Source organism: Bacillus sp. NSP9.1 (assembly GCF_000465465.2).
GTDB lineage: Bacteria > Bacillota > Bacilli > Bacillales > Bacillaceae > Bacillus > Bacillus sonorensis_A.
Window position 1 is genome coordinate 3,806,780 of the sequence record NZ_CP048273.1, and the last position, 461,373, is coordinate 4,268,152.

At 45.8% G+C, this 461,373-nt stretch carries 409 protein-coding genes, 11 tRNA genes, 1 rRNA gene, 22 pseudogenes, 4 riboswitches and 2 other annotated features (2 of these 449 only partly in view); of the genes and pseudogenes, 130 read left to right on the top strand and 313 right to left on the bottom strand.

Features of this window, described 5'->3' with window-relative positions; translation table 11 throughout:
* A protein-coding gene (locus M654_RS19815; protein ID WP_026589648.1) for an SMI1/KNR4 family protein crosses the window boundary here: on the bottom strand, positions 1-76 show its 5' end (the start). Its footprint begins 377 nt before the window's first position; 76 of the gene's 453 nt are visible here — the first part of the coding sequence; it begins with the start codon at positions 74-76; the stop codon falls past the left edge of the window.
* A gap of 18 nt (positions 77-94) precedes the next feature.
* Positions 95-1,936 carry a T7SS effector LXG polymorphic toxin gene (locus tag M654_RS19820; protein WP_026589649.1) on the bottom strand — a complete coding sequence of 614 codons (1,842 nt, stop codon included), beginning with the start codon at positions 1,934-1,936 and terminating at the stop codon, positions 95-97.
* A 276-nt stretch (positions 1,937-2,212) separates the two neighbouring features.
* Between M654_RS19820 and M654_RS19825 the strand changes: the two genes are divergently transcribed.
* Genes M654_RS19825 through M654_RS19830 form a run of 3 tightly spaced genes read left to right on the top strand, consistent with a single transcriptional unit; the run spans position 2,213 to position 3,626 of the window.
* Positions 2,213-3,319, top strand: coding sequence for a Rap family tetratricopeptide repeat protein (locus M654_RS19825; protein WP_026589651.1), 1,107 nt, complete (start codon positions 2,213-2,215; stop codon positions 3,317-3,319).
* On the top strand, positions 3,316-3,441 hold the full coding sequence (locus tag M654_RS24160) for a hypothetical protein (RefSeq protein WP_256860156.1): 126 nt from the start codon (positions 3,316-3,318) through the stop codon (positions 3,439-3,441). Before M654_RS19825 ends, M654_RS24160 begins: the two co-directional genes overlap by 4 nt.
* Before the next feature lie 26 nt (positions 3,442-3,467).
* Positions 3,468-3,626, top strand: a complete 159-nt coding sequence (locus M654_RS19830; protein ID WP_163170571.1) for a hypothetical protein — start codon at positions 3,468-3,470, stop codon at positions 3,624-3,626.
* Between the two features lie 42 nt (positions 3,627-3,668).
* On the opposite strand, the gene M654_RS19835 is transcribed toward M654_RS19830, so the two are convergent.
* The 3 genes from M654_RS19835 to M654_RS23990 all read right to left on the bottom strand — a co-directional run bounded on the left by M654_RS19835 (position 3,669) and on the right by M654_RS23990 (position 6,831).
* Positions 3,669-4,052: an ArpU family phage packaging/lysis transcriptional regulator gene (locus M654_RS19835; RefSeq protein WP_026589652.1), complete on the bottom strand. Its 384-nt coding sequence runs from the start codon at positions 4,050-4,052 to the stop codon at positions 3,669-3,671.
* Positions 4,053-4,315: 263 nt separating this feature from the next.
* Positions 4,316-4,735: a hypothetical protein gene (locus tag M654_RS19840; RefSeq protein WP_142246029.1), complete on the bottom strand. Its 420-nt coding sequence runs from the start codon at positions 4,733-4,735 to the stop codon at positions 4,316-4,318.
* Positions 4,736-4,740: 5 nt separating this feature from the next.
* Positions 4,741-6,831 carry a ribonuclease YeeF family protein gene (locus tag M654_RS23990; protein ID WP_051290486.1) on the bottom strand — a complete coding sequence of 697 codons (2,091 nt, stop codon included), beginning with the start codon at positions 6,829-6,831 and terminating at the stop codon, positions 4,741-4,743.
* 278 nt (positions 6,832-7,109) lie between these two features.
* Here M654_RS23990 and M654_RS19850 point away from each other — a divergent pair, with 278 nt between their 5' ends.
* Positions 7,110-8,216, top strand: coding sequence for a Rap family tetratricopeptide repeat protein (locus M654_RS19850; protein WP_142246030.1), 1,107 nt, complete (start codon positions 7,110-7,112; stop codon positions 8,214-8,216).
* Positions 8,213-8,416, top strand: coding sequence for a hypothetical protein (locus M654_RS19855; protein WP_026589655.1), 204 nt, complete (start codon positions 8,213-8,215; stop codon positions 8,414-8,416). Before M654_RS19850 ends, M654_RS19855 begins: the two co-directional genes overlap by 4 nt.
* Before the next feature lie 95 nt (positions 8,417-8,511).
* On the opposite strand, the gene M654_RS19860 is transcribed toward M654_RS19855, so the two are convergent.
* On the bottom strand, positions 8,512-8,895 hold the full coding sequence (locus M654_RS19860; protein WP_026589656.1) for an ArpU family phage packaging/lysis transcriptional regulator: 384 nt from the start codon (positions 8,893-8,895) through the stop codon (positions 8,512-8,514).
* 242 nt (positions 8,896-9,137) lie between these two features.
* On the opposite strand from M654_RS19860, the gene M654_RS19865 reads away from it, so the two are divergent.
* Together M654_RS19865 and M654_RS19870 are read left to right on the top strand one after the other, a co-directional pair.
* Entirely contained in the window at positions 9,138-9,938 is an 801-nt protein-coding gene (locus M654_RS19865; RefSeq protein WP_026589657.1) for a hypothetical protein, read from the top strand.
* A 25-nt stretch (positions 9,939-9,963) separates the two neighbouring features.
* On the top strand, positions 9,964-10,233 hold the full coding sequence (locus tag M654_RS19870) for a hypothetical protein (RefSeq protein WP_026589658.1): 270 nt from the start codon (positions 9,964-9,966) through the stop codon (positions 10,231-10,233).
* A 163-nt stretch (positions 10,234-10,396) separates the two neighbouring features.
* Here M654_RS19870 and M654_RS19875 read toward each other — a convergent pair whose 3' ends face one another.
* The 7 genes and pseudogenes from M654_RS19875 to M654_RS19905 all read right to left on the bottom strand — a co-directional run bounded on the left by M654_RS19875 (position 10,397) and on the right by M654_RS19905 (position 15,034).
* Entirely contained in the window at positions 10,397-10,600 is a 204-nt protein-coding gene (locus M654_RS19875) for an XtrA/YqaO family protein (RefSeq protein WP_026589659.1), read from the bottom strand.
* A 72-nt stretch (positions 10,601-10,672) separates the two neighbouring features.
* Positions 10,673-10,939, bottom strand: coding sequence for a DUF3850 domain-containing protein (locus tag M654_RS19880; protein WP_026589660.1), 267 nt, complete (start codon positions 10,937-10,939; stop codon positions 10,673-10,675).
* 242 nt (positions 10,940-11,181) lie between these two features.
* The gene (locus tag M654_RS19885; RefSeq protein WP_026589661.1) at positions 11,182-11,859 is read right to left on the bottom strand and encodes a hypothetical protein; all 678 of its coding nucleotides are present in this window, start codon (positions 11,857-11,859) and stop codon (positions 11,182-11,184) included.
* A pseudogene (locus M654_RS19890) lies at positions 11,829-12,185 on the bottom strand (RusA family crossover junction endodeoxyribonuclease); the annotation flags it as partial. The gene M654_RS19885 and the pseudogene M654_RS19890, both read right to left, overlap by 31 nt.
* A gap of 1 nt (position 12,186) precedes the next feature.
* Positions 12,187-12,543 (bottom strand): annotated as a pseudogene (locus tag M654_RS19895) (MrcB family domain-containing protein); the annotation flags it as partial.
* Between the two features lie 145 nt (positions 12,544-12,688).
* On the bottom strand, positions 12,689-14,071 hold the full coding sequence (gene rlmD, locus M654_RS19900; protein ID WP_026589663.1) for a 23S rRNA (uracil(1939)-C(5))-methyltransferase RlmD: 1,383 nt from the start codon (positions 14,069-14,071) through the stop codon (positions 12,689-12,691).
* A 48-nt stretch (positions 14,072-14,119) separates the two neighbouring features.
* Positions 14,120-15,034 (bottom strand): diacylglycerol kinase, encoded by a 915-nt coding sequence (locus M654_RS19905; RefSeq protein WP_026589664.1) that lies wholly within the window; start codon positions 15,032-15,034, stop codon positions 14,120-14,122.
* A 184-nt stretch (positions 15,035-15,218) separates the two neighbouring features.
* On the opposite strand from M654_RS19905, the gene M654_RS19910 reads away from it, so the two are divergent.
* Entirely contained in the window at positions 15,219-16,169 is a 951-nt protein-coding gene (locus M654_RS19910; protein WP_026589665.1) for a nucleoside hydrolase, read from the top strand.
* A 16-nt stretch (positions 16,170-16,185) separates the two neighbouring features.
* Positions 16,186-16,725, top strand: coding sequence for a GNAT family N-acetyltransferase (locus M654_RS19915; protein ID WP_026589666.1), 540 nt, complete (start codon positions 16,186-16,188; stop codon positions 16,723-16,725).
* 74 nt (positions 16,726-16,799) lie between these two features.
* Here the strand turns inward: M654_RS19915 and M654_RS19920 are convergent, their stop codons facing one another.
* Positions 16,800-19,952 (bottom strand): efflux RND transporter permease subunit, encoded by a 3,153-nt coding sequence (locus M654_RS19920; RefSeq protein ID WP_026589667.1) that lies wholly within the window; start codon positions 19,950-19,952, stop codon positions 16,800-16,802.
* A 145-nt stretch (positions 19,953-20,097) separates the two neighbouring features.
* On the opposite strand from M654_RS19920, the gene M654_RS19925 reads away from it, so the two are divergent.
* Positions 20,098-20,946 carry a TetR/AcrR family transcriptional regulator gene (locus tag M654_RS19925; RefSeq protein WP_026589668.1) on the top strand — a complete coding sequence of 283 codons (849 nt, stop codon included), beginning with the start codon at positions 20,098-20,100 and terminating at the stop codon, positions 20,944-20,946.
* Between the two features lie 51 nt (positions 20,947-20,997).
* Here M654_RS19925 and M654_RS19930 read toward each other — a convergent pair whose 3' ends face one another.
* Positions 20,998-22,044 (bottom strand): 2,3-butanediol dehydrogenase, encoded by a 1,047-nt coding sequence (locus M654_RS19930; RefSeq protein ID WP_026589669.1) that lies wholly within the window; start codon positions 22,042-22,044, stop codon positions 20,998-21,000.
* Between the two features lie 234 nt (positions 22,045-22,278).
* Between M654_RS19930 and M654_RS19935 the strand changes: the two genes are divergently transcribed.
* The gene (locus M654_RS19935) at positions 22,279-23,364 is read left to right on the top strand and encodes a glycoside hydrolase family 26 protein (RefSeq protein ID WP_026589670.1); all 1,086 of its coding nucleotides are present in this window, start codon (positions 22,279-22,281) and stop codon (positions 23,362-23,364) included.
* A 37-nt stretch (positions 23,365-23,401) separates the two neighbouring features.
* On the opposite strand, the gene gatB is transcribed toward M654_RS19935, so the two are convergent.
* Genes gatB through gatC form a run of 3 tightly spaced genes read right to left on the bottom strand, consistent with a single transcriptional unit; the run spans position 23,402 to position 26,616 of the window.
* Positions 23,402-24,832, bottom strand: coding sequence for an Asp-tRNA(Asn)/Glu-tRNA(Gln) amidotransferase subunit GatB (gene gatB / locus M654_RS19940; protein ID WP_026589671.1), 1,431 nt, complete (start codon positions 24,830-24,832; stop codon positions 23,402-23,404).
* A 13-nt stretch (positions 24,833-24,845) separates the two neighbouring features.
* Positions 24,846-26,303 (bottom strand): Asp-tRNA(Asn)/Glu-tRNA(Gln) amidotransferase subunit GatA, encoded by a 1,458-nt coding sequence (gene gatA, locus M654_RS19945; RefSeq protein WP_026589672.1) that lies wholly within the window; start codon positions 26,301-26,303, stop codon positions 24,846-24,848.
* Between the two features lie 22 nt (positions 26,304-26,325).
* Positions 26,326-26,616, bottom strand: coding sequence for an Asp-tRNA(Asn)/Glu-tRNA(Gln) amidotransferase subunit GatC (gene gatC, locus M654_RS19950; RefSeq protein ID WP_003179590.1), 291 nt, complete (start codon positions 26,614-26,616; stop codon positions 26,326-26,328).
* 433 nt (positions 26,617-27,049) lie between these two features.
* Between gatC and putP (M654_RS19955) the strand changes: the two genes are divergently transcribed.
* Positions 27,050-28,531 carry a sodium/proline symporter PutP gene (gene putP / locus M654_RS19955; protein WP_026589673.1) on the top strand — a complete coding sequence of 494 codons (1,482 nt, stop codon included), beginning with the start codon at positions 27,050-27,052 and terminating at the stop codon, positions 28,529-28,531.
* On the opposite strand, the gene M654_RS19960 is transcribed toward putP (M654_RS19955), so the two are convergent.
* Positions 28,528-28,767: a DUF3951 domain-containing protein gene (locus tag M654_RS19960; protein ID WP_035428791.1), complete on the bottom strand. Its 240-nt coding sequence runs from the start codon at positions 28,765-28,767 to the stop codon at positions 28,528-28,530. The two genes, putP (M654_RS19955) and M654_RS19960, sit on opposite strands and share 4 nt — an antisense overlap.
* 92 nt (positions 28,768-28,859) lie before the next feature.
* Here M654_RS19960 and M654_RS19965 point away from each other — a divergent pair, with 92 nt between their 5' ends.
* Positions 28,860-29,552 (top strand): MgtC/SapB family protein, encoded by a 693-nt coding sequence (locus tag M654_RS19965; protein ID WP_026589674.1) that lies wholly within the window; start codon positions 28,860-28,862, stop codon positions 29,550-29,552.
* 38 nt (positions 29,553-29,590) lie between these two features.
* Here M654_RS19965 and M654_RS19970 read toward each other — a convergent pair whose 3' ends face one another.
* The 7 genes from M654_RS19970 to M654_RS20000 form a co-directional block, all read right to left on the bottom strand.
* Entirely contained in the window at positions 29,591-30,781 is a 1,191-nt protein-coding gene (locus M654_RS19970) for a CamS family sex pheromone protein (RefSeq protein ID WP_026589675.1), read from the bottom strand.
* Between the two features lie 15 nt (positions 30,782-30,796).
* Entirely contained in the window at positions 30,797-32,800 is a 2,004-nt protein-coding gene (gene ligA / locus M654_RS19975; protein WP_026589676.1) for an NAD-dependent DNA ligase LigA, read from the bottom strand.
* A gap of 33 nt (positions 32,801-32,833) precedes the next feature.
* Positions 32,834-35,056, bottom strand: coding sequence for a DNA helicase PcrA (gene pcrA / locus M654_RS19980; RefSeq protein ID WP_026589677.1), 2,223 nt, complete (start codon positions 35,054-35,056; stop codon positions 32,834-32,836).
* A gap of 62 nt (positions 35,057-35,118) precedes the next feature.
* Positions 35,119-35,805 (bottom strand): heptaprenylglyceryl phosphate synthase, encoded by a 687-nt coding sequence (locus M654_RS19985; protein WP_026589678.1) that lies wholly within the window; start codon positions 35,803-35,805, stop codon positions 35,119-35,121.
* A 160-nt stretch (positions 35,806-35,965) separates the two neighbouring features.
* On the bottom strand, positions 35,966-36,277 hold the full coding sequence (locus M654_RS19990) for a YerC/YecD family TrpR-related protein (RefSeq protein ID WP_026589679.1): 312 nt from the start codon (positions 36,275-36,277) through the stop codon (positions 35,966-35,968).
* The gene (locus M654_RS19995) at positions 36,264-37,265 is read right to left on the bottom strand and encodes a DUF3048 domain-containing protein (protein WP_026589680.1); all 1,002 of its coding nucleotides are present in this window, start codon (positions 37,263-37,265) and stop codon (positions 36,264-36,266) included. The genes M654_RS19990 and M654_RS19995 overlap by 14 nt, the downstream gene beginning before the upstream one ends.
* Before the next feature lie 28 nt (positions 37,266-37,293).
* Entirely contained in the window at positions 37,294-39,033 is a 1,740-nt protein-coding gene (locus M654_RS20000) for an adenine deaminase C-terminal domain-containing protein (protein WP_026589681.1), read from the bottom strand.
* Between the two features lie 125 nt (positions 39,034-39,158).
* On the opposite strand from M654_RS20000, the gene M654_RS20005 reads away from it, so the two are divergent.
* Entirely contained in the window at positions 39,159-39,389 is a 231-nt protein-coding gene (locus M654_RS20005; RefSeq protein WP_026589682.1) for a YgaP family membrane protein, read from the top strand.
* 26 nt (positions 39,390-39,415) lie between these two features.
* On the opposite strand, the gene M654_RS20010 is transcribed toward M654_RS20005, so the two are convergent.
* Complete coding sequence (locus M654_RS20010; RefSeq protein WP_026589683.1) at positions 39,416-40,645, bottom strand: cytochrome P450; 1,230 nt, start codon at positions 40,643-40,645, stop codon at positions 39,416-39,418.
* Positions 40,646-40,720: 75 nt separating this feature from the next.
* Here M654_RS20010 and M654_RS20015 point away from each other — a divergent pair, with 75 nt between their 5' ends.
* A complete protein-coding gene (locus tag M654_RS20015) occupies positions 40,721-41,359 on the top strand; it encodes a TetR/AcrR family transcriptional regulator (RefSeq protein ID WP_306291997.1) in 639 nt (212 codons plus the stop codon).
* A 42-nt stretch (positions 41,360-41,401) separates the two neighbouring features.
* Here the strand turns inward: M654_RS20015 and purD are convergent, their stop codons facing one another.
* The 27 genes from purD to M654_RS20150 all read right to left on the bottom strand — a co-directional run bounded on the left by purD (position 41,402) and on the right by M654_RS20150 (position 73,244).
* Positions 41,402-42,670: a phosphoribosylamine--glycine ligase gene (purD, locus tag M654_RS20020; RefSeq protein WP_026589685.1), complete on the bottom strand. Its 1,269-nt coding sequence runs from the start codon at positions 42,668-42,670 to the stop codon at positions 41,402-41,404.
* Positions 42,671-42,684: 14 nt separating this feature from the next.
* Positions 42,685-44,223, bottom strand: a complete 1,539-nt coding sequence (purH, locus tag M654_RS20025) for a bifunctional phosphoribosylaminoimidazolecarboxamide formyltransferase/IMP cyclohydrolase (RefSeq protein WP_026589686.1) — start codon at positions 44,221-44,223, stop codon at positions 42,685-42,687.
* Entirely contained in the window at positions 44,220-44,807 is a 588-nt protein-coding gene (gene purN, locus M654_RS20030) for a phosphoribosylglycinamide formyltransferase (protein ID WP_026589687.1), read from the bottom strand. Before purN ends, purH begins: the two co-directional genes overlap by 4 nt.
* The gene (purM, locus tag M654_RS20035; protein ID WP_026589688.1) at positions 44,804-45,844 is read right to left on the bottom strand and encodes a phosphoribosylformylglycinamidine cyclo-ligase; all 1,041 of its coding nucleotides are present in this window, start codon (positions 45,842-45,844) and stop codon (positions 44,804-44,806) included. Before purM ends, purN begins: the two co-directional genes overlap by 4 nt.
* 97 nt (positions 45,845-45,941) lie before the next feature.
* Positions 45,942-47,372, bottom strand: a complete 1,431-nt coding sequence (gene purF, locus M654_RS20040) for an amidophosphoribosyltransferase (protein ID WP_026589689.1) — start codon at positions 47,370-47,372, stop codon at positions 45,942-45,944.
* Positions 47,348-49,576, bottom strand: a complete 2,229-nt coding sequence (gene purL, locus M654_RS20045) for a phosphoribosylformylglycinamidine synthase subunit PurL (protein WP_026589690.1) — start codon at positions 49,574-49,576, stop codon at positions 47,348-47,350. The genes purF and purL overlap by 25 nt, the downstream gene beginning before the upstream one ends.
* Positions 49,560-50,243 (bottom strand): phosphoribosylformylglycinamidine synthase subunit PurQ, encoded by a 684-nt coding sequence (gene purQ, locus M654_RS20050; RefSeq protein WP_026589691.1) that lies wholly within the window; start codon positions 50,241-50,243, stop codon positions 49,560-49,562. The genes purL and purQ overlap by 17 nt, the downstream gene beginning before the upstream one ends.
* The gene (purS, locus tag M654_RS20055; protein ID WP_026589692.1) at positions 50,240-50,494 is read right to left on the bottom strand and encodes a phosphoribosylformylglycinamidine synthase subunit PurS; all 255 of its coding nucleotides are present in this window, start codon (positions 50,492-50,494) and stop codon (positions 50,240-50,242) included. Before purS ends, purQ begins: the two co-directional genes overlap by 4 nt.
* A 1-nt stretch (position 50,495) precedes the next feature.
* On the bottom strand, positions 50,496-51,212 hold the full coding sequence (gene purC, locus M654_RS20060; RefSeq protein WP_026589693.1) for a phosphoribosylaminoimidazolesuccinocarboxamide synthase: 717 nt from the start codon (positions 51,210-51,212) through the stop codon (positions 50,496-50,498).
* 74 nt (positions 51,213-51,286) lie between these two features.
* A complete protein-coding gene (gene purB / locus M654_RS20065; RefSeq protein ID WP_026589694.1) occupies positions 51,287-52,582 on the bottom strand; it encodes an adenylosuccinate lyase in 1,296 nt (431 codons plus the stop codon).
* Positions 52,579-53,721, bottom strand: coding sequence for a 5-(carboxyamino)imidazole ribonucleotide synthase (purK, locus tag M654_RS20070; protein WP_026589695.1), 1,143 nt, complete (start codon positions 53,719-53,721; stop codon positions 52,579-52,581). The genes purB and purK overlap by 4 nt, the downstream gene beginning before the upstream one ends.
* Positions 53,714-54,202 carry a 5-(carboxyamino)imidazole ribonucleotide mutase gene (gene purE / locus M654_RS20075; RefSeq protein ID WP_026589696.1) on the bottom strand — a complete coding sequence of 163 codons (489 nt, stop codon included), beginning with the start codon at positions 54,200-54,202 and terminating at the stop codon, positions 53,714-53,716. Before purE ends, purK begins: the two co-directional genes overlap by 8 nt.
* A gap of 135 nt (positions 54,203-54,337) precedes the next feature.
* Positions 54,338-54,439: riboswitch (purine riboswitch) on the bottom strand.
* Positions 54,440-54,518: 79 nt separating this feature from the next.
* Positions 54,519-54,716, bottom strand: a complete 198-nt coding sequence (locus M654_RS20080; protein ID WP_026589697.1) for an NETI motif-containing protein — start codon at positions 54,714-54,716, stop codon at positions 54,519-54,521.
* A complete protein-coding gene (locus M654_RS20085) occupies positions 54,716-55,270 on the bottom strand; it encodes a DUF2179 domain-containing protein (protein ID WP_026589698.1) in 555 nt (184 codons plus the stop codon). Before M654_RS20085 ends, M654_RS20080 begins: the two co-directional genes overlap by 1 nt.
* Before the next feature lie 264 nt (positions 55,271-55,534).
* Positions 55,535-56,290, bottom strand: coding sequence for a hypothetical protein (locus M654_RS20090; protein WP_026589699.1), 756 nt, complete (start codon positions 56,288-56,290; stop codon positions 55,535-55,537).
* Between the two features lie 212 nt (positions 56,291-56,502).
* Positions 56,503-57,825, bottom strand: a complete 1,323-nt coding sequence (locus M654_RS20095) for an NCS2 family permease (protein ID WP_026589700.1) — start codon at positions 57,823-57,825, stop codon at positions 56,503-56,505.
* Positions 57,826-57,958: 133 nt separating this feature from the next.
* Positions 57,959-58,060, bottom strand: a riboswitch (purine riboswitch).
* A gap of 335 nt (positions 58,061-58,395) precedes the next feature.
* Positions 58,396-59,622 carry an MDR family MFS transporter gene (locus tag M654_RS20100; protein ID WP_035428797.1) on the bottom strand — a complete coding sequence of 409 codons (1,227 nt, stop codon included), beginning with the start codon at positions 59,620-59,622 and terminating at the stop codon, positions 58,396-58,398.
* Between the two features lie 65 nt (positions 59,623-59,687).
* Positions 59,688-60,896: a pyridoxal phosphate-dependent aminotransferase gene (locus tag M654_RS20105; protein WP_236251156.1), complete on the bottom strand. Its 1,209-nt coding sequence runs from the start codon at positions 60,894-60,896 to the stop codon at positions 59,688-59,690.
* Between the two features lie 47 nt (positions 60,897-60,943).
* Positions 60,944-61,828 carry an isocitrate lyase/phosphoenolpyruvate mutase family protein gene (locus tag M654_RS20110; RefSeq protein WP_236251157.1) on the bottom strand — a complete coding sequence of 295 codons (885 nt, stop codon included), beginning with the start codon at positions 61,826-61,828 and terminating at the stop codon, positions 60,944-60,946.
* A complete protein-coding gene (locus M654_RS20115; protein ID WP_081692888.1) occupies positions 61,785-63,053 on the bottom strand; it encodes an ATP-grasp domain-containing protein in 1,269 nt (422 codons plus the stop codon). Before M654_RS20115 ends, M654_RS20110 begins: the two co-directional genes overlap by 44 nt.
* Positions 63,016-64,278 carry an ATP-grasp domain-containing protein gene (locus M654_RS20120; RefSeq protein ID WP_026589704.1) on the bottom strand — a complete coding sequence of 421 codons (1,263 nt, stop codon included), beginning with the start codon at positions 64,276-64,278 and terminating at the stop codon, positions 63,016-63,018. The genes M654_RS20115 and M654_RS20120 overlap by 38 nt, the downstream gene beginning before the upstream one ends.
* Positions 64,279-64,820: 542 nt before the next feature.
* Entirely contained in the window at positions 64,821-66,362 is a 1,542-nt protein-coding gene (guaA, locus tag M654_RS20125; protein ID WP_026589705.1) for a glutamine-hydrolyzing GMP synthase, read from the bottom strand.
* Between the two features lie 175 nt (positions 66,363-66,537).
* Positions 66,538-68,763 carry a DUF4129 domain-containing transglutaminase family protein gene (locus tag M654_RS20130; RefSeq protein WP_026589706.1) on the bottom strand — a complete coding sequence of 742 codons (2,226 nt, stop codon included), beginning with the start codon at positions 68,761-68,763 and terminating at the stop codon, positions 66,538-66,540.
* Positions 68,764-68,768: 5 nt separating this feature from the next.
* Complete coding sequence (locus tag M654_RS20135; RefSeq protein WP_026589707.1) at positions 68,769-69,980, bottom strand: DUF58 domain-containing protein; 1,212 nt, start codon at positions 69,978-69,980, stop codon at positions 68,769-68,771.
* Complete coding sequence (locus tag M654_RS20140) at positions 69,980-70,942, bottom strand: AAA family ATPase (protein WP_026589708.1); 963 nt, start codon at positions 70,940-70,942, stop codon at positions 69,980-69,982. Before M654_RS20140 ends, M654_RS20135 begins: the two co-directional genes overlap by 1 nt.
* 134 nt (positions 70,943-71,076) lie before the next feature.
* Positions 71,077-71,949, bottom strand: a complete 873-nt coding sequence (locus tag M654_RS20145; protein WP_026589709.1) for a cation diffusion facilitator family transporter — start codon at positions 71,947-71,949, stop codon at positions 71,077-71,079.
* 287 nt (positions 71,950-72,236) lie between these two features.
* The gene (locus M654_RS20150; RefSeq protein ID WP_035428799.1) at positions 72,237-73,244 is read right to left on the bottom strand and encodes an acyltransferase family protein; all 1,008 of its coding nucleotides are present in this window, start codon (positions 73,242-73,244) and stop codon (positions 72,237-72,239) included.
* A 336-nt stretch (positions 73,245-73,580) separates the two neighbouring features.
* Here M654_RS20150 and M654_RS20155 point away from each other — a divergent pair, with 336 nt between their 5' ends.
* Together M654_RS20155 and M654_RS20160 are read left to right on the top strand one after the other, a co-directional pair.
* Complete coding sequence (locus tag M654_RS20155; protein ID WP_026589712.1) at positions 73,581-75,125, top strand: multicopper oxidase family protein; 1,545 nt, start codon at positions 73,581-73,583, stop codon at positions 75,123-75,125.
* Between the two features lie 105 nt (positions 75,126-75,230).
* The gene (locus M654_RS20160) at positions 75,231-76,100 is read left to right on the top strand and encodes an effector binding domain-containing protein (protein WP_026589713.1); all 870 of its coding nucleotides are present in this window, start codon (positions 75,231-75,233) and stop codon (positions 76,098-76,100) included.
* Between the two features lie 34 nt (positions 76,101-76,134).
* Here M654_RS20160 and M654_RS20165 read toward each other — a convergent pair whose 3' ends face one another.
* Positions 76,135-76,779, bottom strand: coding sequence for an SDR family oxidoreductase (locus M654_RS20165; protein WP_026589714.1), 645 nt, complete (start codon positions 76,777-76,779; stop codon positions 76,135-76,137).
* A gap of 136 nt (positions 76,780-76,915) precedes the next feature.
* On the bottom strand, positions 76,916-77,464 hold the full coding sequence (gene lepB / locus M654_RS20170; RefSeq protein ID WP_026589715.1) for a signal peptidase I: 549 nt from the start codon (positions 77,462-77,464) through the stop codon (positions 76,916-76,918).
* A gap of 602 nt (positions 77,465-78,066) precedes the next feature.
* On the opposite strand from lepB, the gene M654_RS20175 reads away from it, so the two are divergent.
* A complete protein-coding gene (locus M654_RS20175; RefSeq protein ID WP_051290492.1) occupies positions 78,067-78,420 on the top strand; it encodes a hypothetical protein in 354 nt (117 codons plus the stop codon).
* A gap of 125 nt (positions 78,421-78,545) precedes the next feature.
* Here the strand turns inward: M654_RS20175 and M654_RS20180 are convergent, their stop codons facing one another.
* Together M654_RS20180 and M654_RS20185 are read right to left on the bottom strand one after the other, a co-directional pair.
* Entirely contained in the window at positions 78,546-79,571 is a 1,026-nt protein-coding gene (locus M654_RS20180) for a TolB-like translocation protein (RefSeq protein WP_026589716.1), read from the bottom strand.
* A gap of 54 nt (positions 79,572-79,625) precedes the next feature.
* Positions 79,626-80,006: an RlpA-like double-psi beta-barrel domain-containing protein gene (locus M654_RS20185; protein WP_026589717.1), complete on the bottom strand. Its 381-nt coding sequence runs from the start codon at positions 80,004-80,006 to the stop codon at positions 79,626-79,628.
* Between the two features lie 213 nt (positions 80,007-80,219).
* Here M654_RS20185 and M654_RS20190 point away from each other — a divergent pair, with 213 nt between their 5' ends.
* Together M654_RS20190 and M654_RS20195 are read left to right on the top strand one after the other, a co-directional pair.
* Positions 80,220-80,615: a hypothetical protein gene (locus M654_RS20190; protein ID WP_026589718.1), complete on the top strand. Its 396-nt coding sequence runs from the start codon at positions 80,220-80,222 to the stop codon at positions 80,613-80,615.
* Positions 80,612-81,166: a hypothetical protein gene (locus M654_RS20195; protein WP_026589719.1), complete on the top strand. Its 555-nt coding sequence runs from the start codon at positions 80,612-80,614 to the stop codon at positions 81,164-81,166. Before M654_RS20190 ends, M654_RS20195 begins: the two co-directional genes overlap by 4 nt.
* An 86-nt stretch (positions 81,167-81,252) precedes the next feature.
* Here M654_RS20195 and M654_RS20200 read toward each other — a convergent pair.
* The 14 genes and pseudogenes from M654_RS20200 to M654_RS20265 all read right to left on the bottom strand — a co-directional run.
* Positions 81,253-81,516, bottom strand: a pseudogene (locus M654_RS20200) (GNAT family N-acetyltransferase); the annotation flags it as partial.
* 172 nt (positions 81,517-81,688) lie between these two features.
* Positions 81,689-82,354, bottom strand: coding sequence for a beta-phosphoglucomutase (pgmB, locus tag M654_RS20205; RefSeq protein WP_026589721.1), 666 nt, complete (start codon positions 82,352-82,354; stop codon positions 81,689-81,691).
* Positions 82,351-84,054, bottom strand: coding sequence for a glycoside hydrolase family 13 protein (locus tag M654_RS20210; protein ID WP_026589722.1), 1,704 nt, complete (start codon positions 84,052-84,054; stop codon positions 82,351-82,353). The genes pgmB and M654_RS20210 overlap by 4 nt, the downstream gene beginning before the upstream one ends.
* Entirely contained in the window at positions 84,047-86,332 is a 2,286-nt protein-coding gene (locus M654_RS20215; RefSeq protein ID WP_026589723.1) for a glycoside hydrolase family 65 protein, read from the bottom strand. The genes M654_RS20210 and M654_RS20215 overlap by 8 nt, the downstream gene beginning before the upstream one ends.
* Positions 86,310-87,194, bottom strand: a complete 885-nt coding sequence (locus tag M654_RS20220) for a DUF1189 domain-containing protein (RefSeq protein WP_026589724.1) — start codon at positions 87,192-87,194, stop codon at positions 86,310-86,312. The genes M654_RS20215 and M654_RS20220 overlap by 23 nt, the downstream gene beginning before the upstream one ends.
* Before the next feature lie 4 nt (positions 87,195-87,198).
* Positions 87,199-88,050 carry a sugar ABC transporter permease gene (locus M654_RS20225; protein WP_026589725.1) on the bottom strand — a complete coding sequence of 284 codons (852 nt, stop codon included), beginning with the start codon at positions 88,048-88,050 and terminating at the stop codon, positions 87,199-87,201.
* Positions 88,051-89,358 (bottom strand): carbohydrate ABC transporter permease, encoded by a 1,308-nt coding sequence (locus M654_RS20230; RefSeq protein WP_026589726.1) that lies wholly within the window; start codon positions 89,356-89,358, stop codon positions 88,051-88,053.
* A gap of 40 nt (positions 89,359-89,398) precedes the next feature.
* Positions 89,399-90,652: an extracellular solute-binding protein gene (locus M654_RS20235; protein WP_026589727.1), complete on the bottom strand. Its 1,254-nt coding sequence runs from the start codon at positions 90,650-90,652 to the stop codon at positions 89,399-89,401.
* Positions 90,653-90,745: 93 nt separating this feature from the next.
* Positions 90,746-92,521, bottom strand: coding sequence for a glycoside hydrolase family 13 protein (locus M654_RS20240; protein ID WP_035428802.1), 1,776 nt, complete (start codon positions 92,519-92,521; stop codon positions 90,746-90,748).
* Between the two features lie 94 nt (positions 92,522-92,615).
* Complete coding sequence (locus tag M654_RS20245) at positions 92,616-93,566, bottom strand: LacI family DNA-binding transcriptional regulator (RefSeq protein ID WP_026589729.1); 951 nt, start codon at positions 93,564-93,566, stop codon at positions 92,616-92,618.
* A gap of 152 nt (positions 93,567-93,718) precedes the next feature.
* Positions 93,719-95,266: an alpha-amylase gene (gene amyS / locus M654_RS20250; RefSeq protein ID WP_026589730.1), complete on the bottom strand. Its 1,548-nt coding sequence runs from the start codon at positions 95,264-95,266 to the stop codon at positions 93,719-93,721.
* Between the two features lie 126 nt (positions 95,267-95,392).
* Positions 95,393-96,775, bottom strand: a complete 1,383-nt coding sequence (locus M654_RS20255) for a polysaccharide deacetylase family protein (protein ID WP_026589731.1) — start codon at positions 96,773-96,775, stop codon at positions 95,393-95,395.
* Positions 96,776-96,849: 74 nt separating this feature from the next.
* Positions 96,850-97,521: a DUF3298 and DUF4163 domain-containing protein gene (locus tag M654_RS20260; protein WP_026589732.1), complete on the bottom strand. Its 672-nt coding sequence runs from the start codon at positions 97,519-97,521 to the stop codon at positions 96,850-96,852.
* Between the two features lie 322 nt (positions 97,522-97,843).
* Positions 97,844-98,818 carry a helix-turn-helix transcriptional regulator gene (locus tag M654_RS20265; RefSeq protein WP_026589733.1) on the bottom strand — a complete coding sequence of 325 codons (975 nt, stop codon included), beginning with the start codon at positions 98,816-98,818 and terminating at the stop codon, positions 97,844-97,846.
* Positions 98,819-98,911: 93 nt separating this feature from the next.
* Between M654_RS20265 and M654_RS20270 the strand changes: the two genes are divergently transcribed.
* Positions 98,912-99,334, top strand: coding sequence for a VOC family protein (locus M654_RS20270; protein ID WP_026589734.1), 423 nt, complete (start codon positions 98,912-98,914; stop codon positions 99,332-99,334).
* A 106-nt stretch (positions 99,335-99,440) separates the two neighbouring features.
* On the opposite strand, the gene M654_RS20275 is transcribed toward M654_RS20270, so the two are convergent.
* A complete protein-coding gene (locus M654_RS20275) occupies positions 99,441-100,073 on the bottom strand; it encodes a homoserine/threonine efflux transporter (protein WP_026589735.1) in 633 nt (210 codons plus the stop codon).
* 146 nt (positions 100,074-100,219) lie between these two features.
* Here M654_RS20275 and M654_RS20280 point away from each other — a divergent pair, with 146 nt between their 5' ends.
* Positions 100,220-101,041 (top strand): TrmB family transcriptional regulator, encoded by an 822-nt coding sequence (locus tag M654_RS20280; protein WP_026589736.1) that lies wholly within the window; start codon positions 100,220-100,222, stop codon positions 101,039-101,041.
* Between the two features lie 34 nt (positions 101,042-101,075).
* Here the strand turns inward: M654_RS20280 and M654_RS20285 are convergent, their stop codons facing one another.
* Positions 101,076-102,131: an LLM class flavin-dependent oxidoreductase gene (locus M654_RS20285; protein ID WP_026589737.1), complete on the bottom strand. Its 1,056-nt coding sequence runs from the start codon at positions 102,129-102,131 to the stop codon at positions 101,076-101,078.
* Positions 102,132-102,863: 732 nt separating this feature from the next.
* On the opposite strand from M654_RS20285, the gene M654_RS20290 reads away from it, so the two are divergent.
* Positions 102,864-104,141: an MFS transporter gene (locus M654_RS20290; RefSeq protein ID WP_026589738.1), complete on the top strand. Its 1,278-nt coding sequence runs from the start codon at positions 102,864-102,866 to the stop codon at positions 104,139-104,141.
* A gap of 7 nt (positions 104,142-104,148) precedes the next feature.
* On the opposite strand, the gene M654_RS20295 is transcribed toward M654_RS20290, so the two are convergent.
* Complete coding sequence (locus M654_RS20295) at positions 104,149-105,636, bottom strand: carboxylesterase/lipase family protein (RefSeq protein WP_026589739.1); 1,488 nt, start codon at positions 105,634-105,636, stop codon at positions 104,149-104,151.
* 152 nt (positions 105,637-105,788) lie between these two features.
* On the opposite strand from M654_RS20295, the gene M654_RS20300 reads away from it, so the two are divergent.
* The 3 genes from M654_RS20300 (at position 105,789) to M654_RS20310 (ending at position 107,316) form a co-directional block, all read left to right on the top strand.
* Positions 105,789-106,553 (top strand): SDR family oxidoreductase, encoded by a 765-nt coding sequence (locus M654_RS20300; protein ID WP_026589740.1) that lies wholly within the window; start codon positions 105,789-105,791, stop codon positions 106,551-106,553.
* A gap of 48 nt (positions 106,554-106,601) precedes the next feature.
* Complete coding sequence (locus M654_RS20305; RefSeq protein WP_026589741.1) at positions 106,602-106,964, top strand: DUF488 domain-containing protein; 363 nt, start codon at positions 106,602-106,604, stop codon at positions 106,962-106,964.
* A 67-nt stretch (positions 106,965-107,031) separates the two neighbouring features.
* Positions 107,032-107,316, top strand: coding sequence for a hypothetical protein (locus M654_RS20310; RefSeq protein ID WP_026589742.1), 285 nt, complete (start codon positions 107,032-107,034; stop codon positions 107,314-107,316).
* Between the two features lie 26 nt (positions 107,317-107,342).
* On the opposite strand, the gene ppsA is transcribed toward M654_RS20310, so the two are convergent.
* From ppsA to M654_RS20325, 3 genes are all read right to left on the bottom strand, one after another.
* Positions 107,343-109,967, bottom strand: a complete 2,625-nt coding sequence (ppsA, locus tag M654_RS20315) for a phosphoenolpyruvate synthase (RefSeq protein WP_026589743.1) — start codon at positions 109,965-109,967, stop codon at positions 107,343-107,345.
* 15 nt (positions 109,968-109,982) lie between these two features.
* Positions 109,983-110,597: a TetR/AcrR family transcriptional regulator gene (locus M654_RS20320; protein ID WP_026589744.1), complete on the bottom strand. Its 615-nt coding sequence runs from the start codon at positions 110,595-110,597 to the stop codon at positions 109,983-109,985.
* Positions 110,598-111,027: 430 nt separating this feature from the next.
* Positions 111,028-111,441 carry a YcxB family protein gene (locus M654_RS20325; RefSeq protein WP_236251159.1) on the bottom strand — a complete coding sequence of 138 codons (414 nt, stop codon included), beginning with the start codon at positions 111,439-111,441 and terminating at the stop codon, positions 111,028-111,030.
* 472 nt (positions 111,442-111,913) lie between these two features.
* On the opposite strand from M654_RS20325, the gene M654_RS20330 reads away from it, so the two are divergent.
* Complete coding sequence (locus M654_RS20330; protein WP_051290494.1) at positions 111,914-112,576, top strand: hypothetical protein; 663 nt, start codon at positions 111,914-111,916, stop codon at positions 112,574-112,576.
* 79 nt (positions 112,577-112,655) lie between these two features.
* On the opposite strand, the gene M654_RS23670 is transcribed toward M654_RS20330, so the two are convergent.
* Entirely contained in the window at positions 112,656-112,811 is a 156-nt protein-coding gene (locus tag M654_RS23670) for a hypothetical protein (protein ID WP_179115637.1), read from the bottom strand.
* A 107-nt stretch (positions 112,812-112,918) separates the two neighbouring features.
* Here M654_RS23670 and M654_RS20335 point away from each other — a divergent pair, with 107 nt between their 5' ends.
* Entirely contained in the window at positions 112,919-113,602 is a 684-nt protein-coding gene (locus M654_RS20335) for an SOS response-associated peptidase (protein ID WP_026589747.1), read from the top strand.
* 15 nt (positions 113,603-113,617) lie between these two features.
* Here M654_RS20335 and M654_RS20340 read toward each other — a convergent pair whose 3' ends face one another.
* The 3 genes from M654_RS20340 to M654_RS20350 form a co-directional block, all read right to left on the bottom strand.
* Positions 113,618-114,076, bottom strand: a complete 459-nt coding sequence (locus M654_RS20340) for a GNAT family N-acetyltransferase (protein WP_026589748.1) — start codon at positions 114,074-114,076, stop codon at positions 113,618-113,620.
* A gap of 13 nt (positions 114,077-114,089) precedes the next feature.
* Entirely contained in the window at positions 114,090-114,536 is a 447-nt protein-coding gene (locus M654_RS20345) for a YfmQ family protein (RefSeq protein ID WP_026589749.1), read from the bottom strand.
* Positions 114,537-114,654: 118 nt separating this feature from the next.
* The gene (locus tag M654_RS20350; RefSeq protein ID WP_442858867.1) at positions 114,655-115,284 is read right to left on the bottom strand and encodes a pectate lyase; all 630 of its coding nucleotides are present in this window, start codon (positions 115,282-115,284) and stop codon (positions 114,655-114,657) included.
* Between the two features lie 594 nt (positions 115,285-115,878).
* On the opposite strand from M654_RS20350, the gene M654_RS20355 reads away from it, so the two are divergent.
* From M654_RS20355 to M654_RS20370, 5 genes are all read left to right on the top strand, one after another.
* Positions 115,879-116,328: a MarR family winged helix-turn-helix transcriptional regulator gene (locus M654_RS20355; RefSeq protein ID WP_026589751.1), complete on the top strand. Its 450-nt coding sequence runs from the start codon at positions 115,879-115,881 to the stop codon at positions 116,326-116,328.
* Between the two features lie 110 nt (positions 116,329-116,438).
* Positions 116,439-117,299, top strand: a complete 861-nt coding sequence (locus M654_RS20360) for a permease (protein WP_026589752.1) — start codon at positions 116,439-116,441, stop codon at positions 117,297-117,299.
* Between the two features lie 20 nt (positions 117,300-117,319).
* On the top strand, positions 117,320-117,445 hold the full coding sequence (locus M654_RS24165) for a hypothetical protein (protein ID WP_256860174.1): 126 nt from the start codon (positions 117,320-117,322) through the stop codon (positions 117,443-117,445).
* Between the two features lie 21 nt (positions 117,446-117,466).
* Positions 117,467-117,985, top strand: a complete 519-nt coding sequence (locus M654_RS20365; RefSeq protein ID WP_026589753.1) for an arsinothricin resistance N-acetyltransferase ArsN1 family A — start codon at positions 117,467-117,469, stop codon at positions 117,983-117,985.
* Between the two features lie 201 nt (positions 117,986-118,186).
* Complete coding sequence (locus M654_RS20370; RefSeq protein WP_026589754.1) at positions 118,187-118,825, top strand: DUF1796 family putative cysteine peptidase; 639 nt, start codon at positions 118,187-118,189, stop codon at positions 118,823-118,825.
* 67 nt (positions 118,826-118,892) lie between these two features.
* Here M654_RS20370 and M654_RS20375 read toward each other — a convergent pair.
* The 13 genes and pseudogenes from M654_RS20375 to M654_RS20435 form a co-directional block, all read right to left on the bottom strand.
* Positions 118,893-119,279: pseudogene (locus M654_RS20375) on the bottom strand (rRNA adenine N-6-methyltransferase family protein); the annotation flags it as partial.
* A 277-nt stretch (positions 119,280-119,556) separates the two neighbouring features.
* Positions 119,557-119,601 (bottom strand): erythromycin resistance leader peptide, encoded by a 45-nt coding sequence (locus M654_RS24450; RefSeq protein ID WP_121128006.1) that lies wholly within the window; start codon positions 119,599-119,601, stop codon positions 119,557-119,559.
* Between the two features lie 284 nt (positions 119,602-119,885).
* Positions 119,886-121,451: a glycoside hydrolase family 32 protein gene (locus tag M654_RS20385; RefSeq protein WP_142246037.1), complete on the bottom strand. Its 1,566-nt coding sequence runs from the start codon at positions 121,449-121,451 to the stop codon at positions 119,886-119,888.
* A 117-nt stretch (positions 121,452-121,568) separates the two neighbouring features.
* Positions 121,569-123,032 (bottom strand): glycoside hydrolase family 68 protein, encoded by a 1,464-nt coding sequence (locus M654_RS20390; protein WP_026589757.1) that lies wholly within the window; start codon positions 123,030-123,032, stop codon positions 121,569-121,571.
* 241 nt (positions 123,033-123,273) lie between these two features.
* Positions 123,274-124,560 (bottom strand): ABC transporter substrate-binding protein, encoded by a 1,287-nt coding sequence (locus tag M654_RS20395; protein ID WP_026589758.1) that lies wholly within the window; start codon positions 124,558-124,560, stop codon positions 123,274-123,276.
* A 30-nt stretch (positions 124,561-124,590) separates the two neighbouring features.
* Positions 124,591-125,781 (bottom strand): response regulator transcription factor, encoded by a 1,191-nt coding sequence (locus tag M654_RS20400; protein ID WP_236251160.1) that lies wholly within the window; start codon positions 125,779-125,781, stop codon positions 124,591-124,593.
* Positions 125,782-125,823: 42 nt separating this feature from the next.
* Positions 125,824-127,614, bottom strand: a complete 1,791-nt coding sequence (locus M654_RS20405) for a sensor histidine kinase (RefSeq protein ID WP_026589760.1) — start codon at positions 127,612-127,614, stop codon at positions 125,824-125,826.
* Positions 127,615-128,560: 946 nt separating this feature from the next.
* Positions 128,561-129,499, bottom strand: coding sequence for a sugar-binding transcriptional regulator (locus M654_RS20410; protein WP_026589761.1), 939 nt, complete (start codon positions 129,497-129,499; stop codon positions 128,561-128,563).
* A gap of 32 nt (positions 129,500-129,531) precedes the next feature.
* Positions 129,532-129,888: a PTS glucitol/sorbitol transporter subunit IIA gene (locus tag M654_RS20415; RefSeq protein ID WP_026589762.1), complete on the bottom strand. Its 357-nt coding sequence runs from the start codon at positions 129,886-129,888 to the stop codon at positions 129,532-129,534.
* Positions 129,889-129,915: 27 nt separating this feature from the next.
* Positions 129,916-130,938 (bottom strand): PTS glucitol/sorbitol transporter subunit IIB, encoded by a 1,023-nt coding sequence (srlE, locus tag M654_RS20420; RefSeq protein ID WP_026589763.1) that lies wholly within the window; start codon positions 130,936-130,938, stop codon positions 129,916-129,918.
* Positions 130,939-130,964: 26 nt separating this feature from the next.
* Positions 130,965-131,480, bottom strand: a complete 516-nt coding sequence (gene srlA / locus M654_RS20425; protein ID WP_026589764.1) for a PTS glucitol/sorbitol transporter subunit IIC — start codon at positions 131,478-131,480, stop codon at positions 130,965-130,967.
* 61 nt (positions 131,481-131,541) lie between these two features.
* Positions 131,542-131,994, bottom strand: a complete 453-nt coding sequence (locus M654_RS20430; RefSeq protein WP_026589765.1) for a transcriptional regulator GutM — start codon at positions 131,992-131,994, stop codon at positions 131,542-131,544.
* Positions 131,995-132,030: 36 nt separating this feature from the next.
* Positions 132,031-133,290 carry an NAD(P)H-dependent oxidoreductase gene (locus tag M654_RS20435; RefSeq protein ID WP_026589766.1) on the bottom strand — a complete coding sequence of 420 codons (1,260 nt, stop codon included), beginning with the start codon at positions 133,288-133,290 and terminating at the stop codon, positions 132,031-132,033.
* Positions 133,291-133,723: 433 nt separating this feature from the next.
* On the opposite strand from M654_RS20435, the gene M654_RS20440 reads away from it, so the two are divergent.
* Positions 133,724-134,194, top strand: coding sequence for an NUDIX domain-containing protein (locus M654_RS20440; RefSeq protein ID WP_026589767.1), 471 nt, complete (start codon positions 133,724-133,726; stop codon positions 134,192-134,194).
* A gap of 631 nt (positions 134,195-134,825) precedes the next feature.
* Here the strand turns inward: M654_RS20440 and fsa are convergent.
* The 3 genes and pseudogenes from fsa to rpiB all read right to left on the bottom strand — a co-directional run bounded on the left by fsa (position 134,826) and on the right by rpiB (position 136,946).
* Positions 134,826-135,467 (bottom strand): annotated as a pseudogene (gene fsa, locus M654_RS20445) (fructose-6-phosphate aldolase).
* 25 nt (positions 135,468-135,492) lie between these two features.
* Positions 135,493-136,443, bottom strand: coding sequence for a class II fructose-bisphosphatase (gene glpX / locus M654_RS20450; protein ID WP_026589768.1), 951 nt, complete (start codon positions 136,441-136,443; stop codon positions 135,493-135,495).
* A gap of 17 nt (positions 136,444-136,460) precedes the next feature.
* Positions 136,461-136,946 carry a ribose 5-phosphate isomerase B gene (gene rpiB, locus M654_RS20455; protein WP_026589769.1) on the bottom strand — a complete coding sequence of 162 codons (486 nt, stop codon included), beginning with the start codon at positions 136,944-136,946 and terminating at the stop codon, positions 136,461-136,463.
* 290 nt (positions 136,947-137,236) lie between these two features.
* On the opposite strand from rpiB, the gene M654_RS20460 reads away from it, so the two are divergent.
* Positions 137,237-138,031, top strand: coding sequence for a DeoR/GlpR family DNA-binding transcription regulator (locus tag M654_RS20460; RefSeq protein WP_026589770.1), 795 nt, complete (start codon positions 137,237-137,239; stop codon positions 138,029-138,031).
* A 362-nt stretch (positions 138,032-138,393) separates the two neighbouring features.
* On the opposite strand, the gene M654_RS20465 is transcribed toward M654_RS20460, so the two are convergent.
* The 8 genes from M654_RS20465 to M654_RS20495 form a co-directional block, all read right to left on the bottom strand.
* A complete protein-coding gene (locus M654_RS20465) occupies positions 138,394-139,188 on the bottom strand; it encodes a triose-phosphate isomerase (RefSeq protein WP_026589771.1) in 795 nt (264 codons plus the stop codon).
* On the bottom strand, positions 139,185-139,847 hold the full coding sequence (gene dhaL / locus M654_RS23675; protein WP_035428808.1) for a dihydroxyacetone kinase subunit DhaL: 663 nt from the start codon (positions 139,845-139,847) through the stop codon (positions 139,185-139,187). Before dhaL ends, M654_RS20465 begins: the two co-directional genes overlap by 4 nt.
* 26 nt (positions 139,848-139,873) lie before the next feature.
* Complete coding sequence (locus tag M654_RS23680; RefSeq protein ID WP_026589773.1) at positions 139,874-140,863, bottom strand: dihydroxyacetone kinase subunit DhaK; 990 nt, start codon at positions 140,861-140,863, stop codon at positions 139,874-139,876.
* Positions 140,864-140,949: 86 nt separating this feature from the next.
* Positions 140,950-142,218 (bottom strand): TRAP transporter large permease, encoded by a 1,269-nt coding sequence (locus tag M654_RS20475; RefSeq protein WP_026589774.1) that lies wholly within the window; start codon positions 142,216-142,218, stop codon positions 140,950-140,952.
* Entirely contained in the window at positions 142,215-142,721 is a 507-nt protein-coding gene (locus M654_RS20480; RefSeq protein ID WP_026589775.1) for a TRAP transporter small permease, read from the bottom strand. Before M654_RS20480 ends, M654_RS20475 begins: the two co-directional genes overlap by 4 nt.
* Positions 142,722-142,770: 49 nt before the next feature.
* Positions 142,771-143,763 (bottom strand): TRAP transporter substrate-binding protein, encoded by a 993-nt coding sequence (locus M654_RS20485; RefSeq protein ID WP_026589776.1) that lies wholly within the window; start codon positions 143,761-143,763, stop codon positions 142,771-142,773.
* A 121-nt stretch (positions 143,764-143,884) separates the two neighbouring features.
* Positions 143,885-144,679 carry a sugar phosphate isomerase/epimerase family protein gene (locus M654_RS20490; RefSeq protein ID WP_026589777.1) on the bottom strand — a complete coding sequence of 265 codons (795 nt, stop codon included), beginning with the start codon at positions 144,677-144,679 and terminating at the stop codon, positions 143,885-143,887.
* A gap of 108 nt (positions 144,680-144,787) precedes the next feature.
* Positions 144,788-145,546 (bottom strand): SDR family NAD(P)-dependent oxidoreductase, encoded by a 759-nt coding sequence (locus M654_RS20495; protein WP_026589778.1) that lies wholly within the window; start codon positions 145,544-145,546, stop codon positions 144,788-144,790.
* A gap of 229 nt (positions 145,547-145,775) precedes the next feature.
* Between M654_RS20495 and M654_RS20500 the strand changes: the two genes are divergently transcribed.
* The 3 genes and pseudogenes from M654_RS20500 to M654_RS24455 form a co-directional block, all read left to right on the top strand.
* Positions 145,776-146,774 (top strand): LacI family DNA-binding transcriptional regulator, encoded by a 999-nt coding sequence (locus M654_RS20500; RefSeq protein ID WP_026589779.1) that lies wholly within the window; start codon positions 145,776-145,778, stop codon positions 146,772-146,774.
* A gap of 278 nt (positions 146,775-147,052) precedes the next feature.
* Positions 147,053-147,393, top strand: a pseudogene (locus M654_RS23995) (transposase); the annotation flags it as partial.
* A 10-nt stretch (positions 147,394-147,403) separates the two neighbouring features.
* Positions 147,404-147,562 (top strand): annotated as a pseudogene (locus M654_RS24455) (site-specific integrase); the annotation flags it as partial.
* Positions 147,563-147,651: 89 nt separating this feature from the next.
* On the opposite strand, the gene groL reads toward M654_RS24455, so the two are convergent.
* Both groL and groES read right to left on the bottom strand, forming a co-directional pair.
* Entirely contained in the window at positions 147,652-149,289 is a 1,638-nt protein-coding gene (gene groL / locus M654_RS20505; RefSeq protein WP_026589780.1) for a chaperonin GroEL, read from the bottom strand.
* A 44-nt stretch (positions 149,290-149,333) separates the two neighbouring features.
* Complete coding sequence (gene groES / locus M654_RS20510; protein ID WP_003179248.1) at positions 149,334-149,618, bottom strand: co-chaperone GroES; 285 nt, start codon at positions 149,616-149,618, stop codon at positions 149,334-149,336.
* A 225-nt stretch (positions 149,619-149,843) separates the two neighbouring features.
* Here groES and M654_RS20515 point away from each other — a divergent pair, with 225 nt between their 5' ends.
* Positions 149,844-150,578 (top strand): CPBP family intramembrane glutamic endopeptidase, encoded by a 735-nt coding sequence (locus tag M654_RS20515; RefSeq protein ID WP_026589781.1) that lies wholly within the window; start codon positions 149,844-149,846, stop codon positions 150,576-150,578.
* Complete coding sequence (locus M654_RS20520) at positions 150,578-150,766, top strand: YdiK family protein (protein ID WP_026589782.1); 189 nt, start codon at positions 150,578-150,580, stop codon at positions 150,764-150,766. Before M654_RS20515 ends, M654_RS20520 begins: the two co-directional genes overlap by 1 nt.
* A 50-nt stretch (positions 150,767-150,816) precedes the next feature.
* Here M654_RS20520 and tatC read toward each other — a convergent pair.
* The 4 genes and pseudogenes from tatC to moaC all read right to left on the bottom strand — a co-directional run bounded on the left by tatC (position 150,817) and on the right by moaC (position 152,970).
* A pseudogene (gene tatC, locus M654_RS20525) lies at positions 150,817-151,594 on the bottom strand (twin-arginine translocase subunit TatC).
* A 6-nt stretch (positions 151,595-151,600) separates the two neighbouring features.
* Positions 151,601-151,774 (bottom strand): twin-arginine translocase TatA/TatE family subunit, encoded by a 174-nt coding sequence (locus tag M654_RS20530; RefSeq protein ID WP_026589783.1) that lies wholly within the window; start codon positions 151,772-151,774, stop codon positions 151,601-151,603.
* Between the two features lie 42 nt (positions 151,775-151,816).
* On the bottom strand, positions 151,817-152,461 hold the full coding sequence (locus tag M654_RS20535) for a redox-sensing transcriptional repressor Rex (protein ID WP_026589784.1): 645 nt from the start codon (positions 152,459-152,461) through the stop codon (positions 151,817-151,819).
* Complete coding sequence (gene moaC, locus M654_RS20540) at positions 152,458-152,970, bottom strand: cyclic pyranopterin monophosphate synthase MoaC (protein ID WP_026589785.1); 513 nt, start codon at positions 152,968-152,970, stop codon at positions 152,458-152,460. The genes M654_RS20535 and moaC overlap by 4 nt, the downstream gene beginning before the upstream one ends.
* 147 nt (positions 152,971-153,117) lie before the next feature.
* Between moaC and M654_RS20545 the strand changes: the two genes are divergently transcribed.
* Positions 153,118-155,046, top strand: coding sequence for an ABC-F family ATP-binding cassette domain-containing protein (locus M654_RS20545; protein WP_026589786.1), 1,929 nt, complete (start codon positions 153,118-153,120; stop codon positions 155,044-155,046).
* 231 nt (positions 155,047-155,277) lie between these two features.
* Here the strand turns inward: M654_RS20545 and tsaD are convergent, their stop codons facing one another.
* From tsaD to rrf, 8 genes are all read right to left on the bottom strand, one after another.
* Positions 155,278-156,315, bottom strand: a complete 1,038-nt coding sequence (gene tsaD / locus M654_RS20550) for a tRNA (adenosine(37)-N6)-threonylcarbamoyltransferase complex transferase subunit TsaD (RefSeq protein ID WP_026589787.1) — start codon at positions 156,313-156,315, stop codon at positions 155,278-155,280.
* Positions 156,305-156,763 carry a ribosomal protein S18-alanine N-acetyltransferase gene (gene rimI, locus M654_RS20555; RefSeq protein WP_026589788.1) on the bottom strand — a complete coding sequence of 153 codons (459 nt, stop codon included), beginning with the start codon at positions 156,761-156,763 and terminating at the stop codon, positions 156,305-156,307. The genes tsaD and rimI overlap by 11 nt, the downstream gene beginning before the upstream one ends.
* Positions 156,764-156,775: 12 nt before the next feature.
* The gene (gene tsaB / locus M654_RS20560) at positions 156,776-157,468 is read right to left on the bottom strand and encodes a tRNA (adenosine(37)-N6)-threonylcarbamoyltransferase complex dimerization subunit type 1 TsaB (protein WP_026589789.1); all 693 of its coding nucleotides are present in this window, start codon (positions 157,466-157,468) and stop codon (positions 156,776-156,778) included.
* Positions 157,449-157,925 (bottom strand): tRNA (adenosine(37)-N6)-threonylcarbamoyltransferase complex ATPase subunit type 1 TsaE, encoded by a 477-nt coding sequence (gene tsaE, locus M654_RS20565; RefSeq protein WP_026589790.1) that lies wholly within the window; start codon positions 157,923-157,925, stop codon positions 157,449-157,451. The genes tsaB and tsaE overlap by 20 nt, the downstream gene beginning before the upstream one ends.
* A gap of 16 nt (positions 157,926-157,941) precedes the next feature.
* Positions 157,942-158,916 carry a thiamine-phosphate kinase gene (thiL, locus tag M654_RS20570; RefSeq protein WP_026589791.1) on the bottom strand — a complete coding sequence of 325 codons (975 nt, stop codon included), beginning with the start codon at positions 158,914-158,916 and terminating at the stop codon, positions 157,942-157,944.
* 163 nt (positions 158,917-159,079) lie between these two features.
* Positions 159,080-159,156 (bottom strand) — tRNA-Asp (locus M654_RS20575).
* A 39-nt stretch (positions 159,157-159,195) separates the two neighbouring features.
* Positions 159,196-159,272: transfer RNA gene (locus M654_RS20580), tRNA-Met, on the bottom strand.
* A gap of 15 nt (positions 159,273-159,287) precedes the next feature.
* Positions 159,288-159,403, bottom strand: a 5S ribosomal RNA gene (gene rrf / locus M654_RS20585).
* Positions 159,404-159,470: 67 nt separating this feature from the next.
* Positions 159,471-159,733 (bottom strand) — a sequence feature (23S ribosomal RNA rRNA prediction is too short).
* A gap of 15 nt (positions 159,734-159,748) precedes the next feature.
* Positions 159,749-160,088: a sequence feature (most likely nonfunctional fraction of RNA operon), on the bottom strand.
* Between the two features lie 580 nt (positions 160,089-160,668).
* Here rrf and M654_RS20590 point away from each other — a divergent pair.
* Complete coding sequence (locus M654_RS20590; RefSeq protein ID WP_236251234.1) at positions 160,669-161,247, top strand: urea transporter; 579 nt, start codon at positions 160,669-160,671, stop codon at positions 161,245-161,247.
* Here M654_RS20590 and M654_RS20595 read toward each other — a convergent pair.
* The 8 genes and pseudogenes from M654_RS20595 to M654_RS20630 all read right to left on the bottom strand — a co-directional run.
* Positions 161,217-161,756: pseudogene (locus M654_RS20595) on the bottom strand (preprotein translocase subunit SecY); the annotation flags it as partial. The gene M654_RS20590 and the pseudogene M654_RS20595 overlap by 31 nt on opposite strands.
* Positions 161,752-162,192, bottom strand: a pseudogene (locus tag M654_RS20600) (ABC transporter transmembrane domain-containing protein); the annotation flags it as partial. The pseudogenes M654_RS20595 and M654_RS20600, both read right to left, overlap by 5 nt.
* Positions 162,193-162,767: 575 nt before the next feature.
* Positions 162,768-162,841: transfer RNA gene (locus tag M654_RS20605), tRNA-Gly, on the bottom strand.
* Between the two features lie 10 nt (positions 162,842-162,851).
* Positions 162,852-162,928: transfer RNA gene (locus tag M654_RS20610), tRNA-Arg, on the bottom strand.
* Positions 162,929-163,544: 616 nt separating this feature from the next.
* Positions 163,545-164,959 (bottom strand): annotated as a pseudogene (locus M654_RS20615) (sugar porter family MFS transporter).
* Between the two features lie 656 nt (positions 164,960-165,615).
* On the bottom strand, positions 165,616-166,248 hold the full coding sequence (locus M654_RS20620) for a class A sortase (protein ID WP_026586035.1): 633 nt from the start codon (positions 166,246-166,248) through the stop codon (positions 165,616-165,618).
* Positions 166,249-166,348: 100 nt separating this feature from the next.
* Positions 166,349-172,261 carry a SpaA isopeptide-forming pilin-related protein gene (locus tag M654_RS20625; RefSeq protein WP_026586034.1) on the bottom strand — a complete coding sequence of 1,971 codons (5,913 nt, stop codon included), beginning with the start codon at positions 172,259-172,261 and terminating at the stop codon, positions 166,349-166,351.
* A gap of 262 nt (positions 172,262-172,523) precedes the next feature.
* On the bottom strand, positions 172,524-173,591 hold the full coding sequence (locus M654_RS20630) for a response regulator (RefSeq protein ID WP_026586033.1): 1,068 nt from the start codon (positions 173,589-173,591) through the stop codon (positions 172,524-172,526).
* A gap of 1,398 nt (positions 173,592-174,989) precedes the next feature.
* Here M654_RS20630 and M654_RS24230 point away from each other — a divergent pair.
* Together M654_RS24230 and M654_RS24005 are read left to right on the top strand one after the other, a co-directional pair.
* A pseudogene (locus tag M654_RS24230) lies at positions 174,990-175,670 on the top strand (sensor histidine kinase); the annotation flags it as partial.
* 135 nt (positions 175,671-175,805) lie between these two features.
* Entirely contained in the window at positions 175,806-176,861 is a 1,056-nt protein-coding gene (locus M654_RS24005) for a response regulator (RefSeq protein ID WP_256860239.1), read from the top strand.
* A 196-nt stretch (positions 176,862-177,057) separates the two neighbouring features.
* Here M654_RS24005 and M654_RS20640 read toward each other — a convergent pair whose 3' ends face one another.
* From M654_RS20640 to trpB, 5 genes are all read right to left on the bottom strand, one after another.
* On the bottom strand, positions 177,058-178,284 hold the full coding sequence (locus tag M654_RS20640; protein ID WP_026586031.1) for a Bcr/CflA family efflux MFS transporter: 1,227 nt from the start codon (positions 178,282-178,284) through the stop codon (positions 177,058-177,060).
* A 214-nt stretch (positions 178,285-178,498) separates the two neighbouring features.
* Complete coding sequence (locus tag M654_RS20645; protein WP_026586030.1) at positions 178,499-180,085, bottom strand: tryptophan halogenase family protein; 1,587 nt, start codon at positions 180,083-180,085, stop codon at positions 178,499-178,501.
* Positions 180,086-180,143: 58 nt separating this feature from the next.
* Positions 180,144-181,496 (bottom strand): radical SAM protein, encoded by a 1,353-nt coding sequence (locus M654_RS20650; protein WP_026586029.1) that lies wholly within the window; start codon positions 181,494-181,496, stop codon positions 180,144-180,146.
* Positions 181,497-181,613: 117 nt separating this feature from the next.
* Positions 181,614-182,423: a tryptophan synthase subunit alpha gene (trpA, locus tag M654_RS20655; protein WP_026586028.1), complete on the bottom strand. Its 810-nt coding sequence runs from the start codon at positions 182,421-182,423 to the stop codon at positions 181,614-181,616.
* Positions 182,420-183,610, bottom strand: coding sequence for a tryptophan synthase subunit beta (gene trpB, locus M654_RS20660; protein ID WP_026586027.1), 1,191 nt, complete (start codon positions 183,608-183,610; stop codon positions 182,420-182,422). Before trpB ends, trpA begins: the two co-directional genes overlap by 4 nt.
* A 282-nt stretch (positions 183,611-183,892) precedes the next feature.
* On the opposite strand from trpB, the gene M654_RS20665 reads away from it, so the two are divergent.
* Complete coding sequence (locus tag M654_RS20665; protein ID WP_026586026.1) at positions 183,893-184,864, top strand: sugar-binding transcriptional regulator; 972 nt, start codon at positions 183,893-183,895, stop codon at positions 184,862-184,864.
* A gap of 37 nt (positions 184,865-184,901) precedes the next feature.
* Here M654_RS20665 and M654_RS20670 read toward each other — a convergent pair whose 3' ends face one another.
* Together M654_RS20670 and M654_RS20675 are read right to left on the bottom strand one after the other, a co-directional pair.
* A complete protein-coding gene (locus M654_RS20670; protein ID WP_026586025.1) occupies positions 184,902-186,806 on the bottom strand; it encodes an acyltransferase family protein in 1,905 nt (634 codons plus the stop codon).
* Positions 186,807-187,102: 296 nt separating this feature from the next.
* Positions 187,103-187,336 (bottom strand): annotated as a pseudogene (locus M654_RS20675) (RNA polymerase sigma factor); the annotation flags it as partial.
* A gap of 291 nt (positions 187,337-187,627) precedes the next feature.
* Here M654_RS20675 and M654_RS20680 point away from each other — a divergent pair.
* Together M654_RS20680 and M654_RS20685 are read left to right on the top strand one after the other, a co-directional pair.
* On the top strand, positions 187,628-187,900 hold the full coding sequence (locus tag M654_RS20680; RefSeq protein WP_142246051.1) for a CD3324 family protein: 273 nt from the start codon (positions 187,628-187,630) through the stop codon (positions 187,898-187,900).
* A gap of 122 nt (positions 187,901-188,022) precedes the next feature.
* Positions 188,023-188,838: an alpha/beta fold hydrolase gene (locus tag M654_RS20685; RefSeq protein WP_026586022.1), complete on the top strand. Its 816-nt coding sequence runs from the start codon at positions 188,023-188,025 to the stop codon at positions 188,836-188,838.
* Here M654_RS20685 and M654_RS20690 read toward each other — a convergent pair.
* The 4 genes from M654_RS20690 to M654_RS20705 all read right to left on the bottom strand — a co-directional run bounded on the left by M654_RS20690 (position 188,831) and on the right by M654_RS20705 (position 191,540).
* On the bottom strand, positions 188,831-189,571 hold the full coding sequence (locus M654_RS20690) for an SDR family oxidoreductase (RefSeq protein WP_026586021.1): 741 nt from the start codon (positions 189,569-189,571) through the stop codon (positions 188,831-188,833). The genes M654_RS20685 and M654_RS20690 overlap by 8 nt on opposite strands.
* A gap of 4 nt (positions 189,572-189,575) precedes the next feature.
* Positions 189,576-190,175, bottom strand: a complete 600-nt coding sequence (locus M654_RS20695) for a TetR/AcrR family transcriptional regulator (protein WP_026586020.1) — start codon at positions 190,173-190,175, stop codon at positions 189,576-189,578.
* A 123-nt stretch (positions 190,176-190,298) separates the two neighbouring features.
* Positions 190,299-190,661 (bottom strand): putative zinc-binding protein, encoded by a 363-nt coding sequence (locus M654_RS20700; protein ID WP_026586019.1) that lies wholly within the window; start codon positions 190,659-190,661, stop codon positions 190,299-190,301.
* Positions 190,662-190,910: 249 nt separating this feature from the next.
* A complete protein-coding gene (locus tag M654_RS20705; RefSeq protein WP_051290337.1) occupies positions 190,911-191,540 on the bottom strand; it encodes a DUF2306 domain-containing protein in 630 nt (209 codons plus the stop codon).
* Positions 191,541-192,081: 541 nt separating this feature from the next.
* Between M654_RS20705 and M654_RS20710 the strand changes: the two genes are divergently transcribed.
* The 3 genes from M654_RS20710 to M654_RS20720 all read left to right on the top strand — a co-directional run bounded on the left by M654_RS20710 (position 192,082) and on the right by M654_RS20720 (position 194,740).
* Positions 192,082-193,464: an amino acid permease gene (locus tag M654_RS20710; RefSeq protein ID WP_026586017.1), complete on the top strand. Its 1,383-nt coding sequence runs from the start codon at positions 192,082-192,084 to the stop codon at positions 193,462-193,464.
* Positions 193,465-193,661: 197 nt separating this feature from the next.
* Positions 193,662-194,480: a cyclase family protein gene (locus tag M654_RS20715; RefSeq protein WP_051290336.1), complete on the top strand. Its 819-nt coding sequence runs from the start codon at positions 193,662-193,664 to the stop codon at positions 194,478-194,480.
* Between the two features lie 83 nt (positions 194,481-194,563).
* Positions 194,564-194,740: a hypothetical protein gene (locus M654_RS20720; RefSeq protein ID WP_163170572.1), complete on the top strand. Its 177-nt coding sequence runs from the start codon at positions 194,564-194,566 to the stop codon at positions 194,738-194,740.
* A gap of 370 nt (positions 194,741-195,110) precedes the next feature.
* Here the strand turns inward: M654_RS20720 and M654_RS24460 are convergent.
* Together M654_RS24460 and M654_RS20730 are read right to left on the bottom strand one after the other, a co-directional pair.
* A pseudogene (locus M654_RS24460) lies at positions 195,111-195,548 on the bottom strand (LysR substrate-binding domain-containing protein); the annotation flags it as partial.
* Between the two features lie 7 nt (positions 195,549-195,555).
* The gene (locus M654_RS20730) at positions 195,556-196,443 is read right to left on the bottom strand and encodes a LysR family transcriptional regulator (protein ID WP_026586014.1); all 888 of its coding nucleotides are present in this window, start codon (positions 196,441-196,443) and stop codon (positions 195,556-195,558) included.
* 189 nt (positions 196,444-196,632) lie between these two features.
* Between M654_RS20730 and M654_RS20735 the strand changes: the two genes are divergently transcribed.
* A complete protein-coding gene (locus M654_RS20735; protein ID WP_026586013.1) occupies positions 196,633-197,025 on the top strand; it encodes a VOC family protein in 393 nt (130 codons plus the stop codon).
* Positions 197,026-197,195: 170 nt separating this feature from the next.
* Here the strand turns inward: M654_RS20735 and M654_RS20740 are convergent, their stop codons facing one another.
* Positions 197,196-198,017: a MerR family transcriptional regulator gene (locus M654_RS20740; RefSeq protein WP_026586012.1), complete on the bottom strand. Its 822-nt coding sequence runs from the start codon at positions 198,015-198,017 to the stop codon at positions 197,196-197,198.
* A 159-nt stretch (positions 198,018-198,176) separates the two neighbouring features.
* On the opposite strand from M654_RS20740, the gene M654_RS20745 reads away from it, so the two are divergent.
* Positions 198,177-199,373: an MFS transporter gene (locus M654_RS20745; RefSeq protein ID WP_026586011.1), complete on the top strand. Its 1,197-nt coding sequence runs from the start codon at positions 198,177-198,179 to the stop codon at positions 199,371-199,373.
* Positions 199,374-199,617: 244 nt separating this feature from the next.
* Positions 199,618-200,064: a hypothetical protein gene (locus tag M654_RS24015; RefSeq protein ID WP_236251161.1), complete on the top strand. Its 447-nt coding sequence runs from the start codon at positions 199,618-199,620 to the stop codon at positions 200,062-200,064.
* 19 nt (positions 200,065-200,083) lie between these two features.
* Here M654_RS24015 and M654_RS20755 read toward each other — a convergent pair whose 3' ends face one another.
* The 6 genes and pseudogenes from M654_RS20755 to M654_RS20775 form a co-directional block, all read right to left on the bottom strand.
* Complete coding sequence (locus M654_RS20755) at positions 200,084-200,677, bottom strand: YdeI/OmpD-associated family protein (RefSeq protein ID WP_026586010.1); 594 nt, start codon at positions 200,675-200,677, stop codon at positions 200,084-200,086.
* 48 nt (positions 200,678-200,725) lie between these two features.
* Positions 200,726-201,118, bottom strand: coding sequence for an SRPBCC family protein (locus tag M654_RS24020; protein ID WP_236251288.1), 393 nt, complete (start codon positions 201,116-201,118; stop codon positions 200,726-200,728).
* A gap of 93 nt (positions 201,119-201,211) precedes the next feature.
* Positions 201,212-201,445: pseudogene (locus M654_RS24170) on the bottom strand (ArsR/SmtB family transcription factor); the annotation flags it as partial.
* A gap of 447 nt (positions 201,446-201,892) precedes the next feature.
* A complete protein-coding gene (locus tag M654_RS20765; RefSeq protein ID WP_026586008.1) occupies positions 201,893-202,516 on the bottom strand; it encodes an FMN-binding negative transcriptional regulator in 624 nt (207 codons plus the stop codon).
* Positions 202,517-202,538: 22 nt separating this feature from the next.
* Complete coding sequence (locus M654_RS20770) at positions 202,539-203,057, bottom strand: spermidine/spermine N(1)-acetyltransferase (RefSeq protein WP_026586007.1); 519 nt, start codon at positions 203,055-203,057, stop codon at positions 202,539-202,541.
* Positions 203,058-203,081: 24 nt separating this feature from the next.
* Positions 203,082-203,534, bottom strand: a complete 453-nt coding sequence (locus tag M654_RS20775) for a MarR family winged helix-turn-helix transcriptional regulator (RefSeq protein WP_026586006.1) — start codon at positions 203,532-203,534, stop codon at positions 203,082-203,084.
* Between the two features lie 115 nt (positions 203,535-203,649).
* Here M654_RS20775 and M654_RS20780 point away from each other — a divergent pair, with 115 nt between their 5' ends.
* Entirely contained in the window at positions 203,650-204,285 is a 636-nt protein-coding gene (locus M654_RS20780; protein ID WP_026586005.1) for a YczE/YyaS/YitT family protein, read from the top strand.
* A gap of 288 nt (positions 204,286-204,573) precedes the next feature.
* Here the strand turns inward: M654_RS20780 and xynA are convergent, their stop codons facing one another.
* Positions 204,574-205,215, bottom strand: a complete 642-nt coding sequence (gene xynA / locus M654_RS20785) for an endo-1,4-beta-xylanase XynA (RefSeq protein WP_026586004.1) — start codon at positions 205,213-205,215, stop codon at positions 204,574-204,576.
* Positions 205,216-205,472: 257 nt separating this feature from the next.
* Between xynA and M654_RS20790 the strand changes: the two are divergent.
* Positions 205,473-205,646 (top strand): annotated as a pseudogene (locus M654_RS20790) (tyrosine-type recombinase/integrase); the annotation flags it as partial.
* 88 nt (positions 205,647-205,734) lie between these two features.
* On the opposite strand, the gene M654_RS20795 reads toward M654_RS20790, so the two are convergent.
* From M654_RS20795 to M654_RS20830, 8 genes are all read right to left on the bottom strand, one after another.
* Positions 205,735-205,817: transfer RNA gene (locus tag M654_RS20795), tRNA-Leu, on the bottom strand.
* Positions 205,818-205,837: 20 nt separating this feature from the next.
* Positions 205,838-205,920 (bottom strand) — tRNA-Leu (locus M654_RS20800).
* A 10-nt stretch (positions 205,921-205,930) separates the two neighbouring features.
* Positions 205,931-206,006 (bottom strand) — tRNA-Lys (locus tag M654_RS20805).
* Positions 206,007-206,160: 154 nt separating this feature from the next.
* Positions 206,161-206,235, bottom strand: a tRNA-Gln gene (locus M654_RS20810).
* 14 nt (positions 206,236-206,249) lie between these two features.
* Positions 206,250-206,321: transfer RNA gene (locus M654_RS20815), tRNA-Glu, on the bottom strand.
* A 26-nt stretch (positions 206,322-206,347) separates the two neighbouring features.
* Positions 206,348-206,438 (bottom strand) — tRNA-Ser (locus tag M654_RS20820).
* A 3-nt stretch (positions 206,439-206,441) separates the two neighbouring features.
* A tRNA-Asn gene (locus tag M654_RS20825) sits at positions 206,442-206,516 on the bottom strand.
* Positions 206,517-206,632: 116 nt separating this feature from the next.
* Complete coding sequence (locus tag M654_RS20830; RefSeq protein WP_026586003.1) at positions 206,633-207,094, bottom strand: SprT family protein; 462 nt, start codon at positions 207,092-207,094, stop codon at positions 206,633-206,635.
* 105 nt (positions 207,095-207,199) lie between these two features.
* Here M654_RS20830 and cmpA point away from each other — a divergent pair, with 105 nt between their 5' ends.
* Positions 207,200-207,310: a cortex morphogenetic protein CmpA gene (gene cmpA, locus M654_RS20835; protein WP_003179153.1), complete on the top strand. Its 111-nt coding sequence runs from the start codon at positions 207,200-207,202 to the stop codon at positions 207,308-207,310.
* A 9-nt stretch (positions 207,311-207,319) separates the two neighbouring features.
* On the opposite strand, the gene M654_RS20840 is transcribed toward cmpA, so the two are convergent.
* The 13 genes from M654_RS20840 to M654_RS20900 all read right to left on the bottom strand — a co-directional run bounded on the left by M654_RS20840 (position 207,320) and on the right by M654_RS20900 (position 217,651).
* Positions 207,320-209,482, bottom strand: coding sequence for a Tex family protein (locus M654_RS20840; protein WP_026586002.1), 2,163 nt, complete (start codon positions 209,480-209,482; stop codon positions 207,320-207,322).
* Between the two features lie 78 nt (positions 209,483-209,560).
* A complete protein-coding gene (locus M654_RS20845) occupies positions 209,561-210,160 on the bottom strand; it encodes a PP2C family serine/threonine-protein phosphatase (RefSeq protein WP_026586001.1) in 600 nt (199 codons plus the stop codon).
* Positions 210,157-210,948 carry an RNA polymerase sigma factor SigB gene (sigB, locus tag M654_RS20850; RefSeq protein ID WP_026586000.1) on the bottom strand — a complete coding sequence of 264 codons (792 nt, stop codon included), beginning with the start codon at positions 210,946-210,948 and terminating at the stop codon, positions 210,157-210,159. Before sigB ends, M654_RS20845 begins: the two co-directional genes overlap by 4 nt.
* Positions 210,914-211,396 carry an anti-sigma B factor RsbW gene (rsbW, locus tag M654_RS20855; RefSeq protein WP_026585999.1) on the bottom strand — a complete coding sequence of 161 codons (483 nt, stop codon included), beginning with the start codon at positions 211,394-211,396 and terminating at the stop codon, positions 210,914-210,916. The genes sigB and rsbW overlap by 35 nt, the downstream gene beginning before the upstream one ends.
* Positions 211,396-211,722 (bottom strand): anti-sigma factor antagonist, encoded by a 327-nt coding sequence (locus M654_RS20860; RefSeq protein ID WP_026585998.1) that lies wholly within the window; start codon positions 211,720-211,722, stop codon positions 211,396-211,398. Before M654_RS20860 ends, rsbW begins: the two co-directional genes overlap by 1 nt.
* Positions 211,723-211,780: 58 nt before the next feature.
* Positions 211,781-212,788: a PP2C family protein-serine/threonine phosphatase gene (locus M654_RS20865; RefSeq protein WP_026585997.1), complete on the bottom strand. Its 1,008-nt coding sequence runs from the start codon at positions 212,786-212,788 to the stop codon at positions 211,781-211,783.
* A 10-nt stretch (positions 212,789-212,798) separates the two neighbouring features.
* The gene (locus tag M654_RS20870; protein ID WP_026585996.1) at positions 212,799-213,200 is read right to left on the bottom strand and encodes an anti-sigma regulatory factor; all 402 of its coding nucleotides are present in this window, start codon (positions 213,198-213,200) and stop codon (positions 212,799-212,801) included.
* 2 nt (positions 213,201-213,202) lie between these two features.
* Positions 213,203-213,568 (bottom strand): STAS domain-containing protein, encoded by a 366-nt coding sequence (locus tag M654_RS20875; RefSeq protein WP_026585995.1) that lies wholly within the window; start codon positions 213,566-213,568, stop codon positions 213,203-213,205.
* A 3-nt stretch (positions 213,569-213,571) separates the two neighbouring features.
* Positions 213,572-214,399, bottom strand: coding sequence for an RsbT co-antagonist protein RsbRA (locus M654_RS20880; protein WP_026585994.1), 828 nt, complete (start codon positions 214,397-214,399; stop codon positions 213,572-213,574).
* Positions 214,400-214,516: 117 nt separating this feature from the next.
* Positions 214,517-214,867, bottom strand: coding sequence for a type II toxin-antitoxin system endoribonuclease NdoA (gene ndoA, locus M654_RS20885; protein ID WP_003179128.1), 351 nt, complete (start codon positions 214,865-214,867; stop codon positions 214,517-214,519).
* Between the two features lie 4 nt (positions 214,868-214,871).
* A complete protein-coding gene (locus tag M654_RS20890) occupies positions 214,872-215,153 on the bottom strand; it encodes a CopG family ribbon-helix-helix protein (RefSeq protein WP_026585993.1) in 282 nt (93 codons plus the stop codon).
* 104 nt (positions 215,154-215,257) lie between these two features.
* On the bottom strand, positions 215,258-216,427 hold the full coding sequence (alr, locus tag M654_RS20895; protein ID WP_026585992.1) for an alanine racemase: 1,170 nt from the start codon (positions 216,425-216,427) through the stop codon (positions 215,258-215,260).
* A gap of 207 nt (positions 216,428-216,634) precedes the next feature.
* Positions 216,635-217,651, bottom strand: coding sequence for a LolA family protein (locus tag M654_RS20900; RefSeq protein ID WP_142246052.1), 1,017 nt, complete (start codon positions 217,649-217,651; stop codon positions 216,635-216,637).
* Positions 217,652-217,927: 276 nt separating this feature from the next.
* Here M654_RS20900 and M654_RS20905 point away from each other — a divergent pair, with 276 nt between their 5' ends.
* On the top strand, positions 217,928-218,527 hold the full coding sequence (locus M654_RS20905) for a rhomboid family intramembrane serine protease (RefSeq protein ID WP_026585990.1): 600 nt from the start codon (positions 217,928-217,930) through the stop codon (positions 218,525-218,527).
* Here M654_RS20905 and M654_RS20910 read toward each other — a convergent pair.
* From M654_RS20910 to M654_RS20935, 6 genes are all read right to left on the bottom strand, one after another.
* On the bottom strand, positions 218,521-220,008 hold the full coding sequence (locus M654_RS20910; protein ID WP_026585989.1) for a PH domain-containing protein: 1,488 nt from the start codon (positions 220,006-220,008) through the stop codon (positions 218,521-218,523). The genes M654_RS20905 and M654_RS20910 overlap by 7 nt on opposite strands.
* Positions 219,998-220,477 carry a PH domain-containing protein gene (locus M654_RS20915; protein WP_026585988.1) on the bottom strand — a complete coding sequence of 160 codons (480 nt, stop codon included), beginning with the start codon at positions 220,475-220,477 and terminating at the stop codon, positions 219,998-220,000. The genes M654_RS20910 and M654_RS20915 overlap by 11 nt, the downstream gene beginning before the upstream one ends.
* Before the next feature lie 110 nt (positions 220,478-220,587).
* Positions 220,588-222,057: a degradosome RNA helicase CshA gene (gene cshA, locus M654_RS20920; RefSeq protein WP_026585987.1), complete on the bottom strand. Its 1,470-nt coding sequence runs from the start codon at positions 222,055-222,057 to the stop codon at positions 220,588-220,590.
* 393 nt (positions 222,058-222,450) lie between these two features.
* Positions 222,451-223,143, bottom strand: a complete 693-nt coding sequence (locus tag M654_RS20925; RefSeq protein ID WP_026585986.1) for an alpha/beta hydrolase — start codon at positions 223,141-223,143, stop codon at positions 222,451-222,453.
* A 59-nt stretch (positions 223,144-223,202) separates the two neighbouring features.
* The gene (locus tag M654_RS20930) at positions 223,203-224,573 is read right to left on the bottom strand and encodes a UDP-N-acetylmuramoyl-tripeptide--D-alanyl-D-alanine ligase (RefSeq protein WP_026585985.1); all 1,371 of its coding nucleotides are present in this window, start codon (positions 224,571-224,573) and stop codon (positions 223,203-223,205) included.
* A 150-nt stretch (positions 224,574-224,723) separates the two neighbouring features.
* Positions 224,724-225,809: a D-alanine--D-alanine ligase gene (locus M654_RS20935; protein WP_026585984.1), complete on the bottom strand. Its 1,086-nt coding sequence runs from the start codon at positions 225,807-225,809 to the stop codon at positions 224,724-224,726.
* Positions 225,810-225,969: 160 nt separating this feature from the next.
* Here M654_RS20935 and M654_RS20940 point away from each other — a divergent pair, with 160 nt between their 5' ends.
* The 3 genes from M654_RS20940 (at position 225,970) to fbpB (ending at position 227,018) form a co-directional block, all read left to right on the top strand.
* On the top strand, positions 225,970-226,290 hold the full coding sequence (locus M654_RS20940) for a thioredoxin family protein (RefSeq protein ID WP_026585983.1): 321 nt from the start codon (positions 225,970-225,972) through the stop codon (positions 226,288-226,290).
* Positions 226,291-226,701: 411 nt separating this feature from the next.
* On the top strand, positions 226,702-226,860 hold the full coding sequence (locus tag M654_RS20945) for a Fur-regulated basic protein FbpA (protein ID WP_035427860.1): 159 nt from the start codon (positions 226,702-226,704) through the stop codon (positions 226,858-226,860).
* A 2-nt stretch (positions 226,861-226,862) separates the two neighbouring features.
* On the top strand, positions 226,863-227,018 hold the full coding sequence (gene fbpB / locus M654_RS20950; RefSeq protein WP_026585981.1) for a Fur-regulated basic protein FbpB: 156 nt from the start codon (positions 226,863-226,865) through the stop codon (positions 227,016-227,018).
* Between the two features lie 42 nt (positions 227,019-227,060).
* On the opposite strand, the gene M654_RS20955 is transcribed toward fbpB, so the two are convergent.
* The 9 genes and pseudogenes from M654_RS20955 to M654_RS24240 all read right to left on the bottom strand — a co-directional run.
* Positions 227,061-228,227: an acyl-CoA dehydrogenase family protein gene (locus tag M654_RS20955; protein ID WP_035427906.1), complete on the bottom strand. Its 1,167-nt coding sequence runs from the start codon at positions 228,225-228,227 to the stop codon at positions 227,061-227,063.
* Between the two features lie 109 nt (positions 228,228-228,336).
* Positions 228,337-228,675 (bottom strand): hypothetical protein, encoded by a 339-nt coding sequence (locus M654_RS20960; RefSeq protein WP_026585979.1) that lies wholly within the window; start codon positions 228,673-228,675, stop codon positions 228,337-228,339.
* Between the two features lie 123 nt (positions 228,676-228,798).
* The gene (locus M654_RS20965; RefSeq protein WP_026585978.1) at positions 228,799-229,566 is read right to left on the bottom strand and encodes an ABC transporter permease; all 768 of its coding nucleotides are present in this window, start codon (positions 229,564-229,566) and stop codon (positions 228,799-228,801) included.
* Positions 229,559-230,485, bottom strand: coding sequence for an ABC transporter ATP-binding protein (locus tag M654_RS20970; RefSeq protein WP_026585977.1), 927 nt, complete (start codon positions 230,483-230,485; stop codon positions 229,559-229,561). The genes M654_RS20965 and M654_RS20970 overlap by 8 nt, the downstream gene beginning before the upstream one ends.
* Positions 230,486-230,560: 75 nt before the next feature.
* On the bottom strand, positions 230,561-231,805 hold the full coding sequence (locus M654_RS20975; protein WP_026585976.1) for a dicarboxylate/amino acid:cation symporter: 1,245 nt from the start codon (positions 231,803-231,805) through the stop codon (positions 230,561-230,563).
* Positions 231,806-231,878: 73 nt separating this feature from the next.
* A riboswitch (cyclic di-AMP (ydaO/yuaA leader) is annotated at positions 231,879-232,018 on the bottom strand.
* A gap of 71 nt (positions 232,019-232,089) precedes the next feature.
* The gene (locus M654_RS20980) at positions 232,090-233,121 is read right to left on the bottom strand and encodes an AI-2E family transporter (RefSeq protein ID WP_026585975.1); all 1,032 of its coding nucleotides are present in this window, start codon (positions 233,119-233,121) and stop codon (positions 232,090-232,092) included.
* 227 nt (positions 233,122-233,348) lie between these two features.
* On the bottom strand, positions 233,349-233,669 hold the full coding sequence (locus tag M654_RS20985) for a KGG domain-containing protein (RefSeq protein WP_026585974.1): 321 nt from the start codon (positions 233,667-233,669) through the stop codon (positions 233,349-233,351).
* 100 nt (positions 233,670-233,769) lie between these two features.
* Positions 233,770-234,150, bottom strand: coding sequence for a DUF4937 domain-containing protein (locus M654_RS24235; protein ID WP_328700294.1), 381 nt, complete (start codon positions 234,148-234,150; stop codon positions 233,770-233,772).
* A pseudogene (locus M654_RS24240) lies at positions 234,139-234,468 on the bottom strand (cupin domain-containing protein); the annotation flags it as partial. The gene M654_RS24235 and the pseudogene M654_RS24240, both read right to left, overlap by 12 nt.
* A 142-nt stretch (positions 234,469-234,610) precedes the next feature.
* On the opposite strand from M654_RS24240, the gene M654_RS20995 reads away from it, so the two are divergent.
* Positions 234,611-235,912: a Na+/H+ antiporter NhaC family protein gene (locus M654_RS20995; RefSeq protein WP_026585972.1), complete on the top strand. Its 1,302-nt coding sequence runs from the start codon at positions 234,611-234,613 to the stop codon at positions 235,910-235,912.
* An 82-nt stretch (positions 235,913-235,994) separates the two neighbouring features.
* Here M654_RS20995 and M654_RS21000 read toward each other — a convergent pair whose 3' ends face one another.
* Together M654_RS21000 and M654_RS21005 are read right to left on the bottom strand one after the other, a co-directional pair.
* Entirely contained in the window at positions 235,995-236,708 is a 714-nt protein-coding gene (locus M654_RS21000) for a Type 1 glutamine amidotransferase-like domain-containing protein (protein ID WP_026585971.1), read from the bottom strand.
* Positions 236,709-236,862: 154 nt separating this feature from the next.
* Positions 236,863-237,687 (bottom strand): EcsC family protein, encoded by an 825-nt coding sequence (locus tag M654_RS21005; protein ID WP_442858854.1) that lies wholly within the window; start codon positions 237,685-237,687, stop codon positions 236,863-236,865.
* Positions 237,688-237,752: 65 nt separating this feature from the next.
* Here M654_RS21005 and M654_RS21010 point away from each other — a divergent pair, with 65 nt between their 5' ends.
* Complete coding sequence (locus M654_RS21010) at positions 237,753-237,938, top strand: hypothetical protein (RefSeq protein WP_142246053.1); 186 nt, start codon at positions 237,753-237,755, stop codon at positions 237,936-237,938.
* Positions 237,939-238,020: 82 nt separating this feature from the next.
* Here the strand turns inward: M654_RS21010 and M654_RS21015 are convergent, their stop codons facing one another.
* On the bottom strand, positions 238,021-239,232 hold the full coding sequence (locus M654_RS21015) for a macrolide family glycosyltransferase (protein ID WP_026585969.1): 1,212 nt from the start codon (positions 239,230-239,232) through the stop codon (positions 238,021-238,023).
* Positions 239,233-239,538: 306 nt separating this feature from the next.
* Here M654_RS21015 and aspA point away from each other — a divergent pair, with 306 nt between their 5' ends.
* The 5 genes from aspA (at position 239,539) to M654_RS21040 (ending at position 243,704) form a co-directional block, all read left to right on the top strand.
* A complete protein-coding gene (gene aspA / locus M654_RS21020; RefSeq protein ID WP_026585968.1) occupies positions 239,539-240,960 on the top strand; it encodes an aspartate ammonia-lyase in 1,422 nt (473 codons plus the stop codon).
* Positions 240,961-241,055: 95 nt separating this feature from the next.
* Complete coding sequence (locus M654_RS21025) at positions 241,056-241,322, top strand: GlsB/YeaQ/YmgE family stress response membrane protein (RefSeq protein WP_026585967.1); 267 nt, start codon at positions 241,056-241,058, stop codon at positions 241,320-241,322.
* A 171-nt stretch (positions 241,323-241,493) separates the two neighbouring features.
* The gene (locus M654_RS21030) at positions 241,494-242,774 is read left to right on the top strand and encodes an Nramp family divalent metal transporter (protein WP_026585966.1); all 1,281 of its coding nucleotides are present in this window, start codon (positions 241,494-241,496) and stop codon (positions 242,772-242,774) included.
* A gap of 55 nt (positions 242,775-242,829) precedes the next feature.
* Positions 242,830-243,381, top strand: a complete 552-nt coding sequence (locus M654_RS21035; protein ID WP_026585965.1) for a GNAT family N-acetyltransferase — start codon at positions 242,830-242,832, stop codon at positions 243,379-243,381.
* A gap of 71 nt (positions 243,382-243,452) precedes the next feature.
* Positions 243,453-243,704 carry a hypothetical protein gene (locus M654_RS21040; protein WP_026585964.1) on the top strand — a complete coding sequence of 84 codons (252 nt, stop codon included), beginning with the start codon at positions 243,453-243,455 and terminating at the stop codon, positions 243,702-243,704.
* A gap of 86 nt (positions 243,705-243,790) precedes the next feature.
* Here the strand turns inward: M654_RS21040 and M654_RS21045 are convergent.
* The 4 genes and pseudogenes from M654_RS21045 to M654_RS21060 form a co-directional block, all read right to left on the bottom strand.
* Positions 243,791-244,390, bottom strand: a pseudogene (locus M654_RS21045) (lytic polysaccharide monooxygenase); the annotation flags it as partial.
* A gap of 160 nt (positions 244,391-244,550) precedes the next feature.
* A complete protein-coding gene (locus tag M654_RS21050) occupies positions 244,551-246,272 on the bottom strand; it encodes a pyruvate oxidase (RefSeq protein WP_026585961.1) in 1,722 nt (573 codons plus the stop codon).
* A 108-nt stretch (positions 246,273-246,380) separates the two neighbouring features.
* Positions 246,381-248,564 (bottom strand): DNA topoisomerase III, encoded by a 2,184-nt coding sequence (locus M654_RS21055; RefSeq protein WP_026585960.1) that lies wholly within the window; start codon positions 248,562-248,564, stop codon positions 246,381-246,383.
* A gap of 63 nt (positions 248,565-248,627) precedes the next feature.
* Positions 248,628-249,062 (bottom strand): transcriptional regulator LrpC, encoded by a 435-nt coding sequence (locus M654_RS21060; RefSeq protein ID WP_026585959.1) that lies wholly within the window; start codon positions 249,060-249,062, stop codon positions 248,628-248,630.
* Positions 249,063-249,174: 112 nt separating this feature from the next.
* Here M654_RS21060 and M654_RS21065 point away from each other — a divergent pair, with 112 nt between their 5' ends.
* Both M654_RS21065 and M654_RS21070 read left to right on the top strand, forming a co-directional pair.
* The gene (locus tag M654_RS21065) at positions 249,175-249,585 is read left to right on the top strand and encodes a carboxymuconolactone decarboxylase family protein (RefSeq protein WP_026585958.1); all 411 of its coding nucleotides are present in this window, start codon (positions 249,175-249,177) and stop codon (positions 249,583-249,585) included.
* A 73-nt stretch (positions 249,586-249,658) separates the two neighbouring features.
* Positions 249,659-249,955, top strand: coding sequence for a DUF3817 domain-containing protein (locus M654_RS21070; RefSeq protein WP_026585957.1), 297 nt, complete (start codon positions 249,659-249,661; stop codon positions 249,953-249,955).
* Between the two features lie 11 nt (positions 249,956-249,966).
* Here the strand turns inward: M654_RS21070 and M654_RS21075 are convergent, their stop codons facing one another.
* From M654_RS21075 to M654_RS21085, 3 genes are all read right to left on the bottom strand, one after another.
* Complete coding sequence (locus tag M654_RS21075; RefSeq protein WP_026585956.1) at positions 249,967-250,920, bottom strand: LCP family protein; 954 nt, start codon at positions 250,918-250,920, stop codon at positions 249,967-249,969.
* Between the two features lie 172 nt (positions 250,921-251,092).
* Positions 251,093-251,902 carry a lipid II flippase Amj gene (locus tag M654_RS21080; protein ID WP_026585955.1) on the bottom strand — a complete coding sequence of 270 codons (810 nt, stop codon included), beginning with the start codon at positions 251,900-251,902 and terminating at the stop codon, positions 251,093-251,095.
* 439 nt (positions 251,903-252,341) lie between these two features.
* On the bottom strand, positions 252,342-252,764 hold the full coding sequence (locus M654_RS21085; RefSeq protein WP_026585954.1) for a pyridoxamine 5'-phosphate oxidase family protein: 423 nt from the start codon (positions 252,762-252,764) through the stop codon (positions 252,342-252,344).
* Positions 252,765-252,848: 84 nt separating this feature from the next.
* On the opposite strand from M654_RS21085, the gene M654_RS21090 reads away from it, so the two are divergent.
* Positions 252,849-253,223: a DUF2283 domain-containing protein gene (locus M654_RS21090; protein ID WP_026585953.1), complete on the top strand. Its 375-nt coding sequence runs from the start codon at positions 252,849-252,851 to the stop codon at positions 253,221-253,223.
* A gap of 16 nt (positions 253,224-253,239) precedes the next feature.
* Here M654_RS21090 and M654_RS21095 read toward each other — a convergent pair whose 3' ends face one another.
* From M654_RS21095 to M654_RS21160, 14 genes are all read right to left on the bottom strand, one after another.
* Complete coding sequence (locus M654_RS21095) at positions 253,240-253,734, bottom strand: D-lyxose/D-mannose family sugar isomerase (RefSeq protein ID WP_372708731.1); 495 nt, start codon at positions 253,732-253,734, stop codon at positions 253,240-253,242.
* Positions 253,735-253,760: 26 nt separating this feature from the next.
* Entirely contained in the window at positions 253,761-254,630 is an 870-nt protein-coding gene (locus tag M654_RS21100) for an SDR family oxidoreductase (RefSeq protein ID WP_026585951.1), read from the bottom strand.
* A gap of 93 nt (positions 254,631-254,723) precedes the next feature.
* Complete coding sequence (locus tag M654_RS21105; RefSeq protein ID WP_026585950.1) at positions 254,724-256,802, bottom strand: BglG family transcription antiterminator; 2,079 nt, start codon at positions 256,800-256,802, stop codon at positions 254,724-254,726.
* A 266-nt stretch (positions 256,803-257,068) separates the two neighbouring features.
* Positions 257,069-258,208, bottom strand: a complete 1,140-nt coding sequence (locus tag M654_RS21110) for a mannitol-1-phosphate 5-dehydrogenase (protein WP_026585949.1) — start codon at positions 258,206-258,208, stop codon at positions 257,069-257,071.
* Positions 258,205-258,645, bottom strand: coding sequence for a PTS mannitol transporter subunit IIA (locus M654_RS21115; RefSeq protein ID WP_026585948.1), 441 nt, complete (start codon positions 258,643-258,645; stop codon positions 258,205-258,207). Before M654_RS21115 ends, M654_RS21110 begins: the two co-directional genes overlap by 4 nt.
* Before the next feature lie 67 nt (positions 258,646-258,712).
* Complete coding sequence (locus M654_RS21120; RefSeq protein ID WP_026585947.1) at positions 258,713-260,131, bottom strand: PTS mannitol transporter subunit IIBC; 1,419 nt, start codon at positions 260,129-260,131, stop codon at positions 258,713-258,715.
* A gap of 258 nt (positions 260,132-260,389) precedes the next feature.
* The gene (locus M654_RS21125) at positions 260,390-261,034 is read right to left on the bottom strand and encodes a GDSL-type esterase/lipase family protein (protein WP_026585946.1); all 645 of its coding nucleotides are present in this window, start codon (positions 261,032-261,034) and stop codon (positions 260,390-260,392) included.
* Between the two features lie 76 nt (positions 261,035-261,110).
* Entirely contained in the window at positions 261,111-261,860 is a 750-nt protein-coding gene (locus M654_RS21130) for an IclR family transcriptional regulator (protein ID WP_026585945.1), read from the bottom strand.
* Positions 261,861-261,892: 32 nt separating this feature from the next.
* Complete coding sequence (locus M654_RS21135) at positions 261,893-262,906, bottom strand: 5-oxoprolinase subunit C family protein (protein ID WP_026585944.1); 1,014 nt, start codon at positions 262,904-262,906, stop codon at positions 261,893-261,895.
* A complete protein-coding gene (pxpB, locus tag M654_RS21140; protein ID WP_026585943.1) occupies positions 262,903-263,637 on the bottom strand; it encodes a 5-oxoprolinase subunit PxpB in 735 nt (244 codons plus the stop codon). Before pxpB ends, M654_RS21135 begins: the two co-directional genes overlap by 4 nt.
* 69 nt (positions 263,638-263,706) lie before the next feature.
* Complete coding sequence (locus M654_RS21145) at positions 263,707-264,513, bottom strand: putative hydro-lyase (protein ID WP_026585942.1); 807 nt, start codon at positions 264,511-264,513, stop codon at positions 263,707-263,709.
* The gene (locus tag M654_RS21150) at positions 264,504-265,646 is read right to left on the bottom strand and encodes an NRAMP family divalent metal transporter (RefSeq protein ID WP_236251291.1); all 1,143 of its coding nucleotides are present in this window, start codon (positions 265,644-265,646) and stop codon (positions 264,504-264,506) included. The genes M654_RS21145 and M654_RS21150 overlap by 10 nt, the downstream gene beginning before the upstream one ends.
* 93 nt (positions 265,647-265,739) lie before the next feature.
* Positions 265,740-266,501 carry a 5-oxoprolinase subunit PxpA gene (pxpA, locus tag M654_RS21155; protein WP_026585940.1) on the bottom strand — a complete coding sequence of 254 codons (762 nt, stop codon included), beginning with the start codon at positions 266,499-266,501 and terminating at the stop codon, positions 265,740-265,742.
* 286 nt (positions 266,502-266,787) lie between these two features.
* A complete protein-coding gene (locus M654_RS21160; RefSeq protein WP_026585939.1) occupies positions 266,788-267,543 on the bottom strand; it encodes a Cof-type HAD-IIB family hydrolase in 756 nt (251 codons plus the stop codon).
* A gap of 198 nt (positions 267,544-267,741) precedes the next feature.
* Here M654_RS21160 and M654_RS21165 point away from each other — a divergent pair, with 198 nt between their 5' ends.
* Positions 267,742-268,461, top strand: a complete 720-nt coding sequence (locus M654_RS21165) for a YrpD family protein (protein ID WP_026585938.1) — start codon at positions 267,742-267,744, stop codon at positions 268,459-268,461.
* A gap of 774 nt (positions 268,462-269,235) precedes the next feature.
* On the opposite strand, the gene M654_RS21170 is transcribed toward M654_RS21165, so the two are convergent.
* Entirely contained in the window at positions 269,236-269,634 is a 399-nt protein-coding gene (locus M654_RS21170) for a 3-hydroxyacyl-ACP dehydratase FabZ family protein (RefSeq protein ID WP_026585937.1), read from the bottom strand.
* Between the two features lie 102 nt (positions 269,635-269,736).
* Between M654_RS21170 and M654_RS21175 the strand changes: the two genes are divergently transcribed.
* Positions 269,737-269,925, top strand: a complete 189-nt coding sequence (locus M654_RS21175) for a hypothetical protein (protein ID WP_051290335.1) — start codon at positions 269,737-269,739, stop codon at positions 269,923-269,925.
* A 135-nt stretch (positions 269,926-270,060) separates the two neighbouring features.
* Here the strand turns inward: M654_RS21175 and M654_RS21180 are convergent.
* The 4 genes and pseudogenes from M654_RS21180 to M654_RS21195 form a co-directional block, all read right to left on the bottom strand.
* A pseudogene (locus M654_RS21180) lies at positions 270,061-271,400 on the bottom strand (ISL3 family transposase).
* A gap of 117 nt (positions 271,401-271,517) precedes the next feature.
* Positions 271,518-272,411: a DUF2268 domain-containing putative Zn-dependent protease gene (locus M654_RS21185; protein ID WP_026585936.1), complete on the bottom strand. Its 894-nt coding sequence runs from the start codon at positions 272,409-272,411 to the stop codon at positions 271,518-271,520.
* Between the two features lie 14 nt (positions 272,412-272,425).
* Positions 272,426-273,172: a MerR family transcriptional regulator gene (locus M654_RS21190; protein ID WP_026585935.1), complete on the bottom strand. Its 747-nt coding sequence runs from the start codon at positions 273,170-273,172 to the stop codon at positions 272,426-272,428.
* Between the two features lie 290 nt (positions 273,173-273,462).
* A complete protein-coding gene (locus M654_RS21195) occupies positions 273,463-275,100 on the bottom strand; it encodes an SLC13 family permease (protein ID WP_026585934.1) in 1,638 nt (545 codons plus the stop codon).
* Between the two features lie 228 nt (positions 275,101-275,328).
* Between M654_RS21195 and M654_RS21200 the strand changes: the two genes are divergently transcribed.
* Entirely contained in the window at positions 275,329-275,994 is a 666-nt protein-coding gene (locus M654_RS21200) for a GntR family transcriptional regulator (RefSeq protein ID WP_026585933.1), read from the top strand.
* A 2-nt stretch (positions 275,995-275,996) separates the two neighbouring features.
* A complete protein-coding gene (locus M654_RS21205; RefSeq protein ID WP_026585932.1) occupies positions 275,997-276,983 on the top strand; it encodes a glycerophosphodiester phosphodiesterase family protein in 987 nt (328 codons plus the stop codon).
* A gap of 35 nt (positions 276,984-277,018) precedes the next feature.
* Here M654_RS21205 and cobA read toward each other — a convergent pair whose 3' ends face one another.
* The 5 genes from cobA to nirB (M654_RS21230) form a co-directional block, all read right to left on the bottom strand.
* Positions 277,019-278,485, bottom strand: coding sequence for a uroporphyrinogen-III C-methyltransferase (gene cobA, locus M654_RS21210; protein ID WP_035427856.1), 1,467 nt, complete (start codon positions 278,483-278,485; stop codon positions 277,019-277,021).
* Positions 278,486-278,558: 73 nt separating this feature from the next.
* A complete protein-coding gene (gene nirD / locus M654_RS21215) occupies positions 278,559-278,879 on the bottom strand; it encodes a nitrite reductase small subunit NirD (RefSeq protein ID WP_026585931.1) in 321 nt (106 codons plus the stop codon).
* 23 nt (positions 278,880-278,902) lie between these two features.
* Positions 278,903-281,323, bottom strand: a complete 2,421-nt coding sequence (gene nirB / locus M654_RS21220) for a nitrite reductase large subunit NirB (RefSeq protein WP_026585930.1) — start codon at positions 281,321-281,323, stop codon at positions 278,903-278,905.
* 114 nt (positions 281,324-281,437) lie between these two features.
* A complete protein-coding gene (gene nasC, locus M654_RS21225) occupies positions 281,438-283,597 on the bottom strand; it encodes an assimilatory nitrate reductase catalytic subunit NasC (RefSeq protein ID WP_026585929.1) in 2,160 nt (719 codons plus the stop codon).
* Position 283,598: 1 nt separating this feature from the next.
* On the bottom strand, positions 283,599-285,914 hold the full coding sequence (gene nirB / locus M654_RS21230) for a nitrite reductase large subunit NirB (protein ID WP_026585928.1): 2,316 nt from the start codon (positions 285,912-285,914) through the stop codon (positions 283,599-283,601).
* Between the two features lie 257 nt (positions 285,915-286,171).
* Here nirB (M654_RS21230) and M654_RS21235 point away from each other — a divergent pair, with 257 nt between their 5' ends.
* From M654_RS21235 to M654_RS21245, 3 genes are read left to right on the top strand one after another with little or no spacing between them, the layout of a single operon-like run.
* Entirely contained in the window at positions 286,172-286,747 is a 576-nt protein-coding gene (locus tag M654_RS21235; RefSeq protein ID WP_026585927.1) for a DeoR family transcriptional regulator, read from the top strand.
* A gap of 20 nt (positions 286,748-286,767) precedes the next feature.
* The gene (locus M654_RS21240) at positions 286,768-288,411 is read left to right on the top strand and encodes a copper resistance protein CopC (protein ID WP_026585926.1); all 1,644 of its coding nucleotides are present in this window, start codon (positions 286,768-286,770) and stop codon (positions 288,409-288,411) included.
* 4 nt (positions 288,412-288,415) lie between these two features.
* Positions 288,416-289,045: a YcnI family copper-binding membrane protein gene (locus tag M654_RS21245; protein ID WP_026585925.1), complete on the top strand. Its 630-nt coding sequence runs from the start codon at positions 288,416-288,418 to the stop codon at positions 289,043-289,045.
* 83 nt (positions 289,046-289,128) lie between these two features.
* On the opposite strand, the gene M654_RS21250 is transcribed toward M654_RS21245, so the two are convergent.
* Positions 289,129-289,269, bottom strand: a complete 141-nt coding sequence (locus M654_RS21250) for a hypothetical protein (protein WP_163170573.1) — start codon at positions 289,267-289,269, stop codon at positions 289,129-289,131.
* 172 nt (positions 289,270-289,441) lie between these two features.
* Between M654_RS21250 and M654_RS21255 the strand changes: the two genes are divergently transcribed.
* Positions 289,442-290,326, top strand: a complete 885-nt coding sequence (locus M654_RS21255) for a DMT family transporter (protein ID WP_026585924.1) — start codon at positions 289,442-289,444, stop codon at positions 290,324-290,326.
* A 12-nt stretch (positions 290,327-290,338) separates the two neighbouring features.
* Here M654_RS21255 and M654_RS21260 read toward each other — a convergent pair whose 3' ends face one another.
* From M654_RS21260 to gabT, 4 genes are all read right to left on the bottom strand, one after another.
* On the bottom strand, positions 290,339-290,602 hold the full coding sequence (locus tag M654_RS21260; RefSeq protein ID WP_035427904.1) for an SDR family NAD(P)-dependent oxidoreductase: 264 nt from the start codon (positions 290,600-290,602) through the stop codon (positions 290,339-290,341).
* A gap of 131 nt (positions 290,603-290,733) precedes the next feature.
* On the bottom strand, positions 290,734-292,128 hold the full coding sequence (gene gabD / locus M654_RS21265) for a succinate-semialdehyde dehydrogenase (RefSeq protein WP_026585923.1): 1,395 nt from the start codon (positions 292,126-292,128) through the stop codon (positions 290,734-290,736).
* Positions 292,103-293,494: an APC family permease gene (locus tag M654_RS21270; RefSeq protein ID WP_026585922.1), complete on the bottom strand. Its 1,392-nt coding sequence runs from the start codon at positions 293,492-293,494 to the stop codon at positions 292,103-292,105. The genes gabD and M654_RS21270 overlap by 26 nt, the downstream gene beginning before the upstream one ends.
* Before the next feature lie 27 nt (positions 293,495-293,521).
* On the bottom strand, positions 293,522-294,835 hold the full coding sequence (gene gabT, locus M654_RS21275) for a 4-aminobutyrate--2-oxoglutarate transaminase (protein WP_026585921.1): 1,314 nt from the start codon (positions 294,833-294,835) through the stop codon (positions 293,522-293,524).
* A 101-nt stretch (positions 294,836-294,936) separates the two neighbouring features.
* Between gabT and gabR the strand changes: the two genes are divergently transcribed.
* The gene (gene gabR / locus M654_RS21280; protein ID WP_026585920.1) at positions 294,937-296,355 is read left to right on the top strand and encodes a MocR-like transcriptional regulator GabR; all 1,419 of its coding nucleotides are present in this window, start codon (positions 294,937-294,939) and stop codon (positions 296,353-296,355) included.
* A 69-nt stretch (positions 296,356-296,424) separates the two neighbouring features.
* On the opposite strand, the gene M654_RS21285 is transcribed toward gabR, so the two are convergent.
* Complete coding sequence (locus tag M654_RS21285; RefSeq protein ID WP_026585919.1) at positions 296,425-296,721, bottom strand: ArsR/SmtB family transcription factor; 297 nt, start codon at positions 296,719-296,721, stop codon at positions 296,425-296,427.
* Positions 296,722-296,857: 136 nt separating this feature from the next.
* On the opposite strand from M654_RS21285, the gene M654_RS21290 reads away from it, so the two are divergent.
* From M654_RS21290 to M654_RS21310, 5 genes and pseudogenes are all read left to right on the top strand, one after another.
* Complete coding sequence (locus M654_RS21290) at positions 296,858-297,142, top strand: putative quinol monooxygenase (RefSeq protein ID WP_026585918.1); 285 nt, start codon at positions 296,858-296,860, stop codon at positions 297,140-297,142.
* A 21-nt stretch (positions 297,143-297,163) separates the two neighbouring features.
* A complete protein-coding gene (locus M654_RS21295) occupies positions 297,164-297,901 on the top strand; it encodes an NADPH-dependent oxidoreductase (RefSeq protein WP_026585917.1) in 738 nt (245 codons plus the stop codon).
* Between the two features lie 246 nt (positions 297,902-298,147).
* Entirely contained in the window at positions 298,148-299,032 is an 885-nt protein-coding gene (locus M654_RS21300; RefSeq protein ID WP_026585916.1) for a TetR/AcrR family transcriptional regulator, read from the top strand.
* A 12-nt stretch (positions 299,033-299,044) separates the two neighbouring features.
* Positions 299,045-300,460: an MDR family MFS transporter gene (locus M654_RS21305; RefSeq protein ID WP_026585915.1), complete on the top strand. Its 1,416-nt coding sequence runs from the start codon at positions 299,045-299,047 to the stop codon at positions 300,458-300,460.
* 168 nt (positions 300,461-300,628) lie between these two features.
* Positions 300,629-300,749 (top strand): annotated as a pseudogene (locus M654_RS21310) (transporter); the annotation flags it as partial.
* 214 nt (positions 300,750-300,963) lie between these two features.
* On the opposite strand, the gene bglS reads toward M654_RS21310, so the two are convergent.
* On the bottom strand, positions 300,964-301,695 hold the full coding sequence (gene bglS, locus M654_RS21315; RefSeq protein WP_026585914.1) for a beta-glucanase: 732 nt from the start codon (positions 301,693-301,695) through the stop codon (positions 300,964-300,966).
* Positions 301,696-301,879: 184 nt separating this feature from the next.
* Here bglS and M654_RS21320 point away from each other — a divergent pair.
* Positions 301,880-302,187 (top strand): annotated as a pseudogene (locus M654_RS21320) (cation transporter dimerization domain-containing protein); the annotation flags it as partial.
* 205 nt (positions 302,188-302,392) lie between these two features.
* On the opposite strand, the gene M654_RS21325 reads toward M654_RS21320, so the two are convergent.
* Genes M654_RS21325 through M654_RS21340 form a run of 4 tightly spaced genes read right to left on the bottom strand, consistent with a single transcriptional unit; the run spans position 302,393 to position 305,990 of the window.
* Positions 302,393-303,331, bottom strand: coding sequence for a siderophore ABC transporter substrate-binding protein (locus tag M654_RS21325; protein WP_026585913.1), 939 nt, complete (start codon positions 303,329-303,331; stop codon positions 302,393-302,395).
* Positions 303,332-303,341: 10 nt separating this feature from the next.
* Complete coding sequence (locus M654_RS21330; RefSeq protein ID WP_026585912.1) at positions 303,342-304,103, bottom strand: iron ABC transporter ATP-binding protein; 762 nt, start codon at positions 304,101-304,103, stop codon at positions 303,342-303,344.
* Complete coding sequence (locus M654_RS21335; protein ID WP_026585911.1) at positions 304,100-305,047, bottom strand: iron chelate uptake ABC transporter family permease subunit; 948 nt, start codon at positions 305,045-305,047, stop codon at positions 304,100-304,102. Before M654_RS21335 ends, M654_RS21330 begins: the two co-directional genes overlap by 4 nt.
* Positions 305,040-305,990: an ABC transporter permease gene (locus tag M654_RS21340; RefSeq protein WP_026585910.1), complete on the bottom strand. Its 951-nt coding sequence runs from the start codon at positions 305,988-305,990 to the stop codon at positions 305,040-305,042. Before M654_RS21340 ends, M654_RS21335 begins: the two co-directional genes overlap by 8 nt.
* 258 nt (positions 305,991-306,248) lie before the next feature.
* Here M654_RS21340 and M654_RS21345 point away from each other — a divergent pair, with 258 nt between their 5' ends.
* Together M654_RS21345 and M654_RS21350 are read left to right on the top strand one after the other, a co-directional pair.
* Positions 306,249-307,610 (top strand): aspartate kinase, encoded by a 1,362-nt coding sequence (locus tag M654_RS21345; protein ID WP_026585909.1) that lies wholly within the window; start codon positions 306,249-306,251, stop codon positions 307,608-307,610.
* Positions 307,611-307,755: 145 nt separating this feature from the next.
* Complete coding sequence (locus M654_RS21350) at positions 307,756-309,474, top strand: methyl-accepting chemotaxis protein (protein ID WP_026585908.1); 1,719 nt, start codon at positions 307,756-307,758, stop codon at positions 309,472-309,474.
* 78 nt (positions 309,475-309,552) lie between these two features.
* On the opposite strand, the gene M654_RS21355 is transcribed toward M654_RS21350, so the two are convergent.
* On the bottom strand, positions 309,553-310,977 hold the full coding sequence (locus tag M654_RS21355; RefSeq protein ID WP_026585907.1) for a sensor histidine kinase: 1,425 nt from the start codon (positions 310,975-310,977) through the stop codon (positions 309,553-309,555).
* Entirely contained in the window at positions 310,967-311,653 is a 687-nt protein-coding gene (locus tag M654_RS21360; RefSeq protein ID WP_026585906.1) for a response regulator transcription factor, read from the bottom strand. The genes M654_RS21355 and M654_RS21360 overlap by 11 nt, the downstream gene beginning before the upstream one ends.
* Positions 311,654-311,865: 212 nt before the next feature.
* On the opposite strand from M654_RS21360, the gene M654_RS21365 reads away from it, so the two are divergent.
* Positions 311,866-313,314, top strand: coding sequence for an ABC transporter permease (locus tag M654_RS21365; protein ID WP_026585905.1), 1,449 nt, complete (start codon positions 311,866-311,868; stop codon positions 313,312-313,314).
* A 15-nt stretch (positions 313,315-313,329) separates the two neighbouring features.
* Positions 313,330-314,013 carry an ABC transporter ATP-binding protein gene (locus tag M654_RS21370; protein ID WP_026585904.1) on the top strand — a complete coding sequence of 228 codons (684 nt, stop codon included), beginning with the start codon at positions 313,330-313,332 and terminating at the stop codon, positions 314,011-314,013.
* On the opposite strand, the gene M654_RS21375 is transcribed toward M654_RS21370, so the two are convergent.
* The 5 genes from M654_RS21375 to M654_RS21395 form a co-directional block, all read right to left on the bottom strand.
* Positions 313,988-314,212 (bottom strand): hypothetical protein, encoded by a 225-nt coding sequence (locus tag M654_RS21375; RefSeq protein ID WP_026585903.1) that lies wholly within the window; start codon positions 314,210-314,212, stop codon positions 313,988-313,990. The two genes, M654_RS21370 and M654_RS21375, sit on opposite strands and share 26 nt — an antisense overlap.
* A gap of 1,060 nt (positions 314,213-315,272) precedes the next feature.
* Positions 315,273-316,001: a MerR family transcriptional regulator gene (locus tag M654_RS21380; RefSeq protein ID WP_026585901.1), complete on the bottom strand. Its 729-nt coding sequence runs from the start codon at positions 315,999-316,001 to the stop codon at positions 315,273-315,275.
* A gap of 61 nt (positions 316,002-316,062) precedes the next feature.
* Positions 316,063-317,163, bottom strand: coding sequence for a GerAB/ArcD/ProY family transporter (locus M654_RS21385; protein ID WP_026585900.1), 1,101 nt, complete (start codon positions 317,161-317,163; stop codon positions 316,063-316,065).
* Positions 317,164-317,185: 22 nt separating this feature from the next.
* Positions 317,186-318,412 (bottom strand): Ger(x)C family spore germination protein, encoded by a 1,227-nt coding sequence (locus M654_RS21390; RefSeq protein WP_026585899.1) that lies wholly within the window; start codon positions 318,410-318,412, stop codon positions 317,186-317,188.
* Positions 318,402-320,039 (bottom strand): spore germination protein, encoded by a 1,638-nt coding sequence (locus M654_RS21395; protein WP_026585898.1) that lies wholly within the window; start codon positions 320,037-320,039, stop codon positions 318,402-318,404. Before M654_RS21395 ends, M654_RS21390 begins: the two co-directional genes overlap by 11 nt.
* 82 nt (positions 320,040-320,121) lie before the next feature.
* On the opposite strand from M654_RS21395, the gene M654_RS21400 reads away from it, so the two are divergent.
* On the top strand, positions 320,122-320,391 hold the full coding sequence (locus tag M654_RS21400; protein WP_236251165.1) for a YczF family membrane protein: 270 nt from the start codon (positions 320,122-320,124) through the stop codon (positions 320,389-320,391).
* A gap of 28 nt (positions 320,392-320,419) precedes the next feature.
* On the opposite strand, the gene M654_RS21405 is transcribed toward M654_RS21400, so the two are convergent.
* Positions 320,420-322,156, bottom strand: coding sequence for a right-handed parallel beta-helix repeat-containing protein (locus M654_RS21405; RefSeq protein WP_026585896.1), 1,737 nt, complete (start codon positions 322,154-322,156; stop codon positions 320,420-320,422).
* Positions 322,157-322,443: 287 nt separating this feature from the next.
* Between M654_RS21405 and M654_RS21410 the strand changes: the two genes are divergently transcribed.
* The 4 genes from M654_RS21410 to M654_RS23685 all read left to right on the top strand — a co-directional run bounded on the left by M654_RS21410 (position 322,444) and on the right by M654_RS23685 (position 326,122).
* Positions 322,444-323,934 (top strand): peptide MFS transporter, encoded by a 1,491-nt coding sequence (locus M654_RS21410; RefSeq protein ID WP_026585895.1) that lies wholly within the window; start codon positions 322,444-322,446, stop codon positions 323,932-323,934.
* 112 nt (positions 323,935-324,046) lie between these two features.
* On the top strand, positions 324,047-324,520 hold the full coding sequence (locus M654_RS21415; RefSeq protein WP_026585894.1) for a GyrI-like domain-containing protein: 474 nt from the start codon (positions 324,047-324,049) through the stop codon (positions 324,518-324,520).
* A 201-nt stretch (positions 324,521-324,721) separates the two neighbouring features.
* Positions 324,722-325,867: a phytase gene (locus tag M654_RS21420; protein ID WP_026585893.1), complete on the top strand. Its 1,146-nt coding sequence runs from the start codon at positions 324,722-324,724 to the stop codon at positions 325,865-325,867.
* A gap of 87 nt (positions 325,868-325,954) precedes the next feature.
* Entirely contained in the window at positions 325,955-326,122 is a 168-nt protein-coding gene (locus M654_RS23685) for a hypothetical protein (RefSeq protein WP_179115664.1), read from the top strand.
* Positions 326,123-326,139: 17 nt separating this feature from the next.
* On the opposite strand, the gene M654_RS21425 is transcribed toward M654_RS23685, so the two are convergent.
* On the bottom strand, positions 326,140-328,212 hold the full coding sequence (locus M654_RS21425) for a beta-galactosidase (protein ID WP_026585892.1): 2,073 nt from the start codon (positions 328,210-328,212) through the stop codon (positions 326,140-326,142).
* 287 nt (positions 328,213-328,499) lie between these two features.
* Here M654_RS21425 and M654_RS21430 point away from each other — a divergent pair, with 287 nt between their 5' ends.
* Both M654_RS21430 and M654_RS21435 read left to right on the top strand, forming a co-directional pair.
* Positions 328,500-329,417 (top strand): bifunctional helix-turn-helix transcriptional regulator/GNAT family N-acetyltransferase, encoded by a 918-nt coding sequence (locus tag M654_RS21430; RefSeq protein ID WP_026585891.1) that lies wholly within the window; start codon positions 328,500-328,502, stop codon positions 329,415-329,417.
* Between the two features lie 15 nt (positions 329,418-329,432).
* The gene (locus M654_RS21435) at positions 329,433-330,704 is read left to right on the top strand and encodes an MFS transporter (RefSeq protein WP_026585890.1); all 1,272 of its coding nucleotides are present in this window, start codon (positions 329,433-329,435) and stop codon (positions 330,702-330,704) included.
* A 42-nt stretch (positions 330,705-330,746) separates the two neighbouring features.
* Here the strand turns inward: M654_RS21435 and M654_RS21440 are convergent, their stop codons facing one another.
* From M654_RS21440 to M654_RS21470, 7 genes are all read right to left on the bottom strand, one after another.
* The gene (locus M654_RS21440; protein ID WP_051290334.1) at positions 330,747-331,175 is read right to left on the bottom strand and encodes a YwqH-like family protein; all 429 of its coding nucleotides are present in this window, start codon (positions 331,173-331,175) and stop codon (positions 330,747-330,749) included.
* A gap of 168 nt (positions 331,176-331,343) precedes the next feature.
* Positions 331,344-332,555, bottom strand: coding sequence for a multiple monosaccharide ABC transporter permease (gene mmsB, locus M654_RS21445; RefSeq protein WP_026585889.1), 1,212 nt, complete (start codon positions 332,553-332,555; stop codon positions 331,344-331,346).
* A complete protein-coding gene (mmsA, locus tag M654_RS21450; protein ID WP_026585888.1) occupies positions 332,530-334,098 on the bottom strand; it encodes a multiple monosaccharide ABC transporter ATP-binding protein in 1,569 nt (522 codons plus the stop codon). The genes mmsB and mmsA overlap by 26 nt, the downstream gene beginning before the upstream one ends.
* A 4-nt stretch (positions 334,099-334,102) precedes the next feature.
* On the bottom strand, positions 334,103-335,179 hold the full coding sequence (gene chvE / locus M654_RS21455; protein WP_026585887.1) for a multiple monosaccharide ABC transporter substrate-binding protein: 1,077 nt from the start codon (positions 335,177-335,179) through the stop codon (positions 334,103-334,105).
* A 127-nt stretch (positions 335,180-335,306) separates the two neighbouring features.
* Positions 335,307-336,503 (bottom strand): response regulator, encoded by a 1,197-nt coding sequence (locus M654_RS21460; protein WP_026585886.1) that lies wholly within the window; start codon positions 336,501-336,503, stop codon positions 335,307-335,309.
* Positions 336,496-338,259, bottom strand: a complete 1,764-nt coding sequence (locus M654_RS21465; RefSeq protein WP_306292007.1) for a cache domain-containing sensor histidine kinase — start codon at positions 338,257-338,259, stop codon at positions 336,496-336,498. The genes M654_RS21460 and M654_RS21465 overlap by 8 nt, the downstream gene beginning before the upstream one ends.
* Complete coding sequence (locus tag M654_RS21470) at positions 338,252-339,241, bottom strand: substrate-binding domain-containing protein (RefSeq protein ID WP_026586036.1); 990 nt, start codon at positions 339,239-339,241, stop codon at positions 338,252-338,254. Before M654_RS21470 ends, M654_RS21465 begins: the two co-directional genes overlap by 8 nt.
* 501 nt (positions 339,242-339,742) lie before the next feature.
* Here M654_RS21470 and M654_RS21475 point away from each other — a divergent pair.
* The 11 genes from M654_RS21475 (at position 339,743) to M654_RS21530 (ending at position 346,325) form a co-directional block, all read left to right on the top strand.
* On the top strand, positions 339,743-340,129 hold the full coding sequence (locus M654_RS21475; RefSeq protein WP_236251166.1) for a YwqH-like family protein: 387 nt from the start codon (positions 339,743-339,745) through the stop codon (positions 340,127-340,129).
* A gap of 14 nt (positions 340,130-340,143) precedes the next feature.
* Complete coding sequence (locus tag M654_RS21480) at positions 340,144-340,422, top strand: YwqI/YxiC family protein (protein WP_026585883.1); 279 nt, start codon at positions 340,144-340,146, stop codon at positions 340,420-340,422.
* A 16-nt stretch (positions 340,423-340,438) separates the two neighbouring features.
* Positions 340,439-341,866 (top strand): ribonuclease YeeF family protein, encoded by a 1,428-nt coding sequence (locus M654_RS24035; protein ID WP_236251167.1) that lies wholly within the window; start codon positions 340,439-340,441, stop codon positions 341,864-341,866.
* A gap of 22 nt (positions 341,867-341,888) precedes the next feature.
* Positions 341,889-342,593, top strand: a complete 705-nt coding sequence (locus M654_RS21490) for a hypothetical protein (protein ID WP_026585882.1) — start codon at positions 341,889-341,891, stop codon at positions 342,591-342,593.
* Entirely contained in the window at positions 342,580-342,852 is a 273-nt protein-coding gene (locus tag M654_RS21495; protein WP_026585881.1) for a DUF4176 domain-containing protein, read from the top strand. Before M654_RS21490 ends, M654_RS21495 begins: the two co-directional genes overlap by 14 nt.
* A gap of 149 nt (positions 342,853-343,001) precedes the next feature.
* Complete coding sequence (locus M654_RS21500) at positions 343,002-343,766, top strand: hypothetical protein (protein WP_026585880.1); 765 nt, start codon at positions 343,002-343,004, stop codon at positions 343,764-343,766.
* A 66-nt stretch (positions 343,767-343,832) separates the two neighbouring features.
* Positions 343,833-344,084: a hypothetical protein gene (locus M654_RS21505; RefSeq protein ID WP_026585879.1), complete on the top strand. Its 252-nt coding sequence runs from the start codon at positions 343,833-343,835 to the stop codon at positions 344,082-344,084.
* Positions 344,085-344,088: 4 nt separating this feature from the next.
* Positions 344,089-344,838, top strand: a complete 750-nt coding sequence (locus M654_RS21510) for a hypothetical protein (protein WP_051290333.1) — start codon at positions 344,089-344,091, stop codon at positions 344,836-344,838.
* Positions 344,822-345,262 (top strand): hypothetical protein, encoded by a 441-nt coding sequence (locus M654_RS21515; RefSeq protein ID WP_026585878.1) that lies wholly within the window; start codon positions 344,822-344,824, stop codon positions 345,260-345,262. The genes M654_RS21510 and M654_RS21515 overlap by 17 nt, the downstream gene beginning before the upstream one ends.
* Positions 345,263-345,278: 16 nt before the next feature.
* Entirely contained in the window at positions 345,279-345,482 is a 204-nt protein-coding gene (locus M654_RS21520) for a hypothetical protein (protein ID WP_051290332.1), read from the top strand.
* Between the two features lie 396 nt (positions 345,483-345,878).
* A complete protein-coding gene (locus tag M654_RS21530) occupies positions 345,879-346,325 on the top strand; it encodes a hypothetical protein (protein WP_026585877.1) in 447 nt (148 codons plus the stop codon).
* Between the two features lie 34 nt (positions 346,326-346,359).
* Here M654_RS21530 and M654_RS21535 read toward each other — a convergent pair whose 3' ends face one another.
* The 4 genes from M654_RS21535 to M654_RS21550 are packed head-to-tail and all read right to left on the bottom strand — an operon-like array spanning position 346,360 to position 349,086.
* Positions 346,360-346,815 (bottom strand): pyridoxamine 5'-phosphate oxidase family protein, encoded by a 456-nt coding sequence (locus M654_RS21535; protein WP_026585876.1) that lies wholly within the window; start codon positions 346,813-346,815, stop codon positions 346,360-346,362.
* A 17-nt stretch (positions 346,816-346,832) separates the two neighbouring features.
* A complete protein-coding gene (locus tag M654_RS21540) occupies positions 346,833-347,060 on the bottom strand; it encodes a non-oxidative hydroxyarylic acid decarboxylases subunit D (RefSeq protein WP_026585875.1) in 228 nt (75 codons plus the stop codon).
* A gap of 19 nt (positions 347,061-347,079) precedes the next feature.
* Positions 347,080-348,501, bottom strand: coding sequence for a non-oxidative hydroxyarylic acid decarboxylases subunit C (locus M654_RS21545; protein ID WP_026585874.1), 1,422 nt, complete (start codon positions 348,499-348,501; stop codon positions 347,080-347,082).
* 15 nt (positions 348,502-348,516) lie between these two features.
* On the bottom strand, positions 348,517-349,086 hold the full coding sequence (locus M654_RS21550) for a non-oxidative hydroxyarylic acid decarboxylases subunit B (protein ID WP_026585873.1): 570 nt from the start codon (positions 349,084-349,086) through the stop codon (positions 348,517-348,519).
* Positions 349,087-349,210: 124 nt separating this feature from the next.
* Between M654_RS21550 and M654_RS21555 the strand changes: the two genes are divergently transcribed.
* Positions 349,211-350,083, top strand: a complete 873-nt coding sequence (locus M654_RS21555; RefSeq protein WP_026585872.1) for a LysR family transcriptional regulator — start codon at positions 349,211-349,213, stop codon at positions 350,081-350,083.
* Positions 350,084-350,152: 69 nt separating this feature from the next.
* Here the strand turns inward: M654_RS21555 and rocF are convergent, their stop codons facing one another.
* The 3 genes from rocF to M654_RS21570 all read right to left on the bottom strand — a co-directional run bounded on the left by rocF (position 350,153) and on the right by M654_RS21570 (position 353,864).
* Entirely contained in the window at positions 350,153-351,046 is an 894-nt protein-coding gene (gene rocF, locus M654_RS21560; protein ID WP_026585871.1) for an arginase, read from the bottom strand.
* Positions 351,039-352,445, bottom strand: a complete 1,407-nt coding sequence (locus M654_RS21565; RefSeq protein ID WP_236251294.1) for an amino acid permease — start codon at positions 352,443-352,445, stop codon at positions 351,039-351,041. The genes rocF and M654_RS21565 overlap by 8 nt, the downstream gene beginning before the upstream one ends.
* A gap of 216 nt (positions 352,446-352,661) precedes the next feature.
* Positions 352,662-353,864: an ornithine--oxo-acid transaminase gene (locus M654_RS21570; protein WP_026585869.1), complete on the bottom strand. Its 1,203-nt coding sequence runs from the start codon at positions 353,862-353,864 to the stop codon at positions 352,662-352,664.
* A 243-nt stretch (positions 353,865-354,107) separates the two neighbouring features.
* On the opposite strand from M654_RS21570, the gene M654_RS21575 reads away from it, so the two are divergent.
* From M654_RS21575 to M654_RS21590, 4 genes are all read left to right on the top strand, one after another.
* Positions 354,108-355,517 carry a sigma-54 interaction domain-containing protein gene (locus M654_RS21575; RefSeq protein WP_026585868.1) on the top strand — a complete coding sequence of 470 codons (1,410 nt, stop codon included), beginning with the start codon at positions 354,108-354,110 and terminating at the stop codon, positions 355,515-355,517.
* Positions 355,518-355,630: 113 nt separating this feature from the next.
* Positions 355,631-356,440 carry a cystine ABC transporter substrate-binding lipoprotein TcyA gene (gene tcyA, locus M654_RS21580; protein WP_026585867.1) on the top strand — a complete coding sequence of 270 codons (810 nt, stop codon included), beginning with the start codon at positions 355,631-355,633 and terminating at the stop codon, positions 356,438-356,440.
* Positions 356,427-357,131, top strand: a complete 705-nt coding sequence (locus M654_RS21585; RefSeq protein ID WP_026585866.1) for an amino acid ABC transporter permease — start codon at positions 356,427-356,429, stop codon at positions 357,129-357,131. Before tcyA ends, M654_RS21585 begins: the two co-directional genes overlap by 14 nt.
* A gap of 14 nt (positions 357,132-357,145) precedes the next feature.
* Positions 357,146-357,889 carry an amino acid ABC transporter ATP-binding protein gene (locus M654_RS21590; protein WP_026585865.1) on the top strand — a complete coding sequence of 248 codons (744 nt, stop codon included), beginning with the start codon at positions 357,146-357,148 and terminating at the stop codon, positions 357,887-357,889.
* Between the two features lie 79 nt (positions 357,890-357,968).
* On the opposite strand, the gene M654_RS21595 is transcribed toward M654_RS21590, so the two are convergent.
* The 10 genes from M654_RS21595 to M654_RS21635 form a co-directional block, all read right to left on the bottom strand.
* A complete protein-coding gene (locus M654_RS21595) occupies positions 357,969-358,322 on the bottom strand; it encodes a hypothetical protein (RefSeq protein ID WP_152520949.1) in 354 nt (117 codons plus the stop codon).
* Positions 358,323-358,537: 215 nt separating this feature from the next.
* Complete coding sequence (locus M654_RS21600) at positions 358,538-359,179, bottom strand: TetR/AcrR family transcriptional regulator (RefSeq protein ID WP_026585863.1); 642 nt, start codon at positions 359,177-359,179, stop codon at positions 358,538-358,540.
* A 264-nt stretch (positions 359,180-359,443) separates the two neighbouring features.
* Positions 359,444-359,839 (bottom strand): hypothetical protein, encoded by a 396-nt coding sequence (locus tag M654_RS21605; RefSeq protein ID WP_026585862.1) that lies wholly within the window; start codon positions 359,837-359,839, stop codon positions 359,444-359,446.
* Between the two features lie 16 nt (positions 359,840-359,855).
* Positions 359,856-361,382: a T7SS effector LXG polymorphic toxin gene (locus M654_RS21610; RefSeq protein WP_236251168.1), complete on the bottom strand. Its 1,527-nt coding sequence runs from the start codon at positions 361,380-361,382 to the stop codon at positions 359,856-359,858.
* A 215-nt stretch (positions 361,383-361,597) separates the two neighbouring features.
* On the bottom strand, positions 361,598-361,786 hold the full coding sequence (locus M654_RS24040; protein WP_236251169.1) for a hypothetical protein: 189 nt from the start codon (positions 361,784-361,786) through the stop codon (positions 361,598-361,600).
* 39 nt (positions 361,787-361,825) lie between these two features.
* A complete protein-coding gene (locus M654_RS21615; RefSeq protein WP_236251170.1) occupies positions 361,826-362,407 on the bottom strand; it encodes a hypothetical protein in 582 nt (193 codons plus the stop codon).
* Positions 362,408-362,663: 256 nt separating this feature from the next.
* Complete coding sequence (locus tag M654_RS21620; protein WP_026585861.1) at positions 362,664-364,373, bottom strand: methyl-accepting chemotaxis protein; 1,710 nt, start codon at positions 364,371-364,373, stop codon at positions 362,664-362,666.
* A 17-nt stretch (positions 364,374-364,390) separates the two neighbouring features.
* Positions 364,391-366,052, bottom strand: coding sequence for a pyridoxal phosphate-dependent decarboxylase family protein (locus M654_RS21625; RefSeq protein ID WP_026585860.1), 1,662 nt, complete (start codon positions 366,050-366,052; stop codon positions 364,391-364,393).
* A 209-nt stretch (positions 366,053-366,261) separates the two neighbouring features.
* Complete coding sequence (locus tag M654_RS21630) at positions 366,262-366,450, bottom strand: hypothetical protein (protein ID WP_026585859.1); 189 nt, start codon at positions 366,448-366,450, stop codon at positions 366,262-366,264.
* Between the two features lie 55 nt (positions 366,451-366,505).
* A complete protein-coding gene (locus tag M654_RS21635; protein ID WP_328700225.1) occupies positions 366,506-367,345 on the bottom strand; it encodes a LysR family transcriptional regulator in 840 nt (279 codons plus the stop codon).
* A gap of 143 nt (positions 367,346-367,488) precedes the next feature.
* Between M654_RS21635 and M654_RS21640 the strand changes: the two genes are divergently transcribed.
* Together M654_RS21640 and M654_RS21645 are read left to right on the top strand one after the other, a co-directional pair.
* Positions 367,489-368,589 carry a Gfo/Idh/MocA family protein gene (locus M654_RS21640; RefSeq protein WP_026585857.1) on the top strand — a complete coding sequence of 367 codons (1,101 nt, stop codon included), beginning with the start codon at positions 367,489-367,491 and terminating at the stop codon, positions 368,587-368,589.
* A 192-nt stretch (positions 368,590-368,781) separates the two neighbouring features.
* On the top strand, positions 368,782-369,444 hold the full coding sequence (locus M654_RS21645; protein WP_026585856.1) for a YczE/YyaS/YitT family protein: 663 nt from the start codon (positions 368,782-368,784) through the stop codon (positions 369,442-369,444).
* Between the two features lie 226 nt (positions 369,445-369,670).
* On the opposite strand, the gene M654_RS21650 is transcribed toward M654_RS21645, so the two are convergent.
* Both M654_RS21650 and M654_RS21655 read right to left on the bottom strand, forming a co-directional pair.
* Positions 369,671-370,537, bottom strand: a complete 867-nt coding sequence (locus M654_RS21650; RefSeq protein WP_026585855.1) for an AraC family transcriptional regulator — start codon at positions 370,535-370,537, stop codon at positions 369,671-369,673.
* Positions 370,512-371,363, bottom strand: a complete 852-nt coding sequence (locus M654_RS21655; protein ID WP_081692814.1) for an alpha/beta hydrolase — start codon at positions 371,361-371,363, stop codon at positions 370,512-370,514. The genes M654_RS21650 and M654_RS21655 overlap by 26 nt, the downstream gene beginning before the upstream one ends.
* A 90-nt stretch (positions 371,364-371,453) precedes the next feature.
* Here M654_RS21655 and M654_RS21660 point away from each other — a divergent pair, with 90 nt between their 5' ends.
* A complete protein-coding gene (locus M654_RS21660; protein WP_026585854.1) occupies positions 371,454-372,134 on the top strand; it encodes a 4'-phosphopantetheinyl transferase family protein in 681 nt (226 codons plus the stop codon).
* 18 nt (positions 372,135-372,152) lie between these two features.
* On the opposite strand, the gene M654_RS21665 is transcribed toward M654_RS21660, so the two are convergent.
* Entirely contained in the window at positions 372,153-373,502 is a 1,350-nt protein-coding gene (locus M654_RS21665; RefSeq protein WP_026585853.1) for an aminotransferase-like domain-containing protein, read from the bottom strand.
* Positions 373,503-373,637: 135 nt separating this feature from the next.
* Here M654_RS21665 and M654_RS21670 point away from each other — a divergent pair, with 135 nt between their 5' ends.
* Positions 373,638-374,549, top strand: a complete 912-nt coding sequence (locus M654_RS21670) for a DMT family transporter (protein WP_026585852.1) — start codon at positions 373,638-373,640, stop codon at positions 374,547-374,549.
* Between the two features lie 54 nt (positions 374,550-374,603).
* On the opposite strand, the gene M654_RS21675 is transcribed toward M654_RS21670, so the two are convergent.
* From M654_RS21675 to M654_RS21730, 12 genes are all read right to left on the bottom strand, one after another.
* On the bottom strand, positions 374,604-375,335 hold the full coding sequence (locus M654_RS21675; protein WP_026585851.1) for a thioesterase II family protein: 732 nt from the start codon (positions 375,333-375,335) through the stop codon (positions 374,604-374,606).
* The gene (locus M654_RS21680) at positions 375,336-379,187 is read right to left on the bottom strand and encodes a non-ribosomal peptide synthetase (RefSeq protein WP_026585850.1); all 3,852 of its coding nucleotides are present in this window, start codon (positions 379,185-379,187) and stop codon (positions 375,336-375,338) included.
* Positions 379,188-379,245: 58 nt separating this feature from the next.
* Positions 379,246-389,997, bottom strand: a complete 10,752-nt coding sequence (locus M654_RS21685; protein ID WP_026585849.1) for a non-ribosomal peptide synthetase — start codon at positions 389,995-389,997, stop codon at positions 379,246-379,248.
* Positions 389,998-390,017: 20 nt separating this feature from the next.
* A complete protein-coding gene (locus M654_RS21690; protein WP_026585848.1) occupies positions 390,018-400,760 on the bottom strand; it encodes a non-ribosomal peptide synthetase in 10,743 nt (3,580 codons plus the stop codon).
* A 186-nt stretch (positions 400,761-400,946) separates the two neighbouring features.
* Positions 400,947-401,033: riboswitch (cyclic di-GMP riboswitch) on the bottom strand.
* A gap of 353 nt (positions 401,034-401,386) precedes the next feature.
* A complete protein-coding gene (locus tag M654_RS21695; RefSeq protein ID WP_026585847.1) occupies positions 401,387-402,574 on the bottom strand; it encodes an MFS transporter in 1,188 nt (395 codons plus the stop codon).
* An 18-nt stretch (positions 402,575-402,592) separates the two neighbouring features.
* Positions 402,593-403,393, bottom strand: a complete 801-nt coding sequence (locus tag M654_RS21700) for a TrmB family transcriptional regulator (protein ID WP_026585846.1) — start codon at positions 403,391-403,393, stop codon at positions 402,593-402,595.
* A gap of 124 nt (positions 403,394-403,517) precedes the next feature.
* Positions 403,518-404,330: an ABC transporter permease gene (locus tag M654_RS21705; protein ID WP_026585845.1), complete on the bottom strand. Its 813-nt coding sequence runs from the start codon at positions 404,328-404,330 to the stop codon at positions 403,518-403,520.
* Positions 404,323-405,189 carry an ABC transporter permease gene (locus tag M654_RS21710; protein WP_026585844.1) on the bottom strand — a complete coding sequence of 289 codons (867 nt, stop codon included), beginning with the start codon at positions 405,187-405,189 and terminating at the stop codon, positions 404,323-404,325. Before M654_RS21710 ends, M654_RS21705 begins: the two co-directional genes overlap by 8 nt.
* The gene (locus M654_RS21715; RefSeq protein WP_026585843.1) at positions 405,176-406,300 is read right to left on the bottom strand and encodes an ABC transporter ATP-binding protein; all 1,125 of its coding nucleotides are present in this window, start codon (positions 406,298-406,300) and stop codon (positions 405,176-405,178) included. Before M654_RS21715 ends, M654_RS21710 begins: the two co-directional genes overlap by 14 nt.
* Before the next feature lie 9 nt (positions 406,301-406,309).
* Positions 406,310-407,392: an ABC transporter substrate-binding protein gene (locus M654_RS21720; RefSeq protein WP_026585842.1), complete on the bottom strand. Its 1,083-nt coding sequence runs from the start codon at positions 407,390-407,392 to the stop codon at positions 406,310-406,312.
* 22 nt (positions 407,393-407,414) lie between these two features.
* Complete coding sequence (locus M654_RS21725; RefSeq protein WP_026585841.1) at positions 407,415-409,385, bottom strand: hydantoinase B/oxoprolinase family protein; 1,971 nt, start codon at positions 409,383-409,385, stop codon at positions 407,415-407,417.
* Positions 409,382-411,442 (bottom strand): hydantoinase/oxoprolinase family protein, encoded by a 2,061-nt coding sequence (locus tag M654_RS21730; protein ID WP_026585840.1) that lies wholly within the window; start codon positions 411,440-411,442, stop codon positions 409,382-409,384. Before M654_RS21730 ends, M654_RS21725 begins: the two co-directional genes overlap by 4 nt.
* Positions 411,443-411,798: 356 nt before the next feature.
* Between M654_RS21730 and M654_RS21735 the strand changes: the two genes are divergently transcribed.
* From M654_RS21735 to M654_RS21745, 3 genes and pseudogenes are all read left to right on the top strand, one after another.
* On the top strand, positions 411,799-412,623 hold the full coding sequence (locus M654_RS21735; protein ID WP_236251171.1) for a ribonuclease YeeF family protein: 825 nt from the start codon (positions 411,799-411,801) through the stop codon (positions 412,621-412,623).
* Positions 412,624-412,707: 84 nt separating this feature from the next.
* Positions 412,708-413,142: pseudogene (locus M654_RS21740) on the top strand (endonuclease V); the annotation flags it as partial.
* A gap of 92 nt (positions 413,143-413,234) precedes the next feature.
* Positions 413,235-414,923: a methyl-accepting chemotaxis protein gene (locus M654_RS21745; RefSeq protein ID WP_026585838.1), complete on the top strand. Its 1,689-nt coding sequence runs from the start codon at positions 413,235-413,237 to the stop codon at positions 414,921-414,923.
* 44 nt (positions 414,924-414,967) lie between these two features.
* On the opposite strand, the gene M654_RS21750 is transcribed toward M654_RS21745, so the two are convergent.
* The 6 genes from M654_RS21750 to M654_RS21770 form a co-directional block, all read right to left on the bottom strand.
* Positions 414,968-416,476 carry an FAD-dependent monooxygenase gene (locus tag M654_RS21750; protein WP_026585837.1) on the bottom strand — a complete coding sequence of 503 codons (1,509 nt, stop codon included), beginning with the start codon at positions 416,474-416,476 and terminating at the stop codon, positions 414,968-414,970.
* A 28-nt stretch (positions 416,477-416,504) separates the two neighbouring features.
* Entirely contained in the window at positions 416,505-417,299 is a 795-nt protein-coding gene (locus M654_RS21755; RefSeq protein ID WP_236251172.1) for a serine/threonine protein kinase, read from the bottom strand.
* A gap of 14 nt (positions 417,300-417,313) precedes the next feature.
* Entirely contained in the window at positions 417,314-417,484 is a 171-nt protein-coding gene (locus tag M654_RS23690; RefSeq protein ID WP_201278482.1) for a hypothetical protein, read from the bottom strand.
* Positions 417,485-417,866: 382 nt separating this feature from the next.
* Complete coding sequence (locus M654_RS21760) at positions 417,867-419,303, bottom strand: glycoside hydrolase family 1 protein (RefSeq protein WP_026585835.1); 1,437 nt, start codon at positions 419,301-419,303, stop codon at positions 417,867-417,869.
* 71 nt (positions 419,304-419,374) lie between these two features.
* Positions 419,375-420,100 (bottom strand): AAA family ATPase, encoded by a 726-nt coding sequence (locus M654_RS21765; RefSeq protein WP_026585834.1) that lies wholly within the window; start codon positions 420,098-420,100, stop codon positions 419,375-419,377.
* A gap of 145 nt (positions 420,101-420,245) precedes the next feature.
* A complete protein-coding gene (locus tag M654_RS21770; protein WP_026585833.1) occupies positions 420,246-420,797 on the bottom strand; it encodes an NAD(P)H-dependent oxidoreductase in 552 nt (183 codons plus the stop codon).
* A gap of 200 nt (positions 420,798-420,997) precedes the next feature.
* On the opposite strand from M654_RS21770, the gene M654_RS21775 reads away from it, so the two are divergent.
* Both M654_RS21775 and M654_RS21780 read left to right on the top strand, forming a co-directional pair.
* Entirely contained in the window at positions 420,998-421,873 is an 876-nt protein-coding gene (locus M654_RS21775; RefSeq protein ID WP_035427842.1) for a transporter substrate-binding domain-containing protein, read from the top strand.
* Positions 421,874-421,884: 11 nt separating this feature from the next.
* Complete coding sequence (locus M654_RS21780) at positions 421,885-422,568, top strand: amino acid ABC transporter permease (protein ID WP_026585831.1); 684 nt, start codon at positions 421,885-421,887, stop codon at positions 422,566-422,568.
* 243 nt (positions 422,569-422,811) lie between these two features.
* Here M654_RS21780 and M654_RS21785 read toward each other — a convergent pair whose 3' ends face one another.
* The 3 genes from M654_RS21785 to M654_RS21795 form a co-directional block, all read right to left on the bottom strand.
* Positions 422,812-423,153 carry a DUF3147 family protein gene (locus M654_RS21785; RefSeq protein WP_026585830.1) on the bottom strand — a complete coding sequence of 114 codons (342 nt, stop codon included), beginning with the start codon at positions 423,151-423,153 and terminating at the stop codon, positions 422,812-422,814.
* Positions 423,144-423,566 (bottom strand): MarR family winged helix-turn-helix transcriptional regulator, encoded by a 423-nt coding sequence (locus tag M654_RS21790; RefSeq protein ID WP_026585829.1) that lies wholly within the window; start codon positions 423,564-423,566, stop codon positions 423,144-423,146. Before M654_RS21790 ends, M654_RS21785 begins: the two co-directional genes overlap by 10 nt.
* 98 nt (positions 423,567-423,664) lie before the next feature.
* Positions 423,665-424,621 carry an acetylxylan esterase gene (locus M654_RS21795; RefSeq protein ID WP_026585828.1) on the bottom strand — a complete coding sequence of 319 codons (957 nt, stop codon included), beginning with the start codon at positions 424,619-424,621 and terminating at the stop codon, positions 423,665-423,667.
* A gap of 189 nt (positions 424,622-424,810) precedes the next feature.
* On the opposite strand from M654_RS21795, the gene M654_RS21800 reads away from it, so the two are divergent.
* The gene (locus M654_RS21800) at positions 424,811-425,698 is read left to right on the top strand and encodes a permease (protein WP_026585827.1); all 888 of its coding nucleotides are present in this window, start codon (positions 424,811-424,813) and stop codon (positions 425,696-425,698) included.
* Between the two features lie 4 nt (positions 425,699-425,702).
* The gene (locus M654_RS21805; protein WP_026585826.1) at positions 425,703-426,545 is read left to right on the top strand and encodes a TIGR03943 family putative permease subunit; all 843 of its coding nucleotides are present in this window, start codon (positions 425,703-425,705) and stop codon (positions 426,543-426,545) included.
* Positions 426,546-426,588: 43 nt separating this feature from the next.
* Here M654_RS21805 and M654_RS21810 read toward each other — a convergent pair whose 3' ends face one another.
* From M654_RS21810 to nadE, 8 genes are all read right to left on the bottom strand, one after another.
* A complete protein-coding gene (locus M654_RS21810) occupies positions 426,589-427,833 on the bottom strand; it encodes a PucR family transcriptional regulator (RefSeq protein WP_026585825.1) in 1,245 nt (414 codons plus the stop codon).
* A gap of 166 nt (positions 427,834-427,999) precedes the next feature.
* Entirely contained in the window at positions 428,000-429,448 is a 1,449-nt protein-coding gene (gene putP / locus M654_RS21815) for a sodium/proline symporter PutP (RefSeq protein WP_026585824.1), read from the bottom strand.
* 114 nt (positions 429,449-429,562) lie between these two features.
* Positions 429,563-431,113: an L-glutamate gamma-semialdehyde dehydrogenase gene (gene pruA, locus M654_RS21820; protein ID WP_026585823.1), complete on the bottom strand. Its 1,551-nt coding sequence runs from the start codon at positions 431,111-431,113 to the stop codon at positions 429,563-429,565.
* Positions 431,114-431,136: 23 nt separating this feature from the next.
* A complete protein-coding gene (locus M654_RS21825; protein ID WP_179115672.1) occupies positions 431,137-432,048 on the bottom strand; it encodes a proline dehydrogenase family protein in 912 nt (303 codons plus the stop codon).
* Between the two features lie 381 nt (positions 432,049-432,429).
* The gene (locus M654_RS21830) at positions 432,430-433,200 is read right to left on the bottom strand and encodes a nucleotidyltransferase domain-containing protein (RefSeq protein WP_026585821.1); all 771 of its coding nucleotides are present in this window, start codon (positions 433,198-433,200) and stop codon (positions 432,430-432,432) included.
* A gap of 247 nt (positions 433,201-433,447) precedes the next feature.
* Complete coding sequence (locus tag M654_RS21835) at positions 433,448-434,077, bottom strand: Vat family streptogramin A O-acetyltransferase (protein WP_026585820.1); 630 nt, start codon at positions 434,075-434,077, stop codon at positions 433,448-433,450.
* A 34-nt stretch (positions 434,078-434,111) separates the two neighbouring features.
* Positions 434,112-434,669 carry a shikimate kinase gene (locus tag M654_RS21840; protein ID WP_026585819.1) on the bottom strand — a complete coding sequence of 186 codons (558 nt, stop codon included), beginning with the start codon at positions 434,667-434,669 and terminating at the stop codon, positions 434,112-434,114.
* A 270-nt stretch (positions 434,670-434,939) separates the two neighbouring features.
* Positions 434,940-435,758, bottom strand: coding sequence for an ammonia-dependent NAD(+) synthetase (gene nadE, locus M654_RS21845; RefSeq protein ID WP_026585818.1), 819 nt, complete (start codon positions 435,756-435,758; stop codon positions 434,940-434,942).
* A gap of 163 nt (positions 435,759-435,921) precedes the next feature.
* Between nadE and M654_RS21850 the strand changes: the two genes are divergently transcribed.
* Entirely contained in the window at positions 435,922-437,253 is a 1,332-nt protein-coding gene (locus tag M654_RS21850) for an amino acid permease (RefSeq protein ID WP_026585817.1), read from the top strand.
* 6 nt (positions 437,254-437,259) lie between these two features.
* Here the strand turns inward: M654_RS21850 and M654_RS21855 are convergent, their stop codons facing one another.
* The 3 genes from M654_RS21855 to M654_RS21865 form a co-directional block, all read right to left on the bottom strand.
* The gene (locus M654_RS21855) at positions 437,260-437,898 is read right to left on the bottom strand and encodes a LysE family translocator (RefSeq protein ID WP_026585816.1); all 639 of its coding nucleotides are present in this window, start codon (positions 437,896-437,898) and stop codon (positions 437,260-437,262) included.
* 111 nt (positions 437,899-438,009) lie between these two features.
* A complete protein-coding gene (locus tag M654_RS21860) occupies positions 438,010-439,632 on the bottom strand; it encodes an L-lactate permease (RefSeq protein ID WP_026585815.1) in 1,623 nt (540 codons plus the stop codon).
* A 30-nt stretch (positions 439,633-439,662) separates the two neighbouring features.
* On the bottom strand, positions 439,663-440,625 hold the full coding sequence (locus tag M654_RS21865; RefSeq protein ID WP_026585814.1) for an L-lactate dehydrogenase: 963 nt from the start codon (positions 440,623-440,625) through the stop codon (positions 439,663-439,665).
* Positions 440,626-440,878: 253 nt separating this feature from the next.
* Between M654_RS21865 and M654_RS21870 the strand changes: the two genes are divergently transcribed.
* Positions 440,879-442,126 carry an MFS transporter gene (locus M654_RS21870; RefSeq protein WP_051290329.1) on the top strand — a complete coding sequence of 416 codons (1,248 nt, stop codon included), beginning with the start codon at positions 440,879-440,881 and terminating at the stop codon, positions 442,124-442,126.
* A 119-nt stretch (positions 442,127-442,245) separates the two neighbouring features.
* Complete coding sequence (locus M654_RS21875) at positions 442,246-443,451, top strand: nitrate/nitrite transporter (protein WP_026585813.1); 1,206 nt, start codon at positions 442,246-442,248, stop codon at positions 443,449-443,451.
* A 238-nt stretch (positions 443,452-443,689) separates the two neighbouring features.
* Here the strand turns inward: M654_RS21875 and M654_RS21880 are convergent, their stop codons facing one another.
* The 12 genes from M654_RS21880 to M654_RS21935 all read right to left on the bottom strand — a co-directional run bounded on the left by M654_RS21880 (position 443,690) and on the right by M654_RS21935 (position 454,669).
* Positions 443,690-444,391 carry a cytochrome c biogenesis CcdA family protein gene (locus M654_RS21880; RefSeq protein WP_026585812.1) on the bottom strand — a complete coding sequence of 234 codons (702 nt, stop codon included), beginning with the start codon at positions 444,389-444,391 and terminating at the stop codon, positions 443,690-443,692.
* Positions 444,392-444,534: 143 nt separating this feature from the next.
* Positions 444,535-445,623, bottom strand: a complete 1,089-nt coding sequence (locus tag M654_RS21885) for a toxic anion resistance protein (protein WP_026585811.1) — start codon at positions 445,621-445,623, stop codon at positions 444,535-444,537.
* 16 nt (positions 445,624-445,639) lie between these two features.
* A complete protein-coding gene (locus M654_RS21890) occupies positions 445,640-447,244 on the bottom strand; it encodes a YceG family protein (RefSeq protein ID WP_026585810.1) in 1,605 nt (534 codons plus the stop codon).
* The gene (locus M654_RS21895) at positions 447,234-447,470 is read right to left on the bottom strand and encodes a helix-turn-helix domain-containing protein (protein ID WP_026585809.1); all 237 of its coding nucleotides are present in this window, start codon (positions 447,468-447,470) and stop codon (positions 447,234-447,236) included. The genes M654_RS21890 and M654_RS21895 overlap by 11 nt, the downstream gene beginning before the upstream one ends.
* An 11-nt stretch (positions 447,471-447,481) precedes the next feature.
* Positions 447,482-448,291 (bottom strand): HAD family hydrolase, encoded by an 810-nt coding sequence (locus M654_RS21900; protein WP_026585808.1) that lies wholly within the window; start codon positions 448,289-448,291, stop codon positions 447,482-447,484.
* Positions 448,288-449,397: a cysteine protease StiP family protein gene (locus M654_RS21905; RefSeq protein WP_026585807.1), complete on the bottom strand. Its 1,110-nt coding sequence runs from the start codon at positions 449,395-449,397 to the stop codon at positions 448,288-448,290. Before M654_RS21905 ends, M654_RS21900 begins: the two co-directional genes overlap by 4 nt.
* Entirely contained in the window at positions 449,387-450,709 is a 1,323-nt protein-coding gene (locus M654_RS21910; RefSeq protein ID WP_035427883.1) for a phosphoribosyltransferase family protein, read from the bottom strand. Before M654_RS21910 ends, M654_RS21905 begins: the two co-directional genes overlap by 11 nt.
* Entirely contained in the window at positions 450,699-451,892 is a 1,194-nt protein-coding gene (locus M654_RS21915; RefSeq protein WP_026585806.1) for an HpcH/HpaI aldolase/citrate lyase family protein, read from the bottom strand. Before M654_RS21915 ends, M654_RS21910 begins: the two co-directional genes overlap by 11 nt.
* Positions 451,893-451,977: 85 nt before the next feature.
* Positions 451,978-452,751, bottom strand: coding sequence for a TerC family protein (locus tag M654_RS21920; protein ID WP_026585805.1), 774 nt, complete (start codon positions 452,749-452,751; stop codon positions 451,978-451,980).
* 70 nt (positions 452,752-452,821) lie between these two features.
* Complete coding sequence (locus M654_RS21925) at positions 452,822-453,400, bottom strand: TerD family protein (RefSeq protein WP_026585804.1); 579 nt, start codon at positions 453,398-453,400, stop codon at positions 452,822-452,824.
* 57 nt (positions 453,401-453,457) lie between these two features.
* Positions 453,458-454,039 carry a TerD family protein gene (locus tag M654_RS21930; RefSeq protein ID WP_026585803.1) on the bottom strand — a complete coding sequence of 194 codons (582 nt, stop codon included), beginning with the start codon at positions 454,037-454,039 and terminating at the stop codon, positions 453,458-453,460.
* Positions 454,040-454,066: 27 nt separating this feature from the next.
* Complete coding sequence (locus M654_RS21935) at positions 454,067-454,669, bottom strand: TerD family protein (RefSeq protein ID WP_026585802.1); 603 nt, start codon at positions 454,667-454,669, stop codon at positions 454,067-454,069.
* Positions 454,670-454,968: 299 nt separating this feature from the next.
* Between M654_RS21935 and M654_RS21940 the strand changes: the two genes are divergently transcribed.
* Together M654_RS21940 and M654_RS21945 are read left to right on the top strand one after the other, a co-directional pair.
* Entirely contained in the window at positions 454,969-455,535 is a 567-nt protein-coding gene (locus tag M654_RS21940) for a PadR family transcriptional regulator (RefSeq protein WP_026585801.1), read from the top strand.
* Entirely contained in the window at positions 455,528-455,998 is a 471-nt protein-coding gene (locus M654_RS21945) for a DUF4188 domain-containing protein (RefSeq protein ID WP_026585800.1), read from the top strand. Before M654_RS21940 ends, M654_RS21945 begins: the two co-directional genes overlap by 8 nt.
* A 37-nt stretch (positions 455,999-456,035) precedes the next feature.
* Here M654_RS21945 and M654_RS21950 read toward each other — a convergent pair whose 3' ends face one another.
* On the bottom strand, positions 456,036-457,925 hold the full coding sequence (locus tag M654_RS21950; protein WP_026585799.1) for a DUF2207 domain-containing protein: 1,890 nt from the start codon (positions 457,923-457,925) through the stop codon (positions 456,036-456,038).
* 134 nt (positions 457,926-458,059) lie between these two features.
* On the bottom strand, positions 458,060-458,647 hold the full coding sequence (locus M654_RS21955; RefSeq protein ID WP_026585798.1) for a TetR/AcrR family transcriptional regulator: 588 nt from the start codon (positions 458,645-458,647) through the stop codon (positions 458,060-458,062).
* 151 nt (positions 458,648-458,798) lie between these two features.
* On the opposite strand from M654_RS21955, the gene M654_RS21960 reads away from it, so the two are divergent.
* Entirely contained in the window at positions 458,799-459,686 is an 888-nt protein-coding gene (locus M654_RS21960) for an ABC transporter ATP-binding protein (protein WP_026585797.1), read from the top strand.
* Positions 459,683-460,495 (top strand): ABC transporter permease subunit, encoded by an 813-nt coding sequence (locus M654_RS21965; RefSeq protein WP_026585796.1) that lies wholly within the window; start codon positions 459,683-459,685, stop codon positions 460,493-460,495. Before M654_RS21960 ends, M654_RS21965 begins: the two co-directional genes overlap by 4 nt.
* Before the next feature lie 256 nt (positions 460,496-460,751).
* Here M654_RS21965 and M654_RS21970 read toward each other — a convergent pair whose 3' ends face one another.
* Positions 460,752-461,373 carry the end of a C40 family peptidase gene (locus M654_RS21970; RefSeq protein WP_026585795.1) on the bottom strand. Its footprint extends 707 nt past the window's final position, so only the last 622 of its 1,329 coding nucleotides appear in the window; its start codon lies beyond the right edge, outside the window — the gene reads right to left on this strand; it ends in the stop codon at positions 460,752-460,754.

Below are 461,373 nucleotides of genomic sequence, written 5' to 3' on the forward strand. Positions count from 1 at the left end.
TAATTCCCAATTTAGATTCAACCTGTTGAATTTGCTCCTCATTTACAGGAGATTCTGCAAAGTCCCATTCTACCATTTTAACTCCTCCTTATAACTATCTATTTTGGGAACCTCCGCCCCAAATATTTCGACCGCCAGTGTGACCCGTTTTACCATGTATATCAGAATCAACAAGTTGCATAATTCCATCTTTTTGATGATGGTGCCAAGTATATCCTTCAGGTTTTTTTCCTTTTGATATTTGTTGCAATTGCCTATCGGTAAAGGCCTTTTTTAATTCGGGGTTTTTCTCTAACTTTTCTTTTAATAGTAGTGTTGCCTGTCTAAATTGAACAGCATCAGAGGATTTGTAAAATTTCTTATCAATTTCTACTTCTCCAACATGTTTAAAGATTGGAAATCCATTTTTATCATATGGAACACCAGTGATAGGATGTTTTTTGTTTTTGAGATGTCCCATTTTTAAACTAATTGTTTTTGTTACGCCTGAAGAATCTTTAAATGTGTATGGAGCAGCTTGCACAAGCACACTTTTCTTTTTATCCTCGAGCAACTCCTTCAGTAATGGCGTATTCTTCACATTAATAGAATTCCTTGCATCCTGAAGAATCCCTTCCAATGCAGGAGTATATCGATTATTGGCAGGAAGCTTAACAGACTGTTTTACAGACTTACCGGCTTCCTTCACCTTGCCAACCGCGGTTTTCCCAGCTTTCGCAACATCTTTCGAGCCCGTTGAAGCAGAAGATTTGCCCCGCAAGCCGGCAAGGCTTCCGATCAAATAAGTAAAGTAATGCGCCCTTGAATACGCATCTCCATGTACTACTTTCTCATCCCATTTTTCCGCCAACGTGTCTACCATACTCAAAAGAGCGCCTTTATAATCGTACCCAAGAACGGTGTCTAAAACAACTTTCGGGTCTTTATGTAAATGGTCGATTGTCCATCCGAGATTCCATCCAATCTGTTTTCCGCCCTCGTAAAAATCTTTCGCAAGATCATAAATAGCACCACCCGAACCACTATAAATATCAATAGCCGTCTGATGAAATTCCTTGTCGTCTTCCCCTGGCTTCAGATCCGGTCCAAATGGAGTTTCACTTTTCAAATAGATATCCTGAAAATACTTAGCAGGATCATCTAATTCTGTCTCTGCTGTAGCGACATTCTTTAGCTTTTCTATTGCGTCAGCCTGTTTTTCTGCTTTGCGAATTTCTGTTTCCATTCTGGTTTTATCTAATTTTCCGAGCATCATCTCCATCGGAGTCTCTTCGTTAGGCTGCAATGCATCCATCTCATCAGGTTTTAAAATCGAGCCTTTTTCATAACCGGTGATTTCAATTTTAGGCCCGGTATACATTTTCTCGAGCCGTGTAATGTATTTTTGCATCGTTTCAAGATCTTGTTCAGCAGTTTTCAGGGCGTTTGTTTGCTCTCTGTCAAAAGCATGGAGTTTTTCGAGAGTGCTGTTGATTTCCTTTTTCGCTTTTTGATTCTGTTCATGAAAATCGCTGTCATCCAACTGAGGTAAATCGGCGATATGGCTGACTTTTGAGATCGTGGCGTTGGCTTTGGATACCAAATGTTTCGTTGTTCGATCGGCCGCGTTCAAGCCTTGTTCCAGTTCGTTTTCGAGAAAGGCTTGTGAAATATATCCGTTGTGATTTGCTTCAAAAGAATCCAGCGCGTTTTTGATATTTTTCAATGCCGATTGGTATTCTTCAATAAAAGTTTCATAAAATCGCAGAAACGGGGTGTGGCATTCTTCGTAAAAGGCGCGAATGGCGTCTCCGCCTTTTCCTTTTAAGGCATCATCAAGATATGTAATACCGTCGACGCTTTTTTTGACTTCGGCGATTTCATCTGATTGTTTTTTTAATTGTTCCAACGTGTCATCTATTCCATCGCGTAACGACTGAACATCCAGAGTTTTCATGGCATTCTCCTCTAATACTAAAGTTACAATCAGTATAGAGTTTACCACTATACGGAAAATAATTGGTAAATAAATCCTTTTCATCCATGAAAATGAATCATTTTGATCATGACAAAAAACCCAACAAACTTGACAGACTTTTTTCGAATTCCAAAAAAGGAAAATCGTTGTCAAAAAAAGATCCTTTTTGTAAAATAAAAGATATGCAAAAAAAGGAAATGAATGACCTTAATTTTTTGAATATTTTAAAGACTACACGAAAGGATGTTGGGGGCATTGGAAGCTAAAATTGCATTCGAGAAAGTCGGGAAGATGCTTAATGATTGGTATAGCTCTATTAGACAAAACAATATTCAAAATGCTACTAAGATGAAAGATGAAATTCAAAGTATACTGCCAAACATGAAAGAAAATCAAAATGTATTGCTGTATTTCAATCTCATAGACTCACGTTTTAAACTTATGACAGAGGATTATAATGAATCTGGAAATCTATTAGATGACATCAAATCAAAACATTTAGAATCCTGCACTGATGATATGATTCAGTACTATTTCTATTTCTTCTCTGGGTTGTATGAGTTTTATCAAAAGAGATTTACAAAAGCCATTAATTTTTATCGAATCGCGGAGAGCCGTCTACATAAAATCCCTGATGAAATAGAAAGAGCTGAGTTCAATTATCAAGTGGCTATTGCTTATTATGAAATTCGCCAAAACTATTTTTCATTAAATCATGCTGAAAAAGCATTAGAGAGCTTTCAAGCAGACGGCATGTATTCCAATAGAACGGCAACATGTCAAATGGTTATCGCCTGTAACAAAATGGATTTATTTCAATATAATGAAGCTGAAGACATTTTCAAAAAAGCAATTCAAGAAGCTGCTCAAGCAAATGAAAAGTCCGCTGAAGCTCTAGGATATTTCAATCTCGGTATTTGTTATGAGAGACAGGAGAAATTGGATGAGGCAAGACAATCATTTGAATCAGCATTGGACATTCCAGAGCATCAAAGATCCGTTTACTCTGTCCGAAGTATGTATATGTTAACAAGGGTACTTTGCAAAAAAGGTCTTGTTGAAGAGGCAGAGGAGTGGTACAAAAAAGCAATCTTTGAAGCTGCTAAAGCTGGTGAAACGACATACGAAGCCAAGCTTAATATCATAAAATTTTTATATTTAGAATTAGACGAGACATTATTAGAAAAAGGATTCAACGTACTAAAAGAAAATAGCCTTTGGAGCGATGTTTCGGATTTGTCACAAAACGCAGGGATACACTTCAAAAAGAAGGAACACCCTAGACTTGCGGCGAAGTATTTTGAGGAAGCACTGAATGCTAAAGACCAAATCCAACGATTAACGGAGGGGATTGACAGATGAAAAAAATCATGTTCATCCTAGCTGCAGTATCATTGACAAGCTTTATTTATTTAGGAGCTGTCCATACACCAAGCGAACAGGCAACAACATTTAAAGTTGCTGAGAATGGTGCTTTCGGTTAAAAAACAGTGAAGGAGGAAAACTCGCTGTGAAAAAGATACTTTTAACATTCGTTGTAACAGGTATTGTCACTATCGGAGTATTGAATTTACCTGAGAAAAAAGCTGATTTTGAATTTAAACCTAGTGAAAGTGCAATTTTCGGTGCAGCTCAATTTAAAATTACTGAAAATGGTGCACTTGGATAGGGGCAGACTCACAAGAGTCTGCTTTTTTGTTCTTAACAGCCCTCAGATAATCCCGAGAGCTGTCGCCAAATTATAAATGGCCTGCCGTTTGATCTGATAATATTTGTCCTTTTTCAGCCCCATCTCCATATAAATCTCAATATCCTTGATTTTCTTTGAAGAAAGATACTTGGCCTTTATGATCTTTAATTCATCATCATCAAGGCTTTGTTTGAGTGCCCTGTCCATCTGACAAACTTTCAATTCATTTAAAGAGTGCTGGTCCCTGAGCTGCGGGAAAAGGTTATTCATCCCGGCTGCTTTCCGTTCTTTCCGGTTTTCAATCTGAACCTTCAAGGCCTTATATTTTTTGAGCTCCCTAATAATCGTATTTCTGACTTCCTTTTCATCAATAGCCGGTAAAAAAGACAATTGTTTTGCTAACAAATTCACCCCTCCTAAAATAAAAAAGACACCAAACAAACGCATAAAGCGTTGGTTTAGTGTCCGCAGGCTCTCCGTCTTGGACTCGATATTCACGTTCGTTTTTCTTGTATCTATCGTATGACAAAGTGGAATAGAAAAAGTCCCCCCATTTTATCCCCCTTTTTGTCGGATTTTTCTCGGAAATTGAACATGAAAAAAAGCACTCAACCAGAGATCAAGTGCTTGATATATTCAATTATTCTTCATGGTCCCAATCCTCTTCTTTAACTTTCAAATTGAAATCTTGTTTTTATATGATCCGTTAAAGCTGGAATGTCTTCAATACCTTTTTCACAAAGATATTTATATTCTTCTTCTGAAAAATATTCTTTTTCAGAGAGTATTTTATTTTGTTCAAAAAGCTGTTTTTTCATCTCAAATATTTTTTTGGGAGACATCATATAATTTTTTACTTTCTTTCCGTAAAAACCTTGAAAAACAGTCCACTGTAAATTTCCTTCAAATGATTCGACACACTTTTTTAATTCGTCATAAATTTTCGGGTCTACATCCTCGGTGAACCTAAAAATCAATGTAGGAATTCTACTGTATTTATCCACCTCATTATACATACCACCACGTATTTGTTTAATTGGAAAATTCTCATTAAAATAATTAACCAGTTCCATAGAAGTTGAGTACATATATTTTACTCCTCTCTAATTGTTATTCCATTAGGGTTTCCTTTTTTTATTAAATCAAAATAATCTCCCTCTAGAATAGGGAACTCACTTAGTCTAGGATCGTAAATATATTTACCATCAGAGTAAACTGTATGATATCCAAACACCTTTAACTCTCCGTACTCTTCTACCTTTAACAATCCTTGCTTAGGTTTAATCTCAAATATCTTACCATTCCCATCAGCAGCTTCAAACAGATCATCAGCAATCTCTGAACAGTCTATATTCTCTTCTGCTTTATAGAGTTCCTTATATTTATTAATCGTCTCTAGAACTTCTTTATTAGCATCTTTCGGAATAGACGGAGCTCCATTATCTTTTGGCTCAACCTTTTTAGTTAGCTCATGTGAATGTTTGTTTGGAGTTTTATTGAAGTTGTGCTCACCAGATGTTATTCCAATGTCTTTTGCGCCTGTAGAATGATCAAAAGACTTCTTGATCTGCTGAATCAAATCATGTCCAGACTTTTGTAATTGAAGCACATTAATGGGAATATCACTGGCTAACAGAAGATCCCGAGCAAGCGGATTTGGGATCTCTGAAAAACCTTTTTTTATAAATTCTCCAACTTCTTTGGCGTCTTTTAAGACTTTTTCACCTGCAAGCTTTCCAACTTTTCCAGCGCCTTCTATTCCTTTGAGTCCGGATTTTCCTGCATTGCTTATTCCTTTACCTGCGGTTTTCCCAACTTTCCCAACCTTGGATGCGACAGATCCGCTTTTTGCTGCAGCACCTCCGCCACCAGATATGAATAAACTGGCGACATTTAAAGTAAAGTAAGTTTCATAGTGCGACCGTGAATATGTATCCCCGTGTATAAAGTTTTTATCCCAGCTTTCTTTCACCTCATCCCAGGTAGAAAACAAGGCCTTTTTGTAGTCGAATTCAAAAACGGAATTGATCGTTTCTTGTGGATCTAAAAGAAGATCTGCCCCAAATTTTCCTATTCCCAGCAGCCCTTCACCCGTTTCCTTCAAAAAATGATATTTTGCCATTTCTTGACCTTTAATGTGGTCATATATAGGACCTAAATATGTTTTGCCTACCTCATCTACAGGGGCTAAAAATTCTCCGACTGTCTTCTCTGCATCATCTAGTCCTGTTAATAAATCTTCATAAGCATCGTCAAGCTGTGTTTTTAGCTTATTTACGGTCGCTTGAAGAGGATTATCCCAGAACCCAACGGCTTTCATAAGTTCCATTTGTTCAGGTGTGAGATTATCATAACCGATTTCTTTAGCGATCTTAATAAATTCCTCTGGATCGGATGTCTTTGCGAGCTTTTTTCTCAACTTATAAAGTTTAACATCATGTTCGCTAACTTCGCTAATTTCTTTTTCAATTTCTGATCTTTTATCAAGCTTATCCAGCATGATTTCCATCGCTGTCTCTTGACTCCCGCTCAAGGAATCCATCTCATCCGGCTTTAAAATCGAACCTTTTTGATAGCCGGTGATTTCAATTTTAGGGCCTGTGTACATCTTTTCTAGCCTAGTGATGTATCTTTGCATGGTCTCAAGGTCGTTTTCAGCGGTTTTAAGAGCGTTGGTCTGCTCCCTGTCAAAAGCATGGAGTTTTTCGAGAGTGCTGCTGATTTCCTTTTTCGCTTTTTGATTCTGTTCATGAAAATCGCTGTCATCCAATTTAGGTAAATCGGCAATATGGCTGACTTTCTCGATCGTGGCGTTGGCTTTGGACACCAAATGTTTCGTTGTTCGATCGGCCGCGTTCAAGCCTTGTTCCAGTTCGTGCTCAAGAAAGGCTTGTGAAATATATCCGTTGTGATTCGGTTCCAGGGAATCCAGCGCGTTTTTGATATTTTTCAATGCCGATTGGTTTTCTTCAATAAAAGTTTCATAAAATCGCAGAAACGGGGTGTGGCATTCTTCGTAAAAGGCGCGAATGGCGTCTCCGCCTTTTCCTTTTAAGGCATCATCAAGATATGTAATACTGTCGACGCTTTTTTTGACTTCGGCGATTTCATCTGATTGTTTTTTTAATTGTTCCAACGTGTCATCTATTCCATCGCGTAACGACTGAACATCCAGAGTTTTCATGGCATTCTCCTCTAATACTAAAGTTACAATCAGTATAGAGTTTACCACTATACGGAAAAGAATTGGTGAATAAATCCTGCCAATCCATGAAAATGAATCTTATTGAGTAGGTCTTAACCCCCGACACGTTTGACATAATTTTATTCAGATTCCAAAAAAGGAAAATCATTGTCAAAAAATGATCCTTTATGTAAAATGAATCATATGCAGAAAAAGGAAATGAACACCTTTAATTTTTTGAATATTTTAAAATAATAAATGGAAGGATGACTGAATCATTGGGAGTTAAAATAGCGTCTGAACAGGTTGCAAAAATGATGAACCAATGGTACGGCATGATTAGACAACAGAAAGTTGATCAAGCCATAGCCATGAAAGATGAGATCGAACATGCATTACCAAACATGGAAGAAGACCAGGATTTGCTTTTGTATTTCAACCTCTTAGATTTTCGGCATGGAATTATGTTAGAGAATTTGAAGACTTCAAAGGAAATTTTCAAACAGCTTGAGGAGCAAAAAGAAGGTATCGAAAAAACAGACGCCATGATTCAATACTATTTTTATTTCTTCTCAGGCCAGTATGAATTTCACAATAAGAATTACATAAAAGCTATTAACCTATATCAAATAGCCGAAAACAAACTGAAAGAGATCCCAGATGAAATTGAGAATGCTGAATTTCACTACCGTGTTGCAATTGCATATTATAGAATTAAACAGTACTTTTTTTCACTAAGCCATGCTCAAAAAGCTCTGGACTCTTTTAAGGGGAATGGTAACTACATAGAAAAAGCTATTAATGCTGAAATGGTAATAGCCGCAAATAAAATGGATTTATTTCGCTTAGAAGAGTCTGAAATTCACTATAAACATGCTCTAGATAAATCAAGGAAAGGTGGCTTTCCTTATGCTGAAAGTTTGGCACTTTTTAATTTAGGATTGAACTACGCTCTGAGAAACATGTTATCTGAATCAGCAGAATGCTTCAAAAAAGCCCTTGATATTGAAGAGTGTCAAAAACGAAACTTAGCGATAAAAGCAAAATTTGAATTATCATTGGTACTTTATAAATCAGGTTTAAAGGACGAGGCCAGAAGAAGGTATCAGGAAGGTTACTCAGAGGCACTTAAAATAAATGAGGAAGAATACATTGCAAAATTTAATTTTATATATGCTTTATATGATATTGGAGACTCTGGAAAAATTGAAAAAAGTTTGGAATACTTAAAGGGTAAGAAGTTATGGTTCGACGTTGCTGAATTAATGCTGGATGCTGCTTTCCATTACAAAAAATCAGGGGATATCAAAAAAGCATCTGAGTTTTTTGAGAAAGCGCATTTCGCTAGAAATCAAATCTTTAAAGTAACGGAGGAATTAAAATGAAAAGACTTTTTAAATCAGTTCTATCTGTGGCAGTCCTCGGATTATGTATTATTTCGATTACTCCGGAACAAACAGAAAAATCGACATCAAACACAGCAATTTTTAAAGTTCAAGGCAACGCAGAGTTTGCTTTAAAGTCCAGTGACCAAGTAATCGATGCTTCTCAGTTTAAAGTTGCTGAAAATGCGTTCTTTGGTTAAATTATAACGCGATTAGATTTAGCTTTAAAACCAGAAAAAAGAACACTTTGATAAGGCGGACTCAAGAGAGTCTGCTTTTTTGTTCTTAACAGCCCTCAGATAATCCCGAGAGCTGTCGCCAAATTATAAATGGCCTGCCGTTTGATCTGATAATATTTGTCCTTTTTCAGCCCCATTTCCATATAAATCTCAATATCCTTGATTTTCTTTGAAGAAAGATACTTGGCCTTTATGATCTTCAATTCATCATCATCAAGACTTTGTAAAAGCGCCCTGTCCATCTGACATACTTTCAATTCATTTAAAGAGTGTTGATCCCTTAGCTGCGGAAAAAGGTCTGTCATTCCGGCCGCTTCCCGCTCTTTCCAGTTTTCAAGCTGAACCTTCAAAGCCTTATATCTTTTCAGCTCCCTTATAATCATATTTCTGACTTCTTTTTCATCTATAGGCGGCAAAAAAGTCAATTGTGTAGCTGACACGCTAAATCCCCCCTAAAAACAAAACAGACACCAAATAAACGCTATAAACGTCGATTTGGTGTCCGCAGGCTCTCCGTCTTGGACCAATATAAATTCCTGAATCCATCTATTCTACTATAGACTTAATTGTTATTTCTCTCAAATAATTTCATTTAGATGAAAAATAATGATAAAAACCCTTTTTTTTCTTATAATACAAGTTATAATATATAGGTAACTTTAACAATATAAGGAGAAAATCAATGAAAAAAATTGTTTTGACATTACTAAGTCTTTGTCTGCTTGTTTCTTTATTTTTTATGAATGAGGGTCAAGTAACACAAGCAAAGGAAGCAACAACAACAGCTGTACAGAAATCAAGTATTAAAGGTTTAGACAAAATTGTTGACAGATACGGGAATAAACTTTTAACGGAAGCAGAAATACTAGAATTCTTTAATACAAGTGCTTTTGCTTCTAATTCATCAAACCAGGTGAATTATTTCTACACAAACACTGATGGTACGACTTCTATTTTAAAACTAGAACTGATTGTCCGTAACAACAAATTGACGGAGATATACCTAAAAGATTCTGATGAAAAAAATTCATCTATCGAAACTGCTGTGAAGAACCAAGAAGAAATTGTAAGTGTGGCGAGATTTAGATTACCAAAGCCTAAGCCTAAGCCGAAACCAAAGCCTAAAAAGCCAAAAATTACAAAAGAAGTTCCTTATAAAAAGAATGGGGGAACAATAAAAAAAGACTTTATTAGTGAACACGCTTATAAGAGACATAAGTATGATCCAAGTCGAAAGTCAACTAGCAATAGAACACAGTATGGAAAAAACGTAGACGTCGCTAAATTAAGAAAACTAACAATGTCCCAACCTGACCAAGCTTGGTCACATCGTGATAAAGGTGGTCCTTGGCGAACTTTTTATAAAAAACAATTTAATAAAAATATAAGCACAAAAGATACTCCAACAACACATCATCGTGTTATTATTAATACAGCAGATAGTAGCAAGAATACTCAATTTCCTTTATCATTTAAAAATTAAAATACAATCGATTAGGGAGAACCATATGATTGAAAAATACACAACCGAAGTTAATTTGGATTCTTTTAATGGAGATGATACTGAATTAAAAGAAACAATTGAAGAAATTAGGGCGTACGCTAAAACATATGAAAATGATAAAGTTACAGTCTTAAATGTTACTGAAAGTGTTTCTTCTAGTGGTAAGAAGCATTATAAGATCCTCTTGCAACATGAAAGGGACACCAATAATCTTGGTCGGAAATATGAATATGAAGAAGAGAAATTGTTTGGTTTCTATGAAGATGAAGAATGATCTTAATATAAAAACCCACTTATAGAGTGTTTTTATATATTGTGGGAATATCAAAACAGCCGGACCATAAAGCACACTCTTTTCTTGTTGATGCAAAGAGCCCTCCGATCTTATTCTAACAGTGATGCATGCCATCCTCTCTCTTAACCTTACACTCTCTAATTTAAAAAAGTTCGTAATCATCAAATCTAACCCTGAAAATCTTACCTTTTGTTGTTTCGATAACAGTAGAACCATGTTCCACAGCTTGATATTTTTTGACCTTGCCGCTATGTCCATCGAGCACAAGGAGAGTCACTTTTCCTTTTTCGACTTGCTCTGTAAAAGTTAAATCTGAATTAACGTCTACTTCTTTTCCTCTAGCCAAGCAGGACGCCCCCCTGTATAATAAATTTGTTGGGATTTAAAATACGTGCCGGGGCAATTCGCTTCGGTTTTTTTATTGGTTAATTTCAATGATGTCGCTCTCTGCTTTTTTCTTGGTTCCAAGAACGACATAACCTGATTTCTGCATATAATCTGTGACGTACGTGATCAAAACATCCACCGATTGCCCAGTAAAAACATCGTCTTCCCACTCATGCAGACACAAGCTGTTTCCTTCTCGAAATCCCCTGTCATTTTTTCTAATTTCAAAGTTCTTTCGTCCATCTTCAACAGCTTTAAAATATGGGGGCGAAATTTTAAGATGATGCGTCACACTCATTTTTTAAAACTCCTTCCGCATTTCGGACAAAAAGGTCCATTATATTCTTCCGTGGCTAAGTTATACCAATACCCCCTTTTTACCGACGTAATCGATTTACATTTAAAACAGAAAAAATGCTTGTATGTGAGAATCCGTTTGATTTTCTTCAGCATTTTACTTTCCACCTTTCAAAGCCGGTAGGCTACTGATGTTTAAGATCATAGAGGAGGCGGCTTGTCCCTCCTCTATGCAGCGATTGATCATGCAGCACCGTGTTCCTCATCTTCCTGGTCATCCTGGCTGTCATTTTCAGCTGACGCGTCTTCTTCAGCCGGCGCATCGTTTTCTTGCTTGAACAGTGGCTCCGCTTCTGCGTCCTGGTCTTGCTTCCAGTCCCACCATGTATCTGCAAGCGGCGCAACTTTCGCGAAATATTGATCCATTAGATCAACAATTTTGCCCGAAGATATTTCAAGCTCATACGCTAATTTGCTATAGGATTCACCTTCAATTTTGCGCTTCACGAAATTAGGGAAGTCGCTCGGAAACTCCTCGAAATTGGGCGCCATTCCGCTGGTGATAAACTCCTCTATAATGGCACGTTCGATCTGTCGTTTTTCTTTTTTGGTTGGAATGTTTTCTTTAGGCAGTCCAAGCTCAGCCTCAAGTTGTTCGGGCTGCGGCTCAACTTCTGATACCACTCCATGCTGATCAACCTTATAGCTGGTTGTAGGTTGGTTCGTGTTAGGATTGATTTCAACGTTATAATTGACCAGTGTTGATTCCAGTTGGGATTCCACTTTTTGATCAATCATTTCAGAGAAGTGTTGAATCTTTCCGTCTAAATCCGCACTATTGACCTCCAAGGTAATTTCCGTTAAGCCCTTCGGTTTCATATTCACCTTTTTTACGATTGCTTTGAAATCAATGAAAGACATAATTGTTCCTCCTCCTGGGATAGTGGGGTGACTTTAATTTCAATTCTTGGTTTCTCGCTATAAAATTTACTGACATGCAAATCTACAATTTGGCAGTCATCTTGCCATAACACTTTGTTAAGACCGTCCTTGATACCCTTGATATAGTTATCAACGTCCGGTTTTTTGCTGGGCCGGAGCTCTCCTCTTTCAGCTGCAGCGGCCTTTTTCTTGCTAAAACTCTTAAGAGTCGATTTATAAACCTTTACTTCTAACTCCAACGGCCCTTTGAATAGATTAGGAGGGCGATGATCAGAAGCGGCCAATTTCACATACTGCTTGAAATCTAATAGAAGCTGTTTTTTGGATTTTGGCCCTACCTATCTTTGTACCATACTTCTCCTTGAAATATGTCCATCCCTGATACAAACTAACGTAAACACCGCTGCCATCTGCACTAAATAAGTAAACAATATAGTAGCCCCTTGTCGCCGAAGTCGTTAAATTCTTTATAAAAATTGAAACCCAAGGAATCTCAGCCCAACGGCCTTTTCCAACAGAACCTCCTACATGATATATATTAGGATCTAAGTCAACAACTTTAAAAAGAGTGTCCTTTATTTCATGACAAATAAGGTGTGACAAAGGGTGTCCCTTAAATTCCTCATTTTTTGCTTGTTGATATGCTGATAAAACGCGCTTCATTTGTTCACTAATCGTTAGTTGATTTGAGATTTTATGTTCTATTTTGATACACCTCTTTATTCAGTAGGACTTTATGCAAGAAATGGAACCTTCATATAATATTATAAGCCTCTCCTGGGTTGGAGAGGCTTATTTTTTCAAGCTTTTATTTATCTTTTTTGACGAGTACAGCCACACACTCCACATGACTTGTATGCGGAAACATATCAACAGGCTGCACCTCAAGCGTCACATACCCGCTATCCTCCAGCACACGCAAATCGCGCGCCAAGGTTCCCGGGTTGCACGATACATACACTACACGCTTCGGCTTCATTTCAATAATCGTCTGCAGCAAAGCCTCATCGCACCCTTTGCGCGGTGGGTCAACCACAAGCGTATCAGCCTTAATTCCTTCTTCATACCACTTCGGAATCACGACCTCAGCTTCGCCAACTTCAAACTCAGCGTTCTCAATGCCATTCAGCTCAGCATTCCGTTTCGCATCCTCAATCGCTTCCGGCACAATCTCAACGCCGTACACTTTTTTCGCCTGCTTCGCCAAAAAGAGCGAGATCGTGCCAATGCCGCAGTACGCGTCAATGACGGTTTCTTCGCCGTTCAATTCGGCGTATTCAAGCGCTTTGTCGTAGAGCACTTTCGTTTGCTCGGGGTTGACTTGGTAGAACGATCTGGCGGAGATGGCGAATTTGATGCCGCCGATGGTGTCGTAAATGTATTCTTCTCCCCAGATGACGTGCGTTTCGTCGCCGAAGATGACATTTGTTTTTTTCGGGTTGATGTTTTGGACGATCGATTTGACGTGCGGGAATGCCGCGGTGATCTCCTCGACAATCTTCGCTTTGTGCGGGAAGTCGTTTGTCCTTGTAATGAAGACGACCATCATTTCGCCTGTTACGGCGCCGTATCTGACCATGATGTGTCTGAGCCAGCCTTTGTGGCGTTCTTCGTTGTACGCTTTGATGCCGTATTTGCCGCAGATCTCTTTAAGCGCTTGAACGACGCGGTCGTTTTCCGACTGCTGGATCAGGCATTCGTTCATATCGATGATTTCATGACTGCGCTGCTGGTAGAAGCCTGCGATCAGACCGCCTTCTCTTTCGCCAACAGGGACCTGGGCTTTGTTTCGGTAGTTCCACGGGTCTTCCATGCCGAGGGTCGGGTGGACGGTGATCCGGCTTACATCAAGCTTGCCGATTCGCTCCAGCACGTCTTTGACTTGCTTCTGCTTGTAGAGAAGCTGGCCTTCGTAATTGATGTGCTGCAGCTGGCAGCCGCCGCACTGTTTGTAGATCGGGCACGGGGCATCCGTGCGGAAGCGGCTTTCTTCCTTCAGGTCGATCAAGCGGCCGAAGGCGAAGCCTTTTTTGACCCGGGTCACTTTGATCTGCGCCTTTTCGTCAGGCAGCGCGTTCGGCACGAAAATCGGGAAACCGTCGACTTTGGTGACTCCGGCGCCTTCATGTGTCAAATCTTCAAATACAACATCATAATATTCATTTTTTTGCACGGGGGCTTTTTGTTTCATATTTTTCACCTGCTAAAAGAAAAACTTGGCCAAAGCATGCGACCAAGTTTAATCATCCAATTTTCTCGCTTTTTCTTTTGACATGACGACTTCAATGTGGCGGTAGAGGTTTTCAAATTCGCCCGGCAGTTCGCCGCCGTATTCGCCGTCAAGATTCAAAAGCATTTTATCCTTGAGCGTGACTTTGACGCGGTTCGCTTTTGTGTAAATGATATGCTCGTCGCGAATGTGTTCGCCTCTGAGCGCAAGCGTGACAAGCCTGATAAACTCGGCGAGGTTTGTTCGTTTTAAAATAATCAGATCAAACATGCCGTCATTCAAGCTGGAGTCTGGGGCGAGCTTTTCAAAGCCGCCGACGGAGTTCGTCAGCATCACCAAAAACAGCATCACTTCGCCTTGAAAGAGCTTGCCGTCATATTCGATTTCGACCTCGGTCGGCCTTAATGAAGGCAGCAGCATTTCCATGCCTTTCAAATAATAAGCGAGGTTGCCGAGCATCGTCTTCAATTTGCTTGGAACGTCATATGTCAGTTCGGTCAGGCGTCCGCCTCCGGCGATATTGATGAAGTATTGGCCGTTGACGCGGCCGATATCAATCGGCCGGGCTTCTCCCTCTAGTATTGTGTCAACAGCCTTTAAAATATCCTCCCTCGGGATGCCGAGCGCTCTGGCGAAGTCATTTGTCGTACCGACGGGAATGACTCCGAGCATGGGGCGGTGTTCCAAAGGCGCCAAGCCGTTGATGACTTCATTTAAGGTTCCGTCTCCGCCTGCGGCGACAATTAAATCAAATTGCCGTTCGGCAGCGATTTTTGCCGCCTGAACGGCATCTCCTTCACCTGTTGTCGCATGGCATGATGTCTCATATCCGGCTTGTTCGAATTTTTGCAGGACTTGGGGAAGGTTCCTTTTAAACAGCTCCCGTCCCGAAGTCGGATTGTATATGATTCGTGCACGTTTCATGTTTTCATCATCCTATTAGAGTATCCGTATCATTTCTTTACCAACAACCTTTAATTATACTAGTTGTTTAAAAAATCGCAACAAATCATACCAGCTTTTTGTTTAACTTTAGATAAATTTTCCTAACCAGGAGATGGATTGATGTAGAATAGGAAACATGACGACAGCAAAGGGGATGATGCTTGTGAAGAAACTTGTTTATTTTAATCACGACGGAGGCGTGGATGATCTCGTCTCCTTGTTTCTGCTTTTGCAGATGGAGGATGTCAAATTGGTCGGCGCATCGGTCATTCCCGCGGATTGCTACCTGGAGCCCGCGCTAAGCGCAAGCCGGAAGATCATCGACCGCTTCGGGTCCTATCCGGTCGAAACGGCCGCTTCCGACTCCAGAGGTATTCATCCGTTTCCAAAGGAGTGGCGCATGCATGCCTTTTATGTCGACGCTCTGCCGATTTTAAATGAAAATGGCCCTGCCAAAACGCCGATATCCGACCTTCCCGCCCATCTTCATTTGATTGAGAAGCTCAAAAACAGTAAAGAGCCTGTGATACTGCTTTTCACAGCACCGCTGACAGATTTGGCCCGGGCCTTGGAAAAAGACCCATCCATCACCGAACAGATTGCAAAGCTTGTCTGGATGGGCAGCACCTTCCTTGAGAAAGGGAATGTGGAAGAGCCTGGGCACGACGGGACGGCGGAATGGAACGCGTTTTGGGACCCGTACAGTGTGAAGACGGTATTTCAAGCTGACATTCAGATCGAAATGGTTGCCCTTGAAAGCACGAACCAGGTGCCTTTGACAACTGAGATCCGCTCCCATTGGGCGATCCTCAGGAAGCATGTCGGGATCGACTTTATCGGCCAGTGCTATGCGATGTGCCCGCCGCTTGTCCATACGGAGACGAATTCCACCTACTACCTTTGGGATGTGCTGACAACGCTCACGCTCGGCGCCAAAGATTTCACCCGTTCGCGGACCGTCCATGCGATTGTGCACACGGAAAGCCCGCGCCAAGGGAGAACAGAAGAGCACCCGGACGGAAGACGGGTCGAAGTCGTCGAGCAAGTCGACAGGGACACATTTTTTCTTTACTTTGAAGAGTTGATGAAAAAAGCAGACCGCATTCCAACTTGAAAAGGAGACGAAGCAGATGAAAAAAGGGGAACACGTTTATGTCAGGCCGCTGACAGTACGCGACGCTGAGGCATGCCTCAAATTGCAGATCGACAACCGCGCGTTTTTCGAAAGGTTTTCCATGGAGCGGAGCGATGATTTTTATACACTTGAAGGACAGAAACAAAGGCTGACAACCTTCTATGACAAGATGCAAGAAGATGAAGACTATTATTTCGGCATCTTTCTTCAGGCAAACGACGCGCTGATCGGGACGATCAATCTTTTTCAAGTGCTGCGCGGCGCTCTGCAATGCGCTTTTATCGGCTATTTTTTAGATGAGAAACATAATGGCAAAGGCTATACAACTGAAGCGTGCAGGCTGATGGTCGAATTCGCCTTTGAAGAACTGAAGCTGCACCGCATCGAAGCCGGTGTCATGCCTCATAATCTCGCATCCATTCGGGTGCTGGAGAAAGCGGGTTTTCATAAAGAAGGCATCGCTCGGAAAAACGTTAAGATCAACGGCAAATGGGAAGATCATCAAATGCTCGCTGTCATCAATCCGAATGATTGAAATGCCCCGCGGTTCTCTCCAACGGAACTAAACGAAAAAAGCCTCAGCTTGCCGCTGAGGCTTTCATCTTTATCCTACTCTTCTTCCACTCCCGGCTTTTTCCGGCGGAATTTGGCCAATACTTCATAGACGATCGGCACAATCAGAAGTGTGAGGAGCGTGGAGCTGATTAAACCGCCGATGACGGTAACGCCGAGTCCTTTTGAGATGATCTGGCTGCCGCCTTCGAATCCGAACGCCAATGGAAGCAAGGCGCCGATGGTTGCGATGGCTGTCATCAGGATCGGGCGGAGTCTTGTAGAGCCGGCTTCAAGAAGCGCTTCTCTTGTAGACAGTCCTTCCGCTTCCTTATGGATGACGCGGTCGATTAAGACAATCGCGTTTGTGACGACGATTCCGATCAGCATCAGCATTCCGATCATCGCGTTGAGACTGATCGTTTCTCCTGATACATAAAGTCCGACCAAAGCGCCGATGACGGTAAACGGCAGCGAGAACAGAATCGCAAATGGCGCGAGCGCACCGCCGAATGTAATCACGAGCACGAGGTAGACGATCGCAATCGCGGCCAGCATCGCCAAACCGAGCTGTGTAAATGATTCCGCGATATCTGCGGAGACACCGCCGGTATCGATCGTGACATTGTCAGGAAGGTCAAGCTTGTCGATTTTCTTCTGGACAGCCTGTGATACCGCTGTGACATTGTCTGACGTGACTTTCGCCGTCACGTCGGCATATACTTTTCCGTCGCGTTTTGAAACGGTGTCAGAAGTCGAACCTTTTTTCACCTCGGCAACATCGCCGATTTTTACTTCCTGGCCTGTCGCTGTGGTGATCTTTTTGTTTTCTAAATCTTTGACGCTCTTATACTCGTCTTTTTCTGTTTTAATGTTGACGTCAAGCTCTTTTCCGTCCTTTTTCACGGTTGTCAAAGGAGACTGTGATGTTTGCGTCATGAGCGCCTGGGAAATTTGCGACGCCGTCAGTCCAAGCTTGCTGAGCTTTTCTTGGTCAGCCACAAATGTGTACTCATCATATGTGCTGGAAAGGCCTGTGTCGACGTCTTTCAGATCTTTTTGATCCTTCATGATCTTTTCAATGTCTTTGACAGTGCCTTTAATGTCTTTTTCTGAATCACCGTACACATAATACGCTAATTCATTGTTGCTGCCCGAAGAGCTGAAGTCCTGAACTTTCCATTCGCCGCGGTCGGATTTCTTCTTGATCGCGTTTAGCACATTGTCCTTTTCTTTATCAAAATCAGGCGTATCTTCTTCATATTTGATGTAGAACAGCGCGCTGTTTGAACTTCCTCCCATTCCCATGAGCGGATTTCCTGAACCTAATGAATACTGAACCGTATCGACGTGCTTGCGGTCCAATAACAGCTTTTCAGCTTTTGCGGCTTCATCTTCCGCTTCTTTTTTCGTTTCCCCCGGTTCAGGCGTATAAGTGATCTGCACCGTTTTTTCCTGTTCGGAAGGCAGGTAGCTCGCACCGATCAGCGGTACAAGGAACAAGCTTCCGACAAGCATCAGAATCGCGATGAGCGATGTTATCCATTTATGGCTTAGGGACCAATTCAATACTTTTTTGTAGAAATTCGCAAGCCTTCCCGGCTTATGCTCTTTCCCTTTCACCGGTGCACCCGTCAACGATTTTTTGAACAGGCTGTGCGCAAGCATCGGCACGAGCGTGATCGCAATCAGGAGGGATGCGGCAAGCGCAAATACGATCGTTAAAGCAAACGGGATAAACAATTCGCCGATTTGGCCGCCGACAAGTGCGAGCGGCAGGAATACCGCAATCGTTACGATCGTTGATGACATGATCGGCAAAAACATTTCTTTCGTCGCTTCGCGAACAAGGGCTTTTCCGCGGAGCGGTTCATCTTTGAGCCTCATGCGGCGGTAGATGTTCTCGATGACAACGATGGAGTCGTCGACAACCCTGCCAATCGCGACTGTCATGGCGCCGAGCGTCATGATATTCAACGTGATATCAAGCTGGCTCAGCACAAGCAATCCGATCAGCAATGATAGCGGAATCGAAATGATCGAGATCATTGTTGATTTAATATCTCTTAAGAATAAGAGTATGATCACAACCGCAAAGATCGCTCCGAAAATGGCTTTGCTCAGCATCGTTTCGACCGACTCTGTGATCGGTTCGGCCATATCCAATGTTGCGCTGTATTCAAAGCCTTTATGGTCTTCCTTGTATTGTTTCATTACACCTTTTACACTGTCGGCCACTTCGACCGTGTTGGCGTCGTTTGCTTTGATGATGTTGATGCCGATGCTGTCTTTTCCATTTGTGCGTGAAATCGACTCAGCTTTTTTGACATCTTTAATATTGGCAATCTCGGAAAGCTTGACCGTCGGTATACCTGAGGCGGCGCTTTGCTGCGCCTGTGCGGCCGCCTGCGGATTCTGCGCCGCCTGCGCGCTTTGTGCGGCTTGTGCACCGCTTGCGCCTGAAGCAGACGCGGTCGGGATTCTCATATTTTTCAAATCTTTGATTGTTTCAATATCGCCGCTGACGACGACTGATTTTTCCTTATTGCCGAATGTGTACAATCCGAGCGGAGTTGTCACATCAGAACCTTGAATCACCTGCTTGACCGTGTCTTCGTCAAGGCCGTATTCTTTCATTTTGTCTTCTTTAAAAGAGAATTCAACCTCTTCAACCTGCTGGCCGGAAACTTGGACGGACGCTACCCCTTCGACACCTTCAAGCTTCGGAACAAGGCTGTCTTCCACTTGTTTCGTCAGCTCCTGCAGATTGTCTTGATCACTGGAGACGCTGAGCGTCAAAATCGGGAAGGAATTCATGCTGTAGCGTGAAATTTCCGGATCTTGTGCGTCATCAGGCAGCTTGGCGTTTTCCAGCGCTTCAGCCGCTTCTGTTTTCGCTTTGTCCATATCCTTCTCATAGTCATACTCGATCATAACCGACGATGCGTTTTCATAAGACGTAGAGGTGACAACATTGACACCGTCCAGATTCTGCACCGCTTGTTCAACCGGTTTCGTCACCTCATCAGCCACTTGGCTTGGGGTAGCTCCCGGATAGGTCGTGCTAATTGTCAGGTAAGGCATGTTTACATCAGGAATGGATTCTTGCTTCATATTCAAACCCGCGTAAAGGCCGGCAACCGTAACAATAATCGTCATCAGCCACACAGCGAACTTGTTCTTTAGCACAAAATTAATGATAGAATTCATTGCGACCTCCATTTATATATCTTTCTCTTTATCACACATTGACTGACTGGTCATTCTATATAATAATAAACATGAAAAGTAAACAGCGTCAACTTATACATGTAAAGTTTATTTAATTTTAATGTTTAATTAAAGGGGTACTTTCATGACAGAAAAAGAAGAAAAAATCATAAAAGCCGGCCTCCATCTTTTTGCAAAAAACGGGTTTGCTTCCACGACGATTCAGGAAATCGCCAATGAATGCGAAATCTCTAAAGGGGCTTTCTATCTGCATTTTAAATCGAAAGAAGCGCTGTTGCTTGCAATCATTAAGTATTATATCGATCGCACGATGGAAAATATGAAGAAGATTCAGCAGAAAAACTTCCCTCCGAGAGAGACGTTCAAAGAGCAGATCGCCTATCAATTCAAGGAGAGCAAGGAGCACAGGGATTTTATTCTCGTGATGATCAGCGAACACAGCATACCCGAAAACAGCAAAATCGAGGAGTATTTCACAAAGGTCGGCAGGAAATTTCACGAAATGTATCAGGAGGCGCTTTTGGCAGCCTACGGCGATATTGTGAAGCCTTTTCTGCCTGACTTGTCGGTCATCGTTCAAGGAATTGTGCAATCCTATCAAAACTTATTTATCTTCAATGAAGTCGATATTGATTTTTACAATCTTGCAGACTTTATTATTAGAAGAATTGACGATATGATCAATGGCATGATTCAAAGCGGAGAGCAGCCGGTTCTTGCTGATCAGACCTACAGTTTTTGCAGAAACGCCGATAATCCGCTCGACGAAAACGCCATTTTGCAGGAAATAGAGAGGATCAAAAGCAAAACGGAGCTGCCTGAGGATATCTTGATCACGCTCGATGTAATCGAAGAAGAGCTGAAGAGAGAGGCTCCGCGAAAGCCGGTGATACAAGGTATGCTTTCAAACTTGGCGGAAGAGGAAAACGTCGGTCATCTATTTCAGATGATCTCCCGTTTTTTCGATCGTTGACACTGCGAATAAAAACCAGATTTCTAAAAACATGAAATCTGGTTTTCTTATTTATTCAGCTTGAACAAGGATCTTCACCTGGTCTCTTTCTTTCAATAATCCTTCAAAGCCCTCTTCTATCACCTTATCAAGCGTAATTCGCTTCGTTACCAATTTGTCAGCCGGGAAATACCCTTGAGCCATTAAGCTGATGACCGCTGGAAAAACATCGCGGTAGCCGATGATTCCGGTTAATGTCCGTTCTTTCATGACGATGTCATGAGGGTGAATTGGCGCTTCTTTTTCAAAAATGCTGACGACCATTGTTTCTCCTTCCATTTTCGTCGCATGAATCGCCTGTTTTAAAACCGGCGGCACGCCTGTCACTTCAAAGGCAACATCCACACCGCCGTTTGTCCGTTTTTGAATTTCACTAACCGGATCGCATTGTTTTGGATCAATGGTGATCGCACCAAGCTCAGCTGCTTTTTGGCGGCGGATGTCTGAAATTTCGACAGCGTAGATGTCTGCTGCTCCGGATGCTTTTAATGCTTCAATCACAAGCAAACCGATCGGGCCCGTCCCAAAAACGGCCGCTTTGTCACCGACTTTCAGTTTGCTTTGGCGGGCGGCGTGAAGGGCAACAGCTGCCGGCTCAACAAGAGCGCCTTGTTCAAATGACACCGTTTCCGGCAATTGGTGAATCATGTCCGCAGGTACGGCTGCATACTCGGAAAAACCGCCGCCTCCCCCGGCGAGGCCGAAGAACCCTAATTGTTCGCAAAGGTTATACTTTCCTTTGAGACAAGCCTCACATTCGCCGCAGGCGTAGATCGGTTCGACCGTTACACGGTCTCCGGCTTGAACAGTTGTCACTCCTTCCCCGACCTCGACGACCTCCCCGGAAAATTCATGCCCCAGCACAATCGGGGCTTTATCACCGCTTAGCGGATGTGTTTCTGTCGGAATAAAAATCGGGCCTGCCGTATACTCGTGCAGATCGCTCCCGCAAATTCCGCACCATTTGATTTTCACTTTCACCTTCCCTTTCGTCGCCTTGGGCTCTTCAATCTGTTCCAATCGCAAATCCCCGGCGCCGTGCCATCTAAGCGCTTTCATTTTTCGCCTCCTGAATACAATATTTTGATTCATTTTATTGTGCTTCTATTCCTAATATTCCAACAAACATATCTAAAAACCACGCTTTCGTCTACAGCAGGTCTTTTCTCATATAAGGACAGTGATTTACATATTTCAGAAACAAACAGATCCCGATGGCTCATGTTTATCTATTTTTATTCTAGTAAAATAAGGTGTATTTTGTTAAATTTCATAAAAAACAGGAGGTTTACGATCATGAAAAGACATATCATCAGTTTTGTTATCGCTTCATTATTCATATTGGCTGCATCACCGGCCGCATCCGCTCATACGGTTTCACCGGTGAATCCGAATGCCCAGCCAACAACGAAAGCAACTATGAACTGGCTCGCACATCTGCCGAACAGATCGGAAAACCGGGTGATGTCGGGTGCATTCGGCGGTTACAGTCTTGATACGTTTTCTATGGCTGAAGCCAATCAATTAAAAAATACAACGGGGCAGCTGCCTGCGATTTACGGATGTGATTATGCAAGAGGGTGGCTTGAGCCGGCAGATATCACCGATACCGTTGACCACAGCTGCAACAGCGATTTGATTTCATACTGGAAAAGCGGCGGCATCCCTCAAATCAGCATGCATCTGGCAAACCCGGCGTTTACTTCAGGCCACTACAAAACACAGATTTCCAACAGCCAGTATCAACACATATTAGATTCATCAACGGCCGAAGGAAAGCGTCTTGATGCCATGTTGGAGAAGATCGCAGATGGTCTTGAAGAACTGAAAAATGAAGGTGTGCCCGTCCTTTTCAGACCTCTTCACGAAATGAACGGCGAGTGGTTCTGGTGGGGGCTGACAGAATATAATCAAAAAGACAGTGAGAGGATCGCTTTATACAAACAGCTTTATCAAAAAATCTATCACTATATGACAAATGAAAGAGGATTGGACAACCTTATATGGGTGTATGCGCCTGATGCCAACAGAGATTTTAAAGCTGATTTTTATCCGGGATCTTCCTATGTTGATATTGTTGGATTGGATGCTTACTTTGCCGACGCCGATTCTATTCAGGGATATGAAGAGCTGACATCGCTTGATAAGCCGTTTGCCTTCACAGAAGTCGGACCGCAGGAAACGAACGGCAGCTTTGATTACGCTTCATTTATTAATGCAATCAGACAAAAGTATCCGAAAACCGTTTACTTTTTGGCCTGGAATGACGGCTGGAGCCCTGCCGCAAACAAGGGCGCATCAAGCCTTTACAACAACAGCTGGACGCTGAATAAAGGAGAAGTATGGGACGGCGATTCATTAACGCCTGTCGTTGAATAAAAAAACCGCATGGAGGCGTCTCTCCATGCGGTTTTTTTTATCGTTTGTTGATTTCTTCAAGAAGCAGCTTGTTGACCATCGGCGGGTTCGCCTGGCCTTTTGAGGCTTTCATGATTTGGCCGACTAGGAAGCCGATCGCGCGGTCTTTACCGTTTTTAAAGTCTTCGATCGACTGCGGATTGTTGTCGAGCGCTTCAGTGACGAGTTTCCGAAGTGTCGCTTCGTCAGAGATTTGCACAAGGCCTTTTTCTTTGACGATTTTTTCTGCGTCTCCGCCTTTTTCGATCAATTCTTTGAAGACCTTTTTCGCGATTTTCGATGAAATCGTTCCTTTTTCGATCAGCTTGATCAATCCGGCAAGACCTTCAGGTGTGAGCGCGACATCGGCAAGCTCTTTTTGCTGGGCGTTTAAGTAAGCCGATACTTCACCCATCAGCCAGTTCGACGCCAGCTTCGCGTCTGCTCCTTTTTCGACGGCCGCTTCGAAGAAGTCGGACATTTCCTTTGTCAAAGTCAGCACTTTCGCGTCATAGGCAGGCAGGCCAAGCGCTTCGATGTAGCGCTTGCGGCGCTCGTCCGGAAGCTCAGGAATGCTGTCTTTCACACGCTGCTTCCACTCGTCGTCAATGTAAAGCTCGACAAGATCAGGCTCAGGGAAGTAGCGGTAGTCGTCAGATCCCTCTTTGACCCTCATCAAAATCGTCGTTTTGGACGCTTCATCATAGCGGCGCGTCTCCTGCTGGATGACACCGCCTGGCAACAGAACCTGCGCCTGGCGTTTCTCTTCGTGCTCAAGTCCTTTTTGAACAAAGGCGAATGAGTTCAGGTTTTTCAACTCTGTCTTTGTCCCGAACTCCTCTTGGCCGATCGGACGGAGCGAGATGTTGGCGTCGCAGCGGAGCGATCCTTCCTCCATCTTACAGTCGGAAACACCTGTATACTGAATGATCGATTTCAGCTTTTCAAGATAGGCGTAAGCTTCTTCAGGCGTTCTGATATCGGGCTCGGAGACGATTTCAACGAGCGGTGTTCCCTGGCGGTTATAGTCGACAAGGGAGTAGCCGTCACCTGTATGTGTCAGTTTTCCCGCATCCTCTTCCAAATGAAGGCGGGTGATGCCGATGCGCTTCGTTTTTCCGCCGACTTCGATTTCGATCCAGCCGTTTTCGCCGATCGGTTTATCAAATTGTGAAATTTGATAAGCTTTCGGGTTGTCGGGGTAGAAATAGTTTTTCCGGTCGAATTTCGTTTCTGTCGCAATTTCGCAGTTGAGCGCCATCGCCGCTTTCATCGCGAAATTGACGGCTTCTTTGTTCAACACAGGCAGCACGCCCGGATAGCCCAGATCAATGACGCTTGTCTGCGTGTTGGCCGCTGCGCCGAATGGCGTTGGAGAACTGGAGAAAATTTTCGATTTTGTTTTGAGCTCCACGTGGACTTCAAGTCCGATTACCGTTTCAAAGTTCATGTTTTTTCACCCCTTACAGTTCAGGTTTTGCTTTATGATGGTCTGTCGCCTGTTCGAATGCGTGGGCGACGCGGTATACTGTGCTTTCATCAAAGTGTTTGCCGATGATTTGCAGGCCGAGCGGCAAGCCGTTCGCAAATCCGCACGGTACGCTGATTCCCGGAACGCCCGCAAGGTTGACTGGGATCGTCAGGATGTCGTTGGCGTACATGGTCAGCGGATCGCTCGTTTTTTCGCCGATTTTAAATGCCGGTGTCGGCGTTGTCGGTCCGATGATGACGTCATAGTTCGCAAATACGTCTTCAAAGTCCTTTTTGATCAGTGTTCTGACTTTCTGCGCTTTTTTATAGTACGCGTCGTAATAGCCGGAGCTCAGCGCGAATGTACCGAGCATGATGCGGCGTTTGACTTCGTTTCCAAAGCCTTCGGAACGCGTCTGTTTGTATAGGTCGATCAGGTTGTCGGCATTGTCCGTGCGGTAGCCGTAGCGGATGCCGTCGAAGCGCGCCAGGTTTGCCGAAGCTTCAGATGAAGAAAGCAGGTAATAGGTCGCCAGCGCGTATTTGCTGTGCGGCAACGACACCTCTTCCCATGTCGCGCCAAGGCCTTCGAGCACTTTCAGCGCTTCAAGCACGGAATTTCTCGCTTCTTCACCGACGCCTTCGCCGAGGTATTCTTTCGGTACCGCGATTTTCAGTCCTTTAATATCGCCCGTTAATGCTGACAAATAGTCAGGCACGTCGACATTCGCGCTTGTCGAATCCATTTTGTCGACGCCGGAAATCGCTTGGAGCAAGTAAGCGTTGTCCTCGACATTTCTTGTGATCGGACCGATTTGATCCAATGAAGACGCAAATGCGACAAGACCATATCTGGACACGCGGCCGTATGTTGGCTTTAAGCCGACGACGCCGCAGAAAGAAGCCGGCTGCCGGATCGATCCGCCCGTGTCAGATCCGAGTGAAAACGGGACTTCTCCCGCCGCCACCGCAGCTGCGGAGCCCCCGCTTGATCCGCCTGGAACGGTTTCAAGATTCCACGGGTTTTTCGTTTTTTGGAAGCCTGAATTCTCTGTGGAAGATCCCATGGCAAACTCGTCCATGTTCAGCTTTCCGATGGTAACCGCTTCAGCTTCATGAAGCCGCTCGACAACCGTTGCATCATAGATCGGGTCGAAATTGTCGAGGATTTTGCTGGCACAGGTAGTGCGCAGATCCTTTGTGACGATATTATCCTTGATTCCGATCGGCATCCCGAAAAGAAGGCCGTGCTCGCCCCGTGTCTCAAGCGCTTCGTCCAATTCTTTGGCATAGGCGCGGGCTTTTTCTTCATCAAGCTGCAAAAAGGCCTGTACCTTTCCGTCAACTTCCTGAATCCGTTTGTAAGATTCATCGACTAAATCTGATATGCTGATCTCTTTATTATGTATGAGACGTTTTAATTCAGATATTTTATGGTCAAACAATGACATGTTCTCTCGCTCCCTCCTTTATTTAGTCCAAGATTGACGGCACGCGGATATAGCCGTCTTTATGATCAGGCGCGTTTTTGACGACATCTTCAACCGGAAGGCCTTTATCAGGAACGTCTTCCCTCATGATATTCTTCATTTGCAATACATGCGTTGTTGGTTTAACATTCTCTGTATCGACTTCATTCAGCTCTTCTGCAAATGAAATAATGCTGTCCAGCTGTTCGGTAAACATCGCCGCTTCCTCGTCCGTAATCGCCAGTCTGGCAAGATGGGCGACATGTTTTACTTCTTCTATAGAAATACGTGACATAAAAAACACCTCCATGATGATTCTCGTTTAGTCATATAATACTGATCATATCAAATACCAGCCTGCTAAATCAACAAAACCGCGATTTCAGCCCTTTTTCATTGTATACGAAAATCCCGGACAAGACATCTCGTCCTAATATTCAGAATATTTTTACTTTGAATAATAATTGTAAGCGCTTTCATTAGGATGCTTATCAGGCCCTTTGCTTCCTTTTGTCAAAAAATAATGGGCTTATAACGGTTGATTGATTTCCAATAGTTTGATAGGTTAGTTAACTAAGTACGATCATATTGGCAGCGCCTTAATTATTCCAATACTTGATCCTTAAAAAGAAGGCTCTGCAATCATTCTTCGTACGCATAAAATCAGTATTGTCGAAAATTCTAAAGAGGTGATGCCACATTATTTTTAAAGAGGAGAGATATGAAACGTGAGTGTTGAAATATTTATTTCGTTGGGGATTTATTTTGCCACTATGCTTTTAATCGGTTGGTATTCCTACAGAAAAACATCCAATCTGAACGACTATATGCTTGGCGGCAGAGGTCTCGGGCCCGCTGTTACGGCTTTATCGGCCGGCGCTTCTGACATGAGCGGATGGATGCTGATGGGACTCCCAGGGGCCATGTATGTATCAGGACTATCAAGCGCCTGGCTTGCAGTTGGTTTAACGATAGGAGCTTATGTGAACTATTTAGTCGTTGCTCCCCGTCTGCGCACATATACGGAAGTAGCGAACGACGCGATAACAATTCCGGACTTTTTTGAAAACCGGTTCAATGATACAACAAGAATCTTGCGCCTGGCATCGGCCATTGTCATCATCGTGTTTTTCACACTGTACACGTCAGCCGGTATGGTATCTGGAGGACGGCTGTTTGAAACGGCGTTTGGCCTTGATTACAAAGTCGGTTTATTTGTAACGGCCGCAGTCGTGATCGCTTATACGCTGTTTGGAGGATTTTTGGCTGTCAGTCTGACGGACTTTCTGCAAGGTTTGATTATGTTTATCGCTTTAGTGCTCGTGCCGATCGTTGCCTTTACTCAATTAGGCGGAGTTACGCCGACTTTAAATGTGATAGAAGAAATCGATCCGAGCTTGCTTGATTTCTTCAAAGGAACGACCGTCATTAGCATTATTTCCTTCCTTGCCTGGGGACTCGGCTACTTCGGGCAACCGCATATCATCGTCCGCTTTATGGCGATTTCATCCGTAAAAGAGCTGAAGCCAGCCCGACGCATTGCGATGGGCTGGATGATTATCTCTGTCATCGGCGCATTGCTTGTCGGACTGATCGGAGTGGCGTATATCCATGAGACGGGTGCAAGTCTGAAAGATCCTGAAACGATCTTCATCGTCTTTTCAAAGGTATTGTTCCATCCGTTGATTACAGGATTCCTGCTTTCCGCATTGCTTGCGGCTATCATGAGTACTGTATCGTCCCAGCTGTTGGTGACGTCTAGCGCCATGACGGAAGACTTTTACAGAACGTTCTTCCGCCGCAAAGCTACCGATAAAGAGCTTGTCTTTGTCGGCCGTCTGAGCGTTCTCCTGGTCGCTGTCATCGCCATTCTTCTGTCCATAAGCCCAAATGACACGATCTTGGATCTCGTCGGCTATGCTTGGGCAGGGTTTGGATCCGCCTTTGGACCCGCCATTCTTCTCAGCCTGTACTGGAAACGAATGAACCAGTGGGGCGCATTAGCGGGTATGATTACAGGGGCTGTCACCGTGTTGATTTGTATTATTTTCGGACTTCAAGAGGCAACCGGCGTATATGAAATGATCCCTGGATTCTTCCTGAGTCTGCTTGCCGTTATCGTTGTCAGTCTGACGACGAATAAGCCGGCTAAAGTCGCTTCTGACATGTTTGAGGAAATGGAACAGACGCACGAGGATAATCATTCTTAATCATCAACAAAAAAGCTGCCAGATATATGTCCTGGCAGCTTTTTTATTTTCATCATCGTCCCGGCTTTGCTTCTCTTTTTTTCTTCATGGAATTCTTTTGCGGTTTGTCCGGCAATATAATCAAAAGGGGTATAGTGGTTTTGAATGGTTTTTTTGCGGATCAACATATTGCAGGCAGCAGCCAAGATGATGACGGAAACCGCCAGTGGAAACATGAGTGATAAAAACATCAGCATGCAAAGTCCCGCCTTTCAAAAATGGTTGTCTGTCGGTCATGTCTGTGAGAAAATCATATCAATCAGCTCAGTGAGAAAGGAGGTCCGAAGGCATGGATTGGCATATCGACCTTGATACGGTCCTGAAGCTGGGAACAGCGACATTGATCGGCATGGTCATCGGTCTTGAAAGGGAATTGAAAAACAAGCCGCTCGGCTTGAAAACCTGTATTGTCATTGCGATCAGCTCATGCGTCCTGACATTGGTGAGCATTGATGCAGCCTATCATTTTCCGAAATCAAACAGGATTATGATGGACCCGTTGCGGCTGCCGGCGCAAATTATTTCCGGCATCGGCTTTATCGGGGCCGGCGTCATCTTAAGAAAAAGCAATGATGTCATATCCGGCCTGACCACCTCTGCGATGATCTGGGGTGCGGCAGGTCTCGGCGTTGCGATTGGCGCCGGTTTTTACAAAGAAGCATTTATCAGTCTGATCTTTATATTAGTGAGCGTCGAGTTTTTGCCATGGCTGATCGGGAAAATCGGTCCGGACCGTCTCCAGGAAAAAGAAATCCGCATTCGCATGTCGCTGTCTGATAAGGATAAAATGACCGATATCCTCAAGGAAATGAAAGCGAAAGACATCCGGATTCACTCCGTCCGGATCGATGATATGCGGGAAAAAGACTTCCCGATTATGGAAACGAAAATCATGGTCCATAAGAAGAGGTATGTCACTGATGTTTATTACGACATCAAAGCGATCGACGGTGTCGTCGGGGTGAAATGCGATACGCTTTAAGTGCGAAAAGAAGCAGCCTTATCCAGCTGCTTCTTCTTTTATGAATCATAAATATGAACGGTCGGTTCTTTGTCTCCCGGCTTTTTGAGGATGAGGGCTTCCTGTCCGTCAGATGACGTAATGTTGATTTCCACATTCAGTCCGCTCTTACCGTAGTAATCCATCACTTCACCGGTCAGAAATTGCGTAAAGGCAATGACTTCGCTTTTCCCGTAAAACTGCATCGGGATATTGATTTTCATCTCCTGCATTTCGCCGTCTTTATACAAGGCTGTGCCGACAACACCTGTGTAGTTCGGGAAATACGTATCGACTTTATTTTTAAACCGTTTAAAAAGCTCTGAGTCATCCGGGTGCTTTTCCTTCCCTTCATCTGATGGGAAGAAGGTGTATTCTTCATTGATATTGTCCCAGCCGCTGATTTCGCTTGAACCTGCTTTCACTTCGGTTTTTGCGATAAAGTTTCCAGGCACGATCGATGATTTCGGCGCCTGTTTGTATAGGACGATCGTCATCGGAATATTCTTCAGATCATCCATGTTGCGGATTCGTTTTGCGACTTCCTGCGCGATCTTTTCACCTTCTGTTTTCAATTTTTTATCGCTGATTGTCACTTCTTTTTGCGGATCGCCGACATTTTCGCGGTAATAGTAAACAGAATTGAGCGCCAGACCGATGACAACACCGCCCAGCTCGATCGTGTCTTTGTCTTTGCGGACAAGGTAATCGTGCTCAAGCATATGAGCGAGATAGATCGGGCTTTTCTCGTTTTGCTCTTCCTTTGACCCGCTTCCGGAAAGAGGCGGATTCAGCCCGAGATTTTCAAAATTCTTATCTTCTTTCTGCGCCTTCTTCAGGTCATCGCCCGTTTTTTTCCGTGCCAGCCAGCTTGTCACAGTATCTTCATCCAAATATTGACCTTCCTGAAAAAGGTAATCGTCCGTAGGGAAAGAATTCTGTGCGAGGCGCATCATGCCTGTTTCAAATTCATCGATGTCAAGCCTCGTATTCAGCCGCTCTGTCGTCAATCCCCGGGCTTTTCCGGCTTTAAAAGGAAGAACCATTTTATAATAAGAATCAGAGATGTTGTATTTCGGAATGATCGCTTTTTCTTTTGACTTTTCCGTCTTTTGGACCATCTCCTGTTCTTCTTCTCCCCCAAAATTCGGCGCACAGGCTGAGAGCATCAGCATACCCGCAGCAGCCGCCAAACATAATATCTTTTTCAATAGAACACACTCCTCTTATTTCTTTAGCTCACTGATCAGCCTTGCTTCATCCCAGACTTCGATGTTCAGCTCTTCAGCTTTGGCCAGTTTGCTGCCTGCCGCTTCGCCGGCAATGATAAGATCGGTTTTTTTGCTTACACTGCCTGTGATTTTTCCCCCGAGCGCTTCAATTTCCGCTTTCGCGTCGTTTCGCGACATCTCGCTGAGCTTACCGGTCAGCACGATCGTTTTTCCGGCAAAATAGGAATCGCTGTCTTCGGCGGCCGCTTTTTTCGGGCCTTTGTAAACCGTATTGACGCCGAGCTCTTCCAGCTCAGCCAACAGCTTCAGAATCTCTTCTTTTTCAAAATAAGTGACGAGGGCGTCCGCCATCTTATCGCCGATTTCTTCCACTTCGATTAATTCTTCTTTTGATGCTTTTTTAAGCCTGTCGAGCGTTTCGAAATGCATGGCGAGCGTTTTCGCCGCTTTCTCGCCGATAAAGCGGATGCCGAGGCCGAAAAGCAGCCGCTCCAATGAATTTTCCTTCGATTTGTCGATGGAGGCCAACAGGTTGTCGGTCGATTTTTCGCCCATCCGTTCAAGCTTGATCAGCTGATCCTTTGTCAGCTTGTAAAGGTCTGCGACATTGTGGACCAAATCCTCACGGAACAGCTGGGTGATGACACGCTCACCGAGCCCCTCTATATTCATGGCATTGCGGGAAACGAAATGAATCAGGCCTTCCCTGATCTGTGCCGGACATTCCGGATTGATGCAGCGAAGCGCGACTTCGCCTTCGATTCGGACGAGTTCGCTTCCGCATTCCGGACATTCCTCCGGCATATTGAACTCCTTTTCCTCACCGGTCCGCTGTTCAACAAGGACATTGACAACCTCAGGGATGATGTCGCCCGCTTTTTTGATGACGACTTTGTCCAAAAGCCGGATGTCCTTCTCCTTAATTAAATCTTCGTTGTGAAGGGAAGCTCTTTGGACCGTCGTTCCCGCCACTTTCACGGGCTCCAGGATCGCCGTCGGCGTCACAACGCCTGTGCGGCCGACGCTCAATTCAATATCCAACAGCTTTGTGACAACCTCTTCAGCCGGAAATTTGTAGGCGATCGCCCAGCGCGGGCTTTTCGCCGTATAGCCGAGCTCATCCTGTTGGTGAAGGGAATCGACTTTAATGACGATCCCGTCAATTTCATACGGGAGGTCGGCCCGTTTTGTCTTCAGCTCTTCAACGATTTCGATGACTTCTTCGATCGTGCTGCATTTTTTTCGTTCGTGATTCGTTTTAAAGCCGAGTTCATCGAGAAAATCGAGCCCCTGGCTCTGCCTTTCGACACCCATTTCGTCAAGCTCCGCTATACTGTAGACGAAGATATCAAGATTTCGTTTCGCGGCAATTTTCGGATCAAGCTGTCTTAAGGAGCCGGCAGCCGCATTGCGCGGGTTTGCAAACGGCTCTTCGCCCCTTTCATGCCGCGCTTCATTCAGCAATTCGAAGGAGCGTTTCGGCATGTAGGCTTCCCCGCGCACTTCAATCGAAAGGTCGCGCTTCATTTTGAGGGGAATGGTTCTAATCGTCTTCAAATTCTCTGTGATATCCTCGCCGGTCGTTCCGTCGCCCCTTGTCGCACCTCTGACAAATACGCCGTTTTCATACCGCAATGAAACGGCAAGACCGTCAATTTTGAATTCAACGTTATATTCAACGTCTCCGACCGCCTGGCGCACCCTGCGGTCAAAGTCGCGCAGATCTTCGTCGTTAAACGCGTTGCCAAGGCTCAGCATCGGCGTTTTGTGCTGCACTTTTTGAAAAGCGTCCAAAACGGCTCCGCCGACGCGCTGTGAAGGAGAGTCGGGCGTTTTCAGATCAGGGTGCTCCTCTTCTATTGAAATGAGCTCCTTCATCAGCTTGTCGTATTCGGAGTCGGGCACGCTCGGATCGTCAAGTGTGTGATATTCATAGTTGTATTGGTTGATCAGTGCACGCAGTTGTTCCACACGGCGTTTCGCTGCTTCTTTTTCCATTGATTTCGTCCTTTCATTTCAGGTCTTTTGCCATTATTGCTTTTCAATTGGCGCAAAGGCCGCGAGAAGACGCTTCACTCCGATCGGGCTCGGAAAGGCAATGTCAAGCTCTGTCGATTCGCCGGATCCTTTGACGCTGACGACCGTTCCGACACCCCACTTTTTATGGGAAGCTTTGTCGCCGACGGCCCAATTGACGCCGTCTCCGCCCGTTTTGCTGTAGGATGCGGCGGCTGGTCTCTTCACCGGTCCCCTCCGCTCAGGTCTTCTTGCGAACGGACTTTTCAAATCTTTCTTCTTCTCATTTAGATTGTCCAATAATTCTTCCGGTATTTCCGCGATGAACCTCGATTCCGGATTCATATTCGTTCTGCCGAATAACGTCCGCATTTTCGCGTTTGTCAAATAGAGCTCTTCCTCAGCCCTCGTAATGCCGACATAGGCGAGCCTGCGCTCCTCTTCCATTTCCGCTTCCTCCATCAGGGAGCGGCTGTGCGGGAAGACCCCTTCTTCAAGACCCATCAGGAAAACAACCGGAAATTCAAGCCCTTTTGCGGCATGGAGCGTCATTAAAATGACGGCGTCTTTATTTCCGGACTCTTCTTCTTTTTGATCAAGCTGGTCGATATCGGCGATGAGCGCCAAATCCGTCAAAAAGGCGACGAGCGATTTGTCTTCGCTTTGCTGCTCAAAGTTTTTCGTCACGGATAAAAACTCGTCGATATTTTCGAGACGGCTCTGGGCTTCCAGAGATTTTTCCGCTTTCAGCATTTCGCGGTATTCGGTTTTTTCAAGAATTTCTTCCGTCAGCTCTGTGACGGATAAGTATTCCTGCATATTCGTCAAGTTTTCGATCATCTGTCTGAACTCGTCAAGCGCGTTGGCTGCTCTGGCACTGAGGCCGATAAAATCAACCTGGCCGAGCGCTTCAAATAAAGACATCCCGTTCATATCGGCATACGCCGCGATTTTATCGACGGACGTCGCACCGACGCCGCGCTTCGGCACATTGACGATCCTTGCGAAGCTGATATCATCATCAGGATTTGCCACAAGGCGCAAATACGCGAGAATGTCTTTGATTTCTTTTCTGTCGTAGAATTTCGTGCCGCCGACAATATTATAGTTGATGTTCGCTTTCATCAACGTTTCCTCGATCACACGGGACTGGGCGTTCGTCCGGTACAAAATCGCGATGTCTGAAAGGGATCGTTTTCCGGAGCCGGCAAGCTCCCTGATTTTGCCCGCGACAAATTGGCCTTCGCCAAATTCATTGTCGCCTCTGAAGTAAGAGATTTTCGCACCTTCATCATTTTCCGTCCAAAGGTTTTTCGGCTTTCTGTTTGAATTGTGTTGGATCACTTCATTCGCCGCATGCAAAATCCGCTTCGTCGATCTGTAGTTTTGTTCAAGCAGAATGACGCTTGCGTTCGGATAGTCTTTTTCAAATGAAAGAATGTTGGCGATGTCCGCCCCGCGCCATCTGTAAATCGACTGGTCCGAATCCCCGACGACGCAGATGTTTTGGAAGCGCTGCGCCAGCTTTTTGACGAGCAGGTACTGCGCTCTGTTTGTATCCTGATACTCATCGACATGAATGTATTGAAATTTGCGCTGATAGTATTCGAGCACTTCGGGAACCCGGTCGAACAGACGGATCGTCGTCATGATCAAGTCGTCAAAATCGAGCGACTGATTTTTCCGCAGCTTTTTCTGATAATCCGTATACACGTCGCTGACGACCTGATCAAAGAAGCCGCCCGCCGTTTTCTCGTATTCCTCCGGTTCGATCAATTCGTTTTTCGCGCCGCTGATCGAACCGAGAATGCTCCGCGGGTCGAATTTTTTCGGATCGATGTTTCTCTCTTTTAAAATACCTTTAATCACGGAAAGCTGATCTGAGGTGTCCAAAATTGAGAAATTTCGGTTGATCCCGATCCGGTCGATATCTCTCCGCAAAATTCTGACGCACATGCTGTGGAATGTCGAAATCCAAATGTCATCGGCTCCCGGCCCAAGAATGCTTTCCACACGTTCTTTCATTTCTCTGGCCGCTTTGTTCGTAAAGGTAATCGCCAAAATATTCCAAGGCGCGACACGCTTTTCCGCCATCAGGTAGGCGATCCGATGTGTCAGCACCCTCGTCTTGCCGCTTCCCGCGCCGGCCATGATCAAAAGCGGCCCATCCGTTGTCCTGACCGCTTCCTGCTGCACTTTATTCAACCCATTTAATAATTGGTCGCTAATATAATTCAAAATCCGTTCACCGCCTATTCAAAACATATGTTCTATTATAAACCAATCCGATTCGTTTCGCCTTACTCTTTTACGGCTTTTACCGTTTTCAGCGCTTGTCCGAAATTTTCATAAACCGCGTTTCCGACGACGATCACATCGGCATGCACAGCCATTTTCGCCGCTGTTTCCGGATCTTTAATCCCGCCGCCGTAAAACAATGTCGTACGTTGCAGCACAGACTTTGCTTCTTTAACCGCCTCGGCGTCTCCAAGCATGCCGCTGTATTCCATGTAAAAGACGGGCAGCCGGAAAAGATGCTCAGCCATTCGCGCGTATGCTTTAATGTCTTCAAGATCAAGCGAAGCATCAGCATTTGTCAAAGCGGCCGCCTTGCAGTCTTGATTCAAAATACAGTAACCTTCAACAACGATATCTTCAGGCGACATCAGTTCGCCGTACTCTTTCATCGCCTCTTTATGTAAACCGACAATCCAGTCGCGGTCCCTGCTGTTCAGCACCGTCGGGATAAAATACAGGTCAAATCCCGGAACGATCGCGCCAATCGTTGACACCTCAAGGATGCATGGGACTAAAAAACGGCGAACCTTTGACATCAGCCGCAGGACATTGTCCTCTGTGACATTGTCGCTTCCGCCGATCAAAATCGCATCTGTGCCGGATTCACACAGCTGTTCAAGCTGATCATCCGTTATCTCTTTATCGGGATCGAGTTTAAAGACGTGCTTCCACTCGGTAATATCGTACATGAAAAAAGCTCCTCCAATCGTTCTTACCATTTAAATATTATAACAAATTCATTCTCTTTGGAAAAACGGATCGTGCAGAAAGATGAAGGAGGAATCATACAACGGAGGCAAAAGTTGACGGACATGAAAAGACCGCCAAGCCAGGCGGTCCAAGTGTACATCACGAAGATGATTCAGATTCTTTTTCTTTTACACGGTCCAGGGCCATGATATAAGCGTCGTTTCCGTAGTTCAGGCAGCGCTTCACCCTGGAAATGGTCGCCGTGCTCGCTCCGGTTTCCGTCTCAATTTTGTGATACGTGTTGCCGTCGCGAAGCATCCTGGCCACTTCGAGCCGCTGAGCCAGTGACTGAATTTCATTTATCGTGCACAAATCATCGAAAAAGCGATAGCATTCTTCGAGATCTTTTAATGACAGAATGGATTGAAAAAGCTGGTCCAGCTCTCTCCCGCGCAATTTATCGATCTGCATCGTTAACACCTTCTCCTTTACTAATAGAAACCTTGCTGAGATCGGGAATGATATTGATCCATGTTTTACCCGGCACGAATGGAACGGTTTTTCCGTCATCAACAGGGATGATTCGGCCGTTTTCGTTTTTCCAGTTGATCTGACGGACTTCCCCGTTTTGCAAAAGCAGCCCTTTTCCGCCGGACATGAGGTCGATTTCCCTTCTCCCGTACGCATCCTTTTGATGATGTTCGGCTTCCGCTATTAGAATGTTTTGAAGAATAACCGGTTTGTCTGTTTCAAGATCTGTTGTGACAGCGCCGTTTGACGTTCTCACATAGCCGTCAGCCTTCTGATCATAACCGTATTCCACACGGTTTGCAACAGATGTTGTTCCATAATCCAACCGGATGGAATAAAGCGGCTTTGAAGGCTTTTTGCGGCTTTCTGTAAAAGGAAGCGAATCTGTGCGGGCTTTTAGGGCATATCCTTTTTCTTCAGCTGCTTGTTTGATGTTTTCGAATGACGTGTACGAATTATGCGGCGCTTGTCGAAAATCCGCTCTCCAAAACAGACTGCCGTCATAATCCATTCCATTGACATAATCGGCTTCACCGCTTTCAAGCCGGCTTTTCGCACCAGGACTCCAGCCGTGGTGCACAAATACGGCGTCAAAGCCGAGAGCCAAATCAATGAAATACTCCCGCGCGCTTCTGACAGGACCGACCGCTTCAGGCATTTCACTCTGGAAAATCGCCAGAAACCTGGTAATCCGTCCTTCAGCGAGCGCCTCAATCACAATGTCGGCTTTGCTTAAACCGGACTGCGGCCTTGCTTTCGAATGATTATTGACCACGACAGCAATCGGCCGCTTTTGGATGTCCCCGTCCGTTTTCATTCCCGAAAGCGGATATCGTTTCTCTCCAGACTCCTGCTTATTCTGCTGCTGGCATGATGCAAGCAAACATACACAGGCAAAACACAGCAGCACTCTTACATATCGATTGATCATCAAATAGCTCCCGCTCTTTTATATTTTAACGCATTATCGATGGAAAGAGTACAGTTTTTTTCATGACATCAAAGATCCCTTTCGGCGTCACTCTGATGTAAGGGAGATGCGTGCTTTGCAGAAAAAGAAGCGTGTAGACAGGATCGCTGAATGTATAGCCTCTTTCGAAAAGAAGTTCTTTTAATGTTTCTTCCCTTTCAAGCACCTTCTCATACGTCTCATTTGATGCGCCGCCGCTTAAATGCAGAGGAATCTCGTGCAGTATTTTTCCGTTTTCGGCTAAGACGATTCCCCCTCCGATTTCTTTCATCCGTTTAAAGGCAAGCAGCATGTCTTCCTTGTTTTTGCCGATTGCCACAATGTCCCCCGTTGTTGAGTATGAGCTGACAAACCCTTGAACCCGGGTCGCGAATCCTTTCAGCATCGTATTGACCCGCCATTTTCCGTTTTTGTCAAACATGGAAAGATAGCTTTCATCATGGTCAAAAGAGAGCTGATTGACGGAATTGTCAATCTCAATTGTATAAGGTTCCATAATGACCGAATTCCTCATTTTCAAGCCGAGCGGCATCGAAAACTGCAAATCATCCATCGTTAGATCATATGAAAGGTTGAGAGGGACAAGACCCCCTTTTTGCCAATCCGGCTCTGTAAACGCCTTCATATCAATGCCGTCCGCCTTCAAGATTCGCCCCTTCGCAAGAACCGTCACGGGATCGGGTTTTTCAGGACTCTCCAAAATGTTGAGTGTCGCGTATCTTCCCGGTGCGACAACGCCGAGAATGTCTTCCATATGATAATATTTGGCGATGTTAAATGAGGCCATATTATAAGCGTCAATCAACGGCACTCCTTCATCAATGGCAATTTCGATCAGCTTGTTCGTCATGCCTTCCTTATAAAAGTTCGGTGTGGCGCCGTCCGTCGTATAAAACAAATGGTCATAATGGCGAAAGCCTTCTTCATGAAGCTCGCGCAAAATCTTTCGCAGGTCAGGCCTGATGGAAGAATTCCTCAGCCCCACATGATACCCAAGCTCAAGCCGCTTGAGCACTTCCTTTCCCGTCATGGCTTCATGATCGGCGTCAGCGCCGAAAAGCTTCATTTTTGTTAATGTTTTTTCCGATGCGCCCGGAAAATGGCCTTCAATTCGCTTCCGCCTTCTTTTCGTGCACTGCATGCAATGCAGGATCAGATCATCGCCGTCCAAAAGGCGCGGCCAGCTTGTCATTTCTCCTCCCTGTATCACATCCGGATGTTCTCCCCAATGTTTTCGGTAATCGATCGATAAGATTTGATCTTCATTCAAGACTTCGGTCTGCAGGTCATACCTTGACCACCAGTAGTAGTGGACAGGCTGTTTTTTCAGTTCCTCCAATATAGAAAACGCTTTCTTTTTTCCGCAATGCAAAAGCAGAAATAAGTTGTCATTCACGAATGTCGTCGTGCCAAACTGTGACACATATTCAGCCAATGTTTGGGGATTATAAATTTGAAAAGGATGCACATGAGGCTCAATATACCCGGGTACAATGTATTTTCCTTCACAATCTATTGTAGTTTTAACAGCCGATTTAGGCAAATCTCGGCCGACATAGACGATTCTGTCATGATGAATCCATACGTTTGCTTTGATCCATTGCTTTAAAAACGGGTTCAGTACGGATGCATTTCGTAAAAGGAGCGTTGGGAGCAGCCTTGAACTTACAACATCAACTTGCGATCTGATGTGCTTGTTTTTCCAAATTAAGGTGCGTTCGAACATTCACATACTCTCCTTTACATGTAATGATCCTATGTTAACACATTTACTATAGTCACGCATTACCAACACGTTACAATTTTTCGAATAAACACTTTATTTAATTATTTTAATCGGAGGAATTGATCATGAAGCAAAACATCGGACTGTTTGACGCCGTATTTCGCATCGCCTGCGGACTGACGATCCTGTCGGCGGCAGCGGCAAAGTTTACGAGAAAACCGTGGTGCAGAATGACGCTTTTCTGCATGTTTATGGGCGCGCTGAAAGCCGCTTCCGGCATTTTACGATTTTGTCCCATGACATATGTTTGCCAAACTTATATGAAGCAACAGGGACAGACTGGCGAACAGCCGTAAAAAAGCACCCGGTTAGGGTGCTTTTTTCATGATTGAAAAGGCGCCGATTCTCCGGCGGGCTTCACGCGGAGGCGGAAATGTTTCAGACCGTACATGCTGGTGTTTGCCATCGGTGTAATCGAGAGCTTTTCCATTGAAGCATATTGTTTCAAAAGCGCCGTCAGCGCGATTTTGGCTTCCAGCCGTGCCAGCGGGGCGCCGAGGCAGAAGTGAATCCCGTGGCCAAATCCGATGTGCGGGTTCGGATGGCGGTGAATATCAAATTCGTGCGCCCTTGCAAATTTGGATTCATCCCGGTTGGCTGAAGCAAGAAAAGCGATGACACCTTCTCCCTTTTTCAACCGTGTCCCCCTGATCTCAATATCCTGCTTGACATAGCGGACGATCATCGGGGCGGGAGCGCGAAAGCGGACAGCTTCCTCGACAGCCTGCGGAATCAGATCGGGTTCATTGGCCAGCGCATCGTATGTACCCGGCTTTTCAAGAATGCTGTATACCGCATTTGAAATCAAATTCGTCGTCGTCTCATTGCCGGCCAGCAAAAGCAGATTGCAAAACGGCACAAGTTCATCTGGCGAAAGCTTTTCCCCTTCTTGTTCAGCTTGAATTAAGAGCGAAATGATATCGTCTCCTAGATTCTGTCTTTTCTCTTGAATGATGTCTTCAAAAAACGCACTCAGCTCTTTTTCTCCTTGATCTCTCGCATTTATCCACGCCAGCACGTCTTCCTGATGATCACTCTTTGGCAAACTGACCAACAAATCGGACCATTCCTTGAATTTCTCCTTATACTGAGCAGGAACGCCCAGCATTTCAGAAATGACGATGACGGGCAAGGGGTAAGAAAAATCCTGCACAAGATCGATTTCTTCCCGTCCGCGAGTCTCTTTCAGCAGTTCATCCGTCAGCTCCTGAATCCGCGGCTCCCAAGCTTTCATGACGCGCGGGGTAAAAGCCTTGTTGACGATCGACCTGATCCGGGTATGTTTTGGCGGGTCCATGCTGACCATTGTTTTGGCAAATGTATTGGTACCTTCAGTGTGGGGAAATTGATTGGAAAAGAAGTCTTTGTCACTGATCACCTTTTTGACATCCTCATACAAAAACACGCTCCACACTTCGCTGTCTTCATCATAGTGTACAGGCGATTCCTTGCGCATGCTTTCATACCATGGAAACGGATCATACGGGTCCTGGCTGTTCTTTCCGTTAAGCAGCGCTTTTTGAATGGGGTTCTGCTGTTTTGCTTGTTTCACTCGCTTCACTCCTTCTTTTGTTTAGCTGATTCATTTTTACAAATATGTTAGTTTAAAATTAAAAGAATCAGCTGGATGATTCAACCAACAGATGAGAAAGAAGTGTCGAAAAAGTTCGGAGGAGGAGGCTTGATGGACAGCTACCGCGGGGACAAGCGGGTGACGCAATCGAAAAACCGTTTAAAAATGGCCCTTTTTCACCTGCTTGCTGAAAAAGAATGGGAAAAGATATCCGTACAGGACATTACAAAACAGGCAAACTTGAATCGAACGACATTTTATCAGCATTACCAAGACAAATATGATTTGCTGCTCCAAAATGTGAGCGAGATGTTTGCAGCCATGCAAAAAGAGATTTTCTCGCCCCTTGATGCTGAGCTCTCCGGGGACAAGCCCGAAGCGTACTGGTATGTGCTGCGTTTCTATCAGCATTTAAAAAAGAACAGCCCTGATTTTACGATCATCATGAACAGACGGTATGAACTGAATATTAAGGAATTGCTTCAGGATTTTTGGAATGACAGCTTTTTGACGGGCATTAAAAAAGCTGCAGCCGGTGAAGTTGAACATACAGTGCCCTTGGACATTCAGCGGCAGTTCGTGATTTCCGCTTATGCGGGTACGGCGGCATGGTGGCTTGAAAACGGAATGCCTTATACACCGGAATTTATGGCGGAATCCATGATCAGCCTGATCCAAAAAAAGCCGATATAAAAAAGAGACAAAATGCGCTTCCCATTTTGTCTCTCTTCATGTTTATTGTTGCGCGGCTTTCAAAGCGCGCGAACCGATATCCGTCCGGTAAAAGAGCCCCGGCTTGGCAATTTGTTTTACTGCTTTATAGGCTGTTTCCCTTGCGGCTTCAAACGTATCGGCAAACGCCGTGACATTGGCGACGCGGCCGCCGTTTGTCACAAACTGCCCGCCGCTTTTTTTCGTTCCTGCATGAAAGACGACCGTCTCTTCCTCAGCCGGTGTCAAGGCACCGATCGGTGTGCCTTTTTCATAGCTTTCCGGGTAGCCTTCGGATGCGAGGACGACGGTGACCGCCGCCGTGTCTTTCCACTTGAGCTCGACTTGGCGGTCTTCCAACAGATCAAGCATCACTTGCACAAGGTCTGATTCAAGGCGCGGGAGGACGACCTGTGTCTCCGGATCACCGAATCTGGCGTTGAATTCGATCACTTTTGTTCCTTTTTCGGTCAGCATTAAGCCGGCATATAAGATGCCCGTAAACGAACGTCCTTCATTGACCATCGCCTTGGCGGCGGGCTCAAGGATTGTTTTGACGGCATCCCCGACGACCGCGTCGGAAATCTGCGGCACAGGAGAATAGGCGCCCATCCCCCCTGTATTCGGGCCTTTGTCTCCGTCAAAAGCCCGCTTGTGATCCTGTGCGATTACCATCGGATACACTTTTTCACCTTTGACAAAAGCCATCAGTGAAAACTCTTCACCGCTTAAAAATTCTTCGATAACGACGGATGCGCTGGCTTCGCCGAATTTTTCGTCTTCGAGAAAGTCGTGCAAACACTGAATCGCATCTTCCTCTGTCATCGCGACTGTGACGCCTTTTCCGGCGGCAAGCCCGTCCGCTTTAATGACAATCGGCGCGCCTTTGGCTTCGACATAGGCTTTCGCTTGATCAAATGATGTAAATGTGTCGTATTCGGCTGTGGGAATCTGATATTTCTTCATCAGATCTTTCGCAAACTGTTTGCTGCCTTCGATCTCCGCGGCTTTGGCGGAAGGGCCGAATACCGGCAAGCCCGCTTTTTCAAATTCATCGACAAGACCTTCAATCAAAGGGACCTCAGGACCGACGATCGTCAGTCCGATGTTGTTTTCCTTTGCAAAAGCGATGAGTCCCTTGTGGTTTCCTTCATCAAGATCAACGAGTTCGGCCGTCCCGGCCATTCCGTCATTTCCGGGCGCCGCGTAGACGGTGCCGACAAGAGGGCTTTGCGCCGCTTTCCAGGCGAGTGTATGCTCTCTTCCGCCTCTACCGATAATCAATACATTCACACTGGTCACTCCCCTTAATGTTTGAAATGGCGGATTCCGGTGAACACCATCGCAATTCCGTATTCATCCGCTTTTTGAATCGAATCTTCATCACGCACCGAACCGCCCGGCTGAATGATCGCCGTCACACCGGCTTTAGCCGCTTCTTCGACCGTATCAGGCATCGGGAAAAATGCGTCTGATCCGAGCGCGCTGCCCTTCGCTTTTTCGCCGGCCTGTTCGATCGCGATTTTTGCGGAGCCGACACGGTTCATTTGCCCGGCGCCGACGCCGATCGTCATGTCGTCTTTTGCGAGAACGATGGCGTTTGATTTGACGTGTTTGACGACTTTCCAGGCAAGCTTCAGATCGGCCCATTCCTGTTCGGTCGGCTCTCTTTTTGTCGGAATCGTAATCTCGGCGTCATCAAAACCGTGCATATCCAGATCCTGAATCAAAAGCCCGCCTTGAACAGATGTCAGCTGCTTTTCGTTTTTGACAGGCTGATTGACATCGAGTGTGAGCAGACGGAGGTTTTTCTTGGACGTTAAAATCTCAAGCGCTTCTTCGCTGAATGAAGGGGCAATGATGATCTCCAAGAAGATTTGCTGAAGCACTTCAGCCGTCGCTTTGTCGACTTCGCGGTTAAGGGCGATAATCCCGCCGAAAATCGATGTTTGATCAGCTGCATACGCTTTGTTGAACGCTTCTGCAATCGTTTCTCCTGTGCCTACGCCGCACGGGTTCATATGCTTGACGGCAACGGCTGCCGGCTCTGAGAATTCACGGACGATTTGGACCGCGGCATCCGCGTCTTTAATGTTGTTGTAGGAAAGCTCTTTTCCGTGCAGCTGATTCGCTGAAGCGATCGATCCTTTCACAGGGATGGCGCTTTGATAAAAAACAGCTTCCTGATGCGGGTTTTCCCCGTAGCGGAGCGATTGTTTTTTCTCGAATGTCACGGTGAACTGCTCTGGCTCTTTTTCACCTGTCACATTTGTTAAATAGTCTGCGATCAAGGCGTCATATGCCGCCGTGTGGCGGAATACTTTCGCCGCAAGCTCGCGTTTTTTCTCAAGGGAGACGCCGCCTGATTCCTTAATGTCGTTCAATACAGGGCTATAGTCGCGGGGATCGACGATGACGGCCACATCCTGGTGGTTTTTCGCCGCGGCGCGAAGCATGCCCGGTCCGCCGATATCGATGTTTTCAATCGCTTCTTCGTAAGTGACGCCTTCTTTTGAGATCGTTTCTTTAAATGGATATAGGTTGACGACCACAAGGTCAATCGGCTTGATTCCTTGTTCATTCAGCTGAGCCATATGTTTTTCATTGCCGCGGACGGCAAGAAGCCCGCCGTGAATATTCGGATGAAGGGTTTTCAGACGGCCGTCCATGATTTCCGGAAAGCCCGTCACTTCAGAAATGCCGATGACATCAACACCGTTTTCCTGAAGAAGTTTGCTCGTGCCGCCTGTAGAAATTACCTCAACGCCAAGCTCTGTCAATTCTTTTACAAAAGGGACAATGTTTGTTTTATCAGATACGCTGATCAATGCGCGTTTGATCGTCATTCCTTCTCACCTCTGCCATTTAGTTCAAGAAGCTCTTTGATGACTTCCGGATAAAGTTCGTGTTCCAAATTGTGAATCTTTTCTTCCAGGGATTCCAATGTTTCGTCTTTTTCAAGTTCAAGGGCCCGCTGAGCGATGATCGGTCCTGTATCCATGCCTTCATCAACATAATGAACTGTGATTCCGGCTACTTTCATACCGGCTCTGTACGCTTGTCCGATCGCGTCAATCCCCGGAAAAGCCGGGAGGAGCGACGGATGGATGTTGACGATTTTGTTCCGGTATGCCGAAAGAAGCGTGTCACCGATCAGCCTCATGTAACCCGCCAGTACGATCCACTCCGCCCCGTGGAGACGCAGCTGTTCGACGATGATCTGTTCAAAAGCCGCTTTGTTTTCGAACGATTTCGGCTGGAAGGCAAATGACGGGATTCCGGCTTCTTCCGCTCTTTCAAGCACTTTCGCCTGCGGCTTGTCACAGACGACAAGCACGATTTTGGCATCCCAGTTTTCTTCTTTCATCTTCTTTAAGATCGCTGCAAAATTCGTTCCGCTTCCTGATGCAAAAACCGCAAATTTTTTCATGAAAGTCCGGCACCGCCAAACGTCACGCCGCTTCCGCTTTTCACCCGGCCGATCAAGTATGCTTTTTCTCCATTGTTTTCGAGCGTTTGAATGATGTCTGTCATATGCTCTTCTTTGACCGCCAGCACAAAGCCGATTCCCATGTTGAAGACATTGAACATTTCTTCTGATTTCAAACCGCCCTTTTCCTGAATAAATGGGAAGACGGGAGGAACGGGCCATGAGCCGTTGTCGATTTCAACGCCAAGGCCGTCGGGCATCATCCTCGGGAGATTTTCATAAAAACCGCCGCCCGTGATATGGGCCATGCCGTCGACTTTCCCTGTTTTGACCGCTTCAAGCACAGGTTTGACATAAATTTTTGTCGGCTCTAAAAGCTCTTCGCCAAGAGGCCGTTCAAAAGGTGGATATGTTTCAGAGAGGCTCAAGCCGGCATCCTCAAGAAGAACTTTCCGCACGAGTGAAAAGCCGTTGCTGTGAAGACCGCTTGAAGAGAGCCCGATTAAAAGATGCCCTTCCTGAATCTTTTCGCCTGTTACGATCCCGTCCTTTTCCGCGGCGCCAACTGCAAAACCGGCGATATCATATTCATCTTCGGTATAAAGCCCCGGCATTTCCGCCGTTTCCCCGCCGACAAGCGCCGATCCGGACTGCACACAGCCTTCGGCAACGCCTCCTACGATCTCTTCGATTTTGGCCGGATCTGCTTTTCCGAGTGCAAGATAGTCGAGAAAGAAGAGCGGCTCAGCGCCTTGAGCCAGTACATCGTTGACACACATGGCCACGGCGTCGATGCCGATCGTATCGTGTTTATCCATTGCAAAAGCCAGCTTCAGCTTCGTCCCGACGCCGTCCGTTCCGGAAATGAGCACCGGTTTTTTGTAAGGAAGCTCCGACAGGTCGAACATCCCGCCAAATCCGCCGAGAGAACCCATCACACCGATGCGCTTTGTCCGTTCGACGTGTTTTTTCATCCGTTTTACGGCTTCATAGCCCGCCTCAATATCAACCCCGGCGTTTTTATAGCTTTCAGACATCACAATCACTCCTTATTCCGCACTTGTCGATTTATACTTTCCAATTTCAAAAGAGCAGCAATCAAAGAGCTGCCCTTTATTCATTTCACCAGGCACTTTATTTTGTCAACACGGCTTCTTTCACGTGCGGAAGTTCAGTATCCTGATAAATTTCCGTCGGGTATTTTCCCGTAAAGCAGGCCATGCACTGGCCGCAGTTTTCGTCTTCATACTTTCTGCCGATTCCGGAAAGGAGCCCTTCAATGCTTAAGAAGGACAGCGTATCGGCGCCAATTTCCTGACGGATTTCTTCCACTGAATGCGAAGAAGCGATCAGTTCTTCGTGCGTCGATGTATCGATTCCGTAAAAGCACGGATGGGCGATCGGCGGAGAGCTGATTCTGACGTGCACTTCCGTCGCTCCGGCTTCGCGCAGCATCGTCACAATCCTGCGGCTCGTCGTCCCTCTCACGATGGAATCATCTACCATGACGACGCGCTTGCCTTCAACGACACCGCGCACCGCGGAAAGCTTCATTCTGACGCCTTGTTCTCTGAGCGACTGTGACGGCTGAATAAACGTTCTGCCGACATAGCGATTTTTGATCAGTCCGAGTTCGTAAGGAATGCCTGTCGCTTCGGCATAGCCGATTGCCGCCGAAATGCTGGAATCCGGGACACCTGTGACAACATCCGCTTCAACGCCGGATTCTTCGGCCAGCTTTTTGCCCAGGTTCTTTCTGGCGCTGTGGACATTGATTCCGTTAATATTGCTGTCCGGTCTTGAGAAATAAATGTACTCCATGCTGCAGATCGAGCGGTTGATGTTGATGGAGAACCGTTCAGATTTCATGCCTTCATCATTGATGATCAGCATTTCCCCAGGTTCAACATCGCGCAAATAGGTCGCGCCGACCACATCAAAGGCGCACGTTTCCGAGGCGACGACATACGCGTCGCCGAGCATGGCGATTGATAACGGTCTGAGGCCGTTCGGATCAAGGGCGACGATCATTTCCGATTCCGTCATGATCAAGAAAGCGTAAGCGCCTTTCAGCATGGAAAGAGCGTTTTTGATCTGATCTTTCAGCTCGAAGTGCCCGCTTCTTTTAATTAAGTGGGCGAGCACTTCCGTATCAGAAGACGTTTGAAAAATGCTTCCCTGATTTTCAAGCTGCTGCTTGAGTTGGCTGGCGTTCACTAAGTTGCCGTTGTGCGCCAGCGCCAGGCTGCCGTTATTTTGCGAATGGAACAGGAGCGGCTGCACATTTTCAAAGCCGCCGCCGCCCGCCGTTGCATAGCGGACATGGCCGATCGCCCCTCTTCCCTTCACTTTTTCAAGCTCGCCGTTTTGGAAAACTTCTGTGATCAGCCCCAGCCCTTTGTGGGCGGACAGCTGTTGCCCGTCCGTCGCCACAATCCCGGCGCCTTCCTGACCTCTGTGCTGAAGGCTGTGGAGTCCGTAGTACGTAATCTGCGGTGCTTCATCATGCCCCCAAATCCCAAATACGCCGCATTCTTCATTTAAGCCTTTGATTTCAGCAAGCATGGGATAGCTCCTTTCCACGCGCTTTTCAGCTCTTCCGTCTGCGCATGAATCCATTGTTTTCCTTCCTGACCTTGGATGACAAGCGTTTCGTCTGATGTTACTTCACCGATAGGGACGGCGTCTTTCACGAGCTTTTCGAAAGATTCACGGTCTTCTTTTTTCACTGATACGATGAATCGTGATTGTGATTCGCTGAATAATAAAGCCGGCTCGCCTGCAAGTGCGACTTCGGCGCCAAGGCCGTCAGCAGACATGACGCTTTCGGCAAGCGCTACACCGAGTCCGCCTTCTGAGACGTCGTGCGCTGATTGGACAAGCCCTGAACGGATCGCTTTGAGGAGCGCTTTTTGCCGCGCCTCTTCAACCTCGAGATCAAGCGCAGGGGCTTTTCCATAGATCTTTCCTTCCGTCAGCTTTTGCAGCTCACTTCCGGCAAACTCAGGAAGCGTTTCTCCGATGACATAAATCAAATCGCCGGCTGCTTTGAACTGCTGTGTCGTGATGTGTGCCGTATCTTCGATCAGTCCGACCATACCGATGACAGGCGTCGGATAGATCGCACTTCCGTTCGATTCATTGTAAAGGGAGACGTTTCCGCCGATGACTGGTGTGCTTAAGACATTGCACGCCTCGCTGATGCCGTCAGCCGCTTTTTCAATTTGCCAGAAGATTTCCGGCTTTTCCGGGTTTCCGAAATTGAGGTTGTCTGTGACCGCGAGCGGCTCGGCTCCCGAGCAGACGATATTGCGCGCGGCTTCAGCGACAGCGATTTTCCCGCCGATTTCCGGATCGAGGTACAAATAGCGGGCATTGCAGTCCGTCGTCATCGCGAGCGCTTTTTTCGTGCCGCGGATTCTGAGAACCGCCGCATCAGAGCCAGGAGCGACGACCGTATTTGTGCGCACCATATAGTCGTATTGGTCATAAACCCATTCCTTGCTCGCAATCGTCGGCTGCTGTAAAAGTGCGAGAAGCGTTTCTTTCGCATCATCCACTTGTGGAGCAGGGACGTCTGTTTCAAGGAACTCTTTGTAGTATGCCGGAACCGTTGAAGGCTTGTGGTAGACAGGTGCCTCTTCTGCCAGCGCATCGACCGGAAGCTCGGCGACCTTTTCGCCATTATGGAAAAGACGGAGCATTTTATCGTCTGTCACCCGGCCCACGGCTACCGCTTCAAGGTCATATTTGTCGAAGATATCGATGATTTCCTGTTCACGGCCGCGCTCAATGACGAGCAGCATGCGCTCCTGGGACTCGGAAAGCATCATTTCGTAAGGTGTCATTCCTGTTTCCCGCTGCGGGATCAAGTCAAGGTTCATTTCGATGCCGGAACCGGCTTTGGACGCCATTTCCGCGCTGGAGCTTGTCAGTCCGGCCGCACCCATGTCCTGAATACCGACTAGAGCGTCGGATTTGATGACTTCAAGGCACGCTTCAAGAAGCAGCTTTTCCATAAACGGATCGCCGACTTGAACCGCTGAGCGCTTTTCTTCTGAAGTATCAGACATTTCCTCTGAGGCGAAGGTTGCGCCATGGATGCCGTCGCGTCCCGTTTTGGCACCGACGTACATGACGGTGTTGCCGACGCCTTTCGCCTGCCCTTTTTTAATGTCTTCATGGTTGATCAAGCCGACACACATCGCATTGACAAGCGGATTGCCTTCATAGCAGCTGTCAAACTGGACTTCCCCGCCGACGGTCGGGATGCCGATGCAGTTGCCGTAGCCGGCGATGCCTGCGACTACTTCTTCAAACAAGTACTTCACACGCGGTGAAGTGAGTTCACCAAACCGAAGAGAGTTCAAAACAGCGATGGGACGAGCGCCCATTGAGAAGACGTCGCGGATGATGCCGCCTACGCCTGTAGCCGCTCCCTGATAAGGTTCGATCGCTGACGGGTGGTTGTGCGATTCGATTTTGAAGACGACCGCCTGGTTGTCGCCGATATCGACGATCCCAGCGCCTTCTCCCGGACCTTGCAGAACACGCTCGCCTTTAGTCGGGAACTTTTTCAGGATCGGCTTTGAATTTTTGTAGCTGCAATGCTCTGACCACATGACCGAAAAAACCCCGATTTCCGTATAGTTTGGAAGCCTTCCAAGGATTGATTCAATCATGGCAAACTCGTCATCGCTGACACCCATTTGCTGATAGAGTTTCTCTTCCTTAATTTGTTCTTTACTTGGTTCAAGCAGTAGCGACATGAGTTTCCCTCCAATTTTTCACGATAGACTGAAACAGCTTAAGACCGTCGGCGCTTCCGAGCATAGAGTCGACAGCGCGCTCAGGGTGAGGCATCATGCCTAATACATTGCCTTTTTCATTGACGACGCCGGCAATATCGTCGACGCTTCCATTGATATTCGTTCCGTACGTGAAAGCAATCTGGTTGTTTTCTTTTAATCTTGCAAGCGTTTCTTCATCACAATAGAAGTTTCCTTCGCCGTGTGCGACAGGGATCGTAATCGATTCCCCTTTTCCATAAGAAGATGTAAACAGCGTTTCATCGTTTTGCACGATCAGTTCAACCGGGCGGCAAATAAATTTCAAATCTTTATTGCGTCTCATCGCACCCGGCAGAAGTCCGAGCTCCTGCAAAATTTGAAATCCGTTGCAGACCCCCAGCACCGGCTTTCCTTCTTCAGCCGCTTTTTTGACGGCAGGCATAATGTTTGCGAAGCGGGCGATCGCGCCGCATCTTAAATAATCGCCGTATGAAAAGCCTCCGGGAATCAGAACGCCGTCGTATTCGTCAAGACTTGTTTCCGTGTGCCAGACGTATTCAGCTTCTTCACCGAGCTCATCTTGAATGGCGTGGTACATATCGATATCGCAGTTTGAGCCCGGCAATACAATCACCGCAAATTTCACTGTGCGACAACCTCCTCAACTTCATATCTGTAGTCTTCGATCACCGTGTTTGCCAAAAGCTTTTCGCACATTTCTTTGACGAGAACGTCAAGGTCGCGGTCTGATTTTTCGATGGAAAGCTCCATGTATTTTCCGATGCGGACTTCCTGAACTTCTTTGTAGGACATGCTGTGCAAAGCATGCTGGACGGCACTCCCTTGAGGATCTAGGACACTTTCTTTTAAGCTGACATACACTTTCACTTTGTACATATTACATGCCTCCAAGTCTTTTGAAAATTTCTTCGTATGCATCAGTCAATCCGCCTAAATTTCTTCTGAACACGTCTTTATCAAGCTTTTCATTCGTTTCTTTATCCCAAAGCCGGCACGTATCCGGGGAAATCTCGTCGGCCAGCAGAACCTCACCCATAGCATCAAGCCCGAACTCAAGCTTGAAATCTATCAATCTCACATCACAGGCGGCGAAGATTTGCTGAAGCTCTTCATTGACCTGTCTGGTTATCGATTTGATGTTTTCCACCTGCTCAGGCTCAGCCGCTTGCAAAATCCGAATATGATCCTCTGTGATCAGCGGGTCGCCGAGCGAGTCATCCTTATAATAGAACTCGATGATCGGCTCTTTCAGCTCGGTGCCCTCCGGAATGCCGAGGCGTTTGGACATGCTGCCCGCTACGACATTGCGGACGACGACTTCAAGCGGGATAATCTTCACTTTTTTGATGAGCTGTTCGGTTTCAGATATTCGTTTTACAAAATGATTGCTGATTCCCTTCTCGTGAAGCCTTGTGAAAATCAGGCTGGAAATTTCATTATTCAAGCGGCCTTTTCCGTCAATCTCCGCTTTTTTTTCTCCGTTAAAAGCCGTTGCTGAGTTTTTGTACTCGACAAACAGAACATTGTCATCATCGGTCAGATAAATCTTTTTCGCTTTTCCTTCGTATAAAAGTTCATTTTTCACAATATTCACAGAAGGCCTCCTAACCCGAATGTTGGAAATATTTCAGCTCTTAGACCCCCGCCTGAAAAAGACGGGCGTCCATTCTATGCCAAACCTAAACGCTCAAAGATGAAGTCGACGTTTTTTAAATGATAATTGTAGTCAAAGCAGTCATTAATCTGTTCTGGAGTCAGGCGTGACGTAATTTTTTCCTCAGCTTCGACAAGCTGGCGGAACGGCACTTGTTTCTCCCATGCTTCCATCGCTTTCGGCTGCACGGTGTCATACGCTTCCTCACGCGCCATGCCGGTATCAATGAGAGCGAGAAGGACGCGCTGAGAGTAGATCAAGCCGAGTGTACGATCCATGTTGCGCTTCATGTTTTCAGGGAACACGGTCAAGTTTTTGACGATGTTGCCGAAGCGGTTCAGCATATAGTTCAGCGCGATCGTTGCATCAGGCAAAATGATGCGCTCCGCTGATGAATGGGAAATATCGCGCTCATGCCAAAGCGGTACATTTTCGTAAGCCGTCAGCATGTAGCCGCGGATGACGCGGGCCATTCCCGTCATGTTTTCCGAGCCGATCGGATTGCGCTTATGCGGCATCGCGGATGAACCTTTTTGGCCTTTTGCGAAAAATTCCTCTACCTCGCGCGTTTCGCTTTTTTGCAGGCCGCGGATCTCAACGGCGAATTTCTCGATGCTTGTCGCCACCAGTGCAAGGGCGGCCATGTAGTCGGCGTGGCGGTCACGCTGCAGTGTCTGTGTGGATATCGGCGCAGCTTTTAGGCCGAGCTTCTCACATACGTATTGTTCAACGAATGGGTCGATGTTCGCGTACGTTCCGACGGCACCTGAGATTTTGCCGACTTCGATGCCTTCTTTCGCTTGCTTGAAGCGTTCGAGGTTGCGTTTCATTTCTTCATACCAGAGAGCAAGCTTCAAACCGAATGTCGTCGGTTCTGCGTGCACGCCGTGTGTACGCCCCATCATCACCGTATATTTATGTTCTGTCGCTTTTTCTTTTAAGATGTCAATAAATCTCTCAAGATCCTTGAGCAAAATGTCGTTCGCCTGTTTTAATAGGTAGGAAAGAGCGGTATCGACAACATCTGTTGAAGTGAGTCCGTAGTGAACCCATTTTTTCTCTTCGCCAAGCGTTTCGGACACGGCGCGGGTAAAGGCGACGACATCATGGCGTGTGTCCTGCTCGATTTCGAAAATGCGGTTGATGTCAAATGACGCGTTTTCCCGCAGAACCTTCACATCTTCTTTCGGAATCACGCCAAGCTCCGCCCATGCTTCACATGCCAAAATTTCAACTTCAAGCCATGCTTTGAATCTGTTTTCATCCGTCCAAATCGCGGCCATTTCCGGTCTTGAATAACGTTCGATCATTGTTTTCGTCCTCCATCTCTTTCGATCCACTTTTCGGTGATGCTCTCGATCCATTCCTGATCGGGTTTTCTTAAAAATGTGATATGCCCCATCTTGCGGCCTTGTTTCACTTCATGTTTTCCGTATATATAAAGCTTTGCTTCTTTTAAAAGCTCCGGGTCTTCTTCTGCCATGTACACTTCATCACCAAGCAGGTTGACCATCATCCCTTCTTTGAGAAGGTCTGTTTTCCCGAGCGGCAGTCCGCAAACAGCCCGGATATGCTGTTCAAACTGGCTTGTTTCGCACAGATCGAGTGTATAATGGCCCGAATTGTGCGGACGCGGCGCAAGCTCGTTGACGAGCAGCCCGCCGTCTTCCTTTAGGAAAAGCTCGACAGCAAGCGTTCCGACGAGCTGAAGCTTCTCCGCAAGCTTAAGTGCGAGTGATGCGGCTTTTTCCTGAATTGCATCATCGATTCTTGCCGGGACGATGCTTTGGAACAAAATGTTGTGCTTATGGATATTTTCGGCTGCGGGAAATACGGCTGTTTCTCCATTTACAGATCTCGTCACGATGACGGACAATTCCATTTTGAAAGGAACCCAGCTTTCCAAAATGCATGTACCATGCTGCAAGAGAGCGGCAGCCTCTTTGATTTGCGCCTCACTCTTGATCACATGCTGGCCTTTTCCGTCATATCCGCCGCGGCATGTTTTCAACACTGCGGGAAGCTCGAGCTCTGCCACGACTGCTTCAAGCTCAGCATCATCGCGAATGATCCTGTACGGCGCCACTTTGCAGCCTGCTGATTCAATCGCTTTTTTCTCCGTCTCCCTGTTTTGCGTAAGGAGCAAAAGCTCGCTTCCCTGAGGAAGATAAGCATTTTCCTTTAGCCAGTTCAAGGCGTCATAGTCGATGTTCTCAAATTCATAGGTAATGACATCGCTCACTTCGCCCAGCTTCTTTATCGCTTCTTTATCATTGTAAGCCGCGATGATTTCAATATCGGCGATCTGTCCGCAAGGCGAAGAAGGTACCGGGTCAACCACCGCGATCTTATATCCCATCTGTTTTGCGGCGACCGCCATCATTTTTCCAAGCTGTCCGCCGCCGATAATACCGATTGTTGCACCAGGGAAAATCGTCTGTTTATACAAGCTGATCACTGCTTTCCAAAACGGTTTGTCGAGTGTGTTCTCTTCGCTCATCCAAAACGCGAGCTATTTTCTCATCAAAAGCGGAGATCATCTGTGCCGCAAGCAGACCGGCGTTGACCGATCCGGCTTTTCCGATCGCAACGGTTGCCACCGGAACGCCTCCGGGCATTTGCACAATCGATAAAAGCGAATCCATGCCGTTCAGGGCCTTTGACTGGACAGGGACGCCGATAACAGGCAGCGTCGTTTTGGCTGCGACCATTCCCGGGAGGTGAGCGGCGCCCCCCGCTCCGGCGATGATCACTTTCAAGCCTCTCTCCCGCGCTCGTTCGGCATATTCAAACATTAAATCAGGCGTCCGGTGCGCGGACACGACCTTTTTTTCAAACGGAATCCCAAGTTCCTCGAGTATGCCGCAAGCATGCTTCATCGTTTCCCAGTCGGATGTGCTTCCCATAATAACGCCAACAAGAGGCTCCATATTATTGTCCCACCTTTAGCTGTCTTTTTTGCAAACAAAAAGCCCGGCATGTATTGCATTTGTAGGAAGCAACACAAACCGGGCATGGCGCGTGTATCGTCAGTTAGTCCGCTTCTCCGCGTTTTCCATGTCAGTTTATTGTCCACTTTCCTGCATAGTCCGATGATTTACGGTCATCGGGTAGAGACTTATGGGCCATATTCCCAAGATTATATGAGGTTCGTGTTTTCATGTCATGTTTATCTTAACAACGGACTGTTATAATGTCAACGACATTATCGAACGATAGTATATTTTGTTGTTTTAATGTTCGGGTTTAGAGTAATTTCCCTTCAAATATAATTTTTCTTCCGCACGGAACGGCCTGAATCGTTCCATTTTCTTTCTTTTCTTTGAATACCGGTTCCTCCATCCGGCGAACCGGTGTGTAGCCTTCTTGCTGCATCCGGTTCAACACGGTGTCGATCGTTTCCCCTTCCGCCACTTCAAAGCGTTTTTTCTTCGGCTTTGTCATCACTCTTTAATTCTCCTTTTCTTTACGGCTTTGACCCAGAAGCCGCCGTGTATCGTTTTCGGTTCATAGGAAATGATAAACGCCTTCGAGTCGATTGATTTGATGGTTTCGTACAATTGCAGCTCATACTTTCTCGGCGTCAAAATTTGCATCGCCGTTCTGTCTCCTTCAAGTCCGCCGACGACCCAGTGGGTGACGCCGTAGCCTTTTTCCCGAAGCTGTTTCGGAAGATCAAGATCGAGCTCTTTCGTAATCGCATTGACTGTAATATAGCCCAATGCGAGCTTTTCTTCAATTTTTGTGCCGACGATGATGCCTATCCCGAATCCGACTGCATAAGCGATCACGTTTTGGATTTGATTTAGATTATCTAAAACCAGTCCAAGCCCGACGACATAAACCAGCATTTCAATTGTCCCGATAAAAGCGGCCAGATACCGCTGACCTTTTAGTGTCAGTATCATTCGAAGGGTTAAAAATGTTACATATATAATATTGATAACCAGAATAATGCCAACCATACTCACAGTGTGTATAAATGCCGTGTGAAGCATTTGCAATCCCTCCTTTAGATCGAAAGCAATCATATTCTACTAGAGAAATTCAGCGTATACAATCCTGTAATGGCCCTGCTTCACCACAAAATTTTTCGACAATCGCAAAAGCCGGCCCGCATACGATTCAGTTTACCCTTAATCAAGCCGATTCAAATCTTTTCCGCCGATAAAAAGGCGCACGCAATCGCCCGGTCATATGGGTTCAGTGAACTGTGATCACCATAAAAAAAAGCCGGTTCCATAGGAACCAGCTTTAGTCGATTAAACCGGAATAAGCGATGACAGCAAATAGCCGGCCATGAATTTCCATGTTGCGCCGACAAATACCAATTCAATCAGCAAAACCGCGAAGACGCAGTACATCAAATCCGCCCGCTTTTTATCGCTTTTTTCATAAACCGATTGAATCAGCACAAATGCGCCGAATGTCAGCCCCAAAAACATCAAAATCGACAAAATCACCGTCATCGTTGTAAAATTGATGATCGCAAAAATCATCCAGAAAGCCGCGGGTATGATAAACGGTACTAAAAGAGAACCGAATTTCGCCGCCGTTTCATAAAAAGAGATGTTAACCCTCATCATAAACCTTGCTGCAGCCCAGATGGCCGCGACCACCCAGAACATGAAGATCATGCAGTATAGGAAAACAACAAAAAACACTTCAAAAAACGGCACATTCACACCGAAGCCGAGAACCCTGCCCCTGCCCGCCAGAAGCTGATAAAAGTTTCCGAGGGAAAAGAAGACAGCCAAAAGCATCATCGAAATAACGGAATATTTAAAATAAGTCCGGTCATGCTCATCTGCTGCACGTACAGGAGATTTCAAGACATCAAGCACAAAGCTGAAATAGCGGAACAAAGCAGCAATGACGCTTTGGAGAATCCTTTTGGCTTTTGACGCCGATGGATTTGGCTCCTTGCTTTTCCTCGTCTTCCGCGCATTTCTCGACATCCGTGATGCGGGTTCTTGTTCTATATCTTCTTCATTTCTTTTATGCTGTTCTTCAATCATATAAGCAACTCCTATCTATTCAAAAGCTTTACATCAATGAAAAGCACTTATATAAATTACATAAGCTGTTTAAAACAGTCAAGCCAAACCCATTCTTATCATAAGTGCTGCCGCCTTTATATATGACGAAAAACAAGAATCAAAGGTTCCACTTTTCATTTTTTTCCACATAAAAAAGCCCCCGTGTAAACGAGGGCTATTCCGCTTCCTTTTTATTTCAGGAAAATAAAGTAACAGATGAACACGACAAACAGTCCGTACATAATCGGATGGATGTCTTTCGCTTTGCCTTTCATGATCATCGTGATCGGATAGAAAATAAATCCGATGGCGATCCCTGTGGCGATGCTGTAAGTCAGCGGCATCGCGATCATCGTTAAAAAGGCGGGAACAGCAATTTCAAATCTGCTCCATTCAATTTTATTGAGATTCGCCACCATCAGCACACCGACGATGATTAAAGCGGGCGCTGTCACATTCGAAGTGATGACGCTGAGAACCGGTGAAAAGAACAGCGACAATAAAAACAGCACACCCGTGACAACCGCTGCGAAACCGGATCTTGCCCCGGCAGCAACCCCGGCGCTAGATTCGATATATGACGTCGTTGTCGACGTTCCGAGGATTGCTCCGGCAACGGTCGCAGTCGAATCGGCAAGCAATGCCCGGCCTGCACGCGGCAGCTTGTTGTCTTTCATCAAACCGGCCTGTGAGGCAACACCAACCAATGTACCGGCAGTATCAAAAAAGTCGACGAATAAAAACGTTAAAATAACAACGAGCATCTGGATCGAAAAAACGTCAGGAAGATGCATAAAAGCCTGTCCAAATGTCGGCGCAAGACTCGGAACAGCGCCAACGATTTTCTCAGGCACGTCAATCAGGCCAAACATCATGCCGACAACGGCTGTGATCAGCATTCCGAAGAAAATCCCGCCATTGACGCGGAGGACCATTAAAATGACGGTAATGACCAAGCCAAATACAGTCAGCAGAACAGGGCCTGAATGAATATTTCCAAGAGCTACCACTGTATCGGGATTGGCAACGATAATTTTTGAACCTTGCAGACCAACGAAAGCGATAAACAGCCCGATTCCCGCCCCGACGGCCATTTTCAGCTCATACGGAATCGAGTTGATGATTTTTTCCCTCAGCCCTGACAGGGAAAGAACGATGAAAATAAGACCGGAAACCATAACACCGGCCAGCGCCGTCTGCCATGGAATCTGCATCGTTAAAATAACAGAAAAAGCAAAGAACGCGTTAAGCCCCATTCCCGGCGCAAGCGCAATCGGATATTTGGCCAATATCCCCATCACAAAACAGCCGATGGCCGCTGCAACAGCCGTAGCCGTGAAAACGGCGCTTTGATCCATTCGCAAAGCATCGGGAAAGTCTTGCACAGATGCCAGCGAAAGTGTGAGCGGATTGACGATCAAAATATATGCCATGGACAAAAATGTGGTGAGTCCGCCAATCATTTCTCTCCGATAGTTCGTACCCAATTCTTCAAACTGAAAGTAACGCTTCAAAATGGTATACTCCTCTCGATTTTCTGTCGTTTTTATTGTTTCATAAAGCTTTGTATTTAAACAAAAAACGCCCCAATTGGCGGGACGCTTGACTACGGCATATTTCATACTGAAAAAATGTATTTTTCACGAACAAAATAGTGTATACAAGCGTAGTCAAGCTATTTACGGTAGCTTGGTAGAAACTTATGGGCCATATCCCCATGATTATACGACAAGTCTTTTTTGAATTACTATACTATTGTAACAATACCTAACGCGGAACACAATACAAAAAACGAACATTAATACAAATAATATTCTCTTCGTTCGCTATTTTTCCATATTCTTACCGATGTACTTGTTATCATAAAAAAAGCCAGAACAGACCAAAAGCGCTTTAGACTGTTTACCAAACGGTTTAAAGCTATTCTTTTAAAATTAACAGAGTCTTATCCGAATAAGATAAATGGTAACCTCTTTGCCGTCAGTGAAAATATCCTTCCTGTCTCACGAAGAATCAATTTCATTTTCCACTTTCTCGGTGTTCCAAGAAAAAAAGCCTTTAAACCAATGTTTAAAGACTTCATTTTACATTCTATGTGATTCTGTAACATCGGCATTTGAACGTCTGCTCTGATCAAGATGCTTTTTGGCCAAAAATAAAGCTGGAATTCCCGAGGCTGTCGTTACAAACAAGATGAAGAATATATAAATAGACCCGTTCACCCCAAAATAGGAAAGAAGAAAACCGCCCAGCCATGGGCCAATCACATTTCCTAAACGGTTAAAGCCTGTTGCCCCAAAATATGTTCCTTTTAAACCTGGTTTTGCAATTTCATCCACCAACATATCAACCATTGAAAAAATCAAAACTTCCCCTATTGTGAAAAATATAACGATAATACCCCATATGACTGGATTAACTGAAAATGAAAAGAATAATAAACTGAAACTAATCAATATATTCCCCAGAATAATTGAATGAATCGGCGGAAACTTTTTCATGGTATTCACAATCGGATATTGAACGAGCAAAACAACAATTGCATTCAGAACCAAAAGCCATGAAAATACGGTCACCCCATCCTCCATTTTTGCGGCAAAATATTGGGGCAATGTTGTGGAAAAATGTGCGTATCCGGATATTGATAAAATCACTCCAAATAATGTGATAAGAAACACTTTGTCTTTTCTTGTCACATGAAAAGCCGTAGCAATCGTCGTTTTATCTTCTTTTCGGTTATTCTCACCTATGTTAAATTTCCGAAATGAAAATATGAGGGACAGACCGTAAAGAAAATATGTAAGACCTGCGATCAGAAAAGGGAGAGCCGTTTTGGCGGCTCCCAGACGAAGGCCTATAAGCGGTCCAAAAACCACGCCTATATTGATCGCAGTATATCGCAAATTAAACATCTTCAAACGGTTTTCTTCTTTGCTTATATCTGATAACAAGGCTCTAGATGCCGGTTCAAAGATTGATTGGCACAGCCCGTTAAGCACATTGATGACAAAAAATGCAAGTACACTATCCGCAAAAACAAAGCTCACAAAAACAAATGCCCAACAAAATACAGATGTTATCATCACAATTTTTCTGCCAAAAAGATCCGATAAATAGCCTCCGTAAAAGCTCATTACAATCCCAGCCAGAGAACTTACCGATACAATGATGCCGGTCAAAGCTGGAGATACACCTTTGACTTGTGTAAGGTATATAGAAAGGAAAGGAATGCTCATTGAAACTGACATTCTGCTAAACAATGTTCCCAAAATGATATTCCAGCCCACCGGATGAATCCTGAATTGTTTCATTTTAAAAAAACCACCTGCCTGAACATTAGGTGCTGATTAGAAGGAGTGTTTTGGATGCCGGCCTGTTATACCTTAATGGCCAGCTGAGTTGTAAAGTTCTTTATTCTTTTCAACGCTTCTGTAATAAGATCCTTTGGAATTGCAAAATTCAAGCGGATGTTATTACGCTCTCCAAATGCTGTACCGGGAACAGCTGATACATGCTGTTTTTCCAGCAGCAGATGGCAAAATGTCTCCGCATCAACGATTGTTTGATCTTCATATGTTGTTCCGATAAATCGCGAAACATTCGGAAATGCATAAAAGGCCCCATTTGGTTTGGCACAGCGGATACCCTGAATATGATTTAAACCCTCGACCAACAGATCACGTCTCTTTTTGTATTCTTCGACCAGAGACTGATCAAAACCGTTTAAAGCCGCTATGCCCGCATATTGAGAAATCGTTGACGGGCTACCTGTAGCATGGCTTTGAAAGCTGGCAATTGCTTCTGCTATATCCGCCGGGGCAGCGATATATCCAAGCCGCCATCCAGTCATTGCAAACACTTTAGAAAAACCATTCGTTAAGATAGTCCGGTCTTGTAATTCGGGAAAAAGGAACGGCAAGCTGACATGCTTGCCCTCGTACACAAACTGATCGTAGATCTCATCAGAAATAATAAAAATGTTCTTATAATCCTTTAACACATTTCCGATCTCTTTCAATTCGTCTTCAGAATAAACGGACCCTGTCGGATTATTAGGAGATGTAATAACGACAGCTTTTGTTTTAGGGGAAATCGCTGCTGCAAGCTTCTCCGGCGTCATTTTAAAATCAGTCGTTTCATCACATCTTACAATTACAGTCACTGCTCCCGACAGTTTGATTTGCTCTGGATAAGACACCCAGTAAGGGGATGGGAGAACCACTTCATCACCTTGATCACAAATTGCTTGAAAAACATTATATAACGGCTGTTTTCCCCCGGCTGATGCAATAATTTGATTCGGACTGTACTTAATTCCACGTTCATGCAACAAGTATTGTGCAATGGATGCTCTTAATTCAATCAGTCCTGTTGCCGGTGTATATCCGGTTTGGCCATTCACTATCGCTTGGATTCCTGCATGTGAAGCTTTTAATGGCGGCTGAAGATCCGGTTCACCTACACTCATATTAATCATATCTTTACCTTCTTTTATCATCATTTTCGTTTTGGCATTTAATGACATTGTAGCCGAAGGTTTGATATTCATGACTCTGTCAGATAATCTTTTATTCAATCGGAACACCTCCAGTTCTTATATATGGACATGCTAAAAAGTCAGAATAGAAAACCTTAAGTAGCCGGCTGTTTATGGATTAAACGCTCGAGCTGCTTCATCCCCGGTACGTCTTGAATATCAAATATTTCCTTGACACTCACTATGTCTTCTTCAACCTGCAAAGAAGATTTATTGTTAATAATGCTTTCGAATGTATCATTTATAGCCTTAACAGAAGCACGCAAAGCCTGATTGGCATAGATGGAAACCTTCACTCCCAATTCCTCCAACTGTTCCATTGAGAGCGTCGGATATTTAGTCGGAACCACAACCAACGGTGCATCAACATCCCAATTGTTAACAAATTCAATAATCTCATCAGGCGATTGTTCTTTTGAATGAATTAAAATCGCATCTGCTCCCGCTTGAACATATGCTTTTGCTCTTGTATAAGCTTCTTCTTGACCCAATTTAGCAATTAAAGCTTCGACACGCGCAATCAATACAAAATCGTCATTTTGCTGAGCCATCTTTGCGGCTCTAATTTTTTCGCAAAATTCTTCAGTACTGACAAGAAGCTGTTGTCTATCGTCAAATGAATTTAATTTCGGATATACTTTATCTTCAATACAAACCCCGGCAATACCGGCAGCTTCATATTTTTTGATCATGCGGGTGACATTATGAATATTCCCGTATCCAGAATCACAGTCTGCTATGACCGGCAAATTGCATGATTCATTCATAATAACGGCAGCTTCAAGAAATTCAGTCATCGTTAATATACTGGCATCAGGTACAGTTTGCACAGCAGAGATTCCCAAACCGCTTGCCCATATGGCATTAAATCCGTTTTTCTCTGCTAATTTAGCGCTTAAGCCGTCATGAGCTCCCGCTACTTTCACCAATCCTTGACTATTTAAAGCGTTCCTCAAAATAGCTGATTTTCTGTTTCTCATCATCATTCTCCCCTTCACCTATGATTATTTTTATCTTGTCAACCGCATTATGTAATGCGTCATTGACTTCTCGCTCATTTTTCCCCTTTACAATCACCCATCCTGCTCTATCGTAGCTGTTTTTGATCGGCCCGATCGTATCACCAACATTGCAATTTATATGAAAATCGACTAAATTCCCCATCCTTTTCAGCTCACCTAGTCCTTCGATCGCGCTTACAACCCCTTGATTCGTTTCTAAAAAACGAACGGCGCACACTTCATTTTGGGCAAGCTTACTTTCCGGTTGATATGGGACGCCCGCCAGTTCAGCAAAAATAGGTGTGTGCATATCACATTTCATGGCGATTTCGGTTATGGTCACTATGTTGTCTCCGCCATAGCGGGTGTGCACCTCACCTACCACAAATCCTTTATTTGTGTGATATCCCTCAATATGCAAGGGGCCAAATACGATCCCAACAGCATGAACGACTTCCATGACCAGATCCTTATAAAAGTCCTGATATTTTTTTTGACCTTGATAAGGCGATATGTGCCCCAATTCCACGAACGTTCCAGGATAAAGCTGCTTTTCGGTTACACCAAGTATTCCGACCTTGCCTTGGCAGACAACGGCTTCTATAGAAATTTCCTGTCCTTCTATAAACTCTTCAGCTAATATTGATTCCTCATCGTCATGCTTTGAACATTCTTTAAAACACGCCTCTATGTCCTCTTGTTTCTCAACTTTAATAACACCCACACTACCTTGCCGAGATCTCGGCTTTAAAATGATAGGATGTTCAGATTTGTGCCAAAAATCATATACTTCTTCCATATTCCTGCACAATTCAAAACCAGGAGAGCATAGTCCCGCCTTTTTTAAAAGCTGCCGCGTTTTATATTTATCAAGACAAGCTTGTACCACAGACGGAGGATTTCCTTTCAAATGAAAGGCTTGCTGAAGTTTAGATACATTGAATAAACCGGCTTCTTTGAAAGTAAATATGGCATCTAATGGCTCTTTGTCATGGATCTCTTTGGCGACTGAGAACAGATTCTCATCATTCGTATAATCTAAAACGATTTTTTGATCAGCTTCCTTTATTAAATGCTCATAATTTTTCAATGAAGCTTCTGTATCTCCCAATATGACGTCAAAACCAAGTTGCTTAGCCCGCTTAATGGCCCTTTCGATATGTGTTTCAGGAATCCCGACCAGGAACAGTCTCTTCCGTTCCATTGATGAAACACCTCACTTTGGATAAAGCATCTTCAGCATATGTGATCGCTTTTTCTGTATCCTCGGCTTCTGTGATGACATAAGCAATCCGGGAATCATGAAATTTTTCAGGCGGCAGGCCAACATTATCGCCCTGTTGTTTTTCTAAAACAAATTCAACGACCCCAGGCATGTCTTTGATCGATTCAACACCTTCCCACTTTTCTATCACACCCTCACGGTCTGCAATCAAAAATCGGACGCAGGCAGCTCTTCTTTTCGAAGCTACAAAGCTTATTTTTTCTCCTAATACCGCCAATAGGTTTGCGCGTGTTATATCTATACCTTTGGCTAGAGGAACCAAATGTGTAGTAATAAAGTCGCCACCTAGACGACCATTGATCTCTATAATCTTACATCCTTTTTCTGTGATCATGATCTCGGCATGAAAACCACAATGATCCAGCCCCAAAGCTTTTATCCCATCACTGGTGATATTGAACAATTCACGTTCGACATCTTCCGACAGCCTGGCGGGAAATGCATGCTGGTATTCTTCGAAATACCGATCCGTCCATTTTTCTGTAACACCTGCAAAGTGAATGACTCCATCGGAAATTACTCCCTCAATGCTGACTTCTTGTCCATTCATAAACTCTTCAACCAGATACTCGTTTTGATAAAAAGAAAACATTTTATCATTTTCTGGAATCGCAGCGTTTAACATGTCCTGATAGGCGTGATATAAATCTTCCGGCTTTTCTATTCGGAACACGCCTTTGCTTGCAGAAGCACCCACAGGCTTAATGATTAAGGGGTATTCCATCTCAACGCTGGCATGATATAATTCGTTCCAATTTGTAAACCTGTGATAATTTGGATGCGGAACTTGTGCATGGTTTAAACAATGACGCATCTTCCATTTATTCCGGGCCCGTTCCGCCGCTTCCACCGGACTGCCCTTCAGGTTAAATTCTTCGGCAGTCACCGCCACAGGCACCACATCTCTATCCCAAAATGTAATGACTCCGTCAAAAGGATTTTCTTTGGCCGCTTCCTTCAGAACAGGTATGGTCTCATCCATCTGATAAGTATTTGCGCAAATGTAATGATCAACCAACGGGTGCGACCAACCTGGAAGTTCTGGCCCAACAACAGAAACCTTTAAGCCTAAGTCTTTAGCAGTCTCAAGAGTAGAAATTTTCTTAATATAAGTAGCATTAAAAAATAAAATATGTTTGTTCATCCTTTGAGCCTCTTTCAGTATTTTTTTCTCCATTTCAAAAACCTTATCCTGAACCTGAAGCACTGAATGCAGAAGGTAAAAAATGACGCTCAACATTATTGAGGGCATCATTTTTTATCATTCTTATCTAACAAAGAACCCCTTGAAAAATTAAAAACACTATCTACTTTAAATTGTATATATTTATACTATCATACATTATTTGTAATTCAATGAATATTTTATGAATTCGATTTTATTTGACAAATGAATAGATGATGCAGGCTGGTGAAAACTAGGGATGTAACAGTTTATTCGTTTAATATGTTTTATAAAAAAAAGCTCAACTACTTATAAAAAGATTTGAGGCTTTTTTAAATTGTATATATTTATACTATCATACATTATTTGTAATTCAATGAATATTTTATGAATTCGATTTTATTTGACAAATGAATAGATGATGCAGGCTGGTGAAAACTAGGGATGTAACAGTTTATTCGTTTAATATGTTTTATAAAAAAAGCCTCAAATCTTTATAAAAAGATTTGAGGCTTTTTTCATTATTCCCACTCAATTGTCGCAGGCGGCTTGCTCGTAATGTCGTAAACCACACGGTTAATGTGCTTCACTTCATTGACGATCCGTGTCGAGATTGTCTCAAGGACATCCCAAGGAATTCTCGCCCAGTCGGATGTCATGCCGTCGATTGAGGTGACGGCGCGGATGCCGATCGTGTAGTCATAAGTTCTTGCGTCTCCCATGACGCCGACGCTGCGGATGTCAGGAAGGACCGTGAAGTATTGCCAAATATCTTTTTCAAGATCAGCTTTTGCGATTTCTTCGCGAAGAATCGCATCAGATTCACGGACGATTTCCAGTTTTTCTTCCGTTACCTCTCCCAAAACGCGGATGCCGAGACCCGGGCCTGGGAACGGCTGGCGCCAAACGATCTCATCAGGAATGCCGAGCTCTGTTCCAAGCGCGCGCACCTCATCTTTAAACAAGGTGTTCAGCGGTTCGATCAGTTGAAACTGCATGTCTTCCGGCAGTCCGCCGACATTGTGGTGCGACTTGATCGTCTGCGCCGTCGCGGTGCCGCTTTCGATGATGTCTGTGTAAAGCGTTCCCTGTGCAAGGAAATCGATCCCTTTCAGCTTGTCCGCTTCATCATCAAACACATAGATAAATTCATTGCCGATGATTTTGCGTTTTTGCTCAGGGTCTGAAACACCTTTCAGCTTGTTCAGGAAGCGGTCTTTCGCATCAACTTTAATCACGTTCATGTTGAAGCCTTCACTGAATGTTTTCATGACGCCGTCGGCTTCACCTTTGCGAAGAAGTCCGTGGTCGACGAAAATACAAGTCAGCTGATCGCCGATCGCTTTATGGATCAACACCGCAACAACGGATGAATCGACACCGCCGCTTAGCGCGCACAGCACTTGCTTGTCGCCGACTGTTTCGCGGATCTTTTGCATTTCAATTTCAATGAAGTTTTCCATTGACCATTCTCCGGCACATTCACAAACACCGAAAACGAAGTTTTTCAACAGATCATTTCCGTATTCCGAATGGCGCACTTCCGGATGGAACTGAACACCGTACCATTTCTTATCCTTCTTGCTCATCGCTGAATTCGGGCAGTGATGGCTTGTCGCATCAACAGTAAAGCCTTCTGGAACTTCGACAACTAAATCACCATGACTCATCCAGACGACTTGTTCGTTTGGAAGATCTTTGAACAGGTCTGGTTCACCTTCAATGTGAATGTTCGCTTTTCCGTATTCACGCTGACTTGCCGCCTCAACTTTTCCGCCGAGGTAATGAGTCATCAGCTGCATGCCGTAGCAGATGCCGAGAACAGGGATATCCAGGTCAAAAATCTTCTCGTCGCAGCGGAATGATCCTTCATCATAAACGCTGTTCGGCCCCCCGGACAAAATAATTCCTTTCGGATTCATTTCCTTGATTTCTTCTGCCGTCAACGTATGCGGATGAAGCTCACTGTATACACCAAACTCACGAATGCGGCGGGTAATCAGCTGATTATACTGACTTCCAAAATCCAATACAAGAATCATTTCATTTACTAATTTCGTCATGGTGTCACCTCTTTATCAAATTGTTTTTTGCACAGAAAAAATGGCGGCAGACATATGGCCGTCCTGCCCCCATTCGCGGGACTAAGGCTCGGGGCGCAGCCGAGCCTGCCAGCAAGTATATATAAGGGTTTTTAATATTCACTTATTCTAACAATAGGACAGAAAGCGGTCAAGACTATCTCCTTTTAATTAAATTTTCCCATAACTCCGCTGACTCATTCCAAAGTTCTCCTGCATTTTCCTTGCGATACAGGGCCCGTTCATAACGAAGGGTTAAAGCCGTCATATCATGATTGCCTGAGCGCTCATCCACCGCTTTCGCGAACTCGCGGAGGGTCTGCCCTTCCTGCTTGATGATGCCTTTCCGCTGCAGCTGGCGGATAAGCTCCTCATATGCTTTGAAGAAAACCGCGTCATCGCGCCGTTTTTTCAGCCTGGCGATGATGATGACCGGCATCCATTTGGAACGTGTATAGTACAAACCGGCCGCAAGTGCCAACAGGAGAAAAAGAGCGGCTGCACTGTATAAGAGAACGCTGTTATTGCCGCTGTTGGCGGCACCTGAATCGGCTTGAGCTTCTTTATGTTTTTCCTTCTGGTCGTTTTTTTGCGGGCTTTCCTGTTTTTTGGCGGTCTGCTGCTGTTCATCTGCGGCATTTTCTCGTTCTTCTTCCTTTTTTTCTGCTGCGGCGCCGCTATGGCCGTTCGACTGTTCGATGAACTGCTCAGGGTTGACAAAACCTTTCGTCGGTTCAAATGTCACCCAGCCCTGCCCTTGAAAATATACTTCGACCCAGGAGTGGGCATTATTGTTTGTCACTTCATACATATTGCGTTTCCGGTCGGCTGTCGCTCCGGCGTACTGTCCGGATGTATAGCCTTTCACCCAGCGCGCGGGTATTCCGGCCGAACGAAGGAGAACCGCCATGGCCGTTGAAAAATTGTCGCAATAGCCGATTTTCGTTTCAAATAAAAACTGATCGACATAGTCCTGATCCTTGTTCGGCACGGCAACGTCTTTTGTATCATACCTAAATTCGGAAGAACCGAGATAGTCTTCAATCGCTTTTGCTTTGTCATAGACATTATCTTGATCCTTTGTTAGCTTCCCGGCGAGATCTTTCACCCGGTCAGGAAGTGTGTCGGGAAGCTGAAGGTACTTTTCATGGCTGCTGCTCCACTCCTTCTCCGATTCGATCGTGACTTGTTTAAGCTTGTTCACATCAAAAATGGGTGCTTTATAGGTTAATGTATAGCTTTCAAGATTCTGAACATCAGCCCCCGTCTTGCCGGCCGGGACGATTTTCTCCGTGTTTTCGTTCATATGCAGCGGAACAAAAAAGTTGTTTAAGGTGATATGCGTCGTCCCGATCGGATAAAGAACATGGTTATACCGGTAAGAAGGCTCCATATCGATAACCGCTTTGTGTGTCTCTGTTTTCACATTTTTTTCAAACCATTGATAATCAAGCCTGTCCAGATCGAGCTGGATGGATGAACCCGATTTCTCATCTTCAATCCAGCCTTTCCCTGTATAATGGCTTTTCGTTTCCGCCCTGAAGTAGCTTCTTTCCGTTCCCTGCCATGTAAATACCCAGGAATCATCTTTAGAAAATGGGCCGCCCAATGCTTCATCATTTGTGCCATAGCCGACTCTGCTCTTTCCCGGCGAATCAAGACCGCCGTTTGCAGCCGTTTTGATGAATGGCACCGGGTCAGGCCATACTGGATCTGTCTTGGGTGCCACCGTCCCGATGCCCACACAGGCGGCAGTCAAAAGCAGCAGCGGGGCAAACCATTTTAAAAACACCGTTTTCGAGGTTTGCAGCCTTTCACCTTCCCTCATTCGTTCAAAATAAAGGAGTCCCAATAAAAGAAAGCCGAACAAAACGATCCGCACGATCGCCCCTGAGGCGTCAAACGGCGTAAACGTGTCGATAACCGCGATATAAACGACGGTCATCATAAAAAAGAAAAGAATTCGGCGCTGATAAATGACCCAATAATGCAGCAAATACACAAGCAGCCAAAGCAAAATGTAAAAGAGAAGCGTCCGAAACAACGGCGACATATCCCGCCACATCCCGGAGAAGATGTGGGAAAGATTCCGGCCGATGTCTTGCAGAAACAGCGTGATCCACGAAGGCGAAAATAAAGACCCGTCGTAAAAAATCCAATGAAGGGCAAACAAAATAAATCCGAGGCTGACCGGAAATCTGATAAACCATGAGACCCTGAAAAATGTAAGCGAAAAAACAAGAGCGATAAATAAAATGAAAAAGTACGTATGCCCCGTATCCGTAAAGTATTGCAAGGGACGGAGCCATTCCCAAAGCAGCATAAACGTTAATACATAAAAAAACAGCAAACCGACCCGGCTGTATTGTCTACCGGTCCTCATGGTTTTCACCTCGCTTTCGCAAAAGCACGGGAAAAGCGCCCGCCATAAATGACGCTCACTTCCGTCCCCCGCGCTCTTAAATGTTCAACAGCCGCATTCTCTTCGCGTGAGACGTCCCCTCCCTTATCCTTGACAAGAAAAACGACAGGCGGGTTGTCTTTCAATGTGTGAGCCAAAACATTTGATAATTCCACCGTGATCCGGCTTGTCACCACATATGTCACCGCATTCCTCACGTCAGGCGAGTTTAACTCGCTGTCCATGAGCGTGTGGAACGGATAAAGAGCATCGCAATCCGCTACCGCCAAATAATGAAACAGATGCTGCAAATGCTCTTCTCCGTTCCGCGCCGGAAACCGGGCTTTTTCCTTTCCGCCGGCAACAAGCCCGGTGTTCGTCCCGTCCCGCAGAGCGGCGCGAACGATGGATGCGGTCAAGCTGACGATATCCTCAAACGCGTCAGACGGAGACTGATCCAAAAAGATCAGCAGATCATGGCCTTTAGTTTGTTCAAACTCCTTTGTCATCAGCTGATTTCGCCGAGCCGACGCTTTCCAGTCCACCCAGGCAAAACGATCACCGGGCTGGTATTCCCTGACGCCTGACGCCAATGTACTGTTCTTCCGCCGCAGGTCTGAGGCATACCCCGATTGATCATCAAACTTCCCCGACCTCGCATGAAATGCAATGTCTTGATATGAGGGCAAAACAAAGAAAGACGTTTCCACCTGTAGGGAAATTTCCTTTTCCACAAGTCCGAGCGGATCGCCTGTGCGGATCCTGATCTCTTTTAAGCGGTGATCTCCCCTCGGCACCGAATCTATTGTATAAGCCATTTTGATTTCCTTTTTGAACCAGGGAAAAAGAAATTGCTTCGCTCCGGCGGGATTTCCGTTTTTCAAAAGCGAATCAGAGAGACAGTCTTCCACGATCATAAACATGAGCGGAAACGGAACTTTTCGTTTTAAAGTGATGACGGGATTCAGCCGCTCTCCGGCTCTCAAATGCTCCCCGCTGATCTTTCGCACCGCCGTTATGCTGGACAGCGGGTAAATAGCAAACAGGAAAGCATACAACATAAAGGGGAGAAAAGCGAAAAACAAAAACCAGCTGACAAATCCCCCTTGAAACATGGCATAGCTGAACGCCGCCAGGGACAGAAGAAATAAAACAAACAGCTTCCACCCGTATTTCAACAGACCGATACGCTCTCTCATTATTTGTTCATCGGCCTTCCAACAGGAACTTCCGTTTTCGACATAATCTCCTGAAGAACCGTTTCAGGGCGCTTCCCTTCGAACTTAGCCTCCGGCCGCAAAATCATTCTGTGCTGGAGGGTAAAAGGCGCCAGGAATTGAATATCATCAGGAATACAATAGTCGCGACCGTGCAAAAATGCATACGCCTGTCCGGCTTTCATCAGTGCAATCGATCCGCGCGGACTGACACCTAAATATACGGAAGGGTGGTTCCTCGTTTTTTGCGTTATTTCAACAATGTACTCTTTAATTGAGGCGTCCACATAAACCATTTCCGCCTCTTTTTGAAAAGCCGCGAGCTCCTCCTTTTCGATGACAGGCTCAATCTCTTCAAGCGGACGGCGGTTCTCTTGAAGGTCGAGGACCTGCAGCTCTTCACGGATGGTCGGATAGCCCATGCGCAGCTTAAATAAAAAGCGGTCAAGCTGTGCTTCAGGCAGCGGATATGTCCCTTCATATTCAACAGGATTTTGCGTCGCCATCACAAAAAAAGGCTTTGCAAGCGGCATTGTCACACCATCAACCGTCACACTGCCTTCTTCCATCGCTTCAAGGAGAGCCGATTGGGTTTTCGGCGAAGTCCGGTTGATTTCATCTGCCAGCACGATATCCCCCATGATCGGGCCTGAACGATACTCAAATTCCAATGTTTTCGGATTGTAAATGGAAACACCTGTTACATCCGAAGGCAATAAATCAGGTGTAAATTGGATTCTCTTGAATTCCGCACCGACTGATTTAGCCAGCGCCCGGACCATCATGGTTTTGCCGACGCCGGGTACATCTTCCAAAAGGACATGACCGTTGGCCAAAATGGCGGTCAGGCTCAAAACGGCTATATCTTTCTTTCCTACTATTACTTTATCTATATTATCGGCTACTTTTCCCAAAACAGGGTGCAGCGCTTCTTGATAAGCCATCCTCTTCCTCCTCATGCTGACGATTCGAATTGATTTAACTTTACCATAAACGATGTTTCAGCAGAAGACAACAAACCGATGAAAAAGTCTTTTTTTGCAAATCGAAAAAAATAGCCTTTCCCTGCTGGAAAAGGCTATTTTTCCTCAAAAGGCTCTATATGAACATGGGAATGAACGATCGAATGTTCTTCCTGCATCCTTCTTTCAATCTCATCAGCGATATCGTGACTTTCGGAAATATTCAGGTCCGACCTGACCTCGACAATGATCTCTACGTGGACGGCGCTTCCTAAATACCGCGCTTTTACATCCTTGATCCGGCCGACTCCCGGCACCTGTTGAATCGTTTCTTTATACATCGAAATATTTTTGATGTCAAAGCCGTCCGTCAAGGAATGGGCGGCATCCCTAAAAATGTCCCAGGCGGTTTTGCAGATCAATAAACCGATGATAAAGGCCGCCGCGGTATCGACCCAGGCGAGATTAAACTGCGAGGCAAAAATCCCCGCAAATGTTCCGATGCTGACAAAAGCGTCTGATTTATTATCAGCTGCCGCCGCATAAAGGGCCTGGCTGTTGACCTTCTGAGCCAGCCTTTTGTTATAAATGAACACGAGAAACATGATGATTGCACTTCCGGCCGCCGTCCAAGCCGCGATCATATCAGGCGTTGTTTCCCGAGGATGAAACAAGGTCTCACCTGAGCTGTACAACACTTGAAGACCGACAACCATCATGATAAAAGATGCAACGAGCGAGGCGATTGTTTCAGCGCGAAAATGTCCGTACGGATGGTCCTCATCAGGCGGCTTTTGTGAAATCCTGAGGCCGATCAGCACCGCTAAAGAAGCGATAATATCCGTCGTATTGTTAAGCCCGTCAGCTTTTAAAGCCTCTGAATGAAAGGCGTAGCCGATGAAAAGCTTCACAGCCGACAGCAAAAGGTAAGCGATGATGCTGACCCATGCCCCGGTTTCTCCTTTTTTCAATTCATCATACCGTTCCATAAAAAGCTTCCTTTCCCATCCGTGTTTTCGCCTTTAATCATACAAAGCCAAACTTGAGTGAGTCTATAGAAACATGATTCACTTCTTGCAGAAATATAGTCGGCATAGAACTTTTTTTAATGAGAGAAACAAATTTCAATGGAGCCAAACCCCCAATAAACCCGTTCCCGGCAAGGCTTTCCATAAATCGTCTGTTCCGTCCACAGCCGCCAAACCGAGCTGCAGCTCTTTTATTCTGAATATTTTTTCTTTGAAAAATCAAAACCTTGCAAAGTCTGCAAGGTTTTTCAGCACCTCCTTCTCCCAAGAAAAACCGGATACCGATTCAACACGATGATGCATGGAATCATGATGACCAGCGTCGCGATTGAATAAATCCCGCTCCATAAAAGCGAGCCGTATGTCTCATCAAGCGAAAAATCAAGCAAATAGTATATGACGGCTTTCAATATTCGAATCACCGGATAATGGAGAACAAGAATGATCAGCGAGTTTTTGCCGAGAAATCGAAGAAGCCTTACATTTTCCAAGTGAAAGCTCGTAAAAATGACACCGGCCGTACCCGAAAATGCCGTGATGTAAAAGATCGCCATATCACCGTATTCATTAGCTCTCATATCAACTCTGACATTCCAGCTTTGCAGATAGGCGACCACCGCGAAAAACAGAAATGAAAGCAGCAGTGTTCTTCGATTTCTCATTTTCAGCTCCCTCAAGCGTTTCCTCAGAAGAAAACCGGCCGAGTAGAAAACGATTGCGGTCAAGGCCACCTCGATATTCCACAGCAGTTTGATGTCGAGATACTGGTAATTATAATAACCCAAAGCGGCGGACAACATGACGAAACAGACGATAAAACGGTCGTTCAGCCATTTTTTCATACAGAAAAAAAGAAGTTCGACAACAAACAGGCATGTCAAAAACCACAGCGCCGGATTGTGTGTCAGCATGTAGTGATCGGGTATCGAATAAAAGATTCCTTTAAAAGGAATGATCGGATCGACATCAGAACTTCCGCTGAACTTGAAATGCCTCTCGATTAAAAACCAGAATGAATAAGCGAGGACGGAAAAGATGAAGTAAGGCAAAAGAAGCGTCTTCATTTTCTTATACAGAAAAGACTTAAAAGTCAGATTCGCATCATGATATACGACCCCGGACAAAAAGAAAAACAGCGGCATATGAAAAGCGAAAATGAACGTTTTCAGCCAATCCGTCGTCGGTGTATGACCCAACACGACGAGAATAATTCCCAAACCTTTCGACGCGTCAATCCAATCTATTCTTTTCTGCATCAAGACATCTCCTTTCAGACCGATTCGCTCCCTAAAAGTAAGGGTTCACGCATAACATACCATCATGAAATACGTCAGCTCCACTCTCATCCCCCGCAAAACCGATTTCAAGGCAATATTTAATCGTTTGGAAATATTCTGTTCATACTTTTGTAATCATCCGCCTTTTTTAGAGCATATTCGACCCGGAACTTAAAGTGAAAAGAAGGGGCAGCAGCCGCTGGGAAATAAACGGCTTTTAGCCCGCCCTTTTCCTCTCTCGGCAGGAACCTATCCACACACACCGTCTTATAATGTACTGATGCATTTATCAGAACTTAAGAGGACAGGTGAAACATGAAGCTTGAAAAATTCGTTGACAGTCTGCCGATTCCAAAAGTGATCAAACCTCATACAAAAAGCAAGACCAAAACGTATTATGAAGTGAAGATGGAAGAGTTTCACCAGCAGCTTCACCGCGATCTGCCGCCGACCCGGCTTTACGGATATAACGCAAGCTACCCCGGACCTACATTTGAAGTGAATAAAAATGAAAGGGTCGAAGTCAAGTGGCTGAACAACCTTCCAGATCATCATTTTCTCCCGGTCGATCATACGATTCATGAGGATGTCCGCCACGGACCTGAGATGAAGACCGTCGTTCACTTGCACGGAGGGAATACTCCGGCTGACAGCGACGGCTATCCCGAAGCCTGGTTTACGAGAGGCTTTAAAGAAACAGGGCCGTTTTTCAAAAGGGAGGTATATGAATATCCCAATCATCAGGATGCCGCCGCACTCTGGTATCACGACCATGCGATGGCGCTGACGAGGCTGAATGTATACGCCGGTCTGGTCGGGCTTTATTTCATTCGCGACCGGGAAGAACGGTCATTAAACCTGCCGAAAGGAGAATACGAAATCCCCCTGTTGATACAGGACAAATCGTTTCATGAAGATGGCTCATTGTTTTATCCGCGCCAGCCAGACAACCCTTCTCCCGAACTTCCGGATCCGTCTATTGTTCCCGCTTTTTGCGGAGATACCATTTTAGTCAACGGAAAAGTGTGGCCATATGCGGAAGTCGAACCGCGAAAATACCGGTTCCGCATTCTGAATGCTTCCAACACCAGATTCTATGAACTATATTTCGACTCCGACGATGTCTTCCATCAAATCGGAACGGACGGCGGCCTGCTCCAGCATCCGGTAAAAGTTCAGTCTTTGACGATTGCGCCTGCTGAACGGTTTGACATCATCGTCGACTTTTCGAATGCTGAAGGAAAAACCATCACCTTGAAAAACCGGATCGGCTGCGGCGGACAAGACGCTGATCCGGAAACCGATGCAGACATTATGCAATTCCGCGTCACAAAACCGCTGAAGCACAAAGATACGTCTTCAATTCCAAAAATGCTGAGAAAACGGCCTTATGTGAGAAGTCATAAAGTGGATACCATCAGGACACTGTCATTGGGAGCTTCCCTGGACCAATACGGAAGACCGGTTCTTCTTTTAAATAACACAAAGTGGCATGAGCCAGTGACAGAAACGCCTGCTCTCGGCAGCACCGAGATCTGGTCGATCGTGAATGCAGGAAGAGCTATACACCCGATCCATTTGCATCTCATTCAATTTTTGATCCTTGATCACCGGCCGTTTGACACAGCCCGCTATCAGGAAAACAAAGAGCTCATTTTTACAGGCCCCGCCGTGGCCCCGGCACCGAACGAAAAAGGCCTCAAGGATACCGTAAAGGTCCCGCCCGGAACCGTTACCCGCATCATCGCCACCTTCAGCCCCTACAGCGGCCGATATGTATGGCACTGTCACATATTGGAGCATGAAGATTATGATATGATGCGGCCGCTTGAAGTCCAAGACCCGCGGCAACAACGATAAAGCCTCCCCATCAGGAGGCTTTTTAAAAAAGCACAAATCATCAAAAAAATCCACACGTAATCTTGTACAATAAAAGTAATCAAATGGTAAAGGCTGTGTATGACGATGGACTATTATGAACGAATTCAAAAAGCGGTTTATTTTATCGAAGAAAATCTTCAAGAGGAATTAAACATCATAGATATTGCGGCAAAATCGTATTTTTCCCCATTTCATTTTCAAAGGCTTTTCCAGGCGATTTCCGGCTTCTCTGTCAAAGAGTACATCCGCAACCGGCGGCTGTCTGAGGCCGCTGTGTCGCTCTTGGAAACGGACAGGCCCATCCTCGACATCGCGATGGATTTCCAATACGGATCACAGGAAGCATTCAGCCGGGCGTTCTCTCATTATTTCGGGATCACTCCAGCCAAATACCGCAAGGCAAAGGTCAAGCTGGACCATCAAGCGAAAATGAACTTTCTCGACTACAAAAACAAAATGAATGGAGAGCTGATCATGACCAAACCAAAGATCATGCATCTGGACGAGATCCATATCATCGGATATGAATATCGGACAAACTTAAACAATGAAACATATTTCGAAGAGATTCCGGGATTTTACTTTGATTTCGGACAAAATGAATATTATTTAAAGATCCAGAATAAAGCTGCTCCAAGTATGTCATATGGGATTTCATGCAACTTTCAAGATGAAGGGGAATTCTCTTTTATCATTGGAGAAGCCGTTCACGCCCCGGCGGAAGAAGTCCCGGAGCCACTGGTTTATTTTAAAATTCCTGAAGGTAAATACGCCATTTTTGATGTGAAGGGGCCGTCGGCATCGGTTCAAAACACACGCAGATTCATTTATGGGACATGGCTGCCGAATTCGAATTATGAAAGAAAAGAAGGACCTGATTTTGAAGTGACTGATGTTTGCCAATCTTCCTATCCGGATGATATGAGAATGAAAGTCTACATTCCCATTCGTTAAAGGCCTGGAACCAATGGTTCCAGGCTCTGTTTTTTTATATTGCTTTCAGCGCTTCAGCGACAGGCGTGTCTCCTGAAGTCAGATCAAAGGAACGGCGGTATGTATGCTCTTCAGTGAGCGCCGCTGCAATGGTTTTGGCGACATCTTCACGAGGAATCGCGACGCGATCAAGGTTTTCAGCGGCTTTCACCTTGCCTGTGCCAGGTTCATTTAGGAGGCCTCCCGGGCGGATGATCGTATACGTTAAATCGCTGTCTTCAAGAATTCGATCCGCATAATGCTTCGCAACATAATACGGTTTGAGCGCTTCGTTCCAATTTTCCCGATGGTGAGCCTGCAAAGTGCTGACCATGATAAACCGTTTGATTCCCGCTTTTTCAGCGGCTTCAATCGTTTTGACAGCTCCGTCAAGGTCAATCAGCAGTGTTTTGTCAGCGCCGGTTTTTCCGCCTGAACCGGCTGTAAAGACAATCGCGTCACATCCTTTTGCAGCTTGTGCAATATGATCCACTGTCCCCTCTAAATCGGCAAGAACGGCTTCTGTTCCAGATTGTTTCAGCTCTTCAGCCTGTTCCTGATTTCTAACCATCGCTCTGACTTGATGCACGCCGTCTTCATTCAATATACTGATCAGAAGGCGGCCAATTTGTCCATTTGCACCGACAATCAACACTTTCATCTGAATATGCTCCTTTCCATTCGGTTCTCCTTCCATTATTTCATTGTGGGACAACTTCTTCAAACGGCCTGCTCATATGGAAGTTTTAAGCAAATCAAAAAGACCTCCCACTTATCATGAGAAGTCTTTTCCCGTCCTATTCTATCCCGCCGATTTCATTAAAAGGAAAATAGCGGAATTCAACCTTGCCGACAACGGAGTCATGTGAGATAAATCCGAAAAACCGGCTGTCCCTGCTGTTTTGGCGATTATCCCCCATCACAAAAAAGTGATCTTTCGGGACTTTCTCTTTCCCCGTTAATTCTTTTAGTGTGAAGTTGTTTGTTAAATGTTCATGAACCGTCAGCTTTTGCTTATTTTCCTTTAAATACGGCTCATTATAAGCTTTTCCATTGACATAAAGAACATCGTCCTTCATTTCGACCGTATCCCCCGGGAGGCCGATCACCCGTTTGACATAGTTTTCGTCAGCATCAGGGGCATGAAAGATGATTTTGTCAAAACGCTTGATATCGCTGATTTTGCTGACCATGACCATGTTTCCATCCTGTAAAGTCGGATACATCGAATCCCCCAGGACGGTGGATGGTGTGAACAAAAAATATCGGCAAATGAAAACGATGATTCCGGCAATGACAAGGGTTTTCACCCAAGATAATATCTCTTTTTTTCTGCTGTTTTTCATAAAAATTTCTCCTTTGTTTCTGATTCATCTCGGCTTCTTTCATATCATATCAAGCCGTCCGCCCAACATTTAAGACAACATTCGGGAAAAACGAATCTATATTTATATGAATTAGCGATTTTTACTAAAAATCCTCTATTCCAAGGATGATAAATCATGTCTTTCACGAGCTTCAAGAGCAAACCATTATAAATGCACAGGCAAAATCATCCCGCCTATAATACATTATCATATCCTAAATAAAAGGCGGTGACCTGAGCAAAATGTCCGGTTATGAAGATTACTATGACAATTACGATCCATACAGCCCAGAACGGCAAAGTGAGAGAAAGGCCCTAGCTGAAGGGCGCACCCCAAAACGAACCCATCATTCCGATCCCGATCCAGGTGATGATGATTCTCGCTTTAAATGCAGGCCCAGAAAGTGTCATTCAGATGATGACGACCGTTTCAAATGCCGCAGAAAGAAGTGCTGACAGCTGATTGTAAAAGCCGATCCTTTACATGATGATCGTGAATGAAAAATTTATGTTCAGTTGCCGTCCTCATTTGGAACATTCATCCAACAGGTGAATATCATACATCTAAAAGGGGATGAAAACATGGATCTTCCAAAAGGTGCAGTGACCTCTATGCCCCATCACCATCAAAGGTCTTTGCACGAACTTTGCCGCAAATATATGCACTATCATGTCGTTTTGCGAATGAAGGACGGCCGTTTGATCCACGGCATTCTTGAAGGGAGCAATTCTCAGGCAGCATCTGTTCTTGTGCCTGAAGACGTGCTCGAAGAAAAACAGGTCTATGGCAGCACGGGGTTTCCGCGGCGAAAACGGTTCCGACGGTTTAACAGAAAGATTTTTCCGTTTGTGATGCTGACGGCATTATACCCCTTCCCTTATGATGAAATATCAATATATCCGAATGCTGCGGCCGGAAGCTTTTCACACCCGTGACGCTCTCCGGCAGAAAAACGGCTTCGGATGCGGGCTGCTTTGGGACAAGCACGGCAGCCGTAACCATGACAAAAAACAGCCAGGCAGAGGCTGTCTAAAAAGTTCTCCCCGGCTGTTGTCCGCTGTTAATCCAAAACGGTAAAGCCGTTGATAATTCCATTTGGTTTCTCCCATTCTTTTCTCACTTCTTTTGTTTTGAGATGATAGGAGTAAATCGTTCTGACTTTAGCTTCACTGCCCGTTTCATCTTCCAGCAGCTTCGCATCTTTTGCCTCAGCAAGAAAATAGATTTTTTCCCCGTCCTTTGAGAATTGCGGCTGAGCTGACTCGATCAGTTTGAACGCCTGCTGATCGGAAATGACGGCTTGATATTTTCCGGTTTTCACATCCAGCGCATCAATCGCCGCCTTTTCGCCGTCAGCATCTGATTCCGTGAAAATGATCGTCTTTCCTTCAGGAGATATCGCGATGTCATTGATAAATTTTGCGGCCGTTTTGACGGTGTGATTCCCTTTTTCATCCCCAAGAGAAATACGCATATTCGTCGGCTCGGGAGAAACCCCTTTGCTATTCGCTTCATCGGTTTTTTGATAGTCCTCTTCGACAGAATAATGAAGCAGAACGAACCGGCCGTTTTGTTGATTGTATTGATAATAGCTGACGCTTTCATCCTTGTTGTCCGGCTTCGGATAAAGAACGGCAAATTTCCCTTTTTTCACATCAAATGAGGCGAGATGAAAATTTCTTTCCGACGGAAGATTGTAGCGCATATACAGCTTTGAGCCATCAGGGGACAAGCTCAGCCCGTCGACATACTCATCGCCTCTGTGCAGTGTTGTTTTTTTTCCCGATTTCAAGTCAAGCCTGATCAAGCGGCGCATATTGCTGTCTTTTGCGTTTGTGAAATAAAGCATTTGATTTTTCCGATCAAGCGCCATCGCCGGATAGTCGGTCATCTTTTCCTGATAGAGCTTCCTCTGATTTTCATAATAGGAAGTCACAAGCTTTTCATCTGTAAAGGAAACGAGCAGGTTTGAACCGGTGCCTGCCGTTTTCTGCTCCGCTTTTTTCGGAGAGGAAAAATAGACGGCAGCGTAAGCTCCCGCAGCTAAGGCGATCACTGCCACTAGAATGATTGCGATTTTTTTCATCGTCTGCCTCCGCAAATGGAAAGAAGCAAGAAAACAAGTTTTCTTGCTCCGCTTTTATTTTTTATAGGTGTAATGTCCTTTGACTTTGCCTTTGCTTGTCGGATATCCTAAAGCCCTGAAAGCCTTCGGGCTTACATCCAAGACGGCTCCCGGCATTCTGCCGACATCGTATTTATATACAGTGATTACTTTTTTTGGTTTCGCTTTTGAGTAGGCTCTTATTTTCGTGCCTTTTCTCGGAACATCAAAGCCGATTTTTGTGGCACAGTCCCAATGGCCGAGCCTTTTGCCGTCAGCGCCGATTTTCCCCACTCCATTGTACCAAGTGATATATCCGCTGACTTTCTTTGTTTTAGCGCTTGCCTCACCGGTAAAATTGAATGCCAAAATGAAGCTTGCAGCTAAAACGAAAACAGAAAACACGATCTTCTTCATAAAAAATATCCTCCGTAACTGGGATTTTTTTCTGACATTCAGATTATACCTTTTTTCATAGAAATGGGATTTTACAGTTTGTTTACGTTTAAAATGCAAATATTACGCATTGATCCTATGGAAAATAATCCAATTCCCCTATAAAATTTATGACACTATTTGATTCATTGATTCGTATCAAAAGGTGAAAATAAATAGAATAGGATGATTATGATGAAAAGATCAAAACGTTTAGCCTTCGGTATGGCCGTCATGCTTGCTGTTTTTATCATTTCAGGATGCTCTGAAGACGGTGCTGACCGTTCGCAGGACGTGGCCAAAGACAAATCAATCAAAAAATATGACCTCGTATGGTTTGATTATCTAAATGACAGCAAATCTGAAAAAGCGCCGCTATTAAAAGTCTCATATATGATAGACGGGAAACAAAAGACAAAGACATTCAAAAATTATGTAGAAAACATTGAAGACATAGAACAGCCCTACATCAAAATTCGCGATGATGAAGCATTTATCTACCGTCCGCCATACATAAAATACGACCAGGAACCGCTGGAAGGTGTCGTGAAGGACAAAATTGAACAAAAAAGCAGTGATGACAAGCGATGAAGAAACAGGCGATTCTGCTGATTGTCTTATCCTTGCTGATGCCGCTTCCGGGCCATCAGGCAGCGGCAGCCACAAGCAATGGTTCATCAGGGGGAACGAAGACGTCAAGCTCAGCTGCGAAAAGTGCTGCAAAAAGCCGCGCGGGGTCGGTCAATCACAGTTTGCGCAGCTATATGAGAACACAGGGAGCCAACAGGAGTCACGCAAGCAAAAACGCGCTGCAAAGAACATTACCTTCCAATGCGCTCTATAAAGGCAGTGTCAGGCAAACAATGAACCAAAATCCCGCAGGCTCAGCATTTTTGAATTATTACTTTCCATACTGGATGATCTTTCACAGAGGCGGGTACACAGCAGAACAAAAACAAGTGCTCAACACCGCCGGAATCAAAGAAAAGGAGCTGGCAAAACCGCGGGAAAAAAGATACTGGCTGCTGGTTGAGGATCAAAACGGCAAAGAACAAGCCGTGCTCGTATCGAAAAAACAATATGACAGCGTGCAAAAAGGAGATCATATTAAACTGATTCACAGAGGGCTTGTTAAGGATTAACAAAAGCGGCCGGCTCTTTGTACCGTTGTACAAAAAGGGCTTGAACCTGCCGGCAAACGGACATTTGTAAAATTGAAAACCGACAATTAAAAGACAGCCTCATCATGTTTGATGGGGCTGTTTGTCGTCAAAAGCACAGGCCGGTAGCCGATCTCCTGATATATGTTATTGGAAGTCGGATTGTCCTGATCGGTATATAAACAGCGCCTTGCTCGAGCGCCGCCATACAAGATGAGGCATAACCTTTTTTGCGGTCTAAAAACGAGATTGACGGTAACGCCGTTTTGCGTCAGTCTTGTCTTTTTCGCCATTGAAACAGGCTCCCGATCATCCCATAAAGAGAAGAGCTTTCAACCCCTTTGATGGTCATCCGTATGGGCGAGAAATGTCTCGAGACTGTTGAACCGCTTCACTTTTATTTGCTTTCCAGTCATTTGTCAAAAAGACCGCCGGCCGGAAACGATCCGAAAACAGCGGTCTTTCTTCGTCATTTATGCTTCTCTTTGCTTCCTTCATTCCCCTTCAACATCGAGAGCGCCGCCATCCTTCATTGAGCAGCCTAAACGACAAATCACGCGTATCATGGACAATCAGATCAGCCGCATGCATTGCTTTTTCATCACCGACGCCAACCGCGAACATCCCGGCGGCTTTGATCGCGGAGATGCCTGCCTCAGCATCCTCGATGGCGGCACATTCCGTCGGAAGGACGCCGAGAAGCGCCGCCGCGGTTAAAAAGATTTCAGGATCGGGTTTTCCCTTCGCAAGAGCAGCCGGGTCAACGACGGCGTGAAAGTCATCCGCGATTTTCAAGCGTTTTAATATCGCGGGAGCGTTGCGGCTTGATGATGCTAAAGCAACCTTGATCTTTGCGGCTTTCAGATCGCGGACGAGCCGCCCGATCCCGGGCAAAAGCTGCTCCGGCCCAATGTTTTCGATCAGCGTTTGATAATATCGGTTTTTTTCGGCCAACAGAGCTTGTTTCTCTGCCTTTGCATACCTTTCCGCCACACCGCCATGATCCAGCATCTTTTCCAGCGACTCTTCCCGGCCGATTCCTTTCAAGCTTTCATTAAAGCTTCTGTCGAATGGAATATGCAGCTGTTCGGCGATGCGTTTCCAAGCGAGAAAATGATACTCCGCCGTGTCTGTGATCACTCCGTCCAAATCAAAGATGACCGCTTTCATGATCCGTGTTCCTTTGTATCGTTGATGCACATCAAGGCTTCGTAGGGCTTCAGGTAAATCTTCCTCATGTCAGCCTGCTGCCTCGAGTAGTTGGAAAGGAGAACGTCCCACCGTTCAGCAAGCCGCTCCGGCGGTGCTTCAAACACTGCCTCCTCCTCCGACAAATTCGCGACGACGAAAAGCTTTTCTCCTTGATATTGGCGGATATAAGAAAAGATTTGCGGATCATCTTCGAGCAAAAGCTGAAAATCTCCGTGAACGGTGCTCTTGTACTGCTTGCGCAACCGAATCAGCTTCTGATAATAATAGAAAATCGAATCTTGATCATTCAAGGATTCTTGCACATTGATTTCTTGATAGCGGGAATTGACCGGAAGCCATGGTTTTCCCGTCGTAAATCCCGCGTGCTGCTTGTCGTCCCATTGCATCGGCGTTCTTGCGTGGTCTCTGCCTTTTTTGCCAACGGCTTTTAGAAAATCTTCCTCCGAGATTGTTTTGTTTTCGATGACAAGCTCCCTATAAGCGTTTCTGATTTCGAGATCATCATACACCTCGAGCGGCATCTCGCTGTTTGTCATGCCGATTTCCTCGCCCTGATAAATAAACGGCGTTCCCTTCATCCCGTGAAGAACCGTGGCGAACGCTTTGGCGCATTGTTTTCTGAGCTTTCCGTCATTGCCCCAGCGGGAAATCACCCTTGGCTGATCATGATTTTCAAAATAGAGCGTGTTCCAGCCGACATTCATCAACCCGGTCTGCCAGCGTGCCATCGTCTTTTTTAAAGCAATCAGATCAAACGGCTTCAGCTGCCATTTCCCATTTGGCGAATGTTGCTCTGTATCAATGTCCATATGTTCAAATGTAAAGATCATGTTCAGCTCTTGCCTGCTTGCGTCCGTGTACTTGATCGCCTCTTCAATATCAGATCCGTTTGCTTCCCCGACCGTCATGCAATCATAATGCGACAGCACTTCACGATTCATCTCCTGGATAAATTCATGAAGGCGGGGGCCGTTTGCATGATAATGGCCGACGACATAAGAGCGATTCTCGTCTGTCTCATAGTTCGGAAAATCGGTGTATTTGGAAATGGAGCCGATGACATCCATCCGCCAGCCGTCAACACCTTTATCCATCCAAAATTTCATTAAATCATACACTTCCCGGCGGACGGCTTCATTTTCCCAATTTAAATCAGGCTGTTTTTTCGAAAAGTAGTGCAAATAATACTGCCCTGTCCGCTCATCATATTCCCACGCCGCCCCCGAAAAGATCGACCCCCAATTATTCGGCTCCGCTCCGTCCGATGCGGGGTCCCGCCAAAAATAATACTCGCGGTAAGGATTGTCCTTCGATTTGCGGCTCTCGGCAAACCAGGCATGCTCGTCAGATGTATGGTTGACGACCAGGTCCATGATGATTTTCATTCCTCTTTGATGAACCTCATCAATCAACTGAAACATATCCTCGTTCGTTCCAAACTTTTCGTACATATTTCTGTAGTCCTTGATGTCGTAGCCGTTGTCATCCTGCGGGGAGTCAAACACCGGGCAGAGCCAGATCACATCTGCGCCGAGGTGTTTGATATAGTCCAGTTTTTGAATGATTCCCTGCAAGTCGCCGATTCCGTCGCCGTTTGCGTCAAAAAAGCTGCGCGGATAGATTTGATAAACGACAGCCTCTTTCCACCATTCACTCATCATCCATCCTCCTTTCGTAGCGTCCGCTCAAGAGAATCGGTTCCTGGCAGACCATCATCTGCAGCGGTTCGCCTTTTAACAGTTCAAAGACGACGCTTTTTTCCGCCGTCATCACACGGATCAGCCGTCCCCTGTAATTGATCTGGAACGAATAGCTTTCCCACTCCTTCGGCAAAGACGGAGCAAACGACAGCGTCTCATTCGCGGTGCGCATTCCCGCAAACCCCTGGACGATGGCCAGCCAGCTTCCCGTCATCGATGTGATGTGAAGGCCTTCTTCTGTATCACGGTTGTAATTGTCAAGGTCAAGGCGGGCTGTTCGTTTCGTTAACTCAAGCGCCTTCTCCTCCATCTTCAGTTCAGCGGCAAGCACCGCGTGGACAGAAGGGGAAAGGCTTGATTCATGGACGGTCATCGGTTCATAAAACGCAAAATTGCGCCGTTTTTCTTCCAATGTAAAACGGTGGTTGAACAAATAAATGCCTTGAAGGACATCCGCTTGTTTGATAAAACTGGAGCGGAGAATTTTGTCCCATGACCAATTCTGATAGAGCGGCCGATCAGCCGGATCCAATTCATCCGCCGATTGCAGCTCTTTATCCAAAAACGTATCATGCTGAAGGAAAACCTCAAGTTCTTCACTGTACGGATAGTACATCCGCTCGATGATATCTCTCCATAGCTCAAATTCATCTTCGCACACACCGAGCCGGCGGCGTTTTTCCGCTGAAATGCTGCCGAGATTTTCAAGCGTATACTCAAGCGTCCAAGCTGCGATCACATTTGTATACCAGTTGTTGTTAACATTGTTTTCGTATTCATTCGGTCCTGTTACACCATGGATCATGTACTTGTTTTTCCGCTTTGAAAAATGAACGCGATCGGCCCAAAACCTGCTGATTTCCACGAGCACATCGATCCCGTACGCTTCGATATAATCGCGGTCGCCCGTATAATTGACATAGTTGTAGATCGCATAGGCAATCGCACCGTTCCGATGGATTTCTTCAAAGGTGATTTCCCATTCATTGTGGCATTCATCACCGACAAACGTCACCATCGGGTAAAGAGCCCCTTTCAGCCCCAATTTTGCCGCGTTTCGTTTGGCAGCCTCCAAATGGCGGTAGCGGTACAACAGCAGGTTTTTCGTCACTTCAGGATCGGCGGTCGCCAAATACATCGGTACGGCGTAGGCCTCCGTATCCCAATATGCCGCACCTCCGTATTTTTCGCCTGTCAATCCTTTCGGTCCGATATTCAAGCGTGCATCCGTCCCGTAGTAAGTCGAGAACAATTGAAATATGTTGTAGCGGATTCCTTGCTGAAGCTCATCATCCCCATTAATCTCAATATCCGCTTTCCGCCATCTTTCCTGCCATTCGGCGATGTGCCTCCGCCTCGCTTCTTCATACCCTTCCTGAAGCACACCGTCCAAAAGCTCCCGGCCTTTTGTGAGAAGCTCTGCTTCCTCGAAATCGCGGGAAGTCGTCACGATGATCAATTTTTTCAGCGAAGCCTTTGTTCCCGGCTTCATTTCATAGATGTAGCGGTTTTCCGCATACATCCGCTCCGTTTTATAGCTGTCACTGCTAAAGCCTTCCGTCACATTGGCCATCATGGCGGAAACGGTAAATCGCGGCGTTCCGAAAGGGTTTTCAATCGTTTTTGTTGTTAAATGGCCGCGGTGGGCACTGGCTCCTTTCGCTTCTTCCTGCCAAAAGCGCTCATCGTAGTTGGCGTCTTCATTTTTCACATCCCCGTCCAGGTAAGGAACGAGCGTGATGACAGCCTCATCCGTCAAGCACTCCGCTTCGTAATGAATCGCACAGAGCTCGCGAACGGCAAGGCTCAGAAACCGTTCAGACGCAATTCTGACCGTTTTATCCTGAATGCGGAATACAGCGCTTCTTCGCAAAATCCCTTCTTTCATATCGAGCTCTAAATCAAACGATTCGATCTCGTTTTCATAAAGGTCGACTTTTTCGCCGTCTATATAGACATCGATGCCGATCAAATTCATCGCATTGATCACTTTTCCGAAATATTCCGGATAGCCGTTTTTCCACCAGCCGACACGCGTTTTGTCCGGAAACCACACCCCTGCGATATATGTGCCTTGAAGGCTTGCGCCTGAATAGCTTTCTTCGAAATTCCCTCTGATTCCCATATAGCCGTTGGCCAAGGAAGTCAAGCTTTCCTGGAGGCGATTATGCTCCTTATGAAATATGCTGGTTTTGATTTTCCATTCATCAATCTCAAATAGCCGCTGATTTGCCATGATTTCCTCCTGACTGTAAATTTTCGTTTTGATGGCGGGTTTTGGACAAATGCCGGAAGATGAAAGAAATCATCAAGGCGGTGCTGCACGAATAGATCAGCAGCACGGCGATGAAATCAAAATGAATCATGCCGAACACCGCGGCGGCAAATGCCGGAAACGCCGATCCGCAAACCGCCGCCGCGGCTGCTTCCTTGAATGACGCGATGCCGGTCATTTTTGATTTTTTTGTGATCCAGATGCCTCCGGCGAGAACTCCCGTCAAAAAAAGCGCAACGATGAAGATCACCGAATAGGCCAGCATCATGATCATCGGCTTATATTGGGCAAACCACAATGTTCCAAGCAACGTCTTTAAATCAAAGACATTCAGATCACTCAGCCGGACATCCTCTTTCACATAGCGGATGGAAAAACCCGTTCCGTTTTGATCACTGATGATCAGATGATCAGCCTGAAAAACAATCGCGTTTTGATAGCCTTCCACCTTCAGGCGCCCATTTTCACCGCTCGTTTTAACCTCGTGTTTCAGATCGACCGCCAGCAAAGCGCCTCCTTTTTCTATCCGATACAAATCGGCCCCGCCTGTCAGTTTTCCGTTTCTGAATTGATATCCTTTTAATTGTTCGGCAAATGCCTGATCACTCTTTTGAACAACAGACGGCATGAAAAGTCCGACATTGAAGCGCTCCATTTTCATGAAGGAAACGGCAAACGGCACCATCAGGCAGCCGCTCAAAAACAGAAATAAAAAGGTGATGTGCAGCCAGCTGAATGTATTCCTGTAGCGGCAGACGCCTGTCGGAGATGCCGCGGCTTTCAGGAAACGAATGATCAAGCGGTCATGTTGCAGATTTCCCATCGGATCATCCCTTCGTTCCGCCGGTGGTCAGCCCGGACACAAAGTTCTTTTGGAGAAAAAAGAACAAGATGCAGATCGGCAGTGCCGCAAGGATCGCCCCTGCCGCAAACAGCGCGACTTTTTGCTGCTGCGGGTTTGATATGAACGACTGCAGCCCTACGGCGATGGTCAGACTTTCCGGAGAGCGAAGCAAAAACTTTGCCAGCAAATAGTCGCCGAACGGCCCCATAAACGCCCATAGCGCCTGCACCGCAAGCATCGGTTTGACAAGGGGCAGAACAACCGAAGCAAAGATTCGCAAGTGCCCCGCTCCATCGATCCGGGCGGCTTCATCGATTTCTCTCGGAACCGTGTCAAAATAGCCTTTCATCAGCCATGTGTTCATCGGAATGCCCCCGCCGATATAGATCGCCGTTAAAAACCAGAACTGGTCAAGCGCGCCGATCAGCATCGCCAGGACGTAAAAAGCGGTCAATGCCGCCATCGTCGGCACCATTTGAATAATCAAAAAGAAGACAAGGCTTTTTTTTCTGCCGCGAAACCTGTAACGGCTGTACGTATAGCCGGCAAGCGTCACGATCGTGACCTGGAGAATCATGACCGACAGCGCGATCACAAGTGTATTGCCGTACCAATTGGGATAAAGCGTATCTGCAAACAGCCGCCTAAAATGGTCCAATGTCCACGGGCCCGAAAAATCGAGCTTGAAAGCGGCCACATTTCCCGGTCGAAAGGCAGATGATGCCGTGATCACCAGCGGGTATATAATGACAATGCTCAACATCGCTAAAAAGAAATAGGTCCAGATTTTGTTCAGCATCCTTGCGGTCCGCGCATTTTTGAACATTCCCTTCATCTACATGACCTCCTCATTGCCAAAGGCATTCGATTTCTTAAACGCAATCAGGGAAACGCCGATGACAATGAAAGAAATCAGCAATGTGACTGCGGCCGCAACCGAATATTGCGGGGAGGTGCCTGTTGTCAGCTTATAGATCCAGGAGATCAAAATATCGGTTGATCCTGCACCGGCTCCCGCGCTGCCCGGTCCTCCCTCATTGAACAAATAGATGATCGAAAAGTTATTGAAATTAAACGTATACTGGGTGATCATCACGGGTGCGGTCGCAAATAAAATCATCGGCAATGTGATGTGCCGAAAACGCTGGAGAAATGACGCACCGTCAATCTTTGCCGCTTCATAAAGCTCGCCCGGAATCGCCTGAAGCACACCTGTTACCATGACATAAATGTACGGAAATCCAAGCCATGTCTGGATCATAATCAGGGCCGTCTTCGTCCAAAACGGGTCGGTTTTCCACGGGGCTGCCGGAAGCTCCACAAACGGAAGCTGATTCAAAAGCGGAATGACTTGCGCGTTCATAGCGCCTATGCTGTCGTTGAAAATGTTGGAAAAACTCATGATCGTAATAAAAGCCGGGACAGCCCACGGAAGCAAGAAGATGATTCGAAACATCCGCCTGCCTTTAATAAAATCCTGATTGACGATAAGGGCCGTCACGATGCCAAGGACAATTTGCAGTGTTGTCGCACAGATCGTCCAGATCACGGTCCAGCTCAGCACATCGAAGAATGTCTCCCGATAGGAGCCAAGGAAAAAGACGTTCAGGAAGTTTTTAAATCCCACCCAGTCAATGAGGCTTGCAGGCGGAATATGGTAAAAATCATAGTTTGTAAACGCGACAAACAGGGTGACCAGGACCGGAAAAATAATCACAAACACCATCATGATATATGCCGGCAATGTAAATAAATATGGGAACCCTTTATCCCCCAGATTCCGGATCATGTCCCGCGCTGTTTGGCTGACCTTCAATCCCGCCGCCTTCATTGCAGCCGTTTTTTGCGCATCATAAATATTAAAGATGTAGAACATCAGAAAAATCAGTGTCACAATCAATTGCAGAGTGCCTTCTATCAACAGAAACAACGAGTGGTCTTCCCCAGGGACGCTTCCCAAAGTCAATAAGCCGATCAGCGCGTCGATGCCGAATACCCCTAATTCACAAGCAAACAGCACTGTGACGGCCAGAAAAAGGATTCCTTTTGACAGCTGCCGATTGGCAATCTGTCCGGCCCCTGGAATGATCGATAAAAGCCCCGCTTTTCGCCTTTGTTTTGCACGTGTGTCGTCTATGTTCATGTTTTTCGCCCTCTATTCTTCCGGACGCTAACCCGCCGCTTTATTTCACATATTTCTCTTTAATATTTGCTTTCATGACCTTTACAGCATCATCCGCTGACTGCTGCGCAGATTTTTTGCCGGAAGCTGCATCAAATATCAAGCTTTCCGCTCCCGTCCATACTTCGGCCATTTCCGGAATATTCGGGGTCGGCGTCGCAGTTTCATACTGCTGAATGACGGCTGAGGTCAGCTCATCTTTTTGCTTGTCCGCTTTCATCCTCGCGGCTAAGTTGGCCGGAACCTCGTTTGTCTTTTCATAAAAAACATAGGCGTTTTGATCGTTTGCCGCATATTCAAGCCATTTTTGAGCGAGCTCGGGCTCTTTTGTATATTTTGAAGCCACCCAGCCTTTCCCGCCGGCAAACGGAGCATATTCTTTTCCATTTGGCAATGTCGGAATTTTGACCGCCCCGTAGTTCAAACCGGCCTCTTTATAATTGGCGGCCGACCACGGTCCGCCGATGACTGCCGCTGCTTTGCCGTCCATAAAGGTCTGCTGAATAAAATCGTCGGCGCTCGAATTGTCCTGCATGCCTTTCGGCCAATATGTTTTAAACCATTTTTCCGCGTACTCCACACCTTCTACAGATCCTTTGTTGTTCAAGCCGATGTCTTTGGCATCGGCACCATTTTTGCCGAACACATATCCGCCATATCCGGCCAGCAAGCCGTATGACATATAAAAATCGGTCCACTTCGCCAGAAATGCGGTTGATTTTCCTTTTTCCGAAGCGAAGGCAAACCGCTGATCATCCGTAAGCTTTTCAAGGTCCTGAAATGTTTTCGGCGGCGTTTTTAACAAGTCTTTGTTGTAATATAAGACAAGCGTTTCAATGACGAGCGGAATGCCGTAAATTTTCCCGTCGATCGTCACCTGGCGCATGTCTTTCTCAGCAAAGCTTTTCGTGTCGGACGGTTTGATGTCGAGCAGGTGCCCCTGCTGTCCAAGACCGCCGATACGGTCGTACGCCGCGAGCATGACATCAGGCGCATTGCCCGCCGGTCCATCAAGAGGAAGTGCTTCCAGCTGATCAAACATCGGTTTTTCAACAATCTTTACCTTCACATCATTCTCTTTCTCAAAATCTGTTTTGATGCTTTCAACATATTCTTTATATGTTTCTTCAACAGACACCGTCAGCACCTTTTTCCCATCAGAGCTTGCCGCTTCTTTTGAACCCGAGCAGGCGGAAAGGCCGAATGTCAGGACTGAGGCCAGCATTAAGGCAAAACCTTTTTTGAAATGTGTCATCTTTTTCCCCCTCCTATCAAGAATCTAATCCAATTGTAAGGCGCTTCCGAAAGCGGTTACAATAGCTTTCACGATTGTTACCGGTAACAGAATTTACCCCGCGCCCAAAATAAAAAATTCTCCCGGATGAACGGCAATCTCATCACTGTGGTTAAGCGTCTTCTCTGTCCAGGCATCATAGATTTTCCAAGCGCTGTTGATCTCCAAATCTTTTAAACTGACATGGCGGGCCGCTGTCCCCTGATTAAAGAAATAAATCAATTTTCTCTCGCCGTCAGTCCGCAAAAAGCTGAAAAAATCGTGTTGATCATCAAGGATGTCCCACTCAAGTCTTCCATACGTCAGGAGTTGATGCTCCTGTTTTCGCAAAGCGATGAGCCGCTTCATAAACTTAAGCATCGCTTGATTTTGCTTTTCTACTTCCCATATCATGCACTTCCGGCATAATGGATCATTTCCCCCGTCAAGGCCGATTTCCGTACCGTAATAGATGCATGGCGAACCCGTCTGGGCAAACATAAACGCCAATAAAGACCGCACCTTTTTCTCATCATCACCGCACCTTGTCAAAATCCGTTTTGTATCATGACTGTCAAGCAGGTTAAACATCGATTCATTGACCTGCTGCATTCCGCTCATCAAATGCGCGTTGAGGCGGCTCGCCATTTGCGAGGCAGTCATGCGGCGATCCGCAAAATATTCAATCATCGGCTCTGTGAAAGGATAATTCATCACCGCGTGAAATTCGTCTCCTCTAAGCCAAGGGTCGGCCTGATGCCAGATCTCTCCTAAAATATAAACGTCGGGCTTTTCAGCGGTTACCGCTTGCCGGAATGTCTTCCAGAAAGCGTGATCCACCTCATTAGCCACATCCAAGCGCCAGCCGTCGATGTCAAATTCGCGAATCCAATACAGCGCGATATCGAGCAGATATGCCTGGACTTCCGGATTGGCCGTATTCAGTTTCGGCATGTCCGGCGTAAAGGCAAAACGATCATAATTGTCTTCTTTGACAGGAAAGGAATGAATATGGAACCAGTCCTTGTAGCGGGATTGCTCACCGTTTTTCAAAACATCCTGCCACTGCATCGACGCGCTGCCAATATGGTTAAAAACGGCATCCAGCATGATCTTCATCCCCCGCTGATGAAGGCCGTCGACCAATGTGCGAAAAAGCTCGGCATCCCCAAAATGCGGGTCGATGGTGTAATAATCCAATGTATCGTATTTATGATTGGAAGGTGCGGAAAAAACCGGCGTCAAATAGATGCCGTTCACACCCAAATCCTCCAAATAATCAAGCTTATCGATGATTCCCTGCAAATCCCCGCCGAAAAAATCATTGACACCGGGCTCTTTGCTTCCCCACGGCAGCACGTTTTCCGGTGATAGGTCGTCTCTAGCGTTGGCAAAACGCTCCGGAAAAATTTGATACCAAATCGTTGATTTGACCCATTCAGGTGCTTGAAACGCATCGACCTCATGGACAAATGGGAATTTAAAAAAGTGCTGGATCGTCTCAAGCGTTTTTTCATGATATGGATGTACGCCTGAGCTGCCGTAAAAGACGTCTTCATGATCAGCGTCTGTTAGTACAAAAGCATATTGCAGGCGCCGATACGGCGGCGCCACTTCCGCAAACCAATAATCATGCAAATCTGTCGCGGCGATTTTCTTCATCTGCATCTCCTCTGCCGCCCACCTGCCGACTCCTTTTTCTTCCACATATTGATAAGGGTCTCCCCAGATGAGGCGGACCTGCTTGGCATCGCCTTTTTTGGTGCGGATCTTAATATGCACTCTCCTCCCGTCATAAGCATAAGCATCAGAGCTGAACGGCTGATGATGAATCGCTGCATACTCCATCATGACTCCCCCTTTTCCATTTCATATGTTGAAATTATCATGGTGAAATCTGAGGAACAATCATTTTCAGCTTGTTAACGGTAACAGAATGAGACGCTTACAAAGTCGACTCGCGCACGATGAGCTCCGGCTCAAAAAATTGATTGCCCTGGACGGCGCCGTCCTCATTTATTTTTTTCAGCAAAGTTGCCGCACAAGCCTCACCCATTTCGACCACAGGCTGTCTGACCGTTGTCAAGCGGGGCGAAGAGATGCGGTCAAGAAAAACACCGTCAAACCCGGTGACCAGAACATCTTCCGGTATTCTTTTGCCAAGCGCCTGCACCGCCCGGATCACGCCGATCGCGATTCGATCGGAAGCGCAGACGACCGCAGCCGGACTGCCCAAGGCTGGCAGCACTTCTCTCGCACAGCGTTCAGCTTTTTTCGAACTGTTTTCCATCCGGACAATATTCGCCTGGCCTGAGCATCCTTTCATCGCCTCTAAATAGCCTTTCTCCCTTGATCGTTCAAAAGGTTCGTCCAAATCAATACCGAAAAAGACAACATCGCGCGCCCCCAGCCCGATGACATGGCGGGTTGCCATAAACGCTCCTTTTTCATTGTTCACATCGATAAAATCATAGCCCATTTCATTTTGGCCGAACACGACGACCGGTTTTTCAAATGCTTTGATGAGCCCTTCATAATCCGCCCTTCTCAAGCCTGTGGCGATAATGCCGTCACATTGGCCGATGTTGAGAGATTTCCTTGTTACAAGCTGCAATGCATAATGATGGCGGTCCAGCTCCCGGCTGATACCAGTCAATAGATTCATATAATAAGGTTCTGTCGTATCCATTTCTTCTAAAATCAATAGTTTTACAACCTGTGTTCTGTTTTGCACGAGCGCCCTTGCCGCATAGTTTGGTATATAGTTCAGCTCTTTCATCGCGGAATGGACCAGCTCTTTCAATTCATCCGTCACCGTCTCAGGATGATTGATCACCCGCGACACCGTCATTTTTGATACATTTGCTCTCTTTGCCACATCCGACAATGTTGCCATTTTATCCCCGCCTTATTTTTGAGCTATTCAAACTGTCAGCAATCCGATTTTCGGAACTGATAACAATATTATAAGATGGAATCAGCGGGATTTTATGAAACACGGGAAATAAAAAAGCAGATTTCCTCAAGGAAATCTGCCCCATTCTCTTTCTACCTCTGAACATAAATGGAAACCGAACCGCCGTTCACACGGAATTCTCCCCAGCCGTTCGAATCGATCGCGACGGAGTCTGAACGGTTCCCCGTGATGTCATACCACGTTTCACCCGCATTCTCACGTCCGACATACATACGCTTTGATCCGCCGGGTCCGTCTGTTATTAATGCAGCTAGACCGGACTTCTGAATCGAACTGTCACCTTCCCTCGTCCAGCCGATGATATCATGATGGTCGAAATAGTCGTGCTGGGCGCCATATGCATAATGTTTGCGCGCTTTTAAAATCGGCTCGAGTTTGTTTTTAAGCACTGGAATTTCCCGTGATGTAGAACCCTTTGTCCCATACAGATCTCCGTAGAAAACCTGCGGGTAGCCGGACTTCCTTGTCATAATGAAACAATAGGCAAGCGGTTTAAACCATGGTTCGACAGTGGACTCAAGCGATTGTCCAGGCTGTGTATCATGATTATCAACAAATGTGACCGCCTTTTCCGGATATTTGGATACGACAGTACCGTTCAGCAATTGCCTCATATCATAGCCGCCCCCTTGCGATGATGCGGCATGCAAATTGTAGTGGAGCGGAACATCGAATACCGAATGTTGAAAATCGGTTTTCTTCAAGTAATTTTCAAGGGCGCCCTGGTCATTCCGCCAATACTCAGCTACCGCAAACATATCCTTCCCCGTCGATTCCCTGACTGATTTCAGCCAATCCCGCAAAAATGAAAATTTAATATGTTTCACGGCATCGAGCCGAAAACCGTCCAAGTTCAGTTCATTGGCATACCATGTTCCCCATTTTTTCAATTCTGCCACGACATCGGGATGGTTGTAATCAATATCAGCATACATCAGGTAGTCATAGTTGCCGTTTTCGCTTGAAACCTCCCAATCCCATGCCTTGCCCTCTCCGCGAAACTTATAGATGCGGTTCAATTTCCGGGACTCGTCCCAATCTGTTCCATCAAAATGATACCAATGCCACTTAAAACCGCTGTAGGTGCTTCCGCGTCCTGGAAAATGAAACGCTGTCCACGCTTTGATTCGCTGCTCCCCGGACGTTTCCTGATTCCTGTCCCCCGGATTGACTTCAACAGCGGTGACGTCTTCCGTCCCATCAGCTCCTCCTTTATGATTGATGACGACATCCCCGTAGACGTGAATATTACGGGAATGAAGATTGCCGATCGCAGATTGAAGCTCACCTTTTGTTCCGTATTTCGTTCGCACCGTCCCTTTTTGCTGAAACTCTCCTAAATCATACAAATCATAGGCGCCATAACCGACATCAGACTGACTCGTTCCCTTGTAGGCCGGCGGAATCCATACAGCGGTGACGCCGAGATCTGATAAATATGCCGCGTCGTTTTGTAAACGCTTCCAATGTTGGCCATCATTGGGCAAATACCACTCAAAATACTGCATCAATGTGCCGTTAATGCTTTCCGCACTTGCTTTAGGCGGCGGAACCAGGAACATGAGCGTGACGAAAAACGAAACCATCCATGTGAAAAACCGTTTGTTTTTTCCCAGCATTTTTTCTCTCCTTTCATTTTACAGCCTGTTTAATCACAAAAGTCATTTTACAAATTTTTAGAATATTTAACAAATATCATTTTCCCTATATTTTGCTAAAAAAAAGAAAGTGCCGCTGCAGCACTTTCATTGTTCCCTTTGCTTTTTCACTTTCTCCAGCTGTGAAACAGTCACCAATTGATAGCCTTGCCGCTTCAACCTTCTGATAATCTCCTCGGCAGCATCGGCGGACGTTTGATAAATATCATGCATCAGGATGATTTTTCCATCTCCAGCTTGACTCATCACACGATTGACGATTTTTTGCTTATTTTTGACCTTCCAATCTTCAGGATCAACATCCCAAAGCGTGATGGAGAGCCCCGTCAGTCCCCGGACGGAGTCATTCACACCGCCGTAGGGCGGCCTTAAGCGGGTCGGTGTGTGACCGCTAATGTTTTCAATCACCTGCTGTGTGTCGTCGATTTCCTTATATGCCTTATCATTCGTAAGCCTCGTCAACAATGGATGATCCCACGAGTGATTGCCCACTTCATTCCCTTCTCTCATCATCCTTGTGATCGTTTCCGGATAGACTTGAGCTCTGCTGCCCAGCACGAAAAATGTCGCATGCCCTTCATATTTCTTTAAAGCATCCAATACTTTGTTTGTTGAAGACGGGTTCGGGCCGTCGTCAAATGTCAGGGCAATCACTTTTTCATCAGGATTGACTTTCGCTTCTTTTGGCAGAGGGATGGCCTCCTGCTTTTGCTTGTTATCAACGCGATTCTTTTTTCCTTCTCGATATTGATCTTTTAATATATCTTTCAACCATTCTTTTTTGATTTTAACAGACTGCTCAACACCTGTTTGCTCCTTGCCAAAATAGAATTCGATGTCGTTCTCAAGCAAGGCGAAACGGCTGAAGTTTTGTTCAAGGGGGCTTGTCCCTTTTTTCAGCAGTGCATCATCAGCTGCGGGATGGTCATTTTTCAATTGTTGATAGACAATGCCGGAAATTCTGTTCAAAAACTCGGCATCATCTATAAAAAGGTCATGAAGTGCGAGACATTTTTTTTGCTTCAAATCGGCGTTGAACGTTTTGATGGTCGTTTTTCCCGGCGCTCCGCCGATTTCTATGTATTCATTCAGCACAATTGCAGCCGTTTGTTTTGTGTAATAGACAATCTTATACTTGATATTCAATTCGAACGGACCGTCTTCATTCCGAGACCGCGCACTTGCGCTGTCTTTTTTGAAGCGGCTCAGTTCATCTTTGACATAGCCTTTCAGCTTGTCATCGATCGCTTTGATATGAAAGATGGGGTAATGGATCGCATATCTCTCTTGTTCACTGTCGCTGACGAATGATCCGATCTCGATATCCGAATAATCTGGGTCTTTTTTCGGCTTAGGGGGAGGGGCCTCTTCATTGCTTGACACATGGTTGAAAGAGTACCCCGCAAAACCTATGAATATCGCTAAAAAAATCAATACATTGATCCATCGCCATGACCGTTTGCCAGACATCGCTTTTCACTCTCCTGTATTTATCAAAATCTTTCGCTCGCGTCTCCTGCCGGATGTCTGCTAACACACCAAGGCTAATATAAAAATGAAGAAGGAATCTTGATTTCCTGGTTTCCAGCAGCATAAGGCGCGATATCATACTGCTGAAATACAATGGAAATTCCGCTGTTTGTATAGTAGAAAGCAGTATTTTCGTCTAAGCTGATATCACTCTTTTGAATGTCAGAATAAAATCGGTCCGCATGTTCGGTTATATAGCTGTAAATATAGTTTTTGGCTTTCTCGATTTTAGCTTGATTGTTTAAAAGATCGGTCAGGAGCACCTGCTGATGCTTGTTCAAATCATAGTTGTAGGATGTGACGGTATACATCCCGTGCGCTCCGCCGGTATATTGGTAGTTGTAGATTAAAAAGCTCAGTTTGCCGCCTTCGTTGTATTTGACTTTATAGGACGTTTCATAGGCGCTTTCCTCGCCATCTTCCCCCTTCTCTTTCTTCACCTTTTCGTATTCCTTGAATGAGGCTTTCATATGAAGCTCGATCGCATCATGGACCAGCTTTTCATCACGGGCTTTTAAGCCGCTGAACACCGGATATGATAAAGAATCGATATTGTTGTATAGTTCTGTGTGAACTGCAGCTTTTCTGTTTTTAGCAGCATTTATTTGAGATGATCCTTTATTGATCATAAATAGCAGCGAGGCTGTAAGCACAAGAAACCCCAATATGGCTATTGCTTTTTTCATGAGCATACTCCTTTGTCAATCTCCTTTAAAACTCGTAACATATCATTTTCTTTTGTAACATAAATGTAATATTTATATCACATTTGTAATGATACCGGCTTTTAAATGCCCCGTCAACTTTTTTGGGTAAAAATTTCATTATTCGGCAAAAATAAGACACCCACAGAAATCTGAGAGTGTCCTATTTTGCAAGATCAGATGCTTCTGGCTTTAATACAGAATATGAAAATGGTGATGGCGCTCTGAATGATGACGGCGTATTGTCTGACGAATGATTGCTGACACGCTGTTTTCGGCCGCAAGCATTGCCATATTAGCGATCTTAGTGAGCAGTCGGAACGGAGTCTCCATTTGTATATTGGTTCAACATGTCAAATAATGTTTTCTTCATCTTTTCGATTAGCTGTGATGGTTTTTGAATGACCGCTTCCCGGCCAAATGAAATGAAATAATCCGCAAAAAAGTCAATATCCTTTGACGCAATCAAACCTGACAGTGTTCCGGAACCGTCTTTTCTGACATGCAGTTCAAGATGCGGCCATTCCAGGGATCCATGCCGCTCTACGCCTTGTTTCGTCAATTCCACGGATAGTTCCAGCATCTTCGGAGGAAGGGATAAAACCGAAAAACGGTTTTTTAAATTGATGTTTGACAAGTCCATCGGATCGGTATTTTCATCAAGTTCGGCAAATATCATCCGATCGCATCTGAACATACGGTAATCCTCTCTTATAAAGCAATAAGCGGGACAATACCATTTGCCGTGATTCGCATAGATGCCGATCGGCTGAATTTTTCTTTCGTTTGTCACATCATTTGATTGATATTTGATGATTAAGACCTTTTGCTGAACCGCCGCTTCCAATAGCACCCTTAAAAACGGAATTTCTTCTTTTTGCTCATAAGCCGTATAAAAATCGACGCGGTCCTTCATGCTGTCAATCGCATCCCGAATATCGCCGGCGAGATTCAAGTAAAATTTTTTCTTGATTGAAGCATACTGTGCATCAAACGGCAGGGATATATAGTGCCTCAGTGCATGGATCGCAAAAAAGATGGCGATCGCTTCGTTCTCGCTCAAGGCGATGGGAGGAAGAATTCTTTCACTTAACACCTGATAGCCGCCATGGGGCCCCGTTTCTGAATAAAGGGGCACACCCATCTCGCTAAGCTCTTGCAGATCCCTGAGAACGGTTCTTTTTGACACTCCGAATTCCTGCGCCAATTCCCCGACCGTAAACCGTTTTTTTCGATTGACCATCATGATCATTTCATTTAATCTTTTCGCTTTTGACATTTAGAACCTCCCAAAGTGTTTAACCATGACATAAGTTGTCACCATTATAATATACAATTACCTTAAATCAACGAAAAAGGAGATGTTTTAAAGATGGAAATGCAATTCACCCCTTATATCCTGATGAACGGGAGAGCAAAGGAAGCGATTGAATATTATCGGGAAGTGCTCGATGCTGAAGTAAAATTCCAGCAGACATTTGGTGAAGGTCCCGCGGATGAGGCGAAGAATTTTAAGGAAGAGGAACAAGATCTGATTGCCCATGCTGTCCTAAACTTCGGCGGGGCCAGCTTGATGATCGCTGATATGATCCCGGAGGTGCCTTTTCAAAGCGGCAGTCAAATCTCCATCTGCATCACGGTCGGTGACGCGCAAACGGCTGAGCGGCTGTATGACAAGCTCCGGGAGCAGGGAGAAGTCAAGCTTGAACTCCAAAATGTATATTTCAGCCCAGCCTACGCGATTGTCACTGACCCCTTCGGTGTGACATTTCAGATTTTTGCGGCGAGGGGTTGAAACGATTCATATCGTCTCTTGCTTCCCGTTCAGGGTTGGCCGGGCTTCATTACATCAAAAGGAGTGAGCTGTCATGCTCACTCCTTATCATGATTTTGGGGGATATTCAATCCAACCCTGTTTTGATGCCAAACCCCACCAGCACCAAACCGGCGGCTTTTTGAAAGACCTTCTGGAACTTCACGCTTCTCAGCCATTTTTTCGCGTAATCAATCAGATGAACGAGGATGAGAAACCAAAATACAGCCATCAAGGTTAGAATGAATGCGAGAATAATTAACTGCTGGTTGACGCTTTCCTTTAAATTGATAAATTGAGGCATGATCGTGATATAGACCAAAACAGTCTTCGGATTCAGAACATTGCTGAACAACCCTTGCATAAACGAATCTTTATAATGCCGCTTGGAAGAATGGCCAGGTTTGTTGTTGTCGGCTTTCATGTCCTCCAAAGAAAACATCTTTTTAGCAAAAAAACTTTTGACACCTAAGAAAATTAAATAAGCCGCTCCCAAGTATTTGATTGCATTGAACAGAAACACCGACTTCGCAATGACAACCGCCAAACCGAAAACGGCAATCAGCGTCCAGAACGACAGTCCCGTCGCCAAGCCGAGAACATTGCAGCGTCCGGCGTTCGGGCCGTATCGAAGCGTGTTTTTCACAACGAGCATCGTATCAGCTCCGGGAATCACCACCATCATGGCGGCGATCGATATGTATGACAGCAGGCTATCCATCAGATGTCTCCCTCCATACCTTTTCATATAGTGACTACCTTAGTAACTACTTATAAAAAGTGTATCAGCGCCCTTGAAATAAATCAATACATGAAGCAAAATATGAGTGACAAAGGTAGCGACTATTTTTTGAGGCTGGAGGATGTATGAAGAATTTAGACATACTGAAAAACCTGAACTTTACCGAATATGAATCGAAAGCATATCTCGCGCTCTTGGAAGAATCGCCTTTGACAGGCTATGCGGTGGCAAAAAAATCAGGTGTACCGCGTTCGAAAATATACGAAGTGTTGGAGAGCCTCGTGATTCGCGGCGATATTTTTGTAAGCTATGGCAACACCCCGCAGTACATTCCCGTTCCTGCCAAGGATCTGATCAAAAACCGCAGACAGAAAGCGGAGGAGACGTTTGAACAGGCAGAAAAATATTTTGAGAAATTTGCGCGTTCCGCAAATGATCGGGAAAATATTTGGAATATCACCGGGCGAACCGAAATACTCGACAAGGTTAAGACGTGTATATCCTCAGCCCAAAAAAGAATTCTCCTGGAAATATGGAAAGAGGACTTTCCGGATTTGGAGCCCGACCTGAGCGAGGCGGCAAACAATGGCGTCATCGTCACCATTATTGCATATGGAGAAATTGAAGCTGATTTCGCTGATGTTTATCTGCATGACAGCAGCCGGGAAATAACAGAAGAGTATGACGGACGATGGCTTGTTTTGAGTGTTGATGATTCCGAAGTCGTTGCCGGCATTGTCTCGCAGGGCAAAGACAGCCGCGCGGCCTGGACGATGCATGTGGGCTTGGTCATGCCGATTACGGAAGTGATGATTCATGATCTGTACCTCATGGAAATCTTGGAGAAGCATAGAGATGTTTTGGAGGAAAGTTTTGGTGAAAACCTGATCCATCTGCGCCGCAAATTTTCAATTCATCCCGATTTCAAAAAGCATTACATGAAATAAAAACGGCCCGCAAAATGTCCGGGCCGTTTATTCTTTAGGTTCTCTGCGACGCCTCCCAGCGGGAGACTTCCTCCCTGACGCGCGGCGCCGTCTCTCTTCCAAAAAGCTCGATCGCTTTCATGACATCGTCGTGAGGCATCGTACCGACCGGGACATGCAGCATAAATCTTGTGATTCCCACATGTTTGCGCAGATGGATGATTTTTTCCGCCACCGTCTGAGGGTCCCCTACATAAAGCGCTCCCTCAAAGCTCCGCGCAGCATCAAAGCTGGAGCGGCTGTACGATCCCCAGCCCCGCTCCCTGGCGAGCGTGTTCATCGCCTGCTGAGTCGACGGGAAAAATTGATCTGCGGCCGTCTCGGTATCTTCTCCAATAAAGCCGTGTGAATGGGAAGCTACGGCAAGCTTTGATACATCGTGACCTGCATGCTCCGCCGCTTTGTAATAAAGCTGGACAAGCGGGGCAAAGTGCTGCGGACTTCCCCCGATGATGGCCAGAACGAGCGGCAGACCGAGCAGCCCCGCGCGAACGACGGATTCCTGGTTGCCGCCGCTTCCGATCCATACAGGCAACGGATTCTGCACTGGCCGCGGATAGACGCCAAGGTTTTGAATGGCGGGGCGATGCTTGCCGCTCCACGTCACCCTTTCCGACTTTTGCAGCGCCAACAGCAAATCGAGTTTTTCTTCAAACAGCTCTTCATAATCGTCTAAATCATAGCCGAACAGCGGGAAGGATTCGATAAAAGACCCTCGACCCGCCATGATTTCCGCCCGTCCGTTTGAAATCCCGTCAAGCGTCGCAAAATCCTGGAAAACGCGGACGGGGTCATCAGATGAAAGCACTGTGACTGCACTTGTCAGACGGATTCTCTCCGTCTGCGGCGCCGCTGCGGCCAAAACGACGGCGGGGGAAGACGCCGCATAGTCTTCACGGTGGTGCTCACCCACACCGAACACATCCAGTCCCACATGATCGGCAAGGATGATCTCCTCAACTACCTCGCGCAGCCGCTGTGCATGGCTGATGATTTTTCCGGTCTTAATGTCCGGGGTTGTTTCTACAAAGGTGCTGATCCCTAGTTCCATTTCATATTTCCTCCACTTTTTCTCAAGGTTTATGGCAATTGTCCTCTTATTTGATTTATGTTTGCCAGCCGTCAGCGGCTTCAATCCTTTTTCCTACCCAGACCTGCCAGTCAGGGCGCCGATCCGATTCTTCCGGCCCGCATCTATTGTTTCATTTATAGGATACGGCTCTTGAAACGATCATGCAATTGATGTGATTTTAGGCTGTTACTTCAGGTGGGAAGGCTCTGACCGGAATGACATATGAAGACCTATACAGGCAATCATGAAAAAAACGGCTCAAGCTTTTCCGTTCTTCAAACATCATAAGTCATGTCTCCCTGCATTCCACTAACACCTCGCCCAAAACCTATTTTTTGATACCAAGTGCTTTGTATGCAAGTTTGACACCGGACATGGCACTTTACCTCCCGCGCTCACAAGGCTGATACATAATGGCGGCGGCGTCAAAAACATGGTGAAATGCAGACATTATCAATACATATCAATCCGCCGGCTCCTGAACAAAAATATTCAAATATAAACAGAAATATAAAAGGTGAATTATTTGAATTTTGTGTTGATTTATTTTTGTTTTCTGAATAAAGTTATACTATAAGCAAAAATCTAAATGATTACAGCTTGAAACGGATGCGGAGGCAGACATGATCCCATTATAGTAAGCGCTTACAAAAACAGCTTAATATCCACATTTAGTCATCTGAAAAATCGGCTTTGAAAGGGGAGCGAAAAATGGCAGGGAGAACAACAGGCAGTTTAAAATCGACGATCACCGTTGCGATGTCCAACTATTTGGAGGCGGGGTCAATCGTCGCCGGGGCAGGCGGGCTTTCCTTATGGGTCGAATACCTGGGCCTGGATGATGCGAGAGTCGGTCTTCTCGGGGCATTGAGTGCAAACGGATTCGGTGCGGCGATCGGCGCTTTGCTCGGAGGTTTTTTAGTCGATCGCTACGGACGGAAATTCATATACAAATACGATTTGCTGGTCTATATGCTGGGCGTTTTGCTGATCACCTTATCAATCAACTTCCCGATGCTTTTAACAGGCTATATTGTAACCGGGATCGCGGTCGGTGCAGCCATTCCGGCGGCATGGACATATATCGCGGAAGAAGCGCCTGATCATGAACGGGCCGGACGCGTCGGCTGGGGACAGCTGGCATGGTCGATCGGACCGGCTCTGACATTGCTGCTGTCGGTCGCTCTGGCGCCGCTCGGATTAATGGGGAGCCGCCTGATTTTCGGACAATTATTCATTGTTGCGATCATCACCTGGATATTGCAGCAGCAAGTTCATGAATCCGCCATCTGGCAAGAGCAAAAACAAAAAGACGCCGCAGAAAAAGCGCAAGGAATCGGTGAGAAAGCCTCGCTCAAAGAGCTTTTTACAAACAAAGCAAACCTTCATGCCATGTTTCTGCTCATCGGCATCTATGCCTTTTGGAACCTTGTCGCCGGAACAATGGGGTATTTTATGCCGTATATTTATGAGACCGTCGGCGGTTTAAGCGCGGCACAGGCCAACCTGCTGCAGGCGTTCCTCTGGATACTGACGGTAGCGGCCACTTACTTTGTCTTTATCCGTCTCGGTGATCGGGTCAATCGCAAGCGGCTCTTTGGCGTAGGAGCTGCCATGGGAACCGTCGCATGGATCATCCTCACCTTCGGCACTATGAACATAACGGAGCTCTTATTGTTCGTCACTCTCTGGGGTATTTCCGCCGGTTTCGGCGCACAAGCGTTTTATGGATTATGGGCGGCCGAGCTTTTCCATACGAAGTACAGGGCAATGGCCCAGGGCTTCATGTTCTTCATCGTCCGCGTCGGTGTCGGGCTTATTTCATTAGTCGTTCCGATCATGATTACATCTCTAGGGTTTAAAATAGCCGGCGCCGTGATGATTACCTTCCTTGTCATTCATATGATCATCGGTCTTCTCATGGCGCCGGAAACGCGCGGAAAATCGCTCAAAGCCATTCAAAATGAACGGTATCAAAAAAGCGGTTGACCACAGGTCAGCGCTTTTTTGATACCTGTGGGTTCGGCACTGTCAACATCTTTCTCTTGTCTCTATACGGATCGCTTTCAAACGAAATCTCGTGATTGAAAATGAGCGTTTGTCGTGATTCTTCATGATATTCAGGCCAGCTGACATCATCGGTGCTCGGGTTTCCGAAGCGGGCAAAAGACAGCCAGGCACCCTGGATCTGTTGAACAAGCAGCAGCGTTTCTTCATTTACCTTTGTACCTGTCAGCCATTCCAGAATGTCCATATTTCCAAACACAAACGGGATTTCCAAACCGTGCGCCGCTTTGTTGAACGGCGGATGCTCCGAATCGGCATGCCAGTCAAACCGGTACATAAAGACGGGTGCATGTCGTGATTGCGCCGAAGCGAACACAACGGACGGATGCCAAAAGATCAGGTCTGTCATCATATCAACCTGGCCTTGCCATGATCTCGGATACAGCGCCGAGGCGATGTCAGCCGCCTCTTTCCCCAAGTATTCTTCTAAAACATCATAGATCTTGCTCTCAGGTAAAAGATCCGACTCAGGGGTGAAAAATAAGGCGCCTTCGTCACGGTTTGTTCCGATCAATAGATTGATTCCGTTTGCCGAACCCTTTGCGACGGCGATTTCCGGCTTCATCGGCATGGTCTTTTCGTCAACTACAGGCAGAAAGATCAATTCAAAAATATTTTCCCCCATAACAGCGCGCAGCTGATCGGCAGCTTGGAGAAGCTCTTGGTCAGATACATCGCGGAGGCGATCCGCATGATTGGAATCAATATTGAGAATGCTTAAGAACCTTTCCGTCGCAGCTTTGGCCAGCTTTGCGGACATTGTTGCGGATGCCCCGCTTTCCATAATGGCCTTTTGAAAAAGGCCTTTTGCTTTTGGCATCGCCAAAAGCGAAGCGATGCTCATGGAACCCGCCGATTCGCCAAACACCGTAATATTTTCAGGGTCTCCGCCAAAGGAAGCGATATGTTCTTTCACCCACTCGAGAGCCGCGATTTGATCCAAGAGGCCGAGGTTGCTGCTGTAGGAATCATCAATCGACGAAAGGTGTAAAAAACCGAATGGGCCGAGGCGATAGTTGATGGTGACCACGATCACTTTGCCCTGCTTGGCAAGCTGAGTCCCGTCGTAGAGCGGTTCACTTCCGGCGCCGAGATAAAAAGCGCCTCCATGAATCCACACCATCACAGGCAGATCCCTGTCCGCCTCTTCAGATGTGTACACATTTAAATAAAGGCAATCCTCAGACTTGTGAACCCCCTCTATTGCTTGAGCCAATAACCCGTCTGGCTGGGGACAAACCGGACCAAATTCAAAAGCGTCCCGTTCCCCCTCCCAGGCGTCCATTCGCTGCGGTTTCCGAAACCTTAAATCGCCGACGGGAGGTTTTGCGTAGGGAACACCTTTAAAGACGCGAACACCGTTTTCCGCTCTGCCTTTCAGCTTTCCGAAGTGTGTTTCGACAATCGTTTCATACATTTTATTCCACCCCTTTCACTTTTCAATGATAATGGAATCGGAACATACCGTCTAATCAGAATACTTGCACTTTGGAAAATAAAGGGTCATTATAGAATCAGAAGAGATGTCCAACCAATTTTTTAGAAACTTAATAGAAAAGAGGGATTCCAATGGAACTGTCGGGAAACACAGTATTGATCACAGGCGGTGCATCAGGAATCGGCTTCGCTTTTGCCGAACGTTTTATAAAAGCGGGAAATACCGTTATCGTCTGCGGGAGAAGGGAAAGCAAGCTTAAAGAAGCAAAGGAAACATATCCGGAGCTGATCACGCGTGTATGCGATGTGACCGTTGAAACGGAACGACTGGCATTATTTGAATGGATCAAAGAACAGCACCCTGAGGTGAACGTGCTGGTGAATAACGCGGGCATACAGCAGCGCTACCACATTTTAAAAGCCGATGTTATAGACAATTGGGCTGACTACAATAAAGAAATCACCGTCAATATGGAGGCGCCGATCCATCTGGCCATGCTCTTTAGCCAATACTTTGCAAAAAAAGCCGGGAAAACAACGATCATCAATGTGACATCAGGTCTGGCATTTACACCGATGGCGATCGCACCGATCTACTCATCGACAAAAGCCGCTCTCCATTCCTTTACGATGAGCATAAGACATCAGCTCTCAGAGACCGGCGTTGAGGTGATTGAGGTCGCCCCTCCTGCGGTCAATACGGATTTAGGCGGTGTCGGACTGCATGATTTCGGAGCTCCTTTAGATGAATTTGCCGACGCGATTTTCAAAGGGCTGGAAGAAGGCCGGGTGGAAATCGGCTATGCCAGATCGGAAAAAGCCTTGCGGATGTCAAGAGATGAAATCGATGAAAGCGTCAGCCAAATGTACAGCTCTTTAAAAGATTCCATCGAATAAAAAGGGCTTTGGCATTGTCTTTTTCAAAAGTTAGAAGGAGTGATCCCGATGCCGATGGTTCTCCAGCGCATTTATCAGGAAAACCAGCAAACAGAAGGACGCCGCATTTTAATAGACCGGGTGTGGCCGCGCGGCATATCGAAAGAAAAAGCGAATCTTGACTGCTGGATGAAAGAAATCGCCCCAAGTCCTGAGTTAAGAAAATGGTTCGGTCATGATCCGAAAAAATTTGAATCGTTTAAAAAAGCCTATCAAAACGAAATCATACAAAACCCTGAAAAACAGAGCAAGCTCAAGGAATTAAAAGAAATGGCGGCGGACGAAACCGTTATTCTGCTTTACGGGGCAAAGGATGAACGCCATAACCATGCCATCGTTCTTTATGAGATGCTGAACGGACAAAGCCTTTGATCTTGAAACCTTTTTCAAAACCTTTCGTATTACAATTGAAGCAACACATGTGAAAAGGATGGGAAACATGGAGATAGACTTTTTTTGGCTTGCGCTTGGTTTAGCGGCTCTAGGCTATTTCATCGGTGACGGGTTGAAAAATTTCAAAAACCCAAAAGGGAATGATTCAGGCTATCCACATTTAATCAAAGAAAGAGACCTACAGTATTATTTAGGCTTAAGCAAAGAAGAAACGAAAGAAATGCTGCGCAAATATCCTGACATCCCTAAAATTGAATTAAATGGCACGACCTATTATCCTTACCAGCACTTGATGAAATGGATGTCGTCGGCCGACCTTTATAAACATTAAAGCGCAGCATCCAAGCTGCGCTTTCTCTATTCCACTATTTCGATATAGCCCTCCGATCCGTTGAGCCTGATCTTTTGTCCATCCTTGATGATCTTTGTTGCATTGTCAACGCCGACAACAGCCGGAAGCCCGTATTCCCGCGCAATGACGGCGCCGTGCGTCATGAGGCCGCCCACTTCAGTCACCAATCCTTTGATCGAGACAAACAGCGGTGTCCAGCTCGGATCTGTGAAAGGCGTGACAAGAATATCCCCCTCTTCGATATCGGCTTCCTCCAATTTCAGAATCACCCTTGCTCTTCCTTCGATGACTCCTGATGATACTGGGACACCTGCCAACGCTCCTGCCGGAAGGTTCTCTCCCAGGGCTTCTCCGGTGATGACCTCACCTTCTGATGTCATCATTCGCGGAGGCGTCAATTTTTCATAATGTTGATATTCTGCTTTTCTTTCTTTGATCGTCTTTACATCGAGACGATTGGTGTGAACGGCCTCTCTCAATTCTTCAAAGGACAGATAATAAATATCCTCCTTCGCTTGGATAAGCTTCTTTTTCTGCAAAATGGCGGCTTCTTTCATCAGCGCTTTCTTATAAATAAAATAGCGTTTGATCAGAGCATACTTTGGATATTCCCGGTAGCCGATAAAATTCCGCAGCACACTGATCATTTTCTTCGTTTTTTTCGCCTTTTTTCTGCCTCCTTTTAATGTTTGCAGACGGCTTAATAGATCCCTCTCCTTTTGCTCCGCTTCCAATCGCCCCTGTTCAAATTTGGACATTCGCGCACCAGGCGCAAAATTCTTGATGTTGCCCAAAATGATCGGAGCAAGAATCGAAGGCCGTTCACTCCAGCGCGTCTTGGTGATGTCGATCTCGCCCGTACAGCGCATGCCGTACTTCTCAAGGAATTCGCGCAATGCGCTGATAAAGGCGGGGCCGCCTTCAAGCTGTTTGAGATCTTCGAAAAAGGTTTCATCATTGGCATGCGCTAAATACTTCTGAACCTCGGGGTATCCTCTGGCAGCATCTGCTACATCCAAAAGGGCCAAGCCCATTTCAGAGGTGACATTGTTCAATACCGACTGGGAAAGAATATCGGCCGCACCCTTTTCCCCCAGCCATTTTTTCATTTTGCTGTTAAGCCAGTACGAGGCGTATAAACCAACCATGATGACGGCCATGCTCTGCGTGTCATACAGAACCTTTTTCAGCGCTTTTTGATCTTCTGCAATCGCTTCAAACAACGCTTCACCGGAGACCTTTTGCAGCCGCTGTTCAGCTTCTTTTATAGACGCCTCGGCTCTGGACATCAGCTGTTTGACGATGTCGATGTCATTTCTCCGGTATATTTTCAGCGTTTTTGCCGGAAGAGCCCATGACAGCCCTTCAGAGCCTAATGTAAACATCCGTTTTCCTTTCGGGAGTCTGTTGACGACCTCTTTTCTTTTCAAAAAGTTAGAAATCGCGCTGTACATCATCGGATCATTTTTGCCCATTGTCCCAAGGACCATTTTCCGTCCAATGGAAGATGCCAGATCATGTGATAAATCAATAAAAAGTCTGCCTCCGGCGAGAATCAGCTCAGAATCCGAGATCAACCCGAAGAACGATATCCCGAGCGGGTTGATCGGCTCTGTCATCATTTGCTGGTGCCCGACAGACATATAGACGCGCAGCTTGTCATCGCTTTGTTTCGAAAGAGGAAATAATGTCGTCACAGGCCTGCTCTGCACAAAGAAAAATTCGCCTTCAGTCAGGCACCATTCAATATCTTGAGGCGTCCCAAAATGCGCCTCAATCTTCCGTCCCCATGTTTCGAGCTGCAAAATTTGTTCGTCCGTCAGCGTTTGACGTTTCTGCCGTTCAATTTCAATCTTGCGTTCTTCTGTACCTCCATTTTCCAATGAATAAATCGCGTGTTTTTTCACAGAAATCGTCTTTTCGGCGATTTCCCCTTCACACACCTTGTAATTGTCGGCTGAGACCAATCCGGAGACGAGCGCCTCACCCAATCCAAAGCTTGCATCAATGGACAATACTTTTCTGTTGGATGTGACGGGATCAGCCGTAAACATGATTCCCGAAGCCTCGGGAATCACCATTTGCTGAACCAAGACGGCCAATTGAACACTGCGGTGATCAAAACCGTTTTGCATCCTGTAGATGACGGCGCGCTCAGTAAACAACGATGCCCAGCATTTTTTGATATGCTGCAAGATCGCTTGTTTTCCGATGATGTTCAAGTAAGTATCCTGCTGTCCCGCGAATGAAGCGTTCGGCAGATCTTCAGCCGTTGCACTTGAACGAACCGCATAAGCCTTATGTTCGCCAAGCTTGATGAGAAAGCGAAGCGTTTCTGCTTCGAGATCTTCAGCCATCACCGCGTGTTCAATTTCACTGCGAATCTCGCGGCTGATTTGGCTGATCTGCTCCCTGTCTGTCATCTTTAATGCCGAAAGCTCATCAAGCAGCTCCCCGACTCTTCGATTGCCGTCAACCATGTTTTGAAATGCCGGCGTGGCAACGCAAAATCCAGGCGGTACTTTTACGCCTTCAATCTTTGACAATTCAGCAAGATTCAGTCCCTTGCCACCGACGAGCGGCAAATCCGTTTGCTCGATCATATCAAAACCCAGCACATATTCCCGCACAAGGCACCCTTCCCTTCATTTCTTCTCAATGCCAAAACGAATCATATTCAAAAAGCGGCTTCTTTTTTCAAGGAGGCGTCTGTTATAATCAGGATCAAAATCACGCTGAGGCGGAACTTCAGCTAAAAACTTTTCCTCAAAATGCTTCATCATCACCATAACCAATTCAAAAGCCTCGTCGCGATCGACTCCTTCCTTTAAAGGAACTTGGGCAAATAGCTGTTTTAATATATGATTTCTGACCGCAAACTGCTCTCCGTATTTTTCTGCAATTTCATCCTTCAGCTCAGAAGGCGGATCATAGAAAGCGTCCATTGTCACCTTGTAAACATCAGGATATTTTTGAAAAAATGCAAGCTTCGCCAAGCTGATCTTTTCTTTTGCCGCAAAAAAATCCGTGTATTGGAGCAGGTCATCCAATGCAAGGTGGGCCTTCAATTTTTCAATGCAGTCATCCAAAACAGAAAGATACACATTCTTCTTGCTTTGAAAATGATGGAAAATGAGCGCTTTTGATATGCCGGCTGCTTCAGCCAGCATCCCTGTCGACGTCTTCGAATATCCATGGCGGGCAAAAACCCCAAGACAGGCATTCAGAATTTGTTCTTTTTCATATAGCTGCAAAGGCACAGAAATCATCCCTTTTCATTTATTGACCAATCGGTTAGTAAAGATTTTAACGCTTGCTGACCAATCAGTCAATATAAGATCTTTGCGGGACAAGCCCAAAAAAAAACCCCGAAATCAATTCAAGGGTTAATTTGGCCATCAGGGCCAATCTTCATGAGCTACAGGGATTGCAAATCAGATTTTTACGTATGTAAGGCTGACAAAATCAAAGAAGTTCGAACAGATGTGGACACCGTATCCTTTTATTCCGATTATGATGTGTCTGAAATTACAAGGTCTTACACAGTGGTTTGGCACAGCTTCCATTAACGAGACGAATCTGGGTCATCAATTGTAGAGGAAGAACATATTGCGGGACATTGTTGAAGAAGCAAAACATTTGCAGGCTGAAACGATGCGATCCATAAAAAAGAGGGGGAGACCCCTCTTTTTACGATTGCCACTTTACTTTTTCAGGACGTCCATATTCAGTCACAAGCTGTCTGAATGAATGAAGCTCTTGATCAAATGCGAAAAAGCGTTTCGGTATCAAGATCAACTGGCCGCTGGAGGTTTTTATGTAGAATAGGCGTTTATATTCTGCTACTGCCGTCACTTCATGCCATTCAAACAACATATAAGAATTTTTAGATTGAATCTGAATTCCCTGTGGATTGATGGTATAGTTTCTTTTTTGTTTTATCCGTTCATTTTTTCGATATCCAGCAGTCAGCCGAATATAATAAACACCAATGAAAAGCAATGTCAAAATCAACGAAATGACTGTCATGAGAATGCCGTTGAAGAGCAATTCGAGTGTTTCACTATAATAAACAGTTATCGGCAGCCCCTCAACTGAAAACACGAAGACAGACACCAGAAAAATAAAAATAAAATAAAAAATGACGGATTTTCTTAGCCCATAGAAAAAGAACAATCTCATATCTTGAAATGTAAGTTTTCCCTCAAGAAAGACACTATGCTGGATCATACGTTCACTGCACCTTTAGGATATATTTCCCTCTAACTTTAGCATAAAGGATTCATGTTGGACAGCCTAAAGCTTGTTAGATTAGAAGAATTGATGACAAAGATACCCCGAACCTTAACGGTTATGACTGACAAAAAAGTGGTGAACTAGGTAGAGCGGAGCATAAGAAATGGTCATTGTAGAAATTTTGATACTTTCTCGAAGAACTATATTAACATCAGGCAAACAGTGCCGATATATAAGTTATGTAAAATTTACATTGGAATAATATCACAAAATTTTATCCTCTTAGATGGTTAAACCATCTAATTGCATATAAATAAAATTTGATGAAGGGGTTTATAACATGAAGAAATGTTTTACATTTTTTACCGCATTGCTGACAGTCTTCATGCTTCTGACAGCCTGCAGCAACAATGAAGCATCGTCCAAAAACGAATCAGAAAAAAGCGAGGCCAAAACAAAAAGCAGTGAGGATTCATTGAAAACTGACGGTCCTTTGGAAAAAGTAGGCCAGTGGAGAAATGAAGACGACGGAACCAAAGTTACGTTAAAAAAGATCGCAAAACTGGACAAAACCTTTGATTTAGATCCAATCAAAATGAAAATTGACGATGTCAAGGTACTTGAAAGATCCAACCTTCAAGAGAAAGGAAAAAAATTGTTGGAACAAAAGGGCATTGAAGCCGATAAATATTTAACTATTCAAGTTTCATACAGCATCGAAAATACATCGGATAAAAATATCATGTTTAACGGAATTGATGTCATTACAACCAGTACAAAACAACAAATCGATGTCTCTAGTGAGGACATGGTGCTTACCCCGGCAAAAACGGGAGTCGGATCTTTTTACGGAAAAGTAGAAAAAGAAGGTTACATAGTTGTCCCTTACTTTAAGACGGATGCCGACGAATTAAAATATATCAACATTAAACTAAAAGATGTATACGATGACGAGGTTCCAACAAAATATCATGACGGGATTACAGAAAAAGTCGACTTTTAAACCGCATATAAGCGCCAAAGGGTGGCTCTCAAGCCACCCTCTTCATGGAAGCGCACGCCTTTCACCCGCCCCAAAAATTTCACCATTTCCGTTCAAAAGAAAATAAAAAAATCACAAACAGCCAAAACGTAAGCACCTCAAACAGACCGCTATTTAATATCGAAGCAATCGGCAGATTAAATGTAAAAAAGGTCAAGACGATAGCTCCCAAAAGCATCAGCAAAGTCTTCTTCATCATATGCTCCCCCTTTCCAGTCCGCAAGATATCATATTTTTTAGATCGCGGCAAAATGATTTTTTCAGGTAGAAAATGATAGAATAAACAAAAAAGGGTGATTTCATATGTGCGGGAGATTCACACTGTTTTCCGAGTTTGACGATATCATCGCTCGCTTTGCCATCAAGCAAATGACATCCGCAGAAGACTATATCCCCAGCTATAACATCGCGCCTTCCCAGAAAATCCTCGCTTGTATAAATGACGGTGCACATAACCGTTTAGGCCGGCTTCAGTGGGGGTTCATTCCTCCATGGTCAAAGGATGAGAAAATCGGCTACAAGATGATCAATGCCCGCGCTGAGACCTTGTCTGAGAAGCCAAGCTTTAGAAAGCCCCTTGTCAGCAAAAGATGCATCATTCCGGCCGACGGCTTTTACGAATGGAAGCGTGTTGACGCTAAGACAAAAAAACCGATGAGAATCAAGCTCAAGTCAGACGGCTTGTTTTCGTTTGCCGGACTATGGGAGAAATGGCAGCCCGCCGACGGCAAGCCCGTCTACACTTGCACGATTATTACGACAAAACCAAACGATTTAATGAAGGATATCCATGACCGGATGCCTGTCATCCTCAAGCCTGGTGATGAACAAGAATGGCTGCGCCCCGCCAATCAAGACATCCGGTATTTGGAAAGCCTATTAAAGCCCTATCCGTCAGATGAAATGGAGGCTTATGAAGTGCAGTCTCTTGTCAATTCACCGAAGAATAATTTTCCTGAGTTAATCAAAAAATCCCCTTCACAATGAAAGGGGAGATCAATGCTAATTTGTCAGTATATAAAATTCCCTGCTCAGCCCGATGCCTTCCCAAAAACGCAGGGCTGTTTTATTGTCTGGATCAACATAGACGTTGACGTAAGAAACACCTTGTCCATTCAGCCAGTTGATCAGATGTCCGGCTAAACGTTTTCCGATTTTAAGGCGGCGATACGGAGGCGCAATATAGATTTCATCGATTTGACCATACAGCATGTGACTGACTAAATCCTGCTTGATCGATGCCAGGCCGTATCCAATCGTCTGGCTGTTTTCATCTTTCACTGTCAAAACCGCTCCGAAAGCAGTTTGAACATATTGCTCCAGCTGCTTTCGGACCTCCTTTTTTTCTTGTTCAGCCAATTCGCAAGCCGCGGTCTCCAAAGCATTTTGACTCCACAATTCGACAATTTCATCAAGGCATTGCGGTCGCTCATCTTTTAAGTTATGGATTGATGCTTCCATTCTCTTTTCTCCTTTAAACCAATTCGGCCGTTTCTAACGTACAGTTTTGGAGGCTTTCCGAGCGGAGACGGTACGCGGCCGTTTTTTTCTTGGATTGTTTGACGACATCGATGTGATCATCATATCTGTACACAAACAGCCGGACATCGTGTTTGCCCTTTTTCGCATCGATGACAAATGGACTCCCGCCGTTCTTTGGGTTCAGATATAAATGCTCGTCTCCCGGATAAATATAGTAGCGCTCCATAAATATAGCTTGATTAAAATCTTCGATAAATTGCTTGTGATCCTGCCCCTTCAAGCGCCTACCGCCAATCGTGACGGCGCAACCGGCGGCATCCAGTTTGGAATGCACTTGAAATTTGCTTGTCATCCATTCGACGACACCAGTCGGAAGGCATGTCACTAATATTTTGAACAGGCTGATGAAAACAAGAAGCATCACAAAAACCCATGTCATATTTGATCATCCCCATACATTGTAATATATTACACAAGCTTTATACTAACATATGGAAGGAACCGTTTTTTTGGATATTGTGTGAACAAACAACCCCCGCTGTTGCGGGGGTCATCCTTTAAAATTCTTTGTTGTTTTTTTCTGTAATGTGTTTGACACCGTACCATTTCTTGCCGACATGTGAATATCTTGTATTCGTCATGACGACGGAGCTTGTATTGCTGTCGGTTCTGAAAATGGCTTCTTTCATATTTGTTATGGTGCAGTTGTCAATAAACACTTTGACATTAAAGGTCGTGCCGCCATTTTGACGAATGAATTTTCCGGCGTTATCGCTGGTGAAATTTTCCACCGTAAATGTACTCGGTTGATTGATTTGAAAAACTTTATCTGAACCGTTGCGTGCTGAGCCGCCGTCAATCGTCACGTTTCCTTGTTTTTTCACGGTCAGCGCATCCTCACCGATATCGGTCCAAACGACATTTTGAATCGAAACGTTTCCATAAGTGTGTACGCCGTCCGCAGCCGGTGCATCCAGCACGACATTTTTAAGCGTTGCACCATCTTCCACCTTGAAGAGCGGTTTTTGGTCTTCCCTCTGACTGCCGTCACCTATTTCAGAGCCAGCCTTAAAATGCTTGCCTTTCCCATCATAAGTCTGGCCTTTTTTGACAACGATCGTTTGATGGACAACCTCAGCCGCGGAAGCTTTTGCAGGCAAAGCTTGTCCAAGCCCCCCGGCAATCATCCCTGCCAGTAACACGACACCTGCTAATTTCTTCATTCCTTTCACCCTCCTGAAGTTTGGTATTTGAATGAAAGTAAAACAAATTCCGTTCCTTTTACATCATCTGCAGATGGTGTTTTCATTCTTTTTGCGTCATCTTGAGGACCTCATATTTAACTATAGGGGCGTTTCTTTCGTTTGTATATCAGCCATTTGAACTTTTGCTAAAAAGAGTAAATCAAACACAAAAAAGGGATTCAGTCGTTCTTTTTACGAGTCCTGCAAGGGCAGGCCTTACTATTTTCAGGCGAATAAATGAATGAATCATCGATAAATAACGATTCGGTAAGTCGACACGATCAGACATCGACATCGACAGCCGAATCGGATCGGGAAACTGGTCAATCAGAACCAGTTTCAAGCTTTACCTGAAGGTTAGACCTCAAAAAGGCATCACGATTTAGCAAAAATCGCCTGACTGTCATAAAATCGGTATGTGATCCAGCCTTAGTTCATGCGTTCGTTCAGAATCCAGGCACAAATCAACATTTGTTCCCTAAAATTAATTGCATTTTGCAAATAAATGAGTTATAACTAAGAAGAGGTGAAGGAACAATGGAAAATCTTCGTGAATTATTCCAAGTGATGACAAGACGTTTTGGTTTTTTAAACAAGAATTGCTGCAGTACAGGCGGTTATGATATTTCCCTCATTCAAAGCCATATCGTTTATGAAATTGACCGTCAGCATAAACCGTCCATACAGCAGATAGCAGAAACGCTCGGTACCGACATTACAACGTTTAGCCGCCAGGTGCAATCATTGGTGAAAATGAATCTGGTCAAGAAAACACCGGACCCGGACGATCGGAGAATCCAGATTCTTTCTTTGACGCCGGAGGGAAAAGATGTGGCTGCAAGCATTGATCAACAAATGAATGCTTTTTTAGATGAAGTCTTTTCACATATGAACGAATTTGAAAGAGAAACGGTCATTCGTTCGATTAAGCTTTTAAATGAAGCCATGGCGAAATCAAACAAATGCTGTGCATCACCTTTGGAGTAACCCCTTTTATCAGCAATGCACGCTTATGAACCTGAGCGGGAAAAGAAGAAGCACTTTTCCCTTTCTTTAATATCGAAAACTTGCAAATTGCAAATAAAAGGAGACATGTCATGGATATCATTCAAAGCTTTCTATCTATTTCGTTAGAATTAACGATTTTATTTGTTGCCATTTCCTTTCTGATTCACCTCATTCAAGGGGTCATCCCGTATGACAAATTGAATCAATACTTGAAAGGGAAAAATGTTCTTGCCGGTTCAGTGATGGCACTCGTCATTGCATTTGTTACGCCTTTTTGTTCATGCTCCACCATTCCTGTAGTCGTCAACCTGCTGCATAAACAGATCCGCTTCGGCATCGTGATGGTGTTTTTGTTTGCCTCTCCAGTTTTAGACCCGACCATCATCACGTTGATGGCCGCTTTATTAGGTATGAAAGTCGCCTTAGCCTACACAGTCATGACATCCGTTTTATCCATGGTCATTGGCTTAACCCTCGAAAAAATGGGATTTGCAAAATCTGTAAAAACCGTGGTGGTGAGCGGCTACAAGGAGAAACAAACAACATTCAGCTTGAAAGCCGCCTTGCAAGAAACACTTGTCCTTATGAAATCCGTCTATCCTTTCTTAATCATTGGCGCAGCCATCGGCTCTATGATTCATGGACTTGTCCCGACGGTTTGGATTTCATCTGTTTTTGGCGGGAATCAATGGTGGCTGGTCCCGATTGCCGCCATCATCGGCATACCGTTGTATATCCGGCTTTCTGCGATGATTCCTCTTTCACACATCTTCGTTTTGAAAGGAATGGCCATCGCTCCTGTAATGGCATTGATGATTAGTTCGGCAGGAGCGAGCTTGCCAGAATTGACATTGTTAAACAGCATCTTCAAGAAACGGCTGGTCATAGCGTTCGTCATATCCGTGATTTCGATGTCCACGATTTCAGGATTCCTATTCTATATGATGTAACTTAAAAGGAGGTGAAAAGGATGGGACTATTCGATAAAATATTTGGAAAAGACAATTCCGATACCAAAGCGGATAAACAAGACTGCTGTCATATTACTTTCGAAGAAGTGAAAGAAACCAATGAAACATGCTGCACGCAAAAATAAGAAAGTTTGCGGGGGATGTCTATGCACCATCTAAACGTTCGAAAAGCTGTTTGGCGTGACTTACCATGTATTCTGGCCGTTTATAATCAAGGGATCGAAGACCGGATGGCCACGCTTGAGGAAGATTCAAAAAATATAGACGATATGGAATCTTGGTTTCAGGAACATCAAGGGCGGTATTCCGTCCTTGTCGCCGAAACAGAAGGAAAAATTGCCGGCTGGGCGTCTTTAAACCCTTACTCGCACCGATGTGCTTATCAAGGGGTTGCCGACCTGTCCATCTATGTCGACCGCTCCTGCCGCGGCAAAGGAGTGGGACGCCTTCTTCTCCAAGCTCTTGAAAAGACGGCTAAAGAAAACAGCTTTTATAAAATCGTCTTGTTTACGTTTCCATTTAATAAACTCGGGCAACATTTATATGCGAAAATGGGCTACAGGCAGGTCGGCATTTTCAAAAATCAAGGGAGGTTAGATGGGCGGTTTGTTGATGTGATGGCGATGGAAAAATTATTGCAAGATGAAGGGCCTTCCGAACTGTGAAGGTCCTTTTTTTGTCCCGGTTTTCAAGAAAGTCCTGCCTCTGTTCCATTCAGAAACTCCTCTGACTTCAAGCAATGTGTTTCTAAAATTTCTCCTCACTCGGGAAATAAACTGGACAACTGTTGTTACTTAATTCTCTTAAAAAACATAGAATACTAAAAAAGGATGCTGGAAGCATTTTTTAAAAAGGAGTTCTTGAGTATGAATTTGAATGGAATCAAAGGAGAATATAATGCTGTTTTCGGTTTGGGCCATCTTTGTTTAACAGCCCTTCAGCTTCGCAAAAACAATTTGCGTCCTTATGCTGGCCCATTAGACTGGGTCGGAACTTCTTCCCTTACAGACCTTAACTTTCTGTTAAAAAATCGTTTTTCTCATTTTATGGCACCTGAAAATCTTAGGGTGACGGGTTATTCGACCGGTGTCTATACAAAGGACCGTTACATCTCACTAACAGACGATTATTACCATGTCGATTCCGCCCATGATTTCAAGGCAGATCAAAACACACTGGAACATCTGGTCACATACCGCGAAGTCATGGAGAAATTCAACAGAAGAATTAACCGGTTTTTAGACAAAATGGCGACCGCTGACCGCATCCTCTTTATCAGAACGAAAGGTACTTACAAAGAAGCTCAGGAGCTTCAATCCGTATTATCAGATTTGGTTCAAAATGAATTTCGCGTTCTTCTGATCAATCATGCTGATGTTAAAGGGATCGTGGAGCAGAATTGGTCATTAGAAAGGGTGTGCGCGGTTCAACTTCCTGATAAGGAAATTTGGGAATCCAATGATCGGCTGTGGAGAAAAATGCTGAGCGGTGTGAAAATCGTTTAACACCGCAACACTGGCGGGGCAGCAAACATATTTTCCGTTAACAGCGGCCAATCTGCCGGGGGGCATGGCTCTCCGGATTTTGCCGATAAAGCATTATCATGATCGGTGTTGTGATGGGATATGGAATATTCGAGACAATTCGGCAAATGGATGTTCATAATGTCTTGGTGAATAATTTTCGCATTTGAATGTTGTGCGGTTTTTCGCTTCAGAATGCCGATAAACTTTTGGTTCATATTCCACTGCCAAAACCTTGCCGGCTCTCTCATTTAAAATGGTTGTCAAAGCCCCTGTTCCGGCTCCAAGCTCTAAAACCGTACCTTTTATGCTTACATTTGCCCGCTCTATCATTCATGAAGCAGTTTTTTATCGTTTATCAAATGCCGTCAGGAAAAATTAAGAAATTCTCCACAGCTTCGTTTTTTTCCGCTAACTTATGAATTTTTTTCACCATAACTTCCCTTCCTTTCAAAATAAAAAATCACAGGCTGTCTGCCTGCGATTCAGAGTACAAGGGAAGAGAACCCATCCTTATAAATGAGGGAAAACCAAATAAACCTTCCTTTTTTTCTAATCAAAAGAGGGGATAATTGTATAAAAAAAGAAAGGCAGAACGATCCGCCTTTCTACATTAATCACATATATTTCATAAAAAATGAAGATTAGTAAAAAAGGACAGACTGATCCCGTTTACTCTGCTATTCACAAACAGAGCCTTTGAACGTATTGAATTACTGGTTCAAAGCTGGGAATCGAAGTCTCATCGAATGTGTCATTTTTTAATAATCCTTCATAAAAGTGTAAAATACATGAGCATTATACGTCTGTTTGCAGTAATAGTCAAAATCAATTTCTGTGAGGCTCCTGCTCCGTGTTTGTGACGAGGCATTGTAAATGGTTCAACATCTGAGGAGTAAAGCATAACAACCATACTTCCCTATAGATCGTCAGCCCGAATCCATACCGGTTGGAATGACAAAATCCTAAAGCTTTAAAGTGTTTTAGGATTTTGTCAACAAGTGGTTTAGACTACACCATGCCGCCATGGAAATTCAAAGTATCAATGAATCGAACCAAAATGTTTGATTGTAACATTTTTAAAGATCGCTGTGCCGCCTTCGGAGAAAAAGGTGATTCCTTGATCATCAGGTTTTGGATATATTAAATTTGAATGTGTGAACTTTCCATTATCGACAAAGACTTCAATACTGCTTTTATCAACAATAATCTTTAAGTGAACTTGCTGTTTGCCAGCATCAAACGGTGTTGTGCTTTCCGTGAATTGATTACTTTTGTCAGAGTGGATTGTTGATGACCGATTGACATAAAAGTATTGTCCTTCTGCAAAAATGCCAACATCAACATGGCGTTCTTGATCCGCTGATTCCCTGAGCCTTAAACCTACATTTTTCAGTTCTGACCAAGAGATATCCGTCTCCAACTGGTATGCATCACCGGTTACATGAAGTGTTTTTGAGCCATTTACTTCAATTTGTTCATAGGTATCTGTCGTCTTTGTTAATTTATTCAAAGCGTTAATTGGTTGTGAGATTAGATGATATTTATTGTCTTTGTCATGCTTTAGTTCAATTTGGCGAACAATCGAGTCCATTCCGTTAAACCCTTCTCGCATTGTTGGCGTTTGATGGGCATAATCCCAATTATTCATCCAGGCAAAGGCATAACGTTTATTGTATTTATCGCTTTCTTTTCCATCCTCAAACGTTACTCCGCCGTACCAGTCAAAGCCATAGTCTAACCATTGAGGTTCATGGTGATCCGGAAAGAACTCCTTTCCATCAAAGTTTCCGGTCCAGTAAGCGTAAGTATTGGGCTTGTCTCGCGATTTACCATTTGCACTAACACCAAGCACCCATTTTAATATCCCGTTATTGGCACGCATGACATAAAGATCAGGACACTCTACAATTCCGATATGTTCCGTAACAAAACTGCTCATATAATTCCATTCTTTTAAGTTTTGAGATTCATAAAAGCCTATTTTTGTTCCTTCGGCCATGACCATGATCCATTTATGGCTGCTATCATCCCAAATGATTTTCGGATCTCGAAAATCTTTTGTTCCCGGATTTGACATGATCGGATCATCACGATATGAGGTAAATGTTTTTCCGTGGTCATTACTGTACCATAAAAACTGTTCCTGCTTTCCTCCATCCTTAGAGGGCTGTGTCACAATCGCAACGAGAGCGCCTTTTCCAAACCCCGCTGTATTTTCCTTATCAATCACGACTGATCCTGACCATGGATCTCCATTTTCGTTTGTATATTTCGGAATAGCTATTCCTTCATCATTCCAGTGCACCAAATCCTCTGATGTGGCATGTCGCCATTCAGTTCCATTTCCATTTGGATAATCACCATTATAGAGGTAATAGTAATGATATTTTCCATCCAAATAGATCGGTCTCTGGGGATCATTTTTCCATTTGTCAGGTGTAGTGAAGTGGTAATTTGCCCGGTATGACGGCTTTTTATGTGTATGAGCCGATTCCTGAGACTTATTTGTTTGTTGTTCAACTGTCGGTTCACCAGACTTAAAAACAAGGTGATCTACGAATCCGATGGCAGTTATGATCAGTAAGCCCGCAATAAAAAAAACCAACAGCTTATATCCCCTTTTATTTTTTACTCGTTTGTCCAATCAGACTCACCGCCCTCGAAAAAAGTCAAAGCAAAAAGAAAATGCCAATCATGATTGACATTTTCTTGTTTTACAATATTATTCGTTAATTGTGATTTGTCCTTGTTCAAGGATACTATCTTTTACAACAGATGTTTTTGGTCCTTCAATATTCAGTAAAAAGCTTGGTGCAAACGTAGAGTGATGATCCTCAAAGTAACCTCTGTTTGTCATGTAGCTTGTTACAACCACATTGTCGCTATCCTCTTGTGGGATCGCATAATGAGCGTAATTCCAAGTAATATCATAAGGATCAAGATCATGGTGTAATACAAGTCCGGTTTTATTGAGCGGCTTGTATGGTCCGGTTAAGGAATCGGACACATAACCTAACAAGTAAATGTCTTCGTCATCAATACCGTCAATTGTCATTTTAGATCCTCTTGAGCTAGTGAATAAATACCATTTGCCATCCTTTTTAAAGATGTTCGGACGCTCGATTTCATCTGTTACTGTATTTGAAACAACCAATGGTTTCATTACTTTTTTCAGAGTATAATCATCATTGATTTCAATAATCCCTATTGCGCCATTCGCTAGAGTAGCCAGCTCTTTTTTCGAGCTTTTCAACAGCTTATTCTTTTCAGCTTGGAAAAATTTATTGCTTCCGCCATAGTAAGCTCTATTGTATAGTGATTCCTCACCTTCATCACCATATTCCGTTCCCGTATTTGCTTCAAAGACAAGATACTTATGACCATTATCTTCAATATAATGAGGATCTCTTAATGTATGGTTATTCATGAAATTACCTTCACTGAAAGCTTGATCGACATTTTGATAAACTTTACCGTCTCCACCTTCGAAGATGGATTTAAAATCTTCAACACCTTTAATTTTTAGTGTATCAGCATCTGGTTGAGATAGATTCACTTGAGCTGTTGTTAACGTTTGTTTACCGAAGTGTTTTTCCCCATCCCATGGGTGGCGATTTGTGTAAAATAGGCGAACTTCTCCGTCAGACGTTAAAGTTGCCGATCCTGACCATTCCTCTGCTTGATCTTTTAAATACGGATCGTTTGCAGCGTATTTATCACTATCCTTAAAAACTCTGCCGGCATTTTTCCAGCTATCAAGTGAATGATCACCAACTTTTTTATAGAACATGTATATAAAAGTGTCGCTTCCATTGTCAGGGTCTCCTGCTAAACCGAAAACGATATGATAGCCTTTATATTCCGCCACTGTTCCATCAGCGTTTTGAAGCGGCCAAGTGTCCCATACGTCTATATCCATTAGCTTGCCATTCTCATCATACTTTTTTGCTGAAGGAATGTTTTTAATGGTGGATGCATCGAATTGCGGAACTTCAAATTTTGGATTATCATGCTGCTTGATGATGTCGTACATGTCTGAACGAGTGATTTGAGAAGTCCCATACGTTTCTTTGTGATCCAATGAATCTTTTTGTTTTGCAAAAGATATTGAAGCCCCCCCTCCTACTAGAATTGCTGTACCAAGCGTTACAACTGTTGCTTGTTTAACAAGGCTTTTGATTCTCATCTTCTTCCTCCCTAAAATTGTTTTGAAGGTTTACTTGAAACCCAGCCGTAGTCAAACCGTGTTTACAAACTTCATTATAGTTGAGGGCGAATTTTGTGGATATGGCTTATATTGATTAGAATATTGTCTTAAATTGATATCGTATTTTCGGGCAGATTATAAAAAAAATGCCTGCTAAAAATGCGGGCATTTTTTTATATAATCAAGACTAGTCAGCGGGTTGATCAACTTTTGAGAAGAATTATTTGCTTTTAGCATGATCCCACGATTTCTGAAACTCTTGCAGCAATTGCTCGCGATTCAGCTGTTTTCCGACGTATAGCTGCATTGCAGCGCCAAACTCAGCTTTTACTCCCACAGGAAAACGAAACCAGTTGGAAGATAACGTCTTTCCGGCTTGAGAGTAACGAATCATTTCATCCGCGAGCGGTCCTAAATGGTCAGTCTCGATGTTTTCAAACGCAGGAACATATTTAAAACGTTCCGTCATAAACGTTTTTCCTTGTTTTGAAGAAACCATCCAGTTTAAAAATTTCTTCGCTTCTTTTTTCTTTTCTGGTGTTGCTTGTTTGTTTACAACCCAGTAATTCGGGACACCGACAACTAAGGCATCATTGTTAGGCTCGTCATTAATTGGTATTGGCAGCATTCCTATATTCATATTTGGTGATAGTTGATCAATCATCGGCTGAATCCAGTTTCCTTGCAGTATCATCGCGGCTTGTCCCTTTGCAAATAAGTTCAATTCCATGTTGTAATCTGTTGCGAGCGCACTGTTGTTTCCATATTTCATTGTGACATCGAGCAACTTGATTACATCTTTGAATGTTTGATTATTCTCGATTTTTCTCGTCCCATCATTTAGACCTTTAATAAAAGCAACTGGATCTTCTTGTTGTGCAAAAGCAATACTCAACAGGTGGTCACCCAATTTCCACCCTTCATAATAACCGTTTGCAAAAGGCGTGATCCCTGCTTTTTTCAACTTTTCCGCTGCTGCTATTAATTCAGTTAGCGTATTCGGCAACGTATCAATGCCTGCCTGACGAAATAAATCCTTATTATAAATGAATCCAAAACCTTCTAAATTAAACGGCATTCCGTAAATTTTTCCATTGAATTTCATTGGGGTTAACGTATCTTCATATGCATGTTCAACCCATGGTTGGTCCGTAAGATCCTCCAAATATTCACGCCATTGTTTGCCATGTTCGTATCCAGTGTTTGTGAAGATAGCAGGACCATGACCAGCAGCCATCTGTGCTTTCAGGTCAGAAAGGTCATCGGCAGCCCCGCCTACGGTGTGAATCTGAATATCTACGTTTGGATTTTTCTTTTCATAAACATTGACCATTTGTTCGAACTGTGTGGATATTTCCACTTTCGGATTTCGAACCTTTAATATGATTTTTTCCTCCGCACGTTCCGGCTCTTTTGATATCGGTACCTTCTTCGTCTTCGTCTGACATTCCGAAAGAGATAAGCTTAGTATGCCGACTAAAAACATGTGAAACATCCCTTTTTTCATCGATTCACCCCAATAGTCAAAAGATATCGATCACCTGCTCCCAACTTTCAGCTTCTTCCCGTTGTTGCGGTACTCAAAAGGTGTCATGCCAACGACCTTTTTGAATAATTTTGAAAAGTATTTCTCGTCCTGATAGCCAAGCATTAAGGAAATGGAATAAATACTTTCTTCCGTTTCACTTAACCATCGTTTTGCTTGATCGATTCTTAGTTTCATGATGTATTTGGAAAGAGTCATTCCCGTTTCTTGTTTGAACTTTCTGGATATGTGTTCACGGCTCAAAAAGAACCGGCTTGATAGTTTTTCCAAACTCAATTCCTTCATGTAGTACATGTCAACATAAGAAACAATGTCCTTCATGCGACGGGCGTCATCCAGATCATTTAAACGATGAATCGATCTGAAGTTTTGTTCTTCCACTGCTTTTAGTAAAGACTGAAACGATTTCGGGATCTCTTCCAATGATTTGATTGGTTGACCGGTAACAAGACGAACAGGAATATCAAATTCATGACTTATCCATTCCTCAACAGATAACCATTCGCCCTGTACAGTCATAGCTAAACAAAGACTTTGATCATTCTGAAGCGTAAACGCATTTCCAAGCCCCTGATCGACAAGCTGATCAGCAAGCCGCTGAATGTATGGATCAGAATGGTGCATTTGATAAAAGGAAATGAGTGTAAGGTCGTACTCCTCGGCTGGGGGAAGACATAAAGCCATTTCATTCATGTCGAAAGGTTCCCCGTTGCAAGCGTCGGTAACGAACTGATTCATACGAAGCCTTTTAACATCCTCATAAACACCTGCTTCTTTATATAGACGATCCTCCTCTTCACTCGCCCAGCATTTAACAGCTTCTTCCAACGTTTCATTAAATGCATCAGCTTCAATCGGCTTCAATAAATAATCGAAACTGCCGCACTTAATTGCTCTGCGCATATATGAATAATCGTCAAAACCTGTGATTAAAATGACTTTCCCGGGATAAGACATGGCGTCTAACCACTCCATTAATTCTATACCGCTTATTCCAGGCATTTTCACGTCTGTAAAGACGATCTCCGGATTATCTCTTAAAATCACTTTTTTGGCCTCTTCTCCATTGCTTGCTTCGAAAATATCAGTAATACCGTACTTTTTCCACTGTCCCAAATGCCGGATGACATCACGCACATTAAATTCATCATCTACAATTAGAGCCTTCATACTTTTTCTCATCCTCCTTACAAGATACCAAGTGAACATTTTCTGTTTGGATGACTATGAAACAATCTCTTCTTTTGCAATCTTTGAATCTAAAGGAATCATGAGTCGAACGAAAAATCCATGTCCTTGCTTCCGATCCAGCTCTAGTCCAGCACCTTGTCCATAATTTAGAACTAATCGGTCATGAATATTTTTCAAACCAATATGCTCGTGGGAGTACGTTCCTTCATCAGAAGCCGTATAGATATTTTCCCTTAATGTTTGCAGCTCTTTATGTGTCATACTAGGTCCGTCATTTTCTACCACGAGACTTAACATTTCTCCTTGGATTTCTCCATAAATGTTTAAATGTGAGTGATAGAAACCTTCCTCATAACAGTGTTTAAAAAAGTTTTCAACAAGCGGTTGAAGAATCATACTTGGCATCTTCATTGCCAGGATTGTTTCATTTATTTGAATAGAATAATTTAAACCGCTTCCAAAACGCTCCATTTGAAGGGATAAGTATGATTGTATATACTCTACCTCTTCTCGAACCAATACCCACTGATCTGCCCGAATCGAGTACCGCATCATTTTCGATAAGTGCGTGACCAATTGGTAAACTCTCGGAGAATGGTCTCTTAAGGCAACCGCCCCTATTGATTGTAATGCATTAAATAAAAAATGCGGGTTTACCTGGGATTTGAGCGCTCTGAATTGGTTTTTCCGATTTTCAATTTCCAGTTTATATTCACGTTCAATATGCAGATTGATTCGGTCCATCATGTCCTTCATATGATTTTCTAATAGACCGATTTCGTCTTCTCTGCTGTCATCAAAAGGGACATCCGTATGTCCACCTTCAATTGATTCCACTTTCCTGCTGAGAAGTTTAATCGGACTCGTTATTTTATAAGTAATAATACTTATCATCATTAATCCCAGCACCCCTACTCCTATCCCGACAAGTATGTTTGTGTATGCGGTCTGCCTGACATCTTGAAATAATACGTGACTAGGAGTTATCTTGACCAGTTTCCATTGATTTAGTGGCTCTGATAAGGTTTTGGATAGGATAATATCTTCTTCCCCAACATCTTCAGCTGCATCGATCCTCTTCAGCAAACTAGGGGGAACGGACTGACCTATAAGTGCTTGATTATTTGCATACATGACACGATGATTTGAATCTATCAGTAATACGGATTCTTCTTCATGCTGAGCAACACTTTTGCATATACGTGCATACCCATCTAAATCGAAATCAATTGTAATGATTCCGAGAAATTCATTCGACAGCACATCTACTAATTTATGATGAATCGTCATCACCATTGCGGTATCCGCTTCAGGAACAATTGCGGCATTATTATAATTCTCAATCCGATGCGGAGGCTCAATCATATACTTTACGTTTGAGTTATAAAGTTTCCTCATTGATTGTTCCTTTAATAAATCCGGTTGAGATTTACGTGCACTGACCATCGTATTGTAAACAGTAAACGATTCTTTATCCTTATCAATATAAAAGCGGACCTGACGTATTTCGTTTCGCATGAGAGAAAAAGTTTCAATGCTTTTTTCAACAGCAGCCGGATTGAAATAAATGGAATCCTCAAAACCATCTTGAAAAATTCGGTATAAATCAGGAGTCCGATATAAATTATATGGAAGATTGATCTTGTCATGAAAATATTGCTGCAGCTCCTCCGACAATGTCTCCATTTGATCATGACTAACTTCAAGCTCGTGCTCTTCAACACTTTTTTTCGTATATTCATAAATCAAAAAAACGGAAACAAAATACGGCAGGATAATAAAGGTAAACAGCATGAACAATAAACGGCTTCGAATACTTTTCATTTAAAATACTCCTTTCGTGAAAATGGAGTCCAAATTAACATGCCTTTTTCATAAGAGAATTAGAAAGTATGCAAATGACATATAATGAACCTCCATCAAAAGGAGTTCTATTAAAATCAGCAAATTTAAATTGAGTATTTAAAAAAATGTTTTTTAACGATTGGGCATCCTAATACTTTTTATTTAAATTTATTTGAATATGTATGTCAACATAGGACAAATAGGTTAAAAAAACATAAAGGATTATAAAATTTCCTTGTTACAGCGCATTTCGAAAGCGGTTACCAAAATAAACGAAACCGCTGTCATCATAAGCGAAATGAATCTTACTTACTAGAAAAGTAATTGATTGTTACAATAATGCAGGAAAATATAATTAGTTGTTGTAACAATCTTAATAAATTCCCCATAAAAATATAATTTGTTACGAAATGATGTTATTTTGGGATAGAAACAGTCATTTGTTTTTAGATATAAAGCGAATGGAGAGATTCTTGGATGAAGTGTTGAAAGAGGCTCAAGGTGTTGCTGAGGATGTTAGCAACGCAAAAATAATATTGAAAAAGAGTAAGAACAAAGAGCCATGTGAAGGACTTCTTCTTCACATTGTATACAGAATAATCCTGCTTCCATTTGCGCAATTCCATAATTACACCTTACTGATAGGTTAATTTTAGTCCTATAACAGCAATTAACCTGATACTCCAAACACCCACACTAAATACAAAGAAAGTTGTTTCTCTATATTTCAGAAACAGGATCATTTGCCGCATGAGAGGAAATAATCTTTGTGCAGATCCCCATTTCACGCTTAAAGATGAACATATAAACACCCCTGTATTACCTTGTAAGTGATACGGGGGTGTTTTTTGGCTTTAATCGTTCTCACTTGGAGGTTTGCCCCATTAATTGATCGGTAGGTTTTAGAAAAGATTCTCCAACACTCTTACCAATCTAACAACCCTTTAGCAGTCTCGTCATCAGTGATCAGCACATGGATTAAATCACCTTTTAAAGCAGCTTGAATAGCTTTAATCTTTTCTTTTCCACTAGCAACACCTATGACAAGAGGAATTTGCTTCAAGTACTCTAAATCAAGGGCAATAACTTTTTCATTCCAAGCATTTGATGCAACTTCACCGTTCTGATCTATAAAATTGTAACAAATATCTCCCGCAATATCTTTATACTCAAATTCTTCACTCGTTTGATGGAGATAGGATTTGACCATGGTCGAATGCTCCGGTGTTCCTCCTATCCCTACGATCGCGATATCCGCGCTCCTTCCCATATCGAAGATGCTCTTTATCGATGATTGCTCAATAATGATATCTTTTGCCTCTTTCGAATCCACTAATACCGGCGCATGAAGAAGTTTGTACCTCGCCTGTAAGCTTTCGGCAAGCTTAGCTACAATTTGATTAGCGTGAATATCGACGCGCTCATCCCCCATTCCGCCTACAAGCGGCACAAATTGCAGGTCAGGGAAATACTGACTCGATGACATGCTTTTAGCGACTTCAAACAATGTGGTACCTGAGGAGACACCTACAGTTTGGCCATTTCTCACCATTCTTAACAAATATTCACTTGCTGCTGTGCCAAGCTTAGGCTTGGAGCTTTCCCCTTCATTGCTATGGGTGCACACGACTTCCCGGAGACCGTAGCGTTTTTCCAGCTTAGACTCCAGTCCGGTAAAAGGATGTGTATCCTCTTCATGAATAATAATTTCCACAATCCCCAATTCTCTGGACTTTGTCAGGTACTTGGATATCAGCGATCGGCTAACCCCGATGGTGTTAGCGATTTCAGACTGTTTCAAGCCTTGTTCATAATACATGTGTGCGATTTTCACCATAAGTCTTCTATCTTCTAAAAAGGACATATTTATCAACCTACCCTGTGAAATTCAATCTTTTATTTGAATTCAATCGTACTGCCCTCTTTGAAAACAGGCAAACGGTGAGGGCTTGCAAAAACAGCACCTGGCAGGACTTCTGCAAACGGTTCCGTAAAATAAATCGAAATGTGACCGAGTTCTTTTAAATTGTCGTTAGCAGAAGAACCAACTTTATTAATGGTGAACTCCTGGTCATCAATGACTAACTTGCCTCCTTCTTGAATAGGCTCTTCTGATTCACCTCCGTCATTTTCATGTATAATGGATACTTCTCGCAACTCCCGAGGAGCTTGTGGTCCATAAAGAATCACGATATTTTCTTCCTCAAATGATAATGCTAATGGTCCAATTTCTCTTACTGTAGATTTGTACATCCATAAATCCTCCTAATCATATGTTGGTTAATACATTCCAAAACTTGCAAAGTGAGCGATCACAACCGCTAGTACCCCTGTGATTAGTCGACTGTAGAGTACAGCAGGTACTCCATACTGCACAGTCTCTGGTTTCGCCTCTCCAAGTGAAAGTCCAACTGGTACAAAGTCCGCTCCTACCTGACCGTTAATCGCAAAAAGTGCTGGTAATGCAAATTGAGGAGGAATGTTTCCAAGTGCAATTTGACTACCGATTAAAACACCAATGACCTGAGCGATAACCGCCCCTGGTCCTAATACGGGTGATAGGAATGGAAGAGTGCAGATCATGACGATAATCATTAACCCCCAAAGGGAGCTCGCAAGCGGTGACAAAGAATTTGCGATGAAATCGCCAATTCCTGTGTAATTGATGATCCCTATTAACATACTAACAAAAGCCATAAAGGGAATGATATTTTTTATAAGCATATCAATGGAATCTCTGCCTGCTTGATAGAAAACGCCGGTTACTTTTCCAATCCCTTTGGAAAACCTCATTAATAGGTTATCATGACGATCGGCGTTTTCTTTTTTCACCTTTTCATATTCTTCTTTAAATTCTTTTTCATCGGCTGTGTTAAAACGAACTTCTTCTTCATTTTCTCCGTTGTTATCCGACTGCACACCCGCCATTTGTTCATGAGCTAAGCGAATCTGTTTTTCTGTGACCCCTGAAACAAAAATGTCTTCTTTAATATGCTTCGCTAACGGTCCAGATGGAGAAGAGCCTAAAACATCAACCGTCGGGATACGTTTCATAGGATATAGTCCGATTCTCGCTGTACCGCCGCAATCGATGACTACACACATCATTTCGTCTTCAGGAACTGAATTTTTGAATCCATCGACAGCCTCGGTATTAGACATGTCTGCAATTTTTCGAGCAACAGGATGAATACCACCACCTGTTATGGAAACCACTTTCACCTTTTTTCCTTCAGGCTTAATGTATAGACCTGTACCCCATCCGCCTGGACCTTTATCAACAAAAACAGCTTTATATGCCAATACAAACACCCCTTTATTGAATACGCTTACATTCTGTTGGCTAAATATTTTGTGATTTGCTCTGTGATCATACCGCGAACCAGCATAACGACAATCCCTACTAAGAAGAACCTGACTGCTAGTTCTGACGTGGCATATCCTGCTTGTTCCAGACCGTTGGCAACCCCCAAGTAAACAAACAGCTCACCAGCGTTTGCATAAGGGAATATAGCCGTTACCGGGTGCAAAAATGTCACTAGCGAATCGAAAAAAGCTGGTTTTTGCCTCTCCTCTACAAACCTTCCAAATGTGTAGGCCATAGGGTTTGTAAGAAGTAATATAGAAAGGATGGGCATAAGTGTATATCTTAAAATGGTATATTTAGATGCAAACCTGATCGCTTTCGTAACACGATCATCCCCAATAAATTTCATCAGCGCATACGTAAAAGTCAATAGGACGACTAAAGTTGGTACAATACCTGTGATTAAATCCATGAACTGTTTACCACCGGCTTCAAACATCCCGATGAAATGTTCACCGAACCATTCAATCCATTTCAACACCGAACACTCCTTTTTGTTACATTTTTTTAAAACAATGAAGAAAGGGAAACAGATCTTTTTAAGCGCCTAGAGCGTCATTCTTCTGACTGGGATGTTTCTTTTCAGCAATGGATAACAAGGCACGTTCGCCTGCCTGGCTCAGTGCGGCCTCTACTGCTTTCTTCTTTTTAGCCTTGCCTGCGGCGTCTTTTTTTTCTAAGTCATTCAAGAGATTCAATAATTCACCCACATGCTGGTTTTTATACTTCTCCAAATCCTTGAAGGTCGATAGGATAGAGATTCCACGCATCACCTTACATTCTTGGATGACATAATTTTCATTTACGACAAGCATAGCGATTGAGCCGGAACTCAATTTCCTTCTGCATTGCCCTGTAAATAAGTAGATACCCTCTTCCCCTTTATATTTTTCAATTAAAGACTTCATTGACTTCTGATAATAATGGACTTGGATCACTGTCAAAAACGACTGAATGACTAATAAAATACAGGCTACAAGAACGAGTGTCATAAAGTTTCCCCTTCTCCTTATTATTTATTTGATCATTTATTTGGCAGCGAACAAATGATCCTGAAGAGATCTCAGCTTCCAAACCGTCGTGGATGAGTCAAGTTCAACATCATCTTCGGTAATGAACTGACCTTCATGTATGGCTTTCTTCGCTACCACATTTCCACTAATCAATCCAATTGGGATATGGCCATTGGATTTCATATCTTCATGGGTTTCTAGTACACCTCTTACAGAATAGCCCCCGATTCCATCTAAAGTTTCTCCTGGCTGGATATCCCGTTTTGCCACAGTAACTGTTTCAGAAATTGGTGCACCAAGCGGATGGATGGAAGTGTCATGATTCAATACTGCTTTAGCAATCGTGATCGGTGTTTCCAAACTGGCTAAATGATATGGTCTGTATAATGTGTAATGAGGACCGTGGCTACTATCCACCTTCAATAGGTAGCGCAGCTCTTCATCGACAGGCTCCAGCTCACTTTTCACGATGACGAACACCCCTGGTGCTAAACCGTTTACATAATCAACAACACCCAGATTGTTGAGAACGCCTCCATTTTCCTTCAAATTTAGCTTTTCCGCAACATTATCGAGGCCTGCATCAACACCGTGCATTCCCACTTTGTCAGGAACTAATCCGATTGCATTACTGAGCAGATTCATCTCGGCCATTGTCTTTGTACCATCCTGGAAAGCCGCTAACATGTGAGGACTCATATTTTTTCTGTTTGCTTCTTCTCTACATGTATCAGGATTTGCAGTTGGCTTAAGAGGATTGTTTTTTCCTTTACCGGCTACGACTACCTCAAGCCCCATTGTTTTCGCAAATTGATAAAGTTCTACAATAGCAGCTGGTTCGTCGCCTGCTGAACCAGTATAGACAAGACCAGCAGAGTTAAACATGGAATACATGTATGAGCCAATTGTAATATCTACCTCTACATTTAGTAAGACAAGGTGCTTTCTGGATCGAAGAGCTTCCAATGATATATTTGCCCCTACCTCAGGGACACCAGTAGCATCAACCACGACTTCCACATTTTCGGATTGAATAATCTTTTGATAGTCATCTGAAACGATAACTTGCACACTTCTCTTTTCCTGAGATTGATAAAAATCTCTGGCTCTTTCTGCATTCTTCACATTTACATCACAAATTCCGGCTACAACCATCCCGGGAATACGGGAAATTTGAGAAATTAAGCCAAATCCCATTTGACCGGCTCCAATAACTCCTACTCTTATGGGGTGTTGTTCCTTATCTCTTGCTAAAAGTTGTTGATAAATGGACATCTAAATTCCTCCCAATGAATATAAATATTTTCATAACCCCTCAATAACAAATGTTACAATACATGTTAATCGTTCGTTTATCGTGTCATTTGTTACAATATCGAACATTTGTTATTGTGAAAATTATTATAAAACGGAATGAAAGCGATGTCAAGATAGTATTCTGAAAATTTTCACTCTATAAAAAACCATAGTAGAGAGTATCACTGTTTTAAAAGGCAAACAAAGCGATCACTTCTCCTCTAATTATTAAAAGTTAATTTTAAATATCACGGCAAAAATCACAAATAAATAACCTTCCTTTTTTTGAGATAAATCAGAAAAACAAAAACTGCAAACATATGTTGCAAACGTTCAACAGTTGCGTGCTATAATAAAGTCATTCTGAAACGGTTTTCAAGTTGGAAAGAGCTTTTATAGAAGGGTGAGAAAAGTGAAAAGAACTGATTATTATCATGATGTTGATGCACCGAGGCCTCAGCATATTGTACCAGCTGTTTCAGCTGTCGTGATCAATGAGGAAAAACAAATATTACTACAAAAGAGAGTAGATAATAATAAATGGTCTCTTCCAGGAGGAAACATGGAACCGGGTGAGAGTATATCGGAAGCCATTAAAAGAGAAGTGCTGGAAGAAACGGGTTTGAACGTTGAAGTTATTAAACTGATTGGAGTTTATAGTGACCCTAATCATATTATCGCTTATCAAGATGGAGAGGTCAGGCAACAATTCTCAATATGTTTTTTTTGTAAACCGAAGTCTGGAACATTGATAATAAGTGAAGAATCCAAAGAAGTTTCTTATATCAATATAAAGGAGCTAGATTCCCTTTCCATTCACCCGAGCCAACAGCTGCGTATAAAAGATGCTCTATCTTTTAAAAACGAAGCTTATATTAGATGAGAAATGTTTGCCCAAGTTTTGGTTTTATCGCAACTCAAAATCGTACTTTTCCATATAAACAACCGATTTACTTGCTTGTTCATTTTTTACTTTACTCGTTTACCTATCTTTCTGTGTAAAACCGCAAATAAACCCTCCCAAGAGTCTACTGAACTCATGAGAGGGTTTAAAAATTCACATGACTGTTCTTCTGAAATTGTTGAAGTTATGCCAACAGTATCCTTTAACTCACACATATACTCTCCTTCCCTAGCGGGGCGCCATGAGCAGCAGCAGTCCCCGCATAAGCTGCAGGTATAATGGTTACTAATAGGAAAAGCGTCTTTATTAAAATGGGCCGCTAAGTGATTTTTGCCATAGCCATTCCGACAGCCATAGCGCCCCATTGCCGGACGTTTTCAATTCTTCTACCGATAATTCGTAGCCACTGAGATGAAGCATATGCAGAACCATGGCCAGCCGAAAGAGGCAGGGGTCGCCGCGTTATGGCTCATGTGATGAAACCATCATTCAAAGGCCATAGGGGTGGACCGAATTGGATTTTCTGTCATTTATCGATAACATTCTAAAATTGTATGACGGTCAATTGATCAATATCCAACCTGTGGTAGACAATGCTTAACCTCCTCATTCATTTAGGGACCTTTTCCCAGTCAGCTAAAAACTTTTCTATGCCACTATCCGTAAGTGGATGATTCCACAATTTTGGAAATAGAGAGCCGGGTATAGTCGCTATGTCTGCTCCTGCTGCAGCAGCTTGTTCCACATGGGCAATGTTCCGTACTCGCTGTAATGATTTTCACATCAAACTCATAGTTGTTTACTATATGTTTTAAGTTTTTCACAAGCCCAAGTCCGTCTGTTCCAATATCATCTAACGGCCGACAAATGGGCTGAGATAAGCAGCTCCAGCTTTAGCTGCCATCAAACCTTGGGCAGCCGTGAAGATCAAAGTAACATTCGTTTTTATACCTTGTTTAATTAATCGATTAACCGCTTCTAAACCCGCTTCAGTCATTGGCACTTTTACCACTGCGTTCGGAGCCCAGCCTGCGATCTCCATCGCTTCCTCTACCATTTCATCTGCCGTCATGTTAATCACTTCAGCACTAACCGGTCCGTCCACCAGATTACAAATCTCCTTGATGACACTTTTGAAATCTCTGTTTTCTTTGGCAATAATGGTTGGATTGGTAGTTATGCCGTCGACTAAACCAAGTCGGCTGATTCTTTTTATCTCTTCTACGTTTCCAATATATGAGAAAAATTCCATTTTATTGACTCCTTCTATCGAAGGGTCATGCAATACTATTTCTTAAATAAAGACTTTCAACAAAGCGAAGTTGATTATCTTTCCCATTTAATAAAACGGAACTCACAAGATAATTTCCTTCAGGGGAAACTTTAATTCCCTTTAATAAGATATTATCTGTAATTCCGCTGGCAGCAAAAATACAATCCTCCGAACCGACTAGATCATTGTGTTGGAGAGATGTTTCAGGGTTTGCCAACCCCATGTTTATACATCTGTCCGTTTCTTCTTTATTTCTTGGCAGCAACCTCGCCTGCATCTCACCTCCCAAACATTTAATTCCCACCGCTGAAATAACCCCTTCAGGAGCCCCGCCAATTCCTATGAACATATCCACGTTTCCTGTCTCCAAACATGTAGCAATGGAATAGGTTACATCGCCTTCACTAAATAAATGAACTTTCCCGCCGGCCTTGCGAATGATATCAATATACCCTTTATGTCGATCTCGATCCTGCACATAAACGTTTAACTCATTTAAATTTTTCCCATTTGCAGAAGCAACAGCTCTGATGTTATCAATAAGCGGGGCGTTTATATCTATTTGACCTGCGGCTTTCGGCCCCACAGCTATCTTTTCCATATACATATCCGGAGCATGAAGCAGCGATCCTCTGGGCCCCGCCGCTATTACTGCATTGGCATTCCCTTGGCCATTAACTGTAGGAGCGGTCCCTTCTATAGGGTCCACGGCAATGTCGATCTTTGGTTCACTGCCATTGCCTAAGTTTTCACCTATATACAGCATAGGCGCCTCATCTAATTCTCCTTCACCAATAACGACCGTTCCATTCATGGCCACTTGATTAAGCATTTCTCGCATTGCAGTGGTGGCCGCATCGTCTGCGGCATTTTTATCCCCGGTCCCCACCCAGGGCAATGATGCAATGGCAGCTGCTTCAGTAACTTTCAGGAAATCCAATGATAATTTGTGCACTAGAAAGCCCCTCCTATTTATTCACTTCCATTTCCAGAAACCTCTTGCAATGATGATTCCTTGACGAACTCTTTTTCCTTATCATTGATCTTCTTTACTTTCCGCTCCGACCCTTTTGCCCAATGGGAGGTCAGATAAGTTTCTACTACTTTCTTTCCGACTTCCACACCGATAATTTGAGCTCCCATCGTCATTATCTGTGCATTGTTGCTCAATTGTGCTCTTTCAGCGGAGTAAGTATCATGACAAAGAGCTGCACGGATTCCCGGATATTTACTTGCTGCGATTGCCACCCCTATTCCAGTGCCGCAAATTAAAATCCCCCGATCTATTTTCCCCTCTAAAATTGCTTGTGCAACGTCAAAAGCTACGTCGGGATAGTCAACGGCATTACAAGAATGACATCCATAATCTACAAGGTCATAACCTTTTTCACCCAAAAACTTCCTGATCTCTTCTTTAAAATCAAACCCGTTATGGTCACTGCCAATTCCAATTTTCATTAAAAAACTCCCCTTCCGTTAGTTGATGACTATTAATTTTCCATACCTACATATTATTATATACTTTCGTTTTATTCAATAATATTTTCGTTATTTTTCGTTTTTGTTTTCGTTTTAAAGACAAAAACGAAAATAATGGATTTACAATTGAAACGACATGACGGTAAACTAAAGTTTTTCATGGCATATTCAAGGATTTATCCAGTTTAAAAATCATTTGTGTTTATTATCGTTTTCTTTCGTGGTATGATGGTGTTAAATTCTTAATGAAGACGTTGAGGGTGATTAGGATGAGTAAAATGTTTGCTGCTGAAAGAAGAAACTTAATTTTGGAGCACTTAATGGAAAACAATCGCATAACCGTTAAAAGTCTCTCTAAGTCGTTAAAAGTTTCCGAGGCTACGCTTAGAACCGACTTGAAGGTCATGGAAAAAGAAGGATTGCTGACCCGCACCCATGGCGGAGCAGTTTTGAATAAAGAAAGCTCACAGGACAACAGCTTTTCAGAAAGGGCTAAGAAAAATACGGAATATAAGATAGCTATTGCGAGAAAAGCGGCTGAATTCATTGCCTACAAGGATTGTGTGGTTCTTGATGCAAGTACTACAGCCTTGGAATTAGCCCGCATATTAAAACATACCGACGTGAAAATGACTGTAGTGACAAATGGGATTTCAGCTGCTCTGGAATTAAAAGAAAACCCTGATATTAATGTGATTTTAATAGGCGGGATGCTGCGTAGAGGTTCGATGGCTTTAGAAGGATTACTGGGAGTCAATACATTAGAGAAAATAAATGTAGACAAAATCTTCACCTCTGCTAGTGGATTCACCATAGAAGACGGACTTACTGATTTCAATGTATACGAAGTAGAGTTAAAAAAAGCCCTGATCAAAAAAGCTTCCAAAGTGATTGCCTTATTGGACCATACAAAAATGGGCGACAGTTCTATCGCAAGTTTCGCGGCGACCGATCAAATCGATTGCATTATTACTGATATGAACACCCCGGAACATATCCTGGATGATTTATCCGGTAAGGAAATTCAAGTTATAAGAGCTTCCGACATTCCTTCTCCTCAATAAAAAATGGATGGAGAAAAAATGTGATGTGCTTAAATTAGTAGTATAACTCCCCATTTAAGAGTTAATGAAAATGTTGGCGATTAACCGTGTAACATGTGTGAATGCATCACTTGGATCTCCGTCTTGTACATTCTAAAAAGAGATCAAAAAAGGGCATCACCACAAGTATGTTTCAACAAGGAAACCGCTTTGATCATGCCGCTATTGAACACCCTTCCATTCTGATTTAAGAGTCCGGAAAATGAAGTGATTGAAGGAGAAGGAAAGGAGCCTTCCCCATTGTTCTGGAAACGCAGAATCGTACATGCAGATCCTAATCATTGTCTTTGTTTCTCATCATTAACATTTCAGCCCCAATGAATTCAGCGTTTGTTTGCGACTCCATCCTTTACATATTCTTGATCGAGTTGATGAAGAATTTGTTTAAAACTTGCTATATCCCAAGCTGCTCTACCGATAAATAAGCCATTCACGTTGCCGATATTCATGTATTGCAGAAAGTTATCCTTGTTGACACTTCCTCCAAAAAGTAAAGGAATCTCCTTCCCTGTCTCCCCGAACATATTTTCCAAAATCCCCCGTAGAAATTCATGAATATCTTCTACGTAATCGGCATCGGCTGGGACACCTTTTTCCCCGATCGCCCACACAGGTTCATAAGCAATCAAGATGTTCCGTACTGCTTGTCTGGATAATCCCTGCAAACAAACGCTTAATTGATCAGCCAAAACTTCCCGGGATCGATGTTGATTTTTTTGTTCTATGTCTTCCCCAATACATATTAAAGGTTTCATACCAAATTTTAATGCTGCCACAACCTTTTTATTGATCATTTCGTCATCTTCATTAAAATACTGTCTCCGTTCTGAATGCCCCAATTCCACAATATCAATCCCTATTTCCCTAAGCATTCGAGGAGAAATTTCACCGGTAAACGCCCCCGACTCTTCCCAGTGCATATTTTGCGCTCCTAATAGCAGGGGAGAGTCTTCTGTCTCTTCATGTAAAGGCCAAAGGGAAGTATACGAAGGGATAATAAACAACTCAATGCTCTCAGAAATAGATTTCGAAAACTCTTTTAGGTCCTTTGTATAAGACAAACCTTCTTCCGTTGTTTTCGTCATTTTCCAATTCGTTCCGATCCAAATTTTATTCATATATGACAACCTTCTACCCATTCATGCATGGATTTGAAGATCAACCAAACAGAAGTTGCACCAGCATCTTGATGACCTATCGCACGTTCCCCCAAAGATTTAGCCCGTCCGAATTTAGCTATATATTGTTTGCTGTTTTCTACCCCTCTGGCCGCTTCTTGTTCCGCAGATTTTAACCCGTTCAATAAACTCCCCGCTTCTCCAATACTCTGCTTTAAAGCTTCTACTGCCGGTTCAAGGGCATCAATCATCGTTTTATCCCCCAACTCTGCTTTCCCTCTCGTTTTAATAGCTTGTAAGGATGCTTCAAAAATATCACTCAATGTAGACAAATCGAGTGTCTCCTTGTTCTCTAAATCTTTAACTCCTTCAGTAAACATTGTTCCAAAAATAACACCGGAGGCCCCTCCCATTGAGGTAACCATCGACATTCCAATCGTTTTGAATACATCATTGATCGTTTCACATTCTTTATTGGTCAGATTTTCCTCGGCTTTAGTAAAACCAACCGACATTCCTATTCCATGGTCGCCGTCACCGATTGCACTGTCCACCTTAGTCAAGAGCGGTTTATTTTCCCTAATCTTACGGCCAACGTACAAAAACATCTCTTTAACCTGTGCGGCATTTAAAGTCACTGTTTCTGAATGTGATGTCATAACAATCTCCCTCCAGCTAATTGTCATTATTTTTTATAGTATGGTGAAAAAGCAGGTGCGTCATATAACTCTTTTAATTCTGGATCCAACTTTAATAAGGTGATAGAAAATCCCCCCATTTCCTGGGTTGTACAATAACTATTAACATCAGTATCATGAACCTTCAATCCTTTTTCTTTCAATTTCTGAGCGACTCTCCGATGAACGACCATTAATTCCATCAGGGTGGTGGAACCTAGTCCATTTACAAGCACACAAACTTCATCTCCTTCATGGACATCGCTTTCTTTTAATAATGATTCCAATAACTCATCAGTAAGTTCATCCGCTTCCATCAGTTTAGTACGCTTCACTCCTGGCTCCCCGTGAATACCCATTCCGAGTTCTATTTCGTCATCCTCTAAAGTGAATGTCGGTTCTCCAGAACTCGGGATGGTGCCAGGGGAAAGGGCAACCCCAATAGAGAATGTATGATCATTAGCTTTCTGAGCTGCTTTCGTCACTTCCTCCAAAGAGAGGTTTTTCTCCGCTGCTGCCCCGGCAATTTTGATGACAAATACATCTCCGGCAATTCCTCTCCGGTCATTTTTACGTTCAATCGGGGCAGAGGCAACATCATCAGATACTCGTATTGATTTTGTTGAAACCCCTTCCATTTTCAGCAGTTCTGCTCCCATGTCAAAATTGAGGAGATCCCCCGCATAATTACCGTAGACAAAGAGAACCCCTTGCCCTTGATCTACCGCTTTAGCTACCTCTAGCACGGTATTTGGAGTTGGCGCAGTGAAGACATTGCCTATAGCAGCCCCATCTGCAAGCCCCTCTCCTACAAAACCTAGAAATAACGGTTCATGACCACTCCCACCTCCTATGACGATTCCGACTTTCTTTTTCAACTCTTTCCGCACCAGGCCATTTACACCTTCTATTTTGTTGTAGGAATGTTGATAGGCATATAAAAACCCTTCCACCATTTCTTCCACTACTTCATCCGGGTTATTAATTATTTTTTTCATTTCATGCCCTCCTCACTTATGTTTATTGCATTATTCATAATCACATCTCTTATTTATAGCAGCCTTAAAATTCATCTCATTTATCCTTATAATAAAATAAGGGACAGCTGTGGAATTAAAATAATTAAAGTTAAACAGATTAACATGACGACAAAAAAAGGTGTCACTGCTCTTGTTAATGTTGGTACTCCAAGTCCAGAGATCCCCGATCCCACAAATAAATTGACACCCAGCGGCGGTGTGATAAAGCCGATCGACAAATTCACAATCATTAATATTCCAAAATGAATAGGGTCCAGTCCTATTTCTAATGCGATAGGCAGTAAAATTGGAGTGAATATGATGACTGCCGCCGCCGTATCAATAAAACAACCGATAATTAACAGCAAAACATTGATTAATAAAATGACGTTAAACGGTGTATCCGAAATAGAAAGAACAGCATCGGCAAGTTTTTGAGGTATCCTTTCTATTGTTAAAAGGGTTCCAAATGTATTAGCCGTACCAATAATGATCAAGATGGCAACAGAATTTACTGCTGCATCCGCAATAATTTTAGGGAAATCCTTGATTTTAATTTCTTTATGAAGGAAATAACTAACAAACGCAGCGTATACGACTGCTACAAGAGCTGCTTCTGTTGGTGTAAAGATTCCTCCATAAATCCCTCCCAAAATGATAACCGGAATTAATAACGACCATTTTGCCTCATTTATTCCACGAAACACAGCTTGAAAGGAAAACTTTTCATTGTTCCCGCTATATCCTTTCTTTTTAGAGTAGAGATAAGTCCATAGCATAATAGCCAAACCAAGGGTTAAACCCGGGATAATACCTCCCATGAATAAATCACCTATGGATTGCCCACCTGATATTCCATAGATGACCAGCGGAATGCTAGGCGGGATAATAATACCTAAGGAACCCGCGGTCACCACTACAGCTGTAGCAAACTTTTTATCATATCCTTCTGCTACCATGGCAGGTATCATGATCCCACCTACAGCTGCTACAGTTGCCGGTCCCGAACCTGAAATGGCAGAAAAGAACATGCTTGTCAACACTGCGGCCATAGCGAAACCACCGGTGAACCTTCCTACAAATACATTAGCTAAGGAAAAAAGACGTTGAGAGATTCCCCCTTTCCCCATTAATTCACCTGCAAAGATAAAGAAAGGTATGGCCATTAAAGCAAATGAATCTGTTGAAGAAACGAGTCCTTGTGCTAAAAATTCGATAGATATATTGGTCGAATATAGAGCTGTCACAAGACACGCCAGCCCCATTGCTATCCCGATAGGAACTGTAAGAATCATGAATAAAAAGAAGCTTCCGAATAATACAAAAGTTGTCACTGTACGCCCTCCCGCACTACATACTCGACGTTATTATCCTGTTTTAAAGATTTAAACTGATAGACCAACTTTTGTATAATCCTTATAGAGGTCAACGCTAACCCTACGACAGGAGCTGCATAAACCCATCCTAATGGCAATTGAATAGCAGCAGATTCTCTTGTCACAAGCATCATGATTTCCAAACCAAAATAAGATACGGTCACAGCAAACACTAAAAACAAACTGTTGGCAATTATTCCAATGATGAGTTCTCCTCTTCGCTCAAAAAGCATGGCAAATGCATCTACAGCCAAATGTTTATTCTTCTTTACTCCATAACTCACCCCTATATAGATCATCCATATAAAAGCATATCTCGCGATTTCTTCTGACCATACGAGAGAGCTGCTAAGCACATATCTCATAAAAACTTGGATAAATATAACTACAACAGTGAAACAACTTAAAAAAATAAGAAGATATTCTTCGAAGTGTTTATCTAACCACCTTAACGCTTTCATGTAAAACACCCCTTTATAAAAAGTTTCCCATCCCTTGACTTCCTTTATATTATTCCGCTGCTTCTAGTAGCATGTTTATGAACTCTTCTCCAAATTCCTTTTTATATTTTTCATACACAACTTCCACTTTCTCTTTAAAAGGTGCTGTATCCGGTTCGATTACTTCCATCCCCTGATCTTCTAATTCTTCTTCCATCTTTTTTTCGTTTTCATCAATCAAATCCCTATGAAACTGGGCCGCTTTCTTTGCACTGCTTTTAAGAATTTCCTGGTGATTGGATGATAGAGATTGCCATACCCCTTCATTGATGGCTACAGGCAATGGTGTGTATTGATGGTAAGTCTTATTGAGATATTGTTGTACCTCATTAAATCTTGCAGCATAGATGTTAGCAATCGGATTTTCTTGAGCATCTACGGTCCCTTGCTGCAAAGCCATATATAACTCCCCAAATGCCATTGGCGTCGGGTTAGCCCCCATAGCCCTGAAGCTGTCTATAGAAACAGGCACTTCAGGCGTTCTAATTTTAACTCCTGCAAGATCTTCTGGAGTTTCAATCGGTTTATTAGAAGTTATATGCCGGAAACCGTTTTCAAAATAAGCAAGAACTCGAAGGTTGTCTTCCAGTAATGGTGCTGCTACCTCTTGTCCAATTTCTCCGTCCAGTACCTGCCATGCTTGTTCCTTTGAATGAAACAAATAAGGAAGTTCAAATGCACTGATGCGCTGATCATATTGATTGAAAGCGGCCGCAGCTACCATTTGCAGACTATTCATTGTCACACTTTCAACCATTTCCGCTTCAGATCCTAGTTGTTCATTGGGATATACTTCTACCTTAATTTCATTATTAGACGCTTTCTCAACTAATTCTTTAAATTTCATTACAGCTTGGTGTCTTTCATTAGATTCCGCAGCACCATGGCCGAAGCGGATTGTTACCACTTCTTCGGAAGACGTTTTCGATACGGCAAATACGCTAACAATACTTAGAGCAAGTAAAACCACAATAATAGACACTGCATATCGGAGCTTCTTCACTTTATAACCTCCCATTTGATTGTTGGTTTGGGTAAAAACCTTATTGGGATACTAATTTATAGAAGAAAGAGGAAAACAAGAAGCCAGCGTTCTCCTATTTACCTACCGATTTGAGCTTACTTTAAATGACACGCTTTAAATAGTTGATGCTTCTTCGAATCCAATCGTATTGGATTTCTACTGTTTTTTCGTAAGTATCCGTAAATGGTAACCACAACTCTATGATACCGCTTACATTCACTTGTTCATTTTTCAACGTTTGAAGTAAAAAGTCTAAATTTAACTGACCCTCTCCTACTGGAGCACCTGTCAGATAAAAGCCTATGCTACCTTCTCTTCGCCTAAATATAAAATCCTTAAAATGGACATTCGTTACAAAAGGTGCCGTATTTCGTATAACATCGTCTGGAAATTCCAATTCGGAAATTGAATTGCCAGGGTCAAGACAAATTCCGATATTTGAATGGTTTACAGCTTTGACAATTTGGATCAAGTCGGCGGTTTTTACTGGTTCATATGTTTCCAATGCCAACTTCACGCCAACATGTTCAAAATCTGAAGATATTTCCTTAAGCCATTTGACAGCTTCATTGTTGTCCGGTTGATGCCCATTTCCATGAACCATGGAACGCAGTACTTTTGAGTTTAATACATGTGCGATCTCTAAGTATTTTCTGAGGTGGTCTGGATGAATCCCTTGCGTGCCAAGCTCTAATTCAATCCCTAATTCATCTGCTGTTTCTCTTAATGTTAATAATTCCTCTTTATCCATTTTTTCAATTCCTGGATAATCGCAAATTTGGAATACTTCCCCCTCAAACTCTCTTGTCTTTTGTAACATATCAAATAAATCCAAGGACGCTTCCTCTGGCTGCCATGACCAACGGAAAGCATATGTGCTGATTCCAATTTTCATCGAACATTCTCCTCCTTTTCGCTGTCCAGTCAGGTAATGAGGAAATCCTCCCCATTACCTTCATATAAACTATTTAGAGCTTATGAATTAGATGTCTCGTACGTCCATTTAATCGATGTGGGAACCGCCATTGATATCAATCTCTTCGCCAGTAATATAGCTCGCCCCCTCTGAGGCTAGAAAAGCAATGGCATAGGCGACATCCTCGACTTTACCTATTCTTCCAACCGGAATATCTGCTTTTAATACAGCTTTTTTATCATCAGTTAAAAGACCTCCGGTAATTTCTGTGCCAATTAACCCCGGTTCAACTGTATTGCAAGTGATTCCAAAAGAAGCCATTTCTCTAGCAACCGCTTTGGAAAAACCTGTTACTCCAGCTTTAGCCGCAGAATAATGGGAACCACCAAAAATTCCTCCTCCTCTTTTGCCGGAAACTGAGCCCAAGTTTACAATACGTCCATAATTAGCTTCTTTCATATATGGAAGAACCGCCTGCGTCAGGAAAAAGACACCTTTCATATTTATATTAAAAATGAGATCCCACTCCTCTTCGGAAATGTCCATAACTCTGGTAGGTCTAGTGATTCCAGCGTTGTTTACTAAAATATCAATTTTACCGTATTTATTCACAACTTCTTTGACAGTATGATCTACTTCCGTTCTATTTGTAACATCAAGCTTCACCGTATGTACTTCACCACCAAGCTTCTGAATTTCTTCAGAAGCATTTTTTAAACCGCTTTCATTAATGTCAGCCAAAACAACGGTAGCACCTCTAGCACTCAGCTGCCTTGCAATTTCTCTGCCAATCCCCTTTTCCGAAGCTGCCCCTGTTAAAAATGCTACACGATTTTCAAATTTCATTTACTCTCATCCCCCAATTAGCTTTTCTTTATCATTTGGTAAAACGTTTAACCAATTATACACCTAATATAAATTCTATCCCATTAAGTGTCAAGATAATATGCTGAATTTTTTTACAATGAATGTTCTATTCGCACAAATTAGAAGGAAAAAGTTGTTTTCAACATTTATCAATAGTAAAATAAAAGTACTGTTATGTAAACGTTTAACTTTTTAGAGGGGGGATTCTATGAAGATTACAATGAAAAGGATCGCCGAAGAATGCGGGGTATCTGTAGCTACCGTATCTCATGTCATTAATGGCACAAAACATATCTCTGAGGAGAAATACAGAAAAATTACAGAGGTCATTAATAAATATCATTACGTCCCACACTTCTCGGCAAAAAATCTCAGGCAACAACGAACGAAAACGGCTGGATTGATTGTCCCCAGCTTTCCCGATTCTTACGTCACTGGATATATTAACGGGATAGGTAATAGAGCACGTGAGTTGGGTTACAGCTTACTATTTATAAATACGAATGAGGATAGCGATTATGAGAGAGAGACGGTCAACTTACTACATTCCAATATGGTAGATGGAATCATTCTCTCCCCAACTTCAACGCATAATGACTACTTGCAGCCATATATCGATAAAAACTTTCCAATAGTCCTGCTAAGCCGGCATGATCCCAAGCTGACTTCCCTACCATGGGTTACAGCTGATGACTATCAAGCGGGATACGATGCCACCCTCCATCTGATTAACCATGGGCATGAGAGGATAGGTGTAATCTATGCAGTGCCGGATATTTCACCTACCATCAACAGGGTGGAAGGATATAAGGCTGCTTTAAGTGAATACAATATTTCTTACAACGAAGATTACTTAGCCAAAGGATTTGCTACTGTGGAAGGAGGGGAAAAAGCCGTAATCTCTCTTTTAAAAGAACAGGAGAATTTGACAGCACTCTTTATCCTGTCTGATTTGATGACGATCGGCGCCGTAGCCGCTTGTAAAAAGTTAGGTTTGAAAATCGGTGAAGATATTGCCATCATAGGCTTCGGAGACTTCGATTCAGCGAAAATCCTGGATCCGCCCATCACTAATATCAGTGTGTCTCCAGATATTATTGGAAAAACGGCTTTTGACTTACTCATGAATAAAATAAACAATCCAAAATATAACCGACATATTCAACTTCCTTCTTCCCTTGTTGTCAGAAAATCTTGCGGTTGTTAATGAATCTGGATAGTATTATGATGTAATTCGCAAATTTTCGTTTAGTCATGGTGTAAGGATGTAATATATCAACTAAGTCTTGTAAACATAGAACATGGCTCCTCTAAGAGAGGCAAAGACTGTCGAGAAAATCTCGACAGTCTTTATTTTTTCCTTAAACCATCCATTTTTTCATTTAATAATAAAGAAAAGGATGGTTTAAGAATGGTGTTTTGCTAATGTTCTACACCAGAAATTCTTCTCAAAACGAAGGCGAATTTGTACTGCTTGTCTAACTTGTGAAAGAAGATCACCTGCTCCGTAAAATTGACAAGTACATCGATTTTTCCTTCATCATTGAACAAGTTAAGCTATATTATAGTAAAAATAATAGCCGCCCTTCTCTCGATCCATTGATTATATTCAAAATGATGTTTATCGGGTACCTGTATGGTATACGTTCATAAAGACGGCTCGAGAAAGATATTTACTATATTATGGACCTACAGAGGGTTTCTAGGATTAAACATCAATGATCCGGTTCCCCATCATTTCACAATCAGGTTGGAATAGACTAAGTTTTAAAGATACAAATATTTTTCAAGACATCTTCGTTGAGATCGTCCTTCAGGCTATGAACCGTTAACGGAAGCAGGGTAGACTTGCCAACGCTTATGGAAAAGGTGGGACATGATGACATGAAAACCACGATGAGAATTTATACACATGTCACAGAAAAAATGAAAAAGGATGCTTCACAGAAAGTTCAGGAGACTTTCGGAAACATCCTCAATATCGGTATTTCGTGAAGAAATGTTATTAAAATGTTATTTTTCCGGTTAGGGAGGGTGATGAAAACGGCTGAACCCTTGGTAGGCCAAGGGTTTTAGCCATTAGTTTACATCATGCCGCCCATGCCACCCATTCCGCCCATGTCAGGCATTCCTGCGCCGCCGCCTTTGTTTTCTTCAGGCTTATCGGCAACAACTGCTTCAGTTGTCAGGAACATGGCCGCAACAGATGCTGCGTTTTGCAGAGCTGAGCGCGTCACTTTTGTAGGGTCAACGATACCTTTGTCGATCATGTTCACCCATTCGCCTGTTGCAGCGTTGTAGCCGACACCGATTTCTTCATTTTTCAGGCGTTCAACGATGACAGATCCTTCAAGACCGGCGTTGTGCGCGATTTGACGGATTGGTTCTTCAAGGGCGCGAAGAACGATGTTGATTCCAGTCAGTTTGTCGCCTTCTGCATCAAGTGCGGCAACTTTATTGTACACATTGACAAGAGCTGTACCTCCGCCGGATACGATTCCTTCTTCTACCGCAGCGCGTGTAGAGTTCAGGGCGTCTTCAATACGAAGCTTGCGTTCTTTCAGTTCAGTTTCAGTCGCAGCGCCGACTTTGATGACAGCTACGCCGCCTGCAAGTTTAGCAAGTCGCTCTTGTAATTTTTCTTTATCGAACTCAGAAGTTGTTTCTTCAACTTGAGCGCGGATTTGGTTGACGCGGGCCGCGATTTGTTCCGTGTCTCCTGCGCCTTCAACGATCGTTGTGTTTTCTTTTGTGACAACGACTTTAGAAGCGCGTCCCAATTGTGTGATTTCAGTTGATTTCAGGTCTAGGCCTAAATCTTCTGTGATCACTTGCGCACCTGTCAGGATCGCGATATCTTCAAGCATCGCTTTGCGGCGGTCACCGAATCCAGGAGCTTTTACAGCCACTGCATTGAACGTTCCGCGAAGTTTGTTGAGAACGAGTGTCGCAAGTGCTTCACCTTCTACATCTTCAGCGATCAGAAGCATAGGTTTGCCTTGTTGCACGACTTGCTCAAGCACCGGCAGGATTTCTTGGATGTTTGTGATTTTCTTATCTGTCACTAAGATGTACGGATTTTCAAGAACCGCTTCCATCTTATCAGAGTCAGTCACCATGTAAGGAGACGCATATCCGCGGTCAAACTGCATACCTTCAACCACTTCAAGCTCAGTCGTGAAGCCTTTGGATTCTTCGATTGTGATGACACCGTCGTTGCCGACGCGTTCCATCGCTTCTGCGATCAGGCTACCGACTTCCTCATCAGCCGCTGAAATCGCAGCAACCTGTGAGATGGACTCTTTGCCTTGGATTGGCTTAGAGATTTCTTTCAGGCTTTCAACCGCTACAGCCACAGCCTGCTCGATTCCTTTACGGACGCCTACAGGATTTGCACCGGCTGTTACGTTTTTAAGACCTTCGCGAATCATCGCTTGGGCAAGAACTGTCGCTGTCGTTGTACCGTCACCGGCAACATCGTTCGTTTTGCTGGCAACTTCAGCAACAAGCTTCGCACCCATGTTTTCGAAAGCATCTTCAAGCTCGATTTCTTTCGCGATCGTTACACCGTCGTTTGTGATTAATGGAGAACCGAATTTTTTCTCAAGAACGACGTTGCGTCCTTTAGGTCCCAACGTTACCTTTACAGCATCCGCCAATGCATCGACACCGCGCAGCATTGAACGGCGGGCTTCTTCGCTAAACTTAATATCTTTTGCCATGTTATCCGAACCTCCTATAATATTGTGTAATGTTTATTTAAGACTTAGCCGATGACAGCTAAAATGTCGCTTTCACGTAAGATTAAGTAGTCAGTACCTTCATATTTCACTTCGGTACCTGCATATTTTGAGAAGATGATGCGGTCGCCTGTTTTAACTTCTAATGCCACGCGCTCTCCGCTCTCTAATACACGGCCTGAACCGGCAGCAACCACTTTACCCTCTTGGGGTTTTTCTTTTGCGGAGTCAGGAAGTACGATTCCGCTAGCAGTTTTTTCTTCAGACTCAACGAGCTCAATGACAACGCGATCACCTAATGGCTTTAACAATGAAACAACCTCCTCAATATTTTCATATGTAATTTTAGCACTCGCATCTGTTGAGTGCTAACACAATTCTTATAATAAAGAATCTCCCAGCTAATTTCAAGTGATAAGGTGAAAATTTTTTACGCTTACATTTTTCCCGTGATACCTTCAGCGACCTATAATTTCAAAAAGGTGTGTTACAATAAACATAGCCTGTTTAGATTTTAGAAAAGGAGTACATACGGCTTGAAAAAACAATACTGGTTTATTATTTTGACATATGTCCTCATGCATCTGTCATCTGTTGTCGGCATTCCCCTCTTGTACTTTTTCGGAGTGGGAAGAGGCATGGAACCCGCTCAAGCGGAGCTTACACTTTCAGGTATTTGGCTGATCATCGCCTTTTCGCTCTGTCTTGTCATCGTGCTGTTGATCTTGAGGACGGCGCCGAAAACGACGCTTCGCAACGGCAAGAAAGCATCTGCCGGCGCATCTATTGCCTGGGCGGTAGGCGGCGTATTCCTCGCTCTGTTTGCCCAGTCGATTGCCGCTTCAATCGAAATGAACCTGCTTGGAGTCAAACCGGAATCGGAAAATACGCAGCACATTATGCAGCTCATTAACACAATACCGCTGATGATATTCGTCTCTTCCGTATTCGGTCCGATTCTCGAAGAAATCATTTTCAGAAAGATCATTTTCGGCGCTATTTACGAAAAAACGAATTTCTTCATTGCCGCTCTGTTCAGTTCAGTGCTTTTCTCGGTTGTCCATATGGATTTCTCACACCTGCTCATTTATGCGGCAATGGGATTTACGTTCGCCTTTTTATACGTCAGAACAAACCGGATTATCGTTCCGATTTTCGCCCATGTCGCCATGAATACGCTCGTTGTATTGATTCAGACTTTCCAAGGGCCTATTGAAGAATATTTGGAACGGCTCGAGAAAATGCAATTGATTATTGGAGGATTTTTATGATGAGAAGCCCTGTGTTTTGGGGGTTCATTTATTTATTGACAGGCGTGCTGTTTACTTACCTGGCATCCACCTCACCGGGAGGCATATGGTCTTTTTACACCATTCTGTTGATGCTTTTCGCCGCCTATAATATCAGTATTTCCTTCAAAATGTTCGCCTTGTCGGGCAGAATGAAGCGAAAAAAATAAAGAGCCCTTTCGAAAAAGATGAGCCATTCCCTTTCCGCGGGAATGGCTCTTTATTTGCTCTGGTCTTTCAAAAACGCCTGGTTTTCCTCCTGGATGATCGTTTTTTGCGCCTGTCTGTAAGAGATTCTTGAAATCACGATACTGAGCTCATAAAGCAGCAATAAAGGCACAGAAACCATTAAATGAGACAATACTTCAGGCGGTGTGATGAGCGCCGCGATAACAAACAAAATAAAATAGGCGTACTTTCTGATTCTGGACAAAAACATGGGCGTCACCAAACCGAGCCTCGTGATAAACATGATCACGACAGGCATCTGAAACAATAAGCCAAAAGGAAGCGTTAATTGCAGCAAAAACTGAAAATATTCATGAATTCCGATGACCTGATTGACGTTCAAATCATCGGAGATCCTCGTCATAAAATCGACGACAAACGGAAATAAAATAAAGTAAGAAAAGGCAATGCCGCCTAAAAAAAGTATGATCGATACCGGAATATAGCTGAGCGTCACTTTACGCTCTTTTTGATACAGCCCGGGGCTGACAAAAGCCCACAGATGATATAAAAGAAGCGGCGAAGTCAAGACAGCGCCGATGATGAAAGCAAACTGCACATACACAAACAAAGGGTCAGTCAGCTTAAACGCGTTAAGCGTGAGCAGCTTTGCTTCATCCGTCTGCTGCAGATAAATGATCAGCGGCTTTGCCAAAAAAAAGCCTGCTGCAACAAAAACGAACAAAAAAGAAAAAAATCATCATGAGTCGTCTTCGAAGTTCTGTAATATGTTCTACCAGCGACATTTCTTTTCCCTTCATAAATGTCATCCTATCTTACTGATCTTCCTTCTTTTTATCCGTATCGTCGTCAGCCAACCCTTTTGTCGCATTTTTAAATTCCCGCAGCGTATTTCCGGCCGCTCTTCCAAGCTCCGGAAGTTTTTTCGGGCCGAATACTAAAAGCGCCACCACGACGATTAAAATAAAGCTTCCAGGACCGATTGGCATCAATGCCTGCCCCCTTTCCTTTACTTTTAAGCTTCCCGTTTTTCACTTGTCATTCATTGAATAATGCTTCAGAAAATACACGAGTGACTGCAGTTCAACCGCCAAATCTATATGATGAATTCGAATGTGGTCCGGCACATTCAAACGAGCCGGCGTAAAATTTAAAATCCCTTTAATGCCCAGCGCGACCAGCCTGTCTGTGATGGATTGCGCGGCTTGGGCCGGAACCGTCAAGATGGCGACGGGAATGTCATCCGTCATATGTTCTTCAAGGGCGTTTAAGTCATAGACCGGAACGCCGCCCACCTCGGTGCCGATTTTATTCTCATTGATGTCAAAAGCCATGGCAATTTTCGTATTGTTGTTTTTGATGAAATTGTAATGGAGAAAGGCTGTCCCTAAATTCCCCACACCGATGAGTGTTACGTTTGTCATTTCATCCTGATCAAGCGTCTTTCTGAAAAAGGACAACAGATAATTGACATTGTAGCCGTAACCTTTTTTGCCGAGGGCGCCAAAGTAGGAAAAATCCCTGCGTATGGTAGCGGAATCGACCTTGACGGCATCGCTCAGCTCAGCGGATGATACACGCTGTTTTCCGGATGCATGAAGGTTTTTTAGAAAACGATAATATAACGGCAGCCGTTTTGCTGTCGCTTGCGGAATTTTTGAATGATCCATGTTCATAGACGATCCTCCATGTTTACATCAGCTTTTTCCCTTTTGTAGTCACCGTTTTTCCCGCCAGTCTTTTCGAGAAGACATGTCGGTCCTATCACCATTCCCTTATCCGCCGCTTTGCACATGTCATAGACGGTCAACGCACAGACGGAGGCGGAAGTTAACGCTTCCATTTCCACACCTGTACTCCCTCTCGTCTTGACTCTAGATTGAATATGCAGCACGCTTTTCTGTTCTTTTTCCTCCCACCGAAAGGCAATATCAACTCCCTTGAGCGCGATCGGGTGGCACATCGGGATGATGGCGGAAGTTTGTTTTGCCGCCATGATTCCGGCAACCTGAGCCACTGCCAGCACATCGCCTTTCCCGATTTCCCGGTTGTTGATTTTTTCATGTACTTCTTTATTCATGGACACACTTGAGACGGCTACTGCGGTGCGGACTGTAGCTTCCTTTTCACTGATGTCAACCATCCTCGCTCTGCCCTGTTCATTAAAATGTGTAAATTCATTCATGATCAAAACTCTCCTTATAACGATCATACACTATTTTTTTCGTTCTGTCTTTTTCTTTTGGTTAAAATCTTCCAGACTTCACTTAATTGTTTGCTGACTGCCGGTTGATAGGCTACACTTAAAATAGCAGACAAGAGGTGAAATATCATGATGATCTTGCAAGTCAATCAGCTCGCAAAATCGTTTGGGGCTGATACTATTTTAACGAATATAAAGCTGGAAGTCAGATCAAAGGACAGGATTGCGATCGTCGGACGCAACGGAGCCGGAAAATCGACTTTCTTAAAAATCATCGCAGGAAAGCTGTCATATGAAAAAGGTGAAATCATCAAGCCGAAAGATTTAACGATGGGCTACCTGGACCAGCACTCAGGGCTTGATTCAAAGCTGACGATTAAGGAAGAACTGCTGTCGGTATTTGAATTTCTCAAGAAAATGGAACAAGAGATGCGTTCGATCGAAGAGCAAATGGCGCATGCTGATCCGGGCAAGCTGAACTCTTTAATGAAAACTTATGACAGGCTGCAGCAGGAGTTTAAAGACAAGGGCGGCTACCAATATGAAGCCGAAGTCAGATCCATCATGCACGGACTTGGTTTTGCCGGGTTTGATGATAACGCCCGCGTTCAGGACTTGAGCGGAGGACAGAAAACGCGGCTCGCTCTCGGTAAAATGCTTTTGACAAAGCCCGATCTCCTCATTCTCGATGAGCCGACGAACCACTTGGACATCGACACGCTGACATGGCTTGAACAATATTTGCAAAACTACAGCGGAGCGATTTTAATCGTGTCCCATGACAGATACTTTCTCGATAAAGTTGTCACACAAGTTTACGAGATTTCCCGCTCCCAGAGCAAAAAATATATCGGAAACTACAGCTCTTATCTTAAATTGAAGGCAGAGCATCTTGAAAAAGAAACGAAGCTGTATGAAAAACAGCAGGATGAAATCGCCAAGCTGCAGGACTTCGTCGACCGCAATTTAGCCAGGGCTTCAACGACAAAGCGCGCACAGAGCAGAAGAAAGCAGCTTGAACGGATGGAAGTCATGGATAAACCGCTGGGTGATGAAAAGTCGGCGTCCTTTCGCTTTGACATTTCAAGGCAAAGCGGAAACGATGTGCTGCGGGTTCAGGATTTAACCGTCAGCTATCAGGATCAGCCCCCGCTTCTCCGCTCGCTCGATTTCCACATTACCCGCGGTGAAAGTGTGGCGCTCGTCGGACCAAACGGAATCGGCAAATCGACTCTGCTTAAAACGCTGGTAGATAAACTGAAGCCTGTATCGGGAGCGATTGCGACAGGCTCGCATGTCACAATCGGCTACTACGATCAGGAACAGGCTGAACTGACATCGTCAAAACGCGTGCTCGACGAGCTTTGGGACGACTATCCCGAGATGAATGAGAAAGACATTCGAACTTGTCTCGGCAACTTTCTATTCTCCGGAGACGATGTGTTAAAGCCGGTACACGCTTTAAGCGGCGGGGAAAAAGCGCGGCTCGCTCTCGCCAAGCTGATGCTCCAAAAAGCCAATTTTCTTATTCTTGATGAACCGACAAACCATCTTGATTTAGACAGCAAAGAAGTATTGGAAAACGCTTTGATCGATTATCCGGGAACGATATTATTCGTGTCTCATGACCGCTATTTTATCAATAGAATCGCTACGAAAGTATTTGAGCTCTCCCCTGAAAAAATCGAGGAGTATCTGGGAGACTACGATTACTACACAGAAAAAAAAGCACAGCAGCTTGAGCTCGAACAGCTGGAAAAACAAAAAGCAGATGAGCCCAAGAAAACAGCTTCTGAAAAAGCGGGCGCGAAACGCAGCTATGAAGAAGAAAAGGAATGGAAAAGAAAAGAACGACAGCGACAGCGCCGCATTGAAGAAATCGAAACAAGAATTACGGGTATCGAAGGGCAAATCGAAAAAAATGAAGAACTTCTTTGTGAACCGGATGTCTTTCAAGACCATGAAAAAGTTCAGGATATCCACTCCGAAAACGAAAAGCTCAACCTCGAGCTTGAACAGCTGTTATCGGAATGGGAAGCACTTTCTACAAATGAATAAATGAAAAGCAGACCGCTTCATATTATGAAGCGGTTTTTTGTCCACAAAAGAAAACCTTTGTTATTAAGAAAGAAAACGTTTTACCCACAATATCCACAAAAAACATAATGTTTATACACATTATCAACAAGTAAAAAAGGTCTATAAAATAGGCTTTATTAAATTATACACAAGGCTGTGGATGTGTGTTAATAATTTGTTAATAACTTTTACCGCGTAAAAAAACCCCACTTACGTGAGGTTTTGATAAGAAGTCAGCTCAAGGCCGGGGTTGCCATTCATATCATATCTTCCCCTGATTCCTTTTTCAAAAGCGACGGTTCCTGCCGCGGCGATCATCGCTGCATTATCTGTGCATAGCGAAAGAGGCGGAATCAGAAGCTCAATCTCCGGATGGTTGCTGAATGTCTGTTCAAGCGCCGTTCTAAGCCCTTTGTTTGCCGCAACCCCTCCGGCCAGCAAAACCTGTTTGACGCCATAAGCCTTTGCCGCACGTTCCGTTTTGGTTACGAGCACATCAATGACGCTTTCTTGAAAGCTTGCGGATAAATCCTCCGGCGATATGGTTTCACCTTTTTGCGAAGCATTGTGAAGCGTGTTGATAACCGCTGATTTAAGTCCGCTGAAGCTGAAATGATATGAGCCCTCTTCAAGCCATGCACGCGGCAATGGCACGTTTGCATCACCCTGATGTGCGAGCTTGTCTATATGCGGACCTCCCGGATATGGCAGCCCCATTGTTCTCGCTACCTTATCATAGGCTTCACCCGCCGCATCATCAAGCGTTTCTCCTATGACTTCAAACGATCCGTGTTCCTTCATATACACGAGTTCTGTATGCCCTCCGGAGACGACGAGTGCAAGCGCCGGAAAATCCATTTCCTGAACAAGACGGTTCGCATATATATGACCGGCAATATGGTGAACACCTACCAACGGAATGTTGCGGGCGAAGCTCAGCGCTTTTGCCGCATTTACCCCGATTAATAGTGCGCCGACAAGACCGGGTCCTTCCGTTACCGCAATCGCATCAATGTCATCAAAATCCATTCCCGCCTGTGAAAGAGTTTCCTCCAGCACAATCGTGATTTGCTCCACATGATGACGGGACGCGATTTCCGGAACAACGCCCCCAAACCGCTTGTGGCTTTCAATTTGCGATGCGACAACATTAGCGACAATCTCTGTTCCATTTTTCACAATCGCTGCGGCGGTTTCATCACAGCTTGTCTCAATTCCCAATACATACAGATCTTTTTTATGATTCATTTAGTCTCACCCACATGATCAACGCATCTTCTCCATTATCAGTATAGTAATTTTTGCGAATGCCTCCCGGCTGAAAACCGAGTTTTTGGTACAAGCTTTGCGCAATATGATTCGATACCCTCACCTCTAATGAAAGCTGCTCCGCCTTTTTCATCCGGCACAGCTTCATGGCGGCTTTTAACAGAGCCTCGCCAAAACGGCGGCCCCTGTGTTCAGGTGAAACGGCAATATTCGTAATCTGTGCATCATCCATCACGATCCAGATGCCGCAGTAGCCAATGACTTGTTCTTCGATTTCAAGAACAAGGTAATGTGCATACATATTGTGATCAAGCTCATGGTGAAAAGACTCTTTTTTCCACGGTGATGAAAAAGAGCGCCTTTCAATTTCAAACACTTGATCCACGTCTTTTGGCGTCATTTCACGTATGACCATTTGTGTATTCATGGCTTCACCCGTTTATTTTTGTTTTTCCAGCCAAACAGCTTCCGCTTCGGCCAGCCGAATATAGTTTGGAACAAGGCCGTGTACAGGTTCAGGCTCTTTAAGCTCTCCGATCAATGCCAGCTCAGAAGGACGCGGAAGCTGCAGGGCAGGCCCTGCAATCACCGCTTGGTCGCCCATTATCTGCTTAATCAAATCTTTGTGGATGTCCGTATCATGGCCCAGGAACAGGACTTGCTGCTCCATGTCTTTCAGCTGTTTAAGCCAATCTTCAAGCAGGATATTTTGATCTTCTTTTAAAGCCCGCAATACACAGTTTTGATCATATTGATACAGCCCTGTATAAACCTGTCCGCGTCTTGCGTCAAACAATGGACAAATCAGTCCGGAGAAAAAACGGCCGCCCGCAGCCAGCACCTCAAGGCTGGAAACAGCTGCAACCGGAATATTTAACGACCAGGCAAGCGTTTTGGCTATCGTGACGCCAATCCGGACGCCTGTATAAGATCCAGGTCCTTTGGCAACGACAATTTTGCTCAAGTTCCCTGGCTCAAGTCCGCATTCCTTCAACAGCTCATCAATCGCCGGCATTGCCCTGACCGAATGATTTTTTTTCAAATGGGAAATATGCTCGGCCATCACCTTTCCATCCCTTGTTAAGGCAACACCAAGCGTTAAATTGGATGTATCAATCGCAAGTATCGTCATGTTCGCTTATCTCCTTGCAAAGATTTTCGTATCTGGCGCCTCTTGGAGAAAAGGTCAGTTTTCTCTCATCATCACCTATCCGTTTGATGACGATGTCAAGCCGTTCTTTCGGAAGCTGCTCCTCAATCAGATGGGCCCACTCCACTAGGCAGACGCCGTCTCCTTCAAAGTACTCATCTAGTCCGAGATCTTCGGCCTCATCTTCAACTCTGTAAACATCCATATGATACAGGGGAAGAGCGCCGTCGCGGTATTCTTTTATGATGGTGAAGGTCGGGCTGCTGACAACCCGCTGGATGCCGAGTCCTTCCGCAAACCCTTTCGTAAAAGTCGTTTTCCCGGCTCCAAGATCGCCTTCTAATGTCATGACATCGCCAGGCTGAACGTATCTTGCAGTCAATCTGGCAATGTCTTTTGTCTGTTCAGGTTCTGTCGTTTTCCATTCTACTGTTTTCACCTTTATGTCACCTGTCTTATTTAAAATGATTATATCCTTTTTTCTCAAGGAGTACGCAATCTTGTCCGCTGTGATAGAAAACTTGGGCATCCCCGGATTGACGAATGCGCCCGATTTGACAAACCGGGATCCGATGCTTAGAGCATTCTTCATAAAAATGCTCCCACTGATCGCTTGAAATCGTACCGACAAGTTCGTAGTCTTCGCCGCCGAACAAGACCCACTCTTCCCATCCGTTGTGCAGTGTATGTAAATCTGAATGTACAGGGATTAAATCTTGATATATGTCAATTGAAACACGGCTTGCTTCAGCAATTTCATTGAGCTCGCTGGCAAGTCCGTCGCTGATATCATTAAGCGCCACATGTTGATAGCGCGAACAAATTAAACCGGCTTCGACTTTCGGTGTCGGCCTTTTATGACGTGCAATAAAATATTGCGCCTGCCGCTCATCTTTGACCGGTATTTTCTCTAATAAAAAGGACAGCCCGGCCGCTGATGAACCGAGTTCCCCTGTTACAAAGACGACATCCCCCGGCTGAGCGTGGCTTCTGAGGCAGGCTGTGCCCTTTTTGATCTCACCGATCACCGTTACGGTTATCACCATTTGTCCGTTCGTCGCTACGGTGTCACCGCCGATTAAATCCATTTGGTATAGTTTCGCCAGCTGGTTCATTTCTTCATACATCGCCTCAATATCCGCGTCGTTCCATCCGGAAGGGACGGCGATTGAAACGAGATAAAATTTCGGAAAGCCTCCCATAGCAGCAACATCACTTATATTCACAGCCAATGCTTTATAGCCGATTTCAGCCGGTGTTGAATGCGAGGAAAGAAAATGGACACCGTCGACCATGGTATCGAGGCAAACAATCTCCTGATATCCGTTCTTTGAATGGTAAACAGCGGCATCATCTCCAATGCCGATTTCGATTTCCTGATGAGAAAGCGAACGGGGCGCAATCTTGTGAATCAGCTCAAATTCATCCATAAGATAACATGCTCCTTTGCTGTTAAAAGCGGCAAATCAAATACTATCACTAGTTTATCGAATTTACTGCAATAAAGAAAGCTTGGCAGAGCCAAGCTTTAAAAATGATGGGAAAGAAGACATAAAAAAAAACGAAATATCTCGATTTCGTTTGTGTACAACATGGCGGTCCGGACGGGACTCGAACCCGCGACCTCCTGCGTGACAGGCAGGCATTCTAACCAACTGAACTACCGGACCATTTCGTTATGTTTAACATTTTGGCTGTTAATTTAAATTTGGTTGCGGGGGCAGGATTTGAACCTGCGACCTTCGGGTTATGAGCCCGACGAGCTACCGAACTGCTCCACCCCGCGATAATATGAAGTTCGGCTTGGCGGCGTCCTACTCTCACAGGGGGAAGCCCCCAACTACCATCGGCGCTGAAGAGCTTAACTTCCGTGTTCGGCATGGGAACGGGTGTGACCTCTTCGCTATCGCCACCAAACCTTATTTGAGAGGTGTTCTCTCAAAACTAGATAACGGTGTCGTAAGACATTCATTTGGTTAAGCCCTCGATCGATTAGTATCTGTCAGCTCCATGTGTAGCCACACTTCCACCTCAGACCTATCAACCTGATCATCTTTCAGGGATCTTACTTCCTTAACGGAATGGGAAATCTCATCTTGAGGGGGGCTTCATGCTTAGATGCTTTCAGCACTTATCCCGTCCGCACATAGCTACCCAGCGATGCCCTTGGCAGAACAACTGGTACACCAGCGGTGCGTCCATCCCGGTCCTCTCGTACTAAGGACAGCTCCTCTCAAATTTCCTACGCCCGCGACGGATAGGGACCGAACTGTCCCACGACGTTCTGAACCCAGCTCGCGTACCGCTTTAATGGGCGAACAGCCCAACCCTTGGGACCGACTACAGCCCCAGGATGCGATGAGCCGACATCGAGGTGCCAAACCTCCCAGTCGATGTGGACTCTTGGGGGAGATAAGCCTGTTATCCCCGGGGTAGCTATGTGCGGACGGGATAAGTGCTGAAAGCATCTAAGCATGAAGCCCCCCTCAAGATGAGATTTCCCATTCCGTTAAGGAAGTAAGATCCCTGAAAGATGATCAGGCTGATAGGTCTGAGGTGGAAGTGTGGCGACACATGGAGCTGACAGATACTAATCGATCGAGGGCTTATAAGAGAGAGGATGGCATGCATCACTGTTAGAATAAGATCGGAGGGCTCTTTGCATCAACAAGAAAAGAGTGTGCTTTATGGTCCGGCTGTTTTGATATTCCCACAATATATAAAAACCCACTCTATAAGTGGGTTTTTATATTAAGATCATTCTTCATCTTCATAGAAACCAAACAATTTCTCTTCTTCATATTCATATTTCCGACCTGACAGCGCCTAAAAATCAAGTGTTTCCTGCCTGTTGTGCAAAGAGACAACTGCCAAAAAACCATGCTGGAAACCATTGGATTTACCTTCACAAATACAGGATAAGATTGGCCACCTGTTATTCAAACTGAAAATATACTTGATTCCCCGCTTCCATTTGAAATGAGTATATCATTTCTTACATATATGTCAATTTATATATTTAAAAATTTACATATGATATACTGTAGATATTTAAGTTGAAAAGAAGGAGATGATACATGATGCAAAAAAACAAGCATCATTTATTAAGCGAGGGGGTGTTTTTCCCTTTAATAACAGCTTCTCTCAAAGGCATCTCTCAAGTCATCCTGATTGAGAATGTAATGACCGGCTTTCTAATTCTGATAGCCATCACTGTTTCTTCTTATTATTTAGGCATAATTGCTCTGTTGTCCGCTATTATCGGCACCTTAGCAGGGAAATTGGGGGCGGCAGATGAAAAGAATATAAATCAGGGTTTGTTAGGATATAATTCTGTGTTAACTGGAATGGCATTGGCATCATTCTTAACTGGCCCTTACATGTGGCTTATCGCTTTAATTGGGGCAGCCGCAGCAGCCATCTTCACAGCCGCCATGATGCATTTTACGAAAAGAACCGAAGTTCCAATTCTTACATTCCCCTTTGTTATCCTGACATGGTTTATATTATTAGCTTCATACAAATTAAAAGGGATTAGATTAAGTTCTGCCCTGGTACCTCAGGATTTAACACACTGGGAACTAAAGACAGCAGGTGAAGTCAATTTAATAGACGGGGTCTTTCATGGAATTGGACAAGTATTTTTTCTTAGTAACACAGTATCTGGGATTTTAGTATTCCTCGCCGTATGTTGGGCAGGAAGAAAACTAGGACTATATACAGTTATCGGAAATGCAGTTGCTATCATCAGTGCTGCATAGATCGCCATTCCAACCGGATGCGTGTAATCAAACGTTTTTTGGATCCAGTTCGTCACATCGTTGGTACCAAAGAATGAAGCCACGGTCCGCGGTGTAATGATAAACGAAACAGCAAAGATAACCGGAATAACACCCGCCGGGTTAACCTTCAGCGGCAAGTGTGTTGACTGACCGCCAGGAACCGGTGAACGGCCTGAACCTTTCGCATATTGAATTGAGATTTTTCTTACTGCCTGTTGGATAAAAATCACGCCAACGACAATCGCCACAATCGCAACCAATATGATGACAACCTTTAAGATTTGCAAGAACAACTGATCTCCAGCGTCTGTAAACTGCTGAGCGTAGATCTGATTGACCGTCTGCGGAATACCGGCAACGATACCGGCGAAGATGATAATCGATATTCCATTACCAACTCCATGGGACGTAATTTGTTCTCCCAGCCACATTAAAAAAGCAGTTCCGGCAGTCAGCACAATCGCAATGGTCAAATAAGTACCGAATCCCTGAAATGAATTGCGGAAAATGGTCGGATATTAAGTCTTCCACGATGCCGGTATCATTGACAACGCGGCTGACGGTTTCGCCGCTCGTCTTTTCGTCAAAGTACCGAACGGGGAGTCGCAGCAATTTAAACCACATCCGCTCACGCAAGGAAGCGACGACTTTTTGCCCGGCATAGGCAAGAAAATAGGTGGAAAACCCGTCGCAAATCGCTTGAATGATAAAAACGAGCGCGAGGATTCCCGCTAAGGCGATGTTGATCGATTGGGCGGAAAAGCCGTCAACCATTTCCCTCGTTAAAAGCGGGATGGACAGCCCCACCAATGTCGTAATCAGGCTTGTGCTTAAGCCGATTGCTAATGCGAGTTTAGGGACGTTGGATGAGAGAATCAATGAGAAGAACGGTTTTATGCTGGTTGGTTTGTTCTCTGTTTTCATTTGCTTGCCTCCTTTCTGTAACGAATCATACTACGAGATAGGCGGCAAAAGGTTTCCAAGCCTGCCGTTTTTTTATTTAACTTTAAGGTTGACAGATGAAAGAGGTGTAACTATTATTATTACATAATGTAACTTGTGTAGTTACAAATGAGAAAGGAACAAAAAACATGACCTTGAACATGAAGGATAAGCCGAATAATACGAGAAATGAAAGCATATAAGCGAAATCCTCCGATTGGATTTTTTCGCGTTTTAAAGAGAAGGGCTTCTCCTGTGAACGCGAGGGGGTTTGATTATCCGTATTTTAACATAAAAAAGCCTTGTTGAGTGACTCTCAACAAGGCTTCCCATTATTCGACGATAAACGGCTCCTCTGTCAGCACATAGCTTGATTTTCCTTTAGAAGAGGCGTAAGCGAGCATATGATATTTGCCCGGTTTAAGGGCGGTTGTATCATTGATCTTTCCGTTCCATTGATATGTTTGATACCCTTTTTCGCATGTGCGATTTATTTAAAAATGAATTAACAGGTACGTTTTGTCTTGTTTAGTTTTCAAAGATCATTTTTCAAAAAATGGAGCGGGTGATGAGAATCGAACTCACGACATCAGCTTGGAAGGCTGAGGTTTTACCACTAAACTACACCCGCATTATTGTTATGGCGCGCCCGAGAGGAGTCGAACCCCTAACCTTTTGATCCGTAGTCAAACGCTCTATCCAATTGAGCTACGGGCGCTTTATCAGCGACTTAACTATAATACTATGAAAATCAGTTAAAGTCAACAGGTTTTTTTATTTTTTCGTGTAAGGATCATGGCTTTTGTTTCGGCCTTATCTATTATACACATTTTAATTCATTTGTACACCCTTCAGATGAAAAACATCAACTGTTGTAATCTGAAGAATCATTCCGCTGTCATCAGCGACGAATAATAATATATCATGTACTCAATTCGATAGTCAATACTTTTTTGATTTTTTTATTCAAAATAAACATGCCTTCTCCGAGTCTTCATGCTCTAAGTTCAACTTGGCTTTTATTTATATGTTTATTCTCATAAAATGTTCCCTTTTATTATACCGATGTTCCACGTTCTAATCAAAGGCAGCGGCACATCTTATCAATGCATTTAATGAAGCTTTTATTTTGCAGCATCTTTTTCGGCAGCTGTTTTCAACTGTGCGCACGCCGCAAAAGCTGGATTGTACCTCCAACTTGCGAACGGAGCTGTTCTGCCAGCTCTTTAAGTTTTCGCCTCTTATTATTGATCGCTTATATACATTGAACAAAAATAGGCGGGAGTACATCTTCTCCCGCCTGCATTCCACCTGCTATTGTTTTACTTGATCTGTTATCCGCTAACTTTCACACTGTTTTGTACATTTTCATCCTGGTAGTTGCGGAAATTATGTTCGAGCTGCTCAAGCGTAAGTCCCTTCGTTTCCGGCAGGAATTTTTTCACGAATGTGATCGAGAGAATTCCCAGTCCAACAAAGATGAGAATGTCGAAGACAGCCCGATTTTATCAAGAAGAATCGGAAATAAGAGTCCGACAAAGAAATTGGCGATCCATAAACAAAATACGGTAACTCCCATTCCAAGACCGCGCAGGCGCAACGGGAAGATTTCTGAAAGCATCAGCCATGTGACCGGCGAAATAGCTCCCTGTTGAAATGCGAGGAACGTTACGGTTAAAGCAAGCACAACATACGGAAGAGCTGTTGAGCCTTCAAGCACAGTTGAGAAGATTCCAATAAGCAGAAGCGCTGATGTCGTTCCTACTAAACCAGTTAAGAGCATGGGCCGCCGTCCGACTTTGCCGAGCAGCCAAATCCCAACAAATGTTGCCAGAACCGAAATGACACCGTTTGCAATATTTCCGATAAGTGCTGCTTTCGTTTCAAAACCTGAATTTTTAAGGATTTCGGTTCCATAATACATAATGGAGTTTACACCCGTAACCTGCTGAACGATGGCGATTCCGATTCCAAGGAATACGATTCGGCGCACCCAAGGAACCGCAAGATCTTTATATGTTGCCTTCTTGATCTCCGATTCTTTCGTGATAGCGGTTTCAATTTCTGCCAATTCTGAGTTGGCGCGCTTGTCATCACGGATTTTTTTCAAAACGTTTAAGGCAAGTTCATTTTTTCCCTTTGAAACAAGCCAGCGTGGGCTTTCAGGCATTCTTAACATCCCGAAGAACAAAAAGATTGCGGGAACGGCAGCAATGGCCAGCATATAGCGCCAAACATGAGAGCTGTCACCCATTGTCGTGCCGAGAATGGCATTAAAAGTAAAGGCAGCAAGCTGTCCGCTTACGATCATTAATTCGTTCTGGGTTACCATCCGCCCCCTTCTTTCTGAAGGAGACATTTCCGCTAAATAAGTCGGCACCGTGACAGACGCTCCCCCTACAGCAAGCCCCAGAAAGAAACGAGAGAGAATCATGACAGTTACATTTGGTGCAAGTGTACAACCGAGCGTTGCGATAAAGAAAAGAACGGCAAGAAAGATAATGTTTTTACGACGGCCGACATAGTCAGACAGCCTGCCTCCAAACACAGCGCCAAGTGCAGCGCCTAAAAGGAGGGAGCTCGCCACAAGCCCTTCGGTAAGTGCGGTTAAATTAAGCTGATCCGGCTCGGCCATGTATGGCAAAGCGCCATTGATAACTCCGGTGTCATATCCGAAAAGCAGCCCGCCGAATGTCGAGACGATAATAATAGTGCGCAAAAATGACTTTTGATTTCCGTGTTCATTCATATATTTCTCCCGCCTTTGTTTGTCATGTTTATTTGCAAAGGTATCGATAACTCATTCCTTAATCGAGATTTAAGTACCAAATTCAAACCTTGTTCATCGCCTAAGTCATCCCCTCCTCTTTTTAAAACATCCTTTCTTATTGGAAAAAGAAGATACCTGAGTTAACGGAAGAATAAAACGTTCTCTTCCGACATCACACAGCTGAAGAATGATGCCGCCAGCTTTTGGAATCGTTTTCATTTTAACGGTTGAGGCTAATCCATTCATTCTTTTTGATAGATTGTTATGTTGTAGTTATGTTTTTGTGATCTTTTTGTGATGTCTGTTATTATCATAATTTTAAAAGCGCTTTCAGTCAACACAAATTTCAGAAAATTATTTTATATTTTCATTATTTTTTCGCCCTAAACAGAGAAATATCAGGCATTAATACCGGTTTTCAACATTTTCTCTTTTATTTTTAGGCATCAATCCCTCATTTTTTATTTTTGTTATGTTGTAGTGATGTTTTTGTCACTTCTTTGTGAATTGTAGAATCACCGCAAATAAAAAAACACCAAGGATTATTTCCCATCCTTGGTGTATGACCACATAGATTCGCGCAGCCTTAAGCGACCAATCCGGTGTCATCCTCCGCTTTAATGATTCGTCCGTACTTATGTTTGATGATCAGCGACTTGTACCAATGTCCCTTTCACAACGAGGCGTCTGTCGGTTCTTTCTGCTTTGTCGCATGTGATCAGTGTAATCTGCTTTTCCTTTGTTTCAAACACTACGGCTGCGTCCATTTCCGACATCACTTTTTTGGAAGTAACAGAGTAGATATAATCTTTTTTAAAATCGGTGATCACGATTCGAGCTCCCTTTTTTATATCAAGCAAAGGTCCAAACAGAAGGCTTTTCTGCCTTATATGATGGCCGGCCAATGGGTAGTTTCCCTCACCCATTTTTTGATCGGGTCGCATGGTCGCCGCTCCGAAGAGGAGGTTTTGATTGGTTGTGCCTTTTAATATCGGAAGACGGATATCGACGCTCTTGATCGTGATTCGGCCGATGACCGCTTTCGGTTTTTGATCGATACCCGTTTTTAATGTTTCCAAAAAAGAAGGCGGCTGAATCGCATCGAAGTCAAACAATGCTTCTTTTTCATTATTTTTTTGCGCCTGCTCCGCGCTCGGCCAATCTTGCTGATGGCTTAGATAGCCAATGATGCTTTCTTTAATGAAGGGCGAACAGATGAGCATCCCCCCTGAAAGAATCAACAGAGCAATCATCATTTTTTTCAGCATGTGAAAAATCCTTTCAGCCGCCAATCCTGGTTCTGGCGGCGCAACTCGTTCTTAAAAAAGCACCTGATCAGTTTTTCAGGTGATCAGGTGCTGTCAAAGCCTATTGCGTGTTTCTTTGTCTCTTTCTTGCGTGCAGGGCCAATGCTCCTCCTGCCAGAAGCAGCAGAATGCCGGTCATGATCTGGATCATGTTGTCTGTATCCCCGGTCTTCGGAAGCGTTTTGTCTGCTTTCATATGACTTGCTGAACCATCGTTGTCAGAACGGGGGTCGTTGCCACCCGCTGTGTTTTTATCGACCGGTTCCGTTTTGACTTTTGTATTAAAAGCCGTTACTTCAGCCGCTTTTGACTGTCCTTTTTTAATCGTAAAGACTAGCGGTGTGTCATCCAGTTCATAGCCGTCTGGCGCCTTTGTTTCGACCAATTGATAGCGGCCCGGCTCAAGGCCTTCGATCATAAGTTGACCGTCCTTATCGGTTTTCCAGACTGAAGGCAGGTCTTTGCCGTAGGCGTTTGTTGTCACAGGCTTTCCATCGGCGTCTAAAAGCTTGAATTCGGCACCTTCCAAAACGGTGTGCTTATCGTTTCGATCGACTTTTGTCAGCTTTACGGCGCCCGGCGTCAATTTGTTTGCGGCGATGATTTCAACCGGTTTCGTATCGGTATTTTTGATCTTGAACGAAATTGGCGTTTGATCCAACTCGTAATGTTCAGGCGCTTTTGTTTCGACAAACTGGTATTCGCCCGGTTTAAGACCGTGGACTGTAATCTGTCCTTTGTCATTGGTGGTCAAGCCGGTTAACAGCACTTTGCCGTTTCCGTCAATCAGATTGAACGTCGCCCCTTGGAGAACGGATTGTTTATCATTCTGATCAACTTTTGTCAGCACGACGCTGTTTTTCGCATTAACGGCCTTCACTTCAACCTGTTCCGGCTTTCCTTGACCTTGCGCCGTGATGGTGAAAGCGACAGGGCTGGTTTGCAAAAGATAGCCGTCTGGTGCGTGTGTTTCAACAAATTGGTAGCGGCCAGGAGCCAAATCGGCGACCTCAATTGTACCGTCTTTTTTAGAAACAAGTCCGTCTTTGATCGTGTTTCCATTGTCATCAATGATTTTGAAAACAGCGCCTTCCAATCCGTTTCCGTCTTGATCTGTTTTGGTTAATCGAACAGAGCCTTTGTAATTGACGGCTGCGCCGGCATCTACCGCTTCCGGTTTTCCTTCAGCCGCTTCGGAGATGGTGAACGCTTTTCTTTCGCTGTTCAACACAAATCCGGACGGTGCTTTTGTTTCAATGAAGGCGTAGCGGCCAGGTGCGAGATCTGAAGCCGTGATCTTTCCATCTTGATCTGAGACCAGATTGTCTTGAACCGTTTTTCCTTCCTCATCAACGATTTTAAATTCGGCTCCTTCAAGTCCATGTCCTTCCGTATCTTCCTTCGTCAAAAGAACGGAGCCTTTGTAGTTGACGAAGATACCGGCATCAGCTGCTTCCGGCTTTCCTTCAGCCGCTTCGGAGATGGTGAACGCTTTTCTTTCGCTGTTCAACATAAATCCGGATGGTGCTTTTGTTTCGATAAAGGCGTAGCGGCCAGGTGCGAGATCTGAAGCCGTGATCTTTCCATCTTGATCTGAGACCAGATTGTCTTGAACCGTTTTTCCTTCCTCATCAACGATTTTAAATTCGGCTCCTTCAAGTCCATGTCCTTCCGTATCTTCCTTCGTCAAAAGAACGGAGCCTTTGTAGTTGACGAAAATACCGGCATCCGCCGCTTTCGGCTTTCCTTCAGCCACTTCGGAGATGGTGAACGCTTTTCTTTCGCTGTTCAATACAAATCCGGATGGTGCTTTTGTTTCGATGAAGGCGTAGCGGCCAGGCGCGAGACCAGAAACCTTCACTTTCCCGTCCTGATCTGAGACCAGATTTTCCTGAACCGTTTTTCCTTCCTGATCAACAAGCTTGAATACTGCTCCCGCTAACGAATGGCCTTCCCCATCTTCCTTCGTTAGCTGCACACTGCCTTTATAATTGATCAGTTGGCCCAAATTAATATCAGGCACTTGATTCTTGTCATTCTTCGTGACTGAGAATTCAATTGCTTTTGTATTTACGATATATCCTGCCGGAGCCTTGGTTTCAGTCAGGCGATAATCGCCAGCCGGCAAACCTTCTATTTCAACTTTTCCGTTTTCATCGCTTGTAATATTCGTCCTGATCGTCGTAAAAGTGCCGTTGCTGAATTTTTTCTCCAGCTTGAATATAGCTCCTTTTAAAGGGTTGTTTTGTTCATCTTTTTTGATAAGCGTCACCTTGTTTTTCTGATTCACGACTTTATACAGCGCCCCGGCACTGGAGGAGTTGCTGTCAATCTCCACAGTGACTCCGTTTGCAAAAGTATCGCTGATGGTGTATCCCTCAGGCGCCTTTACTTCTTTTAATACGTAAGTGCCGTAGCGGATATTACCGAACGTCATCTTTCCTTCGGCATCTGTCGTTCCTGTGCGCAGAAGCTGCTTTTTGTCTTTGGACCACAATTGAAAATCGGCTCCCTGAAGAGGTTTATTGTCCTCTCCTGTTTTAAAGATGGTCAGGCTTCCTTTCTCCCCTGATCCGGACCCGCCGCCGCTTGAAATCACGACAAAGACGGAACTGCCGTTTTCCTGAGTCTGCTCTTGAACATTCGTACCGGAAATCGACACTTTGTTGCCGACATGGCCGCTCGTGCCCGCTATGTTAATCAAGGAGCGATATTGAATGACATAGGCGCGGTCAATCTGTTTGTAGCTTCCTATGAATTTCAGGGTAAATGATTGTTCACCCGTTGCAGGATCGGTTGTGATGTCCAATGTATAGTCTTTGTCTTTCTGAAGCTGAACATCGCCCGCGACAAGATTTCCGCTGCTGTCTTTGACCACTCCGTTTTCATCGTATTTGGCTTGATAAACTTTAAAAGAATCCCCATCCAACATTTGATTTGCATCCGGGGTGTCAGTGACTTTGACATCGTCCAGCGTCGATTGGCTGGCGTTGACATTGATGTTCCAATCGATATAGCTGCCATTCTGCTTTCCGCCTTTAAAAATCAGGCTTCCGCCGTTTGCGACTGAGACAGAGCCTGTCAAAGTCCGGTCTGTATGACCTTCATTATGGTATGTGGCCTTGTTTGTATACGGGCTCTGATGAATGACCTTTCCTTTCAGTGATGTTTTAAATTCAATCAGATACGGGGTAGAGTCATCTGTTTTCAGCAGCACGGTCAATGTATGGTCATTGTCGGCTGACGGTTCCTCCACCTCGTATCGGGAAGGATCAAGCGCGTCTCCTTCTGTGATGGAGCCGTTTTTATTGATCGTATACTTCTTCACAGAAAGCGAACCGGGAACATATCGCTGATCGTCTGCGATCACATCTTTTATATAAGGATTTTTTGCGGACTCTCCATTATAGTTGGTTCCGATTTTCCAGGTGATGTCTTTAGACACTGCATTGTACGAACCGTTTTTGAATCCATTATGGGAAGTCTGGTTATTCGGTGTAAAACCGCTTGATTCCTTATTCTTGCGTTTCGTGCCGCTATGATCCGTCCATGTTGACTCAGCGGTATTTTTTGTATTCTCATTGGAAAAATCAGCGTTCATTTTCGTTCTATACGTGATCTTAAACTGGCTGTCCGTCTTCGCATAATCTCCGATGAATGCCAATGTAAAGCCTTGATCATCAGGTTTCTTTGTCAAGGTATAATCTTTGCCTTCCTCAAGTGTTGCGTTCTTTGTTACATCTTGAATGGCGAGTGAACCGTCAATGAGCGCCAGTCCACCGCTGACAAATTGATCATCCAACGTCCAATTGTTCATCATGTAGTTGTTCCTATTAATTGTAATCGTCCAATCAACCGTCTTATTCTCATAGTCAACATTCGAATAGCCTTTGATCAGGTTCTGCTGGACGGCGGTTCCTGAAGACTCCTTTGATTCCCCTGTCCCGGCCGTTGCAGTATTGGTGTATTTTGTCGCTTGATCAATGATCACTCCATTGTTGACCCCTGTTTGGTAAGTGATCTTGTATGCGCCATTGATATCTTGTTTAAATTGAACGACAAAGCCGCTTCCATTGTCTGTCAGCGTGTAGTCCTCGCCTTCCACTAACGGGGTTCCGGCTTTCTCGCTGCCGTTTTCACCAAAGGTAATCGGAACGACCTTCAAGGAATCCGAAACAAGGTGCACATCTTCGGAACCAAACGTGTCGGTGATGCTGGCCTTTGATTGCTCTATCGTTTTTTCTCCGTAGTTGTATAAAACTGCCCAGCTGAACGTTTGTGAATCCGCCTTGTAACCGCTCAGGGATTTGTCGATCATTTTTCCATACTTGGCAGTGAGGCTGGCCTCCGCCGAAGCCGGTTCCAAATTGTCCCCGCTGAATGCCGCCTTGTTCGTCAGCGTCACATTTCCGCCTTCACTCGGTTTTGCACTGTTGTCAATGTCTGTCTCATAGACAAGACGATAAGCTGAATCGATCTGCCCGTCGAATGTGATGTTTCCATTTCCATCGACACTGTAGCCTGAAGTGATTTCACTCCCCTGACTGACAGAGCCGTCAATGTTCACATCAAGTTTATAAACTTTAACCGAACGATAGATCAATCCTTCTGGAAGGCTTTCAGTGAGTTTGGCATTTTTGACCTGGTCTAATTTTTTGTTGATATCGACCGTCCATGTCGCTTTGCCAGGGTTGATGCCTTTATCCAAAGCCCCTGATTTATCAATCGTTTTGCTGACATTCGGTTTAAAATAAACCGTTACTTCCGGCGTATCGGAATGAACCGGGAAAACAATTTTTTGCGTAGTTGAACCTTTAATGTTTTGCTGGTTGAACTGTGTGTTGACAAACAAAGTCCCTTTGACATTTGAATCTGTTTTGACCTGGTCGTTAAATGTCATGACGACATGGCCATTTCTATCGATCGAAAATGAACCATATGTGGTGTCGCCGGCATTCAACGGCTGATTTGTAATGTCATTATGCATGATAAATTCCTTAGGCAAATCAAATTCGTAGCGATCGCCAGCGTTTATTGTTTTGCCCAATTCATCCGGGATCGCCCAGGTGATTGTGATCTTGGCCGGAGAATTCGTATTGGCGCGATTGCTTTGATCGTACGGATTGCCATTCTCATCCGTCAACTCAACGCCTGTCAAAATGTTTTGTGTGATTTGATTTTCTGCGGACGCAAGGCTGCTCCCAGCCGATTGATTTGAGAATGTTGCCGCTTTTGCGCTCTCTGTCTCAGAGTCGTCAGATGGTTTTGCTTGCGAAGCTTCTTGATCCTGTGCGCTTGACTCATCTGATTGATCAGCTGCCTGCTTTCCACCTTTAGATTCCGAAGAATCGTTATCAGCTGTTTCTGATCCGGTGTCAGATGTCTCCTCTTTCTTTAATGGGATTATGACCTGCTGGGTCTTGCCGCCGCCTAAATCAAACAACGCTGTTACCGTTTTGGCATCAGCTTTCACATCAGCGGCAAATTTGGCAGGCAGTTTGATAGCCCCTTTTGCCTCATTCAAATCGCCAGCGGTGCTGTTTAATTTGACCGTCAGGGTATGTTCTGCCGCCGACACTTTAAAGCTGCCGAGCACCTGTTGATCCGCTGTTTTCACTTCACCTGCAGCATCCTGGTCGAATGCGAAATGTTTAGGAATCTGCACAATGATATCTTTTCCTAAATCTGATTTCTGATCTTGTTTTAGTGACCACTCGTATGTCAGTGTCACTTCATCCCCCGGTGTTAATGCGGGCTCTTCACTGATTGAGCCGTCAACCGTTTGGCCGCTGCCGTTTTTGACTGTCACAGAATCGACGAATGACCCGCTATTTGTCGGATCGCCGGCTGCCTGTATTTGCATTGAAAAGCCGAGCACCTGGCTGACAATAAAAAACAGCGTAAGACCTGTGAGCAAAAACGGCTTGAGCCTTCTGCTTTTTCCTGGGCCGGACGGCAATGTTCTCGATCTCAAAATAATTATTCCTCCTTTTTCCATAATCGATATACTCTTGGAATCTTTGCTTGCGGCCTCCTTCCTGAAACAAGGCTTAACTGCCGAATGATTTGGTATTTTAAAATCATTGCTGAATGTTGAGCGGTGATATCAGGGTTATCCCGAGGCGTTGTACGTTGTTTTCCCACTTTAGAAATGACTTCATCCGAACCAAACTACATTGTATGAAATCGAACTATACAATATCTGTACATAAAAAAAGACCGGACATTCCGGCCTTTTAGTTCATTTGATCCTTCATTCGTTTGTAGCGCTGGTATTCCTTGATCGCCTCTTCCACTTTCCCTGTTTTATTAAATAATTGAATCTTGTATTGCATCATTTTACTGTCACAAGGTTCTATTTTGTCGATCTGCATACATACATCCATCGCTTGGCTGTACCGCTTTTCATCTATGAGATACTCGATCAGTTCATAAGCCTTTCCAAGCCACAGCTGGGTAAGCCGCGTCTTTTCAGGTTCTGCCCAAAGATAACCGTGCTCCATAAAGTAATGGTTTTCGTATGCCTTTAAAAGCTCCATGTGGCGATTGACTGCAGATGGATTGAGGGGCGGAATTTCTTTAATCGACTTTTCCCATTCAATGACATCGATTTTTGCGTCGGACAACCTCAAGATATATCCTGTCTCGGTCTTATCGATGGATTGGCTGAAAGGAAGCCGGCCGATTAATTTCCTTATTTGATAAATCGTTGAGTAAAGCTGTGTACTGGCTTTGGAAAAATCGAAATTCGGCCAAAATAAGTCGATCAGCGTGTCCTTGCTGACGACACGTCCTTGATGATGCAGCAAGTATGCGTATACTTCACGAGCTTTGGACGTTCTCCATTTGACCGGCATGTATGTTTTGTCACCTTTGATCACTTCGTAAAATTGCAGGCTGCCAAAACATTGAATAAAAAAGTGTGCTCCGGTCTTTTCCGCGGAGTTCCTGCCGTTCGTTTTGATTCGTTCAACCGTCTTCAGCAGCCGGTCGTAATCCACGGGTTTCAGCAAATAATCAACGGCATTCAGTTCGAACGCTTTAATAGCAAATTCATTATAGGCCGTGATAAAAACGACTTGGATGTCGTCATTCATCGATTGAAGCGCTTCTGCCAGCTCAATGCCGCTGATCCCGGGCATTTCAATGTCAAGAAACACCACATCCACATCAAGAACTGAATATTCCAGTACTTCAACCGGATCTTGAAAGGTTGCAATGGATTGAAAGAAATTCGTCCGTTCAAGCATAACTTTAAAATGAAGCAATGCCAGTTCCTCGTCATCAACAATTAACGCTTTCACGAATCATCCACCCCATTTTTATACAAATCACCCAATTATCATTTCATTATATCATGCCTAATGACCTATTAAGTTGGATTGTTTTGTAGAGGATTGAAATTTTTTAACATATGTGACTACAATATCATGACTGATTAAATAGGATTTTAGAAGGGCTCAGAAGTTAATCAGGATAAGGAGTGCTGCTGTTTGAAAAAGGTATTCATTTTTATTTCAATTATTCTAGGATATGCTGCCTTCTTTTTTATTTTCGTAGCCGTTAATTCGCTGTCGGAGACAAAATATCCCGAAGCCAGTCAAGGAAGGATCAACCTTGAAAACTGGGATTTTCAAAAAGACGGAAACATGGAGCTGAACGGGGAGTGGACATTATACAAAAATCAGCTTCTGTCGCCGAAAGCCATTCACTCAGGAAAAGGCAAAAATCCGGTATTTGTTGATGTCCCCAGCAATGTCAAATTGTTGAAACCGGAAGAAAATGTGGACTACGGCACGTACAAACTGACCATCCGCACAGATCAGGATAAGCAAACGTTCGGACTCAGCACTTCATTTATTTACAATGCAAATCGCATCTATCTCAACGGAACATTAATCGGGCAAAGCGGAACCCCATCCGACCAAGCTGATTTTCCGGCGCAAAACAAACCGTATACAAGCTTTTTCACGATTCACCGGGGCGAAAATGAACTCATTGTGCAATTTTCAAATTTCGCAAAAGTGCCCGGATGGGGAATCGCAAAGCCGTTGACTTTTGGGACCCAAGAACAAATCCTGCGTGAAAGCAAAATTTCTTTCCTGAATGATGCTGTTATGATCACGGCATTTTTCATTACAGGTTTATACTTTTTGGGCTTTTTCCTGCACAGAAGAAAGGATAAGCATCTGCTGTTTTTTTCTGTGATGTGTCTTCTCTTTTCGTTCATCATTTTGCTGATAGGAAAAGAACGGATGATATTTCTCTTCTTTCCGTCCGTTTCAACTTCTGTGTTGAGTCCTTTTCGTGCGATCACAACGGTGTTTGCCAGCATTGCGGTCTTTCTCTATCTCTATTATGGGTACAGGGAGATTGTCTCAAAACGGTTTTTAATCGCTGCGACCGCCTTCTCTCTGTTGGTGCTGGCCAATGATTTGATAACCATCGATTACACCGATCGTCTCTCATATATTTTGCATTCCGTTCTTGCTGTGACGACTCTCATTTATATTACCTATATTTTTGCGATTGCCGCCGTTCGAAAAATGGAAGGAGGCCTGTACCTGACACTCGCTTCTTTATCGATGAGCGCGTATATCATTTTAACGACGATTTCCGCATACACCGGCAAAGCGGTCTTTTCATTCAACTCGATTTATTCATTGCCGTCAGTCATTGCTTTAATCATGATTGTTCTCTTGATGGCCCAGCAATTTGCCGGCGCTTTCCGCGATAATGAAAGATTGTCCCGGAAACTGCTTATCGCCGATCGATCAAAGGATGAGTTTATCGCTAAAACATCGCATGAGTTTAAAACACCGCTGAACAGCATTATTAATATATGTCAGACATTATTGGCAGGCAGAAGAAAGAGAACGGTAGAAGAAGAAAAAGACAATGTCCAGCTGGTCATCCGCATGGGCTACCGGCTGTCAAGTCTGGTGAATGATATTCTTGATTTGGAAAAAATGAAACAGGGCGTACTCACGATTCACCCGGTTCCCGTCGACATCGATTCGGCGATTGATACGGAAATGGACTTCTACCGGCTTTTATCCAAAAATAAAAACCTGGATATCATCCGTCATATTCCAGCCGGTCTACCTCCCGTTTATGCTGACGAAAACCGCTTCCGGCAAATCATGACCAATCTGGTCGACAATGCGATTAAATTTACGCCGGAAGGACAAATCACGCTTTCTGCCAATATGTCGCATAACGGCATGATCAAAATAACGGTAGCCGATACCGGTGTCGGCATCCCTGAGAAAGCTCGTCAAACGATATTTGAGTCTTTTCAGCAGAATGAAAAACATCAAAATGACGGGTCCGGACTCGGCTTAAGCATTGTTAAACAGCTGGTGAAACTGCAAAACGGGGACATATGGGTTGAATCGGAAATCGGAAAAGGATCCGCCTTCCATTTCACACTGCCTGTTGCAAAGGATGGCGATTTGCCCGTCAATAAGTCTGAGCCGTCTGAATTACCATCCGTCAGAGCGACTTCAGATGTTGCAATGAATACGCCTTACTATTCCAAGAAAGTTGACGCCGCAACGGTTCTGATTGTCGATGATAACATCGAGAGCTTAAAAATTTTAGCCGATATGCTTGAAGGTGTCCCCTATAATGTGATAGCTGCGAAAAGCGGAAAAGAGGCATTGGAAGTCGTTTCCCGCTCCAAGCTTGATCTCGTGATTTTGGATCTGATGATGCCTGATATGACCGGCTTCGACGTCTGCATGAAAATCCGTGAACGGTTCAGCCTGGTTGATCTCCCCGTCCTCATCATAACGGCGGCGATCATTGATTATGACAAATTCAAGGCCTTTCATTCAGGCGCGAATGACATTTTGCAAAAGCCTTACAATTACTCTGAGTTTACGGCGCGCATCAAAAACCTGATCATGATGAAACATACAGCCAATCAAGCGACAAATATGGAGATGGCGTTTCTCCAGTCGCAGATCAATCCGCACTTTCTTTATAATGTATTAAACACAATCATTTCCCTTACTCACATCAATATTGAAAAAGCGCGTGAGGTAACGGCTGAATTTACAAACTATTTAAGAAAGAGTTTTGATTTTCAAAATACATCTGCCATCAGTTCATTCCGGAATGAACTGTCGATTGTCAGCTCCTATCTTTCTATCGAAAAAACGCGCTATGGTGATCGGCTCGAAGTCATCTTCGATATTGATCAAGACATTGATTTCAATCTCCCGCCTCTCATGGTTCAGCCGCTGGTGGAAAATGCCGTCCATCACGGCATCAGCAAAAAAAGGGGCGGAGGCTGGATGAAGGTGACGGCCAAAAAAGAAAGCGACACCCGGTATTTGATCAAAGTGGAAGACAACGGAATCGGCATGTCTCCGGAAAAGCTGAATGGTCTTTTTGATTCGAATTCAAGCCAAAGCGTCGGCCTGAAAAACATCAATCAGAGACTGAAGCACTTTTGCGGAAGCGAGCTTGAGATTCAAAGCGCTCCGGATGCAGGAACCGTCGTTTCGATGACCATTCATATCAATGAAACGGCAGCAGAACATCGTAAAATAGTAAAATCGATTTAAACAGCCCTACGGAATGATTTTTAAGAAAAACGGTTTTTCCTTACATTTTATATATTTTAGTAGAAAACTGTTCTCAATTGAAAAATGTCAGCTCTTATCATCCAGTGAACAAAGATGACATCCATGCGATTCTCCGCGCATCGCTTTAAACAGACAAAGGACGGAATCAGTTGATTCCGTCCTTCTTTCCATTCTATTAACCTTCATTCACTCCAAGCCGGCTTTGTCCGCGCTTTTCCTTTGTCAAAACAAAGAAAGCAAAAGAACCGATGACCGCGGTGATAAACATGATCGCGCCCATCGGGACGGCGGTCGTCTCATTCATTCCGACAAGCGGTGACACGATTGAGCCGAGCAGCAATGGAAGCATGCCCAGCATGGCGCTCGCACTGCCCGCCCGGTGCCCCTGGTTTTCCATCGCCAGCGTAAAGGTGCTGGTCAAAACCATTCCTATTGTGATCATATAAATAAAGATGGAAACTACCAGTGTCACAAGCGGCCCTTTGATGATCGTCATCACCAGCAGGACGGCTGTGGCGATTAATGCCGTCATGACTGCGATCCGCAGCAGTTTCTTCTCATGAACGATTCCTCCGAAACGGCCGATAATGAAGCTTCCCGTAATTATGGCCAGACCATTAATGCCGAACAGCACACTGAAAACTTGCGGTGACACACCGTAAATATCCTGATAGACAAAAGGTGTTCCCGATACGTAAGCAAAGCTTCCGCCGTGAATGAACCCGACAGTCAGCGCATAGCCGATAAAAGAGCGATCTTTCATCAGACTGCCCATCGTCCTCACAGACGAACCGATCGAGCTTGGAATCCGCTTCTCCGGCGGCAATGTTTCTTTCAGCCTCAGGGCAATAATCAGAACGAGAAAAAATCCGATGATTGACAGCGTGTAGAATATCGTGTGCCATGTCGCGAACGGCAGCAGCAAAATCGCGCCCCCTGTCATCGGCGCAGCCATAGGCGCGACTGCGGTAATGACCATCAAAAGCGAAAAGAATTTCGAAAGCTCCCGTCCTGTAAAGACGTCGCGGACGATGGCGCGCGAAAGGACAATCCCGGCGGAAGCCGTAAATCCCTGCAAAAAACGGGCCAGTATCAATACCGCAATATTCGGTGAAAGCGCACAAAACAGTGAAGACAACGCAAACAAGAAAATCGAAATCAACAAGGGTTTCCGTCTTCCCTGAGCATCACTGACCGGCCCGATAATGAGCTGGCCGATGGTCAACCCGATCAAGCAAGCCGTCAAACTGAGCTGCACAAGTGAAGCGCCGCTAGACAAATCGTCAGCGATTTCCGGAAAGCTCGGCAAATACATATCTATGTTAAGCGGGCCGAGTATCGCAAGCATCCCAAGGAGAAAAGCCAAGGCCAAGCGTTCTTTCCCAGTTGGATTATGAAGCATGTCATATCAAAACCTTTCTTTCAACCTAGCAAAATCTTTTTTTCATTGACTGAGTCAACAAAACATTTGTATATTGTACCATATTTTTTGCAAGGTGAAAGCAGGTGTGAAGCATGACATTTTCTTTGACAATCATGAAACGACGTGAAAGAAATGTCCACGCCGTCTTTTTGCCCGGGTGATGTTTAAACAGACCTTGATCGCGATTTTCCTGTTATTGACCGACCCTTTCGCCTGCTCCGTGCAGCATTTTTAAATATTCGTAAGTTGAAGGAAGTTTCGTTTTAAGCTCTGCCGTTCTTTGTTTCAGGGCGGCGAACATTTCCTCTGATTCCTGAATCGCTTCCGAACGATAATTGAGCTTTGGCAAAGATTGATCCGGGAGCCAGCCCATGCCGGTGAACATACAGTAATAGTTGCTGTTTGTCCAGAAATTGCGAAACTCAGTCTCGAAATTGCTGTAGTAGGAGGATTCATTGGTGGTCAGCGGCGGACAGACAACAAGCCCGGATTGATAGGTCTTGAGTTTTTGCTTCAGCTCATCTGACAGCTTCAGATCGCTTTTGTTGGCGCGCCAAAATTCGGTATCGTCACGGGTGGTTGTGAAATAATGCGTTTGGATAAAATCCCGGCAATCGTCAAACATTCCGTCAATCTCTTCATTGAAATGATCAATCAATGCAGGGTTAAAGGACTTATCCGGAAAATGCTTGACGAGCTGATATATGCCCGAATAGATAAAGTACAGACCGGTAGATTCCAACGGCTCCAGAAAGCATGAAGACAAACCGATTGAAACGCAGTTTTTCACCCAGGCCCGGCGGTTCCGCCCGGTTCGAAAGCGGATTTGATTGAGCTGCACTTTGTTCGGATCTAAATCCCAAAGCTTGATAAACTCTTCGGTCGCCTCATCCTGAGAGACGAACTTGCTTGAGTAAACGTAGCCCGATCCAAAGCGGCCGAGCATCGGTATTTTCCATGTCCAGCCATGCTTCATGGCAATCGCTGATGTATAAGGCTCGATTCCATACTGCTCATCATCGTGAGGGACTGAAGCGGCCACCGCACTGTCGCAGAAAAGCTGGTCGCTCATTTCGATAAACGGCTCACCCAGCGCTTGATTGATCAGCAGACCGCGAAAGCCGGAGCAATCCACAAACAAATCCGCCTCATACCGGCCGCCCTTGCGCGTTTTCAGCGCGGAAATACTGCCGTCAGGCGCCAGCTCAACGTCAACGAGTTCATCCAGGATATGACGGACTCCCCAGCCGGTCGCGAGCTTGCGAAGGTAATCCGCCACCAGATGCGCATCAAAATGCCAGGCATGACTCATCACTTGAGTGCCGTCCATCATCCGGGGCGACAATTTTTCGTCAAGCAGCGGCGCCTGGTGGTAGCACGCATACGCCATCGGCTCTTTGTCGTTTTCCTCAAACCGGCGGCGGAGCCAGTAATGAGTAAGCGGGACATTGTCACAGTTTTGCACTTGTCCAAAGAGGTGGTAAAAATAATCATCTTTGTCCTCTTCAGGCGGTTTGCGCCAATTGACAAACTTGATCCCCGCCTTGAAAGAGGCATTGCATTCCCGCATCCATTCCTCTTCTGGTATCCCCAAAAAGTCGAAAAACACCCGCTGAAGATTGGGGATCGTCGCCTCTCCGACGCCGATCTTTGGAATCGTTTCGGCCTCGATCAGTGTAATATTCATTTGACTCCCGAACGCTTTTGACAGATAAGAGGCGGTCATCCAACCTGCAGATCCCCCGCCTAGAATCACGACATCCCGAATCGCTTCTCCCATTATTAACGCCTCCAATCATTTTTAACACATAGTGAATTCACGACATCTCTGTTGAACCTCATTTCAGTACACTTTCGCTTTGAACATAGCTGCTGCAAGGGGCCCACTCGCTGACCGGACAACCGTCGCAATGTTCAGGAGCCATGACCGCTTTATTCATTCTGTATTCTTCTTTAATGAACAAACACTCCGGATCAGACGCCCGCCCGCAATGAAACGTACTGTTGGCATTGCCGCGGCATCCTCCCTCACAGCCGATTAAGTGATATAATTCACAAACGGAACAAGGCCCCGCTATATATGTTTCTTGCTCACTAAAGATGCGCGATTGGATTTTCTGATTGACGATTTCCTGCAAACTGTTCTTTTGCATGTTTCCATGCGGAATCGACTGGCCGACGCAAGACAGCGCTTCACCAAAGCCATTTTGGTTATATTTTACATGAATTCCCGTCTGTGTCATGGAACAGGCGTTGGCGGAAGCAGGGGTAATCAAATATTCGATTCTTTTCAGCAAGACGTCCTCTTCCTGAACATCGTCCGATTTAAAGATCAGATGCGGATAATGGGTCTTATCATACTCAAAGATTTGATTCAGCAGTTCTTTTATTTCGTCACGGCCGGGAGCAAGATGGTGATTTCTTTGATCATCGGAAATCCTCATCCGTTCGAAAAATGGGTTAATCCCATTCTTTCTGCAAAATTTGTGCACTTCAAACGCATACGGAAGTGTTTGCTTGCTTAACACAAAGTCGCCGACAAATTCAAAATCCTGACCGACGGCATTCAGCTCTTTTCTGATCGTCAACATATTTTGGATCGCTGTCTCCAATGTTTTCGTGTAGCCCGGAAATCTGGTGATTTTATCATGTTCCTTATCCCCTTCTTCATCAAGATAAGGCAGGTGGGTGACAATAACCGTTCCGGGGAGACACACCTTTCTTGCATAATCGATTTTTGCCAGCTTGACTGCGTTGGTGATCAGTATCGGTGTCAATCCTTTGCTTAAGGTATATTCCAAGAGACTTGGCAAATGGCGGTGCAAAGTCGGTTCTCCGCCGATGAATCCAATTTGGCCAAAAAGCGTTTTTCCTGTGGCTTCATCAATTTCTGCCGCTTGATCAATGATGCTCATAATGTCTTCAACCGGGACCGGTTTAATCGACTCGCTTTTCGTATCCAAAGCGATATAACAGTATTCACATTTCAATTGACAGTGCAGCTGATGAACGATTTCAATCCCTAAGCATTCAAATAAAGCCGTTCCTTTCTCCCTAAAATTGTCGGCATAGTAAGATTCCTTTCTGCGCACATGCCCCTTGTAATCACGCAATATGGAAACATACTTGTAATAGTCATCCGTAAAATAATCGATATTTCTCTCTTGAAAGGATTTCTTTATATCTAACATTGTTCTCACTCCCCATGATTTTAAGAGCTTTGTCGCAAAGTCTAAAACTAAGAAGTGGATGTTAAACTCTTATTTGATAGATCACCTAAACGCATTTCACAATTAGCCCGCTTTTTGTCACAGAGGAATTAATTCATCTACAAACCCCCTTATACGATGTAATCCGTCGGAGTAGGTGTTTGAATGCTGCAGCAAAGCAAGGTTTTTCTCAATCGTATGAACGATCGCGCTGCCCACCACGACCCCGTCACAATGAGATGAAAGCTTTTTGAACTGCTCGGCATTGGAAACGCCGAAGCCCACGACTAAAGGCAAAGCAGTCGCCTTTTTGACGGCGGCTAAAAACCCTTCGATATCATTGTGAAAGTTTTGCCGTTCACCGGTAACTCCCAAAGAAGAAACACAGTAAACGAATCCGGAAGCCTGATTGACGATTGATTCAATCCGCCCCTCGGAAGTAGGAGCCACCAAGGGAATGTAATGGATGTTCTTCTCTGTGCAAATACAACGTATTTCTTCAACCTCCTCTACCGGAAGATCCGGAATGATGATTCCGTTTATGCCCGAGTCCTCCATCATCGAAAACGCCTTTTCAATCCCAAGCTGCAAAAGCGGATTAAAATAAGTAAACAACACGAGCGGCGTATGGATTTGTTCTTGCCTGGCCAGTTTCGCAAGGCTGATGACATCCGATATGCTGATATCGTTTTTTAAAGCTCGCAAGGTTGCTCTTTGAATAACCGGGCCGTCAGCCAAAGGGTCTGAAAAAGGCACGCCTAATTCAATGACGCTGGCACCGGCGGTTTGCAGTTCTTTCAAAATATCAAGGGACGTGCGAATATCAGGGTCGCCGACTGTCACATACGGAATAAAGGCCGGCTTGCCTTCCCGTTTTAATCTTGCAAAGGTCTGATCGATCGGATTCAATGAACCTCACCTCCGGAATGTTTCATGATCGTATCCATGTCTTTATCCCCTCTTCCGGAGATATTGACGACCATCAGATGGTCTTGGGAAAGCTTTGGCGACAGCTTCATACATTGCGCCAAGGCATGAGCGCTTTCCAAGGCCGGTATAATTCCCTCAATACGGCTCAGTAAATGAAGCGCATCAATCGCTTCTTTGTCTGTGACAGCCTTATATTCCACTCTGCCTGAATCCTTCAAATAAGCGTGCTCAGGTCCGACCGCCGGATAATCCAACCCGGCTGAAATCGAATGCGCCGGCTGCACTTGGCCGGAAGCGCTTTGCAGAAGATAGCTCATCGATCCTTGAAAAACGCCTGGCGAGCCCTTGGACAAAGTGGCGGCGTGCTCATTCGTATCCAGTCCTTTTCCCCCCGCCTCGGCGCCGATTAAACGAACTTGCGAGTCGCTTAAGAACGGGAAGAAAATCCCTATCGCATTGCTGCCTCCGCCTACGCACGCAATAATGGAATCGGGCAAACGCCCTTCTTTCGCCAAAATCTGCTCCCGGGTTTCATCACCGATGATTCTTTGAAAGTCCCTTACCATCATCGGATACGGATGCGGACCTGCGGCTGTTCCAAACAGGAAAAAAGAATCTTCCACATTGGCAACCCAGTAGCGGAGCGTCTCATTGCCGGCATCCTTCAAGGTTTTGGAACCTGAATAAACGGGCACGACCTCGGCCCCGAGCAGCTTCATCCGGTAGACATTCAGCTGCTGCCGATGGATATCCTCTTCTCCCATAAAGATCTTGCATTCCATTCCTAAAAGCGCGGCAACTGTGGCGGTGGCTACCCCATGCTGTCCGGCTCCGGTCTCGGCGATGATTTTTTTCTTTCCCATCCGCTTGGCCAAAACAGCCTGTGCAATCGCGTTGTTAATCTTATGAGCCCCGGTATGATTGAGATCCTCGCGTTTCAGATAAATTTTCGCTCCGCCCAAATGCCGGGTGAGCCTTTCCGCGTAATAAAGCGGGGTCGGCCTGCCGGAATAACCTTTAAGCAGCTGACTGACTTCCTTTACGAAATCAGGGTCTTCCCTGTACCGCAAATAAGCCTCTTCCAGCTCCACCAGGGCGCTCATCAGCGTTTCAGGGACAAACCTGCCCCCGTACTTTCCAAACTTCCCTGCAACTTGAGTTTTCATGATATATCCCCCCGTCTTTCTGCAAGAATTTCTTTGATAAAAAAAAGAAATCCTCTACAATGAAGTAGAGGAATAGAGCAGAAAAACGAACGACCCGAAGGTGCGGCTGAAGTGTTTCACGACCAATCGGCGCCTTTCGGTATTGCTTGATTATTTACTCTGCTCTGCTCAATTCCACTCTACTCTGCTCAACTAGAAAAATTTTCTTGCACGTTTATTATATCTCCTCATCGAACATAATTTCAAGGGTGAACATTTGTTCAAGGGAAAGAGAGGTTCAAAATGCCGGACATCAATGAAGAAAAAATTCGTCAACTTGTCAAAATCAGCACATTTTACTATCTTGATGGATTGAGCCAGCAGGAAATCGCCGAGCAGCTTTCTGTTTCCCGTTCACAGGTCAGCAGGATGCTGAGCGCGGCCAAATCGGAAGGAATCGTCCAAATTACAATTAAAAATCCTTATGGCGACGAACAGCAATACGAACGACGGCTGAAGGAAACTTTCGGTATAAAAAACGCGGTCGTCATCAATATGCCGGACGCCGAACAGCAGATGATCGACCTGCACCTTGCTAGAGCCGGTGCTGTATTGCTGGAATCCATCATCAAACATCACGACATTATTGGGATTATGGCTGGAAAGAGCGTCAATCTGCTCGCCCAGGAACTGCCTTTTTTTTCGCGGAAAAATCTGCGATTTGTTCCCCTTGTCGGCGGCTGGGGCGCCGAAGGGGCGACATGGCATGCCAACTCAAATACAAGATTATTCGGTGAAAAATTAAAATCAAAATACTTTTTGATCAACGCACCCGCCGTTGTCGTCTCCAAACAGGCGAGGGATATCATCACGGCTGAACGGGAAATCGCTGACGTCATTGAACTTGCCCGTCAAGCCGCAGTTTCTGTGGTGGGGATCGGAACCGTATCAGAAGAAGATACGATTGTCACTTCGGGATATTTCAGCAAGGAGGACCTTCATCGCTTAAGGGACAAAGGCGCTGAAGCGGTTGTGTGCACATCATTTTTAGATCGAAACGGAAACGTGATCAAGTGTGAAGAGGCATCCAGAATGATCGGTTTATCGGTCCATGAATTAAAAAACACCCAAAATGTAGTGGCCGTCGCAAGCGGCAAAAAAAAAGCGGCGGCGATCGGGGCGGCACTGCGCGGGGGATGGATCGATTTTCTCGTAACGGATATGGCTACCGCAAAGGAAGTATTATCGCTGCATCACTCTGGTTCACATTCTTAAACATGAAAAAGAGGCGCTGTCAGGCAGGCCTCTTTTTTTATTTCACCGCTCGAACGATGAGGTTTGTTAAAGCTTCGGCTCCTTCAGGCACAAGGTGAACGCCGTCAGAGGTGAAGTATTCGGGATGTTGAAGAGCTTCGCTGTGCCAATCGATCAAGGTCACGTTTTTCCGTTTTTTCGCCTGGCTGCGCAATGATTCGTTCACCTTGCTTTCCCATTGGCGGGGTACACGGGTATTGACGAGAAAAACATTTGCGTTTGAAAAGGCGTCAAGCAATTCGTCCATTTGGCTGTCCGTAAAATATCCATTTGTGCCGAGCTCAATGATCACAGCTTTATCCGGCTGATTATATGATGCATACGCTGAGGTCAATTGAAGCGCTTGCGACACCTGGCGGCCGACCTTTCCGTCGATCGTGATCCCGGTCATGCGCTTCTTTAGATTTGAAGCGATGTCAAGCATGACGGAATCGCCGATTGCCAAGACATCTTTTACAGAATGAGCCGGTGTCTGAGCCGGTGTCTGAGCCGGTGTCTGAGCCGTTGTTTGCTCTTCTTTCTGTTCTTGATTTTCTCCGCTTGATTTCGACTGCTCATCATCTTTCGTTTCATCTGTTTTCGCCTTTTCCTCTTGTTGATCCTGTTCTTGTTCAGAAGACTGTTCAACTGCAGCACTTGTTTTCACATGAGACTCGGCATAAGGCCATTCCCGCTTTTTCTTTTCGTCCGCCAGTCCGGACAATCCGCCCATAAAGACAAGTAGGGCTGCTGCCATGAGTCCCACCGACAGTTTATTGAAAACGGACGATGTTTTCCATTCCAGCATCCTGTTCAGAAAAACGCGGCGGAAAAATCGGCGAAACCCGTTCTCTCTGATCGGCTTCTCAATGAAGCGATACGAAGCCTCGGCGATGATCAAAGTAACGACGACTTTGACTGCAGCATGCCAATACACCGGATTTCCAATTTCATGTACGGGTGTGCTCAAGACGATCACGGGATAATGCCATAGGTAAATGCCGTAAGACCTTGTTCCAATCCAGCGCAAAGGTTTCCACGACAGCAAATGGCCGATAAAGCTGCTCGGATGACTCACACAGCCAATAAAAATGGCTGCACAAATGCTGATCAAAAGCATTCCGCCCTGATAGAGAAAGGGTTCGTATTCATCAACCAAATAAATGCAGAGGATTAAAAAAAGAAAAGCGGTGAGTTCCGTTCCGTGCAATGCTTGCTTCAATTTTTTCGGCAATCGGTTTGAAGAAAGTCTTTTCATTGGCCACACAAGAGCTAAAGCACAGCCGGCCAAAAGTTCAAATGAGCGTGTGTCCGTTCCGTAGTAGACGCGGCTGGGATCTGCGCCGGGAACATACAGAACGGTCATCAGAATAGCTGAACAAAACGCAAGCACGACAACCGCGGCCGCCAGCCGTTCCCGCTTTTTCCATATGTACATTCCCAAAAGTAAAAGGATGGGCCAAACGATATAAAACTGCTCTTCAATCGCCAGTGACCACAGGTTTTTTAAAGGTGACGGCGCTCCGAAACTATCAAAATAAGATTGATTGTGAAAAATAAACCACCAGTTGCTGGCATATAAAAGAGAGGAGACCGCATCTCCCCGCACGGTATGAATCAGCTCTCTGTTAAACAGGACGGTCCAGATGACGGTGATGATAATCATGAGCGTTGCCGCAGGAAGCAGCCGTCTGACCCGGCGCAGCCAAAATTCGCGAAAATTCAGGGCAATGTCATTTCCATAGGCAGGCAATATGATGGATGTAATGAGGTAGCCGGACAACACAAAAAAGATGTCAACCCCAATAAAACCCCCGTTTGCCCAATGAAAGTCGAGGTGGTAGGCAATGACCGCCAAAACGGCAAAAGCCCGGAGCCCGTCCAACCCCGGTATATAGCGTTGATGGTGTGTCTGATCTTGCATGGTATTCCTCCAATGATATGTACGGTTATCTTGCTGTATACGGTACGGCGACCGCCAAATCAATAGACGTAATCGGGACCGCTTTTTGTTTCAAAAAATATCAATTCTTTTAGAATGCACTCTCTTTAGTATAAAAGTTTCCAGACGAATCTGCAGTTACAAATTTATAAAAAAGGAAGAAAAAAAGCAAAATCCATGATTTCAAGGAATTTGTCTAATGAATATAGCGGATCCCGGCCGGAAAATCCGCAATGACCCCAGTCGGTTTTTCAAACGCTACGGTCCCCATGTACCCCGGTTTGATCATCCACAACCTTCAGTTTTTTCTGTTTCCGCAAAAAATCGATAGCCGTGCGTTATAAAACCAGCTTTTGATCGTATCCGGGTTGCGGACAGATCCCACGGAAGCGAGCGCTTTTTTGACGGATTCCTGGACAATATCGAGCGCGTCGTCTTGGTTTTTCACATAACTGTAGGCCAGCCGTCTTGTCTGTGTTGCAAGCGACAAGCGCCGCTTTGGCTGTTGCAATATAGAGCTCCTTTTATGGAAATCCGAGATATAGAGATGTTTACAATAGGATAGACAGTTTGCGGAAGTCGGGCTTTTTTAAAGAAAGATAAACTGCAAGATGGCTTGATTTATTCTATAATCCGTTTTAGGGAGGTGAAGAAAATGGCAGTCATCAGAATGCCGGATAGCGCAGCGTCTCATGCAAAGCCTGTTATCGGAATGGCGATACTTTGCATGGGGTGGACACCTTCAATCGCCTTAACCTTCTGATATACGGCTTTGCCCCTTATCCCATCAAAAGAATAAGGAGCTGGCAAACATGGGTTATGTCAAAGCAGACGCTGTTTTACCCGAAAAGCTGATATCAGAAATTCAAAAGTATGTTCAAGGGGAGACCATCTATATTCCAAAGCCTGATTCCGCCCGGCAAAAATGGGGTGTGCGGTCCGGGGCTAGAAAGCTGATTGATGAACGCAACGCTTCAATTAAAAAAGCTTTCAAAAACGGCGATTCGGTCGAACGGCTTGCCGGGGAATATCACCTCTCCATTGAAACGATCAAAAAAATTGTTTACACAACATAAAAAACAGAGCACTGGTCATACAGGATCAGTGCTTTTCGATATGGCAAGTTTGTTTCTTAAGCGATTTCTGCATTTCTTATCTTCTGCGGCTGCTTTAATCTAAAAGAGAGGAGATGATTGTTATGACTTCAATAAAGAGCAGCATGATCCAAGTTTCAGGAACGAGCCTTTACTATGAAGTGCGCGGAGCCGGACCGTTGCTGCTGATGATTCACGGAGGAAACGGGGATGCTGATTCATACCCGATGGCAGATCTGCTTGCCGAGCATTACACTGTCGTCACCTATGACCGCAGGGGACACTCGCGCAGCAAACTTGAGGATATAAACGAAAACTACCGGATTTCCGCACACAGCGATGACGCGCACCGCCTGTTGGCCGGCCTGACCGATGAACCCGCCTATGTGTTCGGCTGTAGCTCAGGCGCGGTCATCGGCCTTGACCTGGCGATCCGTCACCCTGAACAAATCCGCGTACTGGCAGCGCACGAACCCCCGATACCGGAACTGCTGTCAGATGAAGACCGCACATTTGGCATAGAGAGCCTGGCGAAGCTTGAACGCGATTATCGACAAAACGGCTTATCCGCATTAGGAGAATTCGCAGAAGCGATGGGCATCACCGCATCCGCCCAGCCCCGACAGCCGAAAGAGCGGATGGAGCGGCTGATGGCCAACATCGACTATTTTATCTTATCCGAAGTGCCCGCTCTGAGAGAATACAAACCGGACACAAGCAGGCTGAAAGCTTCATCGGCGGTCGTTGTGCCTGCCGGCGGCATTGAATCCAAAGGCTTTCTCCCATACCGGTATGCGGAGGCTTTAGCAGATAAACTGGGAACGAAAGTTGTTGATTTTCCCGGAAATCATGTCGGCGCCTCCGTATATCCGAAGGCATTCGCTGAGAAGCTGGTTGAGATTTTTTCCTATATTAAATAAATCCGCCATTCACGCGAATCGTCTGGCCGGTGATCCACTGCGATTGTTCGCTGACCAAAAATTCGATGACATTCGCGATGTCCTCCGGTTCACCGATGCGGCCGAGAGCCGTCGACTTTTTCAGCCCTTCGATCTGCTGTTCCGATTTTCCCGCCGTAAAAAGTTCAGTGTCGACCGGTCCCGGTGCGACCGCGTTAATTGTGATCTGCTTTGCGGCGAATTCCTTTGCAAGCTGGCGGGTGAACTGCTCTACAGCCCCTTTTGTTCCGGCATATACGCTGTATGTCGGAAACATTTGCCCGATGACAGATGTGGAGAAGTTAATGATCCTCCCATTCGCCTCCATATCTTTCATGGCCTGCTTGCATGCAAAATATGTGCCTTTTACATTCAGGTTGAATTGCTGATCAAAGTCTTCTTCCGTGACATCTTGAATCGGTTTGTAAATACTCATGCCGGCATTATTGATCAGGATATCGATTTTCCCGAACGCCTCTTTTGTTTTAGCAAATAAAGATTCCACACCGGCAACTGTGCTGAGGTCGGCTTGAATAGCCGCAGCTTCCCCTCCTGCCTGCTGGATCTCATTGACGACTTCTTCCGCCTTTTGCCGGCTGCTTGAGTAATTGACGGCCACTTTGGCTCCAAGGTCTCCAAGCTGCGTTGCGATCGCGCGCCCGATTCCGCGGGAAGCTCCCGTTACGATCGCTGTCTTACCTTTTAAATCGTGCATGTTTTTAACCTCCGCCCTCTCCATGTTTCAAATACCCTTTTTCCAAAAGACCCCAAACAATATCAAATTCCTGTTCAATCGTATCTCTTTTCCATTCATTCGCATGCGCCGGATGGTGGAAACGTTCCGTCGCGTAAAAAATGCCTTTTGCCACTTCAACAGGATCATTTGCACAATCAGAACAGCGGTCGATGAGCCCGCTCAATTGCTCGACGATATTGGAAATGCTTTCATCGACAAGCTCTGGAGATTCATTGGTGACTTTGGCATACATCGCAAACAATTCTTCATCCTTCATGGCATAATACCGTTTGAGCTCAAACAATTTCTTTATATAAGCCTTGACATGCGCCGGACCTTCGCGGGAAGAATCGTGATAAACACCGGTAAGCGGCTTGAAAATCTTTTCACCCAGCCACATTTGGGTAGCTTCCTCGAAAATCTCTTTTTTGCTTTTAAAATGGCGGTAAATCGTACCGTGACTGACGTTCAATGCTTTGGCCACATCCGTGATCGATGTTTTCGCTGCACCGTACCGCCTTAACGTTTCTTCTGTTGCTTCAAGGATTTGTTTTTTCGTCAATGCTTCTGAAACATTCTTCATGATGCTGCGTGTTCCACCTCCTTTAGGATGATCATAGCAAGAAAAGTAACAAATGACAAATAATTTATTTTGTCATTTGTCATAAAATGAAAAACGACTATCAAGATAGCCGTTTCAAATCCTTTACTTAGGATGTGTAAGCTTTAAAATGCGTTCGTAAGCATTCATATAAAGAACAGGGTCGGGATCCACACCTTTTTTCTTTGGCACATCAAAATCAGAAAGTACAAAATGATGTTTTGGCTGAACGTCATGCTTGGCTAAACAGCTTTTGCAGCAGCACAAAGGACAGCCGTCGATGGCAATGATATCCCGTCCGGATTTTGCCGTTTTGACAAGCGGCTTGACATCACCGCCAACCCCGGCAATACAGGACATTTCAGCTATTTTTTCGCGATCCATTTTGATGGCGATCATGTTGGCCGTTTGCGCGGCCGAAGAACATCCAGAGCATGAATACACAAGCGGTAAATCTTTTCGTTTCATTTGTTCATTCTCCCCTTTTTGTCTTTTCGCAGCAAAACTATTAACTCACTTTACATGATGTGTATTTTTAAGACTGTGAGTTAGATCACTTTTTGACATTGGGGGCTATCCGAAGCGAGGGATATAGCGAAAAAAGAGCAAACCATCATCTAAAAAGGTTTGCTCTAGCAAGATACATATCCAGTTCGTCAGTATACTTCCATCAAACGGCTGTTGTTTTTGGGTGGGGTTTGGCATTGATTATTGGTATTAATCGGTCTTAGAAAAACCACCTTTCATTTCAAAAATACCAGTCGTTTTTCTCAGTGTAAACCAAATAATACACTCAGCCGCGGCCACGTTCAGGGCAATCGCCCCATAAACGCCGATCGTATAGCTGAGATCGTATGCCAAGCCGAATCCGCTGCGGCCCACAAAGGTGATGACATGAATAAACAGATTGGTAAAACAGAATAAATAACTGCGGATCATCCACTTTTGATGCTTGTCAAACCGCTTTCGCCGCGCTTGCCATACGGAAATCACCGTAGCCGCCGGCCAATACATGTTCACCAGATTAAAGGCGATGCTCACGATTCTTCCTCCCGTGGAGTGCGGCGCCATATAGCCTGACGTCAGCGTCACAATCAGCACGCAAACGACATAGACATAGCCGTTCAAGCGGTGGAGCTTGCGGCTTCTCACAGAAAAGTTAACAGCTCCCGCCAGCATGGCCAGACAGGCGGCAACCACGTGGACATACATCACCTTCAGCCAGACCGGGAGCTGAAAAGAAGCGCGCAGATGAGTTTTCTGGCTTAAAAAGGCTGTCGAATGCCGATCATGAAGCAAATTTTCAAACAAGGTATACAGAACATAGATCGCGATCAGCGTCAACATGACTGCGAACACCGAGCGTTGGAATGTCTTTCTGTTCAGCTTTTGTTCCTCCTAAAATATCATGCTATTTTTTCAATCAAGGTAGTCTCTTTTTAGCATACACCAATTATGCCGCGTTTAAAAATCGTTTCCAGCAGTTAACTGAATGTTGATTTTGAAGACGACAGACAGCCAACACCAGGTTCGCCATGATAAAATCTTCCCCATTAAAAACATCAAGTATATTCTTTTTACTATTCGCTTCGATATGTTCAAGTATCTTCCGCAAGAAACTGTCCAAACAAACGAATAGAGGGTTCACTTTCACACCTCTTTTCGGATCATGTTTTAAGAAAAATATACCAATAATCCTCGAATTTCGAATAAAAATAAGCTAAAATGTCATCATCGAAAAGGATTTTTAGGACTGTTACAAGACATTGGATATGTACAAGAACGAAACATTCTTTCAACAATCAAACCTTTTAAATTTTAGTGTTATAATAGAACATAAAAAAATACGGGAGCCAGGAGTTAAAACAATTATTGGAGGCAGTACAAAGTGACAGACGATATAACCGGAGACAATAACAGACATGAACAAACATTATCAAGGGGCCTGAAAAACAGGCACATTCAGCTGATCGCCATCGGCGGAGCCATCGGGACGGGATTGTTTCTCGGCTCGGGGAAATCGATCCATTTTGCAGGACCGTCGATTTTATTTGCTTATATGATCACCGGGATCATTTGCTTTTTTATTATGCGTTCTCTTGGAGAATTGCTGTTAAGCAATCTGGAGTACCACTCTTTTGTTGATTTTGTCAGAGACTATTTGGGCGATATGGCAGCCTTTATCACCGGCTGGACCTACTGGTTTTGCTGGATTTCGCTCGCCATGGCCGATTTGACCGCGGTCGGACTCTACACCCAATATTGGTTTCCCGGTGTACCGCAGTGGACACCGGGCTTTATCGCGTTGATTATTTTGCTGATCATGAACCTGGCGACTGTAAAGCTTTTTGGAGAGCTTGAATTCTGGTTTGCATTAATCAAGGTGATCGCGATTCTGGCGCTGATTGTGATTGGTTTATTCATGATCGCAACAGGTTTTTCCACCGCTTCAGGCCAAGCGAGCTTCACGAATCTGTGGAGCCACGGCGGCATGTTCCCAAATGGGCTGCATGGATTTCTTCTCTCATTCCAGATGGTGGTGTTTGCATTTGTAGGCATCGAACTTGTGGGACTGACGGCAGGCGAAACAAAGGATCCGGCAAACGTGATTCCGAAAGCCATCAACAATATCCCTGTCAGGATTTTGCTTTTCTATATCGGCGCTCTTCTTGTGATTATGAGCATCTATCCGTGGAATATCATCAATCCTGATGAAAGTCCATTCGTTCAAGTTTTTGCAGCAGTCGGGATCATTGCGGCAGCCAGCATCATCAATTTTGTCGTTCTGACATCAGCGGCTTCGGCAAGCAACAGCGCGATCTTCAGCACAAGCCGGATGGTTTACTCGCTTGCCAAAGAACAAAATGCGCCTGAAGCAATGAAAAAGCTGACTTCCCGCAAAGTACCGAGCAATGCGCTGTTCTTTTCAGCCGTCGTGATTCTCATCGGCGTGACGCTGAACTATATCATGCCGGAAGAAGTGTTCACGCTGATCACAAGCATTTCCACGATATGCTTCATCTTTATATGGGGAATCACGGTGATCTGCCATTTGAAATACCGCAGAACAAGACCGGATTTAGCGAAAACAAACACATTTAAAATGCCGTTTTATCCATTTTCAAATTATGTGGTTCTTATCTTTCTTGCGTTTATTCTCGTTGTGCTCGGATTGGCGCAGGATACCCGTGTTTCCTTATTTGTCACACCGGTTTGGTTTTTGTTGCTGATCGTTATTTTTAAAATGAGGAAACCGAAGGAACAAGTCTAGAAAGCGAAGATGTGACTCAGCCTGCAGAACATGCTCTGCAGGCTTTTTGTTTTGGAGCGGATGGCACCTCATGTAGAATGAAACTTAAGAAAACGGATACAAGGAGAGGAGAGATGAAAAAACAGAAAAAATGCCGGCTGGTCGCACTGTCTATCATGTTTTAAAAAATCACATGGCAGAAAAAGGAGAATAAACTTATGAAAATCGTAGATTTATCAGTGACCTTAAGGGACGATATTCCATCTGACCCTCCTGGTTTTATTCCCGAAATTGAATATGTGGATCATAAGCAAGGGGCCAAGCAAATGGTCCAAAGCTTCCCCGGGCTTTCTTCAGACGACCTTCCCGGCGGTGAAGGCTGGTCGCTTGAAAAAGTGAAGATGTCGACACATGCCGGAACTCATATAGACGCCCCTTACCATTATCGTTCGGTTACGGATGACGGCAAGCGGATGGCGACGATTGATGAAGTTCCTCTTGAGTGGTTTCACGGCCCTGGCGTCAAGCTGGATTTCAGACATTTTGAAGATGGACGAATCGTCACTCCGGATGACATCGAGAAAGAACTTCAACGAATCAATCATACGCTTGCTCCCGGCGACATTGTCCTTGTCAATACATCGGCCGGCGCCAAATACGGACAGAAAGATTACTTGAACAGCGGCTGCGGCATGGGGCGCGAAGCCACGCTCTCTTTAACCGAGCGCGGCGTGCGCCTTGTCGGTACTGACGCTTGGAGCTGGGATGCTCCGTTCAGTGTAACCGCCAGGCGCTTTGAGACGGAAAAAGACCCGGCGATTATTTGGGAAGGACATTACTCCGGAAGTAAAATCCCTTACTGCCAAATTGAAAAACTCGCCAATCTTGAGCAATTGCCTTCCACCGGTTTTTATGTGATGGCTTTTCCCGTAAAAGTTGAAAGAGCTTCAGCCGGATGGGCGCGTCCTGTCGCCATTCTTCACGCTGAACGTGAAATAAAGGATGAAGTGGTCAATGGCAAGAATACAATTAGCTGAAATTGATCGGGTACATAATGAACAAAAAGCGTAATACCAGCGGTTTCCGGCAAATTTAACGCGGGCTTTGCTGCGTTTGATTGATGAATGTGCGTACCCGCGTAAAAGTAACCGATTTAACATTTGAAAATACGAAACAAATATTCAGTGAACAGGAAAGAGCCGAATTCACTCTTTTGAATGTCGCACGTTTTTTGGAAACATTGGCTGTCGATCTGGATGAAGCGCCGCCCTCTTGGGATGGTGTAGAGCGAGCATGAAAGACTGACAAATACAGAAGAACCGAGGGAATACCCCTTGGTTCTTTTGGTCATACAACCTGGGTAAATAGGCAATAAAATGAATATAAGACGGCTAAAACTCCCGCTATTAAATTGAATTCGTTGTGTTTATGTTCCTGTTTTATCAACGTGAAGAAGAAAAGACCTGAAAAGAAAAATCCAATGAACCATCCAATGGAGATTTGCAGAAAAGTTAAAACAAAGCCGGTAACCCCCATCATTTGAAACACTCTAGGTAATTTGCCCACCAATAATACCCTCCTTTATTCATCACGATAACTCAACGCCTTTCGGAATTCATTGAGTAAAGTTTTATCGTTCAAAAAAATCTGGAACGTTCGGACATTACCTAGATAGTAAATTCAGATTCTTCTTTGTCAGCTTCATAAACCGAACGTAAGACAAGCTTAACAAAAGCCTCAACAGCCGGAAATTGCCATTTTTTCTTCTTAGTCAGCATGTGGGAATAAAGCGGGGCCGAGTTTTTCAGAATGGGTCAGAATGTTTTAGCTAGCCGCAATCCACTTCATCTTTCACTGTCATATAAGGTAAAGCAGAAAACCCGAGTCCGCTCATGACCATTTGTTTAATCGCTTCTATATTCCATCGTTTGAAAGTAGTGGAGATCATGTTTTAAAAGGTATCTTTCAAACATTGTCCGATAACTGCAGCCTTCTTCATTCGTTATAAAAAAATGGTTTTGATCATCTTCCAAATGATCCGGCCCTTCACTGCTGCCGACAAGGACGATCCTCTCCTCAGCCAGTGTATGATGAACGCATTTTTCTTTCAAGTTATGGACTCCATTCAGAAAAGTGATTCTTCACAAACTGCTTAAATTTCTCCACTGCCGGTGATAAATATCTTCCTTCTATCCAGGCGATGCCAATCAGACGTTGGCATTCCGGCCAGCTGATCCGGACTTTGGAGATATGGCTCTGATCCAGTCCTTTTAGGTCGGGCAGGATTGAAATACCGAGTCCTGAGGCGACAAAGCCTGCTGCGGTGGCCACTTCCTCACCTTCAAAGAGGATCTCCGGTTGAATTTGCGCTTTTTCAAAAAGTTCATCTACTGTGTATCGGAGTGCGTAACCATTTTTTAATACGATAAAAGGCTCTTTGGCGACTTCATCCAATGTCACACTTTCACAATCGGCTAATCGGTGTCCTTTTGGCACAAACAAAAAAAGCTCTTCACTCCATAATTGCACCCAATGAATGGACTTTTCGGGCTTGATGGATTGCAGTAAGCAAAGATCCAGTTCACCGGACTTCAGTTTATCGAGAAGCCAGTAAGAGTGATTTTGTCTCAGGTGAAACTGAATTCCCGGATGCTGACGTTTAAAAGATCCGATTAAATCCGGAACAATCGTTGTCCCAAGCGTATGCAAAAAGCCGAGTGATACTTCCCCATGGTCCGGATCCAATAACTGTTTGATTTCTTCTTTGCCGTCATGAAACTCTTTCATCATCACATCCACCCGTCTTAAAAAAATCTCTCCATACTTGTTCAGCCTGATTGTGCGTCCTTGTCTGTCAAACAGCTGAACACCTAAATAGACCTCTAAACGATGGATAGAACGTGAAAGTGCAGGCTGAGAGATCGATAAACATTCTGCAGCTTTTGTGACGTGCTGTATCCGGGCAAGAGCTTGAAAATACTCAAGTTGTTCCCATTCCATAGGTTCCGTCTCCTTCCCATCTCATGACACTAAAACATTAAAAACATATTTATAATGCATTATATAATATAAATGAATAGTGCTACCATCATTGATAAAGGGGCCGAGAAGATGTGCAGAAGACAAGGCAAAGCGTTTCAACTATTCTTGATGTTGTAAAATAAATATCTTCATTGGGAGGAATTGATTGTGATCAAACGGCTTGATCATTTTGTTTTAACTGTAAAAGACCTTCAAGAGACAATCAGCTTTTATACGCGGGTTTTGGGAATGAAAGAAGAAACGTTTGGCTCAGGCAGAAAAGCGTTGCGTTTTGGCAATCAAAAAATAAATTTGCACGAGGCTGGCAATGAATTCACTCCCAAAGCAAAACATCCGCTTCCCGGCTCTGCAGATCTCTGTTTTATCGCGGAAGAAACAATAGACGATATAATCGAACATCTACGTCAAAACAATGTGAACATTGAGGAGGGACCTGTCAGAAGAACCGGCGCGCTTGGTCCGATTGTATCTGTATATATTAGGGATCCTGATCAAAACCTGATTGAAATATCACAGGATCTAGACCCTTTAAAAAGCTGAAAAAGAAGGGATGAGTTTCCTCTCCCTTCTTTTTAGGACTCACTTTATTCGCCGCCACTTGTGTTAGCACGTTTTAACCTTGGCAGTTAATTGCTTTTCTCAGCGGAAGCCGGAAATGAGCTTAGATTAACGTCCTGCTTCATGCTTATCTCATTAATGCCAAGATTCGTTTACACCTCTTGAACTTGAATAAGGATTTTGGTGATTTGATTTTCAAATCCATCGACCATCACTTCATCAAGCATGAATTCCTCATATGCATACTCACCTATCTGCATCCCATTCTTTTCAATGAATTGAATGATTCTGCTGTAGGCATCTTCAACTTCTTCGCCTTTTTGGTAGCCGATTGCATACAGCCCTTTTCGTCTCACATGCTCGTTTGCCGTATCGATTCCTTCTTTTACTTTTACATAAAAGTGAATGTAATTATAGAAGTCTTTATTTAAGATTTGTTCCCGTGCCAATATACCGCCGACAGGATACCCCTCATCTAATCCACGAGACTCAACATCGTGAATGAGCTCTGAAATGGCTGCAACGTATTTTCGTTCTGGTAAATGTAAAGTATTTTTGCCGATCATAAATGTTTCTTCATTTAAATATTGGAAAGAAACCGAAGAGAAGTCTGTTTTTAACGCTTGTTCTGTTAACGACACTTTCGTCTCGATGATCTTTTGCAAATGCTTGAGCTTTTTCACTTTGTCCTCAATTTCAACAGACTTTTCTTTCAGAAGCGGTAAGATTCGGCCCGGTGTTTTACCTTTGATGAGGGACTTGATTTCTTTTAACGGTAAACCAACCTCTTTAAACAAGTTGATCACTTGAAAAAGCTCAAATTGATGATAAGAATAATACCTATAACCATTCTCTTTTTTGATCTCCGGAGAAATCAAACCGATCTCATCATAGTGAAACAGCGTTTGTTTTTTGATGTTGCAGAGCTTGGCAAACTCACCCGTTGTGAAATATTTTTTTAAATCTTCGCTCATAAAAAATCTCCTTGACTATACGGTAACCATATACTTTATGATTTTATTGTACTTGAACACAGCTTCGATCCAAAAAGAAAAGGATCATAAAAAAACGGAAAAACTCTCCGCTGGAAACGATTACGCTTTGCCTTGATTAATGTAAGAGGAGTTTTATAGATGAAAAAATCAATAAGAGAACAAAAAACGGTGCTTATTATATTATTAAGCAACATTTTCATAGCATTTCTTGGCATCGGTTTAATTATTCCAGTTATGCCTTCCTTTATGAATATCATGCATTTATCCGGCAGTACAATGGGGTATCTTGTTGCGGTTTTCGCCATTTCCCAATTAATCACTTCCCCTTTTGCGGGAAGATGGGCTGACCGTTTTGGAAGAAAAAAAATGATTGTCATCGGATTGCTTGTATTCAGTATATCAGAGTTGATTTTTGGATTGGGAACCCATGTTTCCATGTTTTATTTATCGAGGATATTGGGCGGAGTCAGCGCCGCCTTTATCATGCCTGCCGTTACAGCGTATGTAGCTGATATAACAACACTGCAGGAAAGGTCAAAGGCGATGGGCTATGTTTCGGCAGCGATTAGCACCGGCTTTATTATTGGACCTGGTGCCGGAGGATTTATAGCCGAATATGGGATTCGGATGCCATTTTTCTTCGCTGCCGCCTTGGCATTTACAGCAGCTGTCTCTTCCGTTTTTATATTAAAAGAATCCTTGTCAAAAGAAGAACGGGAACAACTCTCGTCTCAAACAAAGGAATCCAATTTCTTTAACGACTTGAAGAGGTCGATTCATCCTGTCTATTTCATTGCATTTGTGATCGTTTTTGTGCTGGCTTTCGGCTTGTCAGCCTACGAAACGGTATTCAGCTTGTTTTCTGATCATAAGTTCGGCTTCACACCAAAGGATATCGCAATCATTGTTACGATCAGTTCGATCGTTGCCGTCATTATTCAAGTTTTACTATTCGGGAAATTGGTCAATAAACTTGGAGAGAAAAGGATGATTCAGCTTTGCCTCATCACCGGCGCGGTCTTGGCTTTCGTGTCAACTGTCATGTCAGGGTTTTTAGCTGTTTTGCTTGTCACTTGTTTTATTTTTCTGGCGTTTGATTTGCTGCGCCCGGCCCTGACGACTTTCTTATCCAAAGTCGCCGGTAACCAGCAGGGTTTTGTTGCAGGGATGAACTCCACTTACACGAGCTTAGGAAATATCTTTGGTCCGGCTCTGGGCGGTATTCTCTTTGATCTTAACATTCATTATCCTTTCCTTTTTGCAGGCATCGTGATGATTATCGGCCTGGGTCTTACAATGGTGTGGAAAGAAAAAGCAAATGAAGTTCAATCTTAAATGAGGCCGGAATCACAATACAGTTGCGTTAAAAGAAAAACAGACCAAATCATATTGGGATGTTTCAGATTGTTGACAAAATCCTTTCAGCGTGACCCTCAACCTTTGCAGTCTAGAAAGGCCGGGCATCGGAGCGGACTTTCACAGGATGTGATGACGGCGGCGTTCAGGCAGTAGGCCTGCGCAATTAGCCGCCGATCCTCGTTATCATTCGTGAGCACCGACTGAGCAGACCTGACAACGAATGCGAGGGTTTGTCGACACGCTGGCGCCCCTGTTTCAGGGTTTTGATTTTAAAGAAAGTGTTAAGAACATGGTTCAATTTTTTACAGAAGTTTTATTAAACATTGCCAATATTATTCCTGATGCTGCTAGACTTATCATTAAGGAGGAGATATCTAATCTAAATATATTGTTTATTCCATCAATGAAAAGTGTCCATAAAACATATATGGTAATCGCATTTAGTGCAAACATTTTAAACCATCTAGGTATCGCCAGCCAAGCTTTTAAAAGATCGGTAGAAAATTTGCCCATTTTGTTTCTCCTTATTATTTTTCTGATCTTTTATCAAAATAACATAGTTAAATTTTCAACGCTACATGCTCTGCCTTTTGATTTCTCACTTGGTATGTTTTTCAATCCAAAAAAACATAAATGTGCGGAAATAAAAAAATACCAAGGCGTCTAACCCTTGATATTTCTTTTGACTAATCCTTTAATCCCTTTCCATCGAGAATGTTCTGCACATATTTTTCAACCCTTGACTCTCGGGTTTTGGATTGTTTGGCTTGAGAAAAATAAAGAATATATGCTCTTTGCCGTCCCGGGGTTAATCCTTCAAAAGCAGCTTTCAAGCCAGGGATTTCTTCGAATTTTTTTTGAAGTTCTGCAGGAATTTGATATTCTGTATTCTTTTTAAAATCGACTTCCAAACCGGCTTTTTCAACTTCAATCGCTTCATGAATATAGGCTTTCAGGATGGTTTCCAGTTCAATGATTTCCTCAACATTTTTGAAGCGAATCTGCCGCGCCGCTTGTACATTCTCCGTTTGTTGAACAAGAATCCCATGCGGGTCCTTTAACAAGGCACCTTTATGAAACAGAAGCGCACAATATTCTTTAAATCCATGGATTAAAACGATGTTTTTGTTATTAAACGTGTAACAAGGATGCATCCACTTAAATTCTTCGGTCAGCTCACAGTCAAGAACGATATGTCTTAACTTCTCAAATTCTTTCTTCCACTTTGTAGCCCTGCTTAAAAATTCTTCGACCTTGGGATTTATTTGACTATTTGTCATCAAGGAACACCCTCTTTCCGAGCAGTTTGCTTTTTCCTATACTCTTTCTTACATTTCTTCTAACAATTTTTTAAGATCTTCGCCCATTTTCGCCCAACCGAATTTTGCACCATTGAACGCTTGATCTTCTTTTTCGAAACCTGTGTGTTCGAGATGCAGGGAGGTTTTTCCCTCCTCATGCTTTAATGTCCATGTGACTGTAGTGTTTATTCCGCCGCCGACCCAAGTGTAAGATAGCTTGTAAGGCTCGTCTATTTCAAGAACTTCGGAATCAATTATTAAATTCCACTGCTCATTGCGAAACTGAAATTGATGTCCGACGACAGGCTTAAAATCATTAGGCATGATCCATTTTGCAAGAGTATCTGCATCCGTTAAAGCGAGCCATACCTTCTCGATCGGGCTCTCAAAAGTAAAATCATGTGATACTGTTAAATCCATGTTTTGTTCCTCCTTTAATATTTGGTCTAAAAGCAACATTCTTTCACTCCAGAATTTCCTGTAAAACGATACCCAATCCTCTATTTCTTTCAATGGGGCAGCATTCAGCCGATAACGCGTTTCCCTGCCGGCCTTTCTGCTCATGACGAGACCGGCCTCTTTAAGGATTGCCAAATGCTTTGAAATAGCGGTACGGCCCATGTCAAAATGAGCGGTCAACTCTTTGAGCGGCAATTCTTCCACATCCGCTAACAAGCGCATCAATTGACGTCTTGTTGGGTCGGCAACAGCTGCATAAATATCACGATCTTGATTTTTCTCGTTCAAAATCCTCCTCCCCTTAATTGGACACCAATTGGTGTCTTAATTATATGACACTAATTGGTGTCATGTCAATTTTATCTTAGACATGACGGTTTCGGTTTTATTCTCCCAGCATTTAATTTGCCGGTTACGGAACAATAAAAGAAAGCTTGAGCATGAGACGACTTTAGCTTAATAAACGGGTTGTTCACCGCCTAGTTGAAAAAACCCGGCACAAAATGGGCACTGTTATAAATCAATGAATTAAAATAAACAAAAAAAAGAATAGCCTTTCGACTATCCTTTTATTTATCTTTGTACCTTTCCCTGCGGAACCAAATGACAATCAGTATAATTCCTTGTACCGCCGGACGATTTGAATGATCTATCAAATCAACAATTTGAGCAATGCACTAACTGCTCCGGTTCCATCCTTTCATTCTCACAGCAAAGGGTTTAATAAAAGTAGGCTTATATTTGATTTTTCATTCTCTTTTCCATCTGTTCTGCCACTTGTTTCGAATTTGGATTTTCTTCATTTTGCAATTGATCAATGATGTTCGTATAATCCGTTTCATTGCGATTTTGACTTAATTTATATGCAGCCTGAATGTCTTCCACCTTAATCTTAAACCCGACAATCGCTTTCAGTTGGCTTTCTAAAAGTTGAGGAGAAAGCCCATCCCATAAAATGGGGTTTTTTCGATGTTTTTCGTATTTTTCCATCATAATTGTTAATTCTTCTATTAATTCATCTCTCTCTAGCATGCTTGCTTTACCGTATATATGGACGGCTTGATAATTCCAAGTTGGAACATCTTCATGCCCATACCAAGAAGAAGAAATGTAAGCGTGCGGTCCCTGAAACATAACAAGCACATCATCACAGGTTTCAAATGTTCTCCACTGAGGATTTCCATAAGCGATATGCCCAGTGATATAGTAATCATCACCTTTTTTATTGAAGCCTAAAGGCAAATGAGTGGCAATAGGTTTTCCTTGTTCTGTCGTGACGATTGTGCCAAAAGCGTTTTTTTGGACAAAATCCCAAATTTCATCAACATTTTCGACCTTAAAATATTTTGGAATATACATCATCATCCCCCTTCCTATAAAGTTATAGGAGTGTTTTCGTCATGATCAAGTCCGTTTGTTCTTCATCCCCCATATAAAAAGAGTGGGCTCCGGTTTGGACAAACCCCATTTTCTTATAAAAATCAATGGCATTTTCGTTTTTTTCCCATACGCCCAGCCAGATTTTCTTTTTATTCCGTTCCTTCGCAATTTCCACAGCTTTATTGAACAGATATTTACCAAGCCCGTGTTTTTGAAAGTTGTTCTTGATATAAATTCTCTCGATTTCAAGTGAATCATCACCCATTTTTTCAGACTGGGCCTCATCGGTGTTGACCTTTAAATATCCAGCGACTTCATTGTTAAAATAAACAAAAAAGAATTGCGAAGAGCTATTGGATAATTCTTTTTCTAATTGTTTTAAGTTAAATGCCTTGTCCAAGTAGGCTTTCATATTTTCTGGCGAGTTCTGATGCTTAAATGTCTCATTAAATGTTTCATAACCAATTTCCTGAAGCTTGTGTAAGTCTTCAAGGGTACACCTTTTTATATTTACTGTCATTCAATCTGCCGCTCCTTTACGCTGTCAATAATTTCTTTTGTTCCCCTTTTTCACGAATTCCCAGTCCTTTTCTACATTTTTTCTTACTCTTTGAAGAAGATTGAAGATAGTCTCCGCTTCCCCCTCGGAAAATCCCTCTAATGCCACACGATTCGAATGATCATTTTCTCTTTTGATAAAAGGAAATACCTCATTTCCCTTTTCCGTCGGAAAGAGTTTTTTTATTTTTTTGTTATGTTCATCATCTTTCTTTTCAATAAAGCCCTTCATTTCAAGTTTTTTTATTGCCCGGGCTGCGGTTGTCCGGTCTACTTTAATCATCTCAGCCAACTTCTCCTGAATGATTCCCGGGTTTTCGCATATTCGGACAAGGTACAAATACTGCCCTTTTGTCAGATCATGTTCTTTAAATTCGATATTGCTTATAGAATCCAATGCTCGGGCAATCATTCCAATTTCACGAAGGATTTCTTTCATCGCTGCCTCCTGCGCACATATTTTTGTTGTAAATGCAATAAAATTGTTGTACATTCAATATAGCCGATTTTTGTTGCATTTGCAAGGAAAAATAACAATAAAGAGGTCGAGTAAAGTGAAGTTTATTTTTTATGTATTAGGCATTTTAATATTAACCCTCGGTATTGCTTTCACGATCCAATCAGACCTTGGAGTTTCACCTTTTGATGCACTTTTGGTGGGACTGTCCGTAAATGTCGGGCTAACTGTGGGAAGTTGGGAAGTCATCATGGCTCTAATATTAATAGGCTGCAATTCGTTTTTAAAAAGACAAAGACCGGAAGTTTCGGGGATGCTAACGGCGTTTATAACCGGTATCGGCATTGACATGTGGCTTTTTTTGCTGCATTTTTTTGTGACACCAGAACAATGGTACAGCAAAGCGATTTGTTTTGGAATCGGCTTGGTTGTTACAGGGTTAGGAACCGCGACATACTTATACACAAATTTTGCTTCGATGCCAATTGACCGTTTAACATTCATCATAAAAGAATTAACGAGAACCAATATATTTTTTTCGAGAACGTTCATTTACCTCGCCTTCTTGATACTGGCCATGATTTTGAATGGACCAATCGGCATTGGAACTTTATTAACCGTTTGTTTAGGGGGGCTGATCCTTAATGGCTTTATGCCGTTTACTGAAAAAGCATTGAACCGTATATTGACAAAATCCAATATATCAGCAGATGATGTAAAACATTCGATATAGAATGGATGTTAAGTAAGAGGCAAAAAACAGATGAATATAAAAAATACCAAGGGCGTCAAAACCCTTGGTATCTCTGGTATGCGGCCGAGAGGACTTGAACATTTGCCTAGTAGAAAACGACCTTTAACCATTACTAACGATTTTAATAATCATTTACCATACCCGAGGCATATATTGGAATTCCAACTAAAAGACCGCCGCCTCTTAGTAACTCACAATAACAATGATTATAAAATTTCTCAAGGAACGACCAGCAGCCCGTTAGCTACCCTGATTAAAGGTAATCTGTTACCACACTGTTACGTTAGAACTTCCACTACTTTGATATCCCTCTGTCGCTAAGACTTGGTAAGACCAATTACTACCCAGATTCATTCCATGACTCTTCCATGCTTTAACATGATTGCTGAAAGTGATTTTAGCGTTGCTTCCAGTTGGTCTCTTGGACTGGCGAACACTCCAGTACTGCGTGAAAGTAGTTTTTTCGCCATCAATGGAAGGTGCGTTATAACGTGTAGTTGTATATATGTCATATGTACCCCCATCACTTTTTACAGTACCTTTATACGTTCCAGTAGGTCTATAAGTACCCCATGAATCCACTACATAATATTCTATGAGAGGTGATCTCGTCCAACCATATAAAGCCAAATATCCATTGCCATTCGGCGCCCAAACTCCGGCATTATAGTTTATTGTCCTAGATGGCGAACCTGTAGTCCAACCTTTACCAACAACGAAATTTCCGGTATTAGACCAATTCACACTGTAATTCCCTCCAGGCCCATTAACAGCGTTTACTGTTCCGCCGCCATCAGTCCAATTTTGCCAGTAATCTGTGCTAGCTGCAGAGGCGGTTGCCGAAAACAAGCTAATACTCATTAAAGCTGCCGTTAATCCAACTAAGAAATTCCTTTTAAACTTAAACATATGTTACCTCCTATATATTTTTTCTGACTTTGACATGAGGTAGCACTCGTATATATTTAAAACATTATTAATTACTAACGCCAAAGCGTTTGATCGTCCCCTTCAATATAATATCACGAATTCATGAGTGAATATTAATAATATATGTAAAATAATTACAAAGACCTAAAAAATTACATTATAAGTGTTCTTGTATCACCATAGCCTTATCCTCTTTTCGCAGAATCACAATTCTTGTTTCTAAATCTGATGGAGTTATGTCCGACCTCCGACATTCACATGTCGCTCTTTTAATAAACCAAGGTGAAGACTACATTACTATAAAGGAACGTCTAGGCCATGGTTCAGTGAGAACAACTATCGACGTTTACGGGCACTTATATCCCAACAAACAGAAAGAAATGGCGGACAAGTTAGATGACTTATTTTAAGTAAGTGGGCACAGCGTGGGCACAATAGCGAAAAAACTAGACCAACACAAAAATACCAAGGGCGTCAAAACCCTTGGTATTCCTATGATGCGGCCGAGAGGACTTGAACCTCCACGGGGTTGCCCCCACTAGGCCCTCAACCTAGCGCGTCTGCCATTCCGCCACGACCGCATGATATGTTGTTTTTAAAGTGCGGGTGAAGGGACTCGAACCCCCACGCCGTAAAGACACTAGATCCTAAGTCTAGCGCGTCTGCCAATTCCGCCACACCCGCTTATGTGACATGGTGAGCCATGAAGGACTCGAACCTTCGACCCTCTGATTAAAAGTCAGATGCTCTACCAACTGAGCTAATGGCTCAAGATTAAATGACATCCTTAGATTGAAGCTAATACAACGACGTCCACATCTCAGAAAGCTTTTTCGAGATGCCGCTCGATGTGTACGCTGAAGTAACTTCTCCGAAGCGTATTCGGACGTGCTCTACCAACTGAGCTAATGGCTCAAATAAAGATGGCTGGGCTAGCTGGATTCGAACCAACGCATGACGGAGTCAAAGTCCGTTGCCTTACCGCTTGGCTATAGCCCAACAGCTATGAGAAATGACCCGTACGGGATTCGAACCCGTGTTACCGCCGTGAAAGGGCGGTGTCTTAACCACTTGACCAACGGGCCATATGATGTCAATATCGCATTTTAAATGGCGGAGAAGGAGGGATTTGAACCCTCGCGCCGCTTACGCGACCTACACCCTTAGCAGGGGCGCCTCTTCAGCCACTTGAGTACTTCTCCATATGGCTCCACAGGCAGGATTCGAACCTGCGACCGATCGGTTAACAGCCGATAGCTCTACCACTGAGCTACTGTGGAATGATCAGACTCATTCATTATACCTATATCGACAAATTGTGTCAAGAACAACAATTTGTTTTTGATGCCCTGTCTTGCGACGGCTTTTATAATTTAACATAGGCAAGTCTGATCAGTCAACCCTTTTTCACAATTTCTTTTATTTTCCCTCCGCACTTTCCGCAAACATAGCGGCTTGTATCCATGGCGCGCTTGCGCACAAAAGTTTGTCCGCATGCTGCACACTTGTATGTGCGCACTTTTCTCGGCTGTTTTTTCGCATCGGCGAGCGGTGTGCAGAACCTTGGGGCTCCGACTTCCTTTAAGAGCATTCTAAAATCTCTGTCGCGGTGTTTGTAGCCTTTTCCTTCAAGATGAAGGTGGTAATGGCAGAGCTCATGCTTGATGATGCCTTCAAGCTCTTGTCGGCCGTGCTCTGCCAAATATTTTTTGTTCAGCTCGATATCGTGCGAGTGCAATAAATATCTGCCTCCGGTCGTCTTCAGGCGGCTGTTGAAATAAGCCTTGTGCCGGAACGGCTTTTTAAAATAGGTCAAAGACAGCTGTTCTGTCAGCTGCTGCAATTGCTGATCGTCCATTGAATCCACCTCATTTTCAAAAACATCGAACAGGACAAATTCCCGTCGGCATAAACTAAAACAAAACCCACACTCTATCTTCAGAGCCTTCAGGAGGGATTGTCAATGCCGAATTGGCTCAAAAACCAGATGCAAAGAGCTTTTTACGAAAAGGATCATTACCAGATTAAACTGCTGAATCAGTGCTGGTATTTTTACAGAAAAAAACACTGCTGATGAGCAGTGCTATTTTTCTTTTACCATCGATAACGACACCCTTCCTTTCGCCGCATCTGCACGCTCTACCCAAACTGTCACGATATCGCCGACCGATACGACGTCAAGCGGATGTTTGACAAAGGAACGGCTGAGCTTGGAAATGTGCACAAGCCCGTCCTGTTTGACACCGATGTCGACGAATGCGCCGAAATCGACGACATTGCGCACCGTACCCTGCAGCTCCATTCCTTCTTTTAAATCCTCCAGTTGGAGCACATCGGTTTTGAGAAGAGGTTTAGGCACTTCATCCCTTGGATCGCGCTCAGGCCTTGTCAGCTGGGCGCAAATGTCTTTCAGCGTGATCGCGCCGATTGCCAATTGTTCCGCCGCTTCACGAATATCCAGTTCATTTATTTTGCCCTGGAGCTCGGCCGAACCGATTTGCTCTGTTGACAAGCCCAGCTTTTTCAAAAGCTCTCTCGTTTCTTTGTAGCTTTCCGGGTGGATGCCTGTGCGGTCAAGCGGTTCATCGCCGTCAGGCACCCTCAAAAAGCCGATGCACTGCTCATATGTTTTCGCTCCGAGCCGCGGAATATCTTTCAGCTCTTTGCGGGTCGAGAATTTTCCGACTTCCTCCCGTTTTTTGACGATGTTGGATGCCACTGATTTCGATAAACCGGCAACATACTGCAACAGCGCGGCCGATGCTGTGTTGACATTGACGCCGACCTGGTTGACGACGGTTTCCACGACAAAGCGGAGGGAGTCGTTTAATTTTTTCTGGCTGACATCGTGCTGATATTGACCGACGCCGACTGATTTAGGGTCGATTTTGACAAGCTCGGCAAGCGGATCTTGAAGCCGGCGGGCGATCGACACGGCGCTCCGCTCTTCCACCTGCAGGTCGGGGAACTCTTCCCTGGCCAGCTCTGAAGCGGAGTAGACGCTTGCTCCCGCTTCATTGACGATCAGGTAATAAACCTTTCTGTCGATGCCTTTCAAAAGGTCGGCGATAAATTGTTCGGTCTCTCTTGACGCCGTCCCGTTACCAATCGCGATCACTTCAATTTGAAATTCTTCGATGATATGTTTCACTTTATCCATCGCTGCGTTTTTCTTGTTGACAGGCGGGTGCGGGTAGATCACATCGATTTTCAGCACCTTCCCTGTCTCATCGACGACCGCAAGCTTGCAGCCGGTGCGGAAGGCCGGGTCAACGCCGAGGACGAGCTTCCCTTTCATCGGCGGCTGCAGCAAGAGCTTGCGCAGGTTTTCGGCAAAGATGTGAATCGCTTGGTCCTCCGCTTTTTCGGTCAGCTCTTTTCTGATCTCCCTTTCGATGGACGGCTGGATCAGGCGTTTATAGCCGTCTTCAATCGCGTCCTTCAGCAAGTCTTTCGCCGTTGTTTGTTTATGCTTAAGGATTTGTTTTTCTAAATAATCGAGGATGCGGTCGAGTGGCGGCTCGACGGACACTTTTAAAATGTCCTCTTTTTCGCCGCGGTTGACGGCGAGCACGCGATGAGGCACGATTTTTTGGATCGGCTCTTCATATTCATAATACATTTCATAGATTTTCTTTTCGTCCGCTTCAGCGTCTTTGGCCGCAGACTTTAATGTTCCTCGTTTGAAAGTTTCCCGGCGAATCCATCTTCTGAATTCAGGTTCGTCGGAAATCCGTTCGGCAAGAATGTTTTTCGCGCCTTCCAGCGCTTCCTCGGCGCTGAAGACTTCTTTTTCTTCGTTTATGTATTTTTGTGCTTCAGCCAGTATGTTTTTGTTCTGCGGCAGGGCGCTGATGAAATCAGCCAAAGGCTCAAGCCCCTTGCTTTTGGCGATGGTCGCTTTTGTTTTTCTTTTCTGTTTATAGGGTCTGTATAAGTCTTCTACTTCCTGAAGCTTGTCCGCCTTTTCGATCTTGAGCTTGAGCACGTCTGTCAGCTTGTCCTGCTCGGCAATCAGACGGATGACTTCTTCCTTCCGCTGATTTAAGTGCTGAATGTATCCCCAGCGTTCGGAGATCGTTTGAATTTGCACTTCATCCATAGAACCCGTCTGTTCCTTGCGGTATCTCGCGATAAAAGGCACGGTGTTTCCATCTTCCAATAATTGAATGACATTGCCGACGTGCTTCGGCGCCAGCTCCGTCTCTTTTGCGATTTGTTTGACGATTAACGCTAAAGTATCCATTGTATCCTCCATAAGAATGTTGTCCTATTAGTGTACCAAAAGATATTGAAAAACACCTATATCAAAAGGACAGCTCCTCTAAAAAAGCTGTCCGATGATGTAGGTCAGATCGTCTTTTCCCATCAGCGTATAAGTTTCAAGCTGATCTGAAATATCTCCGGGAGAGTGGTGCAGTTTCAAATAAGATCGAAGGCCTGGTACGACCAAGCCGTCTGAATGGATGATAAATCTCGATCCTTTTTCATACGTATAGGTGAATGTTTTATAGGTTTGCGGTTTTCCCGACATATATCCGGTCACGGGGAGAGGGTAAATATATTGATCTGAAGGAGCATATAGGATAAAGCGAATATTGCCGATTGAGCTGTAAGCGATGGTCCTCGTTTTAAAATCGGCTTTTAAAATCGAGACGGTCGCACCCCGCTTTTGCTTCAGCGCTTGATTGCACCTCTCCATCAAGCTTGCGACATCTTCATCACCATGCTCTTTGACAACCTCGCTGATCGCCGAAGAGGATTCATGAGCCATTTCACCGCTTCCCAGTCCGTCGGCCAGGGCACAGATCATTCCCTGGTCGGTCGCATTGAAATAAAAGCTGTCTCCGCAGATCGATTTCCCGTCTTTAGGCAGCTGGTAGACAAGTGCGCGAATGTGGTCATTCGATTCGGTCCAGATCATGGCTTTAACTCCATCAAGGGATCTTCTGACAAAGCTTCCCTCAGACGTTTGACGGCTTTCCTCTGCAGCCTCGATACGTGCATTTGCGATATGCCCAGCATTTCCCCTGTTTCTTTTTGGCTTTTGTTTTCGATGTAAGTCAGCTCGATGATTTTTTTCTCACGATCGGACAGGACATGCCATACACTTTCCAGCATCAGCTTTTGGTTGACTCTTTCATAGCCTTCTTCCTGTGAGCCGACGATATCCAGAATCGTCACCGTACTGCCGTCGGCATCGGCTTCAATGCTGTGGTCAACGGAAAGCGCCTGATAGCTTTTCCCCATTTCCATCGTTTCCAGCACTTCTTCTTCCGTCACCCCGAGATATTCGGCGATTTCCTCGACTCTGGGCGACCTCTGGGTCTCCGCCGTCAGCCGGTCAACCGCCATTTTGATCCGGGGTCCGAGTTCCTTGATTCTTCTCGGCACATGGACACTCCAGGTTTTATCCCGGAGAAACCGCTTGATTTCTCCGACGATGGTCGGTATGGCAAAGGCTTCAAACGATTTTCCCACATCAGGATCGTACCGTTTGATCGCCCCCAGCAAACCGAGCATTCCCACCTGGCTCAGATCTTCGTGAAAACTTTGGCCTTTGGAATACTTTTTGGCCAGCGCCTCGACGAGATGTTGATATGTCTGGACAAGGATCGCTTGAGCCTCTTCATCATGGCTTTCCTGATATTTTTTAATCAGCCGGGCGACTTCATCTTTAGTTGGTTTCGTATTTTTGGACGGTTGTGCCATCATCAACTCGCTCCCTGTTTAAGAACTTTGTCATCGACACGGTGACACCAGAGTTAATTTGCACATTCACTTCATCCATGAGCGTTTCCATTAAATATAAGCCGAGCCCTCCTTCTGACAGCTGATCTGCTGTATGCTCAGGAGAGTATGGCCCAAGCGCTTCCTGTTTATCGCAAATATCGAAGCTGTCCCCTTGATCTGCGACAACAATCTCAAGGCGATCTTCAAAAACGCCGAACCTGACGGAGACCTCCCCTTGTTTATCCGCTTGATAAGCGTGCTGCACAGCGTTCGTGCAAGCTTCGCTCACAGCGATTTTCAAATCTTCGATATCGTCATAGGAATATCCCATTTTGCTCGCAATCCCCGACAGGGTCAAACGAACAATTCCCACGTACTCCGGTTTGGCAGGTGATTTCATTTCAATGTAATCAACTGCAGTCTTCATTATAATCCACCCTCTGACTTTCCAGAAATATCAATGATGTCCTTTAAGCCTGTAATATCAAACAAACGAATTAAGCGTTCAGATAGATTTTCAAGCACCAAAGAACCCCCAGTCCTGTTTACCGCTTTATATACGCCTACAAAAACGCCCAGTCCCGTGCTGTCCATATATGACACGTCTTTCAGGCAAACTTTCAGATCCCTTCCTTCCTCTGCGAGCGGCATCAGCTTATCACGCAGTGCAGGTGCAGAGTGGACATCGATTTCTCCCGCTACTTTGATTTCTATTGCATAATCAGTTTTGTTCGTATCGACTGCCAAATTCACAATATCACCTCTGATTCTCTTTAATCGCTACAGTATGATTACCCGGCAACATGAAACATTAAACCTTTCTTCTGAAAACGATGAGAGTGAAATCATCATGGAGCTGAAATTCCTGGAGCTTGAGCAGATGTTCGTAAATCTTCTCAACCATTTGCTGCGCCGGCTCCTTCATATGTACGCTGATCAGGTCTTGAAGATCGCCGCGCTCCAAAAATCCGGACTCTGTTCTGGATTCAGTCACTCCGTCTGAAAAAAGAATAATCATATCGCCGATATCTAGTTTTTGCTCACATTGTTCATAATCATAATCTGAAGAAATGCCGAGAACGAGACCTTTCGCTTTTAAATCATAGAATTTGTTTTCTCCTGAAGAATAATAAAAGCCAGGTTCATGACCGGCGGATGCATACGTGAATAGGTGTTTTTGAAGATGATAGTTTCCGTAAAACATCGTAATAAACATGCTCGGATCGACATTTTGTTCGACCACCCTGTTCAAGCTTTTCAGCACCTGTGAAGGATCAGTGCCCGAATCCGGCAGAGAATCCATCGCATACTTGATCATCGACATGCACAATGCGGCAGGTATGCCTTTCCCGATCACATCTGCAATGGCGATATTCATCGATTCCTGATCGCGGACGAAATGATAATAATCACCGCTCATTTGCTTCGCCGGAACGCTCAGCGCCCCGATTTCGAGGGCTTCGACTTTCGGAATTGTTGTCTCAAGCAGCGTCTGCTGCACATTTGCGGCAATTTCCATTTCCGATTTAATTTCCTGCTGAATGCCTCTTAATGTTTGATGTTCTTGATAGGCCAACCCGTATCCAATCATCACTTCAATTAAAAAGTCGAGCGAATGGAACACATGGTCTGGAAGATCCGGATACAATTCAGACAGAACTTTTCGGTGTATGCTGATAATTTCTTCCGGCGGCACTTGATGTTCGATCGTTTTTCTGCTGAATTTCTGTCCCTGATAAAGGGACGTTTCTGTCAGTTCAGATATATAACGGCTAAGCAGCTGTCGATAGCGCTGCTCAATCACTTCCCTGAAATCCATTTCTCCCCTCCTACCGCAGCCACTTTACGGCTTGTATGTCTGTTCCATTTTCTGCGTCTGAATTCAATTCGAATTGATCCATTAAACGCTTTACCCCCGGGAGTCCGGCTCCAAGACCGCCTGAAGTCGAGAAACCGTCTTCCATCACCTTCCTGATGTCGGCGATTCCCGGCCCTTCATCCACCGCAGTGATTTTCAATCCCTTTTTACCCCTTTCTTGAACCTGTTCGATACAAATTTGACCTTTGCCGGCATATAAATAGATGTTCCGGGCCAGCTCAGAAATGGCCGTCGTAATCCTGGCCTGGTCGACTGTGCCGAATCCCAGTTCTTTCGCGACATTTCGCCCGAGCTGTCTGGCAGCCACGATATCCCACTCTGTCAAAATCTTCACACAGGACTGGTCTTTCATGTCTATTCCCCCAATTCCCGCTGCAATGTCTCGAGCCCTTTTTCGAGATCGAGCGCCGTTTCGATCTCGTCCAGCGAAATGCCGAGTTCAATCAATGTCACGGCAACAGCCGGCTGTATGCCGGTCAGAACGACTTTGGCCCCCATGAGTTTTGACATTGCGATCACATCGCCAAGCACTTTGGCGATGAATGAATCGATGATATCCACTGATGTCAGGTCGATCACCACTCCGTTCGATCCTGTTTCATAAATTTTATTGAGCAAATCCTCCTGAAAGTTCAGAGCGGTTTGGTCATCGAGCTCCACTTGAATGGATACCAGCAAACAATTGTACAGTTTCAATATGGGAATTTTAGGCACTCTCAACGTCTATTCCTCCAGTGAAACAATTTTTCTGTCCGTCATTTCCAATGCCGTTTGAATTCCTTTTTGCAGGGTGTTTTTTGTAATGACCTGGGTGAGGTCAATTCCCAGATTGACAATCGTCTGCGCGATTTCCGGGCGAATTCCGACGAGCAGGCATTTAGCCCCGACCAGTCTGACAGCTTCAGAAGCTTGAATGATGTGGTGCGCCACCATCGTATCGACAACCGGCACTCCCGTAATGTCGATTAAAACCACTTCTGAACGATGCTTGACGACACCGCTCAAAAGATTTTCCATGATTTTTTTGGCGCGCTCCGTATCGATCGTACCGACGAGAGGCATCACCGTAATGTTGTCAAACACCGGAATGAGCGGAGCGGACAGCTCTTGTAAAGCAACCTTTTGCAGAGCAACGGTTTTTTCCCAGGAAATGGCGTATTGATTCAAAATTTCGCTGTTGATCGGTTCGATAAAATGATCGATCTGCCAGATCAGATCGTAGCACTGCTTGTCTTCAGGAACATCCTTGTTCATTTCATAGTAAAGGTGCTTCCAAAACGCCCCCACCCCTGATGAGAGAAGCTTGAGCGGAACACTCATCTGCACAGCCTTTGAAGAAAACTGATAAATCGTGTCGATCACTTTGTCATCATCTGTGTCTGAATGGTTCAGCAAAATATCAATGTATTCATTGCTGATCGTCTGATACATGTGTTCAGTCAGTTTTGCGTTTGATATTTTTTTGTTCAAGTTTTTCAGAATATCGGCCAGATTTTGCGCAAGCTCATCTTGATGTTCTGAAATAAACGATAATACCGCTTGATTCGACATGTTCATCCCCCCAACTACATGCGATAACAATTTTTGGACTAACAGTATTATTATATCGTTTGTTATTTTTGAACACAAAAAAAGTTGCTCTTAAGTATGAGCAACTCTGTGTTCTTATTAAAAATCGATAAGGGCCAAACTGATTTGTAAGGCTTCGTTGACTTTTTCCATCATTTCATCATCGAGATGAGTGATTTTGTCCGTTAATCTTTGCTTATCAATCGTCCGAATCTGTTCGAGCAATATAACGGAATCTCTTTCAAAACCATAGCGTTTCGCATCAATTTCGACGTGGGTAGGTAATTTTGCTTTCTGTATTTGGGCTGTTATGGCTGCAACAATAGCAGTTGGGCTGAAGCGATTGCCGATGTTGTTTTGTATCACTAAAACCGGGCGCACCCCGCCTTGTTCTGAGCCAACAACAGGAGATAGATCAGCAAAATAAACATCGCCGCGTTTAACAATCAAATGATTATCCTCCGCTTACTAAGCGCTCTACTGTGTTTTCAGCCTCATACTCTGCAAATTGTGCCTCGGAAGAGATGTTCAAATTGATTTTTGCCATCTCCATATAACCGCGTCTCATCGATTCCCGAATTTGTCGATTTTTGCGCTCGCGTAAATACATTTTTGTGGCTTGGTAAATCAGTTCATTTCTGCTCCCGTTATCTTGCATGACGACACCATCAAGTTCCGATACTAAAGCTTCTGGCAAGCGAATCATAATTTCAGTTGTTGCGCTGGATTCAGACAAAAACATACACCTCCACCAAACTTACGGATACAATTCCATTCCAATCATAATCATATCACTATTCTCTCCGCAAGCAAAGCTGTTTTTCCGCTTATGATTTATTTTCAAATATGATTAGGCAAGATCGGATTCCTTATTTCCATTATACTCCCATTTTCCAAAAACATACGGGGGACCCGCGAACTTATCATGCACGTAATTTCATAATTAATCGTCTCCAGCCTTTTAGCGATTTCATCGACTGGAATCCATTCGTCGTCTTGTCTGCCGATCAATGTCACTTTTGTGCCGACCGGATATTCTTCGGGAAGGGAAATCATAAACTGATCCATACAGATTCTGCCGGCGATCTTCTGCCTTTTCCCGTCAATCAGCACTTCTGTGCCGGCCAGACGGCGCAGCCATCCATCGGCATAGCCGACCGCTACGGTTCCGATCCATTCGTCGTGCGTGGCCGTATACGTCGCTCCATAGCTGACGCTTTCACCTTTTTTGATTTTTTTCACATGGGTGAGTTCAGTGTGGAGCGAGAACACTTCCCGCAACCGGAACGGAAGCTCGTCCTTTATTTCCGTTGACGGCGACAAGCCGTACATGCTTATGCCGAAACGGACGGCATTAAAAAGCTGTTTTTTGAAACGCAGACCGGCGGCGCTGTTTGATGAATGCACCATAATGCGATCGAGCGGGAGCGGTCTGATCAGCTCTTCGAAACGGTTCAGCTGCATGTTGAAATAATCGGTATCCAATTCATCAGCTGTCGCAAAATGGGTGAAAACCCCTGTGCAATCAAGCTTTTGACTCGATTCGGTGATCTCCATCATCTCTTTTATATCCTCTTCCGTTTTGCAGCCGAGCCGCCCCATCCCCGTGTCGATTTTTAGATGGAATTCAAGAGGAGCCCCGGTGTCATCGAGGCAGCCGAGCACTTCCTTCAGCCATTGCACCGAATAGCCCGTTAAGATAATCCGCTTGTCTGCAGCAATACCGGCATACTCCGGCGGCACCGCGCCGAGGACAAGTATCGGTTCGTCAATCCCTCCCGCTCTCAATGAGAGCGCTTCATCCAATAAAGCCACGGCAAGAATAGACGCCCCTTCGCTAAGAGCCGCCTTCGCCACCTGTACATCTCCATGACCATAGGCATTCGCTTTTACAACGGCCATCAGATGAACATCTTCGCCGATATGCCGCTTCATATTGCGGACATTTTCTTTTAATGCCGTTAAGTCGATCTCCGCCCAGGTCTTTCTATAAAACGGTTTTAAGCTCATCCATTGACACTTCCTGTTCTGTTTCAAATCATCTTCCCCCATCATACTAAAAAAGCCGTTGAAAGGGAAATTTTGTCCTCTGTATTCTCCCAATAAATTGCTGGTTCCATATACATTTTGCGGAAGCAGTCTTTAAAACATACATTGATTGAAAATAAAAACAGCCTGTTCTTCCGTCTATCGAAGAACAAGCTGTTTGGGCTGCAGTTACTTGGACGATTGACCCTGCATGCTTTTGGCAACCATCAGAAGCTCATCCTGGGAGAGGTCCTCTGATGAGATGAAATAATCGACTCCGTCATATGTCCAAGAAACTGATTTGTCTGTTAAAACACCGACTGTAAATCCGAGGTTGACCGGTTCACCGTTCATGGTAACCGCTGTCGAAGTTTTGGCGACGCGGGCTTTTTCCTGGATTAAAGTGAACGATTTTTCTCCGCCGTATGTGATGATGACTCTTTTGCCGTCATCTGTCGTGATTTCCTTTTCTTCAAGTTTTTTTGCGCCCTGCGGTACATCAAGCGGCGTTTTGACGGCGAATGTGTCCGACGGCTCAGCGCTTGTCGCCACATCTATTTGAGAAAGCGTCATATTTTTCTTTTCATCGAAAGAGTCTTTATCAAAAGGTTTATTAAATTCAAAGCTTGTGAATTCAACCTTTACCATTGTTTTTCGGTCTGTATCCATCACCTTCACCGATTGAGGGGCCATGTTTTTCTTATTGAATACGATTTCTTGTGTGGGGAGCATCTGATTATGCTGATAGTTTGTCTTCGTTTCAAAAGTATACTTTGAGTCCTTTGCTGAAAAGGAAGCTTCTCCATCGTTTTTGATGTCTTTTACGAGTGATTCAAACAAATAGACCTGGCTGCTGTTGTTTGGCCAATCGCTATGAAAACGGAAGCTTTTGTTCAAGGATGGCGTCAAGACAAACACGCCGTTTTCATTTCGCAAAATCACCTGGCTTTGGTCTTTTTTCGGGTTTTCCAAGTAGACCCGGTAAAAAGAAGGTTTTTTATGCCAGATCTCCACATTATACTCTTGCGGTTCATTGCCCGTTTCGATCGTCATTTTTGCTTTTGCCTTATAGGACGTGTATTCTTTTGCCTTCTTATCGAGCCCCGTCACAACATCTTCTTGCGATTTTTGGCCGCAGGCAGAAAGCATAAAGACGACAAGCAGCCCCGTTAAAAGCAAAACAAAGCTTTTTCTCACCTTTTTCAACCCCTTTTTAATCATTGATGTAAAAAGGAAGAAACCGCTTGTTCGACTTTAACGGTACGCCTTTAAAACAGGGGCCGGCCAGGATCGGCATGCGTACCATAAAAGCCTGCAACGACTTGTCTCCCTTATTGCACTACCCAATATATGAGGGTGGGTGAGACAATATGCAGACTAGCATGACAACCTTTTGAATTCGTTTCATCGGCATACTTTTCCGGCGCCCGCTCATAAACGTGTTACTATAGATGTACGAGATCATTGTAAAGGGGCTTGGGCATGTTTATCAGAACAGAAAATTTTCAGACGTTTATCAGGCTTTTTCCGGTGACGACCGCTATATTGGCCCTGCAGCTTGCCATCTGGATTCTTTTTATCATCCCTCTTCCCGGTGTGCAAATGTGGTCCGATGCCTTGATCGGATTTAACTGGGGCATTGCCAACGGCGAATGGTGGCGGCTGGCAACGCCGATTTTCATTCACGGGGGTTTTGCGCACCTGCTCTTCAACTCGATGTCGCTGTTTTTATTTGCTCCCGGACTTGAGCGGATGCTGGGCAAGCTAAGATTCATCATCATTTATCTAGCAGCCGGTGTGGCCGGCAATATCGGCACCTTTTTCATCGAGCCTCTTGAGTATATGCATGTCGGGGCTTCCGGAGCCATCTTCGGCTTGTTCGGCGTTTATTTATACATCGCGCTGTTTAAAAAAGAGCTGATGGGCAGAGAAAATTCGCAAATCATTGTGACCATTCTTGCCGTTTCTGTTTTGATGACGTTTATCAATCAAAACATTAACATCATGGCTCACATTTTTGGCCTGATCGGCGGATTTGCGCTTTCACCGCTGCTCGTCAAAAAAAAGAGTGGCGGCTATTGACCGGTCACTCTTTTTTCATAGGAATACCAAGCAAAAATCTCTTCCGAATCTTTCTGATCCACATCAGCTACAGAAAACTTCTCCATTAAAATGGATGATTTTGTTGATGTATGAATGGAAACAAGCTTTCTTCTGCGCTGAAAAAACGAACGGCTGACCTCAAAAACCTGCATGCGCCGGCGCTTGACGACGGCTGTCGTCCTGCTGATGAAGCGGGAGGACACGATCAGCCTGTCACCGCTGATTTTCCATCCGGCATCACGGTAAGCCAAGTAGCCGATGATCCAAAAAAGAGGGATCAACAGGATGGATAAATACCCCCATGGCGACAGAAATATGCTGAGGGGAATCACCGCGAGAACAGGCCAGGACGCGCGCAGCAAATACCTTCTCATCGACCGCTTCGGCAAACGGTTCAATTCTTCTTCAGGAGCATAATCCGGAAGAAAATCACAAAGATGTTTTTTGATCTGTTTTTTCTTGATGATCGGAAACAAGACGGTTGATTTGTCCTCTTCCATCGCGCTTCCGCCGGCGCTGACGATTGTGACGGTTGCATAGCCGAACGGCTGCCTGATCAGGCTTTCTTTTATTTTAATCGCCTGAATACGCTGCAGCGGAATGGTCGTTTGATGCTTTTCGATCAGCCCCCGGGAAATGATAATGTCTTTGTTTTTTCTCACGATCGTGAAATTCGCATATTTTAAAAGCATCCCGATGACGCTGAGCAGCCAGGCGATGACCAGTCCGATGAAGACGACCAGTCCGATGACGGCGGCCCCGGCGCTGTTCAAAAAAGAAAAACGCTCATACAGCCAGTCCAAATTGAAAACATCGTCGATTTGAGTAATAAAGGCGAAAACCCCTGAAATGATCACGCCGATGCCGCTTGAAGTCGAGGCGGCGACGAGAAGCTCCTGCCCGCTCATTTTATATGTCAGCTCAGGTGCCTGCGGTGCTTCTTCCACTTTCTCGACAGCCTCTTTTTGCAGTCCTGCTTCACCTGTTGCAATACCTGTTATTTCCCGCTTCCTGTCAAACAGAACCTGCTGGATATTGTCAGCTTCTTCCTGTGTGATGGCGACAAGGGACACTTCCGCTTCTTTGCCGTCACCGGCCGTTTCGACCTGAAGCTTGACAAGCTTAAACATTTGCTGGATGAGACCCGCGCTCGTGTTGATCGTTTGAATGCGCTCAATCGGAATGTACCTTTTCTTTCTGGTGATCAGACCTTCCTCGATCCGCAGTTCATCCTCCTCAATCCGATAGGTGAATTTCCGCCATTTGATTATGCTGCTTGCAATCAAAAAAAGGAAAATCAGCACACCCGCAGCGATCGCTATCATTTTGACAAGATGGTTTTGATTTAAGAAAAAGGCCACACCAAAAGGAATGATATAATTCTTAACGGTTTCAACAAGCCCGGTAAAAAAATTGAGAATCATGGCTGCCGGGTGCATACGCTTCGGTTCAGACATCATCTTCTGTCACCCTTGCCAAACGGGAGATGAAATCCCTGAGCTGATCGGCTTCTTCCATATCGAGAGCCGGGATTGAATGGGTTGTCGCCGCTGTTGAAATTTGCACTGAAGCGAGATTGTATTTTCTCAGCAGCGGCCCTTGTGATGTATCAACATGCTGAACCCTGACCATCGGCACGATCACGCGCGTCACGACGAAAATCCCGTGCTGAATATCAATTTCATTCTCATGGACTTCATAGCGCCATATTTTGTGGCGGAGATTCGGGATAATCCATATGGTGAAAATGGAAAGGATCAGCCATACGGCGCCTGCCAAAATCCCGATCCATAAAGGCCACTGAAAAACCACGCAAAGCACGGTCAAACCGGCGGCTGTCAGAAATAAAATGAATGATGTGATGATTGCGGAAATTCTCCATACTTTTACGCCATCACGGCTGATTTGATTTTTCGGTTCATTTCTCAACATTTGACTCCCCCAATCTTTATTCTTATGTACGTTTTTCAAGCGGAAAATGTTTCACTCATTTGCACCTTTTAAAAAAGGCGAATCCGTTAAAAGGATCCGCCTTCTGATTAAGAATGATATGATTTTTTCTGGCGTCTGTCATTAGAAGAACGCTTTTTATCATAGGATGAACGGCTGTTCTTTCCTTTTCCTCTGTATCCGCCGCCGTCTCTGCGCTTAGATGAACGGTGGTGGTTGTTTTTGTTCCGCTTCGTTCTGAGCGGCGCCTCCTCTGTTAAGCGAATAGGCGTATTATCCGGCTCTTTTGTCATCATTTTGATGGCAGCCGCCACGACCGTGACAGAATCATGGTCTTCAAGCAGCTCCGCAGCCGCGGACATATAGAAGTTCAGATTGTTTTCGTCAATAATCGTGCGGATGCGGTCAACAGTCACCTGCTGTTGTCCTTCAATCGCCTCGTCAAGAGTCGGCGCTTTCATCCGGTCCATTTTGCGTTTTGTCGTTTGTTCGATGGCGCGCAGCATATCCTTTTCACGCGGTGTGATGAAGGTCATCGCCATACCCGTTTTACCCGCGCGTCCCGTTCTTCCGATGCGGTGTACATAGCTTTCCGGATCTTGAGGGACATCGAAGTTGTAGACGTGTGTGACACCGGAAATGTCCAAACCGCGGGCGGCGACGTCTGTTGCAACAAGCACTTCAATTGCGCCTTGCTTGAATTTGCGGAGGGCGACCATCCGCTTTGCCTGTGTTAAATCTCCGTGAATTCCTTCAGCCGTATAGCCGCGCAGGTTCAACGCCTCCGTCAGTTCATCAACACGGCGTTTCGTGCGGCCGAATACGATCGCAAGCTCAGGCGACTGAATGTCGAGCAGACGCGTCAGTGTATCAAACTTTTTCCGTTCATGCACTTCAAGGTAGAATTGCTGAATGTTTGATACCGTCATTTCCTTTGCTTTTACTTTAATGTGCTCAGGTTCGTTCATAAAACGCTCGGCAATCCGCTTAATCGGCGCCGGCATTGTTGCGGAAAACAGCAGTGTCTGATGGTCTTCAGGCACATTGGAAAGAATCGATTCGATATCCTCGATGAATCCCATGTTCAGCATTTCATCCGCCTCGTCAAGCACAACGGTGTTGACCGTTTGCAGGCGCATCGTGCGGCGGTTGATATGGTCGATCAGACGGCCCGGAGTTCCGACGATGATGTGAGGATTTTTCTTAAGTGCGCGAATTTGCCGGCCGATATCCTGTCCTCCGTAAATTGGCAGCACTCGTGCACGCTTATCTTTTCCGATTTTGTATAGCTCTTCAGAAACTTGAATGGCTAATTCACGAGTAGGTGCGATAACAATGGCTTGAATGTTAGGAGACTCGGGGTCGATTTTCTCAACAAGGGGGATGCCAAATGCAGCCGTTTTTCCTGTTCCTGTTTGCGCTTGTCCGATGACATCTTTATTTGCAAGGCCAAGCGGAATCGTTTGCGCTTGAATCGGTGTTGCTTCTTCAAATCCCATACGCTCAATCGCTTTAGTGAGATCAGAACTTAATTGGAAATCTTGAAACGTTATAGTCAATGTATTCAAACTCCTTCTGCTTACTGTTTCAGTAATGTCGTGTTTCATCAATAAAAACTGCCCTTTATATAAAGGACAGGTTCATACTTATACAAAGCCCGAATTACTTTACATGTTATATTACCATTCCGTTATATGTTTTTCAACAAGACGAGACGACGGGATGTGCTCTCATGCGGCATTTTTTTCCGGGCCGGCCAAGAGGGCCTGCCGCCTGTCCTAACCCGGCAAAACAGAGCCCCGGCTTAAGAATTTAAGAAATCGCCTTTGGAGCATCTTTTACACATTGTAACACAGGCTTTATATGGTTAGATATTTATTTTTCCCGACCCTACTCTCCACGGGTTATAGTTTTTCCAAAATCTTAAGGAATTATTTATTTTTTTAAATCCATCAGAGCCCATGCTTGAGAAATGTTTCCACGGTTTGAAACAGGGATGCGGGGTTTTCTTCAAGGCAGACATGATGCTTGGAATCCGACAAAAGGCAAAGTTCTTTTTCCTCGGAAGGAATCGTCTCATACAAATAATAGGCGCTTGATAAAGGGACGATGGCATCGCATTCCCCCTGGACGATGAGCACAGGGATGCGCAGGTTTTTCAAAGCCGGTTTTGTCGCTTTGACCAGCTTGCGAAACTGGAGAGCCGAGGAAACCGGTGTGCTTGTCAGCTTTTCTTTGTACCTTTTGTACAGCAGATTATCCTCAAGCTTGCCTTGGAATGAATCCTTGATCACATTCTTCAGATCCTGAATCAGCTGTCCGGGGCTGATATATTGGGCAGCCGCGCTCAAAAGCACGAGGCGGCTGACAGGGTACTTTCCCGCCAAATAGGCGGCTATCATTCCGCCCATCGAAAAGCCGATTAAACATACGGTTTCACATGTTTTAAGAAGACGGACGAGCTCAACTTCAGCGCAGGCTATCCATTCCTGGTAACTGACGCCTTTTAAAGCCGGCATATCTCCATGTCCCGGCAGAGTGATCAGTTCAACATGCCAGCCGGTCGCTTTTTTTAAGTGGGCAGCCAGCGGTTCAACCTCGTACGGAGCTCCGGTAAAACCATGAATGCATAAACATCCGATCATGACTTTTCACCCGTTTCTTTTTCCTGTTTATCATATCTTCAAACGACTTTCTGACTCCCTTACAAGTCTTTTATCGTTTCCTCAAGCCGCATCCCTCTTGACGCTTTGACAAGAATTAAGTCTCCGGCGTTCGCTTTTGCTTTCAGCGCTTCCTTGAGACTGTCTTTATCCTCTTTGCCAAAATGGAAGACGCGGTGCTCAGGAAAATGCTTCATTGCTCCTTTGGCAATATATGCCCCGAGGTCTCCGTATGCAAATACAAAGTCGACCGCTTCCGGGTGAATCGCTTTCCCGATTTCTTCGTGAAAAACTTTTTCCCCTTCGCCAAGCTCAAGCATATCGCCAAGAACGAGCATTTTTTTGCCGTAGCCCTTCATTTGCTCCACCAGCTCAATCGCTGCTTTCATCGATGTCGGGCTTGCATTGTAGGCATCATTAATGACGGCAACGCCGGCCTTCGTTTTCACGAGCTCAAGCCGCATCCCCGTGACCTTCAGCTTTGTCAGCCCTTCGGCAATGTGCGGGCGGCTGACTTTCAACAAGTCCCCTGCCGCAATGGCCGCCAGCGCGTTTTTGACATTGTGCTTGCCGAGAACAGGTATAAAAAAGCGGGTTTCAATGCCTCTGACGCGGAAAGCAGTTCCTTCTTCCGACTGGTTGACATCCTCCAGCTGATAATCCAAAGCCGCACCCTCGCCAAACGTCTTTGTATGGTACGGAGTTTGTTTAAGCTGATCGGACAGAAGCGGCTCATCACCGATATAAATCAATGTGCCTTCATTTGAAAGACCGTTGACGATCTCAAGCTTTGCTTCGGCGATCGCTTCCCTTGATCCGAGTTCAAGGAGATGCGATTCACCGATGTTGGTGATGACGGCAATATCCGGTCGCGCCAGGCGGGTCAGAAAATCGATTTCTCCTTTGGCGCTCATCCCCATCTCGAGAACGGCAATTTCCGTATCTTCCGGCATCGCCAGTATCGTAAGCGGCAAACCGATATGATTGTTATAATTTCCTTCTGTTTTATGCACTTTATACTCCGTTCCCAAAACGGCATGAATCATATCCTTCGTTGTCGTTTTCCCGTTTGAGCCGGTTACGCCGACCACTTTGACATCAAGCTGATGGCGGTACGCTTTGGCGAGGTTTTGCAGTGCTTCGAGCGTATCATCGACGATGATGACCGCTTTTCCTTCCGGCGGATTCGGTTCGCTTCGGTTCCACAAAACCGCGGCAACACCCTCGCGAAAGGCCTGTTCTACAAAAGCGTGGCCGTTGAATCGCTCACCTGTCAGCGGAATAAACAACTGGTCTGTCGCCAGCTTTCTTGAATCTGTTGAGACGCCTTTGACGAGCCTTCCGCCGAAATTTTCATCGAGCAGGCGGCCTCCCGCCATTTCAGCCATTTCTTTTACCGTTCTTTTTATCATCTTCTTCCCTCTCTTTCTCCAGCAAGGAAAAGAGACACTATCAGAACAGATAGTGTCTAAAGATTTCAGGAAGCGAAACCGCGGTCCGCACCTTTCTAACCCCATGCCGGATTTTGGTCTTGGAGCTGCCGGATTGCCGGCTGCACCCGTTTAAAAAGTATGTTTAATCTGCTGTTTTTCTTCATGGCGCTCGATCGCCAAAGCGACGAGCTTTTCGATCAATTCAGCATAGTCGACTCCTGCTTGCTTCCATAAGAGCGGAAACATGCTGAACGGTGTAAATCCGGGCATCGTATTGACCTCATTGATCAGCACCTTCCCTTCATTTGTCAAGAAGAAGTCGGCTCTGACAAGGCCTGAACCGTCAATCGCCTGAAAAGCTTTAACCGCCATGGCGCTGATTGTTTCATATTCATCTTCTGTTAAAGAAGCCGGGATGATCAAATCGGTGTCACCGTCTTCATATTTTGCTTTGTAGTCGTAAAAGTCTTTCTTCGGAGCGATTTCGCCCGCGACTGAACAAGCCGGATCATCATTTCCGAGAACGCCGATTTCAATTTCGCGGCCGATCACACCTTCCTCAACAACGATTTTCCGGTCATATTGAAAAGCAAGCTCAAAAGCTTTATCAAGCTCGTCACGGTTCCGGCATTTGCTGATGCCGACGCTTGACCCGAGGTTTGCCGGTTTGACAAAGCACGGATAGCCCAGCTTCTCTTCAACCTGATCATAGCTCTCTTCCTTCGCTTCATTCCAGCTTTTTTTCACAAAGGAAGCGTATTTCGCCTGATCAAGCCCCGCTTGTGCAAACAGGTGCTTCATGACCACTTTATCCATACCAGCAGAAGAAGCCAAAACCCCATTTCCGACGTAAGGAACATTCAGCAGTTCCAGCATGCCTTGAATGGTGCCGTCTTCTCCATTCGGTCCGTGCAAAAGCGGAAACACAACATCGACAGATTCTTCTTTGGCATCAGACTGCCCCGGAAACATGTCGCGGTTTAAAAGGGCAGGCGAGAACGTCCGGCCCGTCTGCTCGAACTGCAGCATTTTAACGTTTGACACAGGCTCTGTCAGCTGCGGCCCCCTGACCCATTCGCCTTGTTCAGTTATATAAATCGGATGTATATCAAATTTTTCAGTATCCAACGCTTTCGTGACGGCTAGTGCGGTTTGCAGGGAAACGTTATGCTCCGCTGATTTCCCGCCGTATACCAATCCTAATCTTGTCTTCAATTCGTACTCCCCCCACTGGATTCATCTTTACTATCTTATCACTTTCCGGAGAAAATGATCTAATAATTTTAGACATACATGAGCAGCCTAAGAAAAAAGCTTTTATATGTAAATCCTTTTCATTTTATATTACAATGGCATTGAAAAGGAGAGGTTGCAATTGAAAAAAATCACAACTGAAGCACAATTTAATGAACTGATCCAATCCGATAAAGAAATCATCGTGAAGTTTTTCGCCGACTGGTGTCCTGACTGCACCCGCATGAACATGTTCATCGGCGACATCCTTGACGCTTATCAGGACAATGACTGGTATGAACTGAACAAAGATGATCTTCCGGAGCTTGCCGACAAATATCAAGTCATGGGCATTCCGAGCCTTTTAATCTTCAAAAACGGAGAAAAAACAGGCCACCTTCACAGCGCAAACGCCAAGACGCCTGAAGAAGTGAACGAATTTTTATCAGAACACATAAGCTAATTCGTATGATATCCGCATTTTATGTCTTGTGGACATGGGAAAGCCCATGTCCTTTCCCTTTAAAAAAGACGGAAGAGATGCCAAAATTGTTTCAACAGATTCGGCCCGACTCCCGATTCGACATCTAGTATTTCCCGGGAAACGCACTTTGTCGAAATGTCGCAAAAAATTCTTGATTCGCTTTTTATATTCGGGTAGAATGATTTTTGTTCCTATTTTGCAATTATTTTTTCTAGTTGTGAAGCCCATGTCGGCTTCTTTTTTTTGCCTTCTAATTGGATAATCATTCATATTTTGCAACCTTCTTCAATATTCTTTAACGGATGTCCCTTTACAGAAGGCGATCTTGTTTTGTATAATGTTAATTGATAATGATTATCAATATCGATTAAGAATATGAGGTGAATATGTATGGCCCCTCAATTAGCAGAAGCAGTGGAATCAAGAAAAAAACAGTTAATACAGCGGTTAATCCAGCTTGGTATATACAAAAAAGAAGAACGCCATCTTTATGAATTGACTTTAAGCGAGCTTGAAAGCGAATACCGATCATTAAAGAAAGGCGGATAATCATGACAAAGCGAAAAATAAAACCTTATCATCAGCTTGTCGAAGAATACAAGAAGGAAATCATCCACAGTCCTAAACAAATGGATATGATTTATGAAAAAATCGACCGCAGACATGAAAACAGCATCCTTTCTGTTTCCAAAGACAAGCAAGCATAAAAGAGCCGGACTTTTTAAGTCCGGCTTTTTTAAAGCAAACCCTTATTCACTAAATGCGAGTCCGGCAAGCCTGCTGATTGTCGCATCATCCATCGGCGGGTTGTGAAGGCCGGCCCGAACGTCGCGGTAGTATCTTTGAAGCGGGTTTGTTCTTGCAAGGCTTTTCGCTCCGACAACCCGCATCGCCTTGTCTACGACAGCAATCGCCGTGTTTGTCGCCGCGTGTTTGACAGCTCCAAGTTCCCCCGTCAATAAGCCTCGGCGTTTAGGGTCATCGTAAAGTTCTGCGACATGATACAAAAAATGGCGCGCCTTCATCAGTTCCAGATCCATTTCACCGATATGCCGCTGAACTGCGGGCACTTCTTTAATCGGTCCTTTTAGACTGTTTGGCGTATAATCCTCCGCAAATTGGACGGCATAGTCTCTCGCTGCTTGCGCGATGCCAAGGTAGACGGCCGGTATGTGCAAAAGCCAGCCGTTGAGTTTATCCGTTCTTTTGTTCGTCTGCAGTTCCACAAGCATGGAATCGTCCAAAAAGACATCAGTCAGGACGAGATCATGGCTCCCGGTTCCTCTCATCGCGATCATATCCCATGTTTCTTCGATCGTTACGCCTTCTGTGTCCTTATGAATCAAAAAGACGCCGACCGTTTGTTTTTCTTCAATCCAGGCGGTGACAAGAAAATAATCAAGAACATGAGACATTGTCGTAAAGGTTTTCCTGCCGCTGACAACCCAGCCGCTTTCTTTTCTGACCGCATTCGTTCCCGGACGGCCGCCTCTTGTCGGACTGCCTGTCTGCGCTTCGCTGGCCGCTCTGTTGACAAGCGCACCCTTCAGCGCTTCTTCAGAAACCATTGTGAACACTTCACGACCCCAGCTGTTTCCTTCCGCCAGCTCACCCATGACGCTCAAGTGCCAGCCGATGCTGAGAGCCGTCGGTCCGTCCCCTTTTGCCAGCCTTTCCTGAAACAGCAGCATATCATAAAGCGAAATGCCTTCTCCTCCGTAGTCTTTGCCGACAGTCAAAGCCGTATAGCCTGAATCACGGAGCTTTTGAATATGTTCTGTCGGAAACAGAGCATGTTCATCATAATAGGCCGACGTTTTCGCAAATTCATCGGCAAGCTTTCCGATTTTACTAAGCCATTCCTGCTGTTTTTCATTTTTTACAAATACTGAGCCCACACGGCACCCTCCTGACATAATTCCGATAAGTTTAATAAGTATTATAGATTGATAAAACTGGATGTGCAACCAATAACCATTATCATACAAAAAAAGCACGCACTCAAATGAGTGTGTACTTTTTCCTTTAAACGGTCTGGCCGTCCCGTACGTCTTCCTTCATGCTGAGATAAATCAACATGTATGTTAAATAACCCATCGTCATCACCAGGCCGCCGAAGAAGAAGTTGGAAAAAAGCGGTTCTTCATAAGCGGCGATGCCGGCCAGTGCGATCCAGCTAGCATACAGATAGGCCATGAACAGCAAAACGCGTTTTTTTAATTTATACAACATCAACAAACCTGCAAGCGAAAACAACCCAAGTGCAAGTCTAAAATAGACAAGATGACTGAAATGAAATGCAAAAGATACGAATGAAAATGACAACAATAAGATAATCGGCAGCACCGTTATCAATTTTCTCATAGATGTCTCATCCCCCATTCCCTTATCGTTCAAATTATAAAGGAAAATAGGAAATTTAGTCGGTAAATGCAACATCTTTCACAAAAATGTCATTCCTTTCGTCACACTTTTGAAAAATAACTTTTACACCTTCATGTCCCGCCTGCAAAAACTCCACCATGCCGCACCGAGAAAAAATGCGAAGTGAACGAGGATGATGCCGATCGAAAAAAAGGGTGTCATCCCGCTGAAAAGCGGTTTGGCGTGTTCCGCGTATTGGGTAAAATCAGTGTTGGCAAACAGCAAAAATTTCCCCAGCGGATTTTCCAAATAGGACATGATCGTCACGAGCGCTTTCGCTCCGTACAGAACGACGATCGAAACCATGATGCTGAGCGCGCTGCTTCTAAACAATGCCGAACAGAAAAACGCGAACGAGACCATTAACAATACTTCCAGCCACTCTGATCCGATCAGCTGGAGCGTATTCAAAAACAGTGTTCCAGCTTTTTCATCAAGCTTCACACCAAAAAAGATCAGGCCGAACAGCAAGGAAAATCCGTAGTAGATGATATAAAGCCAAATGCTTGCCATCACGCTCGTCAAAAATTTGGAAATCAATATTTTCTCCCTGCTGACAGGGCGGATCAGCAAAAATTTGATCGTTTTTTTATCGTATTCAAAAGAGATGATCGAAGCGGCCACGGCAATTGAGAGTACCTGCAGCAGAATATTGAGGTTTGGGGCAAATGAGAAATAGCCGATGAAATGGTCATCGGTTCCCGCGCCCATCAGTATCCTTTTGGTCACCAGTGCAAGCAGGAACTGCAGCGCCACAGTCAGCGCCAGCGCAACGAATGTCACCTTTCTCTTCAGCAGTTTGACATGCTCATTTTGAATCAGTTTAAACATCGGTATTCCCCTCTTCCATTCCATTCGTCAGCGCCATATATTCATCCTCAAGGGAGTGCTTAAACGGAGCGATCGAATAGACGTCGATCCCGTTTTCGACAAGCTTTTGATTCACAGCCGGTATTTGCGCTTTCGCGACTTTGACGGCCAGCCGTCCTTTTTCGGAACGCGCTTCAAACCCATGTTCTGTCAGCCATTGCAGCGCTTTTTGCTGCGGCTCAACTTCGAAAAGCGCTTTTTCCTGCTTTTCGTCGGTATTCCTCAAGCCGACTTCCGATTTGATCTTTCCTTTTTGCAGGATGACAACCCGGTCGCAGAGATCTTCAACTTCTTTGAGCAGGTGAGTGGCAAACAGGATAGCCGTTCCCTCCGCCTGTGCAAGCTCCCGCAAATGTTCGCGAAAATCCTTCATTCCCGCCGGATCCAATCCGTTTGTCGGTTCATCCAAAATCAACAGCTTCGGCCTGTGGAGAATCGCCTGGGCAATTCCGAGGCGCTGCTTCATTCCGAGCGAGTAGGTTCTCACTTTATCATCAATCGCAGCTTCAAGCCCGACCCTGGCGGCGACTTCCGCCAACCTTTCTCGAGTGATGCCGGCATGCATGTTGGCATAATGTTTCAGATTTTCATAGCCTGATAGGTACGGATAAAATTCGGGGTTTTCCACGATCGCCCCGACGGCTTGAATCGCTTTTTCAAATTGGCGGTCAATCGGAAAACCGTTGATGATAATTGAGCCGCTCTTTTTTTTGATCAAACCGGTGATCAATTTGATGAGCGTCGTTTTTCCCGAGCCGTTCGGACCGAGCAAACCGATGATTTCCCCGGCATACGCTTTTAAGTGGATATCATGCAGTATCTTTCGGCCGTCCATATTTTTGCTGACGCTTTCTATATGTAAAACAGGATGCTTTGTCATGGCTTCCTCCTCTTTTTCCCCCAAAAAATAAACAGTGCCTAAAAACAGGCACTGTTTGATTATAGCATGTTTGATTTACATGGACACTTCTGTATGAGGCGCCTCGATTTTGCCGTGTTTTTTCTCCGTCTCGGTGACAATGACAGCGCAGGCCGCATCCCCTGTTGTATTGACAGCAGTCCGAATCATGTCCAACAATCTGTCAATTCCCAATATTAGGGCAATTCCTTCAACAGGAAGACCAACCGTTTGCAGAACCATCGCCAGAAGGATCAATCCGACGCCGGGAACCCCCGCCGTACCAATGCTTGCAAGCACCGCTGTCAGAACAACTGTCAACAGCTGGGTCAAAGTCAGATCCACACCGTACACTTGAGCGATAAAGACTGTCGCCACCCCTTGCATGATCGCCGTTCCATCCATGTTGATCGTAGCGCCGAGCGGCTGAACAAAGCTCGAGATCGGCTCAGGAACCTTCAGCTTTCTTTGGGCGACGTCCATGGAAACAGGCAGTGTCGCGTTACTGCTTGACGTACTGAATGCCACAATCATGACTTCTGAAAAATCTTTAAAGAATGTAATCGGATTTCGTTTTGCGATTAAAGCAACCGTTGATCCGTATGTGACGATCGCATGAATGAACAGGGCAAGCACAACGACAATCATATAAAGCCCCATCGCTTTGATCGCATCCCAACCTTGGCTTCCGATTGCACCCGCGATCAAGCCGAACGTTCCGTAAGGCGCGAACTTCATGACAAAATTGACAAGGAACATCATCAAGTCATTCCCCTGTTCGACCACTTTCAGAAGGGCGTCCGCTTTTTTTCCAAGCATCGTAATCCCGAGCCCGACTAAAATGGAGAATGCGATAATTTGCAGCATATTCCCTTCAGCCATTGCCTGAACAGGGTTTGTCGGAATGATATTCAAGAGCGTTTCAGCAACGCTCGGCGCTTTCTCTGCCGAATATTCCGCACCGCTTGTGTCGTAAGTTCCAATTTTACCAGGCTGAATGACCAATGCCAAAATAAGTCCGATGATGATGGCGACCGCAGTCGTCGTCAAAAAGTACCCAATCGTCTTCGCTCCGATTCTCCCCAGTTTTTTCGGATCTCCGAGTCCTGCTACCCCTAAAGTGAGAGAGAAGAAAACAATCGGAACGACAAGCATTTTAATCAGATTTAAAAAGATCGTGCCAAGCGGCCCGAATAAAAATGTATTAAGCTTGCTGAACAAATCCGGTGACGTGACATTCAACAAAATGCCGACCGCCGCACCGAGCAACAAACCGATGATAATCTTTGTAGCTAACTTCATATTGATGCCTCCCCTTTCTAAAAAAAGCCCATGAGAGATCTCCCACGGGCTTTTACCATTTCAATTGGTTCCACATGACTCTCTTCACGTTGATGAGGTTAGCTGACGGGTTCGGACGAAGAGATGTCCGTCTTTCAGTTCCTTTGAACTAAAAAATTCACCCCAAATGATCGGGTCCCCCACTCCTACAAAAGGATTAAACGTGTGGCTTTATATCGTTATATAACAGTTATACCTGAAAATTCGAAATATGTAAACCACCTTTTCGAATTTACAAATATATGCTATTTCGCGGTTCGGTTTTCTTCCTTATTTGTAACATCAAGTATATCCAGTAAAAAGACAAATATCGGAATCCCAATGATCAGACCCCAAATCCCAATAAAATGTTCGGAGAAAATCAGCACGATAAACGTAAAGAAAATGGGCAGCTCTGTCTTTGCAGACATCAATTTCGGATTCAAAAAATAAGTTTCGATCGCGTGGACAATCATAATGACCAGCACCAGTGAGACGATATAGGCGATCCCTCCAATGCTGTATGCAATGATGCTCAGCGGAATGAGGGAAATCACAACACCGGCGACAGGAACCAGTCCGAGGAAAAACACCATGACCGCCAGGCCGAAAAGCTGGGGAAACCCCATAATCCCGAGAGCGATTGTCGTCAGCGCACAATTAATCGTCGCAATGATGAATTGCGCTTCCAGCACTTTGCCGAACGTTCTCGTGAATTTTTTTCCAAAAAACGCGATTTCCTCATAAAAAACGGCGACCTTGCTCGTTTTAAATTTATTCATCAAGCTCATCACTTTATCTTTTTCAATCAGGAAGAACATACTGAGAATTAACGACATCAGCACTTGCAAGCCGAAGGTGCCGATATCCGTAATGTATGTATAGATAAAGTTCAGTCCTTTTTCCATATAGTGTGTCAGGTTGAAATCGCCGAAGATATTTGTGAACATATCAAGAAAAGGAATACTGTCAGGGTGTGACGCGATATATTTTCCTTGTTTAATAAGCTGCTGAATCTGTATGACGATCACGGGATAATACATGACCCCGCCAATTGAAAGCCCGATGGCAAGAGCCGCATATAAACAGGATACGATCAGTTTCTGGCTGACCTTTATAAAACGATTTAAAAAGCTGCTGATCACACTTTCCAAACGGTTCATTAAAAACGTAAAAATAAATGTGAGCAAAATCAGATTCATCATGCTTCGGAACATATATAAAACGCCCGCCAAAACAACAAAAACAAAAAAACGCCTGACCCCAGGGTGCTGAAAAAATTTAAACAACGCTGCCATTCGAGTACACTCCCACCAGTACTTTAGTCCTTAACTTTTTTAGCATATTCAAAGTTTCATAATTACAATTAGAGTATCATTTGAAATTATATAACAAAACAACGCGGAAATCTCTTTTCCGGATCAATAATTTATCATATTTTAATTTAGACAATGAAGGACACTGTATGGTGAAGCATAATAAAAGAGAGGAGCTTCTGTAAAGCCCTCCCTTTTCTTGATTAGGATTATCCGCTTCTTCTTTGGCGTCCGCCTTTTTCGCCAATTTCCCGGTAGAACTCCTTGTCATGATTTTGACTCGTTTTTTCTCCGCCTTTTTCACCGATTTCTTGATAGAATTCTTTGTCATGGTTGCGTTTTGTCGCCTCTCCGCCTTTTTGACCGATCTCCTGGTAGAATTCCTGATCATGGTTTTCGCTTGTCGCCTCTCCGCCTTTTTGACCGATCTCCTGGTAGAATTCCTGATCATGGTTTTCGCTTGTCGCCTCTCCGCCTTTTCTGCCTGCTTCTTCCCTGCTCATTTTGTTGTTTTCGTTATTGTTTGCCATTTTGTTTTCCTCCTTTATAAAGTGTTATGGTTTTTACATTCCACACCTTAAAAAGAATAAACAAAAACAGCACATTCCCGAAAATCTGCGGCCGCTCGTCCTAGACCCTCGTGCCGTTGACCGTCCATTCCGGTTCAAAGACAAGCTCCGCGCTATACTTTTCGAGCGCGCGGCTTATCTCACCCGGATCTTCAAGAAGGCGAATAACACTTGATGCAAACGTGTCTTGCTGATTCGTGTTTTCATAGATCAGATCGTGATCGTTCCTCATAAAATCCAAATAATCCCGTTTTGTTTTCCAAAGCGCCATCACGACGGCTTCCGGGCCGGATTCAGACTCCCGCCATCCGCCCCATTGTCTGATCAGGCCATTGATGTCCTTAACCGGGGTCCATTTCGCCTGAGCCTCACTGAACGGGCGTTTATCCTGTCCGGCCGGTTTGCACCGGATGAGCTTTAACACATTGCCTTCATTCAACATGACGGTTTCCGCGTTTGTTTTTTCGATGCAAAGATTAACCGTTCTTTTTTCAGCTCGCGTCCTGTGAATCACGCCTCGCGGTATAAGAAGAGAATCGTTCGGCTTCAGCACTTCTGTGCCGCGGTCCTTGAAGTCGATTAAAAGCTCGCCCTCGATCACCATAAACAGTTCATCCGAATCCGGGTGGAAGTGCCATATGTAGTCTCCCTCCAGGACTGCGGCCCGCAGGCAATGATCGTTCACTTCAGAGACGATGAAATTAGCGTGTTTTTCCCCGATTTCCTTTGTCATTTCAGCCATATTCATTTTCGATCCCATTCGAAAGTCCATTTGACTTCCCCCTCTTTTTGATTCATTTTCTCCCGAACTAATTTTACCATTTGACTTTTGGCCTTTCGCCTTTTAAAGTGTTGAATATTGGTGAAAAAACGGTTATAGCAATAGAAGAGGTGTACGTGATATGCAAAAACAAAACGCAAAAGCTTCCGGGCTTTTGCCGCTATTTTTATTTGTCTGCTTATTTGTCGGCTCAGGGCTTGTCACGGGCGACTTTTACAGCCTGCCGATTTTGGTAGCCGCTCTTGCCGCGGCGGTTGTTTCGCTCGCCATGAACCGAAAGGAGCCGCTCAGCCGCAAGACCGAGTGGTTCGCAACAGGAGCGGGACATCCCGATATCATGATTATGGTGATGATTTTTATTTTGGCGGGGGCGTTTTCTTCTGTCGCAAAAGCGATGGGGGCTGTAGAGTCAACGGTGAATCTGGCTCTTTCCCTTGTGCCCGGGCAGTTTTTGGTTGCCGGCTTATTTATCATTGCCGCTTTCATCTCCGTTTCAATGGGTACATCAACCGGCACGATAGCGGCGCTCGCTCCGATCAGCGCCGGGATCAGCGCTGAAATCGGGGTTTCCCCGGCATTTTCGGTTGCTGCCGTTGTCGGCGGCGCCATGTTTGGAGATAACTTGTCATTTATTTCTGATACAACGATTGCCGCCGTCCGCACACAAAAAACAAAAATGTCGGACAAATTCAAAACGAATTTCTTGATCGTGCTGCCCGCAGCGATTGTAACGATCATTCTGCTGATGATTTTCTCATCGGGAGGACACCCTGTATCACAGGCAGGGACTTACAGCTTGATCAAGGTACTGCCGTATCTCGGCGTTTTAATTTTTGCGCTTCTCGGTTTTAATGTGATGGCCGTCATCCTTGGCGGAATCGTCTTATCCGGTGTAATCGGCATTTCCGACGGCAGCCTGACTCTTCACTCCTACCTGCAGGCGATAACGGAAGGAATCGGCGGGATGTCCGAATTGATCATTCTGTCTCTTCTGATCGGCGGAATGGCGGAAATGATGAAACGAAACGGCGGCATCGCCTTCCTGCTTGAGTTTGTTTCCCGCAGAGTCCGTTCGAAAAAAGGAGCTGAAGCCGGAATTGCGGGGCTCGTCAGCACCGCCAACCTGGCCACGGCCAATAATACGATTGCGATCATCACGGCCGGTCCGCTCGCTAAGGATTTATCAGACCAATACGGAATTGACAGCCGGAAATCAGCGAGCATCCTTGATATCTTTTCATGCGTCATCCAAGGGCTGATTCCATACGGCGCGCAAATGCTGTCAGCGGCGCAAATCGCCAAAATATCGCCGATCAGTATTCTCCCTTACTCCTTCTATCCGATTTTGATCGGCATTTGCGGGATTGCCGCGATTTTGTTCGGTTTTCCAAGGTTTACAGAACGTCAGAAAAAGGAAATCTAAACCCGCATCCTGGGCCCTCATTAAGAGGGCCCAGTTTTATTTTGCTCAACTTTAAAAAATGCCGCAGACGTCGAGCCCTCACTTATACTTGACCTCTGCAAACACCTAAGCGCTTTGTACGAATCTCTGTTTCACTGATTTCACCATTTGCACATTTGACTTTGTATGACTTTGCATTTGCCCTGGAACTGACAGAAGCAGCCAGTGTTTCATTGATAAAGTGCACAGCCGCACCGTCATCGACTGCATAGCCTTCTTTTATTTTTCCTTCCAAGATGAACTTGTGATATGAAGGCTTCCTTTTGCTCTCTCCATCATAATGAGGACAATGGCTTCCCTTCAGAAAGCCTAGACCATCGAGCTTATATAAAGGCGCATTCAACGGGTCAGTTATCCCTTCTTCAAACCAGCAAATTGAACCCGCACTCAATCCAGCAAGTACAACCCCTTTTTCATATGCCTTTTGCAAAACGTCATCTAATCCCCATTCCTTCCACAAAACAAGCATATTCCTCGTACTTCCCCCGCCGACATATATCACATCTTTTTCAACAACATATTTCTCCAATTCTTTAAATTGCGGTTCAAATAAAGATAAGTGTGACGGCTCGCAAGGCAGCGTGTGAAACGCCTTATAAAACCTTTCAATATCATTTGTTTGGTCACCGCTGGCTGTTGGAACAAAACATACCTTTGGTAAATCGTTTTTGACTTGAGCTAAAATATATTGATCTAATAAAAGGTTTTCCGGCTCCATAGAAAAACCGCCGCCGCCCATCGCAATAATCTGCCTCATTCCCTCATTCCTTCCAGTCTGTTCATTCGCAAATGAACTGGATGCATTTTTTAAATCTTGCAAAAAAGAGCACCGCATATATAGCGATGCACGTTTGCCAAAGGAATATATTTATTTTCAGATGACCGGAACCTCTATTGTTTCAGCGCCTCAACTATTCCCCCAATCTTTCCGGTTCTTTCTCGATATCCTCCAGCCGCTCCAATATTCTCCGTTTTTTATACATCATCATGCCTGTTTCCGCCACACCGTTCATCATCGAACGGTTCGTGATCGCGCCAAACAGAATACCGGCGATGGGCACCATTTGAAAAAGCTTTTTCCAGCCGAAGGAATCGCGGTATGTATAGACAACTTCCCGCCAGCCTTGAATTTGCGAGATCATGTTTTGGCGTTCATCCGGGCTGCGATGATATTGGCTGAGTTCTTGAATGATCGCTTTTTTTCCGACGATATCGGCAGAACTCAGCTGCAGGCATTTGATGATAAACATCCGCTCTGTCTTTTCTTTCGGATCATAGCCGTAAGACACCGCGATATCCTGCAAGGTTTTCAAAGAAAGGCCGAGGATGGCGGGAATATCGATCGCTAGTGTGAAAAGGCCGCCCACACCAGTTGTCGCCCCTTGCACGGCCGCGGTGTTCGCTCTGTTTTTGCCAAGCTCTTCGCAAATTTGGTCCATCACCGCTAAAGGCACCTTTTGCACATCAGCGATCGTTTCCATCGTTTCGTTCGGAAGCTCTTTTTGAAACTTGCGGATCAGATGTTTTTCAGACGTCAAATACTGACCGCCGTTTTGAATAAAACCGCCGATTTCATCCAGCAAAAGGCCGATTTTGTCTTGAATAAAAGCCGGTGTCAGCTTATCCAGCACTTTAAACGGAAGCCGGCCGATTCTTTCCCAAAACCATACTTTCTGCTGTTCTTTTTCCCATTTTTCTATGATTTTCAACTGTTCTTCCAGCTCTGTCTTCTCCAAGAGAATTCTGTCCTCCTTGTTGTTTTGTTTTAGTATACAATGATTCGCCTCAGGAATCCTCGTTTTTGGCAAAACCGCCTGAACAAATAACATCGGAGAATTGGTGGAATCAAAATGATGATGACATCACTGAACAATCAATGTGTAAAGGTATCGGGGTAGAGAAGCATCTTCAAGGATGGGAAAAGGAAAATTGGTTGAGACGCCTGAATGGGCTTGGATTGGAAGGTTGGCAGACTGCGCCGGATTGAAAGCCGGGATGCCGTGATGAACACAATGCCCCATGCAGGAAACCCAACAGTCTGCAAAACGAAAAAAAGGAAAAGGGAAGTTTTATCCCTTTTCCACTGTTTCATGCACCAGTTCAAAAATAGCATCAGCAGCCCTTTTGTAGCCCCCGGCGCTTCGGAGCGATTTGCCGATGTCGGCGGCGCTGTCAGCATAGGAGCGGTTTTCAAGCACTTCTTTCACCTTTTCCCGCAAAACCTCTGATGTGAGCTCTGTTTTGTCCAGTTTAACGCCGGCGCCTGCTCTTTCCACCTGGCTGGCGACGAAGAACTGATCGCCTCCCATCGGGATGACAATAAGCGGTGTATCAAAGTAAAGCCCTTCATTTGTGCTGTTCATTCCGCCGTGTGTAACGAACAAATCAGCGGTTTTCAAAAGCTCCAGCTGCGGAATATAAGGCTTGACGATAAAATGGTCTGGGATGTCGTTCAGCTCATCCGGATTCGTATGTCTGCCGATTGACATAACCACTTTTCCGTCAAAGTCTTGCAAGGCATCAATGCACATATTGTAAATCTCTTTTTGCCGATTGAAGATCGTCCCCATTGAGATGACGATGACGGTCTCGCCCTCGAGTTCATGCATCGGGAAGCTGCCCGGGTCGTGGCGGCTCGTGACAGACGGGCCGACGAACAAGTAGTCCTCTCCAAACCTTTCAGCATGAGGCTGAAATTCCCTTGAAGTGAAAACGATTGTGATGTCTCCGGGGCATGAAAAGACATCAAACGGCTGGCTCAGGCTGACAGGATACCGGTCACTTAATTCCAAGAGAAACTGCTGAAGTTGTTCTAAGCAAGGCGAGTTTTCAAGACCGGTTTGATGCGTTTTGCCAAAGGAATGGATCAGTTCTTCATCCATGGCAAACGTCGTGCACAATGAAATGCAAGGCAGCCCCATCATTTCGGCAATGATTTTTCCTGCCAAAAAGTGATGATCGAAAATGACATAATCATATTGCTCATCTTTGACTTCCCGGTATATGAGCTGAACGATTTCATCCGCCTTTTTTGCCATGTTTAAACCGATTTCGGCAAAGTCCATTTTCTCATCACCGGTTCTGCTTCTCCCGAAGGATAAATCATCTCTAAAATCGGGATATAAACGAACTTCGGCCCCTGTTTTTTTTATTTTTTCCGCGTATTCTTCGACTGCATAATAGACGACCTTTTCTCCACGGCTTTGCAATTCTTTCGTTACACCTATAGAGGGGTTGATATGACCTTCCCCTGGAAAATTAATCATCAGTACATTTCCCATCACAGTACTTCCTTTCCTGCTTCCAAAATTTATTATGAACTTTACTACAAAAACGCTTAACCGTAAAGAAATTTAATGAAGTGAATAATACACAAACATAACCATATGACCATTTGTCTGTTTTTGTATATCTTTCCTTGAAAATTTTTCGTCATACAAATGATCGGATTCGATTATTGAAAACAGGCTTTTTATTACTTGACAACCTGCTTTAGGGAGCCGAATTTACTTTTTTTACTGCAAATTAAAATGCGGCGGATCGTGACACACTACATGATAAGAAACAACACACGGAGGGGCTTATCCATGGAAACGAAAACAACCCGGATTGAAAAAGACTTTCTAGGAGAAAAAGAAGTTCCGGCTGATGCTTATTACGGGGTACAGACGATGAGAGCCGTTGAAAATTTTCCGATCACCGGCTATCAGATCGATGAAGAGCTGATTAAAGCTTTGGCTATGGTCAAAAAAGCGGCCGCTCTCTCCAACATGGAAATCAAGCGGCTGTATAAAGATCTCGGCGAGGTCATCATCAAGGCGGCCGGTGAAATCATGGACGGACTCTGGCACGATCATTTTATCGTCGATCCCATTCAAGGCGGAGCCGGGACCTCAATGAACATGAACACCAACGAGGTGATCGCGAATAGAGGATTGGAGCTTTTAGGAAGAGACAAAGGCGACTATTTTCATTTAAGTCCAAACACACATGTCAACATGGCGCAGTCAACGAATGACGTTTTTCCGACGGCGATTCACCTGGCGACATTGAATCATATCAAAAAGCTTTTAGGGACGATGGAGGATATGCTTGACGCATTCCGACAAAAAGCGGCTGAATTTGATTCCGTCATCAAAATGGGACGGACCCATCTTCAAGACGCGGTTCCGATCCGGCTCGGACAGGAGTTTGAAGCCTATTCGCGCGTGATTGAAAGAGACATCGAGCGAATTAAACAGTCCCGGCACCATTTGTATGAAGTCAATATGGGAGCGACCGCAGTCGGCACAGGCTTAAACGCCGACCCAAGATATATCAAAAGCGTCGTCGAGCACCTGTCAGAAATCAGCGGCTATCAGCTGAAAGGAGCGGACCATCTTGTTGACGCCACCCAGAACACCGATGCCTACACAGAAGTGTCCGCCGCCCTTAAAGTCGGGATGATGAACATGTCCAAAATCGCCAACGATATCCGCTTAATGGCTTCAGGTCCGAGAGCGGGTCTTGCGGAAATCCGGCTGCCGCCGCGCCAGCCCGGCTCTTCGATCATGCCGGGTAAAGTGAACCCTGTCATGCCTGAGGTGATGAACCAGATCGCATTCCAGGTCATCGGCAATGATCATACGATCTGCCTTGCTTCAGAAGCGGGACAGCTTGAATTAAACGTGATGGAACCCGTCCTTGTTTTCAACCTGCTGCAGTCGATCAAAATCATGAACAACGGCTTCCGCGTCTTTACCGATTACTGTATCAAAGGAATCGAAGCAAATGAAATCAGGCTGAAGGAATTCGTGGAAAAAAGCGTCGGCGTCATTACCGCCGTCAACCCCCATCTCGGATATGAAGCAGCGGCAAGAATCGCAAAAGAAGCGATTGCGACAGGACAATCGGTTCGCGAACTTTGTTTGCTGCATGATGTGCTGACAGAAGAGGAGCTTGATCTGATTCTCGATCCTTACGAGATGACACATCCCGGCATAGCCGGCGCCTCGCTGCTCGAGGAGTAGCCATTCGTTTCACCCGATATGTTTTTACGTGTTTAGCAGTGCTTCAGGAAGGCTAAACATTCAATATAAAACAATTGAAAGAGGGTGGAATGACAATGTTGGGATTTCTCGTTTCTTTAATTGTTGCAATTGTCATCGGTTTGATCGGAGGTGCAATCGGAGGCAGCGGCGCTCCCGGCGGATGGATCGGCTCCATGGTTGTCGGCTTTGTCGGAGCCTGGATCGGTCACGGGCTGTTCGGAACGTGGGGGCCTGACATTGCTGGATTCGCCATTTTTCCGGCTATCATCGGAGCCGCAATCCTCGTCTTTATTTTGAATCTTCTGTTCCGGGGAAGAACAGGTTCGCGGTCTGAAGCATAGGACAGAGGCAGCCAGCATCGCAGGGAGCGGTGCTGGTTTTTGTTTGGCTTGTATAAACTACGCATCTTATGGTTGACAATTCATAATGTCAGGGCATATGATGAATATGGAATTTGCATTAAGGAAACTTTTATGTACAAGGAAAAAACAACGAGAATCTAGGTGAATCATATGGTCAGTCAAGATATGTCCAGACACGCACAAATATCAAAAGAAGCTCAAGACGCACTAGATGGAAAAAGCAAAGGTTTCAAAAGGCTCCTTCCTTTTCTGGGGCCGGCTTTTATAGCTGCCATCGCCTATATCGATCCCGGCAACTTTGCCACAAACATTGCTGCAGGTTCCAAGTACGGATATTTGCTTTTATGGGTTATTCTTTTTTCGAATATTATGGCGCTGCTTATACAGTCGCTGTCCGCCAAGCTCGGCATTGCAACGGGCAAAAATCTTCCCGAGGTTGCAAGGGAGGAATTCCCAAAACCGGTGTCGGTCGGCCTTTGGATTCAGGGAGAGCTCGTCGTCATCGCGACAGACCTTGCCGAATTTATCGGAGCGGCTCTCGGCCTTTATCTATTGTTCGGCATTCCGCTTCTTGAAGCATCGCTCATTGCAGCGGCTGGATCATTCGCGATCCTGGAGCTGCAACGGCGCGGCGTCCGCCCGCTCGAAGCGGCGATTACAGGAATGCTGTTTATCGTCGTGATCGCCTTTGCCTTTCAGACTTTTTTTGCAAAGCCTGACATTGGATCGGTTTTGGAGGGCATGTTTGTCCCTCGCTTTGACGGAACCGACAGCATTCTTCTGGCGGCGGGGATCCTCGGAGCAACGGTTATGCCGCACGCCATTTACTTGCACTCCGCTCTCACCCAAAGAAGGGTGGTTGGAAAAACGGATGCTGAAAAGAAAAAAATATTCCGGTTTGAATTTATCGATATTTTGATCGCCATGCTGATTGCCGGAGCGATCAATGCGAGCATGCTGATCGTTGCCGCCGCATTGTTTTTCAAAAACGGGATTTTTGTCGAGGATCTGGATGTCGCCTTCAGCCATTTCAGCACAATGGTCAGTCCGCTGTCAGCCGTGTTGTTCGGCATCGGACTTTTGACGGCAGGCTTATCCAGTTCATCTGTCGGAACACTTTCGGGAGATATTATTATGCAAGGATTCATCAATTTTCGAATTCCGCTTTATTTAAGACGATTTATCACGATTTTGCCGCCGATTGCCATCATTGCTTCAGGCGTCAACCCGACAACCGCCCTCGTGTTAAGCCAGGTCGTCCTGTCGTTCGGAATCGCCTTCGCTCTCATTCCGCTTATTCTATTTACAAGCAATAAGCGGATCATGGGAAGCCTTAAAAACGCCGCATGGGTGACAGCCGTATCATGGATCATTGCTGTTCTGATCGTCGGACTTAACGTGTTTCTCATTTTTGATACATTTACCGGTTAAAAAAGCTGACTTCGGTCGGCTTTTTTCTTTATACTGGAGAAAAGGAGGATTCTGGATGTTCACACTGAAGATTGATCATGATCTGTATTTAAAAATGCTTGAACCAAAGGATGCACCCGCCGTCTACAAACAGATCCAGCAATCCAAACAGCATTTAAGAAAATGGCTGTACTGGGTCGACGGAACGAAGAAGCTTGAAGACACCGAAGCTTTTATCGAGGATGCCATGAAGCAGGCTGCCGCGAATAACGGCTTTCAGGCAGGGATCTGGCATCAACAGCAATTCGCCGGCATGATCGGCCTGCACTATATCAATTGGACCAACCGAACGACATCGATCGGCTACTGGCTCGGTGAATCTCATCAGGGAAAAGGAATCATGACGAGCGCATGCCGCGCGCTGATTGATATGATGTTTAACGAATATGAACTCAACCGGGTTGAAATCAGGGCGGCGGTTAAAAACAGCAGAAGCCGGGCGATACCCGAAAGGCTCGGATTTGTGAAAGAAGGCTGCCTCAGACAATGCGAATGGCTTCATGATCATTTTGCCGATCATTTCGTCTACGGACTCCTGAGGAAAGAATACGCCGAGCGCGGCAAATAAGTTCGAAACTTGTCACACCCTTTTTTACCGTTTATCTGGTATGATAGATAAAAAAATATGAGGTTTTCGCAATGAAAATATTTGTCCTATTCTACTTATGGCTTGTCCCGCTTGTTATCGGACTGATCTTTTTCCGGATCACCCAAAGGATGAGCTTTCAAAAAAGATTCTTTCCGGCCTATGTGATGATCGGACTGGCGGCTCTCGTGTTTGCCGTGTGCTATCTGATCGGACAGCCTTATCTCGGCAACTTCTTCGGAGGCACGATGCTGTTTGGAACGGTTCTTCCGTTTATGGCTGCGGCGATGAAGAAAAACAAATAACCTGTAATGAAAGCTTGTCAAAGACAGGCTTTTTTTATATTTGCACCAAAACCCACTCTGCCAGAATCCTGATCGGACGCTTATGGGCTCACAAGCTGAACATCAATCGCTTGATAGAAAGCGTTTTCAGTATCAGCCACATCCCAAACGGCCAAAATCACATGGTATCCTTGGCGATCTTGTGGCACTTCTATTTGATGGGATAGATGATTGGATGCAGGAGACCCGTCATGTTCTATTGTGCCGATCGCTTCAAAGTCGGCTCTTTTCAGCGGCTGATTGGGGTCCCAGTCTTTTTTGGTGATATAGTAGTGCCATTGGCTCGTTTTGTGGGGAGCGGTATATGTCCAAGTAAATGTATGGACGCCTCCGGTCATGATGTGTTTAAACCAGCGATTCTCAGACTGCTGATCAAGAATGCCGCCGAACAGTCCGCCCGCAGATGCAATTTGCCCATCAGCAGGTCCGTCCTGCGGAAACCCCTTTTTCGCCTCCAGGCTTTGCGGTTCATACATGACGCTGCCGCAATTCAAATTGAGCAGTCCATAGGACTCGCTGCACAAAGCCGCCCTGCTTTCGGGCTTTTCAACAAAACCATGGGCAAACGCCTGCTGAGGAATGAACAACAATCCCGACCATAATGCCGCCGCTATCACCGCGGCGCTTCGCTTTTGAAAAAGCTGCATTTTGATAACCCCTCCCTTTTCATTGTGAGATGGGTTTTGGTGCGCTGTCGGCCGGCTGTTTTACACGCCCCGCCTTCTTTTATTTTCCATATAAACAGCCGATAAATCAACGGAATCGGAAAAAAATCGCCAAGGAAGCTGCTGCCCCTTGGCAAAATCATTAAAATAACCTTTTTATACTTTTCTTTAGCGGAGGCAAGTCCAGTTCTTTTTTTCCAAAGAATTTCTTCACCATATATTTGCTGTAGTTCGCCGCTTGTGTATAGGATATCTTTCCGGGAAGCGGCGGCTCGTCTTCGATCGTCACATCAATAATGGCCGGTTTTTGTGAGGCAAAAGCGCTTTTCAACGCCGGGATGAGCTCTTCATGCTTGACCACACTGAAGCCTTTCCCGCCGCAGGCTTCGGCAAATTTGGCGAAATCGATGTTTTCGAGATCTGTCGCATATTCAAGATGCCCCTTTTCCTGCTGTTCATATTGAATCATCCCCAAGTTTTGATTATTGAATATGACGACGACAAGCGGAAGGTCGTATTTGACAGCGGTCGGAAAATCGTGCATCGACATGCTGAAGCCGCCATCTCCGCAAACGGCCACCACCTGGCGCCCGGGGTGCGACAGCTTGGCGGAAATCGCGCCGGGTAAACCGCAGCCCATCGTACCGAGCCAGCTTGAAATCAGAAACTCCTGACCCGTCATTTGAAAATGGCGGGCCATCCATACCGTCACATTCCCGACGTCAACCGACAGCACCGCATCATCTGCGACTGCATCTTCAAGCCTTGCGATCACCTGCTGCGGCTTCAGCGGTGATGTCGCCACTTGTTCGTCTTTTTCTAATTGCTGCCGCCATTTGTTCATATGTTCTGTACAGCTTTCTAAGAATGAACGGTTCGTTTTTCGTTCGATTGTTCTCGTCAGTTCAGCGAGCCCAAGCTTGGCATCACAGACAAGGGCCGCTTTTACCGGATACCGCTTGCCGATTTTTGCAGGATTGTTGTCGAGCTGAACAGCCGCTGCACCCTCCGGCAGATAATCGCGGTAAGGAAACGAAGTCCCCAGCATGATCAAGAGGTCGCATTCCTCCATCGCTTCATATGCGGGCTTTGTCCCGATGTGCCCGAGATTTCCGAGCATATGCGGATGCCGGTCGGGAACAATCCCTTTTGCCGGAAGCGTGATGATGATTGGAGCGGCCGCTTTATCTGCAAACGCCAGCAGTTCCTCCCTCGCCGCTTTCATTCCTCTTCCGGCCAAAATCACCGGCTTTTTCGCCTCATTGATCAATTGGGCGCATTGCAGTAGCTGACTTTGCTTCGGGCGAAGGTCGCCGTCGATATAGAGCGCTGATGTATACACCGGCTTTCGCTCGACTCTTTCGGCAAACACATCATCGGAGACGGATAGAACGGCGGGCCCTTTTTGGCTGTATGCGGTGCGGATCGCCTGATTGAGAAGATCCGGAAGCGCCTCTGCCGAATGGACCTGCTGATTGAAGACAGATACATCCTCAAACAGTCTCTCAAGACCGATCTCCTGAAAATAATCCCTGCCAATCTGATTCGAAGACACCTGTCCCGTAATCGCCAGCACAGGTGCGCCATCGGCTTTCGCATCGTACAGCCCGTTCAGCAAATGAACGGCGCCCGGCCCTGCAATCGACAGGCAGACACCGATTTTGCCGGTTAATTTCGCCTCAGCCGCAGCAGCGAGAGCCGCGGTTTCCTCATGGCGCACTTGAATAAAGCGAATATTGCTTTCTTCATGCCGCAAATCATCGATCCATTCATTGATGCTGTCTCCCGGCATGCCGTATACATGATGGATATTCCATTCTTTCAACAGCTCTGCTGCTATTTTTCCTGCGGTTTTGTTTGCCATACTACGTCCTCCTTTGTTTCTTTCCTTACCACCTCCCATTTTTGCTGAAACGTTTTGCGGCGTACCCGCTAGAAAAAAAGCTTGCAGAGGCAGGCTCTGCAAGCTTTGTTATTGATCAAGCTTCAGCTTCTTCAGCTGTTCGGCGAGCGCGTTGTTGACCGGCTCATCCTTGTTTTGCTTTTTCATGTAGGCATGTACGTCGCGTTTGGACGCTTTTGAGTTTTTGTCTTTTGCTCTGCGCTTTTCAAAAACAGAGAGCTTTTCTCTGTGGCCGCAGACGCAGGCGAAGGTCTGGCCTTCTCCGTGGCCGCGCAGCTCCATCCGTTTATGGCAGACCGGACAGCGGGCGTTCGTTTGTTTGGCGACCGTTTTGCGGTGGCCGCATTCCCTGTCCTGACAGACGAGCATTGTGCCGCGCTTGCCGTTTACTTTCAGCATCAGTTTTCCGCATTCTGGGCAGTGCGTGCCTGTGATGTTATCATGCTTGAATGTTTGATTGCTGCTTTTGATTTCCTTGATCGTCTGCTTCGTATACTCCTTCATTTCCTTGATGAAGGCGGCCGATTTCAGCTTGCCTTTTGCTATGCCTGACAGCTTCTGCTCCCACTCCGCGGTCAGCGCCGGCGATTTTAAATCGCTTGGGACAAGTTCAAGGAGCTGTTTGCCTTTTGAAGTGATATAAATATCTTTTCCTTTTTTCTCGATCAAAAATGTGTTGAACAGCTTTTCGATAATGTCGGCGCGGGTCGCGACCGTCCCGAGTCCGCCCGTCTCGCCAAGCGTTTTCACAAGGTTCTTTTCTTCCCCTTGCATAAATGCGGACGGATTTTCCATCGCCGACAGCAATGTTCCTTCATTAAAACGCGCAGGCGGCTTTGTTTCCCCTTTGGTTTCTGTCAGAGCACGGACGGGCAGCTTGTCGCCTTTTGCAAGCTTGGGAAGAGTTTGATCCTTTTCTTCCTCATCGTCCTCATCATCGGCATAGTCATACACCGCTTTCCAGCCTTGGGACTGAACGGTTTTTCCTTTTGCCGTAAAGGTTTCGCCGCCGATTTCGGCAAACACCTTTGTTTCTTCATATTCAAACGGAGGCAGCAAAACGGACAGAAAACGCTTGGCAATCAAGTCGTACAGCTTTCTCTCCTTATCGCTTAAAGCGCCGAGCGAAAGCGGCTCTTCCGTTGGAATAATCGCGTGGTGGTCGGATACTTTCGCATCATTGACAAAGTTTTTGCCCGCTTTGATCCCGCGCTGCAAAATCCGGTTGACATGCTGGGCATAAGGCTTGACCTGCATCCCTTCCAACCGGTCTTTCAGCGTCGGAACGATGTCGTTTGAAAGAAATCGTGAATCCGTCCGCGGGTATGTGACAAGCTTGTGCTGCTCATAGAGCTTTTGTAAGACGGACAGTGTTTCTTTCGCGGAGAAGCCGAAGCGTTTATGGGCGTCCCTTTGCAATTCTGTTAAATCATAGAGACCGGGTGCAAAGCTTTTTTTCGCCGTTTTCTTCAAATCAGAAATGACCGCCGGTTTGCCTTGCAGAGCTTTTGCAAGCTGAGAGGTCACAGATGCATTGAAGGTGCGGGTCTGCTTTGTTTTTTTGTCCTGCCATGTCAGCGCCATGCCGTCAACTGCGGCGCGCAGGCCATAGTAAGGAACAGGCTTAAAGTTTTTGATGTCTTCCTCACGTTTGGCGATCATTGCCAGTGTCGGCGTCTGCACGCGGCCGCAGGAAAGCTGGGCATTGAATTTCGTCGTCAGCGCCCTTGTCGCGTTGATGCCGACGATCCAGTCAGCTTCGGCTCTTGCCACGGCGGAATGATACAAGTTTTCAAATTCTTTGCCGTTCTTTAAGTTTTTAAATCCGTCTTTGATCGCTTTGTCTGTGACAGATGAAATCCACAAGCGTTTCAAGGGCTTGGTGACCTTTGCCTTGTCGATGATCCAGCGGGCGACAAGCTCGCCTTCCCGTCCTGCATCTGTGGCGATGACGATGTCTTTGACATCTTTTCTGATCAGCTGTGATTTGACCGCCTGAAATTGCTTCCCTGTCTTTTTGATGACGATCAGCTTTAATGGCTCAGGAATAATCGGCAGGTCTTCAAGGCGCCATGACTGATACTCTTTTCCATAGCCTTCCGGGTCCGCCAATGTGACCAAGTGGCCGAGCGCCCATGTCACGATGTAGCGGTCTCCTTCAAGATATCCATTTCCCTTTTTATGACACTTCAGCACGCGGGCCAAATCCCGGCCGACTGAAGGTTTTTCTGCTAAAACGACTGTTTTTGCCAAGTCCATCACATCTCTTTCTTATTCATCCATCCTTTTATTATAACAGATGGAAAGGATTCATCTCTAACGTTCAAAGTCTTTCGTTTTGATTTCTGAAAAAATGACATGTGTCACCGTCTGAGCGTAAGGGGACGTTTGATTGATAAACGCTTCGATTTGCGCCAGGCTTTCGGCGTTTATTTTCAGCATATAGCAGGCCGCTCCCGCGATCCGGTAGCAAAATTCGATGTTCGGCAGACGTTCGATGTAGGTTTTAAACCTTTCATACTCCCCGTTTTTAACCGTCGCTTCAATGATGCAGGAGACCGGAAGTCCGACTTTCTGATAATCGATAGCCAATGTGTACTTTTTAATGATGCCGAATGCTTCAAGACGTCTGACCCTTTCCGTTACCGCCGGAGCGGAAAGATTGATCTTCCTCCCGAGCTCCCTCATCGACGAGCGGCTGTCTTTTTTCAATTCTTCGATGATTTTGTAATCGATCTCATCCATTTGCAAAGTCATGTCCCCCTTTTTCGTATCATTTATAAAACATTGATCGATATATCTTTACGAATGAAATTCCTATTGAAGGGTGAGTTAGATACTATTATGGAGAGGTGATCAAGATATGACAAGAATTATTCCTTCATCAAGGGGAGAGACTCCGTTTCAAAGACTTTTAGGGCATTCCGAATCGGTTCTTTCAGCCTGGACGGCATTGGCGGACGAACTTTCCGGAGACGGTTTGTTATCAAAGGAGCTGAAGGAACAGGTACGCCGAGTGCTGGCACAGGGCAACGGCTGTGAATATTGCAAGGCTAAGGGCAAGCCTGAAGCTTCCAATCTTGAAAAAACCAGCCTTGCCATGGGCTTTGCGGAAGTGTTTCTGTCAGAAAGAGACCGAATCGGCGACAGGCAGTTTGACGTGCTGAAAGAGATGTTCTCTGATGAAGAAATCGCAGAGCTTACAGCATTTATTTGCTTTACGACGGCACAGCAATATTTCGGGGCTTTAATGAAAATTCCGGCACAAAAATAAACGCGGGGCCTGTTCTAATTGTATACATTTAGTCTATATTATAGAGGTAAGATTAGAACAGGGAGGGTATCTCATGCTGCAAACACCGATTGGCCGCCTTCGAACGATGGGGTTTATTGAAGGCATGTCACTCTTAATCCTGCTTTTTGTCGCCATGCCTCTGAAATACTGGGCGGGTTATCCGATGGCCGTCACAATCGTCGGATCGCTTCACGGCGGATTGTTTATCATCTATCTGCTCGTTCTGTTATATGTGACATTCGCCTTGAGGTGGTCGCTGAAATGGCCTGCCGCGGGTCTGCTCGTCGCTTTTGTTCCGTTCGGAAACTTTCTTTATGACCGGGGTTTGAAAAAATATGCTCAAAAATAAGATCCGCCGTGTTATTCGGCGGATCCCTCGTCAAGAAATTGTTGCAGTGCTTCTTTATTTTTTTCCAGATCCAAATCCAACACATCTCCGTATTTTGGATCTCTTAGATTTGTATATGAGCCGTCAACAGGCAGCCTGAAGCTTTTCGTTTCTTTTGTTTCTCCTAAAAAGAAGTCTTTACCGACTGAAAATATGACGCCGTTCGGAAGGTTTGTCTCGACATACGGGTCGACGAGGCCCAACACCTTCGGAAGCCGCGCGACATTTCCGATATTCACCGCTTCTTTCTCCAGCTTTCCAAAGACCTCCTGTTGCCTTCTTACCCGTCCAAAGTCGCTTTCTCTGTCATGTCTAAACCGGACATATCCGAGCAGTTTGTCACCGTGAAGAACCTGCTTTCCCGGTTCCAATGTCATGCCGATTCCGTAAGACATCCTTTTCGGCACATTGACTTCAATGCCATCGGGGGCAATCGCATCGACGACTTTGGCAAACCCTTTAAAATCGAGTACGGCATAGTAATTGATGTTCAAACCGAAGTTTTCCTTCAGTGTTTGACGGACAAGCTCAGGGCCGCCGAAAGCATATGCTGCATTGATTTTTTGCTTTTCATGCCCCGGTATATCGACATAGCTGTCCCTCATGATCGAGATCAATTTAGGCTGCTTTTGTTTTTTATCGTAATGAATGACCATCATCGAATCCGATCTTGAATGCTCTTCCCCCCTGGAATCGATTCCGAGTACGAGGACGTTCACTTCATCCAAATCCGAGCCTTCCCCGTTGAACTCGAACTGACCATCGTTTTTAAAGCTTCCGTCTGACTCTGATAAACCTTGTCGGTATTCGTAGATGCTGTATCCTGTAACAGCAATGATAAGCAGTACGATGAATAGCAACAGCCGTTTGATGATTTTCCGCCGTTTTTTCTTCTTCTTTTTTACCTTTACTCTTACTCTTTTCACATTATCCACTATTATCACCGCCCCAAATAGACTACCACAGGATGACATAGTCGACAATTAATAAAAGAAAGCTGTAAAGGTATTCACCATCCGTAATATTATACTTCATTCTTCTTTATCTTACAAAACGAAATAATATCATTCGCTTTTTGATCATTTCGTCAAATAACACCTACATCCATTTGGTCATCCATGCGATATAGTAAGATGCCGGTATAAACAAAATTTGCGCAAGAACCGTGCCGGTTACCCTGGATACGGCCATTGTGACAGAGGCCCATTTCAAATAAACATAGCTCCGCTTCCCTTTGGCCACATCATCGGCCAGCACGGAAACCTTCGGATCGACAAACAGCGCCAACAGCATCGTTGCGATTCCATTGACAAGTCCTGATGCCATCACTGCCGTTGTGTGCCGTTCCGGAACGAGAACACCGGCGTATAAGGCGGCCAGCACACCGATCGTGTAAATGGCCGTGATCACCATGTTTAAAACGAACAGCCGTTTTGGGATGAAGCGAAACTGAAAGCCTTTTGCATATTGTATAGTCGGCCTTTTCAAATAGCGCCTCATATTTTTCAGGCTGCTTTTCGAAAACGCCTTGCGAAACACGTGCAAAACAGAACCGTCCTTACCGGCCAAATGAATGATCGCCCGCGAAAAAACGGCGATGAATGTCGGCAAGAGGAGCATTCCGCAGATGGTCCCGACGGTTGAGCCGAAGATTAAAAACCGAAACTGCTTTCCCACGAGTGAGAGTGCATCCGCGCCTGCCATATCAACGAGCTTCCCCGTCACAGGCTGCTGAATCATATTGGACATTCTCGAGACGATCACCATCACATTAAACAAGGACAGAGCCGAAGCGATAAACCCGACTCTGGCGCCGGACAGCCGGGCCGCATAAGCCAATGTTTCAATAGAGTGTATGAGCAATAAAAAACAAAAAATCAAGAGTACTTTTGAAGTTAAAACATCCATATTCCTGTCCTCCAGTCTATTGATTAGACTTCTTACTGCGAGGAAAGGTTTCGGAAATTTAAAAAACCGCTTCAGCATGCGCCAAAGCGGTTTTCCATTTCATTTAGTCTTTTTATTCGAGCAAATATTTATATTCAAAAGTCCGCTAAAACTGCGGAAGATCAGCATCTATCGTTCCGAGTGAAAGTAAACACCATGGAATTTCTGAAACCAAGACAACGAAAGCCCTACCTCTCAATCGTCCTTGCGGCTCCGAAGCCGCGCCAGTGTGAATTGTGAAACAAAAAGTCTTTTTTCCCTCTAGCCTGTGTTAGGGGCGGTCAGAGGAAGAAAACAAGCATCTTCTAAGAAAGAAAAAAGAAGTTTACTTTTCATTATTTGCTCTTAGCGTGTTCCTGTGTTGTATTATACTACAGAATGATCCAAATGACAAACTGTGCTATAAATCAAGGGTCACCGGAGTGCTTTCCCCTCCGTTCATCAGCCTGATTTCCGAAGGATGGATTTCAAGCACGGTCAGGTTTGGATCGTCTTTTCCGTCAAACCAGCGCTCAAGTCGTTCATCCCAGATTTGATCCTTTAATTCTTTTGAGTGGTTCAGCTCGGCCGTCCCCTTGATTTCCAGATAAGCGTCGCCGAAGCCTTCTCCGTCATAGCCTAAAAGCACATGGACATTCGGATTGTTGTCGATCTCTTCGGCTTTGTGTGTTTCATCGCTTGTCGGCGTGTAGAGTGTCATTCCGTCGTGGAAGAACGTCATATAGCGGGAATTGGGCTTCCCCTGTTCAACCGTGGCAAGCGTACCGATCTTATGATGATCGAGAATATCGAGCACCTTTTGTTTGATCTGCTGCTGATCCATTTTAAGTTCCTCCTTTTCATCGAGTCCACTGTTACTTTTCCACAATGTCCGGTATATTAAACAATGGAATGAGGTGGTTTCATGATGAATATTTTAATTGCATTTGATGCTGAAGCTGATACGGGCTATATTTCCCTGACGGAAAAGCAGACCGCCCCCGTCACAACTGAAGATATCGGAGATTCGCCATTGATGGCTGATCTTGATCGCGACAACCGGATCATCGGCATTGAATTTACGGGAAAAGCCGCACCTGATGTCGCCCAGCTTGGAAGCTTAACCGGTAGGAAGCGCAAGCTTGAAGTCGCATCCTTGGCTGACAGATCCATCTATCGCTTTCGGGCGAACGGTTTAAAGGCAGTAAACATGCTGCAAATGAACGGGATTCGTTTTTATTTTGCTGATGACGAATTTCGGCATTTCATCGGTTTTGATATTGAAAGAGAAAAAAGCGAATGAGAGCTGCTCCCATTCGCTAAATTCTTGGATCCGTAAACATATCGTGGTCATCTGTGCTTGTAGAAGAAAACTCACTCATCACCGCGCCCTCACAGCCGGCTTTGAACCAATGCTTTGTGTTTGGCGGAATGGTGTATTGTTCGCCGGGAGACAGTCGGATTTCACGCCAGACGGTGAAATGCTCCCGATCCTCAATGGGCGGCAGGACGGCGGGTATGTCTGTTGTTTCTCCTTCCACATACAAATAGACCTTTCCATACCGGCATCTCAATGTTTCTTCTTTTCCCTTTTCTCCATTGACAGGAGGATGACGGTGTTCAGGGCAAGTCTGGCCGGGGAACAAAACAAGCTCTTTGGCACAATAGCGGTCTGTATTGACGTAAACGATGAGCTGAAGGCCGAGCTTGTTCAGTTTATTTAAGCCGTAGTCCATGATTTGAATGCTGTTTTTTTCATCCTCGGACAGCATGATCCCCGCTTTTTGATAGTATTGTACGACATCTTCCTTCATCACCTTCACTGCGCTGTTTCCTCCTCTTACGTCGTAATAAAGTCTCCGCCATTGACATGAAGGGTCTGTCCAGTCATATAAGATGATTCGTCTGATGCGAGAAGCACATAGCAGCCGACAAGTTCGGCCGGCTGTCCCGGACGGCCCATTGGCGTGTCTGTTCCGAATGCAGCGACTTTATCGGCGGAGAACGTTGATGGAATCAGCGGCGTCCAAATCGGTCCCGGCGCTACCGCATTGACGCGGATCCCGTCTCCGACAAGCGCCTGGGACATCGACCGTGTGAAGGCATTGATCGCTCCTTTTGTCGCTGTATAATCAATCAGTTCTGGATTGCCCCGGTAAGGATTGATTGAGGTGGTATTAATGATCACACTGCCAGGTTCCAAATAATCGATCGCTTTTTTTGTGAAGTAGAAATAGGAAAAGAAATTGGTTTTAAATGTTCTCTCAAGCTGCTCGCTGGAAATGTCTTTAATTCCGTCTTTAGGATGCTGTTCTGCGGCATTGTTGACCAGAATGTCAAGCCTTCCTAATTTCTTGACAGTCTGTTCAACGGCATCAATGCAGAACGCTTCATCCCCGGCATCACCGGGAAGCAAGAGACATTTGGCGCCCTCTTTTTCAACAAGGGCTTTCGTTTCCTGTGCGTCTTCATGTTCGTTCAGGTAAACGATTGAGATATCTGCGCCTTCTTTGGCATAAGTAACGGCGACGGCTCTGCCGATTCCGCTGTCACCGCCTGTGATAAGCGCGACTTTCCCTTTCAGCTTATCCGTGCCTTTATGGTTTTCAACCTCATAGATCGGACGCGGATCCATGACGCTTTCCACACCGGGCTGGCGGTCTTGCGTTTGTGCCGGCTGTCCGTTTGTTTGCCGATGGCGTAGATCCATTTTAATTCCTCCCTTTTGTTATATTACTTTCCTTTTAGCCGCCGATTGGTCTGTTTAAACACGCAAAGCCCCGGAGGATGCTCCGGGGCCTTTTCACCATTCTTTGTTTTGGATGAATTTGTGAAATAACATGTTCAGCCTGCTGTAAAGCTCATCTGCGTCACCCGTCTGGTATGCACGCAGGCTTTCATCGCTTTCAATAATCGATGAGCTGATCAGACTTAACAGTTCGGCTCCTTCTGGAGAAATTCCGGCCGGGGCCAGCATGATCAGCATTCGCGACATCTGCATGACGCTTCCGTCCATTCCTCTGATCTCATGCGGTGCCGAGAGGTCAACGGTTTTGAATAGCGGCACGGCGGCCGCTTCGCTTTTTAAATGAAACAGTGCGAAGGATGTACCCGGTATTCCCAGACCTCCTTGTGCTTCACGTTTTAAAAGCCCTTCAGCCACTTGCCGGCTGTCGGTGATCAATCCTTGCTCTTCCAGCATCCCGCAGATGCGTCTCACCGTCTGTTCGTGACTTGTATCATTCTTGTACACGTCAACCGTAAAATGGGATAAAACATCTTGAATCACCGCTGCATAACGGCTGATTTTCCGGGCGATATCAAGCATATCGGGAAACGGTTCGGACTGTTTTGTTTCCGACCTTTTTTTCTTTAAAATCAGCGGAATTTTTCGGGTTAATTGGTGCTTGATTTGTTTGACGTCCTCTTCATTAAGCAGCGGGCTGACGGTGACATAATCGACCCCTTCATACGGAATCGGCACAGTTGAGACAATGATGTCGTACGCTTCGGCATTCTTTGTTTTCAGTTCCATCAGCGAAGAAATGTCAAATGACGCGATTTCAGGAAGCTCTTTTTTCAATCTTGAAGCCAGCATCTTGGATGAGCCGATCCCGCTTGAACAGATGACAAGCGCGCTGATGTCTACTTTTTGTTTGCTCATTTCAAGGGCTGACCCAAAATGAAGGACAATAAAAGCAATTTCTTCCTCAGGAAAACGAATCTCCGGAAAAAATGTTTCGACACCCTCTTCAATCGCCATATACAAGAGAAAATAATCTTTTTTCACCTGCTCTGTTAAAGGGTTGTGCACCGACATTTTTTCTTTAATGCGGATGATCGCAGGTTCGAGATGGGCGATTAATCCTTCATACAGCGAATGGTTGCCGGTTAAATTCATCCCCGTTTTTTGCGAGATGAAATCAATCAGCCTTTTCGTCCTGAGAGCGGTGTCAAGCTCGATATCTTCCGCCCTGTAGTCCGTTTTAAAGCTCTTGTTGGCGCTTCGCAAATGCATCGTGATATACCCGGCTTCAGCTTCCGGGATCTTCACGTGAAACGCTTCTTCGAGCGCGTCTGCCATCGCAAGGGCAAGCTCAAATTCTTTTGTATTTTTCAGCTCCGCCAATTCTTTGTCATTGATATTGATCACTTCGCCAAGCTGAATTCGTTCAATCGCAAACGTCAAGTGTACGACAAGGGCGATATAGGCGCTGTCGGAAAGAGAAAGCCCATGCTTTTCTTTCATCTCAAACAGCACCTTTTCCGCTTTCAGCAATTTCCCCCTGCTGACGACCCCAAATATTTTTTCCGGCGCTTCGTTCTTGCCTTTAATATTCATTTCGATCGTCTCCAGAAACTGCTGAACGTCAAGCTTGTCCGCCATAAGATTTCCGACGATTTTCCGTTTTGCGTCTTCAGGTCCTCTCAGCTCAATGCCATAGCCTCTTTTTCTGATCAGCGAAAGTCCGAACGGGGCGATCCAATTCTCCAGCTCATCAAGGTCATTGCTGATGGTCGCTGTCGTCACCTGCAAATCATTGGCGATTGTATAAAGCTTGATCGGCTCACCCGCTTCAAGCATCGCGCACAAAATCAACAGCTTTCGTTCATCAGAGCTGTATTCGACATGGTTATCCCTGGACAGATCGCCGAGAAGCCGCTGTTTATTCCGGTAAGCTCCCACCAGCTTCAAGCCTTTTCCAGGCTGTTTATCAAGCTGGAGCTGATACTCGCTCAGAGCGGATTTGACCGCTTTGAGCTCGCGATGAACCGTCCTTGTGCTGACTTCAATATAGTCGGCAATTTCATTGACTTTGACATAACGATTTTGGTGTAAAAGATATTTAATCAGTTTTTGTTCCCTTGCTGTCATATACATAAAGCGCCGCCTCCGGTGTTGTCGTTTTTGCGGGGTGATTAGGGGGGTGCCGACGGTTGAAAATGGTATCCCTATCATAAAACGCTTACAAGAAATCTTCAATTCAAACTAATTAATTTTTTACTAAAATATAAGTGGAAATTTTTTCAGAAGTGAAGAAACATCAGCTGACAGCTGATGCTTCTACTAGGTTATGTCCCGAGCCACCCTATCATTCGTTCCGTTTGTGGCAGGCCCCCGCCAGGCTCCCGCGGTTTTATCGGAAACTATTGTTTCAAATGCTTCATCACCAGCGCGAACAAAGATTCATTCTTGTCGAGCCCGCATACGTCCTGAAGCACTTCTTCATAGCCTTTTTCAGCGATCATGCTTTGAAGCTGAACGGCTTCCTGATCATCAGCAAAATCGAACTGCAGCGCCAAGGCGATCCCTTCCGCTAGGCGGACAGGTTCAACCCCCGATTTGCTCAGCTTTTGGGCCGGACCGACAAGCCGGTCATGCGGGCCAAGCTTACGAAGCGGCGATCTGGCCACACGTGTGACATCGTCTGAGAGGCTTTCATTTTCAAACCGGCTGAAAATTTTCTTAATATAGCGCTCGTGCTCCTCCTCTGTAAAATCATATGTCTCAACAAGGTAGCGCCCCGTTTCTTCCAGCGCGCCTGCGACCGTTTGGCGCACCTCCGGATGATCGACGGCCTCTTTTATCGTCTTGAGTCCTTTTTGATAGCCGGCATATGCGGCCATGGCATGTCCGGTATTGACGGTAAAAAGCTTTCTTTCAATGAAAGGCGCAAGATCGGATACATAGGTCACCCCTTGAATATCGGGGATATCGCTGATAAACGCGGTTTTGTCGACCGCCCATTCGAAGAACGGCTCAACGCTCACCTTCAGCGGGTCTTCGTGATGCTGGATCGGCACAATCCGGTCTACCGCGGAATTCGGAAAGGCAACGACTCCGTCAAGCGCTTTGCGCTCTTCTTCGTTTAAGTGGCTGAAAACCTCCTCCTGCAGATGACTGCTTCCGCCGATCATATTTTCACAGGCGATGATGTGAAGGGGTTTGCCGTTTGTTTTGAGCCGCTTTTTCAGCCCTTCTGCGATCGGCTTGGCAATCAGTTTCAGCACTGATGGGCCGACGGCTGTTGTCACGAGATCGGCTTGTTCAAGTGTTTCATACAACACTTCAAGCTCTGTGCCGCTGTTGATCGCCCGGACGGGGCCGATCGTTTCCGTCTTCCGGGCTGTGTCAGCCAATTCGACGGTATAGCGCCGCTTTTCGTTCAGTTCTTGGATGACGGTTTCATTCACATCGGCAAAGACAACTTCATATCCCGATTTGCAGAGCAGGGCGCCGATGAATCCGCGGCCGATATTGCCCGCGCCAAAGTGCAAGGCGATCATAGCTCTGCACCTTCTTCAAAAACCGTCATCAATTCAGCTTCGTCTTCAGCGTTGATCAATCGTTCAACATTTTCGGTTTCAGAGCAGACGATGGCAATCTTCGAAAGGATTTCAAGGTGTTCATCGTTTTTCCCGGCGATGCCAAAAACCACTTTCGCAATATTTCCATCACCGTATTCAACACCTTCAGGTATTTGAATGACGGAGATGCCTGAGTGAAGAACGTTTTGTTTGCTGTCTTCTGTACCGTGCGGAATGGCGATCGCGTTGCCCATGTAAGTGGATGTTATGCTTTCCCTCTCAAGCATCTTCTCGATATAGTCCGCCGTGACATACCCGGAATCAACAAGAGCCTTTCCTGCAAGCCTGATCGCTTCTTCCTGTGTTGCGGCAGATTGATTGAGATGAATGTTTTCTTTTGCAAGTACTGGTTTCATTGGGAAATCACTCTCTTTCATACATGTTGTGTGAGCCTGAATGAACAGGCTCACGGGTTGCAAAATATTATTTTTTCAGCTGATTGATCAGTTCGTCGTATTTTGGACTGTTAAGAAAATTTTCTACTGAAATGTGTTTGGCGGTTGGAAGCTTCGCTTTCGCGCGCTCCGTCAAATCTTTATGCGTAATGACGATATCCGCGTCATCCGGCAGATTGTTAATCGATGTATTGGAAACATCGATATCGAGTTCAGCCTTTTTGACTTTGTTTTTCAAAATGGACGCTCCCATCGCACTGGAGCCCATTCCGGCATCACAAGCGAAGATGATTTTGCCGACATTTTCGTATGCTGATTCCTCAGCTTGTTCAGCTGAAGTCAAGGCAGAAACGGCCTGGCTTTTCTTGCCTTTCATTTGCTGCATTTTTTCCGTCGCTGCTGTTAAATCTTCATCAGCTGCTTTAGATGTTTTGAGAATGAGCGCCGCCACAATAAATGAGACCGCCGCCGCGACAAGAACACCAAGGATAATGCCGATGTGGTTGCCTTTCGGTGTCATCGCCAAAACTGCGATAATGCTTCCCGGAGACGGAACGGCCGCAAGCCCCGCATTAAAGATGGAGAATGTCAGCACACCGCTTGCACCCCCTGCGATTGCAGCTAAAATGAGCAGCGGTTTCATCAAGATGTAAGGGAAATAGATTTCATGAATTCCCCCAAGGAAGTGAATGACCGCAGCCCCAGGCGCGGTTTGCTTTGATGTTCCTCTTCCGAATACCATATAAGCCAGCAGAATGCCGAGGCCCGGTCCAGGATTCGCTTCGAGCAGGAACAAAATCGATTTTCCTGTATTGGCCGCTTCTTCAATCCCAATCGGACTCAAAATCCCGTGGTTGATGGCATTGTTCAGGAAAAGAACTTTCGCCGGTTCTACAAAAATGCTGGCCAGCGGCAGCAGGTTCGCATTGACGATCACTTCCACGCCGGCCGCCAATGTTTTATTCAAGCCGAGCACAACCGGACCGATCGCCAAGAAACCGAGCACGGTCAGGATAAATCCGAGGATGCCGGCCGTGAAGTTGTTGATCAGCATTTCAAAGCCTGAACGGACCTTATCTTTGAAAAGCCTGTCGGTTAATTTGATCAAATAGCCGCCCAGCGGCCCCATGATCATCGCGCCGAGGAACATCGGAATGTCCGCGCCGACAATGACGCCGATAGCAGCTGTCGCCCCGACGACGCCTCCGCGGTGGTCGTACACCATCTTACCGCCTGTATAGCCGATCAATAGCGGCAGCAAGTATTTAATCATCGGATCAACCAATGAAGCGAGCGCTTCATTCGGCATCCACCCCGTCGGAATAAATAAGGCGGTAATGATGCCCCATGCGATAAATGCGCCGATGTTCGGCATAATCATTCCGCTTAAATAGCTGCCGAAACGTTGAATCTTTACTTTGAAACCTTTATTTTGTTTGTCTTCCATTTCATAACCTCCTTTGTTGTCTTTAAAAGCAACAGATCAAAAAATGATGTCGAATAATGTCGGCCTCTTGTTTTTATATTAAAACGCTTACAGACGCGTCTCAATTGAAAGAAAACGCCACTTTGGCATTAGCGGTGTGACAAAATTTAATAGTGAATGTTTGATTGTGTCTTTGCCTGCGGCAAATAAACCGGGCAGAGCCTTCCAAGGCATAAAAAAAAGACCTTCTTTTATCAGAAGGATCTTTCGTTTAACGATTTAGATTTCATTGTCAAGCGGCCCATAGCCCGCCTCCCTCAGCTTTTCCGCCATGGCTTCATATCCCCTGCTGTTCGGATGAACCCGATCAAATGACAGCAGTTCTTTTTCGCGTCCTTTAAAAACGGCATACGTGTCGATGACCTTGACATGCGGCGGTGCTTCCAGCTGTTTTAAGTGCCGGTTAAAGCCGGTAATCCACTTGTCGGCCAATTCGATGTGCGGAAACGGATTGTATAAGTTGAGGAGCCGGATGACATAACAGCCGTCTTTTTCGCCCTTGATCTCATTTATTTTTTCCAACATGTTTGAGTAGTTTTTCTGGCAATGGGAAGAGGCTTCCAAAAAAACATGCTCATCCTTTTCTTTCTCGTATATGTCCAAGGATCGAAGCAGATCGTTCCCACATCCCGTGATCGTGATGACATCCGCTTTTTTAACCTGTTCTTTGACGAACGGCATATTGAGCATGTCGAGAATTTCCGCCGTCTCAAGTCCCGATTTTGCGAATTTCACTAATGAGACATCCTGCTTCAAGTCTTCCTCCACTTTTTTCTTATAGCGCTGGACAAATCCCGGCTCAAACAAGCCGGAGCCGACTCCGACGGTCAAAGAGTCGCCGAGAGCGACATATTGAAGCGTCATATCCTTTCCCCCTTCTGTTTTGTGACAGATACCATATATGTACTCGACAGAAGTGAAAAAGGATACTCTCCTTCATTTAAAAACCTAGTTTTTTGGAAATGTCGAGCGCTGCTTTTTTGACCCGTTCCGTCAAATAGGGAAGGCGGTCTTTTTGAAAGCGCGCTTCAAATCCGGCAATGCTGATACCGGCGACAACCTCGCGTTTATGGTTGAAAATCGGCGCGGCGATGGCGGATGTATAATCTTCAAGCTCTGAATGGCTGACGGTGCAGCCATTTCGGTATGATTCCTCAAGCACGTGTAGAAGCTCCTCCTTGCCGCGGATCGTTCCTGAAGCCATCGGCTTCAACTCGATTTTTTCGACATAGGAATCCCGCTCTTTTTTGGGCAAAAAGGTCAAAATGCTCCGCGCACAGGCTCCGGCATACAGCGGCGAGCGCCTGCCGATCGCCGTGTAAAGGCGAACCGTCTGTGTTCCCTCTATTTTTTCTATGTACATCGCTTCATTCCCCCGCCTCACAATCAAATGGACGGCTTCATCCACTTCATCGCGAAGCGCTTCCATAATGGGCAAGGCGATTTTCCGGATATCAAGCCTTTCTGAAACGAGCTGGCCGTATTGGAGAAATAACAGCCCTAAAGCGTACATCCCATTTTCATCGCGATCGAGAAACCCCATTTCTTCGAGAGAGCAAACCATGCGGTACACAGATGTTTTCGGCATGCCCGTAAGCTCAATCATGTCATTGAGAGAGAGCCTTTCTCTCGTCAAAAACAGATTGAGCAGAGTCATGGCTTTGACAACCGTTTTATTCCTGTTTTCCATCCCTTCCCCCTCCTGATACACATCACACTATATCATAACATGTATTCAAGCTTTAAGCGGGCCGAAAGTTCGCTGATTTTTGTCTCCCTTTCAATATACATTCGTTCTGCATCATAGAGGCTGACTAGCTCAAACTTCACCTGTTCCCCCGGCATCATCTGGGCCACAGTGGATAAGTCGGTCGAAATGATATGGGCAATTCGCGGATACCCCCCTGCCGTCTGCCTGTCCGCAAGCAGCACGATCGGATTGCCGTCAGGCGGAACCTGGATCGTTCCGAAAGATACCGCTTCAGAAATCATTTCCAGCGGTTTTTTCAGTTCAAGCACTTCTCCTTGAAGACGGTAGCCCATCCGGTCGGATTTGGCCGTCACCCGAAAAGCCTCTTGGAAAAATCTTTCCTGTGAAGCTTCGGTAAAAGCGGTCAATTGCTCTCCTTTGATGACACGGATCACCGGGTTTTTCTTCAGGGGAAGAAAATACTTTTGATCGACGGCCCATTTTGGAGCCGCGAATCCTCTCTGATTCAATTGATCTTTCAACTTCTCCATCATTCTTTCCGATAAAGGCGTCAGTTCTCCGGCCGCCAGCAGGTCGCTTTTTTGCAAAGGTCTTCCCTTGTAGCCGCCGATTCCGGCCCTGACATATGTGCTTTTGCTGTCCATCACGGAAGGGACGGCGATTCCCCCGGCAACGGCCATATACGCGCGGCTTCCCCGTTTGCACATTCCGAATGTCAGGACGCTTCCTTCCTCAACCAAGACCGGTCTCCACAGCGGTACTTCTTCATCATTTACAGTCAGTGAAAAGTCCGCTCCCGTAACCGCGATCAGGGCTCTTTTCTGAAAGCGGAGGGACGGCCCCGGGCCCATCAGCGTCACTTCAAGCGCCGCTTCATTCTCACTGTTTCCTGCAAGCATATTGGCAAGGCGCAAAGAGTCGGCATCCATTGCTCCGCTGACAAGGACGCCGTATTTTTGATAGCCGGTGCGCCCTAAATCTTGAACCGTCGTCATCAGGCCCGGCTTTAAAACTTCGATGCTCAAGCTTCTCCCTCCTTCAACCTGTTGTACTCCTCTTCAGTCACACTGACAAATTTGACAACATCTCCCGCTCTTAAATAACTTGGAGGCTGCTCATAAGGCCTGAATAACTCAAGAGGTGTGTTGCCGATCAGCTGCCAGCCGCCAGGTGTAGATAATGGATAGACACCTGTCTGCATGCCGGCGATTCCCACTGAACCTGCCGGAATCGCTGTGCGCGGAGAAGACCGCCGCGGTGCGGCGATTTTTTCAGACATTCCGCCCAGATAAGGGAATCCCGGTGCGAAGCCGATCATATAAACGAGGTATTCACCCGCGGTGTGAATGTCAATCACTTCTTCAGGAGTCAGACCGTTGATCTTGGCCACTTCCTCCAAATCAGGGCCGAAACTGCCCCCATAGCATACAGGGATTTCAACCGTGCGTTTTTCTGCGTTTTCTTCTAGCGTCAGCTCTTGGAGGTTTTTTTTGATGAGGGCTTTTACTTTTTCAAATGGAGAATCAAAAGCCGGATCGTTCTTGATCAGTTGATATACTGCAAATGGACGATAGAAAACGGTCACGCTCGTAAATGCCGGCACACATTCAATGAAGCCTGGAAACGGATCGCTTTCAATCTGTTTTGTTAAAGCGCTTGCCAACCGCTGGATCTGTTCATCAATATCGGTTCCAAGCTGAATGATCACCGCAGAATCTCCGAGCGGCTCTATTTTTACATCTGATAAACTGTTCAATTCTACACCACCTTGCCTTTATCCCCAAAATCAAAAATCAATACAGAGCAAATGGCTCTGTATTGATCGCTATAAAACACCAAACTGTTCATCACGCACATCCGTGATCAGCATGTGACCCGGCGCATGTGTGATCATCAGCTCCGGCTTCACATGCATTGCGACCGCTTGAGGCGTAACACCGCAAGCCCAGAACACCGGAACTTCCCCTTTATTTATTGTCACCGCATCACCGAAATCGGGAGTTGGGATGTCTTGAATACCGATAGCTTCAGGATTGCCAATATGCACCGGGGCTCCGTGAACGGCGGGAAACCTTGATGTCACCTGAACGGCCCGCACGACCTGCTCCTCCGGAATCGGACGCATACTGACGACCATTGGCCCTTTGAACCGGCCCGCCGCAACACAAGGGATATTCGTTTGATACATCGGAACATTTCGCTTTTCTTCAATGTGTCTGACGGGAATTCCATTATTCAGTAAGGCTTGCTCAAATGTGAAGCTGCAGCCGATTAAAAAACCGACCATATCCTCCTCCCACAATGGCGAGATATCCGTGACTTCGTCCGTTAATTCACCGTTTTTGTAGACGCGGTACTTCGGAAAATCGGTGCGGATATCTGCGCTCGGCGCTACGATTGCCGGAATGGGAGAGCCCGGTTCTGTGACATCGAGAATCGGGCACGGCTTTTGATTCCGCTGGCAAAACAGCAGAAAGTCAAAAGCAAGCTCCTTTTTTAAAATAACCAAGTTTGCCTGAGTGTAGCCCCCGGCCATGCCGGCTGTCGGTTCGGACAGTCTCCCCTGCCGAATCAAGCCGCGGACTTCTTCCGGGCGCATCATTTGTAAATTTCGCAATGAAATCATCCCCATAATTTTGGAATTTCATTGATCAGTGTATAGCCTCCCATAATCGCCATCACAATTACGACGATTATGCCGGGAATCGTCAGCCAAACCGGATGTCTGTAATCGCCGACAACGTTCTTTTTATGGGCGCCGATTAAGAGGGAGCCGAGTGCGATCGGCAGGATCAGCCCATTTAGAGCACCGGCAAGAACGAGCAGGTTGACAGGCTTTCCGATTGTTATAAAGCAAAGCGTTGAAATCACAATAAAAGCGATAATAATGACGTTCGAATTTTTTTCGATTTTCGGCGAAAACGTTTTAAAGAATGAAACCGATGTATAAGCGGCGCCGATAACGGATGTTACAGCAGCCCCCCACATGACGAGACCAAAGATTTTATAGCCGACATTTCCTGCGGCAAGCTGGAATACGGAAGCCGGCGGGTTATCAGGATTAATCTGCAAGCCTTTCGATACAACGCCGAGGACAGCCAAAAAAAGCGCGATCCTCATGATAGATGTAATTAAAATGCCGGAAACAGAGCTTTTCGTCACTTCAGGAATGGAATCTTTTCCTTTCACACCTGCGTCAAGCAAACGGTGTCCGCCGGCAAACGTAATGTATCCGCCGACCGTTCCGCCGACAAGCGTGACAATTGCAAGAATGTCGATTTTATCAGGCATCACCGTTTTTGTGAGCGCTTCGCCAACGGGCGGTCCCGTCGTGACAGCGACATACACGGTTAACAAAATCATGACAAAGCCCGCAATCAGCGTAAACCGGTCCATCGCTTTACCCGCTTCTTTGATGACGAAAATAAGAATGGCAATGACGGCGCTGATAATGGCTCCTGTCTTTGGTGAGATTCCGAATAAAACCTCAAGCCCGAGACCCGCGCCCCCAATGTTTCCGATATTGAAGGCAAGCCCGCCGAGGACGACGAGGAAAGCGATCACATAGCCGAGACCCGGAAAGACAAGGTTGGCGATTTCCTGGCCTCTTTTTTCAGAAACAGCAATAATTCTCCATACGTTCGTTTGAGCGCAAATATCTAAAATAATCGATACCAGGATGACAAAACCGAAACTTGCGGCCAAACTTTGGGTAAATACTGTTGTCTGTGTAAGAAAACCGGGTCCGATTGAGGACGTGGCCATTAAAAATGCCGCTCCCAATAATAGTGTCCAGTTGCTTGAAGCGGCCTTCGTTTTTTGTTTTGCTTCAAATTGTATTCCTCCTTTTGTCGGCAATCATGTTGAGAATGCTTGTACTTTTATATCTGATAATTCCAGTTCACGGCGGATTTTTTGCGCAAATTGAAGCGCATGCGCACCATCGCCGTGAATACATACGGTATCTGCTTTCAGACTGACATCCGCTCCCTGCAGACTGCGGACTTTTCCTTCCTTGACCATACGGATGACTTGAGCGACCGCTTGATCATCGTCTTGAATCAGCGCGTCATCCTGCAGGCGGGAGGTCAATGTCCCGTCTTCCTGATATGTACGATCGGCGAACACTTCATGAGCCGTTTTCAAACCGGCTCTTTCCCCGGCGAGTACGAGCTCGCTTCCCGCCAATCCGAACAAAATCAGCTCGGGGTCTGTGTTATAGACGGCTTGAGCGATCGCATCCGATAATTCCCTGCTTTTTGCCGCCATATTATAAAGTGCACCATGCGGTTTAACATGCTGCATGTTGACACCTTCTGCTTTTAAAAAGCCGGACAGTGCGCCAATTTGATATACCACGAGATCATATGCTTCATCAGGTGTAATGGCCATATTGCGGCGGCCAAATCCCGCCAGATCCGGAAGTCCGGGGTGAGCGCCGATTTGAACGCCTTTTTCCGCCGCCATCGCCACGGTTTTCCGCATAACACCCGGATCTCCGGCATGAAATCCGCAAGCCACATTGGCTGATGTGACAAATTCGAGAATATCCTCGTCCAAGCCTATTTGATAGGCGCCAAAACTCTCTCCGAGATCACAGTTTAGATCCACTAGATTCATGTTAATCCCCCCTGTTTATTGATGCCGCAATTCGCCGATTTTTAGTATATCCCCTTTTTGTTCCGATTTTCGGAACCTTTATTCCGAATAATCAAACTTAACATAGATTATAACAGGGATTTACCGTCTTGGCATCATATTGTTAAGAAACCTGACATATGTCCTAATCATATACCGGCCGAAAGGGCGCTATCATAAAGGATTTTCAGGATATTTTATTTTTCGAAATTTTTTATTTCTAAATAAAAAAGAGCCTGTCCGGCCCTTTTTTTCATATATTCATCCTCTATGACAATACCCAATGTCTGATCGCTTTTGCGACACCATGTTCTGTATTGGCATCCGTAATCCAATCAGCTGTTTCTTTGACGATGTCCTGGGCGTTTCCCATGGCGACACCCAGCCCCGCTTCTTTGATCATGGCGATATCGTTTAAACTGTCGCCAACCGCCATCACATGTTCCATTGTAAAGCCGAGGCGCTCGCAAACCTTCACCAAAGCCGCCGCTTTATTGATGCCGATGGCGTTGACTTCGATATTGGTCGGGCTGGAGTTGGTGACTTCCAGTTCCTTGTTTTTTTTCAGCTCCTCGAGCACCCGGTTTCTGACTTCGTCATCCGGAATGTCAAACCCGAATTTCAGCCATTCATACGACTGTATATCATCAGGAAACTCGCCTCTCCACACTTTATCGACGCTGGCCGCCCAAAAATCGGTTTGATGTGTATTGCGCAAATCCCACATCATCTGCACATGATCGGGGTGAAGCAGCTGGCGTTCAACCAGCTGAAAGGAAGAATCCCAGATTTCACTGCCATTAGCCGTGATCAAAAATGAAGACAGCTCCAACGACTCCGCCAATTCGCGGCACGTCATCAGCGTCCGTCCAGTGCTGAGCACGACATATACCCCTTTCTCTTCGGCTTCTTTAATCGCTTTTCTGTTTTCATCTGAAATGGTCTGCTCATCGTTCAACAACGTCCCATCCATATCCAATGCCACTAGCTTCACATCGACTCGTTCTGTTTGATTGACTGACACGATATTAAGATACCTCCAGTTTTTATAGGCTTCTATCTATTCTAATATAAAAATCGGCCAGGACAAAGAAATCGTTAAGTCTATTCACTTGGATAAAGATGTTATCATCTTGTCAAATTATTCTAAAAAAATAAACGTAAGCAGCGCTACAATAAGAATTGATCGTGCAGTCCATCAGGAAAATCGGAGGTCATATTGATGAAAAAAGTATTGATAGTGGTTGCAATCGGTACAGCCGTTTTGTTCGGAACCTGTTCAGCAGGTATTCCAGGACTTCCCGGCGCACACGCTCAAGTCGCAAAAGCAGCCAACAAACTGCCTAAAGGAATCGGGGGCCGCGCCTATTTGAACAGCACAGGTTCGATTTTTACTGCAAAAATCCAGCTTCCTAACACAATGAAAGTCTCTAACGCAACTGCTTATATTTATTCGGGCTTTCGTGCAGTCAATGGAACTGAAGCAGATATCGGTCTTCAGTACAGCAGCACCTATAACATCTGGAAACCGGTGATGAAGGTCGGGGCAAAAAATGAGGAAACCTATATTGAAGGGAAGGAACAATTTACATACAAAAAAGGCTTCCGTCCTGGCAGCACAGTGCAAATGACCATCTATAAAAACTTGAATGGCAATACACGAGCTACATTTTGGGGAACAAACAACCACGGCTATACCGGACGCATTATCGCGGAAATCAAGGGATCAAACATCGGCTCCATCTCGAAATGGAAAACACTCGCCACCGCAGCCGTCTCAACTGAAAGTCAGCGATCCGCCATTATCGCGAACTTTTCAACCTCTTTCACTGGGATCAAGATCGATCATAAAACGGTCACACCTGTTGTGGACATTGAAGACTGTGCAACGGTTAACGCTTCTGCCGGCAGTGTCAGCATAACCGTCAAGAAAACGAAATGAACAATAGCGCCGAGCAATGCGGCTCTTAAACAATCTAAAACAAAAAAATGGTGAACTGCCTTACGCGGTTCACCATCTATTTGTCGGGACATCCCCTAATATCCTGTTATCCAAATGTAAGCTAGCATATAAAGCAGACTTGATAATATGAAATATATCGTTGTTGGAATCGCTTTTTTCTTAGAGCCATCGTATTTATGATTCATGAATAACTCAAAAGAAAATATGTTCAATACCATTAAAATAAACAATATCAAAGTAGAATATACATCTCGTGTACGATACAAAAGAGTTAAACAGGTGAAAAGTGCAATAGGAGTAAAATTAACAGTCAGTTGGTATCTTTTTAAAACAGGCTTTGGTTTGGACATGCAAGCGAACCTAGGTCATAAGCTGTTGCCATGCCAGTGCCGACTGCCCAACCTGCTGTCCTGATGCTCCTAATAACACTCCAGCCCAAGCGCTACAACCCAAAACCAAAGACAACGTGACGACAGTTAATTTAAATTTTCTTTTTGAAAACAAAACATCATCCTCTAGTCTAAGATTTAATAAGCTGAAACCCCAATACAGAATTCCACCATTTTAGTAACAAATGTCATTTTATCATATATTTTAAAACTACAAAACAGATTAAAAAAGAGGAGGCACAATGCCCGCTCCTGTATTTTGCAATCATGTTATTCTCAGCAATCAGTCATCACTTGAAAAGCTTCATTTGCATCCTCATCTGTCTTCCTCTTCACATGATCACCGTTTTCAGCATCCCTTGATTCACTTGCCGCTCTCCATAAAGATTCCCAGCTCAGCTTCCGCTACTTTTGTTCCGTTAACAGAGGCCATTCCTTTTCCGAATAAAAATCCCCGTTTATAACGGGCAACTTCAAAATACAGATCAAGCTTGTCTCCCGGAACCGCCCTGCCGATGCATTCGGCTTTTTTCACAGAAGAAAGAAAGCCGAGCCCAGTGCTGTCTTCCTGTGCGGTAAATGCAGCAACCTGAGCGAGAGATTCAACCATGATGGAAAATGGCATGTCCTGTTGGCTCTCCGTGATAAACCAGTCATTTTCCGTGATCAATTTATACCCTCTCGCCCATTTTCCCGGCTCAGTATCAACAATGCAGTCGACAAATAAAAATGGATATTGATGCGGCAGTCCAGACTTGTTCACGCTTATCATCCTTTTTTATCATGATTATACCGCAATTTGGTTTATTTCTCCTGTATTTGCATCAACCTAAATATGTTGATCCGAAAAAAGGAGGCACTTCCATTGAAAAGCGCAAACCCTTATCTCTTTATTGAGAATTGCAAGGAAGCGCTCAGCTTCTACCAGGAGACACTGGGCGGAGACATTCAAAATGTGCTGCTGGCCGATGACATCGAGATGTTTAAAGGAGATGAAGGAAAATTATCTGCACGCCGAACTTCATCTCGGAAACAGCATCATCCATTTTTCTGATGTGTTCGGAAAGGAGAACAGGGATATGCTGAAAAGCCATCGAAAACAAATTGCGGAGGACATTGGCAGACTGCAGGCCAATTTAGAAAAAATCGATGCCAAAGTCGAATATTATGAGTCTCTTCAAAAAGAGGGTTAAAATATACCCTCTTCCATAGCCTTCGTCAGGGTGGAAAAGTCAGCACCATAAATTTCTTCATAGACCCATTCGTAACCAGTTTGTAACCAACCTGGGAATTGATCAGGTAATATTTTTCCGAAAGTAACTTCAACTTCTTTGAATTTCTTTTTCCTTTTAACTTTACGATAACCCTGAGTAAATAAAATCTTTGCTCTAAGGGCTTCAAAAGAGTAACCTCGACCAACGTGGTTCATTGTCTTAATTAAACGATTCAAGGACTCTGTATAGGCGTTTGTAATGGAGAACTAAAATAGTTGAATATCTCTTCTTCCCAATTACTCATTGACTTAATAAGATCTTCAAAATAGGTCATTAATTCTTTAGGAATATTTGAAAGCCAATTTTGGTATAGTTTATAGGCTTCGTTGATTGATTCAGCTTCATAGATGTCAAAGAATTGTTCTTTAAGCTCGTATGCTTGTCCCAGTAACGGGAACATATCAGTCCATACCTGCAATTTTATTTGATCGTCGAAGTCATTAAGGTCTTTACGCCTTGTCAGAAGCACATAACGGTCTCTCATGAGTTGCCTACGCTCTTTGGCTGACACATTTTGACGGTTAGCCTTTCGTATCTTTTCCAAGGCTTCATTGGCTAATTTAACAACATGAAACTTGTCAATTACAATTTTGGCATGTGGTATCACTGTATTAACAGCACTTTTATAAGGATTCCACATATCCATTGCTACAAATTCAATTTTATCAATGTCTTGGAGCTTTGAGAGGTAACTGATAACAGTATCTTTATTACGTTTTCGTAAAATGTCAGTTACAGACTTGTTTTCAACGTCTGTAATGACACAACGATAATTTTTGAGTAGATGGACTTCATCAATACCAAGCCATTTTGGAGTTCTAAAGTCTGTTTGTGCTTCAAGCAATGTAACGTAGTCATTAAAAATGTTTCGGACAGTCTTTTCATCGACACCAATCTCATCTGCAACACTGGTGAAGGTTTTTTCAAGACTTACTTGTTGAATCCATTCTATAAGTCTATTAGTGACTGATCGCCCATCATCTATATCTGGTAGGCTTTCAAAGAATGTAGCCCCGCATTCCTTACATTTGTACCGTTGTCTTTTAACGAAGATCCCTACTCGTTTTGCGTGCATCGGCAAATCAAAGAATAACTGCTCCTTTTTACCATGCTTGTATAGATTAGCAACCGTACCACATTTTGGGCAGTAAGAAGAGGGTGGTAAAGTAGTCTCTACTAAGAATCTATAATCATATTCACTCTCCTTCATATCAAGAATCTTAAAACTTGGTAGATTGAGCATATTGGTTGTCATTATTTCATTTCCTTTATTGTATTGATTATTTTCCAATAAGAATCATTTATGAATTGCTGTTAAACAAGAAAAGCATTACTAAATTGTAATAGTAATGCTTCATAGTTAAAAAGGCTATTAGGAAAACAGTTCACAATTGTTTAGTATTTCCTCTGCACTAAGTAAGGTAGCTTCTCCTATCCCCACATTATTGGCTTTCATGAAGGACTGTACTGCTTGGTATCCTACTGTATATCCCGCAAACGGTGATAACCCAACAGGTTGATACCCCTGTTCTTTTGCAACGGTGTCACCAAACATATAACTGCTAACCTCTGCAAATCCTTTAACATTTAACGCATCTTTTATTATTTCGATTGAGTATTCTAAGTCCTCTTTATCAAAAGAAGTAACCCAAGGACCTAAAAGGTCTTCTCCATAAAGCTCTTTTGCAAATGACTCTGCTAAACCTTCTATAATTAGGTAATCTCCAACTGTAACGTTACCATGATCCCAATCAAAATAAGAAAAACGGATATTATGATGAAATTCATGTGCAATGACAGCAGGGATTTTAGGAACATTATAGGAGTTAGGGAAAATTGACACTTGAATAAATCCTGGAATTCCCCCAAAGCCACAATAACCTTTTTGTAATTCGAGCTTCTTTGGATCAGCTATATACATTCCAAATTTCAATTCATCAGTATTTATTTTTAAGTTATTCTCCTGTATAAAATCAGCACAGTGATTCAAGGTATCATATGCCGTTTGAAGAGCTTGAATCTCCTTTAAATTCTCTAACGCTATCTTTCCAATTTCGTTTTCCGTTATATCAAGATACCCAAGCATTTTTGTAGCCATTATTACGTCATATCCATTAGGTTGATTGGCTTTTAAAGGAACATTAATGGTATTCCACATTTTTTCAAAAGGTTTCATCATAGAATACCGAAAGTAGTTTTCTTTTTCTTTCTCCATAGAGAACAACTTTTCATATTGCTCGATTGTATTTTCGATTACTATTTTCATTGCTACCACCTTTGTTATTTTTGATTATCTGAATAGACTTTCATCGCTTCGCTCATAAAATTAGCTAATCCATGACCATATTGATCAATGTTTTTGGTAAATCGTTCATCGTTAATATAGAGTTGACCCAATCCATAAATGGCATCAGGAGAGTATTTGCCAAAGTTTTCATTTAAAAAGTCATACCATTCTTTAATTGTTACTTGTACTTCTTTAGATTTGGGAGATTGATCACGAAGGAGTGCAAGTTTATTGAAAATCATATCCCACTTTTCAGATAAACCTTTATGTTCATCTTTAGTCATTCTCTCTAATTTAGCATTAATCTTGTTGACAGGTTGATCTCCCCAACGCTTGCGAGCCTCTTTCTCATATTGGTTATGATTAAAGTTAATCCCCTCAAACCTCTCTTCGTTTGTCATTTGAATTTCTCCCATCATATGTTTAATCGTTTTATCAATGGTTTCTATCATTTTATCGACTCTATTCCGTTTCTCGATCAACATTTTTCGTTGTAAGATTAACGCTTCCTGTCGATTAAACGACGGACTATTAATAATCCTTTTAATTTCCTTTAGGGAGAAATCAAGCTCTTTGAAAAATAAAATTTGTTGTAACTTTTCAAGATTTTCTTCCGAATAAAGCCGATAGCCAGAATCGGTGATTTCTTTTGGAGTCAATAATCCAATCTGATCATAATGATGTAGTGTACGAATACTTACTCCAACCATTTCAGCTACTTCTTTTACTTTCATATCCATCTTTTTTGCACCTCCTTCAACTGCTACTATAAAGTATTACGCAACGTAAGAGTCAATAGTTAGAGGATATTATTTTTTATGCGATTTTCTATATGAATGGGGAAATTGTTTACCTTTAGACAAGTTTTGAATGAGGAGATTTTGCATATGGGATTCCACACTATTATCCGATTTATGGTATGGTAGGTGTTATCTATTTAAAATTGGGTATTCTACACGATAATCCGAATACCCCAAAAAGAAAAAGACAAACACGAATAAAGCCGGGCTTATGTCAGCCCGGCTTTTGTTTACCGCTTCAACTGGTCGGGAAAGATGGTCAGATCGACTCCCCACAGGTGAGGAAGGATATAGAACACAGCTCCGACAATTAATATCAGTGTGAAGATGTTAATGATAAATCCCGTCCTGACCATTTCGCTGATTTTTATTTTTCCCGAAGCGAAAATAATCGCATTCGGCGGTGTCCCTACAGGAAGCATAAACGCGCAGTTCGCCGCCATCGCCGCAGGCACCATCAGCGCAAAAGGATGGACGTTGAGCGCCAGCGCAAGCGACGCCAGCACCGGCAGAATCATCGTGGCCGTCGCCGTATTGGATGTGATTTCAGTCAAAAACAGCACCAAAGCCGCTGAGACGACGACGATAATAACAAAATTAAATCCGTCTAATATTGTCAGCCGTCCGCCGATCCACTCGGCCAAACCCGTTTCTTTAAAGCCTGTCGCAAGGGCGAGACCTCCGCCGAACAACAGGAGGATGCCCCATGGCAAGTCTTTTGACACCGTCCAGTCCAATACCCTTCCGCCTTTATTCAATGATGGAATGAGGAAAAGCAGTGAAGCTGCAAAAATTGCGATCATCGTATCAGAAATGCCTGGTATGCGATCGTCCCATAAAAATGTTCTTGTCACCCACATAAACGCGGCGAAGCCGAACACGAGCAGCACCATTGTTTCTTCAAAGCTGATCGTTCCAAGCTTTCTTTTTTCTTCAAGAATCAATTCTTTTCCGCCCGGCAGCTGTTTCATTTTGATCGGGTGGGCGACCTTGGTCAAGTAAAGCCATACCGCCACAAGCAAAATCACAACAACCGGCACGGCAAAGGCCATCCAGCCGGCGAAAGAAATTTCCGCTCCGTACAGCTTTTGAATATTGGCCGCCAAAATAATGTTCGGCGGTGTACCGATCAGCGTTCCGAGTCCGCCGATCGTTCCCGCGTACCCGATGCTGAAGATGAGGGCCTTGGAAAATTTCTCTTCCTCGCCGGCGAAATCTTTTCCTTCGGATTTCATAACCGCAGACACCTGATGGATAATGGCCGTTCCAATCGGCAGCATCATCATCACCGCGGCCGTGTTGGAGACCCACATCGACAAAAAGCCTGTCGCCGCCATAAACCCAAGAACAATTCTTGATGTGCTTGTGCCGACGATGGATATAATGTTGAGCGCGATCCGTTTATGCAGATTCCAGCGCTCCATGGCAAGGGCAATCAGAAATCCCCCTAAAAACAAAAACACAATCGGATCGCCATAGCTTGCTGTGACAGCATCTCCTTCCAGCGCTCCCGTCAGCGGAAGCAGCACAATCGGCAGCAGGGATGCTGCAGGAATCGGCACGGCTTCGGTAATCCACCAAACCGCCACCCATAATGTGGTCGCCAAGACCATTCGGCCTTCATAGCTCAACCCTTCGGGAAAAAAGAACAAAATAACGGCGAAAAACAGTGCAGGGCCAAGCAGCAAGCCGATTTTTTGCGGCGTTTTATAGCCTGGCGGTTTCTCTTCCCGCGTGAGCTGATCCGCCTTGAACGGCAATCCGGCATCCTTTCCGGATTTGGCGGGTACGGAGAACATCAGCAGCCTTTTGGCTTCCCTGTGTGACCTCCAAAGCATATCCCAAGCTGATGCAACATTTGATTTCATTAATATTTCCCCCTTCCCTTCTATCAATAAAGCGCTTACAATAGTAATCAATGAACAACCCGCCGACTGTCGACAGGTATAATTTAAGTATAACGGACACGGAATAGCAGTCAACACTTTTTTGTCACAAATTGATCAAGATTATGGAAATATAAGGTTGAAGGTTTTTGAAGATTTTTGCTAGACTATTAATGATTTCGGCAGTGAAAAACAAACGAGGTGAACAGCGTGAAATTTTCCATACAGCGTGCAGTCTCTTACTATGATCAAGTCCACCATTATTTAAAAGACATGATTATAAAAGGGGAATATCAGCCAGGGGAACGAATCTATGAATCGCAAATTGCCAGAGAACTGGAGGTAAGCCGCAGCCCTGTCAGAGAAGCGATTCGGACGCTTGAACAAGAAGGCCTGCTTTTCGTTGACGACAAATCGAGAATAACCGTATACGAGCCGACAATCAAAGACCTGGAGGATATTTATCAATGCCGCCAGGCGCTCGAATCACTGGCCGTAAGCTTGGCGACGCGCCTTGCATCCGCTGAAACCCTTGACCTTATAGCCGATACATTGCGCGAAGCGAATCACCAATTTGAAAAGCAAAACGGGGAATCGGCCAATGCCCTGCTTCACTTGAATACGAAGTTTCATGATTTGATTATAGAAGCGAGCGAAAATGTACGCCTGCAAAAGCAGCTTCTCGATTTGCGGTCTCTCACCTTTTTTTATCGAAGCAAAAACCTTGAAAAACGGGAGCGCAGTTTGGACATCATCGGCCAGCATGAGGAGATTTTTAAGCATATGCGGGACAGAAACCAACAAAAAGCGGCCGAGTCGATGAAAAGGCATATAGAAGCTGACCTTGATTATTTAAAAACCGTTTTGTTCGGTTAGCCATGAAAAAGGGCAGAAAGCGTTTTAAGAGAAAAGCTTGGTGGATGGTCCTCTTATTCATTACCTTTATCTATTTCAACAATTCTTCTTTTCTCGCAAACGACCGAAGCGGAAAGCCGGTGCTGCTGGCGCATCGGGGACTGTCACAGACCTTTCCGATGGAAGGGGTTGAAAGCGATACATGTACGGCAGAGCGGATTGACCGGCCTGAACACTCTTACCTTGAAAACACATTGCCGGCAATGGAAGCAGCTTTCCGGGCCGGGGCCGATGTTGTAGAACTTGATATTAAGCCGACAAAAGACGGACAATTCGCCGTGTTTCACGATTGGACGCTCGATTGCCGGACAAACGGCACAGGGATGACAAAAGATTATACAATGGCAGAATTAAAAAAGCTTGATATCGGTTATGGCTATACCGCCGATCATGGAAAAACACATCCTTTTCGCGGCAAAGGCATCGGCCTTATGCCGTCCTTCACCGAGGTTCTCGAACATTTTCCAAATCGCGAGCTCCTCATTCATATCAAAAGCCATGACCCGAATGAAGGGGTTCAGCTGGCCAAAATACTCGACAGCCTCCCGCGAAAACGGCTCCGCAAGCTGACTGTATACGGCGGCGATGGACCGATTGCAGCGTTAAAGAAAACGCTTCCTGAGCTTAGGGTGATGTCAAAAAAAACGATGAAAGCCTGTCTCATTCGATATATGTCTGCCGGATGGACGGGGTACATTCCGGACGGTTGCAAACACACACAGCTGCACATTCCTGAAAAAGTTGCGCCCTTTTTGTGGGGATGGCCGGACCGCTTTTTCAATCGGATGGATAAAGCAGATACGCGGGTGATTGTGACAGGCGGAAGCGGACTTGGTTTTTCAAGCGGATTTGACACGGTTGAAGACATCAAGCGACTGCCTGAAGATTACACAGGGGGAATCTGGACAAATCGGATTGACCGGATTGCGCCTTTATACGGGAAACCATAACAAACAGCAGAAAGCAGGGGAATTCCCCTGCTTTTTTACCGATTTGCGATAGATACTTGCGGTCTGGCAGTATTCAGCTCATGTAAATAGTCTTCCAGGGGGACATCCTCTCCGAGCACATGAACGAGCTTAAATCGAGCCTCGATAGCAGCTCTTTCCGCTTCATGACTGAGGCAGACAGCATGGATATGATCAATGGCATCGTCAGGCGATATCCCGATCTCTTTTGCCTCGCTCATGAAAAGCTCGACACATTTCCGATTCGCAAACAGGATGATGTCGATGGGAAATTCATTGATTTCCCTTTTCATCATCGAGGTGAAGCGGTTATCGATCATCTGCTCATGTGTGATAAACGTCTCGCATTCAGGATGCGGTTTTGCTTCAACCGCCTGAGGGCTGCCGATCAATAAACATCTGCCTGAATCGGGCAAATCTTTCTGCTGGTCAGCCATAAGCCCCCGTTCTTGGAGTGCGGCTTGGACAAGCGGCTCTGATGCGTAAAGCCGGGCGCGAATCCGTCTGATATCGATTTTCAGGGCGTTCAGCCGGCTAAAAAACAGACGCACCGATTTCTGTGATGTAAACAGGATGCTGTCAAAGCGGTCGATCCCGTTTAAGACGGCATCATCAGCGGCCGTTTCAAGCGGTTTCCACCTGGGCCATTCCATGACTTCAGCGCCCTGTTCCCGCAGAAGGCCGGTCGGCAAGTGTTCTTCTTCTCCGCTTTGCACGGCCAAAATATTCATCCCGATACAAGGCTTTTCCTCAAACCAGCTGTGCTGCCGGAATGAGATGATATCGCCGATGACGATGATCGCAGGATTTTGAATATGATGCGCCGCGATTTTTTCCCGGATGTCGCCCAATGTTCCTTTGACGCTTCGCTGACGGCCCCATGTGCCCCATTGGACCACCATCACGGGAACGAAAGGGGACTTGCCGTTTTTGATCAGCTGCTCGCATATATAGCCGAGGTTTTTGATACCCATATAAAAGACGAGGGTTTGAACGCCTCTGACAAGGCCTTCCCAGTCCATATCTGGTTTGCCTGACTTGTCATGAGCGGTCACGACAGCAAAGGATGAAGCAAAATCGCGGTGGGTCACAGGCAATCCGGCATACAGAGGCGCCGCGATTCCAGAGGTAATCCCAGGCACCATTTCGTACGGGATGCCGTGTTCAGTAATGGCGGCCGCTTCTTCGCCGACTCTGCCGAACACGCTGGGATCCCCGCCTTTCAGCCGGACGATATTGAGACCTTGTAAGCTTTTTTCGATCAGGAGTGCGTTGATTTCACTCTGCTTCATATAGTGCCGGTTTGGAAGCTTTCCGCAATAGATGAATTCACACGTTGCTTTTGCATGCTCAAGCAGCCGGGGGTTAACCAGTCTGTCATACAAAATAACGTCGGCCGACTCAATCAGCGCCTTCCCTTTCAATGTGATCAGCCCGGAATCTCCCGGACCGGCTCCCACAAAAAATACTTTCCCATTCCCCATCAACTGTCATCCTTCCATCTGCCGATTCTGTGAATGCGTCCGCTGGCCGTGTAAGCACAAACCAGCCATCAACTTAATATACGATAAACAGGTCTTCCCCTTCAATCACTGTCTCATATGTCTGGATGCAGCCTGTATCCGGCTCTTGAACTTTTCCGTCTTCAAGGCTGATCTTCCAGTCGTGCATTGGACAGAATACGAATTCGCCGCTTACCATTCCTTCGGCAAGCACCCCTCCTTTGTGGGGGCAGCGGTTTTCAACCGCGCGGACGCCGCCGTTTGAAAGCCTGAAAACCGCGATTTCCTTTCCTTCAACAACCACTGTCTTTCCGAGCTGATTCGGCAAATCGCCGACCTTTGCCACATATACCTTTGTTAAGCCTTTGTTCACCATGCGAATTCCTCCTTAAGGATTATTTAAGAAGTGACGACATTTTCAAAAAGCTGCTTCGTTGTCTTTTCATCTTCCAAAAAGTTCTTCCACGGATCTTTGTGGACAGACAGCGCTTCATTCATCCGGTCATTCAATTCTTTGCGTTTCTCTTCATCATTCAAGACGGACTGGACATGGGACAGGCCGACCCGTTCGAGCCATGCGGACGTCCGTTCTAAATAGTTGGCCGTTTCTCTGTAGTATTGGAGATAAGCGCCTGTGATTTCAATGACTTCCTCAGACGTTTTGACTTTCATCAGCAGATCGCCGGCGCGAAGATGTGTACCTCCGTTTCCGCCGACATAGATTTCCCAGCCGCCGTCAATGCCGACGACACCGAGATCTTTGATGCCGGATTCGGCACAGTTTCTCGGACATGCCGAAACCGCCATTTTAATTTTGTGAGGGGTGTAAAGGCCTTCGAATTTTTTCTCAAGGTCGACCCCGAGAGCCATTGAATCCTGCGTTCCGAAACGGCAGAACTGTTCACCTACACATGTTTTTACCGTTCTGAGCGTTTTGCCGTAAGCAAATCCAGAAGGCATATCAAGATCAGCCCATACTTTCGGAAGGTCTTCTTTTTTGACACCGATCAGGTCGATCCGCTGTCCGCCCGTCATTTTCACAAGAGGAATGTCATATTTATCGACGACATCGGCGATGCGCCGCAAATCGTTCGAATTGGTGACACCGCCATACATCCGCGGGACGACGGAATATGTGCCGTCTTTTTGGATGTTGGCATGCATCCGTTCATTGACGAATCGGGATTCTCTCTCATCTTCGTATTCTTTCGGATTGATCATGCCAAGATAGTAGTTGAGCGCAGGGCGGCATTTGGAACAGCCTTCCGCCGTTTTCCAGCCGAGCACATTCATAACTTCTTTCGTATGTGTCAAACCTTTCTCTTTGATTTCTGCCACCACTTCATCTCTGGACAGGTCGGTACATCCGCAAATCGCTTCTTTTTGGGCGGCTGCGTCAAAGTCTGAACCGAGCGTATGCTGAAGAATCTCGGCCACAAGCGGTTTACAGCCTCCGCATGAACGGGATGCGCCCGTGCATGACTTGATTTCATCCACTGAAGAACAACCCTGCTCTTTAATGGCCTGCACGATCATTCCTTTTGAAACACCGTTACAGCCGCAGACGATCTCATCATCGCTCATGGCCGCCGTGATGCTCATGCCTTCCTCCTGATTCAAAGGCTGCAAGATTGAAACTTTGGAAGTTTCTGAAATGTCTGCTCCTTTTTGAATCATCGAAAACAGCCTGTTTCCTTCACTGCTGTCGCCGAACAATACGGCCCCGATGATTTGATTTCCGCGGAGCACGATTTTTTTATAGATGCCATCCTGTTCGTCAAACACCTTGAGCGCTTTTTTGCCTTCGTCATCATCCTCATTGAAGTCGCCGGCAGAGAACACTTCGACTCCGGAAACCTTTAACTGTGTTGACAAAACAGAACCTTCATACGGTTTCGTCTCAACGCCGCAGATTTTTTTGGCCATTACTTTGGCCTGCTCGTAAAGAGGAGCGACAAGTCCATAGGCAATTCCTCTATGTTCGGCGCATTCCCCGACGGCGTATATGTGAGGGATTTCAGTCTCCATATAATCATTGACGATCAGCCCTCTGTTGACAGGGACGCCGCAGTCTTTTCCAAGCTGAACGTTCGGCTTGATCCCGACCGCCATGACGACTAAATCTGCCTCAAGCGTTGATCCGTCTTTGAATTTCAATCCTTCTACACGTTCGTCTCCGCAGATTTCTTCCGTCTGCTTTTCAAGCAAAAACGTCATGCCCTGTTTTTCCAATTCTTTTTGCAAAAGGCGTCCCGCTGTCGCATCAAGCTGACGTTCCATCAGATATGGCGCAAGGTGGATGACGGTGACGTCCATACCGAGGTTGAGCAGCCCGCGCGCCGCTTCCAGACCGAGCAGTCCGCCGCCGATAACAGCCGCTTTTTTGTACGTTTTCGAAGCCTCAAGCATGACATCGGTATCCTTGATATCACGAAAAGCTGTCACACCTTCTTTATCCACCCCGGGCAATGGCAGGATGAAAGGGAGAGAGCCGGTCGCCAAAATCAATTCATCATACGGCTGAACCCTGCCGGAGTCAGTCGTTACCGTTTTGGCTTCAGGATCGACTTTGACAACCTCTTCACCCGTATATAGCTGAATACCGTTTTCTTCATACCAAGCCCAATCATTCAGTGTAATGTCTTTTACGTCCGTATCTCCCTGCAGCACCTTGGAAAGAAGAATCCGGTTATAGTTTGGATGCGGTTCTTTTCCGAAAATCGTAATCTGGAATTGGTCGTTTGAAATGTTGAGAATCTCTTCGATGGCCCTGACCCCGGCCATACCGTTCCCCACAAGAACCAGCTGCTTTTTTTCCACTATGATCCTCCCCTTTTTTTAAACAATTCACGCGATCGTCCAAAAAATGTATTTCATCTACATCTTTAAAACTATCACAAATTATATTTAATTTTGTTAACTTTTTATGACTTTTTATGACAGTTTATTCACAATTTTGTCATCAGCAGGGCGAATGCGGACAGAAGTGACCTTAAAACCCGGCATTTTGCAAGACGGGTCCAAATCTTCCGCCACCAGACTGTTCACATTTTGCGAATCGGCCCAATGCATCGGTACAAAAACGGTGTCCGGCCTGATCGACTCTGACCATTTGCTTCTGACGACCATGCTCCCTCTTTTTGATTCAACCTTTACCAAAACGCGGTCTTCAATCTTATACTTGGCCGCTGTTTTCGGATGGATTTCCATAAATGATTCAAAGTGCCTCGCCCTGAGCGCAGCGCTTTTTCTTGTCTGCACACCTGTTAAATAATGGGACATCACCCTTCCCGTCGTTAAACAGAGCGGGTATTCTTCAGTCGGCTCATCTTTTTTGACCGCCGGTTCATTAGGGACGACACACATTTTTGCTTTTTTGTCCGGATGGGCGAATTCCGTTGCAAACAGGCGCTCTGTCCCCGGGTGCCCCTGTTCGGGACAGGGCCATAAAATGCCGCCTTCCCGTCTGAGCCTGTCATAGGTGATGCCCGAATAATCGGCGATTCCGCCACGGCTTGCTCTCCGCAGTTCATTAAAAATCTCCTCGGCAGATTCATAGGAGAAAAAGCGGCCTTTTCCTAAAATCTCAGCAATGTCGCAAATGATTTGCCAGTCATGCCTCGCTTCCCCCGGGCAAGGCTTTGACGCCTCTCTTAATGTGACCCTGCCTTCTACGTTTGTCATCGTCCCTTCGTCTTCAAGGTAGGACGAAGCGGGCAAAATGACATCGGCCAGCCTTGCCGTCTCTGACATAAACAGGTCAACGGCTGCAAAAAACTTGAGCTGTTTTAAAGCGGCTTTGACGAAATTGGCGTTCGGGCTGGATACGACAGGGTTTGAACACATGAAAAACATGCCGGTGATCCCACCCTCATGAATTTTTTTCATCATTTCGTAAGCGGAGACTCCTTTTCGCGGCAGCTCATCTTCCGCGATTCCCCAGACATCTGCTATATAGGCGCGGTGTCTTTCGTTTTCAATGGAACGGTATCCGGGAAGCTGATCCGCTTTCTGGCCGTGTTCCCTCGCTCCCTGTCCGTTTCCTTGACCGGTGATCGCTCCGTAGCCGCAGCCGAATTTGCCGATCTTCCCAACTGATATTAGAATATTCAGTAAATTCCTGACAGCCGCTGTTCCATCTGTCTGCTGTTCAACTCCTCTTGCGGTAAACAGCATCCCCGTTTCCTCGCGGGCGAATTTCACGGCAGCCTTTCTGATCTGATCGACCGGCACACCGGTCTTTTCTGATATATCCGCCAATGACAATGAGGTCACATAGCGCTTCACATCCTCAAAGCCTTCCGCCCTCTGCCTGATGAATGTCTCATCTGTCAGCCCTTCTTCTATAATGATCTTCAGCATGCCGTTTGCAAGTGCGGCATCTGTCCCGGGCTTGATGTTCAAATGCAGATCGGCGATGCCCGCCGTCGCCGTTTCGCGCGGGTCAATGACGATGATGTAGGCTCCGTTTTCCTTCGCTTCTTCAAAGTAAGGCATGATCGTCGGCTGGCATTCGGCAATATTCGTCCCGGCAAGGATGATGACTCTCGCGTGGGGAATTTCGGAAAGCGCATTTGTCAGCCCCCGGTCCATCCCGAAGGTTTGATTGGCTGCCGTGGCCGCGGCTGACATGCACAGCCTGCCATTATAGTCTATATGCTTCGTTTTCAAGGCGACGCGGGCGAATTTACCGAGCAGATATGCTTCTTCGTTTGTCAGTGACGCGCTTCCGTAGACACCTACGGCATCACAGCCGTTTTCACGTTGAATGTTTGTCACTTGCTCCCTGATGTATTGAAGCGCTTCTTCCCACGATACACGCACGAACTCGCCGTTTTGTTTGAGCAGCGGATGTGTGATGCGCTCCGGATGGAATGCATGCTGATGGGCGTTCATTCCTTTCATGCATAAGCGCCCCTTTGTCGTCGGATTGTCTTTCCCAACCGCACTGTACTTTTTCCTGGTCACAATCGTTTGTTCGATGAGCTGTATTTTGCATTGCATGCTGCAAAACGGGCATTGCGTGTCATACGTTTTTTCCGCTTGCACTTCCTTCTGCTTTTCGCGAAAGTATTTCAATAATAATTCTGTCACTTCAGATCAGCCCTTTTATCATTTCTTGCTTCAGCAGCCGTTTCTCCCCTTCAAGCCGTTCGATCAGCTGCCTTCTGAGTCCGTTGTCAAATAGAACTTCCCGAATATGAATGATGCCGGCGCGTTCGATCCATCGCCCGATGTCTTCAAGATAATTCGCTGTTTCCCGGTAATACTGCAGAAAACCTTTAATGAAGTCACCCGCTTCCTCCAGCTGATCGGTCACAAAAATCAACTCCCCGGCAGCAGCGTTCGGTCCTCTTTGACCGCCGGCGTATATTTCCCAGCCCATGTTCGCCTTCAGAATGCCGATATCCTGTACCGCTGCACGAATACAATCATCCCGGCATGCCGATATTCCGATCGAGACCTTTGCCGGAATCAGCAGCGACCCGGCCGTTTTCTCCAAATCGGCAGCCGCTTTATGAACCATCTCCATATGCCCGCAAGTGCATGCTTTCACAGCGGCGATTGTCTGTTTCTCCTGCGGGACAACCGGCAAGTGGAGCTCTTCTTTTATGCTTTGGAGATCCTCCTGTCTGATCCCTGAGAGCCTCAATCTTTGATCATGTGTGATAAACACCTTGGGAATCTGATATTTTTCCATCACGCCGGCCAGCCGTTTCAGCTCATCTGCACTTGTCAGACCGCCGTACATTTGCGGAACGAGCGAGCATGTGCCATCTTCCTGCTCCTGTGCCTCCGCCAGGAGACCCTCATTGACCTCCGGCCTGATCATCCTTAAATAATAGTCAATCGCCGGCACGCAAACAGAGCACCCGCTGCTCTTTTTCCACCCCAGAGCCGTGATGACGTCCTGAACGGAAGAAAGATGCTTCATCTGTATTTCGTTCACGACTTCATCTTCCGTTAATGATGTGCAGGAGCACATCGCTTGTTTCAGCGTCTGCTCCTCAAATTGCTGGTCTGCAGCCACAGCCAGCAATTCTTCTATTAACGGTTTGCAGCCTCCGCAGGAGCCGGAAGCCTTTGTACAGCGCTTCACATCGTCGGCCGTTTTTAAACCGCGGACGCGGACGGCCTCGATGATCGTTCCTTTTGTAACCGCGTTGCATTGGCAAATCGTTTCCCCAGGCGGCATGGAAGCGACTGAGCTTTTTTCATCCCCCGCTTCAAACAACGCTTTTTTTATAACTGAAATATCCCTTTGTTTGACGATGCTTTCCAGCAGCTTCTCTTTGCCGCTGGTATCCCCGTATAAGATCACACCGGCCATTTTGTCGGCTTGAAACACCGCCTTTTTATAAATGCCGGCTGACTCGTCTATCAGTTTGATAGCGGTTGTCGTTTCATCTTCTTTGATTTTGCCTGCTGAAAATGCGGCGATGTTTGAGATTTTCAAGGCTGTGGATTGAACGGACCCTTGATAGCCGCCGCATGCCAAACCGCAAATATGCTTTGCCAGCACTCTTCCCTGCTCATATAAGGGATTAATCAGACCGTAAACCGTTCCATTATGCTCCGCGCACTCCCCGACGGCATAAATGTTTGGAACATTTGTCTGCATATAGTCGTTGACAATGATGGCTTTGTTTACTGAAATGCCGCTCGTCTTCGCCAGCGCGACATTCGGCCTGACGCCGGCCGCCATGACGATCAGATCGGCGCGGGTCTCCGTCCCGTCTTTGAACCGCACCCCCTCGGCGCGTTCTGCTCCCAGAATCTCTTCCGTATCTTTTTCTAAAAGAAAATGAATGCCTTGGCGTTCTAGATCATTCTGGAGCATAGTTGACGCTGGGCGATCAAGCTGATGTTGCATGATATAGGAAGAATGATGAATCACTTCAACATCCATGCCTAAATTCGCAAGCCCTGAAGCCGCCTCAAGTCCTAAAATGCCGCCGCCGATGACGGCGGCTTTTTGGTACCGCCTTGATGCATCTATAAACGCCCGGCAGTCTTCAATCGTCCGAAATCCGTACACCCCTTCTTTGTCCGCACCCGGAACCGGGAGGATAAACGGGGAAGAACCTGTTGCGACAATCAGCTTGTCATAGGCGATTTGACGGTTCTGATCAGTTGCCACCGTCCGGTTTTCGGTATTGATCATGACAGCCGTTTCTCCGGTATAAAGAGTTATCCCGTTCTCTTCATACCAGCTGTGGGTGTTCAGGAAAATATCTTCCATTCGAGCCTCGCCCTGAAGAACGGAAGACAGCAAAATCCGGTTGTAATTCAAATGGGGTTCGCTTCCGATAATGACGATCTCAAACCCGCTTTCAAGCTTTAAAATCTCTTCAATCGCACGAACCCCGGCCATGCCGTTCCCTATTAAAACCAGCCTCTGTTTCCCCATGTTCTCCCCTCCCCTCTGTGATTATTATTCCACATTGCTTCGCTAAAGCGTTCAAACCTGTGATATTTCCTGACAAAGGAATTTCGAAACAGTGCGGTTTTACTATTTCCCAATCAGGTCATGCGAACTAAAAAAATACCATTTTAACTTTTGTTAAAGTTCAACATTTCATCACATTTTTTATCATCATCCCGCTTGTTTCTTTTCCTTCAATTTAATAGGCTTATACATATACGAATCAAGAATGGAGGGGGAGAATGCTACCAATCAAACGGAGGCAGCAAATTTTGGCGTGGATCAAAGAAGAGGAAACCATGCGGATTTCCGACATTTCAAAAAGGCTGAACGTCTCTGAAATGACGGTGTACCGCGATATCAAACCGCTTATTGAAAACGGCCAGGTCATCAAAACGGCCGGCGGGATCGCTTTAAACCGGCCGAAGCAGCCGCAGGGCCAGCTCTGTCTCGTCTGCGGAAAACCGGCGGCGAATCAGAGGCTGTCCGTCCAAATCGTGAAAGCCGACGGCGGAGTTGAACAATTTTGCTGCGCCCACTGTGCCATGCTCCGCTATGAAAAGGTAAAGGATGATGCAGCACAGATCATCTGCCGCGATTTTTTATTGGACACGACAATCAGCGCCAAAATGGCCGTTTTTCTGCTTGATGCCGATCTTCATTTGCATTGCTGTGAGCCGCAGGCGATCGCGTTCGCCTCAAGATCCGACGCGGAGAAATTTAAGAAAGGGTTTGGAGGCAGGCTTTTGTCGTTTGATGATGCGGCACAGGAGATTCAGAAAAACATGAAGGAAGTTTGCTGCCGCCTGAAAACATGAAATTTTTAATGAAAGATTGGATGAATATGAAAAAAAGAGCTTCACTTTGGACAGTCATGGCTGTTCTCTGCTTCTTCATGGTGCCAAAAGCCGCCTTTGCCCATGCTTATATCGTCGATTCGGCGCCGGCGGCGAATCAGGAGCTGGAAAAAGCGCCGAAAGAGGTCAAAATCGAATTCAATGAAGTGATTCAGGAAGGATTTCACTCGATAACGGTCAGAAATTCTTCGGGTGAGCGCGTCGATTCAGGGGAAACGCAAATCGATCCGGACAACCGAAAAATCATGACCGTCAGGTTGAAGCAAAATATCAAGAATGATATTTATTCAGCTGAATGGCGTGCTGTATCGGCTGACGGCCATCCCGTCTCAGGCACGATCCCCTTCAGTGTCGGCAACGTTCAAGGCGGTTTGGCAAATGAGCAAACAAGCGCCGCAAAAAGCCTGCCATCGGCCGATACCGTTATGAATCGAGTTCTTCTTTACACAGGTTTTTCCCTTTTCATGGGCGCTGTTCTTTTCAGGCTCGTCTGGCACCGCCCTGAAAACGGATGGCCGGCCAACAGACGCCGCCGCGTGAACCGGGTCAGGAACATCGCGCTCCTGTTCATCAGCGCAGCTATCATCATTCAGCTGCCGCTTGAGACAAAGGCAAATGCGGGAGTTTCATGGACGGAGGCTTTTCAGCCTGGACTGTTAAAGGAAACGCTTTTTCATACAACAAGCGGGATGCTGTGGATCGTCAACATCGTCCTCGTCGCTCTGCTTGCCGTTTTCTCGCTGAAAAACGGACGATTGAACAGCATTTTAGGGTTGATCCTGTTCATAGGGCTTTTATTTGTCAAATCGTTTTCCGGCCATGCCGCTGCAACGAGTTACAGCTATATGACGACAGCGATGGATTTCATCCATTTGACAGCAGCATCCGTTTGGACCGGGGGACTTGCCTCCATTGTGCTGTTCTTCGGGAAAGACTGGCTCAAGCCTGATAAAGACCCCATATGGGCGACGATCCGGCGCTTTTCGCCGTGGGCGCTCGTTTCAGCGGGGCTCCTGATGTTTTCGGGATTGCTAAACAGCTTTTTCATTGTCCATACATTGAACAACCTGTTGGAGACCCTTTACGGGAAAACGCTTCTGCTCAAATCAGGGCTCGTCCTGTTGATGATCGGCTTTGGGGCGTTTCATTATGTCCGCTTCAGAAAAAAACCGAAACACTCAAGGCACACGATCAAAGCCGAATGGGCAGCCGGTCTTCTCATCCTTTTGACAACAGCGGTTTTCACCAACATACCAAGCCCGCCGGCGCCGCTTCCGCAGCCATTTAATGAAACAAAGCAGCTGACTGACGGTCAAACTCTGTCACTAAGAATCAGTCCGAACATGCCCGGAGCCAATACATTTGAAGTCGTTGTCAAAGACCGAAGGGGAGAAGTGATCAAAGATATTCAGAAAATCGACTTAACGGTCTCCAAAACAAGTCTTTTCGGCGACAGCAAGGAAAGCACCTTCACCCTTTCCAAAAAGGAAAAGGGCGTATTCCGAGCGAAAAATTTAAACCTGAATGAAGAAGGCATCTGGAAAGTCCGGGTGCATGGCTTAACAGCATCATTTGAGGAAATCAGAACGGTTTTTAATGCAAAAGTCAATAAAAAGGAGTCTTGATAGCATGTTTAAACAAAACTTGTTTTTAAGCGCCGTATGCGCAGCACTTCTGCTTTTTGCCGTACCGGTGAGCGCACACGTCACCGTCAAGCCCGCCGAATCCGCGGCAGGATCATGGGAAACATATACGATCAAAGTGCCGGTTGAAAAAGATATCGCAACGACTAAAGTCGTTCTCAGCATGCCTGATGGCGTTGAGTTTCAGCAGTATGAACCTGTTCCCGGCTGGAAAACGAGCACCGAAGAAAAAGACGGAAAGGTCACAAGAGTGACATGGGAAGCTGAAGACGGAGGCATTCAGCCGGGAGAGTTCCAGCAGTTTACCTTCACGGCGAAAAACCCCGACAAACAGCAGCAGGCCGCATGGGACGCCTACCAGTATTATAAAGACGGAAGCATTGTCGAATGGACCGGTGATGAAGACGCCGATACCCCGCACTCGATCACAAACATCGTCGATGCTTCCAAGCTCGGACACGAAACCGTTGATGAGCATGGAGCGACAACAAAAGAGACACCGCAAGAAGCTCAGGGAAATTCAGGGATTCAAACCGCTTCTCTCATTTTGTCAATCCTTGCTGTTTTACTCGGGGGAACGGCACTGTTCGTGACAGTGCGCAGAAAGAAATCGTAAAAAGACTTATGCTGCCTGAGAGGATCTCGGGCAGCTTTTTTTGCGGAAAAGAAAACCCCCGTTATCACGTCGTTATGATTGGTTCACCAGGGGTTTAGTGATTCTGCCAAAATATAATAGGACATACCCGTTTTTTCTTCCGTTTCAAGTAAATTCCGGCCGATCGGCAACTCCTGTGTACAGCTTTTCGGTATGCCTTGAATGGCTTCATCCGCTTCCTCCATGAATGGATTGATCACCTATGATATGATTTCGCCAAGGGTGTTGACCAGTTCCTTTTTCAGGAGCGGAGTAATCGCATTGCACATCATCATATGATTTAAAAAACGGCAAACTTGTCATACAATAGAAAAAGTGAAATTGATCGGTATTTTGACCTGAGGGAGAGATCGGAGCATGAAACTATCGATTCTATTTGTCTTGCTGGCTGCGGTTTTATGGGGAACGACAGGAACAACCCAGGCGTTTGCGCCAAAGGAAGCGGCGCCTCTTGTTTTCGGTGCCGTCAGAATGGCGGTCGGCGGCTTAACCTTGCTGCTTTTCGCGGCCGGACGCGGGCGGTTGACACGCGCAGGCTGGCCTGTACGGCCGTTGGTCATCGCAGCCCTTAGTATGGCATTCTATCAGCCTTTCTTTTTTTCGGCCGTCAGCTTATCCGGGATTGCCGTCGGAACGGTGGTCGCCATCGGCAGCGCACCGGTTCTCGCAGGCTGCCTTGAATGGCTGACCCACCGCAAGATTCCCGGCAAAAGATGGTGGATTGCGACGATGGCGGCGATCTGCGGTGTATCCTTGTTATTTATCCCATCCGCTTCCTCAAAAGGCAGCTTCTTCGGCATTTTGCTGGCGCTTGGGGCGGGGCTCTCTTTTGCCGTGTATACCTTGACGAGCAAACAGCTCCTGCAAAGGCAGATGCCCGAGGCCGTAACCGGGGTTGTCTTCTCCTTAAGCGCTGTGATGCTCTCTCCGTTATTGTTTCTGTATGATCTGAGCTGGATCTTTTCCGCCCGGGGTGCGGGGGCCAGCCTTTATATCGGAGTGATCGCGACTGCTGCAGCATATCTCTTGTTTACAACAGGCCTGAAAAAAGTGCCCGCTTCAACGGCCGTCACCCTGTCCCTGGCCGAACCGCTCACCGCTTCGCTGTTGGGGACCGCGCTTGTCAGAGAGTCCCTTTCTCCCGTGTCATGGGCGGGGATCGCGCTTTTGTTGCTGGGGATTTTTTATGTATCGTATACACCTAAAAAGAAACGGAGTTTCGGAGTCTATGAAAACGTATAGCGGTGTGCGTTTTCACAGCACATCAATTCGTCCGAAGGTATCGATCGTAAAACGCGCAAGCTCCTCCATATCATCTTGAGAAGTGACGTCTGTTACTTTATATTCAACTGTGCCGCCCTGTTTTTCAAGTGCCAGCTTAAGATTCCGCAGACGGCCTTCACGCCTCGCCGTAAGCACAACCTTGGCACCATTGCTTGCAAGTTCTTTGGCAACAGCTTCTCTGATTCTGCTGGATGCTCCGGTTAAAATAACGACTTTCTCTTCAACTGTCTTTATACATCAAAAAACTGCACTTCACATGATGATCTGTAGCCGTCGAGCTGCATTTGGTTTCCAAAATGAAAGCCCTGTATACTTGATTGTACACAGGGCTTTCTTTTGACACATATCGGTGAGGTTGTCGTCTTTTAATCACCCAAACCGATGGACAAATATTTCGTTTCAAGATAAGGTTCGATTCCCTCAATTCCGCCTTCACGGCCGATGCCGCTTTCCTTCATGCCGCCGAACGGTGCCTGTACTGCAGACGGGCCGCCGTCATTCCAGCCGAGAATGCCGTAATCAAGGTTTTCCGACAAATAGATGCCGCTGCGATAGTTTTCCGTAAAGAAATAAGCCGCTAACCCGTATGGCGTATCATTGGCAAGCTTGATCGCTTCATCCAATGTTTTGAAAGACGTAATCGGTGCAACAGGACCGAATGTTTCTTCATGCATGATCGTCATCGAAGCATCGACATCAGTCAGCACTGTCGGATGTACAAAATAACACGATTTCTCATCATCGCTGTCATATTCCGCGCCGATTAAAACCTTTGCACCTTTTTCGACCGCGTCATTGATTTGATCGACGATTTTTTGGAAGCCTTTTTTATTGATGATCGGTCCGACTGAAACGCCTTCGTCAAGACCGTTCCCCACTTTCAGCTTGGCGACTTCCGCGCGGAGTTTTTCCGCAAATTCGTCCTTGATCGATTCATGAACGATCAGACGATTGGCGCAGACACAGGTTTGTCCGGCGTTTCTGTATTTTGACAGCATAGCCTGTTGAACGGCAAGGTCAATGTTGGCATCCTCAGCAACGATCAGCGGCGCATGCCCGCCAAGCTCCATTGAGACATGCTTCACTGTATCAGCGCTGTTTTTAATCAAATGTTTGCCGACAGGCGTTGACCCGGTAAATGTGATTTTGCGGATCAACGGATGACTTGTGAAAATAGAGCCGATTTCTTCCCCGTCGCCGATCACACATTGAAGGGCGTCTTTCGGAATGCCGGCTTCATGCCCCAGACGCACAAGCTCAAGCGCTGTCAGCGGCGTATCCGGTGCAGGCTTGATGATAAAGGTGCAGCCCGCTGCCAGCGCAGGCGCGGCTTTACGCGTGATCATCGCCGCCGGAAAGTTCCACGGGGTAATGGCCGCAACAGGACCGACCGCCTGACGGGTGACGACAATCCGCTTATTGGTGACAGATGCGGGAACCGTTCTCCCGTAGACGCGCTTTGCTTCTTCTGCGTACCACTCAATATAACCTGCGGCGTACATCACTTCACCCTGTGCTTCCTGATAAGGTTTTCCATTCTCAAGCGTAATCAGCTTGGCCAGCTCTTCTTTTTGCTCAACAATGAGATCAAACCACTTTTTCAGCAAGCCCGCTCTTTCAACAGCCGACGTTTTCGACCATGTTTGAAACGCCTCATGTGAACGCTCAACCGCTTCTTCGACTTCCTTTGCGGATTGCTGGGGAACCGATTTGATTTTTTCTCCGGTTGCCGGGTTAAACACTTCTAGCATGCTGGTCATCTTGAATCTCCTCCCCTTTATGCTTTGAATTGCTGTTGTATAAAATAATGCCGATCAATGTCCATCCCGCCAATATCAGCCATTCATACGGCCACACGAGCGCAGCCGGCATGCCCGGCAAATAAAAGGCAAGGAAGATAACACTTAAGAGGATAGCAGATAAACCCGTTGTTTTCCACTTATTGATTTTGTACGGTCGGTGTAAGTGGGGCTCTGTTTTTCTCAGCTTCATAAACGCAATTGACACGATCAAATACCCGACGATAATGCCGGTTCCTCCGGCATCAACAATCCACACGAGAGCGGGGCGTCCCAGGAGAGGCGCGAAGAATGCCAACGCGCCAAGAAATAAAATCGCATGTGTCGGCGTTTGATACTTGGGATGAATATAGCTGAACCATTTCGGAACCATCCCTTTTTCAGCCATGGCAAACAGGATGCGGCTCGCCCCGATGATAAACGCGTTCCAGCTTGTAATGATGCCGGCCACACCTCCAAGTACAAGGACAGTGCCGAACAGCTGACTGCCAAGCAGGTTCACCATGGCGTCTGCCGTTGCCAAAGAAGTCTCCGCAAGCTCGCTTTCAGATAAACCCATCGTCACCCCGAAGACGATCAAAAGGTAGAACACAACCGCGCTGACAATCGAGATGATTAAAATGTTGCCGATGATTTTTTTCGGTGCTTTGATTTCGGCCGCCACCTGAGGAATGACGTCAAATCCGACGAACAAAAACGGGATCATGACGAGCACGGACATCATTCCGGAAAATCCGTCTTTAAAGAGCGGCTTGACATTTTCAAAATCACCGTTGAACAAGGCGCCGCCCAGAAGCAGAAATCCGGTTGCAATGATGGCAATCGTAAAGACCGATTGAAAAATCGCAGCCGGCTTCACTCCGAAGTAATTGAGGGCGGTCAAAACGACGGCGCCTCCTGAGCCGATCAAAACCCAAGTCAAATAAACATCCCAGCCGCTGAGCGACCATAAAAACCCTTGGTGTTCAACAGGCATCACATAATCAATAACAGTCGGCAGTGCGACGGCTTCAAAGGTAATGACTGAAACATAGCCGAACAGCACACCCCAAGCGGCGATAAATGCCGTCTTCCGCCCAAATGCCCGATAGACGAAAACCAGTCCGCCTCCCGTTTCCGGGATCGCGGAAGACAGTTCCGCATACGTTAAACCGATCAATATCACAAGAATCCCGCCGATGACAAACGCGATCGTGCTGCCCAAAAAGCCGGCCGTCGAAATCCAGTCGCCGGAAAGGACAACCCAGCCCCAGCCCAGCATGGCCCCGATCGCCAAAAATAGCACATCCGTCTGCGACATTGATTTTTTCATTTTCTGTTTTCCCATGAACATCCGCCCCCTTTGTTGGTCAATCTAGAGTTGTTCCAGCGCTTCTTCGATGATGCCAAGCCCTTCTTGCAGCAATTCGTCCGTGATCACAAGCGGCGACAGAAAACGGATGATATTGCCGTTGATCCCCGCCGTTAATAAAAGCAGCCCGTGTTCATTGGCATACTTGGCGATATTGGCGGCTGACGCTTTGTCCGGCTGACGCGAGCTTTGATCTGTGACGATTTCGATCGCCGCCATCGCCCCGAGCCTGCGGACTTCACCGATCATCGGGTATTTCGTCTTCCATTCAAGCGCTTTCTCTTCGATCGCTTTTCCGATTTCTTCAGAACGCTTATTCAGCTCTTCCTCTTCAATAATGTCGAGCACGGCAAGCGCGGCGACACAGCCGAGCGGACTGCCGGCATACGTCCCGCCAAGCTCGCCGGGGGATGCGGCATCGAGCATTTCCGCCTGTCCGATGACACCGCTGAGCGGAACGCCTGCGGCAAGGGACTTCGATACCGTCACAAGGTCAGGTACAACATCGAAGTGTTCAATCGCAAAGTATTTACCTGTGCGGGCAAAGCCTGTTTGAATCTCGTCAGCCACAAAGACGATTCCGTGCTGTTTGCAGAAACGGGCGACATGCTGGACAAACCGTTTGGAAGGAATGATAAAGCCGCCTTCCCCCTGCACCGGCTCCATGACGACACATGCGACCGTCTCGGGAGCGACAGAGGAAACAAAGAAATCGTCAAAAGCCTGAATCACCATGTCATCATAGCTTTCATCCGTCATGCCTTCCGGCTTCCTGTAATAGTAAGGGAACGGCGCCTGATAGACCTCAGGTGCAAATGGCCCGAATCCGAACTTGTACGGCTTGACCTTGCTCGTCATGCTCATCGTCATGTTGGTGCGGCCGTGGAATCCGCGGGTAAAGGATACGACCGCTTGACGATTGGTATATTTTCTGGCGATTTTTACGGCGTTCTCAACGGCTTCAGCCCCCGAATTTAAGAAAATGGCTTTTTTATCGTGTGTGCCTGGTGCAAGCCGGCACAGCTTTTCCGCCAGTTCCAGATATGCAGGATACATCATCACATTGAAGCCCGGATGGATTAGCTGTCCGGCTTGCCGCTTGACCGCTTCAACGACTTTCGGATGGGAATGCCCGACGTTTACCGTACCGATCGCTCCTGCGAAATCGATAAAACGCCGGCCGTCTATATCATATAAAACCGCACCTTCTCCTTTTGCTGCCAGCTGGCGGTTGCCATTGGCAACCCCTCTTGCCACAAATTGATCCCGTTTGGCCTGCCAGTCTTTCGTTGTCAACTCTGTTGTGTTAAGACTCATAAATGATCTCTCCCCTTCATTATTTCTTACTATTCTGAATATTTTTTGGTATGATGAAAAGTACCAACTTTTAATTTTTCATGGTACCAGAAGGAGGGGCTATGATTACAATACCGATTGACCGCTCTGGGGACGCGGATTATATTTATCACCAAATTTATCAGAAAATCAAAGAAGAAATATTCAACCGAAATCTTTTGCCGGACAACAAACTGCCGTCAAAACGCGAACTTGCCAAAGCGCTGAACGTCAGCATCAATTCCGTCAATGCGGCTTACCAGCAGCTTCTTGCCGAAGGGTACCTCTATTCAAAGGAAAGAAAGGGTTTTTTCGTGGAGCAGATCGAAACATTTCACGCCAGCCGGCACTCAGAACCGCTCCGGCTTGATGCAGAATTGGCTGAAGAAGCGGAAAAAGGAGGCGGCTGGATTTCTTTTTCACATATGAACGTGGATACAACTCATTTTCCTTTTAAAACATGGCTTCGCTGCGAACAAAAAGCTGTCGCTTCCCATACGAGTGAACTCGGAGAAATGACGCATCCGCAGGGCGTATACGGAGTGCGTCAGACCATCGCCCGCTTCATCGCGCTGACAAGAGGTGTCAAATGCCATCCCGAGCAGATCGTGATCAGCGCCGGCACTCAGCCGCTCATCCACACCCTCCAGGACCTGCTTCCGGAATCTGCCCTTTATGCAATGGAGGAGCCCGGATACAGCCGCATCTACCAATTGCTGAAAAATGAGAACAAGCGGGTCGCAACGATCGAGCTTGATCATAAAGGCGTGCGGATCAGCGATATTCAAGCGCTGAACCCCGATGTTCTGTTTGTGACGCCTTCACACCAGTTTCCAACAGGCATCATCATGCCGGTATCAAGAAGGATTCAGCTGTTGAACTGGGTGTCCGACGGTGAAGACCGCTATATTGTTGAAGACGATTATGACAGCGAATTTAAATATGGCAGCGACACCATTCCGGCTTTGCAAAGCCTTGACCGCTCTGAAAAAGTGATTTACATCGGAACATTTTCCAAGTCGCTTCTTCCCGGCCTGAGAATCAGCTATATGGTGCTGCCGCAAAAACTGTTGAAGCGATATAGAAAACGGCACCATTTCTCCATTCAAACAAGCAGCGTCCTGACGCAATTCGCCCTTCAGGAATTCATTGAATCGGGAGAATACCAAAAACACATCAAGAAAATGAACCAAATATATGAAGAAAAACGGACAAGGCTGATCGAAAGCCTTGAGAACACCTTCGCGCACCGGCTGAAGATCAAAGGAGCAAGCGCAGGGCTGCATTTTGTGGCCGACTTTGAAACAAACCACAGTGAAGAGGATGTTTTACGGCGGGCCGGAGAAAGACGGGTGGAAATATACGGGATGAATCGCTTTATATTAAATGGAAAAAAAGAGAAGCAACCCGGTGTCGTCTCTCTTGTTCTTGGATTTGCGAAAATCGGCATGGGGCAGATTGATGACGGGGTGGCAAAGCTCTATGAGGCGGTCTGCGGATAAAACAAATACACCGGCAGCGCTATCTGCCGGTATTCCCGAAAATGAGCTTCGATATGTTTTAATTAAGGTTTACCACCGTTCTTTGCCGACTTGAAGGATCGCATCGATCAATCCCGGAAACTGCTTATCCAGTTCATCCTTGCAAAGGGAATAATAATGGTGCTTTCCTTCAATCCGCACTTTGAGAAGACCGGCTTCCCGAAGCACTTTGAAATGGTGGGAAAGCGTCGATTTGGCCACTTTGAAATTGCTGCATGAACCGCACGTTTTTTCCGCCGTTTCAGCCAAAGCTTGGACAATTTCCAGCCTGATCGGATCACTCAGCGCCTGAAGAACGGAGATTAACTTCATGTGATGTGTTTTCATGGGTTAAATGTATCATAATCCTTACTTCAAGACAATTAGGCAAATTGTTTGCCGAAGAAAGCTCCTCATGATACGATTCAACTGTTCGATGATTTTCGAACAATAAATTCAAATTGAATAACGGAGGTCATATCCGATGATCGTATTACAAGCTTACATGAAAGTAAAACCGGAAAAACGAGACTCATTTTTAGAAAGCATTCAGCCATTGCTTAAACATTCAAGAGCTGAAAGCGGAAATGCCCAATACGAGCTCTTCGAGAACACCGAAGAGGCCACTACATTTGTTATGCTCGAACAATGGAAAGACCAGGAAGCGCTTGACGCCCATAATCAAACAGAGCATTTTCAAACGTTTGTTAAACAAGCAGGCGACCTTTTAGCTGAACCGCTCAATGTGGTGCGCACGCAAACAACGTAAATGAAGAAGGGATAGATGAACATGAATGAAGTATTAAAAACACTGACAGACCACAGATCGATCCGCAGCTATACAGATGAGCCTGTCAGCCCTGAACAGCTGGACAGCATCATCCAAGCCGTCCAGGCCGCTCCGACATCGATCAACGGCCAGCAGGTCACCGTGATCACCGTCCAGGACCAAGAGAGAAAACAGAAGATTGCCGAACTGGCCGGCGGACAGGCCTGGATCGATCAGGCTCCCGTTTTCCTCCTCTTCTGCGCAGACTTCAACAGGGCGAAAATCGCGCTTGAGAAAAACGGACAGAACCTTGCCATAACAGACGGAATGGAATCGGTGCTCGTCGGGGCGGTCGATTGCGGCATCGCCATCGGCACTGCCACGGCTGCCGCCGAATCTATGGGACTCGGCACCGTGCCGATCGGCGCTGTCCGCGGCCGGGCCGAAGAACTGATCGGACTGCTCGAGATTCCCGAGTACGTGTTTCCGGTTGCAGGCCTTGTCGTAGGCCACCCGGCAGACCGTTCAGCGAAAAAACCGCGCCTGCCTGAACAAGCGGTAAGGCACAGCGAAACATACCGACGCGATTTGAAACCGCTGATTGACACATACGACGAAGAGATGTCCGAATACATGAAACAACGCACAAACGGACAGGAATCGCGAAACTGGTCGCAAGGCATTTCAGCTTACTACAACAGCGTGTATTATCCGCACATTCGGGAAATGCTTGAAAAGCAAGGATTTAAACTGAAATAGAAAAAACATGGGCTATCGCGTTCGATAGCCCTTTTTCAACATTCCGCAATCAAAAGCTCCATCATCAGTCTGCGCAATGTGGCAAACTGCGGCATCCTCCCCTTTTTGAATCGATCAAACCAGCCGCCAAATAAACTGAAACAAAATCGTTGACCGTACCGGTCGTGTCTGCTAATATTCTTTTATGAAAACTCATGAGTTTTTTTATGACTCATGGGTTTTATCATTGTGAGAGAAGGATCAAGGATGAAGGATAAGAAAGCAGACATCATAAAAGCCGCCAAAAAACTGTTTGCCGAAAAAGGCTACCTCAATGTTTCGATGCAGGCGATTGCTGAAGAATGCAAAATTTCCAAGGCCTCTATTTATAAAATCTTTCAATCAAAAGAAGAACTGCTGCTGGCATTAATCAACTTCAGAAAAGAAGAAATGCTGAAGAAAAGCGCCAAAATCAATACGGAATCCTCTTTGACGCCGAAAGAGAGATTCGCAAAGAAAATCGCCCTGGAAATCATGGAGTTTAGAGAAAACCGTCAATTTATCAACTTCATGTCCAACGACGGGGCGTCTCCTGATACGGCCCTTATTCGAAAGCATCTCAAACAGACGAAGTCGATGATTATCAGCTGGCACAGAGATTCGATCATTCAGGCGTACGGAGAAGAGGTGAAACCGTACATTTGGGAGCTCGTGATCATTTACCACGGCTTGATGAGGGAATTCCTTTTCTTAGTCGCCGCTAAAAAATCTCAGCCTCATGTCGAGTCGATTCCGCCATTCATTATGTCTTTGTTGGATTTGTACATCGAGAAAAAACAGACCGGTGAAATGAAACCTTCATTAAATGAAGACATTATAGCCAGCTATATGAATATGGCCATTCCACACCCGCCCAAAAAGGAAGAATTGCTGGCCGGGCATTTACAAACACTGAAAGATGCAATCCGCTCGCTGTCAAACGATGACTTTGACGTCAAGGAACTGCAATCTGCCGCGGGCATGCTGTGCCAAGAAATGTTCGAAGAAGAGCCGCGTCCGTTTTTGATTCAGGCTCTCCTCGATTACCTCGGAAAAATCGAGACGCTGGAACAGACAATAGCACAAATCAAAACAATATATACGAAAGAATAAGAGGGATTTCACATGAATACTCAAACTGAACAGCAAACCTATAATCGAAAGATCATCGTCGGTTTGCTTATTGCCGGAGCCTTTATCGCGATCTTGAATCAGACGCTTTTAGTTACCGCGCTGCCGCATATTATGGCGGATTTGAATATCGATGCGACACAAGGACAATGGCTGACAACGGCCTTTATGCTGACGAACGGGATTCTGATTCCGATTACCGCCTTTTTGATTGAGCGGTATTCAAGCCGGGCGCTTGTCATTGCCGCGATGGCAATCTTTACAGCCGGTACGATCGTCGGCGCGTTCGCGCCTAACTTCCCGATTCTATTGACTGCGCGGATCATCCAGGCCGCGGGCGCCGGAATTATGATGCCGCTTATGCAAACGATCTTTTTAACGATTTTCCCGGTTGAAAAACGGGGATCGGCAATGGGGATGGTCGGCCTTGTCATCGCCTTTGCCCCGGCGATCGGTCCGACATTGTCAGGCTGGATCGTTGACAGCTTTACTTGGAGATACTTATTCTATATCATTTTGCCAATTGCGCTCATTGACCTTGTATTGGTCATCATTCTGATGAAAAACGTAACGAAATTGAGAGAAACATCTGTTGACATCCTCTCCATCATCCTGTCCAGCTTAGGGTTCGGCGGATTATTGTACGGATTCAGCAGCGCCGGCTCAGAAGGATGGGGAGACAATACCGTTATCACTTCATTTGTCATTGGCGCCATTGCCTTAATCGTCTTTATTATGAGACAGTTGAGGATCAAAAGACCGATTCTCGAATTCCGCGTCTTTCAATCATGGACGTTCAGCATAACCACATTGCTGGGAATGATTGTTTTCGCCTTAATGATCGGTACAGAAACGATTTTGCCGCTTTATACACAGAACGTCAGAGACGTTACCGCTTTTGATTCCGGTCTGATGCTTCTGCCGGGAGCGGTCGCTATGGGGATTATGTCTCCGATTATCGGCAGGATTTTTGACAAGATCGGCGGAAAAGGGCTGGCGATCATCGGATTTGCCCTCCTGCTCTTGACGACGATACCGTTTGCCGATCTGAAAATCGATACATCACTGACATTCATTGTCGTCATTTATACCGTGCGCATGATCGGAACTTCGATGATCATGATGCCGCTGACAACAGCCGGCATCAACGCTTTGCCGAATCATCTGATTCCGCACGGAACAGCGATGAACAATACGATGCGTCAAATCGGCGGTTCGATCGGTACGGCTGTATTAATTTCTGTGATGAGTACGTCGACGAAACACGCCAGCACTTCAAATCCGTTGAACGCAGTCGTACACGGAATGAACTCAGCCTTTATCGTCGCAGCCGTCCTCGCCTTGATCGGATTTATTCTCTCATTTACGCTGAAAAAGAAGCCGCAGAAGCAAGAGCAGCCTGCGCGCTGAAGGAAAGACACCAGTTCGAACTGAACTGGTGTCTTGTCTTTTAATAAAAAACAGCCGGACTGTGCCGGCTGTTCCGTTTGTCGAAAATCCGTGTGAGAAAATATGACGGTTTATTCCAAATTTGTGAAGTCTTCAGCAGGTAAGCTTGGATAAAAAGAAAAAATGATCTATCGTCACTTTCGGGCCGAAACGCTTGCATCCTTTATTATGATAGCTATCGAACTGCAAGTGCTGTTCAGCGCCGGAGAATCCATTTTTTTTGCTAAACAAGACGCCGGATATGATTGCGGGACGGCAGCGGGCGATTTTAGTGAACGAAAGAGAAAGATTGATAGAACAACAAAAAGAAATTGAAGAATATGAAGATGTTATTTTAACAAAAGAAAGAGGACTGGCATTATCTCGATAAGTTTCGTATAGAAGACTATTCATGCCAACAATTTCTCATTACAATCATAAGAGCCCGGCTATATTGAGGCAGCAGGCTCTTATGATATATGACACTATTTTTTTGTATAACGCACCCAGTCGTAATGAGCGTATAGCGGTGTTACACCATTGTAGGAACCGAGCCATTCATCGACACCAGTACCATTCCACAAGTTCATCATGATCTTTCCTGGTGTTGTCGGAATATGGCTTGTCGCAGTATGTTTTAATTGCCCATCGACATACCATTTAATAGAATTTGGCTGCCAATCGAACGCATACGTGTGATAGGCATTGGCTGCATCAAATCCGAGATTCACAAGCTTCTCATGGTTTCCTATACCATTTGTATAATAGTTAAATTGAACCTTTGTTGTGTCTTTTCCTAAAAATTCGATATCAATCTCATCCCAAGGCGTTCCATCTGTTGGACCTGTGTAAGTGAAGAACGATGAAACGATCCCTGTGTTTTTAGCTGGTTTCATTTTGACTTCATAAAGTCCATAGCCATATGTTTGAACAGAACGGTTTTCCCCGCAGTCAAACTTGTTATAGGATGGACTTGTTAGCGCCAAACGCATTTCACCCAATGACGTCATTGATACATTATTTGCACGCCAAGTGCAGTTGAACATATTTCCATTCGAATAACCATTTGCTTTTTGCCATAAACCGGGGTTATAGCTGTTAAAAGGGTCAAAAAACGATCCGCCTGCTTGAGCCGAGGCAGTAGAAGTGAATGCAGACAAACTCATAAACAATCCAGTGATAAGAAGCAACAACACTCGTTTCATACGATAAGGCATGTTGGCAGTCCCCTTTTCTTGAAAGCGTTTTCTTTATCGATCATACATGATCCTTTTAACAGGGAACATCGGTCAAAATAATGATAATAAAGAATCTTACTTACTAGAATCCTGTACCTATCTTTTAGATTGAAAAGTCATTTGGCTTTGCACATTCTTTGGATTATACTTAGACTCAACTTTAATTGATATGGTCACGGCGTTTGTGAATTGGTCTTCTCATTTCAAAAAACGGGATGGGATATTGTTAAAGATTCATCCGGCTCTTTAACAGATGGCTTCGTGTTAAGGACATTTCAGATAAGAAAACGATCGAAAAGCTCTCACGAGATACTTGGGCAGTAGGGTCTGCGTTGATGTAGCGGCTGAAGTATCCGCTGATTTAAATATGACGGAAAGCCGCGATATCGCCAATGCAATTGAGCGGGGAATAAGGAGGAGCATGCGGTTGATTATTCGCATGTTCATATGGAGCCTATAGAACGGAAATAATTAGCTTCCTGCCACAGGAAGCTAAGATTAAAGAGAAAGTGGGGTTTTTAAAGACTGATATCAAAGAAACCCTCATTTTTATTTTCTCATACACAATATAAAGTGTATCTATAGGACGAACTCAATATATTGTATAGATAACATTTCAAAAAGGCTGTCGGGATTTTCTCAACAGCCTGAACAGCCGGACTGTGCCGGCTGTTTTTTATTTCAATCCGTTTTCGACTTCTTTCACCATTTCTGACACAGACTCAAGTCCTCCGCCTGATAAGTACCAGTAGCCCGGGTCAAGGTATGTGATATGACCGTTTTTATACGCGTTTGTCGATTTGACGATTTCGTTTTCAATCACTTCTTTGGCTGTTCCTTTTTCCCCGATGGCCGCGCTCCGGTCGATGACAAACAGATAGTCCGGATTTTTTTCTGAGATATATTCAGAAGAAACGCTTTGGCCGTGAAGGGATACTTTGATGTCTTGATCAGCAGGCTCAACGCCAAGTACATCGTGGATCAGGCCAAATCTTGAGCCGCTTCCATAAGCGCTGATTTGTTTGTCGCTTGTCAGGACGACCAATCCTTTGCCGCCTTTTTCTTTAGCCAGTTTGTTGACTTTCTCTGCCTGGCTATCAATTCTCGCCAGCTCATCCTTTACAGCATCTTCTTTGCCGAAGATTTTGCCGATGTTTTCGGTATTTTCTTTAAAGCTCTTCATATAGTTCTTCTGGTCAAGCTGAATGTCGATCGTCGGCGCGATTTTTTTGAACTCATCATATTGTTCCGACTGTCTGCCTTCGATGATGATCAAGTCGGGCTCAAGTTCAGCAATTTTTTCAAAGTCAGGCTCTTTCAGTCCGCCGACACTTTCATACTTATTTTCATTATATTTTTTAAGATAAGCCGGAAGACTTTGCTTCGGAAGGCCGACAACGCGGTCGCTTAATCCAAGCTCATCAAGTGTGTCAAGCACTCCGAAATTGAAGACAACGACTTTTTTCGGATTTTTGGGTACATCTGTTGAGCCGCTCGCATGTTTGATTGTGACCGTTTCTCCTTTTTTCGCACCTGAATCAGCGGATTGGCTTCCGCACGCCGCGATGACAAGCACTGTCACCAGCGCCATTAACAATAATGATAGTTTTTTCAAGATAATCACCTCATCCTTTAAAATAAACGCAAATTTTTTGGTCTCCGATTTGCTCAATCGGGATATCCATGTCATAGATGTCTTTCAGCACCGGTGTTTGAATGATCTCATCCACAGGCCCCTCTTTGACGATCCGCCCGTTTTTCAGGGCGACGATCCTGTCGGAATAAACCGAGGCAAAGTTGATGTCATGAATGACAATGACGATCGTTTTGCCGAGCTTTTCGACGAGATTTTTCAACAGTTTCATAATCTCCACCGAATGTTTCATATCAAGGTTATTCAGCGGTTCATCAAGCAAAATATAATCGGTATCCTGCGCGATGACCATTGCGATAAAAGCCCGCTGGCACTGGCCGCCGCTCAGCTCTTCCAAATGCTTATGTTCGATGTCTTTCAGTTTCATATATTCGATCGCTTCATCAACATATCTCCAGTCCTCTTGCGAAAGCCTTCCCTGTGAATAGGGAAATCTGCCGAAGCTGACAAGCTCTCTGACGGTCAGCCTGATGTTGATTTGGTTGGACTGTTTTAAAATGCTGATTTTTTTAGCTAAGTCATGGCTTTTGTAAGCACCGATTTCTTTGCCGTCGATCAGCACTTTTCCGGAATCCATGCCGGTCAGTCGGCTGATCATGGAAAGCAGCGTGCTTTTTCCCGCTCCGTTCGGCCCGATAAAAGAGGTGATGTTCCCTTTTTGAATCGAAAGCGATGTACTCTCAACAACGGTTTGGCCTCCGTATTGTTTGCTGACATGTTGAACTTCTATCATCCTTTACGCTCCTTCAGCAGCAGGTAAATAAAATAAATCCCGCCGATAAAATCAATGATCACAACCAAAGTCGCCGTTAAACCAAACAGCTTTTCAACGATGAACTGGCCGCCGACAAGCGCGATGATGGAAAACAAAACCGCTCCCGGAATCAGGATGCTGTGCTTATATGTTTTAAACACTTCCCTTGCGACGTTGACGACGAGAAGTCCCAAAAAGGTAATCGGCCCGACGAGCGCTGTTGATACGGATACAAGCATGGCGATGACGACCAGCATTTTTTTCACCGTCCGGTCATAGTCGATGCCAAGGTTAACGGCTTGGTCTCTGCCGAGCGACAGCACGTCAAAATACGGGTTGAACCGCCAGGCATAGAGAAGAACCGCCACAATCAGCACCGAAGCGATCAGCAGGATGTCCGTATTCAAATTGTTGAAGCTGGCGAACATTTTGCTTTGCACGACCTGGAATTCGTTCGGATCAATCAGCATCTGCATAAAGGAAGACAAGCTTCTAAATAAAGTGCCGAATATGATCCCGACAAGCAGAAGCAAAAAGATGTGCCTGCCTCCGCGGCGGAACATCAGGACGAACAGCACAAATGAAAAGCAGATCATCAAGGCCGTCGACAATAGAAAGTTGCCGTTTTTCCCAAGGTCGGCCAATCGCGCTGCACCGAAAAAGTAAATAATGGCCGTTTGCAGCAGCACATAAAGCGAATCAAGTCCGAGAATGCTCGGCGTTAAAATTCTGTTGTTTGTGATCGTCTGGAAGATCATCGAAGAATACGCGATCGCCGTCCCGACGACGATCATCGCCAGCACTTTGGCTATTCTTCGCGGCAGGGCATATTCCCAGACGGACGGCAGACCGTAAAACAGAAATACGCCGATGCAAACAGCCGCGATGATGATCAGGATCAACATTTTCTTTTGATCACGCATAGGCTTTTCTCCTTAACAGCAAATAAAGAAATACGCCGCTCCCGATGATGCCGACCATCAAACCGACGGAAATTTCATACGGAAAAATGATCAGCCGCCCTAATATGTCGCAAAACAGGACGAATACGGCGCCGAGCAATGCCGTATGAGGAAGGCTGTTTTTCAAATGGTCCCCGCGGTAAATCGAGACGATGTTTGGGATGATCAGACCGAGAAACGGAAGCGTCCCGACCGTCAAAATAACGACGGATGAGATCACCGACACGATGATCAGGCCGATGTTGACCACTCGCTTGTAATTCAGCCCCAAGTTGACGGCAAAGCTCTCACCCATTCCGGCTACCGTAAATTTGTTGGCGTACAGATAGGCGATGATCACGAGCGGAATACTCAGATATAACAGCTCATACCGCCCTTTCATGATCAGTGAGAAATTACCCTCAAACCATGCATTGAGATTTTGGATGAGATTATACTGATAAGCGATAAACGTCGAGACCGCGCTGACGACGCTTCCGAGCATCAAGCCGACAAGAGGGATGAACACGGCGTCTTTAAACTTGATTCTGTCCAAAACGTTGACAAACAGAAAGCTGCCGATCAGTGCGAACACGAAGGCAAACAGCATTTTCACCACAAGCCCGGCCGAAGAAAAAAACATCATGGCAATGATCACGCCGAGTCTCGCCCAATCCATCGTTCCGGCCGTCGTCGGTGAAACAAATTTATTGCGTGTCAGCTGCTGCATCATCAGCCCGCAGATGGCGAGGCTCATGCCTGCGAGCACGATGCTGATCATGCGGGGGATCCTGCTTATGTAAAGCGTTTGAATGTCGTCCTTATCCAAATGAAAAAGATCAAAAGGCGATAATGGCTTCACGCCGATGAAAACAGAACAGAAAGAAAGAATGATAAGCAGTAGCCATAAATACCGTAATTTCATGCTGCAAAAGCCTCCTTGCCAAACAAAAAACATACCCCCTCAGCCAACCACAAATGATTATCATTATCAATAAGACCCATCCATCATCTTATCACTTTTTCTGACATAGTCAATATGATGCAGCTCATTCAATCAAAAAGTCCTTCTGAAAAACACATTTGTTCTTTTAGAAAAGAAAAACCTTGATTCTTCTTGTAAAAAGCGTGATAATAAAAATTAAATTTATTGTGAAAATTTAAACTTTAGGAGATGTCTTGAATGAAAGTCGTTAAATTTGGCGGCAGTTCGCTTGCAACAGGAGCACAGCTTGAAAAGGTTTTTCAAATCGTCACTTCCGATCCCGAGAGAAGAGCTGTCGTCGTATCAGCCCCCGGGAAACGCCATGCACAAGATACGAAAGTAACCGATCTGCTCATTGACTGCGCCAGGCAGTATTTATTATCAGGGGAAGCGCCCGAGCTTGTCGAAACGATTGTCGGGCGATATGCCGACATCGCAATGGAACTGGGGCTTGGCGGTGACGTGGTCAGCCGCATCCGCCGGGATCTGCTTCATCTGCTTGAAGGCGATAAGCAAAATCCCGAACGATTTATAGATGCGATCAAAGCAAGCGGAGAGGATAACAACGCCAAATTGGTCGCGGCATACTTCCGGCATCGGGGAATTGAAGCCGAATATGTCAGTCCAAAAGACGCCGGCCTTTTTGTAACGAGTGAACCAGGCAACGCCCAGGTGCTGCCCGAATCATATGACAACCTGTTTCGCCTGAGAGAGCACAAGGGGATCATTGTCTTTCCGGGATTTTTCGGTTTCAACCAGAAAGGCGAAGTCATTACGTTCTCGCGAAGCGGTTCCGATATTACAGGTTCGATTTTGGCAAACGGCCTGAAAGCCGAGCTTTATGAAAATTTCACTGACGTTGATGCCGTTTATTCCGTCAATCCGTCAATCGTTTCCAACCCGAAAGAAATTCGCGAACTCACCTATCGGGAAATGCGCGAATTGTCTTATGCCGGCTTTTCCGTTTTTCATGATGAAGCTCTGATCCCGGCTTTCCGCGCCCGCATCCCGGTTCAGATCAAAAATACGAACAATCCGGCCGCAGAAGGGACAAGAGTTGTAGCTGAGCGGGACAACACCAACGGTCCGGTCGTCGGAATCGCCAGTGACAGCGGCTTTTGCAGCATTTACATCAGCAAATATTTGATGAACCGTGAAATCGGATTTGGACGCCGCGTTCTGCAAATCCTTGAAGACGACGGTCTGACATATGAGCACATCCCTTCAGGCATCGATGACATCACGATTATTTTGCGGCAGGATCAAATGGATGAAACGATTGAAGAGCGGGTCACCAGACGGATCAAGAAAGAACTGGACGCCGATGAAGTGACGATCGAACACAATATCGCTTTGATCATGGTGGTCGGTGAGGCGATGCGCCATAATGTCGGAACGACGGCGAGAGCTTCAAAAGCTCTGTCTGACGCACATGTCAATATTGAAATGATCAATCAGGGCTCATCAGAAGTCAGCATGATGTTCGGTGTCAAAGAAGCGCAGGAAAAGCAAGCGGTCCGCGCCTTATATCAAGAATTCTTCGCGAAAGTGCTCGTGTAAAAAACCCCTTTTTTTATGGGGTTTTTTTGTTGTGAGAACATATTCCCGTTCCTTTATTTGCATATCGGAAATTTCATATGAGTTCTCTTCACAACCGCTCTTCACAGACCGATATCTATAGTAAATAAACGACGGGAGAAAAAATATGAACCTGCTAAAAAACATCAAGATTAGAAGCAAGCTATTTATTATCATCATCATCTCCGCGCTTGCTTTAGCCATCGTCGGCATCCAGGGCATCAGAGGATTGAACAAAATTTCAAATGGCTCGGAGTTGATTTATCAAGAGCAATTAATCCCCAATCAGTTATTTGCAAAACTAAGAGCCAACAACCTTGAACTTGATACGTACAACTTTGAATTGATGGTAACGAAAGACAAAAACCGAAATGAAACCTTGCAAAAAAACATCAATGAAAAAAACGAAGAAAACACGTCCATCATGGAAAAAATCAATCAACTGAATTTAATGGACAATCTATCGGAAAAGTATGAGAGCTTTAAAAGCGAATATACGGATTTGCAAAACATCAGCAAGCAGATGCAGAGCCTTGCGATAGATAACAAAAACAAGGAGGCGTATGACGTCTACCTGAAAGATATGGAGCCTCAGAGAGAGGCTGTCGCTAAACAGCTTGAAGAGATTCAAACGCTGAATGCTGAGAACGCAAAAACGATTTATCAGCAAGATGCTAAAGAAGCCAGTTCGCTTACCATGCTTCTCATCGCTGTGATTGCTGCTGCTCTTATTTTATCTGTCACAATCGGCCTTTTAATCACAAGGCTGATCGCCAAGCCGATAAGAGACATTCAAAAATTGTTTGCCAAAACAGAGCAAGGTGATTTTACAGTTGAAGGAACGTATCAATCAAAAGATGAACTGGGCTTATTGACATCTTCATTCAACAATATGGTGGCGGGCGTCCGCTCGATCATTGAAACGGTTGGTGAAACGTCTCATCAAGTGGCCTCCTCTTCCCAAGAGTTAAGCGCGAGTGCTGAGGAAAGCACGAAAGCAAGCGAATATATTTCTTCGACCATTCAAGAGCTTGCAGCAGGCTCTGACAAACAGGCGGAAAGTGTCGAAAACAGCAGAACCATCATTAAAGGAATGACGGAGTTTGCCGGAAGAATTTCTTCCAATGCAGAAACAGCGGCGGCAACCGCTGATCAAACCGCGCAAATGTCGCTCGAAGGAACGGCGGTCATGCAAAAAGTCAGCTCACAGATGCAGTCCATTAATGAAACGGTTGCCTCACTCTCAGAAGCATTTAAGCATTTGTCAGACCGTTCAAATGAAATCGGGAATATTACTGAAGTCATTACGAGCATCGCAGAACAGACGAATCTGCTCGCATTAAACGCGGCCATCGAAGCGGCCAGAGCGGGGGAACAAGGTAAAGGGTTTGCCGTTGTCGCTGATGAGGTCAGAAAGCTGGCGGAACAATCCGCACACTCCGCAGAACAGATTACAAAGTTGATCACGATTATTCAAAATGATACAAAACAAACGATGAATACGGTTGTTTCGGCAACCGGCGAAGTCAAAGAAGGACTTGTCGTCGTCAATGAAGCCGGCGGCGCGTTCCATAAAATCGAGAATGCGATTAAAGGAGTGGCCGCGCAGATTAACGGTGTGACAGACCTGGTGAAAAACCTGACGGCCGGCACAGAGGAAATCGAAACCGCGATTAACGGTGTGAAAGAAGTGGCGGAAACAGCCGCGGAAAGCACGCAAACAGTCAGTGCGGCAACACAGGAGCAGCTCGCTTCAATGGAAGAAATCGCAGCTTCATCCCAGATCCTTGCGCAAAACGCCGAAGAATTGCAGGATCTCATTCAGAAGTTCAAAATCAAAGCTTAGCTTGCCAACCCTTAAACGTTCCAGTTTAGGGGTTCTTTTTATTCAGCAAAAAAAGCAGCCTGACGTTGTCAAAGCTGCTTAACCATCATCCCTCGATGTCAAAGGGAGACGGATCACAAATTTCGTTCCTTTGTTGTTCTCGCTCTCAATTTCGACGGTCCCGTTGTGAAGCGCGACAAGCTGTCTGACGATGGACAGCCCCAGTCCATACTCTCCGTAAGGGGTGTTCGTCCGCGATAAATCGGCTTTATAAAAACGATCCCAAATGTTCTCAATATCGTTCTGATCGATGCCGATTCCGTTATCCTCCACTTCAATGACGGTTTCTTTGTAGTCTTCCCTTCCCCTCAGCCAAACGGTTCCGTTTGAGGTGAATTGAATGCTGTTTTTCGTCAGGTTGACAAGGATTTGAATGAGCCTGTCATAATCGGCATTCACCATCACATGATCCTCCACATCAAGGATCAGCTGATTATGTTTTTCTTCCGCCTGGATCGCCAGCTGTTCTTTAATGATTTCAAACACTTCGATCAGCGGATAATGCAGTTTTTCCAATGTTATTTGGTTGGAGCGGATTTTCTCATAATCCAGATTTTCGTTGACGAGGCGAATCAGCCTTTTCGTCTCCTCCGTAATCAGCTTCAAACATTTTTCCTGCTGATCTTCCGGTATGGTCTGGCTGTTCATCCCTTCCACCAAACCGCTGATCGTCGTCAAAGGTGTCTTTAATTCATGGGACACATCTGTGATAAACTGCCTTCTCCGTTTTTCCAGCCGGTCGATTTCTTCGCTTGAGCTTTTGAGCTTCCGAGCCATCGTATTAAAGTCGGTGCCCAGACTGCCGATTTCATCCAAATTGCGATTTTCGATATGAATGTTATAATCCCCTGCGGCGACTTTTTTCGTCGCATCGCGAAGCTTTTGTATGCGGCTGACATGGAACTTGGACGTCAGCCAGCTCAAAAGAAAGGCAATTAAGATCACACCGGCTGCCGTATAAAGCATAAAGCGGTTCATTTCGCCGATCATTTCCTCCGTCCCGCTGATCGGTGCCGTCAGAAGAATGCCCCCCTGAAATTCGTTGTTGACGATGTTGGGCAGCGCCACGACCGATACTTCCTCATTAAAACGGTTCATATCGGTTTTGACGACAACGGCCTTCCCGTCTTGAAGCTCTTTCCACTCTTCATCGCTCAGCAGCAATTTTCGCGGCCGCAAGTCTTGAGGAGTCATCAGAACTTCTTTTTTTTCATTAAAAAGGAAGAAACTGATCTTCCTGCTTCTTAAAATTTCTTCAAAAGGTTTCATAATGGCCGGCGCCCCTTTCGGCCGCATCTCCATTTCGCCCATGATCCGGTAGCCGTAGGACGTCAGTTCGTCAACCTTGCTTTCGTATGCAAAGTTTTTGACAAAGTGTGAAAATACCGCTCCTGTGATGAGAAACGCCAATATTAAAATACTGATATGGCTGGCCAGCAGCTGATAGAGATATTTAATCTTCATCGAACTTGTACCCCACTCCCCATACGGTATACAGAAATGGGCGTGAATCGCTGCCAAGCTTTTTCCTCAACCTTTTAATATGAACGTCAACCGTCCGCTCATCTCCGTAGAACTGGTAGCCCCACACCTGCTCAAGCAGCTGCTCTCTTGAAAACACCTGTTTCGGACTCTGCACCAGATAATACAATAAGTCAAACTCTTTCGGGGTCAAGTTTTTAATTTGCTCTTCGTTTAAAAATACCTCTCTCGTCTTTTTATTGATTCTAAAATGCTCGGTTTCAAGGATATCATCATCAGCGGGAGCCTGCTGCCCGGTGTTTTGATATCTGCGGCTCACCGCTTTGATTCTCGCCACAAGCGCCAAAGGGCTGAACGGCTTTGTCACATAATCGTCAGCACCGAGTTCAAAACCGAGCACCTGATCGGACTCCGTATCCTTAGCCGTCAGCATGATGATCGGTACGGTGCTTTCTTCCCTGACCTTTTTGCAAATCGTAACCCCATCCATTGACGGCAGCATGATATCAATGATCAATAAATCCCAATTGCCCGATTTAAAGCGGTTATATCCTTCAAGTCCGTCATGGACAAATTCCGTCTCAAAGCCTTCTTTCGCAAAAAACATTTCCGTCATCGTGCATACGCTCAAATTATCTTCTATCATTAATATTTTCATTGTCAACGGCCTCCGCTAGTCAAACATTAGATTCATTTTACACATCGTTCTCTGAATTCTCAATTCTCTCCTGAACATTTAAAGGACTGGCAACAGTTTGGTCATAATTTTTTCATAAGTTGCGTCTAATATGAAATCAGGCAGTAAGGAAAAAGTCCTGCTGCCCCGAATGGACAATCACCACAATCATATAAATGGGGGAATAAAATGCTATGAATTTTTTCAAGCGCGCCTTTTGGAGCATGAAATCGAAGAAAGGGAAAACCCTTTTGCAACTGTTTGTCTTTACGATGATTTGCGTTTTGGTGCTGACGGGACTTTCGATCCAGTCAGCCGCTACAAAGTCGAGTGAATTGGCGAGAGAACAGCTGGGAGGCAGTGTCACTTACCAAGTGGACAGAGAAAAAATGATGAAGGAACAGCAGGAATCAGGAACCCGTAAAAGGTTTGCATCCACACCTGTTTCCGTCAAATCAGCTGAAACACTGGCAAAGCTTGACCATGTCAAAAGCTATAATTTTATCTCCTCAACATCTGCTTTAGCGGACAATTTCGATCCGATTGAAAGCGGTGATGAGGATTCCGATTCATCTAATACTGACAGCCAGCAGTCTGCCGGACCTGGCGGCAATGAACAAGGCGGACGTCAGATGATGCAGGCGGACGTATCGATCGAAGGTGTCACAAGCACGGCACTGGTTGACGAATTCTCCGACGGCACTTCAAAAATCACGAAGGGACGCGCTTTGACAGAAGATGATGTGAAGCAAAAGGTCGCCGTGATTGAAGAAACGCTCGCAGATGAAAATGATTTGGAAGTCGGTGACACGATCAAAGTCAAAGCAAGCACAGATGAAGACACAACAATCACATTGAAGGTTGTAGGTATTTACAAAACGACGTCTTCAGGAGATAACCAGGCGCAAAACTTCGCCTTTTTAAACCCGTACAACAAAATCTATACACCGTCTACAGTTGCGTCAACCTTAAAAGGAGACGATTATAAAAACACGATTGACGAAGCCGTATACAACATGGACGATGCTTCCAACATCGACGCGTTCATCGCGGCGGCCAAGAAAACCGGCATCGATTTAGATACATTCACATTGGATGCAAATGATCAATTGTACCAGCAGATGGTCGGTCCGATCGAAAATGTGGCCTCCTTCTCCAAAAATGTCGTCTATCTCGTCACGATTGCCGGAGCGGTGATCCTCGGGCTGATCGTGATGATGTCGATCAGGGAAAGAAAATACGAAATGGGCGTCTTGATGGCGATCGGTGAGAAGCGCTGGAAACTGATCGGGCAATTTTTGACCGAAATTTTGATGATCGCAGTCCTGGCCATCGGCATTTCCGCATTAACCGGCAATTTTATTGCAGGTCAAATCGGCAATCAGCTCCTGTCCCAGCAGCTTGAGCAATCAGACAGCCAGTCCGCGGGCGAAATGGCAGGCGGCGGTATGCCTGACGGCGGATTCTTTGGACAAAGCTCCGCACAAGTCGAAGCGATTGACCAGCTGAATATTCACGTATCACTCAGCGATATGATGGCGCTGGGCGGCATCGGCCTGTTAATCGCTGTACTTGCAACATTGCTGCCGTCGATCTCTGTTTTACGACTCCATCCGAAAACGATTTTAACAAAACAAGAATAGAAAGAAGGGAAAAACATGAGCAATATTTTAGAATTTAAAGATGTTTGCTACTGGTACAAAGATCAAGAACAATCTCTGTTCGAAGACGTCAATATCGAATTTAAGCAAGGCCGGTTTTACACGATTGTCGGAACTTCCGGTTCCGGCAAAACCACCTTTTTATCTCTTGCCGGAGGGCTTGATGTTCCAAAAGAAGGCGAGATTCTTTATAAAGGAAAAACGATTTCCAAGATCGGATTAACCAATTTTCGCAATCAATATGTATCAATCGTTTTTCAGTCCTATAATCTTTTGCCATACATGACGGCCCTGCAAAATATTACGTCAGCCATGGAGATTACGCGCTCAAAAATCAAAAACACGGAGCAGTACGCTTTGGAGATGCTGGAGAAAGTCGGCATCAGCGAAGAGAAAGCGCGGCAAAAGGTGCTGACGCTGAGCGGCGGACAGCAGCAACGGGTTTCCATCGTCCGTGCATTCTGCTGTGACGCCGATCTGATCGTCGCCGATGAACCGACGGGCAACCTGGATGAAGATACATCGAAAGACATCGTCCGCCTCTTTCAAAACCTGGCCCATCAAGAAAACAAATGCGTCATCATGGTGACCCATGACGAACAAATCGCAAAAGTATCTGACGTCAACATCAGGCTTTCAAGAGGCAGCTTTACGATCAAGCATAGACAAACGGCCGGCTAAAAGCTTCGCAGGCTTTGACCGCACATACCCGTTTTACACACCTCGTTGAAACGGCGGCGTCCTCATGCCTTGAGAACGCCGCTTCTTGGATCTTGATGACGACGATTAATGAAAACGGCCCGGAAATAGCATTCAAAAAAACAACTGCCGCCTTTCCGCTTCTTAAGCGAGGACCTGAAAAACGGCCAACATTTTTCATTTTGGTTTTATCTTAATTGGGCCTGGCAGCTGTTTTGTTCGGGTTTTTAAATTCAGGAGTGATCTTACATGAAAACACCAGCACGGCATTGCGCAAAAAGGATTTCACGACGAGGCTGGAAAGCAGCAAGAAGAGAAAAAGCCTGGAAAGTTTAAACACTTCTAAAAAGGAAATCGCGGTAAAATGCATAGAATGCGATGAAATCTTAATAAATGAACCTTAACTGATAGGCCCCCACCTTAAAAAAGGATGGCGGTCTTTATTTTAAAATGTCACACTCTGCTCATATATCTTAATGAGACTCGATAGAAGTAAAAAATTTTTACACTTAATTTCAAAAAACTTTGTTTTGAAAAAAAGGAGGTGAGATCACGAAATTTATTTTGAGAGGAAGGGACTGCATTTCAATTAATTCCGTTGTTCGGGACATTGATTGTAATGATACTGACACTAACACACAGCTACCAAAAGGAGGATTCAGGGACACTACATGAAAAAAGAGGAGGGTCTTTTATTTATTTGCAGCTTCCTTTAAAGTTAAATATAGAAATAGATCGGCTTCTTGCAGGGGTGTTCGGCTCACCTCCAGTTTAGCAAGAGGGAGGTGAGAACATGGATGTGGAAAGCGCAATTCAGTTAATGATGAATCTTGATTGTAGGGATTCTGTCGCTTGCCCATCGTTTCTCGAAAAAAAAAGTAAGAACGCCCCAGACTCCGACATCTAGGCGTTCCTACCCTTGATTGGACAAAAGCCGACTCCCTTACAGGAGCTATTCTATTGCCGATCGGAGATGTAGCGAGCATCTTCGATCTTTTTGTATTTACAATATACTCTTCAGAATAAATTATATTCATGTCTGCTCGATCTGTGTTTGAGAATAGAAGTGTATACTGATTGTATATTGATTATACATTATGATTTAGTTTCATTGTAGCAACAAGAATAGTGGGTATCTACCCTGAGAGGGAATGAAATATGCCCCTCAGCAGGAATTTAAGAATCTGTTTGCAACATCAAGATCAGATGAGAACCCCGCCTCATACGGGACACCGCTTTTTTTAGACGGCAAACGCTTCTGCCGCCGCCATCATATAATAGGACAGTCCTGTCTGCTGGCTTTCAAGCACACCGCGGTGAAAATCGTCTTCTATAAAGAAACGGGTCTGCGCCTGAAAGTCTTGCGCCGTGATACCTAAAAAACCGATGTGCTGTTTAATCGAAGCCTGCACTTGTTCATGGTCGTGTTTTAAACCGTTCTTTAGCGCCTCAGCCATCCCGCTCATGAAACGGCTGGCTTCCTCGGCTTTTTCGTTCATCTCTTCCGCTTTGATCGGCTCACCTTTCAGAATATCCACATCATACATCTCTTGCAAATACTGCCTCTGCTCATCGAGCGCTTCCTCCCATTCTTCACTGCTGGAAAAACCTTTAAACATCGCTTCCTGATCCATCATTTCTCCTTTCCCGGCGTGCCTGATCGATTGCTCAAGCGTCTCCAAAAGCTGTTCCATCCTCTTCATTTTGGAGAGGAAAAGCTTTTTTTGCTCCCGTAAAAGTGTCAATCGATCAGCTTCACCGTCTAAGATTTGTTGAATTTTTTTGAGGGGAAATTCCAGCTCGCGATAAAACAGGATCTGCTGCAGCCGTTCGAGCTCTTTGATTCCATACAGGCGGTAGCCGGCTTCCGTTACCTTAGTCGGACACAAAAGACCTATTTTATGATAATGATACAGCGTTTTGATCGTGATATTGGCCAATCTTGCAACCTCTTTTACCGTATAAAGCATGTAAACTTCACCTCGGTATGTAATCTTAAGGGGTGACCTAAGGTTGAGGTCAACATCAACTTTACACTTTTTTTCGCTTTCTTGTTTTAAAATACACAAAAAGGCACATGAAAGCCGGAAATATCACTTGCATCGGCAAGTGTATGTATAATGGCACAAATTGAATTCCTTCTTTGACATGCTCAGAAATGTTGCTGGCTATGGAGACCGACAAAATTAATATCACAATCCCGACGGCGTGAACGACTTTTGACGAATGCTTCACTTTGAATAAGATGGAGATTCCTTCAGTGACGGCATACATGAAAACGCTCATTTTAAAGAAGCCGCCAATGACGAGAACAAGCATAAAAATGACATCAAGCCGATCCAAAAACTCAGCCACTTGAATCGTTTGGATCGTGCTGAGCAGCGGAAAGCGGGAGCGCATATTCAGATCGACGCCGAGCACGCTGATGTTCATGGCCACATTGAGGGACAAAACAGCTCCGCTGATCGCGATCGCCCACAAACCGGCTTTTTTGACTTTTTTCGGCTCGCTGATGTACGGCATGATGAGCGTAAAAACGATGATCTCTCCAAACGGAAAATACAAGGTTTCCGTCAGCGCGGCATTCAACATTGGTTTGATACCGTCTCCAAGGATGGGCAGCAGCTGGCGCGGATCGATCAAACCGGAAAAAACGATCAGAAGAAAGCCTGCGACCGCGATCACAAACATGATGCCAAACAGCAGTTCACCGGCTCTCGCTAATACTTCGATCCCCTTTCTGACGGTATAAATGCAAACCGCAATCAAGAGTCCGTTTGCAAAAACGATCGGCGTGTTCGGATAGGCTGAAGTAAGCAGCATTTCGCCAAAATCGCGCAACACGCGCGCTGCAATGTAGCTGTAGTAAATAATGTAAAGAAATGAAATGGTCCAGCCGATCGGCTTTCCAAACATCTGCATCACTGTATCATAAGGAGTCATATCCGGATTGACCTGATAAAAATAATGATGCATTAAAAACAGAGCAAGGCCGCCGACTGTTCCAAACAGAATCGCCAGCCATGCGTCCTGCTCTGCAGACTGGCCGGGGAATATCAGCAGGGAACTGCTGAGTTCAAACAGAATAATCAGCACAAACAGCTGGCTCGCACTGATTTTTGCTTTTTCCATCTAAAATCCCCTCCTTTTTTCGTCATGAACGGCCTTCCCTATGATTCAATATGTTCGGGTCGCTTCTTAATCCCGTTCTGCGCACATAAGCATTTACCGTAATATCGACATCCAAATCAGGAAAATAGCGGTTGCTCCACTCGGGCTCGATTTTATTCCAAAGCGCCGGATATGATCGATAGACGACATCACCGAATTGAAGAACATCAGTTTTATGCTGTTTGACGATATCGATCGTGTGCTGCAGTTCCTTTTTTATTTTTTTGGCTGTCCGCTTCTCAATTCGATCAAGGACATTCGGATCTTCCAGGCTGATGGGAACGCCGACTTCGCCAATATCCCCCTCCACTTCTACATGAACGGAAATGGCCGGCCGGTTGTTTTTCAGCCTTGCCGAGACATTGGTCTTCTGGCGAATGACATCGTAAGTGACAGACTGCTCTTCATTGTCTAATGAAAGCGTAATATAGGTCCGTTTTATTTTGTTCCGAATCCACAGAACGCCTCTTGCGGTTTTACCATTAAGGTAATCAACGAGCTTTCCCTCTTTGATCACCGCTAAGCCGTCGGCTTCAACCGTTGCTGACGGGGCGGTGGACTGAACATTTTCCATCTTTTCGGCTTTCTGTGTGCTGCCCACCAGTTTGAATGACGGAATGACCGGATGCCTCGCTTGAGAGGTTAAACATTTGATCACATCTTGAACGCTTGTCTTCATATGCTCTCCAAGATCCTGTTCCGTGAATTGCAATGTTTTGTTCACTTTGTTTGAGGGAATTTTATCGATCGGTGTCAGCGCCTTGATTAAATCTCTCGCTTTTTTTCCGTGTGAAATGATAATCGTCGCTGTTGCGCGAAAATCGGTGTCACGGTCAAGAACGTCAAGTATTTTAATGATCCCTTCATCTTTAGCGAGTGCTTCATCGACGACAACAAGGTTTGTATGGGAATAATAGAGCTCCCTGGAAATTTTCGTCGAAGCATGGCGGCTCATTTCCGTCAGGTTGTTCCCGGCGACCGAATAGTTTGATACGGGCGGCCTGTCTCCCCCTTGTCCACCCTGCAGTCCGCCGGCGGCGCTATTGGGATTGACGATCTGAAAGCTCATCACATATTTCGATTTTTCACCCTTGTCAATACCGATAGCTGAAACGAGCGACAAGTCGGTCAATTCCCGTTTATCCCAGCAGCCCGTCAAAAAAAGGGAAACGGCAGCAAGCATGAACAAGATGGCCAGCCTACGTTTCATTTTGGTCACCTTCTTTTTGCTTTATCTTCATTTCGCTTGAATCCGGTGCATTGGGCTTCTGATCTTTTCCTTGGCGGAGCTTATTATCATTGCCGATCAAATCAGGCCTTTCCTCATGCGTCCACCAAGGGGCGCGGACAATAGAATCTCCCCAATTTTTGGAGACAAACGGCGCAAAAGGCGTCATATATGGAACACCGAAGGAGCGAATGCTGCATAAATGGACAAACATGACGATCAGCCCTAAAATAATCCCGAAAAAGCCTGTCGTCGACGCGGCCAATATGAAGAAAAAACGAATCAGCCTGGCGGAGATGGCCATCGCAAAGGATGGTGTCGCAAAACTTGATATTGCGGTGATGGCGACGATGATAACCATCGCCGGAGACACGATCCCCGCTTGAACCGACGCCTGGCCAATGACGATGGCGCCCACAATCGAGACCGCAGAGCCGATCGCTTTCGGAAGGCGGATGCCCGCTTCACGCAAAATTTCAAATGATACTTCCATGATCAAAGCTTCCACCACAGCCGGAAAAGGAACATTTTCACGCTGTGCGGCAATGACGACGAGAAGCTGTGTCGGAATCATTTCCTGGTGAAACGTCGTCGCACCGACATATACGGCGGGAGCGATCAATGATATAAAAAAGATGAGAACGCGCAAAAAACGGATAAATGTCGCGATATCAAATCGGGAGTAATAGTCTTCAACAGATTGAAAAAATTGAATAAAAACAGCCGGAACAAGCAGGACAAACGGTGTTCCGTCAACAAGAATCGCGATTCTTCCTTCAAGCAGGTTTCCCGCCACCATATCCGGTCTTTCAGTGTGATAAACCGTCGGAAAAGTCGTGAAGGAGACATCCTCTATAAACTGTTCGATATAGCCTGATTCGAGAATGCTGTCCATCTCGATTCCCGCGAGTCTCTTTTTCACTTCTTTGACCGTTTTTTTATTGCAGATTCCATTGATGTACATGATTGCGACATCCGTTTTGGTGACGCTGCCCATGTTCACTTTTTCGACCCAAAGATTGGGGTTTTTGATGATTTTCCGAACCATTGCGATATTCGTATCAAGCGATTCAATAAAACCTTCGCGCGGCCCGCGAAACGCCTGCTGGTTTTCCGGTTCTTTGATGGAGCGCTTTTCCCCGCCTTTTGTGCTGGTGACGACCGCGCTCTGCGTCCCTTCAGCAAAAATGACCGTGCTTCCGGCCATCAGCGAATTCAGAATGTGATCGAGCTGTTTCTCCCGCTTCACCCCGCCAAGTGCGACGGCGTCCCCGGCAATCACCTCAAGAACCTCAAAGCCGCTCTCCTTCTCCTTCAGCTCCGCGGCATTCAGGATCGATTCAAGCAAAAAATCGTGTATCGCTTTCTCATCGGTAATGCCGCCGATATACACCACGGCTACTTCTATTTCTCCATCGACGCCTGTTTTCACCTTGCGGGTGACGACATCCGCGCTGTTTCCGGTGATTTCTTTGATAACATCGAGATTTTCGGCAAGTGAAAACCGAACCAAGCCATGGACATGGCTGCTTTCCGGCGTTTTATCATCGCTCATCAGAGATTCTCGTTTTTTTTCTGTTTTGGGACGACCTTTAAAAAAGAATGGCATGGCTGTCAGAATCCCCTTTTTTGTTTTTCATATGTTTCCTTGACAAAAGTACATTTATACTATTCCCTGCGAATAACGCTTTATGAAAACAGAAAACATAACGGAGAACGGAGCGTGGTCGAAAGTGAAACTCATCGGTATAACGATTTTGCTGTTCTTCTGTCTGATGACTTTTTCCGTCTTGCTTGACATATGGCAGGGAATGAATCTGCCTGAAGCCCTGCACAATAATCTGACGTTTGCCATATTGGAAGTGGGCGAATGGGTCGTCATCCTCTTTTATATATTGGTTGTTTTAGCGGAGGCGATCGATAATGCGATGAGCAAGAGAAAAAAACAACCTAAAAAATAAGCTCCCCGACAACAGGGAGCTTATGTTGTCATACCTCGATATTGCCGCTGACCGTATCGGTCGGATGGGAATGGATCATCCCATTGATGATCGTGTTCCCAGCGATCAGCGAATTTCTTGAAGTATCGGTTTGGATGGCTGTGATCCTGCCGGCCGTTTGACTCTGGATGGTGTTATCTATGATAGAGGAGCCTTGCGACTGGCTGAGATAGAGGACCATCGCCGGTCCCGACGGTCTGGCGAGCGTAATCGAGTTGCCTGTTATTTCATGGGAGCCTGCGGAAAGGAACACCGTCACGATGAGCGGTGAATCTTCAATGATATTGCTGATGATTTTCGTTTTCTGATTTGTCGTACAGTAGATCGGGAAGTTTTTAAAACGGGAGATGGTGTTATGCCGAATGGTGACAGAGGCCGTGTTTGTAACGGAAATGGCATATGATTCGGGGGCGATTTGAAACCCCGCCGGGGAAATAGAATTATTTTCGATGACCGCGTTTCCCTGTGACACCCAGATGCCTCTGGAAAACTGCCTGATGACGTTGTCTTTGATCTCGACATCAGTGCCTGTGCTTCTCACCGCCAGCATGACATGATGGATCTTATTGTTGGAAAAGATGATATTGTCTGACTGTGTGATGCCAAAAGCAGTGCCGTTCTTTGTTTCCCCGATGCCGTTTTCAATATCATTACCTTCAATAAAAGTATCCGAGGCTTGATAAGCAAGGATTCCGGTGTTTTCAAAGCCTTGAATCTTGTTTCCTGTGACGAGAATGCTTTTTCCGCGAAGGTCCATACCTGTCGAGAACCCGGAAATCAAGTTACCTGTGATCACCGCGTCACTTCTTTCTTCCAAAACCCCGGTCCCCAAACCGGCAATTCCTGTTGTCTGCTCTCTGTTTTCAGCATTTTTCTTGATCACATTGTTTGCGATCGTCGTCCGGGTCCCATAGCCATAAGATATCGTTCCGTCGGCAAAGTTGCCTTCGATTAAAACGGATGTTCCATTGTAATTGGAGACCGCGCTTTTGACATTGCCTTTAAAAGAATTGTTTCGTATCGTCACATTGACGGGTTCTTCATACACGATGTCTCCTTCACTGTACCCTTCGATATCGATGCCAAAGCGCGGAGCTGTCCCATTGCCTGTTCCGGCATCCTCGATCCTGCATCTCTCGACAAGGACAAAATCACAGCCTGTGATCGAGATGTTATTTCTTCGCGAACGCCTGATGTCACAATCGATGACCTTGATATGCTCGGAAGGTTGATAGTTCTGGCCGCCGGAGCTGATAATCAAGCCGTCGCCTGTGAAATCGGCGATTCTTACATGTTCGACCAGCACATTTTTAGACCCTTCGATACAAATGCCAAAGCCCCATTCATGGGTCGGCCTCGGTGACGGGGTATACGTGTGTTCATCTCTGTCCCCTATGATGTTGCCCCCGGAAATTTTAATATTGGATCTTCCGCCTATATAAAAAGCAGAGTACCCCCATGAACGGTTAGGTTTGACTTTGATAACGGCTTCAGCATCCATTAGAATCGTGATATCGCTTGGAACATTGATTCCTGCATTCCGAAACGGAAACGCCTGATCCCCATTGAGCGTCCCGTCGATCAAATACGTGCCATTTGGGATCCAGACAGTGCTGTAGCCCATAGACTTTGTCCACCTTAAGCATTCATTGATTTCCTCTGTACAATCCGTTTGACCGTCGCCGACCGCTCCAAATTTGGTCACATCGACAACAGTCATCCACATCTCTTCGGGTTGCTGCTGCAGCACGCTGCTTTTACCTCCTTCCTGAAAACCTTTTCTTAACATGTATATGCAAATTGAGCAAATTTGCTTGTACAAAAATAGATAAAATTTTATTAAAAAATCTTTTAATATAGACTTTCTTGGAAAACTTTTTTAAGACTTGGTATAAAGCGCTTCTAAAGCATGTCTCGCCATCTACTGAATGACAAATCATTCGAAGGTGTATTGACACGAACATTATATAAGAATATGATTTTTATAAGCTCAGAAAAGAAGGAGTATTGCGAATGTCAAATCATCAAAAAGAAATTTTTCAAAACATTCCGCAAAAGGGGTTTTTTGGACATCCCCGCGGTCTCTTCACTCTATTTTTCACCGAATTTTGGGAGCGCTTCTCATACTACGGAATGAGAGCCATCCTTATCTATTACTTGTATACCGAAGTGACGAAAGGCGGTCTCGGCTTTAGTGAGACGACAGCCAACTCAATCATGGCCGTATACGGCTCCCTCGTCTATATGTCGGGAATTATCGGCGGCTGGATAGCGGACAGGCTCCTTGGAACGGCAAACACCGTATTTTATGGCGGTGTATTGATCATGTTTGGTCACATTCTTTTGTCTTTCCCGGGAAGTGTTACAGCTTTCTTCATCAGCATGTTCCTGATCATTATCGGAACGGGCCTTTTGAAGCCAAACGTTTCAAGCGTTGTCGGCGACCTGTACAGCCCTGAGGATACACGTCGCGATTCCGGTTTCAGTATTTTCTACATGGGCATCAACCTTGGCGGATTCCTCGCACCGATCATTGTCGGAACCGTCGGCCAAACCTATAACTACCACCTTGGATTCAGCCTTGCTGCCATCGGAATGTTTCTCGGACTCGTCACTTACATCGCGACGAGAAAGAAAAGCCTCGGACCTGCGGGACGAACAGTACCGAATCCGCTGACACCTGCCGAAAGGAAAAAAGTGTTCGGGGGCATCGGAATAGGCGCACTGATTATCGCTGTGGTCTTTGGCTATTTAATCATGACCGGCGTTATGACAATCAAATTATTTACTATGATCGTCAGCGTTTTGGGTATTTTGATACCGCTCATTTATTTCATTGTGATGTATAAGAGCTCCAAAACGACAATTGATGAACGTTCACGTCTAGTCGCCTATATTCCGCTCTTTATCGCGTCCATGATGTTCTGGGCGATTCAGGAACAGGGTTCAAATATTTTGGCTACTTACGCGGATAAACGCACTCATTTAGAATTTTTAGGGATTCAATTGCATTCATCCTGGTTCCAGTCGTTGAATCCATTGTTCATCGTCGCACTGGCGCCTGTTTTCGCCTGGATCTGGATGCGGCTTGGAAAACGGCAGCCGGCAACACCGACGAAATTCGCTCTCGGCCTCGTGTTCGCGGGCTTGTCATTCATCGTCATGATTTTCCCTGCCTACATCAACGGCACTGAAACACTGGCAAATCCTATGTGGCTTGTGCTCAGCTTTCTGATTGTCGTGCTTGGAGAATTGTGTCTCTCGCCAGTCGGTCTGTCAGCAACGACAAAGCTTGCACCGGCGGCTTTCTCGGCGCAGACGATGAGCTTATGGTTCCTGTCAAACGCCTCCGCACAGGCCATCAACGCTCAGGTCGTCAGATTTTACAGCGAAGATACGGAAATCGCCTACTTCGGCATCATAGGCGGCATAGCGATTCTATTAGGCGTCCTTCTCTTTATGCTTTCACCGAAAATTCAGCAGTTTATGAAGGGTGTAAAATAAACAATCTAGCAGCCTGTCATTGCGGCAGGCTGCTTTTTATTGTCTATTTGAAGGATTCGCTTTTTGTTTAGAGAATAATTGAATGATATTTTAAAGAATGGGAGGATCTGGCTTGGACATCAAAAAAATAGAAAAATGCGGATTTACCGGTGTCGGCTTTACACAAACCGTTACATTTAAAGAAGCCCGCGCGAAAAAGCTGCACGGCATCATCCGGCGCTTGAGGAACCGTTACGGAGAAATAAGCGGCATTCGGGAGGACAGGGGGATGTGGGCCATTTCAAACCATCAAGGCGGAGAAGGATTCACTTTCTATATCTTAATGGAAACGGATGGGCGGGCTGACACCCTTCCGGAAGGAATGATCAGCTTTCAAGTCCCTCCTCAGACATACGCACATACTTGGCATCCCCGACACGAGCTTCCAGAAGCAACCTATCAAAAAGCCTATCAATGGGTGAGAGATCAGGGCTATGAAGTAAACACAGAAGCTTTCACACACATGGAATTTTACCCGATGAATCAAGATTTAAATGAACCTGAATTTGATATATACATCCCTGTCACATCCGAGAAGACACACTGAACATGTACGGCCCGGCCTCTTGAAAAAAGGCCGGGCTTTCTGAATCATTTTTTGAAACGCGCCATTGCTGCAAATTTCATAGACGGTTCTGCTTGATCCCATCGATTCGTTTTTTAGCACTTAATGAAAAATTCACAATTTCTCAATCTGCTATTTGTATAAATTTGCTATTATCGAACATATCAAAAAGGAGGTAATAGTATGAATTTTTACAAGACACTTACAGCATCAGCGCTCACAGCAGCTTTATTGACCCCTTCATACCTCAGCCTGCAAAAGGCAGAGGCAGCCTGGCATCATGAGTTTACAGTGACGGCCGATTGCGAGACGGAGCCGGTGGAAACCGCCGATGACGCCGCAGACGATCCCGCCATCTGGGTTGATGCGAAACACCCTGAAAACAGCAAACTCATCACAACGAATAAAAAGTCTGGATTAATTGTTTACGACCTGGATGGAAAACAGATTTCATCCTTTGCGTTTGGAAAATTGAATAATGTCGATCTTCGCTACAATTTTCCGCTCGGGGGCAAAAAAGTGGATATTGTCGGCGCTTCCAACAGGTCGGACGGCAAAAACACGGTTGAAATTTACTCGTTTAACGGAAAGCAAGGCGAGCTGAAATCAATCGTCAATCCGAAAAAACCGATTCAAACATCCATTGATGAAGTCTATGGGTTCAGCTTATACCACAGCCAAAAAACCGGGAAATTTTACGCGATGGTGACGGGGAAAACCGGTGAATTTGAACAGTACGAGCTGATTGACAACGGCAAAGGTCAAGTCGAGGGCAAAAAGGTACGCGCCTTTCAAATGAATTCGCAATCGGAAGGACTTGTGGCCGATGATGAATACGGCACCATGTACATCGCCGAGGAAAATGTAGCTATATGGAAATTCAGCGCCGAACCGAACGGCGGTGAAAACGGGAAAGTGGTCGATCGCGCCGACGGAAACCATTTAACCGCTGATATTGAAGGGCTGACCATTTATTACGGCGCGGACGGAAAAGGCTATTTGATCGCTTCAAGCCAGGGTGATAACCGGTACGCCATCTATGACCGTGCGGGGCATAACAAGTATGTCGGGGCCTTTTCGATTGGCGACGGCAAAAAAATTGACGGGACAAGCGATACAGATGGAATCGATGTCCTCGGCTTCGGCCTCGGCAAAAAATACCCTTATGGCATCTTTATCGCACAGGACGGAGAAAATATCGAAAATGGAGAAGCTGTCAATCAAAACTTCAAAATCGTCTCTTGGGAAAAAATCGCTGCACCATTAGACGCGGTCCCCCACAAAGAAAATCAGGTCGATCCGCGCAACCTGAAAAACCGCGCCAAATAAAGACTAAGTCCCGCGTGTGGGAGGTTCCTGCTTAGAACCCTTCCCCCCATTTCCCCTCACATGTTAACATGAGGGGGAAATGGGGGGATGACTTTGCGTTTACCTTTCTGCGCTGTTCTTTTTATTCTATTGGCCGTGTTATCAAATTTGCTGTTCTTGTATGTCTTTCATCAAGGCGTGCCGGCTTTCGCGCTGGCCATCGTCTTCTTGCTGCTTGCCGCATACTGCACAACGCGGAGCCGGGTGCAGAAATGAGCATGAAGAAGCCGGCGTCAATCCTGCCGGCTTCGTTTTAAAATAGCGGTGCCGTATGAAGGCAGTTTGAGGACTCCTTTCTTTCTCGTTCCTTTCAATACATCTGTAAATGTTTCTTCCGGGAGAGCGACACTTTGCTGCTGTGCCGTGAAATTCAGAAGGAAAATGTAGTCATGCCCGCCGTCTGTGCGCAGCTGGGCTGTCACGCCTTTTGGCAGCTCTGTATCGAGCACTTTGGCAACTTTTGTATCTTCGATCAGCTTTGACAAAAAAGCCTCTTGGAAAGCTGTTTCATTCCGTGAAGCGATATAATAAGCTTTTCCCGCTCCGAACAAGTTGACGGTCAGCGCCGGACGGTCCGCATAAAAATCCTCTGCATAATGAGCGAGCGCTTCAGCTCCTTCCAAATGGATCAAATCGCAAAGCTCAGCGGCTTCATAACACCCGCTAAGACCGAGCCGGTTGTCTTCCGCCATAACCATTTGATTCGTCTGTCCATCGTAAAGCGCATCGATTTCTTCAGACCTGATGCCGAGCGTTTTTCTCAAGCCCCCCGGAAAACCCCCGAGAAACGCGAGATCATGCTCATCTACAATGCCTGACCAATATGTCACGACAATCGTACCGCCGTTTTCCACAAACCGTTCGATTTTTTCAGCCACGCCTTCTTTCAGCATGTAAAGCATCGGCGCGATCACCAGCTTATAGCGGGATAAGTCCGCCTCCATATGAATCACATCGACCGGAACACCCTTCTGCCAAAACGGTTCATAAAATGCTTTAACCGTCCGTTCATAATGAAGACCGATATTGCGCGGCCCTTGTGCATCCTCCAATGCCCAGCGGTTTTCCCAATCGAAAATGATTGCGGTCTCCGGTTCCACTGTCGTTCCTGAGATTTCATCGAGTTTGGCGAGCTTGTCGCCGAGTTTTTTCACATCCTGAAAAACGCGCGTATGCTCAGTTCCTTCATGATCGACGACGGCGCCATGGAGCTTTTCGCTTGATCCGCGGCTTTTCCTCCATTGAAAGTATTGAACGGTGTCCGATCCGTGCGCGACCGCCTGCAATGACGACAACTCATGCATTCCGGGACGCTTCAATTTGCTGACATCCTGCCAGTTCGTCATACTCGGCGTGCTTTCCATCAGCATGAACGGCCGACCGCCCTTTAAAGACCTGTTGATATCATGCACAAAGCCGATATCGGCGCCAAGCTTGGCGTCTTCCTGCCAATTGTTGTGCCACGCCGGATAGGAATCCCATGAGATGACATCGAGCAAGTCGGCGAATTTCCAATAATTCAAGCCTGCATACGTCCCCATAAAATTCGTCGTGACAGGCAGATCAGGGTTAAAGGAGCGGACATGGGCGATTTCATGCCGGCAAAAATCAACCGTCCGGTCTGTCACAAAGCGCTTCCAATCCAGGTTCAGGCCATGTACGGCATCCTCGCCGTGCGGAGCCGGTGATTCAATCTGCCCCCAGTCTGTGTAAGTATGGCTCCAAAACGCCGTCCACCATGCGTGATTCAGCTGATCAAGCGTTTTGTATTTCGCCAAAAGCCATTCTCTGAAACTTTCCTGACATAACTCGCAATGGCACTCTCCTCCGTACTCATTGGAGATGTGCCAGCCGATCACAGCAGGATGATCTGCGTACCGTTCGGAAAGCTTGCCATTGATGATCGCCGTTTTTCGCCGGTAGACAGGAGACGTATAGCAATGATTGTGCCGTTTTCCGTGAAGGTTGCGGACTCTGTTTTTCTCCGTTCTCAGCACTTCCGGATACTTCTTTGACATCCAGGCCGGCCTGGCGCCTGTCGGCGTAGCCAAAAATGCATAAATGCCATTGTCTTTGAAAACATCCAGCACTTGATCCAGCCAGTCAAATGTAAACCGGCCTTCTTCAGGCTCAAGGGAAACCCAGGAAAAAATGCCGACTGACATCACATTGCAGCGGGCCAGCTTCATTAAGCGAATATCCTCTTTTAAAACGTCCGGATATCGGATCCACTGATCGGGATTGTAATCGGCTCCGTGCAATAATCGGGGAACTTTCGGGCTGATCGGGGGAAATGATTGAACCATCTCATGTTTCATCCTTTCTTCCTCGTTTTTAAATGACGCGGAAACAGACAAGGGCGCACGAAGTGAAACACTTTGAAGAGATTGCTATTTTTAGATTATATACTCCCCCTTCATTCGCCTTTCCTGCTTACTGGATGAATTTTCCGGGATGATTGAATTTGTTTTTCTTTATTTGTAAAATATAATCAATCATTAACATTTTCACTTTCTTTTCATACACTTGACTTAAGCAACTATTTTATTATAAATTGATTAAAGCAACGATTTACAGGGAGAGAGGTTCTTAGATGACGGAAATCAATCATTCTATCACTTTAAAATTCAGAAAGTTCAATCGATTTTACACGAACGTGCTCGGTTTTCTTGATGAGCACATTTATGACAGTCCGTTTTCCTTAACGGAAACCCGGATCCTGTTTGAAATCAAAAACACCACTCATTGCACGGCAAAGCTGCTTCAGGATACGCTCAGCCTGGACCGCGGCTATGTGAGCAGAATCCTCAAACGCTTCGAAAAAGAAAATATGGTGTACAAACAGAAAAGCGAGGAAGACAGCCGCAACCATTATATTTATTTAACAGAGTTCGGCGAGACGATTTACAAAAAGCTGGAGGCGAAAGCGAATCAGCAGATTGAATATATGCTGAAACATGTGGACGGCCATTATCAAAACAAGCTGGCCGATGCGATGCAGACGGTCGAATCCATATTGTCGGATCACCTGTCTCCGGAAAAAGCGGCGATTTCGATCAGAGACTACTATCTGTCGGACGACATCGAGCTGATGATTGAAAAGCAGCGGGCGTTTTATGCCGAGACACACGGCTGGGACGAGACATTTTTAGACTACCTTCATGAAACATTTGACGCTGAGATTGAAAAGATTTGGATTGCAGAAAGCGCCGGAAGATTCGCAGGATCTGTCGGGCTTGTCAAGCATCCCGGCAACACGGTGCAGCTCAGATGGTTTCTTGTCGACTCCGTGTTTCGCCAGCAAGGCGTCGGCACGCGTCTGCTGCAGGAGCTGACCGATTATTGCGAGCGAAAAAAATTTGCGCGGATCTATCTTTGGACGGTCAGCACAATGGCCGAAGCCAGACCTTTATATGAGAAATTCGGCTTCAGACTGACGGAAATCAAAGATGAAGCTGTATTATGGGGGCAAAAGCTCCAGGAAGAACGCTGGGATCGAGAGCTGGCCTAATAAATGGGAGGATTTATGAAACGGAAACTACACTACGCTTGGATTATCGTTTTTGTGACATTTTTGACGCTTTTGGCCGTCCAAGGGGTTCGTCTTTCTTTCGGCGCCTTTATTGAACCGTGGGAAAGAGATTTTTCTCTGGACAGAGGAACGACTTCACTGATTTCCACATTAAGCTTTATTGTCTACGGGATTTCCCAGCCGGTGATCGGCAAGCTAGTCGACCGGTTCGGCCCCAGAATCATTCTGTCTTTGAGCACGCTCCTTGTCGGCTTAAGCATCTTCTTTACATACCTTGTGACTTCGCCGTGGCAGCTGTTTATTCTGTACGGGGTCATCGCTTCCCTCGGAGTCGGCGGGGCGTCGAATGTCGCCTCAACCGTCATCGTCACCAATTGGTTTAATGAAAGGCGCGGACTCGCTTTCGGCATCATGGAGGCCGGGTTCGGCGCGGGCCAGATGCTGCTGGTGCCAGGATCGCTCATGCTGATTCACTGGTTCAATTGGAAAATCACCGTTATTGTCCTAGGGATATTTTTAATTTTAATCGTGTTTCCGATCGTCTTATTGTTTTTAAGAAACCATCCTACAGAAAAAAACGCGGAGCCGATCGGCGGATTTCCTGCGGAAGAAAAAAAGGATGATGCACCTGATCAGCCCGGCAAAATTCCGTACCGAGCCGTATTTCTCAGCAGAAAATTTTGGTTTCTCATCTTGCCGTTTCTGATCTGCGGGTTTACGACGACCGGTTTAATGGATACCCACCTGATTCCTTATTCACATGACCACGGATTTTCAACCCATGTCACCAGCGCCGCCGTCAGCCTGCTCGCCGGATTTAACATCATCGGCATTTTGATCTCGGGGGTTGTCGCCGACCGCTGGAGCAGCAGAAAAATTTTATGTTTTTTATATGCCGTGCGCGCATTGTCCCTTGTCATCCTATTGTCAAGCCATCAGCCGCTGCTTCTGCTCGGCTTCGCGATCTTGTTCGGTTTGGTTGACTTTGCGACCGTCGCGCCGACACAAATGCTCGCAACCCAGTATTTTAAGCAGTATTCGGTCGGATTCATTCTCGGCTGGCTGTTTCTCAGCCACCAGATCGGTTCTGCGCTTGGATCTTATTTGCCCGGTGTTTGGTACAGCCAGACAGGTAGCTACAACGTGGCTTTCTACCTTTCGATTATCATTTTGGCGGGCGCCAGCATATTGAACATCCTGCTGCCTGAACCGAAAAAAAGCAATCATCCGCTGGATGCCGATGCTCATTCCGTCCAGCAAAGCTGAAAAAAAGCCTGTTTTTGTTCAGTCAAAAACAGGCTTTCATTATTAAAATATCCACTTTTTAAATTGCTCCACTTTATGTTCGATCAGGTGGACGGTTGCCCCTCCTTTTTCGAGCAGCTCCTGTGTGCCTACGACAGCCGCTTGTTCGACCAGCAACCCCGCTTTTTCCGCCTTTAACCGACTAATCTGCAATTGAATCGAATCAATATAATTCTCATAATCGTCATGGACGACATGGTACATCGCGGTGTGGGCGCTGTCCCGCTCATCAAAAAATGCTTCTGCACGACGGCCTGTCCAATGTGCGCCAAGCTCCGGCTTCAGGATTTGATTGATGTCCGAAGCGCTGATCCGTTGTTCTTTCTCAATGTTCTGCTGCGCTCGTTCCAGCTTGGAGATTTTCTCTTCAACGTTTTGCAGTTGCTGGGAAATGCCGCTGTGGGCCTGCTTGATCATTTGGCCAACATCCAATGAATAGTCACCTCTTCACACTTTCAGCCAAGGTTTGCCGAAAAGATTTTTTGCCATGATTGATATTATAAAGCGGAAAGTATGACTAAAAAATAGTTCTAAACGATCTTTTTCCAAAAAGAAAAGCTTTTTCCCGAATGGAAAAAGCTTCGAAACGATCCGTTAAGATTATGATGCTTTGTTTTTATTATAAATGTCGAACGCGACGGCAATCAGCAGGACAAGCCCTTTAATGGCCTGCTGCCAGTCAATGCCGAGGCCGAGAAGGGACATGCCGTTGTTCATGACTCCCATGACGAGGCCGCCGATAATCGCCCCGCCGATCGTGCCGATTCCGCCGTAGGCCGATGCGCCGCCAATGAAGCACGCCGCGATCGCGTCAAGCTCAAACAGGTTGCCCGCTTTCGGCGTGGCAGCGTTCAATCGGGCGGCAAATATCAGCCCGGAAAGCGCGGCGAGGACACCCATATTGACGAACACCATGAAGGTCAGCCGCTTTGTTTTGATCCCTGAAAGCTCAGCCGCTTTTTCGTTTCCGCCGATCGCATAGATTCTGCGGCCGATGACGGTTCTTTTCATCAAAAACGTGTAGGCGGCAATTAAGATAAACATGGTGATCAAAATGATCGGTATCCCTTCATAAGTGGCGAGAATATAGGTAAAAAGGTTAATAATTGCGATGATAAAAAATATTTTGACCGCAAACATTCCTTTTCCCTGCACATCAAATTGGAATTTCTTCTGCATGTTTCTTTGCTGCACCTGATAGATTAGATAAAGAATCGAAATACCGGCTCCGGCGACTATCGTCGTCATGTGGAGCATGCCTCCGTTCAGCCAGTCCGGGATAAATCCTGAAGCCATTCTTTGAAAGGATACAGGAAACGGGGCGATCGACTTTCCTTCAAGCACGATCATCGTCAATCCTCTGAAAAGCAGCATTCCCGCCAATGTAACGATGAAAGCCGGAATCTTTACATACGCGACCCAAAACCCCTGCCAGGCGCCGATCGCCGCTCCCAACAAGAGCGACAGCACAACCGCTGCAAACATCGGCATATCGTTTTCGACGATCATCATCGCCGATACCGCTCCGACAAAGGCGGCCACCGATCCGACGGATAAATCAATATGTCCTGTTACGATGACGAGCATCATGCCAATCGCCAAAATGAGGATATAGCTGTTTTGCAAGATCAGATTTGTAATGTTTAACGGCCTGAGCAAAATCCCGTCCGTCAGGATTTGAAAAAGCAGCATGATAAACACGAGCGCAATGACCATGCTGTATTTGCGGATGTTCTGCTTGTACATGTCGCGAAAGATCTGCGCATACCCTTTCTCCGTCTGGCCTTTATCCGTTTGCACCGGTGTCTGCATACGCTTCTCCCCCTTTCTTGATCCGGTTTGTCATATATTTCATCAGCGTCTCCTGACTGGCGTCTTCCTTTGAAAACTCGGCGGTCAGTTCGCCTTCGCACATCGTATAAATTCTGTCACACATTCCCAGCAGTTCAGGAAGCTCCGATGATATGATGATCACCGCTTTTCCTTCCTCAGCGAGCTGATTGATGATCCCGTAGATTTCGTATTTGGCGCCGACATCAATGCCGCGCGTCGGTTCATCAAGGATTAAAATATCGGGCTCTGCAAAAATCCACTTGCTCAGCATCACCTTTTGCTGGTTCCCCCCGCTTAAATTGCCGGTTGTCTGATAAATGTCCGGCGTCTTGATGTTTAATTTCCGGCGGAAGCGTTCTGCTTCATGTTTCTCGCGCCGTTCATCCATCACCAATCCGCTCGCCACCTTGTTCAACTTGGACAGCGTGATGTTTCCTTTAATGTTGTCCATCAAAATCAAGCCGTTGCCTTTCCGGTCCTCTGTGACATAGACGATGCCGTTTTGAATCGCATCCCCGGCATGGCGGATGTTTAGTTGTCGTCCATCTTTAATAAGTGTGCCGGATATGTTTTTTCCGTACGACTTGCCGAAAATGCTCATCGCAAGCTCTGTTCTGCCTGACCCCATCAATCCCGCGATTCCTGCGATCTCCCCTTTTCTGACAGACAGATTGGCATCGCTGACCACTTTCCGGTCAGGCCTCAGGGGATGGTGAACATTCCATTCTTTCACTTCAAATATGACTTCGCCGATCTCAGCGTGTCTTTCAGGATAGCGGTTCTGCAGCTCGCGGCCGACCATGCCTTTGATGATTCTGTTTTCGGTCAGTTCTCCGCCTTGGACATCAAGCGTTTCGATCGTCTGCCCGTCGCGCAGCACAGTGATTGAATCCGCGATCTTTGTAATTTCATTTAACTTATGAGAAATCATAATTGAAGTAATCCCTTGTTTTTTCAGCTCCAATAAAAGGTTGAGCAGATTTTCGCTGTCATCCTCATTTAACGCGGCCGTCGGCTCATCCAATATGAGCAGCCGCACCTTTTTCGCCAGCGCTTTGGCAATTTCGACGAGCTGCTGTTTTCCGACCCCTATTTGTGAAACGAGTGTATCGGCCGGCTCTGCCAAACCGACCTTTTTCATCAGTTCAAGTGTTTCAAGCTTTGTCTTTCGCCAATCGATGACGCCTTTTTGCGCCTGTTCATTTCCCAAAAAGAGATTCTCGGCAATGGAAAGCTGGGGGACGAGCGCCAGCTCCTGATGGATAATGACGATCCCCGCTTCCTCGCTTTGTTTAATATTTTTAAACCGACAGACGTTCCCTTGGTACAAAATATCCCCCGTATACGTGCCATGCGGGTAGACGCCGCTCAACACCTTCATCAGCGTCGATTTGCCCGCACCGTTCTCTCCGCAAAGCGCATGGATTTCCCCCGCTTTGACGCGGAGATGGACGTTGTTCAGCGCTTTGACGCCGGGAAATTCCTTTGTGATCCCTCTCATCTCCAATATGCAATCGGACATGACATCACTTCCCTAATTCCGATTCTTTATAGTAACCGCTTTCAACCAGCACCTCTTTGTAGTTCTCTTTATCGACGACGACAGGGTCAAGCAAGTAAGATGGGACGACTTTTTCTCCGTTGTCATAAGTCTTGGTGTCATTGACTTCCGCTTTTTCACCTTTTAAGACCGATGTCGCCATCTCAACGGCTTTTTTCGCCAGCTCTCTCGTATCCTTAAAGATGGTCGATGTCTGCTGTCCTTTGATAATCGATTTGACGGAAGCAAGCTCGGCATCCTGTCCAGTGATGATCGGCAGCGGTTTTTCATCGGTTCCGTAGCCGGCTCCTTTTAATGAAGAAATGATTCCGATGCTGATCCCGTCATAAGGTGAAAGCACCGCATCCAGCTTCGCTTTTGTGTAATGGGCGCTCAGCAGATTGTCCATGCGCGCTTGCGCGGTCGCTCCGTCCCAGCGCAGTGTTGCTCCTTGCTCAAATGAGGTTTGGCCGCTCAATACCTTCAGCTTCCCTGAATCGATATAAGGCTTCAAGACGGACATCGCGCCTTCAAAGAAGAAATGCGCGTTGTTGTCGTCCGGCGAGCCGGCGAACAGTTCAATGTTAAACGGCCCTTTTCCGTCCTTTAAGCCGAGCTTTTCTTCAATATATTTCCCTTGAAGCTCGCCGACCTTGCGATTATCGAATGTCGCATAGTAGTCGACATGCTTGCTGTTCATCAGAAGCCTGTCATAAGAAATGACTTTGATATCCTGTTTATTCGCTTTTTCAAGGACGTCTGTCAGCGCTTCGCCGTCAATTGAAGCGATCACAAGGACATTGACGCCTTTTGTAATCATGTTTTCAATTTGCGATACCTGGTTCTCAACAACGTCTTCAGCGTATTGCAGATCTGTTTTATACCCGAGCTTTTCAAATTCCTTCACCATGTACTTCCCATCATAAACCCAGCGTTCCGATGACTTTGTCGGCATCGAAATTCCGACAAAACCCTTCTCTCCTCCTCCGCTTGCCTGATTGCCGGAGCAGGCCGACAACATAAAACAAAAGATCACCGCCATGATCACAAGCCACTTTTTCATGTCTGAAATCCCCCTTTTTGATTTCTCCCATCATGAATCAAGCCAACTGTATCATGACTTTCTGCCCTTCGTCTTTTGAATTAATTAACTATTTTTATAAAAAACAGACTTTTTTAAAGCGCTTACATTACAAATTTCCCCTTGTTTGTTCCATTCCCGACATCCGCCGGTACTGATTCGGCGACTGTCCCATTGTTTTTTTAAACACGGTGCTGAAATAGTGCTGTGTATCATAGCCTGTCTGTTCGGCAATGTCATGGATCGCCAGAGAGGTTGTCCGCAAAAGGTAAGCCGCTTTTTGCATGCGCATCTCCGTCAAAAGCTGGACAAATGTCATGCCCAGCTCCCGCTTCATCGTCCGGCTCAGGTAAACGGAGGAAACTTGCAAGGCTTTAGCTGTCTCCATTAAAGAAAACTCCCTTTCCGCGAAGTGCTTCTGCATATATTCTTTCGCCCGCGCCACGACCGGGGAGAGATTGAAAGATTGGGAAACCTTTTGTCTGCAAGCCTTGTAGGCTTGCGGCAGCGAATGCCAGGCTTGTGCAAGACTGATAAAACAGGCGGCTGCACTGACCTCAAGCTCAGATTGAATGAACGCTTCAAGCGTCCGCCGTTCTTCTTCTGTGATCAGGCGCCAAACACAAATGGCGACAAGGCGGTCATCACTGGAAAAAACGGCCTTCACCGCTTCTTCTTTAAAAAATTGCTCGACTTTTTCTTTCACAAGAGCTGCTGGAGTGATCTGTAAATGTCCGGTGCCGACAACACCGAGCATCTCCGGTAAACGGGCTGGAAGCTTGAGACATTCGAGCTGCCGGGATATCTCTTCTTCTTCGACTTGATCCTGAACCCAGTCGTTGAAAAAATGCTCCTTAAGCAGATCAAGGTTTTTTTGAATATGCTCCTCAGCGAGCTTTTGCTCATGCCGTCTCTTTTTTTCTGCTGCAAGCGAGCTCATGATCGTTTCCAACACCTTTTCCAAATGCCCGGGATCGACAGGCTTTAACAGATAATCATCGACATTCAGCCTGATCGCTTCCTGGGCATATGCGAATTGGTCATAGCCCGTTACAATGACAAACCGGCACAGCGGCAGCTCCCGGCGCAGCTTTTTCATCAGCGTCAATCCGTTTATGATCGGCATGTTCAAATCGACAATCAATAGATCAATTTTGTACTGCAGGGCAAGCTCAAACGCCTCCTCCCCGTTTTCCGCTTCGGCCGACACATTCATATCATATCGCTCCCATTGCACAGCATCCCGTATACCCTCCCGAATCCACGGTTCATCATCGGCAATCAGCACCCGCCATTGTTCACTCAAGTCCTTTCCCTCCTTTAATCAAAATCGGCAGCCGAATCAAAACAGAGGTGCCCGCCCCTTTCCGGCTTTCAACCGTTAAACCGAAAGGCTCTCCAAAGGTGAGGGCGATCCGTTCATGGACATTGATCATGCCGTAGCCGGTCGCATTTTCCCGCTTTTTAAATTGTTCATTGATTTTGTTTAATGTGTGTTCATCCATTCCGGCTCCGTCATCTTCGACCTTTATCGTCAGACGGCCGTCTTCTTCCTTTCCAATGATCCGGATATGCCCAGGTCCGCGCTTTTCTTTGATCCCATGGTAAATCGCGTTTTCAACGATGGGCTGAAGCACCAGCTTCAAAATCAGCCGATCGCCTGCAAACTCAAGTCTTTCAATCGAATAATTCAGTTTATCGCGGTATCTCGCTTTTTGAATTTTTAAATAGTTTTCGACGTGTTCGAATTCATCCGCTAAAGGAATGATGTCCCGGCCCTTGCTCAGCGATATGCGAAACAGCTTTGATAGGGCCTGCACCAAATCGGTAACCTCCTCCGCCCCTTTTTTCCTCGCCATCCAATTGATCGTATCCAACGTATTGTACAGAAAATGCGGATTGATTTGCGCCTGCAAAACCCTGAGCTCCGCTTCCCTTTTTTGCCGCTCCTGCTTTTCCGTCACAAACATCAGCTCTTTGATCCTGAGCATCAAACGGTTGAAGCTCTTACCTAAAAGGCCGATTTCATCCTGCCGGTTCTCTTGATAAAGCGTCGAAAAGTCTCCGCCTTCGGCTTTCTGCATAAAAGAAGTCAGCTTTAAAATCGGCCGGGACATCGAATAGGATAAATAATAGGAAGCCGTCAGTCCCAAAAATCCGGCAGCCAACAAGAACAAGAGCACATACAAGTGGATTTCCTTCACTTCAAATACCGGTTCGCTCTTTTTGAAGACCCCGACTGTCGTCCAATTGGTAAAAGCGGATGTTTCATAAATAAGCTGGTAATCCTCCCCTTTGATCCGCTTTGAAAAATGACCTGAGCTTTGGTGCTGAAACCATTGTTTCGGCAAAAACAGCTTTGAAGCCTCAGGCGAATAAATGTTACCGCCGTTTTCATCCATGATCAGCAAATAGCCCGTTTTCCCCAAACGGATGTTTTTCGTCGCTTCCGCCAGAACGCGCAGCTTCAAGTCGATTAACACGACGCCTTTGACATGCTGCGTCTCAGGATCAATTACAGCTCTGACGGCTGAGACGACTTCATCTTCTCTGTAGTTGACATGGCTTCTGACATTCCGGTTCACAGGCTTTCCAATCATCTTAAAAATGCCTTCATTTTTCACGGCCGCCTGATACCAGGACTCCTTTGTCAAATCGGTTTCTGTCCGTTTATACATCTCATTTGTGATCATCTCACCCTCGTCATTGACGACGAGAATTCCCGCGGCTTCAGAATATAAGGAGGTCAGCCCCTGCAAAAACTTTCGCCGTTTATAATCCGCTTCCCCGTCGCCTTTTTGATGGTCAAAAAACGCTTCCATTTCTTCGTTCGTCGAAATTAAATATGTAAGATTCTGCATGTGGCTGACATACACTTCAGTCGTTTTATTCACTTCACCGATCAGCTGCAATGTATGATCGATCATCTGCTTTTCAAAAATACTTTCCACCGCCCAGGCCGACAAAATGCCGAGGCCGATCGTCGGCAGCATGCTGATTAACAAGAGAAGACTGATCAGTTTATAGCGGATCGGCATATTGTTGATCGCGTTTTTAATCATTCGCATAGTAATCTTCCACATTTTTTTTCGTGATGATGGTGATCCCGGTGTCGATCGATGCCGGGAGTGAATCCGCCCTTTTTAAATGGCGGCTTAAGAAAAACAGCATATGAAGCGACCAGTAGCCCATCTGCCATGTATCCTGCCCGAGGGTGGCGGCAATCGTTCCGTCTTTAATGCCGTCCAGCGTTTTTTTATCTTTATCAAAGCCGATGACCTGGACTTTTCCTTCGAGGCCCGCCGCTTTTACGGCCTGCGCCACCCCGCTCGCTCCATTCGCTTCGGTCGTGAAAATCCCTTTGATGTTCGGTTTTTTTTGCAAAATCTTTTCCGCCTCTTTTTTCGATGTCAATTCATCCCCTTTTCCGTCCAAAACAGCGGACACTTTCATGTGCGGATATCGTTGTTCGATCGTTTTGTTAAAACCTTTCGTCCTCTCCTGCTGATTATATTGGCGCGGCTGGGTGATGACGGCGGTTTCGCCTTTTTCGTTCAAGAGCCCGGCCATTTGTTCAGCCGCGGCAGCGCCCGCTTCCCTGTTATTCGTGCCGATATATGTCGGCGCTTTGCTGAAAGGAGCGTCCGAATCAAACAAAACGATCGGAATGCCCTGCTCACAGGCTTTATTAATAACGGGGTTCAAAGCCTCGGGATCGATCGCGGAAACGGCGATCCCCGCCGGCTTCTTCGCGATCACCTGTTCGAGCACAGTTGTCTGCTCATGAACATCGTAACGGGCCGCCCCCCGGTATTCGACAGAGACGTTGAAAAGCTGTGCAGCATCCTCAAAGCCTTTCAAACCGCTTTTCCAATATTCAATGCCTGACTGAAACGTCACCATCACATACTTTTCCGAGAGACTTCCTGTTAAAGGACCGCTTTCCCGCGCGGTGGAACCGGCTTGGTCGCTCTTGGAATAATCGTATACGTAAAGAAAAAACAAACAAAGCATGACCGCATAAACAACCAGCAGCTTTTTCATCTTCATCCCCCTGTTGTCCGGAGAACTAGACAGTTTCAAATCCGTTGAGCATGTATATGACAGCGAATTGGTTAGGAATCCAACTGAGACTTTTGACAGAATCCCGCCTGTCCCCTTTTTTCATCACAAACAGACAAATATCCCCCCTTGTTCATACGAAATATCTAATCTATTTGACATTTTCCACGAAAAACCTTGTTGAGCCTCTTGAAAGATCACCTTTTTCTTAAAATAACCTTAAAATTTGCGAAACGGAAAATAAATATGATAAAAAACAAGGTCTCAGGAACTAAGTCTTTTAACCTTATTCAAAAATGGGAAAAAGTCCAAAATCGCAGTCAGGATAAGGAATAGACCCATATTTCCAGCGGGTTTCATCCCTTGTTCGCGGTACATTTTTCCTATTCAACTCATTTATACCATGTTGTAACATTAATAAGGTCCTTTATCGGACGATTTCCAACAGGCCATTTGAATCAAATCGCCGGGAGGTGGCAGACCATGATCATCTGGGAAAAAACAGTCCTGTATGGTATGCAGGGTACACTTGTCATCAAAAAAGAACAGCTGAAAGAGCTGAAACATTGCAAATCTGAATTAACAAATATAAAAGAAGAATTCTCCGATTCGAAAAGCAGCATCAAAAAGCCCGGTCTGTCTTCGACGACATGGCAGGGCAGCCTTGCCGATTCTTTTAAAAGCGTCAGAAGCGATATGAAATCAGCCTACAATGATATTTACGGCAAGCAATTGAATGAGGTGTTTAAAAAATTAAACGAGCGCATCAACTCTTTAAACGATGAAATACATTCACTCGGTCAAGATATCAGCTCATTAAAAAAGAAAATTGAGAAGCTGGAAAAAGAAGAAAAACAATCGCGACATTAAAAGGAGTTGGAAGCATGAGCCAAGAAATCAAAGTCAATTCCGGTGAAGTCAAGCACACACTCTCACAGCTGAAGCATTCCGCACAGGGAATCAAGTCGAGCGTACCGACAGACATCGGCGGCAAAAACCATCTCGATGTCGTCAAAAAAATCGAAGGCATGAACAAAGATTTAAAAAAGCTGACAAAAGCCTACGCTTCGGCTCTCTCCAAACAAATCATCCAAACCGAATCAGCGGTAGAGACGATGAAAGATACAGACAAAAAGCTGGCATCATCCATTAAAACGAAGTAGAAGGAAGGGATACGGATTGAAAACACTAGATGTTCAGGCATTTCAAAACGGCCTTGACAAGACGCTGACTGAATTAAAAAACCAGGAAAGCGACATTGCCAAAGTCAAACAAAGCGTCAAAGGCATCACATCCCTTGACGACGCCTTAAAAGGCGCGGGAGGCGAAGCGATCCGTTCCTTCTATGAAGAGTGTCACACCACTTTTCTTCTTTTTTATGAATCTTTTATCTCCGACTATAAAGGAATTTTAGAAAAGACGAAAAGCGCCCTCCAATCCTTGGAGCCAACCGAAAACGGCTTTATCTCGCAAAGCTTTCTCGAACACGAACTCCATGACGGTGTCAGCCAAGCCGAATCGCTGACAGCCAGACTCACGGCAAAAGCCAATATGACAATGCTAACCGTCAAAAACATCGTCGACCTGCCCGATCTCGACGACTCCGCCGTCAACGAAAACGCCAAAAAAGCCCAACGACAAATCAGCGAGACGATCGAAAAGCTCCACACCTTCGACCGCGAACAGACAAACGCGCTGAAAAACGCGCGTGAAGACCTGGACACGATGAAGCAGTACATCGAGCAGCTGGAGAAGATGTATACGGGGCCGAAGATTGAAATCTCTCAATATAAAAGCGGATCGATCCTCGAAGCGCCAAACGACTCAACAATCAATCAGGCTTCCGGCGGCTTGCAAGGCGGAGTGCAAGACACCGGCGAAACACCGATGGAAAAGATGCTTGGGCGCTTTAGAGAAAAAGACGAAGAAGGCAAAATTGATGACGCGGCAAAAGAAGAATTTCCGTTTGAAGTCGATTTGACGTATCCTGTAGCTAGTGCAGGAAGTTTGTATGGGACGACTACTGCTGCGACGGATTTTGGGAAGAGTGTGAAGCATGTTAAGAAAGATGGAGTAAAGATTGAGAGAAAAGTAAAATTCAAAAAAGATGGAACAGAATTAAGACGTTATAAAGTGAAAAACGGAGAAGCCATAGGACTAAAAGGGAAAAGTTATGATGAATCATGGATAAAATCCCAGGTGAAGGCTGGTAACAACCCTGAAATTGCAAAATTAACTCGTCCCTCATCTGCTTTCAAAAGCGCTATGAAAAGCAAGCTCGGCTGGGCAGGCGTTGCCATTACAACTGGCGAAGACCTTATTCATAATATCAATGATGATGCTCCTATTGAAAAAACGGTTGGCGATGCTACTGTTGACGTGGGAATAGGTGCCGCGACACTAGGGGTAGGTGCTGTAGCCAGTGCGTTATTAATTGCGGGTGGAGCCCCTGTTATAGCGGCTGCTGGTGTATCACTTATGGCTACAATCGGTATATCTGAACTTCTAGGCGGAGTTAAATGGGGTAAGGACAAAAAAAGCATAACCGATATGGCAAAAGATTCTGTAGAATCTGGTTTAAAAACAGTAGCAGGGTGGTTTAAATAAGAAAAAGGCTGGTGAAGAAACCTTGCTCAAATTAAAGGAGAATACTAAATACGGTAAATTACCTTCTGACATTCAAACCCATCTTACGGCTTCCAGCTCAAAAGACGATAAACTGACGATGCTTGGATTCGTTATTTTGTTTTTAGATATCATATGCGGTGGACCATTAATAGCAAATGGTGAAAAAATGTTCATGATGATAGCACTGCCTTTTATGCTAGGTATTAACATATGGACAGTCATTGTCATGTTTTTGAAGCCAAGTTATCGTAATAATTTGCACTTCACTCTGTATAAAGGTGGAACTGGTGCCGTACTATCATTTTGTTATTTTGTACTTTCACAGAAATATGCCTTTTCAGCATTAGGCTTTAACCTTTTATTTTTCATGATTTCTTTATTAGCCTGTATCATGATCATTCTAGGATTTATTCGATACTACCTTATTGTTTTTCCAAATTTCCAAAAAAAACGGACAGGCAGTCCAGCTTGGGGAACCTACTTGCTAACCATAGGACCAGGATTAGGTTATATTATCGCCCAGTTCATCTTTCGCTTTTCTGATTCTATCGTTACCCTGTTTATGAGTTATATTTACTTGTTCCTTGCTTGTTTTTTTATTTATTTTGGAGTCAAATTCTTTCATCAATACTTTTTTATTAGAGCCAACCAAGACATCATCGACAAACATTTAAGAAAGGGGAAATACAGCCATGGCCGAAAATAACTTACTGCCCTCCGGCTCAATCGTCTTACTTCAAGGTGGATCAAAAAAATTAATGATCTACGGAAGAAAACAGATCGTTGTCAGCGAGGATCCAAAAATGTTTGACTATATCGGCGTTTTCTACCCTGAAGGCTACATTAATCCCGACTACACCTTTGCTTTTAACCATTCAGACATTGAGAAAGTAATTTTCGAAGGCTACCAAGACGAAGAAGAAATCGAGTTTCAGCAAGTTCTGGCTGAAGCGATTAATGATTGAATACACGAAGCATCTCACTCGGGATGCTTTCTCTTATGCTAATTTTCAAATTCAGAGCAGAAATTACCTGACGTTATTTTATAGCTTTCATCAGCCGAAATGGTATTCTCTGTTCTTTCACATCAATTGATAAAAGGCAGGTGAACACCTTGCTGAAATTAAAGGGAAATCCGAAATACAGGAATTTACCTTCCCGCATCATAACCCATTTAGCATCTGAAAGCTGTGATAAAGATGCTAAGTTAAACATGCTGTGGATGATTTTATTTACTGATTTAATGTGCGGCGTGCTGATCATAGCGATTGGGGAAACATTTTTCACGGCTATATCATTACCTTTTATGATCGGTATTAACATATGGACAGTCATTGTCCTGTTTTTAAAACAGAGCGATCGGAATGATTTGCATTTCACCATATATATGGGGGCAGCTGGCGCTGTATGTTCTTTTTGTTATTTTGTATTATCACAAGAACTCGTTTACGTTTTGCTCGGTTATGACCTGATATTTATCATCACGTCTTCATTCGTTTATATGATTGTGATTTTAAGTATGGTTCTACATTACCTTATCGTTTTCCCAAACGATAAAAAAAAGACAGATAGTACGACTTTGGTAAACTGCTTGTGTTTATTTGGAATAGTCGCTTACATTGCGGCGTTTTTCTTCCTGCATTTTTTTGAAGGCGGAGCTACCTATTTTATGAGTTATACCTTTTTGGCATTTACTTTCTTTTTTTCTTTTATGGGAGTTAAATTTATTCATAAATTCTTTTTTATCAAAGCCAACCAAGACTTGATCGATAGACGTTTCAAAAAGGGAACATACAGCCCTCGACCGAAAGTCTTGAAACGGAGCAATCGCCGGAACACAAACATGATTGATTTACGAAAAAAAACAGATCGAAGCTAGCCACAATTGTTTTCCTTTGCTTTTTCAGAGATAAGTATCGTTTGACCAAGAAAAAGGAGCTTTTTGATGAAACACGAAAAAAATGTTCTGTACAAAAAAATAAATGAAGCGATGATCATCTTCATGATTTTATTCCCTGTAGTTGGTATCTTTTTTGTCATCATGACAATATGGGCGTTAGGAGAACAAGCTCCTTCAGAAATTCCCTTGGTTATTACCGTTGTCAGCATATTTTTTTTCGCTCTTCCACTCCTACTATATATTTACAGAAAAAAAGTCTGGCTGAAAAAATGCACGCGGAATCGTTCAGAGGGATAAAACGATGAAACATAACAGCGGAGGAACAACAGCTTTACCTAGATTAAAAGAAACGCCTACATACAAAGATTTACCTTATCATATTCAATCTCATTTGACGGCTTCCATCAGCCTGGAAACAAAATGGGGAATGGCCTGTTTTATCGTGTTGATGCTGGATGTGTTATGCATATTCCCTTTACTGGCGGACGAAGTCCAGTTTTTCACTCTCGCCGCCATACCTGTCGTCATCCTGATCAATATATGGCTGATCATCATGAATGCCAAAAGCATGACCGGATATCATCATCACCTTCGGTATGTTCTCTTTATGGGCGTTTCTTTCAGCGGCATATCATATTGCCAGTTAATCGTCTCGCAAAAGATGATGTTTGCTGCCATCGGTTTTCATTTGCCGCTGGTCATTTTGTCTCTGTTCATATATGCCGCCGTCATCTTCCTTGTCATCCGCTACTACTTGGTTGTATTCTCTGATCGTAAACGATGCAACAGACAGGCGGCAGCTTGGACGGGGATGTTCCTGGCGTCCGTTCCGGCATCCGGTTTTATGATCAGTCATGCCGTTTGGCGTGTTTCCGAGTCTGCCGTCTATTTGTTGATGAGTACCGTCTATCTGCTTATGGCTTGTTTATTTTCGATGATGGGGGTCAAATTCATCCACAAATACTTCTTTATCAAAGCGAATCAAGACATCAGACGGCACATCAGGCTTTTGACGAAAAAAGGAGCGGTCATTTTTGCAAGGCAGAAATAAAATCATTCTCTCAATCTATTCTCTTCATGCAACAATCATTCTTTTGACCGGCCTTGTCAGACCTTCAATGAACTGGAAAGAAAAGATTGCTGTCACCGGCTTTATGTTCGTTTCAGTATCTTTTGTCGCATTTATCCTTTATGTGTTGTTACATAAGAAAAATCAACGCGAGCCTAGATGCAACATCGTCGCGAAAATCTTTTGGAAGAAATACAGAAAGCCGTTCACGCTCTCTTACTATTTCGCCGACATCCTGATTGCGGGAACATCCGTATTTTCCATGACCGGACTCTCTTTTGCATGGAAATCCGGCGTGTTCGCGATTTTGGTTGCGGTAATCTCGGGCAGCTTTTTTGCGGCTTATCAAGCGGCCAATCAAATGCTGGACGAGTCTTGTGTGGACAGAATTCCTGCGGAAGAATGAACAGGAGGGCTTTTAGGTGGTAAAAGATATTGCAAATAAAAGTATGTTAGTGGCTATTATACTCTTTCCGTCTTTCGGGATCTTCTTAACAATCATGACGTTATGGCTTTTAATAACGAAAGAAGCATTTTCGGAAATACCCGCTGCCATTGCAGCAATTTCTGTTGTTTTTTTCATTCCGCCATTCATTCTTTATTTTATCAGAAAAAAATTTTGTTAAAAAAATCCGGAGTCCGCAATTCATAAAGGAGTTATGATGTCACCTGAAACTTTTGTTGAATATACCGAATATTTCATCGCCGGTATGTTGACCGCTCATTTCGCTTATAGTTTGTGTTTTTTAATCATAGCGAGTCACATGATCATTGAATATGAAAAAATGATCTTTTTAAAACCTGATTCCCATAAAATCACAATTCATTCGTCATCCTTCTTGTCGGCACCGGTTACTTTGTTTACAAACGCCTATTAAGATACAACTGGTTCCTGAGAAAACTGGATTTCGCCCTTTATCTTGCGGGCAGAGGCATTTTAAGCATCATCATCTTTTGTATGTTTTCTTTTCTGCTGCATGTCATTTTCAGCGTTTAAATCATTCACGATTGGAGAAATCTAAATGTCCAAGTTTTTACAAAAACCAAGAAACAAAGCCATCTTGATCGTCTACTTGTTTTTCGTATGCGGCTCCGTCCTCAGCATGGCTGTGAATCCGGAGATGGGCTTGGGGGAAAAGCTGTTTATGCTCTGCTTTAATATTTTCTCGGCCACTTTACTCGCATTTCTCATTTATGTGCTGCTAAATAAGCTGATGAAAGATGAGGATCGCAAACATCCGGCAGATCCCGAAAGAAATGGGATCAACCAAGTCATTTGGAAAAAGTACAAAAAGCCGCTGATCCTGTTTATTTATTTCGGCAGCCTGTTTGCCGTCTGTGCGGCTGTCCTTCCCATGCCGTTGTACACCGTTAATGAAAAGCTCGTGATCGTTTTGATCGCAATCGCATTCATCACCATTTCCTGTATCTTGGCTTACAAAGTGACGAATAAAATGCTGCAAAAATAATTGAAAGGACCATGGCGAACCATGGTCCTTTTCTTCATTTCCTTAATTCCTCTATTGTCTCTTCCCATCGCCGTAAAACCGCCTCTTCATCCTTAAGCTTTATCTGGACGCCGGAGATGATATCAGCATATTTAGCAATGTCTTCCCGGGCCGCTTCGACGGTGCCGGCAAAGCGTGTTCTCGGGTGCTTGGCGTCTTTTAATTCGGGCAGTTTTGTTAAAGACAGCCGCATATAATGGGCTTTTCCTTGCCAGCATGCGACGAAGAGCGCCCGGCCCGTGCGGATGATGTTGGCCGTTGTGGTTGTCCCTTGCCAGAGGGCAAGGCGGATTTCGGTATCGTTCAGGGCGAGGATTTCCCCGGCGCTGATCATTGCCGTATGCGGCCAGCCGTCTTCTGTGACAGTCTGAAGCATCATCGCCTCGTGCCGCTTTCCGGCGAGTTTCTCTCCGTTTAAGAGCTGAAAGAGTTCCTGTGATATTTGAGCCATGCCGCGGGTGTCCCCCTTTAGATTTTCCGGTCTGGAATCGCCGGCACGTGTACGGCTGTTTCGACTTCAGAAGGGTCGATTTTAAAGGCCGGATTGTATTTTTCAGGATTGGTGATCGTTTCGGGTTCTGACGATCTCCATGTGAAAAAACAATGCTGGCATTGATAAACTTCCCATGCTCCTTCGACGGGAGACTTGCTGACGGTTTCCGCTTTTTTTAAATTGCAGCGCGGACATGTATGCATATCGAAACACTCTCCTATCTTATCGATTTAATAAATCCATTAATTTCTTTTCCCATTCCTGCGTGTTAACAGGGGAATCGAGCGGCTGCGAATAATGCCCTCTTGTTTCCGGTGCAACAGGTGTTGTGGCGTCCAAGATCATTTTGTGGGTGATACCCGCTGGTTCAGAACCTGGATCAAGCGCCAGAACAGATAAATCCGGGATGATGACTGCATCGTGTTTTGGATGCATTTTCGTTGATATTGCCCACATCACTTGCGGGAGGTTAAACGGATCGACGTCTTCGTCAACAACGATCACCATTTTGCAGTAGCCAAGGCCGTGGGGGGTCGTCAGCGCGCGCATGCCGACCGCTTTAGCGAAACCGCCGTAGCGGCTTTTCGTTGATACAATGGCGATCAAGCCGTGCGTATACATCGCGTTTACCGCGACAATTTCATTCGGATATGCCTCTTTTAGCTGCTGGTAAAGCGGCACACATGTATTAATGCCGACCATGTAGTCGACTTCTGTCCAAGGCATGCCTAAATAAAGGTGTTCAAAAATCGGGTTGTTGCGATGGCAGACGCGTTTGATTTTGATGATCGGCATGCTGCGGCCGCCGGAATAGTGTCCCGTAAATTCGCCGAACGGACCTTCATACTCGCGTTCACCCGCCAGGATTTCACCTTCGAGAACCACTTCCGCTCCCCATGGAATATCGAGGTCGGACAGTTTTGATTGAACGATTTTATAAGGTTCACCTTGCAAGGCTCCTGCCATTTCGTATTCTGATTGATCGTATAAGAGCGGTGTGGACGCCGCCGTCGCAATGACTGGTTCACAGCCGAGCGCGATCGTGACCGGCAGGTTTTCGCCGCGTTCTTCCGCCTGACGCAGGTGGATCGCAATGTCATGCTGCGGGACGGGCTGAATGCCGAGACGGTCTTTTCCTTTTACTTGCAGTCTGTACATGCCGACATTTTGCTTGCCGAAGTGTTCCGGATCCTCGACATCTCTGGAAATGACGCAAGCTTTGTCCAAATAAAAACCGCCGTCGCCCTGATTGATGCGGAAAAGCGGCAGGATCTCAAACAGGTTGATATCCTCCGTGATTTCATTCTCATGAAACGGCGCCGTTTCTTCGCGTTGAACCTTCACAGGAAACTGGTCATAGCGGCGGGCAAATTCGAAAAATTGTTCTTTGACAGGTGTGTCTTTCGGAAGGCCGAGCATTAACGCGTGGTTCGGCCAGGAGCCGATGACATTCAGCGCGATTTGCGCGTTGTTATAGCCGTAAATGTTGTTGAATAAAAGAGCGGGTGATTTGTCTCCGAGGTTGTTGGCGGCGCGTGCAGCGGCTCCCAAATCGGGTTCCGGCTTCACCTCTTCCTGAACTTCAAGAAGCTGCCCTTCTTTTTTCAATGTGTTTAAAAAGTCCCTAAAGTCTTGAAATGCCATTTTGATGTCCTCCTTTTATTTTGCCTGTTTCATCCCTTCCCAGCGCTTCGCATCGGACAGATGGATGCCAAATTGGTCCAGCGTCCGGAATACGATATGGTCGACCATTTCGGTCAAGTTTTGGGGATGGTTATAAAAAGCCGGCATGGGCGGAAGAATGACCGCGCCGATTCGCGATAGTTCAAGCATGTTTTCAAGGTGAATTTGATTCAGCGGGGTTTCCCTCGTTAAAAGGATGAGCTTTTTCCGTTCCTTCAGCATCACGTCCGCCGAACGGGTCAGAAGATTATCCGCCAGACCGGTGCGGATCGCCGCCAATGTTTTCATGCTGCACGGCGCTACTATCATACCGTCTGTTTGAAAGGAACCGCTTGAAATACGGGCTGCCTGGTCTTTATGCGAGTATGTAAAAGACGCAAGCATTTCCAAATCTTTTATGGTGTATCCTGTTTCATGCTGGATTGTGGCCCCTGCCCATGGTGAGATGACAAGATGTGTCTCGATGTCGGCTTTTTTCAGCCACTCCAGCATCCGCACGCCAAAAATGGCGCCGGTCGCGCCCGTGATACCGACGATGATCTTCATATGCATCCTCCTTTCTTCCTCTGTGGTGCCTTCATTTAAAATGATACGCCTCTATTTTCCATATTGAAAATATCTATAAAATCTACATATAATACTTTTAAGGTATATAAAGGGGAGGACCGTCATGGATATCCGTCAATTAAAATACTTTGTCACGATTGCCAAGGAAGGAAAAATCACAACGGCTGCAAAGAAGCTTCATATTGCACAGCCGCCTTTAAGCAGACAGCTCAAGCAAATGGAAGAGGAGTTGGGGGTTGTGTTGTTTGACCGCAACAAAAAGAAGAGCTTGACGCTGACGTATGAAGGAGAGGTGTTTCTAAAGCGGGCGAAGGAGATTTTGCATAAACTTGAGGATTCCATCCTGGAGGTGCGGGAGTTGCACGAAGAAGTCAATGGAACGCTTTCCGTCGGCTCAACAATTTACTGTGCGGCACTCCTTTTGTCCAAAGTCTCAGAGATCAGAGAGATGTATCCGCATTTAATGTTTAACATTTGGGAGGGCGAACCGATGCGCCTGAGAGAACTGCTGGAAAGCCGGCAGATTGATGCGGCGATTACGACAACGCCTTTTCACAGCAAAAATATCGAAACAAAAAGCCTCCCCGATATTCCCTGCAAGCTGGTTCTCCCCGTCAATCAATCGTACGGACTAACGAGGGAAGCCGAGCTGAACGACATTTCCGGCCTGCCGCTCATTTTACTAAGACCGACGCACGGCAAAGGGATTTATGATGAGGTCGTACAAACCTTTCAAAGATCCGGTGTAGAGCCGACTGTCGTCTGCGAATGCCATGATTCAACGACACTGCTCAGCCTTGTCACGTCGGGATTCGGAGCGACGATTTTGCCTTTATCCATGCTTCCCGAGCATTTTGCCAAACACGTTCAGACGCTGGAGATTAAAGACAACCCGTTTATTTTGACGCCGTCCGTTGTCTGGCGGGCCGACAGCTTTCTGCCGAAGCCTGTAAAGGAATTTTTGGCTTTGTTTTGATATTACGGGGCGGGTTAAGCAGTTAAAAAAAGAAGCGCATCCGAATAGATGCCCTCCCTTTTGCATTTTTTACAACAGCTTTTTTCCCAGCAGCGATTCGATCAATTCGACGGCCGCTTCACCGGTTTGATTTTTATAATCCAAGATCGGATTGACTTCGACAAACTCAGCCGACGTGATGATGTCCGCATCATGAAGCATTTCCATCGCCAAATGGCTTTCCCTGTAGCTGATGCCTCCGACAACAGGTGTGCCCACTCCCGGAGCATCGCTTGGGTCAAGGCCGTCCAAGTCAAGGCTTAAATGGATGCCGTCACAGTTTGCCGTCAGGTACTCGATCGTTTCTTCAATGACCTTCGTCATCCCCATGCGGTCAATTTCATGCATCGTGTAGACTTTCATCCCCGTTTCCCGGATATATTTCCGCTCTCCTTCATCAAGTGAGCGTGCGCCGATGATGACGACATGTTCCGGCTTGATTTTCGGCGCATACCCGTGCAGATTGACAAGCTTTTCATCTCCCACACCAAGGCTCACCGCCAGCGGCATCCCGTGGATATTGCCTGACGGCGACGTTTCCAGCGTGTTTAAATCTCCGTGTGCGTCATACCAGATCACACCGAGCTGTTTATAATGCTTGGCGACGCCGGCGAGCGTTCCGATGGCGATGCTGTGGTCTCCGCCGAGAACGAGGGGAAAGCGGCCCTGTTCGACGACATTGTCGACGATGCCGGCCAATTGCTGATTGCCTTCCAACACAGAAATTAAATTTTTCAGCCCTTTGTCACCCTTAGGCTGATCGCGGTTGATCGGCACATCGCCGAGATCCTTGATATCATACCCTAAATCAGACACGCGCTCAACGAGATGGGCATAGCGGATCGCGCTCGGCCCCATATCGACGCCGCGCCTTGCCTGTCCCAAATCCATCGGCATTCCAATCAGAGAAACATGTTTATTCATCAACAACCACCTCATCATTCATTCGATTTTGCTGCGCCGTTCTTTCTAACGGCTGTTGTTTTGTCTGTCGTTTTTTCACAAAGAAATGATACACAACATAGCAGGCCGCCATAAACAATGCACCGCAATACAAGGCCATTCGCTGCTCTGAATCAAAGGCCAGGCTCACAAGTACCGCGCTGTTTAAAATAAAGCCGGCCAACGGCAAAAAGGGATAGAAAGGCGTTTTAAATTTCAAATCCTCCACCCTTCCGCCTTCTTTTATATATTGTCTTCGAAACAGCAGCTGTGAAATGGTAATCGTGATCCAGCCGACTTGCGCGCTTAATCCGGCGAGCGACAGCAGCCAAATATACAGCGTTTCAGCGGCGACGACACTTGAAATAAGCGACAGCCCGGCGAAGCCGAGGGTGATCAACAGCGCGTTCATCGGAATGCCCCGTTTATTGACCTTCCTTAAAGCTGAAGCCGCCATTCCTTCGTTCGCCAAGGAGTACAGCATCCGTGTCGAAGCGTACAAACCCGAATTCGCCACTGATAATAAAGCGATCAAAATGACAAAGTTCATCAAATCGGCTGCATACGGAATGCCAATCTGTTCAAACACAACGACAAAAGGACTTTCAACAACACCGGCTTTTTCCCACGGTATCAAACCCGCAAGCACAAAGACAGACAAACCGAAAAAGACCAGTGTCCGCCATACCGTCTGTTTGATCGAGCGGGGCACCGTCTTTTCCGGGTCTTCGCTTTCACCCGCCGCGATTCCGATCAGCTCTGTACCCTGGAAAGCAAAGTTGACCGTAATCATCGTGATAAATAGGGCGCCGAAACCGTTCGGAAATATGCCATCCCCAATCAAATTGGAGAAAAACGGCGCAGGCTGTCCGCCTTCCATGTCGATCAGGCCAAACATGGCGCCGCCGCCGAGAATGATGAAAAGAAGGATAACGATGATCTTGATCCCGGACAGCCAAAATTCGGATTCTCCAAAAGCCTTTGCAGAGAGCGCATTGAGCGAAAAAAGCAGCGCTCCGAAAATCAAACACCAGACCCAGACGTCGACATCAGGAAACCACCTTTTCATGAGCTGTCCCGCCGAAAGAAACTCCAATGCGCAGGTGACCGACCAGCCGAGCCAGTAGATCCAGCCAACGGCAAATCCTGTGGCGGGTCCGATAAACTTCGTCGCATATGTTTGAAACGAGCCTGAGACCGGCATGGCCACTGCCAGTTCACCAAGGCAGAGCATTGTGAAATACATGATCATTCCGCCGGCCAGGTAGGAAAGGATTGCTCCGATCGGCCCCGCTTCATTGATGGTATAGCCCGTTCCCAGGAAAAACCCCGTCCCGATCACGCCTCCAAGCGAGATCATAAACAGGTGCCGTGACTTCATCGTCCTTTTCAGTGTATATTGTTCTCTGTTTTCATGATTCAAACCGCCTACACCCCTTCCGTGTGATTTTCCCCCTGTTATCCTACAATCCCCTTGTGATGAAATGACTATTTTTTAAATCTTCTGAATAATTTCCTTATATTTCAATTTACGACAAACTTCGCACCCCATGGCTAAAAACAGGCTGAACAATCCCTTATTGTTCAGCCGTTTTGATTATTTCGACAAAACACGGGTAATCTTTTCAATGGCCCAATCGAGGTCCTCTTTGGAGATGACCAAAGGAGGCGCAAACCGAATGACGGTCTCATGCGTTTCTTTGCACAGCAGCCCTTCTTCTTTTAAGTGTTCGCAATATGGGCGCGCAGCTTCCGTCAGCTCCACTCCGATGAAAAGTCCTCTGCCGCGCACTTCTTTAATGCTTGGATTATCGATTTGCAGCAGCTTTTCTTTAAAATATTCGCCAAGCTCTAAAGAGCGTTCAGCAAGACATTCATCTTCCAGGACGTCAAGCGCGGCGATGGAGACGGCGCATGCCAGCGGGTTTCCGCCGAAGGTCGAGCCGTGGGAGCCAGGGTTAAAGACGCCGAGTACATCGCGGTTCGCCGCGATACATGAGATTGGAAACACTCCGCCGCCGAGCGCTTTTCCTAAAATGTACATGTCCGGAACAATGCCTTCCCAATCGCAGGCGAACATCTTACCTGTGCGCCCAAGTCCGGACTGGATTTCATCAGCGATAAACAGCACATTGTTTTCTTTACAGATCTCCGCCGCCTGTTGTAAAAAGCCTTCCGGCGGAATGACGATGCCCGCCTCGCCTTGAATCGGCTCGAATAAGAAAGCGGCTGTATTCGCTGTAATCGCGTTTTTCAACGCTTCTGCATCTCCGTAAGGAATCAGCTTAATACCGGGAAGCATCGGGCCGAAGCCGCGCTTATATTCCGCTTCAGATGAAAGGGATACAGCCAGCATCGTACGGCCGTGAAAATTGCCTGCACACGCGATGATTTCCGCTTGATTGTCGGCCACGCCTTTTACATCATAAGCCCAGCGCCGCGCCGCTTTGACCGCTGACTCAACCGCTTCTGCGCCTGTATTCATCGGCAGAACCATGTCTTTTTTCGTCAATGATGCCACTTTTTCATAGAAAGGACCGAGTTGATCATTGTGAAAAGCCCTTGATGTCAACGTAATCTTATCGGCTTGATTTTTCAGCGCCTGAATAATTTTCGGATGCCTGTGCCCCTGGTTGACAGCGGAATAGGCGCTAAGCATATCCATGTACCGGTTTCCTTCAGGATCTTTCACCCATGCACCTTCCGCTTCGGAAATCACGATCGGCAGCGGATGATAGTTGTTTGCGCCGTAATGTGCCGTTTTCTTCATAATTTCTTCGGACTTTGATAAAACCGCCATTCTGATTCCTCCTTCTTGTTTGTTAGGACATACATGCCAGATGTCGTTTTTTTCTTACACCCTTTCTAACATGCAAATTTTATGCCAACATAAAAAACCGCAGTCCGCACGAATTTTCTGTTTTTCATCCGCAAATTTTTATGCACCTTTTCTCCCAAAGTGCAAAAGATGATGCAAAACCATTTTGCACCTCTCTAGTTTTCGCTTACAATTAATAAGAGACAGACAAAGGGGGAAATTGACTTGCTGACAGACAGCCAATTCATGGAGCACATTTTCAAAAAAATTAGTGATGAAATTGATATCGGCCTGCATGTTGTCGATGAAAACGGCACTTCGGTCGTGTACAACACTAAAATGACGCAAATCGAAGGCATGGATGCTCAAGATGTGCTCGGCAAAAACCTGCTGGATGTATTTACGTTTGCCAGCCATCATGACAGCACACTCGTACAGGCGCTTCAATACGGAAAAACGATCAAAAACGTCAAGCAGACATACTTCAATAACAAAGGACAGGAGATTACAACCGTCAATCATACGTTTCCGGTTATGGAAAACGGTCATATCATAGGAGCCGTCGAGATTGCTAAAGATGTGACAAAGCTTGAACGCTTGATCAGGGAAAACATGAATAAAACCGAAAATACAAAATATACGTTTGACAGCCTGATCGGCGTCAGCCCGGAGATCCTGGAAGTTGCCGAACACGCGAAACGGGCGACACGAACCTCCTCTTCCATTCTCATTGTAGGGGATACCGGAACCGGAAAAGAGCTGTTTGCTCAAAGCATCCATAACGGCAGCCAGCGTTCGACAGGTCCGTTTATCTCGCAAAACTGCGCGGCCCTTCCTGAAAGTCTTGTCGAAGGTCTTTTATTTGGAACGGCAAAAGGCGCGTTTACGGGAGCTGTCGACCGCCCCGGCCTATTTGAACAAGCCGATGGCGGGACACTCCTTCTTGATGAAATCAATTCATTGGACTTGAATTTGCAGGCGAAGCTTTTGCGGGCCATCCAGGAGAAAACCATCAGACGAATCGGTGCTGCAAAAGACACGCCGATCGATGTCAGAATTATCGCGACGATGAACGAAGATCCGATCGACGCCGTCAGCGAAAAGCGCCTGAGAAAAGACCTTTACTACAGGCTGAGCGTCGTCACGCTGTTCATCCCTCCGCTCAAAGATCGGAAGGACGATATCCTGCCGCTTGCAAAGCATTTTATTGATAAATACAATGCCTTATTTCAAATGGAAGTCAAAGGGCTTGAAGATGAAGTGCGCCAGTTTTTACTTTCCTACGATTGGCCGGGGAACGTCAGGGAGCTTGAACATTTGATAGAAGGTGCGATGAACTTGATGGCTTATGAGGAAAACATCGACCTCACGCATCTTCCCTTGCAATACAGGACAAAAACGGCGGCAAAAGAGCAGCTCCCCCACACATCTGGATTCGACGTTTTCCCGCAGCCGCCTTCCGCCTCGTCAGCTCCTTTAAAGGAACAAATCGAGAACACCGAAAAATATTATATTCAGAAAACGCTCAAAAAATGCAACTACAATGTGTCACAGGCGGCACGGACATTGGGGATCAGCAGACAAAGCCTTCAATACCGCTTAAAAAAATGGAATATCAGCCATTCCCAAGCTTGATCACTAAAAACGAATCGCTTGACTCATAATAAAAAAGCTTTATGCTTTACTTTTGGAAGGTCCTTAAGTAAAATCAAATCAATTAAATCCAATCAGAAAAGTGGGGATTAACAATGAAAAAAGCAATATTCGCTGCACTCATGACGCTGTTGATCGCCGTGGCAGCCGCTTGCGGGCAGTCGGGCGACAAGTCCGAGGATCAGAAGACAGGCGAAAATCAAAACCTTTGGTCCTCGATCAAAGATAAAGGTGTATTGACCGTTGGTACAGAAGGAACATATGAGCCTTTTACCTTCCATGATAAAAAAACGGACAAATTAACGGGTTATGACGTCGAGGTTATAAAAGAAGTCGCCAAGCGTCTCAATCTGAAAGTCGATTTTAAAGAAACGCAATGGGACAGCATGTTCGCCGGCCTCAATTCAAAGCGGTTTGACGTGGTGGCCAACCAGGTCGGCAAAAAAGGGCGTGAAGACCAATACGATTTTTCCGATTCATATACAACATCCCAAGCGGTTGTTGTCACGAAAGCGGACAATAACGAAATCAAATCTGAACAAGATGTAAAAGGAAAAACGGCGGCACAGTCGTTAACAAGCAACTACAACGATCTGGCGAAAAAGGCCGGGGCGAATATCGAAGGTGTTGAAGGAATGGCGCAATCCTTCCAGCTTATCCAGCAGGGCCGCGTCGACCTGACTTACAATGATAAACTTGCCGTACTGAACTACTTGAAGTCGTCAGGAAACAAAAACTTGAAAATCGCTTTTGAAACCGGTGATCCGCAAAAGACGTATTTCGCTTTCCGCAAAGGAAGCGGCGAACTGGCGGAGAAAGTCAACTCCGCGCTGAACGATATGAAAGAGGATGGCACACTGGGTAAAATCGCGAAGAAATGGTTTGGCGAAGATGTTTCTCAATAATATACAGGCTTTGGCCATCGGCGCAGCCATCCCGTGGGATCTTGTGCGCGAGTCATTTTGGCCGATTTTTCTAAGGGGAATCTATTATTCGATTCCCCTTGCCATTCTCTCTTTTCTTTTCGGCATGATCATCGCGCTGATCACGGCTCTGGCGAGAATGTCAAAATCGCGTATCTTAAAGGCGGTTTTCGGCATATACGTCTCAGCGATCCGGGGAACACCGCTGCTCGTTCAGCTGTTTATCATCTTTTACTTATTTCCGGCTTTCAATGTGACGATTGCTCCGTTTCCGAGCGCTGTTATCGCCTTTTCATTGAATGTCGGCGCCTATGCGTCGGAAATTATCCGCGCTTCCATCCTTTCCGTCCCAAAAGGGCAATGGGAAGCCGCCTACTCGATCGGAATGACGCAAAAAACGGCGCTTTCCAGAATCATTCTGCCGCAGGCCGTGCGGGTGTCGATTCCGCCATTATCCAATACATTTATCAGCTTAATTAAGGACACATCTCTCGCGTCGCAGATTTTGGTCGCCGAATTATTCCGCAAAGCCCAGGAAATCGGAGCGACACACCTTGACCAGATTTTAATCATTTATATCGAAGCCGCATTCATTTATTGGATTATCTGTTTTGTTCTTGCGATTGCTCAGCAGCAGATTGAACGGCGTTTAGACCGGTATGTGGCGAAATAAGGAGGAAATGGACAATGCTTGCGATTAAAGGGCTGAATAAATCCTTCGGCGAAAATGAAGTGTTAAAAAGGATCGACTTGAATATCGAAAAAGGAAAAGTGATCGCCATTTTAGGGCCTTCCGGGTCCGGAAAAACAACGCTGCTTCGCTGCCTGAATGCGCTTGAAATTCCAAACCGCGGCATCCTTTCCTTTGAAGACTTTACCATCGACTTTTCAAAGAAGCATAAGCCTGGCGATTTGCTTCGCCTCCGCAGAAAATCGGGAATGGTGTTTCAGGCCTATCACCTGTTTCCGCACCGCACCGTGCTTGAAAATGTGATGGAAGGCCCCGTAAAGGTGCAAAAACGCGCTAAAGAGGAAGTCAAAAAAGAAGCGGTACAGCTTTTGAAAAAAGTCGGCCTAGAGGACAAAATGGATCTCTATCCGTTTCAGCTGTCAGGCGGACAGCAGCAGCGCGTCGGTATCGCCCGGGCGCTGGCCATCAAGCCTGAGCTGATGCTTTTTGATGAGCCCACATCGGCCCTTGACCCGGAGCTGGTCGGCGAAGTGCTGAAGGTCATGAAAGACCTGGCGAATGAAGGCTGGACAATGGTCGTTGTCACTCACGAAATCAAATTCGCCCAGGATGTCGCAGATGAAGTCGTCTTTATCGACGGCGGCGTCATCGTCGAGCAGGGACCGCCGGAACAAATCTTTTCGGCACCGAAAGAAGAACGGACCAAACAATTTTTAAATCGAATTTTAAATCCGGTATAAACATGGCAGCCTGATCTGATCAGATCAGGCTGTCTGTTATTTTGTACGTTCAATCAAATCCAGTTCCATTTGATTCGAATTATTTTGCCAAAATAACAAAGTCCTGTGGATGGGACCGGATGAAATCACCAATTTTTATCAGACTGTCGGCAACGATCTCTTGAAATCGTTCGTATAATCGATTGATGATATGTAACAGTTCCTGATCTCTCTGTCGTTCTTTGAAGGCGTCACCTTCTGCGTGAGCATTATGCCCATTAATCTCAATGGTCTGCTTTGTATCTTCGAGCAGTTTCAGCAGATTTTGATCATTGAAATAGTTCAGGGCCCCAGTCACACCTGTCCAGTATCCCGGTGTCTGCAACAAATAAGACACCCAAGAGTAAAACTCGTTCGCGGAGTCCTTTGCATGATCATAAAAAACCCTAAACATGCACAGTGCCTGCTGACTCCTATTCAAACTAGTAATCGCTGCTGATTTTGCCGCAGCATCCTTCCCACGAATACTTAAAAGAGTAGACTCAACACATACCCACCCGAGCCTCTCGTCACTTAATGCATCAAACTCCGCTTGTGTCATCGTTACGAATGTAATAATCCACACCTCTTTTTTGATTCGCATGAATGTCAATATAAAATCAAAAAAATTTATTCCGGCTTCACGATCGCTAGAGCTGTTTCTGTAACTTCCTCTACCACAGTCATTAACCGATCCTTTACGGGTTGCTCGGTTGTTCCTTCTTTCTGAAGTTGTCCCAAGTAGTTCATACCTTGTGATATAGCCCCCCAGAATTGCATAGCCATAAGGCTCGGATTCCCTTGACGAACCGTCCCCTGTTGAATACCTTGTTTGATTACAGAAATAATGGGTTCAATAAAAGCCCTTACCCATTCAAAAGAAGAAAGCTGTTCTTCAGTATAAAATAAATGGATGTCCAGACTAATCCTCATATAAAATTGCGAAACGGCTGGTTCATTCAAAACCTGCCTGCATACTAATCGTGCATACTCACTTAACAATTCCAACGGTGGCCGATCCTGCTGAAAGTGTGACACCGTTGTCTGCTGGGTCTTGGCCATTATATCCTCATACAATTCACGGAACAAGGCTTGCTTGTTCTTAAAATAGTGATACACCAATCCACGCGCCAGGCCAGCCTGTGCCGCAATATCACCCATTTCGGTAGCTGAGTATCCTTTTTCGGCGTAAACCAAGATGGCTGCCCGTAAAATGTCCTGTTTCCGCTGTCTTCGAATTTCTTCATTCTGTTCCTTTGTACGTGGTGACAAAAAAAAACCTCTTTTCATTGACATTCATGTTAATCAAAATTATAAAAGAAAATCAACTACCTGTAAACAAAGGAAAAAGTTGTTGCAACTATCGCGGGCTCCGAAGCACAAATTTGAAATTAAAGGATCATATCCCATTGATATCCCCCTCATTTATGATTTTAAAAGTTCTGAAGGTACTATATGAGCTCCGTTTTTGCTGGGTTGCCGTGGTGTCGGAGTAAAAAAGAAAGACGCCTGTTTAGCGTCTTTTAACTTAATTAATTAGCAAAAATCTTCGTCTATTTCTTTTTTTCGTTCTAAAAATACTTTTAACGCATCGTTTTCTCGCTCCATTAAACCATCGAAATGGCTTTCATCCATCACCAACTCTTTATAACCCCACACTGCGGAAATATCATTATCCCTATCGAAATTAAAATACCATTCTAGTGGCAACTGTTTCTCCGTAACTTCAAATAATTCCGAGGGATACCAAGATGGAAAGTTGTCTTCTTCACCTTTGATTAAAAAGTGTAAAGAAGAATTCCATTCACAAATACCATAAACGCTATATTGTTCGTCTTTTTTTAAATCGAAGATGGTTTCAGGGCTGTAACCAATTTCGTAAGTTTTTTCTGATAATTCTAAGCCTGTATTCATCTTGCATTTAACTTTCATTTATTGTCACCTTCATTTATTTGAATTTAAAATCATCGAACTGGCCTGTTTTAGTGTTTTTTAAATAATGAACTTCGACGCCATTCACATTCTTAGACATTTTAACCCAGCCTTCATCTTTAGGCCAACGAGAGTCTGTCATCCCTTTTCTTAACGGTATAGGTTTGCCGGTATTAGGGTTTGAGAGCACTTCCTTCATAGCTAATTGTTCATTTAAATTATTTGGTTTTGTTCTGCCTGTAGTTCCTTTTCCTAAAGACACACTCTTATAAAGTTTATCAAGGTCTCCAGTCCCTTTAAACTTGCTCTCGATAGGGTTTTTAAGAACATCATTCGTAGTTTTAGAAGTTTTCTTCTCAACTTTTCCAACATCCTTAGCTGCTTTCGCACCTTTCTCAACCTTTGCAATTTTCTTTGCTGATTCCTCACCTTTGAATAATTTGTAACCGCGTTTTCCGTATTTAAATGCTTTTCCAAAAGGTGTGACATAAAATCCAGCTAAAAAACGATCTTTGACTGAAACGATTTCACCTGTTGCAATGTCGTACCCAAATCCGGCTCTTACTGCATCATAAACTCCTGCAAATTCCAAACCAGTCTCTAGATATTTTTCCCATTCGCTTTTTTCAACATTTTCAGGAAGGGTGTATGCGGGTTCTATCTTGACGATTATATCACCATCTATATAAGCTCGGTACACTGTGTCATTATAAACAGTATATTTCTTTTCTAGCTTTTCTAACTCCTCTTCACTATACACTTTCTTAGAAACTTTTTGTGTCGCCAATTTTTTTGTTCGGTCAGGGTCGGCGAGAGTATTCATTTCAGTGTCTTCTTTGTCTCCGACTTTTTTCAACATAACACCCATCGCTGTTTCTTGATTTCCACTCAGGGTATCCATCTCATCCGGTTTTAAAATCGATCCTTTTTGATAGCCGGTGATTTCAATTTTAGGCCCGGTATACATTTTCTCGAGCCTTGAGATGTATTTTTGCATCGTTTCAAGGTCGTTTTCAGCGGTTTTGAGGGCGTTTGTCTGCTCCCTGTCAAAGGTGTGCAGCTTTTCAATCGTCTGATTGATTTCTTTCATTGCTTTTCGATTTTGTTCATGAAAATCGTTGTCGTTCAAATCCGGCAGATCGACAATATGGCTGACTTTTGCCATCGTAGCATTTGCTTTGGATACCAAGTGTTTAGTTGTTCGGTCAGCTGCATTCAAGCCCTGTTCCAATTCGTGTTCAAGAAAGGCTTGCGAAATATATCCGTTGTGATTCGGTTCAAGGGATTCCGATGCATTTTTGATTTTTTTCAGTGCTGACTGGTATTCGTCAATAAAAGATTCATAGAACTTCAAGAAAGGGGTGTGACATTCTTCATAAAAGTTACGAATGGCATCGCCGCCTTTTCCTTTTAAAGCATCGTCAAGGGACGTGATTCCATCCACACTTTTTTTGACATTGGCAATTTCATCTGATTGTTGTTTTAATTGTTCCAGCGTTTTGTCAATTGCATGGTGCAACGCCTGAACATCCAAGGTTTTCATGGCATTCTCCTCTAATACTAATGGTTACAATCAGCATAGAGTTTACCACTTTACGGAAATGATTAGTGAATAAATCCTGTCCATCCATGAAAATGAATCTTATTGATTAGGCCTATAAACCTAAATGTTTTTGTTTTTAAGGATAAAACGATCTTGATTTTTTATAAGTTAATAGCTTAAAAGATCTAACCTATCCTTTCGAATGGGGTCATAATTTAATTTAAGAGTTGAGAATAATTTCTTTCACTGGTCACCATTTTTTCACCAGATCTTTTATAAGAGAATTTGGCTAAAGTTTCGTCTTCATCTATATAGGGTGCTTTCCAAAATACAGAAAGTTCACTAATACTTCTGTCTTCCTCAGCAAGGCGAGCAGCCAAATCTTCACTATACAGTTCAATCATCTTTTTTGTTGTTGTTGATGAATTTTTAAGATCAAATGATTAGTGAACTAATGCAATGTATTGATCTTTTTTATCATTTCCCAAGTCTTGATTGACTTCAACGTCTTCAATAGAAACGTTCTTTAAATGTTCATTGACCAAACCTTCAATTTTATTTCTGATATCGCTTGTCTCATTCTCAGAAGATGAGGCATTTAATTCTGATTGATCACTTTTAGTAATTAACCCATATTCACTTTTGACACTTAATTTATCAGCAACAAAATGAAGGAATACAGCTGCATGACTTTCTAAGCCATCCTCTCCGTCGAAATCATAATCTGTTGATGAGTCACCAATTTTTTCTTCAGATTTTGCTTTGCCCCCAACAATTTTTTTGACTTCATCATAAGTCATGCCTTCTTTTATTTTTTTATATTCTTCTGGAGTAATGGTGGCAACTGGTTCATTTTCGTACTTTAGAAAAAATTTATTAATTAGTGCTATTGAAAGTAAAGTAATAATACAAAAAAGAGCCAGTCGAAGTCCAGCTTTTCTTGTTTTACTTGGGATTAGCATTAATACACCTATTAGTGTTCCTATAATCATAAAAGCAGCAAATAATGAAATAAATAAAGCCATAATAACCCCCCATTTGTTTTAAAACGAACATTTCCTTTTAAAACAAATAAGGGGGATTTTCTATTGAACTAAGGAATGTCGGTGATACCAAATTTGGCACCAAAAAATCGATTTAATTCTAAAAACCCTTCGAAAACCCCTTGCATAATACAGTGAAATCACTGATATCTTGCGGTTTTGTGTTTTCCTTTCGTCTTTATATAGTCGAATACCAAGGTTAGAACAGCCTGACCTCCGTTGATCAGGCTGTCTTTTTTTATTCCTCTAATTTAAACTTGGACGCCTCTTGACGCAATTCTTCGGACAAAGATGACAGCTGCTGAATCGCCGAGGCGATTTCCTGCATGCCGGCGCTCTGTTGTTCAGCTGCGGCCGCCACTTCTTCCGAGCCTGCCGCCTGCTCTTCCGTTACGGCTGATATCTGCTCCATGGCGGAAGAAATGCTTTGATAAGATTCTTCCACTTTTAATAAGGATTTCAGCAATTGATCCGTTCGTTCAGCAAATTGCGATATCCCTTTAAAAATGCCGGAAAAATTCTCATATGTGCCATTCATTAAAATCTGCCCTCTATCGACCGCTTCACCGCCCTCTTGAATGCGTTCCATTACAAGACGGCTGCTTTCCTGGGTGCCCGCAACAAGCTGGGAAACGGATAAAGCGGCTTCCGCCGAGCGTTCGGACAGCTTTCTGACTTCCCCGGCGACAACGGCAAAACCTTGACCTTCCTCACCGACGCGGGCAGCTTCGATTGAAGCGTTCAGCGCCAGCAAATTCGTCTGTTCGGCAATTGAAGAAATCATTCCGATCACTTTTTCGATTTCCTCTGTATGACTCTGCATATCCTTCGCCGCATTTTTGGACTCTTCCATCACGTTTTTAATCGTTTGGGTCTGATGCAATGTTTCTTCCACAAGCTCCTGCCCCGTCTTGGAATCCTTGCTGACGCCTTCTGCAACCTCCTTCATCTCGTTGACCTTTTCCGTGACGTTTGCGATCTGCCGGTCGATTTCAGCGGCCGATGTATGGCAATCTGTCACAGATGAGACGACCTCGTTGATCCCTTCGCTCATGCTGTTCATCGACTCAGCCACCTGCTGGGCGCTTTCGCTTGATTCGGACGATACGTTTTTCAGCTGAAGGCTGGTGTTGGACACTTCTTGCGATGAGGCGGAAATCTGGCCGATCAATTGTTTCAGATTTTCATTCATCCGCTGAAATGATTCAGCCAATTTGCCTGCTTCATCACGGCTTTTGACAGAGATTTGCGCTGATAGATCACCGTCGGCGATCTTTTCTGAAGCCTTCATCAGCTGCCTGATCGGTTTTGCGATATAAGTGCCGAGGAAATAAGCCATGAGCATGCCGATCAGCATGACAAATGCCGCGATTCCGAGCGTGTACCATTTAGCTTTTGCTGCTGTAGCCGGAATGACCGAGGCGTCCAAATCAATGCCCAAAATCCCCGTCTGTTCCCCTGAGCTGTCTGTCAGCGGCAGAAAAATCGACTGATGAATGCCGTATTGATCCTCATAAACATCGCTGATCGTCTCTTTATTGTTTGCCAAAGCGTCCTTCATTTCATCTGAAAAGGCGTATGAGGTCCCGAAATCATCTGCTGTATCTGATAAAACGACAATCCGCTCCTTGCCTCCTTGATTGGAGAGGATATAAAGATTTTCCAGCTTGTTTTTCTTTTTCAGCTGATTCACCGCATGTTTCGTCTCCTTGTAAAGCGGGCTGTCAGTTGAATCGATATCAAGCACATTTCCATCGATACGGCTGATTTGGTTTTCGGCAAGGTGAATATCGGTATACAGACGGTTTTGAAACTGCTCTTTTAGCTGTTCTGACAAATCGTTGCTAATGACCGTAAAAACTGCGGAAAAACTTGCAATCGTAATAATCAGCACCAGCGCGACGCCGATCATGATTTTGGCTGAAATGTGTTCCATTAGTTTTTTCATCGTTATATCCCCTTTTGTTAATACGCCGCGAGGGAGCCATACTCCCGGCAGACTTCCGCAACATTTTCTTTTAAGTAATCAATAATTTCCGGAACATGCTCAAGTTTTGTATAAGGAGAAATGACGAAAAACTTGCTGACTGAAAGGGGAACCTCAAGCCCTTCCCGGGTTCCCACCAGCAAATGTTTTTTCGTGTCGCCAAAAAACATTTTCTCCCGCTTTGCTCCGAGCTTTTCAAATAGTTTTTCATTCAGTGCATTGTTTCTTTTCAGCTCTTCTACGGTGCACTCTCCAGCAATCTCTTCGGCACGTCTCGGGGCGCCTTCCGGATAAATCCGGAACAGTGTCGACATGCCGCAGTTGTCCGGATTCATGATCTCCGCCTCCGGAATGCGGCGTGCGAGCTGTTCGCGAAAATGGAGGTTGACCTCAAGAAACTGGCCGATCAGTTTTTGATAGCCTTCAATTCCAAACGCCATCAGCGCGCTGTACATGCTGATCGAGCTCGCCATCCGCGAACATTCCAGCGTATATCCCGTATGATAGTCACCGTAGCCGCGGTGGCCGACATACGGCGTCTCATCCGGGTCAAGATCGACCCGCTTCAAATCAGCGGCGTCCTTCACGAGAAACAGACTGGTCACATAAGGTGTCTGTCCGAGCTTCTGAAAGTCAAAGCACAGTGAGTCGGCTGCATGCAAATGCCGCATTTTCCTTTGAATCGCTTTGATCATCCTGATGACGCCGGGGCTGAAAGATAAAGCGTTCTCACCAAGATCGTACTCGTTAAAAAACGCAAAAAATCCGCCCAAAGCTGAATCTGCGTGAATATGGGGAACCTGCATTCCGAATTCCCCGGCCGTTTCCTCAGCGGCAAGCCGGACCGCGCTGACATCATCAATCCCGATCGCATCCGTCGTCCCCGTTGTGGCCACGATATAAACAGGAACACCTCCGTTTTCATAAACCTGCCTCAGTTTTTGCCGCAAATCTTCCGTATCCATCGAATGATCGGGATGGGTTTTGACTTTGATGAGATGATCGCTGCCAAGCCCGGCTGCTTCCATTGATTTGTACAAGCTGTAATGGGCCGCTTCAGAACAGAAAGCATAGAAGTTTGCGGGCACGCCCTCTTTAAGGGAAGAAGGTGCCATTTTGGCAATCGCGATCCGCAGGCCGCTGTAGACAGCCCCCTGTCCTCCCCAGGTTGTGTAGCCCCCGCTTTTTTCGGCATCATAACCGGCAAGCTTTGACATCATCGCGGTGACCTTCACTTCCGCCTCGGCTCCGGCAGGGCCGTACACATCCCACAGATTGTTGCCGTTGACCATAAAGGCCGCAAGCATGCCTAAAATCCCCGGAATGCTCGCCATCGGCAAAATGTTTGTAAAAAAGTATTTTGAGTGGTAAGGATGTCCATGCAAAAGCTTTAACAGGTCTTCGTTGACTTCTTTCATCGGCATGCCCGAATCCGGAATCCGACTTTCAGAAACAAGTGTTTCATAAAACAGGCCATCGCGGTTCTTTTCACCTTTAAGGTTGACTTGTTCGGGGTTTTTCAGCTTGTCCACCCCATGAATGAGCTGTTCGATCAAATTGAGGAATTCATGTCTTTTCGCTTCATTTCCGTCTTCGCTCGGAAACCATTTCTGTACATCCGCTGTACTCGGTTGCTGCATGTTTCTCTCTCTCCTGCCTTGTCTTTTTATATTTCAAAAAAACATCACACACGCGATATCGGTCAATATATCCCAATTCTTTAGAAATTTACGCCAATGTTCATGAAATTGTTTTATCTTTTACTTTTCTTTTCAATAAAAAAACTTCTTAACATCATTTTGTTAAGAAGTTTACAACGAGATACAGGACCATTGATCCATCATTAAATTCAATTCTTTTTCGTTCCCTTTTTTAAGGCTTTTATTTCAATTTTCAGGACAAGATACAGACAAACAACAAGAGCGATGATGAAAGCGATCCAAAGAGGGACAAGCAGAAAAGGCGCATATGCTGACACCACCATCAACAGGATGGCGGCTAATAAAAACAGACTGATGAACCTTAATATGATCAGCAACTGAATCATCCTTTTTTTACTCATTATATCACAACATTTTACATTTATGGTGTTCTCATTCCTCTGCAAGGGTATGACTCAGCTCTGTGAACTGTTTTTCTATCGGTGTCAGCTTATGATTTAATCGGGTGATCATATACATATCGATATACCGGTGCATCGGGGGCACCTCTAAAAACCGTGTGATCTTGAAGCGTTTGGCGACTCGTTTGGAGACGAGGGAAATCCCCATGCCGATAGAGGCAAGCTGTACAAGCGTCTGCATATCGCCGAGCTCGATCAATTCTCCATGCCTGATATTTCTTTCTGCAAAAAGGCTTTCCAGGATGGAGAGATATAGACACTTATCTGAAAGCACAAGCAGGTTTTTCCCCTCTAAATAGTCTTCCAAGCATGTGCTGTCATCGATGCCTCCTCCGATCACGATCATTTCTTCAACACCGGATTTTTGATAGTGGATATTCTTGTTTTCCATCGATCCGATGGTGTAAGCCACATCAATATGTCCAAGCAGAAGCTGCTCCTCAATATATTCTGTATTGCCCGTTTTTAATGTCACCGATAAGTTCGGATACATGTGATAAAGACGGCTTAAAGAGCTTGCCAGCCGCGTTCCGCCGACAGACATCATCGTGCCGATTCGGAGTTTTTGTTCCTGCGTTTTCATCTTGCTTTCGGTTTCTTCCCACAGGAGGAGCATTTTTTTAAACTGATCGTAGAGCACTTTTCCCTCTTTTGTCAGCTGAACCCCTTTTGAGCTTCTGATAAACAATTCCTGCTGGTAATGGGCTTCTATTTTTTTAATTTTTGCCGTCATATTTGATTGGAGATGATTCAGCTTTGCGGCGGCGGCCGAAATGCTTTGCAGCTCAGCGGCCGACAAGAATGCCTTCATATTTTCAATGTCCAGCGGTTTACGCCTCCTTATCAGAAAAAATGATAGCAGCATCATTTATTAACATTTTTCATGATGACCATCCCTCATTATACTTGAATTAGCTCAAAACTTGCCACATATCGGCGTAGGAGGGATCATTCATGAAACATCGCACAATCAACACGGGCATCATCGGAGGCTCGATGAATAACCAATGGGCCAGCCGCACCCACATTCCGGTTCTAAAGGACAGCCCGCATTTTCGCATCACCGCAATCGGAACGTCCAACATCGACACCGCAAACAAGAGCGCGGCCGCCATCAACGCACCACTTGCCTTTACAGTTCACCGGGCATTGGCGGCTGCAAAAGAGGTCGATCTAGTCGTCGTCAGTGTCAAGGTTCCTTTTCATTATGAAGCTGCAATCGCAGCCATCGCGGCGCATAAACACATCTACTGCGAATGGCCGCTCGGTGTCAGCACCCAACAAGCCAAAGAATTGGCGGATTCGGCTGAACAAGCAAACATCCATCATGCCGTCGGATTGCAGGCGAGACAATCTCCGGAAATCAAGTACATGAAGCAGGCGATCAAAAAGGGCGAAATCGGCAGGGTGCTCTCCAGCACAATGCGTGTCGCCACACAAGGAAAAGGCGGAACAGCCGACCTGAAAAACAGCTACCTTCTAGAAAAAAAAAATGGCGCAGACCTTTTAGCGATCAACGGCGGACATTCACTTGATGCGCTTTGCTACATCCTGGGTGACTTTAAGGAACTGTCATCCATCATGAATATGAATTATGCAGAAGCCGTTCTCCAGGAAACCGGTGAAAAAACCCGAAAAAACACCGCTGACCAAATCGTGATAAACGGGACACTCACAAACGGCGCATCAGCTTCCATTCATATTGAAGGCGGGGTTTTACCGGCATTTCGTTTAGAAATCCAAGGGGAAAAAGGCGCTTTTCGCCTGACACAGGAGCGTTCCTTAGGACACGTCCAGTTCGGCCGTCTCAAACTTGAAAAAGCGGAGCACATCGGCGGCGCTGAGGATATCCATTGGAAAGAAATCAGCCGCTCATCGGAAAAAGACATGAATCCCGCAGGTTATGTCGACAGAGCGTATCATGTTTTGGCAAAAGATATTTTGGCCAATACATGGGACATTCCCGACTTTCACGATGCTGTGAAGCTGCATGAGCTGTTGGATGCAGTACGCAAGTCGGCCGAGACGGGCAAAAAGGTGATACTCCACCATTAGGGACAGACCGCAGGGCTGTTCCTCCCCTTCTGAAAGGAAATGATTGGATCCATCCCAAATCCGCTCTCATCAATGTGTTCAAGCATCTAAGAATGCTTGCCTGCCGGCAGCGAGGGCATAATTCCTATTCTGCTGACGAGCGGATTGTGTTACAATGACATTCGATTGTTTTTTTGGAAAGAGGGGAATCCATTGAAGCGGGAACTTGTTCTGCGCTGGCTTTTTTATTTTGTCGGATTGCTTGTTTTGTCTTTTGGGGTTTCTCTTACGATTGAAGGAAAGGTGCTCGGCATCGGTCCGTGGGATGCATTCCATTACGGCCTGTTCATGCTGCTTGGGCTTTCTGTCGGCCAATGGGCGATCATTGTCGGAGCCGTCATCGTAGGCTTAACATCATTGTTTACGAAGGCATGGCCGAAAATCGGCGCCGTATTAAACATGTTGTTAATCGGTATTTTTATAGATTTTTTTAATTATATTCTGCCCGATCCGGAGACGCTCTTGTCTGCCACTGTCGTATTCTTTCTGGGCGTCATTTTTATCGGGTACGGGGTTGGCATTTATGTATCGGCAGATCTCGGGGCCGGCCCCCGCGACTCCCTGATGCTTTTGATCTCGGAGAAAACGGGCTGGAATGTTCAATGGGTCCGCAACGGAATGGAACTGACGATTTTGTTCATCGGCTGGCTGCTCGGCGGACCGATCGGAATCGGAACCGTCCTGACCGCCATCATGACAGGCTTGATTTTGCGCTTTTCCCTGCCGCAGTCCAAACAGCTGCTTTCCTTTACAATGGCTGGACGGCGGCCGAAAACAGCCCGGCCTGTACATGTGTCATTGAAGAAAAACGGATGAGAAAAGCAGGCCCGCGCGTCCTGCTTTTCTTATTTTCATTACAATTTTAGAGTTGTCTTTCGATCTCGCATTCTTCCAGACTTTTCATCCTTTTTTAAATGGTAAAGGTCAATATCAATAGATGAATCGTCATGCCTCAAGTCCTCTTAAGTTTGCCTAATATCTATGGAAACCGCTCCTATCTTGTCCCTAGCATGGGTGGTGAATGCTCAGGCGTTTCACTCGATTACGCTTTTTTCACAACCGGTATCCAAATCTCAGTCACATGATCAGCCGATGTGACATCGCCGTCTTCAGGATATGATTCAAACTGCGGAGCATGGGCCAGCTCATAGCCTGTCGCCGGGAACCATTCCGAGAAAATCCGCTCCCACGTTTGGTTTACGGCTTCATCGACGGGGCCTGCGGCCTCAAACACAGCCCAGGTCGCGGCGGGAATGTCTTTGACGATACAGCCTTTGGGAAGGTCATCGGTTGTTTTTTCGACCCCTATAACATAGTTGAACGTTTCAGCTTGGTCGTTGAAATCCATGCAGACGCCGAGAAAGCCGAGTGGTCCGGCGTATGGCTGTAAAGAATCGGTGAACCCGTTTTGATTTAATTCATCCCAAAAAGCCGGAATCAGCGTTTGGTTTTGACCATCCTTCACCGTGACTTCCAACACTTTGCCGATCACTTGAAACGATTCTTTATCAACAATTTTGTAATTCATGTCCTCTGCTCCTTTGATTTGGATTTGAAAGGAAAGACGGGGAAACGCCCGAAGCGTCCGGCCTTCTTCACGCGCCTGGGACGGGCTCATTCCGTGCAGCCTGCTGAATGCTTTTGAAAATGATTCCGGTGTATTGTAGCCATACTTGAGGGCCGCATCAATGACTTTTACATCTGAGGCGGCCAGTTCCTGGGCGGCGACCGTCAGTCTGCGGTTGCGAATGTATTCGGCAAGGGTGACGCCTGTCAGCATGTAAAACATGCGTTGAAAATGAAATTTTGAGCAGTAGGCGATCTTGGCGATATCCTCATGCCGCAGCTCTTGATCGAGGTGCTCCTCAATATAGTCAATGCTTTCAGCCAAACGATTCAGGATTTCCATTGTTTTTCTCCTTCCGTTTTTTCATCATAACAGCCCTGTTTGAGAGGCTCCTGTCATTCTGTGCGTTGTTCTGACAGGAGCCAAACAGCCATTTGACCGCTTCCGGGAACCGATCAGCAAACCTTTCAAGCCGGTGAGCCCCGCCTTCATCGAGAACAAATGTAAGGTCTTTCCGAAAAGCCGCGCTTTCTTGCAAAATGCGGTAAGCCTCCTTAGTTCTCGGTATCATTTCTTTCTGGAGATTGCTGCGGTCTGTCCCTTCCGTGCTCCCGACATCCATATAGATGCGCAGATTCGCATTTTTGAAGTGTTGACTCCTCATCCATTCGATCATTCCCGGAAACCAGAAGGAACCTGACAAAGAACCGATCTTCCCGAAGGTTTCCGATGCGCGGTATCCGGTGTAGATCGAGATCAGTCCGCCGAATGACTTTCCGATGATCCCCGTGCTTTCACGGCTTGGGTCTGTCTGATAGTGCCGATCGATATACGGCTTTAACTCATTTGCCAAAAAATCGGCATACAAAGCGCCCTGTCCGCCGTACATGTGGTCAGGCTTGATCAAATGCGGTGCGGAAAACGGCGTGTATTCGCTTTCTCTGTCTTCTGAAGCAACACCGATCAGCAGCAATTCCGGAATGTCGCGATTTGAAAACAGCTTTTCGATGGCTGATAGGCTGCTCGTGTATGCCGGATCGAAAACATCTCCCCGGTCCTGCACATATAGGGCGGGATACCGTTTGGTTCCATTTCGGTATGAAGGAGGCAGATAGATGAAAAGATCCCTGCCGGAAAAGGTATCTTTTATTAAAGTTCCGTTGATCATATGTATTTCGCTCCATTCTTTTCTGTCTTTCCAGCCGCCTGTTTGCTAAAATCAAAGATAAGAAAAAATCACGTGAAGAGGTTCAATTTGATGAAGATTTACGCTGTTTATATCGATCAGCTGCCCGGGCCCGACCAATTTGAACGGATGATGGCTATGGTGTCTGACGATAAAAGAAAAAAAGTCAACAGATACAGATTTCCTGAGGATGCAAATCGGACGCTGATCGGAGAAGTCGTGATCAGGCATATCATCAAAAAAACATTCGATTTGCCGAATGAGCAGATCACATTCACCGAGGGACGTTACGGAAAACCGTCAGCCGAAGACCTGCCTGACTTTCATTTTAATACCTCCCACTCGGGAAAATGGATCATATGCGGGGTCGGAAGGAGACCGATCGGGGTGGATGTCGAGAAAATCAAACCGATCAATTTCGATATTGCACAGCGGTTTTTCTCCCCCGCTGAACATCGCGATCTGCTGGAGAAACGTGAGTCCGAACGCCTATCTTATTTTTATCATCTTTGGACAATGAAGGAAAGCTTTATTAAGCTGGCGGGAAAAGGTCTGTCACTGCCGCTCGATTCTTTTTCCGTCAAACTTGGAGAAGGAGGGCGCGCCTCAATTGAAACGCCGCCTGATTACCCTCCCTGCCATCTTCAAGTGTATGAGATTGATCCCGGTTATAAAATGGCGGTTTGCTCTGAGTCACAAGACTTTCCCAAAGATGTTGTCTTGTTAACATATGAAGATCTGTTAAACGGATGATACCGGGCCCGCTTCCGTTTAATAGCGGGCCGTGTCGACCGCCTGCTTCAATTGTTCGATCCCGCGCCGAATGTCTGCTTCCTTGACATTGGATGTATTGATTTTTAATAGATTCCGTTTTTCGAAGGATGATAAATAATGAGGCGTAATCGGCTCCAGCAGGACATTGCGCTTTTTCATGCTTTTGATCAGGCGGGAAGCCGAAAGATTTCGGTCTAATGCAAGGTGTGTGTGAATGCAGGGCTGGAGAGCGGGTTGAAAATCAACCCCAGTCCCTGCCGACGCGAAATGGTCTTGTAATCGGGCATGCAGCAGGCGTGATCTTTTTTCGTACGAAGAACGGATTTTTTGCTTATGCTTTTCAAACATCCCGCTTTTCAAATAGATTTCCAGAGCGGCCTGGGACAGCATCGAACTGTCGATGTCAAGCAGCTGTTTATACTGATTGAAGACCGCTGTCAGCGAATCAGGCAGAACGGCCACCCCGACGCGCAGACCCGGAAACATCACTTTGGAAAAGCTTTTTAAATAGATGACGTGTGAAGAGACGTCATAAGCAAACAGCGGGTCCGCCTTTTTATTCCCTTCCAGATCGCCGAGAAAATCATCCTCGACGATAAATACGTCATACTTTTCCGCAAGTCTGACGATGCTCTTTTTCTCCTGTTCCGTATAGGAGGTTCCGAGCGGATTGTGAAATCGCGGCATCGTGTAAAAGAATTTGATGTCCTCCGTTTGAAAGAGGCGTTCCAATTGTCCGATATCGATCCCTTGCGCCGTCCGTTCGATGCCGATTGCCGGGAGGCCGTGGACTTCAATGTATTTGATCAATAAATGATAGCTCGGCTGTTCAATGAGGATGTTCCGCTTCCCGTTCGGAAACGGCATCGAGGCGAGCAATGCCAACGCCTGCTGAACGCCCGATGTAATGAAAATATTGTCCTCGTTTGTAAACACTTGAGTGTTTGTCAGCTCTTTTCGGATGACTTTTATTAATGACGGAAGCCCTTTTGGCGTTCCATAGATGAACAAATCGTTTTTGTATGTATCAATCGCCTGATTGATGCAATGCTGAAAATCAATGTATGGAAACACATCCGGATCAGGAGCCGACGCGGCGAAGTCTATCACGTCCCCTCCTCTATCCAGCTGCTGTTTCGTTTTTTTGACGACGTAATAGCCGCTTTTCGGCACAGAAAAGATAAGATGCCGCTTCTCCAGTTCCCCAAGCGCCCGAATCGCCGTGCTTTTGCTCACACCAAACTGTGCGGCAAGCGTCCGGATCGACGGCAGCCTGTCCCCTTCCTGATACGATCTTCCTTCGATGAGAGCCTCCAGTTCATTCATCAGCTCGACGTATTTTTGCATGTTTTTCTCCCTTTGTCTGAAATTTGTACCGGTACAGATCAGTATTTTTTGTATTGTGCCGGTGTTCGCTTCCGTATAAGATGACAGAGCCGGTTAAATTACAGTATTGCATGCATACACACGGAGTTGAAAACCATGAACAAATCTGCTTATCTTGCAGCTTTATTATACGCTTTTATCATCGGATTTTCTTTTTTCTTTATTAAATTGGCGCTCACGGCGGCAGAACCGGTGGACATCCTCGCTCACCGTTTTACCGCAGCCTTTTTGGCCGCGCTTTTTCCCGTGATCTGCGGCTGGGTCAAGATCAGGCTCAGCTTGAAAGACGTGCTGGTGATCTTGCCGCTGGCGCTGTTTTATCCCGTCATGTTTTTTGCCTTTCAAGTGTTTGGACTCGTCTACACGTCTTCATCTGAAGCGGGCATCATTCAAGCGGCGATTCCGATTATCACGATGATATTGGCTTCTTATGTGTTAAAGGAACGGTTCACGAAACGCCAGTTTTTTTTCACCGTCCTGTCAGCGGCGGGGGTGGCCGCCATTTTTTTCATGAAAAGCGCTGGCGCCGGGGGCGCTGACGTAAGGGGAACCGCGCTTATTTTGCTTTCGGCTCTTTCCTCGGCGGCTTACAGCGTGCTTGCGAGAAAGATGACCCGCTCCTTCAGCTCTCTTGAATTAACATATGTAACAACCGGGGCGGGCTTTCTTTTTTTCAATGGCATGGCCGGTGTCACACATTTGTCATCAGGCACGATTTCCGGCTTCTTTGCCCCCTACACAGATCCGGTATTTTTGCTGTCCATTCTGTATTTAGGCATATTATCATCGTTTGCGACATCGTTTTTGTCAAATTACGCACTGTCCAAAATCGAAGCCGCGAAAATCAGCATGTTTAATCATTTGGCTACATTGGTAACGATTTTAGCGGGGATACTATGGCTTGGAGAGAGTCTGGAATGGTTTCATTTGCTTGGAAGCGTGATGATCATCACCGGGATCGTCGGCGCCACTGTCATTCAATCTAAAAAGAAATATGCCAACACATGAAAAAAGCGGAAAATCGGCCATGTATCCACCGATTTTCCGCTTTTTCTACATGGTTTATACAGGGGTTTTGCCGGTCGACGCAATGATCGACCTGATGCGCGCGGCAACCTGCTCTGTTTCTGAGAGAAGAAACATATGGCCGCCTGTAAAATAATGAAAATCAATGTTCTTCACCCATTGCCTCCAGCCAAATGCATCTTTTACACACTTGTCATCCTTTTCCCCGTTCAGCATATGGACAGGCGAGCTAACCACTGTATGGTCACTATGGCTGAACGTCTCGAGCGCTCTGTAGTCGGCTCTGAATGAAGGCAGGAAGAAGTTGATCATCTCCCTGTTCTTCACCAGTTCTTCAGGTATTCCGCCCAGCTGGACGAGGTGATCGAGAAAGGCGTCATCATCATAGTCGGAAACCTTTTTCCGTTTGATATGAGGCGGCTGGATCGCTGAAATGACGACAGCTTGCGGATGGATCCCCTCTTTTTCAAGCTTTTGCGTCAGTCTGTATACGACCATTCCTCCCATGCTGTGGCCAAACAGCACAAATGGCCGGAGCAGCTTCGGCTTGAGCGCCGTAAAATACATGTCGACGAGCTTTTCCAAATCATCGACAGGCTCCATGCGATTCGTCCCGTGCCCTGGCGGTTCTGCCGCCCACACCTCGCAATCGGTTTGCAAATGTTCGTAAAGCGGCCGGAATGATGCCGAATAGCCCCCGGCAAACGGGAAGCAGATCAATTGAATGCCGCCCGGAGCCGATCCGAACTGTTTGAATAAATCATTCACCTATCGTACACCTCCTGCTCTTGCAGGACGGCCTTCCAAAATCGGCTTGATGAGCTCTGCGTTTCGTTCGGCAAATTCTGCCGCAAGCATTTCATCATGTTTCCCGCATCCTTGATAGCTGCGGCAAGAAGCGCTCGTGCCTTCTTCCCAAGCGGAAAGCCATGCCGGAAGCGGACTCGTCTCTTCCGATTTGATCAAGTGAATATCAGCGCCGACTTTTCCCCGGTGGATCACGTTCACAAAGTATGAATAATACGCGCTCATCTTTTTGAAAATGCCTTGCTGAACCGCCTTGATTTGCAGATATTCATTATCTTGGTTGGCTTCCATCAGTCGAGCCACGTCATCTTCAATCGTACGTCCTTTTAAATCGCTGACATCGTTTTTCATATAGGAATCAATCATCAGCAGTTTTTCAACCTGCCGTCCGTTTTTTTCAAGCTCTTGCGCCACTTCAAACGCGAGGGCGCATCCGGCCGAATATCCCATCAATGTCAATGGACCCTCAGGCTGAAAATTGATGATGGCTTCAGCGAAGCGCTCGATCCGATCATCGCTTTCAATAAAATCAAAGGCGCAAAGCTTGTATTCGGGCAATTGTTCGGCAAGTTTGCCGTACATCACGCCATACCCGAGGACAGGCGGGAATGCAAACACCTGCCGGCTGCTTTCCGGATTGAAGACGGTTTTCCCCGCTTTGCCCGATTCCCCTCCGTTTTCGATATAAGCCGCGAGATGCGCAATGGTCGGCTTGTCAAACATGACATGCACCGGAACGTCGACTCCAAGCTCCTTTAAAATACGGGAAATGACAGCCATTGCTTTCAATGAATGACCGCCGATTTCAAAAAAGTTCTCATCAACGCCGATCTTTGGCCTCCCCAATACGTCCGACCAAATGGCCGCAAGCTTGTTCTCCGTCTCATTGCGCGGCTCCCGATCATCAGCTTTTTCGGAAGGTGCCGTCGCTTCCGGCAGAAACCGACGATTGACTTTGCCGTTTTCCGTCAGCGGAAGCTCTTCAAGGATGACAAATCCCGCTGGCACCATATACGCCGGAAGCTGGCGGGCCAGTCCGCGGCGAAGCGCCTCTTCTGACACATCTTCTTCAGGGGTTGGAACGACATATGCGGCAAGAACCGCATCCCCGCTCTCACTTCGTCTTGTGAGAACAACGGCTTCTTTTACGCTTTGTAAGCGGAGAAGCTGTTCTTCAATTTCGCCGATCTCGATCCGATGTCCGCGGATTTTCACCTGATCATCCACCCGCCCGATGAAATCGATGTTGCCATCCGGCAGCCAGCGGGCAAGGTCGCCCGTCCGATACATGATGTCACCGCTCTGAAACGGATGCGGAACAAATTTTGCCGCCGTCAAATCTGCCCTGTTTAAGTAGCCCCGCGATACACCGGCGCCGCTGATGCACAGCTCCCCGACCGCTCCCAGCGGCTGCAGCCGGCCGTTTTCCGTCAGAATGTATGCCCCTGTTTCGTTCAACGGTTTGCCGATCGGGATGGAAACGGCGGTATCAGGCACACTGTTGACCGGATAAAATGTCGCAAATACGGTCGTTTCCGTGGGGCCGTATACATGAATGATCCGATCATGCCCCATCGCGGCAAGCGCTTTTTTCACATGTCTGACAGATGAACGCTCGCCTCCAAACAGCACTTTGCGAAGGCCTTTCATCCAATCCGTTCCCTCATCGACAAGCAGGTTGAACAGCGCCGTCGTCGCAAACATAACCGTGATGTTTTCGTTTTGAATCGTTTCCGACAGCTTCTTGATATGAAGAATGGTCTTTTGATCAGCAATCACCAATTTTCCTCCGTTGAGCAGTGCGCCGTACAGATCAAATGTAAAACCGTCAAATGCATAGTTTGACAGAGACAGCACTGTGTCGTGCTGTGTGATGTCTATATAATTCGTCTCTTTGACGACCCGAGCGATATTGGCGTGCGTCGTCAAATTTCCTTTCGGTTTGCCCGTGGTTCCCGATGTGTACATGATATAAGCTAATGTCTCCGGCCGCCCGTCCAATTCAAGGTTGTCTCCGCTTTCTGCGGATGCGGCCGGACCGTCGATGGCAATCGTTTCTCCTGTGAAGGAAAGCTGTGCCGCTTGATCCTGAAGCTCTTCCTGAGTGAGCAGGCATACCGCTCCGCTGTCTTCAAGCATGTATTGAATGCGCTCTCTCGGATACTCCGGATCGATCGGCAAATAGGCACCTCCCGCTTTTAACACCGCAAGTATCGCGATGACCATTTCCGGTGAACGCCGGAAAAAGAGGGCGACGGCTTTGTCCCTGCTGATGTTCTTCTTGCGGAGCAGACGGGCGAGTCTGTTCGCCTGTTCGTTCAGCTCGGCATATGTAAGTGTTCGTCCGGCTGCCGAAACGGCAGGGTGTTCAGGGATGGCTTCCGCATAATGTTCAAACCATTGCGGCAGTGTCAGTCTGGCTTTTTCTTCGTCCGCCGGAGGATTCAACTCAGACAGCAGACGCGTTTTTTCCTCTTCCGGCACCACATTGATATCATCCAGCGGCTGATGCGGATTGCTGACGATCTCCCGGATTGCGGTTAGCAGCTGTTCTTTGAGACGGACGGCGAATGCAGAGTCATAGACGTTCCTGTTGTAAGCCAGCTTCAGCAGCATTTCCTCGCCTGGAGATGCAAGGAGATTCAGATCGTAATTTGATTTTTCAAAGACGCTGACATCGCCCATTGTAAAGCCGAGATTTTTTTCTTCCTGCTGTTTGTTGGCTTCTTGGAGCGGATAGTTTTCAAACACGATGATGTGGTCGATTAAATCCGGCGCCCCGATATGGCTTTGGATGTCATAAAGCGGCACATATTGATGAGGCTCAGATTCGAGCGACTGCTTCTGCAAATCGGTGATCAGCTCCGTAAAAGTCGTTTGCCCGCCGAATGTCACCCGTTTCGGCACGACATTGATAAAGAGGCCGACCATGTGCTCCACACCATTGATTTCCGCGGGGCGTCCCGATACCACTGTACCGAAGATCAGGTCGCGCGATCGCTGATAACGGCTCAAAAGCACGGACCATACCGCCTGGAGAGCTGTGCTCAATGTCGTGTTGTGAGCCTTTGCAAGCCGTGTGAACGCTTCCGTGTCCTCCTTTGGCAGAGTAAACAGCAGCTCTTCGGGCTGACTGACGGGTTGTTCTGTTTTATTCCGCTGTTCTCTGAAGGTTGTCTGTCCTTCAAAACCGTCTAAATAGGTCTGCCAATAGGCCAGCGATGTTTGCTTATCCTGCTGTTCAAGCCATTTGATATATTCTTTGTACGGTTTGACTGGGGGCAGACTGTAAGGCTTGTTGTCGCGGAGCGCATTGTACACTTTGAAAAGCTCCTGAACAACAACGCCGAAGCACCAGCCGTCCAGCAAAATATGATGGTAGCTCCAAACCCATTCGTAATGATCCGTTCCTTTTTTGAAAATGGCGGTTCTCATCGGAATGTCTTTTGCGAGTTGAAAGCCTTTTTCTTTGTCTTTTTGTTTATATTCTTCGATTTTTTCGTTCTGTTCTTTTTCAGAAAGCCCGCTTAAATCGATTTCTTGCACTGCAAAGGTTCTTTGTTTTAAGACGACCTGAACCGGTCTTTTCATTTTTTCATGTACAAATACGGACCGGAAAATATCATATCTATCAATGATCACATTCATGCTTTTTTCTAGAATCTCTTTTTGGAAGGACCCCTTCACCTGCATGCTGATCTGTTCAATGTAGAAACCTTGTCCAGGGTGAAGCAGCGTGTGAAACAGCATCCCTTCCTGCATCGGCGATAAGTAATAAATGTCCTGTACATGCTCTTTTTTGAACTGGCTCATGATCGTTCCCCCTTTCATGGATACACCCGCTTATTGTGAAGCGGGTGTTCCCTGTTGTTTAGTTCAGATTTTCTTCAAGGACGTCAAATAGATCGCCCATTTCTTCCATTTCAAGGTCTCCGGCGGTAAAGTCGCTCGGCGTGAATTCGCGCCCTTCTTTGGCCGTACAATGATCGATCAATTGCTGCAGATGATGTTTGAAGCGGTCCATGATCTCCTGAACAGTTTGCCTGTCAAATTCCTTTGTAGAAAAGGAGCAGGACATGATGAGCTTTTCACCTTTGATGATGCCGCTGAAGCTCAAAGCATAGAGCGCTTCTGATTCCTCTGAAACTTGATTCCCCATATCATAAGAGGACGGTCCGAAGAATTCGGTCTGTACTTCATTGTCGATCTGGCCTAAATAGTTAAAACTGATCTCCGGTTTGAGTGAAAAATCGGCGCCATCCGTTAAATAGCGAAGGATGCCATATCCGATTCCCTTATCCGGAATCTGGCGTAATTGTTCTTTTACGCTTTTGATCATCTCAGGCAAGCCGCCGTCTTCAGCCCCTTTTAAAACGACTGGATATTGCGCGGTGAACCAGCCCACCGTTCTTGAGATGTTCATGCCCGGGATGATGTCTTCCCTGCCGTGCCCTTCCATGTTGATACACACTTTTGAATCGTTCGTCCATTCCATGATCGTCAGCTTTAGAGCGGAAAGCAGAATGTCATTGATATCCGTACCATACGGCTCATGGACTTTCGTCAAAAGCAAACGTGTTTCCGCTTCAGTTAATTCGAACATTACAGCGGCTGAGTCTTTCACTTTCCTTTCAGCGGCTGTATGGTCCTTCGGCAATGCCGGAATTCGTTCTTCTTCAAGACTGCGCCAATAGTCTGCTGTTTTGCGGAAGCGTTCGGATTGCGCATAGGCCTCAAGCTCTTCAGCCCAATCTTTGAACGAATTTGTTTTGTCAGGGAAGACAATGTCCTGCCGCTGAGCGGCCTGCAGGTAGCCTGATGCAAAGTCTTCCAGCAGGATTCTCCATGATACACCGTCCACGACTAAATGATGGATGACAATCAACAAATGGTCGCCTTCTGCAGTCTGATACTGTTCGGCCTTTACGAGCGGCCCTGTTTCAATATGAAGGCTTGCCTGCAGCCGCTTCGCTTGAGCGGCGATTTCCGCTGCACTATCAGTGACATACCGGAGATCAACCACTCTAAAGGCAAATCCGTGCTGACCGGGTCCGCGGTTATGTTGGCTGATACGGCCGTTTTCCTTTTTGTACACCATGCGCAGTGCATCGTGATGCTCAGTCAGTTTCTCCAGTGTCTGCTCGACGAGCTCAGGATCAAAACCTGCCGGGGCGTGAAGCATGACCGACTGGTTCCAGTGGTGCTCGTTTGTGAATCCACGTTCAAAGAACCAGCGCTGAATCGGCGTCAATGCGGCTTCCCCTTCAACAGGCCCCTGGTCGATCGGTTTGCCGTCCGTCCATTCGATATACGAACTGATCTCGCCGATCGTCGGGTGCTGAAACAAATCTTTCATTTCAAGTTTCCAGCCGTACTGCTGAAGCCGGCTCGCCATTTGAATGCCTTTGATCGAATCTCCGCCGAGCGTGAAGAAATTGTCGGTGAGCCCGATTCGCTCAATCCCGAGAACCTCCTGCCAAATGTCGGCAAGCAGCTGCTCTGTCTCCGTCCTTGGTGCTTTGTAGTCGGCTGTCTGCGCTTCGACGTCAGGCTGAGGCAGCGCCCTTCGGTCGACTTTTCCGTTCGCTGTCACCGGAAGTTCATCAAGCTGCATCCAATACGCCGGTACCATGTAGTCCGGAAGCGTCTGTGCCAGCTTACGGGCGAGGCTTTCTGTATCAAGCTGTTCGTCCGCAACGACATAGCCGCACAGCGCTTTGTTTCCGTAGGCGTCTTCGATGTCTTGGACAACCGCTTCCCGGACTTCCGGGAAGCGTGCGAGCTGGACTTCGATTTCCGAAAGCTCGATCCGGAAGCCGCGGATTTTCACCTGCTGATCGATCCGGCCGATATATTCAAGCCGCCCGTCGGAAAGCCACTTGACCAGATCACCCGTCCGGTACATGCGCTCGCCCGGTACGAACGGATCTTCCGTGAAGCGCTGCGCCGTTTCCTCCGTCTTGTTGAGATAGCCGCGCGCAAGCCCGCGGCCGGCGACACACAGCTCACCGGCGACACCGACAGGCTGGACTTCGTTGTTTTCTCCAAGCACATAAGCCCGTGTGTTGGCGATCGGCTTTCCGATTGAAAGCATCCCTTCATCAGGGTCGATCGGTCCGCTCGTTGCAACGACCGTGTTTTCCGTCGGCCCGTAGTTGTTGACGAGCGTGTAGGAGCGTTTTTCGATCTGTTTCAGCTTGTCTCCGCCTGTCAGAAGCACGCGCAGCGACCGGTTGTCCAGCTCCATGAACTGTTCGCACAGCTGTGTCGGCAGGAACGTGATCGTGATGCCGTGTTCTTCAAAATATTGATTCAGCCGGACGATGTCCATCCGGATCGCTTCATCGATGATATGAAGTTCACTTCCGGCAAGCCAATACGGGAACATCTCCCAGACCGATGCGTCAAAGCCGAAGCCGGCGTATTTTGCGCTTTTGTCCTCTTCTGTGACTTTGAAGGCGTCGTTATGCCAATAGCACAGATTCACAAGTGAGTGATGTTCGACCATGACGCCCTTCGGCTGTCCGGTCGTGCCTGATGTATAGATCAAGTATGCGAGATTGTCAGGCTTGACAGCGGATTGCGGGTTCATCTCATCTTCTTTTACGACCTCTTCGCTCATCATCGTATCGAGAAGGAGCACTTCCCCGTTGAACTCTTCAGGTACAGTTACATCGGTTTGCGTGAGAAGCAGCTCAGCACCGCAGTCTTGCAGCACATATCCGATCCGCTGCGCCGGATAGTCAGGATCAATCGGCACGTAAGCCGCACCCGCTTTTAAAATCGCCAGCACACCGGCCGCCATCTCCAACGAAGGCTTGACCATGATGCCGATCCGTTGTTCCGGCTGCGCCCCTTTTTCCATCAGCAGGCGGGCGAGGCGATTCGCGCGGGCGTTAAGCTCCCTGTACGTCCACTTGCGGCCGTTGTACACGACAGCCCCGCGGTCAGGAGTGCGGCGGACTTGGGCTTCAAACAGTTCATTGATCGTTTTGTCTGTCGGCGCTTCAAGTGCAGTCGCATTCCATTCTTCGACGATTTTCCGTTGTTCTGTTTCATCTATGAGCGATAAATCCGACAGACGGACATGCGGATTGGCCGCAACTGTTTCGAGAAGATAGAGCAAATATCCGCTCCAGCGCTTGATCGTTTCTTTCTTAAACAAGTCTGTCGCATACTCGAATTGCAGACTGAGTCCATCCTCTTTCGCAAAAGCGCCCAATGTCAGGTCAAATTTGGCGGCGGCATGCGAAATGTCATACGGCTTGATTGTTACACCATCTAAATCAAGTGTTTCCTTATCAGGGTCTTCTACTGTCAGCATGACATTGAAAAGCGGATTCCGGCTCATATCGCGCGGCAAATCAAGCTTAGCGATCAGCTCTTCAAACGGGTAGTCCTGATGATCAAGGGCAGCGATGCTGTTATTTTTGACGGCTTCTAAAAATCCGCTGAATGTTGCGGCAAACGGCACATGGTTTTTCAGCGCCAATGAGTTGACGAACATGCCCGGCATGTCTTTCAAATCGGCGTTTGTTCTGCCGGCTGTCGCCGATCCGATGACAATATCCTTTTGCCCTGAGAGACGGCTTAAGAAAATGTTAAAGACGGCCAGCATCACGGTATTCAGCGTCGTTTTCGAATCTGTTATCAATCTTCTGATGTTAAGCGCTGTGTCTTTCGATGTTTGAAAGCGAATCTGGTCTCCGGCAAAGCTTTGCAGCGGAGAGCGCGGGTAGTCGAGCGGAAGGCTGAGTTCCGGCACGGCTTCCTTAAACTGATTCAGCCAGAAAGCTTCCTGCTCCTGAATGCTCTCCTGCTGATCCGGTTCATGCTGCCAGACCGCATAATCTTTGTAATGCAGCTCACGTTCAGGAAGAGATTCCCCTCTGTAAAGCTGTGCGATTTCTTTCACAAAAAGGCTTCTTGACACACCGTCGGCAATAATATGATGGGTGTCGATCAAAAGCAGATGCCGCTTCTCACTGATGGTGAGCAGCTCCGCCCGGATGAGCGGGGCGCTGTTTAAATCAAACGGTCTGATAAAGCGGCTGATTTCTTTTTCCGCATCCTCCTCTTGAATTGGCGTCACTTTGACATCGATGTCCGCATGTTCGTGCACTTTTTGCACCGGATGGCCGCCGATTTCCGCAAATGATGTGCGCAGCGGTTCATGGCGCTTCACCAATGCAGCAAATGCCCGTCTGAGGCGCTCGACATCAAGAGGCCCTTCTACCGTGAAAACAGACGGCATATTATATCCGGTTCCGTCCTTTTCAAGATGATGGAGGACGTACATCCGTTTTTGAGCGGAAGAAACAGGATACCAGCCGCGTTTTTCGGCAGGCCGGATGCCGTTTTGCCAAGATCGCTCTTCATCTGACTCGATATAGCGTGCGAGCCGGCTGATTGTCGGGCACTCAAAGAGCGCTTTTAACGGCACTTTTTTCCCCAGTTTCGAGTGAATGTCGGCTGTCAGCATCATTCCTTTCAATGAATGACCGCCAAGATCGAAGAAGTGGTCTTCGATTCCGATCGGCCAGGTGCCGAGAACATCTTCCCAAATGAGGGTCAGCTCTTTCTCTAGCTCTGTTGACGGCGGCAAGTAAGAACCGCTGCGTTCGTTTAGCGTTTGAGGCTTGGGCAGTGCGCTGCGGTCGATTTTTCCGTTTGCCGTAAGCGGGATCTCATCAACACTGATGAAGTATGACGGCACCATATACGAAGGCAGCCGTTCGGAAAGCCGCTGCCTCAGCTCAGCAGATGCCGGCTGTCGTTCCGATTGAATATAGGCGCACAGCTCCTCCATTCCGGAATCGGATGTAATCGCGAGAACGACCGCTCTTTCTATAGCTTCCTGGTCTTTTAGAGCGTCTTCGATCTCCTTCAGTTCAATCCTGGATCCGCGGATTTTCACTTGATCATCCGTTCGTCCGACAAATTCAAGCTCCCCATCCGGGTGCCGGCGGACGAGATCTCCCGTCTGATACATGAACGTGCCTGGAGCATAAGGATTTTCGATAAACCGTTCAGCTGTCAGCTCATGTTTGTTCACATATCCTCGCGCCAGCCCTTTTCCGGTGATATATAATTCGCCTGCTGCGCCGGGAGGAACAAGATGATGTGAATCATCAAGCACCAAAACGCCTGCGCCCGGAATCGGCTGTCCGATCGTTGGACGTTTGGCAAATTCGGCGATTCTGTCCTGCTCGATCACTTTTGCAATCGTCCCGATCGTCGTTTCCGTCGGACCGTAATGATTGATGAACCGTGCCTTTGGATAACAGGAATGGAACCGTTCCACATCGGCCGGATTGATTTTTTCTCCCCCAAGCACAATCAGTCTGAGCGACTGAAGCCCCTTTGCCGAAGCAAAGCTTTGCGGCTGAACGACCGTATGGAACAAGGACGGCGTCAGCTTGATATATGTAATCCCTTGTTTGCCAATATAGCGGCTTAACCGCTCCGGTTCCGTATAGGTTTCCTTCGGTACGAGATGCAGCTCCCCTCCGGCAAGAAGAATCGGGAAAAGGCTCGTGTAGCCGAGATCGAACGCATAGGAAGACAGGAGCATCGTTTTATCCGATTCTGAAAGGCCGGCCTCACTGCTGAACCAAGAAACATAATTGACAAGACTGCGATGTTCGAGCTGAACACCTTTTGGATTGCCCGTCGTCCCGGATGTGTAGATGATATACGCGAGACTTGTTCCGTCATTGATGACATGAGGACATGCGGCGCTTGCCCCCAGCGTGTCCTTGGCAATATCTATGAACATCCCTTTATATTGGCCTGAAAGAGCGGTTTGATAGGCAGGCTCAGTTATAAGCCAGCGGGCTCCGCTATCTTCAAGCATGTAACAGACCCTTGACACCGGCATTTCCGGATCAATCGGCAAATACGCGCCTCCGGCTTTCATGACGCCGAGAATGGAGACGATGACATCTGTGGAACGATCCATCATGATCCCGACGATATCTTCTTTTCCGACTCCTTTTTCCCGCAGCACATTCGCCACCTGATTTGCTTTCTCATCAAGTCTGCGGTATGTGAGCTTTGTATCCCCGCAGACGACCGCCGTCAAATCAGGCGTTTTCGCCGCCCGTTCTGCAAACAGTTCATAGAACGGCCGCCTCTTTACATCCACTGCCTCTCCGCCTTTCGCTTCATCCAGCAGCGTCTCCCGCTCTTTCGCTGAAAGGAGCTCGATCTCTTGGAGCCTGATCTCCGGATTCGCGCAGATCGTTTTGATCACATTCAGCAAATGTCCGCTCCAGCGCCTGATCGTCTCTTCTTTAAATAATGAGACGGCATAGTCAAAGCTCAAACCGATTTCCCCGCCATGTTCAACCGCCTCAAGGGACAGATCGAACTTCGCCGTTCTGTGCCGGACAGCATAGGATGAAATCTGCAAATCCCCTAATGCCAGAGTTGGAACGTCCATATTCTGCATGTTGAAAAAGACGCTGAACAAAGGGTTCCGGCTTGTGTCTCTGGCTAACGGTAATTTTTCAATCAGCTCTTCAAGCGGATAGCTTTGTCTGGAAAATGCTTGAAGACTTGTTTCCTTTACTTCCTGCAAAAACTGCTTGAATGTTTTTTGCCCTTCCGGACGATTGCGGATGGCCAGCGTGTTGACAAACATCCCCGGGATATCATGCAGATCAGGATGGGTTCTTCCGGCCACAGGCGATCCGACGATCACATCATCCTGTGATGCATACTTCGAAATGAGAATGTTGAATGCGGCCAGCAGGAACATGTAAAGCGTTGTGTCGGCTTCAGAGAGCAGCTTCTGAATCTCTTTTGTGAGCTCTTGATCAATCCCAAACACAATCCGCTCGCCTTGAAAGCTCCGTTTCGCAGGACGAGGGAAGTCGTACGGCAGATCAAGCACAGGCAGTTCACCTTTGAAAACATCAAGCCAGTATTGCTCCTCCTCTTTCAATTGTCCCTGCCGCTTTTGGTCGTTTTGCCAGACGGCAAAATCTTTATAATGCAGTTTAGGAGCAGGGGCTTCCCCGCCTTGGTAGATCCGCGCAAGATCGCGGATGAATATGCCTGTTGAGCTTCCATCTGTAATAATATGGTGCATATCGATCAGAAGCAGGTGTCGCCGCTCTTCCAAACGAACGAGTTCAGCCCGCACAAGCGGCGCCTGATCCAATTGAAACGGTCTGATGAACGTGCTGATTTTTGTTTCGGCTTCCGCTTCTTCGGCTTGAGAAACCGCCAGCCTAAACGGCGAGTGTTGGTGAATGCGCTGAACGATTTCTCCATCGATTAATTCAAACGATGTCCGAAGTGTTTCATGGCGGTCGATCAATGCTTGAAACGCCGATTCAAGGCGATCCTTATCCAAGTCCCCTTCCAAGAGCAGAACAGCAGATACATTGTAGCTCGTGCTTGCTTCTTCAAGCTGATTGACAATGTACATGCGCCTTTGCGCAGATGACACGGGGTAATAAGGCTTCGAAGCTGCCGGTTCAATCGGCGGCGCTTCTTCCTTCGATTCTCTTTCCAAAAATTCGGCCAACCCTCTGATCGTCGGTTTTTCAAACAATACCTTAATCGGAACATCTTTTTGCAGCCGTTCTTGTATTTTGGCGGTCAGCATCATCGCTTTCAGCGAATGGCCGCCACAGGAAAAGAAGTTGTCGTCGATTCCCGGATGCTGGATGCCGAGAAGTTCTTCCCAAATGTCCGCCAGAGTTTGCTCTGTTTCGCTTTCCGGTGCTTTGTATTCGGAATTTGTTTCCTCTGCTGCCGGAGCCGGAAGCTTGTGTTTGTCAACCTTTCCGTTGGCCGTCAGCGGCATGTTCTCAAGCTTGACGAAATGTGACGGCATCATGTATTCCGGAAGCGATTGAGAAAGCTCGGTCCGAAGTTCGGACGTTGAGCCCGTCCGGCTCCCGGTATAGTAAGCGCAAATGTCGTTTTCTCCCGCACGGTTTTCTTTGACGACAACAGCCGCTTCTAAAATTCCGTCAAGCCGGGCTATGCTCGCTTCAATCTCTCCCAATTCAATCCGGAAGCCGCGTACCTTGACCTGATGATCCATCCGGCCGAGAAATTCGATATTTCCATCAGGAAGCCACCTGGCCAAATCGCCCGTGCGGTACATCCGTTTCCCTTTAGCAAACGGATCGCCGACGAATTTTTCATCGGTCAGTTCAGGCTCGTTCAAATAGCCCCGTGCCACTCCGTCTCCGCCGACACAAAGCTCCCCCGGCACCCCGACCGGCTGAAGCCGGTTTTGTTCATCAAGAATATACGCCGTCGAATTTCCGATCGGCTTCCCAATCGGAATGGTGCGCTCATATTCTTGATCGATGAAGAAGCAGGTTGAAAATGTCGTGTTTTCTGTCGGACCGTATCCGTTCCAAAGCGAGAGTCCGGGGCATGCGCGCCTGACCTTGTTGACAACGGACGGAACAAGCGCATCCCCGCCAATAATCAGATCGCTTACGTTTTGAAACATTGCGTCATCCTGCCGGGCCAGCTGATTGAATAGCGGTGATGTCAGCCACATCGTCGTGATTCGGTTTTCCTGCAAAAACACCCGGAAACGCCTTGCATCAAGAAGCGTTTCTTTCGGAACCGGATAAAGGGTTCCCCCGTTTAGCAGCGCGCCAAATACTTCAAATGTGCTGGCATCAAAGCTGACCGCCCCCGTCTGCGCCATCCTCACGTCCGCATGGAGCGGAATATAACCGGCGTTTTTGACAAGTCGGACAATATTGCGGTGCTCCACCATGACGCCTTTCGGCTTGCCCGTTGAACCGGAGGTGTAGATGTAATAAGCGAGATCAGCAGGCTTTGTGATATGGTCAAGATTGACGGCATCTTCTTTTTCAACGCCCTCTCCATCCACGGTGAGCGCTTCATAGCCTGCCAACGAAATTGCCGGGTTCTCTTTGATGATGACGATTCGCGCTCCGCTGTCTTCAAGCAGAAAACGAACTCGTTCTTCAGGATAGGCAGGATCAACAGGCACGTAGACGCCGCCTGCTTTCAGAACCGCGAGCATGCCGACTGCCGCCTCAAGCGAGCGCTCCATCATAATCGCCACTGCATCGCCGCGCTTCAGCCCTTTTGCTTTCAATCTTCTTGCCAGCTGGTTCGCTCTTTCGTTCAGTTTTCGGTAGGTGAGGCTGCTGTTGCCGGCGACAATGGCCGTCTTTTCCGGCGCGAGCTCCGCTTGTTCTTCAAAAAGCTCCGGGATCGTCTTCTCCCGTGGATAGTCAGCGGCAGTGTGATTGATAGCCAGCAGCGCTTTTTGCTCCCGTTCTGATAAAAGCTCGGCTCGGCCAACCTCTGTTCCGGGGCTGGAAACCGCGGCGCGGGCAAGTCTTGTCAGATGCTCTGCCGCCTGTTCAATGAAGGATTTCTCATAAACCGCGCTGTTGTATTTCACTTTGATCGTCCATTCTGCCCCAGGATAAACGATCAGATTCACATCGTAGTTCGTTTGTTCAAAAGCTCCGGCTGCCTTGATCGAGAAGCCGAGGCGTTCTGTCATCGCCCCGTTTTCAAGCTCTTGATCAAGCGGATAATTCTCAAACGCGACAAGGTGGCTGATCAGCCGTCCGTCCAGCGCAGATTTCTTTTGGATGTCATAGAGCGGCAAATAATCGTACCGTTCCGCTTCAATCGCATGCTGCTGCGCCTGTTTGAAAAGCTCGGCGAATGACTGATGCTTGGCGATCTTCAAACGAACGGGAATCGTGTTGATAAACAGCCCGGCCATGTGCTCGATCCCGTTGATTTCCGCTGGGCGTCCGGACACAACCGTGCCGAACACCACATCTTCTGCCGCATTATATTTGGCAAGAACCGCTCCCCAGATCGCCTGAAACAGATTGGGAGCCGTCACGTTATAGCGGCTGGCCGCCTTTTGAATGGCATCCACCATTTCTTTGTCCCAAACGAAAGCAAACTCTTCGTTCTGGTAAGAGTCGCGGGCTGAAGATTCCTTGCGTCCGGGAATGACGCTCGGGCTTTCCAAACCGGCAAGACGTTTCTCCCAATAGGAGCCCGCTTCATCATGATCCTGGCGGCCGAGCCATTTGATATAGTCCGCATACGGCTTTCCCTGATCAATCGGAGCCGGGCGGTTTGAACGAAATGCTTCATAATTTTGAAACAGACGTTTCATCAATATCCCCATACTCCAGCCGTCCATTACGATATGATGGTTGCTCCAGACCAGGTGGTATTTTTGCTGTTCGAGCCGAAAGACCGCCACTTTAAACAGCAGATCTTTCACAAGGTTGAATCCCGCTCTCTGCACTTCTTTTTTATATTGTGTGATGCGCGTCATTTGCCGTTTTTGATCCTGATCGGCGATATCCTCAAATTCAACCTTTGCCTGGCGCTCAGCCAGGACGACCTGGCGCGGTTTTTGCAATTGCTGATGGACAAAAACCGTTCTGAGGATATCGTAAGTACGAACAAGCTGATTGACGCTCTTTTCGAAAACCGGCAAATCAAAATCGCCGTCTATGATCAGCTCAAGCTGTGTGAAGTAAGAGGAAGACTCCGGATCAAGCATGGCATGATACAGCATCCCCTCCTGCATCGGTGTCAAAGGATACACCTTTTGAATCTTTTGTTTCCCCATAAGGCACCTCGTCTTTTTTGTTAGAAAATTTCCATCAATTTATCAAGTTCTTCAAGTGTCAGATCATCATCTCCAAGATCGCTTGGTGTGATCTCGCCTTCATCTTGACTTAAGCAATGATTCATGACTTTCAGCAAATGCGCCTTAAAGCTGTCAGCGACAGACGCGATTGTGCTTTCCTCAAATTCCAGAGAGCTGTAGGCGATCGACATCGTCAATACGCCGTCTTCAATATATCCGACGATGTCAAGCACATTCGGCTTTTCCGTGTCAGGGCTCAGCGGCTCGCCTGACGGCATGGATGATCTCGAAAACAGACCGGATTCCGACATCTCTGTAAACTGGCCTAAATAGTTAAAGCTGATTTCCGGCTTGAACGGCTTTGCCTGTTGACCGGCTTCCGTCAAGTAGCGGTAAATCCCATAGCCGATCCCCTTATTCGGAATGTGGCGCAAATCCTCTTTGATCCGTTTCATTTGATAGCCGATATCATCGGCATCGTTCATCTGTATCAGGGCCGGGAACTGGCTTGTAAACCAGCCGACGGTCCGGGAGATGTTCAAGCCCGCGATGATGTCCTCGCGACCGTGTCCTTCAAGATTGATGAGGAATTCATTCCCACCGGTCCACTCTTTCATTGCAAAGCCCAGCGCCGCTAGCAGTATGTCGTTCATTTCTGTGTTGTACGCTTCATGAACTTTTGTCAGCAGCTGCTCTGTTTCTTCTTTACAGAGAGTGAATTCCGCCGTTTTCGTATGGCACATCCGCCGGTCATTTGATTCATGATCTTTAGGAAGCGGTATTGCCGCTTTCCCCTCGATTTCCTGCCAATAGCCGATTTCCTTGGCAAACGCTTTGGAGGCGGCATATTCTTTTAAGCGAACTGCGTATTCAGCAAAAGAATGTGATTTCTCGGGAAGAACAATCGCTTCGCCTTTTGCGGCCTGCAAATAACCGGAAGCGAAATCCTCGAGTAAAATCCTCCAGGAAATCCCGTCAACAACGAGATGGTGAATGACGATCAGGAGGTGATCTCCTTGATCGGTTTTAAAGATCGCCGCTTTTAAGAGCGGTCCTTCAGATAAATTGATACTGCTTTGGATTCGATTAGATTCCCGCAAAATGGCAGCTTCCAGTTCGGCCCCTGATTCATTCAAATGCAACACCTCAGGGTGAATCACGGATTCTTCAAGACCCCTGTTGTACTGAACGATCGCTTCGCCTTGCTGATAGACGATGCGAAGGGCATCGTGATGTTCCATCAGTTTGCTTAACACCCGTCCGGCAATCCCCGGGTCAAACCCTGACCGCGCATGAAGCATAACCGACTGGTTCCAGTGATGTGTGTTTGTGAATTCACGTTCAAAGAACCAGCGCTGAATCGGTGTCAATATGATCTCGCCTTCGACAGGACCCTGATCAATCGGCTGATCATCAGCCGATTGTACATAGGTGCTGATCTCGCCGATCGTTGGGTGCTGAAACAAATCTTTCATTTCAAGCTTTAAGCCGTGCTGCTGGAGCCGGCTCGCCATTTGAATGCCTTTGATCGAATCTCCGCCGAGCGTGAAGAAATTGTCGGTGAGCCCGATTCGCTCAATCCCGAGAACCTCCTGCCAAATGTCGGCAAGCAGCTGCTCTGTCTCCGTCCTTGGTGCTTTGTAGTCGGCTGTCTGCGCTTCGACGTCAGGCTGAGGCAGCGCCCTTCGGTCGACTTTTCCGTTCGCTGTCACCGGAAGTTCATCAAGCTGCATCCAATATGCCGGCACCATGTAGTCCGGCAGCGTCTGTGCGAGCTGATCGGCAAGGGTTTTTGTATCCAGCTTTTCCGCCGCTGTGATATAGCCGCACAGCGCTTTGTTTCCGTAGGCGTCTTCGATATCTTGGACAACCGCTTCCCGGACTTCCGGGAGGCGTGCGAGCTGGACTTCAATTTCCGAAAGCTCGATCCGGAAGCCGCGGATTTTCACCTGCTGATCGATCCGGCCGATATATTCAAGCCGCCCGTCGGAAAGCCACTTCACAAGATCACCCGTCCGATACATGCGCTCGCCCGGTACGAACGGGTCTTCCGTGAAGCGCTGCGCCGTTTCCTCCGGCTTGTTGAGATAGCCGCGCGCAAGCCCGCGGCCGGCGACACACAGCTCACCGGCGACACCGACAGGCTGGACTTCGTTGTTTTCTCCAAGCACATAAGCCCGTGTGTTGGCGATCGGCTTTCCGATTGAAAGCATCCCTTCATCAGGGTCGATCGGCCCGCTCGTCGCGACAACCGTGTTTTCCGTCGGCCCGTAGTTGTTGACGAGCGTGTAGGAGCGTTTTTCGATCTGTTTCAGCTTGTCTCCGCCTGTCAGAAGCACGCGCAGCGACCGGTTGTCCAGCTCCATGAACTGTTCGCACAGCTGTGTCGGCAGGAACGTGATCGTGATGCCGTGTTCTTCAAAATATTGATTCAGCCGGACGATGTCCATCCGGATCGCTTCATCGATGATATGAAGCTCACTTCCGGCAAGCCAATACGGGAACATCTCCCAGACCGATGCGTCAAAACCGAAGCCGGCGTATTTTGCGCTTTTGTCCTCTTCTGTGACTTTGAAGGCGTCGTTATGCCAATAGCACAGATTCACAAGTGAGTGATGTTCGACCATGACGCCCTTCGGCTGTCCGGTCGTGCCTGATGTATAAATTAAATATGCGAGATTGCCGGGTTTCACCGCCGACTGCAGATTTCGCTCATCTTCTTTTGTCAATTCTCCCTTCAGCATCAAATCAAGCTGAATGGATTCACCGCTGAATCCTTCCGGCGCGGCTAAGTCTGTCTGTGTTAAAAGCAGCTCAGCACCGCTGTCTTCCAATACATATCCGATCCGCTGCACCGGATAATCAGGATCAATCGGCACGTAGGCCGCGCCCGCTTTTAAAATTGCGAGCACACCGGCCGCCATCTCCAACGAAGGCTTGACCATGATACCGATCCGTTGTTCCGGCTGCCCCCCTTTTTCAATCAGCAGGCGGGCGAGGCGATTCGCGCGCGCATTAAGCTCCCTGTACGTCCACTTGCGGCCGTTGTACACGACAGCCCCGCGGTCAGGAGTGCGGCGGACTTGGGCTTCAAACAGCTCATCGATTGTTTTGTCTGTCGGAACATCAAGTGCCGTGTCATTCCAGGCGGCCACGAGCCTCCGTTTTTCCGTTTCATCCAAGAGTGACAGCTCGGAGAGCCGGACATCCGAATGATGAGCGGCCGCTTCAAGGAGGTGAAGCCAGTATTCGCACCAGCGCTTGACGGATTCATGCTGAAAGAGCGCCGTATTATATACCATTTCAAGCCGTACAATGTCTTCTTCTTCGGCTGCGGTCAAGGTCAGATCAAATTTTGCCGCCTGCTGATCAAGCTCATACGGCTGCAGTGTGATCCCTTCCATCGACAAGTCTTTTACATCCGCGTTTTGCATTGAAAAAACAGCATCGAATAATGGATTTCGGCTCATATCGCGCTGAATGTTCAATTTCTCAATCAGTTCTTCAAACGGATAATCTTGGTGCTCATATGCTTCAAGCGCCGTTTCTTTGACTTCCTTGAGGAATGCGGCAAAGGTTTTCTCTCCTTTTGGATGCGTCCTCATCGCCAATGTATTGACAAACATCCCGATCACATTGTCGACATCGGCGTACGGTCTTCCGGCGACCGGAGAACCGACCACAATCTCGCTTTGACCGCTCAGCTTGGCTAAAAATACGCTGTATGAGGCAAGAAGCACCGTGTTTAGGGTCGTTTCTGTTTGTTGAGCCAGATGCTTTAGCGCTCGGACAAGCTCAGGCTTGAGCTCAAAGGTGAGACGCTCGCCTTCAAACGTCTGCACCGCCGGTCGCGAAAAGTCTGTCGGCAGTGTGAGGACGGGCAGTTCTCCGCCCAGTTTTTTCAGCCAATACGCCTCTTGCTTGTTGTGTTCCGTTTGCAGGCGCTTTTGCTGCCAGACTGTATAGTCTTTGTACTGAATCTTTAGTGGTTCAAGCGTCTCTCCAGCGTAAAGCTTTGTCATTTCATCGATCAGAATGCCGACGGATGCGCCGTCTGAAATGATGTGATGCATATCTGTCAGTAAAAGATGCTTTTCCTCAGCCAGGCGAAGGATGCTCATTCTGAAAAGCGGCGCCTTAGTGAGATCAAACGGCTGGATAAACGCTTCAATTAGCTGATCTGTTTCTCGTTCATCCGCATCGATAACATCAATCGCAAATTCGGCGTCCTTCCATATCCGCTGAACTGGCTCACCGTCTCTGATTTCAAACGATGTTCGAAACGCTTCATGGCGCTTGATCAGATTCTTTACAGCAGCTTCCAGCCGGGCAAGGTCGAGCTTTCCTTCAAGCTTTAAAACGGACGGCATGTTATAGGTTTTCTCCGCCCCTTCAAGCTGCTGCAGGACATAAAGCCGTTTTTGCGCCGATGATACAGGATAGGCCTCCTGCTCTTGCGCGGCTTCGATATAGATCACCGCTTTTTCCTTTGCGTCCGCGGCCGCTTTTGCCAAGCTTTCGATTGTCGGCGACTTGAACAAGTCTTTCAGCTGGAGATCGACATCCAACTCTCGCTGAACGCGGGCCATTAGCTTCATTCCCGCTAAAGAATGACCGCCAAGCTCAAAGAAATTGTCATGCACTCCAACTTGAGAGATGCCGAGCGCTTCCTGCCAAAGCTCGGCAAGACGGGCTTCTGTGTCATTCCGCGGAGCCGTATATTCCCTCTGCACACTTTGAGCGGCGTCAGGTGCAGGCAGCGCTCTTCTGTCCACTTTTCCATTCCCTGTGAGCGGAAGCTCTTCTAACTGGATAAAAACAGACGGGATCATATAACCGGGCAGTCCCGCAGCTGCATGTTCGCGCAGCTCGCGACTTGAAAGCTGCCGATCGGCGACAATGTATGCGCAGATCATCTGATCGCCCGAATCGGCAGCAACAGCCAGGACTGCAGCTTCCTGGATCATGTCATGGGTCAGCAGCTGATGCTCGATCTCGCCCAGTTCGATTCTTTGGCCGCGGATTTTCACCTGGTGATCCATCCGGCCGATAAATTCAAGACTTCCGTCGGCAAGCCATCTTGCCATGTCACCTGTCCGATAGATGTTCCGATCTTTTTGAAACGGATGTGCTGTGAATTTCTCCGCCGTCAGTTCCGGACGGTTGAAATAGCCGCGGACAAGCCCGTCTCCTCCGACGCACAGTTCACCGGCAACACCTGCAGGCTGAAGCTTTCCAGCAGGATCAAGGATCAGCACCTCTGTATTGCTGACCGGCTTTCCGATCGGAATCGACTGCGCATCAGCGCCGACATCATTGACGGGATGATAAGTGGTAAAAACAGAACTCTCTGATGGCCCGTACATATGAAGAAGCCGGCCCTTTCCAACAGTCTTGAGCGCTCTTCTGACATGATCGACGGATGCGCGCTCACCGCCGAACAGCACCCTGCGCAATGTCTTCATACTGTCCGGCCGCATATCGACAAGCATGTTGAACAATGCCGTTGTGATCATCAAAACGGAGACTTTTTCGTTTTCAAGCATGGCGGCAAGCCGGCCCATATCAAGGATTGTCTCCTTCGGGGCAACCACCAGTTTGGCGCCGTTCAGCAAGGAACCGAACATATCAAACATGAAGGCGTCAAAAACATAATTGGAAATGGAAAGTACAATGTCTGTATCAACGATTTCCAAATAGTTCGGGTTTTTCACAGTCCGCAAAATATTTCGGTGTGTCACCATGTTGCCTTTCGGCATTCCGGTCGTTCCTGATGTGTATGTCAGATTGGCTAAAGCTTCGGGAGAAATCGGAACATTCAAGTTGGCCGATTCTCCTTGATATAGATGGGCTTCATCAAGGAAGAACATCTCGCCCGCAAAGTCCGCCGCTTCAGCAAGCGGTCTCAACGCCGTTTGCGTTAACAAAACCGCTGCTCCGCTGTCGCGGAAGAAGTGGTGGATGCGCTGCTCTGGATGATCGGGATCAACCGGCACATAAGCGGCCCCGGCTTTTAACACGGCAAGGATTCCGACGACCATTTCCGACGACCTGGCGGTAAGAATGGCGGCTGTCGTTCCTGTTTGCACCCCTCTTTCGCGAAGACGTCTTGCCAACTGATTCGCTTTCTCATTGAGTTCACGGTACGTCAATACCGCACCTTCAAATTGAAGGGCAGGGCGCTCACCTGATTTGGCTGCTTGTTCCTCAAATTGTTGCACGATCGTTTGCCCATGCGGATAAGCGCTTTGACCTGGATTGAAGGCGACGAGCTGCCGCTTCGCTTCTTCCTCTGTCAACAAGCTGTATTCCCCTATTTTCCGATGCGGATCTGCCGTCATTTCTTCAAGCAGGTTCAAGTAAGCTTTCAGTATTCTCTCGGCCGTATCTTTTTTAAACAGTTTTGTACTGTAATCCAAATCGAGAATCAATTCACCGTGTTCTTTCTTTGCCTGCAGGGTCAAATCAAATTTGGCGATGTTGAAATTCGTTTCCTGAATGGACAGACGCAAATCGCCGAGCAGCGGAATGTCCTCCATTGCATTTTGCAAAATAAACATCGTATCAAAGAGAGGATGACGGCTTAAATCACGCGGAACATTGAGCTTTTCGACGAGCCATTCAAACGGATAATCCTGATGTTGAAACGCGTTCAAGACCGTGTGCCGCACATCATGTAGAAATTCAGCAAACGTTTTTTCACGATCGACTTTCGAGCGGATCGCCAGCGTATTGACAAACATTCCGACGATCCCTTCCAAGTCGGAGTGGCTGCGGCCGGCAGCCGGCGTCCCGACAATCACATCTTCCTGTCCGGCGTATTTCGCAAGAAGCGTATTGTAAGCGGCCAGCATGACCATATACAGTGTCGCGCCGTTTTCATCAGCAAGTCCGACCATTTTTTCCTCGATCTCTTTTGGCACGGCAGCGGAAACCCTGTCTCCTGCAAAGCTTTGCACAGGCGGACGAGGCTGATCCGTCAACAGCTGCAGGACAGGGAGCTCCCCGGAGAAGACGTTTTGCCAATATTCTTCTTCTTTTTGATAGCCGCCATCGGTCTGATTGTTTTGCCAGACGGCATAATCTTTGTAGTGCAGGCGCATCTCCGGCAGTTCTTCCCCTTTATACAACTTGGCCAGCTCATGTAAAATAATCGAAATCGAAACCCCGTCGGAAATCAGGTGGTGCATATCAAACAGCAGCATGTGTCTGCTTTCTTCCAGGCGGACGAGGCCGATTCTCAAAAGCGGCGCTTTCCCGAGATCAAAACGGCGTACAAACGATTTTATCGTTTGTTCTAAAGGCTTGTCCCCGCTCTGGATCACCTCGATGTGCAGCTCAGCTTTTGCATGAATACGCTGCCTCGGTTCTCCATTGACAGATACAAATGAAGTACGGAGCGCTTCATGTCTTTCAATCAGCTTTTGAAAAGCATGTTCCAGACGCTCTCGATCAAGCGGCCCTTCAAGCATAGCCGCCGCCGGCATATTGTAGCCGATGCCCGCTCCTTCCAGCTGACTGACGATATAAATCCGCTGCTGCGCCAGCGACAGATGATAGTCGCTGCATTCTGCCGCCGGTTCAATGGCTGTAAACCCTTTTTGCTCCGCTTTAGAAACAAATTGACTAAGAGCGGCGACAGTCGGTTTTTCAAACAGGACCTCAAGCGGCACTTCAACTCCGAATGTTTTGCGGAGCCTTGAAAGCATCACCATCGCTTTCAGCGAATGGCCGCCAAGTTCAAAGAACTGATCATAGATGCCGACTCGTTCCGCTCCGAGCACATCCTGCCAAATGTGCGCGATTTTTTCTTCCCTGTCATTTCTCGGCGCCGTATACTCAGCACCCCCTGTAATCGTCGCTTGATGCAGAAGCAATGCTTTGCGATCAACCTTGCCGCTTGGCGTCAGCGGCATTTCTTCAAGCTCGGTGAAATAGGAAGGCAGCATATAATCAGGCAGCCTTTTCGCCAAATGCTCCCTTAACTCAGACACCGAAGCGGCGCGGTCATCTTTCGGAACGATATATGCGCAAACCTCTTGATCGCCGGCTGTTCCCGGCCGCGTAAGCACAGTTGCTTTTTCGACACCGGGCGCACCTTGTAAGACGGACTCAATCTCCCCGAGTTCGATCCTGTAGCCGCGGACTTTCACCTGATCATCCTTTCGGCCGATAAAATCGACGGTACCGTCAGGAAGCCATCTGACAATATCACCGGTCCGATACATGACACCTCCCGGATTGAAAGGATCGGCCGAGAATTTTTCCTCCGTCATGTCCGGGAGGTTCAAATACCCCCGTCCGGCTCCATCTCCCGCAATATACAATTCACCCTCGGCACCATCCGGCAGAAGCGCTCCGTGATCATCCAAAATGTAAAATCGGTTGTTCCCAAGCGGCCTGCCGATTGGTACATAGGCGTTTTCGTACTGAAGTTGTCCATCCCGCGGAATTGTGAAGGCCGAGGCATCAACACAGGTTTCTGTCGGTCCGTAGACGTTCGTGATCAAGGGAATCGATTCGGCTGATTCCGCAAATAAACGGAGCAGCTTTTCGGTCGCCACCCTTGATAATGCCTCACCTCCGACGAGGATATGTTTCAGGCTTGTTCCGCGGAGATCGTCGGCAGCAATCAAAAGCTGCAAATGAGACGGTGTACAGTCCGTGACATCAATCTGGTGGCGGCGGAAATAAGCGGCTAAGGCACGCCCGTCGGAAACGGTCTTTTTCGGTACGATATAGAGAGACTTGCCAAGCAGAAGAGACGTGAATATCTGCTGAACGGAAGCATCAAAATGAAACGGAGCCAAAAGCGCAACATTCAAATCGGCCTGTGCATATGTATGTACAGCTTGCTGAAGCCCCTTAACAAGATGATGAACCTGTCTGTGCTCAATCATGACGCCTTTTGGACGGCCCGTTGTTCCAGACGTATAAATGATGTATGCGAGATGATCAGCACCGGATGATGAAGGCAGATTGCCGAAGTCTTCCGTTTCGGCGATCGCTTCGGAAAAGAGCAGTGTTTCAGCTGATTCAGCCGCAAATGCCTGATCGGTGATCACAACTTTTGCAGCGGAATCCTTGAGCATAAACTGAATCCGCTCATTTGGAAAACCGGGATCAATCGGCACATAAGCGCCTCCGGCCTTGAGAATCCCCAATATCGCCGCTACCGTCCGCTCTGACCGCTTCATCAAAACGGCTGCCGGCACATCAGAACCGACACCTCTTTTGCGAAGCGCCCTTGCCAGCCGGTTGGCGATCTCATTCAACTCCTGATACGAAAGCTGTTTCCCCTCAAAAACAAGCGCCGTCTTCTTAGGAGTCTCAGCTGCTGTTTGCTCGAATAAGCGATGAAGGGTCAGCTCTTTGTCATACGTGATCAAAGAACCTGAAGCACGCTGCAGCAGCTGCTGTTTTTCCTGCGCAGGAATGATTTCCAGATCGCTAATTTTCTTGTCTGGTGCAGCGAGGGCATCATTAAGAAGCGTCATGAGCCGCTCGTATAACATGACCATTTCTTCGCGGCTGAACAGTTCCTCTCTGTAATCAAAGTCGACCGCAAGCGTCCCCGTGTCCCATCTTTCTTTCACATGAATGGAGACATCGTTAACTTCACTGCCGCTGAAAATCGGCTCAGATAAGAACGATACCGTTTCTTTCTGCTGCCATTGCATGACCTGATACTCCAAAGAGACGGAAAACAGCTTATTTAAATGGGGCTGCCTTTCCCGCAGGTCATTGATCAGGAGATTGTACGGATACTTTTGATGTCTGATGATTTTCAGCTGATCTTTCATCCTTTCCTGCACAAATGCAGTAAAGTCCTGTTGCACATCAAGCCGGGCTTTCATCGGAATGGTCGATACGAACATGCCAAGCATCTGTTTTTCTTTTGCATTTGTCCGGTTTCCCATAAAAGTGCCGAGAACGACATCTTTTTGTCCGGTCACCCGATGCATATAAATGTGTAAGGTTGATAGAAACAAGGAGAGCACACTAACGTTGTTGTTTTGACAATACGTTTGAATTTTTTGATACAGGTCTGGGGAAATCTCTTTAGAAAGACGAGCCGCGTCCAAACGGACTTGATAAGAATCGCTTTGCTTTAAAGATACGGGCTCCGGAATGACTTCGTATTGAGCGTTCCAATACGCTTTATCTTTTTGGAACCGTTTCGATTCTTCGTATTCCAATTCGCTTTGAATGTGTTCTGTAAATGACGGCTGTACAGCTTCGAGGTCGGTTTCCCCTCCCGCAAGCTTCAAATAGATGTCGGTGATGCGGTTGCCTAGGAGTGTCATAGAAATGCCGTCGGAAATCAGATGGTGAACCTTTACAAAAAACCAGCTTTCAACAGGGCTGATGCGCACGACGGCAAACTTGAACAACGGACTGTCATACAGGGGCAGGGGCCGGCGCGCTTCAGCTTGTCCCCATTTTAAAATGTCGGCCATGTTTGTTTTGGCGGCATCAAGGTACTCCAATTCAAATGGTTCATATTCGGTGATATATTGTTTCGGTTCATCCTCTTCATCATCATGCAGCCTGAAGCGCATCGTTTCATTGGTGCGGACAAACTGCCGAATGGCTTCAGCCAATAAACCGGTATCTATTCCCGACTCAGATTTCAGCTTTCCAAAACCGCTCAGATTGGAAACGCTTGTACCTGGGTAAAACTTCTCTGTGTACCAAATACGCCTTTGGGCATGTGTCAGGGGGTAGTATGTGTTTTCCATCTTTCCTATTCCTCCTTTATCAAGTGTCATTTATGGCGATCTCCGTGATGAACCGCAATACTGATTTGCGGCGTTTGGCGAGACGGCAAATGTGCTGTCACAGAATTGTCAATACCAATATAAAACTATATTGGGAATAAAAAGAAAAGAGCCTACCCGAATTAAAACGGGGAAGCTCCCTGTTCATTCGGCAACCTGTCAACCTTAGCATCGTCCGCACCTTAGGCCATGGCTTTGCGTCCCTGCGTTTCCGCAGGTTTGCCTTTATCTGCTTTTACTGAAATAAATTCATTTTCTGCACACAGTTCACTTTAAATGAAAATATTGTTTTTTTCACCGAAAAATAGGTTAAAAGATTCATGCGGGATACCGAACGGTAGGCGAAAAGATTGATGCGGTTTTCCGAAATTTCCAAAAAAATATGCGGGAAAACGAAAAATCATCGTTTTAACCCGCAAATTCACAGTCATGATTTAAGATTTCATTAATATTTGCTAAACCTAGCGTAAAATTGTTTTTTTAATATATTTTATCAAAAATTTATTTTACAAAATTTTAACCATCATAAAAGCTTTCATACCTTCATTCCTTACAGAAAAAGATTCTGAAACTATACTAAACAACTTTCAGTTTTTAGCCAGCCGTTTGCCCGCTTGAACTGGACTTGGCTTCCTGCTAATTAAAAAGGACAGAACGACACTGATGAAAAGCACAAGACTTAAGACAAGAAACGGGTCGGATTTCAGGAAAAATGCCGTAAAGATCGGCCCCAGACTCGCGCCGATAAATAAAATAAACGTATAAAGCGAGACGGCAAGGCCCCTCATCTCTCCGCCAAGCTGGCCGATCAAAGAAATCAGGGACGGCACGGCAATTGCAATGCCAAGCACAAACACCACGCTCATCACGACGAGAACCGTCAATCCGCCGCTGACACTCATCAAAAGCAAACCCGCCGCAGCAATGATTAAACCGGTCCGCAAAACCGACAGACTCCCATGCTTGCTGATCAATCGCCCGGCGATCGGTGAACAGGCCATGCCAAGGATACCCGCTGAACGGACAAATAAAATCTGTCCGCTGGAAAGGGCATATGGCGAATGGGTCAAAACAAATCCAAGTGCTGAATACATGCCGACAAATGTAAAGAGAACGGTGATTGTGACCACATAGCCAATCAGCAAAGACCGGCTGTGAAGCACATCCCCCATGCGGCTGAAGGAAGAAAACATATGCCCGCTCTTTTGCTTCACATCTCCTTTCGGCAAAAGCAACATGTTGAACCACATTGTCAGCAGATAAACGGCAGACATCAGCCAAAACACGGCGTTCCAATTCCAAACCTCGCTAATAAAGCTTGCGATAACTTGGCCGCCAATCCCCGCCAGCAAAAAACCCGTACTAATAAAACCAATCGCCGTTCCCCGCTTTTCTTGAGGAAACATTTCTCCAGCATATGCGAGGGCCACCGGTGAAAAAGACGCGGCAGCAGCTCCCTGTAAAGCGCGAAACAATATAATGGCGGGCAAGCTGTCCGCAAAGCCGATCAACACTGTAAAAACCGTTAAAAAAACAAGGCCTGCCACAATCACTTGTTTGCGGCCGAAGCGATCGGAAACAGGTCCGTACACTAAGCAGCCGAGCGCAAAAAAGATGGAAAAGATACTGCCGGTCCAAGCCGCATCATCCGCTGATAAACCAAATTCCCTCATGAATACAGGTGTTAACGGAATTGTCACATATAAGCTGCACATCACCGCAAACCCGGTCCAAAAGAGCACAAAGGTCATCATTCCGTAGTTTCGTTTGTTCATTCATTTCACCTCTCTAAATTAGATATCCCAGCCTTTTTCTTTTGCATAATAATCGATTAATGATTGAAAATCTTTGCCGTATTTCCCGGTTATTTCAGCACCGAAGTCATTTTCAATGTGCATCATCACCAGATCATCAAAGAAGGCATTCTTCAACAGCTCAATCACAGAAGGGTGATTCGTCTCTATGGCAGACGGCTTCATCTGGCCGTCGAGGCTGCCGACAATCGCTTCCTTGCTGTCGGCCAGCACGGAGACCTTTTTGGCGCCGTACCGCGGCCATGACCGCTCAATATCTTTGCGTTTATGGATAAAAACGTTTTGAAGTTCGGTTTCACATTCGCCCAAACTGATCAAAATAACCGTGACCCCGCGCTGTTCCGCGGCTAACAACTCATCTTCAATCCGGTGCAGGTTCTCCGCCCAAATATCGACGACAAGCGTTTTTTTCGCATTGGCAATCAGCCTTTTAATCGCTGTATTCAATCGTTTATCCCCCTCCCAGTGATAAAACGAAGGGGCTGGTTCCGGCGGCGTATTCAATTGCTTGATCAGAATGCTCGATGTTTTTGCAAACTCCGCCTGCAAATATGTAACAACCTGCTGAATCGGGACAGCATCGTAACGGTCCGTTTCTCCTTTGGTGACACGGCATATCCCTTTATCCACAAGCCCCCTCAATGCAGCATATACATTTGATCTTGAGGTTGATACCCTTTTGGCGACTTCATACCCCGTCATGCCCGATTGTTCATGCAATGTGATGTAACAGCGCGCCTCCAATTCGGAAAGCCCGAGCTGCTTTAATTCTTCAATCATGTCCGCTCCTCCTAAAGTGGTGTTTTTTAATACTACTAGTATTTATAAATACTACTCCGTTGAAAACGGTTTGTCAATCCTTTCAAAACAACAAAAGACAAGCAGTCTGCTTGTCTTCATGTCCTTATATGGTTTTGGAAAGACCGATCGTCCGCTCGATGATGATCAGCGCAACAACGGAGATCACGATAAAGATGACAGAGATGGCATTCACGCTCGGATCGAAGGTCTGATCAATATAGCTGAACGTTCTGACCGGCACAGGCGTAACCGTCGGCGAGGAAACAAAAAGACTGATTGAGATTTCCCCAAACGAGGTCACTGCGGAAAAAACAGCGCCCGCCATGATACCCGGCTTCATCAGCGGCAGAGATACTTTTAAAAAGGTTTGCAATGGACTTGCACCAAGACTCATGGAAGCCAGTTCAAGCTTCGGATCCAGGTTCGCCACACTGACACCGACCGTCCGGACGACATAGGGAAGGCTGATCAGCATATGTCCGATCACAAGGCCTGTCACACTTCCATTGATCCCCATCATCGTGAACAAATAAAGAAGCGCCACCCCCAAAACAATCTGGGGAATCATCAGCGGTGATAAAATGAAAGCTTGAAGGGCATGCTTCCCTGGAAACTCCAGCCTTGCCAGTGCATACGATGCCGCGGTTCCAAACATGACCGTAAGCGGCGTCACAATCGCCAGAAGCAGGCAGCTGATCCATATGGAGTCCATCCATTCATCGTTCGCAAAAATCCCGGCAAACCAACGCAATGAAAAACCGGCAGGCGGGAACTGCGGATATTCGGAAGGGCTGAACGCCGACAGTGCAATGACAAACACAGGAAGCGACAAAAAAAGGTACACGAAAAGCCCGGCGGACCACACACTCAAATCAATCCACTTCCCCGAAGACTTGCGTCGGAATCTCTTAACCATTCATTCTCGCCTCCCATCTCTTAAGAATAAATGCAAGGATAGCGACAATCACACATACAGCGGCCAATAAAGTAAAAGACATGGCAGCCGCAAACGGCAAATGAAACACCTGCATCACCTGCTGATAGATCGACAGGGGAAGCAGCGGCTGCATCCGCCCTCCGACTAAAAGCGGGGTAATATAACTCCCGGCAGCAAGCGAAAAAACAATCATAGCGCCTGTGATCAGGCCGGGAATCGTCAGAGGCAGTGTAACGCAAAAAAACGTCCGCAGCCTCCCCGCCCCTAGACTCATGGAAGCATACTTGAGATTCGGTTTCATGTCGCTTAATGAGCCGGCAATCGGCAATACAGCAAACGGAAGCATGACCTGGACATAAGCAATGATAACCGCATTCATATTCCATAAAAGCGGGAGAGGCTTGTCAATCAGCTTCATATGAAGCAGCGCTTCATTGATCATGCCGTTTTGCGAAAGCAGCACAATCCACGAGAATGTCCGAATCACGACGCTGGTGAGCAGCGGTGAGACAAGCAAAATATAAAACAGCGCCCGCCATTTTCGCGTAGGCGCCTTAACGAGCAAGTATGCCGCCGGATAAGCCATAACGAGGCACAAAACGGTTGTTTCCAGCGCCGTCCACAGCGTCGTTCCAACCGTTTTGAGATAAACATCTGAAGTAAACACTTCGATGTAATGGGAAAAACTGAATGTAGCCAGTGTATTCATCATGTCGTCGACATCTCTGAAACTTAAAATGAGCAGAAGAATAAACGGAAGCACGAGAAAAACGCCGAGAAACAACAGCGCAGGCACCAGCAGCAGCCAATAGAAGCGTTTTTGATTATCTAAAGCCATCTGCTTCCTCCTTTATATCAAGAGGGACAAGGTCTTCCGAATCCCACGCAAGATAAACTTGATCACCCGGTTTCGGCAATTCGGGAAACTGCGGATCCGGCGCCTGAATGATCATCTCCCCATTGATGAAGGACGCCTTTAGACGAAGGGCATTTCCAATATAGCCGACCTCCGTTAATGTTGCCGGCAGACCTTTGGCCTGAACGTCCTGCTGCTTCGGAAAAACGGAAACTCTTTCCGGACGCAGCATAAACAACACGGAAGGATGATATTTTTTTAAGGTATCGCTGCTGATCTCAAAAGACAGCGGTACACCTTCATACACTTCAATATCCGGAACCTCATAACGATATCCCGTTTGATTGTGTCCAATTCCTGTCGAACGCGCCTCAAACAGATTGACCTGTCCGATAAATTCGGCGGCAAACCGGTTGGCGGGCGTTCGATACACCTCAAGCGGGGTTCCAAGCTGCTGAAGCCTTCCCTTGCCAAGGATACCGATTCTGTCTGATAAGCTTAACGCTTCCTCCTGATCGTGGGTCACAAGAATCGTTGTAATCCCGACCCGCCTTTGGATGCTTCGCAGTTCAAATTGCATATCTTTGCGCAATTTTGCATCAAGATTGCTTAACGGTTCATCAAGCAGCAGGACCGATGGCTGAACGGCCAATGCCCGCGCAATCGCCACCCGCTGCTTCTGGCCGCCGCTCAGCTGATGCGGCATCCGCCCGGCAAATGCTTCAAGCCTGACGAATCCAAGGCTCTCCATTACGCGTTCTTTGAGCTCTTTCCGCGGCATTTTTCTCACCCTTAAGCCGTATGCGACATTGTCGAAGACATTCAAATGAGGGAATAAGGCATAGTCTTGAAAAACCAGGCCGATCTGCCGGTGATAGGGCGGCACATCAGTAATGTCCCGCCCTCCTATATATACAGAACCAGAGGTCGGCTGAAGAAATCCGGCGATGATATGAAGAAGAGTAGACTTTCCGCACCCGCTCGGACCAAGCAGTGAGAAAAACTCCCCTTCCTTGACCTCAAGCTGTACATCTTCCAATGCGATGGTGTCCCCAAAATGCCGGCTGACATGCTGAATCTGAATTCCGCTCATGATCGTCACCTATTTTCCGCCGAGAACTTGATTCCAGCGATTTGTCCAGTCTCCTAATTCTTTCGTCGCTGTTTCATAGTCGACCCATTTCAAATTGCTGTAATACCTTTCACCGACCTTGATTTTCCCTTTTAATTTTTCGCTGTATTTCACTTTTTGATTGGTCATGCCGTAAAACGTCCGATCTGCAAAATCTTTTTGCACCTCAGGACTGATCAAATGATTCAGCAGCTGATAAGCGTTATCCTCATTAGGGCTTCCTTTCATTACAGCCCAGCTGGCGACAGCTGCCACCGCCCCTTCTTCAGGGTAGGCAAACCCTACATTAAGTCCTGAATGCTCAAGGGAAAAAGCACGACCGTCCCAGAACGGTACAACCCATGCATCCCCCCGCTCAAGAAGCGTTTGAATCGATCCCGGATTATCAGGATAAGCCGTTACATTTTTTTTCAAATCAGCCAAACTGTTGAACGCTTTGTCCACATCTTTTGAATTTGATTCCATACCGCCTTGCGCATTTATTAAACCGGACAAAAACTGAAGGCCGGCCGAATAAGCGGGAGAGGAGATAGCCACATGACCTTGATAGCTTTTATTCCAAAGATCGGTCCACCGCTTCGGTTCTTGCGGTACGAGATCTTTGCGGTATGCAATCCCGAGCTGTCCCATGCTGAAGCCTGCTGCATACTGCTTTCCATCAACAGTGAAGCGTTTCTGCACGGAATGATACAAATCTTTTAGATTCGGAACCTTTTGTTGGTCGATCGGTTCAAGCAGCCCAGCAACTTGAGCCCGTTTAATCGTATCAGGCTGCAAAATGAGGAGGTCATATGGCGCATGACGGCCATTGGAGACTTTTAGTTTCGTGAACCATTCAGAGTCTGTCCCTGAGACGATCTTGACTTTCAGACCTGTATCCTTTTCAAATGCCTGAATGCTCGGCTTTATATGTTTTTCCCAATCACCGCCGTATACACCGATCACAACGGTATCGGATTTTTTGCTTTCCCGGCCGCCGGCCCCGCCGCAAGCAGAAAGCAGAAGAATCAATCCAAGCGATAGAACAAACAAAACAGATATTTTTCTTTTCATTGTTTTCTCACCATTTTTCATATTATTTTTCGCCTGCCCATTTCGTAAAAACATCTGTAACCGCCTGTTTGCTGATCGGTTCATGATCTTCTTTTGAAAAGTAATGGTGCACAAGATGTTTCACACTTGACCTTTGATGCGCCGGAAGTGTTCGAAGCAGCCGGGCAAGAGCGCTGCTGGCTTCCTCTGTCCAGCGTCGTTCATACGCTTCCCTTTCCTTGCCGAAATCCCAGTGTGTCAACTCACCCGCTCTGTTTTTTCTCATGATGCTTGTTTTCTCTTGATCGACAACCAAGCGGCCACCATTTTTCACAAACGCCACACCGTATTGCCGGAATGCTGCTTCCTCACTCAGCAGCCCTGACTCAACTTCTTTTAATATCAGTTTGGGATTCCTTTGAAAAGGGTCTCCCCATCCGCCTCCGCCCGGAGAATGAATGCTGATGACATCCCCTTGCGTCAAATGCAGCACATCGATCTTCGGAATGATTTTTTCCGAAGGTCCATCGGGATGAAGACGGACCCGGCCGGGCGCTCCGGCTGTTCCGCCGGCAAGACCCCATGGCTGAAAGCGCAGCCGCTCCATTCCCCTCGCTGTGACAATGGATTCAGATGCAGTCGTTTCAAAATCGAGCCCGATGGCATGACCGCCCCGGTATAAGCCCGATCCCGCAGTATCTTTGATCAACTCATAACGGAGGACATGAATGTCAATGTGCTGTTCCAGACTTTCGATCGGCGTATTTTTTAAAAAGCCCGAGGCATGGTCAATCCCGTCTGCGCCGTCCATGTTATGCTGACCGCCGCCTCCTCCGCCCATCGGTTCGACGACAGACGTTTTCCTGCCGCCTCCCGATTCATCGGGAACGGAAAGAACAACAATAGCCGACTGTCCCGCGCCTGCGGCGGGAATGTCCTTCGCCAGCGCCTTTGCCAATGCGCCGAGGACGACATTATAAAGTCGCATCGTTATCGAATGCCGGATCCCGACAGAGGCCGGATATTCCGGATTGATCAATGTTCCTTTCGGAGCGATGATGGCGATCGGCCTCGTCAGTCCTCCGTTGACGGGAATAAACGGATCTTCGCTAATGATATAATGGATTAAACCTTGATATAAAAATGAGTGCTTGCTTCCGTTTGTCACAAGATTAAAGGCGGTTTGCACCTGGGGATCGCAGTCGGAAAAGTCCAATGTGATGTTTCCCCCGGAAACCTTTGCCGAAACCGCAAGACGAATCGGAACATCGGAAATCATGTCATCATCAAGGTAATCAGAAAAACTGTACGTTCCTTCAGGAATGCGGGCAAAGACCCGTTCCGCCCTGATGGACGCCTGTTCAAGCAAATCCTCCATCCCCCGGCGGATTTCTTCCGTCCCAAACTTCCCGGCCATCGCCTTCAAACGAATTTCCGCCGTATTGACCGCCGCAATCATCGCATTGATGTCTCCTTCGTTTAATTCAGGCGCCCTGCTGTTTGCCCGAAGGACTTTCAATATCTCGAGGTTCTCTTTTCCCGCTTTGTAAATCTTGACCGGCGGTATTCTCAAGCCTTCCTGGTGGATATCGACTGCCGTCGGCGATATGCTGGCAGGAACCATTCCCCCTACATCGCTGCAATGGACAAAGGACCAGGCGTAGCTGACAATCTCCCCGTCAATGAAAATCGGCTTAAACACGTGGATATCAGGCAAATGAGTCGCCAGGCCGTCCGTTGAATAAGGATCATTCGTGATGACAATGTCTCCGGGTTCAAACGGCCCGCTTTCTTCAATTGCCCGCTTTAACGACAGCCCAAGAAAAATGGTCACGCCGACTGTTTTCGGATAAACGTAAAATTCCCCATCAGGGGTGGCCAGTGCAGCCGCAAAATCCGCCGATTCTTTCACAAATGTCGTAAAGGATGTCCGTTCGATGACGTGTCCCATCCCCGCTGCGATCGCATTAAAATAGCTTCTCATCATTTCCAGCCTTGCAGGGTCTGTCCTCATGCCCTTCCCTCCTTCCGCTCAATGATCAAGTTGCCCGCATGATCTATAGCACCCGACCAATTTGGCAAAATCAGCGTAGTTGTATCATCCTGCTCAATAATGGCCGGTCCTTCAATGCGCTGCCCGCATGACAGATCACTGCGGTTATAAACAGCGGCTTGATATGCGCCGCCCTTCAGCATGACCTGCCTCCGGCTTGCCGGCGCGGCTTCCGGTTGCGCAGTTTGGCCGCTTTCTTTTATTGGAGGTTTTGGCGTTTTTCCTATCAATCTGACGCGGATATTCATCAGTTCAATGCTTGCTTTTTTGTCGCTATGTCCATATTTGCGCTGATAAACCTGATGGAATGAGTCTGCGATTTCCCTCATGTTTTTTTCTTCAATACATGTCCGTGACACCGGCACTTCAATTTCAAAAGCCTGCCCTTTATAACGGGCATCCAGCAAGTAAAGAAAACATTTTTCCGTCAGCACCTTGACACGCTGTGTATCAAGCCATTTTTCTGCTTGTTCGGCAAGCTTTTCAAACTCCTCTTTTAATTCATCTCCGTCCAGTTCTTCAAGAAGCATCCGTCTTGAACTTACCGCATCATATACAAAATCGGCGGTCAAAGCACCCAGGGCGGACAGAGTGCCGGGGCTCGGCGGAATCAGCGCGTTTTTCGCTTGAATCTCTTCCGCAAGAAAATTTGCGGTGACAGGGCCGGCTCCACCATAAGCCACCAAGCTAAATTCACGGGGATCAATTCCATGCTGCTCCATTACATTGCTCAGCTCCGTGTACATATTGGCAACAGCCACTTGAATCATCTGATCGGCAGCCTGCTCAACATCGGTATTTAAATAGGCGGCAAACGGCTGAAGCGCCTGCTCGGATTTCTCCTCGTAAAGCTTCATGCGGCCGGAGGCAAACCGGTCGGGATTTAAGTAGCCGCAAACAAGAAACGCATCGGTCAGCGCAGCCTTCTCTCCTTTTCCGTAACAGGCGGGGCCGGGGTCTGAGCCCGCTGACTCCGGTCCGACTTTTAAGAGTCCGCCGTTGTCTACCCATGCAAGAGAGCCTCCGCCCGCCCCAATCGAATACATCGCAACAGACGGAACGGTAATCGGAAATCCGGAAATTTGGTTGGACTGGGTCAGTGTGGCTTCTCCTTCTTCTACAATGGAAATATCAGCGCTTGTTCCGCCGACATCAAGCGTGATGAGATTTTTAACACCGGCGGCCTCAGCTGCGCGGATTGCCCCGATGACTCCTGCCGCAGGTCCTGAAAAAAGCGTTTTGACGGGGGCTTCGGCGGCAGACTCTATATCCATCAGCCCCCCGTTTGATTGCGTGATAAACGGCGGCGCCGATATACCGGAAGCGGCGAGCCTCTTTTTGAGCGTATCGAAGTAGTGCTGCACATTCGGTTTTATGTATAAATTGGCGACTGACATGACAGTTCGCTCGTATTCCCTCATTTGCGGCCACAGCTCGGAAGACGCCACCACTTCCAACTCCGGAGCTCTCAGTTTGATTCGCTCCGCAGCCTGATGTTCATGCAATGGATTGCGATAGCTGTGAAGGAAAGAAACAACGATACCGGTTATCCCTTCTTCCAACACTTTATCGACCGCATCATCAATGTCTTTTACATGAAGCGGCGCCTTTTCAGCCCCGTTGTGAAGCATTCTTTCTTTAATCGGAAACACATATTTGCGGGGAATCAGCGGCTCCGGCATTCGCGATTTAAAGTCATAGGGAACCGGAAGGCGCAGACGCTGAAGTGACAAAATATCGCGGAAACCTTCTGTTACAAACAGGGCAATTTTCGCTCCCTTTCGCTGCAGTAATGTATTTAAACCAATGGTCATGCCATGCATAAAATAATGAATCTGCGACGGCTGAATATCCATTTCCTTCAAAATCGCTAAACCGTTCACAATCCCTTGTGCATGGTCATCCGGAACCGTCGGGGTTTTGACGGCTGTCACACCCCCGTCTTTCGGGTTTAGCAAAAAAAGATCGGTAAATGTCCCCCCAATGTCTATTCCAAGCCGATACCCATCTTCATTCAATGCTCGCTCCACCCTTCTAGAACATGTTATATGAAAATATTACCCTATTTTAAAATTAATTTACTATAATCCTAATAAAATGAAATGGCGGAGTCAATTTTATATATCCGCGTTTTTGAAATCCTTTTTCTTTCATTTTTTTATTTTAAGATACCATAGAATCACATTTTTAGAAGTTTTGTTCACATTATTTCACAATTCCCATGAAGTCGACTTATACCTGTTTCTCCTGACACACCTATTCATCGGCACATTCCTTCATTTAAAATTAGGTCTAATGGACTTCATAACCGCTGTGATTACACAAATAAAAACGGTCGGTAGGTTCATGTGCCTAATCAAAAGGATTCATTTTCATGGATGTTCAGGATTTATTCACCAACTCCTTTTGGCAAAGTGGTACACTCTGTACTATTAAGAATCAGGAAGGGCAGAATACAATGAAAGTCTATGAAGCGGAAACCCTAAAATCAGCTATGATACAGCGGTCTAACGAATACAAGAGTTTAAGAGAGCAGTTTGTCAGTTTAAAAAATGCTTTTAAAGGTGTGGCCGATTTGGATGATGACTTTCAGGGAGAAGGAGCTGACGCCATAAAGGCATTCTACCGAGACCTATCAGGTACAGTAGACGGTTGGCTGGATCTGACCGATATGCAAATTCAGTTTCTTGAATGGGTATCAGCTGCACTCGAAACTGCCGGACTTTCCGGTGACACAATCGTCGATACCCAGTTTCTCGGTCAAGAGCTTATGAATGTCTACACCCGCTCCAAAAACATGGTATCGGCACAAAAAGAAGAGCTGCAAAGCATTTTAGTCAATATCGATGATTTAATTTCCTTAGAACCTTTTTCAAGCGATGAGTTTGACCAGCAGCTGAATGCTGCCGAACAGAAGCGAAAAGATGCCATTAAAGCAGTAGAGGATCTTGATAAACTGCTCAAAAACGAGTATGCGGCCTCTGAAATGGTTCAGCAAATGATTAAGGCCGACTACTCAGCCTTAATCGACGCAACCGGCCAAGGAACAAGCTCTTCTCCCATCCGTTACAATGCAAATGCTTATCAAAGCAGTAAAGCCTATCAACTGAAAAAGGAAGTACATCTCCGGGCCAAAAGCTATGTGACAAATAAAAAAGCCGAAGCTCCAGCCAAACCGGATAGTGAAGATGAAGAATGACGGGGCGCGGAAGAAGGTTCAAGTTGGTGTTTTCACAAAATTAAAAGACGCGAAAGAACAATTTATAAACATTCAAAATAACCTGCAGGCTTCCTCGCATTTCGGGAATTGCCTTTAGTCATAAAAGCGGTCGAAACATTAACAACATCTCCTGATTTGTACATGTTTGACGGGAATGTGGCTATTTGCATTACCGTCATAAGGGGATCGCGAACCATGCATCGTTATATTTAAACAAACCGACAATCGGAGTCGCCAAAAGCTATCTTAAAATAAAGAATCCCGATTTCCTGATGCCGGGAAATGAAGCAGGCGCATATACTGGGAGAAATTTATGGGCGGGCAGTAAGAACCATAAGACATGTGAAACCTATTTTTGTTTCTTGCGGAAACCGGATTGATATCGATACAAGCGTTGACATCGTCATGCGTTTCATTAACCAAGAAAGCTTCTTGCCCATCCCTGTTAGATTTGCAGATATTGAGAAAGCACTTATCAGAAAAACACTCTCCCCTTAAAAACTCCGCAATTTTATCGTTTCCCCCTGTCAAACCGTTCCGTTTGATCCGATATTGTATATACAGCGGAAACAAAAGGGGGATTCACATATATGAAACTGAAATTGGGAACGAAGATCAACCTTCTCGTTCTTGCCATCATTTTAATGTTCTCGGCTGCATTGGGGATTTTTATCGTAAAAGAGCTGTCCAAAAACCTCGAGCAGATGGCCACAGAAAAAGCCAAAAGCGATTTAAACCTGAGCTACCGCTATGTAAACGAGTCTCTCGAAGGCGATTGGGAGATCAAAGATGACAAGCTGTACAAAGGCTCGACCCTTATGAATGATAATGAGGAAATCGTCGATCAAATCGGACAAGATACCGGGGACACCATTACCATCTTTCAAAATGACACACGCGTCTCAACGAATGTAATGAAAGATGGCAAACGTGCCGTCGGAACGAAGGTGTCTTCGGAAGTGGCGAATGTCGTGTTGAAAGAAGGAAAAAACTACTACGGAAAAGCAAATGTCGCAGGCAAAATGTATCAAACCGCTTATATGCCGATCAAAGATCGCACGGGCAAAGTGATCGGTATCTTTTATGCCGGGGCCAATCAAGATTTAATTACAGGCACGCTTCATTCGTTTTTGAAAATCTTCGCTATCGTTCTTGCCGCTTCGATCGTCATTTCAATATCGTTTGTCATTTTGTTCACCAAAAGAATCAACAGACGGCTGAACATGCTGACCCAAGCCTTCGAGCGGGCGGGCAACGGTGATTTAACAACCGAAATAACCGACGAATCATCTGATGAAATCGGTGCATTATCGCGTCATTTTAACCACATGAACACCAATCTCAACCAGCTGATGCAAAATATATCGAAATCGTCCGAGCAGGTTGCTGCCGCTTCTGATCAATTGACAACAGGCGCTGAGGAAACAAGCCTCGCATCGGAAAAAATCACTGAAGCGATCCAGCAGGTCGCAAGCTCTTCCGAACAGCAAACCTCAAGTGTTGCCGGCAGCAAACAGGCGGTTGAAGAAGTATCGGCTGATATTCAAAAAATCTCGGAAAACGCCGCTGTTCTCTCGGAAAAAAGCCATTACGCCCAGGAAAAAGCGAAACAGGGGGCAGAGGACATATCGGAGACAATGCAGCAGATCCACACCATGCATCAATCGGTGCATGAAAGTGGTGAAATCATCGCGCTTCTCAATACGAGGTCAAATGAAATCGGCAGCATTTCAGAGGCGATTACGGAAATCGCCAATCAAACCAATCTGCTCGCTTTAAACGCCTCAATCGAAGCGGCGAGAGCGGGAGAGCATGGGAAAGGATTCGCCGTTGTAGCCGATGAAGTCCGGAAACTGGCCGAACAATCCCAGCAATCGGCAAGTCAGATTTCCCACCTTATTTCCGGGATACAGTCGGAAATCATGACAACAACCGATTCAATGATGACTGTTAAAGAAGAAGCGGTCAACGGTGTGAAAATGATCGAGAGAAACAAAAACACGTTTGAAATGATCGTCAGCCTGATGGAAGAGTTCAGCAGCAGAATCGGCGACCTGTCATCTGCCAGCCGGCATATCACCGGGAGCATTCAAAACATCACAACAGCTTTTGCCGACATTTCCAAAGAAGTCAGGGAAACATCAGAGCATTCACAGCAAGTCGCAGGCCTGACCGAAGAGCAGTTTGCGGCAATGGAAGAAGTGTCCGCATCCGCAAACGAACTGGCCAAGCTGGCTGAAGACCTCCATAAGCTGATTGGCAAAGTCAAAATGAAATAGTCGGAACAAGGCTGCCTTTAAGAGCACGGGCAGCCTTGTTTTGCTTATCCTGATCGAATATGAAATAGAGACAGATAATCCCTCAGCTTCTTGACATCCTGTTTACTCTCCACGAACGCTATATACCCGTCGGGACGCACCAGATAGAGAGCATTTCGCTCTAAACCGCACTTGCCGCAGGCACGGCTCCATTCAAACTCATATAACGGGAGGCGATGCTGTGTCGCCGTCTCCTTCAGCTCCCGGCTCGCGGTTCCATATATGTGAAGCTGCCAAGAGACGGATTTTAACGCTGCAAAATTTCTCCCGCCGCTGACCCAGGGCAGGCGGTCTCCGCCTTGCAGTTTTCCTGCTTTTCCCGCGCTTAAGGCGCTGTCTCGATAGTGAATACGGATTTGCGACACGTTGTAAAAAGCCGCCTTTTTGATGGACGGGAAACGAAGAAAAAATGGGGCGACATAGGGAATAAGCAAAGTCCGAACAAGCCTTCCCCCGGCATTTTGCCCGATGACCGCCTGAAATGCCCTGTCGGTAGTCGCCACAAGAGACCGGGCAAAAGCGATCCGCTCCGTCTCATAAGTATCCAAAATCGCTTCATCCGCACGTCCGTTAAGCACTTCCGCCAGCTTCCACGCCAAATTGACGGCGTCACCGATACCGGTATTCATCCCCTGACCGCCGACAGGGCTGTGAATATGTCCCGCATCACCCAGAATAAAGACGCGCCCTTTTCTGAATTTGTCAGCCACCCGGTGATGCACACGGTAGGTAGAAAACCAGTTGACTCCATGCACTTTGACACGAAAAAGCTTTTCAACCATCGGGGCGATATCCTCAAATGTCAGCGCCTTTTTGTTTTCCAGAGATTTGGGCACGATACCGATAAACCGGTTCATACCGGTGCTTCTCACCGGAAAAACAATGCAAAAACCGCTTTCCGCAAGACACAGATTCATATCATGTGCCGAAGCGGCTTCGCCTGATGCTTCAGCATCCGCCACAAAAAAAGTGTGCTCATACGTTCCGCCCGGAAAACCTAAATCCATACCGCGCCGCACTGTACTGTGGGCTCCGTCACATCCGCAGAGATAGGGAGTTTTGATGATTTCCTCCCGCTCTCCTTTCCGAAGCTTCGCCTCGACATCGTTTCCCTGATCCGAATAGGAAACCAGCTCTGTGTTCCATTCAACATTTACCCCTGCGGCTTTAAGCTTTTCAATCAGCAGCCGCTCATGTTCATCCTGTGCAAAGCTGAGGACAAATGGATACGGACTTAATCCCTCTCCCATGTCCCCAAGGCGGAAACATCCTTTCTCCCTATGGCCTTCGCGTATATGAACGGCATTGACCTTAATGCCTCTTTGAACCGCTTCTTCTGCCATACCGAGCTGCTCATAAAATTCAAGCGTTCGTGCATGTACCGCCATTGCCCGCGAAGTCTGCCCCGGACCCGAATTCTTATCAATTAAGCGAAACGCGACTCCTTTCCGGGCGAGAAAAAGGGCCAGCACCAATCCGGTTGGTCCCGCTCCGGTAATCAAAACTGGTTCCACCTGAAGACACATCCCTTTTGTTTAATATTTATCGCGCCGCCATCCGGCAGGACATTTTGAAAGATGCCAGATCAGCGATGATCGCCCGCGCACATTCATAAGGAGAATCAATCTGCAGCATCTTTCGCAAAACAGATCTCAATTCGGCCGATATTTCAAGCTCTTCCTCCCAACTCTTTTCCTCACTTGCTGTCGGGTTATACCCGGAATAAAGAAGAAAAAGCGCAAAATGCCCCAGCGCATAAAAATCGCTTTTCACTGAAACAGAGCGCATCAGCCTTTTTTCCGGGTGCCGGTAAAGAACGTTTTCGCTCTCGGTCAAGCGGCATGCCAAGCCGTAATCGATAATGCGGATACCTTCTTTCGTCAGAAAAATATTGGGCAGCCGTAAATCGCGGTGTATCAGTCCTTTGTCATGAAGCGAAGCGGTGATGTGAAGCACCTCCAGCAGTATCCGAACGGTCTCCTTTTCATCGAAAATACATCCGTCGCCAAAAATCAGGTCTTCAAAATTTTTCCCGTCGACATACTCCATGACGATAAATCTGCTTCGCCCGCTATTCATCGTTTCGTACAGCCGGGGTGATGCCGGCTCATTCAATTGGCGCAAAATATCGGCTTCACGGTCAAATGATCGCCGTCCTCCGGATGTCCATGCCTTTGTCTGCCGAAGCTGTTTGATAACATACACATCACTTCCTCCAAGCGGTTTGGCAAGATAAGTGATGCCATAGCTTCCCATCCCAAGTACGCGCTGAATTTGATATCGCCCGCCCAGGATTGTCCCCTCTTTAAGCGGGCGGTCAAACAGCCATCTCAACATGCTTTTGGCGACCATCAGCTGCTGCTGAAAAACTTTTTGCGTTTTCTTTTGTAATGATGGTGGCCATAGCCTTTTTTCCGATAATCGCTGCTGCTGTACTTTTTGTAAGAGCGCCGTCCGTAATCACTGCTGCTGTATCGTCGGTAGCCGCTGCTTTTAAAGTGTTTAAACAATTTGCGAAGCAACTCGATCCTCTCCTTGTCCGGAAATCTGTATTTTTTATATCATTCGCCCGGTACATCGTTATAAGGGGGCCTGATCTGAATGACATTTTTCTTTGCTATGAGAAAATTAGCTTTTTATACTTCAAAACCTCTTTTTTATCAAAAGAAATTGAAAAATCATCGGATTCACACGGTAAATGTTGTATTTCCAAAAAGAAAAACCTCATGATACGCCCTTTATTCACCATAACATTTGTGTGATAATAAGCGGAAAGCTCGGCAAATCACAATATCGTACGATCATAGCGCTTGAACATGAGTTTTTTGCCGGCTTTGGATATGCTATTCTGCATTCTTGATTTTAAGCACGACTAAAGGCGCTGATCAGCACAGCGCCTTCATGTTAAAGCTCTTCACCATTCGTTTTTATCACATGTTGATACCAATGAAAGCTTTTCTTTTTGATCCGCTTTAGATCTTTCACATTGTCTTCATCCCGATCGACATAAACGAATCCGTATCTTTTTTGATAGCCGTTTAACCAACTCAGTAAATCCGTAAAGGACCAGCTGCAGTAGCCGATTAGATCAACCCCGTCGCTTAAGGCTTGTTTGCATTGTTCAAGATGCGCCCGCAAATAATTGATTCTGTAATCATCCTGAATGGTGCCGTCTTTTTCAATTTGATCAAATTCTCCCAAGCCGTTTTCCGTTATAAAGACGGGAAGATGATAGCGGCTGGCAATTCTGCGGAGCCCGATTCTCAACCCGATTGGATCAATGGCCCAGTCCCAATTTGATGTTTCCAGATGAGGATTCCGCTTTGTTTTAAACAACCCCGGCATTCCGGTTTCCTGATTGCTGCCTTTTTGGCCGGTCGTGTTCATTTTTCCTTCTGTTACACCATCAAGTGGATTCATTTCATAGGTGATCGTCTGATAATAGTTGACCCCGACGAAATCGGGCTTTCCTTTTGCCAAAAGCTCCATGTCACCGTCGCAGATTGTCGGGGCCCATCCTTTTTCCCGCAAATATTGCAGAGGGATTTGAGGATATGTTCCCCAGCAGTACATATCAAGCCACCAATGATTCATAAATTCCTCGGCATTTTCAAAAGCAAGGATATCATCCGGACTGCTTGACAGCGGATAAGCGGGGGAATAAGCAAAGCTTGGCCCGATTTTCCCGTCCGGCACGTATTGGCGAAACGAATCGATCGCCTTGGCATTGGCGAGAAATGCGATATGGTTGGCTTCATAAAAACGTTTTCTGTCCTTCACTCCCGGAGGATGCATGGCTGTGATGAATCCGTGGTTGAAGTTGTAGTTTTGTTCGTTAAGGGATACCCAATGTTTCACCCTGTCTCCAAAGCGCTTGTAAAGAGTGACGCAATAGTTGTTGAAATCTTCTATGATCCTTCTGGACTCAAAGCCGCCGTACTCCTCCGCCAAAGCTTGGGGAAGATCCCAATGATAAAGGGTTAAAACAGGTTCGATCTCATGGGCCAGCAGCTCATTGATCAAATCGTCATAAAACCGCAAGCCTGCTTCATTGACCTCTCCTCTGCCTTTCGGAAAAATTCGCGGCCAGCTTACCGAAAAACGGTACGCTTTCAATCCCATCTCAGCCATTAGCGCCACATCTTCTTTGTAACGGTGGTAATGGTCAACTGCTATATCCCCGTTTGTGCCCTTGAACGTTTTCCCGGGGATTTTTGTGAATACATCCCAGACTGAAGGGCCCTTTCCGTCTTCATTCCAGGCTCCTTCTACTTGATAGGCCGCTGATGCGGACCCCCATAAGAAATGATCCGGAAATGACTGCAGCTGTTGATGAATCATATTGTTTCCACTCCTATAAGCTATTTTGATCCGGTTTGCTCCCTATGATATCGTATGAAACGCGTTTCACATCAATCATCTTCTTCAAACAGTTCGGTCAAAAGCTTTTTTCGATGCTGAAGGAAATATTTTGTGAGACTATAATGATCGGTATCTTCATAGCTGACTTCCTGAATATGTTCGCCATCAAAGCTGAAGATTTGTGCTTCAGGATACCCCAACAAAATCGGAGAATGGGAGGCGATGATGAACTGGGCTTGTTTATCCCGTGTCAGATCATGGAGAATTCTTAAAAAAGCAAGCTGTCTTGCCGGAGATAAAGCGGCTTCCGGCTCATCAAGAAGATAGATGCCTTTTCCTTTAAAACGGTGCTTGAAAAGCGATAAAAATGATTCGCCGTGTGACTGCTCGTGAAGAGACCGGCCTCCGTAATCAATAAAACCGTTGCTGTCCACTTCATCAATATGTGAAGCAAAATGATAGAAGGACTCGGCCCTGAGAAAAAAGCCGTTTGTCACTTTGGGAAGCCAGGACAGTCTGATATAGTCCCCAAGAGCAGATCCGGACGCATGAACTTCATATGTATTATTCCTTCCCCCGCCGGCCGTGTTAAATTCGCATTTATCCGCAATCGCTTCCAGCAGGGTCGATTTCCCGGAGCCGTTTTCACCGACAAAGAAAGTGACATCTTTCTGAAATGCAAGTTCTTTAAGCGATTGAAGCGCAGGAATTGAAAAAGGATATGTTGAATAGGAAGGGATTTTTTCGTGAAGGACAGTCAGTTTTTTTAAAAACAAATGATATCACCTGCCTGTTTTTATTTCACTGTAACACGTCTCATTCCAAAACAAAAAAGGGTTGGATAGGCGGTTCAAACCTTCATGTCCCGTTTCAGCCAGCCCTATGATCATAAAAAAGGGCCGCCCGAAGCAGCCGCTTTCATCATATTGCAAATACCTCTTTCAAATGTGCATCAAGATCTTTAAGATACTGATCGATATTCGGATGGCTGATGACATCATGTACAGAAAATGTTTTTAATGGCTTCATGCCGACAAATTCCTGCATCTTGTGAAGATGGAACAAAGCTTCATCAAGACTTTTCCCCTCAAAGAAGGTCCCCTCTTTCGAGAATACTTCTTGAGGTGCATTCCATGTTGTGGAAAACATGTACTGTTTATCCGTAAATAAGCCGCCTCGTCCGTAATCTTCCGTTCCTTTGTAGAAAAGCCCGTATTCGTAGATCTCATCAATGTACTTTTTAAATAATGCCGGCAGGCTGAACCAGTAAATCGGCGTCTGATAAATCACGACATCGGCCCATTTAAATTTTTCATGCTCTTCCGGGATGTCATATCCATCGGCAACAACTGTTTTTTTAATATCATATTTTTCGCCCAGCTTGTCAGCCATTGCTGTGAAGATCGTATGATTCAGCTGGCCTCTCGCATGCGGGTAAGCTTCATGTCCGTTGATGATTAAAATGTTTTTCATTTTTTCATCCTCCTCATTTTTTATATTGTCCAATATCATTATGATTTCATCTTTTACATTCAAAAGTAAAGCAGAATGCACCTTTTACCATTTTTGCCTTTAAGAATTTTCTTTTTCTCCCAATACAAAATAACTTATTGCCTCTTGCCGGCTTCAATGCTATCGTTTTCTTGACTAAAGGAATAGGAGGATTGTTTCAGGTGAAAAAATTACGTCTGTACAAGCCGGTCACTTTGCTGGTCACAGTGATGGCGTTTGCTTTTATAACCGCTGCTTGCAGCACAGCTCAACATGAGGATCAACAGGAAAAGACAGCCTGGGATGAAATCAAAGAAAAGGGAAAAATCGTTGTTGCGACTTCCGGAACCCTTTATCCCACTTCATATCATGACACGGATTCCGGCAAGGATAAACTGACGGGGTATGAAGTGGAAATCGTGCGCGAAGCTGCGAAACGGCTCGATTTGGATGTCGAGTTTAAAGAGATGGGCTTTGACGGCATGCTGGCGGCGGTTGGCAGCGGCCAAGTCGACGCGGCAGCCAACGATATCACGATGACGGAAGACCGCAAGAAAAAATTCTTGTTCACAGCACCTTATAAATACTCTTATGGTACGGCAATCGTCCGCAAAAAAGATTTATCAGGCATTCATACATTGGAAGACTTGAAAGGGAAAAAAGCCGCCGGCGCTGCCACGACCGTTTACATGGATATCGCCCGCCAATACGGGGCTGAAGAAGTGATCTATGATAATGCAACAAACGAACAATACTTAAAAGACGTGGCCAACGGCAGGACTGACGTCATTTTAAACGACTATTACTTACAGAAATTGGCGCTTGCCGCAATGCCTGACTTGGATTTGACGATTCATCCCGACCTTAAATATTATCCGCATCAGCAAGGGATGATCATCAAAAAAGGCAACAAAGAGCTTAAAAAACAATTCGACAAAGTCATCAAGGACATGCTGAAAGACGGTACAATCAAAAAGATTTCAAAACAATTCTTTGGTGATGCTGATGTTTCAAAAAAACCCGATCTCGACTATACTGACGTCGATGTAAACAAATAGAGGGATTCAAAATGGGCACGATTCAATGGGAGTATATTTTCAACGCAGAATTGGCTGCTAAATCATTCCCTTATGTGATCCAGGGCATATGGAATACGCTCTTGATTTCCTTTGTGAGCATGTTTGCCGGACTGGTTCTCGGCTTTTTCGTCGCGCTGGGCCGGATGTCTGGGCTCGCGCTGCTGCGGTGGCCGGCAAGGATCTACATTTCATTTATGAGAGGCGTTCCGATATTGGTCATTCTGTTTATGTTGTATTTCGGCTTTCCTTATGTAGGCATTCAATTCACTGCGCTGACCGCTGCCATCCTCGGCTTCAGCATCAACAGCGCCGCTTACATCGCCGAAATTATCCGTTCAGCCTTATCTTCGGTGGACAGAGGCCAGTGGGACGCTGCAAAATCGATCGGCTATTCCTACCCGCAGACGTTGCGGCACATCATTGTCCCCCAATCCGTCAGAATCGCTCTGCCGCCTCTGACGAACGTCATGCTTGACCTTATTAAAGCATCTTCTCTCGCCGCCATGATCACGGTGCCCGAATTATTTCAGCAGGCGAAAATCGTCGGCGGCCGGGAGTTCGACTATATGACGATGTATATATTGGCAGCCTTGATTTATTGGGGCATTTGCTCAGCCGTCGGTTTGCTTCAGGATTACTTGGAAAAACGCCATGCCGTATATGTAAGAAAATAGAAATAACAAACAAGGCCCTTAAAAGACCGATAACAACCTTTTAAGGGCTTTCACCTAAAATTAAACCTTAATACCGATCGCAATACATATCCTCAAGCTTGATAGAGCAACGGCCTTTTAAGCCGTCGGTCGGGAGTTCGAATCTCTGCCGGAACGTTCAGCATAAAAAAACTCAATTATTTATAGACCGCCAGCCGATCTGCCTGAACACATATTTACAGACGATCAAATCCCCCGCAACCCTCACCCGAAAACCGCACGAACCACAGCTTTTTGCAGCAGTAAGCAGACTCCCCATCCGCATATTCCAAACAGAAAAGACAGCACCATCGGAAATGACGCTTTTAAGCTGACAGCGACGATGAGAATGAGTACAGCTGTAGCGGGAAAGCCCCATAACACGCCTGCGGCAAATTGGCTTAACTGCTTGGCAGACTCCCCTTGGATGCTCAGCCAAAATAAGCTTAACAGACTGACAAGCGGAAGCGCGGCGATAATTCCTCCAAATTCGGGCGATTTTCTGGCAATTTCGGTTACAATTCCAATCAAAACGGCAGAAACGGCAATTTTGGCGATCAGAAACATGACTTGGCCTCCCGGCTTAACATAGAAAATGCTGTTTTCACCAATCCGATTTCCTCCTCATTCAAGTGCTGAAGGACCATTTGCAGTTTTTGCGGATCAAGGCGGGTGTGCCGCTTTACCGCGGCTTCGCCTTCTGCGGACAATGTGACATAAACTTTTCGTTCATCTTTATTGTCCCTCTTTTTAAGAACAAGCTTTTTTTGAATCAGCCGTTTCACATGCTCTGACGCGGTATTATGGGACACATCCAACAGTCTGGCCAATTCGCCGATTGTGACATATTGCTTTTTTTCGATATGTTGAAGCAATCGAACAGCCTGATGGGACAAGCTGTCGTCATGTGTATGGTGCAAATTGTAGTATATGTCTGTCCAATCTTGATTCATCGCTTCAATGAGTTCTTCCATATTCATCAAAACATCCCCTCTCTATTTTATATCTTATAATACGATATAATCTTTAATCAAGACATAAAAAAACATCCGGCTTTCTTGCCGGATGTTTTGTTCACTTATTTCAAATGCTCTTTCAAAAAGGCCAGCTTCTCCATGTGAAAAGCGGGGATGTATTCATGTCCAAAGTAACGGTACACTTTCAAGTCCTTATCCGTGTTTAAATGATTGTATGCCGCAAAGACGGTTGACGGCGGTGTGATCGTATCGACCAAACCGATCGACATCAGCACGGGGGCTTTTACCGATTCCGCAAGATTCATAATATCGAAATATGTCAGGGTGTTCATCGCTGTCTGTTCAACCTCAGGGCTGCTGTTTCTTCTGAAAAAGGAATTGATTTCAAGATATGGCTGGTCGATTGCTGTATCGATGGCTCTCTGAAAGTTGCTTAAATACGGATATTCAGAAACGGCTGCTTTTGGAATATCGGACAGTGCGGAAACCGCGATGGCCAGTCCGCCGCCCTGGCTTGCGCCGATCACGCCGATTCGCTTTTCATCGACTTCGGCAAATCCGCTGACGACCTCGACCGCTCTTACGGCGTCAAGGTAAACACCTCTATAATAATATGTTTTCGGATCAAGAATCCCTTTTGTCATCCAGCCCGGCACATGTCCGTGAGGGGATACGCTTGTATCTTCACTCATGTTCTGGCCGCGGACAAGCATGCCAAACGCCGCGTAGCCATGAAGGGCCCAATTGACAATGTCATGGACATTCCCGTCATAGCTGGCATTATAGCCGTGGTATTTGATGATGGCAGGATGAGGCCCCTTGCTGTCCGGAACGGCGTACCACCCTTTTATTCGCGCTCCCCCGATGCTCCGGTATGTAAGCCAATAGACTTTTACGCCATCAGCCGGATAATCGTGCGGTTCAAGCTGTGGTTCTGCTTTCTCCGAACCTAGTTCTGCGAGGGCATCCTTCCAGAAATCTTTAAAATCCTCCAAAGCCGTCCGTTCCGGTTTATATGTATATAGCTGCTCAAGCGGTAAATCGTATGGCTGCTGCATGCTCTCATCCCCTTTTGATTTCATTGTTAGAATATTTTTATCATACCATTCGCCATTAGAAATGTGGATTTTTTTCTGACCCGATATGGCGAGGTTTTGCTGTACGTGTCATCCGCTCTTTTCCCAAACCGATCCTCTTATGATATAATGCTAGTTTGACAAACTAAAATTGATTGCGGAGGTTTTTTTGTGGCTTCACAATCCTTTCTGCAGCTCAACTCTATCTTTATCAGTATCTTAATAGAGGCAATTCCATTCGTTTTAATCGGCGTTTTTATATCAGGATTGATTCAAATGTTTGTGACGGAGGAAATGATGGCGAAGATCATCCCGAAGAACCGGTTTCTCGCTGTGCTGTCCGGAACATTTGCCGGTGTCTTGTTTCCGGCTTGTGAATGCGGGATCGTGCCGATCGCCCGGCGTCTGCTTTTAAAAGGCGTTCCGTTGCATGCCGCTGTCGCCTTTATGCTGACGGCTCCGATCATTAACCCGATTGTCTTATTCTCAACGTTTATCGCCTTCGGAAACAAATGGGATGTCGTCTTCTACCGCGGCGGGCTTGCGATTGCGGTTTCTGTTATCGTCGGCGTGATCATCTCTTTTCAATTTAAAGGGACGCAACTGCTTGAAGGAGACCCGCACGGACATCACCACCATGGACATGCCCGGCCATCCTTTTGGAAAAAGCTTGGCGGGACGCTTCGCCATGCGGTCGATGAGTTTTTCTCAGTGGGGAAATACTTGATCATCGGCGCGTTCGTGGCAGCGGCCATGCAGACATATATTAAAACATCGACTCTGTTGGCCATCGGCCAAAATGATGTCTCATCTTCACTCGTCATGATGGGTCTATCGTTTGTTTTATCACTTTGTTCAGAGGTTGATGCCTTTATCGCGTCTTCTTTCAGCAGCACGTTTTCGCTCGGCTCCCTGATCGCTTTTCTCGTCTTCGGCGCAATGGTGGATATCAAAAACCTGCTGATGATGCTCGGCATCTTCAGAAAACGGTTCGTCTTTGTTTTAATCGCCTATATCGCTGTCATCGTCTTGGCCGGATCACTTTTGGTAAAGGGGTGAGATCATGTTTCGCACATTCATTTTAATGTTTTTTACGTTTTTCTTTTTTCATCTGCATGCGTCAGGGAATTTAACGAAGTATATCAATATGAAATACGCTTACCTTTCATATATAGCGATTTTTCTGCTGGCCATTCTGACAGTGGTTCAATTCTATATCTATGTGAAAGGAACGGATGAGAAAGAGTGCCATGACTGCGGGTGCGGACATGATCACGATCATGAGAAAGATAAACCTTTCCTGAAAAGAATGCTGATTTATTTCGTGTTTCTTTTCCCATTATGCACCGGGCTTTTTCTTCCGGCGGCAACACTCGATTCGAATATCGTCAAATCGAAAGGCTTTTCATTCAAAGCGATTGAACAGCCTGACAATTACGCCCAGACTCAGTATCTGCGCCCGGATACAAGCATCTATTACGGCCGGGACGGCTACGATGAGCTGATGGAAAAAGCGCTGAAGAAATATAAGGAAAAAAAACAGATTTCCTTAAAAGATGAAGATTATTTGAAGGGTATGGAAACCATCTATAACTATCCCGGAGAATTTCTTGATAAAACGATCGAGTTCAACGGTTTTGCTTTTAAAGGCGAATCGATCAACGACAAACAGCTCTTTGTCCTCCGCTTTGGTATCATTCATTGCATCGCGGATTCGGGCGTCTACGGTATGCTGGTCGAGTTTCCTAAGGAAATGAATATCAAAGACGACCAATGGCTTCATGTGAAAGGGACGCTGTCATCGGAATATTATCAGCCGTTCAAATCTGTGATTCCGGTTTTGAAAGTGACAGATTGGTCAAAAATCAAACAGCCAAAAGATCCGTATGTGTATAGAACCTATTAAAAAGCCGGTGCGTGGTGCACCGGCTTTTTTGCGGATTGCGGCTTTACGATTTATAGCCGGCTTTTTTCATGAGCATCAAATCGATGAACAATTGACACCTCGTGTTAAAATCATTCAAATCGATCGACGTCATATCCAGTATTTGTTTAATGCGGTAATTCAGCGTGTTTTGGTGGATAAACAGCTGTTCTGCGGACGGTTTGACTTTGCAGTTATTGACAAGGTAAATTTCAAGGGTTCGCAAAAATTCAGTGTGGCTTTCTTTATCCTTTTCTTTCAACAGCATCAGGTCGGAATTCACATATTGCAGATGATCGTTTTTGGCGGCGATTTGGTCAAGGTATCTGAAAAGCCCAAGCTTTTGGTATTCGTAAGGAATGTGTTCCTGGCTTCCCGTGATTTCCGCCGCTTTTGTGACCTGCAGGGCCTCCCGGTAGCTTTTTCCAAGCGACAGCATGCTGCTGTATTCATTGCCGACCCCGATGAAAATGAGGGGAAGCATTTGCGAGCGCAGGTGCGTCAAAAGCCGGTTGATCAGCTCAGAAGCCGCAGCTAGGGCTGAACGCTTGCGCGAGACGCTGCCGACAATGATGGCGATGTTGGAATGATCCTCTATAACATGGCTGATGTTGTCTTTTAAGTTTAAATACGATCTGATCGTCTCCTTCAAATCATCAAGCAGCTCATCCTCGCCGTCAACGACTTGCAGAACCATGACGGTAAACACGGAAGGCAAAACAACACCGGCTTTATCAGCCGCAGCTTTCAGTTCTTTCTCCGTTTGAAACTGGTCGTTTATCGCTCTTTTATAAAGCTCTTCCGCTTCTTCTTCCTTCTCTTGCTTGAGCCGCTTTTTCTTGTAAATGATTTTTCCGACGTGAAAGGAAGCCTGATATAAGAAATCAAGCTCTTCATCAGAGAGATCGTTTTCAATTTCCTGAATCCAAATATAACCCATGATTTCATCTTTATGCTTGGCGCTGACGACGACCCTCTGATTAAGGCCGATTTCCTCAATCTGTTTCACCCGAAAAGGAGTCGGAATGGTTTTCAATTGATCTATGATACCTTCTTCGACAAATTTTTCAAATATCGGAAGCGGACATTTTTTGGAGAAAATCGTTTGCTGGTTTGCTGCATCAAAATGGTTTATATAATAGGAGTTGTAGGCTAATAGGAAAAAATCCGCGCTTTCCAAAATGACCGGTTTTTTCAACTCATCGCTGATAAAATCAATGATCTCATTAATATTTGAAAGAGAAACAACTTGTTCTAATAGCTCTTCCATATCCTTTCTCCTACCCGTTTTTAACTTAATCATACTGCTCCTTTACAGTCTTGTATAGACTTATATCAGACTTTTTAAAAAATGGGCACGGCCCTTTCCAAATCGGGATAAAACCCCCTAAAAAGAGAGACGGAGAATGGCCTCAAGCCACCTCCATCATCATCCGTCAAATCGCTTTTTTATATTCATCAAACTCCTCAACCACCTGCTGATCCGGTTTAGCAGTCAGAAGGCTGACAACATAGACAAACAATAAGCTTGCGGCAAAGCCCGGAATGATTTCATATAGAAATCCGGAAAGTCCGGCTCTTGCCCAAATAATAACGGTCAGCGCACCTGCAACCATACCTGCAAGCGCTCCCCATTTCGTCATCCTCTTCCAGAATAGGCTCAGGAGAATCACAGGACCGAAAGAAGCGCCGAATCCCGCCCAAGCGTAGCTGACAAGCCCCAATATTGTATTGTTTTTTGTCCATGCCAGACACAGTCCGACAACCGATACGGCTAGCACAGAGAGGCGGCCGATAAAGACAAGTTCTTTGTCAGTGGCGGATCGTTTGAATAACGTCTTATACAAATCTTCTGTTAAAGAGCTTGAAGTGACAAGCAGCTGAGAGGATATCGTACTCATAACAGCAGCTAAAATAGCTGAAATCAAAAAGCCTGTGATCAGCGGATGAAACAGAATGTTGCCCAATTGAATAAAGATCGTTTCCGGGTCGTCCAAGTGAAGCCCTTTCTTCGAATAATACGCAAGTCCGATTAATCCGGTCAGCAATGCGCCGACACTGGAGAAAATCATCCATCCCATACCGATTCGACGCGCTTTTTTTGTTTCTTTTACAGAGGATATCGCCATAAATCGCACGATAATATGAGGCTGTCCAAAGTATCCGAGACCCCATGCAAATAAAGAAATAATGCCGAGGAAGCTCGTTCCTTTAAAAATATTGAGAAGGTTCGGGTCGATTGTACGGATTTCTGTAAAGGCTTCAGACGGTCCTCCTGTCTGAATAATCGTCACGATTGGTACAAGGATTAAGGCGATAAACATGATGATGCCTTGGACAAAGTCGGTCCAGCTGACCGCCAAAAACCCGCCAAAAAGCGTGTAAGCGACAACAACACCGGAAATAATCCAAAGGCCAGTATGGTATTCGAGATTGAACATGCTGTTAAACAGCACGCCGCCGGAGACCATGCCTGATGATACATAGAACGTAAAGAAGATAATAATAATGAGCCCTGAAAAAATTCGGAGAATCTTTGATTTGTCATGAAAGCGGTTTTCTAAAAATGCAGGAATTGTAATGGAATTACCCGCTACTTCAGTGTAGGACCTTAAACGAGGCGCCACAAAAATCCAGTTTGCCCATGCGCCGAGAACAAGCCCGATTACGATCCATGAACCGCTGAGGCCCGTGGCAAACATCGCTCCCGGAAGACCCATCAAGAGCCAGCCGCTCATGTCTGATGCGCCAGCGCTGAGCGCTGTAACAGCGGGGCCGAGCGTCCGTCCGCCAAGCATATAATCGGAAAGGTTTGATGTCCTTTTATACGCGTAATAACCAATATAAAGCATACCCACCATATAAATGACGATTGAAATAATCAATTGTGCGTTTTGAATAAGAATCCCCCCAAGATGCCGTTTTTTGTCTAAATTTTCAGATATTTCTATTTTGAAGGCATCCTTAACGACTGCCTTCACCCCTTATTTTACCCCTTTTTAGAACATTTCGCTGATTGTTTTTGCCTGCATGTGGAGAGCCAGATAATCCGGTCCGCCCGCTTTTGAATCCGTACCTGACATTTTAAATCCGCCAAACGGATGGTAGCCGACAATCGCACCTGTACAGTTGCGGTTGAAATACAGATTTCCTACATGGAATTCTTGTTTTGCCCGGTTGATATGATCGCGGTTTTTCGTGATGACCGCTCCCGTCAATCCATATTCTGTATTGTTGGCCACTTCCAGCGCTTCATCAAAGCTGCTTACTTTTGAGAAGGCAACGACAGGACCGAAGATTTCTTCCTGCATCAAGCGCGCTTTTGGATCCAAGTCGGCAAAGATCGTCGGATCGATGAAATATCCTTTTGAATCATCACCTTTTCCTCCGCTGACCAGGCGGCCTTCCTGTTTGCCGATTTCGATATAATCCATGATCTTGTTGTAGGAAGCCTGATCGATGACAGGTCCCATATAAACGTCCGCGCTGTCAGGCTCTCCGACTTTCTTGGATTCTGTAATTTCGATAACACGCTTCAGCACTTCGTCATATACTTTTTCATGAACGACAGCGCGCGAACCCGCTGAACATTTTTGACCGGCAAATCCGAATGCGGATTGGAAAATGGATTGTGCAGCTAATTCAACATCACAGTCTTCATCAACGACAACCGTATCTTTTCCGCCCATTTCCGCGATGACTTGTTTTAAATGCGTCTGACCAGGCTGAACCTTCGCTGCACGCTCAAAAATGCGCGTTCCGACTTCTCTTGAGCCGGTGAACGTGATGATGCTTGTTTTCGGATGATCAACAAGGTAATCTCCGACTTCAGCGCCGCTTCCCGGAACAAAGTTGACGACACCTTTTGGCAGGCCGCTTTCTTCAAGCACTTCAACGAATCTTGCGGCAATAACTGGCGCTGCGCTCGCCGGCTTCAGAACAACCGTGTTTCCAGTTACGATCGGCGCCACTGTCGTTCCCGCCATAATGGCAAAAAGGAAGTTCCAAGGCGGAATCACAACCGTTACCCCAGTCGGTGTATATACATATTGATTTCGCTCGCCTTCACGGCTGTTGACAGGTTTTCCTTTCGCCAGCTCAATCATTTGACGTGCGTAATATTCCATAAAGTCAATCGCTTCCGCCGTATCCGCATCCGCTTCATTCCATGGTTTTCCCGCTTCTTTGACTAACAGCGCTGAAAATTCATGTTTCAGGCGGCGCACTTTTGCAGCCGCCCGGAATAAAACAGCCGCTCTTTCTTCAGGATCTGTATATCTCCATGTCTCAAACGCCGTTGCAGCCGCTTGGATGGCCTTTTCAGCATGATCCTGAGTCGCTTTTGATACGCTTCCCACAACTTCTTCTTTGTTTGCCGGGTTGATCGAAATGATTTTGTCTTCTGTTTCAAATCTTTCTCCATCGATAACAAGAGGATAGGACTGACCCAGCCATTCATTTTTTACCGTTTCCAGCGCTTTTTCAAATGCCGTCCGGTTTTCTTCGATCCCGAAATTTGTAAATGGTTCATGTTTGTAAGGTGTTGTCATTCTAATCTCCCCTTTTTATCGTTTTATTTCTTGGTCATGCCTTTAAATGCAAATGCAATATTTGCAGGCCGCTCGGCAAGCCGTCTCATGAAGTATCCGTACCAGTCGTCTCCGTAAGGAAGATACACGCGCATATTGTAGCCCTCTTTCACTAATTCGAGCTGTGTTTTGTTGCGCATGCCGTACAGCATTTGAAACTCGAAGCGGTCCTTGCCGATTTGATGCTCATTCGCGAGTTCTTTGGTGTAGTCAATCATCTTGTCATCATGAGTTGCGATGGCTGTGTAATGGCCGCTCAGAAGCTGCTTTTTGATAAGCTTTTTATAATTCTCATCCACGTCTTTTTTATCAGGAAACGCCACTTGCGGTGATTCCTTATAAGCTCCCTTCACAAGACGGAAAAACGGATCGTATTGATTTAATTCCTCCAAATCCTGTTCAGTCCGGTATAAATAAGCTTGGAGAACGGTGCTGACATACTCATACCGCTGTCTGAACTCCTTAAACAAGTCGAGCGTCTTTTGACAGCGGACTTCATCCTCCATGTCAATCGTTACCATTACCTGATGCTGCTCAGCACAGTCCAAAATGCTCGTCATATTGTCTCTGACAAGATCGAGATCAATATCGAGTCCCAGCGAAGTCATCTTTAAGGAAACGTGTGACTTCAGCTTTTCCTGTGCGATCAACTGTATGGCCCGAATACATTCCTGTGTGCGTTCTCTTGCGACTTCTCTGCTGTCGACAAACTCGCCTAAATGATCAACTGTAACAGTCAACCCTTGCTCATTAAGCTTTCTGATAATCGGAATCGAAGCTTCAAAATCCTTTCCTCCGATAATTTTTCCGGTCGCTACAGAACTCCCCCAATTTCTCGCCAGGCGATTCAGGATGCTGCTTTTAGATAAGAATAGAAAAAAGTCTCTTGTTATCACTTCCATTATCACACCCCGCCATCTCATGAAATTATCTTTATATTCTTCATTTTATAGGAGCTGAGGGTCGATTCACAATATTTCGAAAAAACAAAAAAGCTGACGATTTTTGTGTTTTTCCCACAATGTTTTACATGTGCTGGGATTTAATCAGAAACTTTATACCTAAAATTTTAAAAGGTATACGACAATAGAATCAGGAGAAAACTTTGGTAAAGAACAGGATGCTTATTCAGCTGTGCCGGTGATGATCTCCTCTTATACGGCTGTGCTTTCCTATTGAAGAAAAATAATTTTGAAAGCGTTTTCTGTTATATTGAACGATTTCCCCAAAAAGGCAAAGAAAAAACCCCTTTAAGAATACTTAAAGGGAATATCATGTTATGCCCACACCTCGTCTAGCGTTTCTCTGAACAGTCTGTCAAGCTCTGGCGTCAAATCTTCCCGGCCAGTTTTAAAGGCCTTCGCCGCCGGCTGCAGCCGCTCAAGTTCTTTTTCGATAAACTCGTGAAGCATGGGATTTTGAGGCTCAAGAGAAAACTCCTCCCCCTTCCTTTTCCTGTCAAGCAAATGATGGATTTCCGCTTTAAGCGGTCCGTCTTCAACAAGTTCCTCGAGCAACGTCTGAAATTCAATCGGAGGCACCGTCTGACGGCTTTCAATCCACTGGCAGGCCAGGATCGGGCGGAGAACATAGAAATATTTTTTGATTTTCACCTCTTCCCGCTGCAGGTAGTGGCGGAAATTCCCCGATGCCATGTTGAGATAATGATACATACATGAAGCTGGAGAAAAGGCGCGGTTCTTCAACTTTCTCATGTTTTCCGCCCAAGAATAGGCTTCATAATAGACGGTTCCTGAAGAAAGCCATTCGAGCAGCGGAGGGTTGGATTTCCGAAACAGCCTTAAAGCTTTCGTGACCTCCCAGCCGCTGATATCGAGCAGATCATCGATCGGCAGTTCAATCACATCACGCTTTGCATCAATCGATAGATACCAGTCTTTTTGGTGGACATAAATAAATCTGACATCGTAATCGCTGTCCTGTGAAGGAAAGCCCCATGCTCTGCTGCCTGATTCGACCGCATAGAGGATTTTGACGCCATATGTTGTTTCAATGTTTTTCAGCTCTTCTTGAATCTGTTGTTTCATCATCAATACACCGCCAGTCTACTGTTTCTATCATTAAGGATTTTACATATTTTTGTAATGATTGGAATAAAAGAGATTGCTGCTGCTTTTCTTGTTTACACGTCCTTTATCAAAAACAGCGGCGGGGCGGAAAACGTGATACTCATCCCGGGCACATATACTGTATCAAAAGGACAAACAGTCAAACAAGCACACTAGGCAAATAACGAAAAAAGACAATCATCTGTCTGATCATTGTCTCTATGTTTCATCTGATGTGTTTTTTTAACGCTTCGATATTGCCATTGACAATGTCATCGATCCGTCTGTTGATCTGCTCGATGTCCCAATTCCACCACTGGATGTCCAGCCAGGCAGCGATGACATCATCGGAAAACCGTTTTTTAATTTGTTTAGCCGGGTTTCCGCCGATGATTGTATATGGAGGCACATCCTTTGTCACAACCGATTGAGCCGCAACGATCGCACCGTCGCCGATTGTCACGCCGGGCATGATGACCGCATCCATGCCGATCCATACATCATGGCCGATGACAGTATCCCCTTTAAACGGAAGTTCCTCCAATGCAGGCGTGTGCTTTTCCCACCCATGGCCGAAAATGTTAAAAGGATATGTCGAACCGTCCATACGGTGATTGGCTCCGTTCATGATGAATTGAACGCCTGGCGCAATTGAACAGAACTTTCCGATGATTAAACGGTCGCCAAGGATTTCATAATGGTACAGCACTTGTTCTTCAAACGACTCTCCGTGTTTTGCATCGTAATATGTATAATCTCCGACGATGATATTCGGCCTTGTGACCGTATTGTTAATAAACTGCACATGTTGATTGCCCGCTATCGGGCGGGCTTCTCTTGGATTCGGTCCATTCATCAAGTACACCCCTTCAGCTTAATTAAACGTTTGTTTAAGGCTGAGAAAGCTCCCCGCCCTGCTTCAGCGCATCTGCAATGGAGTCGGCGACCTCTTCGGCGGAACGATTGTCGGTTTCAACTCTAAAGTGGTGATGGGCATAAATGCTTTTTCTTTCATTGAACAGCTGTTCCACCTGTTCAATTGAGCGGTTGTGAAGAATCGGCCTGTTTTCAAGCAGCAAATCGATCCGCTTCTTCCAGTTCTCCCATGTTAAATCAAGGAAAATGACGAAGCAGTGTTCAAGACACTTCTCCCTGATCTCCTCCTGCTGAAAAGAGCCGCCTCCAAGAGAAACGATTTTACCTTCTGTATGTTCACACATATGAACAATATATTCTTTTTCTGTCTTCCGAAAAAAGGCTTCCCCTTTTTGTGTGAACATTTCGGGAATGCTCATCTGAAAATCTCGTTCAATTTCTTGATCAATATCAACAAACTCGCGGGACAGTTTGTTGGCGACCAACTTGCCGATCGTCGTTTTGCCGACGCCCATAAATCCGATCAGTACGATGTTTTTTTCTCCCACATGGATGGATCTTTTGGTATTCATCTCTAGGCTTTACTCCCCCTTGTCTAAAGGAATCAACAATATCATTAGTATATGACAAATCCCGTTTTAATGATATAGAAGAAAAGGCTGTCGCACTCCATTCTTCTCCTTACAACGCTGATAACGAATCGACCACCGGAATAAATGCGGAGCAGCATCACTCATTTTAGCCACGGTGATGCTGAACTTAAAAAAGCTGGCGAATTGAACCTGCAAAGGCCCTCATCACCAGCTTTCTCATCGTTAGGACACAGATATTTTCGTGCTTCTTTATTTCCACCAATCATCAAACATTGACGCAGGCACCTGGCGCTTATGCTCTGACGCGATGTAGCGTTTTTCAATCGCCTCGGCCACATCGCCGGAAACCGGTTTTCCTTCCAGGTAATCGTCAATATTCTGATATGTGAGGCCGAGCTCTGTTTCGTCGGCTTGCTGAGGTTTTTCATCCAGCAAATCGGCTGTCGGCGATTTCGTATAAAGCCGTTCAGGCGCGCCGAGCTCCTCAAGCAGGCTGCTGCCCTGGCGTTTCGTCAGCCCTGTCAGCGGCAAAAGATCCGCGCCTCCGTCTCCATACTTTGTGAAAAAGCCGGTAACAGCTTCCGCCGCATGGTCTGTTCCGATCACCAGCAATTGATGCTGGCCGCCGATCGCATACTGTGTAATCATCCGTACCCGCGCTTTGACATTGCCTTTATGAAAATCGGCAAGCGCTTCACCGGTAACAGCTTTAAACTGGGAAACAAAGGATTCGACCGTTGACGCAATATCAAACGCCAGCGACTTGTCCGGCTGAATAAACTTCAAGGCCAGCTGGGCGTCATCTTCGTCCTGTTGAACACCGTAAGGCAGGCGGACCGCAATAAATTCAGCCTGCACTCCTTCAGACCTCAGCTCTTCGACAGCCAGCTGGGCGAGTCGTCCTGCAAGCGATGAATCCTGCCCTCCGCTTATTCCGAGAACAAAGCCTTTAGCTCCGGTTTTTTTCAAATAGCTCTTTAAAAAGCCCACCCGTTTCTCAATCTCCTGTTTTGGATCAATAGAAGGCTTTACATTCAGTTCATTGATGATTTTTTCTTGCAAAGACATCCGTCATTCCTCCTTATGCGTGAATGAACCGATTTATTCTACTTTAACTATAGCACATGTTTCGTTTTGAAGTGAATATCCACGCGGGGCGCCATGGACAATTAGGTGCATAAAAAAAGGCGCACAAGGCAAAATAACGATGACATCAGAGGGGTTGAAACTAGTGAAACAACAAGTGTCAAAAGGTGATTTGAAATGGTGGCAGCTGTCATTGATCGGAGTCGGCTGCACGATCGGAACGGGTTTTTTTCTGGGGTCAAGCATTGCCATAAAGAAAAGCGGCTTTTCCGTCCTAGCCGCTTTTCTTCTTGCAGCGCTCGGAACCTTTCTCGTGTTTCAGCAGCTCGCTAAACTGACAGCAGATCATCCGGTTGAAGGGTCTTTTTGTTCCTATGCAAGAGAAGCATTTGGCAGATGGGCCGGTTTCAGCAACGGCTGGGTCTACTGGTCTTCTGAAATGCTGATCATCGGAAGCCAGCTGACAGCGATTTCTTTGTTTACGCGCCATTGGTTTGAGCAAATTCCTCTGTGGGTGTTTGCATCCATTTATGCTGTTCTCGGCTTGATCGTGATTTTCACGGGACGCAGCAGCTTCGAAAAAACGGAAAACCTTCTGGCTGTCCTGAAAACGGCGGCTATTTTGATGTTTATCATTATCGCTGTCCTGGCCTTATGCGGTGTTCTTCCTGGAAAAACACCTGATGCACAGCTCCCCGACCGGATGGATGAACTGTTTCCTTTCGGCTTCATGGGGTTGTGGACAGGGCTGATATACACATTTTACGCTTATGGCGGAATTGAGGTCATGGGACTGATGGCGATTCATTTAAAGGATCCGAAAGACTCGCCGAAGTCTGGCAGTCTGATGCTCATCACACTGGCCTCCATTTACGTCGTCTCGATCGGCCTGGCCATGCTGCTCGTTCCGCATCATGCTTTTACTGAACAGAACAGTCCGTTTATCACCTCATTAAAAGATTTCCATTTGAATTTGGTGATGGACATTTTCAACGGCATCTTCATCATTGCCGGATTTTCTACGCTGACCGCATCGTTGTTTGCCGTCACAACACTGATGGGGACAATGGCGAAAAACGGTGATGCACCATCCTGTTTTGCAAAAAAGGAACAAGCAAAAGTATCATGGCCGGCACTGGGGCTGACGGTGCTTGTGCTCGCCGCTTCGATCATTTTGTCGCTCTTGCTTCCAAAAGCGCTGTACGAGCATATGACTACGGCCGCCAGTTTGATGCTGCTGTACAATTGGATGTTCATCCTTTTTTCAAGTAAAAAACTGACGAAGCCGAAGCTAAAAGGACATGTTCAAATTGCGGCAGCGCTTATACTGATTTTATTCGCGATTTCCGGTACGTTATTTGAAAAAAACAGCCGTCCGGGCTTTTTTGTCAGTCTTTTGTTTCTTGCGATCATCGCATGTGTAACGCTTTTGATGAAAAGGAAATGGGATCACGGACAAGGGCAAAACAAGCCCTGACCTTCTTTAGTGCGCCGGCTGGATCAGTTGTTGAAATCCTTGATACCCGAAGTAGCAGCCGAACACGATTAATGTGATGCCGGCGATCCATGTCGTCGCCTGTATCATCCCCGGGCTTAAAAATGTTCTGAGCGTCCCGGCCAGAAAGGACATCGCCAAATCCCACAAAAAAAGGCCGATTAAAATGCCTGAACTGCATATCAACAGCTGATAGGATGCATAAGCCTCAATCGTTTTCGCCAGAATGCTTCCGTAAATGCCAAGCCAAAACATGATGCTGAGAGGGTTTGAAAGAGAAATCACCAATCCGGACAAAAAGGATTTGCGATAGGTCCCTTGCTCTTTGACGCCTCTCATCAACGAAACTTCCTTGGCCTTGATCAGGCTTTCGATTCCCGTATAGGTTAAAACAAAAAAACCAAACAGCCATAAAAACGTTTTTAAAAATGGCACAGTCAGAAATTGAGCAACACCGAAATAAATCAGCACCATGTATAAGACATCAGCCGAAACCGCGCCGAGTCCAAACAGCCAAGCATGCAAAAACCCCCCTTTCATCCCTCTGTCAATCTGTGCCGCATTGACCGGACCGACCGGCGCAGCCAATGACAAGCCCAAAAATACATAGCTTAGGAAGATGTTCAACACATCGCGTCCCCCCCTTCCGCGGATAACTTGTACAATGTATTCAAAAAGAGGACATGATAGAACAGGCAGCATAAAGAGCCTTTTCCCATTACGGGAAAAGGCTCTTCTTTATATGGCAAGCTTTGAAAGCACAAATGTCCAAATGCAAATGATGAGAAGCAGGATCAAGCTGTATTTAACGGTTTGGCTGAAAAGCTTTGATTCCTCCCCTGTCTTTTGAACGGCAGCTGTTGCAATCGCAATCGACTGCGGTGAAATCAGCTTGGCCATCACACCGCCCGCGGTATTGGCGGCAAGCAATAGCGCCGAACTTGTCCCGATTTGCGCTCCGGTGACAGCTTGCAAGTGGCCGAATAATGCATTGTTGCTGACGACTGAACCTGTGATAAAGACACCGATCCAGCCCAATACGGGACTGACGAACGGAAAGATGTCCCCCGCTTTGGCTAGCGCCAGTCCAATGGTTGAACTCAATCCGGCATAATTGGCCAGGTTTGCAAAACCCATCACAAAGCAAATGGTGAGAACGGGAAGCCACAATTCCCTGACCGTTTCTTTCAAACAGGAGAGTCCTCCGCGGAAACTGATGTTTCGGCTCAGCACAATCGTGATGATCACAGCGATCAGAATGGCCGTCCCCGTCGCTGAAATGAAGTCAAGCTTCATCACGGCATCAAGCGGTGCCGCTTCCGGGGATATCGGCGGCGTTTTCAGCACTTCCCGGTGAAGAAAAGGTATGTTGAATAAGATCGTCGTCTGCTTCAGCACCCCGCCTTCCTGAAAGAGCCCCTTGAAACCGGGGAGGCTCCATACCGCAATGACGGCGGTCAAAATATAAAACGGAGACCAGGCTTTTATAATGTCTGCTGCATGATATTTCTCAGCGGGTTCATGTTCATTCCCGGCTTCCCTGTATATGTGACGCGGCTGCCATTTTTTCAAGAACAGCGCCAGCGCTCCCATGCTGATTAAAGCGGCCAAAATGTCGGCCAGCTCCGGTCCCAATCCAATCATCGTCAGAGTCTGCACCGCCGTATAGCTTCCGCTTAATACGAGAAGGGCCGGCAGCGTTTCTCTTATTCCTTTAAACCCATCCAATATGAAAACGAGCAGGAACGGGACAAAGAAGGCGATGACCGGAAGCATCAAGGCGAGCGTTCTGGAAAGCTCAACCGGTGTCAAGCCTCCCATCTGCGCTCCTGTGATCACCGGAATTCCGATCGCTCCAAAAGCGCCGGATGCCGCATTCGCAATCAAACATAGGGATGCCGCTTTCAAAGGTTTAAAACCAAGCTCGACTAGAAGAACGGCACTGATCGCAATCGGCACGCCGAAACCTGCCGCGCCTTCCAAAAAGGCGTTAAAACTGAACCCGATCAGCAATAGCTGAAGCCGCTGGTCAGACGAAATTCCGGCAATGCTCGCTCTGATCACTTTAAACTTTCCGGTTTTGACGGAAAGTTTGTAAAGCCATACAGCCATCAGGACAATATATCCGATCGGCCAGAGGCCGTTAGCAATTCCAAGAAAAACGGCGGAGACAGCTTTTGCAGCCGGCATGTGAAAAAAGAACACCGCTACAATAAAGCTGACCGCCAGCGTCACAAATGACGCGATGATTCCTTTCATCTTCAACACGGTCAGTGCAAGGAGAAAGAAAAGAATCGGCAGAATGGCGGCAAAAGCGCTGAGAAACAGATTCCCAAACGGATCGTATACCTGCTGCCACATTGTTCATCATCTCACAATCTTCATGATGTTTTATTGCGCCTGCATTTCAAAATGCGGTTTTAAAATGGCTTTTAACACACCAGCACTATGCTTAAATTGCTCTTTTTCTTTTTCATTCAGTTCAAGTTCAACAATTTCCCTCGCTCCGCCTCGGCCGACAACCGCCGGAACTCCGATATAAACATCATTTTCGCCAAATTCACCGTCAAGATGAGCGCTCACGGTCAAGATCGCTTCTTCATTGCGGTAAATGGCTCTCGTGATGCGCGCCAGACTCATGGCAACTCCGTAATATGTCGCACCTTTTTTCTCGATAATGTGGTAGGCGGCGTTTTTCACATTGTCAAACAGTTCATCAAGATCTTCCGCTTTGTAGTTCTCATTTCTTTTCAGCAAATCGCTGACGGGAACGCCGCCGATATTGGCATGGCTCCAGACAGGCAGCTCCGTATCTCCGTGCTCACCGATGATATAGCCGTGCGCATTGTGAGCGGCGACACCGAAATATTCGCTGAGCAGGTAGCGGAAACGGGCGGTGTCCAGAGTCGTGCCGCTTCCGATGACCCGTTCCTTCGGCAGGCCGCTGAATTTCCAAGTCGCATATGTGAGAATGTCAACCGGGTTTGTCGCGACTAAGAAAATGCCGTCAAATCCGCTGGCCATGACTTCCCCGATGATGCCTTTGAAAATCTTGAGGTTCTTCTCTACCAAATCCAGCCGGGTTTCCCCGGGCTTTTGGTTTGCTCCTGCACAAACGCAGACAATATCGGCGTCTTTGCAGTCTTCATACGTGCCGTACCATGTTTTCACAGGATGCGGCGCAAATGCCTTCCCGTGGTTTAAGTCCATCACATCGCCCATTGCTTTATCTTTATTTAAATCAATGATCACAAGTTCGTCTGTGATTCCTTGGTTAATTAACGTATATGCATAACTGCTTCCAACAAATCCGGCACCGATTAATACAGTACGATTCACATTTTGATTTGTCATTTTACATCATCCTTTACCGATTGTTTTCAATCTAAGTTGTTTGTGAAGTATTTCACATTTAAATTGTGCAATATTTCACATACTTTTTCAATACTTATGCATTTATATTTTTGTCTTTTTTGTGTCACTAATCATTTATTCCTTATTTTTCTACATTTTTTGGTAAAATTATTCCTTTTCCTTGAATATAAACACCGAAAATTATACAATTCAACCATTAACGACCATCGTTTCAAAAGAAGGAGAAATAGAAATGCCAAAGACGGTGACTTTTATTCAGAATCAATCGTTTCTCTCCCTATGGCTGGGACAGGCTGTATCAGAGCTCGGCGGCGCCATCGGAGCCCTTTCCAATGCTTTGCTTGTCTTTGAATTGACGGGTTCCAAGCTTGTCATGAGCGGGTTTTGGCTGGTCTATTTCATCCCTTCACTTGCCTTGCAGCTTGTGATCGGCCCTTTTATTGACCTGTGGAGCAGAAAGAAAACGATGCTGTTCTCCCAGCTGACACGCGCATTCGCATTCCTTTTCCCAATCGCGATGATGTCGCTCGGGAAGCTTGAAGTCTGGAACCTCTTACTCCTGCAGGCGGTGATCGGGCTCATTCAGCCTCTCTACGCTCCTGCAGGAACGGCGCTGATTCCCGCCCTCGTGAAAGAGGAACAGCTCATCAAAGCCAATGCTTATATCGACGGAACATTGCGGCTGATGGGATTTATCGCACCGCCGATCGGAGGGCTTTTGGCCGCCTGGCTCGGTCCGGAAAACACGCTTGCTGCGGCTTCATTTTTCTTTTTGTTAAGCGCATTTCTCCTTTTGAAACTGAAAGAGGAACGAATCGAACAAACCGGCGGAGGACAGAGCTGGCTGACACAGTTATCAGGCGGAATCCGCTATTTCTTTACGCGTCGTTTGCTCGTCTGGCTCGGCTTTTTTCTCGCCTTTGTCCAGTTCGGCGTAGGCGTCACGATGGTTCTCAACGTTCCGTATGTACTGGAGGAACTCGGCGGGAGTGAACTGGAATACGGCTGCTTTATGGCTGCATTTCCGCTCGGTTATTTCTGCGGCTCGATAGCGGCGGGAAGGCTTGGCGGATTGAAAAACCGCCGCTTGATGATGCTTGGCGCACTCGCCGCAGGAGGTCTTTCCTACATTGCCCTCGGTTTTGTGACGGAGATATGGGCCGCCGTCATGATTGAAGCTGCCGCAGGGGTTGCAATTCCCTTTTTCAGCGTCCACAACACCTCACTGTACCAAAAACAGGTCCCTCAACACTTTTTAGGAAAAGTTCTCTCCGTTCGCCTCTTTATCATTCGCGGAACGATGATGATCGGTGTCTTATTTGCGGGGAGGTTCAGCGAAATGCTTGGGATACGGCCGCTGTTTTTCATGATCGGCGCCATCATTTTTGTGACGGGAAGCCTCGGGATACTGCTGCCCTGCTTTCGATTTTTGGACGATCATTCTTCACCTGCTCCAAACACAACCGATAAAGCTGTTTAAAATTAGTATTTTAAATATTCAATCTTTTAGTTTGTAAGTAAAGCTGACAAGAATACTGCCAGCCTCATTTGATTTTGTCATGATTACAATTAGAATCTATCGAATGGGGAGTGTTGCAATTGAAATTGGCGGATTTGCGGAAGAGCGGGCATGCTCCTTCCTTGTTGTCATCTTTTTTATATTTTGATGTCAGCTTTATGATTTGGGTATTGCTCGGGGCGCTCGGCGTTTATATAACGGCGGATTTTGACTTGTCGCCTTCACAAGTTGGATTGATTGTGGCCATCCCGACATTGGCCGGTTCTGTTTTCCGGATTGTTTTAGGCATTTTAACCGATCGCTACGGTCCGAAGAAGACGGCCATCGGCGGCATGTTTGTAACGATGATTCCGCTGATTTGGGGGTGGCAGTTCGGATCAACGATCGGCGAGCTGTATGTCATCGGCATTTTGCTGGGGGTGGCGGGAGCAAGCTTTTCTGCTTCCCTTCCAATGGCGAGCCGCTGGTATCCTCCCCACTTGCAGGGTCTTGCCATGGGGATAGCCGGGGCGGGAAACAGCGGCACACTGCTTGCCACACTGTTCGGTCCGCGCATTGCAGAGCATGTGGGCTGGAACGGTGTGATGGGGTTGGCGCTGATTCCGTTGACAATCGTGTTGTTTACCTACTTTTTGCTGGCGAAAGAGCCGCCAAATCAGCCAAAGCCAAAGCCGATCAAAGAATACTTTGCTGTCTTTAAAGAAAGGGATACATGGTATTTTTGCCTTTTGTACAGTGTGACATTCGGGGGATTTGTCGGCCTGTCAAACTTTTTAAGCTATTTCTTCGCGTCCCAGTATTCCGTCCCTGCGGTCAGGGCCGGCGAATTTGTAACGCTTGTGGTGGCCTCGGGAAGCTGCCTTCGCCCTGTCGGCGGCTGGATTGCCGACAAAATAGGCGGCGTGCGGCTGCTCCAGTTTCTGTTTGTCGGTGTGGCGCTTTGCATGTTCTCCGTCAGTATGCTGCCTTCGCTCGGGGTTGTCACGGCTGCCTTGTTTATCGGAATGGGCTGTCTCGGAATGGGAAACGGCGCGATATTCCAGCTTGTTCCCCAACGCTTCCATAAAGAAATCGGGATGGTGACAGGCATCGTCGGCGCTGCCGGAGGAATCGGCGGATTCGTTCTGCCGAATATTCTCGGAACGCTAAAACAACTAACCGGCACCTATTCAAGCGGCTTCCTCACCTTCACCATCATCGCTTTTTTAGCGCTTGGACTGCTATTACTCGCTCAAGCCGGCTGGAGAAAACAATGGAAAGCCGAAGAGAAATCGATACGGATTTAAAACAACCCTCAACACTAAAGCTGGCAAACCGTCCAGAGCGGAGCTCCAGCTTTTGTGTTGTGCCTTTATAGCGGTGCTCCATTGTGCGTGCTGCATTTGTGACAATCTAAAGACCTGCTGTTTGATAGTATGATATTATTCCCACCAGCATAAGGAAAATGGCAACGCCAAGAACAGACCATAATACGATGTTGAGTTTCCTCATTTAAACTCTCCTCCCATGACCGATTAAGGCATTCTAAAACAGGTTCGTCAAATCCGAAAACCAAATATTCAACCAGATCATCTTGTCTGTATATAGAAGGACCCCGATGAAGACCATGATGGCGCCGCCGATTTTCATCAGCAGCTTCGAGTATTTCATGAACGGTTTGATTTTTCCGATGAAAAATGCCATCAGCAAAAAAGGAATAGCAAAGCCCAATGAATAAGCGGTAACTGTGATCAATGTCTGTACCGGATCGGGATGTTGAAAATTGGCATATGCGATCGTGCCGAAAATCGGGCCGATACAGGGCGTCCACCCTGCGGCAAAGATCACTCCCACCATCATTGAATTCAATATGCCGATTTTCCCTTTTCTAAACGAAAACCGCCTTTCCTTCATCATGAATTGCGGCTGAAAGACTCCGAGCAAAAACAGCCCCATGACAGCCACGAAAATTCCGCCCAGCATGCGGATCAAGCTCTGATATTTGACAAACAGCAGGCCGAGTGAGCTCGCGGAGAAACCCAGCGTGTAAAAAATGACGGAAAACCCCGCCAAAAAGGCAGCTGCATGAATCATGACAGAACGAGTCATCTGTTTGGAGTTTTGGTCTTTTAAATCGCTGACAGAAATTCCGGTAATGTAAGAAATAAAAGAAGGATAGAGCGGCAGGCAGCATGGGGAAATAAACGACAAAACGCCGCCGCCGAACGCCAACCACCAAGTAACCATCAATTTTCCACCCGCTTCATTTTTATGCATCTTATTCCATAACAGTATAACATAACCTGAATGCTTGTCAGGTCCGGATTTTTTTCATTTTCATGACATATTTGCACACAAAAAAAGCCGCCTGCAGCAGACGGCTTTCCGCATCAACCATTCAATGCGGTTTTTTTCATATTGTCCTGAAGCTCCAAAATCCGTTTTGCTCCTTCTTCACGCAGGCGTTTGTTTTCATCTTCGATCTGTTTCGTTTCCTGCATCCCTTTGACAATCGTGTTCCACGATTGTTCGATCGTTTCAATATCGATGCTTGGTCTGCCTGACATTCTCGCAATCTCGACGGACTGGTTGGAAATGTTCTCCGCATTGCGCTTCAGCATTTCATTCGTGCGGCGGTCGAGTTCGCTCATTGAATCAGCGACAAGCTTCTGGCGCTTGGCGGTGACAGCCTGGATGATGCCGTTTTTGAAGATCGGAATCGTGATGATGAAAGCGGAGTTGATTTTTCCGATCAGCTTTGTGTTTCCGCGCTGCAACAGGCGGATCTGCGGTGCTGTTTGAATCGCGACCATCCGCGCCATGTCCAGATCATACACCCGTTCTTCGAGGGCCTGAATGCCGTTTCTCAAGGTGTCGAGCTCCATCTGCGCCATTTGGTTCCCGCTGGCCGCTTTCGCTTCATATTCTGGAAGCAGCTGTTTCAGCTCCTCTATTTTCATTTGGCCGGCGACAACATATTTTTCCAGTTCGACATAGTATTGGAGGTTGTTTTCATACATTTCATCCAGCGTGACCGTCGATTTCGTCATTTCATCTTTATATTTGTTAATTTCAACGTTGATTTTTTCAATTTCGCCGCCAAGTGTTTGATACTTTTTAAAGATTTTCTCGATGATGCTGTTTCCGCGTTTGAAGATTTTAGAGAGAAAGCCTTTCTGTTCTTCAAAATCATTCTTGTCAAAGCGGTCCATGATTTTGCCGAGCTGGGTCAGCATGGCGCCCGAGTCTGTGACACTGTTCGATCTCATCATCGACAGAATGCGGTCGGAGAACTTGGAAATTTCAAGTGCAGGCTCCTTCCCGAATTCTAACAGCGCCACCTGGTTTTTCACATCGATCTGATGGGCCAGGGCTTGAACTTCTGGCTCCTGGCGCAGCTTGGCGCGGATATCCTCCGCTTTTTCAACCGAGATCTCTTCCTCTTTACTGATATTGACGATGCTTGTTTCATTTGCCATTTGGATGGCCTCCTTATTAAAAGATTTTATTGATGAACTTTCGCACGATCGATGGCTCCCTGAACTCCTGATTGAATGACATCTCATCAAGCCAGTGTGTGTCAAACAGCTGATCATCAATATAATGATCGATGCATTTGTGGCCCGGAGGATTATAAACGATGATATCGATTCCGATTTCATTCAAAAGAAGCAGAGCCACAGCGTCCGATCTGGATAATGCGCCGGTCTGTTCGGTATGATACAAAATCAGCTTTGGCACGGTCTGCGAATAGTCAAAAGTCTGAATGAGGTTGACAAGCTCTTGCGGAAGGCGGACTGCCTGTGTAAACAAATACAGCTGCACCTCCGCCGTTTTTTCCCCGTTTAAAGGCAAAAGCTTCGGTTTTTTGCACATTCTCGACACGGCTTCGGCGATGCCGAGCTGTACGCCCTCAGGCAAATGCTTGTAACGCCATATATGGCTTTCCATCAACCGGCCGGGATCGATTCCGCCTGTTTGGTCAAGGGTATCGCTGTAATGGAATTGATAGTTGGCCTTCTCTTCTTCTGTAAACGGAAAGCGCCTGATCGTATGGGATTCCTTGTACTCCGTCAATGTCTGCAAACGGTCCCAGTATTCCTTTTCATTGGCGGAGACCCCCATGACCATCGCAAATAAATGAGGAATCTCTACCGTTGTTTTGGACGCCTTAAAATTAGGCCGGATAAAAGCGCGTTCTTTCGCAATTAAAAACAGTTCATCATAGGTGGTCTTCAATGTGACGGAAACCGGCGTGTGCTCCCTGAATTGCCACGGCTTATACATCAGGGAGTCTTCATTGTGCAGCACGGTGTCCAATTCCTTCGTTGACCGGTACGCCACCGTTGATTTGCGCTGCGGTTTTTCTGTCGGAAACGGCTCAACGGCAGAGACTCCCGGATACGTATAGACGAAAGAAAGCCGTTGATCACGGTCCAGCTCCTGAAATTGATCCTTTCCCTCCGGGTGAAAAATCAGCACATCACACCCGATGAGCATCAAGTAGTATAAAAAATACCTTTGGCTTTTTGTTGCATCTCCGTACCACACCACCTTCGGCATTTCTTTTTCAATATCGGCCTCTTTCAGCCATTTCTCAAGATGATTGCCCATCCATTTGACAAGATCAAGAAGCACCCGGCGGAAATCAGGGTCATGAAAACCCTTTTCATGTGAAGACTGAAACGTCTGCAGCACTTCGATCAGCGCCTTCCTTAAATGCCGGTGCATGACTGGATCGGAATGATCGGCGATGAGCCGCTCACCGTCGAGAAAGGCGACAAACCGATTGACGGAAAGCCCTTTTTCTTTCTGATTGATCATATGGATCTGCTGAATGGCCTGAAACCTTTCCGGAGCAATCGTTTTATCAAGCGTTTCACTCAATATATGAAAACGCCCTGACACATACAGCTCATGCAGTTCAATAAAATAGTCTGTTTCATCATGGGGCGTTCCGAGAATCCGCCCCGCCACACGGCTGATCGTCAGCTGGCTGCCTTTTTCGTACGGGGTTCTTTCTGTAAGCGGCTTATGGATGACCTGCTTCCATTCCTCATCTTTGAACTGTGCAGTTTGAACATTCACATCATGACTCATAGCGCTCACCCGTCCCCCCTTTCTTCATTTGTGCGTCATTTTTCCTTCCAAAGACGGCACACATGCCGGCTCTTGTCACAGCATAGCTCGTCCCGAACTTCCTGATGGTTCCCACGGGAAAATCATGTACTCTTTTGCGGAGCGTTGACGAGTCAATCCCCCACTCTTCACAGGCTTGCTGGGAACTGAGAATGTCGCGGCTGGTGAGATCGATTATTTTAATCATGACTGATCATCCTAAAATATGTTTTCTTTGGCCGAAGGACTGGAGAGGTTCACAATATGCTCCGTTATTTCATCCGCTGCTTTCATGCCCGGACGCATTGTCCTGTTGAGATCGGGATCATGATGGAGCACTTCTCCGTGGGCGGGTGAAACACCGTAGTCCGCTTGTGCGATCAAATCAAAATCCAGCAGCGAATCTCCCGCCGCATACACTTTTTCAAGCTTGAGCTCGCGCTTCAAATAGTCAACCGCACTCCATTTATTGAGCGGCTCCGGAATAAAATAAAGCTTTCTTCCCTGCGATGATACCTGCCACCCTTTATCCGCCGCCCATGCTTTGGCGGCGGAAGCGTTGATTTTGCACACATTTTCCTCAGCAAAGATCAAATATACAAAATAGTGGTGCGCTGTTCTGACTCTTTCTGCTGCATGAGAAACCGGGAGCTTTGCGATTTCCTCCAGCATATCACTGATCGGCATGCAGGATTGAAGCTTTTTTTCTATGTACCCGGACCATTCCCTGATCGGCATGCCGTTTTTTAAAATGCAGCCGCCATTGGTTGTAATCGCGTATTCAGGAACGATCGTCTCCTGAAATAAAGTGATTCTCTTGTATTGCTCAGTCGTTCTGGTCGTGACCGGAATAAACAGCATGTTTTCACAGATCTTGCGAAGATTCTCCTTCGTCTTCTCCGAAATATAGGAAATTTCTTTTCCTTCAAGGGTTTCGATGAGCTGATAGTCAGTTTCTGCCCCATATGCTTCAATCATCTTTTTCGAATAAATCAATGTTCTGTCCAAATCACTCGCGAAAGCTTTCATATGTCCCTCCTGACCGGACGGATCAATCCGCAGCAGCTGTAGGACATATCCTTGTATTCTTCCACCGGAACGCCCCTGTCTTCGGCCAGAAGCAAGATGTGTTTCAGCCGTTTCTGTGATCCGGGCTTGATCAAGATTTTCCAAGGCACTCTGCGCAGCAGCACTCTCGTCGTCTCACCGACACCCGGCTTGATCAAATGCGTGTTGTCAATGCCAAACGCTTTTTGTATGGTTGCGATGGATGCCAGCCCGCGCCAATCCGGCTTTTCGCTATGATTCATCAGCAGTGCCGCCGTTTCCGCGGCTGTTTTGAATAAGGCGGGAAATTCGGCGGCGATGGTATCGACATAGAGGTTTGACACGTCTTCCTCCAATAGCTCTTCATAAAATTTCGCTCCGTGAAAATCGTCTTTTCCAATCCACTTTTGATTGAAAACGGTTCGGCTGACAAGACCGGATACAGTGGAATTCAAGCAGGCGCTTGGAATGAGAAAATCTTCCCTCGTTCCGTATAGAGACGAACAATACCCCGGGTCTGCCAAAACCGCCAGTTCAGAAGGAAGCGCTGTTCCGTACGCTTTGTTAAAATCGCTAACAGCCCGCGTCAATTCTTTTGTAATCGCGCCTTTCCCAGTCCAGCCGTCAATAAACGCGACAGAAGCGCCGGGATGATGTTCGAGAATGTAATGAAGCGCATTTTCGTCGATTCCCCTGTCACGGATGATTGAGACGCTGTAATGAGGAAGCGCTGCATCGTATTTCACTTCGATATACCGTTTAATCAAGACACCGATCGGCGTCCCGGCCCGTGCCAAGCTGCACAGTACTGTATGCAGTCCCCGTTTTTGAACGATTTGTTCAGCGACAATCGCGACGGCTTCGGCCACCTTTTGCTTGCTGTCTTCAAGCGAAGCATAAAAGAGCTTCATATATTCATCCGTCGGTTTATATTCAACAGGCAGCATTTCTGAATAATGTGTGCCGCTTTGAATCAAGTTTTCCCGTTCACGGGTGCTTTTTTCGATCGAAAGGCCTGAAAGATCCTTTAACAAAAATGTCACATCAGATGCGGGATAACTCCCCATTGTCAGAACTCTATTGGTCATGAAGATCACTTCCTTTAGAAAAAGCCACAATGGTGACATTCTCTATTTTTCTATCACTGAAAACCTCTAGGAGCGGCTGCAGCGACGTTTTCGTGACAGGCTTTTCAACAAAAATAAACACTTCATCATAGCCCCGTTTTGGAAGGTTGTAGACATAATGTCTGATGTCCTCATCCTCCGGGCTTGGAAAGCAAAAGCCGTTTTTTACGGCATATTGATCTCTGTCAGATGGATGGATCGGGCTTCTCGTCGTTGATTGATAGGAAACACCTTCACCCATGAAAGCTGCGATTTTCATAGGAAGATACATAAACTCTCCCGTTCCTAAACAAAGCGCACGCTTCCCTTTTCGAAGAGCTTGAAGGCGGCTGCCCGCTTTTCGGCAGGCCTCCTCGACCGCTTGTTGATCATGATCGGAGATGCCAAACCGGCCGGTCTCTTTCACAAATGAAGCCCTGCCTGTTTTTTCTGCCGCAAAGGGGAGCGCTGTGAACTCTTCGCCAACATCGATGTGCCGGATGGAGAGGTCTCCGCCATCGCTATGCGGATGATAATCATAGTGTGACCGATCAAGCGTTTCGCCTTTAAATACAACAGATCCTGACAGCAATGAGGTTGTCGTTATGGTGACGCCGAGCGCTGCTTCCGCTTTGCGGAACGCTTCTTTATGCTCGCTAGACCGCCAGTCTAATAGTGAAAGAACGGCATATTCCCTGCGCGGATGCTTTTTCTGAATATCCCTGATGATGTTCAGCGCCGTTTTGCCGGTGGTGATTTCGTCATCCACTAAAATCACGGGTCTGTCGCTTTCGAACACGGGCCCGTCTGTATAGCAGCGCTGATCAACGGCGTGTGAATGCTCTTCTTCAAACACAAGGGCGGATTCGATATCCTTTAATGCCTCCCTTGTCGTATGAATAAACGACGCGCCTTCTAAACAGTCGAACACACCATGTCCAAGCGCTGTCGCCGTTTCGGCAAACCCGATGACAAGCGGAGGTGCAGCAGGCTTGATGCGCTGCTTTTTTAGAAGATCGTAAGCCATTTTCACAAGCTCATGATCCTCTTCCAACAGCCCTGATACGAGTGCGGCTTTCCCATCAATCAGCGAACCGGAAGTCCGCTCGGCGTGTTCCATCGCTAAAAGCCCTGATGCAATGAGCGGCTTTAATGGATGGACCGGTATGTGTTTGCCGAGGATTTTGCTGACAAACAAAAACCCCCGTTTTTTATTGACCCTCGCCGCCATTTCAAATAATGCCCGCGGGGGAATGGAGAGCGGATTGTCAGTAATCGTCAACTCAACTTCCATATGATTCAATATTTGAAAGCTGCTTTTCTGCGGTAAGTATGTCCATGTAGCTGCGGTTTTCATGATACACCCCATATATCTCTGACTTTAACAGTATTTTTCTCGCCCATGTTAAGTGCGGCTTGATTTCATTCATTTTGTTGGAAAAAGAGCTTTTCACAATACCGCGTGTGCCGTCCGCACTTTCGAGAATGCTGACGGCGTCCAAGTACTCTTCAATTGAAATGACATGCATGCTCTGCACCGGTTTGAGATGTGTCGGGTGAATCACAGTTTTGCCATGGATGCCGTTGGCGAGATCAAGGCGTGTTTCATTGATCAGCCCGTCCATATACGGATTGAGCAAGTGCAGATCTCCGCCCGCTGCTGTCTTCCAATACGAAGTCCGTCCCGAAAGAGATGCGGCGGTATGTGAACGATCTTCAAAATACTCCCATACAGGACCGGAGATCACAAACTGCAATCCAAAATAATTGATCATGTCTTTGATAAAATCGGCGATGACCATAATGTCATAAATCGAGGTCTGCGGCTTTCTCCTTAATCCGTAAAGACCGCACAGATCGGTGGCGCCGATCCGTATGTTCAAAATGACGTCCTGATAAAAAACAAGCGTCTCTTTTAATTCGTGCAAAGCTTTGATCCTTGTTTCCATTACAAGCAAATCAGGCGTCTCAAAGATCGGCATCCCGTATAAGGCAATGCCCGACTCTTTTGATAATGTAGACAGTGTATCGAGATAGTGTTCAGCATTAAATGTGGAGAACTTAGGGAATACAAACCCGGTAAACAAGTGAAGCGCACGTCCGAGCTTATTGCCCAATTCAAGCATTTGTTCAGGTTCGCGGACGCGGATGAACATCAACGGCAGGACCTCGCTCGTGATGGTCCCGAGTTTTTGCGCCTGATAAATGATATCAGCCTGACTGACAAGATTGTTTTCCGCCTGAAGAACTTCGCAGTCGCCGATCGAATCTTCAAGGCAAAACACAACGGAACAAAGTTCGGGATATTTTTGCTTTGTGATCATATCGGCAATATCTTTACGGTTTCCCGGAACATAGAGCGTTGCTCCGAGCGCATGCTCAAGTATGTGTTTCGGAGAGTCTTTCGTCACCGACCCCGGCTGTTTGAAAAAGATATCTTCTTTTTGAGAGGGGGATAAAAAATGAAAGTATTGCACATGGGTCACCTTCTTTTGAATAGGAACGATATCTCCTATTGATTAAAAGGGGCGGAGCAGATGCACTCCCCCCCTTTCCTGAGTTTTATTCTTCTTTTGAAGCGGCCGTTTGCTCTTTGACGGCTTTTTGTTTGTTCATATAGTGAATGACAAATGTAGCCGCAAAGGCAACAATCAGAATGATGAAGAACACGCTGTGCGGCATTTCAATGTGCCATACACTGGCCGCCATTTTCAATGCGATGATTCCGATTAAAACAAATGCGGTTGCTTCCAATTCAGGCACTTTATCAATCAGCGTGAGGAAGAATTTCGCGACAGTACGCATCATCAAGATCCCGAGCATTCCGCCGATCAAAAGCACCCAGACTTTTTCAGACACCGCAAATGCGGCAAGAATGCTGTCAACTGAAAACGCCAGGTCCATGAGTTCAACTGAGATGACTGTAGCCCAGAAAACGCCGAACACGCGAACCATCCAGCCGTCTTTTTTAATGGCGCCGGATTCGTCATCACCTTCGCCGATAAAGAAATGCTTGATCACGAGCCACGCCAAATAGGCGGCACCGATCAGCTTAATCCACCAGAATTTGATCAGGATCATACCGAGCCCGATAAAGAGGAACCTGAAGAAATATGCTCCGATCAATCCATAAGTCAACGCTTTTTTGCGCTGTTTTTCCGGAAGGTGTTTGACCATAACGGCGAGAACAAGGGCGTTGTCCGCTGATAAAAGTCCTTCCAGCACGACGAGAGAGCCGATCAGCCCCCAGGAAACAGGGTCGGTCAGCACCTCGACCCACATGCCCCAATCAAAGAATGAAGCATAAACTGATATAACATGATGAAATAAATCCACTATTGGTTACCTCCTAATTTTAAAAAGAGAAGACTGAACCGCGAGAACACAGGCGGTTCAGTCGGCAAAACTAAACTTGTAAGCCGTAATTGCGGCAAAGGGATGCCAATCCCCCGGAAAAACCGCTGCCGATGGCGTTAAATTTCCAATCTGATCCGTTGCGGTACAGCTCACAAACCACTACCGCTGTCTCAATCGAAAAATCCTCGCCTAAATCAAAACGAAGCAGCTCTTCATTTGTAGAGTCGTCGACGAGCCGGACGAATGCGTTTGATACTTGTCCAAAGTTTTGACGGCGGCTTTCCGCGTCATGAATCGTGACCGTGATCCCGATTTTCTCGACGTGTGCGGGAATTTTGGAAAATTCGACAAGGATCTGCTCATCATCGCCTTCCCCTTCGCCTGTCCGGTTGTCACCCGTATGGATGACAGCGCCGCTCGGATGCTCGAGATTGTTGTAAAAAACAAAATCGTGGTCATTCACACATTTGTCATTCCCGTCGACAAGAAATGCCGAAGCATCCAAGTCAAAGTCCGCTCCGCCTGTGTATTTGTTTGTATCCCAGCCTAAGCCGATCAATGCCTTTGTTAAGCCCGGATTCGTCTTCGTTAAATCGATTCTCTGTCCTTTAGATAACTGAATAGCCATGTATGGAACCTCCTTCGCGAATTATCAGGCTACTTGGAAACCGGTGCGGTCTGTCAGCTAGCCGATCTGCAGGCCGAAATCAGTGGCGATCCGCGCCAATCCGCCCTGATAGCCTGAACCGATCGCTGAAAATTTCCACTCTCCGGCATGGCGGTAAAGTTCACCGGTGATCAGCGCCGTTTCGATCGAGAAATCCTCGGCAAGATCATAACGGATCAACTCTTCGTTGGAGTCTTCATTGATCACGCGGACATAAGCGTTAGACACCTGACCGAAATTTTGGCGGCGGGCTTCAGCATCATGAATGGTAATGACAAAAGAGATTTTTTGAATATTGTCAGGCACAGCGTTCAAGTCGATTGATACCTGTTCATCATCGCCTTCCCCTTGACCTGTCCGATTGTCGCCTGTATGTACAACAGACCCGTTTCCGCCTTGTGTTTGATTATAGAAAATAAAATCTTTCTCTGAAGCGCACTTGCCTTCGGCATCCAGCAGGAACACGCTGGCATCAAGGTCAAAATCGAATCCTCCGTCATATTTGTTGACGTCCCAGCCCAAACCGACAACTACCTTTGAGAGCCCCGGATTTGTTTTCGTTAAATCAACCTTCTGACCTTTCGCTAATGAAATTGCCATCTAAATCGCTCCTTTTGCTCATTTATTTTAGGCGTAGCGTTTGACGATGTCCGTAATGCTTGTATCGTTTGTACCTTCTCCGACAGCCGTGAACTTCCATTCGTTTCCGTGCCGGTATATCTCTCCCGTAATCAGGCTTGTCCGGCCCGAATAGTCCTCCTTCAGATTGTACTTTACCATCTCTTGGCGATTGTTCATATCAACCACGCGGATGAAGGCATTTTCAATCATTCCGAAATGCTGGCTGCGTTTGACGCAATCGTATATATTGACGACAAACACCAGCTTGTCAATGTTTGCGGGAACCTTTTGAAGGTCTACGATAATCTGCTCATCATCGCCGCTGCCTTCCCCTGTCAAATTGTCACCTGTATGCTCAACACTGCCGCATCTGCTTTTTAAATTTCCGAAGTAAATGACATTCTTCTTTTCTGTCATTCTGTTATTCTCCAGCATCAGCACAGAAGCATCACAATCAATATTCGGGGCGCCTCCTCCAAACAGTTTACCAAAAAATCCGCCGCTGCCAGAAGATACAGGGTCCCAGCCGAGGCCGACCATAATTTTCGAAAGCCCCGCATTTCCTTTTGTTAAATCGATTCGCTGACCTTTCTCTAAAGAAATAGCCAAATGATTCACTCCCTCATTATTTTAACTTTCGGATCATATTCTGCTGCATGAGATCAAGAGTTTTAAAGACCTTATTATCACGCCAGCGTGATTCATGTCTGCATAAATACAAGACTAATGAATCATTATTTAACTTGCTTAACTATATATACGGACTGATCCGCCTAAAGGTTTCGTATCATTTCATATTTTTTTATAATCTTCCTGAGAAAAATGCTCCGCTGTGTTGCAATGATCATCACACCTTTGCTATTATGTATCTAACAGATATATATCAAAAAGATATATGGAGGCAGCCCATGACGAAAAGAAATCAGACGACCTACGCTTTGCTCGGATTGATTACTGCCGGATACCGAACCGGATATGAAATGAAGCAAATGATCGACCAAAGCCTGAACCACTTTTGGAAAATCAGCTACGGCCAAATCTACCCCGCCCTCAAGCATTTAGCGGAAACCGGATGGGTGACCGCTGCGCCTGCCGTGCAGGATAAGAAACCGGATAGAAAGGAGTACCGCATAACCGCAGAAGGACAAAAAGCGCTGCAAAGCTGGCTTGAAGAACCGATCAAAGAAATCGCTGCGGAAAAAAACGAGTTTCTGCTGAAGATTTTTTTCTCCAGACAGCAGGAGCGCCCGGCGACTGCTGAGAAAGTCAGGGAATATCAGCGCAAGCTTCAAGAACGGTACGTGATGTATGAAACGATCGAACAATCCATTCTGTCATGCGGTGATCACTCGACAGATGCTGAATATTGGCTGTTCACACTTGATTTCGGTAAGCGCAGCACAATGGCCGGGATCGAGTGGTGTGAAGCGACAATCGGACGCTTAGTAAACGGAGAGGATGAGAAAGATGGGTAAAACGATCATCACCAAGCCTTTTACGGCACATCCTGAGGACGAAGTGGTCGTGTTTGTGATCGGGATGAGAATCAACAAATGGCATGCGGTTCACCAATGGTGGCCGGTTTTCACCGCCATGCCGCTTATGATTCGCGAGCTTTACCAAAACAAAGATCTCGGCTTTCTTTCTATGGAATCGGCCATCAATTTCCGGACGATCCTGCTGGTTCAATACTGGCGCTCTTTCGAAGCTTTGACCGCCTATGCGAAAGGCGGAAAACATATGGCTGCCTGGCGCCGCTTTTATCAAAAAACAGCGGCATCAGGCGCTGTCGGCATTTATCATGAAACATATACGGTTCCGAAGGGCCGTTATGAAACCTTCTATCACAATATGCCGGCATTCGGCCTTGCGAAAGCATACGGCCATCAACCCGTCACCCACCGTACAAAAACAGCGGAACAGCGGCTGCGGGGATAAGCCGCGCTGAAAAAGGCTATCTGGATTCAGATAGCCTTCAAAAAGCCCCCGGCCCACTTCCCCCGTCCGATCCTGAACCGCCTGCATGATGGGCTGCCGTATGACCATGAACAGCCAAGGTCTGCTGCCAGCTCAAGAACGGGTAATGAAAATCGCCGCAGGCGGCCATGCCAAGGATTGGGAAGGCTTGGTCAAGTCCGTTTTTTGATCCTTTGACAAACGCCATTGACTCATCCTCGATTTCAAGGACAATGGCATATACGAAGATTTTTTCATTTTCAGACAGGCTTCTCTCTGAAAGGCCTGCTCCTTGTCTCAGCTGGTTTCTCCATGAGAGAACCGACCTTCTGTAGATGAAGGCAGACCTGCTTTCCTTGATGGACGGAATGAGCGCAATCAATACGATGGAAAGCGCGAGGCTTATACCGTAAAACAGAATGGTCGAAATGCTGTCCGTAAAGAGAGATGCGATAAACAGCCCGAGAAAAAACATGATCGAATACAGTTTATACTTGGCCAAAACGATGCCTGCCGATAAGGCAAAGCCGAAAATCATACATACGATCATAAAACCGGCCTGAGGCACAACATCCGCAGCCATGATATAAAGCAGGAACCCCGTTTGGAAGAAGAGCAGTGTAAGCGACAGCATGCGCAGCCAGCGGTTCTCTTGAAATAACTCTTTATATACGGCGTCCTGCCTGATGTTCTCCGTCCATTTTTGAACAACATTCTGAAGAATGATTCGTTTCCGCTCGTATTTCTCCAACCCTTCCTTTTCCTCAATTTCCTCTTCAGTCGGTCCGCTGAGCGAGTCCAGCCTGAACAGGTAAACTCCGTTTTCCTTTTGCTCAAAAAGCTTTTCAATGAACAGCCGGTCCGGTTTTGTCAGCGACATGAGATCATCGGAGAATTCGAATTGATATGTCTCATCAGGCGCTTTGCGGTCGCGGAGAAATCGTTCTTCCGCCCTCACCTTTTTCATTGTGACAAGCCCGCGCTGATAAAGCGACAGCAGCCCCGCCAGCAAATCGCGCTCTGTGAGGCTGCCTTTTCTGTACAAATAGGCAACCAGAACAGGATCAAAGGCTTCCAGCTTTTCAAGCGGGAGCAGTTTTTGCCGCCTTTTCTTCACCAATGAAAGAATCAGGACCGCGACAATCATCAAACCGATGATGCCGGAAAAAACCGATGCCGTCCTGTCGGCGTTTTCCAGCCGTCCCCCCCGCTTGGCATAGCGCTCCGCCTCGTTTTTTTCCTCCGCTAACAAATCGTCCACCGTTTGGTAGGAAGGATGGCGAACCGCCTTAGGCAGGGCGTTTTGCGGGAAATAGATTCTCAGCTCGGAGCTTGTCCCCGCCGGGATCATCCCGCTGTGATATATAACGGTATGGTAGCTGATCCCTGTTATTTCACCATCTCCTTTTTCACGGAGAAACGCATGGATATCCGCCGGCTGAACCGAATCAGGAAGCCTGACCCGAATGTTTACATGATGCATCACTGTATTCGTTTTTTGGAAAAAAGAATGGCGCAAAACAGAGGTGTCCTCAAATTTCTTCGCAGCATCTTCGACAGCATAGTGAAACAGCACTTTCTTTGCTTCATCTTTTACCGCGGTATGAGCAAAGTAGGTTCCATCTTCCTGCGTTGTTTTTAACGGACGGGCTTCGCCGGTTTTTGCAAGCAGGTACGCTTTAAAGCCTTTTATCCGCCCTGTTTCATCCTTGCTGAACGACCTTGACGCCCCGTTGAAGGAACCCTTGAAGCGGTATGTGTAAACCTCCTCCACATCCAAGTCGCCGTTTTCTTTGACATTGGCTTGAATATCGACACGATCAATTGAAAAAGATTGATCGGCTATAGAAGAAAACCCCGCGAGAAGAAAAAAAGCAAAAAGCATGAAAAAGAAAAAGGAGTGCTTCATCATTGGTAAATCCTTTCTTTTTTTGTATCCGTCTTATATACGGAAAGCTTCAGGAAATTGTTTCATCTATTCACATAAATGACAGATATGTCACGTTTGTGAAAATAAAGGAAACCCCTTTTTCATGCCCTTGGCTAAGGCCTTCCGCAAAGCCCGTAGAAAAAAATGTGCTGCATCTCTTCAGCAAACTGCCTGTTCTTTTCATATTCTTCACCCAATGTTTTGGAATGTTCAATGATCATGTTCATAAAAACGAGAAAGCCCTGTGCGGTTACTTTCGGAGAGACCTCGCCCGAGCGGTGGCCGTCTTCAATCATTTGCAGCATCAGCGGAATAATTTTTTCGTCATATTGTTTTTTCACGTAATTCATCATTTCGTTTTCCTCGATCATCAGTTCCTTAACCATTGTCAACGCAAACTTCTGATTGGTCGCTTCCTTTTTTTGCGAAATGATCAATTCGATTTTTTTCTTTACCGGTATATCTTTTTTCATATATTCTTCAAACTCGGCGATCGCTTGGTCAATGTAATCCTTAAAGACTTCATTCAACAGCGCTTCTTTGCTGCCAAAATAATTATAGATTGTGACTTGGGACACGTTTGCCTCTTTTGCAATATCGGTAATGCGGATTCGCTTTACGTCCCGCGTATTCAGCAATTTCAGCGTTGTTTTCTTGATCTTTTCTTTGATCAGCAACGCTCTTTTTTCAAATCCGTTCATACAACCATCCTTATCAATATTTCTTAATGAAATTATAACATAAAAATATTTCATCAAATTCCATTGACAAAAAAGTTCTTATGAACGTAAAATAAATTATGAAATTTTTTATTATAAATATTTCATATTTTTCATTACCGGAGGTGTCACGATGCTGACAGTACAAGGGCTGACAAAACAATTTTCAAATGGAAAAGGCATATTTGATGTCTCATTTTCCATAAACAAAGGAGAAGTTTTTGGATTTTTAGGTCCGAACGGGGCCGGAAAATCGACTACTATCCGCCACATTATGGGGTTTATGAGACCTGATCGAGGCGACATCAAAGTGAACGAGATGGACATGATGAAAAATCAAGGCGAGGTTCAGCGGCACATAGGCTACCTTCCCGGGGAAATCGCCTTTATCGAGGGAATGACAGGAAAAACGTTTCTCGATTTCATGGCAGATATGCAGGGGGTTAAAGATGAGGCTAAGCGCAATGAGCTGATCGAACGGCTGCAATTCGACGTTCACACATCGATTAGAAAGATGTCAAAAGGCATGAAACAGAAGGTCGGGATTGTCGCCGCCTTCATGCACAGCCCGGAAGTGATCATCCTTGATGAGCCTACATCAGGCCTTGATCCGCTGATGCAAAAAGTATTTATTGATATCGTGCTCGAAGAAAAAGCCAAAGGGACGACTTTTTTAATGTCCTCTCACAGCTTTCCGGAAATCGAAAAAACATGTGACAGAGCCGCCATTATAAAAGACGGCGTCATCATTGCCATTAAAGATATTCACGAACTGCAGTCCATGCAGCGGAAGGTGTTTGAAGTCACATTTGAAAACCCTGCCGATATCCCGGCATTTATGGACTCAGGCCTGCACATTGAGTCACGGCAGGACAATCGCGTCAAAGTCGCCGTTTTGGGAAACCACGACCAATTTATTAAGGAAACGGCCAAATACCAAATTCGGCACATTGATGTATCATCACAAAGCTTGGAAGAAGTGTTTATGAACTACTATGACAGAAAGGGGACAGTGCAATGAATCTTTCCCTGTATAAACAAATGTTAAAAACCAATCTGAAAGGGATCATGAGCTATGCGGCGGGCTCCGCGTTCTACATTCTTTTCATATTGGGAATCTACCCGAGCATCGCAGAGAACGCGAAGGATATTGAAAAATTGATCACTTCGATGCCTGAAGGCTTTCTGAACGCGTTCGGATTTGAAAACGGGCTCGGGAGTCTTGAGGATTTTATGTCCGGAGAATATTACGGCCTTATTTTTATCGTGATTCTTTCGATCTTTTCTGTCATGCTGTCGACAAAGCTTGTAGCGAGGTTGGTTGATCAAGGCTCTATGGCGTATATTTTGTCAACGCCGACGACAAGGGGAAAGGTCGCCTTCACACAGGCCGTTGTCCTCATGACAGGGTTGCTTGTCATCATGGCCGTGACAACAGCAGCCGGGCTGGCGGGGTATCATTTTATGCTTGGCGATGACTATGATTTTAATGTATCCAGATTTCTGCTTTTGAACCTGCTCGGGTTTCTGCTGTTTTTTGCGATAAGCGGCATTTCCTTTTTCATATCCGCCATGTCGAATGATGAGAAAAAAGCGCTCGGCTTCTCCGGCGGCATTACATTCCTGTTCTTCAGCCTCGATTTGATCGGCAAATTAAGCGAAGAAACGGAATGGCTAAGAAACGTGTCGATCTTCTCTTTGTTCAGGCCGAGCGATATTGTAAACGGCAGTGCCGATATCGCGGCCGCGTCCATTATTCTTTCAGCGGTCGGTTTGGCTGCCTTTCTGCTCGGCATCCTCTCCTTTAAAAAGCGTGATTTGCCGCTGTAATGAAAAAAGCACCATTCCTTTCGGAATGGTGCTCTCAGCGTGTCGACAAACCCTCGCATTCGTTGTCAGGCCTGCGCGTCGGTGCTCACGAATTGCAACATTCGCTGTGCTCCGATGCTCGGCCTTCCTAGACTGCAAAGGTTTTCAATCACGCTGAAAGAAGGATGACAAAATCCTAAAACATAAAACCGTTTTAGGATTTTGTCAACAATTTGAAAGCACCATTCCTTTCGGAATGGTGCTTTTTCGCATGATTTTATTCAACGACCCGTCTGACAACTCCGCTGAAATGTGCACTCCAATACGGGTTGCTCATTGAATCGATCGATACGCCGCGTGAGCTGTTATCGTTTAAGAATGTTCCGTTGCCCAGATAAATTCCCACGTGGCCGTTTGTTTTGTATGTGTCAAAGAAGACCAAGTCTCCGCGTTTCATATCAGATGCGCTGACAGCGCGGCCTTTGCCGACAAGCGTGCTTGTTGTCGCTCCGAAGCCCAATTCTACGCCCGCTGATGCATAAGCCCAGCGTACGAAAGATGAACAGTCAAAACGACGGTTGTTGATATCGGCTTGCGAGCGTCCGCCTCCCCATTTGTACGGAGATCTGCCGACGATGCTTGATCCGGTGCTGATTGCCGTTTCAATCGCGCCTGAATTGCTGCTTACAGCAGAGCCTGAAGAATAGTTTCTTGATGAACTGCTGCTTTTGCTGCTTGATGAACCGCTGTTGGAAGATCCGCTTGATTTGCCGACAGAAGCTGAATCAGACTTTGCTGATGCTGACTCCTCTTTGGCTTTTTCGGCCGCAGCGGCAGCAGCTTTCTCTTCTTTAATTTTTTGTTCAAGAGCGGCTTCTTCTTTTGTTAGTGAGCCTGAT

What these genes read in the sequence shown, in the direction of transcription:
- M654_RS19820 (WP_026589649.1), bottom strand. Translation starts at nt 1,936, where the DNA reads ATGAAAACTCTGGATGTTCAGTCGTTACGCGATGGAATAGATGACACG.
- M654_RS24160 (WP_256860156.1), top strand. Translation starts at nt 3,316, where the DNA reads ATGAAAAAAATCATGTTCATCCTAGCTGCAGTATCATTGACAAGCTTT.
- M654_RS19840 (WP_142246029.1), bottom strand. Translation starts at nt 4,735, where the DNA reads ATGTACTCAACTTCTATGGAACTGGTTAATTATTTTAATGAGAATTTT.
- M654_RS23990 (WP_051290486.1), bottom strand. Translation starts at nt 6,831, where the DNA reads ATGAAAACTCTGGATGTTCAGTCGTTACGCGATGGAATAGATGACACG.
- M654_RS19855 (WP_026589655.1), top strand. Translation starts at nt 8,213, where the DNA reads ATGAAAAGACTTTTTAAATCAGTTCTATCTGTGGCAGTCCTCGGATTA.
- M654_RS19865 (WP_026589657.1), top strand. Translation starts at nt 9,138, where the DNA reads ATGAAAAAAATTGTTTTGACATTACTAAGTCTTTGTCTGCTTGTTTCT.
- M654_RS19870 (WP_026589658.1), top strand. Translation starts at nt 9,964, where the DNA reads ATGATTGAAAAATACACAACCGAAGTTAATTTGGATTCTTTTAATGGA.
- M654_RS19880 (WP_026589660.1), bottom strand. Translation starts at nt 10,939, where the DNA reads ATGAGTGTGACGCATCATCTTAAAATTTCGCCCCCATATTTTAAAGCT.
- M654_RS19885 (WP_026589661.1), bottom strand. Translation starts at nt 11,859, where the DNA reads ATGTCTTTCATTGATTTCAAAGCAATCGTAAAAAAGGTGAATATGAAA.
- rlmD (WP_026589663.1), bottom strand. Translation starts at nt 14,071, where the DNA reads ATGAAACAAAAAGCCCCCGTGCAAAAAAATGAATATTATGATGTTGTA.
- M654_RS19905 (WP_026589664.1), bottom strand. Translation starts at nt 15,034, where the DNA reads ATGAAACGTGCACGAATCATATACAATCCGACTTCGGGACGGGAGCTG.
- M654_RS19915 (WP_026589666.1), top strand. Translation starts at nt 16,186, where the DNA reads ATGAAAAAAGGGGAACACGTTTATGTCAGGCCGCTGACAGTACGCGAC.
- M654_RS19920 (WP_026589667.1), bottom strand. Translation starts at nt 19,952, where the DNA reads ATGAATTCTATCATTAATTTTGTGCTAAAGAACAAGTTCGCTGTGTGG.
- M654_RS19925 (WP_026589668.1), top strand. Translation starts at nt 20,098, where the DNA reads ATGACAGAAAAAGAAGAAAAAATCATAAAAGCCGGCCTCCATCTTTTT.
- M654_RS19930 (WP_026589669.1), bottom strand. Translation starts at nt 22,044, where the DNA reads ATGAAAGCGCTTAGATGGCACGGCGCCGGGGATTTGCGATTGGAACAG.
- gatB (WP_026589671.1), bottom strand. Translation starts at nt 24,832, where the DNA reads ATGAACTTTGAAACGGTAATCGGACTTGAAGTCCACGTGGAGCTCAAA.
- gatA (WP_026589672.1), bottom strand. Translation starts at nt 26,303, where the DNA reads ATGTCATTGTTTGACCATAAAATATCTGAATTAAAACGTCTCATACAT.
- gatC (WP_003179590.1), bottom strand. Translation starts at nt 26,616, where the DNA reads ATGTCACGTATTTCTATAGAAGAAGTAAAACATGTCGCCCATCTTGCC.
- M654_RS19960 (WP_035428791.1), bottom strand. Translation starts at nt 28,767, where the DNA reads ATGCTGATGTTTTTATCACTCATGTTTCCACTGGCGGTTTCCGTCATC.
- M654_RS19965 (WP_026589674.1), top strand. Translation starts at nt 28,860, where the DNA reads ATGGATTGGCATATCGACCTTGATACGGTCCTGAAGCTGGGAACAGCG.
- ligA (WP_026589676.1), bottom strand. Translation starts at nt 32,800, where the DNA reads ATGGAAAAAGAAGCAGCGAAACGCCGTGTGGAACAACTGCGTGCACTG.
- M654_RS19985 (WP_026589678.1), bottom strand. Translation starts at nt 35,805, where the DNA reads ATGTACGATATTACCGAGTGGAAGCACGTCTTTAAACTCGATCCCGAT.
- M654_RS19990 (WP_026589679.1), bottom strand. Translation starts at nt 36,277, where the DNA reads ATGCAGATCGATAAATTGCGCGGGAGAGAGCTGGACCAGCTTTTTCAA.
- M654_RS20000 (WP_026589681.1), bottom strand. Translation starts at nt 39,033, where the DNA reads ATGTTCGAACGCACCTTAATTTGGAAAAACAAGCACATCAGATCGCAA.
- M654_RS20005 (WP_026589682.1), top strand. Translation starts at nt 39,159, where the DNA reads ATGAAGCAAAACATCGGACTGTTTGACGCCGTATTTCGCATCGCCTGC.
- M654_RS20015 (WP_306291997.1), top strand. Translation starts at nt 40,721, where the DNA reads ATGATTCAACCAACAGATGAGAAAGAAGTGTCGAAAAAGTTCGGAGGA.
- purH (WP_026589686.1), bottom strand. Translation starts at nt 44,223, where the DNA reads ATGACGATCAAACGCGCATTGATCAGCGTATCTGATAAAACAAACATT.
- purN (WP_026589687.1), bottom strand. Translation starts at nt 44,807, where the DNA reads ATGAAAAAATTTGCGGTTTTTGCATCAGGAAGCGGAACGAATTTTGCA.
- purM (WP_026589688.1), bottom strand. Translation starts at nt 45,844, where the DNA reads ATGTCTGAAAGCTATAAAAACGCCGGGGTTGATATTGAGGCGGGCTAT.
- purF (WP_026589689.1), bottom strand. Translation starts at nt 47,372, where the DNA reads ATGCTTGCTGAAATCAAAGGCTTAAATGAAGAATGCGGCGTATTTGGG.
- purL (WP_026589690.1), bottom strand. Translation starts at nt 49,576, where the DNA reads ATGTCGCTACTGCTTGAACCAAGTAAAGAACAAATTAAGGAAGAGAAA.
- purS (WP_026589692.1), bottom strand. Translation starts at nt 50,494, where the DNA reads ATGTACAAAGTGAAAGTGTATGTCAGCTTAAAAGAAAGTGTCCTAGAT.
- purB (WP_026589694.1), bottom strand. Translation starts at nt 52,582, where the DNA reads ATGATCGAACGTTATTCAAGACCGGAAATGGCCGCGATTTGGACGGAT.
- purE (WP_026589696.1), bottom strand. Translation starts at nt 54,202, where the DNA reads ATGGAGCCTCTTGTTGGCGTTATTATGGGAAGCACATCCGACTGGGAA.
- M654_RS20080 (WP_026589697.1), bottom strand. Translation starts at nt 54,716, where the DNA reads ATGACAAAGCCGAAGAAAAAACGCTTTGAAGTGGCGGAAGGGGAAACG.
- M654_RS20085 (WP_026589698.1), bottom strand. Translation starts at nt 55,270, where the DNA reads ATGCTTCACACGGCATTTATACACACTGTGAGTATGGTTGGCATTATT.
- M654_RS20090 (WP_026589699.1), bottom strand. Translation starts at nt 56,290, where the DNA reads ATGATTGAAGAACAGCATAAAAGAAATGAAGAAGATATAGAACAAGAA.
- M654_RS20100 (WP_035428797.1), bottom strand. Translation starts at nt 59,622, where the DNA reads ATGAAACAATTCAGGATTCATCCGGTGGGCTGGAATATCATTTTGGGA.
- M654_RS20110 (WP_236251157.1), bottom strand. Translation starts at nt 61,828, where the DNA reads ATGAGAAACAGAAAATCAGCTATTTTGAGGAACGCTTTAAATAGTCAA.
- M654_RS20115 (WP_081692888.1), bottom strand. Translation starts at nt 63,053, where the DNA reads ATGGAACGGAAGAGACTGTTCCTGGTCGGGATTCCTGAAACACATATC.
- M654_RS20120 (WP_026589704.1), bottom strand. Translation starts at nt 64,278, where the DNA reads ATGAACAAACATATTTTATTTTTTAATGCTACTTATATTAAGAAAATT.
- guaA (WP_026589705.1), bottom strand. Translation starts at nt 66,362, where the DNA reads ATGACGAAATTAGTAAATGAAATGATTCTTGTATTGGATTTTGGAAGT.
- M654_RS20130 (WP_026589706.1), bottom strand. Translation starts at nt 68,763, where the DNA reads ATGAGGACCGGTAGACAATACAGCCGGGTCGGTTTGCTGTTTTTTTAT.
- M654_RS20135 (WP_026589707.1), bottom strand. Translation starts at nt 69,980, where the DNA reads ATGAGAGAGCGTATCGGTCTGTTGAAATACGGGTGGAAGCTGTTTGTT.
- M654_RS20140 (WP_026589708.1), bottom strand. Translation starts at nt 70,942, where the DNA reads ATGGCTTATCAAGAAGCGCTGCACCCTGTTTTGGGAAAAGTAGCCGAT.
- M654_RS20145 (WP_026589709.1), bottom strand. Translation starts at nt 71,949, where the DNA reads ATGGAACGGTATGATGAATTGAAAAAAGGAGAAACCGGGGCATGGGTC.
- M654_RS20150 (WP_035428799.1), bottom strand. Translation starts at nt 73,244, where the DNA reads ATGCAGAAAAGAATAGATTGGATTGACGCGTCGAAAGGTTTGGGAATT.
- M654_RS20155 (WP_026589712.1), top strand. Translation starts at nt 73,581, where the DNA reads ATGAAGCTTGAAAAATTCGTTGACAGTCTGCCGATTCCAAAAGTGATC.
- M654_RS20160 (WP_026589713.1), top strand. Translation starts at nt 75,231, where the DNA reads ATGGACTATTATGAACGAATTCAAAAAGCGGTTTATTTTATCGAAGAA.
- M654_RS20165 (WP_026589714.1), bottom strand. Translation starts at nt 76,779, where the DNA reads ATGAAAGTGTTGATTGTCGGTGCAAATGGACAAATTGGCCGCCTTCTG.
- lepB (WP_026589715.1), bottom strand. Translation starts at nt 77,464, where the DNA reads ATGAAAAACAGCAGAAAAAAAGAGATATTATCTTGGGTGAAAACCCTT.
- M654_RS20175 (WP_051290492.1), top strand. Translation starts at nt 78,067, where the DNA reads ATGGATCTTCCAAAAGGTGCAGTGACCTCTATGCCCCATCACCATCAA.
- M654_RS20180 (WP_026589716.1), bottom strand. Translation starts at nt 79,571, where the DNA reads ATGAAAAAAATCGCAATCATTCTAGTGGCAGTGATCGCCTTAGCTGCG.
- M654_RS20185 (WP_026589717.1), bottom strand. Translation starts at nt 80,006, where the DNA reads ATGAAGAAGATCGTGTTTTCTGTTTTCGTTTTAGCTGCAAGCTTCATT.
- M654_RS20190 (WP_026589718.1), top strand. Translation starts at nt 80,220, where the DNA reads ATGAAAAGATCAAAACGTTTAGCCTTCGGTATGGCCGTCATGCTTGCT.
- M654_RS20195 (WP_026589719.1), top strand. Translation starts at nt 80,612, where the DNA reads ATGAAGAAACAGGCGATTCTGCTGATTGTCTTATCCTTGCTGATGCCG.
- pgmB (WP_026589721.1), bottom strand. Translation starts at nt 82,354, where the DNA reads ATGAAAGCGGTCATCTTTGATTTGGACGGAGTGATCACAGACACGGCG.
- M654_RS20210 (WP_026589722.1), bottom strand. Translation starts at nt 84,054, where the DNA reads ATGAGTGAATGGTGGAAAGAGGCTGTCGTTTATCAAATCTATCCGCGC.
- M654_RS20215 (WP_026589723.1), bottom strand. Translation starts at nt 86,332, where the DNA reads ATGGCAAATCAGCGGCTATTTGAGATTGATGAATGGAAAATCAAAACC.
- M654_RS20220 (WP_026589724.1), bottom strand. Translation starts at nt 87,194, where the DNA reads ATGGGAAATCTGCAACATGACCGCTTGATCATTCGTTTCCTGAAAGCC.
- M654_RS20225 (WP_026589725.1), bottom strand. Translation starts at nt 88,050, where the DNA reads ATGAAGGGAATGTTCAAAAATGCGCGGACCGCAAGGATGCTGAACAAA.
- M654_RS20230 (WP_026589726.1), bottom strand. Translation starts at nt 89,358, where the DNA reads ATGAACATAGACGACACACGTGCAAAACAAAGGCGAAAAGCGGGGCTT.
- M654_RS20235 (WP_026589727.1), bottom strand. Translation starts at nt 90,652, where the DNA reads ATGACACATTTCAAAAAAGGTTTTGCCTTAATGCTGGCCTCAGTCCTG.
- M654_RS20240 (WP_035428802.1), bottom strand. Translation starts at nt 92,521, where the DNA reads ATGATGGAGTATGCAGCGATTCATCATCAGCCGTTCAGCTCTGATGCT.
- M654_RS20245 (WP_026589729.1), bottom strand. Translation starts at nt 93,566, where the DNA reads ATGGCAACATTGTCGGATGTGGCAAAGAGAGCAAATGTATCAAAAATG.
- amyS (WP_026589730.1), bottom strand. Translation starts at nt 95,266, where the DNA reads ATGCTGGGAAAAAACAAACGGTTTTTCACATGGATGGTTTCGTTTTTC.
- M654_RS20255 (WP_026589731.1), bottom strand. Translation starts at nt 96,775, where the DNA reads ATGTCTGGCAAACGGTCATGGCGATGGATCAATGTATTGATTTTTTTA.
- M654_RS20260 (WP_026589732.1), bottom strand. Translation starts at nt 97,521, where the DNA reads ATGAAAAAAGCAATAGCCATATTGGGGTTTCTTGTGCTTACAGCCTCG.
- M654_RS20265 (WP_026589733.1), bottom strand. Translation starts at nt 98,818, where the DNA reads ATGTCAAAAGCGAAAAGATTAAATGAAATGATCATGATGGTCAATCGA.
- M654_RS20270 (WP_026589734.1), top strand. Translation starts at nt 98,912, where the DNA reads ATGGAAATGCAATTCACCCCTTATATCCTGATGAACGGGAGAGCAAAG.
- M654_RS20275 (WP_026589735.1), bottom strand. Translation starts at nt 100,073, where the DNA reads ATGGATAGCCTGCTGTCATACATATCGATCGCCGCCATGATGGTGGTG.
- M654_RS20280 (WP_026589736.1), top strand. Translation starts at nt 100,220, where the DNA reads ATGAAGAATTTAGACATACTGAAAAACCTGAACTTTACCGAATATGAA.
- M654_RS20285 (WP_026589737.1), bottom strand. Translation starts at nt 102,131, where the DNA reads ATGGAACTAGGGATCAGCACCTTTGTAGAAACAACCCCGGACATTAAG.
- M654_RS20290 (WP_026589738.1), top strand. Translation starts at nt 102,864, where the DNA reads ATGGCAGGGAGAACAACAGGCAGTTTAAAATCGACGATCACCGTTGCG.
- M654_RS20295 (WP_026589739.1), bottom strand. Translation starts at nt 105,636, where the DNA reads ATGTATGAAACGATTGTCGAAACACACTTCGGAAAGCTGAAAGGCAGA.
- M654_RS20300 (WP_026589740.1), top strand. Translation starts at nt 105,789, where the DNA reads ATGGAACTGTCGGGAAACACAGTATTGATCACAGGCGGTGCATCAGGA.
- M654_RS20305 (WP_026589741.1), top strand. Translation starts at nt 106,602, where the DNA reads ATGCCGATGGTTCTCCAGCGCATTTATCAGGAAAACCAGCAAACAGAA.
- M654_RS20310 (WP_026589742.1), top strand. Translation starts at nt 107,032, where the DNA reads ATGGAGATAGACTTTTTTTGGCTTGCGCTTGGTTTAGCGGCTCTAGGC.
- M654_RS20330 (WP_051290494.1), top strand. Translation starts at nt 111,914, where the DNA reads ATGAAGAAATGTTTTACATTTTTTACCGCATTGCTGACAGTCTTCATG.
- M654_RS23670 (WP_179115637.1), bottom strand. Translation starts at nt 112,811, where the DNA reads ATGAAGAAGACTTTGCTGATGCTTTTGGGAGCTATCGTCTTGACCTTT.
- M654_RS20335 (WP_026589747.1), top strand. Translation starts at nt 112,919, where the DNA reads ATGTGCGGGAGATTCACACTGTTTTCCGAGTTTGACGATATCATCGCT.
- M654_RS20340 (WP_026589748.1), bottom strand. Translation starts at nt 114,076, where the DNA reads ATGGAAGCATCAATCCATAACTTAAAAGATGAGCGACCGCAATGCCTT.
- M654_RS20345 (WP_026589749.1), bottom strand. Translation starts at nt 114,536, where the DNA reads ATGACATGGGTTTTTGTGATGCTTCTTGTTTTCATCAGCCTGTTCAAA.
- M654_RS20350 (WP_442858867.1), bottom strand. Translation starts at nt 115,284, where the DNA reads ATGATTGCCGGGGGGCTTGGACAAGCTTTGCCTGCAAAAGCTTCCGCG.
- M654_RS20355 (WP_026589751.1), top strand. Translation starts at nt 115,879, where the DNA reads ATGGAAAATCTTCGTGAATTATTCCAAGTGATGACAAGACGTTTTGGT.
- M654_RS20360 (WP_026589752.1), top strand. Translation starts at nt 116,439, where the DNA reads ATGGATATCATTCAAAGCTTTCTATCTATTTCGTTAGAATTAACGATT.
- M654_RS24165 (WP_256860174.1), top strand. Translation starts at nt 117,320, where the DNA reads ATGGGACTATTCGATAAAATATTTGGAAAAGACAATTCCGATACCAAA.
- M654_RS20365 (WP_026589753.1), top strand. Translation starts at nt 117,467, where the DNA reads ATGCACCATCTAAACGTTCGAAAAGCTGTTTGGCGTGACTTACCATGT.
- M654_RS20370 (WP_026589754.1), top strand. Translation starts at nt 118,187, where the DNA reads ATGAATTTGAATGGAATCAAAGGAGAATATAATGCTGTTTTCGGTTTG.
- M654_RS20390 (WP_026589757.1), bottom strand. Translation starts at nt 123,032, where the DNA reads ATGAGAATCAAAAGCCTTGTTAAACAAGCAACAGTTGTAACGCTTGGT.
- M654_RS20395 (WP_026589758.1), bottom strand. Translation starts at nt 124,560, where the DNA reads ATGAAAAAAGGGATGTTTCACATGTTTTTAGTCGGCATACTAAGCTTA.
- M654_RS20400 (WP_236251160.1), bottom strand. Translation starts at nt 125,781, where the DNA reads ATGAGAAAAAGTATGAAGGCTCTAATTGTAGATGATGAATTTAATGTG.
- M654_RS20405 (WP_026589760.1), bottom strand. Translation starts at nt 127,614, where the DNA reads ATGAAAAGTATTCGAAGCCGTTTATTGTTCATGCTGTTTACCTTTATT.
- M654_RS20410 (WP_026589761.1), bottom strand. Translation starts at nt 129,499, where the DNA reads ATGTCCTTTTTAGAAGATAGAAGACTTATGGTGAAAATCGCACACATG.
- M654_RS20415 (WP_026589762.1), bottom strand. Translation starts at nt 129,888, where the DNA reads ATGTACAAATCTACAGTAAGAGAAATTGGACCATTAGCATTATCATTT.
- M654_RS20430 (WP_026589765.1), bottom strand. Translation starts at nt 131,994, where the DNA reads ATGACACTCGTTCTTGTAGCCTGTATTTTATTAGTCATTCAGTCGTTT.
- M654_RS20435 (WP_026589766.1), bottom strand. Translation starts at nt 133,290, where the DNA reads ATGTCCATTTATCAACAACTTTTAGCAAGAGATAAGGAACAACACCCC.
- rpiB (WP_026589769.1), bottom strand. Translation starts at nt 136,946, where the DNA reads ATGAAAATTGGAATTGGCAGTGACCATAACGGGTTTGATTTTAAAGAA.
- M654_RS20460 (WP_026589770.1), top strand. Translation starts at nt 137,237, where the DNA reads ATGAGTAAAATGTTTGCTGCTGAAAGAAGAAACTTAATTTTGGAGCAC.
- M654_RS20465 (WP_026589771.1), bottom strand. Translation starts at nt 139,188, where the DNA reads ATGAATAAAATTTGGATCGGAACGAATTGGAAAATGACGAAAACAACG.
- dhaL (WP_035428808.1), bottom strand. Translation starts at nt 139,847, where the DNA reads ATGACATCACATTCAGAAACAGTGACTTTAAATGCCGCACAGGTTAAA.
- M654_RS23680 (WP_026589773.1), bottom strand. Translation starts at nt 140,863, where the DNA reads ATGAAAAAAATAATTAATAACCCGGATGAAGTAGTGGAAGAAATGGTG.
- M654_RS20480 (WP_026589775.1), bottom strand. Translation starts at nt 142,721, where the DNA reads ATGAAAGCGTTAAGGTGGTTAGATAAACACTTCGAAGAATATCTTCTT.
- M654_RS20490 (WP_026589777.1), bottom strand. Translation starts at nt 144,679, where the DNA reads ATGAAAATTGGAATCAGCACATATGCTTTCCGTTGGTCATGGCAGCCA.
- M654_RS20495 (WP_026589778.1), bottom strand. Translation starts at nt 145,546, where the DNA reads ATGAAATTTGAAAATCGTGTAGCATTTTTAACAGGGGCAGCTTCGGAA.
- M654_RS20500 (WP_026589779.1), top strand. Translation starts at nt 145,776, where the DNA reads ATGAAGATTACAATGAAAAGGATCGCCGAAGAATGCGGGGTATCTGTA.
- groL (WP_026589780.1), bottom strand. Translation starts at nt 149,289, where the DNA reads ATGGCAAAAGATATTAAGTTTAGCGAAGAAGCCCGCCGTTCAATGCTG.
- M654_RS20520 (WP_026589782.1), top strand. Translation starts at nt 150,578, where the DNA reads ATGAGAAGCCCTGTGTTTTGGGGGTTCATTTATTTATTGACAGGCGTG.
- M654_RS20530 (WP_026589783.1), bottom strand. Translation starts at nt 151,774, where the DNA reads ATGCCAATCGGTCCTGGAAGCTTTATTTTAATCGTCGTGGTGGCGCTT.
- M654_RS20535 (WP_026589784.1), bottom strand. Translation starts at nt 152,461, where the DNA reads ATGAACATGGATCATTCAAAAATTCCGCAAGCGACAGCAAAACGGCTG.
- moaC (WP_026589785.1), bottom strand. Translation starts at nt 152,970, where the DNA reads ATGAATGAATTTACACATTTTAATGAACAGGGCAGAGCGAGGATGGTT.
- M654_RS20545 (WP_026589786.1), top strand. Translation starts at nt 153,118, where the DNA reads ATGATGATCTTGCAAGTCAATCAGCTCGCAAAATCGTTTGGGGCTGAT.
- tsaD (WP_026589787.1), bottom strand. Translation starts at nt 156,315, where the DNA reads ATGAATCATAAAAAAGATCTGTATGTATTGGGAATTGAGACAAGCTGT.
- rimI (WP_026589788.1), bottom strand. Translation starts at nt 156,763, where the DNA reads ATGAATACACAAATGGTCATACGTGAAATGACGCCAAAAGACGTGGAT.
- tsaB (WP_026589789.1), bottom strand. Translation starts at nt 157,468, where the DNA reads ATGACGATACTTGCGATTGATACATCCAATTTAACGCTTGGTGTTGCC.
- thiL (WP_026589791.1), bottom strand. Translation starts at nt 158,916, where the DNA reads ATGGATGAATTTGAGCTGATTCACAAGATTGCGCCCCGTTCGCTTTCT.
- M654_RS20590 (WP_236251234.1), top strand. Translation starts at nt 160,669, where the DNA reads ATGACCGGCTTTCTAATTCTGATAGCCATCACTGTTTCTTCTTATTAT.
- M654_RS20620 (WP_026586035.1), bottom strand. Translation starts at nt 166,248, where the DNA reads ATGCTGAAAAAAATGATGATTGCTCTGTTGATTCTTTCAGGGGGGATG.
- M654_RS24005 (WP_256860239.1), top strand. Translation starts at nt 175,806, where the DNA reads ATGAATACGCCTTACTATTCCAAGAAAGTTGACGCCGCAACGGTTCTG.
- M654_RS20640 (WP_026586031.1), bottom strand. Translation starts at nt 178,284, where the DNA reads ATGCTTCATAATCCAACTGGGAAAGAACGCTTGGCCTTGGCTTTTCTC.
- M654_RS20645 (WP_026586030.1), bottom strand. Translation starts at nt 180,085, where the DNA reads ATGGGAGAAGCGATTCGGGATGTCGTGATTCTAGGCGGGGGATCTGCA.
- M654_RS20650 (WP_026586029.1), bottom strand. Translation starts at nt 181,496, where the DNA reads ATGTTAGATATAAAGAAATCCTTTCAAGAGAGAAATATCGATTATTTT.
- trpB (WP_026586027.1), bottom strand. Translation starts at nt 183,610, where the DNA reads ATGAAAACTCAAGTTGCAGGGAAGTTTGGAAAGTACGGGGGCAGGTTT.
- M654_RS20665 (WP_026586026.1), top strand. Translation starts at nt 183,893, where the DNA reads ATGCCGGACATCAATGAAGAAAAAATTCGTCAACTTGTCAAAATCAGC.
- M654_RS20670 (WP_026586025.1), bottom strand. Translation starts at nt 186,806, where the DNA reads ATGCAAGATCAGACACACCATCAACGCTATATACCGGGGTTGGACGGG.
- M654_RS20685 (WP_026586022.1), top strand. Translation starts at nt 188,023, where the DNA reads ATGACTTCAATAAAGAGCAGCATGATCCAAGTTTCAGGAACGAGCCTT.
- M654_RS20690 (WP_026586021.1), bottom strand. Translation starts at nt 189,571, where the DNA reads ATGCACGATTTAAAAGGTAAGACAGCGATCGTAACGGGAGCTTCCCGC.
- M654_RS20695 (WP_026586020.1), bottom strand. Translation starts at nt 190,175, where the DNA reads ATGAAGAATGTTTCAGAAGCATTGACGAAAAAACAAATCCTTGAAGCA.
- M654_RS20700 (WP_026586019.1), bottom strand. Translation starts at nt 190,661, where the DNA reads ATGAAACGAAAAGATTTACCGCTTGTGTATTCATGCTCTGGATGTTCT.
- M654_RS20705 (WP_051290337.1), bottom strand. Translation starts at nt 191,540, where the DNA reads ATGTTGACGCTGATCGCGATCTATGTTCTGTATACCTTGTTTGAAAAT.
- M654_RS20715 (WP_051290336.1), top strand. Translation starts at nt 193,662, where the DNA reads ATGAAAATCGTAGATTTATCAGTGACCTTAAGGGACGATATTCCATCT.
- M654_RS20720 (WP_163170572.1), top strand. Translation starts at nt 194,564, where the DNA reads ATGAATGTGCGTACCCGCGTAAAAGTAACCGATTTAACATTTGAAAAT.
- M654_RS20730 (WP_026586014.1), bottom strand. Translation starts at nt 196,443, where the DNA reads ATGGAATGGGAACAACTTGAGTATTTTCAAGCTCTTGCCCGGATACAG.
- M654_RS20740 (WP_026586012.1), bottom strand. Translation starts at nt 198,017, where the DNA reads ATGAGCGAAGATTTAAAAAAATATTTCACAACGGGTGAGTTTGCCAAG.
- M654_RS20745 (WP_026586011.1), top strand. Translation starts at nt 198,177, where the DNA reads ATGAAAAAATCAATAAGAGAACAAAAAACGGTGCTTATTATATTATTA.
- M654_RS24015 (WP_236251161.1), top strand. Translation starts at nt 199,618, where the DNA reads ATGCGAGGGTTTGTCGACACGCTGGCGCCCCTGTTTCAGGGTTTTGAT.
- M654_RS20755 (WP_026586010.1), bottom strand. Translation starts at nt 200,677, where the DNA reads ATGACAAATAGTCAAATAAATCCCAAGGTCGAAGAATTTTTAAGCAGG.
- M654_RS24020 (WP_236251288.1), bottom strand. Translation starts at nt 201,118, where the DNA reads ATGGATTTAACAGTATCACATGATTTTACTTTTGAGAGCCCGATCGAG.
- M654_RS20765 (WP_026586008.1), bottom strand. Translation starts at nt 202,516, where the DNA reads ATGTATATTCCAAAATATTTTAAGGTCGAAAATGTTGATGAAATTTGG.
- M654_RS20770 (WP_026586007.1), bottom strand. Translation starts at nt 203,057, where the DNA reads ATGACAGTAAATATAAAAAGGTGTACCCTTGAAGACTTACACAAGCTT.
- M654_RS20775 (WP_026586006.1), bottom strand. Translation starts at nt 203,534, where the DNA reads ATGAAAGAAATCCTTCGTGAAATTGGAATGATTGCCCGAGCATTGGAT.
- xynA (WP_026586004.1), bottom strand. Translation starts at nt 205,215, where the DNA reads ATGTTTAAGTTTAAAAGGAATTTCTTAGTTGGATTAACGGCAGCTTTA.
- M654_RS20830 (WP_026586003.1), bottom strand. Translation starts at nt 207,094, where the DNA reads ATGGACGATCAGCAATTGCAGCAGCTGACAGAACAGCTGTCTTTGACC.
- cmpA (WP_003179153.1), top strand. Translation starts at nt 207,200, where the DNA reads ATGCCGAATTGGCTCAAAAACCAGATGCAAAGAGCTTTTTACGAAAAG.
- M654_RS20840 (WP_026586002.1), bottom strand. Translation starts at nt 209,482, where the DNA reads ATGGATACTTTAGCGTTAATCGTCAAACAAATCGCAAAAGAGACGGAG.
- M654_RS20845 (WP_026586001.1), bottom strand. Translation starts at nt 210,160, where the DNA reads ATGATCTGGACCGAATCGAATGACCACATTCGCGCACTTGTCTACCAG.
- sigB (WP_026586000.1), bottom strand. Translation starts at nt 210,948, where the DNA reads ATGGCACAACCGTCCAAAAATACGAAACCAACTAAAGATGAAGTCGCC.
- rsbW (WP_026585999.1), bottom strand. Translation starts at nt 211,396, where the DNA reads ATGAAGACTGCAGTTGATTACATTGAAATGAAATCACCTGCCAAACCG.
- M654_RS20865 (WP_026585997.1), bottom strand. Translation starts at nt 212,788, where the DNA reads ATGGATTTCAGGGAAGTGATTGAGCAGCGCTATCGACAGCTGCTTAGC.
- M654_RS20870 (WP_026585996.1), bottom strand. Translation starts at nt 213,200, where the DNA reads ATGAAAGACCAGTCCTGTGTGAAGATTTTGACAGAGTGGGATATCGTG.
- M654_RS20880 (WP_026585994.1), bottom strand. Translation starts at nt 214,399, where the DNA reads ATGTCGAATCAAGCGGTATTATCGTTTATTTCAGAACATCAAGATGAG.
- alr (WP_026585992.1), bottom strand. Translation starts at nt 216,427, where the DNA reads ATGAGCTTAAAACCGTTTTATAGAAAGACCTGGGCGGAGATCGACTTA.
- M654_RS20905 (WP_026585990.1), top strand. Translation starts at nt 217,928, where the DNA reads ATGTTTATCAGAACAGAAAATTTTCAGACGTTTATCAGGCTTTTTCCG.
- M654_RS20910 (WP_026585989.1), bottom strand. Translation starts at nt 220,008, where the DNA reads ATGATGTCTGAACCGAAGCGTATGCACCCGGCAGCCATGATTCTCAAT.
- M654_RS20925 (WP_026585986.1), bottom strand. Translation starts at nt 223,143, where the DNA reads ATGATCGGATGTTTATGCATTCATGGTTTTACCGGAGCTCCGTACGAG.
- M654_RS20930 (WP_026585985.1), bottom strand. Translation starts at nt 224,573, where the DNA reads ATGATAAAAAGAACGGTAAAAGAAATGGCTGAAATGGCGGGAGGCCGC.
- M654_RS20945 (WP_035427860.1), top strand. Translation starts at nt 226,702, where the DNA reads ATGGCCCCTCAATTAGCAGAAGCAGTGGAATCAAGAAAAAAACAGTTA.
- fbpB (WP_026585981.1), top strand. Translation starts at nt 226,863, where the DNA reads ATGACAAAGCGAAAAATAAAACCTTATCATCAGCTTGTCGAAGAATAC.
- M654_RS20955 (WP_035427906.1), bottom strand. Translation starts at nt 228,227, where the DNA reads ATGTCAGGAGGGTGCCGTGTGGGCTCAGTATTTGTAAAAAATGAAAAA.
- M654_RS20960 (WP_026585979.1), bottom strand. Translation starts at nt 228,675, where the DNA reads ATGAGAAAATTGATAACGGTGCTGCCGATTATCTTATTGTTGTCATTT.
- M654_RS20965 (WP_026585978.1), bottom strand. Translation starts at nt 229,566, where the DNA reads ATGTTTAAACTGATTCAAAATGAGCATGTCAAACTGCTGAAGAGAAAG.
- M654_RS20970 (WP_026585977.1), bottom strand. Translation starts at nt 230,485, where the DNA reads ATGACAAAGCATCCTGTTTTACATATAGAAAGCGTCAGCAAAAATATG.
- M654_RS20975 (WP_026585976.1), bottom strand. Translation starts at nt 231,805, where the DNA reads ATGAAGTTAGCTACAAAGATTATCATCGGTTTGTTGCTCGGTGCGGCG.
- M654_RS20980 (WP_026585975.1), bottom strand. Translation starts at nt 233,121, where the DNA reads ATGGCAGCGTTGTTTAAATTTTTTCAGCACCCTGGGGTCAGGCGTTTT.
- M654_RS20985 (WP_026585974.1), bottom strand. Translation starts at nt 233,669, where the DNA reads ATGGCAAACAATAACGAAAACAACAAAATGAGCAGGGAAGAAGCAGGC.
- M654_RS24235 (WP_328700294.1), bottom strand. Translation starts at nt 234,150, where the DNA reads ATGTTGAATGAAGGCAATGTGTTAAAGCTCATCCGGTGCAAACCGGCC.
- M654_RS20995 (WP_026585972.1), top strand. Translation starts at nt 234,611, where the DNA reads ATGCAAAAACAAAACGCAAAAGCTTCCGGGCTTTTGCCGCTATTTTTA.
- M654_RS21000 (WP_026585971.1), bottom strand. Translation starts at nt 236,708, where the DNA reads ATGAGGCAGATTATTGCGATGGGCGGCGGCGGTTTTTCTATGGAGCCG.
- M654_RS21015 (WP_026585969.1), bottom strand. Translation starts at nt 239,232, where the DNA reads ATGGGAAATGTACTGATGATTAATTTTCCAGGGGAAGGTCATATCAAC.
- aspA (WP_026585968.1), top strand. Translation starts at nt 239,539, where the DNA reads ATGGAAACGAAAACAACCCGGATTGAAAAAGACTTTCTAGGAGAAAAA.
- M654_RS21025 (WP_026585967.1), top strand. Translation starts at nt 241,056, where the DNA reads ATGTTGGGATTTCTCGTTTCTTTAATTGTTGCAATTGTCATCGGTTTG.
- M654_RS21030 (WP_026585966.1), top strand. Translation starts at nt 241,494, where the DNA reads ATGGTCAGTCAAGATATGTCCAGACACGCACAAATATCAAAAGAAGCT.
- M654_RS21035 (WP_026585965.1), top strand. Translation starts at nt 242,830, where the DNA reads ATGTTCACACTGAAGATTGATCATGATCTGTATTTAAAAATGCTTGAA.
- M654_RS21040 (WP_026585964.1), top strand. Translation starts at nt 243,453, where the DNA reads ATGAAAATATTTGTCCTATTCTACTTATGGCTTGTCCCGCTTGTTATC.
- M654_RS21050 (WP_026585961.1), bottom strand. Translation starts at nt 246,272, where the DNA reads ATGGCAAACAAAACCGCAGGAAAAATAGCAGCAGAGCTGTTGAAAGAA.
- M654_RS21065 (WP_026585958.1), top strand. Translation starts at nt 249,175, where the DNA reads ATGACAAGAATTATTCCTTCATCAAGGGGAGAGACTCCGTTTCAAAGA.
- M654_RS21070 (WP_026585957.1), top strand. Translation starts at nt 249,659, where the DNA reads ATGCTGCAAACACCGATTGGCCGCCTTCGAACGATGGGGTTTATTGAA.
- M654_RS21080 (WP_026585955.1), bottom strand. Translation starts at nt 251,902, where the DNA reads ATGGATGTTTTAACTTCAAAAGTACTCTTGATTTTTTGTTTTTTATTG.
- M654_RS21085 (WP_026585954.1), bottom strand. Translation starts at nt 252,764, where the DNA reads ATGGATCAGCAGCAGATCAAACAAAAGGTGCTCGATATTCTCGATCAT.
- M654_RS21090 (WP_026585953.1), top strand. Translation starts at nt 252,849, where the DNA reads ATGAATATTTTAATTGCATTTGATGCTGAAGCTGATACGGGCTATATT.
- M654_RS21095 (WP_372708731.1), bottom strand. Translation starts at nt 253,734, where the DNA reads ATGAAGGAAGATGTCGTACAATACTATCAAAAAGCGGGGATCATGCTG.
- M654_RS21100 (WP_026585951.1), bottom strand. Translation starts at nt 254,630, where the DNA reads ATGGATCTACGCCATCGGCAAACAAACGGACAGCCGGCACAAACGCAA.
- M654_RS21105 (WP_026585950.1), bottom strand. Translation starts at nt 256,802, where the DNA reads ATGTATATGACAGCAAGGGAACAAAAACTGATTAAATATCTTTTACAC.
- M654_RS21110 (WP_026585949.1), bottom strand. Translation starts at nt 258,208, where the DNA reads ATGATCGCCTTGCACTTTGGCGCGGGCAATATCGGCCGCGGATTCATC.
- M654_RS21115 (WP_026585948.1), bottom strand. Translation starts at nt 258,645, where the DNA reads ATGAAACCAGTACTTGCAAAAGAAAACATTCATCTCAATCAATCTGCC.
- M654_RS21120 (WP_026585947.1), bottom strand. Translation starts at nt 260,131, where the DNA reads ATGGAAGACAAACAAAATAAAGGTTTCAAAGTAAAGATTCAACGTTTC.
- M654_RS21125 (WP_026585946.1), bottom strand. Translation starts at nt 261,034, where the DNA reads ATGACGCTTCAATATGTCGCTCTCGGCGACTCTTTGACCGTCGGAGTC.
- M654_RS21130 (WP_026585945.1), bottom strand. Translation starts at nt 261,860, where the DNA reads ATGGAAAACAGGAATAAAACGGTTGTCAAAGCCATGACTCTGCTCAAT.
- M654_RS21145 (WP_026585942.1), bottom strand. Translation starts at nt 264,513, where the DNA reads ATGGGGATGATTTCATTGCGAAATTTACAAATGATGCGCCCGGAAGAA.
- M654_RS21150 (WP_236251291.1), bottom strand. Translation starts at nt 265,646, where the DNA reads ATGGCCACGTCCTCAATCGGACCCGGTTTTCTTACACAGACAACAGTA.
- pxpA (WP_026585940.1), bottom strand. Translation starts at nt 266,501, where the DNA reads ATGAATCTAGTGGATCTAAACTGTGATCTCGGAGAGAGTTTTGGCGCC.
- M654_RS21165 (WP_026585938.1), top strand. Translation starts at nt 267,742, where the DNA reads ATGAAAAAAGTATTGATAGTGGTTGCAATCGGTACAGCCGTTTTGTTC.
- M654_RS21185 (WP_026585936.1), bottom strand. Translation starts at nt 272,411, where the DNA reads ATGAAAATAGTAATCGAAAATACAATCGAGCAATATGAAAAGTTGTTC.
- M654_RS21190 (WP_026585935.1), bottom strand. Translation starts at nt 273,172, where the DNA reads ATGGATATGAAAGTAAAAGAAGTAGCTGAAATGGTTGGAGTAAGTATT.
- M654_RS21195 (WP_026585934.1), bottom strand. Translation starts at nt 275,100, where the DNA reads ATGAAATCAAATGTTGCATCAGCTTGGGATATGCTTTGGAGGTCACAC.
- M654_RS21205 (WP_026585932.1), top strand. Translation starts at nt 275,997, where the DNA reads ATGAAAAAGGGCAGAAAGCGTTTTAAGAGAAAAGCTTGGTGGATGGTC.
- cobA (WP_035427856.1), bottom strand. Translation starts at nt 278,485, where the DNA reads ATGGGGAATGGGAAAGTATTTTTTGTGGGAGCCGGTCCGGGAGATTCC.
- nirD (WP_026585931.1), bottom strand. Translation starts at nt 278,879, where the DNA reads ATGGTGAACAAAGGCTTAACAAAGGTATATGTGGCAAAGGTCGGCGAT.
- nirB (WP_026585928.1), bottom strand. Translation starts at nt 285,914, where the DNA reads ATGGGGAAACAGAGGCTGGTTTTAATAGGGAACGGCATGGCCGGGGTT.
- M654_RS21235 (WP_026585927.1), top strand. Translation starts at nt 286,172, where the DNA reads ATGCTACCAATCAAACGGAGGCAGCAAATTTTGGCGTGGATCAAAGAA.
- M654_RS21240 (WP_026585926.1), top strand. Translation starts at nt 286,768, where the DNA reads ATGAATATGAAAAAAAGAGCTTCACTTTGGACAGTCATGGCTGTTCTC.
- M654_RS21245 (WP_026585925.1), top strand. Translation starts at nt 288,416, where the DNA reads ATGTTTAAACAAAACTTGTTTTTAAGCGCCGTATGCGCAGCACTTCTG.
- M654_RS21250 (WP_163170573.1), bottom strand. Translation starts at nt 289,269, where the DNA reads ATGGAGGAAGCGGATGAAGCCATTCAAGGCATACCGAAAAGCTGTACA.
- M654_RS21255 (WP_026585924.1), top strand. Translation starts at nt 289,442, where the DNA reads ATGAAACTATCGATTCTATTTGTCTTGCTGGCTGCGGTTTTATGGGGA.
- gabD (WP_026585923.1), bottom strand. Translation starts at nt 292,128, where the DNA reads ATGACCAGCATGCTAGAAGTGTTTAACCCGGCAACCGGAGAAAAAATC.
- M654_RS21270 (WP_026585922.1), bottom strand. Translation starts at nt 293,494, where the DNA reads ATGGGAAAACAGAAAATGAAAAAATCAATGTCGCAGACGGATGTGCTA.
- gabT (WP_026585921.1), bottom strand. Translation starts at nt 294,835, where the DNA reads ATGAGTCTTAACACAACAGAGTTGACAACGAAAGACTGGCAGGCCAAA.
- gabR (WP_026585920.1), top strand. Translation starts at nt 294,937, where the DNA reads ATGATTACAATACCGATTGACCGCTCTGGGGACGCGGATTATATTTAT.
- M654_RS21285 (WP_026585919.1), bottom strand. Translation starts at nt 296,721, where the DNA reads ATGAAAACACATCACATGAAGTTAATCTCCGTTCTTCAGGCGCTGAGT.
- M654_RS21290 (WP_026585918.1), top strand. Translation starts at nt 296,858, where the DNA reads ATGATCGTATTACAAGCTTACATGAAAGTAAAACCGGAAAAACGAGAC.
- M654_RS21295 (WP_026585917.1), top strand. Translation starts at nt 297,164, where the DNA reads ATGAATGAAGTATTAAAAACACTGACAGACCACAGATCGATCCGCAGC.
- M654_RS21300 (WP_026585916.1), top strand. Translation starts at nt 298,148, where the DNA reads ATGAAGGATAAGAAAGCAGACATCATAAAAGCCGCCAAAAAACTGTTT.
- M654_RS21305 (WP_026585915.1), top strand. Translation starts at nt 299,045, where the DNA reads ATGAATACTCAAACTGAACAGCAAACCTATAATCGAAAGATCATCGTC.
- bglS (WP_026585914.1), bottom strand. Translation starts at nt 301,695, where the DNA reads ATGCCTTATCGTATGAAACGAGTGTTGTTGCTTCTTATCACTGGATTG.
- M654_RS21330 (WP_026585912.1), bottom strand. Translation starts at nt 304,103, where the DNA reads ATGATAGAAGTTCAACATGTCAGCAAACAATACGGAGGCCAAACCGTT.
- M654_RS21335 (WP_026585911.1), bottom strand. Translation starts at nt 305,047, where the DNA reads ATGCGTGATCAAAAGAAAATGTTGATCCTGATCATCATCGCGGCTGTT.
- M654_RS21340 (WP_026585910.1), bottom strand. Translation starts at nt 305,990, where the DNA reads ATGAAATTACGGTATTTATGGCTACTGCTTATCATTCTTTCTTTCTGT.
- M654_RS21345 (WP_026585909.1), top strand. Translation starts at nt 306,249, where the DNA reads ATGAAAGTCGTTAAATTTGGCGGCAGTTCGCTTGCAACAGGAGCACAG.
- M654_RS21350 (WP_026585908.1), top strand. Translation starts at nt 307,756, where the DNA reads ATGAACCTGCTAAAAAACATCAAGATTAGAAGCAAGCTATTTATTATC.
- M654_RS21355 (WP_026585907.1), bottom strand. Translation starts at nt 310,977, where the DNA reads ATGAAGATTAAATATCTCTATCAGCTGCTGGCCAGCCATATCAGTATT.
- M654_RS21360 (WP_026585906.1), bottom strand. Translation starts at nt 311,653, where the DNA reads ATGAAAATATTAATGATAGAAGATAATTTGAGCGTATGCACGATGACG.
- M654_RS21365 (WP_026585905.1), top strand. Translation starts at nt 311,866, where the DNA reads ATGAATTTTTTCAAGCGCGCCTTTTGGAGCATGAAATCGAAGAAAGGG.
- M654_RS21370 (WP_026585904.1), top strand. Translation starts at nt 313,330, where the DNA reads ATGAGCAATATTTTAGAATTTAAAGATGTTTGCTACTGGTACAAAGAT.
- M654_RS21375 (WP_026585903.1), bottom strand. Translation starts at nt 314,212, where the DNA reads ATGAAAAATGTTGGCCGTTTTTCAGGTCCTCGCTTAAGAAGCGGAAAG.
- M654_RS21380 (WP_026585901.1), bottom strand. Translation starts at nt 316,001, where the DNA reads ATGCTTTATACGGTAAAAGAGGTTGCAAGATTGGCCAATATCACGATC.
- M654_RS21385 (WP_026585900.1), bottom strand. Translation starts at nt 317,163, where the DNA reads ATGGAAAAAGCAAAAATCAGTGCGAGCCAGCTGTTTGTGCTGATTATT.
- M654_RS21390 (WP_026585899.1), bottom strand. Translation starts at nt 318,412, where the DNA reads ATGAAACGTAGGCTGGCCATCTTGTTCATGCTTGCTGCCGTTTCCCTT.
- M654_RS21395 (WP_026585898.1), bottom strand. Translation starts at nt 320,039, where the DNA reads ATGCCATTCTTTTTTAAAGGTCGTCCCAAAACAGAAAAAAAACGAGAA.
- M654_RS21400 (WP_236251165.1), top strand. Translation starts at nt 320,122, where the DNA reads ATGAAAACAGAAAACATAACGGAGAACGGAGCGTGGTCGAAAGTGAAA.
- M654_RS21405 (WP_026585896.1), bottom strand. Translation starts at nt 322,156, where the DNA reads ATGTGGATGACTGTTGTCGATGTGACCAAATTTGGAGCGGTCGGCGAC.
- M654_RS21410 (WP_026585895.1), top strand. Translation starts at nt 322,444, where the DNA reads ATGTCAAATCATCAAAAAGAAATTTTTCAAAACATTCCGCAAAAGGGG.
- M654_RS21420 (WP_026585893.1), top strand. Translation starts at nt 324,722, where the DNA reads ATGAATTTTTACAAGACACTTACAGCATCAGCGCTCACAGCAGCTTTA.
- M654_RS23685 (WP_179115664.1), top strand. Translation starts at nt 325,955, where the DNA reads ATGACTTTGCGTTTACCTTTCTGCGCTGTTCTTTTTATTCTATTGGCC.
- M654_RS21425 (WP_026585892.1), bottom strand. Translation starts at nt 328,212, where the DNA reads ATGGTTCAATCATTTCCCCCGATCAGCCCGAAAGTTCCCCGATTATTG.
- M654_RS21430 (WP_026585891.1), top strand. Translation starts at nt 328,500, where the DNA reads ATGACGGAAATCAATCATTCTATCACTTTAAAATTCAGAAAGTTCAAT.
- M654_RS21435 (WP_026585890.1), top strand. Translation starts at nt 329,433, where the DNA reads ATGAAACGGAAACTACACTACGCTTGGATTATCGTTTTTGTGACATTT.
- mmsB (WP_026585889.1), bottom strand. Translation starts at nt 332,555, where the DNA reads ATGCAGACACCGGTGCAAACGGATAAAGGCCAGACGGAGAAAGGGTAT.
- mmsA (WP_026585888.1), bottom strand. Translation starts at nt 334,098, where the DNA reads ATGTCCGATTGCATATTGGAGATGAGAGGGATCACAAAGGAATTTCCC.
- chvE (WP_026585887.1), bottom strand. Translation starts at nt 335,179, where the DNA reads ATGAAAAAGTGGCTTGTGATCATGGCGGTGATCTTTTGTTTTATGTTG.
- M654_RS21465 (WP_306292007.1), bottom strand. Translation starts at nt 338,259, where the DNA reads ATGATTAAAAACGCGATCAACAATATGCCGATCCGCTATAAACTGATC.
- M654_RS21470 (WP_026586036.1), bottom strand. Translation starts at nt 339,241, where the DNA reads ATGAAAAAGCTGCTGGTTGTTTATGCGGTCATGCTTTGTTTGTTTTTT.
- M654_RS21475 (WP_236251166.1), top strand. Translation starts at nt 339,743, where the DNA reads ATGATCATCTGGGAAAAAACAGTCCTGTATGGTATGCAGGGTACACTT.
- M654_RS21480 (WP_026585883.1), top strand. Translation starts at nt 340,144, where the DNA reads ATGAGCCAAGAAATCAAAGTCAATTCCGGTGAAGTCAAGCACACACTC.
- M654_RS21495 (WP_026585881.1), top strand. Translation starts at nt 342,580, where the DNA reads ATGGCCGAAAATAACTTACTGCCCTCCGGCTCAATCGTCTTACTTCAA.
- M654_RS21505 (WP_026585879.1), top strand. Translation starts at nt 343,833, where the DNA reads ATGAAACACGAAAAAAATGTTCTGTACAAAAAAATAAATGAAGCGATG.
- M654_RS21510 (WP_051290333.1), top strand. Translation starts at nt 344,089, where the DNA reads ATGAAACATAACAGCGGAGGAACAACAGCTTTACCTAGATTAAAAGAA.
- M654_RS21530 (WP_026585877.1), top strand. Translation starts at nt 345,879, where the DNA reads ATGTCCAAGTTTTTACAAAAACCAAGAAACAAAGCCATCTTGATCGTC.
- M654_RS21535 (WP_026585876.1), bottom strand. Translation starts at nt 346,815, where the DNA reads ATGGCTCAAATATCACAGGAACTCTTTCAGCTCTTAAACGGAGAGAAA.
- M654_RS21540 (WP_026585875.1), bottom strand. Translation starts at nt 347,060, where the DNA reads ATGCATACATGTCCGCGCTGCAATTTAAAAAAAGCGGAAACCGTCAGC.
- M654_RS21545 (WP_026585874.1), bottom strand. Translation starts at nt 348,501, where the DNA reads ATGGCATTTCAAGACTTTAGGGACTTTTTAAACACATTGAAAAAAGAA.
- M654_RS21550 (WP_026585873.1), bottom strand. Translation starts at nt 349,086, where the DNA reads ATGAAGATCATCGTCGGTATCACGGGCGCGACCGGCGCCATTTTTGGC.
- M654_RS21555 (WP_026585872.1), top strand. Translation starts at nt 349,211, where the DNA reads ATGGATATCCGTCAATTAAAATACTTTGTCACGATTGCCAAGGAAGGA.
- rocF (WP_026585871.1), bottom strand. Translation starts at nt 351,046, where the DNA reads ATGAATAAACATGTTTCTCTGATTGGAATGCCGATGGATTTGGGACAG.
- M654_RS21565 (WP_236251294.1), bottom strand. Translation starts at nt 352,445, where the DNA reads ATGAAGTCACGGCACCTGTTTATGATCTCGCTTGGAGGCGTGATCGGG.
- M654_RS21570 (WP_026585869.1), bottom strand. Translation starts at nt 353,864, where the DNA reads ATGGCGGTTTTATCAAAGTCCGAAGAAATTATGAAGAAAACGGCACAT.
- tcyA (WP_026585867.1), top strand. Translation starts at nt 355,631, where the DNA reads ATGAAAAAAGCAATATTCGCTGCACTCATGACGCTGTTGATCGCCGTG.
- M654_RS21585 (WP_026585866.1), top strand. Translation starts at nt 356,427, where the DNA reads ATGTTTCTCAATAATATACAGGCTTTGGCCATCGGCGCAGCCATCCCG.
- M654_RS21590 (WP_026585865.1), top strand. Translation starts at nt 357,146, where the DNA reads ATGCTTGCGATTAAAGGGCTGAATAAATCCTTCGGCGAAAATGAAGTG.
- M654_RS21595 (WP_152520949.1), bottom strand. Translation starts at nt 358,322, where the DNA reads ATGTTTAGGGTTTTTTATGATCATGCAAAGGACTCCGCGAACGAGTTT.
- M654_RS21605 (WP_026585862.1), bottom strand. Translation starts at nt 359,839, where the DNA reads ATGAAAGTTAAATGCAAGATGAATACAGGCTTAGAATTATCAGAAAAA.
- M654_RS21610 (WP_236251168.1), bottom strand. Translation starts at nt 361,382, where the DNA reads ATGAAAACCTTGGATGTTCAGGCGTTGCACCATGCAATTGACAAAACG.
- M654_RS24040 (WP_236251169.1), bottom strand. Translation starts at nt 361,786, where the DNA reads ATGATTGAACTGTATAGTGAAGATTTGGCTGCTCGCCTTGCTGAGGAA.
- M654_RS21615 (WP_236251170.1), bottom strand. Translation starts at nt 362,407, where the DNA reads ATGGCTTTATTTATTTCATTATTTGCTGCTTTTATGATTATAGGAACA.
- M654_RS21620 (WP_026585861.1), bottom strand. Translation starts at nt 364,373, where the DNA reads ATGAAAAAACTAATGGAACACATTTCAGCCAAAATCATGATCGGCGTC.
- M654_RS21625 (WP_026585860.1), bottom strand. Translation starts at nt 366,052, where the DNA reads ATGCAGCAACCGAGTACAGCGGATGTACAGAAATGGTTTCCGAGCGAA.
- M654_RS21635 (WP_328700225.1), bottom strand. Translation starts at nt 367,345, where the DNA reads ATGAAGGCATTCTTGTCGGCCGCTGAGCTGCAAAGCATTTCGGCCGCC.
- M654_RS21640 (WP_026585857.1), top strand. Translation starts at nt 367,489, where the DNA reads ATGAAACATCGCACAATCAACACGGGCATCATCGGAGGCTCGATGAAT.
- M654_RS21650 (WP_026585855.1), bottom strand. Translation starts at nt 370,537, where the DNA reads ATGGAAATCCTGAATCGTTTGGCTGAAAGCATTGACTATATTGAGGAG.
- M654_RS21655 (WP_081692814.1), bottom strand. Translation starts at nt 371,363, where the DNA reads ATGATCAACGGAACTTTAATAAAAGATACCTTTTCCGGCAGGGATCTT.
- M654_RS21660 (WP_026585854.1), top strand. Translation starts at nt 371,454, where the DNA reads ATGAAGATTTACGCTGTTTATATCGATCAGCTGCCCGGGCCCGACCAA.
- M654_RS21665 (WP_026585853.1), bottom strand. Translation starts at nt 373,502, where the DNA reads ATGCAAAAATACGTCGAGCTGATGAATGAACTGGAGGCTCTCATCGAA.
- M654_RS21670 (WP_026585852.1), top strand. Translation starts at nt 373,638, where the DNA reads ATGAACAAATCTGCTTATCTTGCAGCTTTATTATACGCTTTTATCATC.
- M654_RS21680 (WP_026585850.1), bottom strand. Translation starts at nt 379,187, where the DNA reads ATGAGCCAGTTCAAAAAAGAGCATGTACAGGACATTTATTACTTATCG.
- M654_RS21685 (WP_026585849.1), bottom strand. Translation starts at nt 389,997, where the DNA reads ATGGGGAAACAAAAGATTCAAAAGGTGTATCCTTTGACACCGATGCAG.
- M654_RS21690 (WP_026585848.1), bottom strand. Translation starts at nt 400,760, where the DNA reads ATGGAAAACACATACTACCCCCTGACACATGCCCAAAGGCGTATTTGG.
- M654_RS21695 (WP_026585847.1), bottom strand. Translation starts at nt 402,574, where the DNA reads ATGAACAAACGAAACTACGGAATGATGACCTTTGTGCTCTTTTGGACC.
- M654_RS21700 (WP_026585846.1), bottom strand. Translation starts at nt 403,393, where the DNA reads ATGATTGAAGAATTAAAGCAGCTCGGGCTTTCCGAATTGGAGGCGCGC.
- M654_RS21705 (WP_026585845.1), bottom strand. Translation starts at nt 404,330, where the DNA reads ATGGTTAAGAGATTCCGACGCAAGTCTTCGGGGAAGTGGATTGATTTG.
- M654_RS21710 (WP_026585844.1), bottom strand. Translation starts at nt 405,189, where the DNA reads ATGGCTTTAGATAATCAAAAACGCTTCTATTGGCTGCTGCTGGTGCCT.
- M654_RS21715 (WP_026585843.1), bottom strand. Translation starts at nt 406,300, where the DNA reads ATGAGCGGAATTCAGATTCAGCATGTCAGCCGGCATTTTGGGGACACC.
- M654_RS21720 (WP_026585842.1), bottom strand. Translation starts at nt 407,392, where the DNA reads ATGAAAAGAAAAATATCTGTTTTGTTTGTTCTATCGCTTGGATTGATT.
- M654_RS21725 (WP_026585841.1), bottom strand. Translation starts at nt 409,385, where the DNA reads ATGAGGACAGACCCTGCAAGGCTGGAAATGATGAGAAGCTATTTTAAT.
- M654_RS21735 (WP_236251171.1), top strand. Translation starts at nt 411,799, where the DNA reads ATGGATGTTCAGGATTTATTCACCAACTCCTTTTGGCAAAGTGGTACA.
- M654_RS21745 (WP_026585838.1), top strand. Translation starts at nt 413,235, where the DNA reads ATGAAACTGAAATTGGGAACGAAGATCAACCTTCTCGTTCTTGCCATC.
- M654_RS21755 (WP_236251172.1), bottom strand. Translation starts at nt 417,299, where the DNA reads ATGTTGAGATGGCTGTTTGACCGCCCGCTTAAAGAGGGGACAATCCTG.
- M654_RS21760 (WP_026585835.1), bottom strand. Translation starts at nt 419,303, where the DNA reads ATGATTCATCAACAGCTGCAGTCATTTCCGGATCATTTCTTATGGGGG.
- M654_RS21770 (WP_026585833.1), bottom strand. Translation starts at nt 420,797, where the DNA reads ATGAAAAACATTTTAATCATCAACGGACATGAAGCTTACCCGCATGCG.
- M654_RS21780 (WP_026585831.1), top strand. Translation starts at nt 421,885, where the DNA reads ATGGGCACGATTCAATGGGAGTATATTTTCAACGCAGAATTGGCTGCT.
- M654_RS21785 (WP_026585830.1), bottom strand. Translation starts at nt 423,153, where the DNA reads ATGTTTCTGATCGCCAAAATTGCCGTTTCTGCCGTTTTGATTGGAATT.
- M654_RS21790 (WP_026585829.1), bottom strand. Translation starts at nt 423,566, where the DNA reads ATGAATATGGAAGAACTCATTGAAGCGATGAATCAAGATTGGACAGAC.
- M654_RS21795 (WP_026585828.1), bottom strand. Translation starts at nt 424,621, where the DNA reads ATGCAGCAGCCATACGATTTACCGCTTGAGCAGCTATATACATATAAA.
- M654_RS21805 (WP_026585826.1), top strand. Translation starts at nt 425,703, where the DNA reads ATGTTTCGCACATTCATTTTAATGTTTTTTACGTTTTTCTTTTTTCAT.
- M654_RS21810 (WP_026585825.1), bottom strand. Translation starts at nt 427,833, where the DNA reads ATGGAAGAGCTATTAGAACAAGTTGTTTCTCTTTCAAATATTAATGAG.
- pruA (WP_026585823.1), bottom strand. Translation starts at nt 431,113, where the DNA reads ATGACAACACCTTACAAACATGAACCATTTACAAATTTCGGGATCGAA.
- M654_RS21830 (WP_026585821.1), bottom strand. Translation starts at nt 433,200, where the DNA reads ATGAAACAACAGATTCAAGAAGAGCTGAAAAACATTGAAACAACATAT.
- M654_RS21835 (WP_026585820.1), bottom strand. Translation starts at nt 434,077, where the DNA reads ATGAATGGACCGAATCCAAGAGAAGCCCGCCCGATAGCGGGCAATCAA.
- M654_RS21840 (WP_026585819.1), bottom strand. Translation starts at nt 434,669, where the DNA reads ATGAATACCAAAAGATCCATCCATGTGGGAGAAAAAAACATCGTACTG.
- nadE (WP_026585818.1), bottom strand. Translation starts at nt 435,758, where the DNA reads ATGTCTTTGCAAGAAAAAATCATCAATGAACTGAATGTAAAGCCTTCT.
- M654_RS21860 (WP_026585815.1), bottom strand. Translation starts at nt 439,632, where the DNA reads ATGTGGCAGCAGGTATACGATCCGTTTGGGAATCTGTTTCTCAGCGCT.
- M654_RS21865 (WP_026585814.1), bottom strand. Translation starts at nt 440,625, where the DNA reads ATGACAAATCAAAATGTGAATCGTACTGTATTAATCGGTGCCGGATTT.
- M654_RS21870 (WP_051290329.1), top strand. Translation starts at nt 440,879, where the DNA reads ATGCCAAAGACGGTGACTTTTATTCAGAATCAATCGTTTCTCTCCCTA.
- M654_RS21880 (WP_026585812.1), bottom strand. Translation starts at nt 444,391, where the DNA reads ATGGTTACTTGGTGGTTGGCGTTCGGCGGCGGCGTTTTGTCGTTTATT.
- M654_RS21885 (WP_026585811.1), bottom strand. Translation starts at nt 445,623, where the DNA reads ATGGCAAATGAAACAAGCATCGTCAATATCAGTAAAGAGGAAGAGATC.
- M654_RS21890 (WP_026585810.1), bottom strand. Translation starts at nt 447,244, where the DNA reads ATGAGTCATGATGTGAATGTTCAAACTGCACAGTTCAAAGATGAGGAA.
- M654_RS21895 (WP_026585809.1), bottom strand. Translation starts at nt 447,470, where the DNA reads ATGATTAAAATAATCGATCTCACCAGCCGCGACATTCTCAGTTCCCAG.
- M654_RS21900 (WP_026585808.1), bottom strand. Translation starts at nt 448,291, where the DNA reads ATGAAAGCTTTCGCGAGTGATTTGGACAGAACATTGATTTATTCGAAA.
- M654_RS21905 (WP_026585807.1), bottom strand. Translation starts at nt 449,397, where the DNA reads ATGACCAATAGAGTTCTGACAATGGGGAGTTATCCCGCATCTGATGTG.
- M654_RS21910 (WP_035427883.1), bottom strand. Translation starts at nt 450,709, where the DNA reads ATGGAAGTTGAGTTGACGATTACTGACAATCCGCTCTCCATTCCCCCG.
- M654_RS21925 (WP_026585804.1), bottom strand. Translation starts at nt 453,400, where the DNA reads ATGGCTATTCAGTTATCTAAAGGACAGAGAATCGATTTAACGAAGACG.
- M654_RS21930 (WP_026585803.1), bottom strand. Translation starts at nt 454,039, where the DNA reads ATGGCAATTTCATTAGCGAAAGGTCAGAAGGTTGATTTAACGAAAACA.
- M654_RS21940 (WP_026585801.1), top strand. Translation starts at nt 454,969, where the DNA reads ATGACGAAAAGAAATCAGACGACCTACGCTTTGCTCGGATTGATTACT.
- M654_RS21945 (WP_026585800.1), top strand. Translation starts at nt 455,528, where the DNA reads ATGGGTAAAACGATCATCACCAAGCCTTTTACGGCACATCCTGAGGAC.
- M654_RS21950 (WP_026585799.1), bottom strand. Translation starts at nt 457,925, where the DNA reads ATGAAGCACTCCTTTTTCTTTTTCATGCTTTTTGCTTTTTTTCTTCTC.
- M654_RS21955 (WP_026585798.1), bottom strand. Translation starts at nt 458,647, where the DNA reads ATGAACGGATTTGAAAAAAGAGCGTTGCTGATCAAAGAAAAGATCAAG.
- M654_RS21960 (WP_026585797.1), top strand. Translation starts at nt 458,799, where the DNA reads ATGCTGACAGTACAAGGGCTGACAAAACAATTTTCAAATGGAAAAGGC.
- M654_RS21965 (WP_026585796.1), top strand. Translation starts at nt 459,683, where the DNA reads ATGAATCTTTCCCTGTATAAACAAATGTTAAAAACCAATCTGAAAGGG.